Below are 461,373 nucleotides of genomic sequence, written 5' to 3'. Positions count from 1 at the left end.
TATCGAGAGGAAGCGTGTCTACGGCGCACACGGCCCCCAAGAGGTACACGTAGTCCTAGTCGATAACGGCAGAGTAGCTGCCTCTAAGCACCCAGTTCTCTCCGGCCAGCTCAAGTGCATTAAGTGTGGCAGGTGCCAGTGGGAGTGCCCCGTGTGGCAACAGACAGCCAACCTGTGGGGAGGCCCAGTCTATGGCGGTCCAATGGGGATGGGGTGGACAGCGATAACGCTCGGAATAAAGGAGGCAGCCGAGCTCAGCATGCTCTGCCTAGGCTGCGGCCGCTGCGACGAGGTGTGCCCAGTCCACGTCCCCTTGTCAAGCATTATTCACTGGCTTAAGCAACAATACACCGGCGAAGGAGAAAAAGAATAACATATCCATGCACGGATACTCCTTTTCAAGTCTCTAGCTTAGCGTCCCCTTTTTCTCGCCGAGCATGCTTCGCCTAGAATATTATCGGCATTATATCTGCTACTCCGCCGTGGAATCTGCCCCTTATGTTTATCTTGTGGCCGCACCGCGGGCAACGATTATCCTTCGTAAGCCTCCAGGCTACTATCGCGAAGCCCCTACGCTCTATCACAGGGTATCCGCACTTAGGGCAATACGTGTTCTCCAAGGGATGGCCCCAGACATTGCCTATGTAGACATAGTGTAGCCCCTCCTCCTTAGCAACCTTGGCAAGCTTCTCAAGCGTCTCGACCGGCGTCGGCGGGAGATTCATGAGCCGGTAATCTGGGTGGAAGCGTAGAAGGTGGAAAGGCGTCTCGGGGCCGAGGTTCTCTACTATCCAGCGGGCCAGCTTTCGGACATCCTCCTCTTTGTCACCATACTTCGGTACAACCAGATTGGTTATCTCTATGAACCATCCCTGCTTCTTCATCTCTAGCAACGCCTCGTATATGGGAGAGGGGTCGGGGACGCCCATGAATTTCCGGTAGAACTCTGGGTTACCGCCTCCCTTGAAGTCAACCGTTACCCCATCCATGTTGTTCCCGAGGGTCCTTATAGCCTCCGGTGTCATGTAGCCATTCGTGACCATGACGTTGAAGAGGCCTTTCTGTTTAGCAAGCCTTGCTACATCGTACATGTACTCGAAGAATATCGTTGGCTCGTTGTAGGTGTAGGCTATGCCGTCGGCGCCGTACTCGAGCGCCGCCTCTACAACCTTCTCGGGCGGCACGTAGCGGCCATAGAGGCCCTTCTCGAGCCTAGACTGGCTTATCTCCCAGTTCTGGCAGAACTGGCAGAAGAAGTTACAGCCAACAGTGCTTATTGAGAGCACGCCACTGCCCGGCTCGAAGTGGAAGAGGGGCTTCTTCTCGATAGGGTCAATATTCATGGCAGTTAATAGGCCGTAGACAAGCGTGTAGAGCTTACCATTGATGTTCTTCCTTACCCCGCATACACCGTAGCGCCCAGGAGCTATGATGCAGCGCCTGGCGCACAGGTTGCACTTCACATAGCCTTTCTTACCGTGGTACTCTACTGGCTCCCAGAGCATGGCCTCTCGCACATACGGCTTCTTGAGAAGCTCCTCTTCGTTCTTCTTCCTCTCCTTGTGGGTGCTAATGGTCATTGTCTACGAGCCCCCTATATCCTAGGAGAGGTGAAGGACCCTAGTATAGGGTTGCGCCCAGAAAAACAAAGGATAGGCGAGAACCATAAGGGTGGAACATGGCGGGCAAGGGGGGCAAAAACGTTGGTGCTGTACCTGCCACCCCTAGTCCGTTCTTGTACCCCTTGTTGTTTTCTCACGGTACCATGTGTAGCGCAGCATCGCTGCTAGGCTGGACACTGCTCTCTCGGGGCTAGGGTATGCTGGTATGTTCTTCCTGTTCAGTATCTTCATTGCCTCAAAGGTCTCTATGCCTCCCACCATGGCGACGAGCAGTGGCTTCTGCTTATCCCGGTACTCTTCGGCTACATCGGTTATCGCTTTCGCCAAGTCAATGGGGTCGAGAACTGCTGTCTGGCAATACAGCACTATTATGTTGTCCACCTTGTCCGACTCGTATGCGACGCGGAGTGCTCCCACATAGTTGTCTACCCCTGCTTGGCCCGAGAGGTCCACAGGGTTCTTGGGGCTACCGAACCACGGCATCACCCTCCTAAACCTCGCTACTAGGTCCTCGTCCGGCTGTAGGAGGGGCACACCGTGGGTTTCTGCCGCGTCCGTGGCGAGCACTCCGACCCCGCCGCCATTCGTTATTATGACTGTGTTCCTGCCCCTTGGAAGAGGCTGCGTCGCAAAGGCCCTCGCCCAGTCAAACATCTCCTCGACGGTGTTCGCCCTCAGTATCCCGGACTGCTTGAACGCCGCCGAGTAAAGAGTGTCGGCCCCGGCAAGGCTCCCCGTATGGCTCGCGACGGCTGCTGCTCCCCGCCGCGTACGCCCAGCCTTGATCACTATTACCGGCTTCTTCCGCGTAACCTCTCTCATCCTCTCCATGAAGCGCTTACCGGTACCCGGCTTCAAGCCCTCAAGATAGATCGCTATAACCCTGGTATGCGGGTCATCAGCCAGCCACTCCGACAACTCGACAACATCAATGTCAGCCATGTTGCCCACGCTGACAACAGCGCTCATACCTAGCTCGTTCATAGCAGTCCAGCCCATCAGCGCTATACCCAAGGCGCCACTCTGCGTTATAAACGCGATATTACCCTCCCTTATCCTGCTGGGGCCGAAGGTCGCGTTCATCCCTATCGGGGTATATGCTATGCCGAAGATGTTGGGGCCGAGCACGCGCATACCATACTGCCTAGCTATGCGCACCAGCTCCTCCTCGGCCTCCTTGTTACCAACCTCCGAGAACCCGGCAGTAATCACGACCAGGACCTTGACACCCTTCTCGCCAGCCTCCCTAGCAACCCTGTTCACAAGCCCAACCGGGACAGCTATAACAGCCATATCAACCTCGTCAGGAATATCCAGTACGCTAGGATAAGCCTTGAGCCCGAGAATCTCCTTAGCAGAGGGGTTAACCGGGTAAACACGGCCCTTGTAGCCAGACTCAAGCAGGTTACGCACAATAGTATAGCCGATCTTGCCGGGATGCCTAGAAGCACCAATAACGGCAATACTACGAGGCATGAAAAGCGGGTCAAGCGGATGACGCTGCCTACTCAATGCTTACCCCAAGACGTAGAGTAAACTACTCCTCGCGAAAAACTAGGCGACGCCAAGAAGAAAATACAATAGCAACCCTAAGCATGACTCAGGAAACAAATCACCATTCTCTCCGATGATCTAATTAGGCTAAACTTCTTAACCTTTAAATTCCTCTTGTGGTTCCCTTGGGCACACTTTCTTTCAAGTTCCGCGATGATCCTTGAGCACATTCTTTAGACTCCTCTCAAATCCATGAGCACCTGTCCCATTTACAACGAGGACCTAATGTTCCCGGATTTGAAGACGTGCACAAGAAGCCCACAACCAATAAATACTTCCACCATAGCACTATTCTTTCGGATCCCAATGGGGAACAAACCACCATAACTCAAAAGAGAATTGTAAGTACGCGTGTGCACTAAGCGGCCAATATCCAAAGATGTTGTGAACCATAACTCAAAAGAGAATTGTAAGGCCGAACGCTGATAACGCGTACTGCTGGATGCGCCTCACAGCAGCCATAACTCAAAAGAGAATTGTAAGTCAGTATCCTCAACGTGTTGTCGTTGATCTCGCCCGTCTCCATAACTCAAAAGAGAATTGTAAGTGGGCTGAAGCAGCTGCATCAAGTGAACTAGTTTATATGTAACCATAACTCAAAAGAGAATTGTAAGCATGAAGCCGGCACCTCACCGAGTAAAACTAGGCGTATCTTGACCATAACTCAAAAGAGAATTGTAAGTGTAGAACGAGTGAACAAGTTTTTTGAGCAGCTAGAACGGCTCCATAACTCAAAAGAGAATTGTAAGAGTTCACCTATCTTCAGGAATACCGTCTTCGAGTCCCTGCCATAACTCAAAAGAGAATTGTAAGTCCTTGCCACGTAGGCTATCGCTCTCCCCACCTCTTTGAGGCTAAACTCAAAAGAGAATTGTAAGATTAGACGTAGCCACATCTTCAACGTTGACTTCCCGCTAATAAAGCTAAACTCAAAAGAGAATTGTAAGAGATAGCTGTAAGTATATATGGATAGTTTGTTACGTCTTACTCATTATCTCGATGAGTCGTGAGATTGAGGTACAGATTCTCGCTTTTTATCATATTGGTACTGCTGGTATTTATTGGAGTTGAAGCTATCAGTGCAATTAGCGTGAATCGTGCTAGTCTAGAAGTACTGATTTATTCTGATGGGTCTGTTAAGCCGTTGTACAATGCGTCTATTGTTCTGCCGTTCTCGAGTCCGGGGGCTCGTGTCAATGTTTATTATAGGGTAGTGGAGCATGTTGGTGGAAGTAACTATTCGGCGACCTATGTCTATGCTGAATCGGTTGCTAGAAATGAAGCAACTACGAGTAGCAGCGGAGTACCTGCGAATATGCCGATGGAGACCGAGGAGTATTTCAACGTGACAATTGACAAGAGGTCTAATACCATAGTTGGTTACTATAAGCTCTGGCGCTCTATTCCTAGAGCACGGCTGGAGATAAGGTTTAGTGCAAAAATAATAGGCAGTAAGGCGGACTTCAATGCTAAGATATACTTGTTGGGCAGTGTATTCGGCAACCCCGCGATGGAGCCAAGAATACCGTCCATTAAGTTCACGAGGTACGATGTGAAGGAGGAGTTAGGCGCCTATAGGATCACCGCCGAGGGCGTTGCCGATATCGAGAAGATGCTGCGCGGCTATGGAGGAAGCAGGAATGCGCCGCCACAGCTCATAGATAAAACGCTTAGCGTCCTCACCGAGGAGGCAAAATTTAAAGCAAAGATCGTCTACATGGCCCATATTAGCCAAGATGCTTACCGCTACAAGCGCCGCATATCCCTAAACGTGACGGGCGTGGGCGACGCAGCAAAGATACATGAATTCATACAGAGATTCGCGGAAATAACGAAATACGGCACAATCATCAGCCGGATGGAGCCGTTAACAGTGCCTCTTGACACGGGGCTAGAAATATTAGCACCATCAACAAGAACCGTTAACGTAGTACTTGTTAATGAGAAGGATAAGCTAGTAGGCAACTCTACTATCGCCGAGCACAGGTATATCGCCAGAACCGCTAAAGGGAGGCCGTTCAGCGAAGCCGCCAAGATAACGCTTGAAGCGCTGTCAAATGCACTGATGGCGCTCAAATCGGAGCTAGCTAGGAGTGGAGCCGCCGAACTAATCCCGGACAAGGTGGCTCTAAGACCTGCATCACCCACTATAGTCATTGATAAACAAGAGGTTGAATTACCGTTGCTCGGGTCAGTCAATGTGGAACTAAGTGCAGTGAGCCCCATAAACAAGCATAGTGCTACAAGCGCTTCTGCAGCCACTGGTGCAGAGAAATCATCGCAGGCTCAGAACAGTACGAATACGTCGCCGAAACCAAGAGGCAATGGTAGGAGTACTGGCTTAGCAGTTGCGGCAGCGATAACTGTTGTAGCAATAGTTGCTACGACAATAGTGGTTGCGATGCGCAAGACCCGACTAAACACTCGTTGATCGGGTTGAAGCACAGCTGCGTAGACCGGCGCACTGGGAACACTCTATAGCCATGACCGGGTTGATGGGCTATGGGGCTCGGTTCCGCCGAGGACCCCCTCGTCATTACGCGTTGTCCGAGAAAGGGCGTCCCTCCTCACAGCCCGAGGAATTAGCTAGTGCTTAGTGTCTGATAAGGTCTTTTCCCGGGCCATGCTGCCTGCATTGTCGCAGTCATTGGTGTTCTTTTAGTTGTTTTTCTAGTTTCTCGTATTCTCCTTGCTTCATTCCCCAGTACATTTCTCTGCCTGGGAACTTTGCGCTACGTACTTCCTCGGCGAAGGCTTCTACGGCTCTCCTTATCTCTTCGGCTATGTTCGTGTATTGTTTTGCGAAGGGCGGTGGCTGGGGGGTTAGTCCTACTAGGTCGTGGAGTACTAGGACTTGGCCGTCGCAGTAGGGGCCGCTTCCTATGCATATTGTTGGTATGTTGAGGCGCTCTGTTATCTTCTTGGCTACCTCGTGGGCTGTGAACTCTATGATTACTGCGAAGGCGCCTGCATCCTCTAGGGCTTCTGCGTCGTGTATTATCTCGAGGGCTTCCTGCGCCGTTTTTCCTGCTAGGCGGTAGCCTCCGAGGAGCTTATGCTTCTGCGGCGTTAGGCCTACGTGGCCCATTACGGGTATGCCTGCCCTCGTGAGCGCCTTCACGACGTCGGTGTAGAGTGCTCCTCCCTCCAGCTTTACCGCGTCAGCGCCCGCGGAGAGCATTTTGCCAGCGTTCCTCACCGCTTCCGACACGCTTGCCTCGTAGCTCATGAAGGGCATGTCTCCGACCACAAGTGCGCGGGGCCTTGCCCTCGCCACCGCGGCTACGTGGAGGAGCATCATGTCCATTGTTACCTGTAGCGTGGACTCGAGGCCGTGGACAACCATCCCGACACTATCGCCTACCAGGATCGAGTCCACCCCAGCCGAGTCAACCACGCGGGCGGTGGGGTAGTCGTAGGCGGTAACCATTACGATTTTCCTACCAGTTTTCTTCGCGCGGACTATGTCTCGCACGGTGACTTTTTCCCGGCCAGCCATTTCTCGAGCAGCCTCACCGCGCGATAAGCAAACCAGTTATGAGGGGCGCTGAGCCCCCGTCTCCAAGCCTCGTCGGCGACTGCTTTACAAATATAGTCTATCTCGGTCCGCCTACCCATAGCTATGTCCTGGACCATGGAGGAGCAGTTGTCCCCGGTGAGCCTCGCAACGCGCAGCGCCTCCTCGACAGGGTCCCTGGGAAGCCTTATCCCCTTGGCCTCCGCCACCCTACCCGTCTCAGCAGCAAGGGCCTCCGCAAGTTCCCTCGCAAACGGGTCCTCAACCACTACCCTGTTACGGCTCCACGCGAGAACCGTAACAGGGTTAATGGCCGAGTTCACGGCTAGCTTGAGCCACCTCCACGGCTCCAACTCATCCCCAACGCAGTGAGCGCTTATCCCCCCGCGCCTCAGAGCCTCAGAGAGCAAACCACATGCCTCACGGGCATCGCTCACCACATCCCTCCTCCATCCCAGGAGGACCTCGCCCCTACCAGCAAGCCTCGCCCTACAAGGCCCCAGCCTCGTGGCTCCAAACGTCACGACCGCTCCAAGAGCCCTTCCAGGAAACCTTGACTCCAGCAACTCTAGGCTGCCGAGCCCATTCTGGAGAGAAACCACGGCTGAAGGACCCCACCCGGCGCGGAGAGAAGACTCTACTGCGCCAAGCAAGTCATAGGCCTTGGTAGCATACACAACTATCCTCGGACTTATAGAGGCGGCCTCGCTCCACACAAGCACGGGGACATGTGTCTCGCCGAGCCCCTCTACATAGACCTTGTCGCCACCTCTACTCCTAGCGACGACCGCAACACTGAGCCCTCCAAGGCTCAGAGCCAGAGAGACAACAGAGCCAACAGCACCACAACCAACAATCACTACATCAACCAATATTGTCCCCCAAGAACACTTCATCGACTACTGGGCATGATCCAGCACAATTCGCGATCGCCTAGTAATTATCTTGTGCTCACTACTTATGTAAAGTTTCAGTGCAGCATTTGCAAAGACCCTAACCATGTTAAGTACATAGCTTGATAAGAAGACGTTTTATAAAACAAGTACACATTTTGCATCATAGATTCCTCTTGTATAGCGTACCCGACGATTTATGAACGCGGACGCATAATTATTACTCAGGGGATGGAGTGTTGTCAAAGGTTATTCGAGTAAGATACGAGAAAGGAGTACTAAAACCGTTGGAGCCCATTGATATAGCTGAGGGCGAAGAGGCTTACATAGTTATTGTAAAAAAGGAATCGGTTGCGCGGAAATTTTATGGTATTGCAAGAAAGCATCGGCCAGAGCTAAGCAAGAAAGACTTTGCCGAGGCCATCGAGGAGATAGAAGATGAAGATATTCGTTGACTCTAGCATAATACTGGCCTTCCTTGCAGGCCAAGATGAAAGAGCCTACGATATGATAGACGAAGTAGAAAATCGTAACCTTACAGGCTATATCAATGCAATAGTAATCGACGAGGTAATACATGGCTACCTAAGGCTTGTAACTGGGCTAAGCTCGAGGAGAATACGACAACTCTTATCCAAAAAGGACGAGAATTTAATAAAGCTTGTCGAAGAAGTTAAACCCGTGCTAGAACTATTTGTGACCCTACCTATCATGTCTGAGCCACATGAGGTTATCAACATTATCAAAGATTACGGCCTAATGCCAGCAGACGCGCTAATAGCACTAACGTGCAAGCACTACGGCATAGAAACTATCGCAACGCTCGACGAAGACTTCAAGAGAATACCGTGGCTAAAAGTTATACCTTAAAACATTATCAATTAAATCCTGCTACCCAATAACAGCAAATAACGACATAAACCTAAGACCAATACTATACCCATCACGGCCTCGATAATCATTACATTCTTGATGGCACGCGATTACCGCTTACAATAGACTATCATTATACTTCTGGAATTTAAGAGATACTTGGCTAAAAACTAGGCTGCTGTATTATTAAGCGTTTTGCACTTAAATGGTTACCCGGGGAACCAGGCGGTGTCAAAGGTTATTCGAGTAAGATACGAGAAAGGAGTACTAAAGCCACTAGATATTATTGACTTCGAAGAGGGAGAAGAGCTCGTTCTCGAAATAAAGGAGAGACACCGTCCGGAGGGCGTTAAACGCTTCTTCGGCATAGTGAAGGTGAGCGGGGAAAGGGCCAAAAAAGAGGAGGACTATTATGAGCATGTCTCCGAGAGAGGCAGTATTCCTGGACAGTAGTGTGATACTCCGCTACTTTACAGGAGATTCAGCTGCTAAGGATGTCGTAGAGGGGGCATACAAGTTTGTCATTAACTCCATAGTCTATAGTGAGGTAGCATTTAACTTGTTAAAGCTCCTCTACATGGAGAAGCATAAAGAATATAAGTTCTACGATATGAAGCTATCTCTATCCCGCTTAGACCACGACATACTAAGAGGATACGGAGTTCTACATTCATTCCTAGACGAACTCTACAGTGACGGGAAGCTAATATTCCTGCCAATAACAATGGAAATAGTAAGAGAAGCCGGCAAAATCGCTACCAAGTATGGATTATTACCTAATGATTCGCTGATAGCGGCAACATGCAAATACTACGACATAGGCACCATAGCAACATTTGACGAAGACTTCAAGAGAATACCGTGGCTACGAATTATACCTTGACTCGATAACATGGATGGCGAGAACAAGGCTTGACTAAGAGTAGGGATTGATGGCTGGTAGAGGTTAGGCCAGCATGTCGCCCAAGTGTAGGAAGCGATATCGCGTGGTGCTTACGGATATTGATGGTGTTGTGTGGAGGCGTGGAGCCCCCTTGGCGGAGAACATTGAGGGTCTCCATACGCTTAGGAAGGAGGGTTCTAGGATAGTCTTCCTGACTAATAATGCTACGAGGGGTAGGAGGCTCTACTCGCTCCTATTATCAGATATCGTTGGCTGGAAGGTGGAGCCCAGGGACGTTATCACTAGCGGCTATGTGTTGGCTAGGGAGGCGGCTAGGCGCTATGGCCCGCTGCGCATCTATGTCGTCGGGGAGCCTGGCCTCGTTGAGGAGCTGGCGGGGCAGGGGCACGTGGTTGTTACCCGGAGCGAGGCTGAGAAGTGCTTCCTCGACGCGGTCGCCGTGGCGCTTGACACAGACATAACCTACTCTAAGCTCTCAGCGGCTGTGGAGGCGCTGACGAAGTGTAATGCGTTGCTCCTCGTCGCTAACACTGACAAGACTATACCCGTGGAGGACGGTGTTGAGCCGGGCGCGGGGGCGATCCTCGCCTCAATAGTTACTGCTACGGGTAGGAGCCCGGACCTCGTGGCCGGGAAGCCGAGCACCACTATGGCGGAGACGGTGGCCAGTATTATTGGCGGTAATCCCCGCGGTGCGCTTGTTATTGGTGACCGGCTTGACACCGATATAGAGCTTGCCGCCAAGATAGGGGCAGATAGCCTCCTAGTACTCACCGGGGTAACGTCACCCGGGACCAGCAAGTCGGCCAGCTACAAGCCCATATACGTCGCTAAGACGGTTAAGGAGTATGCCTCGCTACCTCCCTGCAACTAGGTTACGGGTGGTTCAGGGAGCCGCCGCCAGAACAAAGAGCGTTGAGCTAGGTGGGGTGGCGCTGCTATGCCGGTTCTCCGTGTAGGTGGATGGGTTCTCGCGGTGAGAGGCGGCACCGCTAACGCGGAAGGCGTTCTCAGCGTCCTTAAGCGGGTCTATGAGCGTGTTGGAGGCGAGGGCTTTGTTGAGATAATATTCTATGAGTCTAGGGAGGAGATGGAGGCGTTTCTCCGTAGAGAAGCCGCAAGGGTAGGAGTGGTTGTTGACGCGTCCTTCCCCATTATGCATGAGGCTTGGACGGGGACGCCGCGTATCCACCTAGTTCCGAGAGAGCTTGAGGGGCTCGGCCGTGTCGGGAAGGCGTTCCTGGTTCACGAGGCCTTTCACAGCGTGCTACACGGCTCACTAGAATATTACATCGTTGCATTGCCCTCCGGCGAAACCACGGTTGATTCATGGACGGCGGCGTACATTGCTGCGACGAGCGTTAAGGACCTCGAGGTGCACCTGGCTATGGAGAAGCACGGGTTCGGAGAGGAACTACTGGCTGAGAGGGGTTATTGGGGCCAGGTATTGGGCGGCGAGTGGCGCTGCAGCAGCCCAGAGGAGCTGAGCGACGTGTTGCGGGCTGCAACTATATGGATAGTTCTTGGCGATGAGCCGCCGCTCAGCACGTGCTGCGGGGAAACAGTAGGCGACATAGTTGCATTCTACAAGGCGCTTGCCCGGGGGCCGGGTAGGCCTTGGAGCCGAGTAGGCGAGGCCGTAGCGATGGTTGCTAGGACTCTGAGCAGGCTTGCTGCTGAGCCTTGCTAACTCCCTCCATTCTCGCCCGCTGCTTGTACGGGGCAATGCCTGACCATGGTTTTGCGCGGTGTACTGCTTGCTTCATTATCCGAGTGTAGTGCTTATAGCGCTTGGTCTTAGACCACGTTACTGGTGATTAATTATTCGGTCCAACCACACCGATTCCCTTGTTCTCTGTGGCCGCCTCTTTGACCCCTCGGAAAACCGTGTCCTTGAGCGCGGCTGTGTTGTTATCGAGAACGGTGTTATTCGTGACACGGGGTCTGAGGGAAGCATCGAGATACCGGAGAACGCTGAGACGTATAGGCTCAACGGGTACACGATTATGCCTGGCCTCATAGACGCGCACGTCCATGTTACTGGCTTGCAGAGCGGAGACTATGTGCGAGAAGCCTTGACCACGCCTATCGGTGTGCTCTTTGTCCGTGGGGCAAGGGTTCTAGAGCGCATACTTGATGCTGGCTTCACGACGATTGTTGACGCTGGCGGCGTGATCGGGCTCCACTTGCGCGACGCCGTCGCCGAGGGAACGATTCGCGGGCCGCGAATAGTTGCTGCTGGCTACCCTGTAAGCCAGACTTTTGGCCACGGCGACGTACACTTCTTGCCCATAGAGTACGTTGATGTACGCACGTCTAAGCTGTTCCAGCCATTCATGCCCCTTATATGCGACGGTGCCGATGAGTGCCGCAAGGCTGCGCGGTACGCTCTCCGCGAGGGCGCAGACTTCATCAAGATATTCGCGACGGGTGGTGTCGCTTCTCAGCGCGACCGGCCAGAGTACCCACAGTTCACGATCGAGGAGATTAAGGCTATAGTTGAGGAAGCTAGGAGGGCTAGGCGCTTCGTCCACGCTCATGCAGAGGGTGCTGAGGGCATAGTTAACGCGCTGCGGGCAGGTGTTACGAGAATCGCGCACGCCATATTCATAGACGATGAGGGGATAAGCCTCGCGCTCGAGAAGAACGCGGTGATAATACCGACGCTTAGCGTGGTAAAGCTCCTCGTAGAGCACGGTGAGAAGGCTGGTGTACCTGACTGGGCGTTGGAGAAGGCGCGAGAGGTCTACAAGATACACGTGGAGAACATTAGGAGGGCGTACCGGGCCGGCGTAAGGATCGCCACGGGGACGGACTTCTTCTTCGAGCCGCCGGGCACGAAGTTCTATGGCCTCAATGCGCTAGAGCTGGTGCTCCTCGTGAACGAGGTAGGCATGACACCGGCCGAGGCCTTGGTAGCCGCCACGAAGAATGCTGCATATATTGCTGGCCTGGAGGGCAGGGTTGGCGAGCTGAAGCCTGGATACGTGGCCGACCTCATAGCCGTGAAGGGCAGCCCCGACCAGGACCCGAAGACGCTTCTATGCGAGCAAAACATCGGCCTCGTCATAAAGGAGGGCAAGATTGTTAAGAACCTTGTAGGGGGCCCGGATAAGAAGTAGGCCCGAGAAGACAAAGACGCGAATTACCACTATCTCCTAGCTGTTTTTAGCTGCTTTAAAAGCCTGAACACAACTCCCTCAACGTAGTCCGCCTGGTTTGTAGCTGGGCAAGCGTTTATGCACCTTCTGCAACCCGTGCAGCGCTCCGCGTTGATCGCTGGATATGGTTTTGTGACCGCGTTGTAGGGGCAGCTTGCCTCGCAGAGGCCGCAGCCGAGGCAATAGGACGCCATGTAGATGGTTGCAATGGCTGCCCTTACGGCCTTAGCTGCTCCACGGATATCGCGCAATGATTCAGCATTAGTCAGTTCTATCCTGCCATCAGTGCTGAGCCTCATCTCTGCCCCGGAGCCGGGGTCCCGGAGCACTGCCTCCCCGTCGCTAATCCTCGCCGCCTCGAGCCCTGTGGCCTTGACGAGCCCCGGCAGGAGCCCGGGATCCACAGGGTCGTGGAGACCTATGGTTATGAGGAGGCTCTTGCCCCTCCTCCCGTACTCGATTGCTGCTCCGACCCCGCTGTTGAGCCGCTCCAGCAGCCTGTCGGGGTCTAGGCCTGCCCTTCTTGCGAGGAGCTGTGCTTCTGAGGGATAGCTGAACCTCCATCTCCAGAGCCCAAGCCTTATCCATTCATCTGGGAGGCCGCGGCTCCGGGCGAAGCGCCTGAGGAACCCTATCCACTTTGACCAGAGGTCCGGGTGGCGCTTCTCAACTATCTTTAGCTCTGCTAGCCTGCTGACAGGGCACATGTAGCAGCCTATTCTGTCAAAGCCCTCCATGTAGAGGGGGTGCATTGGTAGGCGTCGGAGAACGATGTAGAGGAAGACTTCTAGGCTGCTCCACCGCTGGATAGGTAGCGCTACGTAGTGCTTGCCGTGAGCCGCAGTGCCGCTCTCCGCTAGTCTCGGTGAGAGTGCTCTCTGAGTGCTCTCTGCCCCTCGCTGCCCAGTGACGACGAGTATTTCCTTGCCGCGGGGAAACTCGGCGAACACCTTTGGGAGGACAGCCATTTTGAGGTACTTTGTACACCAGCGATAATCTCTCGCGGGTGGCCCGTAGAGCTCCGCCGCCTTCCAGAAGGCGTCTCTGCCGGGAGACCCGGTGTGATGAACGAATCCGAGCCCCTTGACAACCTTGTCTATTGTCTCGAGGCTCTCAGGGTGCTCTATACCGGTGTCAATACTGTAGCTGTGCTCAACCCCCGCGAGCTGAGCTATCTTGGCCGCGACCGTGCTGTCCTTACCCCCGCTTATCGCAGCCACAGCCCAGAAGCCATGCCTCCTAATAGTCTCTTCTAGCCACTTCGCCGCCTCCTCTTCGAGGCCTATGAGCCACTCCTTGTTCATCTCCGCGGCCTCCTCTATGCTCAGAGGTCTCGGGTTGTGCCTCCACTCTACTCTTCGCCGCCGCCTCCAGGCCTTGACCACCCGGACAGCGCCATTATCTAGTACTCTGCCTACCCCGTAGCTGGGCCCGCGCCCCACGAGGACGACGTAGCCTCCGGGCCCGGGCTTGTCTCCCCGGAGTCCGCTGCGGAGAACCTGGCCGCTCCTCAGAACAGTATTCGTTTCAAGCACGAATGCTAGCTCCTCGTTAGCCAGGATCTCTGCGCCCACTCTGTCTGGGCGGAAGCGCCACTCTTCCTCGAAGGGCTCGTAGTAGAACAGCCCAATAGTATGACCATCGACTATAACCTCGTAGGCTGCGTCAACGCCCTGAACCGGGTTAAAGAGGATGAACGTGCTTGTTGAACCGAGCAGCCTCTTAGCGGCTTCGCTGCCCAGTTCTCGCCTAGCTGCCTCGTAGAGCTCCCTCCGCTCCTTGGGCCACGCTGGCCTAGCGTCGCCGGGAGGAGCCATCTTGACCTCGAGGGTCGGGCCGCCGCATTTTGGGCACTTCTCGCTCCCAAGTACTGGTGCGCCGCAGCGTGGGCACCAGCGCAGTCTAGGCACGTAGCGGCGGAATATGCGTAGGGCGGCCTCACCTTTGATTCGCTTAACCAATGCTCTCCTCTACCTGCTTCACAGCATCCTTTCCAGGCCGTGGGAAAAGCGGTTAGCGTCTGATAACTCCTCCCATACCCGTTATTTAACGCTTGTTAACGGTTTGCTCTGCTCCGAAAAGTTAAGGTTGCAACGCTAAAACCAATGCGCAACAAACTATCCTAACCTAGATTGGACAGAAAGGTAGGGCAACCAGGGGGTTTCCGTCCCATGAACGCGAGGCACCTATTTCTAGCCGCGTGGATAATAGCGCTACTCGTCCTCCCCTACCTAGGCATGATGGCACACGCAGAGGAGCCCTACCAGGGCCCAGAACCGGCAATGGGCGAGGAAGCGGTACAGAAGCTCAACGAGATAATGAACAGTAACAAGATAAGCCAGCAGACCAAGACATGTCTAAGCTGCCACATACAGTACACCCCTGGCATCGTATACCAGTGGCTCAACAGCGCCCACGCACAGCACCCAGCAAAGGACGCAGCCGAGCTCTACAAGGCAATAGGCGCCGAGGAATGGATTGACAAGATAAGCCCCAAGTTCAAGGACTACGACAAGGTAGTAGGCTGCTACGAGTGCCACGGCATGTACGCTGACAAGAATAGGCCGGACGTTGTCAACCACTTCGGCTTCAACATAGTAACAGTCGTGACTAGGAAGGACTGTGGCCAGTGCCACCCCAAGGAGAACGCTGAGATAAGCTGGACCTGGCACGCAACTGGTGCTCTACACGCACCCTTCCTGCCATGGTACAAGGGCATACTAACCTATGCAGCCAAGAAGCTAGGAGCCAACCCGTTTGGCGACGAGAACGCAAAGAAGCTATACGAGGAGTACTTCCCGCCATACCTCACCAAGCAGAGAGACAAAGAGCCCGTGTACTGGAACTTCTATGAGAAGATAGCAAAGGCTGTCTACGACTACTTCAACGGCAAGGCCACGGACGAGGACATGAAAGTTATAAACATGCTCAAAGAAGCAACCGGCATGATAACACCCTACGACCTAGACTTCAAGAAGTGGATAAGCCCACTATGGCCTGCCAGCGGTGAGCTAAACACCACCGTGCTCCTACACAACAACATATCAATAGTAGTCACAACAATGGGCCAGAAGACAGAAACCGTCTACAACCCGATGAGTCACTCTTGGTTCAGAAATGCCTACATCTACCACGCATGCCTCGAGTGCCACGGTAGCCTAGTAATGCCATACAAGGCCGAGACCGTCAACGTCAAGGGCCTACAGGTAACCAGGATGCACTACTGGGGCTGGCCAAGCAACGGCGCAGCACGCGTAGACCCCGACGGCAGCATTGGTACATGTACAGCATGCCACGACAGACACCAGTTCAGCCTCAAGCAGGCGCGCAAGCCATGGACATGTGGCCGCTGCCACCTAGGTTATGACCACCCACACATAGAGATCTACGAGGAGAGCGCTCACGGTAACATAGAGAACGCTTATGGCGAGCACTGGAACTGGGAGCGCCTACCATGGCGTGTAGGCGTTGACTTCAACGCACCAACATGCGCAACATGCCACATGAGCACTATATCAGTAGTAGACCAGAACGGCAACGAGAAGATAGTAGTAGAGGGTACACACGACTTCCTCAACAGGCTAGTATGGAACGAGATGCACTTCTTCGCTACACCAAAGCCGATAATACCGGACAAGCCACAGGAAGGCCTATTCCTACACTACAACGTGCTTAAGGGCGACATGGCTGCAGTAATGAAGGCACACCAGCAGCTAGAGAAGGAAGGTGCACCGGTAAAGTGGCCAGTCTTCTGGGGCCTAGAGATAAGCGAGGGCTATAAGCCAGGCGAGTTCGGCTTCCCAAGAATGCTCAACATCAAGTTCACTGGCGAGCTAGCACAGCACCGCGAGGAGATGAAGAAGGTCTGTGAGCTATGCCACAGCGCACAGTGGACCGACAACTACTTCAGGACAGCTGACCAGAACATGATAGACTACGACATAGTGGCACACTTCGCGTTCAACATACTACAGCTGGCCTGGAAGCTCGGCATACAAGACAAGAAGAACATCATAGACGAGTACATGGAGTTCCAGTGGTACTACATCTGGCACCACCAGGGTAGGAGATGGAGAAACGGCGCCTTCATGATGGGCCCAGACTACGCTCACTGGTTCGGTATAGTAGATACAATGGACGCGCTAATGAAGATGGTAGAGTACTTCGACATGGCGCTAAAGGTTAAGGCGCTAAAGATGGAGATAGCTGCCCTCAAGGGCCAGGCAGGCGGAGCACCATATCAGCCAGGCCTAGCGACACAGATCGCACAGCTACAGCAGCAGCTGCAGGCACTACAAGCACAGCTAGAGGCGCTACAAGCACAGGTGCCAGCACTAGCTGAGAAGCTAAGCAAGCTTGAGACAGACTTCAGCCAGAGCGCAATGCAGACCCAGGAGAGCATAGCAGAGGTAAAGGAGAGCGTACAGCAGCTACTAGCAGAGATCAAGCAGCTAGCAGAGCAGCTACCAGCCGGGCCACAGAAGGAGGCCATACAGAAGATGCTCGCCGACATAGAGCAGACACTCAACAAGATACAAGCACTACAAGCACAGGTACAGAAGGCAGCCTCCTCCGCCGAGGAGGCTAAGAAGGCAGCAGAGGAGGCCAAGGAGACCGCGAGCGCGGCACACGAGAAGGCAACAGAGCTAAGCAAGGAGGTCAAGGACCTAAGGAGCAGCGTAGAAGGCATGGCCAAGGCAGCGTTCACGCTAGGAGTAATAGCGATCGTGATAGCGCTAGCAGCGGCAGTAGTCGCAGTGATGTATAAGAGGAAGTAACGAGGCAAACAAGCACCGTTTTGAAAGCAAGGCCAAATACCCTTTTTTACAATTCATAACCCCTCTTCTTCTCAAGCTAGTTCTAAGTGATACGGAGGACCACTTTCTTAGACAAGCCATGGCTCAGACAAGGATCTATAAGGGGATAGCAGAGTGTCGCGACTCACACGAATAACGTTGATCTTAGCGGCCTTAGCCTCATTATTTGTGCTGGCGTCCTCTTCGCTGAGCGAGGGTGGTAAGCCTTCTAACTACCTCTTCTTGGAGTTCTCGCGTGCCAATCACTCGTGGCTTGTCTCTATAAACGGGTCAATATATGGTAACTCGTTTCGATGCAAGGGGATATTGAGCCCTAATCCCTATTTTAGGGAGACCCGTGCTGTTTCCCAAGACCTTATTGTGCTTCCCCTCTACTATGTTGTTGACAATGTCTGCCCGAGGCTGACTTATCTAATAGCGACACTGAGTCCGGGGACAAGCGATCGTATATTGATTGGGATAGAGGTGCCAGAGAACTATACTGTGCTTAGTTCTATGGATAGGAGAGGATATGGTGCTAACGGCTCCTATATCCTGCCTCTCCAAGGCCTCGTTTCGGACTACATCTATGACGGTGTGGTAATAGCGTCGAAGAACAAGTATGGTGTCGAGAGTCTTGGCGGTGTTTTTGTCGTTGAGCCACTGGGCAAGGCAATAGGGAGCGACATTATTAATGCACTTATCTGTGCAAAGGAGTACATGAGCGAGGTTTTCGGGCCTAGTAATCGAAGCCCCGTAGTACTTGTATTGGTGCCTCCGAGCGAGCACCCCTTAGTACTTACTGGGACAGGGTATAGCCTCGGGGGCGTCGTCTACATAAAACCGGGTAATGATAGGAGTGCCGCAGTTCACATAGTTTCGCACGAGGTTGTCCATAGCTGGATAGGGAAAGGCCAGCTCAGGGGGGATCCTAGTCTCACTGAGGGTGCTGCCGAGCTTCTCTCCCTGCTTGCCCTAAGGCAGTGCAATGCCACACTTTACAAGCTATCACTCAGCTACGAGGAGGCAGCGAAGACGCTTAACCCGTACTACGTGTGGCTTAAGCTACACGCCTCGCTGAGAGCTGCATCACTCCTAGCGTGCAATAAGGACATCTACACGGAGGCGCTAAAACTGCTCTATGATGAGGGGGCTAAGGACGCCTCTATACTTGACCTACTAGAGGGGATGAGGGGCATTGCCGACGAGATGAACTGTACTAAGGCGTTAGAGAAGGAGATGGGGAGAATACTGTTGTATTCAGACCAGTATAGCCTCTCATCGCTAATCGGACAGACACAGGCCAAGCACATAGTTGCCTTAGGAAGGCAAGGAGAAAGCACTACGACTACTACTATTAGAACAACGACCAGTGTAAGCTACGAGGAAAAAAGCCTAGCCAGGACAAGCAGGGCGAAAAACGTTAAGAAGCAAAAACATTCGTGTACTTCGTTGCTGAATAATAGCTACGCCGGTATAGGAATAAGGCGGGAATACAATGACTCCGGGAAACGCGCCACGAGCGTGGACTGGGGAATCGTTCTAGGCGTCGCTGTGGTAGTTGCCCTAGTGCTATTTTACTACAAATATGCGAATAATCGAAAATGAATTAATGGTATAAGGGTGAATCCAATCATATTGGTTATATCCATATAGTTTAATCAATAACGGGTTTCTATATTACTAGTCTCTATATATTCTCGAGAATATAGGAAAAGGTTATTGCTAACCCCCCGGATACTAAGGAAGGTCGGAAAGGTAGTATAAGAGACCTAGTAACCAAGCATCCTGGAATAGAAAGAAGCGGCCCCATTCACCGCGCCTGAGGTGATTGTTTGACCAATGAACCCCTAGTCGTATATTGCCTCCATAATACGCAGAACTGCCCACTCCAAAACGTACTAGCGAAGGCTATGAGGTACGCCCCGCAGGACAATGATGGAAACGTCTTTGACACTATTCTCGGAATGACCTCCGGTATCGCTGGTCGGGTGCTCCGTGCATACCACTACACCGAGGAGGGCTTTACCGAGGTCTGGATACGCGTAAGCGGTGCTAGCGGCCTCCTCGAAGCCTTTGAGAACAAGCTAAAACAGGAGGAAGGCATAGCGTTCCAGAAGATCTTTAGCAACAAGTTTAACACGGTATACCGGATAATCATAGAGAAGGATAAGTGTCCATGCATAAGGGAGGGCAGGCAGTGCCCACTGCTTCGCCCGATGCCTGGATCAATGGTAAAGACCACTATTATTACGCCATACGGGCTTCTCTGCGAACTCATGGTTGCAAAGAGCAAGGTAATCTCCGAGCTAAAGCAAAAGGGATGCAAGATACTGTTATCGCATGAGGTTAACGGCTACGACTACATGTTGACGCAGAAGCAAGAACTTGCAATACTATATGCCTACATAATGGGGTACTACCAGTTCCCGCGACGCACCAGCCTAAAAGAGCTTGCTGCAAAGCTCGGCCTCTCAGTATCGACGCTAGCAGAGCTACTACGCAAGGCGGAGGCTAAAGTGATTGAGGCGTTTCTGAGGCATGAGCTGCCACATTATCTCGTCGGCCTAGTAATGAACAAGAACGTGTACCGTGACCTTGTTGAGAGCCACTTCGGCGTAAAGAACAAGGCTGAGGAAAAGAGTGAGGAAAAGAAGCCAGTTATTTTAGCCGAAACAAAGTAGCCTTCACTCGAGAGTAGCTCTGCGGCATAACCTCTCCCCCTATTCTCTTTTGTTACCTGGAGTCAGTGCGGATTATGCAACAAGGTTTACACCATTAGGTTTCTATCGTGTCAAAACATATTTCGGGGACACAGTAATAAGCAGGATTTAGGCAACGAGCCATAACCATTGGGCACGAAAGAGAGGAGGAGGATTCATTACTTGCCGTTTCGGCGGAAATCAATGAGGCTTGACTTAAAGGCTTTCCAGAGGCAGAAGAAGAGCGGTTTAATACTGATAGGCCTTGTACTGCTTGCAGGCGTGATTGTGTTCGGGCTAGTAGCTTACATGAACAGCGTCTCGAAGGTGTACTTGGAGGTAGAGGGCAATTCTATTCCCAGCGCTGCTGCCTTCGACAAGCTGATAAGCTCTTCGAAGAAGCCGGTAGCAGTCATGTTTGAGTCGCCTACGTGCCCTGTATGTAAGAGAATGTATCCCTACTGGGCTAGGCTCGAGGAGATGAGCAACAGTCTCCCGGTCTCCTTTTACCACATAATGTACGGTGCTCAAACAGACCCAGTGTTCCGGAGATACAGTGTCTTCGACACACCAACCTTCATCGTATTTGTCAACGGGAAGGTCGTTGCACGCCACATAGGCGCGTTCGTGGCTGATAACGTTACTAGCGCCATGCTTTCATGGGCTATAGGGGCTGCTGGGCTTAAGCAGCTCACCCCCGAGAACCTTGCAAAGGAGGGGCTCAACGTTTTCAACAACAAATGCTCTGCATGCCACGGGATAATACCGGGCCTTGACGCAGCTTCCCTGAGACAGTGGCTACAGAACAGGAAGACTATGAACGACTTCCTCGCAAACACTATACTACAAGCTATTTCCCAGAACAAGACCCTCGAGGAATACTATGGAGACTACAGCGGCCTCCAGGACGCAATATTGTCTATGAGGAAATACGTTGATATTTCTGCCTACGAGCTTGACCGAACCTCGTATCTCCTCTCATACATTTCGCATGTGCTTCTAAACCGGACGCCTCCGAGCCTTAACCTCTCGAAAGCCGCACAGCTTATCAGCGCAAATACTACCAGTGTTGAGGGCGAGGCGACCCCCATAACTAGTAGGCCTTCAAGGCAGAGCGTGACTGCTACAAGCATTGTTGGTGCAATAGCTGCTTTTGTTGCAGGCTTTGTCGCTGCATTCTCTCCCTGCGTCCTGCCGCTTCTCGTCACACAAGCCGCTACAATGAGTGTCAGTGGCAGAAGGCTCAGCGCGGCAACTTGTGGCGCGTGCGGCCTCGCATCATTCGCGGGCGTTATCGCAATTGGCCTGCTCTTCGTTGTTGCGGGAGCACTTGCAGCAGGTGTTCAGCAAGTATTGCTACCCGTGATAGCTCTCGCAATAATTGCCGCCGGCGCTGCAAGCATGTTCGGGGTACCAGTAGAGCTTGATGCCATGTTTAGTCTTCGGAGAGGAGGAGTGATCGGGTTCTGCGCGGCCTACGGCTTCCTAGCAGTACAGTGTAGCCTGCCGCTTGTCGTCGGTTCATTGCTTCTCGTAGCGGGTAGTGGTGCAGGATTGTCTGGCGTGCTTGTTGCCGCGAGCTTTGCTCTCGGCGTAAGCATTCCACTAGCAATAGTCCTTTACGCCGTCTCTAGGCTTGGGGCCGGAATAGTGAACAGGATAATGGAGCGTAAGAAGGTTCTTGACCTGCTCGGCGGAGGAGTTCTCCTCGCATCAGGTGTTTACCTGCTCCTCTACAGCCTTGGATTCGTATAAGGAATAAATGCTTGCGGGAACGAGGTGAAGCAACGTGAGCTTCCATATAGGCCCGTTACACTATACCGGCATACTCCCATTGATAGCTGTGCTCGTACTCCTATACGCCATCTATGAGTCCATTGTCCGCGGCAGAGATGCGGCCAAGTACCTACGTATCGGTTTTCTATTAGTTGCTATAGGCTGGCTCATATACTGGATACCCTTCGTCACCCTCGACTTCACGCTGCACGAGGTATTCTGGAACACTAGCCCAGGCCTACCCACCTGGATGAGGTTTGCAGCCGCCTGGGCTGGCGGCGGTGGGAGCCTCTTCCTATTCGCACTGATAGCTAGCCTCGGCGGCCTCTACTTGTTGAGGAGCGAGACGTCTCGCTGGCTACAAGCCGCGCTTGCATCGATAACAGTAATAGGTCTCGCAGCCGCGTTCCTCAACGACGCGTTCACTGTCCTACCACAGAAGCCTGTCAGTGGCGCCGGCCTCAACCCGCTACTCAAGAGCCCGTGGCTCTACCCCCACCCCTTGTCAACGTTCAGCGGCTACGCCTTGCTAGCAGTGGCCTCTGCTGCGCTGCTCGCCGGTATGCGTAGGAAGGGCTACATATTGTTCGAGATAGGGTGGGCACTGCTGACTCTGGGAATTCTACTAGGCGGATACTGGAGCTACGAGACATTCGGCTGGGGAGGATACTGGGCCTGGGACCCTGTCGAGACCAGCGAGCTAATGGTCTGGCTCGCTGCGACGATACTGCCGCACCTACTCGTTGTTGCTCCTAGCCTTGCCCCGGCCTCCGAGGCCTTACTAGCCTCCTCGGTATTCCTGGCAATGTACGTGACGCGTACTGGCTTGAGCCCTCTACACAGCTTCGCGGCGCCAAGCCTCGGCGCACTAATACTGCTAGCAACCGCCTATGCATGGCTCGTACTAGCCGGTCTCGCGCTATACAAGAAGGTTGAGGATGGATGGAGAGAGCTTGTCCGTAGCGTGAGGAGCCTCGAAATCTATCGCGTAGGGTTATTAGTGGCCGCGATCTCGCTGATAATTGCCAGCCTCTTTGTCTACAGTACCCTACTAGTACCAGCATCCATGACTGTTGCCGGAAAGAGTGCAAGCGTGCCGCAGATGAGTGCTGGGATAAAGTTCTTCCACCCAGTCCTATACCCGCTGCTCATAGTCATGCTCGCCGCCATACCTGCTGCGTTCCTTGGCCAGTGGCTTGGCTGGAGAGGCTACTTCGCCCTCCTCGTGACCGTTGGCGCCACAGCTGCTGTACTAGGAGCTGCCGGCTACACCGATAAGATTGACATTGCGCCGCTAAGCCCTGATGCAACCAACGCAATGATGCTGTTCGGGCTCCCATGGGCCGGCACAGCCGCCGCGGCAACAATAACCTATATCGTTATTCGTGCGAAGAAAGGACTACTAATACTCCTAAGGGATCGCTTCAGCGGCTTATCGCTACTCCATCTCGGACTCGCAATAACGGTAATAGGTGTGCTGCTTAGCGGTACATATGCGTTCAACGAGTCCTATATGAAGGAGTACCACATAAAGCCTGGAGACACAATAGTGCTTCCCGGAGGCTTCAAGCTATCCTTCGAGGGATTCAGCTTCGGAATCAGCGACTCGAAGGTAGACATCTACACCAGGTACGTTAACCACACGGCGAGCTACTATTATGGACAAGTCGCACTGTTTACGCTTGCACAAGACTTTGCACGGCTCATACAAGAGTACGAGAACGGTAAGAAGATGTACGAGACAAACACTACTGCCAAGACACTACTTAAGCTAGCACTCAGAGGCACAATTCCTGCACCCGGTACGTTTGTTGCAAGAGGCAGGGCTACTGTAAAGTACATAAACTTTGCAACAAACACGACACTCGTCATAGCCCAGAACGAGCCCGTGGAGATCGAGTTAACCAATATTACTCTTCGACCAATGCTGAACCAGGACAATGGCAGCTTCTACTTATTTATGCCGATACAGGCGGCCGAGCTTAAAGCCGTGTTTGAGAGAAATGTGTCAAACTTCTTGCCAGCCGTACTGGGAGTTCACGATCTCCTAGCATTTAGCTTTACAGAGCCTCTCAGAATAAGTATTGGCAACATAACGCTCATTATAAGTAATGCAACAATTCTATCGGAGCAATTACTGACTGGTGGCAAAGGCGAGCCTCTACACACGTATAACAACACTATTGGGGGTAAGATGGCTATACTTGATACACAGAGCGGTACACTAGAGGTAAATGGCACCAAGATAGCAAGCATTCCCGCAGAGATACCGAGCGGTGTAATAACGTACTATATTGCTGAGTCCACGCCGAGCTACAAGAAGGTCATTGATGCTATTAAGGAGACCGGGCTCTACGACTTACTAAAGGAGCCTGAAAACGTGCTAAAGCTCGCATTCTCGCCCGACTGCCTAAAAACGATCCACTCGGGTGCATCGTTTGCAGCCAATGGGTGCGAAGCCTACGTGAAGGCTCCGAAGCTCGTGCCCGAAACGGCGTGGCTTGATGTCGTGTTTAAGATATCTAGGGGCGGGTCAGAGAAGCTTGTTAAGGAGCGGATAAGGTTCGAGGCCTACGGAGAGATACAGGGTATACATGGCCTAGTCCCAAAGGTTATTCATCCAGGCGAGGGAATAGACGAAGTATACATAGTATTAGAGCCGCCAATGATCAATAGCTTCCTCTACGGCAGCCAAATAGCGTACCACGAACTACTCATTTACTACCTGCACGAAGCCTTCAAGAACCTGACACCGCCGGAGCGACTAGCACTAGCCGCCGTAATGATAGGGGGTTATCAATCCGATCTCCTCGGCAACCTGGGCAACCCACAGCAAGCACAATCAATGCTCGAAGGAAGCCTCGTCGACGTATACTTGTTGGCGTCAAAGTACGACCCCAGGAACTCGACAATACTGAGAGACGGGTTAACAGTAAAAGTAAAGATAGTGCCCGGTGCAAGGCTTGTCTGGCTAGGCCCCGTGCTCATGGCTATATCAGCGCTCTACCTGGCTGGCATGGCGTTGGCGCTGAGGCGTGGAGGACGATGAGTGAGAAGCTGGTAGAGGTTCGGGGGCTCTGGAAGGCATATAGGCCGAAGATGTGGGTGCTACAAGGCATAGACTTCGATGTGGGCAAGGGCGAATTCGTAGTAATAGTTGGCCCTAATGGTAGTGGCAAGACGACGTTTTTGAAGATATTAGCAGGGCTTCTTCGCCCCACCCGGGGCACCGTAAGAATTTGCGGATATGAGCCCTGGAGCCTTAGGGCTAAGAGGTGTAGAGGAGTAGTAATGCACTGGAGCTTTCTCTACGACGAGCTCACCGTCCGCGAGAATCTAAGCTTTTATTCCTCGCTCGCCGGGCTGGAAGGATACAATGCCGCTCGTGATCCAGTGGCTAGGAGGCTCGGGCTCCACGAGAGACTAGGGCAGCTGGCTGCGTGGCTAAGTTTTGGGTGGCGAAAGAGGACAGATATAGCGAGAGCTATGCTAGGTAATCCGCCGCTACTCTTGCTCGACGAACCATTGACGGGTCTTGATCGCTCTGCTGGCTCAGTGCTCATCAGTATTCTGCGCGAGTACGTTGGTCTAGGCGGAAGCATTGTGGCAGCTACTCCTAAGGGCGAGGAAGAGCTAATAGCGGCCGCCAGCAAGGTTTACGAGATAGTTGACGGGCGCCTTGTTGAGGCCAAGGGCTAGCTCCCCAGTATTTTCGGCGTATACGTGTTTTTCCGAGCCTCGGCAATCGTACTCGCTGGGTATCGGTTAGAGAGGAGTGAGCTGGCATGGAGACCCGGAGGCTCGTGTACCTGCTCGCGCTAGTACTCATAGCTGATGCAATTACCACTGTGCTCGCTGTTTTACGCGCGCCCTATCCTGCGTTTGTCACGCTCGGTAGCCCAGCAGCATATCTCAACATTTATATCCATGTACCAGTTGCAATCAACAGCTATGTTCTCTACACTGGCGCCTTCATCGCAGCCATACTGTTCTTAATGAGGCGAAGAGAGGTCTACGACCACTACGTTTACGCATTTATAGTAGTAGCGTCGATGTATGCAGCGTACACACTCATCTCTGGAAGCCTATGGGCGATAGAATCGTGGGGTGCTGCATGGAACTGGGATCCCAGAGAGACAGGTGTCCTGCTACTCTTTATTGCGTATCTTGTCTATTTCGCCCTCCGAGCGAGCATTAGTGATCCAGACCGCGCCCCTGTCGTATCAGCGACCTATGCTATAGCAGCCTACTCCATGGTTCCGATAAGCTATGCTGCCCCCAGAATAGCCGCATCGAGTCTACACCCTACAAAGGCGCTACTGCAAGGATTCATGGAGCAGCCAGAGGTTCGAGCATACTTCTATACCAAACTACTCCTAGTCCTACTCATCGGCCTCCTCGCCACTAAGCTCTACGTTGAGAGAAATAAGCTTGGGCTAACTGAGAGACGAGTCCTGAAGATAAGCGCTGTTATCGCGGCAATACTTATGATAGGCGTTGCAGCGTATCTCGCAGCAGAATACAGCGGTGGCACTGTTACCCGTGTATACGCGGTCTTCGGCGCACCAGATAACGCGACCCTCCTAGTAAGACTTGGAGGCAAGTACGCTAATATATCGATCTCCGAGGATCTTTCCAGCTATATTGTAGACGGTAAAATAGCGCTAGGGGGACACGTAGTAAAACTACTCGGCCTCAGCGATAACCATGCCGAGAAAGTAAAGATACTCGTGCCGGGCTGCGTCATAGCAAATCTCGTGCTCTACTCCCTACTTATTTCGGGGCTAGCTTATACAGTACTGCGGAGAAAACAAGTAGAGGGGTAACAGCATGGAGCGTAAAGCCAAGCTATTCATTGCCTCCCTGGTACTCTTCGCCGCCTTCGCCCTCATAGGCTACTATGCCGTGAAGAGCAGCGCGTACATGGATGTATCGCAAGTACTGAAGCTGAACCATGAGGCAAAGGTAACAGTGCGCGGATACCTGGAGAACCTCCAGTACGATGCTGCCAATAAGAAGCTCTACCTGCTGCTAAGCGGCAAGAACGGCGCTAAGCTGCTCGCAGTGGCGGATGCAAAGATAATCGAGGACAAGTACGGGCCAATACAGTACCTTAAATGGGATAGAGACAACGTCGTGCTAGAGGGCATCTATGACCCCAACAACAAGGTCCTCATAGTAACTAATGTGCTCCAGGGCTGCCACAGCAACTACGGACAACCAGCAGCTAGGACCTAGGACGCGTCAAACCCATAGTTATTTTAGCCTTCCTCCCTTACATCCTCGTACATGTCTTTATAAGGCTCCTTCTCCGGCTCCAGCACTTACCTGGTGCGGTTTTTGGCGACGAGCCAAACAATAGCACTTCTGAGAAAGGACTTACTGACTACGAGTCGACGATGGCACGAGCTAGCATCGCTCGCCATAGTGTCTTCTCTCATAGGGCTAGTAGTAGCCTATATCGTATCCGGGCCTCTTGCGCTACTTGCTTCTCAGCTCGATGCTCCACTCGTAATCGTTGCAGGAGAAGTGGCAACCTTGTTCATAGTGGCTATTGCTGCTGGGTTCATAGCCGTGGTCAGGGAGGCGGAGAAGGGGACTCTGGATGGATTAAGGGCTTCACCGGTTGCTCCCGAGTCATTGTTTCTCGCAAAACTAGTCTACATTTACATCGTGGTTGTTGTCCTCTTGCTGTTCTATATTGGGGCTGCAGTGTTCTTCTCATCGATAACGATCATTCTTAACCCGATGTTTCTAGCTGCAAGCCTTGTAGTAGGACTCTACTTTGCAGCTGCTGCTGCTCTTACATCGTTCATGATAGTGTATAGTGAGGCTAGGAGCTTGCTTTCGATGATAGTGCTGGCTGGCCTCCTTGTCCCCTTCGCCCAGAGCGCAGACCGCGTCTTAGCAAAAACAGCTACCGGTATCGCGGGGCCGGGGGAAGTGCTTCAAGCTCTCGGAATGACCCTTGCGTTCATAGTGATAGCTACTCTGCTCTCGAGGCCGCTCTCAGAAATATAAGTGAGAGACCATGGTGCTTTAGAGGAAAAACACTGCACTGGATAATTGCTACGCTGATTCGAGGCCGAGTCTCCGCCTCACGCGGGACACTATTCTGCGCAATGCCTCGTAGTCTATTTGTTTCTCGTCTATCATCCCTAGAGCATATTTCTGTTTGCATTCCTCGCACATGAGCAGCGTGGGCATTGTCTCCGGCTTGAAGCCCTTCAGTATCAGCTTCTCGATAACTTTTTCAATCATGGATGCTGAGCCTATTGGTTTCCCGCATACAATGCAGCGCAGGCTCTCCTTGAGCGCTAGAGGGGCCCAGGCGCTCACTAGCTGCGCGTTGACGGCCCTGGATACGGTTAGCGCGTCCTCGGGGCATACTTCCTCGCAGTAGCCACAGGCTATGCAGCGGTCATGGAGGAACAATAGTGCTGATAGCTCCTTTGTCTCCTTTACGCGGAGTGCGCCTGCTGGGCACTCGTAGGCGCAGGCCCCGCAAAGAGTACACTTTTCAGTATCTACTCGTAGTACTCCGCTAAACCCTGTAGCAAGGTCGGCGGCTACCCCTTTGCCCTTTATGACTGCTAGGGCGAGCGGGCGGAGCCCCCTAGGCAGAAGCTCTTCCGGCTTCTCTACCCGGAGAGGACTAGGCTTGTTCGACACGATTTTTTCCAATGCTTCGTTGAGGCCATATACCAGTTTCGAGGCAGCTATCTTGACGTAGTCGGATTCGACCATATCCTTATACGGCTTCACAGACTCCTTGCACCTCTTGACCTCGGGCTCCCAGCCAGCCTCCACAATAACCGGTTCTAGGCCGATCGCGTGGAGAGCTAGAAGCTCCTCTAATCCGACAACGTAGGGGCAGGAGACGGGGAAGAAGAGCACGGGGCTACCGGGCTTCTTCTCGGCAAGGCGTTCAATCAGTACATGCACGGCTGAGCGGGGGGCGAAGACAGCATACCCGTTTTTCTCGATTGGTGCAAGGCTTCGCAGTGCATCACGTAGACCGGACCTCGAGTAACCCGGAAGGTATAGGAGCTCGATGCCGCAGAGAGCGGCAGAGACAGGGCAGCCTCCCTCAATACTGCACGCATTGAGACAACTATCGCAGTATGCTCTAAGGGCCTTCTTCGAGCACAGACTAGGGTCTTCAATGGGTTTCTCGGTATACTCCATGCTTGCCTCAACTATTGCCCCCCTTAGGAGGGCTCGGCGAGTAACACGTTTCTCGGGCCCGCCCAGCTCGCTGAAAGCCCGCTCGGCTTCACGCCTCACAGTATAAGCTACTCTGGCGAGGAGGATCCGGCCCCAGCTAAGCCCCGCTAGCTCCGCCTCACGTGGATCAAGAGCGTCGAGCAAGTAGTAGTTCTCGCCACTCATCCTCATATCGGAGGCCAGGTCGGCATAAATGCGCCACGCGTCTCGGCCGACCAGTACAACCTTCTCGCCTTGTTCGACAGCGAGGTTTCTCGCTTGCTTAACTGCCTCCTCCCAGCTATCCGCTTTTAGAGCTCCTGGGGCCTCATGGTCGCCTACAACTATTAGTTTGACCAATCTTAGTGCCCCGGGGTAATTCTTGCACAGCACTTTCCTGGTAAAGAATACTGACCCGTAAAACACCATAACACCATTAACACGGCTCGAACTATGCGCTATAAGGGCACCAGCCTATATGGCTCCAGTGCTAAGCCACTTGATGCAACACACTAAGAAGCTGAAGAAGGCTAAATAAAAGAGGGTGAGGCTTAAGGAGCAAAACACATGTGCTAAAAAACTACTCTGCCGAAGGCCTGGCTAGTCGGTTATGGACGGTATTGCATCTGGCCGATACTTGGCTATCAGTGCTAGCGCTATCCCTGCAACAAGTACTATTACTGCAACATATAGTCCGGTCGGCAGAGATTCGTAGAGCTCCTCGTTGTAGGGCTTTACAGTCTTCCACGCAGTATCGGTTAGTGTTGGCGGAGGCGTTGTGTATACCTCTTTTGGTAAACGTATTGTTGTAGTGGTTGTGGTTGTCGTCGTTGTAGTTGTCGTAGTAGTCTTGGTTGCTGTCGGTGTCTTCTGCTGAGTCGTTGTCTTGGCTCCTCCGCCTCCTTTAGCTTGCTCGAATACTTGTTTGAAGTACTCGTAGAGGAGCTTGTAGTCTTGGTCGCTTAGCCCGCCAGCGAAGTTCCTCATTGCCTGCATCATTTGGTCGTAGCTCTTTGCGCCGCCGGAGAACTTGTATTCGTGGGCAACGGCTTCGTCTAGGCTCTTGTACTTCTTGGCCCACTCCTTCATTTTCTCAACAACGCCTTCAAACGTTGGAGCCATTCCGCCATTGTGGCAGCTGCTGCACTTTGCCTGGAAGATCTGCTTAACCTTTGCCTCATCAACCTGGGCAGCCGATATACCTATGGAAATCACTATCGTTGCAACCAGGGCCAACACCATTAGTGATCTTACGTTCATCATTCAACCACCCCCAGCCATGTGGACTATTTTGCATAAAATTCATAAAATTAGTGATGGTGCGCGCCAGGCTTGAAATAGTGGGTCATTATTGCCTTTATCGCTGGCTTTGCTAGTAGTAGGTATATCAGCAGTCCCAGCGCGTGCACTCCGAGTGTGATGCCGTACTCTATGGGTGTTGGGTGATACGGCCTTATCTCGCCCAGGGTGCTTGGCTCATATGCCGGTATGACTATTGTTAGCGTCTTCTCGGCTATCACTGCTACTACGACGAGTAGCGATATGAATGCTATTGCTCCCTTACTGTTGTGTGTTGACGGTATTAGTGCCAGTATTACTGCCGCGACGCCAAGCCCTATCCAGAGCCATGTTAGTACTGCTAGGTATGGCAGGTGTGGGCCGTAGAATAGCTCCTTTGCCTGAGCCCACTTTACTGGCTCAGTTGTGTACCAGAATATCTCGTGGGCTTCGCTTAGCGTGAAGTAGAGTCCTACTATTGTTGCGCCAGCTACGAGGTATAGTGTCTTCTTGTATACCTCTATGCTTACGCTGAAGCCCTCTATGTAGCGCTCGGCGAGGTACAGTGCTATCAGTAGTATTGCTGGTCCGGCTGCGAACGCTGTGGCAACGTAGCGTGGCGCCAGTAGTGGGGAGTTCCATATCGGCCTGGCAGTAAGCGCTTGTGAGATGAACGCTGTTACCGTGTGGATGCCTATGGCGAAAGGCGCCGCAATCACCATGAACGGTACTAGGAATTTCTTGGGCAACGCCTTGTCTCGTCTATAGTAGTGTATCGTTACTAGGGCTCCCACTAGGTTTATGAGCAGATACGTTGTTATCACTATGAAGTCCCAGTCAAGCATTGAGCGCAGGTTTGGCAGCAGTGGCATCTCGAAGAGGGCCCTTATTGGTCTTCCTAGGTCAACGACGATCAGCATTAATACTATCGTTAGCGCTGATATTGCTTGTACTTCTCCGAGCACTGCTATCTTCTTGAACTCCGGGTGGTTGAAGACATAGGCTGCTATCGAGAACGCTATACCCGCTGCTGCCACTCCGACCCAGAACACGAAGAACGATATGTAAAGACCCCATACCACCGAGTCGTTCATCCCTGTCAGTATTAGTCCTCCATAGTCCGTGCCGAGGAATACTGGCGCGTGCTGGATGAATATCCATAGGTAGAGCCCGTAGATTGTTAGGAGCAGTAGCCCGGCAGCTGCTAGGTAGTATCGCCTGCTACCCTTGAGGGCCTCAACTATTATGTATTTGATCGTCTCCCACCATCCATCCTGCCTAGGCATTCTCCTTCACCTCCTTGCCTTCACTCTTGGCTTCTTCACGAGGCGGTGTACGGGATGGGCCGAAGAAGTAGAAGAAACGTGGCTTCGTACCAGCCTCGGGCTTGAGCACGAAGAGGCCGTATTCCTCTGCTATTCTGCGTATTGGGCTGTTGGGGTCGTTGAGGTCTCCGAATACTCTTGCTCCTACAGGGCACGCCTCTACGCATGCTGGTACACCGCCGTCGCGTGTGCGCTGTATACACCAAGTACACTTCTCCATGACGTGTACTTGTCTCGGCACGTTTCCGAGGATGTGCATGTTGGGGTTGAGCTCCTGGACCGGTACATAGGGCTTTGCCCAGTTGAAGCGCCTCGCGCCATAGGGGCAGGCTGTGGCACAATACCTGCAGCCAATACACACATCGTAGTCAACAACCACTATGCCGTCTGGCTCCTTCCACGTAGCCTTTACTGGGCACACCATGACGCATGGTGGGTTTTCGCAGTGCATACAGGCTATAGGCACGTAGACGTTCTCCTTCTTTGGCGCCTCGTTTCCATAGTACCACTCGGAGCCTAGGAGATCTTGGAACTCCATTCTGTCTAGCTCGAGAACCCTTATCCACTCGATGCCTAGGTTCCTTGCCTGGTTGTTCTCCATGACACACGCGTAGACGCAGCGGCGGCAACCAATACACTTGTTAACATCGAGAGCCATAGCGTATCTTACGCCCTTCTTTGCCGGAGTAGCTTTCACGGTGATTAAGTCGCACTTCTGCCTCGCCAGCTTACAGTCCTCGGATGCATCACCCCTCTCCTGACAAATCTTCTCCGCCTCCTTGCGACACCACTCCTTGAGCTCCTTCTCCTTCTTCTTAGCCCTCATCTCGAGTGTTGAGCCTGCCTCAACGTCTGCTGGCACGCCTAGTAGGTCTTCAATTGAAACCTTTCTTAGCGCCTTCTTGAACTTCTCCTTATCAACCGCAGCTACACTTGTAAGAGCAGCAGCTCCCGCCCCAACAGCCATTGCTTTGAGCAGATTACGCCTAGACTCATCCACCTTTGGAGAACCATTACCGCTGCCTTCCCGGCGCGGACCGACACTCATTGAGCAATCACCCCTCTAAAGGCGTTTTATCGGAAAATCTCGCAACAAGTGCAAAAGCTATGGGTACGAGCGCACCTATTATTGCTAGTACGTTGCCTATAGCTATGTCGCGCTGTGGCGGTGGCGCAGGCTTCTCTGAGGGTTTCGGCAATATGTTGAGCGGCTTGAAGACTGGGTCGTGTGGGTCGTGGCACTCAACGCATGCCCTAGCAGGCACTGTCTTTAGGTTCTTGTAGCCGTTGGGACAGATGTGAAAATCATAGTTTATGTCCTTGTAGCCATGCACTATCTCAACCTTACCGCCGGGGCATACATAGGTCTTGTTAGCGTGCACTAGGTTCATATAGTCCTTGTACTCCTTGGGATGACATATTGCGCAGAGCTTGTTTGTCTGCATGACTAGGCTGCGATTGTGATAGCCTGGTATGAAGACAAATGCGTCACCGTGGAGCTGTATCATCGTTGGAGCTACGTGACAGTTAGCACAGTACAGCCCTCTGTGAGCCCCCTTGGTTAGATCTATTTTGTGGAAGCTGCTCTTCTTCGACATGCCGTTAAGGTTTAACCCGGCATGACACTTAGTACACGGGTATATTGTCTTATAGTACTCCTTGTCTTTCTTAGCACTATCTGCTGCCTTAGCAGATACTGTTAGTGAAGCTAGGGCTAGTACAAGCAGTGCTACTACGACTACTGGTATCAAGCTACCATGCTTCAAGCCACTCTACACCCCCCAATTACTTCACGTACTGCGCTAGAAAAGAATGCTATTGCCTACCTGCTTACCAAGCGCCTAAGGAGACCAGTGTAGGGATTAAGGTATTGACCCGTAAAAGTTTGGATAACGCATCTGCATGCAAAGAATTCAAACAATAGGCTCCTGGGCGAGACCTCCCTGGGGCCTAGGATACAGTTATAGCGTTTTATCGAGAACTAGACTAGAATATATGATATGAATATGTAATAAGGAAGGGTGGTCCGGTACCGAAGATTTCTGGCCCAACTAAATTATATTTTAGGCTAATTAAGGTGTTTAACGGCACAAGTATTAATGAATGGTGGTGTAAGAAGACTATGAAGAAGATACTCGTCTTGGCCGTTCTCGCGGGCTTCATAATACTAGTCGGGTTAGCTGGTTATCACCATGCAAAAGCCATGAGCAATGGAGCGCCCGCTATGAAGTGTATTCAATGCCATGTAGGCGCCGACAAAAGGCCTGCAGACTTCACTGTAGAGGGGCTGCCACAGACATATGAGCCTGGGAAGACATACAAGATCACAATAAAGATAACGAAGGGGCCCGACTGTAATCCTAGCGTCGCGTGCGGCGGGTTTGCAGTGAAGGTTTCCGGCGGCGAGATAATAGTGACTGATGAGAAGGATACCTTCATAGCAGAGCTTCCAGAAGGCAAGGTCTTGACCCACACTAAGGAGGGCTCTAAGAAGCGTGAATGGAGCTTTGAGTGGAAAGCGCCCTCGTCTCCACAGCCAGTAACATTTGAAATCTCCGTACTAGCCGCCAATGGTGATGGAAGCTTCAACGGCGACGCATACGCTCACAAGACGTTCACAGTCAAGCCGGCCGGTGGAGCTGGCGGAGCAGCTGGAGGGGCAGGGGCAAAGCCAATAGTCACTACGACGACCAAAGTAGTTGAAGAGACAACAACGACTATAGTGCCAGGCGAGACAACAACCCAGATCAAGGAGAAACACAATACAGCCTTAGCAATAACTGTCGCCATACTCTTATTCATACTAGGCGTTGCAGCATACCTACTAGCAACAAGGAAGTAATAGACGACTAACACTGCAAATTCGTCGTAACTAAATAGTGTTTTTCTATACCTCTATTTCTTCTAGAACTAGACCAGTACTACGCCTGGAACGCTCTTGCATACATTGAGATAGAATGAGGCATGAACGCTACGGGTTCTTGTGCATAATGTTGGAGGAGGACGAGAATGGCTAACGCTGACCAAGATATAAGTATACTCTGCCTTTCGGGGCTTGAATCGCCTCTCTGTACCCATCGAGCCGACACAAGCCTCGACAACGTTGACCAAGTACTTGAAGTTCTTCGAGGAATATGGAGTGAAGACAAGGAGAGACTGGTGCTAATTGTATCCACTAGCTTCAAGGGCTCGGCAAGACTTCTTGAGGAAGTTGAATCACTTGGCCATAATCCGTTTCTCCTAGAGTTTACTGGTGTCCCGGAGATTATGCTCTCGGGTCTCAACATTGACGAGGTTATCAGTTTCCATCTAGGCTTGTTGTCTCTGACCTCGGGAGAAAGGAGGAGAGCCGAGAAAATACACCCAGCTGTCTCTAGGCGTGAACTTCTAAGAAGCGCCTTCATTGTCTCGCCTAAGTATATCATTCTTCCCAGCATTAGGAGCGAGCGCGCAGCCGAGTGTGCTAATACATGCCCGTATGGAGCGCTCGGGGAAAAAGGGCTGGAGAAAAATAAGTGCAGAGGATGCATGCTGTGTGCCCATCGATGTATAGGGGCTTTTACCCGGCTTCCTGTATGGACTGGTGCCTCCTCGATGGCCTATGTATATAGTTTCGCGGCAGCTAAGAAGATTGATGGAGTAGTGTTTGTGTGCAGGAAGGCGTTAGAGGCACTTGAAGATAGGGTAGTTGAGGCGAGCCCTGCGAGGCTTATAGCCGTTCACGTCCCTTGTATTGCTTGGCTCTTTCCGAGGCTTCTAAGTGCTTTGAGGAGCCTCGGGCTCTATGTTCACGTGTTCTTCGATGAAAGTGTTTGCAGAGATTGTAGGAGCGGTGAGGCCGCCCTCATTGCGGTGAAGGAGTTAAGAGAAATCGGTATTACAGTCTCGGATTCTCTGAGCGAGGCCAGCGCGTACGCCTATACGGGCTTTGGCAGAGAAAAGGTTGACGAGGATAGGGTTGCCTCTATGCTTCTAGAGGCCCTGGGGTATAAGTCCTAGGCACTGATTAGTATTGGCTCTGGTTTTCCTGGCACAACCTTGATAGAGGCTATGCGTATGATTCCTTTTTGGAGGACTTTGTCGGCCTCGCTCACCTTAGTCATACACTCCTTTGTTGGTTCTTCACCAGTGCAGTAGACTATTAGCTTACTATCATCTAGGTTGACATGGTTCACTGACTCCGTGCCCGGGCCTAGGCTTATTACGAGCCTTAGAAGCGCGGAGTCTTCGTCAAGGTTCTCTGAGGCTAGTCTCCTGAGTATAGCGAGTATTCTTTCAGCTCTAGGGCCTAGCAGGGATAGGAGCGAGGATTCGCCTACTGCTTCTAACCGGTAACGGAGTATTTCGGCTGGTGCTCCGTGTAGGCTAAGTGCTAGAAAGCTCAACGCTGCAGCGCTTATCGCGTCATCGCTTCCCCTTAGGTTATTAGTCCACGTTATTGTTTCGCCGTAGCTTAGTCTTCCGTAGCCATACTCATAGTTACTTGCAAGCGAGAATATTGTAGTGAAGACCTCCTTGCCTAGGATATTTACTACTCTGCGGAGAGCGCTAAGTGCCGAATATATTTGAGCTGATACCCTGGTCGAAGTACTCTCGTAGAGCGGCTGTAGTGTTTTCCACGCCTCCTTAAGGGCGCTAAGCGGCTCAACGTCCTTCTCTATTAGAATGTATGCGGCCAATACTGGTGTACAAAAGATAGGTGACTTCCCGCAGACGACGACGCTCTTACCCTTTGAAAGAAGAATATATGCCGTGTAGAGTCCTACGAGGTCAGCTCTGTCTGCGTGAATTTGCTCACTATATGTATTGTATCCAAGGAATATGTAGTCGCCATACATTTCCGCAAAGTCTGGGTCGAGGAGTATGATGTTCGTATCAGGTTCTAATAGCTCGTCTAGACCGGGGCCAATAATGAACTCTTTATCCTGATACCGGGTCGTCTTAGGCACCTACCCCACCACCATCTAGGCCGCATAAGCCTAGTCTATCCTCTATACAGTGTTAGTTTCGCCTCCGAAATCCTTAGGGAACTCGCTAATATAGGCCGTCAGCAAAAGAATCCCCTACGGCGTTAAGGTGTAGAAAACAAGTCATTTTGCGAGGTTATATCCTTGCCGGATGAAACTCGTAGAGATATCTTGAAGGCAATAGGCCTTGGAGCCGCACTAGCAATAGTTGGCGGTGTTGCCTCCTACTTCGGGTTCACCGAGAAAGAAAAGACCATTAAGGCAGTGCCGAAGACCATAACTTCTCTCATAAAGAAGACCGAGACAATCACTACTACGATTACCCCCGGACAGACGACCACAACTCAGCCAACAACCACAGCCAAGCCAAAGCTCACAACAGTTCCAATAGGCCCATGCAGGTTCTGTGGAACCGGTTGCGGTGTACAAGCACAGATCATAGCAGACCCTCAGACCGGGCTAGCTAAGGACATTGTTGCCCTAACCGGTATACCAACATACCCCGTAAACTATGGCGCACTTTGTACCAAGGCATTCTACATTCACAAAGCAATAGGTCACGGAGGCAACACACAGGCACTTAAGGAGAGGCTGAAGAAGCCTCTCGTAATCAAGGACTGGATTATACCCGGCAAGAATAGGCCACCTATAACACCCGAGGAGATTAAGGAGGCGCCACGCGTAAAGAACAGAAAGGTCAGCAAGAACTATGATGCATCACTGACAACAGTTGAGCACATAAAGAAGAACTACGTTGAAGTTGACTGGGATACTGCGGTAAAGTTCTTCACAGCCGTCTTCGAGTACGCGCTGAAGAAGTACGGGCCACACAGCTTCGCCTACTACGGTAGCGGCCAGCTGGGCACAGAAGAGAGCTACGTCATAAACAAGCTAACCAAGGGAGGTATACACACCAACAACCTTGACGGCAACCCGCGAATGTGTATGGTCAGCGCTGTCGGCGGCTTCATAACCAGCTACGGTGCTGACGAGCCCGAAGTAAGCTACGACCACATAGATGTGCCGCTCGAGATAGCGCTCAAGAGCGGCCTCAAGGAGGCAAGGAAGCACAGGGATGAACCGGGAACATATGCTGACACATTCCTACTAATCGGTACTAACACTGCAGAAGCACACCCAATAGTATTTGGACGCATAGCCGCAGTCAAGGATGCTAACCCCAACGCAAAGATAATCCTCGCAGACCCAAGAAAGACCAGAAGCGGTACAAAGGCAGACCTATGGCTCCCAATACGCTGGAGTATGGACGTAGCACTAATGCACACACTAGCCCACATAGTGGCATTCGAGCTGGACAAGTGTAAGGTCATAGACGTTGCTGAGGGCAAGGTCCAGTGCAACTGGGAATACATCGACCTCAAGTGGCTAAAGAGGCATGCAGACTTCGCGATACCGACGAACACGGCTAAGACATGGGCTCTCAAAGACTATAACACGAAGTACAACAAGCTACCTGACCCGCTTAACAAGATATGGGATATGGGTACCACTGCAAGCAACGCAGCCAACTACAAGATGTACCCAAGCATAGGTAAGGAGTACAAGAGCGAGGACGAGATTGAGAAGGACTGGTGGCGTGGCTTCGCACTATACCTCAAGTTCCTCGAGCTATACAAGCCCGAGATAATGGCGAAGATCCTCTTCGGTGACGAGAAGCCGCTAATCAACAGGAAGACTGCCGAGGAACTTATAAAGAAGGGAGAACTGAGTGAAGACAAGGTAAACCTAAAGGGCAAAGACCCCTTCGTCGAGATAGACCAGGTTGAAGCACTAAGACTTGCCGCGAAGTGGATGGCAAAGGGCAGGCTACTAGTATTCTGGACAATGGGCATCAACCAGAAGATACAGGGAGTACACGCAATCAACGGCATAATCAACTTCCTAGCCCTCACCGGCCAGATAGGCAAGTGGGGCGCTGGTAGCTTCAGCCTCACCGGCCAGCCAAACGCTTGTGGCGGCATCCGTGACCAGGGCGGTCTGGCCCACGTCCTACCATATGGTAGGCTGATAGCCAATGCTGCTGCGAGGCAGGAAGTAGAGAACATCTGGAAGAACCTGACCAGACAGTACCTCAAGGAGCGCGGTTACCCCGACAACGTGATAGAGCAGGAAGTGAAGAAGGTCTACGTGCACCCAGTGCCAGGCCCACACGTAATCGAGATGTTCCGCCGCGTCGGTGCTGGTCAGCTAAAGGTCGTGTGGATTGCCGAGACTAACCCAGGTCACAGCTTGCCGAACCTCTACAAGTTCAGGGTAGGCATGGCTAAGCCTCACGACGATGACCCGGCGTTCCCGTTCATAGTTGTGAGCGACATCTATCCAACACGTACCACTGACCTGGCAGACCTAGTGTTGCCAGCAGCTGCTTGGGGCGAGAAGGAGTTCAAGTACGGCTGCAGCGAGAGGAGGTACAGCGTTGCAAGGTACACCATCAAGCCACCGGGTGAGGCTGTAAGCGATGCAGTAATCTTCGCAATGCTCGGCACCGAGTGGGAGAACCGCGGCCTAGTACCAAAGGGCATTGTTAGCGGCTTCTTCCCAGAGGACGTGGTGAAGGCCGCCAAGGCCGAGAACAAGACATGGGTACAGTACGTCGTCGAGAAGAGCATCAATGACAAGAAGTGGCACGAAGAGTTCATGAATAGGCTATGGGACCGCGACATACTAAGCCTGTCAAAGAACACGTACTATGACTTCAGCTACGTGAAGCGCGAACTCTTCAGGAGCTTGATCAACGGCTTCCGCTGGCCGTGGCCAGAACAGTACGCCACTAACCCGAGTGTCAAGAAGAGGTACGACTACTTCGAGTCCGCGAGTAGGTACGCCTATCCATTCGACCCGCTAATGCCTGACCCAGACGTGATAAAGAAGATATACAACGATGTAAAGAAGATGAACAGCCCCGAAGAAATAGAGAAATACGTGAAGAGCCTCGACGAGAACATAGTGCACCCGATACACAAGAAGAAGTGGCTCGGCAAGCTAAGCCACAACCCAGTGCTCATGAAGTGGGTGCTGAAGAACCTAGTAGAGGAGATAGACGACGTTGAGTGGAAGAAATCGAAGAAGATGCCAGACAACTGGTACGTGCTCTTCTACGCAAAGCCTACTGGCAGAATGACCATCTGGGCGAGGCCATGGCTACCGGTAACCATGGACCACAACACTGGCGAAGTGAAGATCAACAAGGAGGTAATAATCGCGTACGAGCAGCTAGACGCTGATGCAGTGTTCCAGGGCAAGATATCAGTATTCGAGGCGCCAAAGGGACCATTCAAGGTAGTTAAGAAGTACACCGGCCTACCCGCCAGCGGTGACCCGGAGAAAGGCCTGCAAGTACTAGCAACGAAGACATGGGGCGAGGCACTACAATCCAACTTCGGCGACGTTGAGGCGATATTCCAGATAGCCCTAGCACCCGCCGAGGCACCAGGCTTCACGCTAAAGTACAAGATCAAGGAAACGGGAGAGGAGCTAGTAGTGAGAGACGCTAAGGGCTACCCAATGGTGATAACGACTGGCCGTGTAGTAGAGCACTGGCACAGCGGTACAATGACTTGCCGTGTACCAGAGCTTAGAAGAGTAAAGCCAGAAGCATACGTCGAGATACACAAAGAAGTAGCCGATAAGCTAGGCATAAACGAGGGCGACTGGGTAGTAGTTGAGAGCCCACGCGGCAAGATAACAGTAAGAGCAAAGATACTGAACCCGAAGACCGCTCTAGGCGGGCCGAGAAGAGACTACATGTTCATACCATGGTACGACGAGGACAAGCTGGTAAACGCGCTAACGCTGGACAACTACGACGTACAGCCATACTTCTTCCAGCCAGACTTCAAGACATGCGCAGCAACAGTCAGAAAAGCCAGGCCAGACGAGATACCGCCAAGCGGCGAGAAGGAGAAGTGCTTGACAGGCGTACAGACAGCCAAGCCGAAGTACAACATAAAGGTGTTCTAACCAACCAAATAGCTCATCTACCCCACACAGTGTTTTTACCTTACATAATCCGGACCTAGTTTATAACTATCATTTTCTCGGCCATTCACCGTAGTAATTATTGATTCCGTGTACACGTGTCATAGTGTTTATCTGTTCTCCAAGAGTAGCGTCCCGAACACTAGCGGGCTAGAACGTAGAAAGGGCTGCATTCATCCCTAACTTATTCACGGGTCATTCAATAATTTTTTGAAAGTCTTTGAAACGAGAAGAAGCTTGGTAAGGTGTGACTCCTCTTGAGCGATGCTGAGCGTAGACGGGGAGGTATAACCAGGAGGGAATTCATAAAGACCGGCATAGTTATTGGCGCTGCCGCTGCTGCTTCACCATTCCTCCGCATGCTAGGCACAACAAGTGTTGCCGAAGACGAAGAAGATAGACGTATTTACTACGAGTTCTTCGACATAACTAACGACAAGGACCGCCTACAGTACTATGAGGCTGTTGGCCTCGTCGTGGAGAAAGACGGCAAAAAGCTTGTAGCCAATCCTCTCTTGCCCGACAAACCAATGGCCTATACCAAGCCCGTATGGGAGGACACATTCCCCCTTCTCCCACCAGGTGCTACCAAGGACTTCTATTCGCGCTGTATCAGGTGCGGGCTCTGCTACTCGGCGTGCAACTACATGGGGTATAATGCGATAAGGCTTGCAGACTTCAGCGCGGGGCACAAGAAGCTTGGCACTCCTATTGTTGACCGCCAGTGGCTCTACCCGTGTACTCTTTGCATGGAGTGCACCGTTGTATGCCCGACGGGTGCGCTTGCAGAGATACCGAAGAGAGATGTACAAATGGGTATAGCGCTTATCGACCCAGATCTTTGCTGGGCGTGGAACAGCGGCGACTGCAAGAGCTGTGCCAAGGCATGCCCCTTCGGCAGCGAGGTCTTCGAGTTCACGTTCAACGAGTGGGGTGTCCATACCAAAGTGCGGCCAGATAGGTGCAAGGGCTGTGGTCTCTGTGTCCCTGCTTGCCCGATAAATGGTGCAGCAATCCACGTGTTGCCGAAGGAGGTATACGAGGAGCGCACCAAGAACTACAAGAATACAGGTATGAGCTACGAAGAGTACCTTAAACTGATTTTGGAGACTGAGCGCAAGGACCCGGCAGCAGCCGTGATGCGGTCTCAGATAAACACCGACTATATCCAGAATGTGCGGGGCTACACGGAGGAAAAGATACAGACCGAGCTAGGCGCCTCAGCTACGACGAGCACTAAGAGGGGTGAAAAGAGTGCCTAGCGGTGCTTGGTCCAGGAGGCTGCGCCGGATAATACTTGGCACACCGCGTCGCGGCAAATACACTGTTGCGAGAAGACTATTACAGCTAACAATACTTGTGCTATTCTCTATACAGGCGCTAATCTCCTACAGCATCCTCATGGGCTCCCTGGCTTCTAGCAGAATTCTCAAAACAATACCATTAATGGATCCCTTTGCCTGGCTCGAGCAAGCCGCTGCGACACATAGCCCGACACTTGAATCAGTGATAGCTGTACTCGTTGTCTTCACAATTTACAGCATCCTTGGAAGATTCTTCTGCGGCTGGGTCTGTCCAATGGATCTTCTCTTCAGCCTCTTCGAGCGCAAACTGAACAGACTCAACGCACCACTATACCAAAGGCCCCACAAGACCACTAAGGCGGAGAAAATAGTGCCGCCAATCATGATGATAATATACTTGTTGCTCTCGATAATGCTTGGAAGACCATTCTTCACAACATACTCTCCAGTAGCAGGCGCCACAAAACTAGGCGAGTTCCTAGTGAACGTGCTCTACAACATCCCCGGAGCCACCATGGGTCTAGTGATGGCGTGGTCAACTATAACTGGGTTCGCATTAATAGTGAACATTATAGCCGAGTACGTGTTTGGGATAAAGAGGTTCTGGTGTCGCTTCGTCTGCCCCATAGGCAACCTCTATGGATTCATAACGAACAAGTATAGCCCGTTCGTGATAAAGATCTCTAAGCCAGAGAAGTGCGTCCGCTGCAACCTATGCAGCATGGTATGCCCGATGAGCATTGATATCCTCAACGAGTACATCGAGAAAGGCAGAGACATTAGGGACCATAGGTGCTTCCACTGCGCTAGATGCGTAGAGGCTTGCCCCTATGGAGTTCTAAGCTTCAGCGTGGCATCCCCTAGCGCTAAGAGGCCTACACCTCCGCCACCGAAAATAAGGGGGCCAAGTAATCTAAAGGGTAAGGAGAATAAAGGAGTACGCGAGGAGGAGAAGTAATGGCGTTTATGACTGGCTTCTTCCTCGTGATAGGAGAGTACCGCTCTGAGCCTAAGAGGAGCGAGCTGAAGCAATACCTAGAGGGCCTTGGCTTCGAGATATACGATGTAGGGAAGCCTTCTGCTCTCGTGTTCTACGTTGAAGGCGAGACAATTAAAGAACTCGAGGATAAGATCAAACTAGCAGAGCAACATGACGGCATAGCTAAGGCATACATAGCGTACGGGTTCACGGGTAGCCGTGAGCTACAAGACTGGCTCAACGAGGCCCTCGAGCGCGGCGAGATAGAGCTCGACCAATCAACGATAAACTATCTTAAGACACTGCTCCAGAAAATGGGCGTAAAGGAGCAGGAGGCATAGGGATCGTCTTTTTCCCAACTCATTGCTCCTATTTCAATCTGTTATTAGATAATGAAGCCGCCTAGAGAAGGAGGCCTCCAGCCTGCCAGCTTTGTCCGAAACTCCTATCCCTTATACCATGGATATTCCTCCTCGCGATATCCTTGATGATAAAGGCTAGAGTAGCGGGCCTTACTGTGGCGATTATTTTGCAACGCATAATTGCTCTGAGGGCTTAATCCTGGTAAGGGGGCTAGTGAAGTGCTAGATAGCCTTAGGAGTGTTATCGGTGCACTTGTTGCCGAGCTCCTAAGGCTACGTAGCGAGAAATGTGTCAGCCTGGATGCTATTGCAACGAGGCTCTTTATACGTAGCGTGCTCGTCAAGCGGGCCGCTGAGCTATTATCGGCTGAGCCAGGTGCAGGTGCTAAACTAGTAGATGGAGAAATATGCATCGAGGACGCCTTAGCCCTTGCACTGACAGCTGTAAGGCTCGGAGTACCAGAGACGGCTATATCCAAGAGCCTTGACTGGAGACTCTTCGAGGAATACGCGAGACGTGCTTTCAGCGAGGCAGGATACCGTGTCTACCGCGGACTTCGTGTTGCTGGTAGGGGCGGACTCGAACTCGATGTCCTTGCACTAGCAGAGGCTCATGCCGTGGCCATTGATTGTAAGCACTGGGAGCCAAAATATACCGTGCCTAGTCGGCTAAGAGATGCCGCCAGGAGACATGTTGAGAGGATTAGGCGGCTTGAGAAGTATTGGGACCGGCTCGGCCTCCCACAGGGATGTTGGAGGATCGTTCCAGCGCTTATAGTCATTAAGGAGAATGTCCCAAAGATAATTGAGGGGGTGTTCATCGTGCCCGTTTCAAAGCTTAGGGGCTTTATAGAGGAACTTCCAGTGCTTCTTGAGGCCGAGGAGGCTGCCTCTCTAAAAATATGTTCGAAGCAAACGAGGCTCTTCTAGGAGCAGAAACATGTTTTGCTTAGCCGCTTATCTGGTAGAACTCGAAGCCCTCCCGGCTTAGTTCTTCCAGTATTTTCTTAACCTCTTCCCTGGACGGGACCTCTATTATTACTCGTAGCGCCGTATGCCACGTCGGTGCTTGTATGTCGCTCCTATCGTGCAACACTTCTAATATGTTGGCACGGTGTTTCCCTATTATTGTGGCAACTTTTGCAAGCATTCCTGGCTGGTCCGGGACATAGCCATATATCGTCGCTATGCGGCCTGTGAATGCTAGGCCTCTTACTAATATGCGGTTGAGCATTGTTAGATCAATGTTACCACCAGATATGACTGCTACTGTTTTCTTGCCCTCGATACCCCTTACTTTGCCGCTCAGTATTGCCGCGAGAGATGCAGCTCCAGCGCCCTCGGCGAGCACCTTGCCTCTCTCTAGGAGGAGATAGATAGCCTGAGAGAGTTCATCCTCGGTCACAGTTACTACTTCGTCAACGAGTTCGCGGATTATGCGGAAGGTTAGTTGGCCTGGACGTTTCACAGCAAGCCCATCTGCAACTGTTGGCTTAGGCTTAACCGTCACGGGGTGACCTGCACGGAGAGATAGGGTAAACTTTGGAACATTAGCCGGCTCAACCCCGACTATTCTTATGCTTGGCTTCTTTTTGCGTAGTGCAACCGAGATGCCGGAGATTAAGCCACCACCACCGATCGGGACGACAACCACATCCACGTCCTCTAGGTCCTCTAGTATCTCGTGGCCTAAGGTGGCTTGTCCAGCAATTATGTCCGGGTCGTCGAAGGCTGGTATGAACTCGTATCCTCTCTCCCGCGCTATTTCCCGTGCCTTCTCCTCCGCTTCGTCATAGATCGTACCATATAGCACTACTTCGGCTCCATAACCTTTTGTAGCCTCTACTTTCGCGATGCTCGCAACCTCTGGCATTACTATTACTGCTTTCATCCCGAAACACTTTGCAGCGTAGGCCACGCCCTGTGCATGGTTGCCGGCAGAAGCCGCAACAACACCCTCCACTTTTCCTACTAGCTTTGAGAGCTTGTAGAGTGCTCCGCGTACTTTGAAGCTCCCGGTTTTCTGCAAGTTCTCGTACTTGAGGTAGACCCGGGCTCCGCTCATACGGCTAAACGTTGTACTATAGTCGAGCGGAGTGTGATGAATATACTTAGATACTACTTTGCGTGCCTCAAGGCTACGATTATATATGTCATTAATAAGCTCGTCTACATTAGTCAAGCTTTTTCTCCCAGATAAGCTATTGCTTCAACTTCTAAATCTACTCCCTTAGGCAGATTCGAAACCTCAACTACAACGCGGGCAGGCGGCTCTTCGCTAAAATACTCTGAGTATACCTTGTTAAATCTATCAAAGAGCGAAATATCCCGTAGATAGACAGTTACCTTGACCACGTCGCGGAGGCTGCCTCCAGCCGCCTCAACTATTGCCTTCACGTTCTCTAATACGCGTCTAACCTTTGCTTCGAAATCACCCTCAACGAGCTTCCCGGTCTCGGGATCTATTGGTATCTGTCCGGCAACAAACAACCATCCACCAGCAACAACGCCTTGGCTATAAGGCCCTACGGGCTTGGGCGCTTTATCAGTATATACGATCTTTTTAGCCAAAAGAGTCTCACCCCTACCAAGATGAGGTCAGATAAGCAAGCTCTCTATGCCAGGAGTTGCCCCCGATGCGTAAGTGCTGCGAGATACTATAAAGCATCTAGTCGGCTGTGAAGCAGCAATAGTTTACGCGCCTAAATAGCGAGACAGAGCTTGCCCTCTACATTAAGCATGTGGTCCCACTCTACATTTCTGAGCTTATCTAGGGCTCCGTATACAATTGTCTATAAATAAGGATACCATACTGGCCGTAAGAGAACAATATATTGGAAAACTATATAAGCCGATTTATCCCACTAAGTTTCTAGGTGCGATAGAATGTTCCCAGAGCTATCCACGATAATGGCTGCAAAAGTAGTCGAAGCAGTAGAGAAATCCAAGAAGAGGAAGAAGACCCTAAGGCCTTAGAACGGTGACCATCGAAACTAGCTAGAACAATATAACTGTTTTTTATTATTTATAGCAGTATCTACACCATGCTTGCAAATGCCTGCTCCGCTACCTCTCCGCGCCTACTAAATGCTTGCTTCACTGCCTCAACATCTATCAACGCCTCAACAATATCTATTGTGTGAGCGATTATTCTTGAAAGAGTCTCAAGTATAAGGCCTGTGCTTAAGGGGACACCGTGGCCGGAACTAGAGCGAAGCTCCTTTATCCTCTTCTTTATAATATCGCTCTTCTTTGATGCATCTTCGATGTCCACATTGCCTTCCTCTATTACGGCGCGCAGCACCATCTTTAAAACACCTATCGCGTCATTATATACTTCGCATATCTCGCTAGGTACACGGCTCTCCGTATCAACGAGGATCCGTGACATAACGGTTGCATAGTCGGCTATTCTCTCAATGTTTTTAGCTATAGAGGCTATGAACAATGTCTCTGGTAGCAGTATTCTTTGCCTTGCTGCCTCCGAGGGGTCAATTGTTGCTTCTACTAGTTGTCGTAGCACTAACAAGTAGAGCTTGTCAGCCAAATTGTCGCGCTCCCTTATGCTCCTGAAGATCTCCGTGCACTCCCTGCCAGCATACATGCACTGGAGAACGTCTTCATGCATAGTTATGGTTACCCTTGCGAGTCTTCTAAGAGAACTCTTTATCTCAGCGAAACTTGTATCAACGATGTTTTGTAGCAAGACAGACGATGTATCTTCTTCTAGTGGTTCAAGCCCGAGTATTCTCTTATGTACTATGTCTATTATTTCCTCAACTTGCTTCTGTAGAGCAGGCGACTTCTTAACAAGGCGTATAGATTTAAAGCCTGCAAGATAGCCTGCCATTATCCTTCTCACAATCATGTTGAAGTCGCTATCTTCTCCAATCTCAACGATGTACTCGCTTAGCGCCTTACGCGAAGACGAACTACTTTTTGGGCGGAGGACAAGACTGCCATCGGGAAGGATTTCTATTTCTAGCTCGCTGCCGGCGCGGACTCCCACCTGGCGGGCCCACTCTTTGGGAAGCGACACGACGAACGTGCTTCCACCTACTAGCTGTACCCTTCTAGTAATAGTTGAAGCCACTAGACGCACCCACTTACACAATCAACTATATAGTTCTATATAGGTTACTAAGCACTCTAAGTACCTACGAGTACTCTATACGCATGGCTTCTATACTCCTCTAGTCTTTCGGGTAACAATGGGCAACGATACTGGTTCAAGGGAGGCATGCATTGGTAAAGCTGCGCGGCATTGGTATAGTAGGTGAGCAAGCCCTAATGCTGGTGCTGTTCATTGTTATCGGCCTTCTCCTCATTGATATAGTGCTCCAAGTCGTATGCTGTATCTATAGTGGTAGAGGCTCGGTAGAGCAGCGACAAGGCATCCGGCTTGCTGGTTCGGGCTCGACATTCATATATCCGCAGATGCAGGAGTGGATAAAGGACTTTGAAAGGATGTATCCCGATATACTAGTTACTTATAATCCTACTGGAAGCGGTACCGGTCAAGCACAGCTTCTAAGGGAGAAAGTAGTTGATTTCGCGTGCTCGGATCCGCCGCTCACGAAGGAGCAGTATCAGCAGTACAAGGGAGAAATACTCCAAATGCCTATTATAGTTGGGGCAATAGCAATAGTCTACAAAATACCTGGATACGATGGACCGTTGAACCTAACCGGTGAAGTAATCGCCAAGATATATCGTGGCAGCATAAAATACTGGGACGACGATGCAATAAAGAGTCTCAACCCTAAGGCAAACCTACCTCATGCCGAGATAAAGGTGATTCATAGATCAGATTCCAGCGGGACTACTGCCGTCTTTACTTTCTTCTTGCACAAGGCCGCACCAGATGTATGGCCGTCTTCCCTCGTAGGCAAAGCAATAGAGTGGCCGGTGGACGCTACTGGCAGAGGGCTTGGCGCTAAAGGAAACCAGGGAGTCGCTGAGTACTTCAAGGAGCTTGATTCAGCTATCGCATACGTTGAGCTTGGCTACGCGCTCGAGAATAACTTTAGTATAGCAGCAGTGATGAACAGAGAAGGAGTCTTCGTTGAGCCTACTGTGAAGTCAATGCAGGCCGCCATAAGTAGTGCAATAAAGGCTGGTCTCCTACCGAGGTCACCCTTAGCTGACTGGAGCGGTGCGCTGGACGCGATAGTCTATGCGCCTGGAAAAGACTCCTATCCATTAGTAAGCTTCACGTTCATGATTGTATGGGCTGAGTACCCGGCACAAAAAGCTGAGGCGATAAAGAAGTTCATAGAGTACATCAACACTGTTGGCCAGCACCAAATAGTAGAGGGCTATGCACCTATACCGACAGAACTGCAAGAAATCAACTTGAAGGCGTTAGACATTATAAGGGGGCGATGAGCGTGGCCACTGCGAGGCCCCTTCATCGCAGCGATAAGTTGTTGTACTATTCTCTGCTTCCTTTCGCGTCAATAATAGTGGCGACGTTTATTCTACTTTTCATAGTTATAAGTTATGTATCGTTCCCCGCGATAAGAAGGTATGGTACAAGCATTCTCACGGCCACTAGGTGGGCTCCTAACGAGGCTAGTCCGGAATCCTCGGTCTACGGGCTCCTTGCACCGCTCTTCGGCACACTTGTTTCATCAACCATAGCCGTTATCTTAGCATTACCGGTAGCAGTATCCGTTGTCCTCGTCCTTGAAGAATATGCGCCACAGAGGCTTAGAGAAGTAATAGGGTCTATAATCGAGCTCATGGCTGGGCTCCCCACGATTGTTTACGGCTTATGGGGGTTGGAAGTACTTGCTCCAATGCTCAGGAAGCACGTGTACTCTCCTCTGCACGAGCTCCTAGGCTTCATTCCGCTCTTCTCGTGCAGACCTATAACAGGGTTTAACTTGGCAACCGCTGGCGTACTCTTAGCCATAATGATTCTTCCATACATGGTGGCTGTCGCGAGAGACGCCTATCGTTCAATACCGTTTATTTATCGTGAAGCAGCACTAGCTATAGGCGCAACTAGGTATGAGTACGCGAGGATAATGCTAGGCCTGGCTAGGCCCGGAATCATTGCTGCTGCTTTGCTCGGCTTTGGCAGAGCTGCTGGAGAGACAGTTGCCGTGGCACTCGTTGTTGGAAATACCCCCTATGTTGGTGCTTGTCTCTTCAAACCAGCGTATACGGTTTCGTCGCTTATAGCGAACCAGTTCGCTAACGCGAATCTCTACCCGTATATGATGAATGTGCTCTTCTTCGGAGGCTTGTTGCTGCTGCTTATAGGTATGGTAGCGAACACTATAGCTGTCATAATGATTGAGAAGGTGAGAAAGAGGCTTGCTTGATTCACGCCTAGTTAAGGAGAAACTATTCCTTGTGACGATTTTCGCCCTAACATTTATCGGAGTTTTGCCCGTATTCTACGTATTAGCAGAGGTATTCGTAAAGGGCACAGAGGCCTTAGCCAAGCACGGTACAACAATACTAACAAGTACTAGCAACGGTATAGTTGCACCAATATTAGGCTCAGCAATACTGTCTATAGCTGCATCCATTCTCGGCATCCCGCTCGCAATCCTGGCTGGGTTCTTCGTAGCAGAGTTTCCTGAGACAAGAATTGCGAGAATAACACGCGTCATGTCGCGAAGCCTTCTTGAAGTGCCGACAGTTCTCCTCGGCATGCTAGTATACATAATCATGGTCGTGCCCATGGGCCGTTTCAGCCTACTCGCAGGGGCTGTGGCACTAGCCCTGGTAATGCTGCCCTATGTAATGGTGCATGTTGAACAAGCAATCGAGTCTGTGCCCCCAATATACCGGGAAGCGGGCTACTCTATAGGGATGACAAGAGCCGAGGTTCTCTTCGGAATAATTGCCGGCATCGCTAGACGCGGAATAGCAACAGGCGTCCTCATGGGCTTTGCAAAAGCAATGGGTGAGACAGCTCCACTCCTCTTCACAATAGGGGCTGCGCGCTCAGCTCTCCCGTGTAGCCAGAGACCCGTTATTCTCAACCTTCTGGAGCCCGGGGACGCAATACCCCTAATGGTTTTCCAGTACGCACAGATGCCCCAACCCATTTACCACGACATGGCGTGGGCAGGCTCCCTTCTACTCGTAATAGCATTCCTTCTCGTCTTTTTGGCGGTACGCAGCCTCGTGAAAGAGGTGAGGCTATGAGCACTGGCGAGGCAGTAAGGACAGAGAAACTTAACGTGTGGATACGTGGAAAACATATTTTGAAAAACATTGACTTCCGCGCCGTCGCTTCAGCAATAACAGTTATCATGGGGCCTAGTGGTAGTGGTAAGAGCACGCTACTGAGAAGCATAAACCGGCTTATCGAGCTATTCCCCGACGTAAAAGTCGAGGGCAAGGTATATGTCCTAGGCAGAGACGTCTACAGGGAAGACCCCTACCGCATACGGCGATACATAACAATGGTCTCACAGACACCTAACCCATTCCCACACATGAGTATATACGATAACGTCGCGATAGGGCCAAAACTACACAAGATTGCAAAGACCAAGGAGGAGCTTGACAGAATTGTTAGATGGGCCCTCGAGAAAGCCATGCTCTGGGACGAGGTAAAGGACAGGCTTCATGATCCACCTACGCGGCTCAGCGGAGGACAGCAGCAACGCCTCTGCCTTGCAAGAGCGCTAGCACTTAAGCCCAAAATACTGTTGCTAGACGAACCCACCGCAAACATTGATCCAGTTAACGCGAGGAAGATCGAGGAAGCGATAAAAATGCTTGTAAGAGACGAAGGGCTAACAGTGATAATGGTTACTCATACCCCTGCACAAGCCGTGCGCGTCGCAGACTTTATTGCATTTATCTATAACGGTGAACTCATAGAGTATGGGCCGGCAAGGGAGATCGCACTTAACCCGAGACATAGACTTACCGAACTTTATCTCAGAGGTGAAATAGGGTGACGACCGCGCCCACTGCGGAAGAGGATCTGGAGCACATTGAGTCTACTCTTCGCAAGCTATTCAAAATAGCGATGGAGAGCCTAGAGGCAATTGCTAATGCAATAGAGGAGGCAAAGCCGCTAGACCTTTCAGCTAATACGGCTCTAGCAGAACACCTAAAAGACACCATATATACTGAGACCTTGTTCTTCATAGCCAAGTGGCAGCCCCTTGGACATGAGCTGCTATATGCTGAGGCGCTGATCAAGGTCTCCTACGACTTATTTAGGATAACGAGATATGCAAACGAGATAGCACTGACGATCTCGCTTGCACCAGGTGAAAAGATTAACGGAGAGGTACTCGAGGTCGCCAAGCTCGCTAAAAACATGGTTGAGAGAGCCTTTTACGCCTTCGTTGAGAAAAAGCGGGGCGAAGCAAGAGAAGTCCAGAAACTAGATGAACAAATAGACCAAGCATACCGTGCTAGACTAAAGAAGGTTGCCTCTCACAAACAAGTGCCTAGAAACGAGGCACTCGCATGTATAGTGCTCCGGCAATTAGAAAGAGTCGCTGACCATGCCACCTACATTGCACGAGAAGTTGAGAGAGCAATAGCTCCCTAGAGAGCCGGGAAAGAGGCGGCCCGGAGATGCCATCAATCAACATCGAGCAGGCACTAAAGGTGGCTGAGAACCTAAAACCCGTTATTAAGCGTTATACGCCTGACTCTTTCGACGATCCCCGCTACTATCCTCCACGGGATGCCGACGTAGAAAGTGTCACAAGGTTCTTCCTCGTACTCGTCGCGATGGATCATCGACTAAGCAGGCCAGGACGTCCATATGAGGCAGTAATCGACGGGGAGTTCTACCACGGGGCCGATCTCCTTTATCGACTAGGCAAGATGGTTTTCGACGAAAAACCGGAGTTCTTTGACCCACAGAACCTCGTAAAGGTTAGAGAGGAGGATGTTCTGCGCTGGCTATGTGTAAGCAATGTATGCCCTCCTGACCCAGGCGTTAGAGCTGCGCTTCTAAGGGATCTTGGTAGGAAACTTCTACTTCTCTACAATGGCTCGGCTTACAGCCTTATCGAGGAAAGCAGGGGATTACTGCATTCATGGGATCCGGAGAGCCCCGGCCTTGTCGAAAGGCTAAGGGTTTTTGAGGCTTACAGTGACCCTGTTGAAAAGAAGCCAATGCTGCTGGCAAAGTTTCTCGAAAGGCGCGGTATTCTCTCCATTAAGGATAAATGGAATCAACGTGTCCCGGTGGATAACCATGTTACACGTATAGCGCTAAGACTCGGCATCGTTAAGCTAGAGGAGCCTCTTTGGTCAAAGCTCGTTGAAGGAGAAGAGTTTACGCCTTGGGAGGACATCGCGCTAAGAATAGCTGTTAGGGAAGCATGGCACATCGTGGCAACGCGGGCCAGGGTTAACGACTTCGTGCTTGACGACATACTGTGGACTATGGGTAGAAAGGTCTGCCTCCCCGATACCCCTCAATGTAATCGCTGCGAGAACCACCCAGTCTGCAGTAATGGCTCGTGCAGCCTTGCCGCCGTATGCCCCGTAGCGCGTGGAGAGGCTAAGCCGATAAACGAGCACAAGTTTCTAAACACTTGGTGGTACTAGTCTCCAAGTGTACGCCGATGAGGCAACTTCTTTGGCTACCTCCGGAGCCCCAGAGACGGGGCTGTGGCGAATCCTGGCCTTACCGAGGCCTCGACTAGCCAGGGTGTAGCAGAGTGTACGTTGTACGTGCTGTGCTAGTTGACGTTGATAAGGAGGCGGAAGCCGGGGCGAAAAGCGGCAGGCAGGGCCTAGATGCGTGGCTCTCCGGTTCTTCCAGCGGCTCTGTCTCGGTAAAGCTTACCATCCTAAGGATCAAGAGGGTGGGGTTTCTTGTCCAGCGTCTCCCCGAGGAGGGTGTTAGCGCTGTATGGGAGCCCAGCTTCGCTATAGAGTCGGTGGGGAGTCCTATCTGCCGCTTCCATGAGGGGCCTTGGGGCAAGCCCGAGGAACACAGGTACTGTACAAGGCGAGCAGTGACCCACGACGGGTATTGCGAGGTCCATCGTCGTAGCTGGAGGGCTCTCTACGAGAAATGTGCACAAGGCATTGACTCTGCCTGCGTTAGTGTCGCGCCCCTTCTCAGAGGCTACGAGTTCAGCGTCTACGTGCTGGACTACGGGGGTTCTAGGGTCAAGGCCGGCCTTACCCAGGGGTGGAGGAGGCTCTGGCGGATAGCCGAGCAACCCCATGTTGCTGCCGCAATAGTGTACAGCGGGGATCTTCTCTCGGCGAGAGAGATGGAGAAGAAGCTTGGCTCTCTGCCGCTCGGCACAGAGGGTGCGGCAGCGAGGTTCAACAAACGCATAGAGAGCTCCATAGTTGCGCTCAAGAGGCTTATTGGGTCGCCGAATAAAATAGCTGAGAGGCTTGCCTCCCTGCTTGAGCAACTCGGGCTAAAAGGATCGTTCGAGGCCTATACTATTCTATCGAGAAACGGTATACCGGAATGGCTTATAACTACTAGGAGGGGCAGCCTCGGAGACCTTCTAGAGAAGAGAGTACGTGTTCTGGATTATTGGGCTGGTTATCTACTCCTGGACATAGGTGGCTCGAAGCTCGTTGTTCATAAGTCAGAGATCCAGCATAGGGATCTGAACGGCCTCATAGTGCCAGCTATCACGGAGCAATAATATCGCATCCCTTGTTAGCTGCACGCCGCATGCTAGAAGTATCGCTAAGCGTTTTTCTCGGTGCAAGAGAGAAGCTGATAATTGCTCCTCTTCTTAAAAGGGGTAGAGGGAGCCTCTTGGCAGAACCGATAGTGGAGCGAAGAGAGGCGGAAGACCTCCGCAGGATGGTCTCAAGAATAGCTGGTGAGGCTGCGGCATATCTTCGAGATCGTTTTGGCCTTGAAGAGCTTCTTGAGACAAAGGATATTCATAGCTACGATACTGATGAGAGCATGATTATTGACTATGAGAGCGAGGAGAACGTCATAGAGCTACTGAAGGCGGAGGGGTTCCGGGGGCTGTTTATCGGCGAGGAACACGGCTTCGTCAAGCTTGGCGATGACCCATACATAGCGGTAGTGGACCCTCTTGATGGTAGCAAGAACTATGCAAGCATGATACCGTGGAGTGCTGTGAGCATCGCAATAGCAAGAATACCCAGGGATAGAGAGCCAAGACTAGGCGATGTATTAGCTGGCGCTGTTGCACCTATACTTAGCATGCCTGTTCTGAGCTTCGCAAGAGGAATAGGGGCCTTCGAGGGGGCTTCGCACATACAGAGGCCCCGTGTGCCGCCGAGACTCATACTAGCCTATGTTGAGGAGCCCGAGCAAGCAAAGGTTGTCCATACTTATTTATCCTTGCAAGAGAAGAGAGGAAGCGTTAGAGCACTGGGAAGCGCTAGCTTAGAAATGGCTTGGACGGGAATAGGTAGAGCAGAGGTATTCATAGATGTCCGTGGCAGGCTACGTATCGTGGACGTGGCTGCTGCAGCCTTCTTCGCCAAAGAGGCAGGAGCGACAGTTATAGTAGAGCGCCCCGATGCCCGCCTAGACCGCGTGGATAGGGTTGGAAGTGTCTTGGTGGCCTCTAACAAGGATGCTGAACATCGATTATACAAGGCCCTCGAAATAAGCGGGTTCGGCTATCTTGCCGAGCGCAAGCTCTGATACCGCGCGCCGGGCGCCTCTTTTTCACCCAGAGCATTGTCTAGGTACTTGTTAAACGGTGTAAGAATAGTTTGCCCCTCTTGAGAGATATCGGCGAAAAAACAGCCTTAGAAAAGATGAGCCAGATTCTTGGAAAACAGTGGCGGTGCCCAACTCTTTCTCCAGGAGATGACGCGGTCTGTGCTGGGATAGGCTTTGAGAACATTATAGTAAAGATTGATGGTGGTAGCATTGATACTAGCAAGGCTCCGTGGATGGGGTACTATGATGTTGGATGGCTCTGGGTTACCGCTACGGCGAGCGACTTGGCTGCGAAGGCTGCTAAGCCAATAGTCTTTCTCATCTCTGTTGGACTGAATCCATCATTACCGGAGGACGCGCTGTATGAAGTGATTAAGGGGGCTATTGACTCCGCGCACATCCATGGAGCATGGCTTGGAGGCGGGGATACAAATAGCTCAAAGGACATTGGCTGGGTTGATGTCGCAGGCATAGGTGTTGTACAGCTCCAGCCGCCTGGAAGGAGGCCACAGCCAGGAGACCTTGTCTTCATCACAACTGGCCGGCTGGGAGTAACTGGAGCAGTGCTTCACTCCCTTGCATCCGGGACGTGGAGAAAGGCCATGCATGAGTATCCCTCTTTCTTCAACGAATTCGATAGGCCGAGAGCTCGCATCGAGTTTGCAGACCTATACCGGATCGTCGGAGCTGATTGCATAACCGCCTCAATAGACATCAGCGACGGCCTTGCTGAGACACTATACCAGCTTGCTGAGGCAGGAAACTCTACAGTAGAGATCCGTGAGCTTCCTCTGAGCAAAGAAGTTCTGCGCTACGCAGAAGAAAACAACGTTAACCCATTAGACTTGGTACTCTACGGTGGTCAAGAGTACGAAATAGTGTTTACAGCTAAGCAGGAATGTAGAGAGGATGTTATTGGCGAGGCACAAAGACTAGGCTTAAGGGTTAAGGCGATCGGTGTTATTAGGAAAGGTGCACCTAAGGTCGTGTACCGTGGCTCACTCATCGCTAGGAGGGGATGGGACAACTTTAAGGCATAGCTTTCTAGTCTTTGAGGAAGACTGTATAAGCCCTCAGCTTCTAATAGTAATAATGTTCCTATCTGTACAAGAATTTTAGCACATGGCAGGTTTCTGGATGGTGATCTCGCACATCATTTGTGGAAACTGTTGTAACACGCGTTAATCGGATTAGGGTAATTCGGTATTACCGCGAGGTGTAAGCTAAACACTAATCGCAGAAATGGAGCATGACTTAACTCGACTGATTAAAACGTAATACTGCTCCCACTACAGTGTTACCAACCCTATACACTAGAACTAGATAACGCTAGTAGAGCAGAGACCCGGGTGTTCTCCTGGCATGCCTATAGTCTATCGTTGCAAGAGATGTGGTTTCATACTTCATGTTTTTGTTAAGGTTGGCCAGAATAGTTACGGAGTACCGACTCCCTCGGAATTGGCAAGCCAGTTCGGCGGAATATGCCCACGATGCGGGGCTCCTCTAGGGAAGCCGAGCCTAAACGATATAATCATCAAGCCTAATGGAATGGCGGAGCTTAGAAGGGTGCTAGAAGAAGCCAAGCAGACGATGAGGATAAGCTTTAGGAGTATTGAGCGATACCTATATGAGGTCCGCAGCCCAGTGGAAGAAGCACCATCATCGCTTGGAAGAACTGACACAGTTTCAGCGGAGGCTTAGCCCTTTTTCTCAGAGTCCTTCTCTGGCGCCGGGTTAGAGCCGCGGCTTTTTGCATCGCTAACCCTTTATCCGTTATCTGCTCCTGCATACAGCTTAGCACGGGAAAGACACTGGGTGTAGGCATCGCTATGCACGTGCCTCCACTGTATCGGCTAAGGGAAGCACTCGTAGACGCGATGAAGATACTTCATTATCGGGGACTGCTTAATATCAGAGGAGGTAATGCCAGTGCTATTTACCGGCTCCAGGACAACTATGCGTTCATATACATAACGCCGAGCGGTGCTGTGAAACCTAAGCTGAGACCCGAGGACATTGCCGTCATCGATCTTAACGCAAACGTGTATGAGGGCAAGCCTAGCAGTGAGTATAGACTACACCTGGCCATATATAGGAGGAGAGATGATGTACGTGCAATAGTGCATGCACATAATCCGCTGGCTGTGCTTGCGGAGAGGCTTGGGCTAAGACTTGACCCAGGCCTACTAGGTGTTGAGGCGAGGTACTATCTTGGCGAGTGCGTGGCAATAGTGCCGGAGACCGAGCCGGGTACCGAGGACCTCGCAAAGAAGACCGCTGACGCATTAGCGAGGAAAGAGTGCTCTGTAGCCATTCTCGCAGGGCACGGAGCCGTAGCAGTAGGCACAGATAATGACCCGGAGAAGGCGGTCTACGAGGCTGTGGACAAGTTGGAGGTTCTAGAGGACTTGGCCAGGAGCACTATCCTTTACGAACTCGTGGCCAAGGCTAGGCAGCACTAATAGCAGGATGGTTTCGACTCGTATAGATGCTCCCTACCGTCCTCCTTTTATTTCCCTTTTTAGTACAGGATGTGCACTTGTCAACGCAAGCCAAGCACCGCTAATCGAGAGAACTGTTCCCGGGATACTTGCAAGCGGAGGCTGCTCACCGAGAAGCAACCAGCCAAGGAGGCTTGCACCATAAGGTTCAAGTAAGGCGACACCTGTAACAATTGTTGCCGGGTAAAAGCCTAGAGCGTAGTTCATCGTGCTATGCCCGAGGAGCATTGGAACGAGCCCGAGCAGGACTAAGTAGGGTATGCTACGGCTTGGCACGCTCCAGGGTTCCGACCCTGCTAGAGGTGTTAGCGCTAAGAGCACTAGGAATGCGGCGAAATATGCCGCACTTGTATATTCTAGTGTTGAAGCTCCTCTCACTCTGAGAGATCTGCCAATGAGGAAGTACATTGCAGCGAAAACTGCTGCTGTAAAGGAGAGAGCTGCCCCAATGACCGTTGCGCCAGCCCATGGCGTTGAAAGTACAGCTATACCTAGGAAGCCGAGCAAGACGCCCACTAGTCCGCGAACTGTTATATATCGCTTAATTAGAGCCTCATAAATCCCTATTATGACAGGGTAGGAAACAACTATTCCAGTTGACGAAGCTATACTCATATGCCTAAGGCTTTCAAGCCATAACGCGAGATGCAACGCTAAGAAAACACCGCTAGGAACACTGCGGAGAACCAGGTAAGGAGGAGGAAGCTTATCACTAGCAGCAGCCACAAAGAGCGTAACCATGCTACCTACGAGGAGGCGCCACCAAGCAGCAGTAAACCCGTCAACGCCTGCTAGGCGTGCCAGGGGAGCCGCAAACGAGATACCAATAAAGGCTAAGAGGAGCGATATCGGTGGAGGAACGAGGCGCTGCTTCACCCCTAGCAACCCCATTGCTTCTAAGATTAACGACACTTATACAACACGGATTTAATAGGCCTCCTATAGGGCAGTTTTACGCCAAAAAATAACGGCTCGAACAAGAGAGGCGTAGAGTTAATATTAGGGATTCCACAGACCAACTTACCGAGAATACGAAAGGCTGCAACTGAATCCGGGGAGGAGGGTAGGCTGTGTTCCAGTTCCTTAACGGGACAGAATGGCTAATAATTTTGCTCGTTATCCTACTAATCTTTGGGCCTACGAAGTTACCGCAGCTAGCAAAGGGCATAGGGCAAGCCTTCTACGAGTTTCGCAGAGCCTCGCAAGGCCTCATCGAGGAAGACGAGAGAAAGACGAGGAGAAACCTTAACGATATAGATGAGGAAACTCTGAGGAAGCTTGCAGAAAAGCTTGGAGTCAAGAACACTGAAGAGAAGAAAAAAGACGAGCTCATATCAGAAATAATTGCTGAGGCAAAGAAAAAAGGACTCATACAAGACGTTAAAATCGAGGGCAACTAAGTAGGTAATACAGCAGCGAGTCCGTGATCCAGCAAAACCCTTTTGGTAGTTTTAGCGAAGCTGCCTCCATATAAGCGGTTTTGATTGTAAGAAGTACTCTAAGCTAGAAGTAGTGGTAATTAGGCCCGGTCTGCTTGGCTAGAAACGGTAGTACTAGGGGCTTAGAAATGGCTGAGAAGCCGCCCCACGATAAGGAAGCTACTATCTGGGAGCATTTAGAAGAGCTCATGATACGCTTGAGAAGAATAATAATAGTGTTCATTCTCGCTACCGCGATAATGTCGGCTCTTCCTGCTGGTCTTGGAGGTGAAAAAATCTACACACCACTTATAACAGTATTCCCCAAGATAATATTCAGGCACGTTATTCCCCCCAACATTACCGCATTTAATGGCAAGACCTATCCGGTCATAGTAATGCCTGGCTCCGAGTTCGAGTCCATCGAGATACTGACGTACTCTGCAGTTCTCCTCGGAATTATAGGCTCAGCGCCCTTCGCGGCAAAAGAGCTGTGGGAATATATCGAGCCTGCCCTTTATCCCCACGAAAAACAGTTTATGAAGCGGTACATAGCTCTCTTCACGGCTGCTTTCCTCTTTGGAGTCTTCTTCGCAATATATATTGTCGCACCACTTATCTACCTAATGATGTACAAACTATATCCTCTCTTCGCGCCAGAGGGTTATGGCATAATAATACGAGTAACTATTAGCAGCGTCGTAGCCTTTACCTTAAAGCTTGCATTCGCTTTTGGACTGCTTTTCGAGATACCGATTGCGATATACCTTGCCCTTGCTTATGGAGTTCTTGACCCAAACCTGTTTAGTTCAACAACAATGAAGTACATATTCCTAGGAACAATGATAACAGGTGCCATAATCTCTCCTGACCCATCGGGCTTAGGCATGTTGCTCATAGGGCTTAGCCTCTATGCACCGCTTCACATAGCAGTACACCTTGGCAAGAAGCGAGCACTGGAGCGAAGAGCACTGGAGCAGGCCAAGGCGCTTCTCGAGGAGGGTAGGTAGGCTCTGCTTCAGCACTTCCTTCCTATTATTAACGAAGAACGGTCAAAATTATAAGGGGGCTTGTCTTATTCTTCCTCGTTCTGCATGAAGGGTGAAGCAGTATGTGGTTTTGGTTCTTTTATGACCCTTTGACAATGATGGCGCTAATGATAGCCTATATTCTCGGATTCCTGGTATTACAGGTAATAGCTATCCGTATTGCTCCGAGAGTGGCTGCTAGCCTTGCCGGCAGAATGAGTCTCTATACTGCAATGCTTCTAACTGCCTTGCTCGTAATAGGAGGGGGCACGATAACTGCTTATATTCTCTATGAGGCTGCAGCAGCATATGGTTATAGACTCTACGTTGAATGGATCATAGCGTTCATACTAGTTATGAGCATTATAAGCTATCTTGCAGCCCCATGGATGATAAACTTCGCGTACCGGGCAAGGCCTGCACCAGAACTCCAGGAGATAGTTAACGAAGCTGCACGGAGAGCGGGTATGCGAAAGCCTCCCAAAGCCATGCTTGTGGAGGGGCCACCTAACGCGTTTGCTTATGGCAATTTCTTAGCAGGGCGCTATGTCGCTGTTACTCACAGCCTTTACAGGCTGCTTGGAAGAGATGAGCTTCTGGCTGTCATCGGCCACGAGTTGGGACACCACAGGCACCGCGATACAGTGATAATATTGTTACTGGGCCTCGTACCGAGCCTGCTTTACTACATGGGTGTATCGCTGATACGGGCCGGGCTCTGGGGCTCGGTTGCAAGGGATCGCGAGCGAGACAATAGTGGACTCGTACTAGCCGCCTTAGGCGTCCTAGGCGTTATAATGAGCTTCATAATGCAAGTGGCTGTGCTGGCGTTTAGCAGGCTCCGTGAATACTATGCAGATGCTCATGGAGCGTTTGTTGCTGGTGTAAGGCCTATGCAGAGAGCGTTGGCGAAGATACACCTCTATTACAGCGGAGTCGATAAGAGGAGCTTAGAGGCAATACGGGGTAGCAGCATTAAGGCGCTCTTCATATATGCATTAGTGTCTACGCTGGCAAGCCCATTCTACGAACCAGGCTGGAGGGGTACAAGGTTCCATGATGACATTGACAGCGTTGTTGAGGAGTTAAAGAGAGCGGATGTTGACCCGGCTCAGGAAGTATTTAGTGATCACCCACCTATACCGAAAAGGCTTAGATTTCTTGACAGCCTAGAAGCCCAAAACATAAGGCCGTAATGCCATTCCTCGCTATACATGTCCACTATATGCGTCCTAGGTTGTTGGCTCATAGGATTTTTCTATGCTTCTCGCAATAATCTCTAATTGTATATCCTGTGTTCCCTCAGCATATACTAGGGCGTAGATCCTGCTTAATGAGTCTAGGATGCTGCTCCCTCTTAGCAACGCCACGCCGCCCGTACTCGTTATGGCGGCATCTACGGCTTGTTTTGCAGCCTCAACTGCAACGTATTTCGCTATGCTTGTCATGGACCAGTCAAATGACGAAGGATTGCTCGCTATCTTGGCTGCCGTCCTCTCTACGTACGAGTAAGCGGTCTCTAAGTAGGCGTATGCTCTTGCTATTCGATGTCTCGGCGCTTGATAAGCCCAGGAGCCGCGCTCAATTAGCAGCTTTATGCTGTAGCTGAGAGCTTGTCTAGCTAAGCCGATTGCGTGAGCTGCTACGAGGAGCCTACTCAACGCTACTGCTTGGAGCACAGCTTTATACGCTTCTTTGCCGGGTCGACCTACTAGTTTCCCCTCAGCATCATCGTAGACAACTCTTCCTATGCCGCTACACTCGTATCCAACAACATTTATGGGCTCTATACTTATCCCGGAGGCCTTAGTGCTAACGAGGCTTATTGCATGCCCCTTGTCGCTGGACGCGAGTACTATCAACCAGTCGGCTTTAGTAGCATTTGTCGTGAATATTTTCTCGCCCTTCACGGCTACAGTATTGCCGCCGAGAAAGTCTATGCGAGTCGATAAGTGACGTAGATCCGATCCACCCTTGGGCTCGGTCAGCGATGGTGCTAGTAATCCTTGTATGGTTTCACCGAAATAGTCTAGTATGTATGCCGCCGTGCAATGAGCTATGGCACTAAAGTCGGTGCATGGCGCAGCAGGGCTGTTTGCAAGCCTTTCGACAAGGCCTATCACATCGCGGCACTGAACATTATGCAAGGCTCGACCTATTTCCTTAAAGAGGCGTAATGAGGATATTAGTGTTGCCTACGCCTCTTCGAGACCATTGTAGGCCGCAGGTATTTAGTCTGTATTTACGGTATGACCGGGGCCTCACGAGCCTTGCATGTTAGATAGTGTTACCATACCTATACATAGCAGGGGATAGTGTGGAAACAGCACAGAAGACAAAAGGCTTCCGATACCTAGGACTAGCATCAGCCATTGAGGCTGTTCTGCGCGAACTCGGCGGCAAGGCCGACATAGACACAGTTCTAAGCCGTGTATGGGAGCAGTACGTCGAGAAAGGCAATGGCGAGAGAGTAGTGATGAGGCTCTTTCATCATCCAAGCGGAGAGCTTTGGAGCCCTGACGCCGAAGAAGCTATACGGGTCCTTGAAGCCGCCGGCGTTGTAAAGAGGGTTGGTAGGACGCTAGTTGTCCGGGGCTAGGCTCTTTCCGAGCGAGTACCCTCTTTTTGCAAATCTAGGAGTATGTTTATCGCTTTTTGCGCGATTTCCTCCTCTCCCTGTCGCGCAAATACCACTACTCTGTACAAACTGAGCTCAGCTAGTTTCTGTAACCTTCTAAGCTCTTGTCCCCCGCCCTCGCCTGTAGAGCTGAAAGTGGTTATCTCGCCAGTTGCTCTATGATATACACCTAGTCTGTCGAGACTTATGACATCAACTCTTAGCGGCCTCACCATTAGTAGTGGATGCCTATTTTGAAGTTCCAGGAGCTCGTCGAGGAAGGGCTTAGCCCATTCCGGTGCGTAGCCTTCATAAAGGTAGCTTATGTAGAGACCCCAGAGCTTCTTGTCCTCAATAACCTTGTAAAGCCTTGGGTGGCGCCTCTCGATCAGCATTGACGTAAGTGTTTTTGCTTCTTGCGAGGCCTTGGTCTTGCCCAGGTAGATCCTTCTGATTAGCTGCATGACTGCAAGGTCGTCGAGGCTCCTCCACTCTTCAAGTGCCCATTGCTTCTCCTCGGCGATGCTTTGCGGTGTCGGTATGTCTATTTCGCCACTATTTTTCTCAATGCTTAGAAGGCCGTCGCGTGCGAGTATGCTGAATAATCTGCCGTATATCGAGTTGTAGGCTTCTACTACGCGGTGAAGATAGACTTCGCTAAACATGTAGAACCTTGCAAGGAGAAATGCCTCGACTATGCTGACGCCCTTATCTATAACCATTACTTGGCATGCTTTTCGGCTAACCTCTGCTCCTCTGTTGCCTTTCTCGAGGAGGAGCGGAGATGCAAGTAGGACGCGGACAAGGCGGTCTACGTCAAATATTCCGTATCTCACGCCGGCATAGAGACTATCTCTGATGAGATAGTCCATGCGGTCTACATCGAGTCCGCCAGCAATTAGCTGGTGCAAGACGTTGGCAGCACACTCGCTGCCATAGTCAAGGGCCATAGTTTTTGAACCTGATCCTTGCAATATGAGTCTGAGGTCGTCGCTTACGCTTTTCGTGAAGACAGGTTCTATTCCAGCCTCCTCTGCGAGCCTGCCTACGAGCCTTAGGAGGCTATAGGTGTAGGCTTCGTGGCGGAAGGGAAGTTTCTCGAAATCGGGGATGCGGTAAATGAGCTTTGCCTCCATGATGCCTACTTCGCTTGCGTGGCTAAAAGGCAAATGCCCCACATCGTGTACCAGTGCTGCGAGCTGGAATACTTCTGAAGAGTTGAGCAATGTGTTCGCAAACTCTCCTCCCCCTACACTCTTGAAGTATAGCCTCGTGTTTGCCGAAATGAAGTTGAGGACCTCGCCTGCAAGATGTGCTGCTCCAAGGCTATGATTGAAGCGCGAATGCTCCATGCCATGGTATACCATGTGGGCAAAAGCGGTCTGTTTAATACCGCGGAGCCGCTGCATAACCCAGGAATCAACTATTGGGGTTAGGCGTGCACATAGATCTACGTAGCCGTGTACCGGGTCTTTGAAGCTCTTTACACCAGTGCAGAGTCTCGCCACTCTCTCTTCTCCCATATTCATCTAGCTGTAAATAAGGGATACCTATATTCCTCCTTCCCGCAACACGATTAACAGCACAGACCTAATACCTATTGCTGGATTCAAGCATCAGGAATAGCGCATTACGAGCCTTCCTTGTGCTTCAACTAGCAGTGGCGGCTCAGATAAATAGGTGTCCGAGTGCTAAACTAGTGCCCGGGGATTGAGGATATGCCCAAGAAGAGGCAGAACAGAGGCAGGCATAAGGGTGCAAAGGGTAAGACACGTCTGGTCCAGTGCGACAACTGTGGCAGACTTGTACCGAAGGACAAAGCCATATGCATAACCAAGATGTACACCCCGCTAGACCCGCAGCTTGCTAGAGAGCTTGAGAAGAAAGGAGCCATAATAATGAAGTACCCTGTTGAGAAGTGCTATTGTATTAGCTGTGCGGTACACTATGGCCTAGTTAAGGTAAGGCCCGAAGAAGAGAGAAAGGCTGTAAGAGGCCCCGTAATATAACCCCCTGGGTATCCTTCATATTTTTCACAGTAAGCCTAGCTACTAGTTCTACAAAGCTCTTCTCATACCGTTAAGAATTTGGCGAAGATTTTTCGCTACAAGGTGTTAGAGAACATGGACTTGTTCTATGATTTGTCGCGACGCGCTCGAAGCCTCTGGTTTATATATTCTGTGAAACCTCCTGGAGACCCTCCTAAGAGGTGGCAGGGCCTAGTCAATTATGGTAGGCTTGACGTTGTCTCGCGCGTACTCTTAGCGGCGCTATATCCTGGTGGCCAGTTACTGCAGAATAGTGCCCTCCTACTATACCTCGATAATAGCCGTGACGGCAAAGACGGCGACCTAGTGGTCTTTGACGAGGCTTGTATGCCTCCTCGTGCATACTATGAGCATGAGGTTGCGCCAGTACTTCTCTCCGCACTACGAGGAAAAGCATGCGCCAGGGCCGAGTCATTATCACTTATTTTCGTTGTTAGGAGGCTTAAGCGTTTGGGCTATCGCGTATTGGCTTTGCGTGAGGGGGCACGGAGGATTAGGAGGAGCGATGTAGACGAAGGTGTAGTATTTCTTCTTGGAAGCTACTACGATGTGCCGGAAAAAGCTTTGAGTGAAGCAGACATTTCCGTGTCTATAGGCCCATGTAGTTACCTAGCTAGCCATGTAGCCGCTTTCGTGAATGCTCTTAGGCTCGGTGTCCTCGCGCCGTGATACGTTGCGCGTTACTGGTCTTCGCCATATAGGGCCCTATAAGTTTCTCTCACTATTTCGACTATTTCGCTAATTACGGAGTTCAACCACTCTTCTCCCTTTTCCCTTGAAGCCTTGGATGCTTCTCCGAGAACGGCCTCCGGGTAAAGGAGCCTTGTGAGCCTGCGCGAGTAAACTGCTACCCTCGGAGCAAACGGCGCAGAATAATCAATAGCCTTCGATATGTCAACTGCCTCCGGAACTATGTAGAGCATAGCACTGGTCTCGTCCTCGCCGGCATGACCGGGTGATTTGAAGAGCCTCTGCCGAACCTCTTGCGCAACATCACGCCACCAATCAATAACCATTACCGCGGTATCGGACTTGCTTGAGACTCTCGAAGCAACCGTTCTTAATACACACGTGTTACCTCCGTGCCCATTGATTACGACGAGCAAGCGGTAGCCTTGACGTACTATGCCCTCAAGAACTCCTTCAACATAGGTTGCAAAGCTCTCCTCATCCACACTAATTGTTCCAGGGAACTCTTCAAGGTGTCTTGAACAACCATACCAGATTGGGGGATAGAGGTGTGCACCAAGTTTCTCTGCTACTTTTGAAGCAATGTACTCGGCTTCTATGGTGTCTGTTCCTAGGGGTAGGTGGTTTCCATGTCTCTCAAAGCTGCCGATAGGGATTACAGCAATGTTTTTGGGTTCGTTGTCGAAACTGTAGCCCGTTAGAAGCCATGTCTTGCGAAAAGTCAGGGCTTCACCACCACGTGTTATCGTATCAGCGTGCCCCCATACGCTTACCTATGCTGCACCAGATGCCTAGCAGCGAATTGCTGATCCCTTGGAGCCATTCTATCCCTTAATGGAGGAAAGCTAGATATCACCTTTAGCTGTGGTTCTTAGTTATACGGGCTGTGATGACGGTTAAAAGCGGCTAAGGGTCTCTGCGCACCCGATGGGCGGAGCCAGGCCGCTGAGCACGAGGCTTAAACCTTGCTTTAGTTAGGCTGTGGAGCTAGGTATGGTATTCTTCCCGCATAGGCAAGCCCTTCGCTTCCGGGACACGCCACATCGCTTTCATCGGAGTTCTTGGTATTACCGTGGGTAGTCCTCCATGGCGGCTTCAGGATATTTGCCTGTCAGGCTAGAGGCTAGTAGCTTGTTAGGGTACTACCATGCAGTAGTTTCTCCCGGGGGAGTGCGGAGTGGCCAAGGTTCTTGTAGCCGTAGCACTAAGTGAGGACGAGGCAAAACTGCTCGAAGAGATCGCCAAAAACGAGGGCCATAACGATCTTGGAAAGGTTCTTGAGAAAGCACTACGGCTCTTTATAGAAGTAGGTGACGAAGCTAGTACTTCTTCGCAACCCTTATACTTGTCACGGCGGGTCGGCCGCATACAGGGCAGCGTTTACCATTAACCCACTCTGGTTTCTCTAGGGGCGAGCCGAGAACCCCAGCATCCACAAGTTCTTCTAGCTTTAGCCCACATTCTTCTCTACCACACCAAGGCAGCTCAACTATTCCCCTCTCTTCCTCAATTATCCTCTTGGCCTCTTCTATGGTCTCAGCCCTCTTGACCATTGAACGCAGCCATTTCCATGCTCGTTCACGTAGATTACGCCTTATATCCTCCATCACGTCTTGCAGCTTAGAGGGCAGCTCCTCGAGCTTCACTTCTATCTTTTCAAAGGTGTCCCTCCGCGCTATTACCACTGTACTGTTCCTAGCCTCGCGAGGCCCTACTTCAAGGCGTACAGGTACCCCGCGGGCCTCCCACTCATAGAACTTTCTACCCGGACGTACATCGTCTCTATCGTCTACGTGATACCGTATCTTCATCTCTCTTAACTTCTCAGAGACCTTTCCAAGGTATTCTTGAAGCTGTTTCCTCTCCTCTTCCGAGCCAGCAGGTATGGGGACAACTACAACCTGTATTGGAGCCACGTTTGGCGGCATTACCGCACCTCTATCATCACCGTGCATGGCTATAGTAGTAGCGACGAGTCTGTCGCTTAGCCCGTAGCTCGTCTGCCAGGCGTAGTCAAGGCTCTCGTCGCTGAGCTGTATCCTAATCTCGAATGGCACCGTAAAGTTTTGCCCAAGATGGTGAACTGTTCCTATCTGTAAGGTTCTGCCATCCGGCATCACGGTGTCAAATGCTACTGTGTAGAGCGCTCCTGCAAACTTGTCCCACTCCGGTCGCCGGCTTATAACGTAGGGTATCCCCAGCTCATCGAATATCTTCTTGTAGAGTTCAATCGCCTCTGCAACCTGGCGATCCGCATCCTCAAAGCTGTCGTGAACTGTGTGCGCTTCCTTAAACGTTGTTACTTCGCGTAAGCGTATCAATGGCCTCGTAGCCTTGGTCTCGTAGCGGAAAATACTGACTATTTGGTAGTACTTCTTTGGTAGCTGCTTGTAGCTCTTTATCCAGAAGCTCTCCATATACGATATACTAGTCTCACTTGTAGGGCGTAGGGCTAACTTTATATCAAGAGGCTCTTTGCCTCCATGAGTAACCCAGTAGACCTCGCCCTCAAAGCCCCGTATATGCTCACTTTCCTTGCGCAGCAAGGTCTCAGGGATGAGCAACGGCATAAGGATTTCCTCGTGGCCCGTTGAGTCAAGTACATCCCTTATGAGTTCAACAATGCGGCGACGCAGCTGGAATCCATAGGGAAGCCAAATACCCATACCCTTAACGGGGTACCGACCATAGTCGTAAATCTCAGCCTCTTCTAAAACCCAGTCAAACCAGCGAGAAAATTCCTCTCTCCACTTCTTCCTAGGGACTTCCCTCGCTGCACCACACATAGGCTACACCAACACGTCAATCCCTATACCCGGGGAGCAGTGCAGGGTGTTCTAGACGTGGAGTACTCTCTACCCAGCATGTTTGAGACGTAGGTAGAGAAAAGATGTTTCGAGTACTATGGGCAACATGGTTTGGCGTCTAGGCTTCTAAAAAATAATTGCTAAAGCGGCGTATATTACGCCTCTTAGTGGAGTGCGAAGAGTATCAATATTGCTATTAGAAGGCCATAGATCGCAATACCTTCGCCGAGCACTAGGTAGATTAGCAGCTTGCCCGATACTTCAGGCTTTTCGGCTGTTGCAGCGCTTGCAGCCGCACCTGCCTTAGCTATAGCATAGCCGGCACCAATAGCGCTAAGCCCCATAGCTATTGCGGCTCCATAAGCCTTTGCAGCTGCAGCCGACTCTGCGTAAGCTATGCTTGCTAGGAACCCTAGTAGGGCAAGGCTGAGGGTTAACGTTAAGAGCCTCGCATTGAGCGCCATTTTGGCCCACCGAGGAACAAGAGCTGGGCCAAAGGACTAAAAAGCTTACCTTAATCATTTCATCAAGTTCGCGGAGAGGGGTTACAAATGGATCCAGAATCGGTCGGCAAAAAGAAGCCGGTTATACTTATCGCTTACTCGTTACGCGACCCTGCTAGTAGGGGCGCGGCGGAGAAACTCTTAGCAAAAACAAGGTGGAATAAATGCGAGCTGCGCTTTGCTAAAAACTGTTTCTATAGCGATGAGGTGAATGCTTACCTCGCAGGCTTTGACGCCGATACTGTTGAGTTTAGCTTCCTTGACGAGGCAAGCCCCACGGAGGCGGAGGCTTATATAGTTCTTAGCCGGCATAGTGGAGGAAAACCATCACTCACGGTGCATTATACTGGCAATCCTGGCCCGAAGGCAGAACTTGGAGGAAATCCCTGGGAACTATCTTATACTTGGCCTCGCCTACAAGCTGCGCTGCTCCGAACCTATCGCATCGTTGCAGAGGAGCAAGGCTTAATCGATGAATTCCAGGTGACTCTTGAAGCGACTCACCACGGTCCTACTTGCTTGAAAAAGCCACTAGTATTCATAGAGATTGGTAGCTCTGAGAAAGAATGGGTTAGAGAAGATGCGCACAAGGCTATGGCTGAGACTGTCTTCCGAGTACTTAGCTCCGACTGGACTAGTACCACTTGTACAAGGGTTGCAGTAGGTATAGGCGATACACACTATCCTGCCACGCACACGCGTGGTGTTATTGAGAAGAAGTATTGCTATAGTCATATTTTCTCAAAGTATGTATTAGAATACATTAACGAAGATCTTCTAGACCAGGCAGTCAATAAGAGCAAGGATATTGTTGACTCCATACTCTTCGCGAAGATCCCGGGTGCTATAAAGAGGCTTGTAAGGAGCTATGGTGAGAAACATGGCCTCTTTGTTGGAAAAGTCTAAGGCCGGGAAAAGAAAATAGGTAAGCCTTAGGCTAGCCCTTCTGCTCCACGCATTCTTGCCAAGCGGCGCTTCATCGTCTTGAGCCTAATGACTTCTTCTCTCATGCGGTCATCAAGTACTAGCTTTATGTATTTTATGCTTTGCTCATAGCCAGGAATGATGCTGTAATCGAGTGCGTTCAGTAGACGCTGTGTATCTTTTAGCTCCTGCAGTAGTCTGCGAATAGCTGCCTCCGTTCCAACAACTTTGAGGAAGCTACTCAATACTGAGACAAGCCTATCCCTTGCGCGGAGAAGATCCGGTGTAAGCCTTGTCGCTGTAACAGGTGCTCCAGGCATGCTCTCCTTTACTAGCTCAAAAGTAGGTGCCTTAACGGCGAAGAGGATACGCGTGCCTTGGACTATTTCAAGGCTTGACGGTATGGCCTCTATTATTGGGCGCATGTTTTCGAGCCCACCGCTTGATACGAGTGCTCGGAAGAAGTCCTGGTATGCATCCATAAGCTGTTTAGCCGCTTCTTCGTAAGCCTTTTTGTACTCAACGGCTAGTTGTCGGATATAGAGGAGAATAACGTCTCTCTTCTCCTCTATAACTTTCCGAATCCTCTTCATAGTGGCTAATTCTCGGCGTAGCCTGATAAGGTTTATCTTCGTCGGCAGTACACGTTGCCCGCCAAACATTAATGACATTTTGTTACAGCCCCGCTTCGCTTATGTTTAAGGTTGCTCAAAAGCCGGGTTAGAGGATGATGTTTACTGTTGTTGCTGCTGTTGCTGTTTCTTGCGGTACTTTGGATGATACTTTCTTATATACTCGTCTTTAATCTTGTATAGCTCTGACTCCGGCAGTATAGCCAGTATCTCCCATGCCAGGTCTAGTGTTTCCTCTATGCTCCTATTCTCGAAGAAGCCTTGGCTGAGGAATCTTTGCTCGAATGCTTCTCCGAATCTTAGATACTTCCTGTCTATCTCCGAGAGGCTTTCTTCTCCGACTATTGCTGCTAGGCTTCTGAGTTCTACTGCTCTGCTGTATGCTGCGTAGAGCTGGTCTGAGACATTTGCGTGGTCTTCACGCGTCTTTCCTGGGCCAATACCTTCTTTCATTAGTCGCGAGAGGCTCATTAGCACGTTTATTGGTGGGTAGATGCCCCTGTTGTGTAGCTCCCTGCTGAGTACTATCTGGCCCTCCGTTATGTAGCCGGTTAGGTCCGGTATTGGGTGGGTTATGTCATCGTTTGGCATCGTTAGGATGGGCATCTGGGTTATACTACCCTTCTTTCCTTTCGCTCTACCAGCTCGCTCGTAGATTGATGCGAGGTCGCTATACATGTAGCCGGGATATCCCTGCCTGCCTGGTACCTCTTCTCTTGCTGCGCTTATTTCGCGAAGAGCCTCACAGTAGTTCGTCATATCAGTTAGTATTACGAGTACGTGCATCCCTAGGTCGAATGCCAAGTGCTCCGCCAAGGTTAGTGCAAGTCGAGGAGTGATGAGGCGGACACTTGCAGGCTCGTCGGCAAGGTTTATGAATAGTGCTGCTCTCTTGATTGCGCCTGTCTCCTCGAAGAACTTCTTGAAGAAGAGTGCTTCGTCATGCATAACGCCTATTGCGGCGAAGACTACTGCGAATTCTTCGCCGGTTCTAACGGTTGCCTGCCTAGCGATCTGTACTGCTAGCTTGTTGTGCGGGAGACCGCTTCCGCTGAAGATTGGTAGCTTTTGTCCACGAACCATAGTGTTCATACCGTCTATGGCCGATACACCGGTCTGTATGAAGTCCTCTGGATACTCTCTTGCAGCCGGGTTAAGCGGGTCGCCATTAATATCTCTCCAGACTCCGCTCGTTATTGGCGGACCGCCATCAATCGGGTCTCCTAGTCCATTGAATACTCTGCCAAGCATCTCATCTGATACTTTTACTTCGAGCGTCCTTGCCAGGAAACGAACCTTTGTGCCTACAGCAGATATTCCAGTTGTTCCCTCAAATACTTGTACAACTGCATAGCCCTGGGCGGTCTCTAGTACCCTACCTCTCCTCTTCTCACGGTTGGGAAGCTCAACCTCAACTATTTCGTCATAAGCTGCATCACTTATTCCTTCAACTATTACGAGTGGGCCTCTTACTTCACGTATAGTTTCATACTCCCTTACAACACGGGTACTTGTCTCAGCCAATCAAACCCACCCCCGAGAGATATGATCAAGCGGTAAAAGTGTCTTGGGAGTCATTAGGCAGCTGGCGCTGCGACGGCTCTTTGTCCCTCTACTAGCTTTTGCAGTCCCTCTATTAGTTGGTTCTTTATCTTGTCTATCTCTTCTACCTTGTCGTTTGGAACCTTGTACCTCGTCATTACTAGTTCCCTGATAAGCGTTGCTAAGCTGTCTCTGATCTGCTTGACTGTGACGCCTTTGCTTACTGCGTCAAGTGCCGCGTGATAGAAGTCAATTATTGCTTCTAGTTGTTTCCACTGCTTCTGCGGCGTGGCGAATGCGTCAACGGGGTCGAAGGCGTTCTGCTGGAGGAATCCTTCACGTATTATCCTAGCTACTTCGAGTATGAGTTTGTCCTTCTCGCTGAGGCCTTCTGTGCCAACTAGCCTTACTATTTCTTTTAGCTCGTCCTCTCTAAGCAGTATGTCGTAGGCCTCGTCACGGTACTGTTTCCACTTAGGGCTTACGTTCTTGTGCCACCACTCAGCAACAGTTTCAACATAGGCAGAGTAGCTCATTATCCAGTTAATTGCAGGGTAGTGTCTACTATAGGCAAGCCTTGCGTCAAGCGCCCAGAATACCCTAATGAATCTCTTCGTGTTTGCTGTTACTGGTTCTGTGAAGTCGCCGCCTGGCGGCGATACCGCGCCAACGATTGTTACGCTGCCTATTCTCTCGGGGGAGCCAAGTGTCTTCACGCGTCCGGCTCTGCCGTAGAACTCAGCAAGCCTTGAGGCTAGGTAGCTTGGATAGCCCTCTTCAGCGGGCATTTCTTCGAGGCGGCCAGCTATCTCTCTTAGTGCCTCTGCCCATCTGCTTGTTGAGTCGGCTACTAGCAGTACGTCGTAACCCATGTCGCGGTAGTACTCAGCCATAGTTACGCCGGTATAGATACTTGCTTCACGCGCCGCCACAGGCATGTTGCTAGTGTTTGCAATGAGTATTGTTCGCTCCATCATCGGCCTACCAGTCCACGGGTCCTTGAGCTTGGGGAAGGTGACAAGTACATCGGTCATCTCGTTGCCTCTCTCGCCGCAACCGATATAGATGACCACTCTTGCTGCGCTCCACTTTGCAAGGCTCTGCAACGTTACTGTCTTACCGCTGCCGAAGGGGCCTGGAACGGCCGCTGTACCGCCCTTAGCTATAGGGAACATTGTATCTATTACTCGCCAACCAGTTATGAGTGGCTCGACGGGCTCGAACTTCTCTAGAATCGGTCTTGGCTTACGTACGGGCCATTTGTGGTACATTTTAAGCTCTACTTCTCCCTTCCCAGGAACATCTACGACTGCTATAGTGTCTTCGATAGTATAGTCTCCCTCGCTTGCAACCCACTTTATCACGCCATGTACATCTGGTGGGACTAGGACCTTATGCGTTATAAGTGGGGTTTCCGGTACTTCTCCCAGGATGTCTCCTCCGGCTACCTTGTCCCCCGGCTTAAGAGCTGAGGGCTTGAAGTGCCACTTCTTTGAACGATCAAGTGCTGGAACCTTTATGCCACGAGTAATGAAGATGCTCTTTGCTACCTCTCTGATAGCGTCGAGGGGCCTCTGTATACCGTCATAGATCTTGCCTATGAGGCCTGGGCCTAGCTCTACGCTAAGGGGGGAACCGGTGCCATAGACGGGGTCTCCAGGCTTGAGGCCCGTTGTTGACTCATAAACTTGTATGTATGCCTTGTCGCCTACTATTCTGTTCACTTCTCCTACTAGTCTCTCCTCACCAACCTCAACCATCTCATACATCTGGACTCCTGTCATACCCTCAGCGACGACTAGGGGGCCTGCGACACGGATTATCCTTCCTTTTACTCCCACACTTACCACCCATAATCACTGTTACAGGGTAGGGGGATTAGTGCTAAGCAGTTCCTTCTCCCCCGAGCAGGGTCTTCAAAATAACTGTGCGGGTTTCCTCAATCACGGGTGCGAGGACCACGTCAAGCCTATAGTCGAGCGTGAAGCCTCCTCCCCGTGTCCGTATAATGAAGCCGCCAAGACCCTCCACAAACTCTTCAGCGACTTCTACTTTAACTCCTTTCGGTTTCGAAGCCTTGCGTAAGGCCTTTTTAACATACTCCTCGTCACCCTTAACGGGGATAATATTTACTTCCTCTACGCCTTCGGGGAGCTTGGAGAATGCGTCGTTCATCATTCTTGCGAGGAACTCCGTATATGCTTCTTCGCCAACATAGCTTCTTAGCTTTGAGAGCGCCTCCGCAAGCACTTCTTCTACCGCCTTGGACCGGAGTTCTGCTAGTTTCTTTCTGTGCTCGACTTCCCACTTCGCGCTAAAGGATGACACGCGTTCGCGCGCATCACGGCTCATGTGGCGTAGTTCTTCTTCAAGCTTCTTCCTAGATTCCTCGTAAGCTTTATCGATTATCTGTCGGGCTGCAATTAGGGCTTCTTTCATTTTTGTCTCGATCTCGGATCGAATCTTATCTATTATTTCGTCTGAGAGCTTATCGGGTGAGCCAAGCACACGGGGCATTACTGAGGATCACCCCATTCCAAGTGCCTTGAGAAGCTCCTTTTGAACATCCATGGGTTTTCCGGGCTCCCGGATAGTCGGGAGCCTTGCCACTACGAGGTCACTGCGACCGCGCTGGAGAGCCGAAATTGCGTCACTGATCTCGTCAAATATCTCTGCCGAGACAAGTACTAGTCCAACATCCTCTCTTAACTCAATGTTTTTGAGGATTCGCTTTGCCTCCTCGCTACTAGTCACTGGATAGCCCTCTACACCTATGAGGCGAAGCGCGTACACCGTATAGGGATCCGCAATGGCAACGATGTGGCGTTTCTCCAAAATTTGTTCCCGGGCTAGTGGCCTAGAACAATATGTATTAAAAATTCTTGCCACACTTGTGCTATGTCCCCGGGTACAGGTCTAAGGGGCAGTCATCCAGCGCTGGGGATAAGCCATGGCATTAGCTGATGTTCTCGTAGCAAGGCCGGCTCAAGAAATAGTAGTTGCTATACCCGTTGAACAGTTGCCAAGAGCTGTGAAAGCGCTCGCAGAGTGCAGATGTCTCCATCCAGAACCTGTTACAACTGATCCCTCTTATAGGGCGTTATTGCACCGTATTAGAGGAGACCTTGATACGCTTGAACAGAAGATAAAACAAGCGCTAGAAGTTGCGGAGAAGAAGATTATTGAGGTAGAGGAGGAAGAGGCGCTGAGGCTGGCGCAGGAGACAGATGTTGGCCTCTCGAGGCTATTGGAGCAGCTTGGCGATACAATAAGGGATATTGAGAGGATTGCGGAGAAGCTTGCCCAGCTAAGGAATCCAGAGTCGGAGCTATCCGAGCTTCTTCGCACTCTCCAATATTATAGTTTCATAAGGGTTGACTTAGAGAAGCTGCGAAAAGGCTCGATTATACGTGCTAAGATTTATAGAGTACCTCTTGACAAAGCTGATGGGTTCCGCGATGAGGCCTCTAAGATTGAAGCTGTAGTTCTTGTTGATGTTGGGATCGTGGAGCCTAATAGACACACTTTCATTGCGGTATATCCTGCCTGGCGCGAAGCCGATATAGGCAGAGTTGCTGTACGCTATCGCGCAGAGTTACTGGAAATCCCAAGAGACCTTCCGCCTATACCAGCCGAGGCACTCCGGCAAGCCAGGGAAGAGGTCGAAAACCTACCCATAGTATTGGAACGTCATATACCATTCCTTAGAAAGGCTCTAAGACTCGTTGAGGCCGCGAAAAGGCTGGTATCGATACTAGAGGCCACTAAGCCTTCAAAAACCATCGCCCTTATCCATGGCTACGTTGCAAACGAGAAACTAGGTAGTCTCGAGAAAGCGCTTAGGGAAAACAATGTAACATATGCAGCTGCGCTACACGAGCATGAAGAGAGTCACAGGGAGGGACACGAAGAAGAGCATGAAGAGGAAAAGCTGCCGCCCTCGTATTTCCGCGTCGGTAACCTATTGGCTCCCTTCGCCGACCTCATGGGAATGGGTGGCTTCCCTCGTCCACGCGAAATAGTGCCAGCAGCTGTAATGGCGATAACTCTCCCAATAATCTACGGCTTAATGTTCCCCGATCTCGGACACGGCCTCGTTCTCGCACTTGTGGGTTACTATTTGTTCTATAAGAAGATGGGTAACCCTAATCTAGGTAAACTCGTCATAGTTTTTGGCATCGCGGCAATGATAACTGGTTTCCTCAGCGGTGAATTCTTCGGCGCCGAGCCGCACGTAGCAGGCTGGCTTACAAGTATCTGGGGCGGACACCCGCCGCTAGCCAGCCCGCTACACCCAATAGCAGAAGAAATGGTTAAGAACGGCGGCGAAGTGCCCGAAGGGGCTGTACAGCACTTACTCTATACTTCAATCTACGTATCACTGGCACTGGGATCGCTGCTCTTGACGATATCGTCAATATTCTCGATAATTAATGGGATAAGTTTGCGGGACAAGGAAATCCTCGTTGCAGGTATCGGCAAAACGCTTGTCTTTGGAAGCGTAGCGCTGGCATTCCTGGGTGCGCCATTAGTGATACATGCCGAGCACCCCCTTGAGGCAGCTGCACAAGTACTCAAGGATGCAGGACTAACCCTAAGTCCAAGCACAGTGTTTGGCGCAACGGTAAGAACGTTGTTCGTAATAGGCCTCTTAGTTGCAATGATTGCGCCAATCGTTTATGGGCACGGAGGATTCGGCGAGAGAGCAATGACGGGCTTCATGGAGGCATTCGACATACTGTTAATGGCTATAGGCAATACTGCCTCCTTCATGCGAATTATGGGACTGATGCTGGCACACAGCGGGCTCATGTTTGGCTTCCTAATACTCGCAATTATAAGCGGTCCAATAGTTGGCGCAATAGTATACATACTTGGGAATATACTAGTAATAGGCCTGGAGGCCCTAGTAGCATATGCACACTCGCTAAGGCTTCACTTCTACGAAATGTTCAGCAAGTTCTACATCGATGGAGGCCGCCTCTACCAGCCAGTATCACTACCTGCAAACATAAAACTCGCCACAGACTAAGCCAAACTATTTTTATAGCCCCATCCACTAGGCTTCACTTTAAAATCAGTTGATCTATCCAGAAGCGAATCTTTCTAAGTAAGATGAGTCCGACTGATTCCTTGCTCAGCTCATGATTTATCTCTATAACAAGATTAATAAATTAATATATTAAAGCATTACAGCGAAGCAATGAAAAAGAATTATGCAAATGAAACGAGGTCTAGGACTCTCTCTTTAGGCTGACGACTATAAGCCATGAGGGCAATTATTACTGCGTCCTCCGCGTCGAGTAGAAGGAGATCTAACAGACCTATGATGGGTTCATTGCTTACTGGTTCCCACGTGAAGATTTTCTTATCAATGCCGCGCAAATACTTCCTCACTCTTGCTATAAAGCCTTCAAGAACGCCTAGGTTTTCCGATACTGTACCATAAGGTGAAGAAACTAGTAGTCTCTTCGCGAGCTCGGCGTCAAAGGCTTCTACGGCATTCTTTACTTCCCCTTCTTTAAGCTTATATGTTGTAAGGTTTTCCAAGTAGATGTCTATAACTTGGCGGGCAGGCTTCATTTCTATGAGGGAGTACATCGTTTTTGCGACGAGGATGTCAAGCCTGGCTCCGAGGATGTCTTTACCAATGCTTGTCTTCGCATTCTTAACCGCGTCTGCAAAGGCTTTCAGTAGCTCAATATCGAATGCTGTGCTTAGAGCCTCTGATGTCTTCGCTGCTGAGAGGAGTTTGTATGACGTTTGTAATCCTAGTCGCCTGGTCACCTGTATCGGGTCAGTTATTCCTTCCTCAACTAGTCTTAGGGCCTCTTGTACTTGCGGCGACTCCGGCCAGAAAAGTTCCTCTTTGCTAGGTAGTTCTTCTCCCCTCTGACCGCGGCGCAGTATTAGCTCAACATCACGAACTATTGGTATTAGCGCGTATGGATTATAAAGTATGAGTGCTTTTTCAGATAGGCTTGTCGAAAGTGATTGCAATACCTCTACGTATAGACGGTACGCTGAACGCTCTACTTGCCTTGGCTCAGTAAACTCCGTACCTGCAGGCAACAAGCGTGCAAGACGCGTTGCCTGATACAGGCGAATAGTTGTCTCATCTTCGGTATATTGTGCTAATACTGCTCGCAGATCTTCCTCAATGCTCTGGACCCTGTGAACAAGAGCTTTTACGTATACGTATTCTGCTCCAATGCCTGGTATTACTTTCACGCCTTAATCACCTTTGATAGCGTCTCTAATGCCTTCTCTAGTGCCTTGCCACGATTCTTCTTAATTAGTTCCTCGAGTTCTCTCATCTCGCGGTCTCCGCGCTCTTTGAGTTCTTTCGAAAGCCTCTCTATTTCCTCATTAACTAGTTGCTCTATATCCTTACGTGCGCGAGAGATCAGTTCCTCCGTCTTAGCCCTCAGCTTTGCTGCGATGTTTTCAGCAAACTGGACCAGCTCAGCAGCATCCTTATCTATGCCTTCAAGAGCTTTCTTTGCTTCTTCCTCAATTTCTTCAACGCTTTTCAGAATCTTGTTGAGAAGCTCCTCGTTCGTCAACCTAATCCTCCCCGTGCGGTACTCTAAAGCGCACCTAAATAAGTAGAACTCGCTCTGCTAAAGCATGCTACAAAGGAACAAACACAGCAAATACGACAAAACGTGTAAAAGACAAGGGCTGCAGCGTAAAAAGACCTAGTTTCAAGGCAGCCCTTAGATAACCATTCTCTTTAGTTCCTTAGCGAGCTTCTCGTAGCGCCTAATGTCCTCTGGCGTTAGGCTTGGCTGTATTACCTGCAATGCTTTCTCGAAGTGCTTCATTCTGACAACCGTCGCTGTCGGCTTGCCAGTTTTTTCGAGGCTCTCTCTAACGGCTAACATTGCTGCCTCGCGGCAAAGCGCCTCTAGATCCGCGCCTGTATAGCCTTCCGTCTTCTCGGCTATTGCTTCAAGGTCTACGTCTTCTGCTAGTGGCATTTTTCTTGTGTGTATTTTGAGTATTTCTAGTCTTGCTTTCTTGTCTGGAGGCGGCACATAGATGAGTCTATCGAATCTTCCTGGCCTTAGCAGCGCCGGGTCGAGGATATCAGGCCTATTAGTAGCAGCAATAACCACTACGTTCGTCAAAGGCTCGATGCCGTCCATCTCAGTCAACAATTGGTTCACTATCCTGTCGGTCACACCGCTAGTATCGTGACGATAACCTCTAGCAGGTGCTATTGCGTCTATTTCGTCGAAGAATATAATTGCTGGCGCAACTTGTCTTGCACGCCTGAATATCTGACGGATTGCTTTTTCTGATTCTCCTACCCATTTGCTTAGTATTTCTGGTCCTCTTACTGCTATGAAGTTGGCTCCGCTCTCTGTTGCAGCAGCCTTAGCGAGCATAGTCTTACCAGTACCAGGAGGACCAAACAACAAGATACCCTTAGGCGGCCTAATACCCATCTGCTCGAAGACTTCGGGATACTTCAGCGGCCATTCTACTGCCTCGCGCAACTGCTGCTTAACATCCTCTAACCCACCAATATCCTCCCAATGAACCTCAGGAACCTCAATATAGATCTCCCTTATGAGGCTGGGCTGCACATACTTCATTGCCTCTATGAAGTCTGCCATTGTTACTTTTAGTTCTTTGAGTACTTCTGCCGGTATTGGTTTGTTTAGGTCTATTTTGCCGCTCTTGATGAAGCGGCGTAGCGCGTTCATCGCAGCCTCCTTCGCCAACGCTGCCAGGTCTGCGCCAGTATAGCCATGAGTCATCTCAGCAATCTTATCAAGATCAACATCGTCGGCAAGAGGCATGTTCCTAACATGTACCTGGAGAATCTCCTTACGAGCTCGCTTATCTGGTGGACGAATCTCTATCTCTCTATCGAAGCGCCCTGGGCGCCTGAGTGCCGGGTCAAGAGCCTCGGGCCTATTGGTTGCGCCGATTACTATTACTCTGCCTCGCTCCTTGAGCCCATCCATTAGTGTTAGCAGCTGTGCTACGACACGTTTCTCTACTTCGCCCGTAACCTCTTCTCTTCTAGGTGCTATCGCGTCTATCTCGTCTATGAATATTATTGATGGCGCGTTTTTCTCGGCTTCTTCGAATATTTCTCTTAGCCTTTGCTCGCTCTCACCATAGTATTTGCTCATTATCTCTGGGCCGTTAATCGCAATAAAGTAAGCGCCGATCTCGTTAGCAAGGGCCTTCGCTAGTAGTGTCTTACCAACACCAGGCGGGCCATAGAGGAGAATACCCTTTGGAGGCTCTATGCCTAGGTGCTTGAAGAGTTCTGGGTGTTTCATCGGCAGCTCTACTATCTCTCTTATCTTCTCCTTTGCTTCCTCTAGATCACCTATGTCCTCCCATGTAACCCTCGGTATTCCGCGGCGGCGTAGCTGCTCCTCCTTAACCGGTTCTTCTCTTATCTCTAGCTGTGTCTGATCTGTCACGTATACGAATTGTCCAGGCTGAGTCGCTACTACTACTAGTCTGAGCCCTGCTCCGAAGAACGGTATGATTATTGTTTCTCCTCGTGCAAGCGGCTTTCTCAGCAGGTAGTCTTTCACGTATTCTACAAAGTCTCTGCTAAACCTCATAGGCTCCGTGGGTGCTAGCACTACGCGTGTTGCTGGCTGTACGTTGGCTGCTCTCCTAACCCTCACCGTGTCGCCGACACTAGCGCCAATAGCTTCTCTTATGAAGCCGTCGATCCTGATAATGTTGGGGTCTTCGTCGGGGTGAAGGGGCCACACCTGGGCAACAGCAATACCCTTAGGCCCCTCAATCTCAATGAAGTCGCCGACTTCTACGCCGAGTCGCGCCATAGCATCCCGGCTGATACGTGCAATCTTTCTGCCAACATCCCTGCTACGAGCCTCAGCAACACGAAGCTCAATCTCACTTGACAAGGCCTACTTGCACCAAGGTATAGTTAGTTTCTAGCCCTCTTAATATTACTAGAGGGCTTCGCATAAACCTTAGCGGGGATAAGGCATTGTCACGGAGTCACAACATTTGTTTCACTATAGTTGCGTCTCGTTTACGAAACGAGAGCTATATAAAATGGTTATTAAACAAGATTAGGGATGTTATTAAAGAATCTGATAGCTTTCTAGGAGTCATCGACGATATTGATGCCATTAGTGAGGATGGTATTACCCGCTGCAGCGGTTTGAGCGTGCTCGTCGCAACAGGAGGTACAGAACATATATTGCTCGCTCTTAGAGATAGGGCGAAAAGCCCGATGCTTGTAATTGCCCATCCATACGCTAATAGCTTACCAGCAGTACTCGAAGCAGCACCCATACTTCGTGATGCTGGAAAAACCGCGATAATATACGTTAGCGATTTTGATGATAAGGGATTACTAGCCATTAGTCAAGGTCTAAGGATTCTCAGAAGTCTCGCAAAGCTGCAAGGCGCTAGGCTTGGAATTATAGGAGGAATTAGCCCGTGGCTCGTTTACAGCAAGCTAACTGCTGAGAATGCTAATAAACTTGGTATTCAACTCATAAGTATAGACATGAACGAGTTCCTTGCATTCTATCAAGATGCTAAAGAGCCTGAAGACCTCGTCAAGCGATTAGTCCAAAACGCGTCTAGTATCAGGGTTACCCGAGACGAAGTGGCTAAGGCGTTAAAGGTCTACGTAGCACTAAAATCACTTATCGACAGATACGGGCTAGACGCTTTAACAATAAAGTGCTTCGATCTCATAGAGAATATTAGGACAACGGCGTGTCTCGCGTTATCACTTCTTAACTCGGAAGGCTTTGTAGCGGGATGCGAAGGAGATGTACCCTCCACTGTCTCAATGATGATCTTGTCTGCTATTTCTGGAAAGCCAGTATTCATGGCTAACCCGGCTAGGATCGAAGACAACATGGCTGTGTTTGCTCATTGTACATCTCCGATCATGCTTGGCCAACAATACAGTCTTTTGACACATTTTGAGAGCGGCATTGGTGTCGGTGTATCAGTTAAAATGGCACCAGGTGAGCCGGTTACAATTCTACGTCTTGACCCTAGTACTTTGAAGCTAAGAATAATGCGTGGCACCATTATAGAGTCTGGATTGCTCAGTAATCTTCACTGCAGAACGCAAGTCAAAGTAAGGCTCCGAAACCCAAGAATAATTATTGAGAAAAGCATTGGAAACCACTATGTGATGACTATAGGAGACTATACAGAATCCCTTACAATCGCAGCTCAGCTTCTCGGAATAGAATACGAGGTAATAGTTTAGTTCCCACAGTTTTCCGACCCAACCATAATCACTCAGCATGAGTCTAGAGATACTGGCTCGTTGTGCCTAGGGAATAGTTCTTATTAGACAAACTCCTAGAACAAATAGCGGCCATAAAGAGGGAACAACCATGGCTAGAAAGAAGAGAGTAATAATTATGGGCGCAGGCGGAAGAGACTTCCACGTCTTCAACATGCTGTTCCGCAACAATCCTGACTACGAGGTAGTAGCCTTCACGGCAACACAGATACCAGGAATAGAGTGGAGCCGTTATCCCCCAAGCCTTGCTGGCCCACTTTATCCTGATGGAATACCCATTTATCCGGAGGAGTGGCTGCCCAAGCTCGTCAAAGACTTTGACGTGGACGAGGTCATACTGGCATATAGCGACTTGACTTACGAGGAGGTCGGGCATAAGCTAAGCATGGTCCTAGCAACTGGCGCCGATTTCAGAATAGTTGGGCCGCGTGACACGATGATACCAAGCTTTAGGCCAGTACTAGCAGTAACGGCCGTCAAGACAGGAGCTGGCAAGAGTACAGTGTCCCGCGCGCTCGTCCGCGAAATCAAGTCCCGAAACCTAGTACCTGCCGTAGTAAGACACCCAATGGCCTATGGTGACCTAGAGGCAAAGAACCTTATAGTGATAAAGAGTCGCGAAGACATAACAAAGTACCCATTAACTATAGAGGAGCGCGAAGAGTATGAGCCCTATATAGAGCTGGGTGTACCCGTTCTAGCAGGCGTGGACTACGGCCTAGTCGTGCGCGAGGCCGAGAAGCTAGGAGACATAGTACTATGGGATGGCGGCAACAATGACTGGCCATTCATAAAGCCAGACCTATGGATAGTAGTCGCTGACGCCCTAAGACCAGGCCTTGAAGCTTCAGCTTTCCCAGGCGAGGTAAACGTGAGAGCAGCAGACATAGCGATCATAACAAAGGCTAGCGAGGCTGGGCCAGAAAACGTCAAGAAGGTAAAGGAGAACTTGCTAAAACTAAACCCCAGGCTTGAAATAGCCGTAGCTGATCTAGAGGTAACTGTCACTAATCCCGAACAAGTAAAGGGTAAGAAAGTAGTGGTTGTTGAAGACTCGCCAACAGTGACGCATGGCGGTGCACCCTACGCAGCCGGATACGTGGCGGCAAAGAAGTATGGCGCTGAAATAGTGGATCCAAAGCCATACGCCGTCGGCGTGATAAAGGAAATGTATGAGACCTACAAACACATGGGCCCAGTAGTACCATCAACAGGGTACACCGAGAAGCAGCTAAGAGACCTTGAAGAAACGCTGAGAAGAGTACCAGCTGACGTAATCATAATAGCCAGTCCCGCCAGAATAGAGAACATGATTAAGCTAGACAAGCCATACGTCCGCGTAAACTATGAGCTAAAAGTGCTAGAAGGACCAACACCTAAAGACATAGTAGACAAGCTATTAGAAAAACACCCGCTACCAAGCCACTGATGCCTCCTCTTATCCTCCTTTTTCTAGCTAGCCCTCGCGTTTAGCGAATGGTGATCTCAAAGCCTCATAGCAAGTTATCTACATTGTTTCAGCGTTATTCAACGGCTCTATTATTGTTGTTATATTGGCTGGTTTTACCCAGTAAGGAGCACTTGTTACAATAACGTCAACGCCGGTAGATGCATAATCAGCTATATTGTCTGCATTAATCCCGCCACCTATTGCGACACGGACATTGGGGTTAATTGATTTAATAATCTTTACCACTTTTTCAAGCTCTACGGGATCCATATGATCGAGTTGCACCTCGTCAATTACACCGCTTTTTGCGGCCGCTATGGCTTCTTCGATTGTCTCAACTTCTACTACGACTCTTCTCTCCCCTATCAAGTCTCTTCGCTCTCTAATTACTTCAATAAGACTATGGATCCCGCCTAAAAGCCTAGTATGATTTGGAAATGCTAAGAAACTATCACTTATACCTACACGATGTAGACTTGCGCCGCCGCACAGAACACAGTGATAATAGAGATGGCGTAAGCCCGGCGGCGCTTTTCTTGCAACAGCTATTATAATGTTTGGGTTGACTTGTTTCGCCCTCTTAACTAAGCTACGAGTGTATGATGCGATGGCTGAGCCTATGGCTATAAAGGACTGAGCCACTCTCCAAGCCGCGTGAAGCGAGCCCGCCGTGCCTTCAGCAATCATGAGCGTTGTACCAGCTTCAACTTGCTCGCCTTCAGCGACTATTGGTTTTACACTTGCACCTAGGTGTTCATAAACTCTTGCTGCTTCTTGGAGCCCACAGACAGTAATGGGTTCTCTCGTAATTATTTTTGCACGAGACTGTTTTTTGACCAAACCTAGTATACTGGTAGTTAGATCTGCAAAGGGTATGTCTTCCTTAATCCACTCATCAATAAGGCTCGCCGGGTAATGTATGAAGAGGTTGCACATTGCACCAAACCCCTCTGATGCCTTCCCAATGCACCACCCCTTGGCGCTACAATATAAAGTATAGCACGATAGCGACACCATTGGCTAGGAAACGTCCAGCGACCAATAGACTAGTATACCTTCTACTAGGCAGACTTAGCATATACCTGGGGTGAATTGGCCCTGGCGAAGAAGAAGCGCCGAGGTCAAGAAGAAGAGAGCAAAAAAGAACTACTCTTACCCAACCCAGAAGAAGGCACAATGCTATGCGTAATAATTAAACTCCTAGGTGCTGACCATGTCCTGCTTAGATGCCAAGACGGTGTTGAGCGAAAAGCTAGAATCAAGGGAAGCATGAGAAGGCGCGTGTGGATGAGAGAGGGAGACATCGTTCTAGCAGCACCATGGGACTTTAAACCCGATAGGGCAGACATCATACACCGTTACACAAGGGACGAGGTCAAAAGACTAGTAGAAATGGGACTAGTACCGGAAGAACTGCTCGAAATAGCCGAGGAATACTCATAGCGCTGTAAGCGTGCGATCTTTGTTTTCCTATAAGGTGGAGGTGCCTTAAAGCCCTGGGGCGCCGAAGAGAGAAAAGGCTCAAAGACAAAGACCTCTTTGAAACCGTTGAAGAGGTCTGGGATGCACAGACCCTTATGGCAGCTTACGAGGTAATGCGGAGACTAAAACTTGACAGATTTGCAGGGGTAGTTAGTGCTGGGAAAGAGGCGAGGGTTTATAGAGCCGTAGGAAGGGATGGAACAGAATATGCCGTGAAGATATACTTGACCGTTACTGCCGAGTTTCGTAAAAGTATCTACAAGTATCTTTTAGGCGATCCACGGTTCCAGAACGTTGACGTAAGCAATACGAAGAAGCTCTTTGCTGCCTGGGCTCGGAAGGAATTCAGAAACCTTAAACGAATGTACGAAGCTGGGGCAAGTGTCCCCAAACCATACCTCGTGCACCAAAATATAATAGTAATGGAGTTCATCGGCCGTAATGGGCTACGCGCACCCCTCCTCCACGAGATACAAAATGATCTATTACCCAATGAGGCGAAGGATGTTTTCATACAAGTTATAGAGAATTACCGCCGTATCTATTGTTGTGCACGACTAGTTCATGCAGACCTCAGTGAATACAATATCATGCTACTTGACAGTAAGGTATATATAATAGATGTTGCGCAGGCCGTCAGCCTTGAACATCCAAATGCCAATACGTTTCTCGAGAACGATGCACGTAATATATCCAGATTTTTCTCGAAACTCGGCGTTGAAGAGGCCAAGGACAAGAACCGCATCCTAGCAGAAATAACGAGCTGCGAAAAAACAGTATGTCCTAAACAGCAGAGCCGCTAACAACGGCGACTCTTCTATAGCAAACGATGAGGGCCTGCGGCACAAATCTACCACCCTTATAATGGAGTACCAGAATCAATCCTAGATACGGGGTGCCAATGAAATGAGCGAGGAAGAGGCAAGCAAGATTACGAATACGCAATCAGTTCTAAGACCATCTCTCCGACTCTACGCCAAGCTCCCACCCGAAAGGATAGGCGTGCTCATCGGCGAAGGAGGAAAAGTGAAGACAGAAGTAATGAAGCGAACAAGGACTAGGATAACCGTTGACAGCACTACTGGAATGGTTATCATTGAGCCAGAAGCTCCTGACGTGAAACCAATAATGGTTATGAAGGCTCAAGAGTTTGTCAAGGCAATAGCCTATGGATTTAGCCCAGAAAGAGCTATGCGCGTTCTCGATGAAGATCAGATACTTGTAGTAATAGACTTGAAGCAACATGTTGGAGACAGCCCTAACCATCTTCAAAGAGTAAAGGGAAGAATAATTGGCGAGAAAGGAAAAGCTAGAAAAACAATTGAAGAAATGACTGGCACATACATCTCCGTCTACGATCACTATGTAGCAATAATAGGTGACTACGAGACTGCAAATATAGCAAAACAAGCAATAGAGATGCTGATACAAGGTAGACAACATAGCACGGTTTATCGCTTCCTGGAAAGAGCGATGTTCACGCTCAGAAGAGAGCGCATGACAAGACTATGGGAAAAACCTTATCCCTAACTCTAGAGCGTGGCTGCGTGCCGTGAGGAAGGCCAGGATTACTGACCCGTCTGGCTTCAGTAAGAGGGATGACGAATCTCCTGAAGACCGATACAACTAATTTCTTATCTTGCCTTATCGGCATAGTATTCAAGCAATCGTTTTAGAGTAGCGTTGTCTATGTCTGTTATCCTTATCAAAACCATATACTTAGATTCCTTGAAGCCGATACCAAGTAAGGCTTCATTACCTGCACACTCGCCGAGCGATGCTGGGCTTGGCCCAAAGACGTCTTTGCTCTGTTTCAAGAGAGGTGCTTTCTTACAAGAAGTCTTTAAACTATTAAGCACGAAAAACGGGTCATCAATTAGCGATATATTCTGGAAAAGATGGTGCCAATATGCTGTGTCTTTTCGCGAAAACACAGCCACCTCAATATTATCTAGTCCTAATGACTCGGCGATTCTAATCAATGCGTCAAGCTTCTTTGAGACAACCCTACAATTCGTATTCTTTCCTCCCAATAATAGCCATATCCTTACTAGATTATTACCGGGCCTACTTAGATTAATTACTAGAGTAAAGTTCTTTAACACATCTTCGCTCAACACTTCGACTGCATCAACAATGCCTAGATCGTAGAGAATCCAGCCGGCACACTTGTAGACATATACCCCTTTGCCGATTCTCTTAAGGTTCCTAGTGAAATAGTCTAAGCTATAGTTTGAAACAAGCACCGGAACAGGATAGTACGTGTCACGAGCCTCCTTATATGGTGGTTCCTTGTCCAGAATTTCTACTTTAGTTATTTTTGATCCCGATAGAATTTCTAGCTGCGGTATCTGGGCCAGTAGTTGAGACTGTTTTATCTTGGCAAATGGTGTTTTTCCATTGTATACTATCAGTTTTGATTCTTGATTAAACAGTGGAGAGGGAACATCTCTCCCACCATAATGGTATGTACTAAAAGCTACTTTTGCAACAAAGCTCGCATCTATAAAATAGGTACCTTCCAGTTCACCAACAATATAGGGCTCTAGCGCCTTAGCGACATTAGAGCCTTTTATGACTATATATGGATACAGTGGTAAGCGATGAAGACCCATATCGTCTTTATGCATGATGCAGAATCTTGTCCCGGAGGGCACCTCCGATGCCCACATGGCACTGATACTGAGCAGCATCTTCTCAGCCAGGAGGGCTTGTCTATCAGCATATACTACGATAATGGCATTATTGGCTTCTCTGCATCCACGTGTTGTAACATGGCCGCTCTGCTTCCAGCTCCACCAGGATAGGGAAACTAGTATTAAGAGAACAGCGATACCTAAGACTAAGAGCCATGTATCTTTGCTTACGCGCAATTAGGTAAACCCAATGTCTCTTACAAGGGCGGAATAAGCGTAATAACCCCGCCGATACATAAGTGAAAACAACAATATACGGGAGAAAGCGCCGTAATGTGCTTGGGGCCGTCGTCTAGCTTGGTCCAGGATGCCGGCCTGGGGACCAGTCCCCGCGAGGGCCGGTGGTGTCCCCGGCCCGCGTGGCCGGAGCGCCGGTGATCCCGGGTTCAAATCCCGGCGGCCCCACCACTTACGTGTGTATTCCTTATTCTTTCGCACCTAATACACCGTCATTGATTCTATCATTCTTTTGTACTTAATACAAAATTTTCATTTTATAGATTTTAATAAAGTATAATATAGGCGTATATACAAATCTGACTTTCAGTTACTATACCGGCATAGTTAAAAGTAAGGCAATAAATATGCTTAAGATTAGTGAAGGAGTGTTCCCCATGCGTGCACTTACTGGTTTTAGTGCGAAGATAGGAGTATTTCTATTCACGTTTGCAGCTGTTTTCATATTAATGATGTTGCCTTTCTTGGCACTTTATGGTGGCGACGATATCAGTGTTTCAAACATAATAGAAAATATGCATAATCTTAACGAGCAATCAGGTATTGTGATGGCAGCAATAATCTCTGCAATGCTAGCAACAACTACTGCATGGCTAGCTTCGTCAATAGTTTCAGTTGAGAAGACTTATGTTTGACTAAGCTTTTATCATTATTCTTGCCTCGATGCCATTAATATACCAAGGCTAGTAGGCACTATTGTTGATATCCACGGCCTTGATGAGGCTTTTTTGAAGAAGGTCGTAGGAGGCCTAGGAATATAGGCGTTGTGAAACATTGCTATTCCTCCTTTCTTTAGCTTGGTGCTCAATATGTCGATTATACTCACATATTGTTCCTTATAAATATCTACGAAGATAATATCAATATATTCATCCGGAAATTCGTTCACGTACTTGACAGCATCGTCTCTAACAACTTCTATATCTATTCCCCCTCGCGGAGCCTTCACAAGCACGTCCTCGGCTATAGATGCATATGTACGATTTGACTCGACTGCGATCACCTTACACCTTGCTTCACTACAGAAGGGCTTAAGACCTAAGATAAGCCAGAGAGTCGAATAACCTATTCCTGCACCCGCATCCACGGCAACGATTTCTAGGCTTCTTCCTGACGAAGCATATGCGAAAGCAGCCGAGGCTATAGCAACACCGTCTTCTTCCTCGATAGATGGAATTCCCATTCGTTGGCTAAGCCCGTATACCTTCCTAATATACTCTAGGAGTTCGCGATCATGGACATTGATACGCAAGGACCCAACCCCTATGCTTTATACGTCTTACACGTATCATTGAGTCTTTCTATTGACACTAGTGCTTATTTCTTCACCTAGAATCATAGCCGCCGATAAGAGTATCAATGCCGATCCCGCTATCTGTTGTAAAGTAAGCCGTTCACCAAGCACAATATAAGCAAGTATCGTTGCAGATAAAGGTTCAAGAAGAGATGCGATAGCAACACGATGTGCCCTAGCCCGCTGCAGAGCCCTTACGTGTAAAATGTAGGGCAAAACCATTGTAAATACTCCTAAGTAGATTGCACCGCACACATCAACTATACTAGGCATACGGGATGGACGAATAATTACCAGCGCCTCGAGAGTCGCAAAGAGCGTGCTATGTACGCTCAATTCATAGGTACTAGCTCCTCTACTTGAACCAAGCCTTGCCAATAACATGTAGAATGCGTAGGATAATCCTGAACCAATGCCTAGTAATATTCCCTTAAAAGACAGCTGCGCTGACTCAGGAGAAGCTATTAGCAATGTCCCTAGAAAACCAAGTATAACCGACACCATGCCGATAATTGAGGGGTTTTCCCGGAGCATTACTGGCTCTAGAACCGTGACCCATATTGGAGCTGTATAGAGAAGTATTGATGCGATTGCTGCACCTACAAGCTCAACGGCCTTAGGGTAAACTATGAACAGAGGGCCTAGGGCGCTAAACCCGATGAGGACACTCCATTTTCCTGGTTTTCCGTATCCAAGAACTATTGCAATTACCGAGACGAGTGCGCTAACCAGAGGGCGGCCAACTATTAGCCATTCTTCGTGTGCTCCATTATTAAGAGCTATTTTGAAAGCTATACCAATCGTGCCCCAAAGGAGGGCTGCACTAGCAGCATAGAGAAACCATTTTGTTGAGCTATTCGTGTTGTAGTAAATTCGTTTCAAAGCTATCTAGCCATAGCCAAATGACTTGAATCAACCATTTCCAGCTTTATAAGTCCTAGATGTTTATATCCGGCTACCAGCCCATCAATACAATGATGGCTAGCAGGCCTGATAAAAATCACTATGTAAGAAAAATATAGAAAAGCCTAGTCTTGACTCAACCTATAACTCTTTATTCTATTCATGGTGTGGAGGCCCGGCTTCAACTGAGTATGCCGCGATGATTGAGGGAACGAAGGCCGAACCTGCCGACAATTTTTCACAACATAAAACACTATTTGGGGTCAAGCTTTGGCGGAGTTACCCCCCTCTGGCCTTGATATTTTCCACTGTAAGGTTTTGCTACCGGGCTCGTTGTTTTGACAAAGAGTACATGTAGGAATCGTTGTCCGGGATACAGGCGTATAGGGTATGCAGAACCAATGATCTCGATTGTTACTTGGCCGCAGAATCCGGCATCGATTACGGTTGGAGGAACGAAGAGGCCGAGACGGGCAAATGTACTACGCACATTAACTAGGCCAACAAGGTCGTCAGGTAGGCAAACTGTTTCATGGGTTGTTGCAAGTACGTGCTCGTAGGGATTGATGGTTATTCCTTTGTCGGGTAATGCCTTTCGACATATATAGTATTTTTGTTTATCAAAGGGCTTTTTCGTATCTAGTTCGGAAGCCTTACTGTTAAATCGGCAAAACTCGTCGCCTAGGTGGAGATCAACTCCATTTTCACGTATGGTGTCATCTAGCAAGGGGTCTATTCGCAGCAAGCCCTTCTCTATATACCATGCAATATCACGATCCGATAATATCATTGCCGTAATCACCCTTCTGCGAGCTGCCTAGAAGGAATATTCTTTTCTTGAAGACTGATATTATTTAGGTTAGGGGTTTTATTCCACGCTTTAGTGTCTCCCATACAGTCCCAGCTAATTATTCCGCAGCATTCTACCCGGGATACGCCATTCTTGGTCTCTACTAGTAATGCCCCACTAGGCGTAAGCCCTAACGCTATCCCTTCTAATATTCCTCTTTCCGTCGAAACAACGACTTTACACTCCCTAAGCATATCTCTTCTTGATGCTTCCCACAAGCAGTCTTCAGGAGAAACGAGGGCCCTACCTATGCCCTTTATTATCGCCAGATATATGTCGGCTAACGACCTTTTATAACCATAGGCGGAGAGCTTGGCTCCACCGGGAGGCACGGCATTATACACATTTATTCCTACACCGATTTTAAGTACTCCATTTTTATAAACGACCAGTATTCCACCAACTTTTCCTCTGTCTATATAAAGGTCGTTCGGCCACTTTACCCTTATAATTGGCTTATAGCGTTCCCTTTGCAAGAGCCGTTCAACTTCTTCCGCCACGCATCCCCCAACGGCAACTGGTAGCCATGAGCCTGGTGGCCCCCTTGACGCCGAGAATGTGAGCCAGGCGCCTCCTCTCGGGCTAATCCATCTTCCGCTTCTTCCTCTTCCCCGCAACTGGGTAAGGGCAATCACGACTCCTGGGAGCTCGGGAGGCTCTACATCCATTGTACTCTCTACGTGGTCGTAGACCTCTATGCATCGGGGCTTTAAGAACGCCTCCACGGTAAAGACCCTCCGGCCTTATATTCGTCAAGCGTCGAAAGCGCTTATCGCCAAAAGTCTAAACATTTATATTCCTTGAGCATGGAGGTTTCTTCTAGGCGTTTCCGCAAGGGTGCTGACGCTTTGACACGCAAGGTCCTCATAGCATCGCGCGGCGAAATAGCCATACGCATTGCGCGTGCCGCCCGCGAGCTTGGGTGGGAGCCTATAACGATATATGAAGACGGGGACAAGTATAGTCCCCACATCAGGGCGGGGGTTCTTGCGATCCCCGTCAAAAGCTACACTGATATGAACAGCATCATAGATGCCGCTATTAAAGCTGACGCCGACGTAATTCATCCAGGCTATGGATTCTTGTCGGAGAATCCTGATTTTGCTGAGAAGGTTCTAGGTTATGGAATTGGGTGGGCTGGCCCAAGCCCTAAGGCTATGCGGCTTCTGGGCGATAAGAACTCGGCAAAGGAACTCGCACGTAAGCTTGACGTACCCACACTGCCTTGGTGCGAGGCACATAGCCCAGAAGAGGCTCGCCGCTGTGCAGATCGAATCGGTTATCCAGTAATACTTAAGGCTAGTCTTGCAGGAGGTGGGCGAGGAAGCAGGATAGCATATACACCGGAAGAAGTTGAGCAAGGCTTCAAGCTTGTCAAAATGGAGGCTGACTTGGGCTTCGGTAACGCAGGGACAATATTCGTTGAAAAATTCATAAATCATGCAAGACATATAGAGGTTCAGATCCTAGGCGATGGATCAGGTAACGTAATTCACCTTTTTGAGCGAGAATGCAGCCTTCAGAGACGCAGACAGAAGATAGTAGAAGAGGCACCCAGCCCCTTCGTTGAGAGAATAAAACACCGCAGGCCGCTTCGGGAGGAATTAACAAAGTACGCCGTAGCTCTCGGCGAAGCAGTTAACTACTCGAGTGCTGGCACCATAGAGTTTATTGTAGACCCCCAAGGAAACCCGTATTTTATTGAAGCAAATACTAGGCTACAAGTAGAGCACGGCGTAACCGAGGAAGTTACGGGTATAGATATAGTTAAGCAACAGCTACTTGTGGCCGCCGGTTATCCTCTATCCATAACACAGGATGGCGTTAAGCTCCATGGATGGGCTATTGAGGCCCGTGTATATGCCGAGGACCCGTTCAACAATTTCAGTGCATCGGAGGGCATCGTAACAAGGCTTAAGGAGCCGCGCGGCCCCGGTATAAGGGTTGATTCAGGCATAGAAGAGGGCATGCAAATCAATCCAAAATACGATACATTATTAGTAAAGATAATTGCTCGGGGGTTCTCACGCAGTGAAGCACTATCAAAGCTGCGTTGGGCTCTACGTGAGACAGTAATAGGTGGTATAGAGACTAATCTCGACTTACTCCGCGCGATAACTGATAGACCGTGGTTTGCTGACGCAGAATACGATACCCAAACTATAGAGAAGTCATTAAACAACTTGCTCAGCAGTATTGCTTCTAGGAGGAAAATCGTAAAGGCGATCGCCGAAAAAATAGTAAAGAAGCAAGGGGCAACACTCCAGTTGTTGAGAAACAGCATATCTAATGCTGTTACGAGGTACAACGGTTATGGCTGGCCATGGCCACCCTGGAGAATTGCAAGGTATTAAGTTAATTTCTCTTAAGAGAATCTACGGCAATACATATGAGGCAGAAATAGAGACTGATAATGGGGAAATAATTAGGCTCCAAGTTAGAGTTGAGAATGATATCGTAGAGACGCCTTTCGGCTCATATCACTTATCAATAGCACAACAACTTCTTGAAAATAGTTCCAGTTCAACCAGTACCAGCACCAGCGGCACTACTAGTGCTTCCTGGCTTGTAGAATTCGATGAGCACAGCGGTGAGCTGCGAGCAAGACTTTCAATGAAAGTAATTGAACTATTAAAGAGGATCGGTGAGAAGGTTAACCAAAACGAGAAAATAGCCGTTGTTGAAACCATGAAGATGCTTAACGAAGTATATGCTCCATGTAGCGGTGAACTACTCGAAGCAATAGAGCCCGGCAAGGGAGTAGCTCCAGGCGAAGCTATAGCAAAAATTAAGTGCAGAGACAAGTAGAGCTGGTCCCTGTTTCATAGGAAAACTTCTGCTTCTTGCTTGATTATTTTCTCCACTCAAAAACTATAGGTTTCTCCACGCAAGGTGTCGTCAGGGGTAGTATGAGTCTTGGCACATAAGATTGATGAATTAAGAAAAATAATTGAAGGGATTAAAGAGGCCGAGAAAGAACGGTCTAAAAAGCAACATAGCAAAGGCAAGCTCTATGTTCGTGAACGGCTAGAACTCCTGCTAGATCCGGGAAGCTTTGAGGAAATTCAGTGGCTCGCAACTACGCGGAGCACTTTATTCGGTCTTGATAAAAAGAGAGTGCCCGGAGATGCCGTTATAGCAGGCTATGGGAGGATTAATGGTCGCCCTGTTTACGTATTTGCACAAGATTTTAGCGTTATGGGCGGCAGCATAGGAGAAGCCCATGCCGAGAAAATCGTGAGAACTATTGAGCTCGCAATAAAGAGCGGCGTACCGGTCATCGGGATATGGGATTCGGGGGGAGCTCGTATACAGGAAGGCGTTGCAGCACTGCACGGTGTCGGTAGGATAATGAAAGCAATAGTTGACGCAAGCGGGGTTATACCCCAAATAGCTCTTGTCCTAGGCCCGGCTGCAGGTGGGGCAGCATATGCTCCAGCACTAATGGATTTCACAATAGTAGTCGATAATATTACTTATTTGTTTGTAACAGGGCCCGAGGTCGTGAAAGAAGTCACAGGGGAAGAAGTGGACTTTGAGAGGCTTGGGGGAGCACGGGTTCACAGTCAGGTAAGCGGAGTGGGCCACTTTAGGGCTAAAAGCGAGGAAGAGGCCATTGAGATTACGAAGAGACTGCTCTCATACCTTCCCGACAATAATGAAGCGCCTCTTCCAATTGTTGATACGGGAGACCCCATTGAACGTGAGGACCCAGAGCTAGACTCCATAGTTCCCGAAGATCCCATGAAGGCATACGATATGCGGATTGTCCTTCAGAAGATTTTCGACAAGGGATCCTTGCTCGAAGTCCATGCAGAGTGGGGGCAGAGCATAATCACTGCTTTTGCTAGGCTAGGAGGCATCCCCGTCTGCATAGTAGCGAGCCAACCTCTCGTCATGAGTGGTGCTATTGATATAAACGCTTCTTGTAAAGCAGCTAGGTTTGTTAGGTTCTGCGATGCTTTCAACCTCCCAATAATAACGCTTGTCGATGTCCCTGGCTACATGCCGGGAACGCAGCAAGAGCATGGAGGAATCATACGCCACGGCGCAAAGATGCTATATGCTTACTCTGAGGCAACAGTTCCAAAGATAACAGTTATTGTTAGGAAGGCCTACGGTGGTGCGTACATCTCTATGGGTAGTCGCTCGCTCGGAGCTGATATTGTTTTGGCTTGGCCCACGGCAGAGATAGCTGTCATGGGTGCTGAGGCAGCAGTACGGATACTGTATAGGAGGCAGCTTGCAGCTTCTCCCAACCCGGAAGAAGAGAAGAAAAAACTAGTCGAGGAATTCAAGAAGACATTCCTCAACCCTTACCGTGCCGCGGAGCTAGGTCTCGTTGATAACGTAGTAGAGCCGCGTAGGACTAGGCCAAAACTCTATCAAGCACTAGTAGCTCTAATTAAGAAGAGAGAATGGAGGCCTCCAAGAAAGCACGGGAACATACCATTATAATGTCTTCTGAAATACCTTGGCTCAAAACCAGGGTTAGGAAGATTTGTTTAACGTTCTTAGCTCGTTAGAAGCCTGGTTAACGTACCTAAGGGAGACACGGTACCGAGGGCTAGTACTGCTGCACTCAGCAACGATAGCGCAAACCGTGTCAACAATTGCTAGGAGGCTCAAAGACTTCTACAGCAGAGTAGTCTGTATAGCACCACGCGACATGCGCAGATATATATCTAATTGCGATACACTACTCAGCCCATCCGCTATAGAGAAGCTCCTTGGAACAGACAACGAGGCAGTAATAATTGCTACGCCGAAGCTCCTAAGGCCAAACCTTGTAGCTGCGGCAGCTGAGACAATTATCAGCAGTGGCATACTCGTACTCGTAGCACCTCCTCTTGACGATTGGAACCCTGGAGGTACTATGAGTATTGGTCTCTACAAGAGGTACCTAATAGAATCGCTTTATACAATGCGCTCACTCTTCTGGGCAGATATCGACAGAGATACGATATTTATCGAGAGATTGCCGAATAAAGCGCCCGGTTCGGTGCAAGAAAGGAGCTACGAGCCTAAGAGCCATGTGCATCGAGAGCTTCTAGACTTGGCACTAACACAGGACCAAGCTATAGGCCTTGATATGTTAGTACATCACTTTCGCTCAAAGCGGGGCCGCGGCGCCTTTATAGTAGGTGATAGGGGGCGCGGAAAATCAGGACTACTAGGGCTCTTCGCAGCCTACTTGATTGCAAGCCACATGGTGGGCTTTCTACCAATAACCGCTCCCTCGCCCTGGAATGTTCAAAGCTTTTTTAGGGTACTAGCTAGGGCCCTCGATACAATAAGGGTTAGACGTTATCGCATCATACGCCGTGGCGACATCATCATAGGTATAAGCGGGCCCTGGTTTCATGTGAGATACCATACACCAGACCGCGTAGAACCAGGCTCTTTCACAATAGTTGACGAAGGAGCAGCCCTAGGACCCTTAAGGCTGCGCCTAATAGCATATCGTGCCCCGAGAATAGCTATTGCTACAACGATTCACGGCTACGAGGGCAGCGGACGCATACTATCAAAAATTGTTGAGAATATAGTGCCAGCTCCAAGGATTACTATTGAGCTACAAACGCCCGTACGTTATCCCCCCGGAGACCCGCTAGAAGAGTGGGTTTACGACACCTTCATGCTGCGCATAGATGTTGAACAGAGGCCGATAGAAGTAGATATGAGTAAAATAAGGATAACAGAGGTAGATAGAGCGAGACTCGTATCAAATCGAAAGGAGCTTAGAAAACTGTACTCAATACTTGTACTCGCCCATTACAGAAATGAGCCTGACGACCTTGCACTGATTCTAGATGCACCGCATCACAAACTCTATGCAGCATATATGGGAGACGAGGCCGTCGCTGTAGCGGACGTGTCCATAGAGTCGGGCAGTAGCCCTTATGAGGCAAGAATAATTCCAGACTTGCTTGCAAGCAGTAATCCGGACGCACTAGGACTAAAAGGCTTTAGAATAGTCAGAATAGCAGTACATCCTAGTATGCAAAGACGGGGCATAGGCTCATACCTTTTAAGATATATTGAAGACGGTGCAAGAAAGCAGGGACTTGACTGGGTGGGCGCGAGTTTTGGGCGCCCAGACGTAATAAGGTTCTGGCTCAAGAATGGATACAGCATCGCCTACGTTTCTCCACTACCAAGCAAAGCCACCGGCGAGCACAATATTGCAGTCGTGAAGCCCGTAGGCAATCACGCGGAGTCAATTATAACCGGTATCGCAAAAGATATGTTGCGCAAACTGCTTTTAGCCGGACACACTCTATATCGAGGTGTACCAGTAGAAACAATGGCGTATATACTAGAGGGTGCGCCAAGGCTTTCTCAAAAAATTCTAGGAGAATTAACTAAAGAGCAAATATATAGGTTAAAGCGCGCTATACAGGGAAGCCTCGATATAGAATCTATTCTGGACAGCTATTGGCTCCTCCTCGTAAATACTATTCTGTGCAGAGGCGGTCTCTACGACATAGACTACGATGAACGGCTACCCATAATAGCTCGCCTTATACAAGGGAAATCTCTTGGAGACATAGTGGCCATAACTGGCAAGGCGGGCAACGAGATAAGAGACCTGCTCTTACGTAAGCTTAAAGCATTGTACGAGGTAGCAGAGAAAGAGTGTAATCTCGTTTCCAAGACAATCTAGTACGTGGTAGCGACGAGTGCTGAGCTTGCTCTTAGGCTAAGTCCCTCAACATATGTGAGGATGAAAAGCATTGATTATTATTACGCTTTTAGCCCTCGTTATATTACATCTAAATGTTACGGCTCTATCAGTTACAGATAGCTGTCCAAGAGACTTAAACATAACCGCATACGGGAGAATAGTGGAGCCCGTAAAGGGAATAGTTATAGGTTACATTCCACTGATTAATATAAAATCAATAACTACTAAAGATAAAAATATTAGTATTAGATTATACACTTCTAATTCGAAAAACATTATACCCTTCACGAAAGAAGTGAAAGACGACGGACTTGTCATAGAGGCACAATCCTATGTGCCCTTGGAAGAACCAGTAATTATTGTACTCCTCCTAGATGATTGCAGTATCCGCGCAGAGATCAAGCCACCCAGCATTAGTATTCTCAGATACAACTATTCAACGACTATTATGAAACATGAGCACTCAGCCATAGCCCTAGATAAGAGGATTATTGATCCGCTAGGATTCTTTTATACTAACTTAACGCAGCAAACAAACCATCATGCTGCTAGATCTAACGCTATAGCAAAGGTAAGCAATACGTCTAGCACTGTACCCAGTGGTTCAGCAAAATCACCAGTACTCTTATTGCTACTAGTAGCTAGCCTTGTCTCTGTCTTAGATTATTTATTTTCTCGGAGAAAAAGTCGGCAACACGACTAGGCAGCATTGCAATAACTACTTGCTTAATTAGCTCATAAAATGCATAAATAATGCCTTTTTCATTATATACCTCCACTATACGGATCCAGTTTATCCTTAATATTACTATAGCCACTACTATGCTCAATAATATCAGAGCAACAATGCCCTCAACCGTAAGACCTCCGGAACTCTCAAGTAAGGAACGCACCAGGTTCCCGAACATAACCGCAAGAAACGTGATTATCACTTTGCCTAGGAAAACCGCTATAAAGAATAATAATAGATTATAGCCTGTCATACCAAGCGGAATATAAAGTACGTCATCTGGTAGAGGCAGCGCTGCAAAAAGAAACAACGCTAAGAAAACGCTCTTCTGGAAAGCCTTTTTGAAGATTTCAAGATTCTCCCTTGTCTTCTTGGGCAAGATCTTGCGAAAGAACCTGCCCATGAGAAATACAATAACTTTTCCCAAAGCCGCTCCCAGGCCGCCTGAGATTGCTACAAAAATGCGCTCAGCATTCGAGTCAATTACTGCACCCCATCCTGCGACAAGACCAAGATATGGAACCGTCATGTAAGGTATAGCATTACTTACCAGTGAAACAATAAATGCGGATAATACGGGATTTTTTACGCCTATCAGCGATAGTATTGTGTCAACAACGCTGTCGCTCAATCTCTCCGTCCCTTCTCATGCAAGATATTACCTAAGACGCTGGAGGCCCGTGCCTATGCGTGGGTCTGAGCAGTAATAACTATATGGGAGACGTCTAACACGGAAAGAGACTTGGCGGGATGCAGACTGCAAACGCGGCTGAGATCAAAATGCTGTGCTGAGGCCCTCGATCACTTACCGCCTCTACTCCTCGCTAGGCGCCGTGCCTCTACAAGGATCTCATTTATTCCTCTCCAGTGACCACCGCGCCAATATACTTGCCCGCACCCGGTGCATACCCAGAACTCTTCATAAGCCTCAAATACTCTAGGAGGAACTCTTCCTCTAACTTCCTCCTTAGAAACACGACGCAGAGGAGCGTTGCATAACGGGCATCTGCTTTTATTGGGGTCTATTTCAAGACGTATCCCATAAACCCTATGAAGCTTGGCAAGCGACTCCACAACGTTCTCATATACAAGTACAGCTTCAATGCCGCGGCGTAAAGCACGACGATATAGTCCTCTATCTCGCGTAACAAGTATTCTTCCGCTCTTTTCAGCTTCTTCAAGTATTCGCGAGTCATGCCAATTCTTAGCATAAAGCGTGTCATAGCCCAGCATGCGAAGCCAGCGAGCAAGCGAGCCAAGCATGGAATCTACAATAAACTTGGGTTCTTTTCCCTTAGCAATCTCGCCTTGACTCCTATGTCTGGCATTTTCGCTTCCCTTCGGAGTTATCGATGCACTCAAAATATCACATCACCCTTATGCTGCAATAGCTCTTAAGAATACTCATCACGCTTTTAATGGATTCTAAGGGGGTATCCGTTAATTGAACACGTCCTATCCCGATAGCCCCTTTATAGCTTATAGCAGCTTTAGAAAAACTAAGGCTATAGTACAGTACTACTTTTTCCGGTTACATAGGAAAAATAGTTAGCCTAAGGCGCTTTTGATGCAATTAACCTGACGAGCTCATCAAGCGTAATTATTCCTACTATTTTGTCCTCGTGCATTACCACAACGCCCTTGCTCTTCTTCGTCTTCATTTTTTCAAACGCTTCAACTACACTTGTATCAGGCTGTACTACTGGCGGCCTTAACCTCATAATATCATCTACGAGTAAATGATCAATCCTCTCTTTACGATACTTCTCTGGAACTATATCGTGAAAAGCTAAGAACGCGTCAGCAACCTCGTCTACAGTCACATAACCGACTAGCCTGCCTTCCTCGTCAACTACCGGTATAAAGAGCAAATTATACTGCAACAATAGGCGCCTTGCATGCAGCACCTTATTGGTTGTTTTTAGTATCTCCGGGATAGTTATCATAACGTCTACGGCCTTGACGTCAGCAGCGTACTCGTTTACAAGATTAGCTATTTCCCACCTTGTTATAAGTCCCACTACATTATCATCTTCAACGACAGGGTAACTTCCTACTCCATCGCTTACCATTTTCCGCGCGACTTCTCCTACGCTAATGTCTGGAGGTATGGTCTTAGGATCCGGAGTCATGAAACTGGATACATGCATTCTTCCAGGGACGACGTTACGCGTTCGCAGAGTTGCTAGCTTTGTCATTATATCCTTCTTAGTCATTATTCCGACAAGCTTCTTTTCCTCAAAAGCAAGTACACGGTCGGTGTCATATCTTTTCATTACACGCACAGCATGCTCTAGGGTCTCGTCTTTATCCACCGCAGGATAGTCCTTCAGCATTATGTCTGCCGCTTTCACGCGTCTCACCCCTGTAGCACTCTAACAGCGACGGTTTTAATGCAGCACCCAAATTACTATGCTTATACCGGCTACTTGCTCTGAGCTATAGCTTGCAATATGTTATGCTTTACTACTACTCCTAGTGGCTCTTTTTCACCAACAACAGGAACAGAGCTAAATCCATGCCTTATCATTAGCTTAGCTGCTTCGGCTAAATCACTATCCTCGGCAACAGTTATGGGGTCAGGAGTCATGACGTCTTGCGCTGTAATTATTGTATACTCGTATACAGGCCCAAGCCGGCCTTTAGGGAGTTCCGCAAAGCGTCTAACACTTTTAGATTTCGTTCTCGAAACCGATGGATACTCGGCTAGGAACGCTATATCGCTCGGAGCTATAATGCCGACTATCTCGCCAGAATCAACCACAAGCACTCTTCGAGACGGATGCGAATATAGAAGATCAATCACGTAGGAAACACTATGCGAAGGAGCCGCCTTAGGTACATCACTGTACATGAAGTCAGAGGCCTTATATTTGCCCCGAAGCCTTTCAGCGTACGCCCTAACGATATCAGTCTTCGTTATAATGCCTACTAGCCTGCCTTCTTCATCAACCACGGGAAGTCCTCCAATATTGTGCTGCAGCATCAGTCTTGCAGCCTCTCTTAACGAGCGGCCCTGGGTTATCGTTACCACATCTCCCGTCATAATTTCTCTAACAAATACCGAGTCTAAGGGTCTTGAAGCAAGCGAGCCCGAAGCAACTTTGAGAAAATCAGTCTTAGTTACAATACCTATTGGTCTATTATTATCATCTATTACGACAAGGCGGCCTACGCGGTAACGAATCATGAGGTTTCGCACATGAGCTAGATTATCGCTCGGCTTAACAACGACAACGGGAGAGGACATATACTCGTCTACTCTCGGATATGAAGCCATTTACATCACCTTACGAAACAAGACTACAATAATAACTAAAAACATTTAACATAAAAAACACAAATAAAACAATATGCACAGACAAGTAAAATATGCCAACGCCGCTAGTAGAGTGCTTACTCTTTCTTAGTAGCTACAGCGAACAAGACGTCCCTCTCAGTAATTATCCCAACAAGTTCATCGTCCTTTACCACAAGCAGGCTACTTACGCCTTTCTCCTTCATTAGCGTAGCTGCTTCTCCTACGTCAGCATCAGGTGCTATTGTTACATAGCCGCTTAAACCTACCAGCTTCACTGGCGCCTTGAGTGCCTCTTCGATTCGATCTGTTTCTATGTATCTGAAGACATCATGCGAGCCAAAGAATCTGACAATGTCTTTAGCAGTTACCATGCCCCATATTTTTCCTTCTTCTATTATTGGTAGCCTCCTGATACCGTATTTAATCATGGTCTCTGCTGCTTCCTTTATTGAAGCCTTTGAGTCTACTGTTATAACGTTTTTAGTCATAACTTCCTCTACCTTTCTACCAATATTTTTCTCGGCTAGATGTTCTACCAGGTCGTGCTCAGTTATTATACCCCATAGGCTCATGTCCTCAAAGACCACTGGGACTACGCCAACATTCTTAGTAACCATCGTCTCTATTATCTTCGCGAGAGTATCGTTTACTGTAACGTATACAGGGTTAGGATTCATTATTGAAGCTACATGTTCACGTAGTAACGCAGAGTAAATATTGCCGTTATGCCTATTGACGACTATATTATACAGCTCTCCGCCACCAAGGTAGTTGACCAGGTCTGTTGCAGTAATTATTCCCTCCAACACCTCCTTATTAGGAACAATTACCGGTAGTGCTCTCACATTGTACCTTGTTATTTCCTCTGCTGCTCCAAGTATCGTGGCCGTTTTTGTTATTGTATATACCGGTCGACGTGCAAGGATTTTTGCATCTCTCTCGCTACGATAGACTCGGTCACTAAAGTTTGGTTTACCATCGCTACGTAGCCAGCGAATTCCCTCAGGCCTACGAGGTGGAACGATGTAACCTCTTGACACTGCTTTCACCCTAGCTTTCCAGTTTACTAGATGCTCCACGCAAGCTTATTTAGTCTAGACTAAAAAGCCGTACATGCATCTCCAGACTACTTACTTGAGAGCCATTTCGAGACAACATCACTTCTATCAATGACTCCGAGGAGGTGCTTTTCTTCATCGACTATGTAGACTCTTCCTATGTCACGTTTAATCATCAGCTCTGCCGCATCACGTAAGGTTGCAGTAGGCAGTAGGGTTACCGGCGGCGTCGACATAACTTCATATACGAACGGGCCTTTACGGTAACTATCTGCCTCGAAGTCAGGCCTTGTATATCCTCGAGATAGTAGATCGTATTCAGCAATCACACCAACGATCTTGCCCTCCTTGACCACCGGAAGAGCTGCAAATCCATGCTTGCGCATTAGTTGCCATACTTTATGTACAGGAGTATCTGGTTCAACATATACTACTGATTTTTGCATTACCTCGGATATGGGAATTAGTAGTGCACTTTCATCGGAGTCGAGAATATGCTTTATAGCGTTTTCAAGGCCAAAGATTCCAAGATACTTGCCGGACTCGTCTATGACGGGAGAATACCATTCATCGTACTTAAGCATCTTGCGAAGAACCGATACAGCATCGTCACTGGGTACAGCAGTGATTTTAGGATCCTCCATAAGGTTCTTTGCAGTTGCCTCTGTACGGGTAGCAGATACTTCTAGCAGTGAGCCACGCTTAACTAGGCCAATTAGGCGGAGTGTTTTTTCATCGCTTACTACGGGTAATACCCTTAGTCTATTATCACGTATGAGTCTTCGCAGGAAACCAATGCTTGCATTGGGTAGAACATGGGGGTGTTTATAGTAGAATAAGTCTGCTATGCGTGGAGTCAGGCTCTACACCATATTATAGAGGGTACTTATTGTGGGCTATATACTTACGGCCGCTCAAGTAGGTAAAGGCGCCAACACGGACATAGAGCCCGGACTCCCAGCATCTCCACGTTAATCGGTAAACATCACTATGTACTTTATGCTTGAGTCTACACTGACTTCAGATACAGTATTTCGAGAAGACCTGGAGCATAGCGTATTATATCGCTCCTCGTAATTATTCCTACAAGTCTACCGTCACGATCGACTACCGGCAAGTGCCCAATGCGCTTCCTGCTCATTAAGTCTGCAGCAGCAGAGAGCGGGGCATCCTCGTATATTGTTACAGGATTTGGTGTCATAATGTGACGTACTAGTGTACGATTCGGGTCAAGTCCTTTTGCTACTACTCTTCTAACAATGTCACCTTCGGTTATTATGCCTACTATTGAGCCTTTCTCATTAACAATTACTACGCTACCCACATCGTTTTCCGCCATTTTTTGTGCAGCTTTGGTAACATTCTCATCGGGGCCACAAGTGACTACATTAGTAACCATTGCATCAGAGACACGCAGTTCTTCAACATCACTAGTCCCTTCAAACGGCTCACTCATCGCCTATCAGCCCACGCCGAGCTTTCAGCCGTTTGTGTTCCTAATCCCCCGTAGAGGAAAATATATTCATAGGCTTAGCTGTTCTTCGCCCCTTGGCTGTGCGATTCTATGAGAAGTACTGAACAATACTATAGGAGGCCGAGTTGCTTGGCTTTCTCGCGCGCGGGCTGCCATAGTTCTTGGGGCCTCCTTTCCCGTAGCGCCCTTAACAGTCTTCTATTCCTCTCTTTTGCCTGGGCCAGGACATCATTAGCTATGCTAACTATGTCTTCAATGCGTTCTTCTTTTATTAGCACTTCTTGCTTATCAGCTAAGAGTATGTCCGCACGCACACCTGTACGTAGTTCAACTAGCATCGGATAACCCAGGACCATTATTCCGCTATGCTTAAACCCGGCTTCTCTGGCTGCTTCAAGTATCACCTTAGCCTCCTCGAAGTCTCTTACATATACATGGTATATGGGCCCTTGAACGCTAAGCCATAGGCGCGTGCTTCGAGGAACCTTGAGTAATCGTTCTATCTCAACCGACTTGACGGGTTCATGCTTCTTGAATATTGTTGCCGTTTCTTCTTTGCTCCAAGGATAGTCCGCATCAATTACGGTTATTCGACCCGAGCAGCTACTCTTGGTAAAAGCCTTGGGTCTAAGAAAGAACTCTACAAGCACGTCTAGTATATCGGTATCTAGATAGCCTATCTCAAGGTCCTCCCATAGCCTTTGCCAAGCTTCTAGTTTTTCTTGGTTCCAGTCCCGCACTTTCCCCATAGCGTGGCCCTTGCAACCTAGTAGTACGAGTAGTGTTATTAGCTGCTCGTACACATAAGTCTATGAATAATGAATATAGTATTGTTTATCTTGTACACGTTTTGCTCAACTCGTTTAAAGACTGATAAAGGATCGCCTATACTCCTAAGCTGTTCTCGGGTCTCGTAGCTGGGGGAGGGTGTTAGCAATGGGCGCGCTATTGGAGAAGCTTAAGCCTATGAGCAAGGGCCAGGAAGAGATGCTGCAAGCGCTCAAAAGCGATGAATACGAGATAGTTGGATTATTTGGACCTACTGGCAGCGGCAAGAGCTTGTTCAGCGTGCTCTACGGTATAGATGCCATACTTGAAGAGAAATATAAGAAACTGATTATATCAAGACCTGTTGTAGACGTAGTTACTGGTAAGGAGCTTACGGCACAAGAGCTTGGCGAGCAGTTCTACGAGATTGCATTCGCGTATCTAAGAGACATACTCTCGGAGTTCATAGAGTGGAATAAAGTAGAGGAGCTAATAAAGGAAGGCAAGATCATTTTCGCTGACACGCACTATCTGCGAGGAAGAACGTTTGATGATGCTATCATATTCTTAGATGATGCGCAAAATATTCCGCCAGAGAGTAGCGTCGAAATATTGATGAGAATTGGAAGAAACAGTAAGTTCGTAATAGCTGGCGACCCCGTGTTCCAGAAGCCTCATGGAGTTGAAAGGGATGGTGCCACTGTGATGCGAGAAGTACTAATAGGTGAAGAAAATGCAAAAGTCGTTGACCTTGGCTTAAAAGACATTGTGAGACCTGGAGCAAGGCGTGGAATACGCCTCCTAATAGAGATGCGTATGAGGAATAGACCACTCAACGAAATAGAAAAAAGAATCCTTGACGCGGCAAGGATATATGCACCAGACGCCGACGTAATAACAGTTGTTGAGTTCGTTGATGCTAAGAAACAGTTTGAGATAACAGCAGAGCATGTTCCAGACGCTCTGATCATAGTCAAGGAGGGTTACCTTGGTAGGCTTGTAGGCAAGGGTGGCGAGAGGATCCAGAAAATAGAACAAGACACAGAAATGAGACTTAGGGCTGTTGAGCTAACACTCGACTTTACAAACATCATTAGAGCTGTGCACCCTGTAAGCTGGATCTACAAGCATGTACTAGACGCCGACTTCGAAGGACCCTACTTAGCGGTAAAGGTGCGTAGCAACGAGTTTGGCGCCTTTGTAGGCCAGCGCGGCTTCCACGTGAAGTTCTTAGACGCGGTGTTTAGAAAACTCCTAGGAGTCGGCGTAAAGGCGTACGAAGTAATCGAGGAAGAGGAGACTGGTAGAAGAAAGAAGCGCAGATAACACGGGTAGCATAGCTGGGAGCAGAGCGAGGCGTAGGAGTTTTTGGCGCTGCGTTTTTTACGTGACCATCTGCTCGACGAGGCCCTTGCAATCCTTATTTCAAAGCTTGGACTAAGCTATATAAAAATAGACAGGATCTATATAGCTTGGAGCAGGGGCTCAAAAACTACAGCACTCGCACGTATATGGGGGCTCCCCTCGCCTTTTATTAAGCTAGGCATCTGCGAGCCGACATATATTATTGAACTTGTCTCAGAAAAGTTTCCTAGGCTCAGCTGTGAGGAAATAGTAGAGACGCTCGTTCACGAACTACTTCATATTCCTCGCACATTTAGTGGCGGGCTAAGAGCGCATGGCGAGTGGAGTAAGAGGAGAAATATCAAGAGGATGATCAAGGAGAAGTTGAGAAAAGAAGACGTGGAGACATTATGCCGCCTCGTGAAACTGTCTCTTAAAAGAATAGAAAATAGCTAACGTGCGACACATACATGTCTTTACTGCACTATCCTGGATGCATCATTTTGTCTTCAGCCTGCTCTATAGACTATATAAACTGACAGTGGCTCTTCTCTCTTGCAGACTAAGGTGGTGACACGAAAGTATGGGCAAGATTTACGTGCTAAAGGAGCCGCGGCGCGGCGATAGAGCATGGAACATTTATGCATTGAGGGAAGCTGCTAGGCTGAAGAAGTGGTTTCAAGGCGTATACTATAGTCCTAGGCTGAAACGCCTCTTAGCAGTCTTCAAACCCACTCCAGGCACACATGTAAATCTTGAAGTATTTGAAGAGATGAACGAAGGTGTGCTTAAGGATGCATTTCGTATGGAGTGTCCAAGGGGGTGCAACAAATGCTGTGTATTCAGAAGCGGTGCATTTATCCTAGAAAATGAACTACGTGAATTACCGAGCAACGTGGCCGAAAAGATCATGAAACAGCCGAGCGAACTCATAAGAACGCCGGGAGGATGGGTTAGAGTCTATAGGCTCGATACAGAGCCTATGGGTAGGTGTATCTTCTTCGACGTCGAAAAAGGAGAATGCACGCTTGAAGCCCTTGGCGGAAAGAGGTTCAAACCCATAGTATGTTTGCTTACTTACTGCACGGTGTTTGCTACAAGGAATGGTGAAAAGTACCTCAAAACGGGTTTCCGTGTGCTGTCGGACGGTAGGGTTGAGATGCACTATAAACGTGTTAGCGACGACGAATGGAATATAATGGTGAGAAGGATGGCGTCCACATGGCTACGTTACAGAAAGGTCTACAAGTCACTAAAGGAGGCAGAAAGCAGGACGAGCTTATGAGGATTTCAGAGATAGGTTACGTATTAGAAAGAGTGCATTCGAAGATCGCCTACATATGCATGACGGCCGCACTCTCGTCTCTCTTTGCCACCGGCAGCTCTGACTCGAAGTACTCGCTTGTTTCCGCGTAAGGTCTTCTTCTCTTCTTCATAACTTTCTCTATAGCCGCCAAGAAGTCCTTCATAGTTACTACCTTCCTGTTGTCGCGCAACGCGAAGTATCCTGCTTCTATTACTATTGCACGAATGTCCGCACCGGTAGCGCCCTCCGTAAGCTTTGCAAGCTGCACGAAGTCTACATCATTGCTCAGCTTCATCTTCCTCGTATGTATGCGGAATATTTCTACGCGGGCCTTCTCATTAGGCGGCGGCACGTATACTAGTCTGTCAAATCGACCTGGCCTCAGAATAGCTGGGTCAAGTATATCTATCCTATTAGTCGCTGCTATCACCTTTACATTACCAAGTGGATCAAAGCCATCGAGCTCTGCGAGCAACTGCATAAGTGTACGCTGAACCTCGCGCTCACCGCTAGTACCTATATCAATTCTCTTAGCAGCAATCGCATCAATCTCGTCAATAAAGACAATGGCTGGCGCCTTCTTCCTTGCTAGCTTGAATACCTCCCTTACTATCCTTGCACCCTCGCCGATGTATTTATGTACGAACTCTGAACCCACGACGCGGATAAACGTCGCATTACTCATTGAAGCAACTGCTTTCGCTAGCAAAGTCTTTCCACAGCCCGGCGGGCCGTAAAGGAGGACGCCTTTTGGCGGCTCTATTCCAAGCTCACGGAATAGGTCTGGGTTCTTTAAAGGCAGTATAATCGCCTCATATAGCTCGCGCTTCTGCTCTTCAAGACCACCTATATCGTCAAACGTGACTTTTGGTCTCTCCGCAACCTCCATTGCACTTACATACGGGTCCTCGTACTGTGGAAGAATCTCCACTATTGTTGAGCCACGTTGGTTTAGAGCAACATATGTACCTGGTACAAGCTTGGAAGCGTCAATATGTGATGAGACATTTACCACTAGATTCGGGCCCGTACTGCTCTTAACTATTGCTCTTCCATCGGGCAATACGCCTAGCACGACCGCCTCGATTAGAGGCGGGCTTAGAAGCTTATCAACCTCCATTTTGTAGCGTCTAAGCTCTCTTCTCAGCTCCATACGTTCTGCTTCAAGCTCTCTAATTTTCCTTTCAAGCTGAATAATATACTGTCTGTACATTTCTTCAATACTTGTATCCTGCTCTGGCATAACCTGTTTCCACCATTCATCCATATATTAGAAGCGTATGAATACCTAAATAATGGTTTGCGGCCCATAACTACACTGGTGATACTACAGCAATGAGTACTAGGAGACGGGGCCAGGTACTGTATTGCGAAATGTGCGGAGCGCCGATAGAGGGGAGGGCTTACACTATCTATGTTGACGGTGTTGAGATGATTGTATGCGAGAGATGCTATCGAAAGTACATGTCGAGGGCGCGCAGAACAGCCACCGATACACCATTGCGTCTAAGGCTTGCACAGCCTAAGCCTAGGGAAGCACCAATCACGCAGCAAAGGGAGCCTCCTCAAAGACCTACAAAGCCTAGTGTAAGAACCGAGCAGAGAAGGGCAGCTAGGCCTCGCCCAGCTAGGAGAAGAAGCGGGCTCGGACTCGTAGAAAAGTACGAGGTTGTTGAAGACTATGCTGAGCGTGTTAGGCGTGCACGTGAACGCCTAGGGTTAACCCAGAAAGAGCTTGCACAGAGAGTCAAGGTGGGTGAAAACGTTATTCGCAGAATAGAGTCAGGGTCCCTTGTGCCCCCGGTCGATCTTGCTATGAGGCTTGAGCGTGTTCTAGGAGTAAAGCTTCTTGAGCCAGTAGCCGAGGAAGAAGAAGAGGCCGAGGGCTCTGAGGACTTCTACTTAACATTAGGCGATGTAGCAGAGCTGCGCGAAGACTAAGTATGCCTTATAGTTATATTATCTAAGAGCATGTGGCCCGGGACTGAGCTATTTTAGGGGCTCTAGGTACTTACTCCATCTCAGCAATACGGTGATTTAGCAACTAGCTAGGGGAAGAGAAGGCGGCATGACTAAGGAGAAAAATGGCTACTTCAAGGACGCGTTGCTGCTTATACCGAGAGATATAAGTGATTGGCAGCTCAAGGAGGCACTTGCCTTACTCGATACTGCAGGATACCGTCTTTACGACTATGTAAGATACCGAAGGGTTTCACGCTCACGTTTGCTTAGTCAAGCAAAGCTCAGAGAGGTCGCAGAGAAGGCCAGTGAGCTACAAGGCAAGGACGGTGCTCGTATAATAGTCTACGATGAGCTTCGACCCCGCGAGTACTTTAGAATAATTAGAGAAGCGAAGGTAGAGACAATTGATAGAACTATGCTGATTCTCGAAATATTCGCTCTTCATGCTGGCAGCCGCGAGGCCAAGCTGCAGATAGAGCTTGCTAGGCTCAAGCACCAGCTCCCCGTAATAAAGGAGGCAATAAGGCTTGCGAAGCTCCGTGAGCTACCAGGTTTCCTGGGCCCAGGCGGATACGCGGTAGATGCCTATTACAGGTACATGGTCTCAAGGATTGCCCGGATAAGGCGGGAGCTTGAACGGTTGAGGAAGAGAAGAGAACTTGAGAGATCTAAAAGGAGGAGTGCAGGCTTACCACACGTAGCTATAGTAGGTTATGCAAGCGTGGGAAAAACCACGCTATTTAACTCCTTAACACACGAATCGAAGTCCATAGGGCCAGAGTACTTTACAACACTTTCTCCTAAAGTAAAGGCTATAAGCCATAACGGATTCCGTTTTGCGCTCGTAGATACTGTGGGCTTTATATCGGATATACCCGTAGAGATCATTGAGGCCTTCCACTCTACCCTTGAAGAGGCCGCAACCGCCGATATCGTATTGTACGTCGTAGATGTTTCTGAGAGAGAAGACGTGCTTGTAGAAAAACTAGGAGAGGGTATTGACGTGCTTAGACGAATAGGTGTTGTCGATAAGCCTATGATTATCGCCGCAAATAAGATAGATCTTATTGGGAACGAAGAGGAGCTAAAACACCGGCTTGAGCTTATCTCGGGACTTGTGTCCGCATTATATCCGGGAATAAGAGATGTAGTCCCCGTCTCAGCTAAAAACAAAGTAGGGCTTGATAGGCTGCTATGCAGGCTGAGCACCCTGCTCAAAGATATGGAAAGGTATATGTTCTACGCATAGGGCATCGGCCTGAGCGAGACAAGAGAATAACAACGCACGTAGGCCTAGTTGCACGGGCTTTCGGCGCCAATGGGTTCATTCTAGCCGATGTCTGCGATGACCACGTAATGAGTTCCTTAAAGAAGGTTCTTGAGCGCTGGGGCGGTGCAATGGACCTCCTATGTGGCGTGAGTGGTAAGAGTTATGTCAGGGAGTGGAAAAAGGGTGGCGGAGAGGTAATCCATTTAACGATGTACGGCCTACACGTTGACGATGTTATAGAGTCGATAAGGAGTAGCCCCAAGCCGAAACTCATAGTTGTAGGCGCCGAGAAGGTGCCTCCCTTCTACTACGAGGAGGCAACATACAATGTTGCTATAGGTAATCAGCCGCACAGCGAGGTAGCTGCCTTAGCGATCTTCCTTGACAGGCTCTATAGGGGGGAAGAACTGCGCCTTGAGTTTCCGAATGCAAAGGTAAAGATTATTCCTTCGGCTCGCGGCAAAAAAGTAGTAAGCCTGGAAAAGCATCCTAAATAGTACTAGGACAGGTTTGGAGAAAATAGCTAGAGGTGGGGCCAGTGGGCACCGAGGAGGCAGAAAAGCTATACAAGTTCGTAGAGAAGCTTCTCGACGCTAACGCGAGGCAGGTATTTCAAGTTCTCTTTGAAGAGGGCGAGGAACTGACAGAGGTCGATATCGCAGAGAAAACAGGCCTCAAGCTTAATGCGATAAGGCGCGCACTCAACATGCTCGCAGAGCAAGGGCTTGTAGTTTATCGTCGTCAAAAGCATCCGGAAAAGAATAGGCTCATCTTTTACTGGAAGGTTAATTATGAGGCTCTTCCAGCGATAATAGAGGCGAGGAAGAAGGCCACTCTTGAAAAGCTCAAGACTCTTTTAAGCAAGGAAGAGTCAACCATGTATTATGTGTGTCCAAACGACGGCACGCGCTATACCTTTGAGGAGGCCCTTGAGCACGAATTTGTATGCCCTCGCTGCGGCACCATGTTAGTGCCTGATAAGGATAGGGAGCTTAGGATACAGATACTGAGCCAATACATATCTATGCTAGAGGCGGAGATAAATGAGGACACCAAGTCTCGTTGATCTTTTCAGTGGTGCTGGGGGGTTTGCTGAGGGATTTCGACAAGCAGGTTTTCGCATTTTACTCGGAATAGATAATGACCCCGCGGCCATACGTAGTTTTAAGGCAAATTTTCCAGAAGCACTAGCGCTTGCCATGGATATAAAGGAGGTAAGTGGAGCGCTCATAGAGAGGCTCGTAGGACGTCCTGACGTTATCATTGGAAGTCCTCCTTGTGAGCCCTATACCGGGGCTAATCCTAGGCGTAGGAAAAACCCCTTAGAGAGACTATATGAGGATCCAGCCGGTCAACTCGTGCTACATTTTGCCCGAATAGTTGGCGAGCTAAAGCCACGTGTCTTCGTCATGGAGAACGTTCCAGGCATTCTCGATGTAGAGGATGAATTGCGTAGAATATTTCGCGAGGCGGGCTACAGCAGGGTATACTTTAACGTGCTTAAAGCAGAAGACTATGGGACGCCGAGCCATAGGCTAAGGGTATTCGTTTCCAATATAAAAATTAAGCCGCCGAAAAGAAACAAAAAAATTAGTGTTGAAGAAGCGCTTAGCTCGCTCCCAGAGCCGGGTGCTGAACTCCCTCCTAATCACGAACTCCCAAGCATTAGTCCGAGAAAGGCGAAACGAATAGCAAGACTACGCTGGGGGCAAGCATTAATATACTATGAGGGGGCAGATAATCGTAGGCTGCCTAACCTTATAAGGCTTGACCCCAGAAGACATGCACCTACCGTACTCGGGTCAAGCCGCTTCATACACCCCTACGAGGATAGATTCCTTACGGTAAGGGAACAAGCAAGACTAATGGGGTTTCCGGATAACCACGTGTTTCTCGGAGGAAAGGATGAGCAGTATAATCAGGTAGGGGAAGCGGTTCCAGTACCCTTGGCACGAGCCATCGCCGAGGTGGTGCTAGGGTACCTAGCCCGTGAGCAGTGATTTATATCGGTAGAGTATTATCGCTGCCTCAGCCACCGGTCCAGCGCGGGCCTCAAAGCCGCGTGGATAGAGGGCTTCTCCGAGTCCTGCGATATCCTTTCCGGGAGCAGGGTCAGATCCCCCGAAGATTATCATTGGCTTGTTTGCATTGCCTAGTCTTGAAACTATTTCATCAACGTCAGCAGCTTCACCGTATTCTCGCGAAATTATGACTATTTTGTCGGGCGAGAAGACTTCGACAGCATCCTTCACGCTCGGCAAGACATAAATGCTTCGATTCAAGCGCAGGGCTAGCCGCATTGCGTCGGGTATTCCGCTTGAAGCTGCTGCTCCATAGGCTTTTGTTACAACTATTTGGTTAAACCCTAGGCTGTAAACGAGTTTAACCATGTCGAGTAATCGCTGCGCACTTGAAATATCATGTACTACGACAAGCAAGCTAGTGCCCATCTTTCATCAGCCCCTTTTTCTAGCAAATACCCTACTCCATGATAGGAGTAAGGGGCTTTAAACAGATACCCAGCAAAAATCCGCCTCGATTTCTTGCTAGGGGCTCAGAACTTAAAGGTGTCAACACGTTCCTTCAGCGAGTACAGCCTTCAGCATCGCCCTCGATAGGGGGTAAAGGAGACCGAACCCTAATTGGGGTTTCTCTATTCAAACATACCGTGGTAGGCGGGGAACACGGTGTTTCTGCATGGCTCGAAAAGAGCGCGTTATAGCTATACGATTACCATCAGACGTCTATAGGGAATTAGAGCAAAGAGCTAGGAGGCTTGGCTATAGCCTCGTATCTGATTACCTCCGTGACCTGATTTACAGGGAGCTAGGGTATAAGGAGAAAGAAGAAGCTGTTAGAAAGCTTGTTGAGGAGCTAGTCGAGAAAAAATTGGCTGAGAAAGGGACTACGGAAATAGATGTTGACAAAATTCTCTCAAAGATAGAGAAGAAGATACAAGACATTATTAATCCGTGGACTGCTAAGATAGATCAACTATCAATGCGTATTTCTGAACTCTATGAGAAGATTGAAGAGCTTGAGGAGAAGGTAAAATCCTTTGAGGCCGCCGAGGCTACGAGGAGAGAACAATATGCCCAAGCTGTTGCAAGGTATAGGCCTCAATCAGAGTCTAGGAGAGAACCAAGACGGCGAACTGCGATAGAGAGGCTTCGCGAACAGGGAGCAGTCTTTGAGCATGATGTTCAATGGCTCCGGGATAGGGATGCGTTCTTTGAAAGACTTAGACGAGAAGGCGCAATTATACTCAATGTTGGCGGGGAAAGGATTGCTGTTGACCCGGAGTTCTGGCGAAACTTCAAGGAAAAGGTAGAGCAGCTGCCAACCCCTAACGATGACGAGGTTAGGGTACTACTTACTGACACACAGTACCAGCTCTTTAAGAAGCTCAAGGAGAGCGGCATGATATACTTTGACGCGTCAAAGAGAGCATGGCGCTTTGTAGAGGAACTCGCATAGACCCGGGCCAGGACGTGGTTGACTAGTTTAAAATTATCTATGCCTCGGAGCCAAGTCAATCATCATTACGAGTTAGCTTTCAGCCGCTGGCGTAGTCTTCATAGGCGATGACCAGCAGTTGCACATGATAAGGGGCTCGATTAAGGGGCGAAATTCGTCATTTAATAACTCAGCTCGGCTGTAAGACTTCATCGCCCAGTAAGTATTTTCTGAGAACAATTAGAGTGATAAGCTTCTCGGCCCCGAACGGTAAAAGAGAATTAGTGAAGTGGTTACTCGAGCTGCCAGCTCTGAAGATACTCTACTTGCTCTGGTATTAGCTCATCTATTTCTACGCCCATAGCTTTGAGCTTAAGCCTAGCTACCTCTTGGTCTATCTCGTCTGGTACCAGGTATACTCTTGGCTCCAGCTTGCCCCTATTTTTGACCAAGTACTCGGCCGATAGAGCCTGGTTGGCGAAACTCATGTCCATTACCTCGCTTGGGTGTCCCTCCGCAGCTACGAGGTTCACGAGACGTCCTTCTGCAAGCAAGTAGAGCTTTCTGCCGTCTTTGAGCTTATACTCTGTTACATACTTCCTTATTGTTCTCTTAGACACGGCCATTTCTTCTAAGTCGGGTATCCAGATCTCGACGTTGAAGTGCCCTGCGTTAGCAAGTATAGCTCCGTCTTTCATTACCTCGAAGTGCTCGCGCCTAATAACCTTCTTGTTGCCCGTAGCAGTTATGAAAATGTCACCTATTTTTGCAGCCTCTATCATAGGCATGACGTCAAAACCGTCCATTAAAGCCTCTAATGCTCTTATCGGGTCAACCTCTGTCACTATTACTCGTGCACCCATGCCTCTTGCACGCATAGCTATACCTCTACCAACCCAGCCATACCCAGCCACAACAACCTTTTTCCCAGCAAAAAGTATGTTTGTTGCCCTAAGTATGCCGTCTATAGTGCTCTGCCCTGTCCCATAACGATTATCAAACATCATCTTCGTCCTGGCATTATTTACGGCTATCGCAGGATACTTCAAAACTCCTTGTTTCTCCATAGCACGCAGCCTTATTACACCAGTAGTCGTCTCCTCAGTTCCTCCCCAAACTTGGCCAGCAACATCAGGAAACTCTTTGTGAAGCGTTGCGTGAAGATCTCCCCCATCATCAATTACGATGTTGGGCTTCTGAGACGCAACCCAGCGAATACAATCAAAGTACTCTTTCTCATTCATACCTCTCCAAGCACAAACCTCTATCCCTTCCTGAGACGCCAGAGCCGCCGCAACATCGTCTTGCGTGCTCAGCGGATTACTTGCTGCCAGGAAGACCCGAGCACCACCCGCAACGAGTGTGCGTACAAGCGCGGCCGTCTCCTTTGTAACGTGAAGAACAGCTCCAACGATAACACCGTTGAGCGGCTTCTCCTTCTCGAATCTTTCCCTAATAAATTTTGCAACAACGGGCATGTGCTGCTCCGCCCATTCTATTTGAACAAGCCCCTGCTCAGCAAGCCCTGGATTCCTTATCTTTGACAACTCGTTCAAACCCCCGATATCTAGCTACTAGTTCCTAGCCTCCGCATAGCACTCAGAGCAAAATAAGGGTCTTGCACTTACGATAAGGAGTACGCAGAGAATAGCATTAACGAAGAACGTGGAGAGGCTTTTGTGGACCGTTGGTGGGCCCGGGGGGATTCGAACCCCCGACCACCCGGTTATGAGCCGGGCGCTCTGCCGGGCTGAGCTACGGGCCCAGCGATTCTCCAAGTATTCTATCAGCCTATACTATAGAGTACTTTATCAACTTATCGCTCACAAGTATTACCGTACGATTAGTTATCTTCGAGCAAATAGCTCTAATACCAAAAGGATGAAATAATACAATACCTATCAAATCTATAGGAAGTAGTGCATGTTGCCATGGTATTACATAGGTGCTCATTATCCATACACACAACTAATTCTATCGCATAATAAGTCTACACGAGAAAAGAAGCCTAGAGGTGTGTTGGGTTGGCGTGTGAGAAGCCTGTTAAGGTTCGTGACCCGACTACTGGTAAGGAGGTTGAGCTAGTACCTATCAAGGTGTGGCAGCTAGCACCTAGGGGCAGGAAGGGCGTAAAGATAGGCCTCTTCAAGAGCCCCGAGACAGGAAAATACTTCAGAGCCAAAGTACCCGACGACTACCCAATATGCAGCTAAGCCGGAAAACACCAGAGCCCTTTACACTTGGTTTTTTACCTACTTTGACCCAAATCTTGCCCGGCAGCTTCTCTGCAACTTCTTTAATTAGGCTGTCTGCCTCCATCTCCCTTGTAGCGGAGGCAGTATGGCAGACAAAAAGTATACAGCTGTCCACTTGCTGCCACTTGTGTACTACGTTACAACCCGTGAAAGGATAAGCACGCGGGAACTGGCCACGATACTAGGCACCCGGACCTCTCTCGTAAGAAAACTCCTATGGAGCGCTCGGCGCAAGGGCCTAGTAACATTCACTCGGTTCGAGGACCAGGTAATAGTTGAGCCGACGCAAAAAGCCAGACAAATAGTTACAAGCATAGACTATGTTGCAAGGAATCGTAACAAGCTTGTAGTTATAGCGGGTGGTGCAATAATATTCGTCGCTATAAGGCCACGCAAAGGAATTAGAGCATATACGATACCGCGGCAACCACTCTGCAAACTACTAAGACTAGCAGAGACAGCAGAGAAAGAGAAAAGGTTGCTTAATTTACGCGAGGCGGCACACACACTTAATCTCCATCCCAAAACAGTATCAATACTCTACCGCGTTCTTAGAACGCTTGGGTGCCCGGGAACAAGCTGTATAGTTAAAGAACTCTGTAGAGAAGGCGAAGAGATAAAAGAATAAACCCCGGCCCATACATTGTAACTTAAATGGTTGAACCCCCAACAGACCCGCCGAAGAGGCGGGGATGAGCGACATGGTGGGCCCTGAGAACTAGATGGGCCCGTAGCTCAGCCAGGCAGAGCGCCGGGCTCCAGACCCCCTAAGGGGATCCGGTCCAGGCGCTGGGTCTGTCGAGGCCCATGGATGAGAGGGAGAGACCCGGCGGTCGGGGGTTCAAATCCCCCCGGGCCCACCATGCATTACCTTTCTATATCTATTTTCATTAAAAACTAAACAATAACAATGGGTACATAGCTAACGAAATCGTAACAATACCTCAATTCTTGTACTTTTATTCATACGTGACGTGTTATGGATAATAGAATGGATGCACCTTTTTACTAAAAAGAGCCTTAACGTATTGTATTGTTCAATAGCTCGCTTGAGAGTCGAGAACGACGGTGAAAAGGAATTTACCAAACAAGTGGCGCCGCCGGGTGGATTCGAACCACCGACCACCGGGTTAACAGCCCGGCGCTCTACCCGCTGAGCTACGGCGGCACCCGAGGACTGTCCCGTGCCCCCGGCGGCCATGTTGTATCTACTCATTTAGTGGAGAAGGTTTTATCAAGTTTACGTTCTCTGGGCTTCTTCTACAGCAAGGCCGGGTATTGTGATTTTTCTTTCAAGTTTCTTCATGCTGCGGGTTATTAGCAGTGAGAGCACCAAATATATTATCGCTATTATGGTGTATACTTGGACGTACATGAATGTCTCTGAGCCTATTATTTTGCCCGCATATACGAGTTCGACGACCGTTAGGAAGTACGCAATTGAAGAGTATTTTAGCAAGTATACCAGCTCATTTGTAAGTGCTGGTATTGAGGAGCGCAGGGCGATTGGGACTATTATGCTAAATATTGCTTGAAGCTTTGTCATTCCAAGGCTTAGGGCTGCCTCCCATTGCCCACTAGGCACCGCTTTTATCGACGACCGTATGTACTCTGATTGATATGCGGCACTGTTAAGCCCCATGCCTAGGATTGCAGCAGTTAGTGCTGAGAGTTTTACACCTACGTCGGGCAATGCGTAGTACAGTATGAAGAGTTGAAGTAGCATAGGTGTACCCCTTATTGTCTCAACATATGCGGCGAGAAGCCAGCTAAGCCAGCGAGGACCATAGGCCCTTCCAACAGCTATTACTGAGCCTAGGCTAAAGCCTATCACGAAGGATACTGCGGTTAATAGGAGTGTGTTTTTTAGGCCTGTTAGCAATAGGCTTCCATAATTTGCTACTATTTCTCCAATACCTGCTATCATATTTTCATTCTCCTCGCTATCCTCTCTATGAACTTCTTTGTGCGCTCGTGCTTGGGATTACGCAGGATTTCATCTGGCGTGCCCTTCTCAACTATAACTCCTTGATCTAGTACCATGATTTCGTCGGCAGCTTCCAGCGCAAAGTCAAGTTCATGCGTTACTATTAGCATAGTCTTTCTCTGCTTTGCAAGATTCTCGATGACCCTCAATACCTCGCCGACGAGTTCGGGGTCAAGAGCAGAGGTAGGCTCATCCATGAGTATTATGGATGGCTCCATAGCTATTGCCCTAGCTATTGCTACCCTTTGTTGCTGGCCACCGCTGAGCTGTGCTGGATACTTATGCCACAAACTCTCATCAATTCCCACCATTCGAAGAGCCTCTATGGCTTTCTTTGTTGCCTCTTCTTTACTCATTTTCTTGACCTTTATGAGGCCTATGCGCACGTTGTCGAGAGCTGTTAAGTGCATGAAAAGGTTAAACTGCTGGAACACAAAGCCTATACGCTCACGTATCTTGTTAATGCTCATAGCTGGCCTAGGATAAACTTCGATGCCTTCGAGTTCTATCCTCCCTTTATCAGGCTTGACTAGCAGGTTTATGCAGCGCAAGAGAGTGGATTTGCCCGAGCCGGATGGCCCTATAATTACCTTTACTTCTCCTCTCCTTACGGTAAAGCTTATACCTCTAAGGACAGTTTGTTTACCATAACTTTTCCAGAGGTCTTCGACGCGGAGTACAACTTCTTCGCTCATTGCTGTGTGCCTCCTAGGCCAGGTATGCTTAGCTTTTTATAGAGCCATCCCGCCCCAAGGCTGAAGCTATATGTTAGTATGAAGTAAATGATTCCTACAAAAACAAGCGGAGGAAGATAATCGAGTATAACTTGTGCTACGTGCACCGACTGCGTGAAGAGCTCTGCTACTCCTACGGCATATGCTAGAGAAGTATCCTTGAGATCTATAGTGAACTGGTTTACGAGACCCGGCATAGCTATGCGGAAAGCTTGTGGCGCAATGACGTTGAAGAAGGCGCTTAGCGGGCTCATTCCAAGGCTTAGGGCTGCCTCCCACTGGCTGCGCGGTATCGAGAGCAGTGCGCTGCGAATAATCTGTGACTGATATGCTAGGCTACGAATACCTATAGCTATTATTGCTGAAAGAACAGGGGATAACTGTATACCAAGTACTGGTAGGCCAAAGAAGACGAGGAAGAGGATTACGAGGAGCGGTATACCGCGTATCGTCTCCTCTATTGCGGCCGCAATTCGCGCAATAAGAGGAGGCGCGTATGTTTCTAGAAAAGCAAGCAAGGGGCCTATGAGGAGCCCTATGCCAAAGCCTCCAAAGGTCAAAATCAGCGTCATGGGTAGGCCAGAGAGTATGACCCCTATGTAGGGTCTTAGCGGTGCAAAAAACCCTAATGGATCCATAAAGTCTTCACCCGGAGGTCTTTAGCTTCCGAAGTACTTTTCTACTAGTTTCTCCCACTCCGGACTATTCATTACCTCTTGTAAGGCCTTGTTTAGCTTGTCTAATAGCTCCTTGTTACCCTTCTTTACTGCGAACCCGTACTTTTCGCCCGTCTTCACCACGAACGCGATTTCTACTGGATACTTCTTTGCAAACATTTTTGCAACAGGCACATCTAGCATTACCGCATCTATTCTTCCATTAACAAGGTCCTGGACAGCGAGCACGTAGCTACTATACTCCTTTATCTTTATGTCTACATTGTGCTTCTTCACATAGTCCTTCAAGTAGCTGGCAGCAGTTGTTCCAGTCTCAACACCAACAGTTTTACCAGCCAAGTCTTCCAGCTTTGTAGGCTTAAAGCTGCTCGTCTTGCTGACTATTACTGCTTGGTCAACTTCCCAGTACGGTATCGTGAAATCTACTACCTTCTCCCTCTCTGGCGTAATGGTCATACCGGCTGCTATGACGTCTATTTTGCCCTGCTGCAAAGCTGGTATGAGCGCATCAAAGTCCATGCTTACTATCTTGATGTCTTTGAAGCCAGCCTTCTGGGCAACTAATCTAATGAGATCGATGTCAAAGCCAACTATGTTCCCGTTCTCGTCAACATACTCGAAGGGAGGAAAGTCGGGCGACGTTCCCACTACAAGATACTCCTTGGCTCCCTTACCCTTGTGCGTCGAGTAATAGGCTGCTATACCAGCGATTATCACAATGACCACTATTATGCTGATTGCTAGTGCCGTTTTGGACTCCATTGGCCTACACCTTTACCCCCAAAATACCGTACTCCATGATAACTAGTAGTGTTAGTACCTAGTTAAAACACATTTCCACGGGCAACTAGATGAGTTGCCCTTATTGCCTCTTCACAGCCTTGATGCAGACAAAGCCCCGACCATAGAGTCTACGAGAAGGAGCCTCATAGCGAGGTGGTTCCCAGGGCTTGTAACTGAGAGTTGCAAGCCTGTCTACAATGGCCAGGTTATTTCTTTGGAGCATATCCTCGATCTCAGATACAGTGTAAAATCTAGCATATCGGTAAAAGGGTGACACATGTCGCCGCGATATATAATAAATGCCCCAAGGCGAGTCGCGCGGAACAATGCAAGTGACAATGAAACCACCTCTTCTGAGGATTCTTGCCGCTTCTTGAACCAATAGCTCCGGCTCATCCACAAAGCAAATAGTGACTATGATCAGCGCGACATCGACAGAGCCGCTTCGAATCGGCATCTTCTCGCCAACTGCCTGAACAGCATCAACGCCCCGTAGCTTTGCTCGGAGAAGCATCTTCCAAGCAGGATCTACATCGATACAGCCGAAGCGAGAAGAAAAGAAGCCGGAGCCTCCACCTATCTCAATACAGTTCCTATATTTACGAGGCATTATTGCTTCTACTGTAAGCAACTCGTTCCAAGCAGTAATGCTGTTTCTTTCATACCATTTATCATACCGTTCAGCTAATTGGTCAAAAATATGAAATACCGACGTGTATCCCTAACATTACTACATATGCTCACGGCGATATAAGCCCTATAACCGACACCTACTACAATAGAATATGCACGCTAACATCGAGATATTTCTAGAATTAGCGCCGAGAAAAATACCAAACTAGCTTACATAGGTCAGGGTTTAGCCCTCTAAACCAAGTATATGGGGTACTGGTTCCGCGTGGTGCAGGCTTATGATGCTCCGTGTAGACGGCTGTATAGATGCTGCTGGTAGGGCCATGGTGTTGCCTTCTCTGTGGGAATCACTCGTTAAGCTATTTGTTGGCGCAACACTAGGCAGAGCTGAGATCGTTAACGTCGATACTCGAAATCCATGCATAAGGTCTTCAACATACCTTCTTACTAGACTAGGTTTTCGAGTAGAGGCTCTTTCACCTACGAAACTCTATGTTGAGAAAACAGAGGAGCCGGGTACTCCTCTTCGACTCAGCTATGATTTCGTATGCGGTTTCCTTGATGCCTATCTTGCGCTCCCCTTCTTCGCGATAAATGCGCCACCGGGATCCCAGCTTATAGCTAGAGCCATTAATAACGAGTACTTGATGAGCGTTGATACACGGCCAATTAGGGAGGTGTTAGCCGCGCTAGGAGCACGTGTATGGAGTGCAGGCACCGCGTCCAAGTTCCTTGTTGTAGAAACAAGTACTGCCACACGTCGCATAGCTTTTGTGAGACTCACTCATGCCATGGGCTCAGTTGTAGGAGGATTAGCTGTTGCACTGGCCAGTAGCAGAGCGCCCTCTACAGTTCTTCTGGGAACCTATCGCCAGGAGGCAAGGCGCAGGCTACAAGTCGTAATCGATACTCTTAGGCAAGCAGGATACAATGTTCAAGAGTCTGCAAGGATGCTACAAATAAGCAGCATGCATGAAGATACGGAGCAGAAAAAGACTGCAATGCTCAGCGTTGGCGGGGGGATTTCTGAGACGCTTACATTGCTTATCTTAGTGAGGCAGTGCAACCCCACAGAAATACTCATTGATAATCTATCATCATTTACCCGCAACGATGATGTTGAGTTATTCAAGTACCTTCTATCAATCATGGGCTACGAATACGAACAAGAGAGTTCGAGACTAGTCTTGCACGCGTCAAAGCCAGCCTCAGTAACGTATAGCGCCAGTGAAGAGCCGCTGCTTGCTGTGCCTCTAGTTTTGCACAGCCTAGTGGCAGGCGGAGTAGTTTCCGATATAAGGTCAACAATCAGCGATGGAGTGCTCTCACGCTTTATTGAGAAAATAGTACGAGAGCTTGGCGGCGAGGCCTACCTTGAGGATGAAGATAGGTTTAGGGTAATTAGTCCGATAAGTGGTATGAGCCGTCATAGCTATTCTTGCAGAGGCATTGATCCTGTAACGTGCCTAGCCCTCCTTGTAGCAGCCCTTAGGTCTAATAAGCGCATTATACTAGAGGATGCTAGGAGCGTCTTAGCATTAATACCGCTAGGTCTTCAAGTGCTACAAGAACTAGGTGTTAATATCGTAGTGGAAAAAACTAGTAGAGACTAAGCTGAAGGCAAGAAAGTGTACCCTGTTACTTGGCGGAGCTTCTTGCTAAAAGTCGCTATTTTTTGAATCCGAAGCTTTTCTGCAACTGCAAGGGTTATTGCATCTGAGAAGTTAAGGTTATTCTTCTTCATAAGCTCTAGGGCGTGCTCAATGTCATCTGCACCAACGCTGTAAATTGTTACACGGCCGGTTTTATGCAGGAACATTATGTACGAGAGCAGTTTCTCCATGACATCGACGGCTTTCTCTCTTGCATTTATATTAGTGTAAAGTGCCTCTATACCCTCTTTTACGTCACCGCCAACTACGCTACTTGCAGCCGCTACTGCGGCCTTTGATAGTGCCTCAACAAGTGCCGTGCTCGGTATAACTACGTCCTCGACGCCCTCCTCTGCTCTACTAAACACGTTTATGGCGAAATCTGCTCCCTCTTTGCCTAGGACTAGGCGTATGAGTACGGTTGAGTCTATGAGAAGCGTGTTCGCCGGCATAATTACCACCCTCTCCTTCCTTTTAGCCTGGGAGCACATACTTATCTAGGTCGTCAGCACTTACTGGTGCTTCAGCTATTCCGCGTAGTTTCTTTACTTCAGGCGCCTTTGCATACCTAATATAGAGCTTCATTGCCTCTCTGATTGCCTCGCTTCGAGAGAGACCATGCATTTGAGCAGCACGGTCAAATTCCTGCAGAAGGTCGCGTGGCACACGCACATATATCGCTGATGCGACACTCATAGAAATTCACCGCTTATATCGCTTCTATATCTTTTTTGCCAAGTAATGGTAATAATGTCTACACTATTTTATACCTTTTCTATAAATCCAACAGCAACCGCTTTAAACAAATGTTTACATCAAATAATTTTTGTTTAATCCTTTTAAAGAAGAAGGCTTAACTAGAGGTGCATTGGGTGCGCAAATGATGCCGGTCGGGAGAAAGTATACGCCATATAGACGTGTGCTTGAAGAGCTAAAACTCAAACAGCTAGATGTATATCGCTACAAGGATCACGACGAAATAAGAGCACTAGCGCCAGGTAATAAAGTGATATTAATAAAACTGCCTAAGCGCCGTGACGAAATGACTCTGGACGAGTTTAGAGAAGCAGTAAGAACCGCTCTAAGGCAGGCGTAACTCGGTCTATAGTCTTTTGCTTAGCTACGGTACTTGCAAACCAAGTGATTTTTGAACAAGTATTATAAGCTTACTTAGTGAACGTTTATCGAGATTTTCAAGAAGCTCCTTTAGTTGCGTATGCGCCTTCTCTTTTAGATCCCGTCGTAGCGTAGCTAAGCCTGGCCTCTTCAATAAGAGCATTAGATGAAATGGTATTCGATACTTCTCCCAGAGATCGTCAGCAAGTGCTTCGAAAAGTCTCCTTATCTCCCAGTGGGCATGTGGGTGTAGCCTCATACTGGCCATGTGGAGTAGTTCTCTTAGGTTAGTAGTAACCATTATGTGCGCTGCCAAGGCGTCTGGCTGAGAGTAGCGAAGCCAAGCATCAATTCCCTTACCGCTATGCTCTACTATCCTTCTAAAATACTCCCTACAAGCCTCCCACACACTACCATCATCCCACTCTGGTATAACGCAGAGCTTCCCTATGGCCTTCGGGTCTCCTTCAGCAGCTTTCTCCACCAGCGGGTACAGGATTCCAGGCTTTTCGTCGTCTGCTCTGAAAGCCTCTAGGCCAAGCACCCTGGTACTGGTCTGCGCGTAGCTGGCCAACCTGTGCCTTACAAGCTCATGTGTGCATATCCTGGAACACTTAGCAACGAACTGCACAACCACGTGCTCCAGGACGCTCTCATAGCCCTGCCTCTCCAGGCAAGGAGTGTCAACAGCCTGCACCGCCCAGGCCACAGCATCCCAGAAGGGATACTCGTTAAAATAATGGCTAACATTCTTGATAAAAGTACGGCCCTGACTAACCTTGGCCGCAGCAACGATACCGCGAGGCCAATTATGTACAACAAGGTAGAGAACAGCATCTTCAGGAGCAAATTGTAGCGCCATGTACTGCCTCCTCTTTTAGCACCTTAAGTGCTCGCATAGTGTAGTTTACTGAAGATATCTTACACGTGAGAAGCGGGTTTTGAATACGTAATAGTATGGCTCAAGCCTTAAATGAACCAGTCTTACTAGAATCTACAAGATCTGTGGCCTTAGAGAGGAGCCGAGAATATGGAATCAGATAAGTTGTTGAAGATAAACAAAATTATATCTCGCATGTCTTGCATGTACTGTTCTCAGTAAGCTCTACAACTACTTCTCCACTAGTAGTCTCTATGGTCTTTGCCTCAAAGAGTTCAACAACCTTTTCGTCGCGGGATAGCTCGCTGAGCTTCATTCGTTTCTTTAAGTGAATCATCCTCATTTTCTTTTTAGGCTTTTTTGTGCTCTCGGCTATTCTCTTCTTTCTTATCGGTATTGCTGGGATTGCTTTCTGTTCTCCTCCGAAGTAGATTACTTGTACTCCTTTGCTCTCGTCCCTGTACACCGTGACGCCCTTGAGGCCGCCAAGCCACGCTACTAGGTAGGCTGTGAACACCTCGTCCTTGACTGCTTCTTTCCGCAGGTTAATGGTCTTGCTTATGGCTTGGTCTACGTAGAGCTGTGCTGCTATCTGGTGTGCTAGGTGGTACCAGACGTCGAAGTCCATGCTCATCGGGAATAGTCTTGCTAGCCGCTCGATCTCGGCTAGGAAGCCGTTCTGGAACCCATTCTGCAACAAGTAGTCCCTGACCTCGTCCAGGGCCCAGCGCAGGCTACCCTTATGCTTACTTATAATCTCGTATATCTTTTCAACAATGCTCTCTGGGACATTGTGCTTCCTGGCTACCTCCAGTAGCTTGTCTCGGAAGGGCTTTACGACTTCCAGGAACTCGCCAACAGTGACCTTTCTCTTATAGACTAGTGCGAAGTATGGCTCAATACCGCTGCTCGTGCCCGCGATTATGCTGATAGTGCCAGTCGGGGCCACGGTTGTCATAACCGTGTTTCGCGGAGCTCTTGCGCCAAGCACTCTGCCGTATGCCTTGAGGACTTCCCAAGCGGCTCCCGGATTGAATATCGCTAGTGCTAGGAGATGCCTAGGACTATTAGCAACCATAACTGGGCTCATCTGCAGCGCCTTCCAATACTCATTCTTAGTTACCCCGAAGACCTCGCGCGCCACTTTTTCTAAGACATTTAATGGTACTAAGCGTATTGACCCATCCTTTTCTACACGTGAAGATGCCTTTCCAACAATCCTCTTAGCTATATCCTCTGACACCTCAACCTCATGGTACTTCAGCTTGACCCAGCCATCTCTAAATGCAAGCACTTTGGCGGCTTTCACCAGGGCTGGCGTGTGTAGCTCTAGGAGCTCCTCTGGCTCCGCCTTCTCTAGGCACTCCATCTTCCTCCAGTCATACTTCCTGCACTCGAATGCAGGCGCGTGACCTAGCTTCGCGCCTAGCTCCCAGCTACGCTTCCACGAGAAGACCTCAAGAGCAGCCATAACTATCATCGTGAATGCGACTGCCTCGTCGCTGTCATAGGGGTAGCCTAGCCGGGCCAATGCGTCAGCGAGCCCCATTATGCCTAGGCCAACTTTCCGGGTAAACTTGTTAGCCTTTACCTGCCTCTCGTCAGGATGCCGGTTATAATCGATCACTGCATCCATAGCATCCACTACGGTCTGCACGTCATGCATAAATGACTCTAGGTCAAACCCCCCATCCCTAACATATTTTTCAACACTCATGCTGCCGAGATTACATGACTCGAAGGGGTAGAGGGGCTGCTCGCCACAGGGATTAGTGCCGTACACTGCTCCTAGCCATGGTGTTGGGTTCCACTTGTTGTGATTATCTGGGAAGAAGAGACCGGGGTCTCCGCCAGCCCAGGCGTTTTCAACTATCTTTTCCCAGAGCTTCCTCGCCGGGTACCTCCATGCATAGGGGTTCTTCTGCTCGGGCGTGTACCCGGCCCCTCGTGCGTCTTCAAGGGCCTTCTCTTTGGCCTCCTTGATTGTTTCCTCGAATATGTTGAGGTAAGGGTTCTCTAGTAGCCAGCCATGCTTCTCTAGTAGCTCTCCTACCCTGCCGAGACCTGTGGCCTTGCTCACGGTGTGGTGTAGCCTGTAGACGCCGGTCTGGGGGTCTGCGCTGTATCTGGGGTTGACCATCCACCACTCTCTGTCTTCTAGGACTGCTTTCATGAAGGCGTCGTTCGCGCCCACGCTTATGTTGAAGTTGGTGAGGTTGGCGTCTTGTAGCGGTGGCTCCTTTGCCTGTATGAAGCCAGCGTCCTCTACGGTGCTGTATCCCGGCTCGCTGAGCTTCTCAATCATCTCCTTGAATGCTGGTTCTACCTCGTAGCCCTCTTCCTCGAGATACTCTAGCATTCTCTTAACGCTGTCTATGAGGGCTTGTAGCTGTGGTGGAAGCATGTTGCGGAGGGCGTGCCAGGGATTGAAGAAGGGGTTGAAGATGTCGGGGTGCCAGGCATGCATGATGCCCATGTTGGCTCCGCGCCGCTTCCCACCCTGCTTCACCATCTCTGTGACAACGTCGAATATCCTCATGAATGAGAGAGGGCCGGAGGCGTAGCCGCTGGTCCCCTTTACTATGTCCCAGCGGGGCCTGAGCTCGCTGAAGCTGAATCCTTGACCGCCGCCCCACTTGAATGTCAGGGCTTGAACAGTTGCTGCGTCCATTATCGCCTTCATGTCGTCGTAGACTGGGGTCACGTAACACGCGCTAAGTGTGCCCTTCGCGCCGTCGCAGTACATATTGAACAGTGTCGGGGAGTTGAAGACGAAGCGCCTCCTAATTAGTATCTGGTAAAGCCTCTCCGGGTCTACTCTCTCTCTGAATCCTAGAGCTACTCTCTTCATTATCATGCTTGGTGTCTCCAGGTAGTGGCCGTACTCGTCCCTCGTCATGTAGCGCGCCATCAAGACTCTTATCGCGTTATAGGTGAAGCTCATATCGTCTTCGCAAGGCTTCCCAGTCTCCAGCGCGGTTTTAACACATTCTGGCAACGAGGCTAGCAGTCCACCGTTGGGCGCCCTTTCTCGATAAGCATTGACGACTACCTCGTATATCTCGCGAAGCAGTAGCCGCTTGGCCTCTGTCTCCGCTTCCGGCTCAAAGAGGCTCCGCCTAATCAATTCCAATTGCTGATAATCTGTCCTCGTAGCCAATACCGATCCCTATACTTAATATTTAGTCGTATGCTGACTAACTAGGATTTGCCAGGTACAGGATACCAGTAGTCTTACTATACTCCGATATTACCCTGTAAGTGTTTTGATGTCAAGATGTTAGAGTAGAGTCGACTGCGTTATACTTTGCCTGACGGCTAGAATGTTATTACTTCAGAATTACCGAGGGATGCTTATCCGTTGCCTATGTTAGTCTAAAGAGGTACTACTCGGCCCAAAACAGTATCCCTAAGTAAACAGACGCCGCTCTCTTTAACAATAAATTGATTTTTACTGTATATATATAATTATCTTATCGAAAGGTTCTTCCTCATAATATATTTTCCGTTTTGACTGCATGTACAACATTAGATCCGTAGAGGTTAGCACAAAATAATCATAGAGGAAGTCCGCTGGCGTTATCACTGTAAGGTAGCGTTCAAACTCGAGGTCTGTGTATACTACTTCAAAGTTGCCAACATAGTTTCTGCCCACGATGTCTATTCGTGGAGGGTTGAGAGGTTGTACCTCTTCAACAAACTCTATGAAGACTGTCTTCCTATTGAGATGATCTATCTCCCTCTTTGCCCCGTATTTTCCCTCAATTACTATGCTTCTAGGCTCAAATATGAATTCGTAGTTCTTTGCACGAATTTGCAGCGAATTATACAATGGTACTAGCTCAAGAGCACCATTACCCCACTTCACGTAAAAGCTTGTCTGCTTCGCAGATGCTTTCACTTGTTATCCCCGCTGCAAATAAATCGATGCAAGGCTTTTATATTGAATCGGCTTCGCGTTCCCCCTCTTCTTCAAGCTCGCTCGGCATCTCAAGAAGCTTCTTTAGCTCTGCCGCAAGCATTCGTGCCGCAACACTGCTGGGCAGTACTGTATCCTCCTTCCTATAGATTGTCGGAGCTTTTACCTTCATACCTTTACCGTTTATTATTTCGATCTCATGCATTCTGAGGCTATGCTCCGTCTGCCTCATTTTCTCTATAATTACGTATCGTTTTAGCTCGCCCCTTACTACGGCTTTACGGAACCTTATTATTCCGTCAGCGACATGTTCAATTCCAAACCCAAAGCCCAGGCTAGTGGTTACGGCGTACTGGCTGATGAGTAGGGCTGTGAAATCCCATCGATAAAGCACTCTCTTCACGTAATAGCTGTATCGGCGAGCCATTGCTGGTTTATCAAGCCAGAAGGCTGACATCGAGTCAATCACGAGGCGGGCACGGCCATATCCAAGGTACTTCTTGGCCTCAATAACTTTGTTAACAAGGTGTTCTACATCTAGCTCCGTTAAGCTCCACGGATCGTCACGATACCCCATTAGCGCATCTATTATTACTAATCGTCTCTCATTAATTGCCTTCTCGAAGTCAAAACCAAACATCGCTGCTTGTTTTATTATGCTTTCCTTTGACTCCTCTGTGGTAACATAGATGTTTTTGTCGCCTACACGGATACCTTCTGCAATAAAGTGTATTGAGAATATCGTCTTACCAGTACCCGGCTCTCCGACCACGGCGACAAAGAAGCCTCTGGGTATGCCTCCTTGTACTAATTTATCGAAGCCCTCTACTCCGGTCGAGAGGCGTTCAATAAGTATTTTTGAAGTCATCTCCCTAGCCCTTTTCGTTTCCTAATCAAGTAGTCCCCTTATCACTTATGTTGAGACAAAGGCTTATAATAGGAGCAGAGGTCTGACGGAGTACATGCCTCAACTAGTACTATTCTTAGACCGTCTCTCTTAAGCCTAGTACTAATGCACGAAGCTATGTGGCTTGTCATTAGCTCTGCTGTGGGATTCTCAACCCCTAGCACATCGTTCAAGTACTTGTAGTTTATGTCGCGAAGACACTCATCAAGCAACGCAAGTAGCTCTAAGTGATCTATAACCTTGTTATCACTGCCCAGGGGCCCTTCAACACAAACCTTGACTTTATAGTCATGTCCGTGTAGAGGAGAACCTTGCAAATACGGAGAAGAAAGGCGAAGCGCCACTGAGACCCATTTAGAAACACATACACCATACATTTCTATCCTTCCCCACATTGGCTAACTCAATGGCCCCTATAGTGCTTAAGCCCCGAGATTACCAAAAATTATCGTAGCGGGTCAACGACTATGGCTCTTCCAGGCCATCTCGCAGCAGTAATTGTTAGCACAGTACTCCCAGAGCAGATTCAGCCCGCAGGTGTTGATTTAAGAATAGCAGAAGTACATGCTTTTCTTGAGAAGGGTTTTCTCGGCACTGGTTCTGAGAGAAAGCTCCCAAGGACTAGAAAAATCGTTGACAATAATGGTGTTTGGGACTTAGCACCAGGAGCCTATAAGATCGTGTTCGCCGATATAGTAGAGGTGCCTTCAACCGCAATAGGGTTCTGCCTACCAAGGAGCTCGTTGCTACGAATGGGTGCACTGATAGCGTGTGGATTCTGGGACCCGGGTTACCGGGGACGTGGCGAGGCGCTCCTAGTAGTTGGGAACGAGAACGGAATTCGCATTGCCCGTGGAGCGCGAATAGCACAGCTCGCATTCATAAGAGTTAATCCGCCACCAATTTTCCCCTATAGTGGATACTACCAAGGCGAGAGACTAGAAGACAATAGGAATGGCAAAAACGCCGGCCAAGGCGTATCTCGGAACACTTCTACTCATTCGTGATAGTGTTGCTTTTATAGCAGAACAGAGAGTCCCGGAGAAGCTGGGTGAAGCTATTGAGCATTGAGCGCCTTGAAGAACTTTCGGGGATGCTTGCAAGCATAGCGCATAGGGTTAGAGCATCAATAAGGCCTGCCGAGTCGCTCCTAGAGAGCAGAGCGAACACCGTTCTAAGCAGCCTCTCGGATAGCCTCGAGGCACTATCAATTGCGATAAAGAGGCTTAAGTGCATAGCTGATGAGAAGAAGCCGGAAGGAGTAATTAAACAAGTCTGTGTAACGTGGAGGATCTTTGAGCAGGACGGAGGCTTCTACGTGGTACGACTAAAGCCTGAAACGACAATATCGCTCCGCGATGGCACAATACGATTCCATCGAGACCATGTGTTATTAGAGATTAGCGGGACTACTGCAAGGCTATGCAGGTGGAACTACTGTAAAGAGTTCAACATGCTTGATAGAAGAACCCTTATAGAGCACCTACCACAGCTAATATACCTATTAAGACACGTGTCAAACGCCATAAGAAAAACACATGAAGCGGTAACCATCTGTGCGAAGAAAGAGGCCCCAACATGTGCAAGAATCTAGGCCCCGTTGACTCATGGATAGTCAAGCTGAGTAATGCGATAGGTTTTGTTAAAGGATGCTTCCATCCCTTGCCTTTTCTGTTCTTTGTACCCCGCTATGTAGAAGGGATGAAAATTTGGAGTATTGCAGACGCGTTAAGCAAGTTGCGACCAGATGAGGTTCTTATTAAGCGATGCAGGTGCTTAGGTCATCGCAAAGCCCTTTTCGTTGATAGTCGAAGAGTCTCCATTATATCTCCCCTTGAAGCCGTAAAGGGCCTTAAAGAATGCAGTACAGCTATCTGTAAAGCCGCGAGAGACCTTGTGGAATACATTAGTACCGTAACAGATCTTGTAGGCATTACGGGCGGACTAGCCTATAATCCGAGAACGGCATCTGATATAGACGTTGTTGTTTTCGGTTCACGCATAGATGACGTCTACAAGCTACTAGTAGAGATGCGCAAGGAAGGGATAACTAAGCCTTACAGCGGTACCGGGCATGCATGGAGCCACGAGGATATGAAACTCCACAACTTGTTGTCTAGACGAAGAGTCTTAATAGGCATGTATAATGGATTCGAATATAATGTACGCCTCATATACTGCTGCCGACCAGCACATTGTACTCCCTTTAAGTTGCTCGGAGAAGCTGAGATAAGGGCCAGAATTCTATCATCAACGAACTACTCAACGCCATCAATATATCTTCTCAGCGTAGTCAGTATTAAGGGCAAGTATTGGGAAAATATATTACCAAATAAGCTCTATATGCTGACCTATCGTATCCGATACATGGAGATACCTAACAACGCCGTTATCGATATCATGGGGTCCCTCGAGGAGCAGGAGGGACTTATAAGAATAGTTCCAGACCATGACGGTTTTGTTAAACTCGTATCCATGCATAGCTGACATGACGTTAATAATATGCTTGTATTCTAACACAGCGTGGAGGAGTATAGCTGTGAAGCCCCGCCTCTTTATTACTCGTAGGCTTCCTGGTCCATGCTTCGATAGATTACTTGAAGAATTTGATGCAGAGGTTTGGCCTGAGTGGAGAAATCCCCCCTACGATATTATTGCCGAAAAGGCATCCGAAGTTGATGGATTAGTCACGCTCCTTACTGATAGAATAGACTGCAAGGTAATAGAGACAGGTTCGAGAAACAAATTAAGAATAATAGCACAGTACGCGGTAGGCTACGACAACATAGATGTGGAGTGCGCAACAAGGCATCGCGTCTATGTAACGAATACGCCAGATGTACTAACAGAAGCCGTTGCCGAACTAACATGGGGACTAATCCTTGCTGCCGCTCGACATATCGTGCATGCTGACGCATATGTAAGAAGAGGAGACTGGTACAACAGTGGCACCGCATGGCATCCCGAACTTATGCTCGGCTTAGAGCTTCGAGGAAAGACGCTCGGAATAGTAGGGTTCGGAAGAATAGGTAGAGCTGTTGCGAGAATAGGAGCCCACGGCTTCGGTATGCGCGTGCTCTATTACAGTAGGCACCGAGCTGACCCATTAATTGAAAAAGAAATTGGAGCCGAGTACGTGCCGCTGTACGTGCTGCTAAGGGAGTCAGATATAGTATCGATACATGTCCCATTAAATAACGAGACCCGGCATATGATTTCAGAACCCGAGCTTAGACTCATGAAGCCTACAGCGATACTAGTTAATACTGCTAGAGGCGCAGTTGTTGATACAAAGGCACTCGTTAAGGCGTTGCAAGAGCACTGGATAGCTGCAGCAGCACTTGATGTGTTTGAGGAAGAGCCATTGCCTCCAGATCATCCGTTAACGAAGCTAGATAATGTTGTACTCGCTCCCCACATAGGTAGTGCTACTCGTAGGGCAAGAGAAGCGATGACATGTGCCGTTTTGGAGAACCTATTGGCGTTTAAGAATGGTAAAGTTCCACCAAACCTAGTAAATCAAGATGTTGTTAGCAAAACTCCGCCAGGATTCAGTATAGGGCAACTATAGGCGGCTTAGGTAATTTTAGCAAAAAGTGTATCGATTTGCAAAAAACTTTGCTTTAATTTTAATTAATAAGAGTTTAGACGTGTTAGAGCCAGCCGCGTAGCTTCATTGCCTCAATTACGCGCTTTACTGCTAGAGCGTAGGCTGCGTCTCTCATTGTATGCTTCTTCGGATCAAGCTCTTTGTGCCAGAAGTCCCATACTGCTGCAACGTTCTCGGCCATCTTCTGTTCTAGCCTGCGCTTCGCCTCCTCTTCGCTTATGTAGCCACCCATTCTGTTGTTCATCCACTCTATGTGGCTCATGATGACGCCACCAGCGTTGGCAAGTATGTCGGGTACTATTACTACTCCCTTCTTCGTCGATAGATATACGTCAGCTTCGGCAGTTGTTGGGCCGTTTGCCGCCTCTACTATTAGTTTCGCCTTTATCTTGTCCATGTTCTCTTCTGTTATTACGTCCTCGATTGCTGCTGGTACTAGCACGTCTACATCGAGTTCTAGGAGTTCTTCGTTGGTTATCTTTTTCTCGGCCTTATCATAGTTTATGACGCTGCCGGTCTTCTTCTTCACTTCGAGTACCTCGTCTGGGTTGAGGCCCTTGCTGCTATAGATGCCGCCTTTGCTATCGCTTACTGCAACTATTATTGCGCCCATTTCGTGCAAGAACTTTGCAGCATAGTAGCCGGCGTTACCGTATCCCTGCACAGCGACTTTCTTACCCTCAATGCCGCCCCATAGTCTTTTAGCGGTCTCTCTTGCAGCAACTGCTGTGCCAAATCCTGTAGCTATGATTCGTGTCTCCATGCCTCCTAGTATCTTTGGCTTGCCCGTTATCATTGCAAAGGCGTTGTCGCCGGTTAACCTGTAGTATTCATCCATCATCCAGGCCATAATCTGAGGATTTGTATATACGTCTGGAGCGGGGATATCCTTGTCGGGACCGATGTACTTGTAAATGCCGCGAATGAATCCTCTTGATAGCTCTTCTAACTCTCGCGGGGAGAGGGCGTGTGGGTCTACACGTACACCGCCCTTACCGCCTCCATATGGGAGGCCTGCAAGTGCGTTCTTCCAGGTCATCATCATGCTTAGAGCGATAACTTCCTCTTTCGTAGTCTCGGGGTGATATCTAATTCCTCCCTTATAGGGACCTAGGGCGCTATTGTGCTCACTTCTCCAACCAATGAAGACTTTGACTTTCCCGTTATCCATTCTAACCGGGATTTTGACCTGGATTACTCTTTCGGGATGACGTAGGGCTTCAAAGGTGTCTTCGTCGTAACCTAGGAGATCGATGACTGCACGGCGGAGTATTTTTTCGGCTTCGACTAGAAGACGAGTAGAGTCTTGGGCCACGAAGGCGCACCTCGGTTTTGTCCAAGTAGAGTATAGTCATGGATAGAGTTTTTAACACAATCGTTTACTGTTTAGAAATTAGTGGGGGAAAATACAATAACACTACTGGACAGAAAGCGTGAGTAACTTGACTTCGGGAAAAAGGCATAAGAACATAGAAGACACTTATATGTCTTCTCATCTTGTCGAGGGCACCATTATTGCAATTGATTTGGACAAGTTCAGCGAATTAGTCAGAGAGAAAGGGTGGAGCGAGTATAAACCTAATCCCGCAACCGGTCTTTTAACTATGCTTGTTGAAGAATTCGTCAGAAAATGGCAAGGAGTAATAGTATATGGGTTAGACGAGGAACGAGGAACCGAAGAAGCAGTCATTGAGATACCATATGTTGAGCCCGAAGAAGTAGAAAGAGACCTTTTACGCATTAAAGAAGAGCTGAACAAGGTCGGTGTTCGAGTAACAATCGTGGCTGTAAAAGACTATGTAGTTGCAAAACCAGCGAACCAGCATGAAGCCTATTACGGCACACCTGGGAGAAAGAGAGCTCATGAATTGCTGAGAAAGATCAAACGAAAAGGAGGAAATCAAGTTGTCGTTGCATAAAGACGGCAAAAGCACTAGATTAGTAGAGCTATTGCTCTGACCAGTAGGGCTGCCAGTGTCGCTATTACCAAGTCGTATGCTATCACTGCCGTTGTGAACTTTATACTGCGGCTCTCAGAGTAAATTGCACCCATTGTAGCAACACATGGCACGTAAAGCGTTACTGCAAGCAACAATGCCAGTGCCTGCCAAGCCTCAAGTGGATATGCCTTAAGCGTTGCAAACTCTTCTTCGTTATCTATGCTTGCAGGTGAAACCGCTGCTAATGAGTCAAGGAATACCTCCTTAGCTAGGAATCCCCCTAGCAAGCCGAAGCCTATTCTCCAAGCAAGGCTCTCATTTGTACCTATCATTAGCTCAACATATGGCGCCATTGCACGACCAATGCTTGCAGCATAACTCTTAGACGGATCATATTCTTGATCGGAGTAGTGTAGGTAGCCGTTTGGCCCGTAGTTTGCCAATACCCATAGTATAATACTTGCTACGGCTATTATTGTTCCAGCCCTTACTAAGAAATGCTTTATCTTGTCCCATGTAAACCACCATGCAACTTTTATGGACGGCCTCTTTACTGGCGGAAGCTCCAATGCTATTTCAAACGGCTCTACCCCCTTCATGACCGCAAACAACTTTATTGTTAAAAGGAAAGCCGCTATCGGAACAGCATATGCTATGAATACAGCCAGCGCCCTTTCTAGGGGATTACTGAAATACACATGCGCGAATGCTAGGATTACCACCAGCCTTGCCTGGCACGGGATAAAGGGCAGTGCAAACATCACTGCACGCCTTTCCTCCTCGCCTTCCATTATCCTTGTTGACAAGACGCCCGGCACATTGCATCCAAAGCTGACGAGCATGGGGAATAAGGCTTTTCCACTAACGCCAAACCGTCTAAATATAGGGTCAAATCCTACCGCGAGTCGTGCAAGTATACCAGAATCCTCAAGTAGGCCCAGTATCAGCATCATCACTGCTACTAGCGGGAGAAAACTAACCACTAATCCAACACCATAGCTTGAGGAGAGTAGGCCCTCGCCCAGCATGCGCTCAATTATTGGGTTACTAATATTCGATTCCACTAGCGAGGCGATCCAGTCCATGAACATCGCTACGAGATTAACCAGATTATACTCAGAGACAATTTCAGCTGCCTTATGAAAGCCTAGATAGTCTAGGAGTATATCTAGGGGCGAACCCGTTGCAATTAAATATGCTGTAAAGATTATTGCTATTGAGGCTAAGGCGCTGATTATTGGTCCCGTAACTGGGTTTAGGAGAAGACGGTCAAGCAGCGATATCTGAGGCACAACCTCTGCTGCATACTCACTAGCTCGTACATAGGATTCATACAGCCTTGAGGCTTCATCGAACAATGCCTTCGGAATCTCTATCGAGAGGTCTACGCCCTTTGCTTCAACCTCTTTGACTATTCTCCTTAACTCAGATATTATTTTCTCAGCACGTTTTCCTAGCTCACTTCTGAGGAAGTCATAGGGCCATTCATAACCGCGAAGTAGCGCTAATGCAATCCATTTTGCACGTTTTTCGCTAATCCCCTCTTGTCTTAAGAGTGACACTATCTTGTTAAGTGGTTCTTCGATGCTAGGAATTCTAACTCGCTTGGGGCTTGGTTTCAATGCCTTTTGTTCAATAAGCTGCTGCAGTGTCTGTAAGATCTCGTTGATACCCCATCCCTCAAGAGCGCTTACAAGGACCACTGGCACGCCTAGCTCCTTGCTAAGCCCTTCAACATCTATTTGCAACCCCTTCTTCTCTGCTTCATCGCCCTTTGTTAGCACTATGATGACGTTGTCAAATATCTGCATGACTTCGAGAGGAAGGTATAAGCCCCTTTCAAGGTTCGTTGCATCTGCAAGTACAATTATGGCGTCAACTTGGTTTTTGAATAGAAAGTCCCGTGTAACTCGTTCCTCAGCAGTATCGCCTAGAATTGAATATGTGCCAGGCAAGTCGATAATACAGTATCGTTTGTTATTAAGCCGTAGGACTGCTGTTTTTACAGCTACAGTTACGCCGGGCCAGTTGGCGACAAATTCGCTTGAACCTGTTAGTACGTTAAATAGCGTAGTCTTGCCAGTATTAGGTGCGCCGAGCAATGCTACTATGTAGTCACAGCTTCCGCGTCGTAGCGTGTGCGTGCCTGGCACCTATTATTCACCGGTAATATGAGCAGGCAAGTCGGCATTATAAACACTCGTAATTGAGTTATCAAAGCTATTACGCTATAGAACTAGTTTCTCGTATAGAGAAACAAAAAGCTTCCCAAATTAAATTAGCACAAATAATAATGATGACTCGGCTTAAGCTGTACTAACAAGTCTATGCGGCTACGTTTGGCTACGAGCCTCTATCTCCGCACTAAGAACGCCAGTACTTACATCGCTAACTGTTTTCACCGTACGATACTCGTTAACAAGCTCCTCTTGTAGAGCAAGCAGTTTTGCCAGCTCAGATTCAAGCTCACTAGCGCTCATCTTCTTGAACTGCTCTATCCTCTCAAATAGCTTCAAGAAGGCCTTACTAGGACCTCTATAAACCGCGCCATTATTTGCCATTTCTAAGAGAACGTAGGCATTAAAGAGTGCACGTGCCTCAAAGTTCTGCGAAAGAAGCATTGGTGAAATCTCGGTGCCGAGGATACTTGAGACTTTCTTAACATAATGCTCGAAAACCGGGAGTTCATTAGGCTTCAATACAGCAGGACCAAACCGAACCCTACGTCCACTGATATGCCTTTCACCCATAGAGGGGATAATTATTTTCCCGTAAGCGGCTTTATGTCTCCATGTCTGTGTATCCCCACTATCAATGCCGATAGCCTTCAGTAGCGGAATCATGGCAGCAGATGCTAAGCCTAATGCATGAAGCTTTCCTCTCCAGAGCTTCCGTAAAAGCATGAGAAAAATGACGGCTTTTAGCCTAGAACCTTTACCCGAGAGCTGCATAATGTGAGGAATGAGGCCGCCAACCGCTGCCGTTATGCTATGTGATTCATATATGCGTAGCTGGAGCCTTAGCGACTCCCCAACAGCCATGTGAAATACGGGAATAAGCCTACCTTCTTCAACGAGACCTCTTAACATGTTCTTCAAGCTCATAAAGCTTGACACAGTTTTTGCTATTTTCATCGCCCGAGTACGACTGTCATCTCGGGGGCCTGGCGGGAAATCGAGACCTATATAGAAGTCTGCGTCAACTTCTCTATACACCTTAGCTATTTTATCTACTCCTGGGTTCACCCCCCTTGATAAGAATTGGTAGCCGCCGCTGTCTATCCATAGTTCAATATCTGTCTTATCCAATCCGAGAAGTTTACGTAACCCTCTTCCGCGGACCTTGCTTAATCCATAGTTGAGTATTTCATAGGCATTGACCATTACCCCCTCAATCGGAAGATGGAGCCATGGACGGGGAACAGCTTGGATTGGCGTCCCAAGAATAAGCTTGAAACCGCCCATCGTAATACGCCACTATAGAAGTAATACATACACGCCTCATAGCATTAAGGTATTATCCAAGAGGGGGAACAACGCTATAATAAACATATGTTAATTAACGTGTAACAAATAGCGTAGTCGATATACTAGAAGAATCGGGGATGACGAGGCTCGAAAGGTCGGAAATATAATGAAGAGCCGCGCAGCACCGACCCAACATAACTATAGTAAATTAAACACGCGAATACAAATACGTGCTTTTGAATGAAATGATGAGGTTACGCACATAGGAGAAGGAACGATGACTGCGCCCACCTTGCTGATTTTCGACTCTAGCTGCTTTTTACGGTACAAGAATATTCCAAATTGTTGCATTTAACGTTAAGCTTTAGATCCTTATTATTTGCCAGCTCGATGCTACTGCAATGAATGCCTCGCACTATAGGACAGATACTCCTCCCAATGCGTCTGTCCTCGACAATAATATCCGAGTACACGTTTACCGCGGAGTACAAATCTAGAAGTAGATGATTCATGAAGCGAAGAGCGTCCTCGCTCAAGGCATTGAAGCGATTAGTGGAAGTATAGCATAATATACAAGAGAGTCTAATCATTAATTCAACCGGATCCTTGAGAACAAGCTCCAGGTGGGGGCTTGTCAATGGCTTATTCACGATATCTAAATCTATTCTTAGGCCGCCCACAGAATCACCCTTAAGGCTCATAAACAATCCTAGGCTTTATACCTAGTATCTTCTCGTAGAATTTGAGCCTTCGCTTTGTATTAGGGTAAAGTACTAGGTACTCGGGCTCGATGTTATCAACTATTCTTGGCCCTACTATTTCTATAAGCCTATTAACTAGGTTTTGCCAGCATTTATCGTCCCCGTATGAAAGAAAAAGCGCCACGTGAAAGCTAACGTTGTAGTCAGCAAGATTATTCACAGCTGCAAGCTGGTATTCAAGACCTTCAGGCTTTGCGAGAGTGAGCTTTGCAAAGAGTTCAGGGCTACACGCCTTTATAGAAACTCGCACATGGAGTCTAGTGTATCTCGACAAATCGCGGGCTCGTTCCTTAAAAGCACCAAGAAGTATGCCATTTGTCTCGAGTATGAAGATGTAGTTGCTGCTCTCTACTAGGTCTAGGAGACTAACTAGATGCCTCCACCCTATTGTTGGCTCACCATATGAGAGCCTTATATACCTATATTTATGCTGCGAAGCAATTCTGTGAAGCTTGTTGAATGCTTGCTCCGGGTCAACAAAGAAGCCGAGCCGTGGGTCATCACGTGCACGTCCGCTCCAACAAAAAATACACCTAAGATTACAGCCCACAACATCGCCGGTCGCTATTCCTCCGTAGAAGCGCGTTGCACGAAAGCGATAATACTTCCTTGAGGAGTTCTTTTGCACGAGCTGCTCTAAACGCAGACCGAGCCTTACAGGGTCAAAACCTTTTAGTTTAAATTCTCCGCTACTGGTAGCACAATGAGGACACATTTTGACACCGCATCCTTGGCAATTCTACCTAGGATCAGTATTTGAAATCGTGCTGTAAGAGGATTGTAACTCTAAGATCGTGCATATTTATTCTCTCCCCTCCCAGCACTATTAATATAAACACAGTAATCGTAGTTCAGAGTAGGATTGGATCCATATCTACGGATGAGTGAAAGAACCCCGGCTGACATCCCTTTGGCATGGATGACGAGGTCCTATCCTGACTCTGATCCATATTGCCTGCGTATATATTGAGGCTACGTATGGGAATATTAAGCGCCTTAGAGACAATGATGCATGGAGCCATAAACATGTAAACATAGGGAGCACTTAAGGGATTATTATGGAAATATATCGTTTGTTCAACGCCTTTAATGAGGACGAGATCGGCCTCATTAAGTTGGTCATATATATGCGGATGCTCCTCTTTTGTAACTGTTAAAGCATCATTACCTAAATCAATAACCTCGTCAAGATAATTCGCTGTACCATGCACCTCTAAGTCATTAGCTACTACATAGTCTCGATACCGTGAACTCCTCACAACCCCAGCGACGCTTAAGCCTAGCTCTTCACTAAGAATTTCAACGACTATAGTATCATAGGGCAATTCAAATATGGAGCCAAATAGATATATTACCTTACCGCCCTTACTACTCAAGTCTTTCAAGAAGCCAATAACTTTCTCTGTATCATCCTTGCCGACTTTGATGCTCGAGCCGATAAGCGCTAGATCAGCAGGCCCAGGAGGTTCGTCCAGAATCTTCTCGTTTACCTCAAGAGGAGTATACCCGGAAGCTAATGCAGCAGCATACATTGAGAGCCTTAACTTCTCTTCAAGACCCTTATTGTTCAACATGCCCCTGATCTCGCGCGCTCTAGTTAGTGCCGTAGGAAGCTTAGACTCGATAATATTGTCATAGATGTTTTTGCCACCTAGAAGTGTTTTAAACCTTCTAAATACAACGGATTCGAGAACTACGACTTCTATGTCAGGACCAATGTACAAACTAACAGCTTCAAGTAGGTCACGATAAAGACCAAGTTTTTTACTATTATCTATCTTAAGTGTCTCGATTTCAGCTGCTCTTCTCGCCAGAGTACATGCTATACACGTCGGTGTTAACTTCAAACCCTCTTACACCATAGATCCAACATGATGATCTATTGCAAAATGATAATAGGAAAACGAATATTCATTACGTGCCTTGTCTAAGTTCTCCGCCGTTCACCTATGCATCAGCGGTAAATAATGGTATTGGCTACTCTTAAGGCCGGTATCCTATTTGCAATTTATTTTTTCTTAAATCGTTCAATTGCCTGCCTTATTTTTTCCTTAGCGTTCTCGGCTCCTTTGAACCCAGTCACTCTTGTCCATTTGCCGGGTTCAAGCTCCTTGTAGTGCTCAAAGAAGTGCTTTATTTTTGACTTAATTATTTCGGGAAGCTCATCCACATCGTTTATACGGCCATATATAGGATCAACTTTTTCCTTAGGAACCGCGATAATTTTGCTATCAGGGCCCTCTTCATCCTCCATCTCAAGTATCCCAATAGGTTTAGCTTCAATTATTGTACCCGGTAGAACAGGCATAGAGGATATGACCAAGACATCTACTGGGTCTCCGTCTTCCTCAAGCGTGCCCGGGATGAATCCATAATTGAATGGATACACCATCGCCGTGTAGAGGAATCTATCAACTATAATTATTTCCTTTTCTTCGTCAAATTCATATTTAATATTGCTCCCCATAGGTATCTCTATTAAGACGTTTACGAGATCTGGGGCTTTTTCTCCAGGTCCTATACGCTCATGCACCGAAGCCATTTTGCTCAACCATGTCTAGTGTATATCGCCAAGCTCATTCGGATTTAAATATTTAGTAATCAAGACGCCGCAAGTATCGCATTAACAGCAGTTAACTAAATATTTCTGCGTAAGCAGCGCTAGGGGCAGGGAGTAGCTGGGATGAACATAGATAAGGAGAAAGTGAAAAATGCAGTCAGGATGATTTTAGAAGCCATAGGTGAGGACCCAAATAGAGAAGGATTGAAGGAGACCCCTCAACGCGTAGCCGACATGCTTGAGGAGATACTCGGCGGATACGATGTTGAAGAGGAGTACGCATGGTTTACTGAAAGCAGCGACCTTGTTGTAGTCAGCGGCATTAGGTTCTTTAGCTTATGCGAACACCATTTACTACCATTCTTCGGCGTAGCTCATGTAGCTTATCTTCCTAGAGGGAAAGTAATAGGTCTAAGCAAGATAGTAAAGATTGTTCATAAGTATTCACGTCGACTACAAATACAAGAACGCATGACTAAGCAGATAGCAGATGAAGTCATAAAAGCCACTGGCTCGCCGGACGTAATGGTTGTGACAGAGGCAATCCACCTTTGCATGACAATGCGTGGCGTAAGATCGCCCTCTCCAACAGTAGTAGCTGCAATACGAGGAGCATTCATAGCAAAAGACTCGTTGAAAGAGGAAGTGTATAACATAATAAAGCCGTACCGCTTTACGAGACTACCTCTCTAAGAAGCTTTACGAGGCGATGCTGCCCACAAAGTAATTATTTGGCTTCACTATAGCGTCTTTTAAGCTCATATAGCGTCATAACAAGCGACGAGACAACATTATAGCTCATACCCTCCACGGCGACCGGTATCTTTGCCAGCTTGTAGTTACCTATTTTCGCAAGCTCCTGAACAGGTAGTCCGTAGTCTTCGGCACCTATGACTATAATAAGGCGTTGATTTGGATCTATTTCTACCTCAGTTACGTAGGTCGTGGCATATGTCTCTATAACTAGGAAAACACTGCTGTTTTCTTTTTCAACAACCTCTTTAATATCATTAACTAAGACTATATAGCGACTAACCTTTTCCGGCAACAGCTCAAGCTTATAATCCGTATTCGGCCTTTTTACGACATAGAGCGGTGCCCTAACACTGTACGCTATATAGGCGACATCATGTAGATTAAGGTGGTTTTTGGGATGGTAGAAGACAATGCCAATGTTCATGTGATTATAGTCACCCCGCCATCAGTATTCGATGTTGCTGTTATTTTGAGAGCACTTTACACAGGGCTAGGGCCGAGGGGTTGGAAGCTTACCATAGTCGGGCTGGGAAACAAACTGCCCTTAAAACTTGTGACCGAGTCTAGGACACCAGTCTCCGTTGTTCGTGAAAATGTTAGTACTCTCCTAGAGGAACCTAGTGAGCCCATATACATTGTTGATCCAAGAGGTAGTCCGGCCTGGCTACACCCCCCACCAAGGTCAATAGTGATTGACTATAGTGGCTCTTATTCTTCTAAACTCAGTAGTGCTAAACGCATAAGTTCTCTAGGTTTGAACTCTCTTACATATGAAACTATAGGTATAGTATATGAGTACTGGATTCGGAAAATACCTCAGCAGAGAAAAATAAGCCTAGAACCATACTCTAGGGATGTTAGAAGCGGACTCTATATCGCAAAGAAAGCCCTAGAAGCATTAAGCGTGTTTGATAACTATGTTCTTCTCGAGCCAAGCGTACTAGCATATACGCTTAGAAAAGTGTATATTGCTAATCGCATATTACTTGACCCTTCATCAACCGAAGTGAAAATAGACCATATTGAGGGCAAAGTCTTAGAAACTATATCAATAGAAGCATATAGTGCGAGAAATCTGAGAAAAATAGGCTATATAACCTTGACATATAGAGAAGGGGTTCTCGAGATACGTGACATAGATGGACTAGCTTATAGGATAATAATTGACATTAATCGCAAACAAGCATGTAGCGCGCCAGATCTTTGCGTATCAAAATCCGAGAACGAGCAAGGCTCAATCAACGTAATCTACTAGCCCAAAACTAATCATTGCATCAATAGTATCCTTTATGGAAGGCCTTAGCAACATGGCTGCAACTTTGCAAGCCGGTAAGTAAAGAGCTTGAATACCGAGATCTCTAAGAATTCTTTCAATAATTCTCGCCTCAGAAGGCTTCAATAGAGTACAAAGGGGCGAGGGTCTAGCCGGCACTATTACGACATATGGCTTTCCACGATACATGTAGAAAAGTATGAAACATGAATCTAGCCCACAGTGCCCCTTAACAACTAAGACCTTTTCAGGCATATCCTTGTCATCGCTATAGTCAAGTACAATGCGCTGCCCCACCAAGGATCAGCCTAGAGAAGCCTAATAGTCCGCTGAACCCTTATTCTTTTACCGAGGAAACCGGAGAGCCAATGACTTGCTCACGCAGATCTGAATAATGATGAGGCTCGGGCAAAGAGGAGGCTTAGGCGAGGCTGGAAACGGATGCCACATAGATGGTTTACGGAGGACACGTTAGTAAAGTTCGTTAAGAGGCTGCGCGAGAGGTGGCCCGAGCTAGAAATTACTAGGCTTGAACAGAGAGTTAACAAACAAGTCCTTTATATACGCCTTAGAGGTGGATTTGTCAAACTGATAGTGTATCGGGATGGCAGGATTAGGGCATATGGTAAGCCGGATGGCCTTACATTAGCGATAAAGAATATTGCGGCAAGGGTGCTAGAAAGTTGGAGAGCTTAGATCCACGTAAAGCTAGGGAGTCTATGAAAAATAGGATAAATGCCGCCATGGAGGTTCTTTCACAGATTTTGCAAAAAAAGGTTGCTGATCGGGAGACGGCAACAAAAATTCTTGAAGAGACCTATCGGAAGAAGGCACTACAACCACTCCGCGGCAAGGCATGGCCCCCCGATATATGGGACAAGGAAATGGCGACACTATACGTAATAGGAAAGTATGCATTGATGCTTAATGAGGAAAACCCTGATCTGTTTCATAAGTTGTTTAATTACGAGGAGACCTTGGAAGAGGCCGCAATCACTATCCTACTAAGACCGCCCGAAGAGGCGCGGAAATTTGTCCTATTCCTACTAGGAGGACATGTGGACGATAACACCATAGCTCGCATGCTAAGAGTCGTAACGACAAAAGTCATAATGGGGTTTGAGGAAGAGGACAAACTCATAGAATTGCTACAGAAGATACCAGAAGTGCTGCCTGAGCAGGAAAGAACTGTCCGAAAATATGCAAGATTTTACATAGCACTAAGACTCGCGCAAGCAATAGCATCAAAAGAGATACGAAGCAGAATAGCGAAGGAGGCATTCAAGCAAGCCCTTGCAGCACGTATAGGGCTTCAGAAGATCATGCCAGACGACGAATATATAGCATTCATTGCAACCAATGTTTTTGAAGTGCCAAGGAAAAATCTCTTGAGAATACTTGGCGGAAAAGAGGAAAAGAATAAACGTAACAAGAAGCGGTCAGCCGCGGGTTCATAGCCCATCGCCTGGCGGCTTAGCCCCTTGTAAGCCTCATCACAATGATGCTCAAACGCCCTACTTGACCTACGCGTATCCACTCTCCAGCTAGGAAGTGTGGAGCTAATTAAGTTAAGCACCATATTAATGTTGTCACTCAACATTAGGTGCATTAGGCCAGAATTTAATACAGTTAGCAGAAAATGTGGTTAGGCTATATTACTTTCTTCTCTCCTTCTCCACCTTTTTGATCTCCTCTATTATTGCCTCAACCGCGTTCATTAGGGCCTCTTCGTCTATAGTTAGCGGCGGCGCAATTCTTATAGTTGAAACTCCGGCGCCTATAACCAGATAGCCTTTCTTGAAAAGCCTCATCAGTATTTCTGCAAGTTCTTCTTTGGCTGGCTCCTTTGTCTTCTTGTCACGAACTAGTTCAACACCTATCATTAGTCCCTTCCCACGAACATCGCCTATCAGCTGAGTTTCATTCATTGCCTCTTGGAATCTTTTGATTACTTTTTCGCCTAATCGTGCTGCCCTTTCACAAAGCTTGTTCTTCTCAATAAAGTCTATGACTGCTAGGGCTGCTGCAACAGATACCGGGTTACCACCAAAGGTTGATGCGTGACCTCCTGGACCTATGCTCATAGCCTTATCCGTTCCTATAACTGCTCCGAGAGGAAGACCTCCAGCTATTGCTTTAGCCGAGGCTATAATGTCTGGCTTCACGTTCCAATGCTCAATAGCAAACCATTTTCCGGTCCTACATATACCTGCTTGTACCTCGTCACTTACGAAGAGTATTCCATGCCTTCTCAAGAGATTTACTAGCTTAGGAAAGAAGTTATCCGGCGGAACAATGTAACCTCCTTCACCCTGTATAGGCTCAGCTATAACTGCTGCCACCTCTGTTGGATCCACAAGTTTTCCAAATACCCATTCTTCTAAGAACCCTATCGTGCGCTCACCGCACTCCTCGGGATCATCTGTGCCGAAGGGACACCTATATGGATACGGATATGGGACGTGTATCACGCTAGGAAGTAGCGGCGCGAAGCCCTTTCTCTGCACAGGCTTACTCGCTGTTAGAGATACTGCCCCCATTGTTCTGCCATGGAATGCGCCAAGAAACGCTATGAGGTACTGCCTTCCTGTGGAATAACGTGCCGCTTTTATAGAGGCCTCAATGCTTTCTGCACCACTATTTGTATAGAATACTTTAGCGGGTTTTTCAACAGGTGCAATGTTTACCAGTTTTTCGGCTAAATCAACCGCGTTCTTGTAGTAGAAATCTGTAAGGCTGTAATGTGTGAATTTCTTGAGCTGCTCGGTTGCCGCCTTTACTACTTCCGGATTAGTTGACCCTACATTAAGGACGCCTAGCCCAGCATTTAGGTCTATGTATGCATTTCCATCAACATCATAGATGACATAGTCTTCTGCACGTTCGACTACAAGAGGATACCAGCGAACGAAACTCTGCATAAGATACTGCTTGTCCTTTTCAACTATTTCACGCGCACGTGGCCCCGGAGGCTCAACCACTATATGCGGCTTAGTAAGCTTTGCACACATGCTTATCGCCACCTAGGAGCTTTGTCCGCTTAGAGTTCTAAGTATCACTACTTTTAAACACCCAGCTACGGTTGTTGCTGCTGGGGGTTGGAATACAGATGAGCAGCGAGCAGAAAGTATATACTGGCATCATACTGGGCTATAGGCTTGGCTCCAACACACAATACGAAAACCAGGTATTCATACGGATTGATGGCATTAACACGCGCAATGAGGCTTCAAAGTTTATCGGATGGAAGGTCTTATACCGCGATAATAAAGGCAACGAATACCACGGAAAGATAATACACGTTCATGGAGGAAAAGGTGTGGTAATTGCAGCGTTTAAGCCAAACCTACCAGGCCAAGCTCAAGGAAAGAACGTCTATATCTATCCCAAAGGAGTAGAACTCGTTTTCGGCGAAAAATAAAGACAAGGAATCAATTTATGTTTTCTAAATACTATTTACATCTACATTGACTATATAAATTGGTTTTTCTGGCTTGCTTTCGCCTAGCTTTACAAGGTATGGAGCTAAAGCGCTTGGTCTTAAATTATGCTGATTTACTTTCTCTAGAGGAACCCATTCTATTCTTAAGTGGTTTTCCTTAGGCACTATTTTGTCGAAATCAATGCTAGCTTTATCGCAGCCAAAATAGAAACCAATCTCATGCACAACGCCGCTATGACGCCTATAGAACGATTCAACAATGAATAATAATTCTGGGTCAATTATTTTCTCTATTCCCAATTCTTCTCTGAGCTCTCTTTCAAGTGCTTGTACAATGGTCTCTTCAGGCTTTACTCGTCCACCAGGAAGCCTGTAAAAATCTCCTTTCTTACTCAGCTGTAGGAGAATCTTACCGTCCCTTATTATTATACATCGAGCGCTCACCCGAAATAGCACAGTGGAACCCCGTGTAAATAGTTGCACGCAAGCACTGAAATTTCTAGTAACTTTAGTAGCCTGCATAGCTAACATATTCGAAGAATACTTGCTTTTTACGAAGAGTATAGAACACTAGTAGGGGCTTCAATAACATCACCATACTTTATCATTTCATTTGAAACCTCAAAAGCCGCTTCTGCACTATCAACTATGAAGGCAACAAGTCTACCACTTATGTCTATAATAGGAGCTAGTACTGAATACTCTTCAGCGATCTTAATGAATCTGCTTAGTGGTCTCAGCCCTATACGATCATTGAGACGAACAATGACATCGTATAGGGCTGTTAACGGGTCATCAATATTGGCAAGAATTATATCTTCGTACCTCCCTATATTCGACACAAGTTCCTCAACTATCTTCTCCCTAGCTAGAGGCTTTCTCAGCTTTATGATAACCCCCCATAAACCGCTCAAATCATATATCGGAAGCATAACATGGTTCATGACTAGCGTACTACCTTCAAGGCTTGCAACAATGGTTTCGACAGACGCAAGCGGCTCGCCTACTTCTGATAAATCAAGTGAATCTATGGAACCATTCTCTAGATACGCATGTATAACGACCTCTTCTAAGAGCCTTGGCAAAGCGGGGTTAGAGAAAGATAAGCCTCTACCATATACTCTTATCTCAACATCTTCGTCTACGCCTATGCTTCCCAGGCCGCATGCCTCCGCTACAACCGGGACATCAAATGATACTCCTATGCCGATCTGGCTTATAAGTGGAATAGGAGTTAGAGTCGCAAATCCCTCTACTTCAACGCATCGAGAAACCCCACTAGCGGTCAGCACTATTCCTGTGTGAAGCTGTCTGGTAAATCCTATGCTGAGCACCATTAACTCTCCCTATATGTAGGTTTGGAGAGCTTAGTCGGGATAGGTGGAGACTGAGACAATAATACGAGGATAATACGTTCTCTGTTCCCCTATAGATCATGCACACAATAGAGAGAATTCACGAAGAGCCTTCGTACGTAACACCACCTACTCCTATCTCTACATCATAGACTTTGTAACCCTTCCTTACAAGCTCTTTCGTGATAATATCTGCATTGCTCTCAGAGACTAGGGCTATAGCTGTACCACCCATCCCGGCACCTGTCAATTTTGCACCATATGCGCCCAGCCGCCTAGCAAGGTGGACAACTTCTTCAAGCGCCTCATGAGATACTCCCATAGCGTTTAAGAGGCCGTGTGCGACATCCATCATTAGACCTATTTTCGCGGGATCTCCTTCCTTCAAAGCTCTTACAGTTTCATCAACTATGCTGTCGGCTATATTCAACAGTCTATATCCTATAGCCCCGAGCACATTTAAACGCTTACTAAATAATGCAACCGCTTTACCTGTTGAACGGGGAATACCTGTATCTATCACCAGGAGTCGTATGTTTTCAGTTCTAACGTCGCTTAATGGCGTAAACCCCCTCTCCTTATGATATATCATAAAGCCCCCATAAGTAGCAACAGTATTGTCAATACCGCTAGGTCTACCGTGTACTATTTTCTCCGACTCATATGCGGCTCTAGATATAAGTGAAAAATCGAGAGAAAGTCCACCCAAAGCTGCATAGCATGCAGAGAAGGCTACAGCAACAGCAGCACTACTGCCAAGACCCGCCCCCATCGGTATATCGGACTCAATAACTATATTTGCGGGCCAAGGCTCTCTTCCACTAGTCTTTGCTAGAAAGTTAACAGCCTCACGAAGATTACAGAAGACTTTACACTCCCTTGAAATATCCTCTGTTACGCCAAGCTCCCTACTCCTAACTACAATACCGTCTTCATGGCTCCGAGAACCTATAGCTCTAGCATAAAGCCCTATAGCAGCAGCAATAGCCCGCGCACCATGAACGACCCAGTGCTCGCCAAGCAGGATAATCTTGCCAGGCGCACGGGCAACACAATCTATCAATACAGCACACCGATCTGGCAAAATCTGTATAAAGAGTAAAAGAGATTATCTAATAAGCTTCAAGAAGATTATGCAAAGCTACCAGAAAGAGAAACTTGAGAATACAAATACAAGAAATGAAATATAAAAAATCATTATTTTATAACTTTTGTTTTAGCTGCATATTGGGTAGTCGTCGGGTACTTTGGCTCTGAAGTATTTTCCTGTCTCGGGGCTCTTGAAGAGGCCTATCTTTACGCCCTTCCTGCCCCTAGGTGCTAGCTGCCACACCTTGATAGGTACTAGCTCAACCTCCTTACCAGTAGTCGGGTCACGAACCTTAACAGGCTTCTCACACGCCAACCCAACACACCTCTTACTCTATTCTGTAGCCTACCCAGTTTCCGTGTAGAGTGTACCCCGTGCACACATTTATAGACTTTACGTTTGCCCGGGTAGGGGGGTTGCAGCACCCCCTGCCTACTTAGTGGGAATACGTAGTGTAATACCCAGAATAGAGTGAGAGAGGCCAGATCTGAGTCAAAACCCGTATTTTTGTTACTCTGTTTCTCTGACTCACGCAGCGCGTACCTAACGTGTATTACACCGCTATACTCTTATACCTTAGCCGTAGCAATACCACACCACAGACACTACAACTATAACGCTTTTAAGCCACCAGAGAAACATGGCGTCGCAACTGGGGTGTTAACCTTCGTCCTCCAAGAACTTCAAACCTAAGATAAATGAAAGAGCATGGGATAAGAGTATAGAAAAACAGCTCCTAGAAACATGGGATAAGGAGAAACTTTACGAGTTTAAGCTCGATGAAAACAAGCCTATTCTCGTAATAGATACGCCACCTCCATACCCGAGTGGCAAGTGGCATGTTGGAGCTGCAGCACATTATGCACAAATCGATATGGTTGCACGCTACTTCAGAATGAAGGGATGGAGCGTATTTGTGCCGTGGTACGCTGATAGAAACGGCTTACCCGTAGAAGTTGCTGTCGAAAAGAAATACAACATATTAGCGCATGAAATGGCGAAAACAAGGGAAGGTAGGGAGAAGTTCTTAGAACTATGTCGAAAAGAACTTGACAAGATAGAGGCGGAGCATGTAAGAATATGGAGGAGGCTAGGATGTAGCTTTACATATTTGCGCAATGGTACAGATAGTCCTGAATATAGAAAGCTAACGCAGGCAACATTCATTGAATTATGGAAGCGAGGCCTTATCTATGAGGATGAAAAGCCCGTTAATTGGTGCCCTCGTTGTAGGACTTCACTAAGCGAGGCGGAAATCGAGCATAAGGAAGAGGAAGCATACCTCTACTATGTTAAGTGGAGAGTTAAAGAAACCGGTGAGGAGATAGTAATAGCGACTACGCGGCCAGAGCTCATAGGTGCTGCAAGGGCAGTAATCTTCAATCCGGAGGATAATAGGTACAAGCGTCTTAAAGGCTTCCACGCAATAACACCAATATACGAGTTTGAGGTCCCCATTATCGAGCACCCTGCAGCTAAGCCTGAATTCGGCACTGGATTAGTAATGATAAGTAGCTATGGTGACTGGATAGACGTACAAGTGATAAAGGAGCTTGGACTTAAACCTCGCATACTGATTAACCCAGATGGAACGATGAACGAGAACGCTGGGTTCCTGAAAGGGCTGCCAGTGAGAGAAGCAAGGAAGAGAATGGCGGAGGAGCTTGAGAAGAGGGGGCTAATAGTCAAGAAGGAAAAACTGAGACACAGCGTCCCCATATGCTGGCGATGCAAGACCCCAATAGAAATAATCCATGTAAAAGAGTACTTCCTTAAACAAATTGAGTATAAAGAAGTCTTAAAAGAGATTGCAAAGAAGCTTCACTTCAAGCCTGAAAAACATCGACAGAAGCTGCTTGACTGGATAGAAAGCATTTCCATGGATTGGCCAATATCGAGAACAAGATACTATGGAACCGAGATCCCAATATGGAAGTGTAGGAAGTGCGGGGCTAAGCTTGTACCAGAGCCAGGCCGCTACTATATACCGTGGAAAGAGGAGCCACCCTGGGACAAGTGCCCCGTCTGTGGCGCGCCACGCGAAGAGCTTGAGCCTGAAACCCGTGTCTTTGACACGTGGTTTGATTCAAGCATAAGCGTGCTATATGCTTCAGGATATATGCGAAACATTAAGCTATTCGAGAAAGCATTCCCAAAGAATGAAGAGCTTCCATACACGCTAAGGCCGCAAGGCGTTGACATCATCCGTACATGGCTCTACTTTACACTGCTACGTGTCTATCAGTTGCTCGGTAAACCAGCATTCCGCTGGGTACGAGTAACCGGAATGGGGCTTGATCCGAAGGGCAGGGCTATGCACAAGAGTCTTGGAAACATCATTGACCCTGAACCATACCTTGACAAGTACGGGGCAGACCCCTTCCGCTTCTGGGCAGCTGCTGCTGCAAGGCTTGGAGACGACTATCGCTTCAGCGAACAAGTGCTAAAGACAGGTAAACTGTTCTTAACGAAGCTATGGAATATATCTAGGTTCGTCTCAAGCTTCCCTAGACCAAACAACAACTACAAGCTTAGACCAATAGACCTAGTGTTCCTTGGCGCCTTGAACGACGTTATACGTAAGGTTGATTACTATTACGGCGTAGAGCTCGATGTACACCACCCAATAAACACGCTCTACAACTTTACGTGGAACGTGTTTGCCGCACACTATATTGAGCTAGTAAAAGCCAGGGCCTATAACCGCGAAGGAGAATTCTCCGAAGAAGAACAAAGAGGTGCTTGGTTCACACTACATACAATACTGGATGCTATACTAAGGATGCTTGCACCCATACTCCCCTTCGTAACCGATGCACTGTATAGGCGCCTCTACGGAGAGAGTGTGCATCTCCAGCCATTCCCGGAGCCTAAGAAAGAGTGGGATACCGAATATGCCAAGATGCTTGAAAAGATATTAGAGTTCAACAGCGCGCTGTGGACGTGGAAAAAACAACACGGGATAAAGCTAGGAGAAGGCATAGAAACACACATAGTGTACGCCAGCGAAGAATATGAGCCATTCATAGACGATCTCGCAAAAATGCACAAAGTAACAATTAGGACCGGAAAACCGCCCAGCAACGCTGAGGAAATAGCTCCAGGAGTGTTTATTGCACCAAGGTAGCGGGCGACAAGATGCTGAAAAACCAAAGCTGAAAATTGATGATGTATCGGATTTCGGCTGAGATCTCTTTTTACTTACACATAGTAAGAGCCTTGTCAAGGATCGGTCTCAATAAATACTCAATATGCTTAAATACATCATCTCCTTCAAGCATTTCTGAAATACTTAACGCCATTGAGCACGCTATTTCATCTACGAAGCGATAACCCTGCTCATAATACCTCAACGCTTGCAGAAGTGTTGCAAATTGTTCTGCAAGCTTAGCCATCCTTGACTCAATGCTCCTTTGCTCCATGTATTCTCTCACGAGATCATGTATAATGTTGTTTCCCATATGCTCATATAGTGCATCAAGCTCTATCTTTTCCTTAACATCTTTTCCGAGCCTTTCAGTGACATACTTAACAAGGTCGCCGATAAGGGCCTCAGATACATCGTGTACTGCAGCTATCGACGCAGAACGATACGCATCTATCTTTACACCCTTCCTCGCCAAGTATTCCGAGAAAAATAGCGCCCAAAAGCTGGCCTCGTTCATATGCTCCGATATGCTCTCGGCTATAGCAGAGTGAACCCCTCTGAGCATCCAGCCAGTACGTGGTGTAGCCTTTAAAGCAGCCATAATCCTATCAAGCTTCTTAACTATGTCCGAGAAATTGCTCTCGCTCATATTTTGCGCCCTTTTAAGAAAGCTAACAAAACAATATGTAGGTTAATAAAGGATACAAGAGCGTAAGGGGGTTCTTAGATACTATGCAGTAGTCAGATACTTCAGAATAATGCGCTTCTCTGTGTCATTTCCAGCTAGAAAGCGAATGAGTTGAAGGCCGGGAGCCCCGGGGTCATAGAACCGCCTGTCGGCGGGCTCAGCCCCGGGTGTCGCGGGTCAGTTAGGACGTTAAACCCTTGGGACCTAATATAGTCTTATGACTACAAGTGAGGTAGAAGAGACAAATAGAAGGAAAAGTAAAGCTAGTAATGCAATAATAGCTATAATACACAGCACTCTCTTAATAGTATTTAAATGAATTTAAGAAGAAAGAGAATCCTATATTATATTATACTCTCGATACCATGCCTTTTCTATTCCTATTTATTATAGGCGATTTAGGATTATGAATGAGGGTTGTCTACTCTGTCCTGTCCTGAGACGAGCACTCTTGTAAGCATGAAATACAACATATTATTTTACCTATTTACCTGTACTGATACAGTAAAACATTTTGAAATAAGTTTACAGTATTGTTAAGCGATAATACTTGCCAAAATAGGTGTTACAGGCGAAGCTTGTTCAAGGCATAACTATGCTTTGGATGAGTAATAAAAGGTATATTTCGTATATGTTTCACTAATAATAGCTAAAACTCGTGGAAGCTTCTAGCACGGAGAAAGCTGTGATTAAGTATGATTTTATAAGTTAGGAAAAACATAGAACTAGAATGATAAATATTAAAGATAAACTAAGTAAATTTCCGAATAGCGCACAAGTATCAAAATTAGGGAAATATAGAGCTTTCATTTGCCATATTGCGGATGTAGTGCAGGATGTCTGGGATCTATCCAAAAGACAACGGTGGAGGCATTTTTGATGCAGGGATTCCAGTCTCAATGATTCTTACGATATCTATAATTTCGAGCCCGGTGTCTACAGAATAGCCGAGCCTTGAAGCGAGGATTAGAAGTGCATAAGCGAAGAGAGCTACTCTTCCCCAGATTCTTCTCCCAGCAAGCTTCCTAAGAAGTTTCTCGTATCTTTTCACAAGGTATTTTGCTATCCTGCGTTTAGCTTCGCCACCACTTTGTGCAACTAATATGCCAGCCTTTACGGCATTCTTGTACGCTGTTTTTGTGAGCCTCTTAGGCGATACATAAACATAAACTATGTCGGCTGTAGTGAAGTCTTTTCCTCTCAGGTCTTCAACTTCTTTTCTTAGCCTTGTTATTCTCTTAGTGAATTGGCTTGGTGAAACAGGTCTGCTGCTTTGAGTGCTTACGTAGATCCCGAGTACAAGGGGATTTCCTATAGGGAGCGGTAGTGCAATCACATATACGCGTCTATCAGTGGACGAGTGTATTTTTGGCGAATAGAGGTGTATCCTTGCAGTCTCAGCTATGTTGATTAGTCTTCGGATGCCTCGGAGCAGAGGCTCAATTACCATATTTGCTTCGCTTAATGCTAGTTCTCTTCGCTTAAGCTCAGTCATTTTCATCGTTAGCGTCCTCGTCTATGCCTTACTTCATTCTCCCAATGCATGGTTAAGTCCTTATTAGACTTGAATCTTAAGTTCCAATGACTCTATTCAGGTAGGTAAGCTCCATGAATATTTGGCGAGGTCTACAGGGTAGTACGTAACAATGGTAGTCTTTTTCCTGAGCCGAAGACAAAATAACTGTGAAATATTCTATCAAGCCATTGGTAAGAACCGTGCCCGGAATAAGCCTGACAGGCTACATGTGATAAGGTATTAAATAATGGCCGTGAAGAGAGGACCACGAACTGATTTCGATCGTAGATGAAGAAACCCTGCATCGCGGAGCCGGTTCAAATCCAAATTAGTACTTCTTCCCTATCCGGGTTTAACAATATGTAAGCCTGGTCTGCCTATGAGTAATTGTTACGACGTAATGCTGTCATAAGAACAGTATGGCGAGTTGTAAAGGATATGGGAAACAGCTAGGAGTTTTGGATCAACGAGGGAATATATGAGGCGGCCCGATCCCAGCTTGGGGGAGCTGCGGGGCCTCGCGGACCCCAAACATGTGACACCCTATTTGACAGCCAATTTGACTAGTCAAATGAATAAGACCCCGCAAGTCATATACCAGCATTTGACTATGGCTGAGAACGCTACTCCAAGCGTAAGCCTCCTTCTAGACATCGCTAAGAGGCTGCCAAGCCTCCTCGAGGGGTTCAGAGAATACGTGCACTCTAGATATAGAAAAGAGACCGCTAGGCACAACTACAACTATATTAGGAGACATGGCCAGCAAGCCCTAACAAACCCTACCTATATATCTAAACTAACATACAAGCAGGCACGCCACCTCCTCCTAGGCCTCGCGGCGCTGAGAGACTATCTAGCACTAATGGGTATGAGGGAGCACGCCGAGGTACTCGACTCCTACTTGAAGCAGCTAAGAAAACTCGCTCCCAAGCCGACAAAGGTGAAGCTCCTAGAATACGAGTTAGATAAGTCAATAATAGAGAAGGCCCTCAATGAGGTAGAAAGAATAGTGAAGAGCGGGGCTGCATACACAACTAAGCTTGCAGCGCTAACAGCCTTCTTTACAGGGCTAAGAGAGCCAGAGATAGTGTACCTGCTACAGAACTATCCTAGGCTGAGAAAGATCCTCGAGGATGGTGCAGTCATTGTTGAGCTGGGTTTCGACAGGCGGAGCAAGAAGGCATGGGTGACGATTATTCCTAACGATCTAGCCGAAATGATAGAAGAGGTCCACAGACATAGACTTAGCATAGGCATGAACCTAGTCAAGGATGCGAGGGATAGGCATGGCCTGCATGTGAGCATTCACAGGAAGTCACATGCAGCAATACTTGGTCCATTCATGAGCGAGAACGAGATAAAGCTCCTGCAGGGCAAAGTCGGCGAGATCATGGTAAAGCACTATACCAAGCACTTGAGGGAGCTGGCTAGGAGGTACCTCGAGGCATATAAAGAGTATATCGAGAAGCTGAGAACCGAGTGGGCTAGGGCTGCTCTCCTATCAATGCAAGTAGTCGAGCAAACAAGAAGAGATAGTCCTCTCCCTTCCGCGTCAGCTTGAACACCCTTTCTCTCCCCCCTTCTTCCTCCTCTATGAGCCCCTTAGCCTTCATGATCTCTACGTATTTACTGACAGTAGTCATTGAGCCTCCTCCGCACTTCTGCAGACCTGTTAGATTCGCCTTACCCCCTGCTTCTTTTATACACAACAAGTAACGGTAGATAGTGGCTAAGTCGGCGCGGAGCTTGCGCCCCACATCCAGCTCCCATACAGCCCTTACAGGTACGCGATAAAATGTAGCACTGCTCACTCTTACTTCCCCAGAGTAGAGTATCCTATTCTCTCCGTAGTACGAGGCTATGGCAGTGTGTTACCTGGTCCTAGTCTCTGGTGAAGCTACTCAAGGAAGAAAGAATATGGCATGAAAACTAAGAAAAGATGCCTTGCTTAGCCATGTTCTGATGGCAATCTGGCAATTACTGCCGCTATAAGTGCTAGTATCATCAGCGCCGATGCCGTAAGCGATGCTGTTTTCCCCACGTCCTCACATTTCTCTGCAAGATTTAGTGCATCTATGTATGCCTGCTTGGGATTAATCCTTATCTCCTCTGCAACATTATCTACAGCATTCTTAGCGTCAAAGGCCTTGAAGATTATCGGTACTAGAGCGAACATTGCTATAAGGAAGCCTGTTGCCAAGCCTAGTAGGAATACACGCGTAGATGGCTTCAATGATTACCGCCGCTCATTGCTTAAGAAATGGGTGCGGAAAAGAGATCTAGGGCTTAATATGATTCTATGCAATGATTAGCCAAGCACTCTCTTCAGCATCTCTTGCCTCAACACTAGGTATATTGTGAATAGTAGCTTTATTGGCAGGAAGAGCATTAGCGCGGTGACCGTGAAGCAGCCTATCCTCGTGCATACGAGGTATAGCGGTCTATCCACGCCCAGGATCCAGAGTATTATCAAGTAGAAGTCTATCAGCACGCTGATAGCTAGCAGCGCCTTGGTGAACCCCGCCCGCTCAAAGATCTTTGCAAAGACGTAGGCCACACTGACCATCGCAGCTGCTATCACTATGTAAGCTAGCTGCTGCATGCTATCGCCTCGTCCCTGGCGGATACTCTACACATGATCCGTTGGGAAGACACTCAACCAGGCCAGAGGGATACATAACGAACGGAGCAGCCTTCACATTCGTGGCATTGGATGGTGGCGGTGGAGGAGTGGCAGGCCTAGGTGCTGGTGTTGACGCATGGCTAGGTGGCGGCGGAGGCTGCGCAGGGGTAGCTATTGTGGTCGTTGCAGTAGTGTTTGCCGCTACATGGTGCACTGTTGGATGGAGCCAGATTATCAGCATTATCGCTACTAGGAACAAAGCCAGTAGTGCTAGGATGCCAGCGTTTCTCTGGATCCAGCTAGGCCTAAGCTTCTCGGTGGAGAGCTGATACCTGGCCCTGGCGGCCACGCTTATGTCGTAGCGGTCCTGCAGCAGTATGCCCAGAGATCTACGCCATGTATCGTATACTTGGCCTAGTAGTGCTAGCAGCGAGGCTGCGAGAGTCTTGTCGCCTGTCTCCTCCTCTATCCTATCGACTATCTGCTTAACATTGTCGGAGACCACTATCCTAGGCTCCCTGTTTATGAGCCTGAGGAGCTTAGTCGGCGGATACGAGCTATACACATCTAGACCTGGGCTGGCCTCGACGTAGCCCTCGCTCACGCCTATCGCCGAGAGCGTTATGAGCAGGGTCTGAGGCGTAAGTGCCCGCCAGATGACCGCTATCATCCACGCTATTCCTAGGATTAGTGCCGCGAATGCTGCGAGATCTACGCTCGTATATGCTACATTCATTACCTTGATGTAGACGTTGTGCGTCACCCAGAACGTGTTGCTGAAAGCCAGAGCTATTAGCGCCAGCATCACATACATGCTGATTAGTTGCCTCACGAAGAGTCCGAAAGGAGACGGCACCCCTGGCGGTCCTCGGGCATCGATTAGCGAGACTGGCTCGGCGTAGGCCTCTGGATCCTCCTTTGTCTTCAGCAGGTATGGTCCAGCCTGGACTATGTAGCCGTCCCGCCCCTTGACAACCCTGTAATCGTAGAACATCAAGTGGTTGCCCATAAGGTCCTTTAGCACTAGCATGCGCTCTGGGCCCCTAGGCATGAAGAAGAATGCTAGCGCGTCGAGGAGGCTCGGCGCATGGGCGCGGTGCCTGGTCCACAATATAATGTAGAACATCACTGCAATTATTGGCGCGAACATTATGTAGTACAGGTATGTCTGCTCCGCTTGTAGATGCCTCTGCCACAGGTATTGCAGGATCTGGCGCAGGACCTCCTCACTTAGACCTGGTTGCGGCACTCCTCCTCCCCCTCTTTCCTCCTTCCTGCTCATTATCGACTGGTATGGCGTAGCTCTTCTCCTTCTCAGGAAGCTCGCAGATAACGGTACCGTCCGCCAGGACTCTCAGCTCCCCCTTGTTCCCGTAGCACTTCTTCAGCTCCCCGCTCCTCCACGCATTGTAGAGGCTCGCCATAATGGTGTTCCTTATCGCAGCCTCCTTCAGCAATGTCTCATAGTGCTGCCTTACCTGCTCGACCTCCTCCCTGGCCTCCCTCCTAGTCCTAGCAAGCTCCTCCTCGAGTTCCCTGATCCTCTGCCTCAGCTTCTCCTCCCTGCCCCTGCTGAAGAGATCCCTTAGAACAAGAATTATGAAGACCCAGACCAGGAAGATCAGGCTGTAAAAAAGGTAGTTGAGCACAGGGTATCCTAGGATGCCTTGGCTCATCCCCTCCTACCCAGTACTAGTATTAGTGTTACAGCGAGAGTAGCAACCACTAGCAGCGGTAACACCGCGGTACTGGATCTATTGACCACGCTGCTTATGCTGCCGAGCGCGTCGCTGAGCTTCTTCTGCCAGCTGTTGCTACTGTTTTGCTGCGTAGTGGTGCTCGGTGTAGTAGTTGTTGTGTTGCTTGGCGGCGTGGATGTCGTGGTATTATTGCTATTGTCGCTGTCGTCATTGCTCGGTGGCTGTGTAGTTGTTGTGCTGTTGTCATTGCCTGGCGGTGTTGTATTGCTTGGCGGTGTGCCTGGCAGAGTCAATGAGCCCGTATATATTATGTGGCGGGTGCTCCAGTAGTCTGGTCTGTAATCGTACTCGAACGCTATCTGTGTTCCTGGCGTGCCGCACAACAACATTGTCGCGCTCGTCACTTCCCCCACCGAGCTTATCAGCGTTATGTCTTGCCCTGCGACCCTGAGCTCGACTATAGGCGTGCTGAGCGGCTCTGGCTCAAAACCGTAGTCCAGTATAGCGTACGCCGCATACGTTATTGATACACCTATCTCCTGTATGCTCTCCACCGTTATGTTCAGCACGTGTATGGGGTCGACTCTCTGGAAGCGGAGCCTAGCCCACCAGCACTTACCGTTGCTCGCCGAGCCCCATGCACCGCCCTGCAGGAGCCAGAGCCCCTCGTAGCCCTCAGGAAAGTCTGGGTCTGGCCGCCCCATGTCAAGAATATTGACGATATGAGATATCGGCGCATACACCTTGTGGCTAAACCTCGTATACACCCTGCCATTGATGCCTATCCCTAGCCCGCCGTTCGGGTCATCGCTCCACACGGGGTGATCCACGATCGATATGTTGCGCACATGGTACGCGTCCTGGAGATCGATATAGATTGATGCACTAGCGCTGATAGCCAACACGGGCAGAACTAATAATATTAATAATAGTATGAGGTGCCTCATCTCCTACCACCCCTTCTACGCGCGTGTAAAACACCCGTGCCTATCGCGACACCCACCAAAAGAATCGCAATGTCTGTGACGAGTGAGGCACCAGCGCCAGCGATAGCGCCAGCAACAGCAGGATTCTCGTTCATAGCGCCAATGATCCCAGCGGAGCCCTCTTCATACGCTATGTTGTGCTGCTGCGCCAGCTCCTTCAAGTTCCTAACACTAGTAGCAAAATACAGCGTGCCAGCAGGGCCCCGCAAAGCGAACGATACCAGCCCGATAACATTGCCTGCGGCATCGGTTACGGGCCCGCCAGAGTTGCCAGCATCGGTTATGCCGCCGAGCTCTATGAGGCCGCTAGCAGTCCATGTCAAGTGTGTCTCGAGGACTCTTGGGTGCTCGCTTAGAGCGTGTAAGTCGTTATTCAACACTTGCAGCAATTCCGACGGGTAACCGATAACATATATCGTCGACGTGGGCGGCGGCATCTCCCTCGCTAGCCTAAACACGTACTTGTCAGTGAAGAGCTCTGGGTGATCCACGCTAATGATCGCTGCGTCTCCTTGGCGGTCTAGGGCCACTACGTGGCCTGTGCTCTCAACGCTACCGCGTATGATTGTCACAGTAGCGCTAGGATTGTAACCAACAACATGTGCGGCGGTTGCTATGTAAGACGGGTTCATCCACCAACCAGTACCATATTGTCCCTGGTAGACCACGACCACGGTTCCTTTCAACCATTCCTCGGAGAAGCTTAGCTTCTGAGCAGTAGTTGTGTTAGTGGTCTCAGCATAGGCTGGAGAAGCTAGGCTAGCAAGAAAAAACAATAGGGGTATAAATACTAGCAGCTTCCTCTTCTTCGCCTGCTTGTAGCTTATGAATAGTGCTAGGCCGACGAAGCCCAGCAGGAGAACCGTGAGTGCTGCACTTGTTGCTGTGCTAAACGCGTGCGCTATGGAGTCTAGGTAGCTCTGGCTACTCGATGGCGGCCTAGGTGTTGCGACTATGTTTCCGCCCCCGTTGCTTCCGCCAGAGCCAGGGCTGCTGCAGTCGTAGAGCCTGGTGCCGCTGACAGTTACCCTGCCGCCATCCCTTTCATCCTTCATTATGTCTACTAGCCCGTTTATCTGGAATGTGGCCACCTCGTCGCTTCCCACTAAGACCCTGGCGTGCCCGCTGCAGTCCACGTCTACGACGAAGCTCCTGCTCACTTCCCTCGTGCCTAGGGCGGGCGGGGAGACGTCTATGTTCTCGCTGTAGACCTCGTCGCCGTTGATCTTTATAGCGAAATGGTAAGTGAAGCCCCAGAAGAAGTTAGGATTAGGCTTCAGCTCCGCGTACAGTGGCCCAGCCTGCACATAGGCCTCGCCAGCCTGGAACGCTATGGCGAGGCTCGTGACGCTAGCAGAGAGCACGAATGTATGCCTATACCCTGGCGTCAAGTCATAGTGGGTATCGCGCCAACTAAGATAAGTCTGCTCGGCGTGCGCTAGCTCTGCGAAAAAGGGTGTAAGGAGCAGAGCTAGGATTGCTAGGCCTAGCAGGTGCCTTCTACGCCCTTTACCGCTTAGGAGTATTGTCGCTATGCCAAGCAGCAGTATTATGATTATCAGTACCAACGCGGTGCTGCTGCCCGAATGCTGCGCCTCTGCAGCTTCCTCGACGGGTGTCACAGGCTGCACGGTAACAGTACCGTTAGATGTTAGCGTTACCAGCTTGTCCGCGTGATAATACGTTCCATCTTTTAATGCGACGACCACGACTCTAAGCTGGTCGCTGCTCAGCTGGCTCTTGTCCAGCTCGTAGAAGCCTAGGTCATTCACGGTGCCCGCGGCGACGAGGTTGCTACCCTCGTAGACGTATACTTTCGCCCCGCTGAGGGCATAGCCGTTCATATCCGTGACTGTTATCCTCACCTTGTCCCCAGATGTCTCTACTCTCACCTGCGGCTCCTGCTCGTAGCCTAGGATCTGCACAGTGTAGTATCCTGACTCTGGCAGCCCGAAGTCCACGAATGTCGAGTTCAACGGTACCTCGTGGGTCTCAGACCATATGTCATTGCTTATCCTGACCTGGAAGCCGCTGGGCACGTAGAAGCGCACCTTCTCGCTGGGATACTCTAGCTCTATCGTGGCGTTGGGCAGCACGGTGGTGCCAAAGACGCCAGCAAGGTCGATCTTGTAGTCCTCGATAAGGCCCGCCTGGTTAGGCGAGCCAGATATTCTCCACTCGTACACCATACCATTGTACTTTATGCGGAATACCGAGCCTGGCGGCACATACTTCAAGTGCAGATAATTATCGCTCGCCAGACTCTTGACTAGAAACAGCGTGGGGTGCTCGGCTGGTACCCTAGCCACGCCGCCGTATGGTGTCCCAACTATCCTGTTTACCAGGTCGAAGTAGTGGGTGCCGTTGGTGAACGACGCCGATATGAATAGTAGTGGATTTTCTACTATGTTTTGTCCTGTATTTATACTACGCGTCATCAGCACGTATGATACATATCCTTCAAAGTATACGTCACCAGCTCTCCCTATTGTCGGCGTATCTGTTGTCGCTGTTGGATCCAGTGTCCTGTTCTTATATCCCTCGAGCACGCCGTTCACGTATATTTGTACCTCGTTGCTGGCTGCAACGCCAGAAACGGTGTACCATTCTCCTAGCACGACTTTCGACTCCGAGTATACATCGTTGTACGCAGTACCATTCCCCATGACGAATACTAGCTTGTCGTTAGCACCCCACCACCCTATCTGGTAGGGATCAATTACCCAGTTCGTCGTACCCCCCGCGCCGTGGAATACCCGCATAAATGACGTCGTCGGTTTACCTGTCGGCTTAAAGCTCGCCACTAGGCTAAATACTTCGCCATTACCAAGCTGTGGCCCCGAATCAAACTCCACATAGTCATTACCGTCCAGATACCAGTCATACAATACTGGAGCAACAACATCGTCTACCCCAAGATCCGCGTTGCTCAAGTTCAGCCTTTCTATCAGCTGGCTGCCTCTCTGCTCTATTCCCAGCCCATTAGCGTCGTATGTTATCTTCCATACTGTGCCTTGGCTTAGTTGTAGCTGCGTAGAGTAGAGTACATGTGGCTGCTGCACCTCTTCCGTCAAGTGCAGGCCGCCTGTCCACCTGCTGAGCCCCAGTGGTAGGCCGTTGTGTAGCAACGCTGCAAGCACTATCACTATCACTAGGAACGCCAGACCGACACCTGCCAGCAGGTATACCCCGCTGCTCGTTCTCCGAGCCATGCCTATCACCCTACATGGTTCCTATTCCTGCAAAAACCATGGGCTAGGATCGCTGAATGCTTGCATGGATTATCGACGTAGCACCGCCGCTACCGCTAAGACGAATAACAGTATGACAATGAGCCAGAACGCTGCGGGGTTGCTCTCGTATGCCGACCTGAGTGGTGCTAGCCAGCCGTTCTCGTTCACTCGGTTGCTGTTGCTGGGCTGCGTGGTTGTCTCCGTGGGCTGCTGCGGCTGGGGCTCTGGAGTATTGTTGCCGCTTAGGAGCCTTACAGCTACGCGCCAGTTGACGGCGCTGGCGTCCCCGCTGTACCCCTTGACTATGAACTTCACAGTGCCCGTTGTATCGATAGTTCTCGTCCACGGGCCTGTATCGCTCCAGAGATATGCTGTTGAGTGCGTGATTAGCCAACCCCATGTCTGCGATGTGCTTGCGTTATTGTAGTCTGGGTTACTGCTGTCAAACACGAATAAATCAACATCACCGCCGTCATGTGTCTCGTCGAACCATACCGAGAGTGTGCCGCTGGCGCTAATGGTGAATTCTTCCTCTCCGCTTCCGCCCCTTATCAAGGTGTAGCCAGACGGCGGATCCTGCAACGCTCTTAGCTCAACATACTGTATGCTGCTTGCAAATAGATTTGCACCATCGTCAGTCATTAGCAGGACTTTCGGCGAGGAATAGTTCGCCAAGGGTATTGATAGCTTCACCGTGTCGACGTATATAATTATGTCGTAATTTGTACGCATTATGGCAACGTCTCCGCTCACGGGTGATACCTTGACGAGCTGGAGATTGCTCACACTGTTATCCGTGGAATTGACATCAGCTACCCCGACCACTAGGCCATCGCTATACACGTTATTCAATAGATACGCGTATACAACGGACTCACCCGTGTTCAGATCAGTAGCGGGAGCGTCTAGGGACAAGACTATCGCTGGCATGATGTTGTCTCCAGCCGCGGCGTCCTTCAACTCGTCGCTCAGCACCTGCACGTAGCTGCTGTTCACGATCTGCAGCGTCCCAGCCGTAGCATTGTACATGTATGCTGATAGCTGCGTAAAGTCATAGGTATTCAAGACCACGATCTTTACATCGTCTGCATGGGCTGGCAGGGCTGCTAGCAGGGGCAGGGCTAGGACCAGGGCTAGCAGGGCTAGGCTCAGAGCCCGATTCATTTCCTCTTATCACCTGTTTGGATTTCTATTCGTTTTCTTGTGGGACTGTGGCTACCCTTAGCGGCGAGCATGGATTTATGATCATAAACGATGGCAGAATCTGTGCTCGTGCTTACCACGCACGGGTACAGGTTCTATGATGGTGAGAGGCTTGAGTAAGGAGCTTGAACGCGGCCTCTTGATAGGCAGCAGCTCTGTCGATGCACCTATCTGGGTTCTTAGGAAGGCGTATGGGGAGAAGTCGGCTCTCCTGGCCTTCCTGGCTAGAATGTCTAACTCTGCTGAGCTAGAGCTCTGCGCGAGCATAGCGTCGATCATGGGTAGGAATCTCGATAGTTGCCTCGAGAAGCCCCAGATAGCAGTATCGATGCTGAGGGACTTCGTGGAGTCAAAGGCCGAGCTAGGCATACCTGTATCAGTTAAGGAACTCGTGCTCAGCGGGATGATGGCCTATGGCAGGGAGGAGAGGGAGGAAGAAGAGCAGTAGGAAAGGGGGCCTCTTCAGGCCAGCTAGGCACAAGTGGCTAGCAGACATAGTGACGTTCAAGGACCCCGACAAGGCTGAGGACGCTGCGGAGAGGCTCGTGCACGGCATGGAGCGGGGCAGGATAGGCAGGATGAAGGTGGGGAGGAAGAGGGCGCTAGCGATCTACCGTGCCCTGGTAAACGCCGCTAACAGGGCAGAGGCCTCTGCCAAGAGGAGGGATCTCAGCCCCGAGGAGAGGAGGAAGCTGCGGGAAATCGCCGAGATCTATAGGGAGGCTGCCGAGGAGGCGAAGGAGATCTATCACGAGAAGTACGCCGAGGACTAGCCTTGTCCCGTCTCAGCACACATACCCAGTACGTATTAGTATAGCATCGCGCACTAATGGGTGAGATCTTGGGTGAGACTCTCGCGAGACAAGAGATCTTGGGCAACGTGGACTTCTTCTATGTGGTCAACTACACCTTGGTGCTGATAGGTAACGCGCGTGCAAGGGTTAGGACAAGGGGCCTACTCCCCGATATAGCTGACAGCGTGGACCACTACAAGCAGACAATAGAGCACCTGAGCGACCTCGTGGCGCCCCTCTTCCCTGGCGAGGAGATGTCCTCCGTAGAGGAGCTGCTGCGGGAGGCGGAGGACCTGCTGAATAAGAATAGGCCCGTCGAGGCGCTGAGGAGGTATAGGCAAGCGCTCCGAGTCATGCTCCGAGTACTCTATGAGAACGGGCTACTCCTGCCGCAGAGGAGGATAAGGGTGGGCAGCATTGCTGGTCCTAGCCGACCTAATCAATAGGGCCTACGAGAAGAACGCGGTCATAACCGCCTACGTGTACGGCGAGTTCGGGACAGGCAAGACCAGCTATGCTATGTGGGTGGCGTTCCAAGTACTCGAGGACTGGAACAAGGTCTTGGAGCGCCTCTTCTTCGACCCCAAGGACGCGATAGAGGTCATGGAGAGGGCTATTAACCGTAGGCAGCGCGAGAAAATAATCATAATGGATGATGCTGGGATCTGGCTAGACAAGATGACTTGGTGGGAGCGCGAAAAAGTAGCCTTCATGAAGTTCTATAACTTGATCAGAAGCATAACCGCGGGCATAATATTCACCACGCCCAGCGAGGAGCTACCCAGGAACCTTCTCAACAAGATATTCTTCAGGGTAAGCGTGGCCCCGTTGTCGAAGCGGCAGCTGATAGAGATGGTGGACGACTACGCGGCGTACAAGGCCATGCTCGACGAGTACGGGCTCCCAGAGTACTGGAGCCTAGCAACAGGCTACAAGCTCAGAACCCTGCCGAACTTCCTGAAATTCGTGAAGAAGGAGTACTATGACCCGTACCCGACCTATTACCCAGACGAGGTCTACAAGAGGTACGAGGACATAAGGTGGCGCGCGGTAAAGAGGGCCTTTGAGGAGTGGAGGCAGAGCCTCGACGGCAGGGAAGAAAATGAGAGGGAGAAGCTGCAGCTAAGGGCACTGAACATGCTCAAAGCTGGCGCGAGCATCAAGGAGGTGGCGAAAATGCTTATGGATGCAGGGGTTCCGAGATCCACTGCGTACAGGTGGATCAAGCAGATAAGAGAGATAATAGACTACGATGGCGCCGACTAGTCCTCGGCTATGATAATGACTGTTATTTTCCTGCCCCTCGTAAGGTAGTGCTGGATCTTCCTATGATCATCAACGCTCACTATGTAGAGCGCGTGCTTCACCGAGCCCTTCTTCCGTAGCTTCCTGAGCTTCTCTCTAGCCTCCCAGTAATCCCTAGCCTCGACCACGTACATTCTCCCCATGCTTCCCGAGCCTCTTCTTCTCCAGCTCGACTATGAGGCTGATCCTCCCATAGGTCTCGGTTATCCTAGCTAGCAAGCTTTCCATTTCCTTTATCTCATCTGCTAACTCCCCTACTAGGCTGTCGAGGCGCTGAATTCTCTTCTTGTAGGATATTTTCTCGAGGACTGGCAGGGGCCTCACCCATACATATTATTCTGTGCAACAGGCAGCCGTATACCAGGCCACGCCTACACAGCATCAAGAAATCATAACACTCCTTCACCGCGTCCCTGCCCCGTTCCTCACTAGCTTCCTTATCTGCTCGACGAGGATGTGGTATCTTTTCTCGGCTTCCTCGCCGCTCCATGTATATTCTATGTCTCTGCGCTCGGTGATGTCTGCTCCGAGCTTTCTGTGCTTTCTCGTCAAGCTTATGTACAATGTTACGTAGTACTCGCTGTTACCGCGCTTGATGAGTTCGAGCCTAGCTCCAGAGAGGAGCCCGCCCACCTTGGCGATTAAGTAATAGTTGCCAGCCTCATCATAGATGATGCACGTGTATTCGTTAACTAGATGCGTTTGCTCCATGTCCGCTCCACTCCCTCTAATTCTACTTCTCTTGATAGTCGCTGCAGCACTACTTTCATGAATAGGTCCTTTTCGCGGGAGTTCTTGGCTGACCAGCGCCCGCCAAGCATCTTCTCTATTATGCTTGAGTTAGGCCTCGTCCAGGAGCTACTATCAAAGCTCGTTAGGCCTAGTCCTACTAGCCTCTTGATGTGGTCGGGCTTTAGTGCTACTCCTAGGCCGTGGCAGCTTAGCCCGTGCCTCGAGGCTATGCTGCAGACTTGCTCCACTATCGCCTGCTGGCAGTGCAGCTTGATTACCCGCCTGTTCTTGGCGGTCCTGCTGCAGTTCAGCTTCAATGGCGCTGCGAGACCAGTAGCCCAGGGTATGCTTGCGGCCTCGAGCGCGGCCCTTGAGTAGCCGCCGAACGATGGAGAACTATGGACCACCAACAAGCACTCATAGTCCTTGCACAGCATCCTGCTAAGGAAATGGGTTGCAGCCTTAAGGGTGAACGCTGGGTCGTGTAGCCAGTCAGGCAGTATTATCGTGATGTTCTCTGGCTTGTACCTTATATCGATCTCTAGCACGAACCTCTTGAGGTGCTCGAGCCAGCGATCCAGCAGAGGCCGCTCCCCCCGCTTATAGAAATTGAACATCCCGTTGTCGACCAGGAAGTCGTAGAAGTAGAGCTTCCTCGAGGGCAGCCGCTGATTCGCCAAGCTCACCAACTGGTACTTCCACCAAGAGGGGGCTCCCTGGGCGTAGAACCTCACAGGCATCGATGCTCACCACTCTTCTTCGTCTTCCCATTCGTCTTCGTCCTCACAATCATCTTCCCATTCATCACACTCCTCTTCCTCGTCGTCATCCTCTGCAAGCTCTTCGATAATCTCGTTCCAGAGATCACTATCATCCTTGCTCAGCAGCTCAACCCTCTCAACCTCGGCGTTGAGCCGCGGGTCAAGATCCCTCTCAAGTAACTCCGTAATCTTTTCCTCGAGCATTGCTGGCACCGCGTACACATCAAGAGGGTGCTTTATCTCCACGCCAAGCTCGCTAGGATCGACCTCAACCTCCAACACAACCTCGAAACGATAACTAGCCATAGATCGTCACCTCTTGGCAGGTTCTTTGATCCTGTGTTTGCCTTCGAGGAAGTCGATGTAGAGCCTTAGCGCGTCGCGCACGATGTCGGGTAGGCGCTTGCCCTGCTCCGCGGCTATCTTCTCGAGCCTCGCCGCCGTGGAGTCGTCTAGCTCTATGCTCAGCCACTCGGTGGTCTCTAGGCCTCTGAGCTCCTCGAGGACACTTGGCCACCGCTTGTCTAGCTCGAGGCTGCTGATGCACGTCTTGTAGATCCCCTTCTCCCTGTCGACGTACTTTACGAGCTTGCCTGCCTCGGCGTATTTGCGGAGGTTGCGGAACAGGGTCTCGTACTTGCGGAACCCCACCAGCCTATGTCTTAGCAGCTTCTTGTAGGCCCTAGTGAACTCCGCCTTACTGAACTCGAAGCAGTTAGTCAGTGGATCGATATCCATCCTCTTCAGCGCGATATATGCTAGGATCTTGAAGGTGACGCTGTCAAGCACCTGCTGCCACCCTAGTTGGTCATGTACTTCTCCTTGACCTCCTCGAGCCTCTTGGCTATGGTTTGGAGTCTCTTGGCCAAGTTCCTTAAGGCTGGCTTGTACATTGTCGACGATCTGAGCAGCATCTCTACTATGTCGTATAGCTCGAGGATTAGCTCCTCGAGGGGCCTAGGATCGATCTCTACGTGGACCCGTTGCTCGTTCATATTGAGGTTAATGATAACAGGAGTTCCTGTGTAGCCCAGCGCTTGGCTTGTGCCAGTTGCGAGACCCTCTATTATCCCCAGCATAGTCTTCTTTATGAGGCTCTTCTTTTCCTGCTCTAGTCCTAGATACCATATTTTGTATTGTAGTGGTACTCTTATGCAGAGCGTAGTAGTTTCTGTATACAGACGTCTGTATACCTGAGCCTCCCCAGAGAGAGACTCTGCGCGTGCTCCAAAGGATCCAGTAGATGCAATAGAAACCTTGCTGCTTCTCTCACCGCTCATATATTATCACCGCTATCGGCTCCTTGTTAGAGGTAGGTATGTTGACTATGTAGGAGTAGGATGTTATGCCGTAGCGGGATGCGATTTCCTTTGGTTGCCGTATTCCGTGGCTGTCTTTGCCTGGGTGCCACTCGTCGACGAGTCCCCCGTCGACGAGGTAGAGTACTCTTAGCCTGGTCTTCTTGAGAAGCGTCCTCATCGCCATGTCCGTTATCTCTAGTGATTTCGATAAGCGGTCCATTGTCGCGTCCGCGTCCGCGAGTTTTGCTGCAACATATGTTGCTGCAGCAGCCCTTACGCGTGGGCTGGGGTTCCCAACACCCCTTATGAAAACATTGTAAATCTTCATGGCGTATAGCTCAACTATTGTGGGCAGCTCCAGCTCCGCTATAAGGTGCCTCACGTAGCTGTCGACGAGTGCCTCCTCGTTGAGCTTAAAGAGTATGCCAGCCCTGCGTAGGAGTCGCTGCAGGCTCGGACTATTGTACTTGTAGAACAAGGGGTGCCCATGGACGCCGAGGGCATACATTAGCGCAGCCCTTACCGCGTTCTCGTTCCCCGCGTTCGGAACCCGCTTCTTGATAACCTTGAGCGCCCAGGCAGAGTCCTCGCAGATCCTTGTCGGCAAGTCCTCCTCGGAGCAGATCCTGCCGAGGTGCTGCAGCAGCCCTATCATCTTCTTAGACGCGTACTTGCCCTTGGTCACCTTGTAGTGCGTCCTCGCTAGCCGCGCGTAGCCCTTCCGCAAAGCCTCATAGTACACTATGTATGTATGCAGCCCGTTGTCGTGCACAAGCTCCGTCAACGGGGCTCCAATCCTGCTGCGCAGCATCCTCTCATGCTCATCGTAGGCTCTCCACTCTGGGCCATAATCAAAGGGCAGATCATCGACAACTATGCCAGTAGCATGATCCACTAAGAGCCCATCATTATTGACGATAACTATTCTCTTAGCCTCCGTCACCTAGGCCACCCCCACTACTCGTCGCTTGAGGACACCGTGGCGCTCGAGGAGCAGCCTGATAGCAGCCCTCACGGCCTCGCTCCTATTCCTATAGACCCCAGCGCTCACCAGCTCGTCCAAGCCCTCGAGGAACATCTCAGGAATCTTGACGACCAGGTGCCGCGTCATTGCTTGGTCACCACTCGTCTCTTGGCTCGTATTTCTCGGCTTCTTCGAGGAGTTGTTTGGCTATCTTGTGCGCCTCTTGTATCTCCTCGTGCCCTAGTAGGTGCTTCACGGTCTCCCTGAGCTTCTGTATGACCTGTGCCCTTGCCCGCAGCTCCTCGGCTAGCCTCCTCTTCTCCTCGGCCTGTTTGAGGTACTCTTCGTGGTCTCTGAGGTAGACGCAGCTCTTGTCGAGGACTCCTAGCTCCCAGGCCTTCTCTGGCTCCCTCTCGAGGACCTGCCTGATCTCGGGGGCCAGCTTGTCGATTATTGGCTCGAGCCTCCTGCGGGCCTCCTCCCTAGTGCGCTCCATGGCCTCTCTGGCCCTGTCCTCTAGGCGCGCGGCCTCGATCCTGCCAGGCTTGGCGCCCAGCTTGTCGAGGACCTCCACCCATTCTCCGAGAACCTGCTTGGCCCTCTCCTCGTCGAACGCCTTCACGGTCTCCGCGTCCTCGTACGCCACTATCTCTCCACGGCTCGTAGCGTAGATCCTCAGAACGAGCTGCTGCAGCACGCCGTACTTGTCCAGCGGCCTAGCATCCACTTCGAACAATAGCTCGTCCCAGGAGCCTACTCGCTCCAAAAAATCACTCAGCTCATAATATACGCGGACGGGGATCTCTCCCATCAAACCACCCCCTACGTTCTGGTCAGTTACTATCTTACTATCTGTGTAAGCTTTATAGTGTTTGTCAAATAAAGAGTCAAATACCAGTCAAATAGTCTGCGGGGTCGAAACCCTTTTATCCTACTAAAAGTGTAAGACTGTAGCGCGGAGAAGAGCCTTGAGCCACGAATACTTATTGAAGAAGATCCTCACAAGCCGCCTATCTGGACCAGAATTCGTGGAACTAATGGAAGCCTACGGGATAAGACCCAAAGATCTAGGCATAACCCCAAACTACAAAGCCCGCCTCAAGAAAGGCGAACGCGACCCCAGCAACCAGCTACAACAGAAACTGCTAGCGCTCATAGCACAGCGAGAACCAAGGCTTGAAGCAGGCAGGAAAGAACAGGGATCAACCAGGAGTGTTGGTGAGAGATGGCCCGATCCCAGCTTGGGGGAGCTGCGGGGCCTCGCGGACCCCACAGCTACCCCCAACGCGGCCGGCTTAACTTCCGGGTTCGACATGAGTCCGGGTGTTGCCCGGCCGCTATGGCCGGGTCGGGCCGTGTTCAGAGGCAGTGGTTATCAGGGGTTCTTATACCTTTCATTAAGATTCTTGCATCGTGGATTAACTCTTAAAGATAGGGATTCCATTTCGTTAGATGGGTGTTAGGAAGAGTGGACGAAGAGATTCTCAGGGCGTATATTGAGGCTGGGCGAATAGCCAAGATGGTTAGGGAGGAGGCGGCTAAGCGCATTCAGCCGGGTTTATCCGTCTACGAGTTTTGTACATGGGTCGAAAACAGGATTGTTGAGCTGGGGGGCAAGCCTGCTTTTCCGTGTAATCTCTCGATAAATGATGTTGCTGCGCACTATTCCCCGCTTGTTGGTGATGAGCTTCTAGTTCCCGAGGACTCTGTTGTAAAGATAGATCTGGGTGTTCATGTAGATGGATATATAGCTGATACGGCAGTAACGGTTAGTTTTAGCGATAAATGGTCATTGTTACTCGAAGCCGTTCGGTCAGCTCTAGATAAAGCTATTAGCGCCATTGCACCTGGGGTAAAGTTTTCAGAGATAGGGCGCATAATAGAGGCGACGATTACGAGCTACGGGTTTAAGCCAATAAGTAATCTTGGCGGACATAGTCTTGCAAGGTACACTATTCATGCAGGTGAAAGTATACCGAATGTGTATGAGCCGTTTCTCCGCGGCAAATTTGGCACAGGGAAAGCTTATGCAATAGAGCCTTTTGGCACAAATGGTGCTGGAAGTGTAAAAGAGGGAGATCTTGTCACTATTTATGCGCTTGTTCGGCCGAATCTTAAACGCAGGCTCAATGATATTCAGCGGCGTGTCCTTAATACTATACGCGAGCGGTTCAGGACGCTGCCGTTCAGCGAGCGATGGTTAACCGATGTCGCTCCTATTGAGGACATTCGTAACGCACTTCGCAGGCTATCAAGAATGGGATTCCTTGCTCAGTATCCAGTACTTGTAGAAAAAGGTGGAGGTATGGTGGCTCAGTTCGAGCACACAATTGTAATAACTGATTCCGGCGATGTAATTGTGACAACGATGTAGTAGAGATAGCCATGTATAGCTTCTAATAAAACCCTTGTATAGAAGCATTTTTGAGAGCCTGTTTGTAATCCCTTCGAATTTGAAGCAGGGACGATGTATTGGAGTAAGCTTTGACATGTACAATGGTTTAGGGCTTAGGTGTTACAAGTATGGCTAATGCAACGAATCCTTGGTTTGGTGGTGGATCAGATTTAGCTACATGGATAATAGCTATAAGCATATTGATCTCTACGATTCTCTCGATATTCGCGTTCCTAGGTATTGCACAAGGTTTTCAGCTTCGTATATGGAAGGCCCAGATAGAGTCGCGTTTGCGTGTAATAGAGAGCTATAGAAACGATGTGCGTGATGAGGTTAGGAAGAGGCTTGAGAAGCTAGGGGCTCGTAATATTGACAGGATTCTAGAGACTGTCTTGGACTACTTCGTTATAGGTCCAGTTGATATAGAGCCTACCGATATAGTTAGGCGTTTAGAGAGAGTTTTACGCACCGAGGAGGAACGTATTGAGGCTTTAGTGGCGCGTAGTCTTCCTAAAAGCGTCGGCGACGTCAATATAAAGAATGTTGTAACTCTTTTGGCGATAGCAAATGCGTTGAACACTATCTACAAGTATATCAGACACATATTGCTAACAGGAATAAAGACACGAAACGCTCTCCTTGTCGCGCAGCTTTGGATGATGCTTCCACTCTTTATGAGAATAGCTAAGGCTTACTACGATGCTTCTCGGGTTATAGCTAGGGGTATACCTATAGGTGATGCAGCTGGCCCTCTTGCAGCCTACAAGCTCATGAATAGTCTTAAGCGATTAGAAGGACCTATAGAGATCGTAAAGGACACTATATATAGCGTGCATGAATTCGAAAACCGGAGAATAATAGTAGTAAAGGCGAAAGGCCCTGGTAGTACGGTTGGAAGGCCGGGTGAGGCTGTTGAGAAGATAATTGAAAAGCTATCGCCTTCGAGTATCGCATCAATTATAACAATCGATGCTGCACTGAAAATGGAGGGAGAGCCAACAGGCAGTGTTGCCGAGGGCACGGGAGTCGCGATGGGTGATCCAGGCCCAGAAAAGATAAGAATTGAGCGTATTGCTGTTAAGTATCAACTACCTCTGTACGCTATTGCCATAAAGATGGGGTTAGAGGAGGCGATAACGGCTTTAAAGAAAGAAGTTGTTGATGGTGTAAATAAGGCGATTGAACGAGCTAAAATGCTTATACTAGAGGAGACAAAGCCTGGTGACACGGTAATAATTGTTGGAGTTGGGAATACTCTAGGAGTTGCGCAGTGAGTTGAAGGTGTTAGATATGGGGTCTCTGGACTTCTACACTGTCTACGTACTATCAGTGATGCTTCTTTCAGTGGTAATGATAATCTATATGGTTATAACTGTTCTTGGATCAAGGAAGAAGGATAAGGAGGAACAAAAAGTAGTCACGGTGCTTAAGTGTCCTCAATGCGGTTATGTTAAGAAGAGAGAGTTCCGAGAGGGAGATTTCATAGGCAAAATAGTTGATGAAAAATGTCCGCATTGTGGTGTTAATCTAGTAGTTGATGCAATATATGCCGAGACTTATCATGACATTAGGTCTGCGCTGAGAGAGAAGCGCAGGCAGAAAAATGCTAGCTAGGTCTTAGGTCACTTATCCCGTTCTCTTTAGATAGTGAAGCATATACTATTTATGGTTACGGTAATGTAATCGCGTTTTCTAGATTAACATTAACGTCTTTTAAGCTCTTTCATGCCACTTATTTTAACTAGGAGTGTAAGCGTCTCAGAATAGGCTTCTGGGTGGTTAAAGATGGGATACGTACGCTGGCTAGGACATGCAACTTTTGAGGTAAACATAGACAGTTACCTTATATTGATTGATCCCTGGCTCACTAATCCAGCCTCGCCGGTGAATGTTGAGGAATACAAAGACAAAGTTGACCTTATAGTAGTAACACACGATCACGGAGACCATATCGGCGAAGCAGTCGAGCTAATGAAAATTAATCCACGCGCCAAGCTAGTAGCTGTCTATGAGGTTGCAAATGATGTTGCAGAGAAGCTTGGTGACAAGGGAGAGCGTGTCATCGGTGGTAACATAGGTGGCCCGCTTCGCATCGAAGGAATAGATCTGAAAGTACTCTTTACGCCTGCGAACCACAGTTCGCTAAAGGGTACGCCGACGGGAGTGGTAATAATTGGCAAAGAGGCAACAATATATCATGCTGGCGACACCGGCCTTATGGCTGAAATGCAATTTATAGGTGAGCTTTACAAACCGGACATAGCGATGTTGCCGATAGGTGGCCATTTCACAATGGATGAAGTGCAGGCAGCTAAGGCTGTGGAGCTAATTAAGCCAAAGGTTGCAATACCGATGCATTATAACACGTTTCCCGTGATACAAGCTGACCCGGAGAAGTTCAAGAAACTGGTTGAGGAGAAAGGTCTCCCAACAAAGGTCGTCATTCTGAAGCCCGGAGAAAAGTATGGTTTTTAAACCATAAGACTTGGGCCACATAACTTAGGTAAACGCATATAGTTTTTACTAATTTTTGTTTCCTGCATATAGGAAATTAAGCACACGTCTAATAGATTGCTTTTAAATAGTCCTTGGTCTGTGTCCTTGTCTGTACTGGGGCATGCGTTTGGGCGCTATTTCTGTATCAGAATCCGAGTACGAGCTGCTGAAGATAATGGCTTCAAAGAAAATTTCGCCTAATAAGGAGTACAATACCGATGTGCTTGCAAAGATTCTTAATATCGAAAAAAGTCGCTTAGAAGCATTGCTCAGACTTCTCGCATCAAAAGGCCTAGTTGTATTGAAAGAAAAAATTGTTGAAGAATACCATTTAACTAGCGAGGCCAAACGCTATATTAGCGAAGGATTTCCAGAAGAGGTTCTTGTTAAGCTTCTTACGGAAATGGGTGGAGAGGCAAGTGTTGACGCGATTAGGGAGAGGCTAGGAGATATAGCGCCCATAGCAATAGCTAACGCGTCGAAGAAGAAATGGATTAGAATTGAAGGTGGCCGCGTGAAGCTAGTAGTAGACCCGGCTAACGCTGTTGCAGACGAGCGAAAAATCATTGAGAAAATTATGAGAGGAGAAAAGCTAGATCCTAGTTCTATTAAGCTTCTTAAACGCCGTAAGCTCGTAGAGGTGCATAAGAAGCGGGTAACGATAGTTGAACTGCCCGAAGACCCGGAAAGCCTTATGAAGAAGGTAATTGTCGAGATTGGTGCGCTTACGAGAGAGCTCATTGAGAGTGGAAAGTGGAGAAGCGTAAGGCTAAGAGAATACAACGTTGAGGCACTGCCTCCACGCGTTCTTCCTGGGAGATTAAACTTCTTTTCGCAGTTCATAGAGTATATTAGGGACGTAATGAAGGAGCTTGGTTTCGTCGAGGTTGAAGCTCCCCCTGTTGAGCTCGAGTTCTGGAACTATGATGTATTATTTCAGCCTCAGTTCCACCCTGCTCGCAGTCCTACTGATACCTTCTACCTAAAGGCGCCATCGGCGGCTGAGCTACCGAAAGAGCTTGTTAAAAAAGTCGCACAAGCTCACGAGCAGGGTATGGGTGGTAGCAAGGGGTGGCGTTATAAATGGGATCCGCGCCAGGCTATGCGGCTGATACTACGTAGTCATACAACAGCTGTATCTGCCCGTATCCTTTCAACGAAGCCTTCTTTGCCCTTTAGATATTTTAGCTTGGGGAGAGTGTATAGAGTTGAAAACATTGATCCAAGGCATCTTCCAGAGTTCCACCAAGTTGATGGAATTGCGAGCGAGGATGGGGTAAGCCTTCGGTGGCTTGTAGGCATGCTGAGCGAGTTCTTAGAGCGATTAGGGCTCACTGATTACAAGTTTAGGCCTGCATACTTCCCCTTCACAGAACCCTCTATAGAAGGATACGTTAGAATAGGTAGTGGATGGCTTGAGGTGCTCGGTGCTGGCTTATTTAGGCCTGAGATGCTAAATGCGCTTGGAATAGAATATCCAGTTGCGGCTTGGGGTATGGGAATAGAACGCCTCGCTATGGCTCTTTACGGGCTCAGAGACATAAGACAGCTCTATAGCAATGATATAGAATTCATATCATCAATACCCTCAAGGTGGTGGTTATATGCCGGTTCTAAGGTTTAAGCCCAGCCGCGTAGAGGAGGTCCTTGGCCTACCTCTGTCTGAAGCACTAAAAGTAATGGAGAGGCTAAAGATAGAAGTAGAAATAGATAACGAAGGATACGTTGTGGCAGAACTCGAAGTAGATAGGCCTGACATGTATAGTCTCGAAGGTATTGCGAGGCAAGTAAAGGGCCTTCTAGGCAAAGAACTCGGCATACCAAGATACAATACTGTCTCAACAGAGTACACTATAATTGCTGACAACGTTCCCACACGCCCTTATATTGTGGGGCTTATAGTATGGGATGTTAACATTGATGAAGACTACCTAGTTGAACTAATACAGTTTCAAGAAAAACTCACGGCAAGCCACGGCCTTAACAGAAGGCGGATCGCTATAGGCATTCACGATCTTGATAAGATGCCGTCCAATAAGCTATTCTACCGCTTTGAACCAATAGATACTGTAAAGTTCAAACCCCTTCACCACGACAAAACTATGACGCTGGCAGAGGTGCTTACTGTAACAGAGCAAGGAAAGAAATATGGCTCAATATCTCTTAGTGAAGGAAAGCACCCAGTACTCTATGCCGGAAAAGAAGTAATCAGTGTACCTCCTGTCATTAATGCAGATATTACTAGGGTAGAGCCTGGCACACGACACGTATTTATCGATATAACTGGTACCGAGCTAAAACCTGTGCTTGATGCCGCTGCGATTTTCGCAGCTAATCTCGCAGAACGTAGCATGAGTAAAAACATAGGGCTTGTCCGCGTCGAAGCTCCTTGGGGAAAACTAGTTGAACCTAGACTAGAGCCGGCGCCAATGACTGTAAGCATTGAGAAAATCAATAACTTGCTCGGAGTAAGTATAGATTCGTCTGAAGCTGTTAAGCTCCTCCGCCGCATGCGTTTCGAGGCAAACGCATTGACGGAGACTAGTTTAGAGGTCCTAGTACCAAGATATAGAATTGATATATTGCACGAAGTTGACATCGCTGAGGAAATTATGCTTGCAATAGGCCTAGAAAACATCGAGCCTATAAAGCCATCTAGAATGCTCAGAGGTAGCCTATTTGTTACAAGATATTGGGAACGTGAAGCTAGACAGATCTTGGCTGGCTACGGATTCGTTGAAGTTAAAAACTATACACTGTCATCTTGCAAAGACCAAGTAGAAATAGCTGGTGCTAGTCCCGATGAACTCGTCTACATTAGTAACCCGGTATCCGTTGAGCTAGACTGCTATCGTTATTCATTGGCTCCCTTACTTCTTAGAACACTGGCTCAAAACCAGCATAGAGTGCCCGTCAAGATATTTGAAGTAGGAGAAGCCGTTAAACGTGTAAAAAGAGTTGAAGATGGCGAGCCACCGGTCTTGTTAAGAAAACTACTAGCAGTAGCAATTATGGGCGAAAAGATAGGATATGAGGATATTCAAGCAGTAGTGTACGGACTAGTAGAGCTACTTTCCGATAAAATAGAAAACATCAATAGAATAGAGAAAAAACTCTTCATTAAAGGACGTGCAGCGAAAGTATTAACCAAGAACGGCCTCGAGATCGAGCTAGGCGAAATAAACCCAGAGATACTTGAGAAACTAGAAATAAAGTACCCAGTTGCCTTCGCCGAAATAGACTACACAAAACTCCATGAAAAGAGCATTGTTAAACGTGGGGGCGCCGCTGTCCCCCGCCCCTAACACTCGGCATCACAGCCCCCAGTAGGGGTCTCATGCCGAGCTCTCTCAGGCGGGAGTAACGGGGCGGAGCGGCGCCCATGAATAGAATAGCTGTTCTCTACCCCTAAATTCGGTATTAGCGACCCGCTACAAGCGCTTTTATATTACTTTGCTGCCCGTCTCTAAGTGAGCACGATTACGGCCTTATTAGACCCAGGTGGAGGACATGAAGAGTATTGATGAGCGGTTAAAGCTTATTACACGAAATACCGTAGAAGTAATAAAAGTCGATGAACTTAAGAGGCTCCTTGAAGAAAAGGAGCATCCTAAGGCATACATAGGATTTGAGCCCAGTGGTCTGTTCCACATAGGATGGTTAATCTGGGCTTTCAAAGTAAGAGACTTCATAGAAGCTGGTATTGAGTTTTACCTACTTGCAGCGACCTGGCATGCATGGATAAATGATAAGTTTGGAGGAAATATGGAGACTATCCGGAAGGCTGCACAACACGTTCTAGACGTCTTAGAGGCTCTCGGAATAAGCAAGTCGTCAATAAAGGTTGTGGATGCGGAGGACCTAATTTCAGATAAAGAATACTGGACAATACTTCTCAGAGTGGCTAAAAACAACACTCTTGCACGCATGAAGCGTGCCTTAACTATCATGGGGCGCCGGGCAGATGAAGCAGAACTGGACTTTTCCAAGTTAATTTACCCAGCGATGCAAGTAACTGACATATTCTATCTTGACGTAGATATCGCGCTAGGCGGCATGGATCAGCGCAAGGCACATATGCTTGCACGAGATACGGCCGAGAAGATGGGCAGGAGAAAGGTCATAGCAGTTCATACGCCACTGCTTACCGGTCTCCAAGGGCTTGGGCGAATGAATCCTCAAGAAGTAAACGAGGATGTACAAGCAACAGTACTTAAAATGAGCAAGTCAAAGCCAGAATCCGCAATATTTGTCTACGATAGTCCGGAAGAGATTGAAGCAAAGTTATTGAAGGCCTATTGTCCTGCACGCCAAGTAGAATTCAACCCAGTTATTGAGATAAACAAGTACATCTTGTTCGCACAACCGGGATTCAAGTTGGTAATAGAGAGGCCTGAGAAGTACGGCGGCACACTAATAGTCAATAGCTATAGCGAACTCGAGCAGCTCTATAGAGAGGGTAAGATTCATCCGCTTGACTTGAAGAAAGCCACTGCCAAGGCTCTCGCAGACCTCTTAAAGCCGATTAGAGACTACTTCGAGAAAAACGTGGAGGCGCGAAAACTACTAGAAGAACTAAAAAAGGCCACTATAACAAGGTAGTTTTAATCGGGGGCCATGACCCCACTCTAAGGGCTAACAACCCCCAGGTAACAAGGGCTTAACGCTTGACATGTAGTGTTCATACTCACTAAGAACCCAAGGCGCTAAATTAACGATGAGAACATCAACGATACGAGGGGTTACGATTTGAAATATTTAATAAAAGCAAAAATAGAAGTAGACGGATTAGTAAATAAGCATGATATAATAGGTGCTATTTTTGGTCAAACTGAAAACCTCTTTGGAGAAGAATTTGATCTCCGAGAGCTACAGGAAAGGGGTAGAATAGGTAGAGTTATAGTTGACATAAAGCACCAAGACACTAAGACCTATGGCGAGATAACGATACCCTCAAACCTCGATAGAGTAGAGACTGCACTGCTTGCGGCAATGATAGAGTCCGTCGAAAAAGTAGGACCGTATCGTGCAAAAATACGTGTCTACGACATAATAGACGTCCGTGCAGAGAAGATAAAGAAGATAATTGAAAGAGCACGTGAAATCCTACGTATCTGGTCGCTTGAGAAAACTCCTGATCTCAAAGAGGTACTTAGAGAAATAAGTGAGGCAGTAAAACGCGGCGAAGTAATAAGCTATGGGCCCGAAGGCCTTCCTGCCGGCCCTGACGTAGATAAAAGTGACGAGATAATAATAGTTGAAGGCCGAGCTGATGTAATAAACCTTCTCAGATATGGTTATAGAAATGTTATAGCACTTGAGGGCGCTCGCGGAAAGATACCAGAGACTATAATAAAACTTGCAAAGACGAAGAAAGCCATAGCATTCGTTGATGGGGATCACGGAGGAGACCTCATACTATGGGAGCTGCTTCGCGTTGCCGACATTGACTATGTTGCACGGGCACCCCCAGGCAAGGAGGTAGAGGATCTAACTGGCAAGGAGATTGCTCGTGCCCTTAGCAACCTCATTCCAGCACGCGAATACTTGGCAATACTCGAGAAAAAATTCCAGCCAAAGAAAGAAAAACGGCCACCTAAGGAGGCCAAAGAAGCCCTAGAGAAAGAGGCTGCAGTATCAACACCTGCTACGCCAGCTGCCGTTACAGCGGTAGCTGAGCCTAAGCCAGCTCAGCCCGTTGTACAAGTCGAGGTCGAAAAAGTAGAGATTCCTGAGAAAATTCTCGAAGAAATTAAGCAGCTCAGTGGCACTCTCGAGGCACTCATATATGATAAGGACTGGAATCTCATTCAACGCGTAAGTGTACGGGACATGTTCAACGTTTTGGAAAAGATGGAGCCCGGCAAGGTATTTGCAGTAGTTTATGATGGTATAGTGACTCAGAGAATGCTTGACTTGGCTGCTGAAAAGCAAATAAAACTAGTAATAGCTAACCGGCTAGGCTCTATAGAGAAAAGGCCCCGTAATGTTGTTGTTCTCACTTTTAACGACGTTGTTGCGTAACCCGTTTTAAATACCCCTAAATATTATCGTTTTTATTTATATGTTTATATTTGGTATTATTAATATAAGTGTTACTAGTGATACTATATTATTGATCATTGCCCCCTTTCTTTCGTCTCTTAATAGTGCTGCGGCAACATCATTTACGACGCGGGCTCCATCAGTTATAAATATTGGTGCAGCGTTTATTCCTGCAAGGCCAATATTTATGAGCTCGGTAAGCCACAGTATAGTAAATACTGTATACGCAGTCGAAGGCGAAAATCCAAGCTTTATAAGCGTCTTAGGAACGGGTACGAAATATATGCCTATCATTTCATACTTTTTCTTTTCTTCTCTGCTTGTATTTGATGGTGCAGCCTTTTTGACAACTGTTATTGTTGTGTCGTTCAGTAGCACGAATTTCACTATTAATGTTATATTAGCTAATGTACCTCCGTTCTCGTAACGTATTTTATTCATAACTTTCTGGAAGCTTGTAAAGTCAAGGGGGCCTGTCGTGTTAATATATACCTCCTTAATTGTTAAGCCTGGTTGGACTCCATATTCTTGTGCAAACGAATTTGCTTCTACTTTAATGATATGCATGTAGAATCCTTGTGCTGTGATAGGTTTTAATAAGAGCAATAGAAACAGCCATAGTAGTACATTAGCAAGCACGCCAGCAGAATATACTCTTAGCCGCGTTCTGAGACTTGATTTTCTTAATTTGTCTTCGTCTGGCTCGACAAATGCAGCGGGGATAAGGCCTAAGAAGACTAGGATGCCTGCATTCTTTACTTCGACGCCGCCATGCCTAGAAGCGAGTGCATGCATAATCTCATGAACTATTACTGCTAGGCTAAGCCCAGGCAGAATATACAGGAACGTGGTTATATCAATCGATACACCAGGTATTAGAGGCACTATGGGCGCTTCTCCGGCAGGTTTTCCAGATATTATTAGTAATACTCTTTTTATTATCATAGCATAAAATAGCGCCATTAAGATAAACATAGAGGCTATTCCAACATCAAGTAAGAGACCTACAAGTCTATTTCCACGCAGCTTATCAAAGTATTCAAAACGCTTACGTAGTCTGATTACTATTGCGAAAGGGCTTGCCTCAAACTTCTCACTCCTCTTGCTACTCAATAGTATGCCAAGCAGTATCCATGCCGCTACGTAGGCAGCAAGAGCTTGAAGCGTTGTTCCCGCCACTCTATACCCCGAAGCGAATATGGTCTCTTTTGTACTTACTTAGATAAAAGTGCTGGTCTACGTACAAGAATAGCAGGGGTTTCGAAGAGCTTTGAACTCGTCTCTGCAGGTGTAGCTGGCATCATGGTTAGAGAGAAGGTTGAGAAAAGACCAGAGTATCGAATAGTTGTTTATGATGATAAGCATTGGGCTCTGCTTAGACGGTTACGTAAGGAAGCTATTCATATTATGAATGCCTTAGTTGAGGCAGGACTATGGCCTATTGTTCATGGAAGTGTTGCGCGGGGTGATGTGCATGAAAGCAGTGATATAGATATCTTTGTGCCCGTTACTGTACCATCCTATAGAATAGAGTTTGCGCTTGAGAGAAAAGGTATTCGTATATCTCATAAAGTTATTGTGCAGGCCACTCCTACAAGTACGCCAAAAGCTTACCTTGTTCTAGATGTTGAAGAGAGAAAGGTAGTTTCATTCCCATTGGCCAAGCTGTCTAAAACTGAATACGAGTTCTATTACTTTGGCGGGGCACTCGATTATCAAGGACTTATTCAGGATAAACGTGTACCAGGTGTTGACAAACGGCTAGTTCTTATAGAGCCGATTCAAGAAGGTCATAGAGAGTCAAGCATAATCGGTAGAGAGGCTGAAGTCGCTAAGCTTCTTGGAATAAGTCTTGAAACAGTTATAGAAAGAATTCGTGTTCTTACTCGGAGAGATAAATTAGGCCGTACCGGTGTCTTTGTTAAGGTAGAACTTGAACCCTGGGACTCTATAGAGGAAGCTGTACAAAGTATTGCAAGAGAAAATCCATTATTCCGTAGAGCGTTGAGAGAGAAAGGTTCACCACTGATATGAGAGGTGTAAGAAAGAGTGCCTGGCCGCAGATTTCGCCTAGTTGAGGGCGTCTATGCCTATGTGGGTGAACTTCCGCTAGGCTGTAAACTATGCATTAGAGGAGTAAAAATGGTTATATTCATTACTGGTGTCTGCCACGACTATTGTTTCTATTGCCCTGTTTCTGACAAGAAATTTGGTAAGCATGTTACCTATGTTAATGAGGAGCCTGCAGAGGATGTTGAGGATTTAATTGATGAAGCTTACCGTATAGGAGCCTCTGGAGCGAGTATAACTGGAGGCGATCCCCTGTTAAGCATTGAAAAAACAATAGCCGCAATAAGACTCCTTAAAGACGTCTTTGGTTCCGATTTCCATATACACTTATACACGAGTGGTAGATACGCCACTGCCGATGTTCTTCGCAGACTTGATGAGGCAGGTCTTGACGAGATACGGTTTCATCCAACAGCTCCATGGCTCATTAATAGGATAGAAAAAGCGCTAAGAGTTATGAAGCATTCAGATGTAGGTGTAGAGATACCAGTTCTGCCAGACAAGATTGAGGAAATAAAGATGTTGATAAAGAAGCTCGATGGGATGGGTGTTAAGTTTATAAACTTAAATGAGGCTGAGGTTTCGCCCTCGAATATTACGAAGCTTATGGAGCGTGGCTATAAGATTTCAAGAAGTAAGCCTGTCTTAGAAGGCAGCGAGGAAGCGGCTCTTAAGATAGTAAAGTGGGCTCTTGAGAATACACGTCAGATATCAGTCCACTATTGCCCGGCACGCTATAAAGATAAGATACAGATGAGGCTAAGACTCCTTCGAAAAGCGTTAAGAACGGCAAGGCCTTACGAAGAGGTCATGCCACAAGGCCTTATAAGGGTTCTTAAAGTGAGTAAGATCAACAGCCGTGTTGTTGAGCTAGTTAAAAACGGGTATGGAGAAATTATAGATGGAGTAGCTTATCTTGACCCTAGGCTCGCCGACCTTGTTGACGGTGAGATAATTACTCGTTATCCTGTAGGGAACTATAGAAGAATGCCTTTTGAAAGCTTTAAAAAGCCTATTTATGACTCGAATTAGGAGATAGGATATCGGAGAATTGCAACGATTCCTCCAAGCGCTTTTACTTTCAACCCGGCTGGTGTCTCTACGCTTATGAAGCTTATCTTTGCCCGTGTTCGGTCAGCCTCGCGTAGTATCCGGTCAACTATCTCCCTAATATTAGGGTCTGGATGCCTAACAAGCTCGTCAAGTACAAGTACTTCCTCAACGGCCCCCATCTCAACAGCTCTCAAAACGTCATCTAGCGTATACGCAACTCTTTGCGGTTCTTTTGAAAGCATCTTCTCAAATCTTTCAAGGAACTCCTCAGCGTAGATACTAGCAGCTTCTTTGAGCACGTCTCTCATTATCCCTCTCCTAACTTCCTCGTAGACTCCTGCAACACCCCCCATCGAGGCACTATCGGTTATTATTCTTGGGGCTTTGCTTCCGAGCCTCACCTTAATGAGTTCAGCCAATTGTTCTTTCACACTGCCAGGACCCGTTACTACTATTACTAATGGAGCCTCCCTCTCTACGAGTTCCTCAACTATTTTCGTCACTCCTACTAAGGCTTCTCTGAGCTTTTCCTCACGATGCGGGTCATCTTTGCCTGGAAGGTGAAGAGAGCCTTCTGCCACAATCTTAATGCCTTGACCCCTTATTAAGGCGACAGCATAGTCGTCATAATCTATGGCAACTATTATGGCGCTTGGCCCCTTTGTTGCTTCTTCGAGTCTCTTGAGCAGTGTATGAGGCCATCCATTTGGCTTAGTTATCTCTACTTCGGTTCCTGGATCAAGGTTTATAGTATGATACTTTCCAAGTACTCCATACTTTTCCGGCCCTTCCACAACGACACCTCTAATGCGTAGCCTTGTCGTGAACGGCTGAAACTCCGTTGACTCGACCCGTATCTTAAGCACCATTGGTATACGACTACTCCTGCCGCTGCCTCGTTCACCGAAGTGAATTTCTCTAAATGTTCTGGCTTTTACATAGTCGCCTGGCTGAATGATAGTATGCAAGAGCCATAAGTCATCAGTGTCTTCTGGCACTACTTTGATAACACCTTGCTTCAAATCCTTATAGACTATTTTCAATATCCTAGACCCCGCTTGGCTTATAGTGTAAAAGCTTGGCTAATAATTTACAAGAGAACCCTCTCGAAGCTTACATATACGGGAATGTGTTTGCACTGTGGTATACTAGTAAGAAATGCTGACAAAGACGATCTTGATCAGGTCTACGTAATTGAGCTTGAATCATTCAACAAGCCCTATCCTCGATGGTATCTCGATATACTATACAGCCTTAGCGGCAATGGTGATTCTTTTCTAGTGTCTTTCGACGATAATGGATATGTAGACGGGTATATTGTCGCTGTTCCGCTTCGTGGAGGTGTTTGCCATATAGCTTCAATAGCTGTTCGGAAGGATTGTCGTCGCCGCAAAGTGGGTACAGCTTTGTTGCAAAGCTTGTTTGAACTATGTGAGGAAAAAGGTTTCCAGAATTACTTACTCGAAGTGAGTTACATGAACACCATTGCACAATTACTGTATGTACGTAATAGTTTCGCTTATATTGGATTCATACGTGACTATTACGGTAAGAACGATCATGCACTCGTTATGCTCAGAACCGGAGAGACGAGGTTGTGGAGGTATCAGAAATAAGCTTCTCATATCATATACAGTTTATGGGTATAGGGGTTGAGTACAAAGATTGAATTTATGCTTCTTGATTCAAGCTATGAGATCATAGGCAAGGAGCCCGTAATAGTTCTATGGGGTATACTGGATACTGGTGAAAGAGTAGTTCTTTTTGATAAGAGATTTAGACCATATTTTTACGCGCTATTAGTGAAAGATGTAACTGACTATGATAGAGTTTTGAGCCGCATAAGAATGTTCAGTAAGCCAGCAAGCCCGATCATAGATACTAGAGTAGTAGACAAAAAGTACTTTGGCAGACCACGTAAAGCCGCAAGAATAGTTACAGTTATACCAGAGTATGTTAGAACGTATCGAGAAGAAGTACGACGTCTTGAAGAAGTAGAAGAAGTACTTGAAGCAGACATACGTTTTGCAATGAGATACTTAATAGATAAGCATTTGTTTCCTTTCCACGTCTACGAGGTTGAGGTTGAAGAAATAAAGAAGCCCATAGGGTATCGAGTAGATAAAGCCTTTAACGTATTGTCTGACCCGGTTCCAGTAGCTGAAGACAAGTCGCGCGATCTGATATCTAAGCTGCGAATTCTCGCGTTTGATATAGAAGTATACAGTAAGAGAGGCAGCCCCAATCCCAACACTGACCCGATAATAATAATAGCCGTAATGGATTCCGACGGGAATAAAGAACTATTCGAAGCAGATGGCTATGATGATCGAAAACCGATTAAAGAATTTATCAACTATATAAAGAACTTTGATCCGGACATAATAGTTGGATACAATAACAACAATTTCGACTGGCCTTACCTCCTTAACAGGGCTCGTAGGCTCGGCATAAAGCTTGACGTCAGTAGACGTGTTGGAGCTGAACCAACAACAAGCGTTCACGGCCACATCTCAGTACCCGGAAGACTTAATGTAGACCTCTATGATTACGCGGAAGAAATGCATGAAATAAAGATCAAAACCCTTGAAGAAGTAGCCGAGTATCTTGGCGTCATGAAAAAGAGCGAAAGAGTTCTCATAGAATGGTGGAGAATTCCGGAATACTGGGATGATCCGCAAAAACGCCCGTTGCTTAAGCAGTATGCTTTAGATGACGTTGTTTCGACATACGGGCTTGGTGAAAAACTACTACCGTTCGCAATCCAGCTCTCATCTGTTACAGGTGTGCCTCTGGACCAAGTCGGTGCAATGGGTGTTGGATTCCGCCTCGAATGGTACCTTATTAGAGCAGCATACGATATGAACGAGCTTGTACCAAATCGGGTTGAGAGGCGTGAGGAAAGCTATAGAGGCGCAATCGTGCTTAAACCCCTTAAGGGCATTCATGAAAATATCGCGGTACTAGACTTCAGCTCCATGTATCCCAATATAATGATAAAATATAATGTAGGCCCTGATACGATAGTAGACGATCCCTCGGAGTGTGAAAAATATGGAGGATGCTATGTAGCCCCAGAGGTAGGTCATAGGTTCCGAAAAGAACCACCTGGTTTCTTCAAAACAGTTCTCATAAATCTCATAGATCTTAGGAAAAAAGTAAGGAAGGAAATGAAAAAATATCCTCCAGACAGCCCAGAATACAAGCTTCTTGATGAGAGGCAGAAAGCACTCAAAGTACTTGCTAATGCGAGTTATGGTTATATGGGGTGGACGGGTGCAAGATGGTACTGTAGACGCTGTGCAGAAGCCGTGACAGCATGGGGAAGGCAACTAATTCTAACAGCGATTGAATATGCGAGGAAGCTAGGGCTCAAAGTAATCTACGGAGACACAGATTCCCTATTCGTAACTTACGATCCTGAAAAGGTCCAAAAGCTTATAGAATTCGTTGAAAAAGAGCTCGGCTTTGAAATAAAAATCGATAAGATATACAAGAGAGTATTCTTCACTGAGGCCAAGAAGCGATATGCAGGAATACTAGAAGACGGACGCATCGATATTGTCGGCTTTGAAGCTGTTCGCGGAGACTGGTGCGACCTAGCCAAGGAAGTACAAGCAACAACAGCCGAAATAGTCCTAAAGACTGGCGATGTCAATAAAGCCATCGAATACGTCAGAAAGGTCATTAAAGAGCTTAAAGAAGGTAAAATACCCATAGAGAAACTCATAATATGGAAAACACTTAGCAAAAAACTAGAAGAATACGAACACGAAGCACCCCACGTAGTTGCAGCAAGGAGAATGAAAGAAGCAGGATTCGAGGTGTCAGTTGGCGACAAAATAGGCTATGTTATAGTCAAGGGTAAAGGAAACATATCTAGCAGAGCATATCCCTACTTCATGGTAAAGCCTAGTGACATTGATGTAGACTACTACATAGATAGACAGATAATTCCAGCAGCGCTTCGTATCCTAGGATACTTCGGTGTAACCGAGAACCAGCTAAAATCAGTGGCAACAGGACAGAGAAGCCTCTTCGAATTCTTCAAGCAACAAAAGAAATAACCAGCTCTTTTAAGTCAATATATAAACGTGTAGATAGTAGTAGGAAAAGAAAATATCCCCTATATGGACGTAGTCTTTTAGGAGTCTTTATGGGAGATTGCATTGATACTTGCATCGTGGCGTTCACTAATATGGGTTATACGTAGAGCAGATGTGGTACTAGAAGTCGTTGATGCACGGGACCCTTTATCGACGCGAAGTAAGCGCCTTGAGAGAATAGTGCAGGGTATGGGTAAGAAACTGATAATTGTGATTAACAAGAGCGATCTTGTACCTCGTGATGTAGCTGAGAAGTGGAAGAGAATATTCGAGGATCAAGGATACAAAACCGTTTACATGGCGGCAAGAGATCATAAGGGTACGCGGAAGCTGCGTAAAGCTATAAGAGAGGTATCCGATGTCACGCCTACAATAGTTGCAGTAGTGGGGTTCCCTAAGACCGGTAAGTCAACTATAATAAATGCCTTAAAAGGGAGACATAGCGCTTCTACAAGTCCAATTCCAGGGAGTCCTGGCTATACTACCCATGCACAACTATACAAAATAGGCGAGAATCTGTACATGATAGACACGCCAGGCGTTATACCTATTGAAGGAGGCCCTCTTGAGTCAATAATAAGAGGGCGGCCCCCTGAACAGCTAAGTGATCCCGTAAAGCCGGCAGTTATGTTACTCAAGCGTGCATTAGAATATAATCCGAACAGCGTTGTAGAAGCTTATGGCATATCTGAGACAGATCCCTATAAGATACTTGAACTCATAGCAATTAAGCGTGGATGGCGTTATAAGAGTGATGGCGAGCCATTAATAGAGGAAGCGGCTAGAACTGTGATACGTGACTACCATAAAGGTAAACTACTCTTCTATGTACCGCCCGAAGAATACCTTTTACAAAAACAAAGAAAGGCTGCAAAATCCTAGTGCTAGAACAAGGAGGGAGTAAATGTCATCTAGCAAGGTCTTCATAGTAATAACTGGTCGCCCAGGCGTAGGTAAGACAACACTAGTTAAACGCGTAGTAAGCAAACTAGTTCATGACGGCATACGTGTTGCTGGATTTTACTGTCCCGAGGTACGTGAAGGAGGCAAACGTATAGGTTTTCAAATAACAAGCATTGATGGAACCATACGAGGATGGCTTGCCCGTATCTCAGGATGTGATGGTCCCCGAGTTGGAAGATACACTACGTGTTATGAAGCCGAGAAGGTTGTTGAAGAAGCGCTCCGTAACTCGGATAAAGCCGACCTTGTTGTTATAGACGAGATAGGCCCTATTGAGTTGAGGCTCCGAGGAATAAGATCGCAGATACTTCGAGTCCTTAAGAGCCTCAAGCCGGGTATATTTGTAGCACATTATCGATTATCAGATCAAATAATTACACCCTTGCTGCGTCGATATGGATATTGGTTTGAAGTAACGCTTGAGAATAGAGATCAGCTTGTCAATAAGATTTATTCATTGACTAAGAACATTCTTGCGGAAAGACAAAGAGACAAGCCCCGACATTCTATAGATTAAAATTCATAACGGGAGTTACTCTCCCCTAAAACATAATATAATGGCGGGATGCCCGCGCGTTCCAGCGCTGAAAAATGATGTGCAAGCATTTAACTTCCGCCCCCGGGTACCGCCGCCTCTAAGACTAGATGAGGTTAAAAGTCTCGGTCTCTTAGGTGCTGGTTAGACGGGGTAGGTTAAAGTGGCGAGCGAAAAGTGCAAGGAGTATATTGTCACCATAGGAGAGAAGCAAATCTTTATAACGCCTCAGATACTTGAAATTGTTCATGAATATCTTCATAGGCCTATGAGCCTAGAAGAACTAGCAAAAAGACTTGGCCTGGAGACGTGGGAGGAAGCATACGAGTTCATAAAGCGAATACCTGCCTGGATTATGTGGATGCCGGTTAATTTGTGGAGGCTAAGGCTGGAGAAGGAGGGCTGTCTGGAGCTTTTCGAGGGAGAAAGTAGCGAAGAAGGCAAGTAATACTGTAATAATTTGGTTTTAGCCTACCTCACTATCGCGTAACATCCAATACTCTTTTCGTATATTATGCCGTCGCGCCTCATGGTTCTAATGGCTTCATCAACGATATTTGATTCTATGCCTTCACTTAGTGCGCGGCGTTGTATCTCTTTGAGTCTTGCGCACCCCTCTTCGCTTTCTGATTCTAGCTGTTCTATTATCTCCATTATTCTTGTGAATTTCTCTTGCTTACTTCTCGGCTTGCCCGTCATAATTATATCTATATCTATCTTTCCGCTCTCTATGTCAAGACCCGCGCTCTCCAGGAAGGCTTTCATAAGCCTCACTGCGGCCTCGGCATCTTCAACGGTTACCTCGTCTCTTAGCGCCATGCGTGCATGGGCTTCAGCGAGGCGTACGAGCGCTTCTAGCTGTCTAAGGGTTATTGGTATGGCTCCATCTGATGATTCGAGGCTCATCCGTCTCATCTGTACATAGAAGTCCTCTATTAGCTGGATTGCTTCTTGTGATAGCCTGGGCCTTACATATCTTCTGGCATAGCTTATGTACTTCTTTAGGAGTTCGGGCTCTATCTCGGGTTTAACCCTCTCAGTATCCTTGTGGACTTCCAGGATATGGCGAGCCACGCGTCGGTCTTCTTCAGGATTTGGCTTATCTTTTAGGATAAATATCAAGTCGAACCTTGAGAGGATTGTAACTGGTAAGTTTATATTATCTGCTAGTGTGCGGTTTGTCAAATATCTACCGAACTTTGGGTTTCCTGCAGCTATCACGGTTGTCCGTGCATTAAGCCTTGCAACGATTCCTGCTTTTGCAATGCTAACAGTTTGTTGCTCCATAGCTTCGTGTATCGCTACTCTGTCTTCATCCCTCATTTTGTCTATCTCGTCTATCGCTGCAACACCGCCGTCAGCTAGTACCAGGGCTCCTGCTTCGAGATAATACTCGCCAGTTGATTTGTCTCGTATGACTGCTGCTGTTAGACCGGCAGCGGTTGCGCCCTTGCCCGTTGTATATATGCCTCTGGGGGCTATTCGTGCGACGTATTGTAGCAACTGGCTCTTGGCTGTACCGGGGTCGCCTACAATGAGTACGTGAATATCTCCTCTAATCCTAGTACCGTCTGGCGTAATTTTCGGAACGCCGCCAAATAGTGCAAGCGCTATCGCTTCCTTAATGTCCCAGTGCCCATAAATTGCAGGCGCTATGCTGGCCACAATTTTCTTATGGATCCAGGGATCTCGTGCAAGTGCTTTAATGCGTTCCTCATCCTCCCTGGTAATTATTACTTCCTCTAAGAGTTTTTGAGATACTTCCAGGTGAATCGCATCTATGTAGAGATCATAGACTGCTCTTTTCTTCGCGGTATCGGGCCTAACTCTTACAACGCCGACAATTGTGACTCTGTCGCCAGGGCGTGCACTGTCAACAAGCTCATCTTGTAATACAACCTCTATGCTGCGCGGAAGCTGACCTGGGGGAATCTCTTCAGGTCTTTCTTGTAGGACAATGCGCTGCCAATCAATTAGCTTCGATTTCTCTGGTATGAGGCGGAAGGTTCCACTAGAGCTTCCGCAGACAGGACAGGCTGGCGGTTTTTCAAGAATCTCGCCTACGAGTTCGCCTTCGGGTGGCCATTCGAATTCGTGACATCCTTGCTCTCGTGTGCAGTGCATGAACACGGCTTTCGTTATTTTCTCCTTTATAGGCGTAGCTCGTACAAGTATGCCTTCAAGCATTACAAGCTTGCCTATGTACTCGCTGCGAAGCCTTCTTAGGGGGATGGTTTTTGGTAGCGCTCTTACGCGTACGTAGAACCTGTCTATGCCTTCAGCGTATTCGGGTGCCTCGCTTTCAATAAACTCTCTTAGCGCTTCGCTTGCTTGTCGGAGAACTTCATCGGGGCGCTCTATTAGCAGTCTTGCAAGTTTCGTGTCAAAGATATAGAGATCATTGTACTCAACGATGAGGCTTTTTTGACCCATAGTTATCATTTGGCGTATTCTTTCTCTATACTTATAGTTGCCATTGCGGTCTCTAAAGCTTCGCAGAAACTCATGAAAACGCTCTCTAGCATCAATAACCGCTTCTTCAGCAAGCCCAGGTATACTTTGCATGCTGGCTGGTACCCCGACCAGACATATCCCGGTATTAATACCCCTTATCTTGTTCACGGCTTATTGCTATTATAAGCCACGATGCGATATGCATAATCAAGTCTATCGCTAAAATTATGCTCTAAACGGTTGCCCTTGGTAGAATTTTTTCGCGCCATGTTTTTAACGCATTGCTAAGATGGTTTAGTAGGGCCTCCTCCTCTGGAGTTAGCCGGGAAGTTATTTCTGCTATGCTTGTCGGACTACGGAGGCTTTGTAGCAGTATTGTCAGTCTCTTATCGATTATCTCTACAAGGTATTGTAGCATCCGATGCCTTTCTTCAAGAAGTGCTGGGTCAAGCTCCTTCTTAGCACGTTCCCCGAGTTCTTGGATAACCGTTTTTGCTTCCTGGTAAAAGTACTGGGGTAGCTGCTCTAGATCTGATGGTGTTTTCGCAGAGATTACTGAGAAGTGTATTCTTGCAATGTCCTCAAGGCTGAGAGGGGATTCAACAATCTTCACAAGTCCCTCCTTTACAAGTTGAGTTGCAAGCCAATATGGAATCTCTATTTCTACGCCTTTTTGTAATTCTATGCTTTGTCCATCAATGTAGAGGTTCTTTGAATCTTTGATAACCATTACACGAGTAGGCCTTAGAAAGTATTGGAGCTCAAATAACTTTAACCTAGTTTCTAGAACGTTAATGTTTCTCCCCCTCCACATATAGCTTGGCTCGTTGCCCTAAAATAGGCCTTAATTTCTACTAGGTCTTAGTTGGGTTAGCGAGTATGTCAAGTATATCTGAGTTATTATGGGCGGAAAAGTATAGGCCAAGAAGTTTAGACGAAATAGTTAATCAAGAGGAGATTGTGAAAAGGCTTAAGAAATTTGTTGAAGAAAAGAACATGCCTCATCTGCTCTTCGTTGGACCGCCGGGTACTGGTAAGACAACTGCTGCTCATGCGCTTGCGCACGATCTTTATGGAGAGAACTATCAACAGTATATGCTTGAACTCAATGCGAGCGACGAACGTGGTATAGACACTATAAGAACGAAGGTTAAAGAGTTTGCTCGTAGCAGGACACCGCCAGGCATCCCGTTTAAAATAGTGCTCCTTGATGAAGCCGACAATATGACTGCTGATGCCCAGCAAGCACTGAGAAGGCTTATGGAAATGTATACAACAACGACGCGATTCATACTGATAGCAAACTTTCCGAGCAAGATAATAGAGCCTATACAGTCTCGTTGCGCAGTCTTTAGGTTTACTCCTCTTAAGAAAGAAGATGTTATTGCTAGGTTAAAGTGGATATGTGAGCAAGAGAAGTGCCAGTATACGGAGGAGGGGCTTGAGACTATATACGAGATAAGTGAAGGCGATATGCGTAGGGCTATTAACATATTACAAGCTGCTGCAGCCTTAGGTAAAGTAACTCCTGATGTTGTTTACAAGGTTGTTGGACTCGCGCATCCACGCGAGATACGTGAAATGATAAAACTTGCACTTGATGGTCAGTTCCAAAAAGCTCGTGACCAGTTACGCCAATTAATGATAAACTATGGGCTTAGCGGAGTTGATGTAATTAAGCAGATACATAGAGAAATATTTAGCCAAGAGCTTAAGCTCCCTGAAGAGCTAAGAGTCATGATAGCAGATTACGCTGGTGAGATACAGTTCCGGCTTGTAGAAGGTGCTGACGACGAGATACAGCTAAGTGCATTCCTTGCTTGGCTAACACTGCTAGGTCAAAAACTGCGAGGGGTAGGATCAGCTTAGCTTCTGAGCAGGAGGTAAATTCTTTTGAGTCATCGAATACCTTGGGTTATAAAGTATAGGCCTAAGAAGATAGCTGATGTAGTTAATCAAGACCAGGCTAAGGAAAAGTTCATTCCGTGGCTCCGTCAGTGGCTCCAAGGCCGCCCTCCCGAAAAGAAAGCAGCGCTCTTCTATGGACCTGCAGGCGTTGGTAAGACGAGCTTGGTGGAGGCGGCGGCACACGAGTATGGCTTAGAACTGATAGAAATGAATGCATCGGACTTCAGAAGAAAAGAAGATATAGAAAGAGTTGCAAAGATAGCTGCGACGCAAATGAGTCTCTTTGGAAGGCGAAAGATAATATTGCTTGACGAAGTTGACGGCATATCTGGGACAGCTGACAAGGGAGGCCTTGATGCCATACTTGAGCTAATTAGAGTAACAAGGCACCCAATAGTCATGACTGCTAATGATCCTTGGGATCAAAAGCTTAAGCCTCTTCGGGATGCGAGCTTAATGATACCTTTTAATAGACTTAGTGAACGCCATATAATCCAAGTATTGAAGCGCATATGCGCAGCAGAAAGAATCGAATGTGAAGATGATGCGCTAAAACTTATAGCGCAACGCGCTGAAGGAGATCTACGTTCCGCGATTAACGATTTGCAAGCAATCGCAGAAGGGTATGGAAGAGTAACAGTAGACCTAGTGAGAAACCTCGTAGTATCTCGTGACCGACAATATACGCCGTGGGAAATGCTTCGTAGCCTATTTATGTCAAAGTATGCATGGCAAGCAAAAAGAGCTATTACGCACGTTGATTTAGATTACGATACCATTCTTGAATGGATCAATGAAAATATTCCAAACCAGTATACAGACCTTGAGGACGTTTGGCGTGCCTTTGAATCGCTGGCACGAGCTGATATATACCTTGGAAGAATAAAGAAAACCATGTCATGGGATTTACTATCATACGTTTTTGACCTTGCAGGGCCTGGTGTAGCCCTTGCGCGCAAAAAGAGCAAGTTTAGATGGGCAAAGTACAGCTTTCCACAGAAGATAATGATGCTTGCAAAAACAAAAGAAACTCGTGAAATACGTGAGGCACTTGCTGAAACTATAGCTAAAAGAATTCACACATCTAAAGCAACTGTGAAACGAGAGGTATTACCATATTTAATGATCATATTCCGCGAGAGACCAGACTACGCAGCACGATTAGCGCTGGGCTACAACCTTACCGATAATATGATAAAATACCTTGCAGGGCCCATGTATAATGCAGTAAAGGAACATATCAACTTGCTCTTATTGCGTGCGGAAAAGCCCGCCACGGTATCATCTCATCCAACAAAGCCTGCTACTTATACAGTCGCATCTGAGGGAGAAGCATCTTCGGAGTACACATCATCGTCACGGCGAACAGCGAAAAGGAGAACAAGTAGACGCCGTAAAAGAGGGGGAGGTACGCAAACAACATTACCGATCTAAGTTTTCTAAGTCTTTCTTGATCTTAGAACTAACAACTATCTCTTCGATTCTAGTTCGCGGGTATAGTCCTTTCTCATCTTTCTCATATTTCTTAACCATGTCCCATACATTCAGTAGGGCTATTGTCACAGCAGTTAGTGCCTCCATTTCCACACCTGTGCGTGCAATAGCCTTCACTTTAGCTCTGCAGCCTACGTGTGTCTCATCCTCTATAGAGCATCTTATATCGACATTCGTTATCTCAATAGGATGGCACATGGGCAGCAAATAAGGCGTTAGCTTTGCTGCATTTATGCCTGCAATTGCTGCAACTTGGAGGGGATCACCTTTTTCAATTTTTCCTTCATTTATTAGTTTTATTGTTTCTTCGCTAAGCCGAATTCTGCCATAAGCTTCTGCTTCACGGTAAATAATCTTTTTATCTGATATATCTACCATTCGTGGCTTCATGCTATCTACCTAGGAGACTAGAATAATGTATAAGGACTTTTAAAACACGTTATATATCTTCAAGCGATCTTATTAGCTCTAAGAGTAGCGGCACTTTGGGATTATCAAATTTTAAGCTAAAAATACGTATTTTGCCAATACGTTGTTCTTCAACGAGTCCTAGTGATAAGAGGTCTTCAAGATGCTTTTTTACGAGATTGTAGTGAAGACCCGAGTATCTCACAATTCTTGTTATGTTTAATTGTCCATGTTTCGCAAGCAGTAGTAGTATCTTGGTCTTTCCCTTGCTTCCCAGGATTTCTGCAAAATCATTTCTCTCGTCTCTCATGGTTATGGTTGGCCTCCTTTTAGATACTCAATTAGTTCGACAATGTATTTTTCGAGATGGTCTAAGGGGCCGATGCTTATTCCTATAAGTGTGCTCTTCCCTCTATATCCCTTGCCGGAAACCTTGGCCTCTATTATTCCTCTTTTCTTAAGATCCATTATGTATTCATATACTTGGGTATGCTTTCTTGGTGTTTCCTTGAACTCTTCGCATACTCTATGATACTCTTCTTCAACTTCGCCTATGCGTACATATGGTTCTGAGGTTGCCTTAAGCGATCTTACTATGGCTAAAAGGATAAGCATTTCGTGGAGTGGAAGATGCTTTATAACATCGTTTATCATTACAGAGAGATTGGGATTGGTTTTAGTGAATGCTCTTCGCACGTGCTCTATTGTAACCATTGGTGACTCCTCGCTATCTGCTTCGTTGCCTGCTAGGAGGAGTATCTCGAGCGCAAGTCTCGCATTTCCACTACCACCGGTGTCTGCGCCGACAAGTTCTGCTATGTATTTAAGTACGTCGTCTCCCACTGTTCCTTCGTAAAATGCTTCGCTGCTACGATACTTTAATATGTCAAAGAGTTCCGAGCTAGTATATGGTTTGAAATGTACGACGTTTCTAATTAGGTAGCTCTCGGTTGCAGTATCAAGTCTACTTAGGCTCGTTAATCCCCGTGTTATAAACATAAAGCTAATTCTCTTTGTTAGTTCAGGGTGCTCATCGTATGTTCTAACAAGAAAGTAGACGGCGTCGTTTCCAGCAACCTCAATAAAGTAATCAAATTCGTCTAGAGTTATAATTGCATACATATTTTTATTTTCAAGCTGCTTTAGTATAAGTTGGAACATTTCTTGAGCAGATAAGCCTCTAGGTGGTATGGGTATTCTTAGCTGCCTTGCTATCTCTTGTACTACTAGATATAAAGTCCTATCTCTATGACAGTTTATATGCACGTATTCCATTCTGAGGCCGCGTTGCCGCGCCAGAAGCTTAAAGTCTTGTCCAAATCTCCGTGCGGTCGCGCTTTTTCCCGTACCAATGCTTCCTACAAGTAATACTCGCTGCGATATAGTACCCGGTTCAAGGAGTACTGGTCTAAAATAAGTTGCCAGGGCCTTGAGCTGTTCTTCTCGATGAGGTAGATAGGGTGGCACGTACTCCGGATATAGCTTCTCTCGGCTTTTGAATACAGATGGCCGTTCTAGTATACTTTCAATGAGGTCACGTGTTGAAGGCATAGTTTCGGTCTACCCATGGCAGATAGCCATGGTATTACGTATATCATTTTTTCGGTAGGTTTAAAATCGTGTGATTCAATACTGCAATCTCTTCTCACGCCATGTACGAACACGATCATACCCCCTTCGCATGAGAGCAGCAACAATTCCATATCTGGTATCTTCAATTATTAATGACATCTCGGCTTTTCTATCAAGTTTTGTGCCTAAAATTGAAGCTAGCTTCTTCTCTAGATATTTTCTAGCAGTGCGTTTATCAAAAGTCTTAGCAACTAGTATATACATATTTCTTGGACGGCATTCTACCATGCATTTTCCTTCACATTTTATTCTAAATTGTCTGGAAAGTATATCTAAAAAATCTGTGCTGAATAAAATACTATTCTTGTCCTTAACTATTATCTTGTATTTGAAAAGCTCTTGGACAGGAACAAGCCTTTCAATATATGCAGGCGGTTCATTTATAGCGAGATAAAACGCCCTAACTGGTGGGATGTTAGTAAATACGTATAGTAACGGGTACTTGGGATCACGTTCTATGTATAGCGCCGGGTCTACACGATATAGGGCATCACCTAGCTCTTCTTCAGCTTCTTCTATATGCCATTTGTTCGCAATGGCTATTAATGATAATCGTTTATTCTGTTTATTCACTAATCTTCACCTGTATCTGTAAAGCAATAAAATAAATTAGGAATAGTTTAGCTAACCTACAGTGCTACTAGAAAAGATCTAGTGCTGCAGTGAATATTTTCACAATATTCCCATATGTCTTTCGACCAGCATAGATGGCGCTTCCGGCCAGTTCCTCTTCTATTCTTAAGAGTTCATTGTATTTTGCTGTGCGTTCACCTCTTGCTGGCGCTCCGGTTTTTATTAATCCCGCTCTTAAAGCGACGGCGATGTGCGATATAGTTGTATCCTCTGTTTCACCGCTGCGATGACTCACAATAACCTTCATCGAGTTCTGTAACGCGGCCATTGCATAGTCGAATGCCTCAGTTAGCGTACCTATTTGGTTAACCTTAAGTAGTGCTGCGTTAGTTGCCTTTGTATCTATTCCTTTCTCGAGCCTCTTTAAATTAGTAACATACAAGTCATCACCTACAATAAGCACTTTGCTACCGATCTTTCGTGTCAGCTCAGCGTGATGCCCAAAGTCCTCCTCGAAGAAGGGGTCCTCTATACTTCTTATGGGAAATTCGTCCACTAAACTAATATAGTATTCTAAGAGGTCATCAGGATTGAGCTTTTTCCCGTCTATATGGTAGGTATTTGACGATTTATCGTAGAAATGGGATGCGGCAGCATCCAGGCCAAGAACTACATCGACGCCGGGTTCATAGCCGGCCCTCTTTATTGCTTCAATAAGAGCTGTAAGCGCCTCCCTCGTCTCTTTCATGGGTGGTGCAAAACCGCCTTCATCTCCAACGTTTATTGCCACGGGTCCATATTTTTCCTTAAGATATAGCTTCAGAGACTGATAAACCTCAATAGCTATTCTCAAAGCTTCACTGAAAGTATCTGCTCCTATTGGCGCAATCATGAACTCTTGTATTGCAAGCTCATTGCCGGCATGGGCGCCTCCATTAATTATATTCATTAGTGGGACTGGTAGGACGAAAGTTCCTGCACTTCCGCCTAGATACGCATAAAGTGGTAATCCAGCTGTGTTGGCAGCAGCTTTTGCAACTGCAAGAGAGACAGCGACAATGGCGTTCGCGCCCAGCCTAGACTTGTTCTGTGTACCGTCTAGCTTTATCATAGTCAAGTCAATTAGTCTTTGCTCTCTAGAATCTAGCCCTATGAGGCGCGGAGCAATAATGTAGTTGATGTTATAGACCGCTCGCTTTACCCCCTTACCACCATACTCGGGCCCCCCATCTCTGAGCTCGAGAGCTTCATGGAGCCCCTTTGAGGCCCCTGCGGGTGCAGCTGCTCTTCCAAAGCCCCCTCCTCTTGTAAACACTTCAGCCTCAACGGTTGGATTTCCACGCGAATCTATGATCTGTCTACCACGAACAGCTTCAATGAAGTATTCTTCGAATGTTTCGGCGGGAAGCATTTTCGTACACCACCTTACAGACTTATAGCTGCGGGCTACAAAAATGCGGGTGCTTGTTGTAGGAGCTGGTAAGCTTGGCTCATTGTTAGCTAAACGGCTATCAGAAAAGGGCCATGAAGTAATAGTCATTGACAAGGACGAGAACCGAGCACGTCAAATAGCCGAGCAGGCCGATGTTGAAGCATATGCAAGAGATGCCACAGACCCCTCTGTATATGAGGAAGTTAACATAGCAACAGTTGATGCTGTGCTAGCTGTCACGAATAAAGATGAAGTAAACTTGTTCATAGCTATGATGGCAAGAGAGTATGGAGTGCAACGAATAATAGTAAAAGTAAGAGATAGTAGAATCGCACAAATAGCTTCACGCATTGGAATCGCAGAACATGTTGTCGTCGAACCTAAGGTTGTAGGATCTGTCATAGAAGGCGTTCTCGAGGGAAAATATAGTGCAGTAGACCTTGTCCCGGTCTTTGCCGGAAACTATCGTCTCATCTCAATTACCATAAGTGAAGGAAGCAGCGTTGAAGGACGGCTTCTGGAGGAAATAGATTATCCACGTGAAGCTGCAAGAATAATATCAGTATTTGATGGAGAAAGTTTTCATGACCCGGGTGAAATTATAAGACTGCGCTCCGGTTACCAGATAATTGCACTTGTTCGAGAGGATAAGCTAGACGAATTCATAAGAGCATTTAAATAACTCAGTGAGGCTGGGCCAGCTTGTTAGACAACGTTTTCCTATTGATGACTATAGTTGAATACAATAGCTCTATTGTAAATCTAATTAATAGATGGGTTTCCAGGGCATTTTCTACGGAACTTACAGAGAAATTACTTGAATCAATAATAGTTCTAATTATAGCGTTTATACTAGTTAGGTTTATGAAAAGTCTTTTATCTAGCCTTGAGCAAAGAAATGTTATATCAGCAATATTGTCCGAACAAATATATAGACTACTTGCAATATCTATATATAGTATTGCGCTTATAATCATAACGTATATCGTAACGTCTGTTAGTGTATTATTGTACTTCGTTCTTGCAGTAGTAATAGTAATACTTGTAGCTAATTGGCATATAATAGCTGATGTTGCGGCCTACTATCTGTTAATAGCCTTCAGAAACGTATACCAAGCATCCTTAATAGAACTCCCAAGACTAGGGATCCGAGGAAGAATAGTTGGTTCAACACTTTTCCATACAAGAATACGTACGCCAAGCGGACGCTTAGTATATATTCCTAATCACATTATGATAGCTGAGCCAGTGATTCAAGCCATAGCACCACAAACGGTAATACCATTGGAAGTTAGCGTCAATACACCTAGTGGTAACAAGCATTCGCCTATAGAAGTAATTGAATCAATAGTTCGCCAGGCAATTCGCGATTCAAAAATGTCGACACGGCCGCAAGATGCTATAATACAAATAAAAAGTCTTGAACCTTCAAGAACAAAGATTGTAGTCTTTATACCGGTTGCTGGAAGCGAGCCAAGACCTTCGACAATAAACAACATTGTCAGTACTCTCTATCAACGCCTTGCTGAGCTTAAGCCGGAAATCCGAGTACTATATGAAGCTCCACCTCCGGCATAGTTAAGGGCTTAGTGCATAGAACCCGAAGAGCTATATTGTGCGAGAATAAGTAGGCATACAAATGAGAGGTAGAGTAGCATGCCGAAAAGAAAGGACCCCTACGTTTGCCCAAGATGCGGAACCCGGGTAGATCAACCCGTTAAAACGTGGCAACTAGTATCGCCTATACCTGACTCAAAGGGGCGCATAACGATAACTGTAATGGGTAGCTTTGTTTGTCCAAACTGCGGCTATAAGTGGAGAGCAGTAATATCCAAGATAAAGGTTGGAGGCGAGGAACTCGAAGTAGAGGCTGGTGGAAAGAAAGCTGAAATCAAGGGTGGTGAGAAAAAAGAGGAAAAGACGCAGGGAGAGATTATTGAAATAGACTTAGATGAAGTGTAAGGAGCACATATAGACGTAGGGGGCCCTTCTTTTGTCTTACTTATTAAAAAAGGAAGGCATCAACCTTGCCATAGCTATCCTAGTAGTTATCCTAGTAGTATTTTCTGTAAGAATCCTTGTTGTTAAAATAACTGGAGTAAGCTCCCCTATTGTTGTAGTTAAAGGAATTAGCATGTTACCAACACTCTATTACGGAGACTTAGTTGTAATTCATAAAGTTGATCCTTTTGATATAAAGGTCGGCGATATAATAGTGTATAAAAGCGAGTATAGAGGAGAACTCGTTATACATCGTGTGATAAAGATAGTGAAGGGGCCACAGTGTAATCCTGTATGTTACATAACTAAAGGCGATAATAATGTGCTAAGTGATGCTGGTTCTCTTCAACCCATTAATGGTATTAGTTATGACAAGGTACTTGGCGTTGTTTATACCATAGAGGTTGATATTAATGGGAGAAGCATGGAAGCTCCTCTAAGAATACCATATATTGGCTTATTTGTGCTTATGTTTAGGTAAGATGAATAATTACTCATTTCTTTGACTATTATTGAGCAATCACCATAAACCCTACTTAGTATTATCTATGTGTAGCTTGCCTTCAATAATTGCGTTTGCTACGTCACGAACCCAAATCCCAGAGCGCTTAGTTGTTGCAATTTTTCTAATATATTGATCAAAGGTTATTGTTCCTAGCCTCTTTCTCCATTCGTTATAGGAGTTTAGGATCTCGGTTAACGCATTGCTATGGTACTTGCAGAGAGTATTAGACACAGATTCCCTGCCGCAAATAATACACCGCTTAGCCGGCTTGATTATTCCTAAAGCTTTTGCCAAGTCTATTCCAGCGCTTTTTATTGATTGCTGCTTATACTTTGTAAGTATTTGAGTAAGAAAAGTTTTCGCCTCTTTTATTACATTTTCCCTTGTAAGTTTTCCGTTTCTTATGGATTCAAGTTTTTCCTCAAATTGACGTGTTAGCTCAACGCTAACTAGAAGAGGGAAGTACCTTTCTAGAACCTCTGCGACTACGATGCCGAGGTCTGTTGCATAGACTTTTCTACTTCGCTCAACCAGGTATTTTCGATCAAATAATAATTTAACTATGCGTGCTCTTGTCGCTTCTGTACCTATACGTACGCTTTCCATCCATTTGACTAGACTAATCTTTGTATGAAGTTCGGGCGGCCTTGTAAGCTCTGTTCGCACCTCCACCCTTAGCACTTTCAAGGCGGCACCTTTCTCTAGCAAAGGTATCTCTTCAAGTTTCGGCTTGAGATACGGATACGCATCTAGCCATCCGCTCTCAGCTATATATCCGCCCGAAATCTTTATTTCATAAATGTCTGCTACCCTAAGGATGCTTGAAAGATTAACAATTATAGCAGGTCTAAGCATTGAGGCAAGAAACCTTCTCACAATAAGGTCATAGATTCTTTCCATAGGTTTGGGAAGAGGTGATGACGGGATACTAGTAGGATGAATTGCGGGATGTGCTGGGTCATCTTTCTTACCGTTGCGTGGCCGCGGCAACCCCCTTGAAGCAATTAATATTTCGTTGACTATTTCTCTATATTGTCTTAGACTTGCTAGTTGTTTCAGTATAGATTTGACATCTATCGTTGGTGGGATTTTTTGGCTATTAGTGCGCGGATAGCTTATAAGACCTTCTAGATATAGTTGTTCAGCAACTTCCTGGGTGTAGTGTGGATCGTATCTATAAATTCGCGACGCCTCAGCTTGTAGATCGCCTAGATTAAAGGGAGGTGGGGGTTCAAGAGTATTCTTCCTAGAAATCGTTGCAATAACTTTTGCAATAGGCTTCTTACGTATATTGGTGGCTATTATCTCGGCCTCATGTTTTGTTTGAATAGTCTTTACTAGTATTCGCTTCCTTTTACCTCTAAGATCAAGGGTTACATAGATGTTGAAATAGGGAAGGGGTACAAAGAGGTTTCGTTTAATAGTTCTATTAACAGCTTCTTTTAGTGTTGGTGATTGCACCCTCCCGGCACTGAGTGTAATACGTTTACCAGTAGCTAGCTTGACGGCATCCATTAGTGCTCTACTCACATTGATGCCCCATAGCCAGTCGAGCTCGTGGCGGGCAAGCCCTGCTTCTATCATTTCATAATCTAAGGGTCTGAGATCTCTGAATGCTCTCTGGATATCATGCCTTGTAAGAGCACTAAATTTTGCTCTTAAGGCTCTTCGTTCATCGCCGAGGTTCTTTATTATCAGGTAACCTATAACACTGCCTTCAATATCATAATCACATGCATTTATATACATTTCTGCGTTTTTTGCTAAGAAAGCTAGTGCATTTAAGAACTTGCGCGTGTACTTTGCTCCTTGATCTATCTTCCATAAAGGAGCCCAATAATAACTGAATACGGGGAATCCTTTTTCATCAGTGGTTAGTCCATATAGGTGGCCAGCAGCACTTCCCACAACATAGTATTTTTTATGTGCCTTAACTATCCAGAATGGTACATTGTTATAAGAGCATCTCAGAGGCCTTGCATTATTTTCTGATAAGTATTCAGCTATTTTCCTTCCAGCCTTTGGTTTCTCGGTAATGACCAGTATGTATTTTGAAGGCAGCCAGCACTTACTTTTCCCATATCTTGTACTCTTAGTTTTCCGCTGCAAGATACAAACAACCTTTACGATAATTTAATGACGTCTTAAGGTAAGACATTAAATGCACTATACGGATAGTATTTCTGTATTGAATACTTGATTGTTGTTTCTGCAAAGAAGAATATTTTAACCATTGTACAGTGCTAGGCGGAAAGAATAAATAGTTCAATTCCTCTAGTGGACGCGCAGTTTATCTAAAATTAAGAGCCATTTAAGAGGTATAGGTTGTACACGCCCTCCTCTGGTATACCTTACTATTGTCATTGGTAAGATTCCCGCCTCAAATTCTGCTTTTGCAAGCAGTACAGGATCCTCTTTTACATGTCTAGGCAGTTTTGACGTATCTATTAGGACAGGCGCGCCCATAGTGATTTGTAGCGCACGCGCGCCTATAACACGTGCCCTTTCAAAGCGTGTTAACCATGCAGGCCCAATCTCTATTTTCTTTTTAATCTCTTCGATATTCTCACGTGTCTCGCTCATTAGTGCGCCCCTCGTAGCCTAGTATTTAAGTAGGGAGTAAAGAGCTTGCTCCAGGCCCTTATTGTTAGAGGCAGAAACGTCGCCAAATAATATTGGAGGCGGGAGAAGTAGAATCTGGCCTAACTGGGTGGAAAAATCAGAGACTTGTTATGGGTTGTTAGGTTACTCCTCTTCCTTGCCTCCCTTCTTACCCTTCTTTTCTTCCGTCTTTGGCGTCGCTGCTATTACGTCGTCTATCTTTAGTATAGTTGTTGCTGCTTCTGTAGCGCTCTTAAGTACTTGCTCCTTTACTAGTATAGGCTCTATGACGTTGATCTTAGTCATATCCTCTTCTACCTTGCTTCTTAGTACGTCAATGCCTGCAAAGGTCTTGCCTTCGCTATGGAGCTTTCTTAGATCCATTAGCGCTTGTAGCGCGTCCATGCCAGCACTTTCTGCCAGGATCATTGGTATCTCTTCAAGAGCGTCAGCATAAGCCTCTACTGCAAGTTGCTCCTTTCCACCAAGGCTTTCAGCGAACTTTCTTAGCCTTAGTGCCAGCTCTACCTCTACTGCTCCTCCTCCGGGAACTATTATTGGCTTCCTTAGCACGTTTCTTAGCACGTGTAGTGCGTCTTGTAGGTTCCTCTCAGCCTCGTCTAGTACCATGTCGTTGGCTCCGCGTAGCAGTATGGTTACTGCTTTGGGGTTGGGGCATCCCTCTATGAATATCATCTTATCGTTGCCGACTTTCCTTTCTTCTACTAGCTTTGCGAAGCCTAGATCTTCTGGTTTGAGATCGCGCAGGCTGCTTACTATTTTGCCTCCAGTAGCGTATTCAAGTTTCTCTAAGTCGCTTCTCTTTACTCTTCTTACTGCCATTATTCCTTTCTTTGCTAGGAAGTGTTGTGCTACCTCATCGATACCCTTCTGGGTTATGACGACGATGCCTGCCTTACCAGGCTCCAAGCCATCTCTCTTCATACGCTCAACAGCAACCTCATAAATCTTCTCAACCATTTCTTTGAGTATCCTTGCCTCCTCGTCTAGGAATGCTTTAATCTGCTCTGGGGATGTTATGTTGATTTTTGCTGTTATTTCTGGTTTTTCTACTTCTAGTGGTGCGTCTAGCAACACTATGTAAGCATTCTCAACCCTCTTAGGCATACCAGGATGCACAACCTCCTTATCAAGAACAATGCCTTCGACAAGCTGACTGTCGAGTATGCTACCACCTTTCTTCTTTTCAATCTTTATCCTATCAAGTCTTACATCGTATGTGCCGTCGGCCTTCTTATCAGCCACCTTGAGTATAGCGGCAACAGCCATCTCTGTTAGCTTTTCTAGGTCAGCTCCACTACCAACGTACTTGCTGTATAGGCTTGTTGCAGCAATTCTCTTTAGAGTCTCTTTGTCTTCGACATTCACCTTTATACCGATATTGGAGAGTTCCTGGAGTGCAAAGTCTAGGGCCTTCTTGTAGCCCTCAATGATTGTTGTCGGGTGAATGTTCTGATCTAGTAGGTTTTCAGCTCTGTCAAGAAGCATGCCCGCGAGCACTACAGCGCTTGTAGTACCGTCACCTACCTCGGCATCCTGTGCCTTGGCAACTTCTACTAGAAGCTTAGCGGCAGGATGCTGTATCTCCATCTCCTTGAGTATTGTTGCTCCATCATTAGTTATTGTTACGTCTCCAAAGCTATCTACAAGCATTTTGTCGAGACCACGTGGCCCTAGGCTTGTCTTGAGGACCTCTGCGAGCACTTTTGCGGCAAGGATGTTGCTGCGTAGAGCTTCTCGTCCATAAACTCTCTGTGTGCCTTCCTTAAGAATTAGTACCGGGACGCCTAGCGCCATTACGTTACACCCCTTCCTCGTAACCCTCTCTTAGCCGTGTGTAGGTTGCCTTCCCAGCCGCTTCTATATAAAGCTTTCTAACATGGATCCAGAGGCCTTATGCGCCTCATTTAATGGTTATGCTTTCTTCGACGAACACCATTCTCCTATCAAAAACCTAGCGAAATGCCAAGGTTCCTTGGACTCAATCCGCGTGATCGGAGTGCATAGAGGATTCCACGCCTTATTGCATATTTATCGCTGACAGGGTTATAGAAAAACCCTATCTGTTCCCATATTCGTAGCCCATTATAGTAGAGTTGCAACTTTGGTACCGAACCGATTTTTTCCGGTATTGTGCTTGTCCTTGCATCAATCTTTATAACCAGTATCGCAGGCTCAATATAGTACGATATATCATCAATTAGCGACGATATATACCTACCCATCGGGTTTCCGGAATCATATATTGCTACCAACACTATCCGCGACTTCTTGATTACTGTCTCCACCTCATCCCACGTAGTTAGCTCTAACATAGTCTACTTTCCCTCTCTTTTCACCATTAGGAGTTTTTTTAGAAAGCTTCGTTCCTCGGCAGTAAGGTGCAGAACTACATTACCTGGTTCTATGTTATATGATGGAGGCTTTACAACATCGCCCACAATAACGTATCCCCTGCTAATTGCGTCCTCAACTTCGCGCTCAGAGTAAAGTTCAACCATTTCTTGAAGTCGTTCGCGAAAGTCTATTGCCTCTTTTACTTCTCTCTCCGATAACTCCTTGCCGCAGATCATGCAAACAAGGTCTGGAGTAACAGCTCTAAAACCACAGTATGGACAAGCAATAGGCGTTGGATTGCCATATTTCTCCCAAAGCATTCGTAGCATTGGAATTAAGTCGTCCCTTCCGAGTCTTTTTGCTTCCGCATAAAGTTTTGGTGCATGCTTTGCAGCTACAGCTTCACCATAGTTTATTACGAACTCTAGCTGCTCGTTTGTGAGAGAGTCAATTCTCTCAACAATATAGGCAGCTATCATCATGTACACGTTCCTCGAAGTATTGACAATTTTTGATATAATTGCCTCCTTAGATGGCCTTGACGAGTATTGTTCAAGTATCCCCTCAACTATAGGTCTGAGGGCCTCTACTAGTTGTTCACGTTTAAGGCCGAGAATATCAAGGCCGAGCCTAGATGAAACCTCGTCAAGTATGTCCTCAGTCAGCTTATGTGGATCTATTCTCACGACTGAACGTTTAACAGTACGAGACGCTCGCCTACCTGAGCTTCCTCGGCCTCGGCTTTTTACACCAGTATCTGACCCTAGAGCCGAGTCTAGTGTCTTAGTACGTCTAGCTCTGCGCCTCCTAGCATTGCGCGGCAACTAACAATGCCCCTTACAAAGACTTAGGTTAACATCCCCTTATTTCGGCTTGTATAATAAAAGATTCAAATGAGAAACATAGACTTAAACAACAAATGACACATAAATTAAGCCCAGAACCCATAAACACATTAGGGAGATGTTGTTACTTGCCCCCCGCGACCCCTCCGGGGATGACGACATTACCGCGAACAGAACCCCCCTTTCTCCTACCTTAGAAGAAATAAATGCCACAGTATTTATTATTCGATTCCATTAGAATCATTAATTAATTCAGACATATAGCATAGGGATTAGGAACTAGTTCTCTAGTACATTTCATCGTACCAATCTTTCTCGTGTCTAATATAGATTGGCCCATTCTTTGCTGCATACCTGCTTATTAGGTAGCTTAAGACTATCTCAAGCTGTTTGCGCCGCCTTCTTGCATTCTTAAGCACTCGTTCAAATTCCTCAAAAGTAAAATCTTTTCCCTTAAACCATGCCTTTGCTAGTCTTCTAAATACGTAGCGTAGTAGTTCTTCATATTCATCTTCAAGATCAACATTATACTTATACTTGTAGACAACTTCCTCTATAAGATCGCCGAGATATTTGTCAATCAGCATTAGTGCTTCTTCTTCCATGGTAGTGCTCCGGTGTCTGTACATCTCGCTGTGTCACCCTATAACTGCTTCCCTACGTATGAAAGGAGGCTGTGAATGAACAAGCCCTTTTTAATAATCATGGTAATAAATTATGAAGGCCTCAGAGGCTACCATCCTCGTCATCCTCTTAGCCCAAGCGTCGGTAAGACCGGGATCAGCATCGACCCATTTTATTTCTGTAAATCCTCTTTAGGGTACTAATATGGATTAGTATATCGTATAGAATACAATCACGATTGCTGGGGCTCAGCATGCTCGTGCATCTGCATCGCTTTGAACCTATGCTTCCGGGGAGTCTTCATAGCCCATTTTATCCGCAGCCTTGATTTCTCCTAAAAATATTCTTAACCCTTGTAACCCAGTAAAACGGATGGCGAAGATCTTGCAGCCACAACATATTAGGATATCACCTAAGGACCTAGCTAAGAAAGTTGTAGTTGTTGGCGATCCTGCCCGCGCCAAATTCATAGCTGAGAACTTTATTGAAGACGCAAGGCTAGTCAATACTACCCGTTGCTTCCACATTTACACAGGATACTATAGAGGTGAACCAATAAGTGTTGCAGTGCACGGAATAGGTGCCCCTTCTGCGGCAATAGTTTTCGAGGAACTTAGGATGCTGGGAGCAGAAGTTATGATACGACTTGGAACAGCAGGAGGACTAGTACCGTACCTCGAGATAGGCGATGCCGTTGTAGCAACTGGTGCAGCATATATCCATGGAGGTACAATTGGGTCCTATATACCAGATGCGTGTATGGTCGCTGCTCCAAACCCGCTACTAGCTACAAAGCTCTATGAAAAAGCAAAGAATATTCACGGGAGAGTATTCCTAGGCCCAGTCTTTAGTAGCGATGCTTTCTATGCCGAAAGCAAGGACTTTGTCGAAAAATGGTCGAAAAGAGGAATTATTGCTGTAGAAATGGAGGTGGCTGCTCTCTATGCACTCGCGGCAATGAGGGGCTTTGATGCAGCAGCTCTACTAGTTATATCCGATAACCTAGCAGTGCCGGGTAAAGAGGAACTAAAGCATCATGAAGAGCTTGAGTCGTTTGTTGAGAAGGCGGCAAAGGCTGTTCTTGAAACTTTGCGCGAATTTAACCCTAATAGGGGAGAAGCGGCTAGAGTTAAAACTGGCCGTTGACGAAGCCTTGGACGTCCTGAGCGGTGACGTTAGCCGTGGTCGCTGAGGCCGATATGGTTAACAAAATAAAGGACTCCATGAAAAAGCGTGGATTAGTAGTTGAGGAAAGGAAATCGATTCAGAGAACTCTTGACGGGAAGGCCTTGGATTATCATGCTGTAATGGGATATAAAGAGGGAATCTATAAGATAACTGTGAGACTAAGCCCAAAGCCCATGAATGTACAGCTTGTAGTTAATGCAAAAGATAATAAACAAGCCGATAATATCGCGGGACGGTTAGGAGATGAGGTCGGCATTAATGTAGATGTTGACGACGAAGTAGTCAGAGGTAAGACATATAACGTTACCCTGCAAACCCTAAGAAAGATAATAGACATAGTTGAAGAGGAAACAAACAATTGAAAAATTCTTGTACCTTTTTAATATCTAAAATAAACTTTTTGCATCTTTTCCAAATAAATAGCATAGGTAATTGCGCCGATCTAACTCCTTACCAATGTCAGAAACTACTCTCCGAGCCAAACCTTATTACACTTCTCCGATATGCCGGCATAAGTCGAGTTGCATGTGAGCACCTCCCTAGAGAATGGACTAGTAATAAATTGCTACTTAAAGCAGTTAGTGGAGCTGAACTCATAATTAGTGACAAATGTGATGAAGGCAATAATATCAATGAAAATATAGTTGTGGCTGATTTACCTATTACGCATCCATCTAAAGAGTATAGGGGCCCTTATCATACACAAGTTGCTGAGACACTATCCGAGATAGGTACACAACTAGACACTAAGAGTAGGGTACCAGTTTTTGCTGACACTAACCTGCCACAATCAAGAATACGATGTAGACCTCGATTAGAGTGTCTAGCAGCCTCTGTTTACAAACCCTTAGACTCGGCAAAAAACATAAACACCCTTTACCCGAAAATAGTTTTTCCAACAATATTGGGCTGGATTCGAACACGTGTTCGCAAACCATTAGTTCTTGGCGTGCCTTGGCTCTGTGCAGGTAGGCGTGGCCATTACTTAAACATTATTTGTGCAGAAAAGCTTTGCACAATAAAGGTCAATCCGGACGGAATGATTAAATCCCTTGAAGGTAAAGCATATTATGTTATATCACCGTCATGTAATACTGTGCGCTTATACATAGACTACTTAGTGGGGAATGCGCTCGAAGAATATGATAGAGACGATATTGAGTACAAGCGTCCAGCAGTATGGAGCCCTAGTGGCCTTATACCTCTGAGTATGTTAAGAGATAGCAATGAAGACTATATTGATCTTTGCTTATGGAACCCTTATCCGGTGACTAAGACTCACAGTATAGTACTCGAAAATCATCGAATAATAGAGGCATATACGTACTCTGTTACAATTAACGAGTGGGAACCTTTGCAGCCGCTCTTTAACCAAGTTTACATTAATGCCGTGCCTTATGGACTTGTAAGACTTCGCTTAAGATTACGAAAAATCCCGCCTCTCTTGTCAAGGCGTAAACAATGATGACCCCGTAGCTAATGTGTCTGCGTACATGATTCTTTAGTAAAGCCTTTCTCGACGCGTGTACGCAAGCTCATACATATTTCGCAGAGATGTTTTGAAACTTCTTTTTCACTTATATTGCCACTTATTATTTGTTCGGCAAGCTTGCTTACTAGATTGTAAAGCTCTTTGTCCTTTAAAATTATATCAACATATTCTTTTCCTCTTCTTCCCAGCACATAGTTAGAAACTGCAGCAGGCGTTAATTTTAACAGTTTAGCTGTTCTATAAATTGATAGTCCATAATCTTTAACGAGTACTATTGCTAACGATGCTCTAATTGATGGCACATATTTTCGTACGGCCAGTTCGCAAGGTGTCGTTAGGATACCTGTTACACTATCCATTGCGAAATCCCATATATTCACGTGTTAAGCACCCCCTATATTAGTTTGCCCCTCTGTGAGGCTTGTTAGTAATAAATCTCTTAATCAATATTTAGTATAATAATGATTGTTGTACAATATTATAAATATTGGGTTTAATATTGAATCTTATCTAGCTGCTCGTATAGAGAAAAAACTAAACGGTTCACAGTACCAGGGTACAAACAAGGTGATACAGAACATGGCTATAGATCCGGTGCGAATGGAAATAGATCAAGAGACGCGTGAAGCTATACGAGAAGCTTTCCAAGATCTCAAAAACCCGGTGACCCTAAATGTATTTGTGGGGCCGAATTGCAAATATTGTGATGAAAGTATAAAGATCGCAAAAGTGCTTGAAGAAGAGGCTCCAGAACGTAATGGCGAGAAACTGGTAAAAGTACGCATATTCGAAAAAGGCAAAGACGATGCAGAGTTTAAGCGCCAACGAGTTGAACGGATACCGACGACAACGCTACTTGAAGGATCGATTCGGTACACAGGTACGCCGAGCGGAGAGGAAATACGAGGCCTTGTGGAAACCATTATACGTATATCCCAAGAGGACAGCGGACTTGACCCCTCAACAGTAGAGAAAATAAAGTCAATAAAGAAGCCGGTTCATATCGAAATAATAGTTACGCCACAATGTCCATATTGCCCGTATGCTGCATTACTCGCAAACATGTTTGCATTCGAAGCATGGCGAAACGGTAAGAAAGACTTTATAGCAGATACTGTTGAAGCCTATGAAAACCCCGACATCGCTGATAAGTATCACGTAACATCCGTGCCAGCTATAGCAATTAACGGCATACTAGCCTTCGTTGGAGTACCATACGAGGAAGACTTCATTGAAAGAATAATTGACGCTATAGAAGGTAGAAAGTTCAAGACAGAGGTTATATCAGAAAGTGCAACATCAATATAAAAAGCTGGTATTTATCTACTAGGAATCTGGCTCGGCCAAATGCCTTTTCTTCATCTATCCGCGACGGGAGTACTCCTCATCGCCATTTCACTAATTTAACATGCAGAGTATTACTTCTCGGTTTTCGTAAACTCTTCTATCTTCTTCTTTACAATTTCTGCCACTATTTTTCCATCAACACGTCCTCTTAGTTTTGCCATAGCTCTCCCCATTACTTTATTCATTGCCCTCAATCCCTTGGATCTAATTTCGTCCTTCATGCTTCTTATTATGTCTTCAACTATTTTCTCGACAGTCGCTCTATCGATCATAGTTATTCCTAGTTCGCGTATGGCTTGCCCAAGACTCTTGTTCGGGTTCTTTGAGAAGTATAGCAATACGTCAGGAACTGCGTCTTTTGGTAATTTGTTTTCAGCTATTGCTTTTACTATTTCCTCTATCTTTTCGTCAGTTATGTTTTCGATATTCGCTCCTTCTCTTGCAAGGCTTCTAAGGATATTGGTAAATATTGACGCTATGAACGATGGAGAGACCTTCTCGCCATATTTTCGTGCTAGTTCCTCAAAGAGATCGAGTCGAACGTCTCTAATAATTTGTTTTGCTAAGTCAGCGCTTAGTTTGTACCTATCTATGAGTTCTTTTAGCTTCTCTTGAGGTTTTGGTGGAGTAATCTTTGCTGCTTCAGCTAGTAGTTCTTCAGTTATCTCGATTGGAGGTATATCGGTCTCTGGATACATTCTCGCAGAGCCTGGTTGTGGACGCATGAACCTTGTAGTACCATCTTCTCTTGCAGCTCTAGTTTCCTTGGGTATTCCCCGGAGAGCGTAAGCAGCACGTTCCATTACAGCTTTTAGGGCTTTCCGCGCATTTTGTTCCTTGTCAGCAACTAGTACTATTGCATCTCTTCCCGGATCTCCGTTGAGTCTCTCATAGAGCTTCTTAACATCGTCCTCCGTTATGCCGTAACCCGGTAGTTCATCGGTGTGAAATATTCCTCCAACTCCTCCCCAGAATCTAGCATAGTCAGCGAGCTCAGTCCCGAATCTTCTACCGGGCTGTACCTCTGTTCCAAGAATTCCTGAGAAGCCAGGTAATTTTACAGCGAGTACTTTGCCTTTGCTTCTTAAAGCTCTTTGTATTACCTTTGACCTTGTGTTTCTGAATACATCAGTAACATCTACTATTGGTTGCGATAAAATGTCTTCTTCTTTTATACCTCTGCTTATAAGTTCGTCCTTTATTTCTAGTAGTCTTTTCTGCCTAATTGCTTCATAGTGCACTATTATAGGTAGCAGATCAAGCCTCTGCACGCCTTTTATTTCTGTCTTGTCACCGTCCTTTATAGAAACATTTAGGTCTTGTCTAATCGTGCCTATTCCGCGTTTGACCCTCTTTGTAAGTCTTAGCAGTTGACCTATTGTTAAGGCAGTCTCGTAGGCCTCTTCTGGCGTCTCTATGTCTGGGGCGGTTGAGATTTCTATAAGCGGTATACCTAGCCTATCAAGGTTATAATGTACGAAGCGTCCTTTTTCTTCAAGTTTCCTGGCTGCGTCTTCCTCTATAGCTATTGTCTGTATTCCTATCTTTTTACCGCTCGGTATCTCTATTTCGCCGCCAAGAGCTATAATAGCTGTTCTCTGGAATCCTGTGGTATTAGAGCCGTCTATGACAATTTTTCTCATAACATAGACTTCGTCAACGGGTGTAGAGTTCAGAGCCTTGGCTACGGCTAGTCCTATGACGAGGGCTTCTTCATTTAGCTCGTGAGGGGGCTCTTCATCTGCTTCAACGAGACATGATGCTCTTCGCGGGGCGTGGTAGTGGTATAGTCTTCCTTTTCTCCATTCGAATAGTGCAGCTATGTCTACTTCTCCTAGCTCACTTCGCGTCGGTCTCAATTGCCTGATGAACTCGTCAATGCCTTCATCCTCGTGCTCGTGTACGAGTTCAGTGGGGCATCCACAGAACAGTTTATGCTTAGTGTCGAGTTGCTGGTGAATCTCTAATCCAACTTTTAAGCCAAGCTCTTTAGGATCATACTTTGTCGGGTCAACTTTTTTCTCGATCAATGCGGCCACCTTGGGAAGAGGTCAAGGGTATGCCTATACTCAATTTCACCCGCGAGGTTCTCTCTTACAAGTCTCCTAGCTTCTTCAAAAGAGGATGTATGTGCAAGTATCCATGAAAGTTTTACAAAGGCTGTTTCCGGCAACATGTCTTCGCCTGGGACTACGCCTGCTGCTAGGAGTTTACGACCAGTAGAATAGACGTTCATGTTTATCCTCCCGAAGAGAGTTTGGGACGTCATGACGACTACTATTTCGTTCTCATAAGCTCTTTGTAAGCTCTCAACCAGTTGGTCACCTACATGCCCCAGCCCCGTCCCCTCAACGACTATGCCTTTGTACCCCTTGTCTATGAGAAAGTCTATTATCTCGGAACTCATTCCCGGATAGTACTTTACGAGTGCAACTTTCTTCTCAAACCCGTTTTCTACTTTGAGATTTTCTTCGCCTCTTCTACGCAGTGGTTTACCTACTAACTCTATGCGCTTCTCGAATGGATATATTCTTGCCAGCGGTTTTGCATTTATTGACTGAAATGCGTCTCTGCGGCTCGTGTGCATCTTACGTACCTTTGTACCTCTATGAGCTAGCGCATACGTGTCGCTTGGAGTTCCGTGCATTACAACTGTTACTTCTGCAAAGGGTGCCTTTGCTGCAACCAGTACAGCAGAAATTAAGTTGAAGGCTGCATCACTGCTAGGCCTATCGCTGCTTCTCTGTGCACCTACTAGAGCTACAGGAACCGGCAATCCTCGAAGCGCGAACGCTAGTGCTGCAGCGGTATATGACATTGTGTCTGTGCCATGAGCTATTACAATTCCCTCGGCTCCACTTTCGATTCTCTTGGCAACAGCACTCACAATTCTTTCCCAGTGTTCAGGCCCCATGTTCTCGCTGAGAACATTCATAATAACCTCTGCTTCTATGTCAGCGATGAAACCTACCTCTGGTACGGCCTCCAGAATATCCTTAGCCGAAAATGCAGGCTTAACAGCTCCCGTCTCGTACTCTATTCTGCTAGCTATTGTACCACCTGTTCCAAGGATGGTTACTAGGGGTCTCTTCTCCGGCTTTGGCGCTTCCTCGAGAAGTGGTATTGTGGCAGGGGCACCCTGTCTGGCTTCTTCAAGAATTGCCTCCCTTGTTTTCACGACCTCAATTACTGTGTTATCGTCAACTTTTACGCCTATGTTGTAGCCATTGTCAAGCTTTATCACTATTATCGGCCTGGGCTTAATAGAGTATCTCGGCATCAATATTCCTTTAAATTCCTTTCCATCGCTGCGCACAATCCGGATGTAATCGCCTATGTGCGCCCCGGCTTGCTTTAGGAGTTTTTCCGCAACCCCCGAATAACCTTCAAGAGACACTTCTTGAACGCCCCAGCTATAGAGCATGGGTAAAGCCTATAAAAGGCCTAAGCAAAAGCTACGCTTCTCGGGTGTAAGACGCTATGCCAAGCCACGGCTCATTGACAAAGGCTGGCAAGGTTAGAAAACAAACACCAAAGATACCTGCGAAACCCCGAAAGAACCCCGCTCCTCGCGTTAGGAATAGGAGAGAGTACAAAAGACTCCTAGAGAAGATCCAGCAAGGCCAAATACAGCTACCAAGGTAAAGAATCCTCGTTTCTACTGCTTAATTCTCTCCTAAGCTTTTTCGAATTCGAGCATCTTTCTCACGATTTCTGTATTAAGCAAATGTTTACAGAATAGTGTAAAAAGACCTGGTAGGCCGTCAATAACTTGCATTAATAGAATGTATGGAGGAGTATCTCTGTAGGACAAGAACTTTGCTATAAGCGTGAAGCAAGCAGAAAGATCGCGCGGGCTAGTAGCCCTCATTTCAAATGGTGGGTCGGTGGGATCCTTTCTAAAAACCATATTGTACTTAGGCTCCACTAGGGTCTGGGGGTTAGTCCTCTTTCTTCTCTAGTACTATCTCTATGGTGCTGACTCTGCTCTGGCGGCCGTCAGGGCTCTGTATTACCTGGCTGTCAATCTTTATGTCCTTTATGTCTACCTTACCCGGTAGGAACCTCTTCCTTACTATCTCGACCGTGTCAACTGCCTTGCTTATTGCGCGGCCTCTTGCCTTTATCACTACTTCCTTGACGCCCTGGTTTAGCAGGGTTAGGGTTGCTAGTACGTAGTTCATTACGGGCTTCTTACCTACGAGGACTACATTGCTTGGAGTTGCACCTGCCTGCGCCATTGCCGTCTCCCTCGGCGCTTTTGTCGTGTGGCACAGAACGCGGTTCTAGTATTTAGGTTTTACTCTTCCCACATATAGCTCACATGTTTACAATTATCTTAGCCTGAGAGGAACAAAGTGAGCGGTGTTACTAAGCCTTCTCTCTCTAAGTCCAAGGCACTGCATACTTTCTAAACAATAGACATTGGGAGGAGACTCAACATTGACGATGCTGACGCCAGTATATCACCATGCCTGCCCTAACTGTGGAGGACCAATAACAGCCGAAAGATTGGAAAAGGGACTACCTTGTACAAGGTGTCTCCCGGATCCACAAAATATTGACACAAATAACCTTGACTATTATGAGCTTGTTGCCCTTGTAGGTTCACTTCTAGCAAGGAACGGGAACCTGCATGGCTATTGGTATCTCTACAGCTCTGTACAGCAGCTTCGCGAGTTCTCTGAATTCTTTAGGAGCGTTACTGGGAGCGATCTATGGAGTGCTCAGAGGACATGGGCTAAGAGACTTCTACAGCACGAGAGCCTTGCAATAGTCGCGCCAACAGGCGTGGGTAAGACTACTCTTCTGAGTGTATATGCACTCTATCGTGCAATACATGGCGATAAAATATACTATGTGCTTCCAACAAGCAATCTTGTAACTCATGTTGAGAAAAAGCTCGAGCAGCTCGCAAACAGACTGGACGGAGTAAATAAGCCCCGAATTGTTAGTTACCATTCAATGCTGTCTAGGAAGTTGCGAGAAGAGCGTATAAGCTCTATAAGTGCTGAGGACTATGACATCCTTGTAACAACATCTACATTCCTTTCAAGGAAGTGGGATTTGATAAGTGGGCGCCGCTTCGAAGTAATACTTGTAGATGATGTTGACGCTGTTTTAAGGAATTCGAAGAATATAGACAAGTTGCTACTACTGTTGGGCTTTGATGAGGAAACTGTTTCGAACGCATATAATGTCGTTAAGAAGAGAATATCAGCTTCTATTGCAAAAGCTAGTGGAAGAATAAAACTATATGAAAAGCTGCTTGAAGAGCTAGAGATACTTGAAGCAAAGCTTGCACAAAAACTAGCAACAACAGTGCCTGGTCAACTGGTTATTGCATCTGCGACTGGTAGAGCATACGGGCTAAAACCAAAAGTATTCCGCGAATTGCTTGGATTTGACATAGGTAGGGTATATGATTATACTCGTAGCATTGCGAATTTCTATACCGTAAGCCCTGACCCAGTCGGTGAAGCTGTCAGAATAGTCTCCAAGTTGGGTGGAAAAGGCCTCATTTTCGTAGCAAAACGTTTTGGCAAGACAACAGCAAGAGAAATAGCGAGTGCACTAAATGCGAAAGGCATACGCGCAGGAGTAGCGATTGCCGGTACACGTGTACTAGATAGATTCGCTCGAGGCGAATACGACGTACTCGTGGGAATAGCATCTTATTATGGTACCATAGTGCGTGGACTCGACCTACCTGAACGAGTCCTATACACTGTATTCGTTGGGGCACCAAGCCAGGCGCTCGATGCCGCTAAAGCGATTCTTTCACCTTACCGTATAATTAGAATAGGGCTAGCACTAGGTATCGAAGGCATAGATGATCTTGCCAAGAAGTTATCGAAGCTTAGCCCAGGCGAGCAAACAGTTCTACGTATAGCTATGCAGCGAAACGAGGAACTAGAGGGCAGGCTCGGAGAAATACTTGAAAAGATAAGAAGGTATCAGAGAGAAATACTTATGCTCGTTAAGAAAGAGCTTAAAAACAAAGACCATATTGTGCTCGGAGGAGTACTCTTCGCGAAACAAGGATCAAGAATAATAGCAATAATTCCGGATGCTGCCACTTACGTACAGGCAAGTGGTAGAGCAAGCCGTATGTATGGGTCTCATATGACCCATGGAATAAGCATAATCATAGATACGAACACCGACATAGTAGAATTGCTTAAGGAGCGGCTTAAGCGCTTCATTGATAACGTTGAGTTCGAACAATTAGATTGGCCGAGGATCGAAGAAGAAATGGTGAAGGCTGAAAAGAGCAGAAGCAGCGCTTTTGGCAAGAAGGTTGATATTGAAACTTCCTTAATAATCGTGGAGTCGCCGACGAAGGCAAAGACAATAGCATCCTTCTTCGGTAAGCCTGTTAGAAGGAAAGTAGGCTCCATAATCGTCTACGAAACAACATTCTATAATGAGTCTTCCGGCAAAATCCACGTGGCAACGATAGCTGCATCGGCAGGTCATGTGTATGATCTTTCTATAGACGGTGAGGGTATACATGGCGTAGAACTGACAAGCAAATCCATATCCCCAATATATAAGCCGATAAAGAAGTGCCTCAATTGTGGCTACCAGTTTTCCTCAGATAAGGATGTTTGTCCAAAGTGCGGCTCCGTCAACGTAGTGAGTAAGAGTGACATCATAGATGCGCTGCGGCAACTAGCCACGGAAGCCGAGACCGTCTACATTGCTACAGACCCGGACATTGAGGGTGAGAAAATAGCATATGACATCTACGTGCTACTCAAGCCTTATGCTCGAAATATTAAACGCATAGAACTGCACGAAATCACTAAGAAAGAGCTCATGAAAGCGCTCTCCAACCCAAGGGGCGTTGACAAGCGTCTTGCATTTGCACAGATAGTGAGGCGCGTTGAAGATCGTTGGATAGGTTTTGGGCTAAGTCAGCATCTATGGGGTGTTTTCGGTAAAAACTGGCTAGGTGCAGGAAGGGTTCAGACTCCAGTACTGGGATGGATCGTAGAGCGCTATAAAGAGTGGCGAGAGAACGCTGGATACAATATTTATGTGAGACTAGAAGGAGGGTTCAGAATAAAAATATTTAAGAAGCAAAGTGACGATGCCCGCAAACTTGCCGAAGCGATATCCAGGAATGGACTCATAGTCAGGAATATCGATATTGAGGAGGTCGAAATAAATCCGCCACCACCATATACAACTGAGACATTACTGTACGATGCTTCCCGCATACTAGGGTACCCTGCGCAGAAAACAATGAAGATAGCACAAGAGCTATTCGAAGCAGGTCTAATAACCTATCATAGAACCGATTCGACACATGTCTCGGGTCTGGGTCAGGGAATAGCAAAAGAGTACATGGCCAAAAGGGGTCTCGTAGAAGACTTCTACCCGAGAAGCTGGGGCCCTCAAGGCCATCATGAGGCAATAAGACCTACAAGGCCAATAGACTCTGTTGAACTTAGAAGGCTGATTGCCACAGGCGACTTAAAGGTACCAATAGGGCTTCGTGAGAGCCATTATAGGCTTTATGACCTTATATTCCGTCGCTTCATAGCGAGCCAAGCAAGGCCGTCAAAACTGCTGCAAGCAGATGTAGTACTTGAGGTACCAGGTGCCGGCGAAGACTTGAACATAAGCATCTACGTAGGTGCAACTTACGAGGGATACCATAGATTCTATCAATATCCTAGAGTGTATGAAGAACTAAAGTCGCTGAGTAAAGAGATGGTACTAAAGCCGGTGCTTGTTACAGTAAAGAAAGGATCACGCATAACACTATACAGTCACGGAGAAGTCGTAGCACTTATGAAGCAAAAAGGAATAGGTAGGCCAAGCACATATGCAAAGACTATTGACACTCTAGAACGCCATGGCTACGTCATTGAGAGCAAGTATAGAAAGAAGCTAATACCAACAAAGCTCGGCATAGAGGTATACAAGTACTTGTCAAGCAATTATGGAGAACTAGTGTCTGAGGAACGTACCCGCAAACTATACGAGGAAATAGAAAGGATAACAACAGGCGAGCTAGATGCAACGACAGTGATAAAGGAACTCTACCTAGAACTCGAAGAATTACTAGAGCCATCAGCGGGCCTCAGGAGCGGGCAGGAGGGAGTTATTGGAGTCTAAACTTCCAGACAAATTCAGTAGGATCAGGAATAGGCGGTGGCTGTCGCTTATGACGTGTGTTTTCATAAAGCTCGAGAACTCTCATAACCTTACCTATCGGTAATCCTGCAGCTTCTGCAGCCTCTTTTACCCCAAGGCCTAAGTCGAACAGTGCATAGAGAATTAAATCTATTTCATCATATTTTAGCCCGAGCTCCTCCTCAGCCAGCTGTCCCGGCCATAGCCTTGGGCTACTAGGCTTCCAAGCTATTTTTACCGGTACTCCAAGGTGAAGGGCTAGGCGCCTTACTTGCGATTTGTAGAGACAACCTATTGGAAAGAAGTCAGCGGCACCGTCCCCGTATTTAGTGAAGTAGCCTATTAGTATCTCGCTTCTATCGCCGGTGCCTGCTACAAGGTATCCATACATGTTTGCGTAATAGTACAGTATAGTCATCCTTATTCTTGCGCGAAGATTTCCTATAGTCTTTTTATCGGCTTCTTCGAGCAATGATAGATAAGAGTTAGTGATATTCTTTATGTCTATAACTCTATGCCTTACGCCAAGCTTTTCTACGAGTAGTTTAGCGTCCTCCAGGTCCTCACTGGGAGTGACCTCTGAATCTGGTAGGATAAGCGCAAGAACCTTGTCCGCTCCAAGGGATCTAGCAAGTAGGTAGAGTGTTGTTGCTGAGTCTACCCCGCCGCTCACTCCAACAACGACGCCTTTCGCGTTAGCATCTGCAACGTAATCCCTAATGAATTCGGAGAGCCTATTAGCGATACTCTCGTAATCTAAGCTAATGATATCTCTAAGACTTATCCTGCTAAGTGCCAAAAACGTCTCCACCACTACCTTTACTTAAGATCATTGAAATTTAATAGCCTTATTGTTAGCCTATTGCCAAGTCTTAGTTCTCTAAAAGCGCCTTGTTCGCTAATTAACCCTTTTAGCTAACGCAATTATATTGGCGGAAAAAATGCCCATAGATAATGAACTTGTACCAGTTATTGGTCTAGGTGAAACGATCAGTTCTATTGATGTCCGCGTTATAGATACTAATAGCGAATGGCTAGGAGTTTCAAGGCTACAATTAATGGAGAACGCAGGACGCAGCGTGGCCGACACGGTCGCTGCCCAAGTAAAACGACCTTCACGTATAGTTGTGTTTGCTGGGCCTGGAGGTAATGGTGGTGATGGCATTGCAGCTGCACGGCACCTAGCTTATATGGGGCACAGAGTAGACATTATCTTGGTCTCAAAACCAGACGAGATAAAATCCGAAGAAGCACGCATAATGTACAACATAGTTAGGCGCATGGATTTATCGATAAGCATTAAGGTAGTTCGAGGGTGCAAGGTAGAGCCGGTTAAGGCAGATGCTATAATCGACGCCCTTCTTGGTGTCGGAGTACGGGGCGCGCCTAGATCACCTTACAAGGAAGCCATAGACGCGATAAACAGTTCGGAAGGACTCAAGGTAGCCGTTGATACGCCCTCCGGCCTTGATCCTGATACAGGTGATACGCCAGGTGTCTTCGTAAAAGCCGATATAACGGTTACTTTCCATAAGCCTAAGCCAGGCCTCCTTAAGCGCAGAGATGCCACTGGAAGGCTTGTTATAGCAGATATTGGTGTGCCTCCTGAAGCGGAAATATACGTAGGCCCAGGAGACGTTGAGTTCAGGGTACCGAGGAGAAAGTGGAACTATCATAAAGGCATGGCTGGAAGAGTACTCATAGTTGGCGGCTCAATGGACTTTGTTGGAGCTCCGATATTAGCAGCGCTTGCGGCAGAGAGAAGCGGTGTAGACCTTGTCTACCTAGCTGCGCCGAGCAATGTGATACAAGCAGTATCTTCGCGCTTTACTATAATTCCTATAGAACTTAGGGGGCATCCTTGGCTTCACCCGGACCACTTGGAAATCCTTGAGCGCTATATCGAGCGGGTTGATGCTATAGCAATTGGAATGGGTATGGGCCTTTACGATGAGAGCAGAGAGGCTTTCATAAAATTGCTGGAGAAGCTACGCTTCCTAGGCAAGCCTGTAGTTGTTGACGCTGACGGTCTGAAGCACTTGACGGAGGCTAGGCACCTTCTCGGCGAGAACGTTGTAGTAACGCCGCATGAAGCAGAATTTGCTCGTCTATTCAATGTTAGGCCAGAGCCCGTCGAAAAGATAAGCTCGCGAATACGAACAGTAGCAGCTGCAGCAAGAAAGTATGGGACAACTGTATTGCTCAAAGGCCCCGTAGACGTAATAAGCAATGGCAACATGGTTAGACTTAACAAGACAGGAGCTCCTGCAATGAGTGTTGGTGGGACAGGCGATTCGCTGGCCGGTATAACTGCGGCAATGTTGGCAAAAGGGCTTGACACGTTCAATGCAGCATGTGTTGCAGCATTCATAAATGGTGTCGCAGGAGCGCTCGCATATAATGAGAAAAGAGATTCCATGAACACTCTTGATCTCATAGGGAAGATACCATTAGTACTAGGCGACCCTCTAGAAGCTGCCCGCAAGGCAATGATATACGAAAGGGTACCCTATGAGGAGAGATTAGAGGTGTTAATCGGGGCCCCGAGATAGGGGGTTGTGGGCCGCCAAGGGGATACAGCCATGAACCCTTAGACGGCCCTCTCGGGGCCACCCACGTTTCATCCTCTTTTCTTCTTTTGTCCCGGCTTATTTGTATATCTATTGGACATAGTTGCTAAGGGGTCGGAGTGAGACTAGGCCAGTCATTGCTAAAAGCTCCTAGACTGCCCGCCTCACCATCCCCCGGATAAAGATTTATAGGAGCCTTTAAATAGGGTTTTTATAGCAGAGCATTAAAAGGGTGCACTGGATATGGCTTCTCCTCGTCAAAGCTCTGAGCGTTCAGAGGCTCAGCAAGAGCCTCAACCAGTTGTTAACATAGAAAACATTGTTGCGACAGTATCCTTGGATCAGACACTCGATCTCAGAATGATTGAAAGAAGCATATTGACTGTTGAATATAATCCTGAGCAGTTTCCGGGGCTGGTCTATAGGCTCGACTCTCCGAAGGTAACAGCACTTATATTTAAATCCGGTAAAATGGTTGTCACGGGTGCGAAAAGTACTCGTGATCTCATAGAAGCCGTCAAGAAAATAGTTAGAAACTTAAAGAAACACGGGATTCCTATTCACGGGCGATCGAAGGTTCAAATACAAAACATTGTTGCCTCAGCTAATCTCAATGTATGTGTTGACCTTGAGCGGGCTGCATTGACCTTGGAAAACAGCATGTATGAGCCTGAGCAGTTTCCAGGCCTAATACATAGAATGGATGAGCCACGTGTTGTACTACTAATATTTAGCTCGGGTAAAATGGTAATCACGGGTGCTAAAAGAGAAGAAGAAGTATATGAAGCCGTGAAGAGAATTTACGAGAAACTTAAGAAAGTAAGAGCAATAAGACCTTGTACCTAACATTAACGCGCAATCTTTTCGAGATAAATGTTCATTTCCTCTGATATGAATGTATTTATTGCCTCCACAATCTTCTTATACATTTTCTCTAACATACTGGTGTTAATGCTTGAGATAACATACATGGTCGCTAAAAATCTCGTAATAGCCGAAAATATGAATTCTTCCATAAGTTCCGTTTTATCGTTATCCACGTCTTCGCCAAGGACAATGCTTTCAAGACTTGTTACAATATTCTGAACTAAGCCTAGCTCGTGAAGAGCATATCTCATTAGTGTAGAAGATAACTCTGCATATAATGGGCTATCACCTATTTCATCAACATGTGCTGAGATCGCCTCAGCTGCTTTGTCCAACAAAGTATCCCTTAAGCGCCGTAACTGCGACAATAGAAAATAACCGTAAATTCTTGAAGAGACCTTGTGCGGCTTACCGGTATGACGTAGTGCCTCAAGATAAATCTCATAAAGAGATGGAAACGAGTTTGCGGAAATTCGCTTAATAATATAATCGGCTATGGCTTCTATGAATTCTTTAACGGTTTTCTGGGGCGGTTTTTCTTTCGATTTTTCCGCGCTAAGTGTTTTGGCGCCTTTTGTTTTCATTGCTCAGCAACCTACCCTTCGCTCATTGTTTTCGCGCTATCGGGGTACTTCATCATCGCATTTTATTAATACGATAGTAAGTATTAGTAGATATATTGTATTAGTCTTGTATTAATTCGTTGAAAATATTGAGTATGGCTATTATCTAACTAGCATAACGGAAACAGCTGCATTGACTACAACAGAAAGGGCGACGCTTCCGATAATTAGATCCTCGTTAGCGGTATTACCTCTTGCCCCAAGTATAACTAGATCGTAACCCCCCTCGATAATTTCTGTTATAATTTCATTTGCAACGCTACTTATGCTTGGCTCGTAACTTCGCGTTTTTATTTCAACCTTTACTCCTTTTTTCTCGATGTGTTTCTTTATTGCCTCCTCTACCTTCGAAGGGTCTTCATTACGACTATGCACATATAGCGCGGTTATCTTTGATCCATATCTTTGTGCAAAGTCGAGTGCTATATCAAGTGCTCTAAAGCTTGTCTCTGATCCATCTATTGGTACGAGTATGCGCCGATATAGATAGCTTATCCTGTATGTTGGCTCTGGGATGTAGTCTGCCAATCTACGTCACCATGGCGAAACACGTTTCGTCCGTAATCACTATTATAGACTTAAAACCTTATATTAAAACCGGGTCGCGAGGATTATGTGAATGCAATGACTAAGGTATCCTGCCGTGAAGTAGACCGAGTGTTTTATCGGTGATCTCTATTGTTTCTTCTGCGGTCTTAACCGCTTTCATCGCTGCACGTATCGCGTCAATGTTCTCAGGAACAACTATCGATTCTTGGTGCACAGCTTGCATCCACATAACTTCGTTGTTTTTAACAGTAATGCTTTCAAGCCATATTACTAGCTCTGGTATATCATATCGCTTCCTTCCAAGATCGCGTGCATACTCCACTATATCGGCTGTGCTTTTTAATCCAAGCTCGCTGCTTGCCAGTAATATCCGTGGGGTTCTCTCAAATGTTTCTATTATTTCGTCCCTTGTGATATTATCCTTGACTCTTGCATACACTATGTGTACGTGCATTAGCGTTGTTGGTACAACTACAGCACTCGTCACTATGTCAAGCCATGGAAGTACCGTGTTCACGTCGGGGCCGTGGTGGCTAGGCATTTTTGCTGGATTAGGAACTATTGCGTTTATTGGACCGCGCTTTGTTTCCTTAGGGTCAGCGCCCCTGCGCACGATTGTAGCGCGAACAGACTCGACTCTTGAAATCTTGTTTAGGGTACAGATGCCCCTAAGTAAGGCCGTTGTATTACATGATACAACCCTTATGCTTTTCCTGCCAAGTGCTTCGTTAAAGTTGCAGAATGTGTTAAATGATACCTCAGCCACATTGGCTTCCTCGCCGCCCTGGAAGATCATCTTAACGCCCGCTTTCTCGTACAATGGCTTGTAGGTAGCACCGACTCCTCCTGGGGTCGCGTCAACAATCACATCCACCTGTTTAAGCAATTCTTCTAAAGTGCCTGCGACCTCAAGGCCCTTTTCCTTAAATTTTTCAAGGCTATCCTTTATGGTGTAGACGGGTATGTCGTGCTTTATTGCATAGACTGCTCCGTAGTCGGGCTTTGTTTTTACTACCCCCACTAGCTCCATGTCTGGTTGGAGTCTCACAGCTTCTGCTACTCGTTTTCCGATAGTTCCGAACCCGTTTACACCTACACGTATTTTAGCCATACATCTCACCCAGGGATAACCGAAGGTGTATGTTATAGTTGGTAAAGAAGTAAGACTAAGGTTATAGTTCAGGGAAAAACTTCTTCGCGGAAACAACGAGTGCTGAAAGACCCGGTAACTCTTCTCCGGCTAAGAAGAGTAATAGCGCACCTCCACCGGTACTTACGTGTAGGTTAGGCCTGTCATATGCTTTGAGCTCTGCTATTATACTGTTAAGATGCCCGCCGCCAACTATAAGGTACGCGTCGCTATTAAGCGCAGCCTTTACAAGCTCTAAGCTTCCTTCTCTAAACCTTGGATCTTCAATTACTCCTGCAGGTCCTCTCATCACTATGAGTCTCGCTTCTTTCATAATTTCTGCATAGGCTTTGACTGTTTGGGGCCCTATGTCCCTTATAACGCCTCTTATATTACCTACAGGTTCTACTCTTACCTCGTTTCCGATCAGTGTCTTGAAGTCTACAGGAGTTTCAACAGGTAAGCCTCTTAGAAGAAGTCTCCTAGCCCTTGGCACAAGGGGCAGTATGCCCTTTGCTTCAAGCAGCTTCTTATTCTCTTCACCTATATCTATGCCCTTTGCTACAAGGAAGAGTTCTGCAATCAGTCCAGTCAATAGTATCCTGTCAGCAATATTGTTTGCATGGATATGCTCGAGTATTCGGAGCGTGTCATGTACCTTGCCGCCGCCGAGGACAAACACACGTGGTCTCTCTTCAGCTTTGTAGAGCTTGGCTAGGGCTTCAAGCTCCCTTTCCATAACCCTACCGGCGGCTGAGGGGAGGTGCAGGGGAAATCCAACAATGCTTGGCTGGCTTCTATGTGCTGTAGCAAATGCGTCGTTTACATAGTAGTTAAATAAGGGTACGAGTCTCCGAACAAATATGCCTTTTGCGTGCTTCTCTGGTGTTGCCTCAATAATCTCCTCTGAAATAAGCCTTGTATTGTCAAGTAGGAGGGCCTCTCCAGGCTCAAGCTCCTTTATTGCGTTTCTCGCGCTTGGGCCTATGACATCATCGATAAATTTTATTGGATATCCTACGTATTTTTCGAGCAGCTTTGCATGCTCTTCTAGGCTGACAAAGTCATCGCTTCCAGGCCTGCCTTGATGAGACATTATTACCACGGCAGCTCTGCGCTCAAGGAGCTCCCTTATAGTAGGACTATGTGCTCTGATTCTGCTGTCGTCTAGAATTTTGCCGCTGGCGGGATCTATGGGACTGTTTATATCGATTCGCAGCAGTATCTTTGAGCCTTTAATGCCGTAGCGCTCGTCAAGATCATCTATTGTTGGTATCTTTTGCCCGTTTCTAAGCAGGCAGGGCAAACGAGTCCCGGGTTCTGCTAGATAGGAATACTAGCAAACGATAAAAAAGATTATGTAAAGAGTGTAAGACTAAACAAAAGGGTTATGAAGAAATACCCCGGGAACGAGCTGATAATTGTGACGAAGTGGTCCTTCGCTGAACCCCTCACTCATATTTGCTTGTTCAGTAATTGACTATGGCTAGGTATAAGCTTGCCCTTGCTCATTTGATGAAAAACGGCTACGTAGTAACTCCATGACCTTGCTGTGTAGCTCCATTAGTAGTTTCTTCCTATCTTCCATAAGTACTATATCGCTATATCCTCTTGCCACTATATGATGAGCAAAGGGGCTAGGGACGCGTGTCGGGCCGAAGAACGCCACCTCAACGCTGCCCTCATGTATCCATTTAAGTACTTGGCGTGCATTGTTGATATCCATGTAGTCTTCTAGAATTTCTCTATAAGCTTCTTGGAGTATTGGGAACTGTGGTATCTTCTCAACGACCTCAAGTAGTGTTTGTGCATTAAGCTGTAGTCTATGGGGGTCGCGTGTTCTTCCATGATATCTTCGCAGTATCATAAATGCTCTTTCAGCGCAGTGTCTAAAGCGGCGTTTTAGTAACTCCGTGTTCCGAAGAACTTTTTTCAGAATCTCCCCAACATTGTCTGGGTTCACGCTGAATACAAGGCGTTCTAGCTCTATATCGGTTCTTGTGCCGCCTACTGTCAGCATAAAAGCGTTATCGGTTACAGTTATTCTGACGTTCGTGTTAAGCATTTTTGATAATACATATCCGTATGCTCTTGATAGTGTGTCGTTTACTCGTCTACCATAGAGTGTGTGAAAGATTATTGATGTTGAGTTATTCTCTTCGTCGAGGAAGTACTCTATGAGTACTAGTTTGTCGCTTGGAACGAGCCCGTTTGTAAACATGTATTGTTCCAGTATATAGTTATATATATTCTCTGCTGCATGTTTTTCGAGATTGTACTTGGATGCTATGAGTTCTATGGCCTCTTCACGCGGAATACCATCCTCTATGAGTTCTTTTACCCACCTTCTAAACGCGCCAACGAGCAGAGCTGAATCGAAGGCCAATGGGAGCATCTCAGAGTACCAGCTCGGAACAGTTGGTTTCGCGCCTTCGGCCTTTTTGACAAAGACTTTCATTCCCTCGGATCTAATGAACTCATATGTGCGCCCTCCGAGTACAAAGATATCGCCCGGGGCAAGTATCTGGACAAAGCCCTCCTCAAGATCACCTACGTATTTCCCGTCAATAGTAAATACGTGTACTTTAACCTCATCAGGTATAGTACCGCTGTTCATATAGTATATTGCTCTTGATCCGCGCTTGCGGCCGAAAACACCCTCCTCTTCATCTAGCCATATTTTGGCGTAAACCTTGTAGTGTTCAAGCCCATATTTTCCGGCAAGGTATCGAAGAACGTTCATGAATTCCTCGTAGCTTAAGTCGCGGTAAGGATATGCACGTTTGACAAGCCTATATGCTTCGTCTATTCTCCACTTTTTCTCAAGAGAGAGTCCAACAATATGCTGTGCAAGCACGTCTAGTGGTTTTCGTGGTATGTGGACTCGGTCTATTTTTCTATCCATAGCTGCCTTTGCTAGCACGGTGCACTCAACAAGATCGTCTCTGTCAACAACGATTATTCTGCCCTTGCTGACCTGCCTTATATGGTGGCCAGCTCTGCCGATTCTCTGGAGAAGTCTTGAAACGCTCTTCGGGCTACTAAGGAGTACAACTAGATCAATATATCCTATGTCGATGCCTAGTTCGAGGCTAGTAGACGATACTACTACCCTAAGTTCGCCGCGTTTGAGCTTCTCTTCAACACTAAGCCTTATATCGCGGCTAAGGCTACTATGATGAGCCTCTATCTCATCCATATCGGCTATTCCTTCTTCCTTTAATAACTTCTTTAGCTTGTAAACGACGCGCTCTGTGGCACTTCTCGTATTCGTAAATATGAGCGTAGTTCTATGTTCTCTTATCAGCTTGGCAAGGAGCCTGTAAATAGCCTCATTAACAACCTCGGCAGGCGTGTGTATAAGGTCCTTAACGGGGCATAGAACCCTTACATCTATGGGTTTTGCGAACCTTGCATCGACTATTACACAGTCTCTTGGCTCGCCGCTATCTTTGAATCCGACAAGGAACTTCGCAACCTCTTCGAGAGGAGCTATTGTTGCAGATAACCCTATTCTTTGCAGCCTTCCGCCGGTCAAGTAGTCAAGCCTCTCCACGGAGATGCTTAGGTGTGTCCCCCTCTTACTTGATGCAAGTTCGTGTATTTCGTCAACTATGAGCCAACGCGCTGTGGATAGACGCTCCCTGAATTTAGGCGCAGCTAATGATATTCCAAGGCTTTCGGGAGTAGTTATCAGTATGTGAGGCGGCTTTCTTAACATCTTTTGCTTTTCATGAGGAGGCGTATCACTTGTTCGTACTGCGACCCGTATCTCTGGCAACTCTATTCCAAGAACGCTTTTAGCATACTCACGTATGCCCTCAAGAGGATCCAAGAGGTTTCTTCTCATATCATTATTTAGTGCACGGAGCGGCGAAACATAGACTGCATAAATCTGGTCTTCTAGGTGTCCCTCTTCGGCATACCTGTAAAGTTCGTCTATTATACCCAAGAAAACAGCTAGTGTTTTACCGGTACCTGTTGGCGATGATAGTAGTACGTTCTTTCCCTTCTTGATTAATGGTATCGCGCATTTCTGCGGGATAGTGAATGTGCGGTACTTTTTCCTAAACCAGCCAGCAACATAGTCTCTAAGCAGCTTATAGACTTCTTCGTCTTGTGGACACGACTTAATCCACTCGATTGGCATCGAGGCATCCTCCTATTCAAGCTGCTTGGCGCGGACAGAAGCGTAACACGGTATGATGGCTCCTTGTGCCCTAATCCCTTTAACTGCCGGACACACCTTTATGTTATAGCCCCTTATAGGGGATGAAGACTAGTGCCAAAAACGGTAATTATAACATTTAAGGCGCCAGCGGAACTCGTTGAGCGACTAGACGAACTCGTTTATGCGGGAGTATTTCGGAATCGGAGTGAGGCTCTGCGCCATGCACTCGTAATGCTTATTAATAAATACGGGGTCTCGAGCCTTGTTACTGAAGAAGCCGAAGCTAGACAAAGAAGATATGGCAGTACTATACAAGCTTAGAGACATAATGCTAAGCCTCGACAGTGACGAGCTCAAAGCTTTTGCATATGTCTGGGACAATATTTCTGTAGGAGAAATAGTATTTGAGCGCGATCTTTTCCGAATACACGGTGTTCGAAAGCCAATACTCGTTGCTCGCCAGCTAAGGGAAAAGGGACTAATAGAGAGAGGCGAAGGCTGTTATAATCTGGCACGGTGGCTTCGCCAGCTTAGAAAGAAAATTACCAGTTTCAATGATCTAAGGCAATTAATAGATAAGCTCCCATAGGTATTATCTCTGTTAAGCGAATTTACTGGATACAGAGCAAGGTGAGACAACGGATTGAGCATACTCAGCGAGATATATAGAATAAAACAGAAAGAGTTTACTGAAAGATTGAAAGAAATGATCGATCCTAAAATAGTCTATGTAACCGATCTAACCGGGTGCAGTATGAAAAGGATAATGCGCATGCACTATCCTCTTCTGAGTTTTCGTTTCGAGCCGTCAGTAATCCTTGGAGATCTCGTACACACGGGCTTGGAAAAGATTCTTGAAGAACATGGCTGGGCATCCGAATACCAGGTTGAAAAAAGCATTAAGGTTAATGGCGAGACCTACACGCTTAAGGGACGAGTTGATTTAGTCAAGATAACAGATAATGGTGTTGAAGAGGTCGTAGAGATAAAAACAGGGCGCGACTTACCACACAACGAGCCACACGATCACCACATCTTACAGTTAAAAATATACATGTACTTACTTAATGCCAAAAAAGGCCACTTACTGTATATAACGCCAGAACGCATAGTTGAATTCGATGTTGAGTATGAACCCATAGACTTGGAAAGCTTAGTGAGGGAAACGATACTAAATGAACGCGCGCCGCGCTATGAATGGGAGTGTAAATACTGCCCCTATAGGAAGCTGTGTCCATATGCCCGTACTTATGGTAAGCACTAAAGGATTAATTCTGCATTCAAGGTGAACGTGTATTGACGAAAATTAGGGCAGACCTCCACATGCATAGCACCTTTAGCGATGGCAGAGAAAGCCCTAAAGAGATAATCATCAAGGCTGTTGAAAAAGGTCTTTCAGCGATATCGATAACTGATCACGATACTTTCCAAGGCGCCATTGTTGCTCGAAACATAGTCTCTGAAGGGAGTTATGATATAGTTGTCCTACTTGGAGCAGAAATACGAGCAAATGAGGGCGATATCCTCATATATTGCTTAGAAGAGCCTTTGGAAAAAATTCCACGTAATGCACTAGAATTACTTGACACTGCCCACGAGAATAACTGCTTAGCTGTACCTGCACATCCTTTCGATATACGCAGAAAGGGCATTGGAGAACTAGTCTACGAGGGTAAATGGGATGCAATCGAGGTCTTCAACTCTATGAGCGACCCGATCAGCAACCAGAAAGCTATGGAAGCAGCTCGTATACTTAACTTGCCTGGTCTGGCGAACAGTGATGCGCATGTTGCTGAAGCGATAGGATCAGCCTACAATATAATAACCGTCGATGACCTCTCCGAGGCGGCAATTATGGAGGCTATAAAGAGTGGCAGAGTTACTCCAGTTCCTGGCAGGCCCGGCTTCGGTGCAATAGCCTCAACTTTGATGTGGAGTATTGAGCGCAGGCTTAAGCGCAGAAAGAAGGGGCCAAGCCGCTTAGACTACGTAGACAGGGTTGAAGATGAGTACTTTTATGGGAGGACATAATGTCGTCACATATAGATATAATTGATGTTGATGACCTAGATAAGGCTATAACTCGGATTGCTAGAAAGCTTCAAGCCGAAGTAAGGAGCATAGGCGAAAAAATACGCTCCAGGCTTCCCGTGCGCCGTATTTGTGGCGGGTTTCAACCCAAGACCGTACATGCAGTTGACTCAGCTTTTCCTTCTCAGCCGTTGCAGCTCGTAGGGCTTTCTTTGAGCATTGTTGCAGCTACCCTGCTACGTATAGATGGGCAAGGTGTGTCTCATATATTAAGGCGGAGAATTATTACGAGCTATTTTTCCGAACTAGAGCAAGACTATGTAACCATGTTAGCGCGTACTGAGGAAAGAAAACTCATACTGAGCCTTGAGGCACTCGGCGACATAGTACTCATAGACGGCGAAATAATCCCTTACCGTGCGCCAAGTAATGAATGGAACAGCGTGCTAAATCTTAGCAGAGAGTTGCTTAACAGAAGTATGTCTGAAAGAGCACCGGTAGTAGGTGTAATTAAGCGCAGCTATTCAAACGAGCTTGGCCAAAGCCTCGGCATTTCCATGAATGATAAAGCCCTTGCAACAATAATACTGCGCAGAGGGGAATACGTAGTTCTTGAACCCAGATTTAAACTGCTCAAGGAATATGGATGCAAGCTTGTATTCTATAAGCCATCCCGAGGACTTAATGAAGCAGTTAAGATCGAGCTATGCGGTGTGCAAGACGATGATGAGATTTGTAAGATAATTGGTTTTCTTTCTGTGAATGCGGGCCACACTGGGTTACCTTGGCAAATCGATATGGTAGACTCGTTATCTAAATCAGCTATAAACATTATTGACGCCATTAGGAATAGACTTATAGCAAAGTTAGCCGTGGTGGATGCTGCGGCATTATCTGTAGGTTATCCAACAAATCCGCAAGAACGGAGAATCAAGGAGGGCGCATAGAGATGAGAGGGATGTCTGCCCCCGACCCCCAGCCGCAGAGGGATCCGCTGCTCATCCTCCCCCTAAGGGGGTGTCGCAGCGGCGAGCTCCGCCAACACATATAGTGTCTAACTAATGTAGCTTATGGTTTTCGCACATGGGTTCTGGGCACCCACTCATAGATGCATATGCATAGCTAAGTCTTAGTACCTCGAAGGCTCTTCTATGCAACTCTTCGTCCCATGTTGCATGCAGTATGCATTCAAAGGCGGTGCATGCTTTTCTGAGATTTCTGCTTATTTCTATGCAGTTTGTTGGCCTGAGCTTTGTTGACCAAAACTTAATACGAGTAAATGCGATAAGTAGCTCAATACTGCAGCCATAATCTCTGCTATAAAGCTTAGTGGCAATTGAAGTAGAGTATATATATACAGGCATGAACCTAATCACGTACTTGTCATCTCTTTGTTTTTCCCTTCCCTCTACCACAGCCTCTATAATCAGCCCCTCTGAATGAGGGCATGGCGTTGAGATAGACCTTGGTCTCATTAGCTTGACTTCTTTATTCAGTACAGCATCGTAGAAAAGTATCGGCGTGGATGGGGCAACAAGACAAGCCTCATAAGCCTTTAAAGCATCGTTATAGAGACGTGTTCCCGGGAATATCCTCGCGATTATTGTGTCGCCTTGCTTGTATATGCCTAGTGGTGTTATTCTTATGAGGCCGTTGTCTAGTCTTAGCGATACAACCACTTCACTAAATCGCTTAGAATTAATCACCATATCTGCATTATCCCCGCTCTATTGGTCAGAGGTCTACGAAGCTATAAGGGCGATAATGCACTACAATAGAGCAATGGATTGCGAAGCTAGTCGTGTAGCGAATAGGCTCGCCTATGATGCGATGCTGCAAGGACGGTTTATCGCTATACAGGATATATGTAGCTTGCTTAAAGGCAAGAGCGTCTGCATTGCTGGGGGCTCAGAGAGCTTAATAAGACAGCTTGGTGCTCTCAATGAGTGTGAAAGAATTATTGCAGCTGATGGCGCCTCTATGTTTCTCCTAGAAAATAGTATAGATCCCGATATTGTTGTTAGTGATTTAGATGGTCCATGGGCATATTTGCTAAAGGCTAGCCAGCACGGAGCATATATGGTTGTACATGTGCATGGCGATAATATTCCTGCAGTAAAGCATCTTGCTCCAATGTTTAAAAAAATAGCTTTGACGACTCAGTGTCCAACAGATTACTCATACTTTTCCTTATTACCAGGCTTTACTGATGGTGAACGCGCCATAGGTTTAGCTCTTATCTGTGGTGCAGCAAGTATAGTCTTGGCTGGTATGCGTACTTGGGAAAGAGTTGGGTATTGGTCAAAGCCTTGGCTATCTAGTAGTGTTAAGCCGTGGACGGAGAAAAAGCGTAAGCTCTCGATAGCTGAGTTTTTTATACAGCTTTTCAGCCTCTATGCTAAGGAAAATGGTGTTAAATGGCAGAGACTGTGATGACGGAATATTAGTCTGAATCCTTCTCTGATGAATCGGTTCTCGGCTGAGTCGATTCCCCTCTTGATCTAAACTGTATTGGTGGGACAAAGTATAGTCCTCCCTTCGCTATTAATTCTCCTGCGCTAATGCCCACTGGCGAGTCCGAGTCGCGCCCATAGTAGTGTTTCAAAACCTTTCTTGCAATATCTTTGAGGGTCACCATAACTGTGTAAGGCCGTATCTTTAGTTCAGACGCAACTTCGTCCCAAGGTTTTGCTTGAAGAACCTTGGCTACCGAGACATGTTCTTCTCTCTTTGTGAACGATAGTCCTTTTGTTTTAGGATACATTATCCAATAAGCTTTTACGACCTCATATATAATATCCGCTGCGGCTTCATATGTCATTGGTCCATAGGCGTAGATCCACAATCTATCAAGCTGTATGGGTGTCAGTACTGGATAGTGGTTTTCTAGCACAGGGTTACCCGTTTTAAGTATTTGTATTGCAACTTCTGTCTCAAGGTCTCTGTAAGGGTCGTGCAGACATTCTAGGAGCTTCCTCTTAAATTCTCTATTAGCTACATCCACGATCTGGTTAAACTCCTCCTTAAGTGGCTTTATAACAAGTATGGTGTATTCACCGCTCACAGGGTTACGGTCTGGAGACATATGTATGGGCAGGAATCCGTTCTTTGTCCAGAATCTCAGGAGTTGCTCGTTTACTCCAAATCCGCTCCCAATCCAGTCAAGACCTTGTTCTCTTGCCTCGTTGGAAGCCTCCTTCAACGCAAAGGAGCCAATGCCTTTCCCTTGTACCTCTGGATGTGTTGCAATTCTTACGATTCTCCAGCCTCTTGCCTTTCCGAACTCTCTTATCCTTATATGCTTAAGAGCGCGATCTGGAATAATGTTTCCAGGAGTTTTGCCTCCTCTAAGAAGCTCCTCTATGAGGTCGTCGCTTAGTCCGCCTTCCTGAGCTATTTGTAGGGCGCACACGATTTTACCTGAAGGGAGTTTAATGGCTCTTATTAAGTGATGAGGTGCGTCTGCAAGTATGGCTAGATCATCAGGTTCGTTGCGATAGTGTGCAAGAACGTATATGCCGAATAATTGTCTTAGTTCGCTTTCGCCTTCACGGCTAAAGAGGTACTCGGGATCATATTTAACATAAACTAGTTCACCTCGTTCAATAGCTTCAATGTCCTCTTTCGAGAGTTCGGCTGGTTCAGCGTCAAGCAGTAGGGCGTCGAATAGCCATCTTTCTATTGGGTCGTCTTCTGCGTAGCGGATTGGTTCGTGCATTTCTGTTATTATGAGTTCAGTGTTGGGATCGTCTCGTAAGGCTGAAAGGAATCGTACGGAGAAGCCTCTGCCGGCTCCTTCATAGCCGTGAATCGTCGTTGCGAATACAAGCTTTCTGTGGCTTCTCCATATTTTGTGTAACAATGGGACATGGATGCCTGCAGCCTCGTCAACTATTACTACGTCTGCTTTAAGTCTCGGAACATGTATTGGCTCCCAATATTCGATGCTAAAACGCGGTCCATGAATCTCAAGAATGTTGTCTCCTCTCCTCACTATACGGGTCTCTAGGCCGAGTTTATCTGCAGCCTTCTGCGCTAGCATGAAGAATGATTGGACGTTCAATAAGCTGGGTGCTGTCACGATTATCCTTGTGCGATGCCCCTTTCTGAGCTTGAGCCCTATGCCTATGGATGCTATGCCTAGGGCGCATGACTTACCGCGTCCACGGTCAGAGGTAATGACTATTGCTAATCGCTTTTTCTTCGGCTTCTCTATTATTCTTTCTAGAAGTTTTATTACGTTGACTTGGTCTTGTGTAAGTGCTAGCTCATAGAGTTCCTTGGGGAAAAGAGTTTCTTCTGGTATCTCTATACGTCTTTCCTTAGTTTTGACAATTGGATAGTCGTCTGCTTTTATTGTCTCATCTTCGTCTGCGTCATAGATGTATATACCTTTGTGTTCAAGGAGCTTTCTCTTAAACCATGTTATGAAGATGTGGCGGGGCTCTTTAAACCCCGGTACTATAAGGTTCTGTTTAAATATTGTGAGCCATTTGTCCCACTTCGCCCATGGTGGAACTAGAAAGATTATGAGGCCTCCGCCTTCGACTATTCCGACAAGCCTTCCCACATCATTTGGTTTCAAATCGTTTGTTAAATCCATGACTAGTGCCTTAAATGTTGTACCTAGGTATCTCTCGCTTTCCTCATAGCGGGCAATTGTGGTTGTGAGCAGTGTTGCATTTGCTTTAACGGCTCGTTTGACAACCTCCTTTCTTATGCGGGCATCTTTGAACTCGTCATGGAAAACGTAAAGCATTGGTATCTCTTCTTTGCCTTTGACCCTCTTGTATACTCTCTCGTAGAATAATAAGGCCCTTGCTGCAAGAATTCCGGTTTTGAATGGATTGGCTCCGCTGATAACTAAGAGCCTTCTATGTCGTGATACAATTGCTCTCTCTATTCCTTTGCTTAGCTTTCTTAGTAGCTTGTTAAAACTAGAGGGAACATATTCTTTTAATTCCTCCGCTATTTTCTTAGCAATATCTTCTATATCCTTCTTTGAAACTTCTTCTAAATCTATATTCTTAATATCAAGAACCATTACTGCTGCCCCGGCTTTCGCTGTTCAAACCCCTTATTAACGCCCTTTGACAATGTTATTAGAAGAGCCTATTATAGTCTAAAACCTATCGGCAAAACAATAAGACTGGCCAGCTGTTTTCAATTTCTCGTCGTACACATACTATCACTTTTTGAAGATAGCCGAAATCCCATCAGCAGTTTCTAGCTCGTTGAGACTCACTGTAACCTGCTCTCTCGTACTGAGATCCTTTATGGTTACTTTATTCTCGTCTCGTTCCTTTTTGCCTATGATAATCGCGTATCTCACGCCGCTCTCGGAAAGCTTTGAAAGCATTTTTGAAAGCTTTTGTGCGATGGATATCGTTGTAACGATTCCCTTCTCTATTAAGATCTTTTTCACGCTAATAGCGTACCCGAGCAACTCTTCGCCGATTATTAGTATCGATGCAGTATCGCTAGCCTTTATTGGAACAGTTTTTCCTATTTCCTTCATGGCTATAAGTGTGCGATCCAATCCTATAGCAAATCCAACCCCTGGAACATGTTCATCGCCATATATTTCTATAAGATTGTCATAGCGTCCTCCTCCAGCTATACTCACTGGAAAGCCTGGTACCTTGACTTCGAAAATCATCCCTGTATAGTATGCTAATCCTCTTGCAAAAGCTATGTCAATATCTATATTCAGATTGGGATATGTATTGCGTAATATGTCGGCTATTCTAACTAAGTATTTAATCTCGTTCACTAGTTCTTGGCCATCTTGTTCGACTATATGTAGAACCTTTTCTAAATTATCCTTGTTGTTCCAAATGTTCTTTAGTTTTTGGGAGAGTTCTTCGTATCCTTTTTCAGCCAGATATTCAGCAGCCTCGTTGTACAGCTTCTTGTCCATAAGATGCAGAATGTGATCTTGTTCCTCCTCCGGCACACCATACTTATTAAACGCTTTACGATATAATGCTATATTGCCTAGCTTTAAGATAATTGAATCGATCATGCCAAGTCTTTGATAATAATCTAAAAGCACATCAATTGTCTCTATGTCGGCACTGAGTCCTTCCGCCCCTAACAGTTCTATCCCTGCTTGCCAAAACTCTCGGTATCTTGCTTTTTGGGGCTCCTCGTATCTGAAGCAATTAACAATATAGAAGAGTCTAAGCGGCTTTGGCTTAGCTCGTAAATGTTTTAGGTATATCCTTGCAATACTGGCTGTTGCCTCGGGTCTTAGTGCGACCTCTCTACCTGCTTTATCCTTGAAGACGAACATTGATCGTTTTATTTCCTCGCCTGATTTTAGTGCAAATAGTTCAAAACGTTCCAGTGTCGGAGGAATTACCTCTAAATAGCCGTGCTTGCTAGCTGTTTCGACAAATATGTTCATGAGAGTCCGAAGCTCTGTTGAAACCGGCGGTAATATGTCCCTAAACCCTCTGAGAGGCTCTACTGGTATCTTCATGTCCTTTCTCCGTATTCTGCAAGCCGTGTCTCGCCAGGCCTAAATAATAGTGCCTCATAGTATGTTATGTCTCCGTACCGATCTACTATGGCTAGGACTGGTTCCCAATCATTACTATATGCTTCTCGTATAAAAGAGTAAAGGGTCTCGAGGGTCACTGGTCTGTTTTCTTCGAGAACAAGCACATAATGAGTGTACTTGTTTTCATTTTTCCTCTTCTTTAGCAATAGTGTATGAGGCCTGGGTCCGGGTACGGGATGTCGCCCCCTTCTCTTGAGATCAAGGTAAACCTCAAACTCGACCCATGCATAGGGGTTGCTTACACTATATAGCCTCATAAGTTCTTCGAAACTGGCTTCACTATCTTCGGCAGTAAATAATATGGCGTGTTTTTTGTAGAGCAAATAAAGCGCTTCAAGTACGTGTAAATTAGTCCTTGGAAGTTTTCCGAGTATATGTTCTATGATGTCTTTTCCCTCAACTATTTCAATGCCCCAAGGAATATCGTGAAGTATCAGGACGGCTTTGCGGCCTTTTTCAGACACATATACCCCCGAGAGAAGTTGAAGTAGTTCGCCGTTCCTGCTTTTATCCTCCCTCCTTTTCTTGTAAGGGATATGGTAGAGATGCGTTGAGCATTCTTGACAAATTAAAGATAAAGCCTATGGAGTGGGTTGAGGAAAAAGATGGGCCGCGTTTTAGGTGGCTAGATACAAGGCTTATTCCTTGGGAAGAGGTATATAGAGAGACCAAGGATTATGAACGTGTTGCTCAAGCAATAAAGGATATGGAAATACGTGGCGCACCTGCTATAGGTATTGCAGCCGCCTATGGTATGGCCCTTGCAGCTGTGTATTCGAATACAAATGATGTTAATGTATTGTTGCAGAGACTAGAAAGAGCACGCAATGTGCTTGCATCGACAAGGCCAACAGCCTATAACTTGTTCTGGGCTTTGGACAGGGTTATGCGAAAAGCTAGCCAGGCGTCGTCTAGGGGAGTTGATGCCGTAATAAACTCGGTTGTTGAGGAAGCGAAGAGAATCCACGAGGAAGATGTTAAGCAAAACGTGGAGATGGGTAAGCTAGGCGCCAAGCTGGTGGAGGATGGAGAAACAATATTGACTCACTGTAATACGGGAGCACTTGCAACAGGAGGTTATGGCACGGCTCTCGGCGTTATACGAGCAGCATTCGAGGAAGGCAAGAATATTAAAGTCATAGCTACTGAGACGCGGCCTCTGCTTCAAGGAGCACGATTAACGGTATGGGAACTTGTAAAAGAGGGTATTCCGGCCACACTTATAACTGATAACATGGTTGGCTACGTAATGTACAAGGGTCTTGTTCACAAGGTCTTTGTCGGGGCTGACCGCATATCATCTGACGGTTTTGTAGCAAACAAGATAGGAACATACATGATAGCTACAATGGCCTCAAAACACCGTGTACCGTTCTACGTAGTTGCCCCATCCTCGACGTTTGATTTATCAATAGAAGGTGACAATATACCGATAGAGGAACGTTCGCCTGATGAAGTACGTACTGTGCTCGGTAAGGTAGCAATAACTGTTCCTTCAGTAAATGTGCTTAACCCCGCCTTTGACATCACACCGCCATCCTTGGTGACGGCATTGGTAACAGAGAAAGGAATCATAACACCTCCATATAAAGAGAACATTAGGCGTGTTATAAAAGAGCAATAAAACTTTACTTTTTTATGAGATAATTATTTTTGTTAGGAAAACTAATAATGGTGTTGCGAAGTTTATTGAAAGACCTCTTCTTCCGAGCATGATATAGCATAGGATCATGCTGACAATCCCAACACTTATAGATATAGCTTTATAAACAATGTTGACACCATTCCAGGGAACGTAGGTAAATACGTCTATACTGTAACCATACGCTGAAAAGATTTCTACTACCTTCTTAAATGCTACCTCGTATACTGCAACAGCCCCGACAAGGAGAGTAAGCTGAATAAGTAAAGAATGTACTACTCTCTTCATGCCAGCATTTATTGCTTCAAGAATGCTCCCGATGATACGCATTGCTGCTAGTGCTTTTTTCCCACTGGATAATATGCTAGTAATTATTTCAGCGACTAAGGAGCTATGAGTAATGGATCTGCCGGATATGCCGCCTTTCATCACGTATATTATATCACGGGGTACTCTCTGGTCACTCGCCAGTATCTTCATGAGCTGCTGACTTGGTGCACGCACAGATAAAAAATCAGTAATAATTCTGATAGTATACAGTATATTATCGATTTGCTTTATTGAGCTAATTAGCCCTTTAATTGATATAATATTTATTATAAATATAAGTAAAAATGATGCTATTAATAGATAATTCATATCTTTTATTAAAGCAAATATTTCTAGCATAATTAAAGTCAAATATAGCATGTCAATATGAAATTTCGAATTAAGTTGAGGTTCTAGATAAACTTCCATTATTTGAATCTTCGAGAAAGGTATTATAATAATAAAAAATATATTTAAAGATGTGAATAATAGAAGAATATGATAATAATTTATTGTTATTTTTGATATAATTACTACTAAAGAAAACAATGACAATGTAATAACAACAAATTCTAATAATTGTTGTAAGAATGATAATTTATTATTTATTCTAATTATAAGCTCTTTTGTAACTTGCTCTATTAGCTTATACAATGAGTCTAAATGGTTCCCTCTTGTTATATAAAGAAATATATACTCTTTTAATATATTTGATAGAAATTTATCTTTTATTAAATTTGAAACAATATTTAGAGCTCCTATATCACTTAATGATGTTTTCAAAATCTTCAAATATTGTTTTGAAACTTTTGTATATTCTTTTAAATATTTTTGTTTATCTGGATCTTTTTGTAATTCTTCTAGTAACAAATGTGGTGGTTTTCCTCCCATAATAAGAGGTAATGAGAATAAGAAGAATAGTGGTGTCTCAGCCAGGAGCTTTTCTTCGGATATGTTGCTAGTTTTTAGCATGACTCTGCCCTCTTATTATCAATATATATGAGATAATTTCTCTTTCATATAGTATTTCTTAATATTCTTAATAAATTGATTAAAATTACAATTATCGCATTGATCTATAAAGGATTTCATAGATAATAGTTCATTTATTAAAGTATTCTTATCTTTTAGAAAATAGTTTATTAACGTTTTTAGTCTATAGCTATTATTAAAGAGTTCTTCTGGATCTTCGGGAAGGAGTCTATCCTCACCTATGTCGAGACTTGCTATTTTCTTAAGAACTATGCGATTATTATGGGGTATGACTTCGTGTATCTCTACTACTCTTCTAACTTCTCCCTTACCTGGTATTTTGAGCCGACGTAGGACTATAATGCTCCATATTAGCTGGAGAAAACTTTCCCCTATCTTTATTGGACTTGCTTTGAGCCTTTGAATAACCGAGTACGCACTATCGGCATGAAGTGTCGTGAGTGCACCATGTCCGCTAGCTGCAGCGTGTACTAGTACACGTGCTTCTTCACCTCTTACTTCTCCTATTACGAAAAAGTCGGGCCGCCTACGTAGAGCAAATTTTGTGAGTGCGAGCATGTCTATTTCCTCGTCTCTATCTGTGATATGAATGTCTCTGGTTACAAGGCTGTCCCAGTTATCGTGATGGCTTAAATTTAATTCAGGTGTATCTTCTATCGTTATGACTCTCTCGTAAGGTGGAATAAGGAGTAAGAGCGCTTGCAGTAGTGTTGTTTTTCCTGAGGCGGTTGGACCTGCTATTATAATACTTCCATGGTAGCGTATCAGTAGCCATAAATAAGCTATGTAAAGTGAGGACATCATTCCCATCTTTACAATATCTACCGGAGTCAAGGGCTCTTCTCTATGTCTACGTATAACTAATGACGACCCGAATCTTGATACCTCGCTGGAGAATGTTGCAGCTATTCTGTTACCATCAGGCAGCGGCGCCTCAACATAGGGATGTGCTATACTTAGTTCTCTTCCAGCTAACCGTGAAAGTCTTATGACTATATTATCTAGTTCAACAGCATTAAGGAAAATGTTTGTACGTATCCAGCCAAGATTTTTTGGCCAGTAAAACACCATTATATGGGAGTTAGGCCTATTAACAACTATTTCCTCGACGTACTTGTCCCTAGTTAGTGGATAAAGCTTACCATAGCCACTGAGTATTTTTCGAATAAAATATATTATTTTAGTAAAATTTCTTAATATTATTTCCGAATTAATATTATATTCTTGAGTGATTTTGCTTATTACCTCTTTATTTGTTAATGAATCAGGATCAATGTTCTCAGAGAAAAGGGCATCTATAAATCGCAGTACGCTATCCCTAATCGTATTATCAGATTCTAGCTCGTTTATGAGAGGCTCATTAACGCAATATACTATCTCGCTGTCGTCGGTAATTCCTATTTGTATCTTTACAACACCGCAAACGCGGTGTTCGTCAATAATCTTTCTAAGATTAAGTGTACAACGTATAGGCTTGAGATATGAACTAAGGCCTTCTTCTGTTTTCAAAATATGCATTTCCTATTCACCTTTGCTTGAATAAAATTAATACTCGGTATTATATCGCTTAGGAATTTAGAGTTAATATGTATATTTACATTTGTTTTAAGAAATTCTTATTGGATTTGATGAATAACTTCGTCCCGTACTATCGCTATAATTTAGTACTATATATGATGGCACGCAATCGCCGCCGATATCTACTATTATCGTTTTTGAATGATCAACGTTTATTGTTTCTGAAATATTAACTGTTTTTGAATTATTATTTGTACAAAATATTTCGGCACTATCTATGGTTATTGTTTTTGGCCCCGAATTGTAGATTGTTATAAATATTTTCTTTATAGTATCGATGTATTGGGCATTGCTTACATAGAGAATTGGCTTTGATGCTGCGCTATTTACAACGCTCATAAAGTATTGGTATACTATTACTCCCGCAGCAATAGTTGCCATAACAAGTATTACTGCTGATAATATGGGTGAGAGTGCTCTCATTTTGCTCAGCCGAGTATTGCATTGTATCTTTTGAATCATTTTGGTCTTTGATAATAGTAAACTATTTATTTAGCGTAATTGTTTCGGTTTCTATCCTATATTGTGAAAACATTTGGCTATGGATGTAGCTAACTAGTTTTAAGGGAATAATTGCTAGAGAGACTAGAAGGGGGCCGCATGAGCAAGGTACAGGAAACGGTAAGAGAAAAATATCGCAGTATGACGCCATCGCAGTTCTTCTATGAACACAGGGAGATAGCTGGATTCGGAAGCCCATCAAGGGCGCTGTATCAGACAATTAGAGAACTTGTTGAAAATGCTCTTGACGCTACAGATGTTTATGGAATAAAGCCGCGAATAATGGTTGTTATTGAAAGGCTTGAGGATAATCCTGACCATTATAGGATAACGGTAGAGGATAATGGTATAGGGATAAACCCTAAGTATGTGCCACAAGCGTTCGGCCAAGTTCTTTTCAGTTCTAAGTATAAGCTCAGACAGGCGAGAGGCAGATTTGGACTCGGTGCAAAAATGGCCATACTCTACGGTCAGATAAAGACTGGTAAGCCCGTAGAGGTTTATACGTCTCCAATAGGCTTCTCAAAGATATATTATTATAAACTCAAAATAGATATAGAGCATAATCGGCCAATAATATTGAGCTATGCCGAGCATGAGAATAAGGCACTATGGCATGGTACACGGATAAGCGTCGTTATAGAAGGTGACTGGTCAAGGGCCCGAAGCAGAGTATATGAGTACATAAAGAGGACAGCAATAGCTACACCCTATGCAGACATAATATTCATAGACCCTGAAGGTAACATGGTTACGTATAAACATTCTATAGACAAGATGCCACGTCCACCGAGAGAAGTAAAGCCCCATCCCCATGGTGTAGATATAGAACAATTAAAGCGATTAATAAAAGATGTACAAGCTAATTCAATGCTTGAATTCCTCGTTTCAGCATTTCAGGGAGTTGGGAGGAAAACCGCAGAGGCCTTCCTCAAATGGGCTAAAATAGATCCCAATTTGAATCCTCAGAAGCTTAGTGATAGTTTCCTAAGCGAATTGGCTCGTAAACTAAGAGAATACCCCAAGTTCCGCCCTCCTTCAGCAGACTCACTATCTCCATTTGGCCCAGAAATAATAGAGGCGGGTCTTCGAGCAATTCTTAAACCTGAATTTGTTGTAGCAGTTTCACGTCGCCCTAAGGCCTATGAAGGCCACCCCTTTATAATAGAAGTAGGTATAGCTTATGGCGGGGAAATACCGCCCGCAAACGAACCTTTACTTTTACGCTATGCTAATAAAATACCTTTACTATATGATGAAAAATCCGATGTCGCATGGAAAGTTGTTGACCCACGTAACTTCAACTGGAAAGATTACATGGTAGTATTTCCTGCTCCGATAGCAGTATTAACACATATCGCAAGTACAAAGGTTCCGTATAAAGGTGTTGGTAAAGAAAGTGTAGCTGATGTACCCGAAATAGAGCATGAATTACGTAATGCACTAAGGGAAGCAGCACGTAAGCTTCGTTTATACTTGATGCAGAAGAGACGTGAAGAAGAGGCAAAAAGAAGAGTTATTACATTTGTTAAATACACACCAGAAGTTGCAAAAAGCCTTGCAACTATATTGAAAGATGTGGACGAGAAAACAGTGCAAGAGATGCTGCTAACTGCTATGAAGAGGCGCTTAAGGCTTGAAGATGAAGACTTTGTAAAACTTGTTGAGGGGCTGGAGGTTAGTATAGAAGAGTAAGAGGGGATATTATGTCAATAGAGGACTATGTTGATAAGGCGGATATTGAGGCGCGTAAGAGAGCTCTGCAAGTATTTCGTGAACGATTTAGAGAGATTCTAGAACAAATAAAAAGAGGCGATAACCCAACTATAGTTTTACCTAAGCGCACACTAGCTAACACAATATATGACGAGAAACGAAAGCTATTGCTTCTTGGTCCCGAGAAACTAAGCAGAAGCTTCTTCGATCTTCACGAATCAAAGAAATTCATGCAAACAATGCTAATGGCTAGAATAATCTACGAAGCTCTTGAGAGGAACGAGTACCCAACAATCCGTGACCTCTATTATCGTGGTAAACACACAATAGTCTACAGAGAGCCAGGCGGGCGCAAACACGAGGAAAACACTTGGGATGAACAGCGTGAATCAGACGCCGTCATTAGAGACATTGAGGTATTTACGGGACTACTCAGAGAGGAAATGCTCATACTTAGCAAGGAGAAGGGCAAAGTCGTAGGCAATATGAGGATTAGAAGTGGAGGAGACGTTATCGATCTCAGCAAGATGGGGCATGGAGCTTATGCAATTGAGCCAACACCCGACCTAATAGAATTCGTCGATGTTGATGCAGAGTATGTCCTGGTTGTAGAGAAAGATGCAGTATTTCAGCAACTTCATAGGATAGGTTTCTGGAAGAAACATAAAGCAATACTGATAACAAGCGCCGGGCAACCGGATAGAGCCACACGCCGATTTGTGCGCAGGCTAAACGAAGAACTAGGGCTTCCAGTATACATCTTAACCGATGCTGACCCATACGGATGGTACATTTATAGCGTGTTCAAAATAGGCTCAATAACACTGAGCTATGAAAGTGAGCGTCTTGCGACCCCTGCCGCGCGCTTTATAGGAGTCAGCATGACAGATATCTTTGGATATAGACGCAAAAAGCCATATCTAACAGAGCAAGAAAGAAGAAACTACATAATAAAGGCAAAAGACGCTGACATAAAGAGGGCCTACGAATTACGAAACTACAAGTGGTTCCAGACAAAGAAGTGGCAAATAGAAATAGACATATTCCTCGAAAGAAAAGCAAAACTCGAAATAGAAGCATTAACTAGCAAAGGTCTCCGATTCCTAGCTGACAAGTACTTGCCAGAGAAAATAGAGACAGGAGATTGGATAGAATAGCCCTCATGCAGCCAACAAGTTTTTACTTTTAACAAGCCAGGAAGACATTATCGCGGACTGAGAGATATGAAGCTATCCCGACAGCTTGATCCATGCATTTTCTCTACCAGTGAAATCGCCGCACGAATAGATCACGCAGTGCTCCGACCTTGGAGCACAAGAGACGAGTTAGAACGCGCAATAGAAGAACTAGAAAGACTCAACCTTAGGTGTCTTATACTAAGCCCAACACTCCTCTATGAGGCTAGAAGCCTTACAAGAAAATGCCTAGGAGCAGTCGCTGGCTTCCCTTATGGATATCATACTGTAGAAGCAAAGATAAAAGAGGTTGAAGACCTAATAGCTATGGGTGCCGACGAAATAGATTTTGTAGCAAATCTCCAATTAGCCTTGCTCGGAAAAATGAACCAGTACGTAAATGAAATAAAGGCAGTAACGACCATATGTAGGGATGCAAACCTTAAGTGCAAGATAATAGTTGAAGCCCCTGCTCTATCACCATTGTTACTCCAGAAAGTCGTAGCGGCAATAGTTGAAAGTACTGAGCCCGATTACATTAAGACGAGCACAGGATTCGGGCCTAGGCATACAATACTAGACGATGTAATACTCATAGACAGAGTACTAAGAGAAAAGAATGTGCGATCGCGAATCGGTATAAAGGCTGCAGGCGGTATAAGACAGGGACTGCAGGCCTCAATACTGCTACAGCTCGGTGCAGATATCATAGGAACTAGTACTCCTTCAAAGATAATTGAAAGCTATAAGGAGGCTTGTGCAAAATAGATACCCTAATGGATGATGATACGACGGTCTCTAGAGCATAGCGATGACGACCATTCTCCTTGCTGACATAGTCGCACAGAAAATAAGATCATCAGCTGAGACAGGTCTCTTCATAGCCTCATGTGCTCTGAACCCCTACTGTCATCATTTTGCCCTAAAATATTGTAATGACTTGAAAAGATATATTACATTACCTATTTTGTTTCAATCTTCTATCTTCTCTAATATTTCATGAAAAGTATTCTCTTTGCAGAATTTGCAGTAATGATATAATCGCTTGTCTTTTAGTTTGAGTAAATCAAAGCTCACCTCAAGCTCCCAAGTATTGCCGCATTTTGTGCATCTTAACAACCACTTTGTCATTATGCATTCACCTTTTTCCTCTATTCTTGCGTTTGTCTTTGTTTCTTAACTCCCTAACCCCTGTGAATTGCTCCCTGGGCTTAATTAGTCCTCTTCTTACCAGTTCTTCAAGGCTTTTTCTAAGAACTCTTCTCACTCGCCAGCGCCTTTCGATGCTACCGAATAATCTCACAGCTGTAGTGCGAATGCTATTTGTAATAGTTAGATCACGCAATATTTTTCTTTCTTCTTCGCTCAAACTATCTTGTAAATATCGTAGTGCTAAACGAGCTATATCGGCTGGCTGTAAGCCTAGATACGGGTCTTGGGGCTCTAAGGAACTAAGATCTTGTATAACTTCAAACTCAATAACGGTTACTATGTCGTCGGGATTTATTTCCCCATAAGCTTTCCTAAGTGCATCTAGTAACTCATTAAGATTACTAAACCCATCTTTTCTGGCATCTTCGTCAGTGAGATCTCTAACTTTCTTGTATGCAACATTAGTGACCCTTACCTTGGCAACGGGTCTTCCCCCTCCATGGATTATTAATTCATCGTATTTTACACGTACTCTTCCAAGCCTAATCGTCGCCCTCTTCTTACCGGAAAGGATATCGCCTACATACTCTCCTTTAACCATGAGATGGCGTCCAAGAAATCTCTGTTTTACCTCCTTCTTCTGATTCTCGGTCACTTCTATCCCCAGAAAGAGGGCTCAGAGCAGTGGAAGTCCTTATTAGATTCAAGTATCCTTTCTACCTTTATTGGGGCTATGAGGTTCCTTATCCCGGCCCCTCTCTATAAGGGCCGGGCTTCTGATAACCCTTGTGAAGAAGGGCCAAAGCGCTGAGCCCCTGCCTTATTTTGTATAAATTGTCGCTGGCTTGATCACTTCGCGTGGCTCTGTCTTGCTATATGCCGTAATAATAGCGCCAACTTTAAAGGCTTCAAGAGGCTGTGTCGAAGTTAGGCGTACTTCCTCCTTTACCTCGCCGTATGGTATATTTATAGTTAATGTATAAGGTGCTACATTAGCGTATGCTCCCACAAGGCTATCAGCTATATAGCTATGTGAGGCGATCTTCGCCCTGGTATAGACAACACTTCTCTTTATTTCCGAGAATGCTCCGATAATTGATGATTCGAAAATAGCTACATGGTCGCGTATAAACGCATTCGTTCCCACAAGTGCGTTTTTCCCTATGTAAGCGGGTCCTTTAATTACTGCGTTATGGTCTATTCTAGCACCTTTTGCAACATAAACGGTTCCTTCAAGAATAGCTGTTTCCGCCACGTTAGCCTCGTTCTCAATTCTTATACCCCTTATTTTTTCAAGATCTAATCTAATAGCGAGTAGGTAATCCCAAGGTGTATCTATATCAACCCATTCGCCAAGCCAAATATTTGCTCGAAGACCCTTTTTAGCAAGCTCTTGTATAGCTTCATGTACTGTTTTTCCATCTTTACAAAGAAGTGAACGCAGTGTACCAGCATCAGCTGTCAGTATGCCTGCATAGACATAAGGCCCGCTGCCAACGGATAAAACCCTCTGATCAATTGGGTCGGCATCGATTTTTAGGAATGTTCCTCTTAACACTACAGGCTTTGTAACAGTTATAAGGGGTTCATAATCTTTAAATACTCTTGCAATATGCGCGGAGAGCATAGAGTCTTCGGCATATATGTCGCCGTAGATTACTGTTATGAGCTGTTCGCCTGCCACGGATTCCGATGCAAGAGCTGAGCATAGCGCTCCTTCTATGCCGCCTAGTTTCTGTTCTACAAAGATGCATCCTGGTACATTATAGCAGTAATCGGCTACCTTCCCGTCATCAGAGACAACTATAGCACTATCAAAGTATCTAAGTATTATATTGAGGTAAATATCGAGAAGAGTACCCCGAGGGAACTTAAGTAGACTACGTGATTCCTTCTTTCCGGTAATTAGCTTGATTTCTTTTGGTGAACCCCCAGCAAGAATTATAGCTTTCATTTCATAGCCCCTCCAAGCATATTCATGATACGGGTTATTCAACTGTAACTGTTTTTGCAAGGTTTCTCGGCTTATCAGGGTCTCTTCCAAGCGCAGTTGCCAGCCTATATGCTAATAATTGTAAAGGCGGCATTAGGGCATACGGTGCTAAGATTTCATCAGCCTCGCCAACATTTATGAGGACATCGACTCCCTTTACTCCCTCGTATCCCTTAACTGCTAAGAGTATTGTTGCAGCCCCTCTAGCTTTCATCTCCATTACATTTCCCTGGATTTTCTCGTGGAGTTCGCCTACTGGAGGTGTACCAAGAAATATAACCGGAAAACCAGGCTCTATAAGAGCGATGGGTCCATGTTTGCTCTCTCCTGCTGGATAAGCCTCTGCGTGAATATAGCTTACCTCTTTTATTTTTAAAGCACCTTCATAGGCTAAAGGCACGCCGAGTCCACGGCCAAGAATATACATACTTTTACTCTCCTTTAGTTTAACAGCAAGTCGTTCTATTGTTTTTGATGCACTCTGTATAGCTTGTGCAGCTACTTTACTAGCGTTCGCTAATCTATCAAAATATTCTGCATATTCGCTGTCATTTAGGCTCCCCTCCAAATTTGCCGTTCTTAGTGCAAGTGCGGTTAATGCTAATACTTGTGTTAGGAACGTCTTGGTTGCAGCTACGCCTATTTCGGGGCCAGCTCTAGTATATACTGCAATGTTAGACTCTCTAGGAATAGTGCTACCGATCACGTTTGATACTGCTATAATTTTTGAACCATTTCTTTTAAACGCTCGGAGTGCTTGTAAGCTATCAATCGTTTCACCGCTCTGGCTAACAACTATAAGCACAGAATCTCTTTCAGCAAGTCCACTATAGGTAATATATTCGCTGGCAATGAATGGCATAACGGCTCGCTTTGCAAACCTCGCTAGATAATATGCGAAAACAAGTGCTGCGTGAAAACTTGTCCCAGCTCCTGTAATGAAGATTTTATCAGAGCTAGCTATCAACTCGGCAGCATCACTTATCTCTGCACTTGAACGAAGCCCAGTATACGTTTCGTATAATGCACGTGGTTGTTCCATGATCTCTTTTAACATGTAGTGCGGATAACCACCCTTCTCAGCATCCTCAAGGCTCCACATTATTGTTACAACGCGCCTTCGCCAGTCAACTAGTCTGCCCTCTTTTTCGATATATACTTTATAGGGTTCTATGTAGCCGTATTCGCCGTCTTCTAAGACAATTACTTTTCGAGTATATTGAAGCATTGAAGGAATATCGCTTGAAACCATGTTAAACCCAAGTCCTACTCCTATCAGGAGAGGACTCACATTTCTGGCAAAATATATTCTAGAAGGCTCTTCACGGTACACTATTGCTAATGCATAGGCCCCCTCAATCATTGATAATGCTCTTCTTAGGCTATCAAGCATAGATAATCCTTTAGAAACAAAGTGTTCTAATAGATGCGCTACTACCTCAGTATCGGTCTCACTTTTAAACACGTGTCCATTACTTTCTAGCCATTCCCGTAGTTCTGCAAAGTTCTTTATAATCCCATTATGCACTACGGCAATCTTCTGCTTGCAATCAGTATGCGGATGCGCATTATCCCTATTAGGCTCGCCATGTGTAGCCCAGCGTGTATGTGCTATCCCGGAAACGGCACAAAACTTCGAAACCCCATATTTAGATACTACTTCATCTATTTTGCCCTTGTCTTTGAAAATTTTCAGCTCGGTTGAGCCACACTCTATTATAGCGAAGCCAGCACTATCGTAGCCTCTGTACTCTAGTCTTTTAAGGCCTTGAATAAGCATTGGTGTCACTGTAGGTATCTGATCCGGATCGGCAGTTACTCCGACGATTCCGCACATTTGTGTATGCCCCTAGATAATGGTGTTTGTGACGAATTAATTATAGTATCTTTGGGTGATGTATATCTATACTAGGGCTGAAAAAGACTCGTTTCGCGCGACGATGATGAATGAACCCCTGTTGCGAGCAAAGAATGAGCGGCCTTCAGCGCTCTGAGTCGCGATAATTGTTAAGTTCAGTTTCTTAGACAGCAATTTTCTTTTCTAAGTATACTAGGCTCGGTCTTTTTGATACATATCGCGGAAGTGTTGGCTGGGCACGTGGATAGCCCTTAATTTCTTCAAGTAGCTTCTGAACAAGGTCTTCGGGCTTCATTGTAATTCTATCGTTAGTCTTTCGTATTGTAACATTTAGCGTGCCTGTTTTTAGCTCTCTTTCACCGATTACTGCGATATAGGGAATCCATTCACGTGCAGCATCGCGTATGCGTCGCCCAAGGCTTATATCCCTATCATCTATATCTACGCGAATCATGTTTTCTTCAAGAAGGTCTGCAACCTTTTCTGCATAGCTCATTTGCTCATTTTCCTTCGGGTTAAGGGGTATTAGCCTAACCTGGATAGGAGAAAGCCATGTTGGTATGTAGGGTGTCTCTCCTCGTTTCTCCGCCTTGATCGCAGAGTCGAATACCATGTAGATGTAGCGCTCAACGGAACCTATTAACGCAGTATGAATTATGACCGGATATCTTTCTTCGTTGTTTTCGTCAACATATTTTATTCCAAAGCGTTTTGCATTACCTATATCAAATTGGTAAGTTGCTATTTCTCTAGGCCTACCAGCTGAATCGATTATGTGATACTCTACATTGACTACCCAGTAGTATATGCCGGCAGGGTACAGGGTTATGAGTGCCGGCTTCCCATCCCTTCTTATAAGTTCTAAGAGCATGTCACGTTTTTGCTCCCAGAAGTCTTCCGTAACATTGTATACAGCATAGTATTCTTGTCCAAGTTTCCTTGCTTCTCTGTGTATGACTTCTTGTAATTTTTCGCTAATCTTTACAGCTTCTTCAATGTCTTTTGTTAAGATATGCAGGTCTGGCATGTAAAACCTTCTCAGCCTAAAGCAAAGAGTTACTTCACCGCTTTGCTCGAGCCTGTAACTGTCTGCGACCTCAAACATTCCTAGGGGTAAGTCCTTGTAGCTAAGGACATAGTCTTTTAGCATTGCAAATTGTTGATGACAAGCAGCGTATCTTAGGACAAGGTGCTTTCTATCGGTCCATAGCTCGTATAAGCGGTCTCCATATAGCTGTGCGTGCTCGTAAACAGGCTTTGATGCTAGATCAAACATGTTTGTTCCACGTACTTTAAGCACCGGTATTCCAAGGCTTCTCGCAAGTGCCCATGCGTATTCAGATACCGCGTCCACTATTAGAGATGCATGAGGCTCGTAACGCATATGGCCATAATCTCCCATAGGTTCCCATTCAAAACCAAACTTTGAACAGACCTCATTAACCGGGTTCTTAACCTCGCCAATCTCCTTACCTAAGGCCTCCTTCTCTATGAGTATTTGTAGCTCCTTGCTAGCTCTGCTCAGATAGTCTTGTGGGTCGTAAACTTCGCCCTCCGGAGTCAATATATAGTATCTTTTCTCCACCTTTGGCCTCACTATTGCCTGAGGAGTATATGATCTTGAAAGCTCTGACAAGGGGTGTCCAAGGCAGTGTACTTTAAACTCCTTGTACCAGCCAAAAGGCGCTCTATACACATTGTACGCCCGCTCACTAATAGCCTCGAGCTCATCTTGGAGTAATTTGAGTACATTCAGCGCAATGTGAGGTGGTGCGAGCTTGCTGGAGAGATGCGCGTAAGGGTATATAAGAACATTTTCAACCTTTAATTGCCGTGCAAGCTCGTCAATATCCAGTGCGGCTTTTTTTGCCACATCTTTAGGTGCTTGTGCGTCAACGTCTTCTACTGTTGTAAATGCTATTAGGGCATTTGAGAGGTGGAGCGATTCTGGAGCTTCACTCAGTGGCTCGGCATCAGAGATTGCTTTAGAACGTGCTCTATAGTAGAACTCTTTGGCATGGATGAGTAACACCTTCAAGATCAAGCACCATTGACTGGGCTTAGTAATGATGCCTAGCACTAGAAGGCAGTTAAAGGGGAATATAAGGATAAAGCTTACGCCTCAGTCACTTAATTCATTGAATAGTTTCGGCCAGGTAAAGAGCAGTATATAAGGGTACTACTGGCCAGTCTCTTCACGGGACAGAAAGGTATGAGCAAAAAAGAAATCCGCTCAATAACCGACCTACCAGGCGTAGGACCGGCTACTGCTAACAAGCTCATAGAAGCTGGTTATGGCACGCTTGAAGCAATAGCGGTGGCAACTCCACAGGAGCTAAGCGCTGCAGCAGGCATACCGCTGACAACTGCACAGCGGATAATAAAGGCGGCAAGAGAAGCTCTTGACATTAGGTTCAAAACCGCGCTAGAAATAAAGAAAGAAAGACTCACAGCTAGAAAGATAACGACCGGTAGTCGGAACCTAGATGATCTCCTAGGGGGAGGTATTGAGACAAGAATAATAACTGAATTCTTCGGCGAATTCGGCAGCGGTAAGACACAGATATGTCACCAACTCGCAGTAAACGTGCAGCTTCCTCAGGAGAAAGGAGGGCTAAGCACTTCCGACAACGTAGCTAAGGCAGTATATATAGATACTGAGGGCACATTCCGCTGGGAAAGAATAGAAAATATGGCAAAAAGGTGGGGTCTTGACCCGGATCAAGTCATGGCTAACATATACTACATCCGAGCAATTAACAGTGATCACCAGATGGCAATTGTGGACGAACTCTTCAATCTTGTGCCGAAAGAGAATATAAAACTTGTAATAGTGGACTCGGTCACGAGCCACTTCAGAGCCGAGTATCCTGGGAGAGAGAACCTAGCACCACGGCAACAGAAACTGAACCGTCACTTGCACCAACTTGCACGGTTAGCCGAGGTATATGATCTTGCAGTAGTGATAACTAATCAAGTAATGGCACGGCCAGATGTATTCTATGGTGACCCCACGCAAGCAGTAGGAGGGCACGTCTTAGGCCATGCTCCAGGTGTACGTGTACAATTAAGAAAAAGCAGAGGTAATAAGAGAATAGCAAGAGTAATAGACGCTCCTCACTTACCGGAAGGAGAAGCTGTATTCGTTATTACTGATTACGGAATAGCAGATCCAGAGGACTAAGCCTAGCTCTCTGCTATATGGGGCTACATTTTTCGCATGCTTCAACATCCTGTACGCTTAGAATAAATCGCGACTTTTTCCAGGCTAGAGGAACCTTGCACTGATCTATGGCCAATACGGGTTGTTGTAATCTAAGCTCTAGATCGCTAAGATGATCCCTTACACGTATTTGTTTAAAGAATACTCTTATATTAACTCCTTTGCAAGCATAGACCTTCTCTCTCAAGCCCTTTGTTTTAAAGAATAGAATTTTGTATATCTTTTCATTGCATTTTACAACGTAAAGCAACTTGGCGACAAGTTTCTGAAAGCTATTGGGATCCCTGGTCTCATACGGAAGGTTCAGTGCCGAACCATGCTTAATAATCAAGCAACTCTCATTGTAGTGACTCAATACTTTCTTAATAGCTTCTTCCACAGTTCTTCTACCCAGGGAAAGCGTTGAATATAGCATCAATTTTAGCAGCTATGGTGTTAGCAGTATTATCGGTATACGATATCAAGTTTAGAGAGCTTCCACCCAAGCTGGTGGCTTCCTCTATATTATTGTTAGGGTTGCTAAGACTTATCGAGGGCTTTGGCCTTGACAGACGAGTTCTAGCTGTGTATGTTATATTTGACATATTTATACTCGTTATTATCAGCGTAATAGCGTACATGAAGCTTCTTGGATGGGGCGATGTTGCAGCCATAGCGATTATTTGTGTTTCAGCTCCAACTCCTGTTCCACCTTCCAGAGTCCTGCCACCCCCCTTACTTACGCTTGTATATTATGTTATACTTGTAACAATATTTATGTTAACAAATTTCGTTATAAATATAATAAAATATAGAAAATACCTTTCAAAACTGCCGCCTAAGTACAGACTGCTCTATCTACTTATGGCAAGGCCGCGAAAAGCAATAGACGTAGTAAGGAATCCTGGGTGGTGGTATCCCTTAAACCTTTGCGGAAAGTACTCGTTATCATTTGACATATATCTCGATCCTCCAGACATATCCAGAAAAGTCAGACAAGCCATAGAGAGTGGATGCCTAAAGCGTGACGACATAGTCTGGGTTACGTACGGTCTTCCGGGAGTGCCAATAATAACAATAGCGTATGTAATCGCACTTCTTATAGGCGATAGTATTTTCTACTAGTACGACGGGGGCCCCAATGGAGCCCAATATCAACCTACTTTTCGCTCCTTGGAGATTTACATATATTAAGTCAATCTCGGAGGGAAAAGAAAAAACATGTGTATTCTGTGACGCACCCAGAAAAAGTGATGAAGAGGCCCTTATTCTTTATCGGGGCAAAAAGAGCTATGTAATAATGAACCTATATCCGTATAACACTGGTCACGTAATGGTTGTTCCATACCGTCATGTCTCTAGTGTCCATGAACTAAGTGATGACGAAGCCTTGGAAATGTTTAAGCTAATCAAGCTCTCTATTAAGGCCTTAAAAGAGGTACTAAATCCTCACGGTTTCAACATCGGAATAAACATAGGTAGGGTTGCGGGAGCTGGAATAGACAAACATGTCCATATACACATCGTTCCCCGGTGGAATGGTGATGTAAATTTCATGCCCGTAATCGGCGGCGTAAAAGTTATTTCACAAGACGTTAGAGAAACCTACAAGATGCTCAAACCAGTATTCATAAAACTGGCTCAAGATGTTATTTAACATCAATATTAAGTGACGATGCAATGCGTCTTAGAAAGTTTTCAATGTCGTTTAGATTCCTAATAATCTCGTCCCTCGCGTCACTTAGGCCTCGTGTACCAAGCCTCAATACACGAACTCGAAGGGCCTTCGCATATTCAGTTAGAAGCTCGGCTCTATTCGTATAAGCCATTGCTTGTGAGATACCACTTCTTGCTAGCATGCTAAGAATATCACGCAGCCTAGCCAAATCATCCTCAAGCCTTCCACTAATTATAGCTGACTCTATCATTGTTAAATCGCTGTATGTCTCAGAGAGCAGCTCTAGAGCTTTTTTGACAATATTTTCAAGACTCCTCTCCATGTTTTGTCTTGATCCTGAAAACCATGCGTTTACGCTCATAGTCTGGAACCCTCTCTATAACTCCATCTCTTACCAGTATAGATAATAACTCCCTGACCTCTATTTTCCGTATATCAGGGTATAGCGACTTCATAGAAGCGTAGATCTCGCTAAAGGTGGCACCTTTCTCTCCGCTCTTGCTTAGGACTCTAACCAGTAATTCCTCTAGATTTTTCTTCTCCTGCATGCTTCTACCCTCCTCTTTAGCTCTCACTAGGCTTTTTACACGATAAGCTCTAAGTAATATCCTTACTACTCAAGATAGCAGTGACATTAGCTAGAAAAACTGCCTAATTCATGATACTTTATAAGGTATCTTTTATCACTAAATCCATAGCGATTGTTCCTATATTTATTTTTGAAAAGTTGTCTATCGGGAGAAATACTTATTGAGTTCTTCATCATTGTAGCTTGCCTTGGGAAGTACCATGTCAAATAATAGCGGATTTAGCCTTGAGCTTGTAGAAAAATATGAACTTTTAGGCGAGAAAAGATTTCGCTTCCGGATAAAGGGAACTAGTCTATACATAAATGTCTCAGCAGAGAACGAGGACGAGGCACTCAAGAAGGCTATGCAGATGGTTAAGGAGCTTGAGCTAGATAAACTTGTTACCGAAATATTTAAGAAGTAGTACTATATTTTTGAATTATTATATTATTTTAGCTGTCTGTTTTCTCTTCAGAATTTCTTCAAATTCTTTTATAGTCTCTCGTGCAGCTTTCTTAAACTCCGCTTCATCAAGATGTTCTATAAATACTCTAAAGAATTTTGCTAAACAATTTTTACTATGAAATGCTAACTCGATACCTGCCCTTTTAATAACTATTCCTTGTCCCTCTGGAAAATAACGACCACACACTATACATTGATAGCGCTTTCTCGCAGGCATTTTTGTCTCCACTCACGTGGCTTTGGCCCTAAGTTATATTAACCTATTGCGTAAAGGGGTGTAAGGGTGCTAGGGTTACCCTAGGGGTACCCAAGACTTACAGAAGCAAGTATTTGGAATTTGGGTTGCCAAGGATTAATGTTTCCCACTATGGTAGGCAGTCAAGAAGCTAGGAAAGGTGAAGCCTGCATGGTTGCGACAAGGGGGAGCGCTGTGAACATACTACACCCGAAGGTAGTTGAGCTCATAGAGAAGCGTGGCTGGCAATCACTAACCGAAATCCAAGAAAAGGCGATGCTACCCATACTTAGAGGAGATAATGTAGTAATTGTTGCTCCAACTGGTTACGGTAAAACAGAAGCTGCACTACTACCCATATTATCCAAAATGGTTGAAGAGAAACCGGAGCCAGTATCGGTTCTCTATATTACTCCTCTCCGGGCTCTGATAAATGATTTGTATGAGAGAATAAGTTGGTGGGCTAACCAACTTGGTTTCGTCGTGGCAAGAAAGCATGGTGACGTATCCCATTCGGAAAGAGCCAGAAGACTAAGAAAGATACCTCATATACTGATAACTACGCCCGAAAGCCTCGAAATAGATCTTGACTGGGCATCCCGCTTCAGAGTCCACTATAAGAATTTGAAATGGGTTATTGTTGACGAGGTACACGAGATAGTATCCTCCAAGCGCGGCGTTCAACTAGCTGTACTACTTGAGAGATTTAGAAAGCTCGCCGGCGACTTTCAACTAGTCTTGATATCAGCAACAATAGGAAAGCCCGAGATAATAGCTGAAACATTTAGAGGGAGCTCAAGGAGACCAGTTAGCATAGTAACGGTTGATAAGCGAAAAGAAATAGAAATATTAGTTGACTATGTTGATGCGCCAAGCACTAAGTTTTGGAAACATGCAGCGGAGAAGCTCCTCATGCACATGGAGCCCCTTACGCTCGTGTTTGTGAACTCTAAGCATGTTGCTGAAAAGCTTCACGAAGAAATAGAAAAGAAGGGAATAAGTGACGTTGTAATACACCACGCGTCTATATACGGCGAGGAAAGACAGAGAATAGAGAAGCTCGCCAAAGAAGGAAAAGTCAAGATGATAATAGCTACAAAGACGCTTGAGCTTGGGATAGACATTGGCTCGGTGAAGAAGGTAATCTTGTTCAGGCCTGCTGGCTCTGTCGCATCACTTATCCAGAGGCTCGGTAGAAGCGGCCACGAGGTTGATGGTGTTGTGAAAGGTGTAATTATTGCAACCGACAAGGTTGAATTGCTTGAGGCGCTTGCGGAGGCTCGCCTCGCTGTAAGAGGCGAAGTCGAGCCACCTAAGATTCTTTCTAAGCCGCTTGATATGGTAGCGCGGGCCGTCATTGGCATGGCTCTCTCTGGTATGTATAGTATCGACGAGGCTTACGAGATTATCAAAAATGTAAAGTACTTTGAGGGGCTAAGTCGTGAAGAATTCGATATACTTGTAAGATATCTAATCGAGAATAAGATGATAAAGATAAACGGTGATAACAAATTATCGCCAGGTTCTCAGTTCTATAGGATATGGCGCTTCGATGCCGGTGAACTGAGTAAGTACAGTTGGTGGGTCCATAACTTCTCAGAGTTCTTTACAACTATAGGTGAGAAGAAGGCATATATGGTAAAAACCATCGATGGTAAGACTATAGGCGAGCTTGATGCAGAATATGTTATGAGGCTTCTGCGTGTCGGGCAAGTGCTTAGGCTCGGCGGCAAGAACTGGCAAGTAGTAGACATAGATGAGCATAATAACAAGGTAACGATAACCGAAGCACCTACAATGACAGCAACTGTTCCGTTCTGGAAAGGACAGGGGCCTATAGTTTCAAGCCTGGTTGTTAAAGAATTAGAAAATGTACTTAGGGAACTTCACAATGGTGGCATAAGGCTCACAGAGAAAATAAAGTTAACTGATGCCGCCAAGAAGGCAATTAAGGAGCTAGAAGATGAGGTCAAGAAGTATAAGTATCCGCATCCAAGCTCGGATACTATAGTAGTTGAACAAATGTCGGACGAAGTAGCATACATGATCTTAGCGCAAGAAAATGTTGTAAGGACCCTTGCATACCTGGTAATGCTGGAAATGTATCGAGATCATTCCGAAGCATATACGAAGGTAACCCATTATGGATTCGCAATTCCATCAAGAATTCTAAGCTTTGATCCTCTTAGATTCCTGGCATCGCTTGAAAAGCAAGAGTTCTTTGAAAGAGTACGGGAGGCAGCAGAACGTTCTCACTTCTTCATTGAAACAGTACACAATATTCAGCTAGTGTTCGGTATCACGAGAAAACTCACCCCCAACGATCTAATAGTCTATAAGGAAGCGATAAGGCAAACCATTGATAATTACTTTGCACCGGAAGACGCATGGAGCATTGTAGAGAAACTAAAGCTAGGCAAAATAAAGGTCAAAATGAATGTGAGCCGTGCAAGCATATATGCCCGTACCTTGGCTAAAGAAGCGCCGGAGAAGCCATGGATAGGTAATGTTGAGGATCTTATAGCTGAAATACTCCGTGGTATGGCATTCACCATAGATGAAATATCAGAGGCGCTTGGTCTACCAGAGAACGTTGTTGAATCAGCTCTACGTTCAATGAAGGCACCTAGCGCAAAGCACCGAGTCTTTAGCTTCATAGATGTTGATACGGGTGAGGAGCGCTGGGCGCTTGTAGAGGACGCCGAAAAAATAGCTAGGTCTGAGGAGTTCTCATCATCGTTCAATCCGCCAAATAAGGACGCCTTATACTTGATGCTTATAAAGAATGAATCGGGAAGTTTAGTGCACATAGTAGCAAATATAAGAGATGTTATAGAGAGGCCTAGTACGATTACTCAGCGCATACCTTTCGACGAGATATATGAGATGAAAGTAACTCCGCTAGCAAGCTACTACGAAGGAAAACCGATAAAGTACCAGCTTGTGCCCAAGCATATAGCGCCACTTCTGCTACTTAACGCAGCAGCTATAACGCAGAAAATAGAAGCAACAAATCTATTAGTATAGCCTCGCTATGACGGCAATATAATAGGGATCGGCGGCGCGGTGAAGACCGCCGCGACCCTGATAAAAAGAATGATGAGGGTCCGTGTTTCAGAGCGCCTCTACTTTTTATCTCCAAAACATGTGGTACGTGATGAGCACTCGCCCGTCACTAGACCCTTGACAGCATTCTTACTAGCCCAAGGCAGGGATGAAGACGTTATCCCCGGCTGAGGTAATGGAGTTTGAGCAAAATCTTCACGTTTATTACGGTAACGATGACGGTAAAACAAGAAAAGTCTATGGCAAGCCTACTTGCGAGTATAAGAGAGAGTGGCCGGTCGATCGAGATAGTTGACCATGACGAGCTAACAAGGAGACTAGTGCTACGTGCACCTATAGTGGAGCTCGGCTTCCTGTTAATGATTATACGCCAGTACGCTACGGCAGCCGTGCTAGAAGTAAAAGCTTCCTTGCGGCGAAAAATTACTGAGAAGAATCTGCGCTCGATAAAAGCACGTCTTGCAAGGGCAGGCAGGGTTGTATTGTTTTATTGGGTATGTGGCGAAGGCTCGATCCTTGGCGAGATTCGAGGAAGACACGTTTTATTAAAGTATTGTAGGAGGGGTGAGAATGTAGACCCTGCTAGTGCTCCCTTTAGCCTATGTAGCTTTGACGCATTATCTGAAAATATTGAAAAAATAGTAGATAAGGCATCTAAATGTTTTCAAGAATTCAATAGAGTTATAGGCTCAGCGAATGGAAACGGTTAATTATCCTTATACTAAGTGTAAGCAGATGCGGTAGTAAGAAAAGAGGTGGAGGACATGGCAGCTGCCGAGAATGTTGTTGTAGTAGGGAAAAAACGCGTAATGGACTATGTTCTTGCAGCAATTCTACTCTTCAATGAGGGATACGACGAAGTTGTAATTAGAGGTCAAGGTTCAAACATAAGCAAAGCTGTTGACGTCTATAATGCATTGGCTCAGAGACTCCAGGATGGTGTAGAAATAGTGAAAATAAATATTGACAGTATTGAAAGAGGTAGAAAGCTTATACCAGTAATAGAGATACATGTCCGAAGAAAGATTATCTAAAGCCTATATTAGCTCCACCTCTTTGCGTATATACAAGTTTATGGTCTAGGATATCACGTAGTTTCCTCGAGAAGCCCTAATATAGGTTTATAAACTATTTAACAAAAATCCTTAGTACGTAGACTTTAACATCTTTGATAACAGGTAGCGAATATCAGTTGAAACAGTGTAGTCTCCTTGCAGTAAGGTATCCGCCCCTTAAAGTGGAAGTGAACTAGGATGATTACAATGGAAGCATCTACCAGCATCACTATCTTAGAAAGAATTATAGTAGCATTGTTAGGCGGCATGCTCATTGGTATTGAGCGAGAAAAAGCACGTATAGCGGCATTGGCGAAGCGTAAAAAACGCTCACATCTAGGTGTAGAAGAGATCGTTGTAAAAGAGTTCCCGGGTCTTCGCACGTTTAGCCTTCTTTCAGTTTATGGCGCTCTTATAGGGTATTTAACTGTAGAGTCGATTATAACTGATATAGAGTCTTCTCTCTTAATTTTCGCATTTGTAGCAGTAGTTTCCGTCTTCGCAGCATATAGGTTGCTTGTAGCGCGTATAGCTGGAATAACGACTGTAGTCGTTATGATGCTTGACTTTTTGCTGGGCTTGCTTGCAGGTATGGGGTATGAGTTAGTGGCTGCTAGCATGGCTGTACTGACTGCATTTGTATTAGCTATAAAGCTCCCTGCTGAAAGATTTGTTGGCAAGATAAGCTACGAAGAACTATTATGGGCGTTAGAGCTAGGCGTCATATTGATGGTTATTGGCCCATTCTTTCTCGGCTCAAGCTATCAGTTCTATGGCATAAGTCTACGCAATATCTATTTATTCTTTGTACTTGTTCTACTCACTTCCTACATAGGCTATATAGCTGCCAAAATTAAGGGAAGCGAAGGGTTCGCTTACGCTGCGCTGTTCGGCGGCATAGCCAACAGTGAGGCAACGTTTTCTGCGCTTCTCTCCCTCGCTTCAAGCGAGCTTCGCAAAGCTATCGCTTTCGACATAACAGTACTCACAAATACTGCGATGATTCTACGAAACGGAGTAATAGCTCTCATAGTCGTGTACTTAGCTGCCGGAGGGCGTATCGATCCAGGCGCGCTTCTCGCGCTTTTTATCTCATTTTCCTTGTCGTCACTTCCTGTACTCTTTTCATGGCAGCGCCTTTTGAGGCTAAGAACAAGGCCTATAGCACGCATAGAGAACCCACTCCGCTTTAGCACTGCATTAAAGATGACGCTGTTCTATCTGGTAATGGTATTCACTTCCTACTTTTTGAGAAGCAGCGGGTCTGCAAGCTTAGCTCTTGTAGTTGCTGTAGGTGGTTTTGTCTCGAGCAGCGCAACTATACTAGCATTAACTGCTCTACAAGGGCTAGGTACTAAGACGATAGTATTCTTGGCAATAATAGCCACGGCAACAAGTATTATAAACAAGCTTCTCTATGGCTACCTCGTTGCTTCTGAGAAAGCGGTAATCAAGAACATCTTAGTTGCATGCTTATTGCAAGCGATACTACTTGTCCCGGGGCTCATCGTAATCATCATGTAGAATCTTTAAATAATTAAAAACGATAGCTAATTAAGCACAGCTGAAGTGCTGATAAACAGCAGCATATCCGATGTCAACAAGTATTACAAATCGCCTAACTCCACCAGAGCATAGGCCTGCTACCACTAATGGGTTTGCGTCGGTTACATCAACAATTTTAGGAGAAGCACCTTTTGCAACCCTAGAGATTCTTGAGACAACTTTCTTCGCGGTAAAACTTGACGAGGGTGTAAACCTTGTTCTAATAACTGTTACGTAATTTTCGAAACTAAGTTCTTCGAGTAGAACTTGAAGGGGCCTCCAGCCCTCAATAGGTTCTGAAGGTGCTATTATCTTAAGTATTGTTTCTCGTTCTTTGTCTTGCTTCCTGGATACCTTGGTAGCGAGTGCTGCTATAACGTTCTCAGCGGCAGTTGAGGCAATGACTGTGTCAGGAAAGAACTCTCCTCCGATAAATCTGGATAATTCTAATAGATTCGTATTAATATCTTTTAAGAATTCTTGTACAAGTTTCTCTCTATGTTCCTCTGACTTATCTCTAAGCGTCTTTCTGAATAAGTCTATTATAGTTGACAAAACGTTCACCCTTGCGGAGAACTCTTCTATCCTAGACAGGCTAGAATGGGCTTGTTCTTTTTCTTCCCTATCTCGACAAGCGCGTAGCACTTGTCCCGGGGGGTTCCAAGACAAATTACCGTTTTTTCGTTGTATTGGAGCAAGCCGGGCCCTGACTCGCACGATATAATGATTAAGGGATTGTGTATTTGAGTGAATAAACTAAGTTCCTGGAGTCCCTTCCTACCTCCAAGGATAGTTTTGTCGCATATTTTCCTTGGAGGATAGTAGCTAAGCATTATTAATCCCTTATTGCGTGGAAGCTGTTCTATGATTCTCGTTACAGCTCTAATATTCGCCAGTGGTTCTCTTCCACCTATACCTACTACGTAAAAGTCGCTACCAATATAGAGTACTGTGCTCTCAACGAAAATGGTGTTTTCTCTAAGCACATCAGCTATATAGTGGTCGTCATAGCGGCTTGTAATGGAGTATACTTTTACGCCCAGCGACTTTAGTTCATTGATTCTATTGATAGAAATTCCGCCTATAATGAATACCGCGTCAACTTCTTTACCAATATTATAGGTCTTTAGTATGTTCATTATTCCGTTAACTGTTATACTTGGGCCACATGAGGCTATGAAGAGCAACGTGCCCCTCCGCGCTACAATGTATCCTCATTCCGTTATGGTCTGGCCGCCCATCGTTCTTCACAGGGGCCCATGGTTTAAAATACTTATACAGGCCAGGCTAGATAAAGAATATGCATGAGTGCAGCCTGGCCGATGAACCTAAGCGGGTATTGCGAGCCCCTATGGCTATGAGCGGCACGCCGGCCAGGAGGCCTTTCTTACTGGCATTTAATTGTTGAAGTTTCTCTACCGGTTCTTCTATTTATTCGCAATTGTAGAAGGTATGCTAAGTCACTTAGCCTATTTAGTAGTTTTGCTATCACGTCTATCTTGTTGTCCCTAATGTTTGCATCGTTTATGCACCGCCAGAAAGCTCTCTCTGCACGCCTGATACTTGTCCTCGCTAAGGAGGTTGCGGCAGCGGCTGGGTGTCCTCCATTCAATACAAAGGAGAAGCCAGCCTCCGATGAAAGCTTTTTAATATATTTCTCAATTTGCTCGATAATGTTGTTGTTAAGGCACTGTTTTCCAGCGAGGTAGAAGCCTATGCGAAACAATGCCACCTGCGCTAATTCAAGAATCTTTACTTCCTCCTTCAGCTGTGGCACAAGGTTTTCGAGCAGGCTTTGCGCAAAGCCCAGTGAAGCCTCTGCTTCATCAAGTGCTCCAACAAACTCTATGCAACTATGTGTCTTTGGCACTCTTTTGCGAGTAATAATACAGTAAGTATAACCGTCGTCCCCGGTTCCCAGTACCGGCTTAAACTTACTACTCATTATGTAGTCTTCCTCTCTAGTCCGCGTTTTGCAATATTATCTCGGGTAGCTCTGAAAAATAGTGTTAGCGCCTTTTCCACATGAAGGTGATATATAAGATGCACCCCGCTAGAAGCTCATTATGCGGGTAAACAAATAGCTAAAGGAAGGAGGGCGACTCGGTAGCTGTGACTACAGACAAACCCGGCTATATTATTAGAAAGGCTCGCAAGGAGGACATACCGACAGTCATGTATATAAACAAGGTTTCTTTGCCCGAGAATTATCCAGAGTGGTTCTTCGAAGAACATCTAGAGAGATGGGGAGAAGCATTCTTTGTGGCAGAGGTTGACGGCAAAGTCGTCGGCTATGTAATGTCCAGAGTAGAATATGGTGCGCCCTTTGTCGTAGAGGGAACCTTTGTTAAAAAAGGCCACATAGTATCTATAGCGGTTTTAGAGCAATACCGGCGTAGGGGAATAGGTAGGAGCTTGATGGAGTACGCCTTAAAGGCGTTGAAGGAGGTTTATGATTGCAGAGAAGTATATCTTGAGGTCAGAGTGTCTAATGAACCAGCTATACGCCTCTATGAGCGCCTTGGTTTCCGCAAGGTACGTATAATACCCATGTACTATCTTGACGGCGAGGACGCGTACCTAATGGCTCGCGAGCTTTAGCCTTAGTTCTCAAAATGTGATTGCTATGAAGTATTGCTAATAGTCTAGTTTCGTTAATTTAAATAATTTTAGAATATTGTCGTGGCTAAAAAGTTACAAATAGTGGCAATAGTGTTGAGCAACACGGTGTCATTGAGATCCTTGTTGGCTTATTTGAGTCCTAGTCTCTTTAAGGCATAGTATACGGTTGATTCTGGTCTGTTTAGCCTTCTCGCGATCTCGTATATGCTTGCACCTTGCATGTATAGCTGCTTTATTTGTTCAAGTTCTTCTTCGCTTAGTCGTCGATGTTTGCTGTAGTGGCCTCTCCTTCTCTTTATTCTGCCTAATGCTTCTAGCCGGTCAAGTGCCTTATATACTGTGCTCATGCTATTACCGCATCTTTTTGCAATTTCCTTAACTGGTGCGCCGTCTTTATACATCTTTTCGACTATTTCAAGGCATTCATCAACTGAGGGCATACCCTGCCTCCCCCAACGCCTTCTTTCTAGGAGGGGCTTTTCAACATTCGGCTCCCTTGCATATCCGGGGTTGTGATATATTGCATATTATAATTGTTTCGAGGCTTATGAAGCATTGCGTCTGCCAATAAGGGTTTTGACGGTGACACTTTGCGGGAAAATTTTAAAATAAGCGTATCACATAAAATCAGAAGGCGATCTTTCCATTTTTCGCCGTCGATTAGTACTACGTACGCGTGTTACGGGTGTGAAGAATGGGAGAGGAAAGAGTGCTCGCCTATCTTCTCATTGTGGCAGAAGTCGGAAAAGAATATGAGATTATTGAAAAGATAAAGGAGATAGCAAAGGATATCGGAGTCGAGGTTGAGCCGAGTGTGGTCTATGGCGAATACGATATAGTTGTAAGAATAATTTCTGACAGCTTGAGAAAAATAGACAAAGCAGTCACAATGATAAGATCCCTTCCAGGCATACTTAGGACAATAACTCTTATTGCTGCATAAGAGCGAAATGCCTTATATAATCTATTTTTAGTCAAACTCTATTACGAGTAGATCGCCCTCACTTCGTACATTTACATCATAAGAGGATGCAACTCCTCTTAAAAATTCAATGAATATTTTCTCTAGATCCGATGATGCAATAAGGATAACCCTATTATCCTCACGGATAGCAATCTTAATGTTCTCTATAAAGAGATCAATTGCTTCCTCTAATGGGATATTGATACTTCTTAGAAAGAGGCCTATCCGTTTCCCCTCCTCAAAAGCATTGTCCCCGTCACTTTTACAATTTTTAAGCAGGGATAGAGGCAGCAATAATAGGCCAGCACTTCGAAGCCTAGATACGAGTATAGCCTTTCTAATAGCTAGAGGCGCGAACACGCCTTTATTTTCGGCCTCTATTGTGTTAGAAATCAAGCTCCGCATATAAGAGGAGAGCGTCATTCCATGTTTATTCGCTACTTTTTTTAGTTCATCAACAAGAGGTGCGTCAAGCATTATGGGTTTTCGCTTCAAGCTCCTTATGCCTCCTCAGATTCCTTCCTCTTTTTCTCGAACTCTATAACTACTATTGACTCAAGTGAGTCAATGCTTCGTACGTTATAACCCCATGTAGTAATTACAGTTGTCGCAATATCTTTCGCGTATTCTATTAGTTTTTCCAGCCCCGTGCCAGGGTTATTGAAAGATATTATTAGCTTCATGTTCCTATCATCCTCAATACTATCAACCATAGCTGAAGGCACAAATAAGGAAACAATATCCTTGGGCTCAACTTCAATACCGTGGGCTTTAAGGTAGAGTGTTGCTGTCTTGGCAAATGATTTAGCTTTTTCTACAAAATCTTTGAAATATTCTTCATCATTATTACCGTTTAGTAGCGAGATAAATGCTTCTGAAGATACCATTACTGCTCCAAGCCTTTTAAGGTCATGCATTACGACCGTGTCCTTAAAGACAGCGGTTATGTTTTCTCTACCCTTAAGTATCCTAGCCGCGTGTGCGAGTATGAGAGCCGTGAGCTCAGAAATAGTTAGCCCGCTCTTTTTAGCTATGGACATAAGTTCCTCAAGTATAGGCTCCGGGACAACGATTAGCTTCTTAGGCCCTTTCATTAAGGCCTCCTCGCATATAAGTAATGGTTTCCTTGGCTGTCTCCTAGTCCAGTTTTCGCACTAGCATAAGACATACTTTAGCTTATCTCGGTAAGAGCCTTGGGCCCTAAACGTAGGACTCTTTCTACTAGGCTTTCAGCCGAGCTACATGCATCCAGGCCTACAGTGCCCCTAGTACCGGCTAGAACGGTGCCCCCCTTAATCACTACGTAGTCCTTATACATTGGCACAATTTTGCACCCCTTACACATAATAGGGCCCGCTTCCGCCTCAAAATCTATGTTATATGAGGCAATAGCGTAGCTACCAGGCTTAGCTAGCTTTAACTGAGTATTAAGGCTGCTTGGGGGCAGGACTTTCTCTACTCCTATGGCGCTACTAGCACTTGTTGTCTCATTCGTTACGAGCAACAAGTATGAACTATCTGCCTTGTACGCTATCCCTGGGAGAATCGACAAATGGATATATGCCTCTAAGCCACCGATTAAGGCAACTCCCAGGCCCCCAAACGGACATGTTTTTATATCACCAGAGCCAAAACAAGAATCAGCGGTGTCAATGGGAACAGTATAATCTTTTGTATCAAGCACTATTTCCAGCACAAGTATTGCTTTCTCATCTACTAGATCAGCGTATTTAAAGATAGTGCCTGGATCTATGGTGACTAAGCGGCTAAGAATATATGGTGCATTCGGTGAAATAGGTGTCCGAGGTACAAGGACCTCGTGGTATACTGCGGGAGCAGCACCACTGCACTGAACAAACCCGCTAAGCTCTATAGGAACGGGTATACCTGTGAGCCTCAACTCAGTTAAAGGTACTAGAAACAAGTGTAGACCAACATTAAACGAAGGTATGCTATATGGACCATATTTTCCATAGATAAATTTGTCTCCAAAGATGGTTAGCTCGTACTTCTCGCCGCTAATACTATAAGATGCTGGCAGTACGGCAAAGCTTATTGTTAGAGGCTTCGAATACTTGGAAACGAGTAGAGGAATCAGTATTGCATCAATAGTTCTTACTGAGACAATTTTACGCAAAGATGGAAACAGTTCTGTCTTCCAGACGAGAAAGCCGCTTCGGTCTCGCTCCTCTTCCCATGCATGAAAAGTAAAGAACATTTTTGTAATATTCGACTCAATAAATGTGTAATAGTATCTGTTCAACGCCATAAAATGGCCATAGTATGGATAATTCACTATAGCTCTATAATCCCTCAAATATAGCCATCCAGGCCTTGCAATGCTTAGTTCGGCATCCTCGTACTCGAGCTGGATAACATCCACAAGCTTATTAAAGAAATCTCCTCTACGTTCTACATAGTAGCAGCCTATTCCAGGCTTACAATACTTTGGATAAATAAAGACATCATCTCGGCCCTTATAAGCAGTTATATTGAGTAAGCCGGGGGCATAGTGAAAAATATATGCAGGCCTAGTACCTAGAGGTGTTGCACTAGTCTCACTCATATTGATGACAAGACATGGAAGAGCCCCATATAGTGTAAGCACGTAATCTGCTTCCTCATTATTAGAGATTATACCTCTTACCCATACAGGTTGAAGGCCCAAAAACTCTGGGCTCGAATAGGTCTCTTCTAAGCAATAATTCCCGCCAAGAAGCGCTGACCCATTAACGAGAAAGCCGCTCAGACAAGGTTTCGTAGGATCATAGTCAAAGCTATAGAGTTGGAAAAATTCATCACTAACAAGTACTATCACTACGTTCTTCGAACAAGGTATTCTAATAGTTGCCGAATCATTAATAAGCGTATTTTCCGTGTAGAGAGAGCCGTTAATATCGTATACTAGAACGTGTGCGCCATATCCGCTAAACCCACTAGCGAGAAGCTTTACGGGAAGGACATCGCCTATACAATTCGCCGCTAGGGGCTCCAAGACGATTTTGCGTGGCTTTGCCTTGTAAGCTATTCTAGTGATTTCTCTCCCTACAAGCATGGCTTTATTCATTTCCGAATATAGTATAGCTATAAAGCCTAGAAGCAAGAGCCCAAGAATAAGTCCTCCGATGGCCCCCTCAATACCTCGCATACTGCCCTAGAAAAAGAGGAAATATAAAATAACTCCAAGGCGGTGTACTGAATCTATTCTGTATGCAAGTGTATACACTTGTTACCGTATACCCCAAAAACCCTCTCCAATACACAGCACAGTACACGGCCAAAGAGTATAAGGTAAGACTAGGTGAGTCCCATATGCAGTCGAGACTCTTGAACATGCTCATAATAGCTGTCTTCCTCCTACCAATACTAGCACCGATAACACCTCTCCTTCCAATACAAGAAGCAAAGGCAGAGACGAGCGGAGTAACGATATCTGTCAACTCCACGACAGCTAGCCCAGGGTCAGTCATACAGGCAAACGTAACACTGGACACAGCTGACTGTACTCAGACCAACATCACAGTAAACATATCAGTCAACGGTGTAAGCAACACAGTAGTCCTTAACAGAAGCGCCTATGAGACGGTCTACGGCGCATGTGTCAATGTAACATACATAGCATACCTATCATTCGTCACCATAGGTGGTAAGGTCCGCGTACTCGTAAACACTACAAATGTGGACAGCGTTGCTCCCTCGCCCAAGTCAAAGCTATTAGACGGCGAGCTAACCGAGAACGGTCAGAAAGTAGTAATAACCTACGGCGGTGTCTCGGAAGAAATAATCTTCTATAAGACTGCAAACCTAGTAGTCCAGGGCCGCTGGTTCGGCAGTGCTTACTGGATACCAAGACTATGCCCTGGCGGCGCAGCATGCAGTGCAGCACTCCAGCATTACAACGTGTATGAATGGGTAATAGTTTATCCAGGCGCTGTCAGCGGTCACCAATACAAGGTTGAGATGAACATAACGGATGCATTCGGCAATGTGGTGGCAAATGGAACGTTCATATTTAATGCAACTGGCAAGAACCTAATAATCGATAATGATAACGTGACAGCGTTTCTAGAATTCCTAGGCAACGCATCCAACAAGACCACACCATGGTACATTATTGGCAATGACTTTACAGCAGTCCAGCAGCCAGGCTCCTCTCTCACGGTGAGCGCCAAAATAGTTGAAGATGTAACGTCGAGTACTTCACTGAATGTGGCTGCAGAAGCACCCATACGCTTCTTCGTAAGCATAGCACAGTGGGATATACCATCAGCACTATCATTAACAGACGAGAGCTTCAAGATAACCGTAGAGGATGCTGATGCGAACCTCAACTCCCTTGCAAAGGAAAACTACACGTATCAAGTGAAAATACTCAGCAAGGACGATGAAAGCATAGCTGTCATGAATGTAACGCTAGTAGAAACAGGGCCAAACACCGGAGTCTTCGAGAGTGACGACATAAGCATACTACCCTTGTACGGTAAGGCTTTCAATGAGACAATCAACACGATAACACTCAACACCACCGAGTTACGAATAGACAGCTGCAGCGGCCCCTGCAACTGTACAACACAGAGAACAATAGAGCTACAGTACCATGAAGGAAGCATAACGGTTGAACCAGACTCGCTGACACTACGCGTCCCGCAGAAATGCTGCCCAGTACAAACACTCACCATTAAGATAAAGGATGCAGACCTGCTATTCGACGTAGATGACGGCACAGTAATTGCTGCAACAAGAATAAGCACCGGGACAAACATGAGCGAAATAATAGCCAACTACACTGTAGCAGGAGGCCAGAAGGTACCCGCCCTAGGCCTATCAGTATACATGGTTGGAGCAAACAATAAAGGAAAAGAAATGGTAGTCAACCTCACATCGGTCAAAGACTTTATACTAGAATTCTACAAGGAAGGTGACACAGTCAAAGCAGTACTGCCACTAGACTACCTCAACTGGACAGGCGCAGTAGCAACCCTGAGAGGAAGCGGCTACGAGCCAGAAAAGATAATGATAATATACCGCGACATATTCACACCAGACCTAGAGCCAAAGGACCACGTATTCAACGTAACACTATCACCAGTAGACATGAAGCTAGACCGTGACACCCTACCAGTAGCTGGCAGAGTATATTCGCCAACAACAAACGTCAACAACTATGATTATGGTTACGTAAACGGTACCGCGCAGGTAATACACGTAGCAGTATACGACAATGCCTCCAACACGAACTGCTGCGAAATAGATACAATAAAGAGCAGCAACATTACACTAAAACTAGTAAAGTTGGTCGGAACAGACACAATGATACTTACAAGCAATACAAGTATACTAAAAGTACAACTCAAGTTATCAGACAACACAACAGTAGGTACATGCTACATAAAGGCAACAGACCTTACAGAAACCGGACCAGATACTGGCGTATTTACCGGAAAGATACTAATATACTCAAAGGTAGGTGACGAGACAATAGCCGGATGCCCATCACCATGGCTAGACGGAGCAAAACTCGTTATAACCTACAACAGCCCATCATCGAAGTCAGTGAGCAAGGAAGTAACATTTAAGCTAGAGCAAGCAACAGTTGAGATAACACCAAGCGGATCAGCGACATTTGGAACTAAGGTTAAGATAAGAGTATATGATCCCGACGCAAACCTTGATAACCGCATAAACGATACAACCTATATAGTAGTAGGACAGTGCTGTCCAACAACAGGCGCACTAATCACACCGCCAGAGCCGCATGTAATACCGTTGCACGAGGTAGCGCCAAACAGCAGCATCTTCGAAGGCGAATTCGTGCTCGACGAAGGCTACGCTAATGTGTGCGGCACACTCTGCATAAGATACGTCGATCCTACACCGAAGGACACAACAATACAACAACAAGCAATGACCCTGCTCAAGCAAGAATATGCGAATAACAATAAGAACCCACTAGACTGGCTACTCTACTTCGGAAGCAAGTACATACCAAGCGGCTCTGACGAAACACAGCTACAAGTAGGAGATAAGCCACTAATAGTAAACAACATCTTCGTAAAACCTGAGAAGGGTAGCATAGAACTATACTACACAATGCCGCAGCTAGACTGGAATGGTTATGTCGATGTAACCAATAAGGTTGTGCCAGCTTCTGGAAATACAACGATCCTAATAGTAATACGTGACGCAGACAGAAACAAGAATAGCACTAACCCAGATACTATAAGCGGCAACCACTTGCTCATCAAGGTTGGCGATATCGTGAAGCCATTACCATCTAGCTTCGTGCTAGATGAAGCAAAACTAAATATAACTCAAGTACCACTAGACAATTCAACAAATATAACAGTCATGACCAGCTATAAGCTGGCAAACTCAACTGGCGTGTTCGTTGGAAACATAACGCTTGCTCAGATAGCACAGATACTTGACGTCAACTTATCTTACTTGAAGGGTAAGACGATAGAGATCATATACCAGGATCCAGCAGTGTCATGTACAATAAGTGGCTGCTCAGCACTAGCTGGCGCATCACAAGTAGTAGCGACAGTCAAAGTATACTATGAGGAGCCCAAAGTCAAAATAGTTGATGCACTGACAGACGAAGAAAAGACAAGCTATAACTGCTTCTGTCCAAGAACAGGACAAGCAGGCGATGTAATAAGAATAGTAGTCTATGACATGGACCTCTTAGACTGGATCAACGTAACAAGCGAGAACTACGAGCCGATGCCATTCGACAAGTACTTTGACCTATCCGTAAGGATAGGCAACAATGTGTCAAAGTTCTATAGTATCGGCAACCTAACATTCATAGAATATGAGAACGAGACGGTTGAAGGCGTACCAATACCAGTCGTAAAGTATGCTACACCAGCAGTGCAGCTATTCTGCGGATCACTAGGACTACCTAAAGACAACTACATCGTCGCTCCAAGCGGTTCAATAATCAATGTGACCTATAAAGGAATTGCTAATGCTGTTGCCAAGGTCGGAATTGTTGCTATAAATGCGACACAGACAGCAAGCATCAATGCAACAAAGGTGGCACTAACAGTACTAACACCTACTGGCGAGATAGAGGTAACCAACGTGGTAAAGCAGGGTAGCATAGTAAACGTCAAGGTACCGGTAACATACGACCCAGTAGCAGCATCAGTATACGCTGGAGGCAAGCTCACAGTAGTAATGTATGTAGTAGACGAGAATGGCTACTACTGGTGGTTCGACTACGCGACAATAACGGCAACTACTGGCGGCAAAGCAGAGGTAACACTATCAATACCAGCAGGCATAACATCAACACTGTCACCCGGAACCTACACATTGAAGTTCTACGTGGTTGACAACCTAGAATCAATGAAACCGCTATCATCATTGCCAGCAGCCGAGACAACAATAACAATAGTTTCCCAGTAAAACAAGTAAAAGTCTAAGTAGCTTCAACCCTATACATGTTTTTTACTAAATGCCTTATGTTATGTTACACATATGTTGGTATAGATATGTTTTATATATGAGCTTTAACGTTTAAATATGTCTCCCATAGGTACAACATGAGTGGCGCTAATCGGAGGGTGTATGTGTATGAGAAAAATAGGAAGCATAACAGCTCTAATAAGTGTCATGATGCTAGCGGTACTCGTGCTAGGCATTGCTGCTTCGGCTGAAAGCAACATAGCCGAAGCCGAAGGCGTTAAATTCTACTCCACAAAAGCAAGCTATCTTCCCGACGAAAATGTCACACTCGTAGCAGAATTTAGCAAACCATACAACGGCACATTATCGCTAGTAGTGAAGTTCCCAGGCACAACACCGCCGCTTGGAATGAACAAGGACTTTCAGCTAAACAATGCACAAAGCTGGATATACAGCTTTAAGCCCCCACGACTAGGAATCTATACAGCGACAATAATGCTTAGCAACGGTGTATCATTAACGATACAATTTAAGGTAGCAACAACATACTCAATAACAGGCAAGGTCGTTGATAAAGAGACCGGTAACCCTGTCCCCGGCGCAACAGTCATCGTGAAGGAAACTAATGCCAAGGCAGAAACAGAGACCAATGGTTACTTCCTTGTCTCGGTTCCAACAACTGGCACATACACGTTACTAATAAAGAAGGAAGGCTATCTACCAGTGACTGTAACAGTAAATGTTGCAAAAATAGGCGAGAACGATGCAGGCACGATAATCATAGAGAGCTATGAATACGCGATAAAGACTCTGAGAAACAATGTCAAAGAACTCAGTAAAGCTATACAGAGTCTCAATGCATCGCTAGCAGAGCTAAACGATACACTAGTAGCAATGATCAATGAAAAGATAAGTGATATCAATGCTATAATTAATGAGAAGATTGGTAACGTTAATGAAAAGATAAGTAATGTATCTGAAAGAGTGACGTCTCTTGAAGATGCCGTAGCAAGTATATCAGATACTCTTAAGAAGCTTAGCGACAGTATTGTAGGTCTACAAGACGATATCAAGTCACTTCAGAACCAGCTAAACAATGTACAACAGCAACTGCAAGGTAAGGCTGATAAAGCATCAGTAGAGCAACTGGCATCGACCATTAACAGTTTGAACACAAAGATAGCCAGCATTGACGAGGCGCTAACAAAGATACAATCAACTGTTACCCAGCTGCAAACAGTAGTAGATGATCTGAAGAAGACAACCGAAGATCTAAGATCAAGCGTAAGCAGTCTACAAACAAGCGTGTCTGATCTTAGATCTTCGATAAGCAATGTACAAAAGCAGCTAAATGACGTAGCCGGAAAGGCTGATGCAGCAGCCAAGAGCGCTGACCAGGCTACAAGTAAGGCAAACGATGCAGCCTCTAAGGCAATGATAGCAATAGTGATAGGTATAATCGGTCTCATAATAGCAATCGTAGCCGTAATACTCGTGTATCGCAAAATAGCAGTCTAATAACATAATTTTCCATAAGAATTGTTTTTTTAACATAACCCCATACCGGTTCTCTGGCTACATATTTACCTTAACGCGCTCCTACGAGCTTTTAGTGCTCCTTGCTATCTTGTTATACAATGCTTTTATTATTCTACTTTAAAATCTCATGCTTTTATTCCCCTAAAGAGAACCATTTACACGGTGTAGGTTGTCGTGGCTTCTCAGCGCCCCCCTATTGGCGAAGGAGTTGAGTATCTTTTCCGTCCACGTGGTGTTGCAGTCATCGGTGCTTCTCGCAAGCCCGGTAAGGTAGGCTACATGGTTTTGTATAATCTTAAAAACAGCTATCGTGGCCCAATTTACCCTGTGAATCCTAATGCTGATGAGATTCTTGGATTCAAGGCGTATCCAAGCGTCCTAGATGTGCCAGATCCTGTTGAACTAGCAGTTATTGTGGTACCTGCCCAGCGCGTGCCTAGTGTTATGGAGCAAGTTGGGCGCCGAGGAATAAAGACAGCAATAATAATAAGCGCTGGCTTCCGAGAGGTTGGCGAGGAAGGAGCCAAGCTTGAAAGACAAGTCATTAGTATCGCTAGGAAGTATGGTGTCCGGGTCCTCGGGCCTAACTGCCTAGGAGTCTACTCCCCGTCAACCGGGATAAATACTATGTTTCTTGACCCAGAGAAGCAGAGCCTTCCAGGTAATGGCCCCATAGCCTTTATTAGCCAAAGCGGCGCACTAGGTGCAGCGCTGCTCGATGTTGCCGCACTACGAGGTCTCGGGCTCAGCAAGTTCGTGAGCATAGGCAACCGCGCGGACATCGATGAAGCCGACCTTCTAGCTTATCTAAAGAACGATCCACATACAAAAGTCATAGCCCTCTACGTCGAGGGTGTGGAGGATGGCCCTACTTTCAGAAGAGCACTTGAAGACACTACACCAGTAAAGCCAGTAGTAGTGCTTAAGGCCGGAAAGACAAGTGCTGGCGCGCGGGCAGCTGCAAGCCATACCGGTAGCCTTGCTGGCAGCTACCAAATATACAACGCAGTATTCAAACAGACTGGCGCCATAGAAGTCCTACACACCGAGGAACTGTTCGACATAGCACAAGCACTAGCACTTCAGCCACCTATGAGGGGTAATAGAGTAGCGATAATAACTGTTGGAGGCGGAAGCGGTGTAATGGCTACTGACTGGCTATCCGAGCTAGGCCTCGAGGTGCCAATGTTCAGCCAGAGCACGCAGGAGAAGCTGAGACGAATACTCCTGCCAATAGCTAGCCCAAGGAACCCTGTAGACATAACTGGTTCCGGCACGGAGGACCACATGGCGGAATCAACGCGCATAGCACTTGAAAGCGGTGAGGTAGACGGCATATTCCTAATACCATACTTCAACATAGCGACTATGACTGAGAGACTTGCAGACCTCATGCAGCCCATAGCCCAAAAAGCACGCGAACTCGGGATACCAATAGTGGCATCCGTGACCGGCGGCCAGAAGTCGTGGAGAATAGCTAAGCTCTTTGAGGCAAAAACTGGTATCCCCGTCTACCCAGGCGAGCACCGTGCAGCAAAAGCAATGTGGGCACTAAGATTCTATGGAAAATGGCTACAGCGCCTAGGAAGACTCTAAGGACAAGCCCAGAGAGAATGAGTAAGAGGAAGAGGCAAACATTTGCGGGTCTGTCTCGCCCTCGCTCCACATATCTTTGCGTCGGTAAGGGGTTAGGACTCTTCATTCCCGCAACACTATGCTTTCACAAAAGGCTCGGATAAAGATTGCTAAGAAACCGTTGTTAGCGGGGCTTCTTGGCGTGCTTGAAGCAGGGGCAGCGCCACAATATTGGCGGCATTAACATAAGCAGGGATAAAAAGGGGTCTAAGTCCCTCTAAGAGCCTAGGGAAACTCATAACAGTTGCTACCTGTATACACAATCCCGTAGCCCTACCCCTAGCCCACGTTAAAGGTGGTGTATTATGAGCAGACCTGGAGAGATACGCGTGATCGATTACGCCTTCCTTAAGCAGCTCGAAGAGTGGGTACGTGCGCAGAAGAAGCTGCTGGAAACGTTTAGAGAGACAGCTGACAGAGTTGAACAAGGAGACCGCCTTGATATAATAGTTGCAACGCGTGCAGCATTCCAACACATGATAAGAACAATAAAGGCTTTCGACAACTGGCTTCAAGATCCAGTAATAATAGCGCATGTTCCCAGGGAAATGCTTCTAGAAGTATGGAAAGTCATGTACAATATCCTAAACCAGCTCCTTGAGATAGATATTAAGCATACAAGCGATGTAAAAGACTTGCTAGAGCAGCTAGCAAAGGAAGGTAAGCTGAACCCCCTCGTAGCCACGGTGAGGACTTCAGGAGAGGAGGAGGAATCACCCAGAAGACCACCAACAATGATGATATAGCGCGTTAACTCATCTTTTATTATTAGCTAAAGCCTCCGGCCAATATAACGCGTTCTCTATTCGTGAACATAGTTTTTAGCACAGTAATGTAAACGAGTTTACAAGGAGTACTCGGAGAGGCAAGGCATAGTTCTAGGACGTTATAAGGGGTGTATTACTACGTCCAAGTATCTACGCATGCCTCCCAGAATAAAGGTCCTCGAAGCACTCGGTGCTATAGCGGATGGACGTATAGAAAAGATCAGTGATAAGAAATATAGAGTTGTCAGCAGCGAGGGTGATAGGGTTTATACCGTCTATGTCGACCCTGAGAAGGGTCTTGCCTACAGCAATGATAACGGCACAAGGCTTCGAGGCTACATAGGGTACCCTATTATAGCCGTGCTCATGGTTGAAGGCGTGCTTCCATTCGATAAGGAGTTATCTGAAGCTCTCCGAGACATACCTTGGAGAAAGCTCAACGAGACTTACAAAAAGTATCGACTCGTCGAACAAGAAGTAAAGAAGATTGCTGCAACACGTGGCATAAGTCCTGCTCGTCTCGACAAATTCGTGGAAGAGGTTATGAGTAGTCTCCGTAAGCTGAGGCTTAAGCTCATAGACACGATCCCCCTATTCTAGCAGCACCGGCAAAACCAGTATACAGAGCTTGACGGTGACGCCTACGTGGCCGGACAGAACGCCGCGGATAATGGCAGGGATGATTTATGCTCCGTTGTACTTACGATAGCAGAGCTGGGAATCGCCACACCCGAGTACATAGCCGCAAAGCTTAGACTCCCGCTCCAAAGGGTACGCGCAATACTAGGGTTTCTCGAAGCCCAAAAGTGGATCGAACGTGTCGAAACAGATGCTTCTTCTTGTCCGTGTCAGCGCTGCCCGCTTAGAACAATATGCCCCATAGCAAGATCAGCTACATCGCAGAGGATCACGGCTTATCGCGTTAAAAAAGAGATACTCGATTATTGTAAACGGAAATTGGGGCAAGAGCAGAGGCAACATCGCTAACCTTTTTACGATAAAGCGCCAAATTATAACTCGGAATAAATTCAATCAATATCCTTAGATTCATGACGCGATAGGTGATTGATTAATGTCTGCATTCAGTGCTATCTCCTTTATTTCTGCAGCTGCCCAGCAACCAACGCCTTCAGCACCAAGCAACATAGGCACGATTATAGCACTATTCTTTGCACTACTAATAATCTTCATTATATTGTTATACAGCATTAGGATAGTAAAAGAATATGAAAGAGTTGTAGTATTCAGGCTTGGAAGAGCTGTCGGAGCAAAAGGGCCCGGGATAGTAATCGTAATACCCATAATAGATCGCGTAGTGACTGTTGATCTACGTATACATACAGTTGATGTACCTAGGCAGAGAATAATAACAAAGGACAATGTTGAGGTATCAGTAGACGCTGTAGTATACTACCGGGTCCAGGACCCCCTGAAGGCAGTGCTCACTGTGCGAAACTACAACCTAGCAGTAACCATGCTTGCACAGACAACGCTCAGAGACATAATCGGCAAGAGCGAGCTAGACGACCTCCTGACTCGGAGAGAAGAGATCAACAAGGAGCTACAAAAAATCCTTGACGAGCTAACAGATCCGTGGGGCATCAAGGTCACAATGGTAACCATAAAGGAAGTAGTGCTGCCCGAGGGCATGGTTAGGGCGATGGCAAGGCAGGCGGAAGCGGAGCGCTGGAGGAGGGCAAAGATCATAGAAGCTGAGGGTGAGAGACAAGCTGCCAAGATCCTGGGCGAGGCAGCCAGAATATATGAGGAGCATCCTGCTGCGCTACGTCTACGTGAGCTACAGACACTGATAGAGGTAGCTAAGGAGAAGAACATGATAGTATTCTATCCGTTAGGTCTAGGAAAGGAACATGCTACTGAAGTAGCACTAGGCCTTGTGGGCGGCAAGGCCGTGCAACGACAGCAGACCCAAGAATAAGAGGCGGCTTTGTCGGCTGGGTAACCGCCCAGTCATCCCCCAATATTTTTAGCCCGTGGCTACGCGGGGTCACGCTCCCCGAAAAGCTCCTCACTCGAGTTATAGAGTATTGACGCCCAGAAAGGGGTTTAAGGGTTAGCTTTGGTTTTTCTTGCTTGGCCTCCTCTTAGCCAAAGCATCTGTCACCTGCATCTCCTAGCCCCGGCACGATGAACCCCATATTGTTTAGCTCAGGGTCTATAGCGGCTACGTATATACTTCCTCTTACTCCTACCTTGTCGAGTGATCTAAGCACAATCCTGATTCCCTGTTCAACGGCTATAAGGCCAACAACAACTATCTTCTTGGGTTTTTCTCTTCCTATCCGCTCTATTACGCGGGACAGCGTGCTGCCAGTCGCTAGCATAGGGTCTACAAGCAGAACATACTTGCCTTTAACGCTCCCAATGTTCCAGTAGGGTATATCGACGTCGAACACAATGCCTTCCTTGGCTTGTGTCTTTGTTTCCTCTAGCCTCTTTGCCGCGACAAACCCCATTCTCGCCCTACGGTACAATCTTCGAGCCCCTAGAGCCATAGGAAGCGCTGCTCGCAGCACAGCAACTATTACAATGTCTTCGTCTTTGACTCTAGCTCCAGTGGCAACGGCTCCTAGTGGTGTCTCAACACTTTCATCTAGCAGGGGAAGTTCTCGTGAAGCCTCGTAAGCTAGCAGGTAACCAGCCTGTTCAAGCAGTTCACAGAAGATGTGTGAGGATGTGTCCCTTTTCCTTAGCTCTAAGAGGATGTTTTGAAGAGCCGGGTTTTTCACGACGTTTACGCGTTCCAAGCATAACCCAGACTAGAACAAGACAAGGGCGAGACTCCTTCTTAAGCATTAGTGTCTACAAAGCTTCTCATAATCGCGCAACGCGTGCCTAGCCAAGTGCCTCAGATCCATTGCTGTGTATGCCTCAGCTGCTTTCAGCAATAATTTGCACTGTTCCGCTCTATCACCGAGACTAAGGATTTGTGCTAGCTCTCCCCCTATCTCGAGTAAGACCTTGTCGCCAAGAGGGTTCTTGGGTTCACGGGTCTTCAAGTACTCTCTAGTATTTATGTGAGCGAACTCTGTGGCAGAAAATGTGAGAAGCGACGACCCCACGATGCAAGCCTTCTTGCCAACACGTATATAATCTGAAGGACGAACCTCGCCCCTCCACTCACAGAGCATTCTGGCTATATCGTAAAACCTGGCTGCATAACGCCCATCGATGCCGAGCATTAATGTCTCTAGGAAACCCCCAGCATGAAGTGGCACGACGATATCACAGCCATCTAAGAAGGCTAAGAGATTTCTTATTAGACCTGCTGTGATCCAAGGGGCATCGCCTGGTACAACGAGGACTCTCTTTGCACTAAGAGAGGATATAGCGGCAAGTGCTGCACCAGGGCCTTTGCATGCAAGATCAGTATCATAGAGGCAACCGCTCTCAAGGCTTGTGAGCGACGTATAGAGTTTGCATCTCTCCTCGTTGCGCGTTAGGACATACGTTTCAGAGGCACCTGCTTCTCGGAGAGCAGCCACAATCCTTGCTATAGATGTCTCGCCATCAACAATCGCTATGAGCTTATCTCCTCCAAACCTCTTGCCTTCCCCGCCTCCGAGCACAACTCCTACAAAGCTCAATCCCAAAGCACCGCGCAAACTTTTGCAAATGATATCTTGTCTCCATATTCTTTACAGATAGGTATATATTGGTAAAATACCTATAGACTAGCGGGTACCCTCTACCCGTCTCCTTTTCTGAGAGACATAGTAGGTAGCCCAGAACCAGTATTTGGATGTGCACACATATTGAGTAAGAAGAGTTTGCCAAAAGGGCTTAGAGAAAGCCTTGAACCCGAAGAAGAAGTTTTATACATGGTTAAGAAGAAGTTTGCACTTGAGAAGCCAAAATGGCTCATTGTAAGCAATAGAAGAATTATCCTCTTCGACGAAAAGATTCTTGGACGATATGAGCTGAAGTCGGTGCCATTCGAGAAGCTTGAAAGAATTGTATATCATGGTGGCATAGTTGGTTCGAGCTTCATAATTATGCTTGAGAATGGAGAAGAGTTAAAGCTCTCTTGGATGGACAAAGATGAATCGAAGAAAGCAATAGGCGAGATATATGATGCAGTAAACAAGATAGCTATAGAACGCCCCTTACTCAACAAGAAGAAAAACCTGCTGAGCGAGGAATGGATATTCGAAAAACCGTCAGAACTTGTTGCAAGATCTACACGTGCAGCTCAGCAGAGCTAATAGGGAAGAACGCAGTATCCCAGCACGCTTAGGAATTGATGCTTGAGGCGAACCTGCATAGAGAGTCTAGGAGGGAATATACCAGGTCCACAACTATCCTGGCAAGTTCTTCCTCAGTATCTGTTTGTAGCTTGCCTATTCTCTCGAGCCTTATAGCGGCTCCTTGCATAACAGCTTGTAAGCGGTCAACAAGGTCTCCGAGTACACAGCGCGGCTCCGTTGAGGCCTCACAACCTGCTATGCAGATGGAGGCGGCGTCGCTAAGATTGTAAGCGGCCTCACGTAGTAGCTTAGCTATGCCGCTGCCTTTTCCGCGACCCTTACCTATAGAGGCTGATATATCTTCTAGAATAGAGAGTGATCTCCCGCAAGCTTCGCTCAACACATCTTCGCACTTTCTTTCCTGATACATATTCTATCGCCTAGCCTTCTTGTCATAGGCTATGCCGTTGCTCAACACGATAGTGTCAAGTGCCAGGGTAGTTTCTCCAATTAGACTACGAAGAGTGCCCTGGGGGAAAAGAGTACTCTATCACCGTCTTTAAGCTCCGTGTCAAGACCTTTTAGAAAATCTACTCTTCTCCCATTGATAGCTATTTCGACGGGGTACTTGATCCTGCCCTCCTCGTCAATAACACGATCCCTAAACCCTGGGAAGATATTCGTGTCGATATACTCTACTAGATCGCGGACAGTGGAGCCCTTGGGAAGCCTTATCCTTACTTGGTGTTTTTTAATTAACTCGTAGAACTCTTGGACAAATACAGCTATGACTTCTATCTCATTGATACTCATAGCTGTTGCACCTTTGTCTCCTTATCTATGGCTAGAGAGTAGGGTACCGAGTAGGTGGGCTGGGATAAGAAAAGGGATTAGGATTTAAAAAACCTATGGCTTGGCTAGGAAAACGTGCTTTTCGTTCTAGGAGACGATGTATAGGAATTCTTCGAGTCCTAGTCTCTTCAGCGTCTCTGGCGTAGGCTTCCCGTCAACCCATCCTCTGGCCTTATAGTATACTGGTAGGTAGGCCTCTAGGGCCTCCTTGGCAGTCTTGCCCTTTGCGGGGCCGTCGGGCAACGGTTCTTCTAGGAGCCTCTTTGGCAGCGTGTCTTTGTACCCATAGCCTTCTCTTACCGCGAAGAGCCTCTCAACGTTATAGATTCTTTCGCCGGTTGTGAGCAGTTCTTCTACCGTGAGATCCTCCCAGCCCATAGCGGCTTTCAACATTTCTACATAGTATTCTGGTGCATCGGCGAACGTGTTGAACTTACATACTACAAGGCTGTCTATTACTGCGAAGTAGTCTTGCTGCCACTTGACGAGCTCAGCCTTCTTCGGGTCAATTTTCAGCGGGTCGTACTTCTCGGGTACTCCGAGCACGTCGAAGCTTACGCTATAGGCTCTTAGGTGGCAGCCACCGCGGTTTGAGGTAGCATAGCTTAGGGCCATGCTGTTAATTGCTCTGGGGTCGTACGCTGGAAGCTCGAGGCCCTTTACATGTATCGCGCAATCAGGGCAGCCAAATGCCTCTGCCAGCCTCTTTGCGCCCTCGGCTGCATACTCGCCTATTCCGTCGCGATAAGCAGTCTTCCATATTAGTCTTATAACTGCGTCAGCATTGCCCCATGTCGGCTCAACGTCTTCTAGCAAGCTTAGGAGCTTCTCGGCCTTATCCTTGGGTAGCTCTCCTTTCTGCGCCTTCTCATAGAGCTCCATTAGTACAGCAGCTGTGTTACCGAAGCTTATCGTGTCGAAGCCCATGTCGTTCAACAGGTAGTTTATCTTTATTATTGCCTCCATGTTGCCAATCATTGTGTTGGCGCCGTTGGCCCATATTGTCTCGTACTCGGGGCCTTCGGAGACCGGTGTGCGGTAGGGCCCGCTCTTCACCTCTGCTACTCTGGCGCACCTTATTACGCAGCCCCAGCAACCCTTATTGGTTTTCAGATAGTGCTCGGCGAGGTATTCGCCGCTAATCTCGTAGGCCTTCTCGAAGGTTCCCCGGGTCCAGTTCTTCGTCGGAAGGCCGCCGTGCTCGTTGATAATGTTCACCAATACGGCTGTACCGTACTTTGTTAGTGCTTGCGAGATACTGTGCTCCATTATCTTTTTGCCAAGCTCCTTAGCAGCCTGGGTGAACTTTTGCCTGTCATATAGTTCTATTTTGCGATGACCATATACGAATATCGCCTTGACTTTTTTCGAGCCCATTACCGCGCCTAGGCCCGTTCTACCAGCTGCACGGTACTTGTCGTTCATTATTGCAGCGATCTTTGAGAGGTTCTCGCCAGCGGGGCCAATTGCCAGCACGCTTCCGAGGTCGGGCTTCGTTATCCCCATTGTCTCTCTTATCACGTTTTCGGTGTGGATTACTCCGCGGCCCCAGAGATTCTTAGCGTCGTGGAACTTTACTTCTCCGTCAACAATGCTTATCCAGACCGGTTCCTCGCTTACGCTCTCAAGCACTATGCCATCGTATCCTGCGAAGCGTAGCCAGGGTCCGAACTGGCCGCCAGAGTTAGAGTCGCCGAGGATGCCGGTTAGAGGGCTCTTTCCGACAACGTGGTACCTGCCTGTCTCAACGGCAGCCGTGCCGGTTAGGGGGCCTGTTAGGATGTAGAGCTTGTTCTCAGGGCCGAAGGGGTCGGCGCCCTTAGGTATCTCTTTGAGGGCTAGGTATGCGCCGAGGCCTCTGCCGCCGATGAAGCGGCGAAGGGTCTTCTCGTCAATCTTTTCTTCGCGGACCTTCTGTGTCCAGAGGTTTATTCTTAGAAGTTTGAACTCCACCTGTAGAGCACCGTCTAATAGGGTTACGAGACCAATTATAATAGGGTTTCTATGAGGCGTGGATAGCGGTAGTGGTAACGCGGGTTAAAGATAACTGGTCAACACGGCTCTATCGTTGAGGGGGGCTTTGAAGTTACGGCATATGTGACCATGGTAACCTCTGGTATCTCACTACTTATTCTCCAAGATATCTCGGCAAGAACCTCGTAGGGTATCCGCGACCAATCAGCTGTCATCCCGTCCTCACTCTCAACGATGCGAATAGTCACAATGTAGCCATCCACCCTGCTATCACCCTTCACGCCAACCCACTTATCGTCGCCGACTACGGCGAATGCTTGCCAAACCCTATCGTAGAGCCCGGCCTTGCGCAGCACCTCCTCAACTATACGCGAAGCCCTCCTAGCTATGCGCAGCTTTTCGTCGGTGACCTCGCCGATTATGCGTACAGCTAGCCCAGGGCCAGGGAAGGGGTGGCGATAGGCATATTCTCGTGGAACGCCGAGCGAGATGGCTATGCGGCGTACCTCGTCCTTGTAGAAGTAGCGCAGCGGCTCAAGCACCTTCAACCCAAGCCTTTCTGGCAGCCCACCTACATTGTGATGGCTCTTTATTCTATCTGCTCCAGGCACCGCACCGCTCTCTATCACGTCGGGATATGTGGTGCCTTGAGCAAGCCACTTTATAGATGGATCACTTCTAGCCACGTCCTCGAATATCTCGATAAATGTTTTGCCAATGATCTTCCTCTTCTCCTCGCAGTCCTTTATGCCGCGAAGCCTCTTCAGGAAAACCTTGGAGGCATCAATGTAGACGGGCTCTATGCCGAGGCTTCTGAGCAGCGACAATACCTCCTCTGCTTCGCCCTCGCGGAGAAGGCCATGGTTAACAAAAACGGCTACGAGCCGGTCACCTATAGCCCTCTTGACGAGAAGTGCTGTCGTAGTTGAGTCAATGCCTCCGCTAACTGCGACCAGAACCTTTTCTCCCGGAGGCACCTTAGCCCGTATCTCGCGGACAAGCTCGTCTACGATGTTCTCCGGCTTCCAGTTCTTCTGAAGCTTAGCCACTAAGGAGACAAAATTGTCTAGCAAGAGTCTTCCTTTTGGCGTATGGGCAACTTCTGGGTGAAACTGGACACCATAGATTGGCCTGTCTCGGAGTCTGAAAGCAGCAATATAGCCGGTATCTCTCGAAACCGCTAAGACCTCTGCGTTGTCAGGAACAAATGCAACATAGTCGCCGTGGCTCATCCACGTTTCTTCCTCGGAGCCCCATCCCCGAAACAACGGGTCACTAGGTCGTAGTACCCTCACCCATGTCCGCCCATACTCGCCGGGACCTCTCTCAACCCTGCCACCAATAAGCAATGCAAGCAATTGATGCCCATAACATATACCAAGCACGGGCACGCCTAGTTCGAGTATCCAGCTGCCTATACGGGGCGCATTAGGCTCGAGAACACTACGAGGACCACCAGACAATACAACAGCGCCCGCTCCTAGCTTCCTTATCTTCTCCGGGCTAGCCTCATAGTAGTGAATTATCTCAGTATAAACTCCCAGCTCTCTCAATCGCCTTGAAATCAAATGAGCATATTGTCCTCCAAAATTGATTATCGCAACAGCACTATAGCCTTCACCTATCCTCATATAACAAGCACCGCCAATTAACCTCTCGTGCTCAGCAACACTATGTCGGTTACAAATAACATTACGCTACTGCTCTATTTAGCATTCATGGTCTCAGATCACTGCTTCACTATGATGTAAGCTGCCCCTTATGCACCTCGGGAACGGAGTCAAGAACTTGATTGGCACATTAATAGGGCTTGCTTTCTCAGATTAATGATTTTGCATTGAGGTGCAATCAGAGACCAATTATGTTAACTAAATACGTGTAGCAGATGGAACGCCTTGTTTTTAGCCCGGAGACGCAGCTCACTTAAGCCTCCCAGAGACAGGGAGCCCATGTTCTATTTTGCACCCTTTAAGAAGAAAAAGCATATATTCTCTTTTCCTACGAGAAGCCCACCACATTAGGTGTAATATTTGAGTAAAACCGGTAAGAGCACAGAGAGCATTATAGTCAATGAGTATAGGCCGCTGATAGGAGACCGGCATGGTTTCTGGACACGTGAGAAAATACTCGAGATACGCTACGCCGCCACCGAGGCTCTCGAAAAGGCTGTGGTAAAGCCTCTCCGCAGGCGTGGACGAATCCTAGACCGACTAGCTATTCGAGATATTAGGCCGGACGAAGTAAATGATCTCGCAAAAAAGCTCGGACCAACCGGGCTAGATAGACTTGACGTAGATGCCGGACTGATGTTCGCTGGGACTAGGCTCCGCCTCCCCGTCTATCTCGGCGATATGAGTTTCGGCGCTCTTGCAGGTAGGCCTAATATCGCGCTAGCCCGTGCAGCAGACGAGGCAGGCGCAGTCATCGGTGTTGGTGAGGGCGGCCTTCACCCCGAGGTCGCCAAGTATAAGAATATTGTTATACAGTGGGCTAGCGGCCGCTTCGGCGTAGACCGGTATATGATCCGGAAAGGGATCGCAGTCAACATAAAGATAGGGCAAGGGGCAAAACCCGGCATAGGTGGACATCTCCCAGCAACAAAGGTTGTAGATGAGATTGCAAAGCTGCGCCGCCTCCCACCAGGTACTGAGGCTCTCAGCCCTGCCCCCCACCACGATATCTATAGTATAGAAGATCTCGCCCAGCGGGTAAAGATGTTGAAAGAGCTTACAGGTAGACCTGTGCTCGTCAAGACTGCCGCGGGGCACCAGGTAGGCTTTGTCGCAGTAGGGATAGCGCGTTCAACAGCCCTAGGCGCGATAATAGATGGTGCTGGAGCAGGCACTGGGGCAGCTCCTCGCATTGTCAGGGACCACATAGGTATACCGGTAGACTACGCGATACCAGTAGCCGATAAGCTTCTGCGCGCAAACGGCCTGCGAGACGGCTTCCTCCTCATAGGCGGTGGAATGATATACTCGGGAGAAGACATAGCTAAGCTCATCTTCCTCGGAGCAAACATGGCTAACATCGGCACTGCTGCCTTAATAGCAATGGGTTGCATAATGTGCCACTTATGCAACACGGGAAAGTGTCCAACAGCGCTAACGAGCAGCCTCACTCATCCCCTTAAGCTAGACGTTGACTGGGCTACTCATCGAGCGGTAAACTGGCTCAAAGCCATAGAGAGAAGCCTAAAACTTATAACATATGTTCTTGGAGAAGACTCTCTCCAAAAGCTAGTTGGGCGAAAAGACCTACTCGAGGCATACAATATAGACGAAGAGGTCGCAGATACGATAGGCGTGGAAGCGGCTGAGCCGGGCCAGGTAGCCTGGTACGCGGATGGAACTATCTATGATGTGCCTAGAGAAGTCTACGAGAAGGCCAAAACCCCCGTCGTCGGCATGGGCGGCATAGTGCCGGGCTACACATCACCTGCCGAGAGGCCGCTTGACCTCTTACGCATAGAGGCAGCGCAGGTAACTAGGCCAAGCATAGACCCCTACCGCGAAGAAATAAGTCTAGAGACAAGACTCTTCGACGGCACTACCTATGAAGCCCCTATAGTCGTACCTTGCAGCGATGAGGCTCTAGTAGAGGCAGCTACTGCGCTAGGGCTGCCCCTCGAGTGCGACCTCATGGAGCACCCGGAGGCAATAGCACTCCCACCAGGCGTCTATCCCCCAATTGGGGCCAGGATAGTAATCGTTGATGAGAAGCTCAGAGGCGGAAATGGTAGGTCAAAGCCGTGGTTAGAGGAGTGGGTAGTTAGGCTTGACGACGAGTACTGGAGGAATGGTATAAGGGATAGTGTAACCATAGTTGCATCAGGGCAGCTAAGACACGGGGCAGACGTATACAAGCTCATAGCCCTTGGCGCCGACATGGTTCTCCCAATAAAGCTCTTCAAGTCTCTGGCCTCAAAGCTTAGAGACAAGCCTTTGGAGAAGCGCAGAGAAGCATACGAGAACACGCTCATAGAGCTAATGTGGGAAATAAAGCTCCTCATGGGAGCAGGCGGGGTTACGAGCTATGAGAGCCTCCATGGTAATCGCTGGCTCCTTAGAAGCCTTGATGGCCTCGTATCAAGGCTTCTTGGGGTAAGCCTTGCCGGGAGGTGAAGCAGGCTCATGTGTGGCATCGCTGGCCTCATAAACCTTGACGAGGAGCAAGGCATAGATAATATCCTTACCGCTTTGCAGGCAATGGGGGAACGCGGCACCGAGCACGGGGCAGGATTCGCAGCCTATGATCCAGAGCCCAGCGGCCTTGTACGGCTGAGGATATTCATAGACGAGAGTAGAGGAGAGAAGGAGCTCACGGAGGCAGAGAAGAGACTAGGTGCGCTCGTCAGGGGGTCGCCGAGGAGGATTGCCTATCTAGGTCGCGGCTTCTCGGTTTACGAGGCACACTTATACGACTATCCGTCAAGCTCGCTCTTGGGTGGTCTTCGCGTCCTCCAGGCATCAAGGTTTCTCGGGGTCTGGAAGAGTATTGGGTGGCCGCACGAAGTAGTAGGAGTCTATGGAGCCTGGCACGAGAAGAGCATAGCTTGGATAGGGCATACGCGTTACCCAACTAATAGTCCGGGGTTCAGCCCCTGGCTAGCCCATCCCTTTACATACTTGGAGACGGCGATAGTTCATAACGGAGACCTCAGCAGCTATGGGGCTAATAAGAGGCTGGTAGAACTACTAGCTTCTATAAGGAGCTTTACAGGGAATGATAGTGAGGTTATAGCTTACCTAGCCGAGCTATTGTTTAGGGAAGGTTATGAAGCCGAAGACGTGATAGATGCAATGATCTATGGCAAATATGTTAGGTGGGCTAGGCTCGATGGCCCATACGCGGTTATACTCCTCCGTGGTACTGCGAGAGGACCATTATTTGCGGCTTTTGTTGATCGGCACCACTTGCGCCCTCTTTATGTCGCTGTTGAGAACGAGGCCGTGTACGTTGCGAGCGAGGCAGCGGCGATAAAGGCTATGGAGCCTAGTGCTAGGCCTCGACTCCTCCGCGGTGGCGGGAGAATAATAGTGTATCCTGACGGAGAATTAGTAGCTAAGGGCCTGGCTCCCTATAAGATACTAGAGCTTCCGAATCCCCCTAGGGGCGCGATAGACGCCTCGAAGCTGGGACGGATAGAGCTAAACCAACTCCTTGCTAAGAATCTCGCTGAGAAAGGTTACGCCGCGGCCTATAATCTGCTAGGCCACCGCTATGTCGCCAACGGCCTTGGCCCCGGCGTGCTCGAGCTATGGGGCGTAGTGGGCAATGCTAGCCTGAATCTCGTAGAGGGGCTCGAGGTCCACATCTATGGCCAGGCCCAGGAGGACCTGGCTGATTGTGCTGAGAATTCGAAGATAATAGTGTATGGCGATGTAGGAGACTCGGCTGCCCAGGCTATGAGGAGTGGCGAGCTGCACGTGACTGGTAATGCTGGTAACAGGCTAGCAGTACAGCTCAAGGGAGGAATAGTCGTAGTACGGGGTGACGTTGGAGACTACTTGGCGGAGTTCATGGCTGGTGGAAGGGTCGTGGTGCTCGGTAAACCCGGCAAATATATCGCCACCGGAATGGTTGGAGGCAAGATCTACATACGGGGCCATGTACCGCTAGGCTACATAGGTAAAGCGCTTCAACCCCGACAAGTAGAACGCTACATTAAGTCCCTCGCAGCACGGGGCGAAATAAGCCAAGAAACAATGATAAGAGCGCTCCAAGCCAGAAGCATATATGAGCTAAAAAGTATCCTTGGCGAGAGATTCAGGAGACTCGCCAAGCTCTGGGGAGTACTCCATATCGGCTACCCACATGCAGAGTATCGCTACTTGACAAGCGAAGAAGAGGAGGAACTCAAAACAATTCTAGAACAACACGTAGAGGCCACCAAGATCCCGATGGACGTTGAGGAGGCTCTAACGCACCGCTACACAATCATAACCTCGGCAAAGATAAGGGATTAATCAATATAGCCCTTTATTACTAGCCTCCTTATTCTCTTGTATGGTGCAACCTTTGAGTTAACCCACTCCATAAGCTCCTCTTCGTTAACAACCACTCCCTTGCGTAGCCAAACCTCTGCAACAGGTATTTGCCCGACATCGCCTCCGGGCTCCCCGTACACCCTTGCCCGCGCCACAGCCGGGTGCTGCTCAAGGATAACTTCAAGGTCCCGGGGAAAGATAGGATAGCCCTTGTACTTTATCATTCTCTTCTTAACGCCGCGGAAGAACATGAAGCCATCTCTATCCACCTCTATGATGTCGCCGGTTCTGAGCCAGCCTCCAGGCAGGAAGGCTCTCTCATTCTCAGCCTCTACACCGTAGCCTTTCATAACCATGGGGCCGCGGACCAGTAGCTCGCCAATGGCTCCTCCATTCTCCGTGCTGGTGGGGTTGAGAAGCCTTACCTCTATGCCTGGCATTGGCTTGCCAATGCTTCCCAGCGGGTTCTCTCCTGGAAGGGTCGCGGATACAGGAGCTGCTTCAGTCATGCCGTAAAGCTGTAGAAGCTCCACTCCAGTTACCTTGCTCCAAGAATTCTGTAGATCTGTGGGTAGTGGTGCACCAGCGCTCACCGGGTACTTGAGGGCAGGGGTGCCTTTGTAGCCGGAGTCGAGTAAGCTCTTATAGAACATGGGGACAGCGAGAATCATTGAAGGGTTCTCTCGGGTAACGATCTCTACGGCTTCTGTTGTGTTCATCTTACCTGTTCTCCGATAGAGTGTTATGGAGGCTCCCGCATGAAGCGCAGCAAGAGCTGATATTTGTAGGCCGAGTGCATGGCTTATAGGCGCTACAACAAGCACTTTATCGTTTTGCCCCAACCTATAATGGCTTACAACTATCTCGGCTGAGGCAGCTACATTGCTGTGTGTATGTATGACAGGAATTGTTCTCCCAGCTATACCTGCATAGAAGTATATTAGTGCGTTTTCCCAGCTCCTTGGCCTATAGTAGCCCTCCCACTCAGTATCCCCTGCTTCAACGTAAAGCTGTTCTGCGGAGACACATATGATACCTAGCTTCCTAGCTGTATCACAGTGCTTGTCCAGGAAAGCATTAGCGGTTATAAGGAGCCTCGGAGAAACCTGCCTCAACTGCATCTCTAGGTCCATACTATGGCTGAGCGGATCAATAATTGCCGCTGTAGCTCCTAGAAGCCATGTCGCAGTAAGAGAGAGTAGGGATTCGGCACTATTGATGGGAGCAATTGCTACAGCATCGCCTCTTCTAACTCCATGTTTCGCGTCAAGGGTTTTAGCGATACTTGTCGCCCTTCTCCAAGCACGGTCATAATCTAGCTCTACTCCACCTGTATCACGTATAAGCGAACCATCTATGGTCGAATAACACATCATAGCGTCTATGGGTGAGCCTCTATATCCGCACCCCTCAGTACGCATGCCTAACCCTCTAGTACTGCAAGGCCTCTGCTCCCAGAGGGCCTCGGGACGCACCTTTTTCAGAGTTATTGTGCACCGGTTTTCCCCTCTCCCTATGGGTGTTATAGTGAATCCGTCCACTCCTTTATGAAAAAGCTTAAATAGTAGAGCTGTCTCCCCACCATGGCAGGCTCATCGAGCACATCAATAGTAGAATAAACTAGCGCAGAGGTGGGCGAGATGGTGCGTTTTGTTCTTCGCGCAGCATAAGCACGCCGACGAGGAGGTGGTGAGGTTCGATTACCAGCTACTCTGGCGGACAAGAGACGAGTACGGCTCAAGAAATGTTTCCATCCAGTCACCCATACTAAGTGTTGAAGACGTAGAGGTAAGGTTCGGAGGAGTAACAGCACTAAGCAGGGTAAGCTTCAGCGTCAAGCCCGGCGAGATACTCGGCATAGTCGGCCCCAACGGTGCCGGAAAGACAACCCTTCTCAACGTAATCTCGGGCTTCTATCAGCCATCGAAGGGCCGTGTACTCTTCCAAGGCAAAGACATAACACGGCTTCCTCCAAGGAAACGCGTCCAGCTAGGAATCGCTAGAACGTTTCAGCATAGCGAGCTCTTCCACTCTATGACAGTCCTAGAAAACATCATGACAGGGCTCGAGCCCTGGAGAAAATATAGCCTCTTCGACGCCATGTTCTGGACCAGCAGAGCCAAGCACTGGGAGGAATGGGCTAGACAAAAAGCAGAGATCATAATAGACCTACTAGATCTCCACAAGCATCGCAATGCACACGTAGGTTCACTTCCTCCAGGGGTGCAGAAACGAGTAGACCTCGCAAGAGCACTCGTGCAGGACCCCAAGGCAGTATTAATGGATGAACCTATGGCGGGACTCAGCAGGGAAGAGAAGGAGGATGTTGCAAGAGCTATTATAGAGGTTAATGAGACTCGTGGCACAACATTCGTCCTCGTAGAGCATGACCTAGAAGTGGTGATGGACCTCTGTAACCGAGTCATAGTCATGGACTATGGCCGCGTCATAGCCGAGGGCCATCCCCGCGAAGTAGCGCATGATCCTAGAGTAATAGAGGCGTATCTGGGTGGATGATCATGGTGGAGGCCAAGCCCTACGATACAACATTTCCATGGCTTCTAGCAGAGAGGGCTCAAAACGAGCCAGAAAGAACCGCTTTCCGCTGGAAACGCTACGGCATATGGCGGAGATTCAGCTGGAGAGAATACTACCAGCTAGTAAGGTGGACAGCACTAGGACTATACTCATTAGGAGTAGGGAGAGGAGATAAAGCAGCATTCATAACCGGTAATAGACCCTCTTGGCCCATATACGAGGTCGGTGCTCACAGTCTAGGCGTCGTTAGTGTAGGAGTATACAAGGACAGCTTAGCAGACGAGATAGCTTACGTGCTTGCCGAGAGCGACGCGAGAATAGTTCTCGTCGAGGGCCAGGAGCAACTAGACAAAGTGCTCGAAATAATCGATAAAACACGAATAGAAAAGATAGTAGTTGATGAGCCTAAGGGCCTCCACCTCTACAGGGAGAAGCTGGGCGACCTCATAATAACGTTTGGCGACCTATTGAAAACGGGCAAGAGTCTCGACGAGAGCCAGCCACAACTCTACGAAAAAATAGTGAAAGACATATCTCCAGATGATGTTGCCGGTTTCTTCACAACTAGCGGGACTACTGGTAGACCCAAGCTAGCTATGCTAACACATAAAAACCTCTTAGCAATGGCCTACCAGCTAAACAAAATGGATCCAGTGGAGCCATCATGGGAGTACGTTTCCTTCTTGCCGCCAGCGTGGGTAGGAGAACAGATGATGAGCATCGCACTCCACTTCCTAGCAGGATTTCGCGTCAACTTCCCTGAGAGCGAGGAGACGCTCTGGCACGACTTCAGAGAAATAGCCCCGCACTTCCTCTTCGCTCCACCAAGAATATGGGAAAGAATAGCGAGAGACGTGATGGCTGACGCCGAGGACTCCGACCCCTTCAAGAAGCTCGCCTACCGCTTAGCGATACTTATTGGCCAGAAAGCTGCAGAGTCTCGCCTAAAACCAGGAAGAAGAGAGCCGACACCTGGATGGAGATTACTAAGATACATTGCTTACTGGGTTGCGCTGAGAAGCATCCTTGACAAGAAAGGGCTCAAAAGAGTCAAGAGGGCCTATACTGGCGGCGCAATGCTTGGCCCAGACTACTTCAAGTACTTCCATGCCCTTGGGGTAAACCTGAAACAAATCTATGGCCAAACAGAGGTTGCTGGTATAGCAGTTGTACACCCAGACGACGATGTAAGAGCTGATACTGTTGGAAAGCCACTGCCCGAAACAGAGGTAAGGATAGGCGAGGATGGGGAGATACTGATAAGGAGTCCAGCAGTAATGAGAGGCTATTATCGAAATGAAGAAGCCACACGTAAAACCATAGACAGTAATGGATGGCTTCATACTGGCGACATAGGTGAAATTACTCCTGACGGGCACCTCGTGGTACACGATAGGGCTAAGGAGATAATAACGTTAAGCGATGGAACGCGCATAGCTCCGCAGATTGTGCAGAACAAGCTAAAGTTCAGCCCCTACATAGCGGAAGCAGCGATAATAGGTGATAGACGCCCGTATCTCGTAGCAATACTCAATATTGATTATCCGACGGTTTCGCGTTGGGCAGAGAGAAGAAGGATCCCGTTTACCAGTTATAGCGACCTAAGCCAGAAGCCAGAGGTACTAGCCCTCCTACGGAGCGAAGTAGCAAAGGCAAACAAGCAGCTCGAGGAAGAGATGCGGGTTAGGAGGTTCGTTAGTCTCTTCAAGGAGTTTCACCCAGACGATGGAGAAATGACTAGGACGAGGAAGCTCCGCCGAAGAGTAATCGAGCAGCGCTACCGGGGCCTCATAGAGGCAATGTATGCTGGTGAGAAGAACTACGTGTTGGGCATAGAGATAAGGCTAGAGGACGGGAGGAGAGTGCTTGTTGAGAAGCAGGTACAAATAATCGACGTTTAGACAGCCTCATTCTTTTCTCAAGCTGTCTGGGCTGTGCGCGTCCCGATGATAGCTTGGAGTATGCGTTTCAGAAGGTGATGAAGCAATGGATGCAGCAATAATTGGTAGCTTAACGGTAGGCTCGGTAATAATCGGTTTTGTTTACTCAGTGTTAGCCCTAGGCTTCAACCTAGTATATCGTGTAAACAAGTCCCTCAACTTGGCCCATCCCGGCCTAGTCCTCCTTGCCGCCTACGCAGCGCTAATCATATCTGCCCAGGGACTCGGATTGGCGATAGCAATCGCAGCTGCCTCGCTAATAGGCTTCGCGGCTGGCCTAGTACTAGAGCGCGGTGCTGCGAGGCCTCTTCTTGGCAGATCCCCGGTGGCATTGATTGCAGCAACTCTGGGGATCTATTACATTCTGCGGGGAATCACTATCAAGTTTGCAAGCGATTATTGGAGCGGCGGGGCTTACAGCCTTCCGCAAGTAACGCTCGGGTTCGGCCCAGTAATGCTAACTAGTGCAGATGTGGTTGCCCTTACAGCTTCTATGCTACTATTGCTCAGCATCATAGCTATTCATAGGTTTACTAAGCTCGGTGTAGCGATGAGGGCTGTTGCTGAGAACCCATACGGAGCGGCTGGCTATGGGTTGCCTGTGCGGAAACTGACAGCGCTCAGTTGGGGGATAGCTGGCCTAGTTGGAGCGCTTGGCGGAATAGCGCTGGGCGCCGAGGCCGGTGTGAGCCCATACCTAGACTCGTACGTGTTGAAGGCGCTTGCAGCAAGCCTAGTGGCGGGGCTCGATAGTGTTGCAGGAATAGTTGTTGGCGGACTCATACTTGGTTTTGCCGAGCAGTTTGGCTCATATGCGTTTTCATACTATTTGCCGGGATTTGGGGATGTGGTAGCCTATGTGGTCATGCTTGGCGTCTTAGCGTTGAAGCCTTATGGGCTCTTCGGCACGGAGAAAATTGAAAGAATATAGGGGGTAGAATCGCCATGCCAGCAGGGGTCTTCAAGGAAACTTATCTGGCCGATATGGCCCTGCTTCGCTACCCAATACACTGGACATCCCTAGGCATAGGAGCAGTACTCTTACTAGCATTTCCACTAATAGCTGGAAACTACGGCGTAAACACTGCTGTATCGCTAATGATATTCTTCATTGGGGCTATCGGCCTCAACATAGTAACAGGGCTCGCTGGCCAAATATCTCTTGCACATGGCGCGCTCATGGGTGTAGGAGCCTATACAGCAGCATACTTAGCGAACAACGGCGTGAATATTCTCTTGGCAATACCTGTTGCAGCGATAACTGCAGCGATAGTTGGAGCAGTACTAGCACTACCATCATTCAGACTCAAAGGCTACTACCTAGCAATGGCCAGCATAGCTGTCCAGGAAATACTAGAATACATGTTCAAGACATGGATTGACCCTGACCAGGGGATTACTATAAGCACATCTTCCAAGAACATTATGGGGATCTACCTTGGGAACGGAATGCCGCTGTACTATACGGTACTCGGCATAGCTGTACTAGCGGTTATCGTGGCAGCCAATGTAGGGCGAAGTGGTCTAGGCAGGGCTATGAAGGCTGTTAGGGATAACGATGTCTCAGCCCAGGTTGTAGGCATAAATGTTCCCATGACAAAGGCCCTAGCGTTTACCATTGGTAGCCTCTACGCGGGCTTAGCTGGCGCGTTATATGTTCTAGCAAATCCAGGAATAGGTTATGGGGCCTTCGGGCTAGACGCCTCAATCGAGTTCCTAGCAATAGTCCTAGTAGGCGGTGCTGGCCGCATAGTTTGGGGAAGCCTGCTCGGCGCACTGGTTATCCACACTGGCTGGAGCCTATTGGCCAGCGCCTTCTCCGCCGACGCTGCGACGAAGTACATTGTACTAGGAGGCCTCATAGCGGTCTTCGTAATAGCTGAGCCGGAGGGACTCATAGGACTGCTTAGAAGAGTTAAAGAATACTTTAGGCTATGGCCATTTAGATACTAGTTTTCAAGAAATAAATCATCTATTAGGGAAAAGTTTTTATAATTCCGGATAATGTTTAGGTGGGAGGTAGAGGTGGGATAAATGGACTCAAAAACACTACTCATAGGCATAGTAGTTGCAATAATAGTGGTTGGCATAGCAGCGTTTTTTGCCATGGGCGGCCATAAGGGAAAAACGTCCACATCAACGCCACAGACTAGTGCATCACCTCCCCCAGCACAGGGCAGTACAGCCAGCGCGGCACAGCCTCAGACAACAAGCACAATGAGCCCGAGTAAGGCCTCGCAGAAGGAGATAAAGCTGATGATAGGCGTCCTTGTGGATGAGAGCGGGCCTACAAGCGATGTTGGAAAAGATTATGCAAAAGGCGTAGTTGCAGCACTCAAGTACTTTAACAAGAAGGGCGTCTATACAAAGGATGGTGTAAGAGTTAGGATAGAGTATGTGAAGAGAGACTATGCCTATAATCCTTCGAAGGCAATAGAATTCTACAAGGAGTTCCGTGACCGCTACGGAGTCGTAGCAATAATAGGCTGGGGCACTGCTGATACAGAGAAGCTAGCCGACCAGGTAGCACAGGACAAGATACTCTATATATCTGCGAGCTATTCCGCTAAGCTGGTCACAAAGCCTTACAACTTCTTCCCAGCACCAGACTATAGCACACAAGCATGCGCAGCAGTAAATTGGGTGAAAGAGCAGTGCGGAAAGACTCTTGCACTGCTCTACGACCATAAAGTGGCGTATAGCAAGAGCCCGATACCAGCAATAAAGGCCTATGCAGGCCACCTAGGCCTAACAATAGTTGCTGACGTGGACCTCCCGCTAAAAGCTACCGCAGTAGACGCGGATCGCGCGGCAACACAGCTTCTATCAAAGAAGCCCGACTATGCTTGGTGCGGAAACACGATACACAGTTGCGCCCTAGCCGCTGCAGCAATGGCGAAACATGGTCTCAGCACAGTAATGGTTGCTAATGTCTGGGGATTCGATGAGCGCTTCCCCGAGATGGCTGGCAAAGAAGTGGCTGGGAAAGTGGCCGGTGTTTCGCCATGGAAGTGGCCAGAGTATGCGAAGGACAAGCCAGGCTATAAGGAACTATATGAGGCTGCTCAAGAGGCTGGTTTGAAGCCAGAGGAAGTAAACCTCCGCTTCATGCAAGGCTTCATAAATGTATGGCTACTTGTTAAGGCTATAGAGAGGACTACTAGTGCCGACCTGGTACAAAAGAAGGGAGAGGCGCTCAAAGAAGCCCTTGAGAGTAGTTGTAGTAGTGATCCGATAAAGCTGGGTGATATAACTCCCCCGATGAGGTTCTGCCCGGGCAAGCACCTAGCATTTACAAGCGTATACATAGTGATGTATAGCGAGGATGGCAAGTTCCACTTCATAGGCCCGGTGAGCCCGCAGGGATTTGACTGCGTCGCGGCTACGCAGGGATAGGCATTACCCTAGCTCTTGTTTTACTCTCCTACACCCATGTACTAGGTGAGGGCTATGGCGATACTCGATGTAAATAATATAGAGGTAATATATCACCCATTCATACTGGTATTGAAAGGAGTTAGTATTAGCGTCGAAAATGGAACCATAACCACGATAATAGGGCCGAACGGTGCCGGGAAAACCACTCTCCTCCGCGCCATCTCCGGAGTACTGGGAATGTATAGAGGCCGTGTCACAAAGGGCTCCATAGTTTTTAATGATGAGAGAATAGAGAACCGCGAGCCCGACGAGGTATCAAGGAAAGGCATAGTGTATGTTGCTGAGGGGCGCCAGGTCTTCAAGGAGCTCACAGTAGAGGAGAACATAGAGGCCGCACTATACGCATGGCGCGGCGGCGACCCTGAGCTCGTCTACAAGTACTTCCCGAGACTCCGATATCATAGGCATAAGAAGGTCGGATACCTTAGCGGCGGCGAACAACAGATGCTTGCAATAGGTCTAGCTCTGCTCGCAAAGCCAAAGCTACTGCTCCTCGATGAGCCAAGCCTAGGCCTTGCGCCAAAAATAGTCCACGAAGTATATGAGTCCATAAAGCAGCTACACGAAGAAGAAAAACTCACAGTACTCCTCGCAGAGCAGAACGCTAAGAAGGCACTAGAGATAGCTGACTACGGATACGTACTAGAGAACGGCAAAATAGTACTCGAGGGCCCAGCCGAGAAGCTCAGAGAAGACAAGGACGTAAAGGAATTCTATCTAGGCCTACGAGCAGAAGCCAGCTATCGTCGAGCAAAGTGGTATCGCAGGAAAAAGCGATGGATCTAACAACCTCTCCTCACTATGAGATCCTATCCTCCAAGACTTCTTCGAGCCTCCTCTCCTCAACAACGCTGGCAGGAATAATGCTTGGCCTATTACCGGACAAATACACCTTGGTAAACCTCCTTGCAACAAGGAGTAAGAGAAGCTCAATACTCTCCGGAGGATCATGCAAGGAGTCAAAGACTACTATGTCTGCAGAAGTCGCCTCGTAAATAGCCTCTAGCAATCTCCTCTCCTTAGGCCTCTCACCAATCCTTACATAATCGTGCTCAAAGTCGCGGGAACCACACATGGGGCAAGTATCGCCCTCCGTTATCCACCAGCGATGCCCACACCTCCTACACCGAAGCCTCGTCCTAGAACCATACAAGTCGAGAACACGGTCTCCAAACACGTAGGCAAGAACCCCATCATCTCCCAGGTAGATAAGCCTGTTTTCCCTCCCAGCGCTAAACAACTTCTTAAGCAGCACGAACAGCTCGTTGTCCTTTAAAGCCCCAACACATTTTGCGAAGACGTCTCTGCCCATATGGCTAAAATCACAACCCAGCCTCTCCTGCAACGATACCTCAGTCATCACTATTACAATCTTCCTCGTATCGCCTTCTACAACCATTTCCGAAACACCATATGTTCTTGACTCAATGCGCAGCCCAAGCATATGGAGGGAGTATAGGAGGGGTTCAGCACGGAGCACGGGCTCAGCACTACCAGCCCCTAAGCCCCAATCGCCCTCAACATCCCCAGCTTATTCTAGCCCGGCACCTTACACTTAAAACCTTGAAATCATGCAACAGCGTTCATTCCTATCGTCTTTAGTCGTGACAATGCATTGAGAGCATAGACCTATATATGATGTTCTTTCTACTCTTATCCGGAAGAGAGGTGACTGTCTTGAACATTGCCTTACTAGTTATCCTGGCAATAATTCTAGTTGCACTCATTGCTGTGATAGGGTTTTACATAATCATTTACAACAGGTTCATGAGGCTTAGGAATGCCGCCGTGGCGACTCTTGGCCAGATAAGAGTCGCTCTCCGGAAAAGGCTTGACCTAATATCATCTCTCGTAGAAGCCGTGTCTTCTTACGCGAGATTCGAGAAAGACGTTCTCGAAAATGTCACAAGGCTTCGGTCTCGTATAGCTACTGCTTCACCCGAGGAAATAGCGCAGGCTGAGAGGGAGACAAGGAGCCTACTGGCCAGACTACTTGCAATCGTTGAACAGTATCCTGACCTAAAAACAGCTGAGACCGTGAAGAAGCTCATGGATGCTGTGCAGAGCGTCGAGGACGAGATAGCTAGGCATAGATACACCTATAACAATATAATCCAAGAATATAATACAATGATAGATACTATTCCTAGCAGGTTTGTAGCCCTCGCTGCTGGCCTACAAAAACTACCCTATCTCGAAGTCGGCGAGGGCCTAGAGCAAAGACCCAGTACAGCCTTCTATGGTGAGAAGAGCAGTGTGGAGTGAAAAGAGAGTACTCTATACATATGTAGCGCTTCTACTCGCCATCGGCGCAGTATCTCTCTATGCTTCCACGAAACTAGTGCCCTCAAGCGGCAACGTGTATGCAGATTACCACGCTATTCTTAACAATAAGCTCGTCTTAAGAGAGGAATATATTTACCATGTAGGTGTTTCCGGCAAGTCAATGCTATACCGGTACTGGGGAGCCCCCCTCTACTACTTGTTCCCACCGTCGACTAGTGAGCCCTCAATAGTGCTTCTGCGCGTAGAGTGCCCCGAAGGCTCAATAGGATACGTCAAAGAGCATACTGGGCGCATCATATTAATCGCGAGGCACTTGTCTCCAGGGATTCTGGAACGATATGTTGAAACGATTAGAGAGAAGGCGTTCTTCAACGAAGCTGGATGCTACTTCCCGCACGGAATACGTCCTGGCACATATAGAGTGGTGTATGTGTTCAAACTGTACCCGCCAATCCATGTTGACGACAAGTATGCCCATCTTAATCTCAAGCTTGCAGAGAAGCACATACCTTACAAGAGCTTCAGCGTAGAAATACGCGACATAGATATGGTGAAGCTCTACGTCCATGTCCCAGAGTACAAGGTACTAGTCAAAGAGGGCTCAGTCCTCGTCACAGGCTCTTCGCCGGCAAACACACTCATTGAAATAGAGTTTGTAGCGCCCAAGAATAGTTTACTAGACTTATCAGAATATCCCTTGATCATCGTCAACGATGTGGCCTCTAAGGCTTCTAGGGCAAACTCCTTCTACTACATAAAGTACAGCCTCGTCAAAGGAACCTCATACCTTCTTGCAGTCCTCGTGTTAGCTTACCCCCTGATGCTCGTGGTGCTCTACTATAGGGTTGGTAAGGAGGAGGAATACACTGTCCCCGAATATCTGAGCTATGTTCCGAATCCTTCTAGGAAGCCGTGGCAAGTAAACCTAGTATTCCACAAGGACGTCATGGACGTGGATGAGAATGCTTTCTACGCTACTATCCTTGACCTAGTACGCCGCGGGATACTCTCAATAAGGGAGGCTGGAGACGACGATGTCGTGCTCGAGATAAATGAAGAAGCAATAAAGAGGGATGAGAAGCTCGATGGCTACGAGTCAACGACGCTAGAGTTCTTGAGAAGATTTGGCGAGGGGAACATGTTTAGCTTTAAACGATTCAAGGAGAGGGTTGAAGCAGATGTTAAAAGAAACCGCTCTGCGGCTCAGAGCTATACTGATTGGTTTAAAGCTCTAAGAACTCCTCCTCGTGAAGCACTAGATCTCGTAAAGCAGCTCATTGAGCCGAGAAAGCCCATACCAATATGGGTAATCGTAGCGTCGTTTTTCGCTGTGTTTGCATTGATTGTTTTGCTTGCGAATAAGCCAGCTTATTATACCCATCCACAGCGTATCGCCATCTATGGTTTCACATTGATAGGAGAGATGGTGCTATCGTACAAAATGCCGTCCTATGTCTTCGGGCGCTGGAAGAGGGATTACTACAAGGAGAAGCTGGAGTGGGAGGCGTTTAGGAAATTCCTAAGCGATCTGGCACAGCTAAAGAAGTATGCACCACAAGATATCGTTATTTGGAAGGAGTGGCTCGTTTATGCGACAGCACTTGGCGTAGCAGACAAAGTCGTGGAGGCCATGAAGGAGCTGAACATACCGATTCCGAGAGAAGCCATGGTGCCAATAGTTGGGCGTCCAATTATGAGGAGCGCGGCGAGCACAGCCTATGGTGCAACAAGAAGAGGCGGCGCCGGAGGTGGTGGCGGATTCGGTGCAGGAGGAGGTTTCGGCGGCGGTGGCGGGGGAGTTCGCTGACAGTTGCTTCTCTAGCTTGTTTCGCTGCGATCTCCCAGAATCTTATTCAATTCTTATCCAGTAGCGTGAGGCATCCCTTAGCACAGCAGAGTGCCTCTTCTTTTCCTCAAACTCTTCGGGGGTAAGGGGGATAACTTCAACCCAGGGCTCAATTCCGTGAATCCATTCGAGCCTATAAATTAGCTCAAGCCTCTCACTATACCTCATTGACTGGAAGTCGGGCGAGACAACTACAAGATCAACATCGCTCAACCTAAGTGAGTCCCCTCGAACCCTACTACCAAACAAGAAGGCAGCCTCAACCCTTATACCGCTCTCCCGAAGGATACTAATCAGCCTCTTGGCTGCCCTCACTGCCTCCTCCAGCTGCCTGGCCCTCAGCCTTTCTAATGAACTCCTCAATGAATCCAAGTATTCTCTTTGCAAGCGCCAGAGCCCTCTCAGCCTCCTCCTTATCGACGCTCTCCGAAGGTAACCCGTTCGCCGCGTCAGGATACCGAGTCACAGTATAATACTTGTTAAAGATATATAGCTTATCCTCAAGCTCTCTTGGGAGACGAAAACCAGCCCTAACAAGTCCCCGATACAGCTCAGTTACACTATGGGTACGCGGGGGCTCAGACAACGCAACAATAGGGTAGAGCGCTTTAAGAGCCTTTTCCACGGCTTGCTGCGCAAAGAATGCTACCCTAAACCATCTCCCCTCCTCTAGCATCAGTTCAGCGTCCTCAATGTCCTCTCGGGCAGCTTGTAGCCATAGGTACGATTCGCGCCGTATTCGCATAAATCTCCCCTCAGACTATGAAGAAGCCTCATTATTCTCAGTTATCATTACTAGTACAAAGGCGTTAAGCGGGTCTATCCAATCTAAGTTGTTTAAGCATAGCTACGTTAATATCTTGTGAGTGCTCTTAAGCCGCTCCTCACGGCAAGGTATGAGCTTACTAGGCGGTGTCTCTGATTCATTGCGCTCTTCTTCCCGATGAGTGCAATACTGTTTCCTGTATAGGTTTTTACTAGCGCGTTTAACGCTGCGATGTGCCGCCTTATAGAGGTATAGATGTCTCGTAGCTTTCCAACAGCTTCCCCGCCATCTTCTAGGCCTACGAGTCTTGCCACGGCATCGCTTAGAGGTGGCTTTGTCTCGAAGAGGTCAGCGATACTTATGTAGAGTACGTGGTTCCTAGCTGCCCTCATAGCCTTGAGGAAGCCGGCTACCTCGTTAAAGTTGTGTGCATAGTCTGTTAGCACAACTACCGGGCGGTGCATCTTTCTCCGAATGCTCGGCAGCACGTCTAGAAGGGATGCCTTGCCTCTGAATCCCTGCGAACAAGCAATATTGTCCAGTATGTATGCTGCCTCCCTAGGCTTGTTAGGTGAAAGTACCTTCACGTCCTCGGCCATAATTACGAGGGTTAACTTGTCCTCTAAGCTATCAGCGAGCGAGGCGAGAAGCGTAGAGGCGAAGCCGAGAATCCAAGGCTTCTCCCCGAAGCCCATTGATGAAGTAGTATCTACAACCATCATTGTATCAATCATTCTCTCGGCCTGGAAAACCTTCACTATGAGCCGAATGTCTCCGTCCGGTGTAAGGCTCCGGGCGCTAAGCCTCCAATCCACGTAGCGGACATCGTCTCCATAGACATAGTCGCGGAAATCGATATACTCGAGCCCTAGGCCCTGCTCAGTGCTCCTAGAGAGCCCGGTGTACAAGCTCTCGGCGAACGCTCTTGCAACTCTAATACTGCTCCTAACCAAGTTACAGTACGTGTCCACGGCGCCTATCCATCTCTCCGAGCAACGTAGCCAACTAATATAATTAGAGCGAGCCCCATCTATACGCTACGCGGGAAGAACTAGTCTTGGCTCCAAGATTCTTCGGCATCAATGAGCTGAGAGACGCCCGGGTATACGATAGCGAAGCCCTCTTCTACGGCGTGCTTGACGGCCTCGTGTTCCGCGAGGGGACGGTCTTCCTCAAGATAGCTATCGAGGTTAAGGCTCGCCAACCAGTAGTCAACGTTGAGAAGCTTAGGCGCAGACTAGTCGAGAGCGGTGCTAAGCTTGGAGGCGAGGAACCAGTAGAATACCTCGTTGCCAGGGCTCGGGAAGAAGGCCTTGACATCCCGTACCGGGTAGCGGAGAAACCAGTTAGGCTTACCAAGGCACTTGTACCCGTGAAGGAGGTGGCGATAGCGGACTCTAAGAAGCTCTGGAGAGGAATGGAGAGCCGAGAAGAAAGAGTAATTGTGCTTAGAACGCCTCGGGAAGCACGCTATCGTGGTCGCGAAATAAGGGTAGAAATGCCGGCTGTCCCGGGGCCCGGTGAGCTAAGGGGCAAGCTTGTAGTCAGCTTATCTGACGGCATACTTGGCTACGCGGAGGAGATAGTAATAGGTCCAGGTGAGCCCGGTATTAGGGTGAGCCATGGCCAGGGGGTAGCGGGTTATATTAACTGGATAGCCTTTCTCAATACGCTTAAGAAGCGCGGCCTCATAGACTTGTATGAGAAGCTGGCCGAGCACTACGATCCTCTAGCGTCCCCTAGGCTGGACATAACTATGCTGCCCAGTATTGAGAGGCTTCTTGAGTCGCTGGGTGTACCAAGTCATGCAAAGCAGCTGCTGCACGAGCACGTGGTGAGTGAGCCGCTCCGGGGCTCATACACCGATATCCCTTGGTCCAACGTGCTCAAGATAGGCGACATAGTGATTACAAAATAGGCGCGAGCCAATGTATCCTCCTCCCTGATGCGTGGAGAAGAGGTGCAGTTGTATGAGTACTAGGCACCACAGGGACATAGATGAGGTAAGGAGCATAACCACGGAGATGTTAAGGGCACTGCACCGGGTGATAATAGGTCTACGCGAAGAGACAAGCCTAGTAGCTGTAGCAATGCTTGCTAATGGCCACGTCTTGCTTGAAGGAGTACCGGGTATAGCGAAGACAACCATGGTGAAGGCCTTAGCAAGGCTTCTGGGACTCGTAGGGAGAGAAGAGGAGATCAATGGTGTCCCCTTCAAGGGGCTTAGCAGGATACAGTTCACGCCCGACCTACTACCAAGCGATATAACGGGCAGCCTCGTCTACAACCCCGCTACAAGGTCCTTCGAGACGAGATTCGGCCCTATCTTCGCTTACATGGTTCTTGCGGACGAGATAAACAGAGCAGTACCGCGCACACAATCAGCCCTTCTCCAAGCAATGCAGGAGAAACAAGTAACAATAGGAGACAAGACCTATAGCCTAGAGTTCCGCGAGAAGGGGAAATTCTTCCTCGTATTCGCTACACAGAACCCCGTGGAGCAGGAGGGGACCTATCCACTTCCCGAGGCACAGCTCGACCGGTTCCTCATGAGAATCCTCGTAGGATACCCCGAGAGCCTCGAAGACGAGAAGAATATACTCCGGCTCCACTCGGCAAGGCTCACAGAGCCGATAGAGGATCTTGAACAAATAGTTGAGCCTAGATGGCTCGTAGAGGCCCAGGAGACTATAGCAAAGAGCGTAGAGGTTACAGAGGAGACTCTAGACTATATTGCCCGCGTTCTCCGCTCCACCAGGCCCGAGGTCTTCGAGCCGATAAGCGAGTACTTGGAGCTAGGAGCAAGCCCTAGAGCCGGGATAGCATTGCTGAGAGCCGCGAAGGCCCATGCAGCGCTACGGGGCAGCAGCGTCGTAGAGCCGAAAGATGTTGACAAAGTATTGTTCCCTGTACTAAACCACCGCCTCATACCGAGAGTAGAGAAGCTCATAGAGTACGAGGAGAAGACCCGCTACGGCGCCCGGATAGCGCTGATCAAAGACGCGCTAGAGCTAGTCAAGAAAACAATAGCATAGCCGGTTTCGCCCCTCTTGAACCCAGCTGCTTATACTCAGCTTAGGGTGCTAGATGGCATCTACACCAGGGTATAAATAAGCCCAAGGCCTCCTCCTCAAACAGAAGAAACCATGCCACCAGTTGTACTGGTTTCCGAGGCATCATGTCTCACTTGTGCTCATAGAACTTGCTTGGCGGGGCCCGAGCGCCGTGATAGAGTTCCGCAATGTGTATAAGACTTACCGCCGAGGCCGGATCGAGGCGCTAAAGGGCGCGTCTTTTCTCGTGCCAAGCGGAGCCCTCGCCGGGTTCCTCGGGCCAAACGGCAGCGGTAAAACCACGAGTCTAAAACTCATGGTAGGCCTCCTTCACCGCGACCAAGGCGAGATACTGGTTAAGGGCCTTGACCCCGAGTACGAGGCCAGAGAAGTCCGTGCGATTACCGGGTTCCTACCAGAGAAGCCAGTCTACCCACCTAGTGTCAGTGTTGAGCATTTCCTTCGACACGTTGCGAGGCTCCGGGGGGTCCCTTGGAGCGATGTTAGAAGGATTGCGCGGCTTGTTGGGATAGAGAAGTATCTTGACAAGCCCGTGTCCAGTCTCTCAAGGGGCTACTTGCAGCGCCTAGGCCTAGCGCAAGCTATTTTGAGCCAGCCCGAGATACTCTTGCTGGACGAGCCGACAGCTAACCTCGACCCAATCGCTAGGCTCGAGATACTTGAACTCATATCGGTTCTGAAGAAGGATCTAGGCGCCACGGTGATTATCTCTAGCCACATATTGCCAGAGCTACAAATGGTCATAGACTATGCCGTGTTCATAAACAATGGGAGGGTAGTAGACTATGGACGCCTAGCCGATCTAGCATCCCGCTACGGAGCCACAGCGGTATACAAGTTAACCGTGGCGACAGAGCCGAGGAGCCTCGCCAAGGAGCTCCTAGACCTGGAGAGCGTAAAGGGCGTCATAATAAGAGATGAGAAGGTTCTCGAAGTCCACGTGGACCCAAGGATAGCTGATTTCTCGCCATACGTTGAAGACCTTGCGAGAAGAGGCCTCGTATTAGACTACAGTGTTCAGACCAGCTACCTTGACCAGCTATACCGGAAAGCAATAGGGGGCTCCTAGGCCATGAAGAACATAAGCTTTGAGAAAATACTCGCCCAGGCAGACTTCATAACGAGCAGCATGTTAGGCAAGTCTGTCCTAGCACTCGTAGTAGTAAGCTCGGTCCTGAACGCAGTCTTCCTCTCGCTCAGCGGCTTCCAGAGAGACGCCATAATGGTTATAGAGGTCATAATAACGCTGATATACGTGCTCATATCATCGATACTCGTAACAGGCCTAGCAGAGGAGCTCGGAACAGGACAAGCAATTGCCCATCTTGTACACCCAATAAGCAACGAAGAATACATGCTCGCGTGGCTGCTCAGCGGGCCAGGTCTCCTAGGAATAAGCTACGTGCTCGCTATACTAACTCCGATACTGGTGATATCGCCGCGCTCAATAACAAACCCAAGCATCTACGAGCCACTCGTCTACGGGCTTGGAGAACTCTTGTACTTAACCTTGCTCGCGTTAATGTTATCTGTCTATACAAGGAATAGGAGCCGAGCATCCCTCTACATAATAGTTCATGAACTACTTACACCTGTGCTAGTTCTGCTCGCCTTGGCTATCATAGTCGGTATGCTCGATATAGAAATCAGTGAATCCACGGTAATGGCGATACTGGGTATATGGCACCCCGTAGCAGTGCTGACGGCGACAAACAGCTCAGCTAAGACTCTCTTACTAATCTATGCATATGGTGTGAGCTTTGCACTCTTCGCCCTCTTATACCAATGGGCAAAGAGGATGGAGGTGTAACTGGTTTTGCTGTTTCGCATCCTAGGCCTAATACTGATAATAGTTGGTCTATCATCAATAATCAGCATCGCTTTGCCATCCTTTCTAGGAACTGGTTTTAAGCAAACACTTGGAACCGGCAATCCTCACATAGTCGGGGTTAGTGGCAATGGTGTTTACCTCGTATACGATACTTGTACATCGTCAATTCCCATTAGTGATGCATATAGGACAGTAATCTATGTAGACAAGTCAATTGTTACGTATGGTGCCCGAAGACTTGTAATATTGAATCATGGGTCCCTAAGAGCGCATATATATTTGTACGTATTGAAAACATCATCCTGTATTTTTAACCCGCCGGCAAACTATGTAAGAATTAACAGTATTTCGGATCTCGATAACCTGGTTAAGTATACGTACTCTATGCCTAAGGACGCCTTTATATATCACGGTGCTCGCCTAGGCGAATATATCGATATAACTGATTATTTGGCTAAATACAGCTTAGGCTTTGGAGCCTCTAGGCTACTACGAGTAATCGTCGCCATATACATTCCTGCAGATAGTTTCGAGATAGAGGACCCGGCAATGGGTACCAAGGTGCCTGGTAAGCAAGTAGTAAAAATGCTCCAATCACTTGCTAGCTCGCAGCAGCCATGGACCACTCCGACTTCGGGAGCTGTACACGCAGTACGACAAGTAGGCATATGGATAAAGATGGGCTTGATCCCGAGAATTACTTGGCTAATGGCTGCCCGTGCAGCATCTATAATAGGTGGAGGCTTTCTCATAATAGTTGCTGATGCAAGTATTCACCCAGAGTACTATACTGGTAAGTGGCGTATATTTAGAAAAATAGCAGATAAACTAAGAACATGATGACCTCGAATACTGTATGACCGCCGCCCTCATATAGCGGAGAGAAAGGCATCATCCAGGGTGTTGGCCCGTAATGAGGGAGAAGAGTCTGAGGCTTAGGTTGCTAAGTAAGAGGACTCTTGTATGGATACTAGTGGTACTTGTGCTACTGTCTCCGTTTATAGTTACGTTTATGCCTTTTGGCAAGGGTAGCGGCGAGAAGCCGAAGCCTACCGAGCTCATGGCCAAGGCAACCGTCCTCGCTAATATGAGTTTGACGCAGCTAAGTAGAGCACTCAGCCTATTGGAGCCAAATACAAGCAAGACGTGGGTAATTGCTTCGCAGGCTTTCAGCGTATCTAGGGATCTTATGGAGGCGGCAAACGAGGTTAGTGTTAACAAGGGCTTCTCAGCCGCGATGAAGAAAGCTATGGAGAGCTATGCGCTTCTAGCCAACGAGTCCGCTGAAAGCACGTTAGCTGTACCGGAGCTGTATGAGGGCTTACTGAAGACTGCCGAGGCGCTCGGCTTGGCCGAGAACTGTAGGATTGACGAAGCGCTGAAGACCTATGAGGAAGCTAAGCCTCTTCTAACAAATGCTAGGGAAAGATTGTCAGAGGCGCTTGGCTACGGCTCCAGCATTGATACTAGTGCTCTACTCTCACTGCAACATAAGGAGATCGCTGAAAACCTTACAAACAAGGTAGCTGAGGCTCTCAGCATGCTTAACGAGATAAATAGGTTCTTCAACTTCCTTGCCCAGAACAATGATACCGTTAAGAAGCTTTGTACCGGTGAAAAGCCTTCGCCACAGGAAGCCGAGAACCTAGTTAAAGGGATCAAGAGCCTTAGACCCGAGAAAGCAGGAGCAATGGGCTACAATGAAGCAGTGATAATCGAGCAGCTTCTCAGCAAGCTAGGTAGTCTCCAGCAGGGAGGACAGGAGGGCCCAGGTGCTAGTAGCGGTGAGCAAAGCGGGAGCCAGGGAGGCGGTCATGGCGCTGGCTATCGTGCACCAAGTAGCGACGATTAGGGGAGGGCTCGGGGGCCGTGTTAATGAAGCTCTTCCCGGTGGACACTATTCACATAGAGTTTGGGCATCCTTATCTCTTAGCCCTGCTCGTCTTGGTTCTCGCGCCTTTCTACCTCTGGAGGCTCGCTAAGAATAACTACTTGGTTATTCGCTCTAAGCTTGGCGGCCAGGGTTCTCCTCCTCGCTTCCCAGCTGCACACTTATTGCTCATAGTATTGCTTGTTGTAGCCTCCTCGTCGCCGAGTATAGCTACGTATAAGCGGGTGAAGTTGAGCATAGAGAACATAGACAAGGCTATGAACATCCCGATAACCTTGGTTGTTGCAATAGATCTCTCCAAGAGCATGGGGTATAAGGAGGGCACGAAGACGAGGCTCGACCTGGCCAAGGAGCTCCTAAGCGAGATGCTTACCCGCGTAGGGAACGCGTCAATAGTCGTCCTCGGCTTCTCCGCCACAACTAGGCTCATCTACAAGGGGCCTCCATCTAATGTTTCGAAGGCACTCCAAGGACTCAGGGCGGGGGAGAAGTACTCAGCAATAGGCGACGCCCTATCATCAGCGGCGACGTATCTCCGCGTATCGGGGCTCCCAGGTGCAGTAGTCGTTGTGACAGATGGTGGTTGGAACTATGGTCCTGACCCGGTACAAGTAGCTAAGAGCTTGAAGGAGAGGCACATACCAGTACTATTCGTGATAGTTGGGTCGGATCCACGCGGCTACAAGCTGGAGGCAAGACTCCGAGATACAGGCGTCAGGGTTTACAGGCTTAACCAGATAACCTACAGCGTGCTCGAGAGCCTTGCAATGGATGCTGCTAAGCGGGCAAGGCTTCAAGCATTAACGGCTAAGGGTGAGACCTCGCTCCTCGTCCGGGCTGGGCGCAGAGACATATCCTGGATAATTGGCGCCTCTGCAATAGCTCCTCTAGTCCTCGTTCTCAGAAGGCACGGAGTCTAGAGGCGGGGTTTGGTTGAGGGTCTTCTTCTCAAACCCGTTGGCTGGTGTCGCTGTAGCGGCGATATCGGCGCTGATACTCCTTAGGCGTAGACTCCCTTCCAGGAAGTATGCTGAGATGAACACGTTTTTCAACCCGCTTGTAGACTTCATAGAGAAGCCGGTGTATCGTCGCCCACGCAGGCTCCTCGTACTCGAGGTACTACTAGCCATTCTCCTATCATTGGCGGTGGCATCGCCTACTATTGAGTACACGGTCGTCAAGCATGTGGAGAAGCGGAGCCTTGTGCAGCTCCACATTCCTCCGCGTCCGGTGGTAGTGGCTATAATCGATGTCTCTGGGAGCATGATGGGAGCAAAGCTAGCGGAGGCGAAGAAGGCGCTAGAGCTGCTCGTCGAAAAACTCAGTAGGCTCAATAAGACCGTTGACATAGGCCTCATAGCGTTCTCGGACAAAGTAGAGCTAGCAGTACCTCCCGGGGCAAACGTGTCCGAAGTACTGGATGCTATAAGGAGGCTCGAGGCAGGCGGCGGCACTATGTATACGTATCCCCTCTCCCTCGCCTATAGCTGGCTAAAGATCTACCGCGAGTTCAACCAGACAGCCATAATAGTGTTTGCCTCGGATGGTATCCCAGCTGACCGCTTTGAGTACCGCGAGGTATTGGAGAAGCTTGCATCCATGGGGATCCGTGTCTACACAGTCTTTATAGGCAATAATCCTTCTGGCCGCGACGAGGTCGAGTACATGGCTAGGGTCGGCCACGGGAAGAGCTATGTAGCGGAAAAGGCGAGCGACCTGGTAAAAGTCTTCGAGAAAATAGCCAATGAGACGGGAAAAATAATAGAGAATACAACAGTGACTGCAAGGCTAACAGTCAAGGTGAAGGAGCAGAGGAACCTAGCCGCACCACTCTATGCAGCAAGCCTAGCTGTGTTCCTGCTACTGAGCCTGGAAAGGTATAGGGAGACACGATTAGCGCTCTAGGCGCGTCACCCCTGGCTCGTTCTAAGGAATACGGGGTCTATGTTACCATACTCACAGCTCCTGCAAGGAGCCCTATCCGACGGCCTTGGCGGCTCCAGTGAAGCTAGCTCGTCTGCCACTGTTAGGCCGTTTCTCTCAAACCACTCGGCGAGATCCTCCGGCACGAACCTCTCAACAAGGAAGGTTCTCCCAGCAACGTCTTTGAAGACGAGCACTGCTTCCTCAAGAGGCCATTTCTCGACCAGTATCCACGTATATGCTGCGAGCTGAGCCTTTGCAGCCAAGTAGCTCCTAGAGTGTCTACGCACAAGCCATGGCTTTGACGAGGTCTTTAGCTCCGCTACGCGTAGGCCTCCCCTACTATACTCTATCGAGTCAGGCACCCCTATCACCATGTAGCCTCTTGGAGCCCTTCGCCCAATCATCGGCCACTCTTCTCGCCTAAAGTACTCCACAATATCCGTGGCCTCATTGTACTTTCTCACCTGCTCCTCATACTCGCGGGGATCAATAAGCCCCATTGAGACCACTCCATTCTCTAAAAGCTTCTTAAACGCCTTCCCGTCCTCCCTTAGCAATACCTCGGCTATCTGTGGCCCTGTAAGCGCCTCACTAATTGCATCGCTCGCGTTCTCCCCGTGAATAATTCTCCCCGTGATTATTCTCTCCCTGCCCTTCTTCCAGAGCTCAGCAGCCCAGAGGACAACGAGCCCAGCAAGCTCGTCCTCCCCCAGCTCCTCCAAGCTCAGCCACCCGGTGTTGAAGAGGCTCACACTGTGCCATGCCTTAAGCCTGCACCAATACCAAGAACCAATACTACTGGCGGGAACTACTGGTGGTGCTTTCTTCCTAGCCAGCGAGCCTACTGCCGCCAATGCTCTATGCTCACATACACGCTTCGCCATCAATACTGCCCCATACTTACGCTATGATAGGGGCTGCGAGAAAATATAACCACAACCGCAGCAAAAGGTAAGCAGCTAATTCTATGATAAGGCAAAAACGTGTGCTCTTCTCCTCTGAGCTAACAAGGCATCGCTATGTAGAGAAAAGAGTAGACAGTACTCCTTTCTAGGCACAGCGTCGACTATCTAAACAGTGCGGGGTTGCTATTTCTTGCTAGTCTCTACCACAAGGACGTCAATATTCTTGCTTATAGAGACCACCTTGCTCGAGACACTCCCTAGCAAGAGTCTCTCTATTCCGCCTCTCCCCCGCCTACCAACAACTATGAGATCGTAGCCGTTCTCCTCGGCGTAGCGTACGAGCTCTTCTGCCGGGTCTCCCATGAGGACGGCGTAGTCTGCTTCGCTGAGCCCGGTTGTCTCCTTTATCTCTGCTATGAGCTTCTCAAGCTCCTTCTTTGCGGGCTCCTCTAGCGTGCTAATATCTACTGATTCCGGGACCATCAACTCGCCAAGGAACACTACGGGGGGAGGAAGAACAGTTGCAACGGTAATCCTCGCTCCAAGCTGCTTGGCTAGATCCACTGCTTTTCTTACAGCTATTTTTGATGCCTCACTGCCATCGTATCCTACGAGTATTTTCCTATAAGCCATGTGTTGTCCCCAGGATACTAGGAGCGGTTGAAACGGTGTAAAAAGTGCCTTGCCGGATTAAATTCGATAGTTGCGCTCTATTTTTCCGTGACGTGTTTCGGCTCGTTCCTTGTTACCGAAAATGAGTGGTGTACTGTTTATGCTGGATGCCCCGAGAAGCAGTATTGGCCCTTCTCCCTGCTCATAAGTGCCGAGAAGGGGTAAGGGGTGTAATGGCCCTGGGAGAGGAGGAGCAAGCGCAGCTGTTTAGGAAGGCGCGCGAGGCGCTGGAGTCTGGTTCCAGGATACACGTAGTAAGCCATGTAGACCTTGATGGCTTATCCTCGGCAGCAATAATCATGCGGTGGGCGCGCTCCAAGGGCAAGGAAGTGGCTCACAGCGTTGCCGGGGTCCGCGGCCTCTACACGATGGCTAAAAGGGCGCTTCAAGGCGCAGCGGGTAAGCCGGGCACGGTCGTAGTCATTGCGGATCTGTCGCCACGTGGCCGCGGTGATGCAGAGGCCATAGCGACTCTGGCGAAGTATGCTAAGTCCGTCATCTGGCTAGACCACCATGTGTGGGAAGAGGACGTGGAGACTGTGCTTGAGAAGCACGGTGTAATAGTTATCCGTGACCGGAGCAAGGTGACAGCAGAACTGGCATGCTTTCTCACCGAATGCTGGAACGACGAGGTTTCGAAGAAGCTAGTCGAGATAGCGAGAGCCGATGACTCTTGCAGCGAGGACCCCTACGGCCTCGCAGACAAGTGGAGGCTCGTTCTCCGCTACCTTGACTGGGAGGGATTGAGGCGCGCGGCCCAATCCCTCTCCCGGGGCGAACTCTGGCCCGACTGGGCTAGAGAGATCTACGAGAAGGAAGCGCCTAGCTATTATCGCGAAATAAGGGAGAAGACAAGCGTCCTAATAGAGTCCTTTAACGGTATAAGGGTTGCCGTGGTGACCCCGCCTCCAAGAGCAAGCGCGTGCGACGTCCAGCGCTTGGGAGCGACCCCGGGGCCCGATAAAGCCGACGTAGTTGTAATAGTCTACCCGAAGGGGCTCAGCATAAAGACGTGGGGAAGGCTGAGAGCTGATTGCATCGCCGCAAAGCTCGGGGGAGGCGGTCACAGCAACGTCGCAGGAGCACCTAGGCCATCAACAACAATGGGGTCAGCGCAAATAGCGAGAATGGTTGCGAACGCGGCAAAGGAGTGCTTATCCCAGAGCCTCGGCCCAGTGCCCTCTGGTACCGCCTATACACAAAGTAGGCGGAAAGAATAACGAGGAAAACAATAAGCGCATATGCTACAAGGATGCTTACCGGGTCGAGCCCCCTAGTTGCCCAGTCTCTGAACCTGCTCAACCATGCTCGCCTCTCTGTCCCCGGCGCTAGTCCGGCATCTTAGTCTCCGCTATGTATTCAAGGTTTAGCTCGGTCTCCGGGTCAAACAGCATCACCTTCTCAGTGGGTACTACTATGTACAAGTTATCGCCGCTGCTAGGCCTCTCCTCCGGCGGTGTGAGGACCTTGACAGGCGTGCCCGCAACGATGAGTGTCACGAGAGTCTCTCTACCCAGGGGCTCAACCGCGTATACTTCGCCGCGAATGCTCAGCGCACCTGGGCTAGGCTCTGCTGAGAGCTTGGCATGCTCAGGCCTAAACGCGACGACAATCTCCTCGAGACCAGCTTCCACAAGTATCTTTGCATACTTCTCGCTCACCGGGGCCACTGAGCCTGCAACCTCTATTGCAACGGTTTCTCCCCTAACGACTTTGCCTTGAAGCATGTTTGCTGGAGGCGAGCCTATGAAGCCTGCTACGAAGAGGTTCTTCGGCCTATAGTAGACATCGTCGGGGCTCCCTATTTGCTGCACGCGGCCCTTGTCTATCACTACAACCATGTCTGCTAGACTCATGGCCTCTGCCTGGTCATGTGTGACGTGTATAGTAGTTATCTCTAATTCGCGCTGCAGCCTCTTGAGCTCAGCACGTATCATTAGGCGTAGCAATGCGTCAAGGTTGCTAAGGGGCTCGTCGAGCAAGAGCACCTCGGGCTCCTTTACGAGTGCTCTTGCTAGTGCTACTCTTTGTTGCTGGCCGCCGCTGAGCTGAGCCGGATAACGGTCAAGAAGCTCCTCTATGTGGAGGAGCTTGGCGACCTCGTGGACTTTTGAATCTATCTTTGACTCTGGTGCCTTTCTGAGCCTAAGTGGAAAAGCTATGTTGTCGTAGACAGTCATGTGGGGGTAGAGGGCATAGTTCTGGAAGACTAGGCCTATGTTCCGCTTGCCCGGCGGTAGATCCGTTACGTCGCGGTCACCGAAGTATATGCGCCCGCTTGTGGGCTTATAGATGCCTGCGATGAGGTAGAGTAGCGTCGTCTTGCCTGAACCGCTTGGGCCCAGGAGGACGGAGAACCTTGCGTCGGGGAAGCGTAGGGAGATATTGTCTACTGCGACTACTTTTCCGAAGCGCTTAGTAATGTTCTCGAGGACTACTTCGACCATTACCCTTTCACCCCTCCGCTCATTGTTTCGAGTAGGAGTCTTTGAGTGAAGATAAAGAAGAGGAGCGTGGGAAGGAGGTATAGTGTTCCGGCGGCTGCTGCTATGGGGAGGTAAGCTGTCTCAATGTTCCCTATTGTCTCCTCTATGAATGTTGCCAACGTCTTTATCCCGCCAGCGACGTATAGGAAGACGTGGACATAGATTAGGTCCTCCCATCCAGCAAGGAACGCGAAAATCGATAGCGCGGCTATGCCTGGCTTAACCTGTGGTAGGAGGATCTTCCACCAAGTCTTTATGCGGGACGCTCCGTCAACGAGCGCGCTCCACTCAACCTCCCACGGGATCTTGTCGAAGAATCCCTTCATGAGCCAGATGCTCATAGGTATCTCGAGCGAGGCCCTAGCCAGTATAGTGAAGAGGAACTGGTAGCTAGTGAGCACATTCTTTGGAACCAGCTGCAGGCTCCAGACATAGATAGCGTACACAGCAATAAGCAGAGCTACGCCTGGAAAAGCGTGGAGGAGTATGAGGAACTCCATGAGCCCGCGCCTCCACTTGAACCTCATACGCGAGAAAGCATACCCCGCGAGAGTACTGGCAACGACGACGACTGCAGCTACCCCGGCTGCAACAACTAGCGTGTTTATGATTATCTTTACGAGGTCCCAGAAAGTATAGAGTGGCGCAGCAGCGGGCTCAAGCCTGCCCTCGAAGAGCAGTCTCCAGTTCTCGAGACTATACTTTGCAGTGAATATGTCAGGGCCTGAGAGCATGTGGTCTGCAAAGCTAGACAAGACTAGCAAGAGATATATCATTACGAGGGGGAGGCTGATGAGGCCAAGGATGGTTGCTAGTAACAGCGTCATGCGTCTACGAGATATCGTCTCCACATCATGGTACACTATAGTCTCTGCTACTGCTTCTTTCCTCCCCCGACGTACCCTTCCAAGAATCGAGGCAAGGCTCATCATATCTCACCCCGCGGCTCCTGCATCATCTTCTTGAACCCAAGCAGCCTCAGCGAGAGGAGGCCGAGCACAGCTCCTATCGCCACTAGTATCGTTGCAGCAGCCGCTGCGACGCCTTGCTCCCCGGCGCTAAAGGCCTCGTTAAAGACGTAGAGCGCCCAGGTTGTACCCCACCAGCGGTCTACCACACCCCACTCTGTCAGCAAAAAGATGTGTGCGAACGTCGTTAGTAGGCTGAGTAGCTGCCAGATAGTAACGTATACGAGGTGCCACCTTATTTGTGGTAGCAGTATGCGCCGAATAAGCTGAAACGTGTTTGCCCCATCAATCCTTGCCGCTATTATCTGTTCGCGCGGTATGCTCTTCAAGGCACTATAGAAGATTATCATCCCGAAGCTGACGCCGACAAAACCGTTCACAACTATGAGTATGAGCCACGTACCGGCTGGCTGAAGGGAGGGATCAGTACCCCATGCGATCGGGTGGTCTATTAGGCCTAGGCGTAGGAGGAGGCTGTTAAGCGTCCCCTCACCGCTCCCTAGGAAGAAGTAGTACCATAGGAGCGAGTATACGGCAACTGGTGTAAGCCTTGGGAGAAGCCACAGGCTGCGATACGTGAGCGAGACCGATTCCTCCATGAAGAACGCTGCTAGTGCTAAGAGGAGGCCTCCGAGCACGTTTACGATGAGCGTGGCCGAGGTAAATACTATCGTGGTTTTGACGACTTTGCTTACGTCGGGGTCGTGCGTCACGAGGTAAAATAAGTACTCGTAGCTCTGGGTAGTAAATTTGCCCATATAGGCTTTCAGATTCCAGTCGCGGAGAGGAGTGAAACCAAGATATACTGCAAGGATGAGAGGTATTATGTAGAAGACTACGACGAGAGCTAGGGCCGGGGAGAGGAAAAACAGTATTTGCTTAATCCTCTCGCTGTCCGCCATTATGTAGCCCTCCTATCTAGGGCTAAGGGTATTGCCAGTTCGTCGGTATCTCGCCCTTGATCTCTGTTGCCTTGCTTAGCTCGGGGTCGGCTTTAACCTTGCTGATGATGTACTCGACTGCCTTGTCTGGCGTCATCTCGCCACGGAGCACCTTGTCTACTGCGTCGCGGAAGATGTCGGCTAGCTTCGGGTATAGTGGGTGCATTGGTGTTAGCTTTGTGTATTCTAGTAGCTTGCTAGCATTGGCAAGGAACTCAACGTTTATGTCGTTAACAGTCTTCTTCACTATGTCGGCTATGGCGTTCTTTACCTCGGGGCTTAGCTCTATCTCTAGGTTGGCTAGCTTCTGTACCCATGCCTTGTCGTTGATTAGCTCTGCTGCCTTCTTGGTTACTGGTAGGTGTGCGCTGATAATGCTGTGTATCGCTACTAGGTCTGGGTCGCTAGCTTTCACTATTAGCAGGAACGCTATCATGTGGTATACATCCTTGTATTTAGCGTAGTCCTTGTTGTCCTTTCCAGCATTGCTCGCTATCATCCATACGAATGGCTGACTGAGCGTCACCGGCTTGTCTCCATGATCACCTGCCGGGAACAAGGTGTAGTAGAAGTACCTCTTTACCTCCTCGGCGGTCAGGGGCCTGCCGTTACAGTATGGCTTTGTCTGCCACTCTGTCCAGTGCCAGGTACCACCTATCCAGATGAGAGTCTTACCACAGACTACTGCTGGGTGTATTTGCTTAGCCCAGTCCCAGCTCATCATGTCCTTCGGGATTAGGCCGTCTCTGGCCATCTTCCACTCAACGTAGAGCCACTTATACACAGCAGGAACGTCTACTACTAGCTTGCCCGTAGCAGGGTCCTCTAGCTGGCCGCCGAATGCGAATATGAACTGTATGAGGTCTGGGTGTGCACTACCCTTTCTGTGTAGTACGCCCCACTGCGAACACTTGTTCTCGACAGCTAGCTTGGCGTACTTGTATACTTCGTGCCAAGTGACTTCTCCGCTCTTCACCTTATCGTAGAGGTTGGCGAGTATGTCCTCACCGGTCTTCTCCTTAATGCACTGTGCTACATCGGTGCGCCAGTAGAGAGGTCTTGCCTCCGTGTCCTGTGGGAGGCCATAGTACTTGCCCTTCCACTTGACAGCGTTGAGTAGGCTCGGATAGAAGTCCTTGATGAACTCGCTGTACTTTTCAACGTAGGGCGTTATGTCGAGTATGTAGCCCTCCTCAGCGAATCTCGCTATCCACTTGTAGCTGTTGGCCATGATGTCTGGGTTCTTGTTGGCCTGGAACCCTGTCTCGAAGTCCTGTGCAAGCTTGTCGCCGCCGCCTCTCCTAAACTCCGTCTTAATCACTATCTTGAAGTCGATGCCCTTGCTCTCAACGATCTTGTTGAGCCGGTAGGCGGCCTCACTGATAGCATATACTCTCATAACGCTGTTGGGGTCACCCGCGCTGGCGACTCTGAACTCTACCTGGTGGATTCCTTGGGCAGCAAGGTACTTTGCTATAGAGACAATGTCCTTCTCGATGTTGCCAGTAAGCTCCGGCTTGGCCGGGGCAGCCGACGTTGTTGGAGTAGATGTTGTCTGCGGTGCTGTTGTGCTCGGCGCCGGGCTAGAAGTTGCTGTAGTTGTCTGTGTACCTTTTCCGCCCTTTGCGGCATAGTACCATGCGGCGCCCGCGATGATTAATATAATGACTATGGTTGCAACTATCCACGCGGTGCGAGAAGCCATGCCTTTCTCACCTCTCTACATAAGGCTCTAGAACCGGTTCTAAATCCACTTAGAAGTATAGTGAAGGCCGCTTCTATTAAAATATTACTCCATGGCGTCGCAAATAGGGTAATCTCAGTGAATAGCAATAATAGTACAATAGGGGTCTAGAAATAGCACTATAGGGATAATTTATGTCAATGTATTGTTTATACTATAGGCTAATAGATTAGCGATACTGGTCCATAGGCTCTACGCGCACAGCGTGCACGAGATAACCTGTATGCGCGATCATAGTTGTTTGTGGTCGAAACGCGTCCCCGAATGGCTCATAGCTCCGGACAAGCACCTCATACACGCCTATATTGCCCCATCCACCACGAAGCCTCATGCTTAGGAGGAGGCGCTGAACCTGATTAGCGGCAGGGAGGAAGAACACTACCCCCGCACTCGGCCTCAGAGCCTCGTGAAGGTGTCTAAGAACAGCCCAGGGGTCAGGCATGTCGATAACAGCCGCGTCTATGTTCTTCTCATCAATGCCTTCTCTCGCGTCACGATGCTTGAGCGTAACCCTTTCCAAGAGTCCTAGTTTCTCAAGATTCTTCTTAGCTATCTCTAAGTTGTCTCTACGCTTTTCATAGCCATAGACGTGTCCTTGCTCTCCAACAATCTGTGCTAGGAAAGCAGTCGTAAAGCCGCTTCCAACGCCTATCTCGAGAATCCTCATGCCCGGCTTAAGGTCTAAGAGCATGGCGATGAAGCCGTGATCCTTGGGGTATATTACTTGGGTCTTCCTCCTTAGCCCTCGCTCCATGTAATCGACAAGCCTTGGCCTCATGACGAGCGCCTTGATGCCGCTGCTGAGCTTGACCCACGACCCGTATCGGAGCCCTATTACGTCGTCATGGCGAAGTACTCCGCGATCGCTGCCAGTGGTGCCGCCCCTGCGGACACGGAATATGAAGCGTCTACGCTCATCTATGTAGAGCAGCACGGGGCAACCTTCACAGACTGTGTCGACGCAGCACTCCTCGGCCAAGCCGCTATCCCTCTCTGGCTCTAGGTGCTGGCTAGGAGGAAAAATAGACGTAAGAACCATTTATGGTTAACAAAAAGCGCTTAGAAAAGAGCGCTGTGTGTCTTGGATCCTTATTCCCTCTTATAGGGCTGGCCTACGTGTCGCGGTGGTCTTACCCTGCCTAGGACTCCTGCAACAGCTGCCAGCGTGACTATGTAGGGGATTGTGTTGAGCAGTGTGTCGGGTACAACTGCCTTCACGGAGGGCATTATCTTGACCCATTCTCGTAGCACGTCGAAGAAGCCGAAGAGCGCGGCTCCTCCTAGTGCTCTTAGCGGGTTCCAGTCGCTGAAAACTACTAAGGCTAGGGCTATGAAGCCTCTTCCAGCCGCTATCTCCTTGGTAAGCGTTGACAGCCAGTCAAGGCTCATGAATGCACCCGCGAGGCCTGCAAGGGAAGCTCCTATGATTGTTGCAATGGCTTGTACTCTTTCAACGTGTATTCCAACAGTGTCTGCTGCTTCGGGGTTCTCGCCGACACTTCTAATGGTGAGGCCGATGCTTGTCCTAAACAATATGTACCACATGATGGGGGCCAGGATCAGCGCGAAGATTGTTACAGGGCTTATGCCGCCAATCCTCGGAACGCGTGCATAATTGTATACCTGGTGCTGGCCAGCGCTGTGCCAATAGACTATGAGCATGAACGGCACTAGTCCCAGGGCTAACGTGTTGATACCGACGCCCGGTATTATGTGGTCGCCCTTAAGGTACGCTGTTAGCGCTGCGTGGAGTAGTCCTATCGCCGCTCCTATTCCTAGGCCTGCTAGGAGCCCTATAAGCGGGCTGAGCGGATTATGGACGGCCTCAGCCGCCATGACTCCTACCATTGCGCCGAGCATTATTATGCCTTCGAGGCCGATGTTGACTATGCCGGCTCTCTCAGCCAGTATTTCGCCTAGCGCGGTCAAGAGTATGGGGGTCATCGCGTCGAGGGTGCTTAGTGTGAAGAGCCAAGCAGTGTGTGCATCCATGGTTTCACCCCTTTTGTAGCTCGGCTAGCTCTCTCCTCCTGCGTAGGTATTCGCGGAGCATGCGGAGGGTTCCGGGAACGGCTAGGGCGACTATGATGACGCCTTCAACGACTCTCACCATTTCGAGCGGAACTCCTGCATAGATTTGCATGTAGCGTGCACCGGACTTGAGTGCACCGACAAGAATTGCTGCGAATATTATCCCGATAGGGTGATTGGCCCCTATCAGTGCGACCGTTATGCCGTCGAATCCTAGGCCGTAGAGGTTGCTCAGCCCAGTCGTAATAGCGTAGTGAGGCGGCCTCCCCAGGACCTCGCCGGCGCCAGCTAGGCCTGATGCTATTCCGCCTACAAGGAACGAGATCATTATGGCCTTCTCGGTCTTTATGCCGGCGTAGCGGGCAGCCAACGGGTTAAGCCCGGCGGCTCGGAGCTCGTAGCCGGTAACAGTGTACCATAGCAAGTAGTAGACGAATAACGAGAACAGTATTGATACTATTATTGTCGCTGAGAGCTCCGTATCTGGGACTAGTAGTGGAAGCCTCGCATGCGTGGGGACACTTATCGTCTTGGAGGGGTCCTCTGGGTTATAGACGACGTAGACGCGGAAGTACTCGACTATCCAAAACGCTATCCAGTTCAGCATTATTGTTGATACAACTTCGTGAACTCCTCTCTTAACCTTCAATATGCCAGCTATGTAGGCCCAGACAAGTGCAAGTACAACCCCTATAGTATAGGCGAAGAGGGTACCTAAGACACTATCCAGCAATCGGATCTTATAGGTAGCAAGCCAGGCGACAAGTACGGCGCCGAGAGCGCCCATGTAGAGTTGGCCCTCGGCTCCTATGTTGAAGAGACCGGCCCTAACGCCGACGGCAAAAGTTATACCCGTTAGCATTATTGGCGCCGTGAAGCTGAGAGTCCCCGTAAGCCCGTAGCTATCGAAGAGGCTCATGCCGAAGAGGCTCTTATATGCCTCTACAGCATCGTAGCCGCTGAGATACATAATGATTGCTCCTACCAAGAGGCCTACGAGTAGCGCGATAACGCTCTCTCCTAGCCTAAGGAGGCCCTCCACGAGCCATTCAGGGAGCCTTGTCCGAGAAACCTCCAGCCTTTCAGCTTGAGCCAAGACCCTTTACCTCCATACCGCCCATTAGGAGGCCGAGCTTCTCCTCTGTGAGCTCCTCGGGGCGTGTTACAGCAGTGAAACGTCCATCATACATTACTGCCACCCGGTCGCTGAGCTGTAGAACCTCATCGGTATCAGCGGAGACTAGTAGGACAGCGTGCCCCTTCGTGCGCAAGTCAACGAGCAGCTTACGGATATACTCGGTGGCAGCTACGTCCAAGCCTCTCGTTGGCTGGGCAGCGACTATTAGCCGCGGGTTCTTGGAAAGCTCTCTTCCAGCCAGCAGCTTCTGCTGGTTACCACCGCTAAGATAGCGCACGGGGCTGCGCAGGCTCGGGGCTACAACCTCGTACTCCTCAATAATCTTCCTTGCATGGTCGTAGACGCTCCTCCACCTTATTGCGCCAGCTTTGCCGCGGAACTGCTCCCAGCGATGCATCCCGAGCACACTGTTCTCCGCAACACTCATGTCGAGGACGAGGCCCATTGCACGCCTATCCTCGGGTATATGGGCTACTCCTAGCTTGTACAGCTCGCCAGGCTCCTTGTTAGTGACGTCAACATTCATTAAGAATACTTTGCCCTTCTCAACCCTCCTCAGCCCCGTGATGGCTTGCACTAGCTCGGCCTGTCCATTGCCCTCGACCCCGGCGATGCCGAAGATTTCGCCCATCCTCACCTCGAAGCTCACACCCTTCACGGCCCACGCGCCAGTATCACTTCTCACCCATAGGTCAACGACCCTTAGTACTGGCTTACCCGGCTTGGCCGGAGGCTTCTCAATACGTAGGAAAACCTCTTTGCCAACCATCATCCGGGCAAGCATGCGAGGCTCTGCCTTCTCTCGTGGAACCTCGCCTACAACCCTCCCCCTCCTCATGACTACTATGCGGTCAGCTATCTCCAAGACCTCTCTAAGCTTATGGGTAATGAATATCACTGATTTCCCGCTATTCCGGAGCCTCCTCAACGCCTGGAACAAGACCTTGGTCTCGAGCGGTGTGAGGTTAGTCGTGGGCTCGTCGAGGATCAATATATCGACTCTACGGAGAAGCATACGAAGTATCTCTATCCTTTGCCTCTCGCCGAAAGACAGCTGCTCAACCGGCACATCGAGGCGGACACGGAGCCCTGTCTCCTCCATGAGCTTCTCAATCTCCCGCCGCGCATCCCCCTTGATCTTGAGCCCGAGAACTATGTTCTCATACCCAGTAAAGACAGGTACAAGTGCTAGGTGCTGGTGCACCATCCCGATACCCTTGCTGAGGGCATCGGCCGCGGAATGAAATGAGACCTTCCGCCCCCGTAGATATATTTCTCCACGAGTGGGGCGAAGAAACCCGGAGAGAATCTTCATCAGCGTTGTCTTTCCTGCACCGTTCTCGCCTAGGAGGCCGAGAATCTCCCCGTGATATATGGCTAGGTCTACGCCTCGGAGCGCGACAGTACCATCTGGGTAAATCTTGACAATACTCTTCATAAGCACTATAGGGTTCTTGGCGTCCTCCAAGGCCCTCGCAACCTGTCGGTGATAAGTGCCAAAATAAGGAAAATGAGCTATTAGGTAAAAAAGTGCTTGGTAACCCGATTCCTCGGTATGGACTAGAAGAGGCCTTATCCTACCTTGAAGATCTCTCTGAGCTTCGCTATCTCTTTGCTGTCTAGCGGTATCATCTTCTCTATGTCGCTGAACTTCACGCCATAGACCTCTAGGTCCTTGTTCGTCTTAAGCGTGTCTTGTAGCTTGTAGGCCTCGTCCCAGATCCACTGCGGTATTTGCTCTCTCATCTTCTTGACCTTCTCGTAGATCTCTTGCTTCTGCTCTGGCTTTATCTTTCCAGCCTGTACACCGATCTCTAGGAAGGTTTCTAGGTCCTCTAGGCGGCTCATCCCGACGCCGCCTTCGGCGAGGCCTAGCTCGAGTATACCGCCGTACTTTGTCACCTTGCCTGCATAGTAGTCTAGGGCCCTCTTCACAGCAGTATATACACCAACGTCAACCCTCTTCATCATGCTCGCGATTATGAAGCCTGGCTTGATCCAGTCCTGGTCGCTGTCAACGCCTATCGCGAATGGCGGGCCCATGTCCCTGCCCTGCTTCTTCGCAGCCTCCTCTACTGCCTCGAAGATGCCTAGGCCGGTCGCGCCAGCAACGTTGTAGACGATGCAGGCGCCGTTAGCTAGCTGTGCCTCAGTAGCGGTCTTGCCGCGTGCTGGGTCGTTGAAGGCACCTGTATACGTGTAGAGTATTCTTAGTGGCTGAACCTTCTCGCCAGTGTGTTGTTCGTATATCTTCTCTCCATACCTTATGCCCCAGTAGTAGCCGGCCTCGAACTTGTAGAGAACCGGTATCTCCATTCCAAGCACTACGCCTACAGCCTTGCACTTGTAATGATGCGCCACCATGCCGGCCAGGGCGCCGACTATGGCGCTGCCTTCATGCTCCTTGAACAACACGCTTAGAACGTTAGGCTTGTCCGGGATGTAGCCGTCTATTATAGCGAATAGCTGGTCAGGGTACTCGTCGGCAACCTTCTTAACGGCGTCAGTCATGAGGAAGCCCACCGCGACTATAACTGCACACTTCTTGCTCTTCGCCAGCGTCCTCAGATTGGGGAGATAGTCTGACTCGCTTGTACTCTGAACCTCTTTCAGCTTGAGGCCGAAGTCCTTAGCCGCCTTGCTTGCACCCAGGTACGCCATGTCGTTGAAGCTTAGGTCTCCTCTACCACCGATATCGTATACGACACAGACCTCGTTACGCTCACCTGCGGCAGTAGTTGTGGCCGGGGCGGTAGTGGAGGCTGGGCTGCTGGTCTGGGGTGTGCTAGTTGCGCCGGTTGCCGTGGGAGAGGCGGTGGCCGACACACTTGGTGTACTCGTAGTGGTTGTCTTGCCGCCGCCCTTTGAGGCATAGTACACAGCCACGCCTGCGATAATAATGATGAGGATAATTGCGCTTATAATAGCAGTCTTATTCATAACGTATATCCCCCGCTATACCTCTCTCGCGTGATAGAGTGCAAAGGCACGGCTAGAAAAATAGTTCTTACAGCTTGAACCACGTAAGCAATCCCTTATCGCGGAAGTAATATGCCTAAGCCCCTGCCTCGGGCATCCTTATAAGAGGCGTGTGGAGACCAAAGACTACTAGTGAAGTGATGAACGCGCCGGAAGCGAACCCCGGACCGAGGCGCCCAGTGAGGCGCTGATGGCGTAAGCCGGGTTGGCTGACGCTGCTACTTTTCGCAGCGAGCAAATACTCGTTAAGGCTCTCCTCGAAGCGGCCTTAGCTCATCCTGGTTACGGGTTATACCCTGCCTATTGTTCCGGGGAAGAGTATCTGGTAATACTGGGCTAGCTATTGCCCCCTCCGGGGCTTCTCCCTCTTCCATGCATAGACCTCTTCCGGTGTCTGGGCATGGCTGCGGTAGTAGAGGTTAGGACAAAAAGTACCGGCATAGACACTGGTCTTCTAAGCCTACCCCTCGACGAAGAGGCCCGCTTCGCCTGCAAGGGGGCCGGGGTAGAAGAGGAGATAGATGGCTGGGTATTCGACTACCTGGGTAAAGAACTCGTGGAGAAGCGCTTCACGGGCTTCGTATGCGTAAAGTACGGCACTGGGCACCGGCTCGGCCTCGTAGTGCTTGATGGAACTGTGTTCGGTGCCTGGCTCGCAGGCCCCCTGGGCGAGTACTGGGGCGAGGAGGCGTTGTCTGCTGCAGAGGCTCTACTAGGCCCGGCCCGCGTCAAGTTTGCACCGCGCCCCGCCTACGAAATCGCATAAGCAGTATGTTGGGACTCGTTTTTAGCGTAAAAGATCTAGATAACATAGCTTCACAGTATGGCATGGAAAGAGTTGGTTTATGTACTGTGTTTCCCGGTTCTCTGCTAGGCTAATTGAGTACCGGCTGTTTGCTCTCTGCATGTACTCGCATCATGACGTAGAGTCTGTAAGCGGGCCTCGGATGAGGGTTTGCGAGGAATACGCCTCCCGGTACGCGGCGAAGACGCAGAGCCGCGACAAAGTCTCTGTAGACGCTCTTCAGAGTAGGCTTTGCAGGCACTTCGTTAGTCATATTTGCGAGGGCCGAGATAGCTGCTGCTCCGACCCTTCTCACGGAATAGATGTCTGCGAGGCTCTCCCAGGCCCAGCTATAGGTCACCCAGAAGCCCCACTCTGCTAGGAACATAGCTACCGCCTCAACTATTCCAATAAAGCCTCCTAGCGTCACTAGATTGATCATTCCTAGAAGTATTGCCACGCTCGAGAGGATCAGTACAGTGCTCGCGGCCTGGGGTGTTAGTGGGCGAAGTGCTTCAGAGTGTCCCTTCTCGTGCATCACTATCGCAGCAATCTGGGCAGGGTCAAACACGTTGAGCAGGGACTCCGATAAATATATCTTGCCGGTCCCAGTGAAGCTGAATGCTGCGAAGCCCCTATTCTTCAAAACCCTTACCCGGACGACTTCGTCGCCGAGCCCTACGGCGGCATCCCTGCTCCTTGTCTCGAGGAATACGTGGGCAACAAGGAAAGCAGCGACAAGGGTTACGAGGCTCACGAGGAGGGTCTCGAGATCCATCCATCCGGCGACGAGGGCGAGTAGCGCGGAGCCTCCGAGCCCGTAGAAGAGTAGAAGCCTAAGCCTCTTCCACATCTTGTCTACAGGGCCGTTAACGGTTGCAACGTAGAGCCCTGGGCCAGCTAACCCGGCGGCAACGATGACAGCTAATAGTGCTTTGCTCAATTTGGCTGCGGAACCTCCGGGACTCCCCTTATGTCGCCGCTAAGTCGGGTAATTACTAGGGCAATCTGTGTCCTTTAATTATTACCTGCCTCGTGCGATGCTAGTGTGTTCCGAGATACTAATAAGTGGCGGGCCTCCAAGGACTACATAGTCGCGCTTAAATACTCGTCATAGCCTCCTCTAGGTAGGGTTTGGAGGGTTCTTCTATGTCGAGCCCGGCTTCTCTCGAGGAGCGAATCGAGAAGCTGATAGCACAGCTAGAGCAAATGAAGAAGATGCTTGAAGGGATTGCTTTAGACGAGATGTGTGAGGCTAAGGCTTACCGAGACATGGCTAAGGCTTGTAGAGATGAGCACGCGAAGTGGGAGCTCTTCCTCATAGCCTTTGACAGTATAGTTCACCGTGAAATAGCGTGGGCGCTCATGAGGGCGATTACCTCGACGATCATGTTTGCCCGCGACCTCTTGCTCTACAAGCCTGGCCCCGAGGAAGCGAAGCGTGTACTAGAAATGGTTGAGACACATATTAGCATGGAGAAGCTTGCACAATCAAGTTACGAGGACCTGGTTCCCCTAGCCGAGCCTGGGACCACTCTTAGAAAGCTGTTGGAGCTGCTTGTTGAGGAGGAGAAGAAGCACGCCAGGCTAGCCGAGTCGGTGATAAAGAGGCTAAAGTCAAAGACAGGGGAAACTCAGTAGGATCTTATCCTACTTGTTGGAGGAGGCCAAAAGGGTTTTGAACACTAGTTTTGCCTAGACATAGCCTTCTTCGGCACATATCTTCTTCATTACCAGTGCGTCTTTGTCCAGGATAGGGCTCTCGGATATAATTACCCCTTCTATGCCGGTCTCCTTGTAGCCGCGGCACACTATTCTCCAGTCCGGCCCGTACTCCTCTTCAGCAAGGGTGTGATGTTCTCTTTCCCCTCCCCTCCCGTACTCTATCTTGCTGAAGTGAGTGTGGAGCGGCTTTACAGCCCAGCTTCCAAGCTCTTTCTCAATGAACTCTATGACTTTGATAACGTCGTCTATTTTTGTGATAAACTTTCCCTCGCTTCTCGCGTAGAGATGGGCCCAGTCGACTGCTGGCCGCGCCATTTCTAGCTCGCGGCAAATAGCTATCACTTCCTCAATGCTTCCAACCTGGCTTGTCTTGCCTGTTGTTTCCGGTGCGATCCATACTCCCTTGACCCCCTCCTGTTTCATCCACTCCACGACAGGCCTTATCCCCTCTATTGTGCGCTTCAATGCCTCTTCGGGGCTCGAGTTGCCCTTGTAGTAGCCCGGGTGGAACACGACCGCGTAGGCCCCCATCCAGTATGACGCCTGGACTGCTGCCCTCAGTCTCTCCTGGCTCTTCTTAACGGTCTGCTCCTCTGGTGACGCGAAGTTTATGAAATATGGGGCATGCATTGATAGGAGCACGTCGTACTTCTTTGCAGCTTCTCCTATGGCGCGGGCCTTGGCCTCGCTTATCCTAACCCCTCTCACAGCCTCATACTCCATAGCGTCGAGGCCCTCCTTGGCAACATACTCTACGGCTTTTACGTAGTCGCCGCTCTTCATGTCAACCGGTTTGCCTGCAGGCCCGAAGCGCATACGTTTCCTCGACAAGACTTGATTCCCCCTCTAGACTCCTTAGAGGAGGCACATGGCCCCTAAATACGGGTAACGAGCCTTGCGTATCAACACTTAAGCTATTTCGCTGCATTGTTTGTCGCCGCCTTTTTCTATCCCGGGGGCTCGGAGTGGTTGAACAGTGGAACAAGCGAGCGTCCGGAGGCATGCATGGGTTATGCGTCTAGGCTTTTACGGTTTTGGCGCAATTGCGCGCCTAACCGCGAGGCTTGGCCTCGAGCGGGGCCATGAAGTAGTGGCTGCTGTTGACATTGATCCTAGGCTTGTTGGCCGCGATATCGGAGAAGTCATGGGTCTCGGCGAGAAGCTTGGCGTAAAGATAAGCAGTGACCCCTCTGTTCTCGCCCAGGCAGACGTGGTTATACATGCCACGGGCTCGTATCTGGACAAAGTATACCCCCAGCTTACCCGTGTAATCGAGATGCGGAGAGACGTGGTTTCAACTTGTGAGACCCTCGCGTACCCGTGGTATCGTTACCCGATCCTTGCACGCAAGCTGGACGAGAAGGCTGGCCAATACGGTGTAGCAGTGCTCGGAGCCGGGATAAATCCGGGATTCTTGCTTGATACGCTCCTCGTTGTGCTCTCTGCGCCCTTCCACCTAGTCAGAAGGATCCATGCTGTTAGGAGCCTGGACGCCGCTAAGAGGAGGGAGCCTTTCCGCAGGAAGATAGGTATAGGCCTAGACCCGGCCGAGGTTAGGGAGAAGCTTGAGCGCGGCGAGCTCACAGGCCACGTGGGGTACGCCGAGTCCGTTCTCCTAGTCGCGGATGCAGCGGGCATCCAGCCCGAGAGGGTGGTCGAGGCCCAAGAGGTCGTTGTCGCAGAGTCTGCTACAGAGTCTAGCGGTGTGCGCGTCGAGGCGGGTAAGAACCTCGGGCTAAAGGGCTATGGCGCAGCCTATGCTGGGGGCCGCGAGATAGTCCGCATAGAGTTCCACGCGTATGTCGGTGCACCCGAGTACGAGGAGGTGGTAATCGAGGGCAAAGACTACACGGTCAAGTGGAGGAGCACCGGAACCCCCGGCGATGCGGGCACAGCATCAGTGCTACTGCACATGGCTGAAGCCATACCTGGTTACGGTCCCGGCCTCCTTACAATGATGGATCTCGTCCCCTTTAGGCCCAAGTTCCTGGTGAAGCAGGGATGAGCCACGAGGAGGCCCTAGAAGAGCTCCGCAAGCGCCTCGAGGAGAAGTACGTCGAGTTCACGCCAGGGTCTAGGAGGCTCTACGAGAGAGCACGCAAGGTCCTACCCGGGGGAGTCACCTACCAGATACGATGGCTCAGCCCATACCCTGTCTTCGTCGAGCGCGGAGAAGCACAGCATATCTGGGACGTTGACGGCAATCGCTACATCGACTACTGGATGGGCCACGGTGCCCTGATCCTGGGCCATCGACACGAGGTTGTCAGGAAGGTTCTCGAAAACGCGCCGGAGCTAGGCACGCACCTCGGCTTCGAGAACCCCTATGCAATCGAGTACGCGGAGCTACTAGCGAGGATAGTGCCGGGCGTAGAGCAGGTAAGGTTCACTAACAGCGGCACAGAGGCAAACATGTACGCGGTCAGGCTCGCGAGAGCCTACACGGGCAGAAAATACATTATCAAGTTCGAGGGCGGCTGGCACGGAGGCTACGACCCCCTCCACGTCGGGGTTACTCCTCCCTACGAGGGCCCAGAGAGTCTGGGACTAATAGAGGACTGTCTACGCTACACGCTTGTCGCCAAGTACAATGACCTAGGCAGTGTAGAAGAACTAATGAAGAAGTTTGGCAACGATGTTGCAGCGATAATAGTTGAGCCTGTACTCGGCGCCGGCGGCGCCATCCCAGCGGAGAGGGAGTTTCTGAAGGGGCTACGAGAAATTGCAGACCATTATGGCTCCCTCCTAATCTTCGACGAGGTGATAACTGGGCTCCGACTAAGCCTCGGAGGAGCTCAGGAATACTACGGGGTACGGGCAGACATAGTCGTCATGGGCAAGATTATTGGTGGAGGTGTGCCGGGTGCAGGAGCCTTCGGTGCTAGAGAAGAGATAATGCAGCTACTAGACCACCTTCGCTACCCGAATCCACGTCAGCGCAGCTTCCACGGGGGAACGTTCACAGGTAACCCCTTGACAATACTGGCCGGATACGCCACCGTCAAGTATCTTGCAGAACACCCCGGCGTCTACGAGAAGATGAATAGTCTCTGGGACAATGCCCGGAGAAAGATGGACAGCGTCTGCTCTCGGTACGGCGATGTCTGCTGGTCAACGGGCGCTGGCAGCATCGTCGGGATACACTTTACGAGGAGCAGGCCACGCTCGGCGAGAGAAGCAGTAGAGAATAGGTGGAGCAAGAAGGTTTACGAGGCATTTAACCTATATGCTAGGGTAAACGGGATCCTATATGTCTCGGAGCACATGGCCCACCTGCTTGCATCGATAAAGCATACTTGGAGCGACGCCGAGCAATTCATAACGGTGCTCGAAAACTTCCTCGAGGAGGCAAAGAAAATAGGAGGACTACCACGATAGTCGTCCCGGAACAGAGGGACAGAGAGGAATCACGACGATAGTGATGAGTGTGGCGGGCTAGACCCCTCTACGTGGCGGAGGGGTGTGAAGACAGTGGACCCGCTGAAACCCTGCCTGGCTTCTATGCTATCTCGTACACGTTACCGTGCAAGCCTATAGGCGTGCTCAATTATCTTTTCAAGTGCTTCTTCAAGAGCGCCTATCCTGGGTACAAAGGATACATGGAACGCCGAGAACCTTGACGCCAATGTGACGCGCTTCAAGTCAACAAGCTCTACAAGGCTCTCGGCGACACGCCTCACATGGAGGAGGGCCTCTTCATCGCTATAGAGGGCGTGGAACAGCCTATCCTTGACGACGACCTCCCTGTTATATAGTCTGCCCTTATAATTCCTTACATCGTTCTCGACGAGCCTCTTAACAGCCTTGTCCCGGGGATCGTAGAGGTGTGCCTCACCGCCAGGAGGCTTAGACAGCCTAAAAGTCAGCTCAAGCCTCTCCTTCCTACGCCCAACAAGTATTACAGGTACATAGAGGAGAACATGGTGGGGAGGAATCATGTACAGCGCCCAGGCCTTTGGCACCTTCTCCGAGCTAAGGCGATACTCTGCGCGAAAGCCGACAAGGTAGCCGAGGAGCGTATATGTCTTATCACGGGGCCTAAGCACTCTCTCTAAGAGACCTATGACGAGCCTCATGTGTCTTATCATGAGCCTCCTCATCTGGAAGAACCAGAGCACGCTAAGCGATGATATAATAACTATGATTGAGAACATGAGCCACCAAGTATTCAAGTTGCTTCTTCACCGGCTCACGGGTTCCTTCAGACTAGGGTAATATACTCCTATGCAGTTTCCTCAATACTTGACAAAGGATTTAGGACGCAAAATACAGAGAAAATACGATGTATTACTTTTAAGAATCCAATACAATTAGTTAGAATAATCGGGGGCTTTGCAAATTCTTTAAATATACCACTTTTTCCCCTCCCTCTATAATGGTTACAAGAGGTAATCAGGATATAGTAATAAACACATGTTAAGCTAGGTGGGACGCATGGCGCACCACCCTGCGGTAAAAGCGACTGGGGCTCTGCTAACAGCAATAGGGCTAATACTCATGATCTACGCCTTCGTCATAGGCCCAATTCACGGCAAGATAGGCTCAAAGAGCGCCTGGACAAGCGATGCCATTAGCATGATTCTAGGATGGTACTTCATCATAGTGGGGCCAGCGCTGTACTTCGGCGAGGCACCGGCAAAGCTGAGGCGCGAAGCCGCCAAGGAAAAACAAAGCACCAGTTAGGGGGTGAGGCTGGATGGGCGCGCCCGCTGGAGCAATAGTTCTAACCGTTCTCGTGGCCTATATCCTAGCCTACATATACTACGGTAAGAAGATTCTTCAAGAGAAGGTTGTAAAGGCTGATCCCAATAGGCCTACACCAGCCTATACCAAGTATGATGGCATAGACTACGTGCCGACAAACAAGTACGTGCTCTATGGCCACCACTTCGCCAGCATCGCTGGTGCAGGCCCCATCGTAGGCCCAGCCATCGCGATGGCCTATGGATGGTTCTTGCCAATCATATGGGTACTCTTCGGCAACGTATTCATAGGAGCAGTCCACGACTACCTTTCCCTAATGGCTAGTGTGCGGCACGGCGGCCTCTCAATAATGAGCGTCTCCGAGAACGTCATGGGCCGTAAGGCGCGATACGTGTTCCTACTATACGTCTACGCAGCGCTAATCCTAGTGCTCGCGGCATTTATCAGCGTCGCCGCGAAGCTAATGGCGTCAATACCTTCAGTTGCCACACTCGCACTCCTCTACATGCCAATAGCTATAGGCGTTGGCCTGCTCCTATACCGTACCGGCTTAACGCCAGCACAGAGCTCAATAATAGGCGTAGTAATGCTGTTCATCGCCATAGCGTATGCGATGAAATATCCATTCCTCACGCCAACAACCAAGATAGCCGGGTTCACCATAGACCCCTACCACATGTGGATAATCCTCCTAGCACTGTACTCGTTCCTTGCAAGCGTGCTACCAGTATGGTATCTGCTACAGCCACGCGACTACCTAAACGCCTACGTGCTGTGGTCATTCGTCCTGCTAGGCGTAGTCGGAGGACTCATAGTCATAGCTAAGCCTCTCAGCGGCCCAGCCTACACCTCTTTCGCACCAAAGATATTCGCTGGAGAACCAACACCCTTCTGGCCAGCAATACCATTGATAATTGCCTGTGGCGCGCTGAGCGGCTTCCACAGCGTAGTAGCGAGCGGCACCACTAGCAAGCAGCTAGCAAACGAGCTAGACGCCCTATTCGTCGGCTACGGCGGCATGTTGACAGAGGGAGCTGTCTCCAGCTTCGCAGTAATACTGCCAATAGCCCTTGCGTGGAAGCAGCCAGACTTCCCGCAACTACTAAAAGCCATGGGCGTAGGCCAGGAGACAATCAACGCATACATTAGCAAGAACATACTTGTTCTAGACAAGGTGCACAGGTTCACCTATGGCTACGGCTACATGCTGGGCAAGGCATTCGGCAGTGTAACAACAGTTGGCTCAACCATGGCGAAGTTCGCCGCAATGGCCCTGGCATCGTTCATCCTTACAACGCTAGACACTGCTACGCGTCTAGGAAGATTTGCCTGGCAGGAGATGTTCGACTGGCTGGAAGAGAAGAGCCGCACAGCATACGTAGCCATAGCCAACCGCTACGTTGCCAGCGCTCTCGCAGTAATCATGGGCGTGGTGCTAGCATACCCCAACGTAGTCATAGGCGGCAAGCCTGCGCCAGCGTACAACGTGATATGGCCAGCCTTTGCTGGTACAAACCAGCTGCTCGCCGCCCTAGCCTTGCTGACTGCCGCGCTATGGGCATACGCAGTACTACAGGTCAGGGGCTCGATTAACTGGCTAATACAGGTCCCGGCATGGTTCCTATGGATAACGGTAACAACCGGACTAGCGTGGTGGACTGTAAAGGTGATGCCAAAGCTACCGACAATACAGAAGTACGGTGCGGGAAGCCTAGTAGTAATATCGCTGATCATAGACTTCTTGCTAATCTACCTATACGTGCAGGGACTCAGCAAGGCAAAGATAGCCAAGACTGCGCCTGCGAGAAGGTAGCGCGCATAGTTCCTCAACACCGTTTTTTGTCGGGAGTATTCCCGCTTTCCTTCTCTATTCCCTCTTCATGCTTTTTATGGCATTATCTGTGATTTGGAATAAGGTTAATGATATCCTAGGATAATGTTGTTATCTGGGTGCGTGGGTGCACGGTTGTGGTAACTGATCGAGTAAAGAAGCTGTTTAAGGAATTAAAAGAACTTGTTGTTGGGATGAACCAGGCGCTTATCGAGCAGCGTGTAGAGGCGCTCGAAATAGAGTACTTGGAGCTCGAGCATGCCTTCCTGACAATGATACTTGGTGGCCTAGTTGGGCTACCCCTAGCCCCTCTCAGCGTTGCAGCGGAGCTGGCACCCCATCTCGAAAAAGAGGTGAATATACTGTTCAACCGTACATGGCGTGGCGCCGACACGATAGCAGACTTGTTCAGTAGCATGGGCGGTGAGTGGTGAAGAGCAAGGTGGCGCTGCTCTCTAGCTTCGTGGAACCCGGGGTAGAGAGGCCCCACATCATAGTCGTCATGGGCAAGGGCGGTGTCGGTAAAACGACTGTCAGCATTAGGCTGGCTTACGAGCTTTCCCGTAAAGGCTTCAAAGTTCTGCTCGCAAGCCTTGACCCGGCGAAGCACCTGCTCGAGTATCTTGAGCTCCCCAAGCCACTTGTAGAGAAAGAGGTTGCCCCGAACCTGTTTGCGGTACAATACGAAGTTGACCGTTATGCTAGGAAGCTCTCAGAGGAGTACATGGTGCTGCTGAGGCGCCTTATACCGGCGCTCACCGCGCTGTCCGCTGATGATGTGCTCAAGGCTATACGCGACTCCCCGGGCTTCGAGGAGGAGGTCTTCCTGCGCATACTCAGCGAGCTATACGAGAGACGCGACATGGACTTCATCGTTGTCGATACTCCTCCGACCGGCATAGCTCTCCGCGTCGTCATGCTTCCACGCGTCCACTTGTTCTGGGTGGCGAGGCTCAGAGAGCTACGCGAGAGAATAGTCTCCATACGCTACGCTATAGCTAATGCCCTTGGCCGCCGAGAGGAGATACATGACCCTGTTCTGGACAAGCTCTACGAGATGGAGGAGAGGTACAAAGCACTATGGGATAGCGTGAGAAGGCCGGAGCGCACAAGCTTCGTTATTGTCGCGACCCCAGAGCCCCTCCCGATCTATGAAGCGAAAATGGTTGTTGAGCGAATAAAGGAGATGGGCTCAAGGGTAAAGCTACTAGTAGTAAACAGAGTCATGGCCGAGAAGGCCGCCATACTCGGCACCGACGGTATTGAGAAGACCCAGATAGCCGAGGCCAAGAAAATCTGCTGCATGACTAGGCCTCCAGCCCTGCTAGCCCTAATATCCCATGTCGAGAAGCCTCCTAGCAGGCTAGAAGACGTAGCAGAGCTGGATAAGGCTATAACAGTAATGAAACCCGAGTGCTGAGCTGAGAACAGTGATCCGCCAGGCAATCACTTGCAGCGATATAGACGGTCTGCGCCGCTGTCTAAGCCAACGCCCTAGCACAGATAGCTTTGACGCCGCGGTAGCCGTCATTATCTGCTGCCTAGCCGGGCCACGCATAGTCCTAATCGAGAGAAGCCTCGATCCTCGAGACCCCTGGGCCGGAGACATGGCGTTCCCGGGTGGGCACCGAGAGCCCAGCGACAAGTCTCCCCTTGACACAGCTCTGCGGGAAGCAGCCGAAGAATCATGTATCAAGCCCAAGGAGCTGGAGATCCTGGGCTATCTCCCCACAGCATCACCTCTCCGTGTAAGGATGAGGGTAGTCCCGGTTGTTGCTCGGCTACGTGGCTCGGTGTGCCCAGTTGAAAGGCTCCGGAGTTGCTCATCGAGCGAAACGAGGAGGCTGGTCTTAACACCTCTACCAGCAACTATAGAGAAGCGGCTACTGCTTCACCGCTTCCGCGGAAAGCTCGTGGAGGGTTACAAGACCTGGTACGGCGACATAGTGTGGGGCATGACATTGAGGATAATTGAGGACCTTTTAAGAACTATAAGAGAGTGCGGAGAGACACTCTAGGCTAGGCCTAATCTGAGCCTATTCCGGTTAATTGGTGCTTCTTGCCCAGGATCTTCCTACGTCCCGAGTACTAGTTTCGCGGCTAGAGTCAAGTAAATGAAGACCACACTTACATCAACGATAGTCGTTATTAGTGGTGCTGAGAGAGTTGCAGGGTCTATGCCTAGTCTCCTCGCCAGTATTGGGAGTATTGCTCCAACGATATCCGCGAACACTATCACTATGAAGAGTGTCAACGCTACCGCGAATGCCACCCGAGCGTTCCCGCCAAGGACATATGCGAACCCGAACCCTATAGAGCCAAATACCGCCCCGATAGTCGCCGCGGTTGCAAGCTCCTTGAGGAAGACATAGATGACGTCGTGTATGCTTCTCTCCGAGAGTTCTCCGAGGGCGAGCGCACGTATAATCATGGATGTTGCTTGGCTTCCAACGTTTCCACCGGTATCCATTATGAGCGGGATAAAGGCAGCGATCACCGCGACCCTCGATATGAGGTCCTCGTAGCTCTTAATCACGCTCGCAGTAACGCTCTCAATAACGTATATCAGCAGGAGCCATGGAAGCCTTATCTTGAACAAGTCCTTGACGCTGGCAGCGAGGTACCGTTCACGCGGCTTCTCGAGACCACCCAGGAGAGCCAAGTCCTCTGCCGCCTCTTCTGCTAGCACATCAGCAACGTCCTCCACGGTGATTGCTCCAAGGAAGCGGCCGAAGCGGTCAACAACGGGAAGCCTGTTCACGTCGTAGCGGAGCATGAGTCTTGCAGCCTCCTCTCTATCCGCCTCGGGCTCTATGGTTATCCGCGGCCTGCGCGCGAGCTTAACGAGAGGCTCAGTAGGCTTTGCTCGAAGCAGCTCATCTACAGGAACTATGCCGACTAGCCTCCCCTCATCATCTACTACGACTATTATGTCGCGTACATCGTAATGCCCCTGTCGTAGTGCCTGGAGAGCATCCTGCACAGTGTCCCTGGCCCGGAGCACCGGGATGCTTGTAGTCATTATGCCGCCAGCGCTCTCCGGCGGGTACTGGAGCAGCTTAACGGCCTCCTTTCTCAGCTCGTCTGGAAGCATTACGAGTATTTGCTTCTTCTTATCCTCTGGGAGCTTCTGCAAAACGTCAACAGCTTCGTCGGGCTCCAGCCTTGAGATGGCCTCGGCGAGGCGGCTAAGGGGAATGGACTCAAGTATCTCCTCCAGGATGTTCTCATCAGCTTCGCGCAGGAGGTGGGCAAGGGTCTCCAATTTGAGGAAGCGGTAGATTTGCCTCCTCTTCTCCTCTGGGAGCCTAAGCACGGCGTCAAGGATATCGGCAGGAGCCAAGTGGTCCTCGAGAGCTTGTACGAGTCCGGGTCTCTCCTCGAGGAACTCTGCCAATAGCTCGCCTGCACCTGCTCCCAGCTTGGCAACACTGACGTCTACGTCCTCTAGGTCGCTTAGTTTCTCCCAGAGCTTGTCCTCTAGGTCCTCGGCCTCCATAGGGATATCTACTATGAAGAGTAGAACGGCTTCGCCCTCAACAGCGTAGCCTAGGTTGAGAATAATGTTGGCGCCGAGGTCTCGCAGCCTGGCAGCGACATCGGATAAGAGTCCTGGCCGATCCCTAGCCCTTACCAGTACAACTACTCTCGCCATGCTGGCCTCCCTGTACCTTTTTCTTCGCCACCTATTAGCGCGCTGTGGAAAGGGATATTATGCTGAGAGATAATTGCGGCATTAACGAGTATACTAATGGTGCTCGGGCTTAAAAGAGGCTTAAACAAATTAGGTTTCAGCGATACCTTTGCGCAGAACTAGTTGGGGGTCAGGTTTTGGCTAAGCAGACAGTGGTCATAAAGATAAGCGGCAAGCACATTGACCCGGACAAGACTAGCCTCATAAGGGACTATGTTGCCGTGCTGCGAAGCCTACACCAAGAAGGCTACCGAATTGCCGTGGTCGTGGGAGGCGGCCCGACAGCTAGGAAGTACATTGCAGCAGCTAGATCGGTTGGAGCAAACCGGGCCTTCCAAGACATACTCGGCATCGAGGCCGCTAGGCTCAATGCTAGGCTCTTGGCGGCGGCACTCCACCCGGATGCGTATCCGGAGCCTCCGCGTAGTATATGGGAGGCGCTTGAGGCGGCTGCTACTGGCAAGATAGTCGTGGCAGGCGGGTTCCAGCCGGGGCAAAGCACTGCGGGAGTGGCAGCGGTTCTCGCCGAGGCGCTCAACGCCGACCTCCTCGTCGTAGCAACCACGGTTGACGGTGTCTACACGGATGATCCTAGGCGAAACCCCCAGGCCCAGCTAATCCCCAGGCTCAGCTATGAGCGATTACGCGAAGTGCTATCCCAGACAGTTGAGCCTGGCCGCTACGAGCTACTAGACCCGCTCGCGATAACAGTCCTCGAGAGGAGCGGTATAAAGACGAGAATAGTGAACGGCCTCGAACCTGTCAACGTGTATAAGGCTGTACACATGGAGGATGTAGGCAGCCTGGTCGAGCCCTAGCATGGCTAGGAAACACTGCTTTCCTTCTCTCGCTTATTCTCTTGCCTAGTCTTGTTTAGCGTGTTGTATAGTCAAGATGCTCTTGCAGGAAGTGTTCTGGCTGATACACCGGGTTTAACAGATAGCACCGCTGTGGCATCGCTAGCGAGGACTCATCGCTGATTATACTCCTCAGCGTGGATGGGAAGGCATCTTGCTGGTAGTCGGCGTCGCGGTAGACATTGCTCGCGTCGAGGAGAAACTCATAGTACAAGAGCTTAGAAGCAAGCTAGGCGACGCAGTCCTAATCGATACTAGGAACGAGCCAATCCCGCTTGAAGCTCCCTTCTCCCTCGACGCGGTAGTTGTGAGAACGATCTCTATGTACAGGGGGTTATATGTATCAGCGCTCTTTGGGGCAAACGGCGTCTTCGTAGTAAACCCTTGGGAGACAATGATTGTCTCCGGCGACAAGATTCTGGCATACGCGAGGCTCGCTGAGAAGAAGATACCAGTACCAGCAACAGTTATCGCAACCAGCAAGGAGGCTGCGATACGCGCGGCGAGGGAGAAAGGATTCCCGATCATAGTTAAGTCGCCTATAGGTAGCTGGGGCCGCTTAGTCTCCAAGGCGAGGAGCGAAGAAGAGCTAAAAGTGATCGTGGAGCACCGTGAGGCTTTGCCGTGCTCGCAGCAAAAAACAATGATAATCCAGGACTACGTTGACAACGGGGCAAAGGATATCCGCTGCATAGTTGTCGGCGACGAGCTACTGGGGTGCATAGAGCGCATAGCGTCCAAGGGCGAGTGGAGGAGCAACGTAGCACTCGGGGCAAAGACCAGGCCTCGGAGCACCGATCCAGAGCTCGAAGATATCTCGCTGCGCGCAGCCGAGGCAGTAAAGGGCTTCTTCGTCTCAATAGACATCTTCGAGACCGGCAACGGCTACCTCGTTAACGAGGTAAACGCGACACCAGAGTTCAAGGGCTTCATGAGAGCCACGGGCCTTAACCCTGCCAGAAAGCTTGCCGAAAAAATAGCCGAGACTCTACACAAGTAGTACTGGTGCCGCTGCTCGGCTCTATGGGCTTAGCCAGCGGGAAACCTTCCTCCTCGCCTCGATCACGTAGTCGGGGCACTGGATCCTTTCCGCTAGGTCTCGTAGCTCTACTCCTTCGCCGCGGAGGCGCAGATAAGTACAATCAGGCACATCTCTCTCAACTCTCGCGCTGGGGTGTATCCACGAATACGCGCCAACCCTCACACCGGGGAACAGTGATACATTGATACCCGTCTGGGCATAGTCACCCATTATCGCGCCGAGCTTGTTACGCCCACTATCAACGCGCCTACCCTTCAATACAACCTTCACAGTTGCGTGGTCAAAGCGCAGATTAGCAGTAATAGTACCAGCCCCAAGGTTCACCTCCTCGCCCAGAATACTGTCACCAACATAGTTTAGGTGCGGAGCCTTAGCGCCACGCAGCAGTATCGAGGCCTTGACCTCAGTATGCGTCGCAGCCCTGGAGCCAGGGTGGAGGAAGCTCCAAGGCCTCACCCTTGCAAACGGGCCGACCTCTCCCTCTATCCACGCCGGGCCCTCTACGACACTGTGGCTGCGCACTACTGCATCCTTTGCCACGTAGACGGGTCCCCGGAGCACAGTGCCTGGCTCAACCTCTCCCTCGGCAAGGGGTTCCCTGAGCTCGCTGAACCGCTCCTCGAAGACGACGCGGTAAGCGGTGAACACGTCCCAAGGCCTACCTATATCGAGCCATACCCAGTCCTCTCCGCTCGCTACATGCACACACGTTTTCCTCGCAATTGCCGTGACTGCATCAGTTACCTCGAGTTCGCCGCGAGGACTCGGCTTGAGCTGCGCGAGCTCCTCTTCGAGGCTCTGTCTCGGCAGCAGGTAGATACCGGTATTGATTAGTGAGCCGGGTTTCGCGTCCACGGGCTTCTCGACAATGGCTTCGAGGCAGCCAGTACTGCTCAGCTTCAGCACGCCGTAGTTCCAGGGCTCATTGCTCGGCACGGCCGCCACACTAGGAGCCCCTACTTTCACGAGTTTTTCGAACACGTTGCGTGATACCAGCAAGTCGCCATTAACTAGGAGCACCTCGTCAACGCTGCGCGGGAGGGCCTCGACACCAACCCTGGCGGCATCCCCCGTGCCCCTCGGCTCCTCCTGTACAGCGTAGAGGGCCTCCATCCTCTTCTCCTCCAAGTGTTTCCTTATGGCCTCGCCCATCCACCCTTTCCTGACTACTACTAGAAACCCGTCAACTAGGCCACGGAGCTGGCCTATGAGCCTCGAGATCAGCGTGTCGCCGCCAGGCAAGGGTAGCAAGGGCTTAGGCCGAGTGCTTGTAAGCGGCCACAGCCTCTCCCCCCATCCAGCTGCAAGTACTACAGCGTACCGCGTCAAGGCGTAACCCCCTGGTGCATTGTTGGTCGCTGAAGGGTTACCAGAGCACTATGGTGCTCCTCTTCGGCTCCACGGCCTCGAGTGGCGCAACCTTCACCAAGCGGTAGCGCTCATAAATCATTTCAACGCCCTTCACGGGGTCAACACGGAACTCTACTTCGAGAACCCTGCCACCAGACCGGAGCAGGAACACCGGATGGTCGAAAGGCATCTCGGTAATTGGTTTGGCGGGCTCCAGCACAGCTTTGCCGCCACGGGGCTCAATCATCTCGAGGACGAGGTTGTCGCCAAGCCTTTCAACCCTCGCCTTAACGGTGCCCATGTAGCCGTGGTATACTCCCTCAAGGCTCTCCAACAGCTTGTCGGCCTTGATGAAGGGTAGTTGCTCGGGATCAGCGCCTCCGAGGGCCGCGAGCACAGCCATAGCTATGTCTCGTGGAGCCGCGTCAGCGTTCGCCAATACTCCTATGGATAACCCTTTGTCGGCTATGTAGCCAGCATAGCCCGTGTAAACGTAAACGCTGCCACTATGCCCGACAAGCTTCCCGGCGGGAAAACCACTATAGATTATCGTGCCGAGCCCATAGGAGTCGTCCCCGAAGAGCTGAGTCGGTAGCTTTGCACGTGGCTTCTCCATCTCCTCGACACTGCTCTTGGACAATATCTCGGCGTCTCCGAGCCTACCCCTATTAGCCAGCGCCTGCATGAACTTGGCCAAGTCGGTTGACGAGCTATAGATGCCTCCATCAGCGTAGATCGTCGAGGGCAGCGTCATGGGCTTAGGGGGGTTCTGGGAGGAATCGTACGGCGTGGCCAATAAGGGGTGGCGCTGAGCCTCCTCGAACCTCGCAGTAGTGTTCTGCAATCCGAGCGGCTTGACAATGTACCTCTCAACGTAGTCTGCATAGCTGAGGCCGGAAACCCTCTCGATAATCAAGCCCAGCGCGACGAAGCCCTCGTTGAGGTAGAAGAACCGCTCACCGGGGGAAGCGATGGCCCAGTGCCTAGCCCCCTTCTCGAGCCACTCTAGAACGTGGCGCGGGTCGGAGTACGGGAGCCACGTCCTAGACATGGCGAAGTAGCTGCTCAGCAGGGCCTCCGCATAGCCCAGCGCGGGGATACCGCTAGTATGGCTCAGCAAGTGCCAAATACGCACAGGCTCGTTCTTGACCCGCAGCTCTATCGGTAAATACTTGTCCGCGGGATCGTCTAGGCTTAGCACGCCCTTCTCGACGAGCTGCATTATCGCTACAGCAGTGAACACCTTAGTTATAGAAGCTATCTCGTAGACAGTGTCCGGCGTAGCGGGCAAGCTCTTCTCAAGGCTTCGATAGCCATAGGCTCTCTGCTCAACAAGCTCCCCGCTCCTCATCACAGTCAGGCTTAGCCCGGGCACATTGAGCCGCGACATCTTTGAAACAACGTAGCCGTGAAGCCAACGAGAAACAGTAGAACTAGGTGCAGGCTCCATACGAGTACCCGCCTCCCTAGGATACCCGGGAGCGCCGACCTCATTTAAGGCTGGTTAAGCTACACAAAATCTATACTAATAGTTTCAAAAATTTTACAAAAATATTGAAGCCACGACTATAGACGGCGGCCCAGCGAAGGCGCTCCTTTTTATATCTTGCTGTAGATGCCATCTTCACCGCACTATTTAGCTAGTCAAAGACATAGATTCTAAATGATCGAGCTTTGTCCAGAAACGCCTCTGCCAACCATATAGCTAGCGGCGCTGGCCATAATGGCGGCATAAACTACGATACTGTTGCAAGAATGCTTCGCACTCTCAAGGATAATGGTCATCTCACGAAGTCCCAGCTGGCTCGGCTAGGCGGGTTAAACCTCAAGACTGTCGAGAAGTATCTGAGGCTGCTCACCAAGATAGGCGTCGTAGAGGAGCTTAGCCTAGAACCTGGTCTCAGAAAGACCTATGTGCTGACGCCTCGTGGACTCGCTGCCTTGGTCTTACTCGAGACGATTAGTAGTATGCTTGATAGTGAGGCGCACGAGGTAAAGCAGCAAATCGCCGAGAAGGCTGCTGAGCTTCTTCGTGGAAGAGGATACTATGTTAAGAACTTGCTAGCTCACCGCTGTAGCCTTGAGAGGATAGCGGAACTGCACGCAGTAAAGAACGGGAAACACGTCCATGTGTACCTGGCGGCTAACGGTAGCGAGGCAGTTGTCAAGGCCCTTGCAGGCCTTGGCGCGGCAGTGATGCGCAGCGAGCCCGTCTACGTTGTTGTAGCTACGTTTGAGAAGCCATGTATTGTGCTAGAGAACCGCGTAAGCTCCTTCCTCAGAGTAGTGTATGTTGATCGGCGGAGCCCTGAAGGAGCAGCGAAGACCATAGCTGATACAGTTGATGAGCTAGTAGCTAGTAGGGTTCAAGAAGAGTGTAAGAAGGCTCCCCGGGTTCTCCGCATATAGTGTGTTCCTTAGATTTTCCTTGCTGTTATCCATAGTTTTTGCCCAGCTATCCTGTACCCTATTCTCTTATAGGCGCGTATAGCTGGCTCATTGCCTGACTCAACGTGGAGTAGCGCTGTTGCACCACTAGCCACTATATCATGGCTTATTGCCGACGTCACTGCCTTTGCGTATCCTCTCCCTCTGTAAATAGGCTCCGTATAGACGTTGCCAACACAGCCCACCTCTGGCAGCATGAGGTAGCGGCAAGCCATGGACGCTATTCTGCCCTCGATTATTATGGCGTAGCAGCGCCAGCTCTTCAGCAGCTCTCTTGCAGTGTTTAAGCCTATGTTGTATCCCTGCCTCCTCATCGCCTCGGCGAAGATGTCAGCATGGTGCTGTTTCAGCCTAGTAACCTGGCCCAGCACGAAGGGCTTGAACCACTCCTCTCGGAGAACCATATCGTAGTAAACTCTGCTAGTGACCACCTCGTAGCCTTTTTCACGGAGAAAATCACTGATACTCTTCACTTCTTCGTTGCTCCACCGGGGGAGGTGCACGATGAGCTTTTCAGTAGTTGGTTTCAGCTCAACGAGGCTCAGTAGCTTTACCCCATTGCCCCATACGTGTATCGCTGCTGTACCATAGCCGCTGTACCAGAGCATTACGTAGCCCTTGATGCTTGTCCCCTCGAACTCCGTGACGAGGTCTATACGGTCCCTCATATACATGACATCGAATGCTAGGTAGCAGTGACTGAGCGGATCCCTCTCGTAGAGCGAGAAGAGAGAGGCAAGTCTCCTATAGTCTAATTCCTCAAGGCCAGCTATCAATGATGCTCCCCACGTGAGGTTAATCAGCGTGATAACTGCCTTTGCGGCACCAGGTGCCCCGGCTAGAGAACAATAGTATTCGTGTAAAACAAGCACAATGGGACCGTATAGATATGCTAACCCGTTTATCTGAAGCAAAAGATAGAAAAACTAACCCCCAGGTACACGGCGTCAACAATATCACCCCTCACGCGTCAGCCCTGACAAGTCTAGGAGAAGAACAATGAAGGAGCACGTTTGTGTATCAATACCGACCGATGACGGTAAAATAGTTAAGCTAGGCCACTTCGGTGATGGACGTTACTATTATCACTACATGTACGAGAATGGTGCCTGGAGACTGGTACGCGTAGTAGAGAACCCCTATGCCGGCGAACACGACCACAACATGGAGAAGGATGAGGAGAACTCTAAGAGGCCAAAGATATTCGGGCTAAACAAGGGATGCACTCACATAGTGGCAGTCGCCTTTGGCCCAGGAGGCCAAGAGTTCATGGAAAAGAGGGGCCTAAGAGTGATAAGGGTTAGGCCGAGAACGGGCATCGAGGACGCGTTGAAAATCGTAGAGACAAATCTCAAGCAAGCGTAGCCCAGAGAAAAACAAGCCTCTATCCCTACCTACTCCCGCCTAGACATTTCTCCTCAGCAATCTTCTTTGCAACCGAGTCCAGGATAAGGGAGGTATTGTTGCACTTGTTCTCGTTAAAGCACTTCGCAAGCTCTCTTTCAAAGCCTATCTGTTTGTCGAAGCTATTGAGCCCTAGCTTGCTGAGAACATCCCATACGTTCACATAGCTTATTCCCCGCGGAGCAGTAGCCCTCATTACTGCTTCTCGGTGGCCATAGTGTCCGTCGATTACAATGACCCTCGAAGCCCCTATAGAGTAAAGGCTGCTAGTGATGCCAAGCACTAGTCTAGCGACCTCATCCTCGTCGAGGCTAACACTGTACTTATGCATAGGGCTGAAACCGTAGCCGAGAGGCCAAGCCACCAATGCTGCACACTTCTCTGCAGCCCTGCACGCAGTCTCTGTTGCAAGCAATGTATCAAGAACCATGGGCAAGTCTTCGTGGTCCTCGAAGCTCCCAAGGGGCAGCAACACTAGTGCACCGCGTAGCTCACGGTACCCGTAAAGCATTCTATTACACGGCTTAAACAAGGTGCTACTAGCTAGCACTATTCGGCCCTTCTCCTAGGAGGTGTCAACCAAAGAGCTAGGTATATGTTTCGCCTACCGTAATACACTCTACACCTGAGTGGAGCAAGGACAAGCCCGTCATAGGGCCAGCGGCCTCCTCGGTGGAGTAAGCATGCCTTGCCAGAGCCTAGACGAGTTCAAAGAAGTAGTCGAGAAAGCTCAGAAGCTCATAGACGTGGATACCGACGCTATACCGTTCTTTAACAGGCCAGGCACGAAGCTCTTTGAGGAGCTACGAGACTGCTTCATAGACATAGTTGCCTCGGAGCACCTGGATGAGGCAGAGGAATGGGTTAAGCAAGCACGCCGAGCAGTAGACGAGCTAGTAAGGGCTCTAGGCCTCAAGGGCTTCACGTACCCGCGGGAATTCCGCAGCTTCGTAGAGGATCCGCGCACCCATCTCCGCAAGAAGATATTCAACTACGCCTACGACCTCGTACGGGGCAAGATGAGCCTAGACGATTTCGTGAGGCGCGCGGGGGCGGCGATAAGGACCTCGCTTAGAACCAATATGCGCACAGCGTACCAAATATGGGGCCTCACAACGATCATGAGACTGCTCGCGGACCGGGGCTATGGGCTAGCCTACCCCGAGCACGGCTTCATAAGTTTCGATAGGAGTGGTAAACAGAAGCTCGGAATAATCCCGCCCAACGCCGTCCTAGGCAACCTCGAGAAGGGGTTCCTAAGCTTCTTCCACGAAGCCCCGAGGCCCCTTGGCTGGGAGGATACTAGCGACCTCCAGCGCGTCTGGAGCCTCTACACGGCGCTCCGCCCCGACGTAATGATATATAGCGGAATGGTTCTCAACATAGTCGATCTCTCAAAGTCGCCTCCAATAAAGAGGCCAACAATAATCATAGAGTTCAAGGAGCTAGAGGACTGGTATACCCGTATAAGAGACCTCAAGGGCTACTTCCGGAAACCACTAACGGCTGAAGAATGGCGCTCGATGTGGCTTGAGGGATTGTTCCAGGGACTAGCCGACATAATGGGGGTGAAGAGGAGTGAGGTTCGGCAACGAGTAGAGGAGGCCAAGTCTCTCCGGGTCAAGGAATACCAGCTGGTCAAGCTCTACAAGAACGTCTATAAGCCAGAAAAGATGATCCTTGTAGCCCGCTCAGCCCTGCCAAGCGATGTGCGTAGAGAACTCGAAGAGGACGAGATAACAGTCTACGATGGTATCGGATTCGAGCCTCGTAGAATGGAGCCCGTAGTCGATGAGATAGAGGAGAAGGCGTCGTACCAAGGAGCAGACTATGTCACGTTGAGGCTTAGAAGCGAGACCGTGAAGAAACTAATAGTGCTAGCCAAGAAGCTTGGTGCAAAAAATGTTGATGAGGCAATAGAGCTGCTTCTTAGGAATCTCTAGCCCTCCTTGCCTTCCTGACCCATACAGGCTCCGAGCCTCGCCGCAAGATAGAGCATTATGCCGAGACCCTTTGCCACATTGGGGTCACTCAGTGCCCGTAGAAGGCTGAAGAGGCCCTTCACCGGCTTAACTTTCTGCAACTCCTCCGGATCAAGTGCGCTCATCGCGCAGCTAGTCATCTTTTCTATAGCCATCTTGTACTTCCATGGATCAGCCGCCTTCATGCCGTTCAGGGCCGCCTCGAGGGCTGCTAGCATGTGGTAGACTCTCTGATCGCTGCCAGTGTACATTAGCAGCTCTTCGTACTTCTCCGCCATTGTTTCGAGTAGGTCTAGGAGACCGCTCTCCTTTAGCTTCGCAGCCATCTTCATCAGCGACTCTAGGGCCTCCATGGCCTTCTCGTCTAGGAGTATGCTTTCCTTAACCCGGGTTTCCTCTGCCATGTGGACTCACCTCTCAGCCATGCTTACTTCTTCAAGGACTTTATCCATCCGGCGTAGAAACTGTACTTGAGGAGCTTGATCATTGGATGCGTTATTGCTATGTATGGTTTCGTAGCAGCTACTCCGCCAGGAGCCTCCTTGACGTCGAACGTTACTAGTACACCGGTCTTGCCGAAGTCCAGAACTATTGTCAATACGTCGGGGAACAGTATTGGCCCAGAGGCGCCTTTCAGCTCGCTCAGTACGGTATCGGCTGCAGCCACAGCGGCGTAGTGGACAGGCACGCCTGCGAATGGGAGGTTAACGCTAGGCATTGCACTATCGGTTGGGATGAAGACGTCGTCGTACTTCCTGCTGCGAAATGTCGGGAAGGTTGTATCAAGGAAGCGCGGATCCTTCTTGAACACGAAGTCGGTATCCTCTAGGAACTTTGGAACCCTGCACGGCGGCGCGGTTATTAGGAGGTCGTACTTCATAGACTCGCCGTCCTTGAAGAATATCGTCTTTGATCCGGGGTCAACCCTCTCAAGCTGTTTGCCCATAATGTACTCTATGTTTCCTATCTCCTGGTGTATTCGGTGCCAGTTAACAGCTAGGTCGAAGAGGTGGCTAAGCGCAGCATCCATTGGCACGGCGTGGACTAGCTTTACATTCGCGTTCACTCCTCTCCTCTTCGCATGGTAGACTAGCCTGCCAAGTACCTCGAAGGGATAGCCTGGACACCTATGAGGGAACTCCGGGACAAGAACGACTATGTCTCCTCCACGAAAGCCCGCTAAGGCTTTTCGGAGCTCAAGTGCACCTTCAAGAGTATAGTTATGGTAACTCGCTTCGCGCAGCCCTGGGTACTCCTCCCACGCATACCTTGTGCCAGCGCATATGAACAAGTAGTCGTACTCTACCCTCTTCCCTGACTTCGTCTCAACGACCCTGTTTGCAGGATCGACTCGGGTGACTTCGTCGAGGTATAGTTTTGCGCCGAGCTCGCTGGTGAAGTTCTCTACTGGAGCCCTCACGTCGTCGGGCTCTGCTTCGCCGAGAGCCACATCTGGGAAGAATGCGGGAAAGTAGTGGTACTTGTCCTTAGTTATTACTATGTTCTCAACCTCTATTCCGGCCTTCTTCGTCTCCTCGGCTATCCTTCTCAGCGAAACTAGTGTACATGGTCCTCCGCCGATGTACACGATTCGCTTGACAGCCATAGTTCATACCCTTCTCAGTCTTCTCAATTATTATAACGGATACGGACTAAACAAATATAGTTTGCCTAGTATGTGTACAGATTGTTAAAAATTATTCTCGTCCTAGTAACAAGAATAATTTAAATTATATGAGTAAAACGGTTGACTAGAATCAATTGAATCACAGAATTCAAAGCAATAATGGGTGAAGAAGTAACCCCCCTCCCGGATCAGCCGCAGGGAAGAGCCCCGGGCATCCCTGCTACAAATGGTTCCCCGATGCAGGCCTCATCATTCCGCAACAATTGCTTCCTTACTCCTTTCTCGTAGAGAGTACCTCTCCGTCTAAAAACGCCCCTCTCCTCTAACAGATCCAGTGGTGAGCATCAAGTGGAGAACCGTGCGATCGTTATAGCGTTTGACGTATGGGGGACACTTCTCCGCCTAGAGCCGATGTGGGGCTTCATAGCAGAAGGGCTCGCGGAGACTACGAACAAGCCCATCAGTGCCACGAGGACAGCAATAGAGCATGTACGCTCGCGCGTCAAGAGAAAGGCCGGGCTCATAGACATTGACCATGTAGAGCTTTCAACACAGCTCCTAGCTGAAGAGCTCGGAGCTAGCATCGAGGCGGTCAAAAAGGGTGTTGCAAGAGGCATAATACACGCGCTAGGCCATGTCGAGGAGCTAGTTTACGAGGACGCAGTCATAGGGATAGAGGCTGCACAAGAGCTCGCGGAGAGGACCGCTATCGTTGGAAACGCGTTGCTATGGCCAAGCAGTTATACGAGGCTGCTCCTCGAGAAGGCAGGCCTCTCGAGGCTCATAGACGCCCAAGTGTATGGAGACGAGGTTGGTGCCTACAAGCCTTCCCCAAAAATATGGCTCATGATGATGCGTGCGCTCGGCTATCGAGAAGACGATAAACCGGTATGCATACATGTCGGCGACTCGCTCCGGGAGGACATTGCGGGGGCACTAGCTACTGGCTGCATGGCGATATACCTGCAGAGACGTAGAAGCAAGGGAGCAGAGGTTCACCGTGAACTAGGAGTCGCAGTGACAAACACGCTATCAGAGCTGCGCCCCTTGGTGGAGAAGCTCCTGGAAAAATAGTGCAAGGCCCCTAATTGCCGGTCCCCGTTTTCAGCAGGGCGCGATAAAGCATGTTAACGAGGTCTATTAGGTCTCGCGTCTCTAGCCCTTCAACCTCTAATCTCTTCTCCAGCGCTATCTCCATGTTAGCCAGCATTACCTCGTCGAGCCTCGTACCCCTCAGCGTGTTGAAAACACTGTAGATCTCCGTAGGCGGCGCCGAGTAGAAGACGCCGCTGAGCCAGTACCCGGTAATATAGCCGTCTGTCACCTCGAGGCTGGCCCTTAACCAGTACTCGTTCCTCCTAACCATTGCCTCTACGCTAGCCCGGCGATAACGGTAAAGCCGCCACGAATCCTGGTCAAAGAGCCTAGCCCGATTAAGAACATCCATGCGCGGAGGCCTTACGCGGGAGAACTTCTCGGCACCTAGTACTTCGCGCACACATTCAAGAGGATCACGCCGGGCATCAACAACCTCTATGAACGCCGTTGTACCCATCACCGTAGCGCCGTGCACTCTTCCGCCAAGGCACTGGCTCATCGAGAGCATCTTTGCAACCGCGTCGCGAAGCCTCCCTACTCCCGGCAAAGACAGGGCAACATAGACACGGTTAGAGTCAACGTCGCCTCTTATTCCACCAGTTATCCTCCTGGCGACGGTGTCGCCACCCTCATCCTCCAACGCTTCATAGATACCATAGACTCTGCAGCTCCGGGGCCACTCAGTGTAAGCAAGGTAAGCCATACCGCTGCCCAAAGCATAGTCGAGCCCTAGCTCGCCGAGCCCGAGAACCTCGGAGCAAGTAGCAGGCCTAGAAGCGGGTTCAAGGACAAATAATCGCTTAAGTGCTCTGTGCACGTCTTTAGACCCCTAAGCCCTACTCTGTCCCCCTGGAGTATTATCCGGGTTTCCACTCATGGATTCTGCTAGGCACCGGTTTAGCTCATACTCTTTGTTTTCCAGTATCCCGGCGATGCCTTCACGGAGCCGGTGCAAGCCATAAAGCACTACTAGATCGGCTATAAAGGCCAACAAGGCGCCGCCCCTAATTGATAGTATTTGTAGTATTATGCCTATAATCCAGAGAATCATTCCAATCTTTACCACGTCGCCGCCATAGTTGGGGTAGTTGTCGCCCAGCCTCCAAAAACCTATGAGAACCATTGCGCTCCCCACGATGTTCACTATGCCGACCAGTGCTGTGTACAAGATTATTTGTAGAACCATGCCCCGTACTTCCTCGATGGTCGTACCGGGCCCTATCTTGTTTACGAGCATGTTGGTCATAGCGATTAAGACTATTCCTCCGAGAATACTGCCTATCCCCTGGATTACTGCGCCCTTTGCCCCTATGGAGTAGTCGTAGTTCGCTTTGCTTAGCTCGCGGAATCCGGTATACATCATCGGGACCACTATGACAACGTTTACAAACTCCATGAACGCCATTGCGTAAAAAGCATTGGCTATCGCGGCCTTCGCGTTACCAGCGCTCGCGACAGCGACGAGTACCACGAAAATACTGATTATTGCCAGTATGAGGCTAGCAAGGAAAGCGTTGAAGAGCTTGTTAACACCCTCCAGTTCATGCCTATAATACTCCAAGTCATACTTATACTTACTACATACAGGGCTTGGCTGCGAAGTCAAGGAGTCAGCCCCTTCACGCTCAATAATTCTAGCTACTCTGCTACTCTATATATGGGTCACGCTACATATTTTCATATTATCTAATCAAAGTATTCTATGAGCATAGATACCGCTATGAGGGAAAACATATACGGCTTCCATAAAGCCCTAGAAAGGAGGGAGATGCATTTGAACAAGACGCTTACTATAGCTTTCTTGGCCGCAGTAATAGCTGCTATAAGTATTATTTACTTCTATGAGGCGGGGAGGGGGAAGAGTTCTGCCGGGGTACCTTTGCTGAGTTTCGTAAGAGGTGCACCCGAGACCATCGTGGTTCACGTAGACGAGTTTGAAGCAGGCGGGACAATACCGTCTAAGTACACGTGTGACGGCCTAGACGCGTCACCCCCCATAAGCATAGAGGGTGTTCCTCCTGGCGCCAAGAGCCTCCTCGTAGTCGTATACGACCCCGATGCGCCGAGGGGCACTTTCTGTCACTGGGTCCTCTACAATGTTGCACCTAGTACAGCAACTATACCCGAAGACATACCCAAAACGCCGGTCGTTCTGGGCATCGGGTTCCAGGGAGCCAATGACTTTGGGAAACCAGGCTATGGTGGGCCATGCCCGCCTCGCGGCGACAAGCCTCATCGCTACGTGTTCCTAGTAGCAGCGCTAGACGTTGAGGACCTCGGGTTGCCGCCTGGGGCTCCGTGCCGCGAGGTCGTGGAGGCAGCTAAGGGCCACGTAGTAGGCTACGGCTACACCTACGGCGTGTACAAGAGATAGTGCAGGAGGTGGCTTGCACATTAGTTTCTTCGGAGCCTGTCCCTGCAGCGAGGGCTTCTGCGGCGCTTCAAGGCTTGAAGCCTAATTAGAGCCCTATGACACCATATAGGAAGAGGGGTATAGAGGCCATGGGCAGGGAGAATCGGAGCAATGGTGGCAAGAAGAGACCGTTGTTCGCGACAGGCGAGGTTGTCGGCGATTATGAGCCTCTTTACAAGTACTGGGAAGAGGCTGGCCAGAAGGCTTCAGAGAGCGTGCTCTCGGCTAAGGATTTTGAGGAGCTTCGCCGCATTGTTGTAGACCAGGGTGTCCGGAGGCTTGACGAGCTACTCGAGAAGCTCAAGCAGGTTTTCCGCAACCGCGTGGACCCGGAGGCTGCTAGGCGCGCCCTCTCAAAGTACTACGGGGTAGAGGTGGACACTGAGACCGCTGTGGACCGCGTCGCCGGGATACTGGCCGGATGGCTCGTAGAGGCAGCAACTGAGTGGAACATACTGAGCCTAAGACCCACCTGGCAAAAAAGAGACAAGGAACAAGAAGAGAACAAAAATAAGGAAGGTTCTTAATGGCAACATTCTTCTCCATAATCTTGTACATAGCTGGCTTCACTTAATGTAATGTAATAGATCTAAGCACGCCTCATAGCCTTAGGCAAGCTCTGGTCGCTATCCGTTTTGTACCTTGAGTGTTCGGTGAAAAGTCCTAAAGCAATTCACCATAGTGAGTAAGCTACGTTATGTTGCTGCCCTAGCATCACATATAACACAATAGCAAGCAGTAGTGTATTCAACATGCCTGTTCTGCTTGAAGGTAGTAATGAACTGCCTAGCCCGTTACAAGTTGCGCTAAATATGGTGGTTCAGTCAGAACATTTATCGCATCGCCCCTACTCTAAAGAGTACCTGGGTGTTGTTCCGAGAGGGACTAAGCAAATGTATTACAAGTCATACTCAACAGCTATATTGGTTATCGTACTAATGATTGTACTGCAGATACTACCACAAAGTATAGCATTTGCTGAGAGTACTTTGCCCTCTCATGGTTTGCGCTTTGTGGCTTGTCCTGCTAGAGACGTTTTGAACAACATGGTAACGGCTTCGGATGATGGGAGAGTTCTCGTCTTTTGGGAGAATAGAACGTTAATTAAGTGCTTCGAGGAGTTCTTGGAGGCAACGAAGGGACATGAGCTAAACGTCTCGGTTATTGCTAAGAACCAGTACTATAGAAGCCTCTTAGCCGAGAACATTAGGCAGCTGATTAACAATTATAAGAACTCAGCGATAATGAGCGATATAAATAGGTATGGTTTCAGGATCTTCAAGGTCGAGGTGTATAAGGGTAATATAGTGGGGGTTGTCATTGAGACTTCTAAGCCGGGTGGTCTTGGCGACGAATTCGCAGGTATCGTGGCCAGGGCTGTTGCTAGGACACTTGGCATTAATGACGGCACGGTTGTCGTCATGTACACTGCCCCGGATGCTCTTCACATGCTTGAGCAATTAGCAAGGAACTTGAATAGTACTATAGAGCAGCTAGTGAAGAATGGGGCAACTATAGCCATAGGTAGCATAGGCTACTTGCCTGCAGTAACCGTCGATAGTACTGCAGTGAACCTAGTTGGTGGCGTAGAGAGCCTAGCCAACATGGTGGCGAAAAACCTTCCGGAAAATGGCTGGGTGCTGCTAATAATCCGCGAGAAACCCCTCCAGTTCTATCCCCAGCCGGGCAGCCTAACAAGCCCCTCAACTGATGCGACTCCTTCAGCAACTATTGCTGGAGGGACTGCAAGCGCTACGAGCACAACCCCCAAGACGAAGATAGAGTCTAACAAGATAGTAGAGACGGAAACAATCGCTAAAACTGAACACAAGCAAGCATCAACATCACTCAGCGTAGCCGCATCTACTTCTCAGACAGGAGTACAGCAAACAAGCACCTTAGAGAGTATAGCGAGTACTCAGAACAATGGTTCGCATAAATCATTGCTTCTTGCCGCAGCCCTAGTGATAGTAGCAATTGCTATAGCAATACTATTGTTGCTAAGGCGTTAAGCATCATAGCTGAATATCGGTGTACTGTTTTCGTCTCTTATTTTCAACTCTTTTTTATGCACATCAGCATAGCGAACTAGGATAGTAAAGGCGATAAGAGGAGCAGAGAACAAGGGAGGAAGGGGAGGTTCTTAGTAGGCGCCTTTCTCGGCCAGCGTCTTCTCGACGGACGCTATGAGCCTCTTCACGCTGCTCGGTAGCCCCGGTACCTCTACGTGTAGGAAGCCTCTCAGCAGGATGGCTCTCGCCTGCTCCTCGTCAAGCCCCCTAGCCATTAGGTAGGCTAGTTCGTCCTCGTTGAGCTTGCCTATAGCAGCCTCGTGGCTCAGCTCAGCGCTCTCTACGCGTGAGCGGAGAACCGGCACGGTCTCCACCACGGCGTCTCTGCCTAGGGGTAGGGTGAGGCACTCGATGTGGCCTTTTGCATGCGGAGCCTCTGCTTCTATGACTGCCTCGGTGCGTACATGGGAGCCGCTGTGCCCTATTATCCTTGACACGAGTTCGGCGCTCCCACCCTCCCCTATTATTTTTGCAAGGGTCTTCATTGAGTACTTGGAGCTCTTCTCTGCCACTATTATGTTAGCAGAGTACATCTTCGCCTCCCCGTTGATCCTCGCATATAGCTCTGAGTCTAGGACCCCGACGCCGCCATAGGAGACATAGTACTCAGTATACCTCGCTCCCTCGCCCAGCGAGATACTCGTCCGCGGCCGGACCTCGCTCCCAGGGCTCCACGAATGAATCATGACGTAGTTGAGCTCAGCCCCCTTGCCGAGATATATCTCCGTTGCACCAATGTGCGCTACCTTGCCGACACCGTGGCTTGCGCCACAACCCGTGATAAGAGTCGCCTTTGCGCCATCTCCGAGCACTACTATGTTGTGTAGGAGCTGGGTCTCTCCGCTGACAGTTACTAAGAGGCAGACATAGATAGGCGTCTCAACCACGGTGCCAGGCGGCACATATACCACGTAGCCCTTATCGTCTCCGTAGACAGCGACAAGAGCAGTATAGACATCGTGGTCCACGGGTAGACTACTCCAATAATACTTGGCGAGCCACGGGTACTCGCTGAGGGCCCTGGCCAAGGGCTTAACTACCACGCCTTGCCTAGCGAGGCGCCTCTCGAGCATGCTGCGAACAATCTCCTCGTTGACCTGCACATATGCAGCCCTATCGAGACTGGAGTCTAGGCCAAGCCTCCTAGCAGCCTCAACAGCTTGCTCATCAAATCCCCGAAAGACCTTGTTTACACTGGTTATGCCGTTCTTCTCAAGCAGTGCCAAGGCCCTTCTCCTTGCCTCTTCACGTATCTTTTCAACGCTCATCCTCCACCCCTCCTGCGGCTCTATGCCGCGCCTGCGGCCCTCAGCCCCTTCTCCTCGACTAGCTTGAGGACCCGGTGGGGCTCGTCGCTGACCCGTAGCCTGCCATCAATAAGGACATGGATCGCCTCCACTATGCCGCGGTCAACGAGCTCCTCGAGAAACCTAACAGTATGAGAGACGAGGAGGACGGCAATCCCCCTAGAGACAACGTCTTCAACGGTATCGGCTATAGCGTTAAGCGAGTCTATATCGACACCGCTATCAGGCTCGTCGAGCAATAAGACTCTAGGCCTCTGAGCAAGTGCGAGAAAGAGCTCCACTCTCTTCCTCTCACCGCCGCTCATAGCTCCTAGGGGCTTTTCCAGGAGAGAGCCAATTCCGAGAATCCTAGTGTACTTAGTCTTCTCGCTCCACGCTCCATAGATCTTCTCCATAGCTTCTAGGATGCACTTAACCGTCACGCCCTTCATTGAAGGCGGGTTCTGGAAAGCAAGCGCAATACCACGCCTTGCTCTCTCGTAGAGCGGAAGCCCGGTAACATCCTCGCCATCAACTAGTACTTTTCCCTCGACTATGCGATAATGCGGAAGACCCATCACTGCCTGGAGCAGCGTTGACTTGCCAGCCCCGTTAGGACCCATCAGTACATGAAGCCCGCCGTCGCCGATGCTTAGTGATGCGCCTTTAACCACTAGCTTAGAGTCAACCGCTACAGAAATATTTCGAATTTCTAGCATCATACCAATTATGCCCAGTTATTATAACAAGTGAAAACAACACAATATAAGCTTTAGCCAGTAACACAGCGACCCTAGCACATAACTTAATGAAGTCTTAATGAAGTACAGCACTACTATATGGAAAATCGGGCCTACAAAGCAAAGAAACACTCAGGCATAGCAATGCGTGCAACACGGAGCTCGGCTACAAAAAGGGACAAGACCCGTTACGGCTACTCGACGAGCTAGGGTATCGTGTTTTAAATTAGAAGCTCTCCGCAGGGAAGAACAAGGCTCTCTAGCTAAAACCGGATAAGGTATAGAATAGAATTGTAAAAATTGTTGACGCGGATTCGTGCCTCGAAGCTGTTCATATGGTGAAGGCTTTGTTACTTTTGCTGGTTCTCGCCTGCGGGTGTCGGGAATGCGCTGGGTAGTTCGGGGAACTCTGCCTTCATTCGCTGCTCTGCCACTATTCTGGCCTCTTCCATTATCTTCTTTGCCTCTTCGCTGTATACGCCGCTCGGCATGCTCATGAAGCTTGTGAACTCGCCTGCCTCTGTTACTACGCTCTCTAGGAGCTCGCCTATCTCTGCCATCTCTAGGCCTATTTCTGGTACGAGTCCTGTGAGGTAGCGGCGCAGGTCCTTTATCACTGCTACTACTGGTGCTAGCCCGGTCAAGACGTCGCCCATTGTCATTACTGTTTCGAGGCGTAGTGCTACGCGCTCCACAGCGTACTTGGCCATTAGCAGGCTCTTTATCATCTTTCTGAGCTCTGCTACTTCTGCTGCGTACATCGCGGCCCTTGTCTGGTCCTTCTCTATCTGTGCCTGCACTACTTTCTCGAAGAGCAGCTGGTCTCTCTCCTTCATCTTCTGCACGATGTATTCTAGCTTGTTGTTCTCAACGCGCAGCTTGTAGAGGGCTAGTGCAAGCTTCTGCCTCAGGGGTGGAGGCGGGTTGATAAACGTCTTTATCTTATCCATTACGCCGGGTCCCTTTGCCTGGGGGTTCCATATCTTCGCGAAATCGTCTGCTCTTGCCATGGCTCTCAGCGCCACTTGTGTAATAGGTGCAAGGTAGCTAGGTAACCCAGAGGCCCCAATACCACCCAGCCCTAGGCCTTAAAACCCGGACAGCCATGCCCTCTGCGGCACTACGCCTCCTCGTCCAAGGTCTCTGCCTCCCGATGCGCCCTTCTTGCGAGCAGTACAGCCTTACGAACATCTATTACTTTAAGCCATGTCTCAGCAGCTACTACGGACTCATCCGGCACTATGAGGAACCGTTCTTCTGCTTTAAGAGACGAAAGCTTGGCCTCTGCCTCCCTAACTTCCTGCCGTGTTACCCGTTTGCTCCACTTAACCTCGGCTACAATCCTTAGCCTCTTGAACTCGGCGAGAGCGATGTCTATCTCCGGCTGCAGTATCTTTACCGGCTTGAGCCCGTAGAGTTCTGATAGGAATCGCTCGAAAAATCTCTCTACAAGCAAGGGTATTCTTTGCTCAACTGCTTTCTTAACAAAGCCCCACTCGGGGGGCACGTCGAAAAACCCGTACCTTGCATCAAGGTAATATATTAGCTCGGTTAGAGGAGAGGCATGTCTATAGATGCTCCCCCTTTGCTTTCCCCATATCTCTACCCGCTCGATTAGCCCGGTGCGCGTCATTATGTTGAGGTATTTCGTTATAAGTGAGGGATTAGGTTTCTCTAATAATCCTCTAGCATATAGATAGTTTGCTATCTCGCTTGGCTTTGAACTACCTGCTGCAAGGGCCTCAAGTATAGCATCGTACCTCTTTGTCCTTACATAGTCTTCTTCGTCTAGAACCTCTCCTACGAGACTCGGTGCTAGTTCGCGCCCCGTGAAAACTATGTCTTCTAGGTCAAAGCCTATCATGCCTGGCTCTTGGTAAAAGACGAGGATTTCTACCAGTTTCTTCGGGTCATCAATATCCCAGCTCGAGGCTAAGAGGTCAACGGGTGAAACAAGTCCAACTTGTCTAGTGTTAAACAGTCCTTTAAGCGGGGCATCAGTGGCTTCAACGAATTGTCTGTAATAGTGCAACGTAGACGTTATTAGGACCAGGTTCTCCCTGCACTCGTTTGCATGAATAGCATCAAAAACAAGCTTATTTGCTCTATGGAACTCGTCCAATATAACCTTGTCAACTGTTTTACAAATCTTGATAAAAGTCCTAGTATCTAATTCCATGTCGTCAGCGAAACTATATATTTTGCCGCCGCGCCTTACAATAAAGTACTCATAGTCCCTTAACACATAGCGCGTATAGAAGGTCTTCCCGGTTTTTCTTCGACCATATAAGAGCCTTCTACCAGGCTTCAATAAGAATCTCTTGAGGGTTGGTCGTTCTATAACCCGCTTCTCCATATTACTTATACCCTGGTTAGTATACTCAGAGTATACTACTCTAAGTATGTTGCTGAGCATCTGTACCGGAGACAACTATTATGCTAGTTGTTTAGCTAATCGCGAGGATCAAGTCCTTATCAGAGAACAAGTAAACCAAGAAGTAGCCTTGCCAGGAGCACCTAGCTCTGGCTATTCTTGATTCCTCATAATTTCTTCTAGTCTTCTGCGGAGTGCTTCAGCGAATATTGGGTTGCTTATTACGAGTGAGACAACATTGTAAGGCGTGCTTGGAAGCCCTATTATGACTGTGTCGCATGCCAGCATGAGATCCATCATTACGGTTTCCGAGGTCACTATTTTCGCTCCCTGTGCCTCTACTAGTCTAAGCTTGTCTTCTGGAACCTTCACGGTTCTCGGCAAGATGACTATTGTGCCTTTTGGGAGGCGCTTGATGAGCAGAACTAGTAGCGGCCATAGTGTCTCTAGTCTATCAAGGGCTTTATAGACCATGAATATGGGGGGCTCTGTGCACCTGCGGAGGGCTTCAAGGGCCCTGGCTACTGATTCCTCAACGCCGTACACGATCTGGACATACTCCTTCCCAGATCTCCGTGCCAGCCTGCTCAGTTCTTTCCCGAGCTCTCTGAGCTGATGCGCTTCTTCGCTAGCCTTAACCATTACCTCTTCGGCTTTCGCGCTGAGGGCCCGGTAGGGGTCTATTGCATAGTAGTAGCCATTCTCCTCGCCGACCAGGTTCATTGATACAAGGCTGCGGAGCACATCGTAGACGCGCTGCGAGGGTACACGGGAGGCCTTAGCTATCTCGGCTGGCCTTGCCTTGCCTAGGCCGAGGAGGGCGAGGTACACCCTAGCCTCGTAGCCGGAGAGGCCTAGCAGCTTACGGACACGCAGCTCTAGCTCATCACTGCTAGGCATCTGCTGCTCCTCCTAGTTAGACTATAGTGTTTAGCCCCTATATATCGGGGACGCGACGGCGAAGCAAACCCGGCTTACTGTTATATAGATGCCACCATGTTTTGCTACAAGGACGTCCTAGCCCCCATTAATGGTTAGAGTTTTCATAGAAATGTGGAGGCGCGATAGAGTAGAAGCGGCACAATAAGTATTTTGGTGTAAAAATAAGTGCTTCTGGGCACTGTGCTGGCTAGTGCTCGATCTTCTTGCGGAGACCCCATGGCCACCAAGCGTGTTTGCCTAGTATTGAGACTACTAGTGGTGTCAACAAGTATGCCGCCATCAGTGCTGCTGTGAACACTGTCGTTGCTAGCGCGAACCCCATTTCCTTCATACCAGTATTGTTTGCTGCCATAAGCATCGCATAAGCCGATGATACTACCAACGAGAGCCCTATTATGAACAAGCCTACTGCTCCGGCTGCTCTCACTACTGATCTCTTGGGGTCGGAGCCCGTCTTATGGTACTCCTCGAGGGCTCTGGCCAAGAAGAAGCTATTGTAGTCCATCCCGACACCCATTACGGCGGCCAATGTTATTATGTGCATGAACCACAGCATCTCCTTGCCGAAGATGTACTTGAAGAGCAACGTGCTAGCCATTATGCCTATCATCGCGGCGCCTATTATCACTATTAGCGCCGCTATGCTCACCCATAGCCCGCCGAATATAACGGTAAACGTGAGTATCATGAGCGTCGCTGCTCCTGGTAGCACACGGTGATAGAACTCGTCTGTCAGTATGTCATCCATCTCGAGTGTTGCATAGGGATTTCCATCCATGTATGCCCTGAATCCCAGCTTCGCAGCCTCCTCGTGGACTATGCGATGCATTTCTCTTATGGCGTCTTCGCCCTTTCTACTATAGGGGTCAATACTTAGCACTACCTGTATCAACGCAATTCTTCCATCCTTGCTCGTGAACGCAGTACCACCCATCTTTAGAGCAGCTGTAGCGTTTGGCGCGGGCCTACCCATCGGGTAGGCTGGGCCAAGCACCTCGCCGACGCCCTCAATGCTTGCAATCTTGTCGCTGAGCTTCTTCACCGCGCTCCACGTAGCAGGGTCTTCCCAGATGCTATTCTTCGTCTCTATAACTATGAATACGGGGTCCGTTATTCCTGCCTGGAACTTCGTGCTAAGAACCTCGAACGCCCTTAGCGCTGGCGCGTTCTCGGGCAACATGAGCTTCATGTCGTGTGTCCCGTGGAATGTTGCGTAGAAGTAGCCAGCAACGAGTATTAGGGCTATGACGCCCACTAGTACGGGCTTCTCGTGGCGCAGCAGCCACTTCATGGCCCTGCTCTCGCGGTTTGCAACCTTCTCCCTCCTCGGGCGCCTAGGCCACCAGAACCACTTCTTGTCGCCAACTATTGCTAGGAGCGCTGGTACAAGGGTTAGTGTCGCAGTAGCGGTAGCGGCTACAGCTATTGGTATTGCTTCGCCGAATCCACGGAGGAACGAAATATCCCACGCCAAGAGGAGGCTTCCAAAGCCTATGATTACTGTTAGCGCGCTCGCCACTATGGCGGGCCCGGCGCGCTTCAAGCTCCTACGGGCAGCCTCTCTGGCGTCGCCTAGGAGGGCGTACTCCTCTTTGAACCTGTAGATGAGGTAGCCAGCATAGTCTGCTCCGAGTCCAAGGGCTGTAGTCATCATTATGCTCTGTGTATGGGACGAGAAGTCTATGATACCGTGGCTTGCAGCTATGTAGACAATTGCTCCTCCTACTGCGAGGCCCAACACTATGCCTATGTAGGGCAGTAGTACGGCGAAGACGCTTTCGAGAAGCACTAGCAGTACTACAAATGTTGCTAGCTCGCTGAGCCTCGAAGTCTTCTCCGCATCCCTTATGGCGTATTCCCTTACCTGCTGAAGCAATATGTCTTCGCCGCTCACGTAGATCTTGGCGCTGAGCCTGTTCTCTGCAAACAGCCTTGCAGTAGTATTTGCAACAGCTTCAATATTCCTGGCCCTCTCCTCCTCAGTCTCGCCGAGAGGCTCAATCATCAATATGAATGCCTTTAGGTCCTTGGATACGAGCTGGCCCTTGGACTCATTGATTAGCCTTGGAGCAATGGAGCCCAGCAGTAGTTCCTCTGATACCCTCTTTGCTGCCTCCTCTAGACTTGTCTCGCCCTTCGCGATACTGATTACTAGTCCGAGCAGCTTCTCCTGGAACTCCTCCGGCATCTCTATTGGAGCACTTAGACTAGTCTTGGCCATCTCCTGCTTCATCAGCTGGGCAACGATCTCCCACTTCTCCTCATCAGGTATCCCTGGCCCCTTCTCCACAACGATCTCTGCAAGCTTTCTAACAAGATTCTTCATCTCCTTGGGCGCCTTCTCGGCACTCATTTCTACGAAGAGCCTTGCAGTAACATTCCTCGCCGCCGCAGGGTTGCTCAGCATCTCTATGAACTCTTCTAGGCTGAAGGGCAGCTTCCTGCCCTGCTCCTCCGCAAGCTCGTAGACGGCCTTGGCTGCAAGCGTACGATTAGACGCAAGAACGCCTTGCGCCAGCGGGTCGTACTTTGCAAGGACTCGTCCAAGAAGCTTGGCCGCCTCCTCCCCCTGCTTCTTAGCAGCCTCCTCTAGGACCATATCTAAGGCGATCTTCCTAAGCGCTTCATCACTCGCCTCTCCCCTCGCCATCATCTCTGCAAGCTTCTCGACAATGCTCCTCTCTATGCTCATTCCCCTCTGCTTGGCAGCCGTGTAGACGAAGTCGGCGGCAATCCTCGCGGCAAGACTGGTATTAGACGCTACCAGGCCCTCAGCAGCAGGGTCATAGTTCTCTACCAGGTCGAGTAGAGGCACTGCCTCTTTTCCGAGCTTCTCGGCAAGTATTGTTGCAGCTATTCTTGCATAGTCCTCACGTCCCGGCTTAGGCTTGTCCTCTAGAAGCCTGACTAGCTCGTCAACGATGCTGCTTGGTGCACCCATTGATTTGAGAAGGGTTGCTGCGGCCTCTAGGCTCTTCTCCCACGAGGAGGCAAGAGTACCGTTAGCAGCAGGGTCGTACTTTGCGAGAATATCTGCGAGCATTGCCGCGAGATTACTCGGCAGGTTCTTCTGCTTAGCCGCTAGCTCCGCAACTACCTCGGCAAGCATGGTGGTATTGATTGTACCTCTTACTGCTTGTCCCGCTAATACTCTTGCCTTGTCGGGGCTGACCCCGCTCTTAGTAAGCATTTCAGCGATGATTGTCGCGGCGACAGCCTCCCTGCTGCTATAAATACAGCTAGCGGCTTCACCGCTAATCTTCTTCGCGATGCCTAGTACCTGTAGCTGTGACTCTGCAGCTCCTTCCCCAACCCTGTACATACAAGTCAAGCACGTAATGTTGTTGGCAGCCTTGTACTTGGCGAGCGTCGTGTTCCAAGCAGCCTCGATTATTCTTGTAAGCGGCTTAGCGCTAACAGGTACCTGTTTCTCGTAGATAATTGCCGAAGCCAGTAGTACTGCCTGGTCTATGTCACCTATCTTCGCAGCCTCTTGTCGCACTGTCTGCCAGACAGCCATTGCCTGGTCGCGTGGCAGAGGAGCAAGCGATGGATCCAGGGCTGATAAGTTGGCTATCTCTGCATAGGCAGTATAGTTTCCACCAAGCTTATCCATATAGTAGTATGTGCGGCTTACCTGCCACCACGTGTACCCGAATCCCTCTGCGAGCTGCTTAACCATTGTCTCGTTGCCTAGGAGGCTTAAGAGCTGCCTAGAGGCAGTGGTTAGGTTTGAATAGAATCCTGCATACACCTTGTCTAGAAGCTGTAGTGTCCCTGCAAGGCTTGTGAGATTAGAACCCAGCGCCTCGACCTTGCTAGTAGTCTCGGTATAAGCCCTGTCTATTTCTATGAGCCCATTCATGGTCTTATTTAGGCTGTCTCTGAGCATGAGCAGGCCCTTATACGCCTCAACGTATCCCTTGTCGGCAGCAATTATTGCATCAATGGTCTTGTTTAGCTCGCTAAGCTGCTTAGTAGTGTTTTCCAGTGCTGCTGCATACGCCTTGTCAAGCTGGTCGAGAGTTGCGTAGAGCTTCTTGGCCCCCGTTGCGCTCTTGTTCAGTGCGTCCAGCATTTGGTTGTAAAGCGTCCTATTCGTCACGGCAAGTATGATGGGAAGCCCCGTTATCCTCTTAGAATACTTCAGTGCCGTCTTGTTTAGAGAGTAGCCAATCTTTACAAGCTTTAGCAACGTATCATTGGATTCGAGGTCGACGCCGTCAACTATTACGACGCCGCTATGCGTCTCTGCCCCACTCTTCACCTTCTTCATGAGCTCCATGGCTTTCATCGACTCTGCGCTCGAGGGGAGAGTATACATCTTCTCCTTCACGACGCTGCTCAGGTTCACGAAGAGCGGAAACGATACTGCAGCTACTATTATCCAAACTGTTACCACTAGTAGGGGTCTGCTCGTAATCGCCTCAGCCATACCCACCGCTCTACACCCGACTGGTCAGTATCCGACTGCTCGCTAGTAGATAAAAGGGTTTCCATAATCCCTTCCTAGAGAATGTGGGGGCGAAACAGTGGCCTCAGCAGAGCAGAGCGAGGCAGAATACCTTGAGCGAGCAGTAGAGATGAGAACCCGCTACATGGTTCTCCTCCTATTAGCTGAGGGCCCAAAGTCGGGCTACGAGATAATCAAGCGGATAAGGAGCCTCCTAGCAGAAGCAGGTGAGGGAGGAGCAAGCCCCGGAACAGTATACCCCGTGCTAAGGAGCCTAGAAGAGGAGGGACTCATAGAGTCAAGCGAGGAGCCCCGTGGGGCAAGGCAGCGAAAAGTGTACCGGATAACCGAGAAGGGTGCAGAATACCTAATGAGGAGCGCCGAGAAGGCGTTAAACATACTCGACATAGCGCTGAGGCTCCACCTAGCAGCAGTACGCGGCGTAAAGGAGCCAATAAAGCTCTCACCAGAGCTAAGGGCCCTGTTATCAAGGATAATTGAGCAATTGAAATCGATCAAGGCGCGGACAGAGGAGCTAATAGAGGCCGTGGAGAAATTCCTTAGCTAGATCCCCTTAGTAGGGCGCCGCATAGCCCCGGGTCACGTATTCTTGGCCAGGCTATGGCGGCAGCGGCGAGTGCGCGTAAAGAGCAGCTATGGCGAAGCCTACGGCGTCTAGGAATATCCATAGCAGTATGGCCTTCTTTGCCCCTATTTCCCGGATCATCGCCCCTAGGGCTATTATGCATGGAACCTGGTATGTTGAGGCAATGGTGAACGTCATTATCTGGTGTGGTGTGAGCGCTTTTGCAAAGTCTGCTGTCCCGAGGACGGCTGCAAGCATAGCTATGACGAGGTCCTTCTGGAGAAAACCGTAGACGAGCGGTATCATGGTTGCCGCTGGCAGGCCTAGTAGCCTCGCGAGTGGAGAGAAGACTGTTTCCACTACACTGTCTACGCCATAGTATGTTAGCGCCGCGTATGCAACAGCGCCTGCAACTATCATCGGCGTAACTACCTTTATGAAGTCCTCTAGGCGTAGCCAAGCCTTCTCGGCGACGAGGCCCAGCTTAGGCCTTCTTAGCGGCGGTATGTCCTCAACAAGTATTGCCTCTTCTTCGGCCCTTGTAGCCTTGGCGACAATCTTGGCTATTATGAGAGCTATGGTGAACCCTGCCAAGTATATCGCTATTGGTGCCAGTGCTCCCAGGAAGCGCCCAGCAATACCGAAGATTATTGAGGCCCTGCTAGAGCACGGCACAAATGCAAGCATAGAAATAGCTACTATTCGCTGCCTGGTACTCGGCAGTATCCTCGTCCCCGTTATCGCTGGCACAGAGCATCCAAGGCCGAGCAGAACCGGTATTATCCCCTTACTATACAGCCCAATCTTCTTCGTGAACGCGTGAAGCCATATCATTATCCTCGTTAGGAGCCCCGAGTCCTCTAGCAACATCAGTATGAAGTAGAAGATGAACACGTATGGCAGAGCAGACACGTACTGTGCATACAGGGCTTGGACACTCTTAGCAGCCATGAGGCCTAGGAGACCGCGCCCCTCAAGAGAGCCCACGACGCCGTCTACAACGTGGTCTAGGATACCCGTAGCCCAGTCTATAACTAAGCCCCCAAACACGACAGTTAAGACAATAATGCCCAGGACGAAGCCTAGGGAAGTCAGGAGGCCGAAGAAGGGGTGCTGCACAAGGAACACGTCGAGACGGGTAAGCGCGCCATGAGCCCTAGGCTCAACTCTCACATATCTCTGCGAGAGACTAATAGCATAACCCGCCCGAGCTATCTCAACATCGCGGTACGGGTCATGGCCCTCCTCGACAAGCCTTCTCCTAGCCTCCTCTGCCTCCGGGCAGCCAAACCGCTCAGCTACCAGGGGGTCGCCCTCCACTAAGCGGACGGCCAGCCCGCGGCGACTAAGCCGAGTAGGCCCAGTTACACAGCCCTCGGCTCTACGAATAGCCTCCTCAATATGGTCATCGTAGCGAATCACTATCTTGCTCTGCCTGGCCTCACCGAGACGACCAACGAGTTCCCTGACACCATTCTTTCTCACAGGATTTATCCTTACAACCGGTACACCAAAAGCCTCCTCGAGCCCACGATAATCAATATAAATGCCCTTCTTCTCCGCCTCCTCCCAGAAATTAACAGCAATAATCATCCTCGGCCCAAGCTCCGCGACAGAGACCGCGAAAACAAGCCCCCTCTCAATAGCAGTAGCATCAAGAACAACTATGACGAAGTCATAGTCCTCGCTGAGAAGCGCCCGCTCAGTAACCTCCTCCTCAATACTGCTCGGAAACAAGTTATAGACGCCAGGAGTGTCAACGAACTCATACCTAACACCATTAATTACCGTAGAAGCCCTAGTCACCTCAACCGTCGTACCAGGATAATTAGAGACCTGGACGCGGGCACCAGTAAGCGCACGAAGCAACGAGCTCTTACCAACATTCGGCTGGCCAAGCAACAAAACACGCTTAGTCATTGCTAGGCCCCGTTCCCTGCTCCCCAAGCACTCTCATCACACGGTGCCTAAGCGCCTGCAAACAGTAAGGGGCGGCTTAAGCCGAAAACCATGAGACAAGAACAGCTAGATAAGCGTTATCCTAGAAACAATATCGAAAACGAAACACTAACAAGATACATAAAAATGGGTAAACAATCTCTCCGGGACACCTCCTGAACCTAGAAAAGAAACAATTTACTCCTTTCCACTCTCTCCCCGAGGACAAGGCTCAACCACAACAAGCACCTTGCCCGCAATATCTTCGTCCAGTGCGACCACACGAGCCTCAGAACCAACCTCCAAGACAACCAAGCCACGGCTACGAGCAACTACCCGCACACGGCGCCCCGGAAGAAGCCCAACACCATAAACCCGGGCCACGAGGCTAGGACGAGGATCGGTCACAGCAATAACTCTTCCAGTACTGCTAATACTTAGCTCCGTGAGCCGCCTAAACTTGCCACGCGAAACAAACTCTCTAATGGTCCCGGGCTCAACATCAATGTGCTCAAGAAAATGCGCAATACGATGATCCTTTGCCATGGCCTCAACAAGGCTATGCTTCCTAAAAATATTCTCAGCAAATCTCCTACCACTGGAAGTAAGAGAAACAATCCCGTCCTTTTTCTCGATAAGACCTTCACGGGTGAGAGACTCAATAGCCTTATCTGCAAGCTCCCTGTCACCAACCTCCTTGGCGATATCCTCAACTGAAGCGCTACCACCCTTCTCCATGGCAAGCCTCAAAACATCCTCTCTAGCAATCTTCAGAACATCAGAACTCTCGTCCACACTTTAACACCTTCACATATCAATACTTTGTCTCATTATAATTAAGGGAAAAACTAGAGATAAGATCTAGCGGCTGGCACCGGAATATATGGGAAAGCGGCCAACTTCGTAATACTTGTCTCCAACTCTGACGAGAAACGATAAAACATACGTATAAATCGGATTAGGATCCCTAAGCACATTCTTTAGGACAATAGACGATCTGCTGTTCCCTAAAACTCCAAGATCAAATAATGTATAGTTTACCTGCCCAACATAGTCACTAAGCCTATAGTATTTAGAGTTGATATAGATATATACATATTGGGAAGTAGTATTAAACCCATTTATTTTCTTCCATCCTTCATTGCCATCCACAACGGCCGCATCCCCTCTCATAATAAAGATACTTATATTGGCTTGATCTTTAACAGGAATATTACCGTAAAGTACTACTACTCCGGTATAAAGCCTATAAGAAACTTGTCCCATATTCTTGACAAATAAAACGGTAATAACATTGTCCGTCTTATTTAATGAAGAAATCGGTGAAATAACAAGCGATGAAGCGACTAGTGATAACTTGCTAGAAAGCTGGTATTCAGCGCTACTTCTAGAAATCATTGGATTAAAATAATAGATAAGGCCAAAAGCAATTATGATTGCAACAGACACTATAATAACTGTTGATATAAGCTCAGCTTGTCCTCGTAGCTCTAGCATCGTTATTACCCTCCTATAGTTAACGATGTAAATACCACATACCTGCACCTTCAATTCTTATAGTGAAATCAACATCATTAATATAGCCAATCTTATAGGAAGTTCCGCTAGCACGAGTATAGTAATATGGATCTGAAATCCCGAATGCTACATAGTAAAGTCGAGGCTTCCTTGGAAGTGGTAGATAAACAGTATCGCTTACAAAATTATTACTAGGAGGCCATGTATGTCCAAGATCGTGCATTCTATCATAAAGATATACATAGCTACTTCCAAGGAAGCCTTCATCGTCAACAGCAAAGACACCCCATATACCCTTCTTTGGATCAAGCACCTCGCTAGTACCGCCTCCCACGGAGTCGTGAAACGAATAACGCAGAGATAGTGCTATTTCCGCAGCATTGGTTCCGTTAACGCCATACTCACCGCTTCTCCCCATGAACTTGAAATACACAAAGCCAGCACTAACATTGTCAACGCACCCATACCAAGGCATCTCGAGACCACCGTAAACGGGATGGTAGAAGGTGCTGTCAACGCTAAGCCCGAGTCCAAAAGCACTTCCTAACCATTGATATATATCCTGGGGTACAAGATCCGAGCCAGGAACTAAAACATCACTAAAATCATAAATCAAGTAACTTTTTGCACCAATATTCACTCCAGCCATCTCTATAAAAAGATTCCTTAGATCTAGTACCAGGCCTGGTTTAAACCATTCATCTGTAAATATGAGCTCCGCTAGCCCATTACCATCTGTATCAGCTATGACTGTGAAAGGTCTAAGCCCAGAAGAAGTACCCTGTTGAAAATCAAAGACTGAGAGCTTCCCGCCTATACCATATAAATTGTATATGTATGAGTAGGTATAACGTTCCCATATAGGTGTACATGTACATTTATAAATACCGGTTTTTATTCCTAATATCTTAATTTCCTTGCAATTGCATGCTGGGTTGCCTTTTGAAATATTCGTTGTACTTAGTTTTTCGTATTTTACACTAATATTTAACAGGTATCCAGAATAATAATATACTCCGAAAGCGTTTACCCCGCTAAGCTCTTTTTCTCTTCCTGCTAAGCCGTTTTCATTATCAAGTAGATAAGTATGAAGCAATAATAGGGTCTTGTTTACAAGAATGTTGCTTATTTTTAGAACACGGGGATAATTGTTAGTTTCTCTGCTGCCTATACGTAGTAGCTTAATGTTTTCACTATTAATGTTAATAGTGGTTTCTGCAGAGCCCATATATCCTCCGTCTACGAGTACTTGCATGCTTTTCAGAGTAATTGTTATGCCAGAGCCGGCTTTTGCCTTGTACATATATGTATTATCCGCCGTAAGTACGGCACAGCCATCAGGTTTTGGGAGAATAACCATGGTATTGATATCTATTGTATAATTGTCGGGAGGACAGTAAACGGTGGTTATTTTTCCGTCACTTTTCTGAAGCCATGCTATTACGCCTATGCTTGGACTTACTAATACTTTAGCATCGGCGTTCTCAACATTGAAGGGGTTATCAGTAGGGGTGCTCTCATCTACTTCTACACTATTTCGTAGGAGGGATTCTTCAACTTTATTTCTCAGAGTATTCCCGGTATCTTCCGGCCAACAATAGTGTGCAATACTTTTGTTATCCGGTGTGAACCAGCTGATGCATATGACTGGCTTATTATCATTGGTGGTTTTCATGGCTATTATTCCGGGCTCATTGCTCTTGAATGGAGCTAAATAATAATATGGTTCATATAGCGATACGTGGATTGATTCATTTTTATAGTCTGGATCATTTCCTCCAAGTATAATCATGCCAGGCATGGGTCCCAAGTTATGGATAAAGACTGCATCTAGCTCCTCTCTATCAATTGTTGGCGTGAATCCTCCCTCCTTCATTTGTGTAGGTGAGCCATTAAAACAATAGGAGGATATTACCCCACTATTGAGGATGTTTTCATCTGTTTCTTTTGCCGAAATATCTGTTGACACTATTAGGCTTCCGCTTCTTAATAAATCTCCTATGCTTTTATACGGGGTTAGGTTAAAATATTCTATTTTTAGGCTCTTAGCTATCTCAGCATAAGTTACTCTGCTTGCACTTGTCCCTCCTATTGCATGAACATATACCCCGCTTGTAAGTATCGAGCCCAGTAGTTCTCCGTTCTTTACAATGACTAATGCTTTACCGAGAGGCGCCTTTACTACTATTGTATCATTTTTTAGCGCTATCTTGTCTTCTGGTGGTAGTGGCTTGGTTCGTATCACTATATTGTTTACCAGGAAATCATTATTTACTGTATCACCTGCCTTAACTATATACATATTGCGACTATCAGTGATTATGTAGAACTTAATTCCAATATCCTTTGGACCAGTATTCTTAATAACATAGTGTTTTTCTACATCATTAGAGCTTAGTGGATCAAATGTGATATTTAGTGTCTGTGCGGCTGCCCCGATTTTTCGGTTTAGCTCGCTGTTAAGAGCAAGATGTGCGCTGATTGTTCCTTGGTATATGCTTATGAGCAGGGGGACTACTGCTACTAGGAGAAATGCAATTACTATGATACCTGCTATTGCTGTTGACAGTGCTCTAAACCGCATAAAGTAAGCCCCCGAGTAAACTGGTATTTACAACGTTTTTAGGATTTTTGTAATTCCTCTAGGTGAAGAAGAGAACCTCTTGGACCAGTATAAAAGTTATGCCCTAGGGGCACATGTTTACCGAATAGTGATTTATTTAGTCTATTTTTATTATAAATTATAAATTTCATAGCTGAATGATCGGAAAAAGAAAGCCTAAAGAAGTACTTATGCTAATTCGGCTGTTATTTTGATTATTGTTTGTTCTCCGAGCCTTATTATCATGCCTGGTTTTAGCTCTATCTTTTCTATCTTCTCGAAGCTCCCTGTCTCCTGGCTATACACGTAGGTTCCGTTCGTGCTTCCGAGGTCCTCTAGGACGATCTTGCCTTCCTCCACCTTTATTGCTGCGTGCTTCCTTGACACGGTTGGGTCGGGTATTATTATCACGTTCTCGGGGCTCCTGCCGATGGTTACCTGGGGGAATACTTTGAGCATGACTGGTATCCTCTTGCCTATGAGTTCCTGGGCAGGCGCGTTGACTATCTCGAGGTAGATTGTCTCGGGCGTCGTCGGCGCAGGCTTCTCCTCTACTGGCTTCTCCGGCGCAGCGGCGGGGGGTGTCTCCTCTTCCTCCGTGGGGCCAGCCTCCTCCTCTGCGGCTTGCTCTGTCACCGGCTCCGGGGCCTCGGTGGCTTCTCCGGCCTCGCTTGGCTGTTGCTCTAGGGCCTCGGCTTGCTCTGGCTGGGGTTGTTCCTGCCGGGGCTCCTCTAGTTTGAGCTGCTCAGGGTTGTCGGGGCGCTTGGCGCCGCATACTTCGCAGAACTCTTTGTCATCGGGGTTTACGTGGCCGCAGACGGGGCACTTCCATGGCATGCATGGCTCACCTCAGAATAGATTGGAGCACAGAGTGTTCCGTGCATAGTGTGGGGCTGTCGTGGTAGTTAAGCCCAGTGTTTCTTAGAATCATTTATGCTGTATCTAGGGCAGTGCTTATGTCCCGGCTTCGTGGCCTCTTCTCGTGGGTGCTGGCCTCAATATGCCTCTCGAGGTTCGTTTTGAGCAGAGTCACCGCTACAGCTTCGTTTCTCCCGTTAAGGCTGCTTTCCGCGTGACTATTGTCCCTGTTAGCGGCAAGGTGCCGGTGAAGGGGCTTCACTACATCGTTTTGCTCGACGCCAGTGGCTCCATGAAGAAGGCCGGGAAGATGGATGCTGCTAAGAGGGCTGTGGAGCGCCTCGTTGAGTCTATGCCTCCTGGCAACTATGTCACGTTGATAGCGTTTGGCCTCGGTGGCCTTTTCGCCAAGGAGCTGGTTGTTCACCGCGACGTGGGCGAGGCAAGGGACGAGATAATAGCAGCGGTTAGGAGCATCATACCGGACGATGGGACCCCGCTCTACCGTGCACTAGTAAAGGCGATCGAGATAGCCAATGCTTATCCAGAGCCAGGGTACATAGTCGTAGTTACCGATGGACGTCCCACGGATAAGAGCGACCCCGAGGAGTATCGTCGCCTCAAGTGGCCGCGGAAAATGAAGGCCTATGCGATAGGCGTCGGGCTGGACTACAACAAGGAGCTACTAGCCCTCATCGCGGACATGGGTAACGGGTACATGGAGCACGTGGGGGAGGCCGAGGTAGAGAAACTGGTAGAGGCATTCGAGGAGACCGCTGCCCCAGAGGCCTATGCGAAGGACTTCGAGCTAACAGTTGAGCCCATCGAGGGCGAGGCCAGGCTCCTCGGATACGACGAGCTAACAATAACGATACCCGTCCTCCGAGACGAGAGCCTAGAGATCTACGGCGAGGTAACAATACCCGCCAACCACCGGGGCGAAGTAGCCAGGGTGCACGTCAGCTACGAGGACCCTGTGACCGGGAAGAGGGAGACACACAGCTTCAGCTACACAGTGGAGCCAGCGCCGAGCCGCGAAGAATACGTGAAGGGCATAAACAGGGAGGTATACGACACCTATCTCTACCACGCCTATCTCGAGGAGGCACGCCGCCTCCTCCTGAGAGGAGACATAGACGCTGCTACGAAGAGGCTAGTGGAGGCGGAGAAGCAGGCTGAGAAGACTAAGAGGATAGACCTAGTGGTTGAGACTAAGAGGCTACTAGAGACCGCTGAGGCCACTAAGAGGCTCGGCAGCAGCGAGGCCGAGGAGGCCACGAGGAGGCTCCTAAGCGAGGCGACGAAGAGGATAAGAAAGTAGCACCCTGTCTCCAAAGATTTTGCCACTGTATTGCCTCGTTTTTCTGCCGCCACTATCGCCAAGGCAGACATGATTGAGCCCAACTTGTTTACGCATGGTCCTCCCTGCTTTTAAGCCGGGAAACAAGCTGAGATAAGCCAAGCCAGAGAGCTTGGAAGCCACGGCGAGGAGGCTTACATCTATGCGGGACAGCACGGAGGCCTACAACGAGCTACCCGGAGAAGAAGTCCCTGACGAGACGGGCCTCGGCGCGGCAAGAGCCCCCGAGGAAGCCGGTGGCTACGCCGAGCTATTCCGTGAAGCCATAAGCGTCTTGGCGGAGCAGCCGCCGATTCTAAGGCTAGGCGCTAGGCGATTCATAGTTGTCGGGGACACGCACGGGTTCCCCGAGGTCTCGGAGTGGGCTCTAAAGCTGGCCCACGAGGAAGACGTAGATGCAGTCATATTCATAGGTGACTATGTTGACCGGGGGCCGCGCGGCGTTGAGAACCTCGAGCTCCTCCTGGAGAGGCTCGTAGATGAGAGGGATAGGGTCTACCTGCTCCGAGGAAACCATGAGGACCCGGAGATGAACGCTGCCTACGGCTTCTTCGAGGAGGCTGTTAGGAAGAGGGGTGAGGAGTACCTCGGCTACGTCGCCGCCCTCTACGCCTCCATGCCGGTAGCTGTGGTCGCGGAGCCCATAGTGCTTGTCCATGCCGGCATACCTTGCCGCAGATGCAGCCTTTCACCCGAGGACCCGATCCTCCTAGACGACCTAGAGAAAGAGGCCGCCAAGATCAAGAACAGTGAAGAGGCCCTTGGCCTCCTCAAGACGAGTCCCCTCGTGGCCCAGCTCTTGTGGAACGACCCAAGGGGGACGATTGACTGGTTTCTCCCAGGGCCCCGGGGCCCTGGCACATATCTCTACGGCAAGGCGGCTTGGAGGAGCTTTCTCGAAGCAAACGACCTCGGCATCATTATTAGGGGGCACGAGGTCGTAGATGGAACCCATGTTTGGCTCCAGGACGGCAAGCAAACAACATTAGCGGGAGAGATGGGGCTCGATAGCCTAGAGTACAGCGTTGTAACCGTGTTCTCCTCGCTCTACCATAAGCGCCGCGCAGCAGTACTCCTCGTAGACCTTGAGGAGGGTAAGCTGAGGCCCTACATCTATAAAGGAGAAGCAAGGGAGGCATCTACAAGGGAGACCTAGGGATAAGCAGGGAGGAGGCGCTCCCTCAGCGAGCACCCCTCTATAGCTGTGAGGGATTATCCAGACCTTGGCCGAGAAGGGTAGAGTGGTAGGCTACGGGCTAGCAATCCTGGGAATATACGGCGTAGCGGCAATATTGCTCGTATCAAGGTTTGTTGGAGAAAGCAGTATTGATCCCTTCAAGTGGTGGCTGGGTGGCGGGCTCCACCTCCCCCCTAGGAGTCCCACGGACTTGTTCCTCGTCTCCTCATTCATCGCCTACACGTTGGCCTTCGCTGGCCTAGTGCTGCTAAGCATTGGGAAGAGCAAGCTAGGCATACTGATGGGGCTCTACGGGCTCTTGGCGCCCCTGCTCCCAGGCATAGCCGCCTGGGCCGCCTCGAGGTATCCCCAGGCTGGCGCCCTGCTTGAAGCAGCTAAGCCGCTCACCCCCTACTATCCCTCGACACCCCTTATGGCTCTCGGGCTAGGGCTCTCCGCGTCAACGAACCCGGTTATCGGGGTACCGCTACTACTCTACGCTCTCTACGACGCCCTGTGGGATATGCTTGGCTTACCGGCTCCGACCAGCATAAGCCTGAGCATAGCCGGGTACAACACCACAGTGTATGAGGCCCTCCTCTACTACACGGGCTCGGCCCTCGTAATCCACCTAGCTCTCGTGCTGAGAAAACACAGAGAGCATGAAGCAACCATGGAGCCGCAGGCCCCGATACGTGTCCCAGGTAGCGCCGAGCCGAGACCAGTCGCCGAAGCATATGTGCGGCCGCACATGGCCCGGCGCGAAGACGTGGCACACAGCACGGTCGCCGTGTCCCCGCCTACCCGGGAAGAGGCCGGGGCTGACGAGAGGAGGGAGGAGTGCTCATCGGTGAGGCTGTCCGAGTTCGCCAAGAACCGTAGAGAGGTCGTCGAGAAGTGCTTGGTGGGCAGGGAGATACACGGCTACGTGGTCGAAGAATTCATTGGGAGTGGCGGCTTCGGAGTAGTGCTGCGCGCGCATGCAAGAGAGGATCCCGGCGACAAGGCTGCAATAAAGCTCCTAGTCCCGATCCCTGTGGGCAGCGGTGCTGGTGGCACTACTTCTAGTAGGCTTGTGAGAGACGTGCTAATGGTCGCTCGCGACCTTGAGCGGGAGGCGCTAAGCCTCCGAGAACTCAGCGAGAAGAGCCCCTACGTCGTGAGGCTAAAGGCTATTCACATAGACTCCGAGCGTCTAGCTAAGGCTGTCCGCACGGACAGCTTCGAGATATACATGGTCTCCCCGCCCGCGATAATAATGGAGTATCTTGGCGGTGGGAGCCTCTCTAAGCTACTCGAGGAGGCAAAGAGGCTGCACTTGGCGAGGCCCGATAACCGCGACTGGGTGAGAGTAGTAGCAGCACTAGGCGCGGTAATAGCCAAGGCCCTAGCACACGTGCATGGAAGCGGCTATGTCCACGGAGACCTCAAGCCAGAAAACATACTATTCACCACGAGGCCCGCCGCAAACCCCAGGCTCCTTGCCAGCGCGTTCTACGAGGCACTGCTGAGACCAGAGCAAGCCAAGACCGTGCCCAAGCTCTCCGACCTGGGCGCAGCAGTAAGGATAGGGAGCCCAGTAATGCAGCTCACACCGGGTTATGCGGCGCCAGAGCTAGAAGCCTACGACCTGGTCTGCAACGAGCTCGGTAAGAGAAACTCGCCGATATGCTCAAAGGCGCCAGTAGCCGAGCCCAGCCAAGACGTCTACAGCCTCGGCATAATCCTGCTCCAGCTACTAGCAGGCCTAGAGCACCGCCAAGTAATAACGCTGAAGCACAAGCTCATGTGCCGCCTAGACGAGCAAAGAGGCCTAGTATGCGATACCTCAAAGATAGAAAGGATGCTGAGAGACGCCCCTAGCCAGCTACGGCTCCTACTCGGAAAAATGCTCTCAGACAATCCGCGAGAAAGGCCGGACGCGAGCAGAGTCGCAGCATGCCTAGCCTGCCTAGCGGGCAACGAGCCCAGAAAATGGAGCACTTGCAACGAGAAATGCTCTAATACCTAGTCAAGGTGCACCTACTCTTCACTAATAGAGATAGAAGTACAAAACCATAAAGCCACGAAGCGATAAACGATGCAAGAGTTACTTTCAACAGATTGCCTCCCTCCAGCACAGATCCCTGCAAAGCAAAGTAACCGGGTGGTATTCTGCAGGCACAGCTATACAGCTCTATGCTGAGAGGCCTCAGCAAGGCCTCAGTTATGAGTCTCACAATAACTGCTACAAAGAGTACCGCAAGAGCTGCAATAATAGTGCTATGCCAAGAATAACGACATCCATTCGCTCTCCTAATGATTTTTAGGGCTAAGGCTACAGCGACAATAATGCCCACTAAAATAAATGCATTATAGATAAGTGAGAATACGAAATAATTGCTAAGGAGAATCTGCATGTTAATGAGCAGCGGTAAGGCAAATGCAAGGAAGCCAGCTAGGGCGAAGCAGTAATAGGTGACAAGAACAAATAATATGCTCCTAACTAGTCTATGCAATCTACTTGCTTTAAGCGAATAAGCTAGAGCACCTGTCAACAGCACGAGAAGCGGAGCTGGACGAGACAAAGAATCTATAAGAACAGCCATTAAGATGTGATGTTGCCACTCGTTTGTTAACGGTCTAGACAAGAACACATTACAACTTGTGCTACACTTAATAGATGAGATTATAAGTCCGATTAATGCTGCGAAGAATGATATGGCTAGAGTCTTTAGAAACAATGCTACCTTTTCGTCAATGTTAAGTTTCAAAACTCTTCCCCGTAGTTGTCAAGCCCTCTTATTATATCCTATCTGGAGAACAATACTATATAGTCTATATAGTGTTTTCATAGGACAATAAGACACAGTCTAAAGTCACATTTTTACTATTTATTATGTAAGAATAATATATTATATATGAAATGATTTTAAAAAATAATGGTATTTTATTCTTAGTTTTAGCTTAAGATGACGATATGCTTGGGACATAAAGGCTTGCCTCCGCACTTAATGTATTGAAATTAAGATTACTTGTATAGCCCTCTAATATTGCTAGCTCGCTCTGTATATTAGTGGTTATGGTTATGCCATCATTTTGCCAGGAGTTATGGGGAACAATGTTGCAATCTAATATAATTCCTAGATTATAATGCTGCTCAGTTATTCCGCTACTCCAGGTAGCTTCTGCTTCATCCTCTAGTAAGCTTATTTGGGATCCCCATGCGCTTAATGTGTCAGATTTGTAAAAGGTACTTGGAGTACCAATTATTATGGAGATGACTCCAAAAGCGGTTGCAACTCCCCCGCTTAAGAAGATACTTGCCGCCCCAAGCATCCACGATATGGTGGAAGTAAGACTATATGTTGTTCCGTAACTAATGCTGCCTTTACCAACTACATTAGCTGTGGCCGTCGGTGGAGCTAGTTGTGTGTTCGTCGTTTTTGTATCGATTTTTACATCCTCGCTATTAATATATACTTTGAGCGGGCCATACTCTAATGAATCAAATACAGGGTTTAGAACACTTACAAGAAGGTACCCAAGAGGCCCTATATCATTTTCCATATTAATTGCTGGCCGCGTGACTCTCACATAGGTCTCAATATCGGCCACAAGCACTGTGGACAGACTATTGTGAAATGCGTAGTAGAGCTTTGTAATAGGGTTAAATACTACGTTCTGGTAGTTGCTGGCATCGTTTGTATCATATGAGGCAACAGCTTTATAAAGATACGGCTGGGTCTCAAAATGTCTTGCTCTTCTAAGAGCAGATAGTATTGCACCATGGTCTATGAACCACGGCCCCTCATTTGAATCTATATATACGTCCAACAGAAGTGGTCGTCCTTCTCGTAGCGCATTTATGATTTTATCGTTTATTGATGACGTAGATAAGCTGCAGGTATAAACTTGGCGCCATGCACCTCTATAATAGGCTTGGTAGGTGTACCCATCGCATATTTGAAGTCCATCTATATTTATTGATATATATGCTTTATTGTTTACGATTTTACTGCTATATATAGTTAGTGTAAAACTTGCTGTACCTTCAAGGAATGCTAATGGTGTACGAAGTAGAAAAGTATTGTGATGTTGAGGAATAATGCGTAATGGCGGATTAATGGATTCGTATGAGCTAGTATCTATTCCTGCTAGGTATAGTTCCCAGCTATAGACAAGATTATTCTCTGAGTTATCTCCTATGTATGAACGCACTACTGGTACAGCTTTTATTACTATATCTGGTTGAGCGCTACTAGTAATAGTAACTGAGTATGTTATCTTGCTCCATGTGTTTATATAATTGCCCGGTTCCTCAGGTACCGTATGAACAACTGTGCCTAGAGAAAGTGTTGAGTGAGCTTCAACTACATAGTCGTCATCATATATTTTCGCTCCATTAAGTTCTATTATTATATGTAGGGGACTAGTTTTATTAGCTGTTATAACTAGATATACTTCGTATCTAGTGGTATGTGGAGGTATACGGAAACTGTCACTTCCGCTCCAATATGTACTTGTAATTTTAACTCCTTTATCGTGTTCTATGTTCCCTAGATAAGTTTCTTCATGATTAAAAACTCCAGCCTCCCAAGGAACTACATCCCATATAAAGTATTCGTTATTAGATAAGCCGGTATCCAACGACTCTATACTTATACTATTTTCACTATTCTCTATTGTTTCATATTTTTTAATATTATTATCTATTATTTTAATTAATTTTGCTTTCTCAGGTATAGCGCTTATTAATTTCTTCCAATTAATTGTATACTCTTCGATAATGTTTTTAGCATCTCCATTTATATTTCCTTGATATATTTTGACTACTTCTCTATCTATATCTGAAAAGGCAGGCAGCGCTGGCGTATGTTTTCTTGTTAAAAATATGTCGTATCCGTTGGCTCTATAAATGGCTATGACGTTCTTATTCAAAATGATGTTTCTTATTAATGAAGAATTAGTTTTATTATTATTACAAGGTAATAGAACTAGAGCCTTTGTGCTATCTAGGTATGTTTTTACCATCTTTCTCTTTAGATATATTGGTTTTATTAATTCTTTTTTATTTTCTTTTAAAATTTTAAAAATATTATTAATTTCACTTTTATTAAGTTTTGTTATTGGTTTTCCATTATAAAGAAGAGTTAAAAGTATTGAACCAGAACTCATATACCCTCTCGGTAAAGAGTATATAGGTAATTGTATGAGGCGATTGCCATACACTAGATAGGCATTAACGTCGCTTGGTTTTAAACCAATTGGCGATAGATCTATGATAACCGGTTCACATAGCTTAAGTCCTGCTCCTTCGTAGCTGGCATCTGCTATACTGGTAGCAATTGGAGGTACAAGTAATTCTATCATAAGTATTGTTAAAATTGTTATAATAATTTCAGTTTTCAGTATTCTTCACCGAAGAAGTATTTCAAGATAATTATATATATATATATTGGCATTTTCTATTTAAAGAAAAACTATATATGAGACTACACCTTCATACCTTTGCTTAGCATTATTAATTAAAATGTCATATATCAAAACAATAAACAATATTAAAGGTATTAAGCGGCAGGCGAATAGAAATTCCTTTCCCAGGTAGGATCCGGGGGGTCACATGCCTTATCGAATAAACTATTTGCAGGAGGCGAAAGAGTTGCTTGAAAGGGGTGACGCTGTCCAGGCCTCCGAGAAGCTCTACAAGGTTGCAGAGGAGGCGGTAAAGGCGATGGCATCTGCACTTGGGCTTCCCGAGGCCAAGGAGGCCAATGAGAGAGGGAGATGGACTCTACGGCTACTTGAGGGTGCTGCTGCGCGGCTCGCCGAGACAATTGATAAAAGAATATATGATGACTGGGATCACGCGTGCTTCCTGCACGTCGAAGACTTCCACGAGGCACGGCTAGGCGTGGAGCGGGTTAGGCGCCGCCTCCGCTACGTAGAGGAGCTACTAAGTATTGCTAGGAGGGTTCTCGGAGAGAAACAGCGCTCCTAGTCTACAAGTGTATTATCTCGAGGCATGCCTCCTCCCTGTTCTCCATCGTCACGTGTCTATATACTCTTCCAGGGTCTCCTCTCCTCGGCTCATAGACGGCGTTGTCTATCCAGATATCGACTCTTGTCTGTAACTGTTTAGCCGTGTGCCTCGCAACGAGTTTCCCGTCGATATAGTATTTTGCTTCTCCGTGCTTCCACTCGATTCTATAGTTATGGGGCTTTGTTAGGTCGAGGTCCTGCATGGCTGGCCTCGTAGAGGTTATCCGGATAGGCACTAATGGCATGCCTAGCCTTGTCAGCGCGGCAACTAGGCGGAAGTAGAGCCTCTCCCAGCGATCCCGGTGATCAAGCCTTATGGGCGTGAACACGTTCCCGGTCTGGGCGAAGAATCCGCGGAGAAGATAGGGCCCCGGAGTATTCAGGTATATGAACCAGACAGGGTAGCTCATGTCGATCCTCATGCTGTAGTTCCAGAAGCCCCAACCAGCACTCCCATAGTGGAGCCTCGTCAGCCTCGCATTGACCTCTAGGACGCCGCTACTGTGGGGCAGCTTGTCGAAGCCCCCATCGCTTATCTCAGCATTAGAGTAGTAGAGGGCCTCTGTGGGCCCCATGCACAGCCTCATAACGTGGTCGCTGAACTCTATCCGGGCTACGCCGTTGCGCCGAAGCCTCCAACCACTAGCCTCAACCTCCTCTCCGTAAACAATACCGTTCCCGCGCCGCGTCTGCACACTCTCCCGTTCCTCCGCCAGCGCTGCCGAGGCCCCTAAGGGGTAATAGCATGTGCAGAGAGAAAGCTATGAGCAGCTAAAACAATAGCGTCCAGGCACTACTAGCTAAGGCCCTAGCTATAAATAACGATTGCCAGTCCAGAAACAATACCAAGAACATGGAGATCGGAGGAGCTGCAAGAATCGAGAACTAAGTATGGATGAGAGGAAAAAGCCAAGTATAGAGGCGAACTATGATTCACCTAGTTTAGGTTGCTTGTACTTCGCCTCTCTCTTCGAGCTTCCTTATCGCTTCTGCCAGTTCGTGTAGTAGCTCAGCAGGGCTGGCAAAGCTCTCCTTCTCAACCTCGTCGAGGATCTTCTCAATGTCCAGGCCGTGCCACTTGAGCCCGGCCAGCCTCTCCTTGAGCTGCTCCTTGGTTACTGGGAAGCTTAGACCCTTGATTCTCTTAAGTACCTCGGCCGCCCAGTTGATACCTCTCCTACCGGTTACTCTTGGTAGCTCGCCTCTCTCCTCTAGCTTCCTAATAGCCTCAGCGAGAGACTTGAGCAGCTCCGCCGGGCTAGCGAAGCTCTCCTTGTCTACTTCGTCTAGTATCCTAGTGGCCGGTATGCCGTGGTAGTAGAAGTCCTTGAGCCTCTCCTTGAGCTGCTCCTTAGTGATCGGGAACTCGAGGCCCTTGATCCTCTTTAGAACCTCTGCTGCCCAGTTAATCCCCCTCCTCGCCATCGTGCCTCACCCCTCTCTCTTCTCACGCCTCCTCCGTGTTCAATATTTTATTAAAAGATAGTGCCTTTTACTTAAACATTTCCGGCCTCGCTCATATGGGAAAGACTTATACGAAAAACATCATGTCTATATCTAATACTAGTAGCTTTGCTGCTAAAAGGTAACCAGTAAGGATAAGCACTAGCTTAACCTGTGCACCCAGCATCTTATTTCAAAACCATAATTATAGTTAATTGCATGCATTAGGGCGAACCAATTGCTTCCTAGAACTCGGTTACAAGCAACCCCCTACGTGAAAGCATCAAAGCAATCCTTCTCGCAACGCTCCTAGCCTTAACCCTCACCACGATAACGTCACCAGCCTCCTCAACCTCAACTCCCTCAAATCTGCTCACGAGGCCTAGTGCCTCCCGCTTAGCAGGTATAACATAGTATCCTCTAGGATCACGTCTTGAAAGAATATCATTAATAACATTGCTGGCTTTCATAGCGTACTACCAAGACAGTTTAAAATGCGGAGTAGGGCCTAATACTGGTTTATTTTTCAATTCTCATTTTCAAGCTGTTTATCGAGTGTTCCTCTAAATTTTATAAAATCTTTGGTAGATGCCATCTACACCGAGGTTTTTATGTTACTATTATATTAATATAGCTTGAAAGGTGAAGCCTGTTGAAAATAAAAAAGTTATAGCTATAGCCGTATTGCTCTCTGCAATTTCCTTAAGCTATGTCATATATAGTGCCGTAGGTTCTGTAGAGACTTCGTCATACACTAGTGTGATTTTTGGCGGCTCTGCGATAAGGTATTATAAGATGCTTAACGGTGTACAGGATTTTGACATAAGGCTTTCAGTATCTAGTATAAGGCATGCAGCCTCAGTATCAGTAAGCATTTATGGATGGGCTCCGAACGGGTCTATAGTTAAGCTAGGCAGGTACGAGCTTAGACCCAGTAGTAATAGCAATGTATTCGCAGCCCGCCTTGACAGCGGGAACATTACCGATTATTACAGATCATGGATCAGATGGGCTCAGCGAAAAGGCGTCGATACAAATACCGTTTTTCCTCCACTGATAATCCTTGGCACAGTAATAGAAACGGGCAAAGGCGTATATGGATTTGTAAAAAGTGTTACAGTTAGTGCAGAGAAAATAGTGCAAGGCTACTCGGCCGACCTAAGCATTAGCTATAAGCCTAGCAAGCCTGCTATTACGTGGAGCGAGTATAACGCTATACTTGGTGCAAAGTCTCTCTCAGAATTTCCAAGGGAAAGAATACCTAGAGATTCGCTAAGCTACTGGGAGCTGGAAGGCTACAAAACATACTATGATAAACCGCTTCCCCTTGTCGCTGTATATTTGCATGGCCCCGACCTGTATACCATCAACGACGTTGATCTCTCAGTAGGATTAATGGCAGACGCCTCAACAGATATAAAGGTAACCTTTAGCATGAGTGCACTCGAATTCAAAAAAGATCAAACATCTGTAACGCCCCTAGGATACGAGATTCCAGGTCCTTCCTTCGAGCTGGGTGGCACAAAAACGTGGTTGCAGGTTATGCTTAGGGCTGATTCAACAAGTAATCCCGTACTAGGGCCGGATGGAGGATGCTATTTGACGAGTATCGGTCCGCAGTGCTACAGGGTTGTTCTTAATGGGAAGGCCAGTATTGAGTGGAAAAGTATGAAGGAGACAACTCCCTATTTAGTATCTATAGGTTTAAACGGTGATATAGCAGTTGCGACGTATAGGCTCTACACTACCCTCATTGATTGCTCAAGCGGTACGTGTATCGTAAAACCAGTTGCTACGAACACATATATGAACACTACCATGGTGCGACCTGTACTAGTTGATAATGATGGCGGAGCCATTTATGGCTGGGCAGAACTTAGCCCAGAACCATACAGTAATAGTCATAGCGTTGCCTGGCCGGCAGTCCATAGCATCTTTATGTATTGGGATCACGTGGATTACGGTTGGCTCGATAAAGCCTTCATGGAATCATCGTATTCGTATATGAAGAAAATATCAACTATATCAATACTCTCAGCGGGTGTCAGCCTACCTATTAATAGCATTATTGATTCAAATCTTATTGGCGTAGGTGTTAGCCTAACCAAGCAAGGGGAGACGATGTCGGCCGTATCAATGATTGTTGGCCTTGACACCAACCAAGTAGGTGACAGCTCATGCGAGCTATGGCCATGGCTGTATAAGTCAAATGTTGACTACTATCTCAATGGTGGCTACTATCCAATAGGTATAATGTATGCGGACGTCTATGTATACGACACAACAGCATGTAGATAATCCAAGGTCTTAATCCAATGCCAAAATAAAGTGGAAGAACTAGGCCTACTCTGGTAATTTTTATTTCCTAGTTTATTATATTTTTATTTATCCTCGTTGAGGCTTTTTCGAGCAGCTTGGCGGTGTTGAGCGCGTCTCTTAGGTCTAGTAGCTCTACTGGGCTGTGGATGTACCTTGTCGGTATCGATATTGTGCCTGCTGGTACGCCCTCGGCTGTGAAGGCTATTGCTGCTGCATCCGTTGTTCCGCCGGGTAGTAGCTCTAGCTGGTAGGGTATGCCCTCCTGCTTTGCAGTCTCAACGAGTATCTTGAATATCTTGGGGTGCGCTATGAGGCCACCCGCGTTCCTGCCGTCAGCAACCTTTATGGCGGGCCCCTTGCCTAGCTCGACAACTCTGTCTTGTACAGCTACGCCGGGCACGTCGTTCGCGGTTGTCACGTCTAGGGCTATGGCCGCGTCGGGTCTCAGGGCGAACGCGGCTACTCTTGCACCCTTTAGCCCTACTTCCTCCTGCACAGTGGCAACGGCGTAGATTGTTTGCTCGGCGGGATCTATGTGCTTGAAAGCCCATATCATGGCTGCGAGGCCTACTCGGTCGTCGAACGCCTTCCCGGTTACCCTCGTCTCTGTGAGTCTCACAGCCTCTCTATCGAGGTCGGCGGGGAGCCCGATCCTTACTCCAAGCTTCTCAGCTTCTTCTCTACTAGATACGCCTATGTCTACGAAGAGCTTGCTGAGCGGAATCACTTGTTTCTGCTCCTCCGGCGAGAGGAGGTGGGGTGGCTTCATCCCCACGACGCCGTAGATAATCCTTCCGTCGTCGAGCCTTATGCGGAGACGCTGTGCTGGTACAACTAGGTCGCTCCACCCACCTACGGGGGCTAGGTAGAGGAAGCCCTTCTCATCTATGGCGCGTACGAGGAACCCTATCTCATCCATGTGGGCTGCCCACATGACCTTCGTGTCGCCGCCTCGCTTCACAGCTATAACGTTACCCCACTTGTCAACCCTTACCTCGTCTGCCGCGCTCCTCAGCTCGTCCATTACGATACCGCGTATCTCGTCCTCGAACCCCGATACACCGAAGGCGTCTGAGAGCTTCTTGAGCAGTGACCAAAACTCGTCAATCTCTCCCGCCATGCTATTCTCTCACCTCCTTGGGGCCGCGTCTTCCTCGAATAATACTGTGTGGTTTTGCTCGCCGATAAGCTGCTTGACGGGCTTGTAGGGCGCCTCTACGTCTCCTCTCGGCCCCCGGGGAGGGTTAGGCTTATTACCGACCACCTAGTTTAACACGTGTTAAAGCTAGGTGGCGTTGATGCGTATAACGCGTACAGCAAAGATAGGCGAAAAAGTTGATATGAAAGGAGCAGCAGGGCTAGTCCTCTTCACAGTACTACTCATATGGGTGCTCAGGGCATACGATGAGCTAGAATCCCTGCACCCAGAGGCGTCACCTGGCTTCGAGGCACTGAAGATCGCGTCCATACTGGTATACCTCGTAGGAACACTGCTCCTCATAAAGCACATTAGGAAGGACTAGAGGGCCGCCACCAGGGGCGCCCTCACGCGTCGCGGAAGCACACCGTGGAGGCCAAGGCGCTAAACGACAAGGTCTTTTTCCTAGGAGCGGGGTTGCATCCCTCCCTCTCTGTGCCGTTTTCCTTACCTCCTCCCGGTAAGAAGAATACAGTATACGTGGTGCCTGGTAGTAGTGGAGAGCAGCCAGTGCCTAGCCGCAATGGCGGGCGAGCTCATAGAGTGCCCCGCCTTGGTGCCCCATTCGCTCAGCTCGGCCGGGAGGGCGTTAAGCAGCCTAGGTGACGCTTACTGTGCTTACTCCTGGCTCCGCTTGGGCCTAGAGGCGGCGATCCAGTACGCCTACTATGTGCTCCAGGGCGTTGGCTGGGAGGAGGCGCTACAGCGGATAGCTAGGCGGAGCAAGGGGGCTGCAAGCTTTACTGCAACCATGATAAAGATGCTCCGCGGCGTACACGGGTCCCGGCGCCGGTGGATTCTTCGCGTCTACCTAGGTCTCGGAGAGTGGCTCCACCCTAGTATCAGTGTCCACCGCGTAGGAGGGAGGATTATCCTCGACGAGGAGCTGGTGAGAGAGGTTCTCGACGCTATTAGCTATGTCTGCTGCCTCACTGGTAGCTGTGTCAGCCTAGATACTGCTAGGAGTTGTGGGCTCGAGAAGACCCGCCGACTCCTCCTGCGCCACGCCTCCTCCGGGAAAGAAGGCTGAGAACCTCCTCGGGCTTCAGCTTCAGCGCTGCTCTCGCGTACACGGGGTCAGTTATGACGTACTCCCCCATCCTCTTCTTCATAATTATTAGCCTTCTCTCTAGGTGGAGAACCGCTTTCCGGAACCCGTTGTTCGATATAGGCTTTCCCTCGAGTTCTTCTAGTGCCTGCTTAGCGGCCTTCCAGTAATCATATCCCTTCGCTATGACGTGGAGGAGGAGCTGCGACCTAGGCGCCAGCCTCCTTATCTCTTCCAGCGCCTCGTCTACTGCTAGCCGGTAAGCCGTCTCCGGGCTAGCGCCCTCCGCTACGAGTCTGCCGAAGAAGACCAGCCAGCCGGGAATAGCGCCGAAGAAGTCCACTGCCTTCTCGATAACAGTGTCGGGCAGGCTCACCCCGAGCTCTCTCAGCCCGTCGCGGAGAAGCTCCGTGGCAGCATCGCGGGGCAGCGGCCCCAGCCTCACCTCGTAGAAGTGTGTTGTGCGGAGAGCCCGGCCAGGCTTATCTACGCCCAGGTAGTCCATGAGCAGGCCTGGCGCAGAGCTGACCAGGACCAGGTGTACGCCGCCGCCCTCGTAGACCACGGCCTTAGCGATCTCTTCTAGGAGGCGTAGCCCGCTCCTACTCATCTCGTGGGCCTCGTCAACGACCAGTAGGAAGCGCTTACCACGGCGCCGTCTAGCCATCTCCACGACGCGTTCAAAGAGCGACGAGTCGCTGCCGCCAACCCCGCTGTCCTCGACGAGGCCTTTTTCTAGGAGAGCATTGGCGAGGTCTGTCCACCTCCTAGCAGTACTGCCGTCAACGAAGACGTGGTCGTCGCCCCGCTCGCCTAGGAACACCTTCACGAGGGAAGTCTTCCCTATCCTCCTAATACCGCTAACTAGTACGAGGGGACCAGCACCCCTATCTATGAGGCTCAGCTGCCAAAGCTCCCGATCCCTCCCATAAAGTTCCTCCCTCTTGGTCTTGGGGGCAGGGTCTAGGAGCAAGCCTCACACACTCTTCCAGACAAGAGGGGTTGCGGAGCAAGAGGTGGGCCTATGGCCCCACCCGCCTCTTACCCTTATAGTTCTAGCTTGGCCTCCTTATTAGAGCCTAGTAAGGAATGGGTTGTGGATGCGTTACGCCAAGTATATAAGAGAGGGCTGTGCCAAGGATGGTACACAGTATTATTCTCCCTTAAGAGCACAGCTACTACACGGCGAGCTGCTCGGAGGTGCTCCCTGTTTGCCTAATTCTGCCCGGCTCGTGGACGAGCTCTTTAACTGGGGCGTGGAGGTTCTCAAGGAGCTTATAAGCGTGCCCACTGTTAACCCGCCTGGAGAAAACTATGGCGAGTTCGTCGCGACGGCCTCGAGGCTTCTCAGCGAGGCCGGCTTCGAGGACATAGAGATACACCGCGTTCCCCGCGAGGTCGTCGAGAAACACTATTCCGGTCTCGGGAAGTATCCCCGCTACATACTGATAGCAAGGAAGGGGAGTGGCTACCCAGTCCTCCACTTCAACGGCCACTACGACGTAGTGCCCCCGGGGCAGGGTTGGAGACACGACCCCTTCGACCCGGTGATCGAGGGAGGCAAGCTCTATGGCCGCGGAGCAGTAGACATGAAGGGCGGGATAGCGGCGGCGATCCTCGCTGCACGGGCCTTCTTCACCGCCAACCCGGGCTTCAAGGGCACGTTCGAGATAGCCCTCGTGCCTGACGAGGAGATAGGCGGCGAGACTGGTACCGGCTACCTTGTCGAGAAAGAACTGTCCAGCCCGGACTACGTCGTGATAGCCGAGCCCAGCGGCTCCGGCACGGTCTGGATAGGGCATAGGGGCGCTTACTGGTTCTACGTAGAGGTCTACGGTAAGCAGGCACACGGATCCAGCCCATGGCTCGGCGTGAACGCCTTCGAGTACATGGTCAGGGTCGCACACGACTTCATGACCGAGTACCGCGAGCTACTCTCCAGGAAGAAGAGCCGCTACGAGTACGACGACCCCCGGGGAGCGAGCCCCACGATAACGCTCGGCGGAGAGGTGAAGGGGAGCACGAAGATAAACATCCTGCCGGGCTACTATGCCTTCTCTGTTGACCGTCGACTCATAGTAGAGGAGAGCATCGAGGAAGTCGAGGAAGAAGTAAATAGGTTCATACAGAGGCTTAGGGAGAGGTATCCCGAGGTCCGCATAGAGGCTAAGCCGGTCAACAAGCTGCCTCCAGCGATAACCCCGAAGGAGTCGAAGCTAGTAGTGCTCGCAAAGGAGGCTGTAAGGGAGGTAACCGGCGCGGAGCCTAGGCTCACAGTCTGCCTAGGAGGCCTAGACATGAGGTACTACACCGAGAAGGGCATAGAGACAATAACTTATGGCCCAGGGCCTAGCGGGGTCGCCCACCAGGTAGACGAGTACGTTGAGCTAGAAGAGCTGCGGAAGGTAGCCAAGGCGTACGCCGCGCTCGCAGAGAAGCTTCTCGCCAAGTAGCTTCTCAGCTCCTTTTCCCTCAAGGCCCTGTACACTGCTTGGCCACAGCTATATGGTAAACTCCTTATAGTTGAACACAGTCTTAGCTAACCCGGTGTACTGTTTTTGCACAAGTATGCAAAATTACTGGATGAGATAATAGGTCTCGTAAGCATAGAGCAGTATGGCGTAAGCGGTGTTCTCCACGGTGATCGCCTCCTAGTCTCAGCGCTGCGGGAAGGCAGTGCTAACGCCTACGCGTTTGACGGCGAGAACCTCGTGAAGCTGAACAAGAAGCCTATCAACGGCGTCCTAGAGGCAAAGTATGGCTCACGGTACGCAGTATTCATAAGGGATGTTGGTGCTGGCCGCGAGCTGTACAAGCTCTACCGGGTAGATCCCGACAATCCTGGTGCCGAGGAGGAGGTTCCAGGAGTAGAGCCTGCACGCATACTGGGAGGAGCATACGACGACGAGAGGATAGTATACACGGCCGCCACTATGGCGGAGATAGCGCTCTTCGAGGCCCGCGGAGGCGGCGTAGAGAAGATAACAAGCATGCCCGGCATGGGCTTCGTGACCGACCTGAGGTACCCACTCGCAGTGGGAGTACTCATACCAATACAGGAGCCCAAGTACAAGCTCTTCATAGCTAACCTGGAGGAGAAGAGTCTCAAGATATACGAGTCGCCGCTCGGCAGCATAGGCGCTGTAAGGATAAGCCCTAGCGGGGAAATAGTGTTCAGCGTCACGGGTGCCAGGGAGGCGCAGCTAATGAGGCTCAACGCCTCCAGCATGGAGGCCGAGAAGCTCAGGCTACCGCACAGCGACCTCGACGAGTACCACCCTGTCTCCTTCAACTATATCGGCTACACGCCGAGCGGCAGCCTCATAGCCGTCGCTAGGAAGAATGGTAGGAGCGAGATATTCGTAGATGGTAAGCGCGTAGAGGCTCCTAAGGGGATGCACGGGGCAGCCTACATCTGGAAAGGGATGATTGTTACGACGCATACCAGTCTCTCAACACCCCCGAGGATCATAGGGCTCGGAGAGGAGGGTGTCAAGGAGCTTCTACGCGGCAGTGCGCCGAGCTACGTATACGAGGCGCTCAGTGGCTCCGAGTTCGTCCTCGTAGACTCCGTTGACGGGGAAAAGGTGCCAACCTTTATACTCCGGAGCCGCCGGGCAAGCGAGCCCGGTCCAACAGTGGTGCTTGTCCACGGCGGCCCGTTCTCCGAGGACGCTGATATGTGGCACACGTTTGCAGCAGCGCTGGCACTGGCTGGCTTCCACGTAGTTATGCCAAATTATCGCGGGAGTACAGGGTATGGCGAAGAGTGGAGAATGAAGATACTCGGAGACCCCTGTGGCAAGGAGCTAGAGGACATAGTGTCTGCGGCCAAGTGGGCGAAGGAGAGCGGCCTCGCTAGCCGCGTCTACATAATGGGGTATAGCTATGGCGGCTACATGACCCTCTGCGCCCTGACAAGGAAACCCGGAGTCTTTGTCGCCGGAGTCGCGGGGGCAAGTGTGGCTGACTGGGAGCAAATGTACGAGCTAAGCGACGCAGCCTTCAAGGGCTTCATAGAGTACTTGTTCGCTGGGCGCAAAGACCTCTGGAGAGAAAGGAGCCCAATAAGCCACGTGGACAACATGAAGGAGCCGCTGATGATTATTCATCCACAAAACGATACCAGGACGCCGCTAAAGCCCATGCTGCGCTTCATGGACGAGGCCGCTGCGAAGGGCAAGACGTTCGAAGCCTACATAGCGCCCGACATGGGGCACGTGGTGAACACCGTGGAGGATGCTTTGAAGATACTGTGGCCAGCAATATACTATCTCGCAAGAATGGAGGACAAGCTGGGCAAACAAAGGGCGTGACAGACTCGTGCCTGGAGACACGTATTTGAGGTTGCCGGGCTTCCCCGGGCATAGCCCTCCTTAAGCAAAAACTTGGCTATTTTCTCCGCCCTAGACGGTGTATCGCTGCACTAGGCCTTCGTTAGCTCTACTATTTGCCAGTCGAATGTCTCTCCCTTGTCGGTTACGGCGTAGCTGTGCTGCAACACCCACGTGTTCGGCAGCAGCTCTATGAGCGTTATCTCTGCCTTTTTCATGTCTGTTGAAACATCGTTCTTGTTCTCAATGTTTATCTTGTAGGCGTTGTACGTTGTCCCGCTCACTTCTACGCTGGTTTTCTGTGTCGAGACCACGGTCCAGCCATGGTTCTCGGCAATGACTGCTCCCTCGGAAAGCTCTACCTCAATATTAGCTGTGAAGGCTATGGGTGCTAGTATCGCGTTTATGAAGCCTAGCAGCTGTTGTCCAACCATTTGCGCTGTCTGACCCGTTAGTGGTGGTTGGCCTGGTAGCTCTACCCTTGTAACTGTTTCCATGTCGTTGTCCAGGTAGATGGTCATAATGTTTTGTTCGCCGTTGTTAACATTAGTCACGTTGAGCACCACCTTGAAGCCATTACTCGTCTCGCTCACGGTGTACTCTAGGTATATTTCATCAACCTCGCTGCCATTGGTATGCCTATAGTATACTTTCGCATGGCTCAGATTGGTTGCTAGGTCTCGGAACGAGTTGAAGATCAGTGTCTCGGCCTTAGCTGATTCCTGGGGAGTAGTTGTTGTGGATGTCGTCGTTGATGTCGTTGTGGTGGTTGTCTGGCTGGTCTGTGTACTTGTTTCCTGCGCTGTAGTACTCGTTGGCTGAGACGTTGTTGTGGTCGTACTTGTCGTGCTCGTGGTTGCCTCGGTGCTTGTTTCTGGTGCGGTACTCGTTGCTGACGTGGCTGTTGTCTGTGCCTGGGACGTAGTTGTTACAGTACTTGTTGCCTCTGTCGACGTGGTTGTTGCTGTAGAAGGCTGTGACGATGTGGCTTCGCTGGTAGTGCTTACTGCACTGCTTGTAGGCGTTTGCGATGCATGTGTAGGCTGAGTTGTTGGTATGGGTGTTGTTGCTGGACTCGTCTCGGGGAGAGAGCTACTTGTTGTCGCCGGGGCCCCCTGCTTCGTTGACATATAGTATGCTGCTCCGCCAGCAACTGCTAGGGCGATTACGGCTACGATTATTCCTATTCCGATTTGCACTATTATTGCACATCCAAAACCTTGTATACAGTTAGATGTGTGCCTTTTATCCACATAAATACTTTCCGGGAAACCAATGATATGATTCGGAACCCTCTCTTTACACCATATATCTGCTTCGAGCAGAAATCTAGAACGGCTTCCGAGGAGGTACTCTTCTCTCATCAATTCTCCTACAATGCTTCCCAACTACGCGTTTAATGATTGGGATAAGCTCCAGATTCTCTTTCATCCAGGGCTCATAAACGCTAAGCACACAGTCATCGCCATATACGTGAACGGTTGCAACTACTCGCCTGTTCTTCATCACCAGCATGCTGGAAGCGTGTCTCGACACGTAGAAGCCCCTTCTCTGTAGATCTCTCTGAAGCCGAGAAGCGACTCGTACAGCAGGGCTCGCCACGCTACCCTTGCCCCTCCTCCCATCCAGGGGATAATCCTGTCATGCGAGGCTTCTTGGAGGAAAGGCTTGCTACGTTGGGCTGTATGCTGTGTGGAAGGTTTTAATCTTTCCACTTGTCGTAGGTTTTACGTGAGGAACGTACCGTAGTTCGCGGAGCTAGGCGTCGCCCATAGCGAATAACCATGCTTGGTACAACCATATGGGTGTTGTGGATGGTGGTGTGTTAGTGTCTTCGAAACGCGCGTTTGATATAATTATTCTCGCCGATAGGTGCAAGGAGTGCGGCCTCTGCATACATGTTTGCCCCAAAAAGATCCTCGTGACCGGGGACAAGCAGAACAAGAAGGGCTACAGGGTCACAACCGTCACTAAGCCCTCTCTGTGCATAGGCTGCCGGCTCTGCGAGTTCAGCTGCCCCGACTTCGTTCTAAGAATAGAGCCATCCAGCGACGGCGTAGCCAAGGCCCTAATGGTTTGGGGCGATGGCCAAGTAGAAGTCATAACTGATCAGAGTTAGGTCTTCTTGGAGGTGGTTCTTCATGGCTAGGCGAGAGTTCCTAACCGGTAACGAGGCGATGGCCGAGGCAGCTATAGCCGCCGGGCTCAAGGTCTTCATCGGCTACCCGATTACTCCTGCAAGCGACCTCTTCGAGTACCTCGCCGAGAAGCTGCCCGAGCACGGAGGCATAGTCTTCCAGGGAGAAGACGAAATAGCCTCAATAAACGCGCTCGTCGGCGCAGTCTACGCCGGAGCCAAGGCAATGACCGCTACCAGCGGCCCCGGCTTCAGCCTCATGGCTGAGAGCCTCGGCCTAGCAGCAATGGTTGAGGCGCCAATAGTCATAGTCTACAATATGAGGACTGGGCCGAGCACCGGCATCGCGACCGGGACGGGTCAGGGAGACGTAATGCAGTCAAGGTGGGCCAGCCACGGCCACTACATGGACGTGGTCTATGCTCCTTGGAGCGTCCAGGAAGCGTACAACCTGGTAATAAAGGCGTTTGACACCGCGTGGAGGCTGAGAGTACCCACAATAGTCCTCGGTGACACCATTCTCGCCCATACGAGGGAGCTAGTGGTAGCGTATGAGCCGGGAGAAGTAAAGGTCGCTGACCGCAAGCCGCCCAGAGAGCCGCCGGGCCAGTTCAAGCCATTCAAGCCCGACCCCGACGACCTCGTACCACCCATGGCGTTCTACGGCGAGGGCTACGCGGTCCTCGTTGAGAGCCTTGCGCACGACGAGAGAGGCTACTACACCACCAACCCGAAGGTCTACGAGGCCCTAGTGCGCCGCCTAGAGGAGAAAGTCATGAAGAATAAGCACCTCGTAGCCCAGTCGGATAGCCGTATGGCAGAGGACGCGGAGACACTCATAGTCGCGTTCGGGACCCTCGCGCGCTCAGCGCTGGCGCTCGTCAAGGATCTCCGCAAGCAGGGCAAGAAGGTGGGGCTCTGGAGGCCGGTATCAATATGGCCTCTCGACGAGGAGGGCCTCGTCAAGGCCGCGGAGAAGGCGTCCCGGGTAATAGTGGCTGAGATGAACCTCGGCCAGCTCTACCGCGAAGTAGCGCGCATACTGGCCCCGCTCGGCAAGAAGGTGGAACTAGTCCCAGTCCTTTCCCCCGAGCTCCCAGGCCCAGATGAGCTCCTAGACTACTTTGAGAAGGCAGGTGTAAGGATATGACCATCCAAGTCCCCAAGACAGCTCTAAGCCATAGGGTAGAGGATCTGCTCCGCACCGAGAGGCTTCCCCACGTATGGTGCCCTGGGTGCGGCATAGGCATAGTGCTCCAAGCGTTCCTCCGAGCAGTCAAGGATCTCGAAGCAAAGGGCGTGATCAATAGGAACCAGCTCGTATTCGTGACCGGTATCGGGTGCACTGGCAGGGCCTCGGGCTATGTGCGCCTAGACGGGGCTCACACGCCCCACGGCAGGCCAATAGCCTACGCCTACGGCGTCAAGCTCGGAAACCCCAAGCTAGTGCCAGTAGTCTTCAGCGGCGACGGAGACCTAGCCGGTATCGGTGGCAACCACTTGCTGCACGCTGCTCGCAGGAACTTCGACCTACTAGTAATAATGGTGAACAACCTCAACTATGCGCTGACCGGCGGCCAGCTAGCCCCAACGACGCCGCGAGGAGTATACAGCACCACGACCCCGAAGGGTAACCCTGAGCGCCCACTGGACGCCGCGAGGCTCGTGGCAGCACTCGGAGCAAACTATGTCGCCAGGTGGAGCATACACTACCCAGTCCACATAGAGGAGTCGATAAAGAAGGCGCTCCCCAGGAGAGGCTTCAGATTCATAGAGGTATTGTCGATCTGCCCTGAGATATTCGGCCGCCACATAGGGTTCCGCACCCCCGCCGAGCTCTATGAGCGTCTACGCAAGATATCGAAGGTGAGGAAGCCGAAGAGCCTCGAGGACATCAAGTACGACTGGGACGAGGAAATAACCCTAGGCGTGTTCGTCGACAAGGACGAGCCCGGATACATGGAGTCTCTTTGCGAGCGCTACAACTACTCTTGGTGCGACGAACTACCCGAGAAGAGGTGGGCCCGGAAATGACCCTCGAGATAATCATAGCGGGGCGTGGAGGCCAAGGAATACTCCTCACAGGCTACCTGCTAGGCAAGGCGCTCGTCAAGAAGGGCTACTATGTGGTCAACAGCGAGATGTATAGCGCCGAGACGCGCGGAGGCTTCTCCCGCAGCGACCTCATAGTATTCCCCAGCGAGGCGGAAATGGACATAATAAAGGTGAGAAAAGCAGACATAGCAATATTCATGTACCGCGACCAAATGATTAGCTATGCTGACTACGTGAAGCCAGACGCCCAGCTAGTAATCCTGGACTCCACGTTCATAGACAAGCCGGCCAAGCCCTGGCCAAAGGTCTTAATGGTGCCGTTCACGAGGCTAGCAGAGGAGAAAGTCGGGACATACCGAGTCGCAAACGTGTTCATGATAGGAGTATTCAGCTACGTAACCGGCCTAATAGACCCCGATACGATGAAGGAGATAATAAAGACAAGCGTAAGGCCGAAATGGGTAGAACTAAACCTCAAAGCATTCGACGCAGGCTACGAGTACGCCAAGGAGAACCTCGAAAGGCTCGAAATAAAGCTCTAGCAAGGGGGCACAAGCTCTTACAACCCCTAAGGCGTTTTTCTCCCCCTCCTCCCACAATACCTCTCTAATAGCTCCCTTCCTGCAATTTGCAATCCTTGCTCTGCGGGGCTATAGCAGGAGGAGGCCTGGGAGAAGAATAGCGTGCTCGAAGTCCCTTCCCCGTTCCCGCCCCCGGGGGTTCCTAGGCGTATTAGGCTCCCTTATAGGAGGACTATCATTGATAATATTGCCAGCGCTATTGCTGTTGGAGTGAATAGTGGTGTCGCGTAGAGTATTGCTGCGAGCAGGGGGCCTATTATGGCTCCTAGCTGTTTCACGGCCCCGTATATGGGGCCCATCCTGGCATAGGCTGCGTCAACGTAGTAGTTGGCGAGGATGGTGTCTACTATGTTGTAGACTATGGATGAGAAGGCTGCGTAGATCGCTATGTCTGTGACGCTTCTCAGCGAGTAGAAGAAGAGCGCTAAGCCTAGTCCCCGGAGCAGGGAGAGTGCTCCAGCTATTCTTGGCTCAGTCTTCTGCGTAGCAGCTATGGGTGCGAGCGCCAGCGCGGTTGCTAGTGCTGCTAGGCCATAGCCCTGCCACAGTACTGAGAGCGTAACAGTGTCTCTCAGGTTCACAGGGAGCACGGCGAAGATGTACTCCCCGACGGCGGTCGCCAGCATAGCGCCCAGGGAGACCCTCCACGGACTAAGATACCTAGGCATTCTCTCCCTTATCCTACTATAAGCTATCTCCATCAGCCTCGGAGTACCTATGTACGATAACACGGATATGGCCCTGCTATACGCACGGACACATGTAACGTGGCGGTTTAGCCGATAGTAGCGCCTCTCGAAGTCAAGCACTGCTGGTGGCGCAAACAAGTAGTAGGCTAAGAGCACCGCGCTACTCACAACCAGCAGCTCCCACGGAGTAAAAGAAACCAGTCCACGACCCATAGCGAATAACGTGGCGCCCGCGAACAAGAGCCCAATAATCCTCTCAACAACGTCTATCCTCACCCAGTACTCGTAGTCAACATACTCCATAGAAGTAAGGCCAAGCGAGACACTAAGCGCGGCAGAAGACACAGAGTGGAGAAGGAACGCTATAGCAGAGCCCGTGAACCCGCCAACAAGGAACCACGAAGCAGTACCAGCACCCATAGAGGCAAACGCTATGAAGGCAAGCAACTTGTTATGAGCAGCAGCGGAGAGGGGCAGGAACAGCCTATTAGCTAGGAAGAACACAAGGCTCCAAAGCATAGCAAGCAGGCCAAGCACTAGGCCAGAAGCACCACTAGTGAAAACGATATAAGTGTAAAGCACAACGCCAAGGAGCTGCAGCAGCGCCTGCCCAACAGAGCCCAGCAAAACCCAGCTGCTAACCACTTCTGAATCACCGCCCAGCCAAGGACGTTATCGTTTAGTTCCTTTCCCGGATATTGGCCAGCACTGTCAAGGATATGGCTTGTTTTCAATAAAAGCCTTAAGCGCCATATCGATATATTAACATCTGTATCATATCGTTATAGAACTTTGTATCGGAAAATATAGAGGCGCACTTCGGCAATAAATGGTACCTAGAAAAGAAGGCTTGACCTACTATGCACATATCTAAAACACGGTATACACTGCTTATCGTGATTGTTATCACGCTTGCAGGGATTTTGGTGTATAGCTATGACGATATAATGAAGAGTATAGATCTTTCACGAAAATCTCCGCTAGTGGCACCAACGACTCTCAAGACGATAACGATGACACAACAACGGGCTCCTCTTCCATCAGTACCGGCCGAGCTTCGCGAAGAAGTAGTTAATGTAATCATGAGTGATGCAAAGCTCAAGAAAATATTCGGCTCAAAGAAGCCCAATATTAGTGGAATACTCCCACTAATGGATAGGGAAGGCAACTTAGCCGGCGGATGCGCTATTGTGAGCTTCTCTTCTCCTTCATGGCTAGAAATTAACGAAGTGTTTGACGGGAAGCACTTGCAGTACATAGGGTGGGTCAAACAGCTCACTATATGTGTAAATACTAGCTCAATGAAAATAGTAGATGCACGGCCATCGCTAAGCACTAGAAATGTGCCAAAGGAGCTGCCGAACTCTATAAGCCCCGAGACAAAAAAGCTCGTAGAGAGAATACTAAGTACTGCAAAGAACTTCTTAGGCAAACAATACGGCTTGGGTGAGGACGACGTTGACCTCATATTCTATGGAGCATTTAATAATATTGCGGTAGTAGTTGCCGCTCCCAAGGCAGGAGGCAAGTTAATCAATACTGAAATACTAATGAAGATAGATGTAAAGAACATGAAAGTAACTGAAGCATACGCATATACTCCGAAAAGGGTATCTGTTGTTCCTAATCATACAAATACTACGGCAAAGAGTAGATAGTATGAAAACTATAATGAGAACGTTGAGCACTGGGTTGGCACTAATTTAGTAAACCAGGAAATCAGCTACGCCATTCCCTGTTACTTTATTGCTGGTAGTGTTGCGAGCGCGGAGGCTGCTAGGACGAGGAGGTATAGTGACTCGCTCGTGTCTAATAGGTTCTCGTGTACTAGGCTCCTCTTGGTTAGCCAGAGCATTGCTGCTAGTGTCGCCAACGTGTAGGCGGTGAAGGCATCCACGGGGAGGCTCTTGGCGAGGGGTAGGTAGACGAGCGGGTAGACGAGCAGCACGGAGGTACTTGTGGCGGCTACTAGGCCCCCGGCAGCCTCTTTAGCCATGCCTCTCTTCGCCGCCAGTAGGGCGAGCACGGCTTCTGGTGCGCTGCTCGCCACGCCGACGGCTAGGGCGGCTTCGCCTATATGCTCGATGTGGAGGCTGTGTATCATCTCCTCTATGCTGCCTGCTAGCGCCTCCGCCGAGAGAATCATGCCAAGGATACCGGCGAGGAGCGCGACTAGCCAGCCCCTTGGGGGAGCACGTTTGCCGTAGCCGAGGCCGCTCCTCACGGCCGAGGAGATGTAGTAAAACCAGTAAATGAGCTGGGCCAAGAGGATTGCGAACGGCTCTCGGATAGAGGCGCCGGGCTTGCCGAGACTAGCCTCTATGACCGCGAACCCTGCTAGGAGGCCGAGAGAGGCAACAGACACCCTCATCAAGGGGACCTCGAGCCTCAGAGTAGACTCCTCAACCCCTACACCCCTAGCGAGTAGCCCCACGGCGCCGAGCACCACGAAGTTGAACAGGGCGCTGACGAGCACGGAGAGAAGAGCAATCTCGGCGAGCCACGTGTTGCCGGCGGAGAGGCCGCGAAGCCCCAGCGCGAGGGCAGAGAAGAGCTCAGGCAGCACGGCGACAGAGTTCACGAGCACGCTTGAAGCGTAGGGAGACAAGCCGAAACGTGCACCAAGGCCCTCAATACCATAGACAGTTAGCTCGCCAAACACGGCGACGAGGAGCAGTGCAGCACTCATAGAAGCCAGTGGAGCACCGAGAACGACGCCCGCAATGTATGCAGCCAGGCCGACCGCAACAAGCCCAGCAACAACACTGGTCCTCAAACCCGTATCGCCACCTCCAAGAAGGAACCAAGACCATCTATCTATACCCTGCTAATTAACATAGCGCAGAAAATCCCGGCAACAAGCAACGAGAAGGTACGTGGATGACGAGAAACCGCGGAGCCGAAGCAACGCGAAAAACAGTATGTGGACAAAGGGGCTGCTGGCCGACACTAATAACCTCTTACTAGCGTTAAGGTATTAAAATCATTTATATCTTTAGTAGACTAATATCAACAAAATTCTTAGCATCCAAGTAGGCACATATTTCACTACGTTTTACTGCTGTACTAGGGGATAGGGACTAGCTATGTGCAGCTTTCTCTTTGTTGGCAGACATGCAGAGCTGACGAGGCTTCTCAACGAGCTAGTACCAATAGAGGAAATAGCTTATGGAACGAGATCTATCCCAGTAATGGTAGGCCCAAGTGGTATTGGTAAGACCAGTCTTGCAAGGAAGTTGCAAGAAGAGATAGTCCGGCGAAAGATAGTTCCATTATATCTCGGAGTAATTAAGCCTCCCTCGACAAGCAAGGATTTAATTGACATCTTTCAAAAATCTGTGCCTAATACACTAGGAAGAGCACTTAGGGAACTAATAGTGTCAATTATTAAAGGTATCTTTGATAAAGCACTTGGTCCTAACTGGGATAAAAGGGCTCCCTTACTTTCAACTATATTCAGAAAAGTTAGTAGCTCTGATCCCTTGGACTTTATATCAGACGTAATAATCAATATAGCGAGTAATGTGAAAGAGAAAGGTTATAGAGGAGTTATTTTGATCATAGACGAAGCACAAAACTTGATAAAAGGGCTTAATATTGATAATCTTTGGAGCTTTATTAAGCTTCTTGCAGAACTTCAGGAAAATCCTCCGGAAGACTCGTATGTTCAGACCTTGCTTGTTACAAGTGATTATATGTTCCAGCAGAAAATGTTGCAAAACGCGCCCAGCTTAGACTACATAGACACGTTTTATTTAGGTGAAATGACTAGGCGTGATGCTAGTGCTCTCTATAATAAGTTGTGTCTCCGAGCAAGTAAGTCTCAAGATACTATTTTAGATGTTGTAGGCGGGCATCCTGAACTAATTAGAGAGATTTGTAGACGAACGTCAAGATATATTTGTAGGAATGTTAAGAAAATTGAGCAATTTATACTAGTCGAACTAGAAGAGATAAAAGAAAAAGATAAAAAACTTTATGAAAAAACTATCTCAGTTCTTGAAGCTATCGCTAGAAAAGGATACGTTGGAATCAGCGAGATAGTGGGCGTTAAAAACGTTATCGATTCCCTTGTAGAAAAGAATATTCTTCAATATGCTTGCCGAGAATATGTCGGAATTATTAAGTGGAACAAAGAGTGTACCTCAAATGAAACAATATATGATGCTTGTGGTGGCGGTGGTTTCTGTGGTGGGCTTGATATAGTTGCTCCAAGTAATAGGGCGGCCCTGATAGGCCTTTACGAGGCTATAGTGCCCGAGAATAGAAAGAAATATTTAAGTATTCTAAATAATGAATTAAAATCAATTGTATTAGGCTATACATCGATATGTCAACAATAATGTTAGCCATTAAACATTTTCATATAAAATGATAATTCCTATTGATAGTGTTGGTATCTCTATCTTATGTCCTTAGGCTTTTGTTAGAGTTTATGTTCATTTGAAGTAAAAATAATCAAAAGAATCCTAGTGTAACTAGTGTAAGTTTATGAATATCTCTTCTAGCTGAGAAGATCAGCTTTCTCCCTTGAGAGGCGGCTAACTTCGGCTACGATCTCGTAGTCTGTGCTGAGCCTTTTCGCAAGCTCCTTTACTATCATCCTTGCATAGTCCTTTGACGAGCCTAGGTCGAAGAAGTCTAGGAAGCTCTCCCGTGAACCAGTGGCCACAACTGTTACTTCTACGTGGCTGCCTCGGTCAACGACTATTGTTGTAGCTGCTAACGAGTTGCCAGCCCTTATGAAGTACTTTTCCCCTACCGTTACGGCCGTACGGGGCTCTGTACCCAGTACGCGCAAATAGATCCCAGAAGCGTAGTCTATTGTCTCAAGTGCTTCCACTGCTTGGTGGAAGGGTGCGTGGATAACGGCTTTAACTCCATGAGCTAGGGGCACTTGTGCCACGCTCCCCGGAGGCCTACTGTGATACCTAGTGTTTCTGCGGGCAGGGATAAAGAAGGAACGCGCCAAGACATGGCTCTGTGCACGCGTAGAGAGCTGTTACTCCTCCTGTTCCCTCGGCCCAATTGCTCCCTGAGGCGATATCTGGGACTCCACTACGAAAGGTTCACGGTCTAGGAGCTGTACTAGCATCTTTGCCGCAGGCCTAACCTCTACCTCGTCGCTCGCAACCGCTACCAGTACTTGCTGGTAAGGATCTATCCCTGCCCCGAGCACTGCTTCCTCGCGCAAGAGCAGCTGGCGAGCCTTCGCCAGCGGCGCTGGGAGCAACGTGTCCCAGGGGGACTCGGCTGAGAGGAAGGGCCGCAGCCTCTCCTCCCAGCCCTCTCTGGCCGTGTACGATATGAGTGCAGCTATTGCTGCTGCCACTTGCCTATACCGGTCAATAGTTATCATCACGGTTTCCTCGCTGCTAGGAATAAACGCTTCAACCACGTACACCCTCCACGAAGGGCTCGTCGTCAACCACGTATAGAGTGGCGGGTTCTCGCTCCCCGCAGCAACGCCACCATACATCGCAGCCGCGACGAGGGGCGCCTGCGGCACCCCAGCCACCTCCGCTACGACGGTGTTGAGAACCCTCGCGAGATCCATTGGGGCAGGCTCAACACCGAGGAGCTTGGTAATCGCAGCAGCGACGCCAGCCACAGCGGAGGCCACTGGGCTCACAGGCGGCTCCGCCTGCTCGAGCCTTATGCGGAGCACAGCCTCTTCTCCCAGGTCTTCGAGGAGCCTAGTAGCAGCCGTTACAGCAGCCTTGGCGACAGCGCCAGAGGCTCCGACTACCTCAGCTCTTATTCCCTCTTCGCGGAGCAGCTCAACGGTGATACGTGACTCTGTGCGTGAAAGTGCGACGCCTAGTGAGCCAGCTGCTAGGCCGGGTAGGGAGACAACTGTGGGAGACTCGACCGTGACGCTCCGGATAGAAGCCAAGACATAGACACCTCGGCGCAGAACACGTAGGAGTAAAACCGGGTCGGAGGGTACAGAGTCATCCACTCCTATTATAGCCCTTGTATGGGATTTTATCGGTGTTGCCGCAGACCAAGAAACGTGCTATGAAGTCCCAGAGGAGAACAAAAAGGGTGTTGCACCGCAGGTCTTTGCTAAAAAAGAAAAATGTTGGACTCTATTGGCTGCTAGCCGTTGCTATTGCTCGTCTCCTTAGTCTGCTGCATGCACGTTGGCGTTAATCATTAGTGGTAGTATTGACCAGTATAGTACGTAGTCTGTCTGTCCACAGCACGTGTCGCCAACGCTTGTTACAGGTATGCCGTTAATGCTTACCGCGAACGGTATCATGTAGTCGCCTGGTGTTGCAGTACTCTGTGCCTTGATGTATATCTTTGCAAGGAATACCGTGTTGAGCCATGTCGTATAGGCGTTAACTGATAGCATCTTTGTGTAGAAGTAGCTGCTTATGTCGTTACCATAGTATAGTGAGCCGTCAATATTCTTCAGAATTTCGCCTGTAGCCTCTACATCTAGACTTGGGTTGCTTAGTTTTGCCGGTATATACATTACTATATTGATCTTTTTGCTGCTATTTGGCTGTAGGCTTACAGGCTGTGGTACTATTTTCACGGTTATTGGACTTATCTTTACCGTGAAGGGTTCCTCGATTCCATTAGTGCCACTGAACTGTATGTTCCTAATGACTATACGGTATATGCCAGGCCCGTCTATGGGCACTATTATTCTAGAGTGGCCTGGCGACGGTTCGTCAAAGAACATTGTGAAGTCGTTAGTCAGCTCTGCTCCTAGCTGTAGGCCGTGTACTTTCATAGGTGCTACTGGGTATAGTTTTGCGCCGTTGCTGTCAATGTATGGATCTGCCCATGTGATCTCCATGTAGTAGGTGTATGGTCCGTATACTTGCACATCTAGGTTGCTTGCATAGTTGCTATCGCTTGCTGGCCAGGTTACCTCGACGAGTATGTATTTAATGTTTGGATTGATTACTATCAGTGGTATTACCCTCCAGTCGCCGCTCTCATATCTCCATGTGTAGTCAAAAGCTCCACGCAGATAGTAGTTCTTGTAGAGGCTTCTAGATTCTGTCCAGTCGTAAAATGCGTGGCTCATAGTGACATTGGTAAATGGGCTTACTAGGGTATATACGCCGATTAGCGTTGTTGGTATCAGTATTTTTTCGCGAGTCCTAATATTCTCTATTACAACATAGCCAGCATTGATCCCTTTTACTGACGGAATAAATGCATGTACTGTGATAGTCTTTTTACCGTTTACGTGAATGTACGGCATTGAAGGCACTACGTTAAGCCAACGTGTAAACCTATATGCCTTTACTGCTACATCAGCATATGTGTAGTTACTGGTGCCGCTCCATTCATTGTAGAATGCCCTGTACACTAGTAGAAGCTTTACTGGATAATTGCTTACATCGATGCCAGTATATAGGCTGACGAGCTTCTTTATCTCGTTGAGCTGCTCAGTTAGCTTTGCTACTTGTAGGTGGAAGCTGTTTGCTCCGCGTAGGTCGTACTGTATCCTGGCGGTCTCGCCGCGCTGTACCTGGCCGTCGCCGTTGAGGTCTATCCATGCCCATAGCTCGATGCCGTTGAAGAGTATGCCAGCCGTGTGACTGGTAAGCCTGCCCTGCGTGTCAAAGTACTTGAATGGATATGTCATACTTATCTCTACTAGGTCGTAGCGCTGATAGTATGTTGGATCAATCACTGCCAGTATCTCCATGCCGAAGTAGCCCATGGAGCCGAGGTCTAGGCGTACCTTGCCGCCGCTGCATGGCGCTAGAACTGAGACGCCCATTGCGCCGCAGAGGCTGTGGTGATATACTAGTGTTGGCTTCACTGCGTAGACGCGGTAGATCCCACTGCCCTTGATCACTAATTGCTCCTTGTTGAGCCCGATGCCCGGCACGAATACTAGCTTTGGCTCATACCAGTTTAGCATGTACGAGGAGGCAGCGTAGTACGTGAACGTCGCAGTATCGTCGTTGAAGATCGCCTGGTACACCTTCATGAAGTCCTTGTTGTACACTAGCGTTCCTTCACCGAGCACCGTCTTAACAGCCTTGAGTGCATCGACGAAGCCTGCTCCCTGGCTGAACGGGTCGAAGCCGGTGTCAGAGGCACTGCTCATGAGCACGGTCTTCAGCAGCCATGCAGGCATCCTTGCGCCTTCGTGGCTTGCCTTGTACATTGTTACTACTAGCGCGCCTACACCCGCAGCCATTGGTGTTGCCTGGCTCGTTCCACCGAATAGGTCGAATGCAAAGAAGCCGTTAAGGTAGCCCCAGCCTAGAGCGTCCCATGGCCTACCCATGGCGAAGGCGAAGCTACCGATTGCCAGTATGTCGGGCTTCGACATGAATGTCTCTGCTGGGCCGCGGTCGCTCCAAGACACTACTTCCCTATTGCCGCCCGGCAGATAATAATAGAGTGGCCTATACGTGAACTCGGTGGCCGCGCCAACGGTTATCACCATGCTTGCCGCGCCTGGTACTGTCACGGTGCCCCATCCTGGGCCGCCGTTACCTGCTGCGACGAAGTGGGCTGTTCCGCTAACAGCGCTGGTATAGTCCATGACTATGCTTATTGGGTCCATGCCGCTTGCCCATCCCCAGATCGCCCAGCCGCTTATACCGTAGCTGTTGCTTGTCTCGTCGGCCTGGTGGTTGCCAGTGTACTCCCAGTACCAGATACCGCCGGCGAAAGCTGTCCATGGGTTCTGTGTCCCGGGTACAGGCTCTATGATGAGCCCGTAGAGGTCGCCGCTATATGGTATCTCCTCGTCGAAGCCGCTGAAGAAGTATATCGCGGTGAGTGCGTTGCCCAGCCAGAGTGCTGACCCGGCTGCAATCTTTGCCTCGGGCGCCTGCCCGGTTACAATGCTCCAGCCGTCAGCTATGTCGCCGTAGCTGGTGTAGGCGTAGGCTGGTCTGCCAGCAGCGGTTGTTGCACAGAAGGTGCCGTGGCTGTAGAAGTCGTACTCTAGGTCGAAGTACATGCCGCTCCATATGTCCATGCCTGGCCAGATGTAGCCGAGCGCCTCAAACGTCCACGTCTCCCACATGAGTGCAGCAGCTACGCCCTCGCCTTCCTCTAGCCCGGCCATGAACTTGGGCAGGATGCCCCATTCTTGTAGCAGTATGTAGCCAGAGGCGTCGTTGACGTGGCCTGCTAGGGTTCCTACGCTGAAGTCGTAGATGCTGTCATCGTTTAGATCCATTGCGGCTATCTCGTTGCCATAGGTTATTGGCTGCTCGTCAGCGAAGCTGTAGTCGGGGCTGCTTGTAGGCGGTGGTGGAAGGTACACGTCCTCTAGTAGGCCGGCCTCCTCTGCAGCCTCGTAGAGGTAGTAGTAGGCGGTCGTCATGTCGAGGAGCACGCTGTCGTAGTAGCCATCGCCGTCACTATCATAGATTATTGCTGGTACTGTGAACGCTACAGTGCCTATTGGGGTATATAGGATTCTTACTACGAGGCCGAATCTCGGTGGGACATCAGCGTTCTGTGTCACTGTGCTTGGCACAGTCCAGATCGTTGATAGATTGTAGTCTAGCCAGTAGCCTCCTATGTAGGCAAAGCCCATGCTGTACTTGAACACGTAGTATGGTGGCATGAAGAAGTAGAGCTGGCTTAGATTGATGCTTATGGTTGTGCTGTTGACTATTGTCGCGGTTACCGGTGTTAGTACTAGGCCGTACCCATCGGAGTCGAGTATCATTGGTATACCGTTCTCGTCCCTAGCTATTGCTTCTAGGCCTAGGCCTGGGCTAGCATAGTCCACACCTGTATCAACTATAGCTATTGTAGCGTTCTGGCCCATGTCACCATAGTTATACCAGACGTCTATAGCCTTGGTTATGTTGACCGTGTAGTGTATGGTGCCTAAGCCCCCGCTCTCCGGGCTCAGCGAGGGCTTCTTCTTTGCAAGCTCCTTGGCCTTCTCTAGGTCTATTGTCGGCTTCTTGCCCTCAGCGAGCTTCTCTAGCGCTGAGCGGTCGCCTCTCTCCAGGAGCTGCTCAAGCGCCTTCTTAGCTGCCTTCTCGTCTACTTGGTAGAGTGGTTGTGAGCCGCCATTGGTCGAGGCTATCATCTCGTCTAGGCGTACGTCTGGGAGTACTGCGGCCACGAAGCCCAACTTGGCTATCTTGTCTATGCTGCTCGGCGTCACCCAGCCAGCGACCACGGTATAGAGGTGTGTCGGATAGACACCGGTCACAACCATGTACTTTGATAGCTCCTTTATTCTGTCCATCTTAACATCCTTTGGCACCAGGAGGAGCGCTCTAGCATAGGGCTGTTTAGGCGATAGTAGCTTCGCGTGTGTGTGCTCTGCGAATTTGTGAGCAAACTCTATGACGGGGTCGAGGAAGTGCCGGCTGGTTAGTACTCCTTTCTCCCAGAAGGCCTTGCTCCGGAACGCTGGATGAATATACGTCGTGACGTGATAGTTTGGCTTATTGCTCGAAGTGCTTGCTGCCTCGGCTGCTATTGAGGCGTATGGTAGGATCATTACGGTTATGACGAGTAGAGCGATTATTGTTCTCAGAAAACGGGGTCTCATGAACCCACACCCTTTTAATACCGCTAACTAATATGAGTGAATACGGCTCGTTTATATATGGTTTTTGTCATGCAATACTTAATGAATATCTTTGTAATATGATTTACTGGTTATCTAGAAGCGGGCTAACTAGTAGTACTTACATAGTTAGCCCGGTTAGGAACTACTTGGCCAGAGCGTTTCAAAACGTATTACATCCCAAACATATTGCTTGGGACAGCGCTTTGAGCGACTTCATACTATACATGCCGGCCAATAAGAGGGACTCTGCAAGGATCCTCGCCGAGAAGCTCAGGAAGCTCGGATTCAGCGTAGAGGTAAAGGAGGCCGCAGACACGTCCACGCCCGTACTAGTTGGGCCGTTCGGCAGGGTTCGGGGAGAAGAGGAGGTCAAGATAATACTCAGGCAGCTCGAGAAGGCAAGCGCCTAGGCCCTGCTCCTTGTTCTTTGCTGCCCTTTTTTAGCTCCAGAACAGCTTAACGAGGAACTCTAGCAGCTCCTCTGTCTGCCTATAGAGCTTCTCAGCCTTCTCGACCTCAAGGTAGATTGCTTCGAGCTGTGGCGGGTCGGGCACGGAGCCCTTGCCCGTAGCGAGGCTTAGCAGCAACTGCTCCGCGTACATGGCTGCACTGTGGCCGCTAAGCGACGCAGCGAGCACGGCGGCTAGAAACAGTGCTACAAGCGAGGCAGCACCCGCTACCACCAGCTTGCGCCAAGGAATAGTGTTCTGGAGCATCTTCTCGGCCAGCGAGTAGGTTGCACTATAGCCCAGTATCCCGAAGAGCCACGCCACGGCAGCGGTCATCGCAGCCTCTATCCCGGTGCCCGCGTTCTCCGCGTGCAGGGCCCTCAGAAGGAGCCTCGCAATGGGATAAGATATGGGCGAGACCAGGAACCCGACGAGGCCGGCCGCGCTGCGAAGCAGGAGGCGATGATACCACTCCCCCATACCCAACACGCGACGCTTCGCAGCCCGCGCCTCCTCTCTGAGAAGGCGGCGAACAGCGTAGCCCGGAGCAGCGAGGGCTTGAAGGAGTGGTGCTATGAGCCGGGACGATACCCAGTATATTATCCCGAGGAGCCCCGAGTACACGATGAGCCTCACAGCTATGCTGCGGGAGGCCAGCCTCCAGAACTCGGCAAGCACGCCTGGAGGAGCGGCCTCGAGGAAGGCGTTATAGGCGCGTAGCAGGAACACAGAGCCCATATAGGAGAGCACAGCGATGCCGCCATAGACTGCTACGAGGCTGCCAATGCTCGCGGCTACACAGCTACCCCTACATGCTCTGCTCGCACGAGCCCCCCGCGACGCCACTGTCTCTGCCGCAGCATCTAGTCCGAGGATGACGAGTATAGCCGCGAGGAAGACGCTGAGACCGCTGGGCTGGTTGGCGGACGCCAATGCAGCCAGTAATATGCTTACGCCGAGCCCCATCCTCGTATTCACAGTCCCAGCAACTGCGGCGAAAATGGCTAGGAGGGCCCAGATAATGGTATAGCTCGGGAATAGGGCCTTTGCGGCATAGGCGCCGAGCAGTATAGCCGAAGCCTTCTCCGCGTAGACTAGCGCCTTACCGACCTCCATACCCCGGTCAGCCTCACGTACTCAGACATGGATGCAACGACTCGTAGAACCTCTTCCGCGGAGCCGTGGACCACGGGAACGCCAAGGGACGAAAGAGCCTCCGCGACCATTCTCTGGGCGCGCAGAATCTCAAGGGCCTCGGCGTCCCACCACGGGTCGCGGCTCAGGAGGAGCCGTGGGATTGCAACGAGCACTGAGACCCCCCAGTACTTGCTAAACCTTACCACCTTCTCTGCAAAGGCGTTAGCAGCCTCAGTGCTCAGCCCAAGATCCGTTATGAGGAGGATCGCTGCCTGCCCCCTCGGGGCAAGCTTAACCACCTCAAAGTACGTGCTTAGTGACTCGCCTAGCTGTCTCGGATAATATGAGCTGGGCCACAGTGCTCTCTCCGCGACCAAGCGCCTCGCATAGGTAAGGACGCGCCTCCCCCGAGCCCACGCAGTGTAGTAGAGCCTGCGGCCACGGGGCGGGATGAGAACAGTTCGTACCGCGTCGCCGCGGATGGAGAGATAGGCTGCGAGCCCGGCCAGGAGCCTAGCTCCCTCTTCGAAGCTAGTGTACCCGGGCTTGCCGCGGAACATAGTGGGGGAGGAATCCAGTGCTAGGAGGAGCCTCACCAGCCCCTCCTCCTCGAAAACCTTTACCGCGAGCCTCCCCGTTCTCGCATACGCCTTCCACTCTAGGAGCCGAATGTCGTCGCCCGGCTGGTACTCGCGCAGCTCGAGAAACTCTACACCGGCGCCCCTACGCCTCGTCGCGGGAGCGCCACCCGGCTGATACACGGTCGTTGCTAGTACCCGTTTTCTCGGGATAGGGGGAACCCTTGGCTGCACATAGGCCTCGGTAGAATGCCCTGCGGGGACGACTGCCTCGAAGAGGCCAAGCGGGTCCGCTACTCTTACCCTGACGAGGCCCCAGCTATGCCTCCCGATAACCGGTGTAACCGTGTACCTTATCTCAACCGAGCCCTTCGCGGGTATCGTGGTGACAGCTACGGGTCTCTCCCTGGTCTTGAAGAGAGGGGGCGGCGTATCCTCGACGACGGCGGCGTCGAGGACCACGAGGCTATTGTTCTGTATACGCAGCACTGTCTCAAAGGGCTCGCCCTCGACGAGCATACCTGGGACTCTCCTCTCGACTAGTAGCCCCATAGCAGCACTAGCCTTCGTCGAGGCAACGTAGGCTGCGAGCAAGGCATAGGCTACGAGGCCCAGCGAGGAAGACAGTAGCAGGCTGGAGAGCCTCGCCTCAGGATAGAGTATCCCCGCAGCACCAATAGTCAGAGCTACTGCGAGGAATAATCTCCCTCGGTGGGTAAGCCTAACCGCCTCGCCGAGCCCAAAACTCATTGCCGCCCACCTTGCGCGCCATAGATCCTCGCCATGATGGGCCAGAGATCCTCCACTAGGCCCTCTATGGTCCTCCTGGGCGCGATCACGAGGAGGGCTCGTAGCCTCGAAGAGGCGAGTCGCCGTAGCCTGCGCACGACTCTGCGCTCCCAGGGAGAGAGGACTCGGGGGCTTACAAGCTCCTCTTCGAGCCCTCTGCCATAGGCTTCGCGGAAACCCTGGTCAAGCGCTCTGTACAGCCTCGCAGCGAGGCTGCGCAGCCTCCCCGGCGATGGACCTATTCTTGGAAGTGTCTCGGCCTCTATGAGGAGGCTCGGAACATAGGCCGCAATACTCCTTGGAGCCTCTTCTTCCTCCCTCGGCACAGCGCTACCAGTCCCCATGGCCTCTCTGAGCACGAGGTACATTGGCGCAGCTGCTAGGAGGGATGCGACAGCCATAGCGCCGGGCGTTGCCTGCAAGAGCCCTAGTAGGCGTTGCTCCCCGCTACTCAGGTAGCTCATAGCCTGCATAACGAGGATACCTGGGTGTATCTGGGTGGCAAGCTTCTGTGCAGTATATTCCTGCTCGTAGAGATAGAGAGGAATAACGACGACCGTTGTACCGGGCTCAGCGCCTGCAAGGCTAAGAATGAACCTTGTCTCGGCCAAAGGGTCTAGCCCTGTACGGTTCTCAGCCTTCAGCACGGCGTTCGTGAAGGCGTCGCTGTCCGGGACATAGACCATGGTGACGAGGCCCTGGTGGACGAGTAGCCCGGGAAGAGAATTGGGAAACGTGTAGCCCGCCACCCTCCACCCAGTCGGCGCCTCAACAACCATTACCGTGTGGAGGGCGAAGATGACCCCGTGCTCGGTGAAGACCAGGTAGTCGCGCGGAGACACGCTGTAGGTGACTGGCTGTGGTGCCCCGAGCAACGAGGCGAGATAGGGGGCACAGAGCCCCTCATCCGAGACGATGAAGGCTACCCGGTACCCCAGCGAGGCGAGGCTGTACACGTGGTTGACCAGCGCGGTGACGAACTCTTCTCGGCAAGATGTAGGGTTTGCGACGAAGTATACGATGCTAGTATAGTTTCTTGCCGCACCGGGCTCCTTCTCCAGTATGACCTTGTAGCCCAGCTTGCTAATGATCTCTGGGAGGAGGGACGTACCGGTAGCAGAGTCGTCGTCGGGGCCGCCTATATGGGTGCCGTAGCCTATGCTGAGCTCCACAGCCTTGGGGGCAGCGTACAGCGCGGCCACGAGGGCTATCACGAGCAGGCCTACAGCGAAGAGCTTCTCACCCATCATTCCTTGAGACACACCTCTCCTTCAAGCAGACACGGCCGTATTACCGAGGAGTGCAGAGCACCAGTGCGTCGACACGGCGTCTACGTGCCTCTCCTCCGAAGCAGTCCCCGGAGCGCCCTCCTAACTACCTCCAAGTGGTGCTCCGAGACGGGGTGGTTGCTGAACTTCGCCTCCTCGTAGGCAAGGGCGGCCTCCTCGTATAAGCGGCGGGGCTCCTCTGGGAGCTTTCTCGCATACTCTCTATGAGTCTCGCTCGGCTCCCTGGGCGCATACGTCTTGGAGAGAATGCTTAGCAGCTTCGAGAACTCAGCGACAACCCTGCTCTTAGCGTCGCCGAGCCCGCCCTGGGCTCCCTGCCTTCGCCAAGGCATTCTCGCAGCCACTGGCTCAGCGAGGCTCCTCAGAGCCTCTATTCTCGCAGGGCTGGAGAGCCACAGCAGCAGTGCTGCAGCAGCGAGCGTTACTGTTGCTAGGAGCAGTGCTGTAGACATGTTGCTGCTTATCCTGGGCCTCGGTATCTGCGGCGCCCCTGGCAGCTTAAGACTAGTATTGCTTGCATTGTTCTCTGCTACGAGTATCTCGCCGCTAGTATTGATAGTTATCGCTCTTGATGCCCTGGTCTTCAGCACCCCTTTAACCAGCTTGTTTACAGCTTCAGGGTTCATGTGACTAAGTATCTCTGAGACGTTTAGCCCAGCTTGTTGAAGCTCCTCAATAGCCCTAGCAGCCTGCTCCGGGTTCTCCTTCGCTACCTCCTCGAGGCTCTTTGCAGCCTCCTCGAACCTCCCCTTCCTTATCAACTCAATTATCTCCCTGATCGATTCATCAACTACCCCTTGGCCGCCTGGCTGTGAACCCGTTATGGCCTCAGCTATCTCTCTCAGCGTGGGCTGAGGTTTTTCCTGGAAGAGCCTTCCAAGCCTCTCGGAGAGAGCTGAGAGCTCCCCGCCAGCGCTGGAGGCCTCCTTCGCCACCTCTTTGGCTAGGCTCCTAGCCTCTTCTGTGCGCCCCTCCCCCAATGCCTCTGCGAGCTTCCTGAGCTTCTCTGCGAGCCCCTTCTTCCCCTGCTTTTCTGCCTCCTTGGCGAGTTCCTCGAGGACGCGCTTAGCTCCAGCAATCTTTGCAGCATCTGTGCCGCCGAGGGTCTCAACCCTCTCCAGTGCCTTAACCAGGTCAGCTACTCCTTCCTCGCCGAGAGCCTTCTTGATCACCTCCGCCTCCTTGCCCCCGGCTTCGAGGCTCTGCCTTATCCTCTTTGCGAGCAACACGGCCTCCGGTATGTTGCCGGACTCGATGCTCGCCGCTACCTGTTCAACCTGCTTAGCCGCCTTGCCGAGGACGGAGGAGGCGTTTATGTTGCTCGGGCTCGCCGCCGCTTCTCTCAGCCTTGCCGCTGCCTTAGCAAGATCTCCCACATCCTCCTTGACGAGGATAACGGTATTGGTCGGGCTAGGTGTCTCGATGAGTCCCCGAGCCCAATACACGAGGACGGGATTCTCCTCGGCGACGCGGTTGAATGCCTCGTTGAGCCCTGGCACGGTTTTCTCGAGGAGCGCTACGAGGCCCCGGACAGCGCCATAATTTACTACAAGCTTTCCTTCAAGGTATCGCAGAGACGCGTAGCGTGCCAGGTAGCCTATCCTCTTAACAATCTCCTCCGGACTCTTGGCACTAGCTATTATCTCTGCAGCCTTCTTCGAGGCGATACTTATGCTGCAATACTTGAACGGGTTTGTGCCCTTAGGGATCCTGGCCCAACTCATGAATACTTTGATGTCCTCCAGCGACACGGGCTGCAATAGTCCCCTCTCATATGTGTTGAGCGCAGCTATTGCGAGCACAGCTGGCCACGGATGAGCAGTTGTTAACGCGTACTCTACGAGGGCGTCTACTCCGCCTTCTTCAAGCCTCTTCAAAGCCTCCTGGGCACCCGGCACATACACGTCCTTGGAGAGGAGCCAGGGATCCAGCGGAGCGAAGGGGTCAGCGATGAGGGTTGTTATTGTTGCGAGGCTTATGTCGCTTGGCTCGCTCCTAACGATTATCGATGCCTCGCCGCCTACTATTGTCCAGTTAACCGGGTCATAGCCAGCCTCCAGGATATCGTTCATCAAGATCTCTATGAGTCCCCCCTTGTAGCGGTTGGCCAAGCCCTTGGCCGGAGCCCGAGCACCTATGGCCAGCGGGTAAGCAGCGGGCACGACGTAGTCGCCGCTATCTGTGCGGAGAAACGCGGGCACCGCTCTAGACCCTAGGAGGCTAGGAGTGAAGCCTCCAACGGAGTAGACGACGACATAGTTCTCGTGGGGCGGGAGCACTATCCGTGCGAGGAGCTTCGCCCTCACGGGGTACGCGGCGACGCTTAGCCCTGCTAGAGCCGCGAGACTCACGGTGTCGCTCTCATTGTACGCTCTCTGCGAGAGCATTAGGAGGCGCTCAGGCTCGGAGGGAGAATACTCGGGGAACACAATTATCAGCATCCTCTTCGCGACATTAGACTGCAGGACCACGGGATTAGTCAGCGCGGCTAGTAGGCGCAGCGCGGCCCTATCGAGAAGCAGCGTCCTCCTCCAATAGGCATCGTCTACTCGGCCAGCGAGCGCAGCCGTCATAGCCATTCCGTGGATTGCCGCATAGGGGTTCATGCCCTTGGCCAGGCTGGAGGGATAATAGGTGAAAACTATCTCCTCAACCCTGGTCCCCGCTGCCCCGGTCATCCGCAGAACTGTACCAAGTATCGCCGAGAGCCTCTGGATACTCTTCGCGGGATCGACTACGCCCATCCCTAGAGGCGTTGGGTCCATGGCTACTACTAGGTAGGCGCGGTAGAGGAGGCTGCTCGGACACGTATACGGTACCCCGTTCTCTATCATCGATTCCAGCAAGTGGTCTAGTGCAGTCCTCTTCTCCGCCAAGCTTGTGTTCGACTGCAGGGCTTCTGCGGCGCCCAATGCGGCTTGGGCGACCGGCTCCTTGGAGCAGCTCGCCAGTGCTCTAAGAATGCTGGCTGCTTCATCGTAGCTAGTAGAGCCGAGGGCGAACTCTGCCAGGAGGGAGCGGAAACTCTTAGCAAGCTCCTCCTCAACGCTTTGCTCCTCTCTGCTGGCTAATGCTGCGCCAGTCTCGGAGAGGAGCAGGAACGCTAGCAGCAAGAGGGCGCCTAGGCGTGCAAGCATCAACTTGTTCTCCAAAGCCCCTCTTGGCCTCCGCTCCTTGTCGTTTATCGGCAATCTAGTGCTTCTACGCTGGAGTGTTCTCGCGTTGAGTTCCCTCTGTGCACTCAACCCTTAATTTACTCCTTCCTCGCTGAAGCGTGGGCACTATCTGGGCGAGTATTATCAGGGATGAGCCTAGGAGGAAGCTTGTAGTAACCGGTTCGCCGAACAATACTATGCCCCAGACAACGCCCAGCACGAGCTCAATAGTAGCGGCTATCGACGCCCTATGCGCGTCAACTCCCTTGCTGAGCCCCCGGTAGAAGGCTATGTAGGACAAGTGGCTAATGACTACCGCCAAGTATACGAGTGAAGGCAGGCACCCAGTAGTCACCCGGGGCGCGCCAATGGCGAGCGATATTGGGAGGGCGCCGAGGAGTAGCCAGAACTGGACGCCAGCAGCAAGCGACAAGGGGTCGAGCCCCTTGGCGAGGCAGGCAGAGCAATAGATGGAGGCTGCGTAGAGGGCGCCACTCAGTAGCCCTACAGTGAAGCCAGCGAGGCCTAAGCCACCGTTAACCCAGGCCTCTGATGCCATGGCCACGGCGCCGGCTAGAACGAGGAGCGATGCCGTGATGCTTGCTGGGCTCGGCCGCCTCGCCTCCAATACTAGCTCGTACACTAGGACCCAGAGGGGAGCAGTATAGAGGAGCACCTCCTCCCTAGCGACTCCGAGAAGCTCCACCCCGTAGTAGAAGGAGGCATAGAAGGGAGCAAACACTACTGCGCCTATGAATGCGACGCGGCGATCAAGCACTACGCTCCACTTATAGATACCACCTAGTGCGCCGAGCACTGTGAGCAATGCGGCGAGTAGCTGCCTACCTAGTAGCACTCCGCTAGGACTGCACCCGGCTAGGTAGCCATACTTCGTAGCCACAGCTATGGTTGACCACGCGACAGCGGCCAGGTAGACGTAGACGACGCCACTGCTCCTCATCCCTAGAACTCTCCGAGCTACCTCCAAGCAATATTCACGGCTTATAAGCAGCGTGTACGCGATTACCCTGCCTCAAAATAACCAGTAGGACCCTAGTGGGAGCATAGAACGAGACAACCACAACTATGAACCTTAGTACTTAGGAGGGTCTGAGAGCCTCTTCTTAGACTCTACATCCATATATAGCTAAACATAGCTTTAATACGGAGTCTGTATATACAGTGCCACGCGCGGGTTAGCCACAGCTTTTAACGAGTCTTGGGGTGTTTTTACCAAGTTGCTCTGCGGACAAATAACTCAAGAACTAGACCCTACTGAGACACGTATTGATGGAGTAGTATTTGGCAGCGTTTCGCGACTGTTCCCGGTAAAGAGGTTTGCCTACAAGTGGAAATTCATAAACCTGACAATACCCTTTGTGTTCGAAGGAGTAGTTGTTGTGCAGAACATGCCATTGATAAACGCCCTTGACCCTAGGGTGCGGTGGATATTCATATCGAAGGCCAGGATAGGGGACGAGGAGATAACGTTCAATGACTGCTGGCTGGGATTCGTATACGCGGGGGAACTGATAGTACTCCACCCATTGGGTGGCAGACCGACACTAAAGCCCTACAAGATATACGATGGCTGGGCTGTTCGTCTCCCCCGGCAGGATGTGAGAATAGTCGTCTACCTCGCGAGCAGTAGGAGAATAGCCGAGGACATAGGGAGAAGGATACTATATAACGTCGCCAGGGCAACTGATTTCAAAAAGCTCCTAGTGATGCCAGTTTCGTGCTACAAGTGCCCCGAGGAACTAATGAAAGCCGAGCCGCCAAAATAGGCTAACGAGCCAGATACCCCAGCTTCTCCACCAGCCGGGGAAGATCCATTGGCTCAAGGACCCACTTCTTGCTAAACGGGTCATACATTTCGACGGGGAGAGTAGTTCCAAGCCCATGCGTTATTACTCCGCTGTAGACTATGCAGTCGCCTAGCTTCCTCCTAGCCTCCTCTGTCTCGTCGTCGCCTAGAACCATTACTGTTGAGACGCTCTCCTCGCCGACGAATATGCTTGGAGCAGACATGGTTTCGGCTACTAGCTGGTAGAGCTCAGCATAGCACTCCTTTCTCGCCTGGATGTAGAGCGGTATGATGCTAGGCGAGCCGAGACGGTGTACTGCGAGCAGCATCGTCCTGCCTACTACGCCTGCGCTGCTCAGCCTCTGGTAGGCGCGCAACAGCTTCCCGTAGCTGAGGCGGTGCCCGGGTATCCTAGCCTCAAGTCTCTCCTCGTAGATGATGTTGATATCTGTGAGCTCCTGTATCGTCGCCAAAGGCTTCAAGTCCAGGAGGGCGTAGATAAGCAGGTCGAGGAGGCTCGGCCTATAGGTCTCCGGTAGCCCCGGCAACTTGGCCGCGATATCGCTGCACGGGTAAACAGGTGCAACAACTCCCTTCTCGACCTCGCCTAGCTCTGAGACCTCGCTGACAGCTTCCTCAGCGAACTCCCTGGGCACAACGTAGCTATAGATATGCTTGTTATCGAGAGTCACCCGGTACGAGTAGAAATACCGGTAAAGCGGAACCTTGTTCGCTAGGTCATTAAGCGTGGCTACTTCTCCTAGCGGCTTCTTAGAATAAATCACTAGTGTAACTAGGCCAAGGGGGCGAATATCGCGAACGTGTTGAGGCCATAGTTTTATCCCTTTCTCTCTCAGCTTTCGGAGTATCTGCCTAACATAGGTATCTGAGACTCCGAGGCGTCGCGCGATCCTATCGGCTTCTAGGCGGAAATCGTAGCAGGCTAGCAGCTCTGCTACCCTCCGCTCACTAGGCCCTATCAACATCTCTTCTCCACACTCCTCTCGTGGACCCCAACCTTCATGACTTGTCGGTCACGCGCCATATGCGCCGTTACTGGAGCCACGGCGCCCGGCTAGAAGGGGTCCCCTAGTTTCCACTAGTCCATGTGTGAGCTTGTTGTGTTTTTCCCTAGACGGTTTATCCGGGCCCGGGGCTCGGTGCTGAGCACCTCCGGAAATACATTAAGGATACTTGTTCTTCGCCTCACTATATCTAGCCGTACCTGGACGAGCGTTGATTTTTATCCCGGTGCGGGCAGTACTCTGTCTAATATTACAAGTACTGGGTGGTATACATGCCAGGGCTCCGGAAGATAAAGGAGATACTCGAGGGATTCATAGCAAAGTACCCTAGGCTTCGCGAAAGAAAGAAGCTACAGCTAACCTATGTCGCGGTGAAGAGGCTCCGTGAACGCGGAGAAGAAGTAACACTGGAGAACGTCGTCGAAGAGGCGAGGAAAATAATCAAGGAGAGCGATAACGAGGTCAGTTGGGGAATAAGCGCCGATGAGTACACCGAGGAGATTGCTGCTCCACTCTTACACGAGCTAGCGGAGATAGGGGCGATAGAGCTGGAGCCAGAGCTTCTACAAGAGATTGCTAAGAGGCTGCGCCGCGGCAAGGCCGGAGAGGAGACACCCACGCCTATCGGTGTCTCCGTGTTCACAAAGCCCGTCTAGCCCTGATTACCCTTTTTCCTAGACGCTGGCTCTCAGCACTATTGTACTGCAGCTCTCTGTGTCCTGCTTTGCCCCGGATTGTGTGCGGGGAAGCTTTTTTCGGATACTATGGCCGGGTTACAGACATAGGTGTACATAGTATTGGGTAGACTAGGTATAGGTGACCAGAAAACACTAGTAATCATTGCTGTGTTAGTGCTCTTCCTTGTCCCGTCTATAGCTCCTCTCGTTGGCTCGGCAGAGGCTAGCGGAGTAATAGTCGTCTCCGGGCATGCTGGTCCCGACGGCCTGGCCCTTGTGCATGCTGTGCTTCCCCCCGGCAAGTACGAGGTAGCAGCGATAAAGGGTAGCGTCAATAAGCATTTATCGCTTCCACGGCCACTTCTCCTAAGCTTTCTCCCGGACCCCTCTCTCTGGGAAAGGCTCCGCAGCATTGCTGTAAGCTCCGTGACAGTTTCCTCGCCCACTGTGAGGCTGCTTGAGACAAGCAGCGGTGTCGAGCTATACGCGTGGGTACCTGCTAAGCCGGGCTCAGAGGTCAAAGTGGTTCTAGAGAAGCTTGGTAATACAGGTACCTCTGACGCGGCTAGGGACGATATGGTCATAATAGTGCCTAGTGACCCGTTGCTAGTAGCAGCCGCTGAGAGGATCGCGAAGATCCATAGAGGGCAGGGCCTCAGCGTGAAAATAGTCACCACTGACGAGATATACAGAGAGCACCATGAGGCACCCCGCCCCGTAACCATGTGCAAGAACCTGCCAAAGGACTATAATGAGAGCCTCGCGCTACGCATACTCTCGTTCATAAAGAGCTTGAAAGGAAGCAACATTCACTACATACTGCTGATAGGGGACGCACACGACGTGCCGCCGATCTATTATTGTAGCCCGACGCTTCGCGAACTCGTCTCCCCCGACGAGGGTATTGTACCAAGCGACTACTATTACGCCGACCCCGACGGCGACGGTAGCATCGACTTCGCTGTGGGGCGTATACCGTTCAGCGATGTTGCCAGCGTAGCGGCTTACATAAACAGCTTGGAGAGGTGGGTGAAGGGCGGAGATTGGCAGAAGAGGGCCCTGCTAGCTGGAGGAGCACCTTTCGCAACAGATCTCTTCGTCGGCGAGGCGGCAGTAACAAGCACCATACCGTACATCGGGTCACTGGGCCTTAATGTGTCTGAGCTTCTCCTCAGCCTCCCAGGGTACAGTGGCACAAGCCTAGCAGCCTTCCTCGGCAACTATGGCCTATACTACGTCGTGACCCATGGAACGGGGAGCGCGATGCTTGACTACGTGCCGGGAGGCATCTGGAACTATGATTTCCAGGAGAAGCTGAACGCCCGCCAAGTCCCCTACACTCCTAGGCCCGGCGTCTTCGTTACCCCGGCGTGCCGCGTAGCCTACTGGGACTACGATCTCTTCGACCCACCCTTTACTCCTCCCAGCATAGCTGTGGCGATGCTTGAGCGCGGCGCAGCGATAGCGTTCATAGGCTCCACGAGGGTCGCTGTAGAGGCGATAGACGCGGCGTACTTCGGGCTGCAGGGAACCGAGGTCAGCCTCGCCGGGGCGGATGCGCCCCTACAGCTCTTCTTCAAGATGCTCCCGGGAAGCAGCACCGTCGGAGAGGCTTGGAGGAAGGCGCTGAACGCCTACCTGTCCTCGCCTAAGAGCATGTACCGTGTCTACCTCACGAGCGGCGAGGAGGAAATAGGGAGCCTAGTTGTCCACGAGCTAGCGTTCCTCGGAGACCCGGCAATACCTAACCCGTGGAAAGAGGCGAAGGGTGCCGAGGCAGAGAAGCCGCTGATGACTCCTCCGCTGGGCTCGCTACAAGTAGACGCAGCTATAGCAGCGATGCCTCTCGCGAGATACGTGACGGGCAGTATCACTGCCTACAATCCCGGCTCCAGCACCACGGTGAGCTTCACGATAGAGTCGGGGTGCCCGAGCATACTCGAAGCCCAGGGGCTCGTGAGGATAGAGGGATACGTGCTCATAGGGCTAGAGAGCCTAGAAGCCAACGCCACAGCCCTGGGTAGCAACGAGTGCCGCGTCACACTGAAGGTGCCGCTGGACGCCCCGGGCCTGCTAAGGGTAGTAGCAATATGGAACGATACAGCTACGGCCTACTACCTCGCTGTTGGCGGGGCATACCTGGACAAGGATGGCGCCACGGTCGTGTTTAGGGGCTTGGACGTCCTCGAGACGATAGGCGATGAGCCGATAGCCATTGCCGTGAACAATACCCTTAGAAGCCTCGTGCCAGGAGGCTCCACTAACTACAATGTCTCACTACCAGTCCTCGGAGGCCCAAGCGGCTACGTCACAGTATCAGCTAAGCCCATTTACCGCTACGACCTAATCTATGGCGGCAAGGCTATAGCGGACGCTATGAGGATCCTGGCCAAACTATACACCGTGAACGCTACGATGAGGCACCACGCGCTACCATTGTCACCTGCGCTAGCGCCTCCAATGAACCAGTCAAATCCGCTACTTCCAATCATAGTGGCGGGCGGAGAGTCGACACCCGCGGGCACGGCAAACGAGAGCACCAATGTGTGCAGCTGTAGCAACTATTTTGTCGCACTCATATTGCTGGCGGCCCTCGTCACCGTGCTGCAAGTGCTTCAGCTATTCGCTAGAAGCAAGTAGGCCCTCCCCATTTCCGCCTCAGCCACTCTTCTCTCTTTATTATCTGAGGCAACCCCAGTGGCCACGGGGGAGGCGGTAGCGTCTTGGACTTGGCGGAGAGGCTCCGCAGAGCCCTAAGGGGCCCAGTGTGCGGAGTAGCTCTTGACATTGATGGAACGCTTACCGAGAAGAGAATGATAGGGCATTTCCGCATACACTTAGGCGCAATAGAAGCGATAAGGATGCTTGAGGACAACGGTGTACCAGTCATGCTGGTGACGGGTAACTCGGCCTTCGTCGTCGCGGGTGTTGGGCGCTACCTTGGCGCCTCGGGGCCATATGTGGGCGAGAACGGATGCATAGTGTTCCGCAGGGGCAGGCTATACAGCGTGTGCCGGTACAGTGTGAGGGCGGCTGCTAGGCTGATAGAGGAAGAGCTTGGAGGCCTCGTCACGCCTAGCTGGCAGAACCGTTGCAGGCTCCACGACTACGCATTCATCGCGGAGAAGAGCCGCGTAGAGGAGGCGATAAGGGCAATAGAGGGCCTCTTGGCTAGCCGGGGCATAACCCGGGTCAAGCTAAGCCACAGCGGCTACGCGATACACGTGAGGCCCCCTGATGCGAGCAAGGGCAAGGGGCTCCTCCACGCTCTCCGGATCCTAGGCCTTGACCCGGGCTGCGTCGTCGCAGTAGGCGACTCAGCGATGGACGCCGAGATGATGGATGCGGGCGTAGTGCTGGCAGCAGTAGGGAACGCTGAAGACGAGCTAAAGAGAAGGGCCCACATCGTCCTCCCAGGAGAGAGCGGCGAATCCGTGAGAATCCTAGTAGATACTCTGGTCGAGAACGGGCTAATAGCCCAGAGCCACCTATGAGGGATGAGCGCAATGACGGGTAGCGGGCCCCTAGTGCTCCGGGGCAAGAGAGTGCAGGGGCTAGGCGTCGGAGGCCGCTACGTCTCCATGCCCTACTACAGCTCGTGGTTCCGCCGCCTACTCGGCTGCGACCCATACCCGGGCACACTGAACTTCCGCGGCAAAGCCGACTGGAGAGAGCTCGCGGGCCTCTGCGAGCCCCTTGTCATACCAGAGCACGTGGAGGACGACAAGCGCTACGGTGCAGTATACGTCTGGCGCGCCCGCCTAAGAACGAGGGCCGGGAAACGCGACGTACTCGTAATAAGGCCCCTCCTAAGCGCCCACGAGCCACAAGTACTAGAGATAGTTGCGTGCGAGAAGCTAGCACCACTACTACCCGACGACGAGATCGAGGTCGAAGTACAGTGCTAGCTCTAGTGTTATTCGTTATTTCTTAAGCAGTACCTCTTCTATGCCTCTAAGAATTTTTGCTAGCTCCTCGCCAGCCCCGATAGCTCTCAAGATCTCTTCCTCGTCTAAGAACTCGTGGTAAAAGTTTGCATGAAGCTTCTCAGCCTCCTCAAAGAGGACTAAGACTCTAGAGGGGTCATCTCCATAAATATTCCTATAGAGTTTCGTAACATAGTTCTTTACGAATGCTTTTACCTCTCTATGCCTCCTAATAGGCTTCTTGAGGACAAGTAGGGAAAGTATGCTTAAAAGTAATAATATTATGCTCCAAAGGATTTCTCCAGCTTTAACTAGCTCACCTCTTCTCAAAAGCTCACGATATTGAGGATAACGCTTTTCAATTATTTCTTGATATATCTGGATAGCTTCCTCCATACATGAACCCTTCTTGTTCTTAGCCCTTAATAAGTACGGGTAATTTGCTCTTCAATGAGAGTAACCGGCCTTCGCTATCAAGCTCTGCTACATAGGTTCGGAACAAGTACTCAAACTCTATGATCCATTTGCCGTCCTTCTGCTCTATGTTTGATACTGTTATGTACTCCGGATTAATGTTGAGTTCGGATAATTTTCCTTTTAGAATCCTAACGGCTTCTGCTGCATCATTAATCCTCATAGCAGCTACCCAAATGATAAATCGTAGACAATCTCTCTATAAAGCATTGTCGCCTTCATTCAGAGAAATTATTATGGCAAGCTGAGGGTCAGACCAGTTTCCTTGCAAGCCTGTGGAAGTACTTCTTGTATACATAGGTGAAGACTAGTGCTCTCACGGCTAGGTCTAGGTCCATTATGAGCCAAGCCGTTAGTGGGCATAGGGTTCCTCCTCCTAGGCGCCCCACGAGTAGCAGGGATGGTGCTACTCTTACCGCGTAGAGGCCGACGAGGTTTATAATTGTGGGGATGACCGTGTTTCCGGCACCCCTTATCGCCCCGCCGATTCCCATCACGAGGCCCAGTGCGGGCTCTGAGACGGCTGCGAGGAAGAGATAGAGAATGACCAGCTTGCCTATCGTCCTGGTCGGCGCGAACCCTATAGCTACTAGTGGCGAGACCGCTATGAGCCCCAGCCCCGCCAATACCATGAAGCCGGCGCTCGCCTTGGCTATCTCCCATCCCCTCTCCTTGGCCTCCTCTAAGCGGTTTGCACCAACTAGTTGCCCGACCTCGCTGCTAGCATAGGTTAGGAGCGCGAAGGCCGGCATGTAGGCGAAGGACTCTACTCTCACGCCTAGCGCGTGGGCCGCGAGTGCGTCCCGTCCACAACTGCTGACAGAGCCTATGTAGAAGTAGTTGCCTCCGGCAAACAGCATTCTCTCAACCATGGCTGGTGTGCCAACCCTTATTACCTGGGCGGCTGCCCTGCCCGGCCACGCTATGGCTAGGCGTAGCCCGGTGAGCTGCTCGAGCAGGACTAGCATCGCTACTGCTCCAGCGAAGTTCCCGGCTATACTTGCCAGGGCTGCGCCTGCCACCCCGAAGCCAGCATAGAATATGAGCAACGGGTCAAGGACGGCGTTCACAACTACCGCCACGATTGAGCCCCACAAGACGCCCATGTTTGCGCCGACGCCCCTGAGAACACCGTCAAGGACTATCATGAGGGCGTTGAACGGGTAACCCAGTATGAAGACTGTTAGATAGGTGGTTCCGAGCCTCGCTGTCACCGGGTCGCTGGAGACGAAGCCTACGAGGAGCGGCGCGGCCAGGAGGGCGAGGACGCCCCAGCCCAGCGAGAAGAGGAGCGACGAGGAAATGGTTTCAGCGAGTACCCGCGATGCTTCCTCCTTCTTGCCAGCGCCCCATGCCTGGCTCACGAGCACCATGCCGCCGATATAGAAGAGCGTAAACACTGTCCCGAGGAGCCACTGCACATAGCCACCGACGCCTACTCCTGCCACTGCGGCAGCACCGAGCCTAGAAACGAAGAACATGTCGGTAACGTTGAGGATGCTGAAAGAGGCCTCGGCTACAACGAGCGGCCAGGCGCTCCGCATCACACGAGCCACTAGCAGTACTAGGCCTCGGAGCCCCATACCGCCTTCACGCCGAGGAAACCCTAGCCACACAGCACAGAGCACAGCCACCCTTTATGAGAACTAGGCCAAATAGATACTGAAAAGATATGCGGAGAACACAATTAGCCCAGCAGAGACCCGGGGCTGGCTAGGCATAGCGAAAAATCCTTCCACGCCCACGTTTCCCATACACTGGGTCTCCGAGATGGTCGAGGTAGAGGCCAAGATAATCCTCCCAAGCTGCGAGGAGCTTCCCCGGCTCGAGGAGAAGCTACGAGCACTAAAAGCCGTCCTCGAAGACGAGGTGGTGGAGGAGGACACCTATTACCAGCACCCATGCAGAGACTTCGCCGAGACCGATGAGGCTCTCCGCCTACGAGCCACTCGTTCCCGAAGCAGTATGCGCTACGAGGTCACGTATAAGGGGCCTAAGCGCGTAATAGCCGGCTCCAAGGCGAGGGAAGAGTACACCGTCAGGGTAGACGAGCCCGGTGAGGCCGCTAGGCTCCTGGAGGCTCTCGGGTTCCGCCCGGTAGCTGTCGTGAAGAAGAAGAGAAGGTACTATAGGCTCGGAGACATAGTGTTCTCGCTCGACGATGTCGAGGGCCTCGGCTGCTTCCTTGAGGCAGAATACCGTGGGGAAGGAGGAGTAAACGAGGCCAGCAACGAGATAAACAAGGCATTGGAGACAATAGGTGCAGCAGGGTACCCGCGCACAGCTAAATCGTACCTAGAGCTCTTGCTAGAGAAGCAGGGCAAGGGGTAGGACGAAGCCCTCCCTCCTTTCCACGTGTATAGCTATGAGGTGCTACCCGGTCTTCACGCCCTCTATGAACAAGCCCAGCACCCGTGCGGGATCAGTGCTCGCGGAGGCCCCGAGCCTAACCCATACAACGAGGCCGTCGCGGCACCAGAAGGCGTGGAGACCTCCATCACGCTTATCCATGGACAAGTAGACCCGGTGCCCCTTAATACTGTGGACTATCGGGGCGGTATAGGGTAGCTCGGCTTCGTGAACAGCCATTTTCTCGGCCATGGTGTCGGCTAGCCTGCACGCATTCTTGCCCACATAGGCTGCCCACAAGATGGTCCCGTCACTGTACTGTACAACAACAGCATCTTTCACGTGTATCTTCTCCGGGTTCCAGTGGAGGCCCTGGACAGACCTAACAGCCTCCTCGCCACTGATAGAAGCTGCTACCCCGTAGCCGCCTGGCAGCGATAAGGGATACACGATGCGCTCGCCGCTACTACGGGTAGAAGCAATTATTACGGCCACAACAACGGCCGCGGCAACTAGTAGCCCCGCGGCGAGCACACGCCTAGACACATTGACCAAAGCTCCTTTCCCTCAGGGAGGTAGTACCTCGATGCCACGCCTTAATGCTATGCTCCTCTGCCGCTTATCGAGGCTCAGCAGCGCCGCCTTCTCTCTCAGCGCGAGGACCAGGTAGAGCGCATCGTAAACAGTTACGCTCTCCTCAACAGCTATCCGGAAAGCTTCGTCAACATATTCCAGCTCGTTTCGTAGTACAATGTTCTTGGCCAAGTATCTCCTAAACAGCTTTAGGATCCTCTCCGCCTCACTGACGCCGATGAACTTGTGAAGCTTCACAGCCTTCCAAACAGCGTTATAGAACTCCTTGACAGCCATGTCGAGAGTAACTACTAGGCGCATATAGGGCGTGAGCCTCTCCCACCCTTCCTCTCGGAGGAAGAACGTGGCCAGCGCCGAAGCGTCAGCGACTATCACGGTCCTCCCTCACGCTCTTCTCGCCGAAGCCCCGGGGGACAGACCAGCTTGCTTCGCGTAGCTCGCTCACTATTTTCTCAAGATTCTCCTCTGCTTCAAGCTGTCTTATCCTCTCCTCGACAAACCTCCTTAGCTCCTCCGACCAGTTAATCTTGTTGCGGTACTTATCCATAAGCTCCTTGACTTCTTTTCTTACCTTGAAGCTAACAACTACTGACAAAATTACAGCACCCGCGCCTATGTAAGATACCTCCACGTAGACCATAATAAGTCTACCACGAGGTTGTACGGCATCACTGACGCGCTACGGCTGTAACGGATTCTTTATCACACTCTTAGCCCTCTACTACACTATGGCGGGGATGTGCCGAGTTTTGAGAATCATCATGGTTTCGAGGGCGCCTCCAGCCTTCTGCGGGATAGCAGAGTACGCTAGCATGCTGCTGGAAGCACTTATGAAGAAGCATGGTTTCGAGGGCGTCTTCGTCTCAACACACGTTGTTGAGGGCGTGGACGAGTATACTGAGCCCTATAGCGGCGCCGAGGTTAAGCAATGCTTCTACGAGGACGGAGGCTATCGGGGCATCCTTGGCTGTGTAGCGCTCCTCGACCCTGGCCCCGACACGGTTATACATATTCAGCACGAGTACAGCATTTTCCGCCAAGGAGAAGAGTTCGTAGAGATGCTTGAGAGGCTTCGCAGACTAGCTGACGAGAAGGGCGCCGGCATAGTGGTTACCTTCCATACTGTTGCGCACCCGATAATCCACCCTGACCGCGTAGAGCTGCAGCTAGAAGTGGGCCGCCTAGCCGATGCCGTAATAGTTCACAGCAAGCTCATGGAGTACGAGCTCATAGTACAGGGTGTCGACGCTGAGAAGATACACTTGATACCGCACGGTACTCTCCTAAACCGGTTCCTAGGGAGGAGCAAGGAGAGGCTCCTGGAGAGGCTCGGCCTAGACCAGGGCCTCGCGAAGCACCGGCTCATAACTACTCCGGGCTTTATTCGGCCAAACAAGGGGCTGACTACGCTTCTCCGGGCATTCCAGATAGTGTGGCACGAGGAGCCGGGGACGAGGCTCATACTCATAGGGTCTCCTCAGGGCGCTGGGACAAGGTACTTGGAGGCGGTTAAGCCCTTGCTGAGCAGTAGCGAGGGAATAGTGTTCCTCAACAGGTTTCTGCGCCGCGACGAGATGCTCGCCCTGCTAGCAGCTGTAGACATAGCTGTGTTTCCCTACGTTGTCGAGAAGTTCTACGCCGTTAGCGGCGCACTACACATGGCCATGGGGAGTAGGAGGCCGAGCGTGTGCACAAGGGTGGCGAAGCTTGTTGAGTGCAACGAGCTAGCGCCAGAGGTAAGCGTGCCCGCCGGGAAGTACACCAAGGTGGCTGAGAAGATCCTCGCCCTACTAAGGGACAACGAGTTCGCTGAGAGGATTGCAGAGAAGCTCTGGAGCTATGCGCAGCAAACCAGCTGGGAAAGAGTTGCAGAGAAGCACAGAGAGCTCTACGAGAGCATACTACGCGGCTAAGCAGCAATCACTCGTAGCACTTACTGCAAAGAGGGCAGCACCCGTCGCGTAGCTCCCAGCCACACACGGGGCATACTCCGCTAACTGGTCTCAGCGCCTTACCCCTAGCCTCTAGGAGTGATCCAAGGCCGCGGCCGAGAGCAGAGGCCAGCACAGCATCAACGTACATAAGCGTCCAAGGCTCGACTCCATGCCTCTTAGCAATGTCCTCTATGTCGCTCATTCTTCGGAGCACGAAGAGCCTTGTCGTGTCGTACGCGAGGAAGGGCTCCATGCTGAACGCCTTGTTGAGGCTACGAGACTCCTCGTAGAACCCGTTCCTGACGAGCACGAGCAGGGGCTCTTGCGCCAAGTCTATGAGGCGTAGGGGCTCCCTTATCGGGAGACCTCCTCGGACCAGTAGCGGTGTCTGCTCAGCGTCTAGCAGGAATACGTAGAGGTCAAGCATCCCGGGCTCGGAGACAATTATCTCGGAGACGCGGTGGCCGAGCTTCTCCGCCGCCTCTTCCCCAGCGGCTGCTAGGGTGTCACGATTAGAGACGCTTTCCGGTACTATCTCCTCTAATAGTAGTTTCTGGAAAGGCTTCAAGGCCTACGCCTCGCCGCGTAGAGAGCAGCCGCCGAGACGGCTATGAGTATTGTCCCTGCCGCCTCCATGCCCAGCGAGTATGTCTCAAGCCTATTGGCTAGGCTGCTTACATTGCTAGTATTCAGCCTAGCTAGAAGCGCCTCAGCCCTCGTAAGCGCTTGCTGTGCGTTGTCAAGGGCTTCTCCGAGCCTGTCCGGCGGCATCTCCTCCTCGAGCCTCTTGAAGGCCTCTACGTACGCGGCGAGCTTGTCGGGTGGAAGCCTCTCTATGAGGGCTATGAGGTTCTTTGCCTCAGCGGAAACCTTCTGCGCCTCAACCATGTAGTCGGCTAGGGCTTCGAGCAGGGGGCCTATGAGGATGCTTACAATGCTTTTGTTGTCCCTGGCGATGATTCTTATCTGTTCCAGTGTCTCGTTGAAGGCCTCGCTATGGGTTAACTCGTAGACTCTGAGAACGAGGTCCTTGTTCCTCATAGCCTCCGCGTATATATCGCTATAGTTGTTGAGTGCTTGCTCGAGCAGGGGGAGCTGCTCGCTCAGATTACGATAAGCATCTAGGAGACCGCTCTCCCTTATCTTGCGAAGCACTTCCTCGTATTCTCTTAGCGTCTCGGAGTAGTTGGCTACCTCGGTTTCGTTTATGCTGCCCTGGAGCTTCTTAGCGTAGAGCGATGCGAGTACCCCGGCGACTACTAGCGATATGCCTATGCCGGCTAAGAGGCCTGCAATAAAGGCCCGCCTGGTGCTCATAACCTATTGGCCCCGATGCCTTGTTTCGGCAATCCACTAGCTGTGTATATCCGTGAAGGCTCTTAAATCTATATATGCTCCGGAGGGATATAGTTTAGTAGACGGCTGGCAAAACTCCATAGCCGGCTCCTCTTGGACTTGCCGCAGAGCTCCCTTGATACGTAAGTTTATAAGGGGGAGTTTAATCCAAGGCTCCCACTATGTAGGTGGATGCGAGGAAAATACTATAGGAGCACCGGGGTAGCGCCAAGCAGCCATGAGGCATCCCATACAGCAGTTGCTCGGCCCCATAGGTCTGCGGAGACGCGCCGAGACCCGGGGGACGAGTCTCCTAAGACTCGTACTTGTAGCTGAATCAGCGACTGCCGGCTTCTACCTGGCAATAACCAGGGGTCTTGCACCAATAGTCATGGCTGCGGCTGGTCTCAGCATACGCGAGATAATGCTTATCACTATGCTTGGATACGTTGCCGTACTACTCACTCTAAGGCTTGTCGCCGAGAAGGGTATTCGGCGACTACGTATAAGCCTCCTCCTAGTCCATGGATCCGAGAGGGTTGTGTGGAGCCTCCTGCCACTAGTAAGCCCACTTGGCGCCGTCCTTGTTATCCCTATATACTCGCTAGCCCTCACTCTGGCCTCCTTATCCGGACTAATGATAACCACTGTCATCTATAGCGGCTTTGACGACCGAGAGGCGAGGAGGATTATAGCCAGCCGTTCTGCGGTATCAGCGGCCTCGAACATTGTTGGCCAGCTCGTATCTGTAGCAGTTCTTGCCGCCAGCAAGACGTACATGAAGTTCCTTTATCTCTACATACTTGGCTCCGGGGTAGGCCTCATAGCCACAGCGGTTCTTGCTGCAGCACAGCACCTCTTGCCGAGCGAGGCAAGGCTCCAAGAGAAGAAGAGAGAATTGGCCGCAGAAGAGGCTGTCTCTAGCACACTGTTCCTCTTCATAGTACTGTATATGGCTGCTGGAGCCGTCTTGGCCACCACTTGGGCACCCTACTTGATGAAATGGCTTCGAGCACCCGACTATGTAGCGGCGAGCCTGGGCCTTGTACAGATGGTTACTAGCATAGCTGCAAGCATGTACTGGGCTAGAGTACCCTACGCTGTGTACAAGAGCGCAGTCATAATTCTACCACTGATACCGGTATTCGTAGCCGTCGCTGCTAACCCTCTACTCCACATAGGGATAGCTATCCTCTACGCGTTTGCCGCGACGGGTGCAAACCTCCTAGTGGGATTCACGTATGCACAGCTCGCTAAGAGCCTAGGTGCGTTCGACTCATCGCTGCGCGCTGCCGAGGCAGGTGCACTAGCCCAGGTAATGGGCCTTGGGACAGCTCTTGCAATAATGGGGTTAGGGCCGTGGGCCGCCTTCATAGTAGCCGCTGCCTACGCGGCATCAGCGGCTGTGATAGCATTGCTTGCGCTACCCGAGGTAGCCCTTGTATCATCTGAGCAGGCACTAATACATGCAAGGCGCCTCTACATTGTAACAAGCGCGGCCTTCGGCTTCGTAGTAGTTTATTCCCGGAAGACAGTTATAGCGACCCTTCGCTTGCTTGCCCTTCTCCTCGCCCTCTTCATACTGGTCTTCACGTATCGCGTACTCTACTACCTGGTCATACTAACACACTAGACTAGCCCGGGGGGTGGTCGCAATGGTGCAGGATGCGCCTCTTAGCGTCGAGGAGGCTATAAGGCTAGCCCTTAGAGACGTTACAAGCATCGTGCCCAAGCTCGCGGCCTCAGTACTAGCAGGCGCCGTCATGGCTCTCCTATCAGTTCTAATAGTTCGCCTCGTTGCCCGGCTGCTGCGCGCCTCAAAGATAGACGAGCTTCTCGACCCATTGTTCACGCGCTACGGCGTACCATTCACGCTATCGTCGCTCATTAACGGCCTGCTTGTCTTTGCCCTGGTACTCATAACAATCTACGTCTCCATAGTGGCGGGGTTCCCCGAGTACGGCGACATCGCCGCACAGACAATAATCATATCAGCTCGCATAGCAAGCGTCTTCGTAATGATATTGTTGACGTACGTGGCCGTGAACTATGTAACGGAGAAGCTGCGCATGGAGAAGGGGCTGAAAGGATTCATGGCACTAGTTATATTCGATATATCGCTAATACTGATAGTTGATGTAACGGCGCTAAGCCCTGTAGTAAAAGAGGCGCTTGCATGGGGGCTTAGCCTAGGGCTAGGCTTATCAATAGCCGTGTTCACAGCATGGTACTTCTTTGGCCAAAGGAGCATGGCTGCAGAGAGCCGGGAGGCGAAGAAGGAATAACCCCAGGTTGACAGGTAACCGTATACCTATGGGCCGGTGACGTCTGCACGTCAGGCCGAAGCCCAGTGGTGAGGTGCCACCGGGCACGGCCGTGAGCCGAGGCCCCTATTCTTCGCTTAGTTTGAGCCTAGCCCATACTGCTCATGGGTTGTTGAAAACCGGCCGGATCCTTGGCTACGAAATACGCTTGCAGAGGGACTGATCCCGGAGAAGCCGTGGAGGATGGAATGGTTTGGGCTCCTTAGCTCTTCTCTAGGAACTCGTGGATGGAGCTTGCCTTTGTCTCCTCGGGGCATAGGCTCCAGTGTATCTTGTAGAGGGTATATGTCATCCTGGTTACGAGGTCGGAGAAGGCTTGGGCAAGCTCGATTGGGACTATTGATTCCTCTGACGTTGCTCTCGCTATGCTTCTCTCTGCTGCGCGAAGCTTTGTGGATGCAAGCACTATGTCTGGGTCTTCGGGGGTGCAGCCTGTTAGACTCCATCCCCTGGGCTCTTGGAGGCCTTGGGACGCTTCTTCTACGAGGAGGAGTATTGTGCCTGCGTCTATGCTTCCCGCGAGGAATGCGGGTAGTAGGCGGATGGCTTTCTGGATTTTTTCAAGCCTCTTGGCGAGGTCTTTTTCGCCGCGGTTGGAGAGGCTCAGCCTTGCCCGCGCTATGAGTGCTTCGGCTTCCTCTATGGCGCCGTAAGCCTCTATTATGTTGCTGTGCTTGGGGACCTTGATGAGCCTGCCCGCTATGATGGCTTCTGTCTCGAGGCCGCTGCAGAGGTGCTGGCGGGCAGTGGCTGTCGGCACAGGAGACCGCCTCCTAAGGTAATACTAGAAAAGGCTCAGGGTAAAATAGGTAGCACCTCTTAGCAAATAGCGTAAAGAGGGGGCTCTCAATGCATGGTGGGCGGCCAAGCCTCTACGTGGTTCTCGAGGGCGGGCCGGGAGTAGGTAAGTCAACCCTCAGCGAGATTGTCAGGGAGCTGCTGGAGCAGCGTGGGCTGAAGACCTGTGTTGTCCGTGACTCGAGCCGCAGTATTGCTAGAGTACTTGGCAGGCTCTATGGCGAGTGGTGGAGGGCTCCACGAGACCTCGTAGAGTACATGATTCTCGGACACCAGCTCCACGGCATAGAGGCTTGTAGAGAAACGGGCGCCAGCATAGTGATTCTAGACTACGGTGTGGAGGCGCCACTCGCCTACATGGAGGCCGACGGCATAGAGTACCCCAGTGAGCTGGACAGCCTAGCCGAAGCCGTTCTTGATGACGCACCGGTAGCGGTCTTCGTGCTTGAGAGGCCGGTGGCCTACGCGACCGACGAGGTGAGGTGGGAGGACGTTAGGAGAGCACAGCACTACTCAAGGCTACTAGTGAGGCGGGCCCTCAGCCTAGTAGAAAGGCTCGGCGCCGTGGCCTTTGCTATACCCGAGAAGCAGGAGCCGAGTCAGCGCGCCGAAAAAATAGTCGAGCTAATACTGTGGGCTCTAGAGCGCTATGGCTCCAAGATGGTGCGCAGCCAGCAGTATCAATAGGCTGATGAGCGGCACCCCGATGTTATCGTCTATAACTCCTTGCTTCTCGACGAGCGCAGCAACTATGGCTGTCAATGCCCCCACTGCCCCGAAGAGGATCGCGCCAACGGGTATCGAGACGGCCATGAAGCCTAGGGTGCCATCCCAGCTCTTGACCCTCCTCCTCTGCCTAATCCCCCTGATTATACCCGTGACCCCGTCGCCGAAGCTCATAAGGAATAGCGGGAATACTGCGAGCCAGACACTAAACGGCCAGGCAACCAGTACAGCCAATGCCCAGCTCAGACAGTAATAGACCTCGCTAATGTTGTCGGGATCCTGGAACCACTCCATAAGCCTGCCAGTGCGGTGCGGCAAGTAAACGTAGGCGGCCAGCGCGAGCCCGAGTATGAACGGCACCCATGGCTCTTGGAACACGAATGGCACAAGGAGCGCCACGATGCCGCCCGCAGCCATGTGGATCACTTTCCGTGAGAAGTAGAGGCCGACGCCATGGCCCCATCTACGGGAGGCCCAGTAGTAGCTCCACTTAGCTATCCCGTGAACAGCGAACAGAACCCATACAGCAAGTGGCAGCGCCCTCAAGAAGTCCGACACGAATAGATCCGTGTCGATACGGTAAACGGAGAGATCCACGGCCAGGCTCACCGCACAACGCCTATGCGTCCAAGCTTATCAAGCTAATACTAGGGAATTCCTCTTATAAGGTAATCCCTTATTAACAACACCTGCAGAATACAACACGAACACCCAGTGCTCAGTTGTTCTCCAAAGCAACAGACCATTTCCGGACAAGCTTGCTTATCGCCTTGAATCCGTAGCCAGCCTTTATCCTCCTCAGAACCCGGTCCCTGTTCTCCCTAGGTACGTGGCTCCCCCCGTAGACGGTTAGGCCTAACTGCCTCGCCGTCCCGGGATGGAAGCTAGAAGTAGGCCCCACCATTGCGAAGACCCTGGGCATACGTCTCTCGAGCGCAGCCATGAGCCTCGGATCTACTAGGCTTGCTCCCGTAGCCAGTACAACATCATAATCTTCTGCCTCGATGAGGAACTGGTTCCCCGGCCTCGCCGCTAACCCCTTCTCAGCAGCGTCTAGGCGGTGCATAGGGTTATCCTCGTAGAGAACAACGTTGCCCCTGCCAACAATGTCGGCAATCATGTCGGCAACCCGGTGAACATACCCGATAATGGCTACCCGGTCACCTTTTCGGAGCCCAAGCATTTCTAAGAGGTCGCAGCTGAAGCAGACAACGTCTTCCTCGTCATCTACTAGGGCCTGCATAGCCGCATTAGCCGCGGCAAGAGCAACAGAGGTCAACAAGGGATGCTGCCACGCAAGCCCCATCAACTCGCCCAGGCTATGCTCATCCTCAATAACCTCCACGTGCAGAGGAGCCTCCGGCACCGCAAAGGCGAAGCCAACATGCCCTGTCTCAGTAACAACATACACCCATTTCCTGCCGAGGCCAACCTCCCGAGCCCTTATCGAGACATAGGACGATAGCCTCCCAGCATATGGGCTGAGGAGAGCCCTTGCTAACCTAGTTCTCTTGCCCCAGTCTGGTCTAGGAGCGCAGACCTCGTGGCGCTTCAGAACACTGCACCCCGGGGAAGGTTCCAGGAGTACTCAATATCTATAAAGCAAACCCGTAGAACGGCAACCTTGTGGAACCGTATGGGCTTCCTGGATGAAAGGAGCCGGCTAGATGAAGCAGCGGAGCAGGCCCAGCTAGACTCCATTACTGTTTTGGCCTAGTAAAAAGAGGTGGAGGGGTGCGTGCAGAAAAAGCGTGGCTGCTACGAGCCCATATGGTGTTTCCTTGCACTTATATGAGCGTGCGTTATGTAATGCTCCACGACCCAGTTATGGAGATCCTTGTAGAGCTGGTCGATGAGTGCTGCAAGGAATAGTCCGAGGGCTATGGCTGGTATGGGGAAGATTATGAGCATATAGACTATGCCGGGTTCGACCATTTGTGGTCGCTTCCTTCCACTTTTTATTAGACTATCTTGCTCTAATACGGGTTCCGGAATTGTTTATACTGGTTCTACTTATATCTGGTAGTTTTCAACGTTTTTACTACCGTGTGCAGCAAGTGTAGGAACTATCAGCTAGCAATTTTTTCGAAGTACTATGATTTTTTCTAGCCCCGGGAGGTAGGTGGTGGGAAGCATCGAGTTATTCTCCTTGGAGGGCGTCGTTGAGTGCAGTATTGTTAGGAGGCTTAACCGCTTCGTGATACTCGTTAGGAGGAGTGGCGTGGAGTATCTCGCCCATACCAATAATACTAGTAGGCTTCGTGGCTTCTTGGAGGAGGGGAGGCGGGCGTACTGCCTGCCGAGGAGTGGTGGGAAGACGCAGTACCGCTTGGTTGCTGTAGAGTGTCCGGGGTACCGTGAGGCAGCGCTAATTGATACTGGTTTGCAGATGCGCGGCTTCGAGAAGGCCGTTGAGAAGGGCGTTATTCCTTGGCTTCGCGGCTGCAGGGTTATTTCCCGCAATCCGAGGGTAGGTGGCTCGCTCCTAGACTACTTGCTTCGGTGTGGTGACGAAGATGTGTACGTGGAGGTTAAGAGCGCTACTCTTCGTCTCCCCGGGGATCTTGCGGCCTATCCTGACCCGGCGAGCATGAGGGGGAGGAGGCATGTCGAGGAGTTGACGAGGCTGGCGGAGTCTGGTAAAAGAGCTTTCCTCGTCTTCATTGCTGGTATTCCTGGTGCCCGGGGGCTTACCCTTTACCGTGAAGCAGACCCCGTCCTGCCGGGCCTCGTAAAGAAGGCTATTGAGAAGGGGGTCGTCGTCAAGGCTGTGGCGATGAGCTTTGATCCTCGGGGTGCAAGGATAGTTCTCTATAGCGTAGACCTCCCTGTCGTAATCTAGGCTCCTAAACCTTATAAACAAGCGTTAAAGGAAAATACTCTTCCGCGAGGGACGCGCGGAGGGCAGGAAGGACAATGGTTCTGAGCCCCGGCCAAGAAGCACCCGATTTTGAAGCAGTACTCCACACCGGGGAGAAGATTCGCCTCAGCGACCTACGAGGCAAGATAGTGGTTCTCTACTTCTACCCAAGAGCAATGACGAGTGGCTGTACGCGCGAAGCACAGCGATTCAACGAACTCCTACCAGAGTTCGAGAAGCTTGGCGCAGTAGTCCTAGGAGCCTCGACCGATCCTCCGGAGAGGAACAAGAGGTTCGCGGAGAAGCTCGGCCTCCGGTTCAAGCTAATAAGCGACCCCGAGGGCAAGATAGCGAGCCTCTACGGCGTACTAAAGGAGGGAACCAAGAGGCCGAGCGCCCAGAGAGTAACATTCATAATAAACCGTGACGGCAAGATAGTGGAAGTTCTGAAGAATATTAGGCCGGCTGAGAAGCACGCCGACCTGGCACTCGAGGCTGTTAAACGCCTAGCAGCAAACAGCTCCTAGTGCACTATGTAGACAGTTGCCTTTGTAGCCGGTATCGTGGCGGCACGTGCAGCGGCCTCGCGTCCGAGCAGCACAGTCCCGTCACCACGCTCAAGCAACGGCTTCACCACACCCTTCTCTATAAGCACTGTTAGTTTCTCCTCCCCGTGTTCGCAGAGCACTACTGCCCGCACATCGGGTACCTGGAGTATCTCGGCAGCTATATCAGCGCACACAGAGTCCGGTTTCTCGAAGAACAGCCTATCTCCCTGAGCAATAATGGCGGCCGCGGCAAGCGGGTTGAACAGCTCGGATATGTTACGGAGGCTGCGAAGCTTCTCCTCAACATTTACCACAGCAGTGGCTGGCACTGTAGCTGCAGCCCCCTTCTCGGCTCCGAGTGTAGCACCCAGAAGCTCTACGAGATCGCGTAAAGCTTCTACACCTTTCGACAATAGTGTTGCTGGCTCAGCGCTGAAATCAAGCGCCGTCTCGGCCCTGGTAAGCTCAACTATCTCTACGCTCCCATCACCGCTCAGCACCCTCCTCGCGAACTCAGTTAGGCATTCTTCTCCCCGGAGACTAGCTGTCCCCGTCTCGCCTAGGCACCCTGCTCTGCCGTCGCTTGAAACCTCTAGCATGAATACTGCTCCGTCGGGTGCGCGGTAGACGAGGCGCCCATTGCCTAGGCCTATTAGCTCGCGGAGCGCGTTAACAATGGAGAGGTCGCGGACTGTTCCGCTCCAGACACGGCGGCCCCGAGAAGGATACACCATTTACCGGCCACCACCCATTACATTGTCCTCCTTGTGGGCGGCTTAAACGGGTTAGCAGACCTTACAAAGAGCCCTAGCCCTTCATAGCGCTTATTACGTAGCTGGCAGCTATGGGCACGATGCCCGCAATTATCGACTTGCCGAGCGGGAGGCCCAGCAGGCCTACCAGCGCGAAGTACGCCGCTGCACCAATTGTCGCCAAGACTACGCTCCATGCCCCGATACGCTGGCCCCTGGCAACACTTGTCTCAACTATGGCTGCTGCCTCTTCCCTCTCCTCTGCCCGAGCCTCGCCGACAGGCTCCAGCCTCCTCTCAACTAGGCGCAGCATTGTGCCACAATTTGGGCACTTCTTTACCGAGAGATCTGCTCCGCAGAAGGGGCAACTCCGGGCCCCGAATGCGACTCTTCGGCCACAGTTGGGGCAAGTCATTGTGAATACTTCGAGGAGTGCACCACACTTGGGGCAGCGAAGAGGCCTCCCCTCAACTATTCTTACGACTGGTTCAAGAAGCCCCTCGATAGCTGCGTGTTCCCCGAGGACTAGTACCGAGTATCCCTCCCCAACATCTGCTGCAAGAATCGATTTCTCCCTATGATTGGTGAGTACGACAGAGGCCTTTCCCGCAACACTTGTTGACGCCGCCTTGAGGTAGACGTCTGCGAGCCGAGCCAGCTCGGTAGCATATGCCTGCATCTCGGGCTTCGGCGACTCAACCCTATATATGAGGCCCTCGTGAACACCCACAACGATGTCTACGCCGTCAACAGAGGAGGCCAAGGTCATTATTGCTGCTAGCTTGTTCTCGGCTGACTCAAGAACGGTCTCCACTCCCACTACAAACCCCTCCCACACATAGTTAGAACTAGGGAATGAAAAACTTCTCCAGCCGCTGCCTCCGCTCCGGCAGCGCCATCGCCGGGTAATCGATTCCCGTGGGTGCATCCGTGGGCCAAGAGTAGCTGAGAAGACACTTAGTGCTACCTAATACCAGCTATCGCCGATACGCTGATGGAGGGTGTCCGCCGCTTCGCGGCAATGTCTTCGACGAACACCGTGTACATGGCCCTTGTAAAGCCTTCTCCAAGCAGGTCCCAATGCTCCTTTAGCTCTCTGTACTCGCTCGCCTCGAGCATACCTAGCTCGTGCAAGGCGCGCGGCGGCCACACTGGGTCGAATCCCCTCTCTTTCTCGTGCTCCACGACCTCGAGCCAATAATCAATCGTTATAGCTGGGAGGCCGTGGAAGGGACTGGTACCGAGATAGACGAACGACACGAGCTGTAACCCGTACCAGACCGGGGTCCACATGGTCCATGAGAGGTACTCTGGCGGCATCTTAGAGGGTATGAGCGCTAGTGGAAGGTCTGCCGGCTCTGGTGCACGGAGAGGAATGCCTGCCTGCTCAAGAGAGTCAACTAGCATATAGTGGGCGTCCCTAGCAGGTATGACGGATAGGGGGTAGTCCTCGAGACCCATTACGGCTGCTGTCTCTACGTCGAAGAGGTAGACCCATTTCAGCCCATCAATCGATCCATGGGCTGTATTGGACGTGGTGAGGTCAACGTGCACTATGTCGGCTAGCTCCAAGCAAGCTATTCCGAGGAGAACGTCAAGCGCCATATCCTTTCTCGAGGACGCGTCGTGCTCGGAGAGGTATTGTCTAAGCTTCTCGAAGCTATTCGCTATCTCAGCGAGCGTCTCGAAGCCGTCCACGTAGCGGAATACTAGTACAGCCTTATCTCCCACCGAGCCGACAGCTATAGGGAATCCCCGGCCAATAAGGCTCCTTGGAAGCCTCCCCCTGCACCTGGCTCTGAGTCGGACAAGGCGGCCAAGCATCTCGGATACTCTTTCAACGGGCTTGGCTAGGGCTGTCTGCTTCTCAGTAAACACCTTGACAATGTACCTTCTACCTTTTATCACTGCCTCATATATGTCGGCCTCTCCGCCGCTGTCCAGGAACTCCCATTGCTTTGTATCGGTCTCCACGACTCCTCTATCCGGGAAAACAAGGACGACCTTCAGGACCGGTCACCCCCGCTTCGCCTAGTAGACGGCGGTCTCGCTCAGTCTCTCGACGAACCTCCTTACAGCCTCCTCCCACTCCTTGGTTATCTTGTCGTCGCGGGGTGCATCAATGAACATCTTCTCGTGGTAGGGTGGGTCAACAATCTCTAGTAATCCACGCTCTTCGAGCACCTTTCTCTGCGCATCCCGCAAGAAGGAGGCTATGGCTCTCAGCGTCTCGCGGTCAGCATCCAGTCCCAGCGCTATTGTGGCTAGCCCCAGACGGTTGCGAGGATTGAGCTGTCTAAGCTTCTCGGCTGTCTCGTTCGTAAGCTTCTCGGCCTCCTCTACAACGTCTTCCGGCGTCCTCTTAGTCTCTTTGCCATCGGTGAAGAGGAAAACAGTCACATACTTCTCTGATGGAAGCGTCTCATCCCTAATATATTCCTCGACGATCTCCCTGACAGAGGCCAAGGCATCAGCCATAGCGGTCATGCCGTAGGGCTTGTTCTCTTTTAGGCTTTCTCGGAAGATCTGCAGAGCGGGATTATCTTCTGTAACTGGGTAGTATAGGCTGTTACCACTCCTCACTGTCTGCACGTCGTCGCTAAACCATACATAGCCTACACGGAAGACGGGGGCCATGTTGCTCCTCGCAAGCCTCTGGACAAGCCTTTCCACAAGCTCTACCAGGTGCTCCCACTTGCTGCGATGATCATACGTCTTGGGCTCGCTCATGCTGAGAGAACGGTCTAGGACAAAGACTATGAGGACAGTGTAGCTTAGCGGCCTCCTCTTAAGCACCCGGAGAATGCTCGAGGGAATCGCCATGCCGGCCACACCACTAGGCTAGAGCATTACGAAAGGGCTCCACCAAGGCAAGACTAGGGGGTGAATCATAACCGCGACTACGTGGCGCTATGACGCTTCTTCCTTTCTGCCGAGTATCGTTATGATTGCTATGCCGCCGCCCATATTAACATGTATCGTGGCATTGTCTCCCGCTATTGCTAGGCCCCGTATACTTCCTGCACCAAGCTGGCCCATGGAGTCTACGAGTTGCCGTAATAGCTCTATGAGCTTGGGCGCTATTTTCTCAGCCTCTTCCTCCCCGATGCCATCCACATTGATTATTTTCGCGTCTTCAAGGTTCAGTGCAATAGACTTTATGCTGGCCGCCTTCACCCCCGTTGGACCCGTATGCGCCATATTGATTAGCTTGAGTGTCTCCACTACTATGTCGCCTAGCTTGCCGCTGGGCACCTTGGGCTGCAGGGAGGCCGGGAACATGCTGATTATTGTTGACGCGAATCTGTTAACCACTCTGCTGAGCGCTTCTCCCCCATACTTGTCTATCAGCTTGCCCTCCGCCTCGGCCTCTATGTAGACTCTGCACCTGGGTCCCCTGGGGAGAGCCGTTAGGACTGTCTCACCCCTGGCGTCTCCCTTGAACTCGTAGACGAGGCTGTCCCCCTTCCTACCCAGCCTTATCTCTACGCGAGCCTTACCCTTCCCGGGCAACGCGAACGTGAGCACATACGAGTCCTTCTTCTCTCCCTTCTCTATTAGCCTCCCCATGCTCTCGAAGAAGAAAGGCGGCTCACGTGACTCTATGAGCTTCAATACCTGGTCACAGTCAGCGTAAACGTCTATGACGACGTCTCTCCGCGTCCGTGCCACGTATATTTCCCCTACGAGGGTGTAGAGTTATAGCTCCACGCTTTAAACACATAGGTTCGGGACAAAAGTTTCCACGTACCAAATAGAGGTGCGTTAGAGTGGCATGGGAAGCATGGGTTGCGACACTAAACACGGTACACGGCGAAGACGATATTGCTGCGTGGATTAGCCCTGGACACGACTACGGCGTAGCAATGGTTGCTGACGGCGTCTCGACAACCGGTGGTGGAGGAGCATCGTTCCTAGCAGTATCCGCTGCGAGCATTGCATGTCGCCGGTTCCTGAGCCAAGGCCTCTCCTTCACCACGATGAAGCGATGCCTAGACTTGTTGTCGAAAGTTGCAGCAGAGAGCAGCGTAGAGGATGCATCGGTTGTTGCCGAGATAAAGAGGCGCTATTACGCTGAGTGCAGTAAGAATGGAGAACCTTGTACTAAGCCGATGACCGTACACGATGTTGTTGAGATAGGCTTCATCCAGCCAACTAGGAAAGGAGAAGGCATGCCATCCTCTACGCTGCTCGTGATCTTGTTCGGCGGAACCAATGTAGGGTTCATGCTACTCGGTGATGGAATAGTCACGTCTACGGGCGTTGGCTCGAGCAAAGAAGAGCTATGGGTTGCGTGGGGCGCGTTGCCGCAATTCTACCAAGGAGTACGCGTCTCGAGATACGTGGCGATAGGCGGTGGCGCGAAGGGCCACCCGGTCCTGCTTCTAGCTGACAGCGAGCCGGGCCGAGTATACGTTGCGGCAACAGATGGGGTAGATCCTGCCGCTCTCGCCGAGTCGCTCACCGAGCTAGCGCCAGAGATACCCAAGCTCGCCGAGGCGGGCGAGAACCTTGCCGCGGAGCTCCTGAGGAGAGTGAGGACACGTATGGGCAGATTCGAGGACGACGCATCAGTGGCCGTAGTCTATCATGTCTCTTAGCCCTAAAAGGCTCTAAGGGGATTAAATACTGCTTATGTCGTAAACCGTGATCGATGCATTCTTATCCTTAAGCGCCGTCTGTAGAACATTTCGCGCCTGCATGGGGTTAAGCGGTGCCCCTACGCTTGCAGCTGCAATCACTCTGGCACCTCTGACCGCGAAGAAGTAGTCGGAAGCCCCTATGTGGAATCTCAGCAGGAGGGTGCCCTTCCTCCTAACTATTCTGCCTATCTCTGCCTTATCGATTCTCCCACGGTACAGTATTGGTGCCTTGAGCACTATCTCTACAACTGTAGAGATATCGGAGAGCTTCTTTGAGAGCTCGCTGTCCCATTCCCTATCAGCTATTTCGAGCAGTAGCTCCTCAGCAACCTCCTCTGTCGCCGGCATAGCTGAGGCCGTGATGCGGAGTACACCTGGAGAGACCTGGGTGACGCCGTACCCTCTCTTCTTGGCCCATAAGCGTACGAGGTTAAGCGCTGACTCGTCAACAGCTATTACTGCTTCACCGGTCTTCCTTACAAGGTCCTCTATTCTAGCATATGGTATGAATGCGCCCATGCCTCGCAGGTTTAGGATCGCCTCGCTTGCGGAGGACACGCCGCGTCTCACCACTTTGAGATTGTTTCAAGGAGGTGTGCTACCTTTTCTTTTCCGCGAAGCAGGGGGCCGTGGCGCGGAGCCAACACCGCTATGTCAAGCCCCTGTATTTCTTCGAGCCATCTTCGCAGCTCGTCTATGTCAGCGCTTGACCAGAGGTAGGCCTTCACCATCTCAGTGTACTCTTCAAGGTTCTCTGCGAATATGTTCCATAGGCCTGGCGGAGATACGGCTCCCAGCGCGTCTCCCGCGAAGAGTATCCTCGACCTGGGGTCGTAGAGGCTTAGCGATACGGTTCCTCGGACGCGGTTGGGGATTAGGGTTACTTCTCCGTCGCCTACGCGGAGAGATGTAGTCTTAGCGGGGACTATGTTTACCTGGCCCGGGTTGGGCAGGATGGGGGCGAGCACTGAGCCCCAGTACGGCGAGGCGTTTATCGTTGCGTGCGGCGCCTTCTCCACTAGGAATTGCAGCGTTATGCCGATATCTGCTTCCGCCGCGCTTATTACAATATGCTTTAATTGCTCCAAGTCTTGTACGACGTTGCAGAGGCCTCTGACAAAGTACTCGCCGCCGCTCGGATCCATGACGAGAGCCTCGTAGCCCGATAGGACTATGTAGCTGTTCGAAACTATGCCGCCGTAGTCCGGCTTCGCAGAGCCCCCGATCCAGTACACCTTGTGGTTCTCCTCAACATAGAGGGGCTCCGCCTCGAAGAGGAAGACCTGGGCGCTCCCGGTCAGGCTCCAAGCCTTTATCCTTACACGGTAGCCCGGAGGCCTCGCAGCTATGTTCAGAGCCCTACTGCCTTCCGCCTTCTCGCCCTCCACCTCGGCGTAGATGCCAGTCACGCGGTTCCCGCGGAGAACAAGCCTCAGCAGGTAGCTTCCACGGTAATCGCTGACTTCTACGAGGTAGTCGTCGGGCCCAAGTATCGCCAGTACCCTCTGGGCAGCCTCGAGCACAGTGTTGCGGACGGGGGTGAAGCTGTCGTAGTATGAGAGGGTAGCTGTTCCTGGGAGGACAGCTGTGAGCGATGCGAGCTTGTTATCCTCGGGGACGAGCTCCACGACCGGGCTTGCTGACTCGATTCTCTCTGCAAGCTTCTCCGCGACGTGCTTGACTAGGGAATCAACTACCTTAGCGGCGCCGCCAGCCCCTCCCCCACTTACAACTATGTGGGCGCCCTCCCCGGTGTCAATAATGTCTACGGCTAGTATGAGAGAGTCGACGCCGCCCTTGGCGACGAGTATGGATGCGTCGCCGGCCTCATAGACCTTGTAGTCTAGGCGGGCGCGGCGATACCCCATGAACCTGGCGAGCCTCGGCACGCGTAGCACCATGTACGTTGAGCCTATCTCTTCTAGCGGCTCGGCGCCCTTCAGAAGCTCAACTATGTTTATCATCTTCCTTACGCTCTCAGGGTCGAGAGCCACAACTATCTTGGCGGCGCCCTTCTCGATGCTGATCGCCGGCTTGAGGCTCATATCCTAGTTTACCTCCAACCTAGAAACCAATCAGCGCAAACTGAAAAGATAAGTACGCGTGCTTCCCCGGGGACATTCTCCACGCAACAAGGTATTTTAGGGAAACCTTGGTATAAAAACGCTCTCCACCACACGTACAATGACTCCGCTACTCTAAGGGTTCAGGACCCAGGCCTGGCCCTCCACCGTGGCGGAGCACAATACCTTCCCCGGCCTTCTCGTACCTAGGCGGATTCCTCACCGGGTCCTTGACGGGGAAGAGTGGCGAGTCGAGATCAACGTAGCGTGTGGCCTCGCTCGTCAAGGCGGCGTGGAGGGCCTGGGCTATCCCGAGCCCGGTCTCCGCCATACAGCCCCACATGGCCTCCAAGCCGTGTGCCTCGAGCAGTGAGGCTATCCTAGCGCCTTGCAGTGGCCCCCCGGCCTTAGCTATCTTGATATTAACGACATCGGCTGCCCCCATTTTAGCCACAAGTGCTGCCTCCGCCGGGCTCCTCGCCGACTCGTCCGCTGCCACGGGAGTCTCCACTGCTTCCCGGACCGCCCGCAAGTCTTCAAGCCTATTCGCCGGCACGGGCTGCTCTACTAGCTCAAGCGCAGAGCCCATGAGGTCCTCGAGCCTCCTTATCACCCTTACTGCTTGCTTCCTCGTCCAGGCCTGGTTAGCGTCAACCCGTATCCTCGCCCTACCCTCTGCGGCATAGTAGACGGTCTCGGCGAGCATCACGTCTAGGTCTGGGTCTCCGGTGCCGAGCTTGACCTTTAGCACCGAGAAGCCGTTGATGTCCGGTAACGGTATTGGGGCGTTGCCCGGCTTGTCGCTTCTCAGCCCAACAAGATACCTAATCGACTCTATGAATGCATCTCTGAGAGGCCCCTCCCCGCTCCTTATCTCTTTCAACACATCCTCACCGGGTATGGAGACAGTGTAATCGGTGACAAGATGATCGTGGACAGCGCCGCCGAGAAGAGTATAGACGGGTTCTCCGAGCACGCGTGCAGTAGCATCAAGTATCGCTGATTCGAGCCCGGCACGGGCCGAGCTAAACCCGGGGCCTCCGCTATGTATGGCCCTAAGAGCCTTACCTAGTTCTCCGGGAAGGCTTAGCCCCCTGAGCCTCGACGCAACTGCCTCGACATAGGCTCTTACAGCCTCTATGTTCTCCCACGTGACTCTCCGGGAAGGAGAGGCTTCGCCCCAGCCCCTAGTGCCGTCGTCGAGCACTATTTCCACGAATACGCTACGAGTAGTAGCTGCAGCGGAGTATGCGATGCGGAAAACACCGCGAATACTTGCTTCCACGACCTTAGTGTTGACTGAGGCTATGCGTGGCAATTCTGCTTGGCCCCCTCTCCGAGACTGGGGACCATGATGCAAGGTAATTAAGCGAAACGAGGCATGCTGCAAGCGTCCTTAAGAAGCGGCACGGGGGCACAATACCCGTGGGGAGCCAGTATAATACCCGATAGAGATGTCTTGGCGGCGAGGAGGATTCTGTACGGGCTGTTGAGAAGCATATGCAGGGTGCGTAAGGCGAGGCTCAGGATAGCCCGTACAGTGAAGGGGTGCCGGCTCCGAATAATGCGGGGCAAGCTCGTGGTTGAGACGGCGTCGGTGCCTAGCGACCCGGAGCTACTCTCCTCCGAGTGCATGAGGTCGGCGATTAAGAGTAAGGCTGAGAAGGGGAGGAGCCTAGTAAACCTGCTCCTCTCAGTAATCATAGGGTTCCTCGGATCCATAATAGCTGTTGGGGGAATAGTTGGCCTCTTGTTCGGTGTACTAGTTGTGGTTATGCTTATAGCTTCATACATTATTGATAAACGGGCAAGGCGAAAGCTAGGCATAGTTGAGCGAGCAATTAATGATGATTATGTGAGCAGGCAGATCTATAGCGAGGCGAAAAGCATCCTAGAGGAAATAATCACTGCATTAATCAAGGCGTGTAGCGATAAGAGAGTGTGCAGTGTTCTCCTCGAAAACAGTATTACCCTAAGGTGTGCGCTACTAGAGGAGCGCTACCTCTACCTAGCCCAGTAGCTCCTACTCTCACTTGGCCTGAGAGGACTCCCTTAGGCGATAAACGGGAGACCCATCTATAATGACTCTCTCCAATATCCCCATGTCTACTAGTTTTTGTAGCTTTCTCCACGCAGTAGACTTGCTTATCCCGAGCCTCCTCGCGACCTCGCTTACACCCATTGGACCTTCTTTGCGTAGGAGATCAATAATGGCTTTATCCCTATCATCGAGGCCAGTTTCAACCAATATCTCCGTCCCAGTGGCCGGTGCCGGGCCCGAGCCACCACTAGGTGATGTCCCGTCTACGCTGCTAGGACTAGGAGAGGCAGAGCCGTGAGATGATCGGCGCGCGAAAAGCAGCGCAATTAGGACAACGATTACTATGAGTACTGCGAGACCAATGAGTACGGGGTTTGTTCCCTCCTTGCGCAGGGGCGTCGACGTGGTACTTGATGATGGTGGCTGCGCCTGGCTAGTGGTTGTGGCGGAGGTACTTGTGGCAGGGGATGTGCTGGGTGTTGTTCGGTGAGTCGTGGTTGATTGGGGCAGTGTTGTTGCTCCAGGGGTTGTTGACTGGGGTGGTGTGCTGCTCGTTACTGGTGTGGACTGTGTTGCTGTGGTTGTACTTGTTGTCTTACTTGTCGTTCTAGGCGTGGTCGTCGTTGTGGTTGTTGTGGTTGTGGGGCTTGGTGTAGTCTTAGCTGTGGTTGTCGTAGTTGTTGTGCTTGTTGTCTGCGTTGTGGTTGTCTGTGGTGGCACCAAGTAAGTTATCTGGTAGGTTCCGGGCGACGCGTATCGTAGGACTATGCGGTTGGAGACATAGTCTACTGTGGCTGTGCCGTTGAATCCTAGTAGTGCAGCACCTTTTGGCAAGTACACGGTGGCGTCTCCGCGTGGATGTATCGTGACTGTTACCACTGTGTCCGTAGCATTACCTAGTATTGCGCTGTACTCTACCCAGACGGTGGTGGAGTTGGCGGCATCTATTATCAGCGTACCGTTCTCCACGGTGAAGTCTAGGGGTGCTCCCTCTGCGTCGTAGACGAGTATCGTGTCGTTGAGCGTGCCGGGCTCTAGGGGGAGCGTGAGCACGAGGATCCCGCTGGGATCGTGGGCCCGTATCTTAACCGTGGCGTCTCCCAAGGGGCCAAGCGTGTAGATGTAGCTTATGCTCGTAGACTGTGCAACAGCCGTCCAAGAAGCCGCTACAATGACTGCAAGCAGCAATACAATGAGAATGAGAGTGCTGGGCTTCCTCATGTGTTTCTCACCCTTCCCTGTCCTCGCCAAGAACAGTATAACGTGTCTCCCCTCTTTACCGTGAAGACTACGGTCTAGACAGCTATTTAAGCATAAGCATGGAGAAGAGAGGGCAGAGAGGTTTTCCCTGCCCCGCTGCCTTACTCATCTGTAGGCGAGGGAGGAACCTTGCTGGTCGGAGTCATAAGCGATACGCACGACAACCTGGATGCTGTGAAGAGGGCTGCAGAGATATTCCTCGAGAAAGGCGTCGGCCTGGTCCTTCACCTCGGCGACATAGTGGCGCCCTTTACTCTGAGAGCCTTCCACGAGGCGGGTATAGGGAGGCTCATAGCTGTCTACGGTAATAATTGTGGAGAAAGAATAGGGTTGAGGGAGACTGCAGCGAGGCTCGGCTACGAGATACATGAGTGGCCGCACCTCGTGGAGCTCGATGGTAAGAAGCTGCTGATGATTCACGGCACTGGGCCCAGTGAGAAGACAAAGAACATGGCGGAGGCCTTTGCGAGGAGCGGGTTCTACGACGCGGTACTTTATGGTCACACGCATGAAGTGGACAATAGGGTTGTGGGCGATGTCCTCGTTCTTAATCCTGGTGAGGCGTGTGGTTGCTTAACCGGCAAGAAGACCGTTGCAATACTTGACACCGAGTCCATGAGGGCAGAGATTATAGGCCTATGAGGAGGCGCGCTCCCCTATCTCCCTGCTGCGAGGGTTTTTGCCGTTGTGTAAAATGGGCATAGAGCTCGTGCTACGCGTTGACGGGGAGGAGAAGAGGCTTAAGGGATACTATCATCCCGCGGGATGCATGCATGCTTCACAGAGCCACCTAGACCTAGAGCCCCCCAAGGGCACCTGGTTATGGGACGTAGCTAGGCCGAGGGGCACTAGTCTCCGCTGCCGCAGCGACAATGAATGTGTCACGATAATCTACGCTGGGCTGGGGCTCGAGGCAAAGCTATGCATCCCTAACGCGAGGCTGCGTTGCAAGAACAGGGTATACGTCATGGTGACGCGTAGTGGCCGTCTCTACGTAGGCCCTGTAGCGCTTAGCAGGGTAGAGAAAAAGGACAGTACTTGACCCCTAGCTTTGATGCGTGGTGCTGTGTTTTTGGCGAGAGGGAGGCTCGGCTTCTGGGAGATATTCTCTATCGGAGTTGGCGGCATGATTGGTGGCGGCATCTTCGCCGTCCTAGGGCTCAGCCTCGAACTAGTTGATGGAGCAGCTCCTCTCGCGTTCTTCTTAGCTGGCCTCGTCGCGCTTCTGACGTCATACTCTTACGCAAAGCTCTCGGCAAGGTTTCCGAGCGAAGGCGGGACAATAGAGTTCATAGTACAGGCTTTCGGGGACAGCGTGCTCAGCGGCGGCTTAAACATCATGCTCCTCGCATCGTACATCGTGATGATAGCCCTATACGCACATGCCTTTGGAAGCTATGCTGCTAGCACGCTGAGCAATTACAGGCTAGCATACACATTGCTAGTGGTATTCATCATAGCTCTACTTACACTGATAAACATGCTGGGAGCCGTGCTAAGCGGGAGGGTAGAGCTAGGGCTCGTCGCCTTTAAGCTAATAGTCCTTCTATCCATCGGCGCTATAGGCTTCTTATTTGTTGATTGGAGCCGCCTCTCCCCAGCCCATTGGCCATCAGTTGTAAACATTGTTGCAGGAGGAATGATAATATTCCTCGCCTATGAAGGCTTCGAGCTCGTCTCAAACGCTGCTATGGACGCCTCTAGCCTCACAGTACTGAGAAGAGCCCTATATGCAAGCGTAGTCACAGTCATCAGCGTCTACATCCTCATAGCCCTTGTGGCGGCTGGCTCGCTTAGCCCGGAGATCGTTGAAGAAGCAAGGGACTATGTATTAGCAGTACTCGCCGAGCCCGTACTCGGCAAGGCGGGATACTACTTGGTCGTCACGGCCGCCTTGGCGAGTACGAGTTCGGCGATAAACGCGACGCTCTACGGTACAGCCAGGATGTCATACATAGTTGCAAAGTATGGTGAAGCGCCAAGGGTTCTCGGAAAACGAGTATGGGGGAACGCGTATGAGGGACTACTAATCATAGCTTTCCTAAGCCTACTGCTCGCCCTTGGTGCAAGGCTGGAAGCTATATCGACTGCAGGTAGCGGTGGGTTCCTCCTGATATTTACCGCGATAAACTATGCTGCGTACAAGCTCCGGCATAAAACGGGCGCAAACCCCGCACTAACGCTTACAGGCATGGCTCTCTCCATAGTAGCCCTGGCCACGCTTGTGTACCGGATGGCGAGCCTTGACCCGAGACAATTACTCGTATTCATCGGCATCGTCGTGGGCTCGTTTATCGTGGAAGCCGCCTATAGAGGGATCACTGGGAGAAAGCTTGCACGATATATTGATCCGAGGCTCCGGGAGCGGGAGAAGCTGATACGTGAATGGGAGAAGTGGTTGCCGAAACTAGTTGAAGAAGCCAAGAAGATCGCTAAGGGTGTTGAACTCGAGATTAGGATTGTGGGAAGTATTGCTCGTAGGGAGGTGGAGAAGGCTGGCGACGTCGACATACTGGTTGTCGCCGAGAAGCTGAGCGAGAAAGAAGCGAGAAGGATTATAGATGAGGCTGCGAAGCGGATCGGGCTTCCACCTCATCACCCTCTAGATGTGCATGTTGCTAAGAAGCTTAGGCGAAGACGTGGAGAGGATGGCGGGGAGTAAGTGGGCGTCCTTAACACTTCCCTGGTGCCCGGCTGGGAGCAGATTCCTCTTGCGAAAAATACGCGCTTACCGTAGTAACTATGCTGTTTTATCTCTTACATCGTATTTTTCCCTAGTAAAGTATTTTACACCATAAATACTGCTAACATCCATACATGGCGAGAAGGATGGCGCAGCAACCTCCCCTAATAGGGAAAGACATCCTCGGCAGACCCATACGCGATTACTCAAAGACCTCTTGGTGGGGAATACCGCGCGAAAACATACCATGGTACCCCGAGATAGACTATGAGCGCTGCATTGGCTGCGGCCTCTGCCTCCTCACATGCAGCGGGAGAAACGTCTACGACTGGGACTTTGAGCGCATGAGGCCCGTGGTCGCAAGGCCCTATAACTGCATGGTGGGATGCGACACCTGTGCCAAGATGTGCCCGAGAGACGCAATCATATTCCCGCATCTCGGCAGGCTCAGGAAGTGGAGAGACCAGGCAAACGCTATTGCTAAGGCTAGGCGGAAGATGCTCGAGCTGAAGAAGATCCTCGAGGCACAGAGAAGCAACAATTCATCTGGGGAGAAAAAGGAGAAGTAAGAGGGCCGGAGGATTATCCCTCTACTGGGCCTATTGCTTCCTCGCCTACCCACTTGTTTATCTCTGCTACGTACTGGTCTACCATCTCCTGTATCTTCTTGATGTCTTCTTCTGTTAGGTGGCGGAATCTGCCCTGCATCTTCAGGTACTCTCTTACGGGCTTCCTCTTCCTTATCTTGACTGTTACCTTGGGCTTACCGTTCTCTATTTCTAGGAGCACCCACATACCTGTCTGCACTGCTAGTTTCGCGACTTCGATGCTCTTAGACTCCGGTATCCTCCATCCGGGTGTACACGGCGATAGGACGTGTACCAGGCTGGGGCCGCGGGTGTTGTAGGCCTTGATGAACTTGTTTATCATGTCTATCGGGTACGCAGGATTCGCTGTAGCTATGTACGGTATCCTGTGCGCATAAGCTATCCCGATTATGTCCTTCTTCGGCCTATACTCGCCCCTCATCTTCTTGCCTACGGGCGTTGTGGTTGTCCAGGCGCCGTAGGGTGTTGCGCTGCTCCTCTGTATACCGGTGTTCATGTAGGCCTCGTTATCGTAGACAACGTACATTACGTCGTGTCCTCTCTCCAGCATGCCGCTGAGGCTCTGCAAGCCAATGTCGAACGTGCCTCCGTCGCCTGCGATCGCTACTACCTTGATGTAGCGATTGGGGTCTAGTACTCCCTTCCTCTGAAGCGCCTTGATCGCGGCTTCTACGCCGCTGGCCGCTGCGCCTGCGTTCTCGAATGCCAGGTGCAGCCATGGATTCCTCCAAGCCGTTCTCGGGAATAGTGTGGAGATTACCTCCATACAGCCAGTAGCGTTTACCACTATGGCGTCCTTGCCCACTACCTTCATGAGGTGCCTTAGTATGAGCGCGGCGGCACAGCCCTGGCAGGCGGCGTGGCCTCCTACGAATCTCTCTTCGCGCGGGATCTCCCATAGGGATTTAATCGGCTTTGTGAGCGCCATCCAGCTTACACCTCCATACGGGCCAAGCACTCATTCATTTCTAAAACACGGGGGTTAGACTACGTGGCCTCTGCGGCTCTTTACTCCGTAGAAGAGTGTCCTTGTCACACTCTTTCCGGTCTTCGCTGCCTCTAGGAGCTTCTGGTACATCTCCATAACGTCTTTTACGAAGATGTCTCTGCCTCCGAGACCGTGTATGAAGCTCACCATGGGCTTCACGATGCCGCGTAGCGCTAGGCTGGTAGCGACCTCCATGAACAGTGGGCCTTCCACTGCGCCGCCGAAGCTAACTGCTCTGTCGAGGACACCTACCGCGTTCACATTCTCCAGCGCCTTTGCAAGCTCTTCTGCCGGGAATGGGCGGAACACCCTTATCTTCACCATGCCGGCCTTTACTCCTTGTTCGCGCAGCCTGTTCACGGCCGCCTTGACGAGGCTGCTCGTCGCTCCGAGAGTCACTATTGCTACCTCGGCGTCGTCCATCATGTAGGGCTCTATGAAGCCGTACTCTCTGCCGAATATCCTGCCGAACTCCTTGCCCGTCTCCTCTATCACTCTGCGGGACTCCCTCATGGCGAGGGCTTGCTGCACCTTGACCTCCTGGTACCAGTTGGGCGCGCCTAGGACGCCTATGGTTACGGGCTCGTCTGGGTCTAGTACTGGGCGGTAGCCGCGCGGCCTCTTAGGGGCGAAGCTTAGGGCTTCCTCGCGGCTCATGGGCTCTAGGGGCTCGGTTGTGTGGCTCAATATGTAGCCGTCAAGCGTCACTACTACTGGTAGGAGTACGTCTGGGTGCTCTGCTATCCTGAACGCCTGGATCAGGTTATCGTATACTTCTTGCACGTTCTCGCTGAATATCATTATCCACCCAGTGTCCCTCATACCCATTGCGTCGGCGTAGTCGTTCCAAATGTTTATCGGGGCGCTCAGCGCCCTAGTAGCGAGGGCCATCACTACTGGCTGGCGGAGACCGCTGGCGATGTAGAGTACTTCGTGCATCAGCTCGAGGCCCTGGCTGCTGGTTGCAGTGAATGCTCTTGCACCAGTCGCCGCTGCCGCAACCACGGCGCTCATTGCGCTGTGCTCGCTCTCAACGTGTATCAGCTCGGCGTCTATCTCGCCGTCGGCTATCATCTGTGCAATGTTCTCGGCTATAGGCGCCTGCGGGGTGATCGGGTAGACCGCTACCACGTCTACGTCAACGTCTCGGACAGCATAGGCGGCTGCGTCCGCGCCAGTGGCCGCTATGCGCTTCTTCTCCTTCTTCTCGGGCACCTCTTTGGGCTTGGTCTCTTGTGCGAGAGCCATGCATGCTCACCTCCAGGAGGGGCTTACTTCATCTCAGGAACCATTTCTATGGCCTTGACGGGGCACTCGTTGGCGCAGATGCCGCAGCCCTTGCAGTGGTCGTAGTCAACCTTGAAGGTGACCTTGTACTTCTTGCCGGTGCTCGTCGTGTACTCCTCGTCGACCTCTAGGATGGCGCCGTCGGGGCAGTATACCCAGCAGAGGCGGCAGCGAACACACTTGTCCTGGTTTATTACTGGGCGGAACGTCCTCCACGCATGAGTTGTTACGTCGAGGGTGCTGCCCGGCCAAGGCACTATAGCGGCTACGGGGAGGTCTTCGAGAGCCTCAGGGTACTTTTTGCCGAGGAGCTTCTCCTTAGAACTCACAGGCAAACCACCTCTGTAGCATTATATGCCTCGTCCATGGCCTTAAGGTTTGCCTCAGCTATGTGAGGCCTTTCTGCAAAAACCTTGCGGATCTGGTCCTTCACGGAGTCTAGGCCTACGACGCGGCTAGCCCTCACGAGGGCTGCGAGCATAGATGTATTGACTATGGGTGAGCGTAGGTGTTTTATCGCAATGTCCGTGGCGTTTACGCGTGCAATGCAGCGGGGCTTCTTGAGCCCGCTCTCCTCAATAGCTTTGAGGAGCTCGTCTATGGTCTTCTTAGTATTTATGACGAGCATCCCATTGTCCTTTAGACCCTTCAGATATATCTCTGGCTCGAGCGATGGGTCGAAGACAACAACTATGTCCGGCTCAAGGACAGGCTCTCTCTCGAGGATCGGCTTCTCATCGATACGGGTGAAGGCGAGGACTGGTGCGCCTCTGCGTTCTGCACCGTACTCGGGGAATGCGAGAGCGTACTTACCCTCCTCGACGGCTGCGGCGGCGAGAACTTTGGCGGCGGTTACTGCGCCCTGACCACCACGACCGTGGAATCGGATCTCTACACGGGGCACCTTCTAACACCCAGGCAGATGGTTAAGCCAATGTTATCGGGTGTATACATTGTGTTTCTGAAAAACGCTTGCACCAAGTAGATGGAGGCTTTGAGACTAGATAAAAATTGTTCCGAAGACGAGTAGCCTAACACGGTGCAAACGCTCATGAGCACCGATACTAGTCAGCCCCTCTACACGCTTCTCCGCAGAGAAGCAGAATCAATCCACGACATATTCCGTGAACACGTCTCCGAGAAGAGCGTAGAACCAGTACTAAGTGATGCTGACTGCATCGCTGCAACGGGCTCCGGGGACAGCTACGCTGCCGCAATAACGCTCGCAGCCCTCGCCGGCCCACGGGCAGAGGCAGTAGACCCATTGGACGCAGTAGCGGTTGACAAGCCCAGGTTCCTGGCCGAGAAAGGCTGCACGCTGGTAGCGATAAGCATCGGCGGGAGAACGAGAACAGTCATAGAGCTCGCAGAGAAGGCCCTGTCGAGAAAAGTACCAGTAGTATGCTTCACCACCCCCGGCTCACCACTCGCCCAGCGCGCCTGCAGCCACGTCATCGAGACCACGTACCCCCATGCACCAATGGGCGTCGGTGCAGCAAGGCAAGTAGTACTACTAGGACTCATAGCCAAGGCACTCGGCTACGAGCCGAGACTAGGAAGCATTGGAGGAAAATGTGCATGGATGAACGCAGACGTGTTCGCAGGCATAGCGGACAGCTACGGCTCAGCACTCTTCGCCGCGAACAAGTTCTACGAGGTCTACGCCAAGCCCAAGCGCCACGAGAGACTCGAACAGCTAGTCCACGCAGCCATATACCCGTCGAAAGCCGTAGCGATATTCTACTCGCCGCTCCTACCAAGAAAGAGAATAGACTACGCCGCGAAAACAATCACCGAGGCAGGAATAAAGGTCTACAAGATACAGGGCGAGAAAAACCCCTGGGACAACGCTGTGACACAAACAGCGACAATCATCAAATGCTTAGCAGAACGAGCCACAAAAGACCAAGCAGAGAAACCAGCCTACAGACAACACCCAGGCCTAGAACCACTAACAAGGCTAATCTACGAGTAATGTATCCAAAAGCCTCACATTAATCGACATATGAGGGGCAGAGCCTAGCCAACAGGCGTCACGGGCTCTATGTCGATGAGATATATACGCCCCTGCTCACCAGGCACACCTACATTAAAAACGCTGAATGCAATAGCAAGAACATCTACTTTTCCATTACCATCAAGGTCGCGAAGAGGTACATTTAAACTATTATATTCCCAGTCCACAAAGCCCTTGTCAGCCTTAACAGGGGTCTTGTCAATTATTGGGAGTCCTTGCCCAGCTTTAACGATTATAGCCGTTGCCGCTGCTACTGGTACCGGGACAAGCCCCACTGATACAAGGAGAGGAGATAAGAGTACTGCATAAACTTCTCCAGCTATGTGCACTAGGAAGCCCCCGCGTATCTCTATGGATGTATTAGAGTAGACCGCGATAGGCTTACCACCGCGTGAAACATTATAGACATAGATTGCTGGCACCGGTTCGAGCTTTCCTGGGGCGCTATAGAGAATGTAAAGAAGCTCACCATTGATGAGAGCGTGGTCTATACTGGCAACACTGAGCTTGCCTGGAAGAACCATCAATTTACTAGCAGAGATACGAGAGTCATTAATGGTAATAATGCCTACATAGAGGTTTCCACGGCCCTTGCTCTTCCAGATCTCTCGGGGTGCAAATGCCGCAAGATAGAGATTCGGCTTTAGCATGAAGAGTCTCGTATCAATTCCTAAATCTGCGAGTTCTCTTAGATCCCAAGGCAGCATATACTTAGCCAGAACTGTTCCGTTAACATCAAGTACTAGTAACACGGGCTGAGGAGGCTCAGTCTCCCCATTGATACCTAAAAGGATAATCCTCTGTTTGTCGATAAGCATAGAAGGTACATCGAAATCACTAACCCTAGCAATTATCCTCTGTGCTGACCCGTCTCTGATACTATATGACTGGTAAATAATAGTCGTATGCTTCCGATTGATGAGTTCAAAAACCGTACCATTACAGATCATAAACCCCCTATACCAGTCTCCAACCCTATAAGCCGAAATACCATTGCCAACAATGCTTTTTGAAGAGACATTTACTACAACTATGTGGAGCCTTTCATCAACCCCTACAACTCTTAAAGCGACTAAATTGCCACAACCAGGCGGAGGATAGGCTAAAAGTCCCCGAGGGCTTGGCGATCTAATAGAAACAATGGTCTTAATTTCTACGAACTCATGATTTTTATTATATAATTTATAAATAACTATACTAAACACTATTAAAACAAAAACTAATACTAAAGAAATATTCCTTGTTTTATTTATCAATGAATTCACCTCTTATTACTTTGTAGACAATCATTTATAGATAACAGTTGGACTCATTGTTACCGAAAACATAAATGGATTATCGTCATTTATATCCATCATATGATTCAACGTATTTGACACATATGAAAGTAACTTCTGAGAGATTAAGCGTTCCTCGAGGTACCAATATTGTTGCCGAGCAATGATAACATACCAGCACCAATGTACGACTAAAATAGCCTAATACAGACCCACTTAATCTTAGAGATAAGAGCTAATCTACGAGTGAGTCGAAGGGTGTCAGGGCCTAGCCTGCTCGTCACAGCGCTCGGAGGGGCTCGGATAGGGGGGCCAGGGGCCTCCCCTCATCACGCTGAGGGCTTGCGCTCGGCGAGGCTCCGTTCACTGTTATTGTTTCTTTGGAGCCTTTTTAGCTCCTTGGTGGCGGAGCCAGGGCTTTATGGCTGTCTTTTCATTGTTTCCGGTGTAGTGATAAACCCGTCTCCTGCAACTAGTACTTGGCATGAGTGGTGGGTCTGAGTCTTGAGTTGTTTGGCCGAGTTTCTTGAGGCTAATAGTGGTAGTGTTGGCGCTGTCTATGGGTTCTATGCTGGCCTCGTGTATGGTGCTGCTCTCTGTGTTCTCGGCAAGGGTGTTGGAGAGGATGCTCCAGGGGAGCTGCTTGATTACCTCGGGAGGGTGTTCCGGGTCGAGGAGGATGATAGGGAGAGGGCTGTGAGGGCTGCTGGGCTCGTCTTCGCCGAGCTCGGCGGCGTTGGCGGGGAGGCGTGCCGGGAGAGGATAGCTGGCCTTGAGGAGCGCTACTACGGTGTCGTCAGGGAGGCTCTTCACCGATTGGCGGTGAGGGAGCTTAGCCACATGAGGGGCTCTAGGAGAAAGAGTGTGGGCGACATACTGGGCGTTGTGGCGGAGATGGCTGAGAATGGTTCGGCTAAGAGGCTTACGCCTCGGGGAAGCATAGCGGTGGGGGAGGAGGCTCTCCACAAGGCTGTCTACGATAAGCTCTACCGTGGGAGCTACGGTGGCTTCGCCTACCCGGTGCTATCGCCTTGGAGGAGGCTAGAGGTTGACGGCATGATAAGCGACTCGTTCAACGCGATGATGGCTGCGGGTGTACTCATTCCTGCCAAGAGCCTTGGCTACTACTTGGTGCCAGCACCCTTCCTTGAAGAGGGGTTCCGGGAAGAGTTTGGCACGATATGGGACACGTACTAATTTCTCCTCCCGAGCCTCTGCCCCGGGATAACTGGGGCTAAGCAGACATGACTAGGCCAAGTCTCTTCTTCGCCTGCCTGGGCTACGCGTGCGAAGCGGCGAGAAGCGCTGCGAAAACCATTGGCGCAGACCTCGTCGAGGCTTCGTGGAAGCAGTTCCCCGACGGCGAGGCCTATGTCCGCGTAGCGGGGGCCCCCGAGGGTGTAGGGGTCGCGGTCTTCACCGGGTTCCCCGAGCCTAGCACGAGGATAGTTGAGGGAATGCTACTCATAGAGGCGCTCCGGGGCCTAGGCGCCGCCAGCGTCGTCGCTGCGCCGCTGTATCTCGCCTATAGTAGGCAGGATCGTCGCTTCCTGCGAGGCGAGCCGATAAGCATACGCGCAGTGCTCCGCGCACTCGCCTCAGCCGGCGCAGAGGCCCTAGCGACAATCGATATCCATAAGCAGTATAGCCTCGAGTGGTTCCCCGGCCCCGCGGCAAATATTGACCCATCCCCCGTGTTCGCGGAGGCTCTCCGACCAGTCGTCGAGGAAGCCGAGCTAGCCTACGTAATCGCCCCCGACAAGGGCGCGCTCCCCCGCGCCAAGTCCCTTGGAGAGAAGCTGGGACTGCCCTTCGACCACCTGGAGAAGCACCGTGACAGAGTCACTGGAGAAATAACGATGAAGCCGAAGAAGCTGGACGCCAAAGGCGCCACAATAATCATCGTGGACGATATTGTGAGCACCGGGGGAACACTAGCCAAGGCCGCCAAGCTGCTCCTAGACCAGGGCGCAACCAGGGTCTATGCGGCAATAACCCACTGCCTCCTAGTAGGCAACGCTGTAGAGAAGCTAGAGGAGAGCGGCCTAGAGAAACTATACTGCACCAACACGGTCAAGCCGCGCTGGAGCAAGGCAGAGGAGCTAGACGTAGGCCCGCTGCTAGCCAGGAGTGTCGAGGGGCTCATAGAGAGGCTACACGGCTACGAAGCAGAGCAGCAGTAGCACTCATAGAGTATCCACGTATACAGAGCTAAGAATAAGCATGGTTTTTCTCAACAACCCGCGCAAGGCGGGGACAAAAAGGCTTCTTATGCAGAAAAGGTGCCCTGGGCTTGGCCCACAGCCTCCGATACTGCTACATCGTACACAGCGATAGCGGCGAGGTCTACGAGAAGGTATGCAAGTATAAGAAGCTCGAAGACGCCGTCAAGGCTCAGCGCAAGCGCGTAGAAGAGTTAGCCAACGCTGGCCTTGTCTGCAGGGCTGCCGAGAAGGGGCTATGGGGCATCGATGTCTATGAATGCAACGGCGTGCTGAGAGACCAAGAGACAGGAGCTATGCGTGAAGTCAGCCTCGTGGTCCGGGTGGACATGGGCTCTGAGGGAGAATCTGCGTGGAAACGGCTTCTAGTAAGCCTAGTCTATAGCCTATTGTTTACCGGCATGCTATGGATACTATTAGCGCTCTTGATCCGGAAGCTGCTAAGCAGATAGCCAGCAGCCACCTATTTCTCCGCATCTCCGCGCCTCTAGAGAAGCATTAACCCTCCATCCCCGATAAGCGACTGAGCACCCAACGACCCCGGCAACACGTTTACCTGGTCCCCATACACGATATTCGCCAGGATACGTGAACGACCAGGCAAAAACTCCTCAACAAGCCTTACGAACTCATCCCTAGAGAGGGATTCGAGACCAACTCCTATCCTCTGCTTAGCCAAAGAGTTAAGAGCAGCAAAAAGACCTGGAGCAATCCTTCTAAGACGATCCACGTAAACCATCGAAAGTCCCAGGTAATACACAAGCCGACAAACCAGGTAAGTCAGTTAGCGGCTTTTCCGGTGAATGAATCGGAACAGTTCAATGTGCAGAGACAAGCAGGGGTACCAGAGTCTAGTCGCTTTACTATGTTCCGAATCGGAACAAGCCCAGATAAGAAACCACTGCGACGTACAAGCAGCACGAGGAACAAAGTGCTCGGAGGTGGAGACACGTGGCAAAGAAGGTGAACAAGAAGAAGATCTTGATAAAGATAGCACCCTACCTATCCTTAGCAACCGGTCTGGTACAAATACTTGAAGTGAAGAAAGGATACGGTGGGCCGATCTAATATTTAAGGTCAGCTTGTTCTAGCTAATCTGTATTTTTTGACTAACTTTATTAGGTTCTCTATTGCTGGTCTTTCTAGGTTCCATTCGTCTGTAATTGGGTTGTACATCTCAAAAGGTATTGGTGCTCTTATCCAGGCTACCACAATTTTAACGCTTTCTATATAGTTGTTAATAGGCATAATTAATTCTCCGAATTCATTGAGTGTTTTGGGTGCAATTGACCCGAGAGCGTAGTCGTCGTAGACTATTATTGATGTTGATCCTAACGTTATTGTTGCTAATCCGTAGAGTGTCTTTAACGCTTCTTTGGAGACTTCAAGTAC

General features: G+C 49.2%; 452 protein-coding genes, 4 tRNA genes, 1 rRNA gene, 1 pseudogene and 1 CRISPR repeat array (2 of these 459 cut by a window edge). Of the genes and pseudogenes, 222 read left to right on the top strand and 236 right to left on the bottom strand.

All coding sequences use genetic code 11. From position 1 onward, the window contains the following. Positions 1-373, top strand: the 3' end of a protein-coding gene (locus SBG41_RS02890) for an LUD domain-containing protein (RefSeq protein ID WP_317896045.1). Its footprint begins 845 nt before the window's first position; only the last 373 of its 1,218 coding nucleotides appear in the window; its start codon lies beyond the left edge, outside the window; the stop codon is at positions 371-373. Positions 374-446: 73 nt separating this feature from the next. On the opposite strand, the gene amrS is transcribed toward SBG41_RS02890, so the two are convergent. Beyond that, a complete protein-coding gene (gene amrS, locus SBG41_RS02885) occupies positions 447-1,580 on the bottom strand; it encodes an AmmeMemoRadiSam system radical SAM enzyme (protein ID WP_317896044.1) in 1,134 nt (377 codons plus the stop codon). Positions 1,581-1,724: 144 nt separating this feature from the next. Next, positions 1,725-3,134, bottom strand: coding sequence for an acetate--CoA ligase alpha subunit (gene acs, locus SBG41_RS02880; protein WP_317896043.1), 1,410 nt, complete (start codon positions 3,132-3,134; stop codon positions 1,725-1,727). Between the two features lie 363 nt (positions 3,135-3,497). Further along, a CRISPR array of direct repeats spans positions 3,498-4,123; the repeat unit is 25 nt; unit sequence CCATAACTCAAAAGAGAATTGTAAG. 143 nt (positions 4,124-4,266) lie between these two features. Here acs and SBG41_RS02875 point away from each other — a divergent pair. Further along, positions 4,267-5,607, top strand: a complete 1,341-nt coding sequence (locus SBG41_RS02875) for a hypothetical protein (RefSeq protein ID WP_317896042.1) — start codon at positions 4,267-4,269, stop codon at positions 5,605-5,607. Between the two features lie 213 nt (positions 5,608-5,820). On the opposite strand, the gene panB is transcribed toward SBG41_RS02875, so the two are convergent. Next, entirely contained in the window at positions 5,821-6,675 is an 855-nt protein-coding gene (gene panB / locus SBG41_RS02870; protein WP_317896041.1) for a 3-methyl-2-oxobutanoate hydroxymethyltransferase, read from the bottom strand. Beyond that, positions 6,639-7,565 (bottom strand): ketopantoate reductase family protein, encoded by a 927-nt coding sequence (locus SBG41_RS02865; protein ID WP_317896040.1) that lies wholly within the window; start codon positions 7,563-7,565, stop codon positions 6,639-6,641. The genes panB and SBG41_RS02865 overlap by 37 nt, the downstream gene beginning before the upstream one ends. Before the next feature lie 257 nt (positions 7,566-7,822). On the opposite strand from SBG41_RS02865, the gene SBG41_RS02860 reads away from it, so the two are divergent. From SBG41_RS02860 to SBG41_RS02835, 6 genes are all read left to right on the top strand, one after another. Next, a complete protein-coding gene (locus tag SBG41_RS02860; protein ID WP_397470764.1) occupies positions 7,823-8,041 on the top strand; it encodes an antitoxin family protein in 219 nt (72 codons plus the stop codon). Continuing rightward, positions 8,025-8,456, top strand: coding sequence for a type II toxin-antitoxin system VapC family toxin (locus SBG41_RS02855; protein ID WP_317896038.1), 432 nt, complete (start codon positions 8,025-8,027; stop codon positions 8,454-8,456). Before SBG41_RS02860 ends, SBG41_RS02855 begins: the two co-directional genes overlap by 17 nt. 231 nt (positions 8,457-8,687) lie before the next feature. Then, the gene (locus SBG41_RS02850) at positions 8,688-8,912 is read left to right on the top strand and encodes an antitoxin family protein (RefSeq protein WP_317896037.1); all 225 of its coding nucleotides are present in this window, start codon (positions 8,688-8,690) and stop codon (positions 8,910-8,912) included. Beyond that, a complete protein-coding gene (locus SBG41_RS02845) occupies positions 8,872-9,342 on the top strand; it encodes a type II toxin-antitoxin system VapC family toxin (RefSeq protein WP_317896036.1) in 471 nt (156 codons plus the stop codon). The genes SBG41_RS02850 and SBG41_RS02845 overlap by 41 nt, the downstream gene beginning before the upstream one ends. A 73-nt stretch (positions 9,343-9,415) precedes the next feature. Further along, a complete protein-coding gene (locus SBG41_RS02840; RefSeq protein WP_317896035.1) occupies positions 9,416-10,237 on the top strand; it encodes an HAD-IIA family hydrolase in 822 nt (273 codons plus the stop codon). Positions 10,238-10,303: 66 nt separating this feature from the next. Next, positions 10,304-11,053: a hypothetical protein gene (locus tag SBG41_RS02835; RefSeq protein ID WP_317896034.1), complete on the top strand. Its 750-nt coding sequence runs from the start codon at positions 10,304-10,306 to the stop codon at positions 11,051-11,053. 117 nt (positions 11,054-11,170) lie between these two features. Here the strand turns inward: SBG41_RS02835 and SBG41_RS02830 are convergent, their stop codons facing one another. Further along, on the bottom strand, positions 11,171-11,383 hold the full coding sequence (locus SBG41_RS02830; protein ID WP_317896033.1) for a hypothetical protein: 213 nt from the start codon (positions 11,381-11,383) through the stop codon (positions 11,171-11,173). Between SBG41_RS02830 and SBG41_RS02825 the strand changes: the two genes are divergently transcribed. After that, positions 11,370-12,485 (top strand): metal-dependent hydrolase family protein, encoded by a 1,116-nt coding sequence (locus SBG41_RS02825; protein ID WP_317896032.1) that lies wholly within the window; start codon positions 11,370-11,372, stop codon positions 12,483-12,485. The genes SBG41_RS02830 and SBG41_RS02825 overlap by 14 nt on opposite strands. 29 nt (positions 12,486-12,514) lie before the next feature. Here SBG41_RS02825 and SBG41_RS02820 read toward each other — a convergent pair whose 3' ends face one another. Further along, on the bottom strand, positions 12,515-14,485 hold the full coding sequence (locus SBG41_RS02820; protein WP_317896031.1) for a phosphoadenosine phosphosulfate reductase domain-containing protein: 1,971 nt from the start codon (positions 14,483-14,485) through the stop codon (positions 12,515-12,517). A 210-nt stretch (positions 14,486-14,695) separates the two neighbouring features. Between SBG41_RS02820 and SBG41_RS02815 the strand changes: the two genes are divergently transcribed. From SBG41_RS02815 to SBG41_RS02775, 9 genes are all read left to right on the top strand, one after another. Beyond that, complete coding sequence (locus SBG41_RS02815) at positions 14,696-17,302, top strand: multiheme c-type cytochrome (RefSeq protein WP_317896030.1); 2,607 nt, start codon at positions 14,696-14,698, stop codon at positions 17,300-17,302. A 153-nt stretch (positions 17,303-17,455) separates the two neighbouring features. After that, positions 17,456-18,928, top strand: coding sequence for a hypothetical protein (locus tag SBG41_RS02810; protein WP_317896029.1), 1,473 nt, complete (start codon positions 17,456-17,458; stop codon positions 18,926-18,928). A 227-nt stretch (positions 18,929-19,155) separates the two neighbouring features. After that, positions 19,156-20,004 carry a helix-turn-helix domain-containing protein gene (locus tag SBG41_RS02805; RefSeq protein WP_317896028.1) on the top strand — a complete coding sequence of 283 codons (849 nt, stop codon included), beginning with the start codon at positions 19,156-19,158 and terminating at the stop codon, positions 20,002-20,004. A gap of 201 nt (positions 20,005-20,205) precedes the next feature. Beyond that, positions 20,206-21,777 (top strand): thioredoxin domain-containing protein, encoded by a 1,572-nt coding sequence (locus tag SBG41_RS02800; protein ID WP_317896027.1) that lies wholly within the window; start codon positions 20,206-20,208, stop codon positions 21,775-21,777. Positions 21,778-21,811: 34 nt separating this feature from the next. Continuing rightward, on the top strand, positions 21,812-24,847 hold the full coding sequence (gene ccsA / locus SBG41_RS02795) for a cytochrome c biogenesis protein CcsA (protein ID WP_317896026.1): 3,036 nt from the start codon (positions 21,812-21,814) through the stop codon (positions 24,845-24,847). Next, positions 24,844-25,497, top strand: coding sequence for an ATP-binding cassette domain-containing protein (locus SBG41_RS02790; protein ID WP_317896025.1), 654 nt, complete (start codon positions 24,844-24,846; stop codon positions 25,495-25,497). Before ccsA ends, SBG41_RS02790 begins: the two co-directional genes overlap by 4 nt. Positions 25,498-25,583: 86 nt before the next feature. Then, positions 25,584-26,624 carry a cytochrome c biogenesis protein gene (locus SBG41_RS02785; RefSeq protein WP_317896024.1) on the top strand — a complete coding sequence of 347 codons (1,041 nt, stop codon included), beginning with the start codon at positions 25,584-25,586 and terminating at the stop codon, positions 26,622-26,624. Positions 26,625-26,628: 4 nt separating this feature from the next. Continuing rightward, positions 26,629-27,036: a hypothetical protein gene (locus SBG41_RS02780; protein ID WP_317896023.1), complete on the top strand. Its 408-nt coding sequence runs from the start codon at positions 26,629-26,631 to the stop codon at positions 27,034-27,036. 102 nt (positions 27,037-27,138) lie between these two features. After that, positions 27,139-27,819, top strand: a complete 681-nt coding sequence (locus SBG41_RS02775; protein WP_317896022.1) for a hypothetical protein — start codon at positions 27,139-27,141, stop codon at positions 27,817-27,819. A gap of 48 nt (positions 27,820-27,867) precedes the next feature. On the opposite strand, the gene SBG41_RS02770 is transcribed toward SBG41_RS02775, so the two are convergent. The 5 genes from SBG41_RS02770 to SBG41_RS02750 form a co-directional block, all read right to left on the bottom strand. After that, positions 27,868-29,364 (bottom strand): 4Fe-4S binding protein, encoded by a 1,497-nt coding sequence (locus SBG41_RS02770; RefSeq protein WP_317896021.1) that lies wholly within the window; start codon positions 29,362-29,364, stop codon positions 27,868-27,870. A gap of 240 nt (positions 29,365-29,604) precedes the next feature. Beyond that, on the bottom strand, positions 29,605-30,264 hold the full coding sequence (locus SBG41_RS02765; protein WP_317896020.1) for a c-type cytochrome: 660 nt from the start codon (positions 30,262-30,264) through the stop codon (positions 29,605-29,607). A 50-nt stretch (positions 30,265-30,314) separates the two neighbouring features. Then, the gene (gene nrfD, locus SBG41_RS02760; RefSeq protein ID WP_317896019.1) at positions 30,315-31,568 is read right to left on the bottom strand and encodes an NrfD/PsrC family molybdoenzyme membrane anchor subunit; all 1,254 of its coding nucleotides are present in this window, start codon (positions 31,566-31,568) and stop codon (positions 30,315-30,317) included. Next, on the bottom strand, positions 31,561-32,655 hold the full coding sequence (locus tag SBG41_RS02755) for a 4Fe-4S dicluster domain-containing protein (protein ID WP_317896018.1): 1,095 nt from the start codon (positions 32,653-32,655) through the stop codon (positions 31,561-31,563). The genes nrfD and SBG41_RS02755 overlap by 8 nt, the downstream gene beginning before the upstream one ends. Positions 32,656-32,662: 7 nt before the next feature. Further along, positions 32,663-33,373, bottom strand: a complete 711-nt coding sequence (locus SBG41_RS02750) for a hypothetical protein (protein WP_317896017.1) — start codon at positions 33,371-33,373, stop codon at positions 32,663-32,665. Positions 33,374-33,729: 356 nt separating this feature from the next. Between SBG41_RS02750 and SBG41_RS02745 the strand changes: the two genes are divergently transcribed. Continuing rightward, the gene (locus SBG41_RS02745; RefSeq protein WP_317896016.1) at positions 33,730-34,449 is read left to right on the top strand and encodes a Reeler domain-containing protein; all 720 of its coding nucleotides are present in this window, start codon (positions 33,730-33,732) and stop codon (positions 34,447-34,449) included. 167 nt (positions 34,450-34,616) lie between these two features. Then, positions 34,617-35,606 (top strand): hypothetical protein, encoded by a 990-nt coding sequence (locus SBG41_RS02740; protein ID WP_317896015.1) that lies wholly within the window; start codon positions 34,617-34,619, stop codon positions 35,604-35,606. Here the strand turns inward: SBG41_RS02740 and SBG41_RS02735 are convergent. Then, positions 35,603-36,556, bottom strand: a complete 954-nt coding sequence (locus tag SBG41_RS02735) for a hypothetical protein (RefSeq protein ID WP_317896014.1) — start codon at positions 36,554-36,556, stop codon at positions 35,603-35,605. The two genes, SBG41_RS02740 and SBG41_RS02735, sit on opposite strands and share 4 nt — an antisense overlap. 162 nt (positions 36,557-36,718) lie before the next feature. On the opposite strand from SBG41_RS02735, the gene SBG41_RS02730 reads away from it, so the two are divergent. The 5 genes from SBG41_RS02730 to SBG41_RS02710 all read left to right on the top strand — a co-directional run bounded on the left by SBG41_RS02730 (position 36,719) and on the right by SBG41_RS02710 (position 44,148). Continuing rightward, on the top strand, positions 36,719-40,555 hold the full coding sequence (locus tag SBG41_RS02730) for a molybdopterin oxidoreductase family protein (RefSeq protein ID WP_317896013.1): 3,837 nt from the start codon (positions 36,719-36,721) through the stop codon (positions 40,553-40,555). Between the two features lie 275 nt (positions 40,556-40,830). Next, complete coding sequence (locus SBG41_RS02725; RefSeq protein ID WP_317896012.1) at positions 40,831-41,835, top strand: 4Fe-4S dicluster domain-containing protein; 1,005 nt, start codon at positions 40,831-40,833, stop codon at positions 41,833-41,835. Next, positions 41,828-42,835: a 4Fe-4S binding protein gene (locus tag SBG41_RS02720; protein WP_317896011.1), complete on the top strand. Its 1,008-nt coding sequence runs from the start codon at positions 41,828-41,830 to the stop codon at positions 42,833-42,835. Before SBG41_RS02725 ends, SBG41_RS02720 begins: the two co-directional genes overlap by 8 nt. After that, positions 42,835-43,197, top strand: coding sequence for a hypothetical protein (locus tag SBG41_RS02715; protein ID WP_317896010.1), 363 nt, complete (start codon positions 42,835-42,837; stop codon positions 43,195-43,197). Before SBG41_RS02720 ends, SBG41_RS02715 begins: the two co-directional genes overlap by 1 nt. Before the next feature lie 240 nt (positions 43,198-43,437). Then, the gene (locus SBG41_RS02710) at positions 43,438-44,148 is read left to right on the top strand and encodes a restriction endonuclease (protein WP_317896009.1); all 711 of its coding nucleotides are present in this window, start codon (positions 43,438-43,440) and stop codon (positions 44,146-44,148) included. 19 nt (positions 44,149-44,167) lie between these two features. Here the strand turns inward: SBG41_RS02710 and ilvA are convergent, their stop codons facing one another. The 3 genes from ilvA to SBG41_RS02695 all read right to left on the bottom strand — a co-directional run bounded on the left by ilvA (position 44,168) and on the right by SBG41_RS02695 (position 47,311). Then, entirely contained in the window at positions 44,168-45,400 is a 1,233-nt protein-coding gene (ilvA, locus tag SBG41_RS02705; RefSeq protein WP_317896008.1) for a threonine ammonia-lyase, read from the bottom strand. Beyond that, entirely contained in the window at positions 45,397-45,789 is a 393-nt protein-coding gene (locus SBG41_RS02700) for a RidA family protein (RefSeq protein ID WP_317896007.1), read from the bottom strand. The genes ilvA and SBG41_RS02700 overlap by 4 nt, the downstream gene beginning before the upstream one ends. 466 nt (positions 45,790-46,255) lie before the next feature. Then, positions 46,256-47,311 (bottom strand): phosphate signaling complex PhoU family protein, encoded by a 1,056-nt coding sequence (locus SBG41_RS02695; RefSeq protein ID WP_317896006.1) that lies wholly within the window; start codon positions 47,309-47,311, stop codon positions 46,256-46,258. Positions 47,312-47,463: 152 nt separating this feature from the next. Between SBG41_RS02695 and pstS the strand changes: the two genes are divergently transcribed. From pstS to SBG41_RS02640, 11 genes are all read left to right on the top strand, one after another. Next, positions 47,464-48,606 carry a phosphate ABC transporter substrate-binding protein PstS gene (pstS, locus tag SBG41_RS02690; protein ID WP_317896005.1) on the top strand — a complete coding sequence of 381 codons (1,143 nt, stop codon included), beginning with the start codon at positions 47,464-47,466 and terminating at the stop codon, positions 48,604-48,606. Continuing rightward, a complete protein-coding gene (gene pstC / locus SBG41_RS02685; RefSeq protein ID WP_397470763.1) occupies positions 48,603-49,550 on the top strand; it encodes a phosphate ABC transporter permease subunit PstC in 948 nt (315 codons plus the stop codon). The genes pstS and pstC overlap by 4 nt, the downstream gene beginning before the upstream one ends. Beyond that, a complete protein-coding gene (locus SBG41_RS02680; RefSeq protein ID WP_317896003.1) occupies positions 49,543-50,385 on the top strand; it encodes a PstA family ABC transporter permease in 843 nt (280 codons plus the stop codon). Before pstC ends, SBG41_RS02680 begins: the two co-directional genes overlap by 8 nt. Beyond that, entirely contained in the window at positions 50,382-51,149 is a 768-nt protein-coding gene (locus SBG41_RS02675; protein WP_317896002.1) for a phosphate ABC transporter ATP-binding protein, read from the top strand. The genes SBG41_RS02680 and SBG41_RS02675 overlap by 4 nt, the downstream gene beginning before the upstream one ends. After that, on the top strand, positions 51,146-51,754 hold the full coding sequence (locus SBG41_RS02670; protein ID WP_317896001.1) for a phosphate signaling complex PhoU family protein: 609 nt from the start codon (positions 51,146-51,148) through the stop codon (positions 51,752-51,754). Before SBG41_RS02675 ends, SBG41_RS02670 begins: the two co-directional genes overlap by 4 nt. Positions 51,755-51,780: 26 nt before the next feature. Continuing rightward, positions 51,781-52,767, top strand: a complete 987-nt coding sequence (locus tag SBG41_RS02665) for a hypothetical protein (RefSeq protein ID WP_317896000.1) — start codon at positions 51,781-51,783, stop codon at positions 52,765-52,767. 113 nt (positions 52,768-52,880) lie between these two features. After that, positions 52,881-53,837, top strand: coding sequence for a hypothetical protein (locus tag SBG41_RS02660; protein ID WP_317895999.1), 957 nt, complete (start codon positions 52,881-52,883; stop codon positions 53,835-53,837). 29 nt (positions 53,838-53,866) lie between these two features. Then, positions 53,867-54,826: an inositol monophosphatase family protein gene (locus SBG41_RS02655; protein WP_317895998.1), complete on the top strand. Its 960-nt coding sequence runs from the start codon at positions 53,867-53,869 to the stop codon at positions 54,824-54,826. 71 nt (positions 54,827-54,897) lie between these two features. Continuing rightward, on the top strand, positions 54,898-55,887 hold the full coding sequence (locus tag SBG41_RS02650) for a thiamine-phosphate kinase (protein WP_317895997.1): 990 nt from the start codon (positions 54,898-54,900) through the stop codon (positions 55,885-55,887). Positions 55,888-56,209: 322 nt separating this feature from the next. After that, a complete protein-coding gene (locus tag SBG41_RS02645; protein ID WP_317895996.1) occupies positions 56,210-56,548 on the top strand; it encodes an FmdB family zinc ribbon protein in 339 nt (112 codons plus the stop codon). Between the two features lie 128 nt (positions 56,549-56,676). Then, positions 56,677-57,309 (top strand): class II aldolase/adducin family protein, encoded by a 633-nt coding sequence (locus tag SBG41_RS02640; protein ID WP_317895995.1) that lies wholly within the window; start codon positions 56,677-56,679, stop codon positions 57,307-57,309. A gap of 33 nt (positions 57,310-57,342) precedes the next feature. Here SBG41_RS02640 and SBG41_RS02635 read toward each other — a convergent pair whose 3' ends face one another. Further along, on the bottom strand, positions 57,343-58,224 hold the full coding sequence (locus SBG41_RS02635; protein WP_317895994.1) for a DMT family transporter: 882 nt from the start codon (positions 58,222-58,224) through the stop codon (positions 57,343-57,345). 194 nt (positions 58,225-58,418) lie between these two features. Here SBG41_RS02635 and tatA point away from each other — a divergent pair, with 194 nt between their 5' ends. The 3 genes from tatA (at position 58,419) to SBG41_RS02620 (ending at position 60,990) form a co-directional block, all read left to right on the top strand. Next, complete coding sequence (gene tatA, locus SBG41_RS02630) at positions 58,419-58,748, top strand: twin-arginine translocase TatA/TatE family subunit (RefSeq protein WP_317895993.1); 330 nt, start codon at positions 58,419-58,421, stop codon at positions 58,746-58,748. Between the two features lie 167 nt (positions 58,749-58,915). Further along, entirely contained in the window at positions 58,916-59,776 is an 861-nt protein-coding gene (tatC, locus tag SBG41_RS02625) for a twin-arginine translocase subunit TatC (RefSeq protein WP_317895992.1), read from the top strand. A gap of 101 nt (positions 59,777-59,877) precedes the next feature. After that, the gene (locus tag SBG41_RS02620) at positions 59,878-60,990 is read left to right on the top strand and encodes a zinc metalloprotease HtpX (protein WP_317895991.1); all 1,113 of its coding nucleotides are present in this window, start codon (positions 59,878-59,880) and stop codon (positions 60,988-60,990) included. 36 nt (positions 60,991-61,026) lie between these two features. On the opposite strand, the gene SBG41_RS02615 is transcribed toward SBG41_RS02620, so the two are convergent. Next, positions 61,027-61,917 carry an acyl-CoA dehydrogenase gene (locus SBG41_RS02615; protein WP_317895990.1) on the bottom strand — a complete coding sequence of 297 codons (891 nt, stop codon included), beginning with the start codon at positions 61,915-61,917 and terminating at the stop codon, positions 61,027-61,029. 194 nt (positions 61,918-62,111) lie between these two features. Between SBG41_RS02615 and SBG41_RS02610 the strand changes: the two genes are divergently transcribed. Further along, the gene (locus SBG41_RS02610; RefSeq protein WP_317895989.1) at positions 62,112-62,393 is read left to right on the top strand and encodes a hypothetical protein; all 282 of its coding nucleotides are present in this window, start codon (positions 62,112-62,114) and stop codon (positions 62,391-62,393) included. Here the strand turns inward: SBG41_RS02610 and SBG41_RS02605 are convergent. Further along, positions 62,390-63,919 (bottom strand): HD domain-containing protein, encoded by a 1,530-nt coding sequence (locus SBG41_RS02605; RefSeq protein ID WP_317895988.1) that lies wholly within the window; start codon positions 63,917-63,919, stop codon positions 62,390-62,392. The two genes, SBG41_RS02610 and SBG41_RS02605, sit on opposite strands and share 4 nt — an antisense overlap. A gap of 210 nt (positions 63,920-64,129) precedes the next feature. Here SBG41_RS02605 and SBG41_RS02600 point away from each other — a divergent pair, with 210 nt between their 5' ends. Together SBG41_RS02600 and SBG41_RS02595 are read left to right on the top strand one after the other, a co-directional pair. Further along, a complete protein-coding gene (locus tag SBG41_RS02600) occupies positions 64,130-64,420 on the top strand; it encodes a 30S ribosomal protein S26e (RefSeq protein WP_317895987.1) in 291 nt (96 codons plus the stop codon). Between the two features lie 78 nt (positions 64,421-64,498). Further along, on the top strand, positions 64,499-65,128 hold the full coding sequence (locus SBG41_RS02595; protein WP_317895986.1) for an RNA methyltransferase: 630 nt from the start codon (positions 64,499-64,501) through the stop codon (positions 65,126-65,128). Positions 65,129-65,139: 11 nt separating this feature from the next. Here SBG41_RS02595 and SBG41_RS02590 read toward each other — a convergent pair whose 3' ends face one another. Further along, positions 65,140-65,814, bottom strand: coding sequence for a creatininase family protein (locus SBG41_RS02590; protein ID WP_317896486.1), 675 nt, complete (start codon positions 65,812-65,814; stop codon positions 65,140-65,142). A gap of 512 nt (positions 65,815-66,326) precedes the next feature. Here SBG41_RS02590 and SBG41_RS02585 point away from each other — a divergent pair. Next, a complete protein-coding gene (locus SBG41_RS02585) occupies positions 66,327-66,539 on the top strand; it encodes a hypothetical protein (protein WP_317895985.1) in 213 nt (70 codons plus the stop codon). Here the strand turns inward: SBG41_RS02585 and proS are convergent. Both proS and SBG41_RS02575 read right to left on the bottom strand, forming a co-directional pair. Then, entirely contained in the window at positions 66,469-67,935 is a 1,467-nt protein-coding gene (gene proS / locus SBG41_RS02580) for a proline--tRNA ligase (protein WP_317895984.1), read from the bottom strand. The two genes, SBG41_RS02585 and proS, sit on opposite strands and share 71 nt — an antisense overlap. Positions 67,936-68,120: 185 nt before the next feature. Then, entirely contained in the window at positions 68,121-68,420 is a 300-nt protein-coding gene (locus SBG41_RS02575; RefSeq protein WP_317895983.1) for an ATP synthase subunit C, read from the bottom strand. Between the two features lie 87 nt (positions 68,421-68,507). On the opposite strand from SBG41_RS02575, the gene SBG41_RS02570 reads away from it, so the two are divergent. Continuing rightward, positions 68,508-69,365: a D-aminoacyl-tRNA deacylase gene (locus SBG41_RS02570; RefSeq protein WP_317895982.1), complete on the top strand. Its 858-nt coding sequence runs from the start codon at positions 68,508-68,510 to the stop codon at positions 69,363-69,365. A gap of 26 nt (positions 69,366-69,391) precedes the next feature. Here SBG41_RS02570 and SBG41_RS02565 read toward each other — a convergent pair whose 3' ends face one another. The 5 genes from SBG41_RS02565 to SBG41_RS02545 form a co-directional block, all read right to left on the bottom strand. Further along, the gene (locus SBG41_RS02565; RefSeq protein WP_317895981.1) at positions 69,392-70,054 is read right to left on the bottom strand and encodes a V-type ATP synthase subunit D; all 663 of its coding nucleotides are present in this window, start codon (positions 70,052-70,054) and stop codon (positions 69,392-69,394) included. 63 nt (positions 70,055-70,117) lie between these two features. Next, positions 70,118-71,539, bottom strand: coding sequence for a V-type ATP synthase subunit B (locus SBG41_RS02560; protein WP_317895980.1), 1,422 nt, complete (start codon positions 71,537-71,539; stop codon positions 70,118-70,120). A 53-nt stretch (positions 71,540-71,592) separates the two neighbouring features. Continuing rightward, on the bottom strand, positions 71,593-73,341 hold the full coding sequence (locus SBG41_RS02555; RefSeq protein ID WP_397470774.1) for a V-type ATP synthase subunit A: 1,749 nt from the start codon (positions 73,339-73,341) through the stop codon (positions 71,593-71,595). A 100-nt stretch (positions 73,342-73,441) separates the two neighbouring features. After that, entirely contained in the window at positions 73,442-74,074 is a 633-nt protein-coding gene (locus SBG41_RS02550) for a V-type ATP synthase subunit E (protein WP_317895978.1), read from the bottom strand. A 9-nt stretch (positions 74,075-74,083) separates the two neighbouring features. Beyond that, positions 74,084-74,392, bottom strand: coding sequence for a V-type ATP synthase subunit F (locus SBG41_RS02545; protein ID WP_317895977.1), 309 nt, complete (start codon positions 74,390-74,392; stop codon positions 74,084-74,086). 115 nt (positions 74,393-74,507) lie between these two features. Between SBG41_RS02545 and SBG41_RS02540 the strand changes: the two genes are divergently transcribed. Then, positions 74,508-76,589 carry a V-type ATP synthase subunit I gene (locus SBG41_RS02540; protein ID WP_317895976.1) on the top strand — a complete coding sequence of 694 codons (2,082 nt, stop codon included), beginning with the start codon at positions 74,508-74,510 and terminating at the stop codon, positions 76,587-76,589. Between the two features lie 182 nt (positions 76,590-76,771). Here the strand turns inward: SBG41_RS02540 and SBG41_RS02535 are convergent, their stop codons facing one another. The 3 genes from SBG41_RS02535 to SBG41_RS02525 all read right to left on the bottom strand — a co-directional run bounded on the left by SBG41_RS02535 (position 76,772) and on the right by SBG41_RS02525 (position 80,466). Continuing rightward, positions 76,772-77,788, bottom strand: coding sequence for a hypothetical protein (locus SBG41_RS02535; RefSeq protein ID WP_317895975.1), 1,017 nt, complete (start codon positions 77,786-77,788; stop codon positions 76,772-76,774). Beyond that, positions 77,785-78,123, bottom strand: coding sequence for a hypothetical protein (locus tag SBG41_RS02530; RefSeq protein WP_317895974.1), 339 nt, complete (start codon positions 78,121-78,123; stop codon positions 77,785-77,787). Before SBG41_RS02530 ends, SBG41_RS02535 begins: the two co-directional genes overlap by 4 nt. Positions 78,124-78,276: 153 nt before the next feature. After that, positions 78,277-80,466 (bottom strand): CDC48 family AAA ATPase, encoded by a 2,190-nt coding sequence (locus tag SBG41_RS02525; RefSeq protein WP_317895973.1) that lies wholly within the window; start codon positions 80,464-80,466, stop codon positions 78,277-78,279. A gap of 86 nt (positions 80,467-80,552) precedes the next feature. Between SBG41_RS02525 and SBG41_RS02520 the strand changes: the two genes are divergently transcribed. Both SBG41_RS02520 and SBG41_RS02515 read left to right on the top strand, forming a co-directional pair. Further along, positions 80,553-81,803: a hypothetical protein gene (locus SBG41_RS02520; protein WP_317895972.1), complete on the top strand. Its 1,251-nt coding sequence runs from the start codon at positions 80,553-80,555 to the stop codon at positions 81,801-81,803. A gap of 130 nt (positions 81,804-81,933) precedes the next feature. Then, positions 81,934-83,271, top strand: coding sequence for a cyclic 2,3-diphosphoglycerate synthase (locus tag SBG41_RS02515; protein ID WP_317895971.1), 1,338 nt, complete (start codon positions 81,934-81,936; stop codon positions 83,269-83,271). Positions 83,272-83,349: 78 nt separating this feature from the next. On the opposite strand, the gene modD is transcribed toward SBG41_RS02515, so the two are convergent. Continuing rightward, positions 83,350-84,228, bottom strand: a complete 879-nt coding sequence (gene modD / locus SBG41_RS02510) for a ModD protein (protein WP_317895970.1) — start codon at positions 84,226-84,228, stop codon at positions 83,350-83,352. Positions 84,229-84,384: 156 nt separating this feature from the next. On the opposite strand from modD, the gene SBG41_RS02505 reads away from it, so the two are divergent. The 3 genes from SBG41_RS02505 to SBG41_RS02495 all read left to right on the top strand — a co-directional run bounded on the left by SBG41_RS02505 (position 84,385) and on the right by SBG41_RS02495 (position 86,304). Beyond that, a complete protein-coding gene (locus SBG41_RS02505; RefSeq protein ID WP_317895969.1) occupies positions 84,385-84,735 on the top strand; it encodes a translation initiation factor aIF-1A in 351 nt (116 codons plus the stop codon). A gap of 134 nt (positions 84,736-84,869) precedes the next feature. Next, complete coding sequence (locus tag SBG41_RS02500) at positions 84,870-85,577, top strand: serine protein kinase RIO (protein ID WP_317895968.1); 708 nt, start codon at positions 84,870-84,872, stop codon at positions 85,575-85,577. A 103-nt stretch (positions 85,578-85,680) separates the two neighbouring features. After that, a complete protein-coding gene (locus tag SBG41_RS02495) occupies positions 85,681-86,304 on the top strand; it encodes a KH domain-containing protein (RefSeq protein ID WP_317895967.1) in 624 nt (207 codons plus the stop codon). A gap of 104 nt (positions 86,305-86,408) precedes the next feature. Here SBG41_RS02495 and SBG41_RS02490 read toward each other — a convergent pair whose 3' ends face one another. Then, entirely contained in the window at positions 86,409-87,647 is a 1,239-nt protein-coding gene (locus tag SBG41_RS02490) for a hypothetical protein (RefSeq protein ID WP_317895966.1), read from the bottom strand. A 104-nt stretch (positions 87,648-87,751) separates the two neighbouring features. Here SBG41_RS02490 and SBG41_RS02485 point away from each other — a divergent pair. Together SBG41_RS02485 and SBG41_RS02480 are read left to right on the top strand one after the other, a co-directional pair. After that, a tRNA-Pro gene (locus SBG41_RS02485) sits at positions 87,752-87,878 on the top strand. A 176-nt stretch (positions 87,879-88,054) separates the two neighbouring features. Beyond that, a complete protein-coding gene (locus SBG41_RS02480) occupies positions 88,055-88,342 on the top strand; it encodes a hypothetical protein (RefSeq protein ID WP_317895965.1) in 288 nt (95 codons plus the stop codon). Between the two features lie 14 nt (positions 88,343-88,356). Here SBG41_RS02480 and SBG41_RS02475 read toward each other — a convergent pair whose 3' ends face one another. The 4 genes from SBG41_RS02475 to SBG41_RS02460 all read right to left on the bottom strand — a co-directional run bounded on the left by SBG41_RS02475 (position 88,357) and on the right by SBG41_RS02460 (position 91,479). Next, a complete protein-coding gene (locus SBG41_RS02475; RefSeq protein WP_317895964.1) occupies positions 88,357-88,959 on the bottom strand; it encodes an O-methyltransferase in 603 nt (200 codons plus the stop codon). Between the two features lie 36 nt (positions 88,960-88,995). Continuing rightward, positions 88,996-89,883, bottom strand: coding sequence for a DMT family transporter (locus tag SBG41_RS02470; RefSeq protein ID WP_317895963.1), 888 nt, complete (start codon positions 89,881-89,883; stop codon positions 88,996-88,998). Positions 89,884-90,157: 274 nt separating this feature from the next. Further along, entirely contained in the window at positions 90,158-90,694 is a 537-nt protein-coding gene (gene dcd / locus SBG41_RS02465) for a dCTP deaminase (RefSeq protein ID WP_317895962.1), read from the bottom strand. A gap of 8 nt (positions 90,695-90,702) precedes the next feature. After that, positions 90,703-91,479 carry a biotin--[acetyl-CoA-carboxylase] ligase gene (locus tag SBG41_RS02460; RefSeq protein WP_317895961.1) on the bottom strand — a complete coding sequence of 259 codons (777 nt, stop codon included), beginning with the start codon at positions 91,477-91,479 and terminating at the stop codon, positions 90,703-90,705. A 123-nt stretch (positions 91,480-91,602) separates the two neighbouring features. Between SBG41_RS02460 and SBG41_RS02455 the strand changes: the two genes are divergently transcribed. From SBG41_RS02455 to SBG41_RS02435, 5 genes are all read left to right on the top strand, one after another. After that, the gene (locus tag SBG41_RS02455; protein WP_317895960.1) at positions 91,603-93,108 is read left to right on the top strand and encodes an acetyl-CoA carboxylase biotin carboxylase subunit; all 1,506 of its coding nucleotides are present in this window, start codon (positions 91,603-91,605) and stop codon (positions 93,106-93,108) included. Continuing rightward, positions 93,068-93,562 (top strand): acetyl-CoA carboxylase biotin carboxyl carrier protein subunit, encoded by a 495-nt coding sequence (locus SBG41_RS02450; protein WP_317895959.1) that lies wholly within the window; start codon positions 93,068-93,070, stop codon positions 93,560-93,562. The genes SBG41_RS02455 and SBG41_RS02450 overlap by 41 nt, the downstream gene beginning before the upstream one ends. A 108-nt stretch (positions 93,563-93,670) precedes the next feature. Beyond that, complete coding sequence (locus tag SBG41_RS02445) at positions 93,671-95,212, top strand: acyl-CoA carboxylase subunit beta (RefSeq protein ID WP_317895958.1); 1,542 nt, start codon at positions 93,671-93,673, stop codon at positions 95,210-95,212. Positions 95,213-95,255: 43 nt separating this feature from the next. Further along, entirely contained in the window at positions 95,256-97,421 is a 2,166-nt protein-coding gene (locus tag SBG41_RS02440; protein WP_317895957.1) for a GNAT family N-acetyltransferase, read from the top strand. A gap of 181 nt (positions 97,422-97,602) precedes the next feature. Next, positions 97,603-98,145: a hypothetical protein gene (locus tag SBG41_RS02435; RefSeq protein ID WP_317895956.1), complete on the top strand. Its 543-nt coding sequence runs from the start codon at positions 97,603-97,605 to the stop codon at positions 98,143-98,145. On the opposite strand, the gene SBG41_RS02430 is transcribed toward SBG41_RS02435, so the two are convergent. The 9 genes and pseudogenes from SBG41_RS02430 to SBG41_RS02395 form a co-directional block, all read right to left on the bottom strand. Further along, positions 98,084-98,803, bottom strand: a complete 720-nt coding sequence (locus tag SBG41_RS02430; protein ID WP_317895955.1) for a VTT domain-containing protein — start codon at positions 98,801-98,803, stop codon at positions 98,084-98,086. The two genes, SBG41_RS02435 and SBG41_RS02430, sit on opposite strands and share 62 nt — an antisense overlap. Positions 98,804-98,973: 170 nt before the next feature. Further along, positions 98,974-99,534 carry a Mut7-C RNAse domain-containing protein gene (locus SBG41_RS02425; protein ID WP_317895954.1) on the bottom strand — a complete coding sequence of 187 codons (561 nt, stop codon included), beginning with the start codon at positions 99,532-99,534 and terminating at the stop codon, positions 98,974-98,976. Between the two features lie 191 nt (positions 99,535-99,725). Beyond that, positions 99,726-100,526 (bottom strand): CBS domain-containing protein, encoded by an 801-nt coding sequence (locus tag SBG41_RS02420; RefSeq protein WP_317895953.1) that lies wholly within the window; start codon positions 100,524-100,526, stop codon positions 99,726-99,728. Positions 100,527-100,597: 71 nt separating this feature from the next. Next, on the bottom strand, positions 100,598-101,452 hold the full coding sequence (locus tag SBG41_RS02415) for a CBS domain-containing protein (RefSeq protein WP_317895952.1): 855 nt from the start codon (positions 101,450-101,452) through the stop codon (positions 100,598-100,600). 116 nt (positions 101,453-101,568) lie between these two features. Continuing rightward, complete coding sequence (locus SBG41_RS02410) at positions 101,569-102,513, bottom strand: CBS domain-containing protein (protein WP_317895951.1); 945 nt, start codon at positions 102,511-102,513, stop codon at positions 101,569-101,571. A gap of 86 nt (positions 102,514-102,599) precedes the next feature. Beyond that, complete coding sequence (locus tag SBG41_RS02405; RefSeq protein ID WP_317895950.1) at positions 102,600-103,175, bottom strand: CBS domain-containing protein; 576 nt, start codon at positions 103,173-103,175, stop codon at positions 102,600-102,602. 48 nt (positions 103,176-103,223) lie between these two features. Further along, a pseudogene (locus SBG41_RS10490) lies at positions 103,224-103,379 on the bottom strand (CBS domain-containing protein); the annotation flags it as partial. A gap of 161 nt (positions 103,380-103,540) precedes the next feature. Next, a complete protein-coding gene (locus SBG41_RS02400) occupies positions 103,541-103,987 on the bottom strand; it encodes a CBS domain-containing protein (protein WP_317895949.1) in 447 nt (148 codons plus the stop codon). 128 nt (positions 103,988-104,115) lie between these two features. Further along, positions 104,116-104,754: a tRNA(Phe) 7-((3-amino-3-carboxypropyl)-4-demethylwyosine(37)-N(4))-methyltransferase gene (locus tag SBG41_RS02395; RefSeq protein WP_317895948.1), complete on the bottom strand. Its 639-nt coding sequence runs from the start codon at positions 104,752-104,754 to the stop codon at positions 104,116-104,118. Positions 104,755-104,941: 187 nt separating this feature from the next. Here SBG41_RS02395 and SBG41_RS02390 point away from each other — a divergent pair, with 187 nt between their 5' ends. The 3 genes from SBG41_RS02390 (at position 104,942) to SBG41_RS02380 (ending at position 107,402) form a co-directional block, all read left to right on the top strand. After that, a complete protein-coding gene (locus tag SBG41_RS02390; RefSeq protein ID WP_317895947.1) occupies positions 104,942-106,099 on the top strand; it encodes a PhoH family protein in 1,158 nt (385 codons plus the stop codon). A gap of 42 nt (positions 106,100-106,141) precedes the next feature. Beyond that, positions 106,142-106,573 carry a putative metallopeptidase gene (locus SBG41_RS02385; RefSeq protein ID WP_317895946.1) on the top strand — a complete coding sequence of 144 codons (432 nt, stop codon included), beginning with the start codon at positions 106,142-106,144 and terminating at the stop codon, positions 106,571-106,573. 127 nt (positions 106,574-106,700) lie between these two features. Then, on the top strand, positions 106,701-107,402 hold the full coding sequence (locus SBG41_RS02380) for a hypothetical protein (protein WP_317895945.1): 702 nt from the start codon (positions 106,701-106,703) through the stop codon (positions 107,400-107,402). Positions 107,403-107,451: 49 nt separating this feature from the next. On the opposite strand, the gene SBG41_RS02375 is transcribed toward SBG41_RS02380, so the two are convergent. Further along, on the bottom strand, positions 107,452-108,666 hold the full coding sequence (locus SBG41_RS02375) for a proteasome-activating nucleotidase (RefSeq protein ID WP_317895944.1): 1,215 nt from the start codon (positions 108,664-108,666) through the stop codon (positions 107,452-107,454). 92 nt (positions 108,667-108,758) lie between these two features. On the opposite strand from SBG41_RS02375, the gene SBG41_RS02370 reads away from it, so the two are divergent. From SBG41_RS02370 to SBG41_RS02350, 5 genes are all read left to right on the top strand, one after another. Next, positions 108,759-109,364: a multiprotein bridging factor aMBF1 gene (locus SBG41_RS02370; protein ID WP_317895943.1), complete on the top strand. Its 606-nt coding sequence runs from the start codon at positions 108,759-108,761 to the stop codon at positions 109,362-109,364. 127 nt (positions 109,365-109,491) lie between these two features. Continuing rightward, the gene (gene hflX, locus SBG41_RS02365) at positions 109,492-110,634 is read left to right on the top strand and encodes a GTPase HflX (protein ID WP_317895942.1); all 1,143 of its coding nucleotides are present in this window, start codon (positions 109,492-109,494) and stop codon (positions 110,632-110,634) included. Beyond that, positions 110,580-111,152: a tRNA (cytidine(56)-2'-O)-methyltransferase gene (locus SBG41_RS02360; RefSeq protein ID WP_317895941.1), complete on the top strand. Its 573-nt coding sequence runs from the start codon at positions 110,580-110,582 to the stop codon at positions 111,150-111,152. The genes hflX and SBG41_RS02360 overlap by 55 nt, the downstream gene beginning before the upstream one ends. 41 nt (positions 111,153-111,193) lie before the next feature. Next, the gene (locus SBG41_RS02355; RefSeq protein ID WP_317895940.1) at positions 111,194-111,721 is read left to right on the top strand and encodes a GntR family transcriptional regulator; all 528 of its coding nucleotides are present in this window, start codon (positions 111,194-111,196) and stop codon (positions 111,719-111,721) included. Then, entirely contained in the window at positions 111,699-112,655 is a 957-nt protein-coding gene (locus tag SBG41_RS02350; protein ID WP_317895939.1) for a DNA cytosine methyltransferase, read from the top strand. The genes SBG41_RS02355 and SBG41_RS02350 overlap by 23 nt, the downstream gene beginning before the upstream one ends. Here the strand turns inward: SBG41_RS02350 and SBG41_RS02345 are convergent. Further along, positions 112,638-113,105 carry a RecB-family nuclease gene (locus tag SBG41_RS02345; protein ID WP_317895938.1) on the bottom strand — a complete coding sequence of 156 codons (468 nt, stop codon included), beginning with the start codon at positions 113,103-113,105 and terminating at the stop codon, positions 112,638-112,640. The genes SBG41_RS02350 and SBG41_RS02345 overlap by 18 nt on opposite strands. 247 nt (positions 113,106-113,352) lie before the next feature. Here SBG41_RS02345 and SBG41_RS02340 point away from each other — a divergent pair, with 247 nt between their 5' ends. Then, entirely contained in the window at positions 113,353-114,132 is a 780-nt protein-coding gene (locus SBG41_RS02340; protein ID WP_317895937.1) for a hypothetical protein, read from the top strand. Between the two features lie 272 nt (positions 114,133-114,404). Here the strand turns inward: SBG41_RS02340 and ahcY are convergent, their stop codons facing one another. Together ahcY and SBG41_RS02330 are read right to left on the bottom strand one after the other, a co-directional pair. Next, the gene (gene ahcY, locus SBG41_RS02335; RefSeq protein ID WP_317895936.1) at positions 114,405-115,658 is read right to left on the bottom strand and encodes an adenosylhomocysteinase; all 1,254 of its coding nucleotides are present in this window, start codon (positions 115,656-115,658) and stop codon (positions 114,405-114,407) included. Between the two features lie 141 nt (positions 115,659-115,799). Beyond that, a tRNA-Ile gene (locus tag SBG41_RS02330) sits at positions 115,800-115,876 on the bottom strand. A gap of 259 nt (positions 115,877-116,135) precedes the next feature. Between SBG41_RS02330 and SBG41_RS02325 the strand changes: the two genes are divergently transcribed. The 3 genes from SBG41_RS02325 to SBG41_RS02315 all read left to right on the top strand — a co-directional run bounded on the left by SBG41_RS02325 (position 116,136) and on the right by SBG41_RS02315 (position 117,229). Next, entirely contained in the window at positions 116,136-116,324 is a 189-nt protein-coding gene (locus tag SBG41_RS02325; RefSeq protein WP_011822285.1) for a chromatin protein Cren7, read from the top strand. Between the two features lie 127 nt (positions 116,325-116,451). Further along, positions 116,452-116,994, top strand: a complete 543-nt coding sequence (locus SBG41_RS02320) for a hypothetical protein (protein ID WP_317895935.1) — start codon at positions 116,452-116,454, stop codon at positions 116,992-116,994. Between the two features lie 96 nt (positions 116,995-117,090). Next, positions 117,091-117,229, top strand: a tRNA-Trp gene (locus SBG41_RS02315). 229 nt (positions 117,230-117,458) lie between these two features. On the opposite strand, the gene SBG41_RS02310 is transcribed toward SBG41_RS02315, so the two are convergent. The 6 genes from SBG41_RS02310 to SBG41_RS02285 all read right to left on the bottom strand — a co-directional run bounded on the left by SBG41_RS02310 (position 117,459) and on the right by SBG41_RS02285 (position 121,157). Then, positions 117,459-117,534 (bottom strand) — tRNA-Asn (locus tag SBG41_RS02310). A gap of 72 nt (positions 117,535-117,606) precedes the next feature. Then, a complete protein-coding gene (locus tag SBG41_RS02305; protein ID WP_317895934.1) occupies positions 117,607-118,293 on the bottom strand; it encodes an amino acid ABC transporter permease in 687 nt (228 codons plus the stop codon). Then, positions 118,290-119,048: an amino acid ABC transporter ATP-binding protein gene (locus SBG41_RS02300; protein WP_317895933.1), complete on the bottom strand. Its 759-nt coding sequence runs from the start codon at positions 119,046-119,048 to the stop codon at positions 118,290-118,292. The genes SBG41_RS02305 and SBG41_RS02300 overlap by 4 nt, the downstream gene beginning before the upstream one ends. Further along, the gene (locus SBG41_RS02295) at positions 119,045-119,725 is read right to left on the bottom strand and encodes an amino acid ABC transporter permease (protein WP_317895932.1); all 681 of its coding nucleotides are present in this window, start codon (positions 119,723-119,725) and stop codon (positions 119,045-119,047) included. The genes SBG41_RS02300 and SBG41_RS02295 overlap by 4 nt, the downstream gene beginning before the upstream one ends. Before the next feature lie 21 nt (positions 119,726-119,746). After that, positions 119,747-120,526: a basic amino acid ABC transporter substrate-binding protein gene (locus SBG41_RS02290; RefSeq protein WP_317895931.1), complete on the bottom strand. Its 780-nt coding sequence runs from the start codon at positions 120,524-120,526 to the stop codon at positions 119,747-119,749. 100 nt (positions 120,527-120,626) lie between these two features. Then, the gene (locus SBG41_RS02285) at positions 120,627-121,157 is read right to left on the bottom strand and encodes a class I SAM-dependent methyltransferase (protein WP_317895930.1); all 531 of its coding nucleotides are present in this window, start codon (positions 121,155-121,157) and stop codon (positions 120,627-120,629) included. A gap of 301 nt (positions 121,158-121,458) precedes the next feature. Between SBG41_RS02285 and SBG41_RS02280 the strand changes: the two genes are divergently transcribed. Then, positions 121,459-122,793 (top strand): hypothetical protein, encoded by a 1,335-nt coding sequence (locus SBG41_RS02280; RefSeq protein WP_317895929.1) that lies wholly within the window; start codon positions 121,459-121,461, stop codon positions 122,791-122,793. On the opposite strand, the gene SBG41_RS02275 is transcribed toward SBG41_RS02280, so the two are convergent. Next, complete coding sequence (locus tag SBG41_RS02275; protein ID WP_317895928.1) at positions 122,790-123,284, bottom strand: type II toxin-antitoxin system VapC family toxin; 495 nt, start codon at positions 123,282-123,284, stop codon at positions 122,790-122,792. The genes SBG41_RS02280 and SBG41_RS02275 overlap by 4 nt on opposite strands. Before the next feature lie 22 nt (positions 123,285-123,306). Further along, positions 123,307-123,528 (bottom strand): CopG family ribbon-helix-helix protein, encoded by a 222-nt coding sequence (locus SBG41_RS02270; RefSeq protein ID WP_317895927.1) that lies wholly within the window; start codon positions 123,526-123,528, stop codon positions 123,307-123,309. Positions 123,529-123,715: 187 nt separating this feature from the next. Between SBG41_RS02270 and SBG41_RS02265 the strand changes: the two genes are divergently transcribed. After that, a complete protein-coding gene (locus tag SBG41_RS02265; RefSeq protein WP_317895926.1) occupies positions 123,716-123,928 on the top strand; it encodes a hypothetical protein in 213 nt (70 codons plus the stop codon). Between the two features lie 24 nt (positions 123,929-123,952). Here the strand turns inward: SBG41_RS02265 and SBG41_RS02260 are convergent, their stop codons facing one another. The 5 genes from SBG41_RS02260 to SBG41_RS02240 all read right to left on the bottom strand — a co-directional run bounded on the left by SBG41_RS02260 (position 123,953) and on the right by SBG41_RS02240 (position 130,031). Next, a complete protein-coding gene (locus SBG41_RS02260) occupies positions 123,953-124,810 on the bottom strand; it encodes an FAD-dependent thymidylate synthase (RefSeq protein WP_317895925.1) in 858 nt (285 codons plus the stop codon). A gap of 202 nt (positions 124,811-125,012) precedes the next feature. Next, positions 125,013-127,988, bottom strand: coding sequence for an adenosylcobalamin-dependent ribonucleoside-diphosphate reductase (locus tag SBG41_RS02255; protein ID WP_317895924.1), 2,976 nt, complete (start codon positions 127,986-127,988; stop codon positions 125,013-125,015). Positions 127,989-128,279: 291 nt separating this feature from the next. After that, positions 128,280-128,729 (bottom strand): hypothetical protein, encoded by a 450-nt coding sequence (locus tag SBG41_RS02250; RefSeq protein WP_317895923.1) that lies wholly within the window; start codon positions 128,727-128,729, stop codon positions 128,280-128,282. A 37-nt stretch (positions 128,730-128,766) separates the two neighbouring features. Further along, positions 128,767-129,615 carry a KaiC domain-containing protein gene (locus tag SBG41_RS02245; RefSeq protein ID WP_317895922.1) on the bottom strand — a complete coding sequence of 283 codons (849 nt, stop codon included), beginning with the start codon at positions 129,613-129,615 and terminating at the stop codon, positions 128,767-128,769. 41 nt (positions 129,616-129,656) lie between these two features. Continuing rightward, positions 129,657-130,031 (bottom strand): 6-pyruvoyl trahydropterin synthase family protein, encoded by a 375-nt coding sequence (locus SBG41_RS02240; RefSeq protein ID WP_317895921.1) that lies wholly within the window; start codon positions 130,029-130,031, stop codon positions 129,657-129,659. Positions 130,032-130,121: 90 nt separating this feature from the next. Here SBG41_RS02240 and SBG41_RS02235 point away from each other — a divergent pair, with 90 nt between their 5' ends. Genes SBG41_RS02235 through gyaR form a run of 4 tightly spaced genes read left to right on the top strand, consistent with a single transcriptional unit; the run spans position 130,122 to position 133,225 of the window. Beyond that, positions 130,122-130,661: a deoxyuridine 5'-triphosphate nucleotidohydrolase gene (locus tag SBG41_RS02235; RefSeq protein WP_317895920.1), complete on the top strand. Its 540-nt coding sequence runs from the start codon at positions 130,122-130,124 to the stop codon at positions 130,659-130,661. Between the two features lie 53 nt (positions 130,662-130,714). Next, positions 130,715-131,248 carry a hypothetical protein gene (locus tag SBG41_RS02230; protein ID WP_317895919.1) on the top strand — a complete coding sequence of 178 codons (534 nt, stop codon included), beginning with the start codon at positions 130,715-130,717 and terminating at the stop codon, positions 131,246-131,248. Beyond that, a complete protein-coding gene (locus SBG41_RS02225) occupies positions 131,233-132,141 on the top strand; it encodes a hypothetical protein (RefSeq protein WP_317895918.1) in 909 nt (302 codons plus the stop codon). Before SBG41_RS02230 ends, SBG41_RS02225 begins: the two co-directional genes overlap by 16 nt. A 52-nt stretch (positions 132,142-132,193) precedes the next feature. Continuing rightward, complete coding sequence (gene gyaR / locus SBG41_RS02220; RefSeq protein WP_317895917.1) at positions 132,194-133,225, top strand: glyoxylate reductase; 1,032 nt, start codon at positions 132,194-132,196, stop codon at positions 133,223-133,225. A gap of 82 nt (positions 133,226-133,307) precedes the next feature. Here gyaR and SBG41_RS02215 read toward each other — a convergent pair whose 3' ends face one another. After that, the gene (locus tag SBG41_RS02215; protein ID WP_317895916.1) at positions 133,308-134,579 is read right to left on the bottom strand and encodes a Glu/Leu/Phe/Val family dehydrogenase; all 1,272 of its coding nucleotides are present in this window, start codon (positions 134,577-134,579) and stop codon (positions 133,308-133,310) included. Positions 134,580-134,748: 169 nt separating this feature from the next. Here SBG41_RS02215 and SBG41_RS02210 point away from each other — a divergent pair, with 169 nt between their 5' ends. Beyond that, positions 134,749-135,183: a hypothetical protein gene (locus SBG41_RS02210; protein WP_317895915.1), complete on the top strand. Its 435-nt coding sequence runs from the start codon at positions 134,749-134,751 to the stop codon at positions 135,181-135,183. 14 nt (positions 135,184-135,197) lie between these two features. Here SBG41_RS02210 and feoB (SBG41_RS02205) read toward each other — a convergent pair whose 3' ends face one another. From feoB (SBG41_RS02205) to ppa, 5 genes are all read right to left on the bottom strand, one after another. Then, positions 135,198-137,357, bottom strand: a complete 2,160-nt coding sequence (feoB, locus tag SBG41_RS02205) for a ferrous iron transport protein B (protein WP_317895914.1) — start codon at positions 137,355-137,357, stop codon at positions 135,198-135,200. A 180-nt stretch (positions 137,358-137,537) separates the two neighbouring features. Then, positions 137,538-138,668 carry a tRNA guanosine transglycosylase family protein gene (locus SBG41_RS02200; RefSeq protein WP_317895913.1) on the bottom strand — a complete coding sequence of 377 codons (1,131 nt, stop codon included), beginning with the start codon at positions 138,666-138,668 and terminating at the stop codon, positions 137,538-137,540. Positions 138,669-139,361: 693 nt separating this feature from the next. Beyond that, entirely contained in the window at positions 139,362-140,147 is a 786-nt protein-coding gene (locus SBG41_RS02195; RefSeq protein WP_317895912.1) for a radical SAM protein, read from the bottom strand. A 136-nt stretch (positions 140,148-140,283) separates the two neighbouring features. Next, positions 140,284-141,279, bottom strand: coding sequence for an ARMT1-like domain-containing protein (locus SBG41_RS02190; RefSeq protein WP_317895911.1), 996 nt, complete (start codon positions 141,277-141,279; stop codon positions 140,284-140,286). A gap of 161 nt (positions 141,280-141,440) precedes the next feature. Further along, entirely contained in the window at positions 141,441-141,974 is a 534-nt protein-coding gene (ppa, locus tag SBG41_RS02185; RefSeq protein ID WP_317895910.1) for an inorganic diphosphatase, read from the bottom strand. A gap of 141 nt (positions 141,975-142,115) precedes the next feature. On the opposite strand from ppa, the gene folE reads away from it, so the two are divergent. Next, on the top strand, positions 142,116-142,685 hold the full coding sequence (gene folE / locus SBG41_RS02180) for a GTP cyclohydrolase I FolE (RefSeq protein WP_317895909.1): 570 nt from the start codon (positions 142,116-142,118) through the stop codon (positions 142,683-142,685). Positions 142,686-142,719: 34 nt separating this feature from the next. On the opposite strand, the gene SBG41_RS02175 is transcribed toward folE, so the two are convergent. Further along, positions 142,720-143,172 (bottom strand): TrmH family RNA methyltransferase, encoded by a 453-nt coding sequence (locus SBG41_RS02175; protein ID WP_317895908.1) that lies wholly within the window; start codon positions 143,170-143,172, stop codon positions 142,720-142,722. Between SBG41_RS02175 and SBG41_RS02170 the strand changes: the two genes are divergently transcribed. Then, positions 143,146-144,003: a hypothetical protein gene (locus SBG41_RS02170; protein ID WP_317895907.1), complete on the top strand. Its 858-nt coding sequence runs from the start codon at positions 143,146-143,148 to the stop codon at positions 144,001-144,003. The genes SBG41_RS02175 and SBG41_RS02170 overlap by 27 nt on opposite strands. Here the strand turns inward: SBG41_RS02170 and SBG41_RS02165 are convergent. Beyond that, positions 143,983-144,318, bottom strand: a complete 336-nt coding sequence (locus SBG41_RS02165; protein ID WP_317895906.1) for a hypothetical protein — start codon at positions 144,316-144,318, stop codon at positions 143,983-143,985. The two genes, SBG41_RS02170 and SBG41_RS02165, sit on opposite strands and share 21 nt — an antisense overlap. 144 nt (positions 144,319-144,462) lie before the next feature. On the opposite strand from SBG41_RS02165, the gene SBG41_RS02160 reads away from it, so the two are divergent. After that, complete coding sequence (locus SBG41_RS02160; RefSeq protein ID WP_317895905.1) at positions 144,463-144,717, top strand: hypothetical protein; 255 nt, start codon at positions 144,463-144,465, stop codon at positions 144,715-144,717. Next, entirely contained in the window at positions 144,705-145,478 is a 774-nt protein-coding gene (locus tag SBG41_RS02155) for a DUF2192 domain-containing protein (RefSeq protein ID WP_317895904.1), read from the top strand. The genes SBG41_RS02160 and SBG41_RS02155 overlap by 13 nt, the downstream gene beginning before the upstream one ends. A 198-nt stretch (positions 145,479-145,676) precedes the next feature. Here the strand turns inward: SBG41_RS02155 and SBG41_RS02150 are convergent, their stop codons facing one another. After that, entirely contained in the window at positions 145,677-147,032 is a 1,356-nt protein-coding gene (locus SBG41_RS02150) for an acetyl ornithine aminotransferase family protein (protein ID WP_317895903.1), read from the bottom strand. Between the two features lie 98 nt (positions 147,033-147,130). Between SBG41_RS02150 and SBG41_RS02145 the strand changes: the two genes are divergently transcribed. Continuing rightward, a complete protein-coding gene (locus SBG41_RS02145) occupies positions 147,131-147,442 on the top strand; it encodes a 50S ribosomal protein L35ae (RefSeq protein WP_317895902.1) in 312 nt (103 codons plus the stop codon). A 24-nt stretch (positions 147,443-147,466) separates the two neighbouring features. Here the strand turns inward: SBG41_RS02145 and SBG41_RS02140 are convergent, their stop codons facing one another. The 4 genes from SBG41_RS02140 to SBG41_RS02125 form a co-directional block, all read right to left on the bottom strand. Continuing rightward, positions 147,467-147,907: an NUDIX hydrolase gene (locus tag SBG41_RS02140; protein ID WP_317895901.1), complete on the bottom strand. Its 441-nt coding sequence runs from the start codon at positions 147,905-147,907 to the stop codon at positions 147,467-147,469. A gap of 107 nt (positions 147,908-148,014) precedes the next feature. Further along, positions 148,015-148,800: a hypothetical protein gene (locus tag SBG41_RS02135; protein ID WP_317895900.1), complete on the bottom strand. Its 786-nt coding sequence runs from the start codon at positions 148,798-148,800 to the stop codon at positions 148,015-148,017. 118 nt (positions 148,801-148,918) lie between these two features. Beyond that, entirely contained in the window at positions 148,919-149,881 is a 963-nt protein-coding gene (gene mvk / locus SBG41_RS02130; protein WP_317895899.1) for a mevalonate kinase, read from the bottom strand. A 153-nt stretch (positions 149,882-150,034) separates the two neighbouring features. Then, on the bottom strand, positions 150,035-150,223 hold the full coding sequence (locus tag SBG41_RS02125) for a chromatin protein Cren7 (RefSeq protein WP_011822285.1): 189 nt from the start codon (positions 150,221-150,223) through the stop codon (positions 150,035-150,037). Positions 150,224-150,602: 379 nt separating this feature from the next. Here SBG41_RS02125 and SBG41_RS02120 point away from each other — a divergent pair, with 379 nt between their 5' ends. Next, positions 150,603-153,035, top strand: coding sequence for a valine--tRNA ligase (locus SBG41_RS02120; protein WP_317896485.1), 2,433 nt, complete (start codon positions 150,603-150,605; stop codon positions 153,033-153,035). 70 nt (positions 153,036-153,105) lie between these two features. Here the strand turns inward: SBG41_RS02120 and SBG41_RS02115 are convergent, their stop codons facing one another. Beyond that, entirely contained in the window at positions 153,106-153,705 is a 600-nt protein-coding gene (locus SBG41_RS02115; protein WP_317895898.1) for an HD domain-containing protein, read from the bottom strand. Positions 153,706-154,591: 886 nt separating this feature from the next. Beyond that, positions 154,592-155,245 (bottom strand): hypothetical protein, encoded by a 654-nt coding sequence (locus SBG41_RS02110; RefSeq protein WP_317895897.1) that lies wholly within the window; start codon positions 155,243-155,245, stop codon positions 154,592-154,594. 493 nt (positions 155,246-155,738) lie between these two features. On the opposite strand from SBG41_RS02110, the gene SBG41_RS02105 reads away from it, so the two are divergent. Further along, the gene (locus SBG41_RS02105; protein ID WP_317895896.1) at positions 155,739-156,821 is read left to right on the top strand and encodes an integrase; all 1,083 of its coding nucleotides are present in this window, start codon (positions 155,739-155,741) and stop codon (positions 156,819-156,821) included. On the opposite strand, the gene SBG41_RS02100 is transcribed toward SBG41_RS02105, so the two are convergent. The 8 genes from SBG41_RS02100 to SBG41_RS02065 form a co-directional block, all read right to left on the bottom strand. Then, positions 156,745-157,071: a hypothetical protein gene (locus SBG41_RS02100; protein ID WP_317895895.1), complete on the bottom strand. Its 327-nt coding sequence runs from the start codon at positions 157,069-157,071 to the stop codon at positions 156,745-156,747. The genes SBG41_RS02105 and SBG41_RS02100 overlap by 77 nt on opposite strands. Before the next feature lie 137 nt (positions 157,072-157,208). Continuing rightward, positions 157,209-157,493: a hypothetical protein gene (locus tag SBG41_RS02095; protein WP_317895894.1), complete on the bottom strand. Its 285-nt coding sequence runs from the start codon at positions 157,491-157,493 to the stop codon at positions 157,209-157,211. Between the two features lie 75 nt (positions 157,494-157,568). Next, positions 157,569-157,862 (bottom strand): hypothetical protein, encoded by a 294-nt coding sequence (locus SBG41_RS02090; protein ID WP_317895893.1) that lies wholly within the window; start codon positions 157,860-157,862, stop codon positions 157,569-157,571. A 1-nt stretch (position 157,863) separates the two neighbouring features. Further along, positions 157,864-159,132, bottom strand: coding sequence for a hypothetical protein (locus SBG41_RS02085; RefSeq protein WP_317895892.1), 1,269 nt, complete (start codon positions 159,130-159,132; stop codon positions 157,864-157,866). Continuing rightward, positions 159,110-159,559 carry a mediator of RNA polymerase II transcription subunit 21 gene (locus tag SBG41_RS02080; protein WP_317895891.1) on the bottom strand — a complete coding sequence of 150 codons (450 nt, stop codon included), beginning with the start codon at positions 159,557-159,559 and terminating at the stop codon, positions 159,110-159,112. The genes SBG41_RS02085 and SBG41_RS02080 overlap by 23 nt, the downstream gene beginning before the upstream one ends. Continuing rightward, positions 159,556-160,530 carry a hypothetical protein gene (locus SBG41_RS02075; RefSeq protein ID WP_317895890.1) on the bottom strand — a complete coding sequence of 325 codons (975 nt, stop codon included), beginning with the start codon at positions 160,528-160,530 and terminating at the stop codon, positions 159,556-159,558. Before SBG41_RS02075 ends, SBG41_RS02080 begins: the two co-directional genes overlap by 4 nt. Continuing rightward, complete coding sequence (locus tag SBG41_RS02070) at positions 160,527-163,781, bottom strand: LamG-like jellyroll fold domain-containing protein (RefSeq protein ID WP_317895889.1); 3,255 nt, start codon at positions 163,779-163,781, stop codon at positions 160,527-160,529. The genes SBG41_RS02075 and SBG41_RS02070 overlap by 4 nt, the downstream gene beginning before the upstream one ends. Positions 163,782-163,850: 69 nt before the next feature. Continuing rightward, entirely contained in the window at positions 163,851-164,966 is a 1,116-nt protein-coding gene (locus SBG41_RS02065) for a hypothetical protein (RefSeq protein ID WP_317895888.1), read from the bottom strand. A gap of 151 nt (positions 164,967-165,117) precedes the next feature. Here SBG41_RS02065 and SBG41_RS02060 point away from each other — a divergent pair, with 151 nt between their 5' ends. From SBG41_RS02060 to SBG41_RS02045, 4 genes are all read left to right on the top strand, one after another. Continuing rightward, complete coding sequence (locus SBG41_RS02060; protein ID WP_317895887.1) at positions 165,118-165,453, top strand: hypothetical protein; 336 nt, start codon at positions 165,118-165,120, stop codon at positions 165,451-165,453. Continuing rightward, positions 165,419-165,778, top strand: a complete 360-nt coding sequence (locus SBG41_RS02055; RefSeq protein WP_317895886.1) for a hypothetical protein — start codon at positions 165,419-165,421, stop codon at positions 165,776-165,778. The genes SBG41_RS02060 and SBG41_RS02055 overlap by 35 nt, the downstream gene beginning before the upstream one ends. A gap of 68 nt (positions 165,779-165,846) precedes the next feature. Beyond that, positions 165,847-166,245: a hypothetical protein gene (locus SBG41_RS02050; RefSeq protein WP_317895885.1), complete on the top strand. Its 399-nt coding sequence runs from the start codon at positions 165,847-165,849 to the stop codon at positions 166,243-166,245. Then, positions 166,217-167,065 (top strand): helix-turn-helix domain-containing protein, encoded by an 849-nt coding sequence (locus SBG41_RS02045; RefSeq protein WP_317895884.1) that lies wholly within the window; start codon positions 166,217-166,219, stop codon positions 167,063-167,065. The genes SBG41_RS02050 and SBG41_RS02045 overlap by 29 nt, the downstream gene beginning before the upstream one ends. Here the strand turns inward: SBG41_RS02045 and SBG41_RS02040 are convergent. From SBG41_RS02040 to rrf, 11 genes are all read right to left on the bottom strand, one after another. Then, complete coding sequence (locus SBG41_RS02040) at positions 167,062-167,232, bottom strand: hypothetical protein (RefSeq protein ID WP_317895883.1); 171 nt, start codon at positions 167,230-167,232, stop codon at positions 167,062-167,064. The genes SBG41_RS02045 and SBG41_RS02040 overlap by 4 nt on opposite strands. After that, a complete protein-coding gene (locus tag SBG41_RS02035) occupies positions 167,219-167,428 on the bottom strand; it encodes a hypothetical protein (RefSeq protein ID WP_317895882.1) in 210 nt (69 codons plus the stop codon). Before SBG41_RS02035 ends, SBG41_RS02040 begins: the two co-directional genes overlap by 14 nt. 78 nt (positions 167,429-167,506) lie before the next feature. Next, positions 167,507-167,815, bottom strand: coding sequence for a hypothetical protein (locus tag SBG41_RS02030; protein WP_317895881.1), 309 nt, complete (start codon positions 167,813-167,815; stop codon positions 167,507-167,509). Then, on the bottom strand, positions 167,797-168,576 hold the full coding sequence (locus SBG41_RS02025; RefSeq protein WP_317895880.1) for a hypothetical protein: 780 nt from the start codon (positions 168,574-168,576) through the stop codon (positions 167,797-167,799). Before SBG41_RS02025 ends, SBG41_RS02030 begins: the two co-directional genes overlap by 19 nt. Positions 168,577-168,582: 6 nt before the next feature. Next, positions 168,583-168,903, bottom strand: coding sequence for a hypothetical protein (locus SBG41_RS02020; protein WP_317895879.1), 321 nt, complete (start codon positions 168,901-168,903; stop codon positions 168,583-168,585). 6 nt (positions 168,904-168,909) lie between these two features. After that, the gene (locus SBG41_RS02015) at positions 168,910-169,386 is read right to left on the bottom strand and encodes a ribbon-helix-helix domain-containing protein (RefSeq protein ID WP_317895878.1); all 477 of its coding nucleotides are present in this window, start codon (positions 169,384-169,386) and stop codon (positions 168,910-168,912) included. An 11-nt stretch (positions 169,387-169,397) separates the two neighbouring features. Next, complete coding sequence (locus SBG41_RS02010; protein ID WP_317895877.1) at positions 169,398-169,877, bottom strand: hypothetical protein; 480 nt, start codon at positions 169,875-169,877, stop codon at positions 169,398-169,400. Beyond that, entirely contained in the window at positions 169,867-170,841 is a 975-nt protein-coding gene (locus SBG41_RS02005; protein ID WP_317895876.1) for a transcription initiation factor IIB family protein, read from the bottom strand. The genes SBG41_RS02010 and SBG41_RS02005 overlap by 11 nt, the downstream gene beginning before the upstream one ends. After that, the gene (locus SBG41_RS02000) at positions 170,842-171,009 is read right to left on the bottom strand and encodes a ribbon-helix-helix domain-containing protein (protein WP_317895875.1); all 168 of its coding nucleotides are present in this window, start codon (positions 171,007-171,009) and stop codon (positions 170,842-170,844) included. It lies immediately after the preceding gene. 7 nt (positions 171,010-171,016) lie between these two features. Then, positions 171,017-171,673 carry a hypothetical protein gene (locus SBG41_RS01995; RefSeq protein WP_317895874.1) on the bottom strand — a complete coding sequence of 219 codons (657 nt, stop codon included), beginning with the start codon at positions 171,671-171,673 and terminating at the stop codon, positions 171,017-171,019. A 420-nt stretch (positions 171,674-172,093) separates the two neighbouring features. Continuing rightward, positions 172,094-172,213: ribosomal RNA gene (rrf, locus tag SBG41_RS01990) — 5S ribosomal RNA — on the bottom strand. Between the two features lie 117 nt (positions 172,214-172,330). Here rrf and map point away from each other — a divergent pair. The 8 genes from map (at position 172,331) to dnaG (ending at position 181,777) form a co-directional block, all read left to right on the top strand. Further along, on the top strand, positions 172,331-173,236 hold the full coding sequence (gene map, locus SBG41_RS01985) for a type II methionyl aminopeptidase (protein ID WP_317895873.1): 906 nt from the start codon (positions 172,331-172,333) through the stop codon (positions 173,234-173,236). 149 nt (positions 173,237-173,385) lie between these two features. Then, on the top strand, positions 173,386-174,531 hold the full coding sequence (locus SBG41_RS01980; RefSeq protein WP_317895872.1) for a DUF1512 domain-containing protein: 1,146 nt from the start codon (positions 173,386-173,388) through the stop codon (positions 174,529-174,531). A gap of 16 nt (positions 174,532-174,547) precedes the next feature. Then, the gene (locus SBG41_RS01975) at positions 174,548-174,871 is read left to right on the top strand and encodes a hypothetical protein (protein WP_317895871.1); all 324 of its coding nucleotides are present in this window, start codon (positions 174,548-174,550) and stop codon (positions 174,869-174,871) included. A 171-nt stretch (positions 174,872-175,042) separates the two neighbouring features. Then, positions 175,043-175,732 carry a metal-dependent hydrolase gene (locus SBG41_RS01970; RefSeq protein ID WP_317895870.1) on the top strand — a complete coding sequence of 230 codons (690 nt, stop codon included), beginning with the start codon at positions 175,043-175,045 and terminating at the stop codon, positions 175,730-175,732. Positions 175,733-175,880: 148 nt separating this feature from the next. Beyond that, complete coding sequence (gene pheS, locus SBG41_RS01965) at positions 175,881-177,377, top strand: phenylalanine--tRNA ligase subunit alpha (protein ID WP_317895869.1); 1,497 nt, start codon at positions 175,881-175,883, stop codon at positions 177,375-177,377. Continuing rightward, positions 177,358-179,058: a phenylalanine--tRNA ligase subunit beta gene (pheT, locus tag SBG41_RS01960; protein ID WP_317895868.1), complete on the top strand. Its 1,701-nt coding sequence runs from the start codon at positions 177,358-177,360 to the stop codon at positions 179,056-179,058. Before pheS ends, pheT begins: the two co-directional genes overlap by 20 nt. Before the next feature lie 205 nt (positions 179,059-179,263). Further along, a complete protein-coding gene (locus SBG41_RS01955; RefSeq protein WP_317895867.1) occupies positions 179,264-180,355 on the top strand; it encodes a tyrosine--tRNA ligase in 1,092 nt (363 codons plus the stop codon). Positions 180,356-180,502: 147 nt separating this feature from the next. Beyond that, positions 180,503-181,777 (top strand): DNA primase DnaG, encoded by a 1,275-nt coding sequence (gene dnaG / locus SBG41_RS01950; protein ID WP_317895866.1) that lies wholly within the window; start codon positions 180,503-180,505, stop codon positions 181,775-181,777. A 36-nt stretch (positions 181,778-181,813) separates the two neighbouring features. Here dnaG and SBG41_RS01945 read toward each other — a convergent pair whose 3' ends face one another. Further along, positions 181,814-182,977, bottom strand: coding sequence for a site-2 protease family protein (locus SBG41_RS01945; protein WP_317895865.1), 1,164 nt, complete (start codon positions 182,975-182,977; stop codon positions 181,814-181,816). A gap of 123 nt (positions 182,978-183,100) precedes the next feature. Between SBG41_RS01945 and SBG41_RS01940 the strand changes: the two genes are divergently transcribed. Then, positions 183,101-183,832: a nucleotidyltransferase domain-containing protein gene (locus tag SBG41_RS01940; RefSeq protein WP_317895864.1), complete on the top strand. Its 732-nt coding sequence runs from the start codon at positions 183,101-183,103 to the stop codon at positions 183,830-183,832. Positions 183,833-183,847: 15 nt separating this feature from the next. Then, positions 183,848-184,900, top strand: a complete 1,053-nt coding sequence (locus tag SBG41_RS01935) for a radical SAM protein (protein ID WP_317895863.1) — start codon at positions 183,848-183,850, stop codon at positions 184,898-184,900. On the opposite strand, the gene SBG41_RS01930 is transcribed toward SBG41_RS01935, so the two are convergent. Further along, complete coding sequence (locus SBG41_RS01930; RefSeq protein ID WP_317895862.1) at positions 184,897-185,964, bottom strand: mRNA surveillance protein pelota; 1,068 nt, start codon at positions 185,962-185,964, stop codon at positions 184,897-184,899. The two genes, SBG41_RS01935 and SBG41_RS01930, sit on opposite strands and share 4 nt — an antisense overlap. 90 nt (positions 185,965-186,054) lie before the next feature. Between SBG41_RS01930 and SBG41_RS01925 the strand changes: the two genes are divergently transcribed. The 5 genes from SBG41_RS01925 (at position 186,055) to SBG41_RS01905 (ending at position 190,973) form a co-directional block, all read left to right on the top strand. Next, complete coding sequence (locus SBG41_RS01925; protein ID WP_317895861.1) at positions 186,055-186,537, top strand: GNAT family N-acetyltransferase; 483 nt, start codon at positions 186,055-186,057, stop codon at positions 186,535-186,537. Positions 186,538-186,594: 57 nt separating this feature from the next. Then, on the top strand, positions 186,595-188,988 hold the full coding sequence (locus tag SBG41_RS01920; protein ID WP_317896484.1) for a DNA-directed DNA polymerase: 2,394 nt from the start codon (positions 186,595-186,597) through the stop codon (positions 188,986-188,988). Positions 188,989-189,090: 102 nt separating this feature from the next. Next, positions 189,091-189,909: a GTPase RsgA gene (rsgA, locus tag SBG41_RS01915; RefSeq protein ID WP_317895860.1), complete on the top strand. Its 819-nt coding sequence runs from the start codon at positions 189,091-189,093 to the stop codon at positions 189,907-189,909. A gap of 22 nt (positions 189,910-189,931) precedes the next feature. After that, entirely contained in the window at positions 189,932-190,507 is a 576-nt protein-coding gene (locus SBG41_RS01910; protein ID WP_317895859.1) for an NTPase, read from the top strand. 181 nt (positions 190,508-190,688) lie between these two features. Further along, complete coding sequence (locus SBG41_RS01905) at positions 190,689-190,973, top strand: hypothetical protein (protein ID WP_317895858.1); 285 nt, start codon at positions 190,689-190,691, stop codon at positions 190,971-190,973. 23 nt (positions 190,974-190,996) lie between these two features. On the opposite strand, the gene mcm is transcribed toward SBG41_RS01905, so the two are convergent. Then, positions 190,997-193,090 carry a minichromosome maintenance protein MCM gene (gene mcm / locus SBG41_RS01900; RefSeq protein ID WP_317895857.1) on the bottom strand — a complete coding sequence of 698 codons (2,094 nt, stop codon included), beginning with the start codon at positions 193,088-193,090 and terminating at the stop codon, positions 190,997-190,999. 121 nt (positions 193,091-193,211) lie between these two features. Then, positions 193,212-193,709, bottom strand: a complete 498-nt coding sequence (locus SBG41_RS01895; protein WP_317895856.1) for a DNA replication complex GINS family protein — start codon at positions 193,707-193,709, stop codon at positions 193,212-193,214. Positions 193,710-193,858: 149 nt separating this feature from the next. Here SBG41_RS01895 and SBG41_RS01890 point away from each other — a divergent pair, with 149 nt between their 5' ends. Both SBG41_RS01890 and SBG41_RS01885 read left to right on the top strand, forming a co-directional pair. Then, positions 193,859-194,848, top strand: coding sequence for a replication factor C small subunit (locus SBG41_RS01890; RefSeq protein ID WP_317895855.1), 990 nt, complete (start codon positions 193,859-193,861; stop codon positions 194,846-194,848). 24 nt (positions 194,849-194,872) lie between these two features. Further along, positions 194,873-196,321 (top strand): replication factor C large subunit, encoded by a 1,449-nt coding sequence (locus tag SBG41_RS01885; RefSeq protein WP_317895854.1) that lies wholly within the window; start codon positions 194,873-194,875, stop codon positions 196,319-196,321. Here the strand turns inward: SBG41_RS01885 and moaC are convergent. From moaC to eno, 5 genes are all read right to left on the bottom strand, one after another. Beyond that, the gene (gene moaC / locus SBG41_RS01880; protein ID WP_317895853.1) at positions 196,310-196,771 is read right to left on the bottom strand and encodes a cyclic pyranopterin monophosphate synthase MoaC; all 462 of its coding nucleotides are present in this window, start codon (positions 196,769-196,771) and stop codon (positions 196,310-196,312) included. The two genes, SBG41_RS01885 and moaC, sit on opposite strands and share 12 nt — an antisense overlap. A gap of 49 nt (positions 196,772-196,820) precedes the next feature. After that, a complete protein-coding gene (locus tag SBG41_RS01875; RefSeq protein WP_317895852.1) occupies positions 196,821-197,099 on the bottom strand; it encodes a helix-turn-helix domain-containing protein in 279 nt (92 codons plus the stop codon). Positions 197,100-197,101: 2 nt separating this feature from the next. Further along, positions 197,102-198,340, bottom strand: a complete 1,239-nt coding sequence (locus SBG41_RS01870) for an ORC1-type DNA replication protein (protein ID WP_317895851.1) — start codon at positions 198,338-198,340, stop codon at positions 197,102-197,104. Between the two features lie 75 nt (positions 198,341-198,415). Then, entirely contained in the window at positions 198,416-198,994 is a 579-nt protein-coding gene (locus SBG41_RS01865; RefSeq protein ID WP_317895850.1) for a hypothetical protein, read from the bottom strand. A 67-nt stretch (positions 198,995-199,061) separates the two neighbouring features. Further along, complete coding sequence (eno, locus tag SBG41_RS01860) at positions 199,062-200,405, bottom strand: phosphopyruvate hydratase (protein ID WP_317895849.1); 1,344 nt, start codon at positions 200,403-200,405, stop codon at positions 199,062-199,064. 43 nt (positions 200,406-200,448) lie between these two features. Between eno and SBG41_RS01855 the strand changes: the two genes are divergently transcribed. From SBG41_RS01855 to SBG41_RS01840, 4 genes are all read left to right on the top strand, one after another. After that, positions 200,449-201,108 (top strand): potassium channel family protein, encoded by a 660-nt coding sequence (locus tag SBG41_RS01855; RefSeq protein WP_317895848.1) that lies wholly within the window; start codon positions 200,449-200,451, stop codon positions 201,106-201,108. 182 nt (positions 201,109-201,290) lie between these two features. Continuing rightward, complete coding sequence (locus SBG41_RS01850) at positions 201,291-202,004, top strand: mechanosensitive ion channel domain-containing protein (protein WP_317895847.1); 714 nt, start codon at positions 201,291-201,293, stop codon at positions 202,002-202,004. Positions 202,005-202,082: 78 nt separating this feature from the next. After that, positions 202,083-202,388 carry a chromatin protein Cren7 gene (locus SBG41_RS01845; RefSeq protein ID WP_317895846.1) on the top strand — a complete coding sequence of 102 codons (306 nt, stop codon included), beginning with the start codon at positions 202,083-202,085 and terminating at the stop codon, positions 202,386-202,388. A gap of 31 nt (positions 202,389-202,419) precedes the next feature. Then, positions 202,420-202,908, top strand: coding sequence for a signal peptidase I (locus tag SBG41_RS01840; protein ID WP_317895845.1), 489 nt, complete (start codon positions 202,420-202,422; stop codon positions 202,906-202,908). 51 nt (positions 202,909-202,959) lie between these two features. Here the strand turns inward: SBG41_RS01840 and SBG41_RS01835 are convergent, their stop codons facing one another. The 6 genes from SBG41_RS01835 to SBG41_RS01810 form a co-directional block, all read right to left on the bottom strand. Beyond that, entirely contained in the window at positions 202,960-205,041 is a 2,082-nt protein-coding gene (locus SBG41_RS01835) for a DNA topoisomerase I (RefSeq protein WP_317895844.1), read from the bottom strand. A gap of 165 nt (positions 205,042-205,206) precedes the next feature. Beyond that, positions 205,207-205,515, bottom strand: a complete 309-nt coding sequence (locus SBG41_RS01830) for a DNA-directed RNA polymerase subunit K (RefSeq protein ID WP_317895843.1) — start codon at positions 205,513-205,515, stop codon at positions 205,207-205,209. Positions 205,516-205,677: 162 nt separating this feature from the next. Beyond that, positions 205,678-207,351, bottom strand: coding sequence for a thermosome subunit alpha (gene thsA, locus SBG41_RS01825; protein WP_317895842.1), 1,674 nt, complete (start codon positions 207,349-207,351; stop codon positions 205,678-205,680). 149 nt (positions 207,352-207,500) lie between these two features. Continuing rightward, a complete protein-coding gene (locus SBG41_RS01820) occupies positions 207,501-207,869 on the bottom strand; it encodes a hypothetical protein (RefSeq protein WP_317895841.1) in 369 nt (122 codons plus the stop codon). Positions 207,870-207,872: 3 nt separating this feature from the next. Then, positions 207,873-208,715: a hypothetical protein gene (locus SBG41_RS01815; RefSeq protein WP_317895840.1), complete on the bottom strand. Its 843-nt coding sequence runs from the start codon at positions 208,713-208,715 to the stop codon at positions 207,873-207,875. Between the two features lie 308 nt (positions 208,716-209,023). Next, a complete protein-coding gene (locus SBG41_RS01810) occupies positions 209,024-209,365 on the bottom strand; it encodes a hypothetical protein (protein ID WP_317895839.1) in 342 nt (113 codons plus the stop codon). A 379-nt stretch (positions 209,366-209,744) separates the two neighbouring features. Between SBG41_RS01810 and SBG41_RS01805 the strand changes: the two genes are divergently transcribed. From SBG41_RS01805 to SBG41_RS01795, 3 genes are all read left to right on the top strand, one after another. Beyond that, a complete protein-coding gene (locus SBG41_RS01805; protein ID WP_317895838.1) occupies positions 209,745-210,506 on the top strand; it encodes a purine-nucleoside phosphorylase in 762 nt (253 codons plus the stop codon). Between the two features lie 35 nt (positions 210,507-210,541). Continuing rightward, positions 210,542-210,910 carry a hypothetical protein gene (locus SBG41_RS01800; RefSeq protein WP_317895837.1) on the top strand — a complete coding sequence of 123 codons (369 nt, stop codon included), beginning with the start codon at positions 210,542-210,544 and terminating at the stop codon, positions 210,908-210,910. Between the two features lie 200 nt (positions 210,911-211,110). After that, on the top strand, positions 211,111-212,013 hold the full coding sequence (locus SBG41_RS01795; RefSeq protein WP_317895836.1) for a hypothetical protein: 903 nt from the start codon (positions 211,111-211,113) through the stop codon (positions 212,011-212,013). Positions 212,014-212,024: 11 nt separating this feature from the next. On the opposite strand, the gene SBG41_RS01790 is transcribed toward SBG41_RS01795, so the two are convergent. Continuing rightward, entirely contained in the window at positions 212,025-212,420 is a 396-nt protein-coding gene (locus tag SBG41_RS01790) for a transcriptional regulator (protein WP_317895835.1), read from the bottom strand. 199 nt (positions 212,421-212,619) lie between these two features. Between SBG41_RS01790 and pdo the strand changes: the two genes are divergently transcribed. After that, a complete protein-coding gene (pdo, locus tag SBG41_RS01785; protein WP_317895834.1) occupies positions 212,620-213,348 on the top strand; it encodes a protein disulfide oxidoreductase in 729 nt (242 codons plus the stop codon). Between the two features lie 110 nt (positions 213,349-213,458). Here pdo and gatE read toward each other — a convergent pair whose 3' ends face one another. Together gatE and gatD are read right to left on the bottom strand one after the other, a co-directional pair. Continuing rightward, positions 213,459-215,417: a Glu-tRNA(Gln) amidotransferase subunit GatE gene (gene gatE, locus SBG41_RS01780; RefSeq protein WP_317895833.1), complete on the bottom strand. Its 1,959-nt coding sequence runs from the start codon at positions 215,415-215,417 to the stop codon at positions 213,459-213,461. After that, the gene (gene gatD, locus SBG41_RS01775; RefSeq protein WP_317895832.1) at positions 215,414-216,784 is read right to left on the bottom strand and encodes a Glu-tRNA(Gln) amidotransferase subunit GatD; all 1,371 of its coding nucleotides are present in this window, start codon (positions 216,782-216,784) and stop codon (positions 215,414-215,416) included. Before gatD ends, gatE begins: the two co-directional genes overlap by 4 nt. An 83-nt stretch (positions 216,785-216,867) precedes the next feature. On the opposite strand from gatD, the gene SBG41_RS01770 reads away from it, so the two are divergent. Continuing rightward, the gene (locus SBG41_RS01770; protein ID WP_317895831.1) at positions 216,868-217,032 is read left to right on the top strand and encodes a 30S ribosomal protein S30e; all 165 of its coding nucleotides are present in this window, start codon (positions 216,868-216,870) and stop codon (positions 217,030-217,032) included. A gap of 296 nt (positions 217,033-217,328) precedes the next feature. Here the strand turns inward: SBG41_RS01770 and albA are convergent, their stop codons facing one another. Continuing rightward, complete coding sequence (gene albA / locus SBG41_RS01765; RefSeq protein ID WP_317895830.1) at positions 217,329-217,628, bottom strand: DNA-binding protein Alba; 300 nt, start codon at positions 217,626-217,628, stop codon at positions 217,329-217,331. 208 nt (positions 217,629-217,836) lie between these two features. On the opposite strand from albA, the gene rgy reads away from it, so the two are divergent. Continuing rightward, entirely contained in the window at positions 217,837-221,517 is a 3,681-nt protein-coding gene (gene rgy, locus SBG41_RS01760; protein WP_317896483.1) for a reverse gyrase, read from the top strand. Here the strand turns inward: rgy and SBG41_RS01755 are convergent. After that, entirely contained in the window at positions 221,504-222,334 is an 831-nt protein-coding gene (locus tag SBG41_RS01755) for an NAD+ synthase (RefSeq protein WP_317895829.1), read from the bottom strand. The two genes, rgy and SBG41_RS01755, sit on opposite strands and share 14 nt — an antisense overlap. 142 nt (positions 222,335-222,476) lie before the next feature. On the opposite strand from SBG41_RS01755, the gene SBG41_RS01750 reads away from it, so the two are divergent. Next, positions 222,477-224,087, top strand: a complete 1,611-nt coding sequence (locus SBG41_RS01750) for an NAD(P)H-hydrate dehydratase (protein ID WP_317895828.1) — start codon at positions 222,477-222,479, stop codon at positions 224,085-224,087. 261 nt (positions 224,088-224,348) lie between these two features. Beyond that, the gene (locus SBG41_RS01745; protein WP_317895827.1) at positions 224,349-224,951 is read left to right on the top strand and encodes a TATA-box-binding protein; all 603 of its coding nucleotides are present in this window, start codon (positions 224,349-224,351) and stop codon (positions 224,949-224,951) included. A gap of 2 nt (positions 224,952-224,953) precedes the next feature. On the opposite strand, the gene SBG41_RS01740 is transcribed toward SBG41_RS01745, so the two are convergent. The 5 genes from SBG41_RS01740 to SBG41_RS01720 all read right to left on the bottom strand — a co-directional run bounded on the left by SBG41_RS01740 (position 224,954) and on the right by SBG41_RS01720 (position 231,423). After that, the gene (locus SBG41_RS01740; protein ID WP_317895826.1) at positions 224,954-225,556 is read right to left on the bottom strand and encodes a hypothetical protein; all 603 of its coding nucleotides are present in this window, start codon (positions 225,554-225,556) and stop codon (positions 224,954-224,956) included. Between the two features lie 141 nt (positions 225,557-225,697). Beyond that, positions 225,698-226,123 (bottom strand): universal stress protein, encoded by a 426-nt coding sequence (locus SBG41_RS01735; protein WP_317895825.1) that lies wholly within the window; start codon positions 226,121-226,123, stop codon positions 225,698-225,700. Positions 226,124-226,223: 100 nt separating this feature from the next. Then, positions 226,224-227,255, bottom strand: coding sequence for a type II glyceraldehyde-3-phosphate dehydrogenase (locus SBG41_RS01730; RefSeq protein ID WP_317895824.1), 1,032 nt, complete (start codon positions 227,253-227,255; stop codon positions 226,224-226,226). Positions 227,256-227,316: 61 nt separating this feature from the next. Further along, positions 227,317-228,579, bottom strand: coding sequence for a phosphoglycerate kinase (locus SBG41_RS01725; protein WP_317895823.1), 1,263 nt, complete (start codon positions 228,577-228,579; stop codon positions 227,317-227,319). 180 nt (positions 228,580-228,759) lie between these two features. Continuing rightward, positions 228,760-231,423, bottom strand: coding sequence for an ATP-dependent helicase (locus tag SBG41_RS01720; protein ID WP_317895822.1), 2,664 nt, complete (start codon positions 231,421-231,423; stop codon positions 228,760-228,762). Between the two features lie 132 nt (positions 231,424-231,555). Between SBG41_RS01720 and SBG41_RS10485 the strand changes: the two genes are divergently transcribed. From SBG41_RS10485 to SBG41_RS01700, 5 genes are read left to right on the top strand one after another with little or no spacing between them, the layout of a single operon-like run. Then, complete coding sequence (locus SBG41_RS10485; protein ID WP_397470762.1) at positions 231,556-231,765, top strand: ribbon-helix-helix domain-containing protein; 210 nt, start codon at positions 231,556-231,558, stop codon at positions 231,763-231,765. Continuing rightward, the gene (locus SBG41_RS01715; RefSeq protein ID WP_317895821.1) at positions 231,707-232,033 is read left to right on the top strand and encodes a PolB1-binding protein PBP2 family protein; all 327 of its coding nucleotides are present in this window, start codon (positions 231,707-231,709) and stop codon (positions 232,031-232,033) included. Before SBG41_RS10485 ends, SBG41_RS01715 begins: the two co-directional genes overlap by 59 nt. Positions 232,034-232,087: 54 nt before the next feature. After that, entirely contained in the window at positions 232,088-232,708 is a 621-nt protein-coding gene (gene cas4 / locus SBG41_RS01710; RefSeq protein WP_317895820.1) for a CRISPR-associated protein Cas4, read from the top strand. A 32-nt stretch (positions 232,709-232,740) separates the two neighbouring features. Further along, positions 232,741-233,475 (top strand): PHP domain-containing protein, encoded by a 735-nt coding sequence (locus tag SBG41_RS01705; RefSeq protein ID WP_317895819.1) that lies wholly within the window; start codon positions 232,741-232,743, stop codon positions 233,473-233,475. Next, positions 233,475-234,422 (top strand): DNA double-strand break repair nuclease NurA, encoded by a 948-nt coding sequence (locus tag SBG41_RS01700; protein WP_317895818.1) that lies wholly within the window; start codon positions 233,475-233,477, stop codon positions 234,420-234,422. Before SBG41_RS01705 ends, SBG41_RS01700 begins: the two co-directional genes overlap by 1 nt. Before the next feature lie 111 nt (positions 234,423-234,533). On the opposite strand, the gene SBG41_RS01695 is transcribed toward SBG41_RS01700, so the two are convergent. Continuing rightward, positions 234,534-235,154: a DUF447 domain-containing protein gene (locus SBG41_RS01695; RefSeq protein WP_317895817.1), complete on the bottom strand. Its 621-nt coding sequence runs from the start codon at positions 235,152-235,154 to the stop codon at positions 234,534-234,536. On the opposite strand from SBG41_RS01695, the gene SBG41_RS01690 reads away from it, so the two are divergent. Next, positions 235,120-235,908, top strand: a complete 789-nt coding sequence (locus tag SBG41_RS01690; RefSeq protein ID WP_317895816.1) for a 6-hydroxymethylpterin diphosphokinase MptE-like protein — start codon at positions 235,120-235,122, stop codon at positions 235,906-235,908. The two genes, SBG41_RS01695 and SBG41_RS01690, sit on opposite strands and share 35 nt — an antisense overlap. A gap of 10 nt (positions 235,909-235,918) precedes the next feature. Here SBG41_RS01690 and SBG41_RS01685 read toward each other — a convergent pair whose 3' ends face one another. From SBG41_RS01685 to SBG41_RS01675, 3 genes are all read right to left on the bottom strand, one after another. Then, positions 235,919-238,519, bottom strand: a complete 2,601-nt coding sequence (locus SBG41_RS01685; RefSeq protein ID WP_317895815.1) for a tRNA(Met) cytidine acetyltransferase TmcA — start codon at positions 238,517-238,519, stop codon at positions 235,919-235,921. Positions 238,520-238,663: 144 nt separating this feature from the next. After that, the gene (hisS, locus tag SBG41_RS01680) at positions 238,664-239,959 is read right to left on the bottom strand and encodes a histidine--tRNA ligase (protein ID WP_317895814.1); all 1,296 of its coding nucleotides are present in this window, start codon (positions 239,957-239,959) and stop codon (positions 238,664-238,666) included. Continuing rightward, entirely contained in the window at positions 239,956-240,504 is a 549-nt protein-coding gene (locus tag SBG41_RS01675; protein ID WP_317895813.1) for a hypothetical protein, read from the bottom strand. The genes hisS and SBG41_RS01675 overlap by 4 nt, the downstream gene beginning before the upstream one ends. Before the next feature lie 86 nt (positions 240,505-240,590). Here SBG41_RS01675 and mtnA point away from each other — a divergent pair, with 86 nt between their 5' ends. After that, entirely contained in the window at positions 240,591-241,664 is a 1,074-nt protein-coding gene (mtnA, locus tag SBG41_RS01670) for an S-methyl-5-thioribose-1-phosphate isomerase (protein WP_317895812.1), read from the top strand. A 12-nt stretch (positions 241,665-241,676) separates the two neighbouring features. On the opposite strand, the gene SBG41_RS01665 is transcribed toward mtnA, so the two are convergent. The 3 genes from SBG41_RS01665 to SBG41_RS01655 all read right to left on the bottom strand — a co-directional run bounded on the left by SBG41_RS01665 (position 241,677) and on the right by SBG41_RS01655 (position 244,985). Next, positions 241,677-242,963, bottom strand: a complete 1,287-nt coding sequence (locus SBG41_RS01665) for a hypothetical protein (RefSeq protein WP_317895811.1) — start codon at positions 242,961-242,963, stop codon at positions 241,677-241,679. A gap of 18 nt (positions 242,964-242,981) precedes the next feature. Beyond that, the gene (locus SBG41_RS01660) at positions 242,982-244,493 is read right to left on the bottom strand and encodes a type II/IV secretion system ATPase subunit (protein ID WP_317895810.1); all 1,512 of its coding nucleotides are present in this window, start codon (positions 244,491-244,493) and stop codon (positions 242,982-242,984) included. A 96-nt stretch (positions 244,494-244,589) separates the two neighbouring features. Beyond that, on the bottom strand, positions 244,590-244,985 hold the full coding sequence (locus SBG41_RS01655) for an archaellin/type IV pilin N-terminal domain-containing protein (RefSeq protein WP_317895809.1): 396 nt from the start codon (positions 244,983-244,985) through the stop codon (positions 244,590-244,592). A 177-nt stretch (positions 244,986-245,162) separates the two neighbouring features. Here SBG41_RS01655 and SBG41_RS01650 point away from each other — a divergent pair, with 177 nt between their 5' ends. The 3 genes from SBG41_RS01650 to deoC all read left to right on the top strand — a co-directional run bounded on the left by SBG41_RS01650 (position 245,163) and on the right by deoC (position 248,722). Beyond that, the gene (locus SBG41_RS01650; protein ID WP_317895808.1) at positions 245,163-246,758 is read left to right on the top strand and encodes a DNA topoisomerase VI subunit B; all 1,596 of its coding nucleotides are present in this window, start codon (positions 245,163-245,165) and stop codon (positions 246,756-246,758) included. 11 nt (positions 246,759-246,769) lie between these two features. Then, a complete protein-coding gene (locus SBG41_RS01645) occupies positions 246,770-247,936 on the top strand; it encodes a DNA topoisomerase IV subunit A (RefSeq protein ID WP_317895807.1) in 1,167 nt (388 codons plus the stop codon). A gap of 66 nt (positions 247,937-248,002) precedes the next feature. Beyond that, positions 248,003-248,722 carry a deoxyribose-phosphate aldolase gene (deoC, locus tag SBG41_RS01640; protein ID WP_317895806.1) on the top strand — a complete coding sequence of 240 codons (720 nt, stop codon included), beginning with the start codon at positions 248,003-248,005 and terminating at the stop codon, positions 248,720-248,722. Positions 248,723-249,092: 370 nt separating this feature from the next. On the opposite strand, the gene SBG41_RS01635 is transcribed toward deoC, so the two are convergent. The 4 genes from SBG41_RS01635 to SBG41_RS01620 all read right to left on the bottom strand — a co-directional run bounded on the left by SBG41_RS01635 (position 249,093) and on the right by SBG41_RS01620 (position 254,995). Then, a complete protein-coding gene (locus tag SBG41_RS01635; RefSeq protein WP_317895805.1) occupies positions 249,093-249,761 on the bottom strand; it encodes an ASCH domain-containing protein in 669 nt (222 codons plus the stop codon). A gap of 165 nt (positions 249,762-249,926) precedes the next feature. Next, positions 249,927-251,060, bottom strand: coding sequence for a hypothetical protein (locus SBG41_RS01630; RefSeq protein WP_317895804.1), 1,134 nt, complete (start codon positions 251,058-251,060; stop codon positions 249,927-249,929). Positions 251,061-251,094: 34 nt separating this feature from the next. Next, positions 251,095-252,936: a glutamine--fructose-6-phosphate transaminase (isomerizing) gene (glmS, locus tag SBG41_RS01625; RefSeq protein ID WP_317895803.1), complete on the bottom strand. Its 1,842-nt coding sequence runs from the start codon at positions 252,934-252,936 to the stop codon at positions 251,095-251,097. Positions 252,937-253,120: 184 nt separating this feature from the next. After that, positions 253,121-254,995, bottom strand: coding sequence for a threonine--tRNA ligase (locus SBG41_RS01620; RefSeq protein WP_397470761.1), 1,875 nt, complete (start codon positions 254,993-254,995; stop codon positions 253,121-253,123). A gap of 174 nt (positions 254,996-255,169) precedes the next feature. Between SBG41_RS01620 and radA the strand changes: the two genes are divergently transcribed. Next, a complete protein-coding gene (gene radA / locus SBG41_RS01615) occupies positions 255,170-256,141 on the top strand; it encodes a DNA repair and recombination protein RadA (RefSeq protein WP_317895802.1) in 972 nt (323 codons plus the stop codon). A 13-nt stretch (positions 256,142-256,154) separates the two neighbouring features. Here the strand turns inward: radA and SBG41_RS01610 are convergent, their stop codons facing one another. Then, positions 256,155-256,559, bottom strand: coding sequence for a hypothetical protein (locus SBG41_RS01610; protein ID WP_317895801.1), 405 nt, complete (start codon positions 256,557-256,559; stop codon positions 256,155-256,157). A gap of 23 nt (positions 256,560-256,582) precedes the next feature. On the opposite strand from SBG41_RS01610, the gene SBG41_RS01605 reads away from it, so the two are divergent. Beyond that, positions 256,583-257,284, top strand: coding sequence for an A24 family peptidase C-terminal domain-containing protein (locus SBG41_RS01605; protein WP_317895800.1), 702 nt, complete (start codon positions 256,583-256,585; stop codon positions 257,282-257,284). Positions 257,285-257,300: 16 nt separating this feature from the next. Then, positions 257,301-257,816 carry an HIT family protein gene (locus SBG41_RS01600; protein ID WP_317895799.1) on the top strand — a complete coding sequence of 172 codons (516 nt, stop codon included), beginning with the start codon at positions 257,301-257,303 and terminating at the stop codon, positions 257,814-257,816. On the opposite strand, the gene SBG41_RS01595 is transcribed toward SBG41_RS01600, so the two are convergent. Next, complete coding sequence (locus SBG41_RS01595; RefSeq protein WP_317895798.1) at positions 257,809-258,198, bottom strand: hypothetical protein; 390 nt, start codon at positions 258,196-258,198, stop codon at positions 257,809-257,811. The two genes, SBG41_RS01600 and SBG41_RS01595, sit on opposite strands and share 8 nt — an antisense overlap. After that, on the bottom strand, positions 258,143-258,385 hold the full coding sequence (locus SBG41_RS01590; RefSeq protein ID WP_317895797.1) for a hypothetical protein: 243 nt from the start codon (positions 258,383-258,385) through the stop codon (positions 258,143-258,145). The genes SBG41_RS01595 and SBG41_RS01590 overlap by 56 nt, the downstream gene beginning before the upstream one ends. 241 nt (positions 258,386-258,626) lie before the next feature. Between SBG41_RS01590 and SBG41_RS01585 the strand changes: the two genes are divergently transcribed. Next, positions 258,627-258,830 (top strand): hypothetical protein, encoded by a 204-nt coding sequence (locus SBG41_RS01585; RefSeq protein ID WP_317895796.1) that lies wholly within the window; start codon positions 258,627-258,629, stop codon positions 258,828-258,830. 18 nt (positions 258,831-258,848) lie between these two features. Here the strand turns inward: SBG41_RS01585 and SBG41_RS01580 are convergent, their stop codons facing one another. Further along, positions 258,849-259,088 (bottom strand): hypothetical protein, encoded by a 240-nt coding sequence (locus SBG41_RS01580; protein ID WP_317895795.1) that lies wholly within the window; start codon positions 259,086-259,088, stop codon positions 258,849-258,851. A 189-nt stretch (positions 259,089-259,277) separates the two neighbouring features. Here SBG41_RS01580 and SBG41_RS01575 point away from each other — a divergent pair, with 189 nt between their 5' ends. The 4 genes from SBG41_RS01575 to SBG41_RS01560 all read left to right on the top strand — a co-directional run bounded on the left by SBG41_RS01575 (position 259,278) and on the right by SBG41_RS01560 (position 264,751). Next, a complete protein-coding gene (locus SBG41_RS01575) occupies positions 259,278-262,133 on the top strand; it encodes a DEAD/DEAH box helicase (RefSeq protein WP_317895794.1) in 2,856 nt (951 codons plus the stop codon). 221 nt (positions 262,134-262,354) lie between these two features. Beyond that, entirely contained in the window at positions 262,355-262,882 is a 528-nt protein-coding gene (locus tag SBG41_RS01570; protein ID WP_317895793.1) for a hypothetical protein, read from the top strand. A gap of 54 nt (positions 262,883-262,936) precedes the next feature. Beyond that, a complete protein-coding gene (locus SBG41_RS01565) occupies positions 262,937-263,206 on the top strand; it encodes a DNA-binding protein (protein ID WP_317895792.1) in 270 nt (89 codons plus the stop codon). Positions 263,207-263,425: 219 nt separating this feature from the next. Then, a complete protein-coding gene (locus SBG41_RS01560; protein ID WP_317895791.1) occupies positions 263,426-264,751 on the top strand; it encodes an MgtC/SapB family protein in 1,326 nt (441 codons plus the stop codon). 30 nt (positions 264,752-264,781) lie between these two features. Here SBG41_RS01560 and SBG41_RS01555 read toward each other — a convergent pair whose 3' ends face one another. The 3 genes from SBG41_RS01555 to SBG41_RS01545 form a co-directional block, all read right to left on the bottom strand. Further along, on the bottom strand, positions 264,782-265,327 hold the full coding sequence (locus SBG41_RS01555) for a hypothetical protein (protein WP_317895790.1): 546 nt from the start codon (positions 265,325-265,327) through the stop codon (positions 264,782-264,784). A gap of 26 nt (positions 265,328-265,353) precedes the next feature. Further along, positions 265,354-265,959, bottom strand: a complete 606-nt coding sequence (locus SBG41_RS01550) for a hypothetical protein (protein WP_317895789.1) — start codon at positions 265,957-265,959, stop codon at positions 265,354-265,356. Between the two features lie 200 nt (positions 265,960-266,159). Beyond that, positions 266,160-266,717: an ATP:cob(I)alamin adenosyltransferase gene (locus tag SBG41_RS01545; RefSeq protein WP_317895788.1), complete on the bottom strand. Its 558-nt coding sequence runs from the start codon at positions 266,715-266,717 to the stop codon at positions 266,160-266,162. A 167-nt stretch (positions 266,718-266,884) separates the two neighbouring features. On the opposite strand from SBG41_RS01545, the gene rimI reads away from it, so the two are divergent. After that, positions 266,885-267,373, top strand: coding sequence for a ribosomal protein S18-alanine N-acetyltransferase (gene rimI, locus SBG41_RS01540; RefSeq protein ID WP_317895787.1), 489 nt, complete (start codon positions 266,885-266,887; stop codon positions 267,371-267,373). Between the two features lie 149 nt (positions 267,374-267,522). On the opposite strand, the gene SBG41_RS01535 is transcribed toward rimI, so the two are convergent. Next, positions 267,523-267,834, bottom strand: a complete 312-nt coding sequence (locus tag SBG41_RS01535) for a helix-turn-helix domain-containing protein (RefSeq protein ID WP_317895786.1) — start codon at positions 267,832-267,834, stop codon at positions 267,523-267,525. 254 nt (positions 267,835-268,088) lie between these two features. Here SBG41_RS01535 and SBG41_RS01530 point away from each other — a divergent pair, with 254 nt between their 5' ends. Beyond that, entirely contained in the window at positions 268,089-268,337 is a 249-nt protein-coding gene (locus SBG41_RS01530; protein ID WP_317895785.1) for an Lrp/AsnC family transcriptional regulator, read from the top strand. A 27-nt stretch (positions 268,338-268,364) separates the two neighbouring features. Here SBG41_RS01530 and SBG41_RS01525 read toward each other — a convergent pair whose 3' ends face one another. From SBG41_RS01525 to SBG41_RS01515, 3 genes are all read right to left on the bottom strand, one after another. After that, positions 268,365-268,853 carry a hypothetical protein gene (locus SBG41_RS01525; RefSeq protein ID WP_317895784.1) on the bottom strand — a complete coding sequence of 163 codons (489 nt, stop codon included), beginning with the start codon at positions 268,851-268,853 and terminating at the stop codon, positions 268,365-268,367. Positions 268,854-268,858: 5 nt separating this feature from the next. Further along, positions 268,859-269,452: a hypothetical protein gene (locus SBG41_RS01520; RefSeq protein WP_317895783.1), complete on the bottom strand. Its 594-nt coding sequence runs from the start codon at positions 269,450-269,452 to the stop codon at positions 268,859-268,861. Positions 269,453-269,529: 77 nt separating this feature from the next. Then, the gene (locus SBG41_RS01515) at positions 269,530-271,506 is read right to left on the bottom strand and encodes a hypothetical protein (RefSeq protein WP_317895782.1); all 1,977 of its coding nucleotides are present in this window, start codon (positions 271,504-271,506) and stop codon (positions 269,530-269,532) included. 164 nt (positions 271,507-271,670) lie between these two features. On the opposite strand from SBG41_RS01515, the gene SBG41_RS01510 reads away from it, so the two are divergent. The 7 genes from SBG41_RS01510 to SBG41_RS01480 all read left to right on the top strand — a co-directional run bounded on the left by SBG41_RS01510 (position 271,671) and on the right by SBG41_RS01480 (position 281,654). Then, complete coding sequence (locus SBG41_RS01510; RefSeq protein ID WP_317895781.1) at positions 271,671-275,774, top strand: hypothetical protein; 4,104 nt, start codon at positions 271,671-271,673, stop codon at positions 275,772-275,774. Positions 275,775-275,942: 168 nt separating this feature from the next. Further along, the gene (locus tag SBG41_RS01505) at positions 275,943-277,292 is read left to right on the top strand and encodes a carboxypeptidase-like regulatory domain-containing protein (RefSeq protein ID WP_317895780.1); all 1,350 of its coding nucleotides are present in this window, start codon (positions 275,943-275,945) and stop codon (positions 277,290-277,292) included. 195 nt (positions 277,293-277,487) lie between these two features. Further along, positions 277,488-278,909, top strand: a complete 1,422-nt coding sequence (locus SBG41_RS01500) for an acetate--CoA ligase family protein (protein ID WP_317895779.1) — start codon at positions 277,488-277,490, stop codon at positions 278,907-278,909. A 344-nt stretch (positions 278,910-279,253) separates the two neighbouring features. Further along, positions 279,254-279,694, top strand: a complete 441-nt coding sequence (locus SBG41_RS01495; protein WP_317895778.1) for a DUF2153 domain-containing protein — start codon at positions 279,254-279,256, stop codon at positions 279,692-279,694. 177 nt (positions 279,695-279,871) lie between these two features. Next, positions 279,872-280,315 carry a Clp protease/crotonase-like domain-containing protein gene (locus tag SBG41_RS01490; RefSeq protein WP_317895777.1) on the top strand — a complete coding sequence of 148 codons (444 nt, stop codon included), beginning with the start codon at positions 279,872-279,874 and terminating at the stop codon, positions 280,313-280,315. 45 nt (positions 280,316-280,360) lie between these two features. After that, entirely contained in the window at positions 280,361-280,702 is a 342-nt protein-coding gene (locus SBG41_RS01485) for a hypothetical protein (protein ID WP_317895776.1), read from the top strand. 85 nt (positions 280,703-280,787) lie between these two features. Beyond that, on the top strand, positions 280,788-281,654 hold the full coding sequence (locus SBG41_RS01480) for a slipin family protein (RefSeq protein ID WP_317895775.1): 867 nt from the start codon (positions 280,788-280,790) through the stop codon (positions 281,652-281,654). Between the two features lie 166 nt (positions 281,655-281,820). Here SBG41_RS01480 and upp read toward each other — a convergent pair whose 3' ends face one another. Then, a complete protein-coding gene (upp, locus tag SBG41_RS01475; protein WP_317895774.1) occupies positions 281,821-282,483 on the bottom strand; it encodes a uracil phosphoribosyltransferase in 663 nt (220 codons plus the stop codon). 48 nt (positions 282,484-282,531) lie between these two features. After that, entirely contained in the window at positions 282,532-283,323 is a 792-nt protein-coding gene (mobA, locus tag SBG41_RS01470) for a molybdenum cofactor guanylyltransferase (RefSeq protein WP_317895773.1), read from the bottom strand. A 168-nt stretch (positions 283,324-283,491) separates the two neighbouring features. Between mobA and SBG41_RS01465 the strand changes: the two genes are divergently transcribed. Further along, positions 283,492-283,941, top strand: a complete 450-nt coding sequence (locus tag SBG41_RS01465) for a PH domain-containing protein (protein ID WP_317895772.1) — start codon at positions 283,492-283,494, stop codon at positions 283,939-283,941. Between the two features lie 28 nt (positions 283,942-283,969). On the opposite strand, the gene SBG41_RS01460 is transcribed toward SBG41_RS01465, so the two are convergent. The 4 genes from SBG41_RS01460 to guaA form a co-directional block, all read right to left on the bottom strand. Beyond that, positions 283,970-284,353, bottom strand: a complete 384-nt coding sequence (locus tag SBG41_RS01460; protein WP_317895771.1) for a hypothetical protein — start codon at positions 284,351-284,353, stop codon at positions 283,970-283,972. Between the two features lie 80 nt (positions 284,354-284,433). Then, a complete protein-coding gene (locus SBG41_RS01455; protein ID WP_317895770.1) occupies positions 284,434-284,736 on the bottom strand; it encodes a MoaD/ThiS family protein in 303 nt (100 codons plus the stop codon). Between the two features lie 126 nt (positions 284,737-284,862). Continuing rightward, positions 284,863-286,728: an aldehyde ferredoxin oxidoreductase family protein gene (locus SBG41_RS01450; RefSeq protein WP_317895769.1), complete on the bottom strand. Its 1,866-nt coding sequence runs from the start codon at positions 286,726-286,728 to the stop codon at positions 284,863-284,865. A 98-nt stretch (positions 286,729-286,826) separates the two neighbouring features. Beyond that, positions 286,827-288,380 carry a glutamine-hydrolyzing GMP synthase gene (gene guaA / locus SBG41_RS01445; RefSeq protein ID WP_317895768.1) on the bottom strand — a complete coding sequence of 518 codons (1,554 nt, stop codon included), beginning with the start codon at positions 288,378-288,380 and terminating at the stop codon, positions 286,827-286,829. 399 nt (positions 288,381-288,779) lie between these two features. Here guaA and SBG41_RS01440 point away from each other — a divergent pair, with 399 nt between their 5' ends. Both SBG41_RS01440 and SBG41_RS01435 read left to right on the top strand, forming a co-directional pair. After that, a complete protein-coding gene (locus SBG41_RS01440; RefSeq protein ID WP_317895767.1) occupies positions 288,780-290,873 on the top strand; it encodes an FMN-binding glutamate synthase family protein in 2,094 nt (697 codons plus the stop codon). A gap of 9 nt (positions 290,874-290,882) precedes the next feature. Further along, positions 290,883-292,718, top strand: coding sequence for a GltB/FmdC/FwdC-like GXGXG domain-containing protein (locus SBG41_RS01435; RefSeq protein ID WP_317895766.1), 1,836 nt, complete (start codon positions 290,883-290,885; stop codon positions 292,716-292,718). Here SBG41_RS01435 and SBG41_RS01430 read toward each other — a convergent pair. Continuing rightward, positions 292,715-294,160: a class I adenylate-forming enzyme family protein gene (locus SBG41_RS01430; RefSeq protein ID WP_317895765.1), complete on the bottom strand. Its 1,446-nt coding sequence runs from the start codon at positions 294,158-294,160 to the stop codon at positions 292,715-292,717. The two genes, SBG41_RS01435 and SBG41_RS01430, sit on opposite strands and share 4 nt — an antisense overlap. A 343-nt stretch (positions 294,161-294,503) precedes the next feature. Here SBG41_RS01430 and SBG41_RS01425 point away from each other — a divergent pair, with 343 nt between their 5' ends. The 6 genes from SBG41_RS01425 (at position 294,504) to SBG41_RS01400 (ending at position 301,441) form a co-directional block, all read left to right on the top strand. Further along, complete coding sequence (locus tag SBG41_RS01425) at positions 294,504-295,256, top strand: ABC transporter ATP-binding protein (RefSeq protein WP_397470773.1); 753 nt, start codon at positions 294,504-294,506, stop codon at positions 295,254-295,256. 2 nt (positions 295,257-295,258) lie between these two features. Beyond that, positions 295,259-297,178: an AMP-dependent synthetase/ligase gene (locus tag SBG41_RS01420; protein WP_317895763.1), complete on the top strand. Its 1,920-nt coding sequence runs from the start codon at positions 295,259-295,261 to the stop codon at positions 297,176-297,178. Between the two features lie 85 nt (positions 297,179-297,263). Next, positions 297,264-298,148 carry a branched-chain amino acid ABC transporter permease gene (locus tag SBG41_RS01415; protein WP_317895762.1) on the top strand — a complete coding sequence of 295 codons (885 nt, stop codon included), beginning with the start codon at positions 297,264-297,266 and terminating at the stop codon, positions 298,146-298,148. Between the two features lie 14 nt (positions 298,149-298,162). Then, positions 298,163-299,170 (top strand): branched-chain amino acid ABC transporter permease, encoded by a 1,008-nt coding sequence (locus SBG41_RS01410; protein ID WP_317895761.1) that lies wholly within the window; start codon positions 298,163-298,165, stop codon positions 299,168-299,170. A gap of 81 nt (positions 299,171-299,251) precedes the next feature. Continuing rightward, positions 299,252-300,613 carry an ABC transporter substrate-binding protein gene (locus SBG41_RS01405; protein WP_317895760.1) on the top strand — a complete coding sequence of 454 codons (1,362 nt, stop codon included), beginning with the start codon at positions 299,252-299,254 and terminating at the stop codon, positions 300,611-300,613. A gap of 54 nt (positions 300,614-300,667) precedes the next feature. After that, positions 300,668-301,441, top strand: coding sequence for an ABC transporter ATP-binding protein (locus SBG41_RS01400; protein WP_317895759.1), 774 nt, complete (start codon positions 300,668-300,670; stop codon positions 301,439-301,441). A 13-nt stretch (positions 301,442-301,454) separates the two neighbouring features. Here SBG41_RS01400 and SBG41_RS01395 read toward each other — a convergent pair whose 3' ends face one another. Continuing rightward, positions 301,455-302,135, bottom strand: coding sequence for an SIR2 family protein (locus SBG41_RS01395; protein ID WP_317895758.1), 681 nt, complete (start codon positions 302,133-302,135; stop codon positions 301,455-301,457). A gap of 188 nt (positions 302,136-302,323) precedes the next feature. On the opposite strand from SBG41_RS01395, the gene SBG41_RS01390 reads away from it, so the two are divergent. Together SBG41_RS01390 and SBG41_RS01385 are read left to right on the top strand one after the other, a co-directional pair. Next, positions 302,324-302,920 carry a LemA family protein gene (locus SBG41_RS01390; protein WP_397470760.1) on the top strand — a complete coding sequence of 199 codons (597 nt, stop codon included), beginning with the start codon at positions 302,324-302,326 and terminating at the stop codon, positions 302,918-302,920. Then, positions 302,910-304,748 (top strand): DUF2207 domain-containing protein, encoded by a 1,839-nt coding sequence (locus tag SBG41_RS01385; RefSeq protein WP_317895756.1) that lies wholly within the window; start codon positions 302,910-302,912, stop codon positions 304,746-304,748. The genes SBG41_RS01390 and SBG41_RS01385 overlap by 11 nt, the downstream gene beginning before the upstream one ends. 42 nt (positions 304,749-304,790) lie before the next feature. Here the strand turns inward: SBG41_RS01385 and SBG41_RS01380 are convergent, their stop codons facing one another. The 3 genes from SBG41_RS01380 to SBG41_RS01370 form a co-directional block, all read right to left on the bottom strand. Then, entirely contained in the window at positions 304,791-305,102 is a 312-nt protein-coding gene (locus SBG41_RS01380; protein ID WP_317895755.1) for a nucleotidyltransferase domain-containing protein, read from the bottom strand. Beyond that, positions 305,077-305,532 carry a HEPN domain-containing protein gene (locus SBG41_RS01375; RefSeq protein ID WP_317895754.1) on the bottom strand — a complete coding sequence of 152 codons (456 nt, stop codon included), beginning with the start codon at positions 305,530-305,532 and terminating at the stop codon, positions 305,077-305,079. Before SBG41_RS01375 ends, SBG41_RS01380 begins: the two co-directional genes overlap by 26 nt. Positions 305,533-305,639: 107 nt before the next feature. Next, a complete protein-coding gene (locus SBG41_RS01370) occupies positions 305,640-306,524 on the bottom strand; it encodes a DUF58 domain-containing protein (protein WP_317895753.1) in 885 nt (294 codons plus the stop codon). Between the two features lie 86 nt (positions 306,525-306,610). Between SBG41_RS01370 and SBG41_RS01365 the strand changes: the two genes are divergently transcribed. From SBG41_RS01365 to SBG41_RS01330, 8 genes are all read left to right on the top strand, one after another. Further along, positions 306,611-307,471, top strand: a complete 861-nt coding sequence (locus SBG41_RS01365) for a hypothetical protein (protein ID WP_317895752.1) — start codon at positions 306,611-306,613, stop codon at positions 307,469-307,471. Between the two features lie 52 nt (positions 307,472-307,523). Beyond that, complete coding sequence (locus tag SBG41_RS01360) at positions 307,524-308,588, top strand: AAA family ATPase (RefSeq protein ID WP_317895751.1); 1,065 nt, start codon at positions 307,524-307,526, stop codon at positions 308,586-308,588. A gap of 190 nt (positions 308,589-308,778) precedes the next feature. After that, complete coding sequence (locus SBG41_RS01355) at positions 308,779-309,696, top strand: ABC transporter ATP-binding protein (protein ID WP_317895750.1); 918 nt, start codon at positions 308,779-308,781, stop codon at positions 309,694-309,696. Positions 309,697-309,699: 3 nt separating this feature from the next. Continuing rightward, positions 309,700-310,437 carry a hypothetical protein gene (locus SBG41_RS01350; protein WP_317895749.1) on the top strand — a complete coding sequence of 246 codons (738 nt, stop codon included), beginning with the start codon at positions 309,700-309,702 and terminating at the stop codon, positions 310,435-310,437. 6 nt (positions 310,438-310,443) lie between these two features. Next, positions 310,444-311,298, top strand: coding sequence for a hypothetical protein (locus SBG41_RS01345; protein WP_317895748.1), 855 nt, complete (start codon positions 310,444-310,446; stop codon positions 311,296-311,298). A 73-nt stretch (positions 311,299-311,371) separates the two neighbouring features. After that, positions 311,372-312,310 carry a hypothetical protein gene (locus SBG41_RS01340; protein ID WP_317895747.1) on the top strand — a complete coding sequence of 313 codons (939 nt, stop codon included), beginning with the start codon at positions 311,372-311,374 and terminating at the stop codon, positions 312,308-312,310. A gap of 23 nt (positions 312,311-312,333) precedes the next feature. Next, entirely contained in the window at positions 312,334-313,269 is a 936-nt protein-coding gene (locus tag SBG41_RS01335) for a vWA domain-containing protein (RefSeq protein ID WP_317895746.1), read from the top strand. 13 nt (positions 313,270-313,282) lie between these two features. Next, positions 313,283-314,254: a VWA domain-containing protein gene (locus SBG41_RS01330; protein WP_317895745.1), complete on the top strand. Its 972-nt coding sequence runs from the start codon at positions 313,283-313,285 to the stop codon at positions 314,252-314,254. Between the two features lie 5 nt (positions 314,255-314,259). Here the strand turns inward: SBG41_RS01330 and SBG41_RS01325 are convergent, their stop codons facing one another. Both SBG41_RS01325 and SBG41_RS01320 read right to left on the bottom strand, forming a co-directional pair. Then, complete coding sequence (locus SBG41_RS01325; RefSeq protein ID WP_317895744.1) at positions 314,260-315,159, bottom strand: PD-(D/E)XK nuclease family protein; 900 nt, start codon at positions 315,157-315,159, stop codon at positions 314,260-314,262. Positions 315,160-315,363: 204 nt separating this feature from the next. After that, positions 315,364-315,813: a universal stress protein gene (locus SBG41_RS01320; RefSeq protein ID WP_317895743.1), complete on the bottom strand. Its 450-nt coding sequence runs from the start codon at positions 315,811-315,813 to the stop codon at positions 315,364-315,366. 212 nt (positions 315,814-316,025) lie between these two features. On the opposite strand from SBG41_RS01320, the gene SBG41_RS01315 reads away from it, so the two are divergent. Continuing rightward, entirely contained in the window at positions 316,026-317,072 is a 1,047-nt protein-coding gene (locus tag SBG41_RS01315; protein WP_317895742.1) for a DHH family phosphoesterase, read from the top strand. 108 nt (positions 317,073-317,180) lie between these two features. On the opposite strand, the gene SBG41_RS01310 is transcribed toward SBG41_RS01315, so the two are convergent. The 9 genes from SBG41_RS01310 to SBG41_RS01270 form a co-directional block, all read right to left on the bottom strand. After that, positions 317,181-318,299 carry an ABC transporter ATP-binding protein gene (locus SBG41_RS01310; protein ID WP_317895741.1) on the bottom strand — a complete coding sequence of 373 codons (1,119 nt, stop codon included), beginning with the start codon at positions 318,297-318,299 and terminating at the stop codon, positions 317,181-317,183. After that, positions 318,299-319,267, bottom strand: a complete 969-nt coding sequence (locus SBG41_RS01305) for a carbohydrate ABC transporter permease (RefSeq protein ID WP_317895740.1) — start codon at positions 319,265-319,267, stop codon at positions 318,299-318,301. Before SBG41_RS01305 ends, SBG41_RS01310 begins: the two co-directional genes overlap by 1 nt. Beyond that, positions 319,267-320,208 carry a carbohydrate ABC transporter permease gene (locus SBG41_RS01300; RefSeq protein WP_317895739.1) on the bottom strand — a complete coding sequence of 314 codons (942 nt, stop codon included), beginning with the start codon at positions 320,206-320,208 and terminating at the stop codon, positions 319,267-319,269. The genes SBG41_RS01305 and SBG41_RS01300 overlap by 1 nt, the downstream gene beginning before the upstream one ends. A gap of 22 nt (positions 320,209-320,230) precedes the next feature. Then, complete coding sequence (locus SBG41_RS01295) at positions 320,231-321,952, bottom strand: extracellular solute-binding protein (RefSeq protein ID WP_317895738.1); 1,722 nt, start codon at positions 321,950-321,952, stop codon at positions 320,231-320,233. 208 nt (positions 321,953-322,160) lie between these two features. Further along, a complete protein-coding gene (locus SBG41_RS01290) occupies positions 322,161-322,970 on the bottom strand; it encodes a tRNA (adenine-N1)-methyltransferase (RefSeq protein ID WP_317895737.1) in 810 nt (269 codons plus the stop codon). A gap of 110 nt (positions 322,971-323,080) precedes the next feature. Then, positions 323,081-323,983 (bottom strand): ABC transporter permease, encoded by a 903-nt coding sequence (locus SBG41_RS01285; protein WP_317895736.1) that lies wholly within the window; start codon positions 323,981-323,983, stop codon positions 323,081-323,083. Between the two features lie 4 nt (positions 323,984-323,987). Continuing rightward, entirely contained in the window at positions 323,988-325,118 is a 1,131-nt protein-coding gene (locus SBG41_RS01280; protein WP_317895735.1) for an ABC transporter permease, read from the bottom strand. Further along, positions 325,105-326,598, bottom strand: a complete 1,494-nt coding sequence (locus SBG41_RS01275) for an ABC transporter ATP-binding protein (RefSeq protein ID WP_397470772.1) — start codon at positions 326,596-326,598, stop codon at positions 325,105-325,107. The genes SBG41_RS01280 and SBG41_RS01275 overlap by 14 nt, the downstream gene beginning before the upstream one ends. Before the next feature lie 134 nt (positions 326,599-326,732). Further along, positions 326,733-328,109 carry a BMP family protein gene (locus tag SBG41_RS01270; RefSeq protein ID WP_397470771.1) on the bottom strand — a complete coding sequence of 459 codons (1,377 nt, stop codon included), beginning with the start codon at positions 328,107-328,109 and terminating at the stop codon, positions 326,733-326,735. A 235-nt stretch (positions 328,110-328,344) separates the two neighbouring features. On the opposite strand from SBG41_RS01270, the gene SBG41_RS01265 reads away from it, so the two are divergent. Further along, the gene (locus SBG41_RS01265; protein ID WP_317895732.1) at positions 328,345-328,479 is read left to right on the top strand and encodes a hypothetical protein; all 135 of its coding nucleotides are present in this window, start codon (positions 328,345-328,347) and stop codon (positions 328,477-328,479) included. Between the two features lie 60 nt (positions 328,480-328,539). Continuing rightward, on the top strand, positions 328,540-328,905 hold the full coding sequence (locus SBG41_RS01260; protein WP_317895731.1) for a hypothetical protein: 366 nt from the start codon (positions 328,540-328,542) through the stop codon (positions 328,903-328,905). A 109-nt stretch (positions 328,906-329,014) separates the two neighbouring features. On the opposite strand, the gene SBG41_RS01255 is transcribed toward SBG41_RS01260, so the two are convergent. Further along, positions 329,015-329,866, bottom strand: a complete 852-nt coding sequence (locus tag SBG41_RS01255; protein WP_317895730.1) for a M48 family metalloprotease — start codon at positions 329,864-329,866, stop codon at positions 329,015-329,017. A 206-nt stretch (positions 329,867-330,072) separates the two neighbouring features. Between SBG41_RS01255 and SBG41_RS01250 the strand changes: the two genes are divergently transcribed. Continuing rightward, complete coding sequence (locus SBG41_RS01250) at positions 330,073-330,564, top strand: hypothetical protein (RefSeq protein ID WP_317895729.1); 492 nt, start codon at positions 330,073-330,075, stop codon at positions 330,562-330,564. 54 nt (positions 330,565-330,618) lie between these two features. Here the strand turns inward: SBG41_RS01250 and SBG41_RS01245 are convergent, their stop codons facing one another. Further along, positions 330,619-331,464 carry a deoxyribonuclease IV gene (locus SBG41_RS01245; RefSeq protein ID WP_397470770.1) on the bottom strand — a complete coding sequence of 282 codons (846 nt, stop codon included), beginning with the start codon at positions 331,462-331,464 and terminating at the stop codon, positions 330,619-330,621. Positions 331,465-331,624: 160 nt separating this feature from the next. Here SBG41_RS01245 and SBG41_RS01240 point away from each other — a divergent pair, with 160 nt between their 5' ends. Next, entirely contained in the window at positions 331,625-332,653 is a 1,029-nt protein-coding gene (locus SBG41_RS01240) for an NAD(P)H-dependent amine dehydrogenase family protein (protein ID WP_317895728.1), read from the top strand. Beyond that, positions 332,650-334,026 carry an aspartate aminotransferase family protein gene (locus SBG41_RS01235; protein WP_317895727.1) on the top strand — a complete coding sequence of 459 codons (1,377 nt, stop codon included), beginning with the start codon at positions 332,650-332,652 and terminating at the stop codon, positions 334,024-334,026. Before SBG41_RS01240 ends, SBG41_RS01235 begins: the two co-directional genes overlap by 4 nt. Positions 334,027-334,166: 140 nt before the next feature. On the opposite strand, the gene SBG41_RS01230 is transcribed toward SBG41_RS01235, so the two are convergent. After that, complete coding sequence (locus tag SBG41_RS01230) at positions 334,167-334,820, bottom strand: hypothetical protein (RefSeq protein ID WP_317895726.1); 654 nt, start codon at positions 334,818-334,820, stop codon at positions 334,167-334,169. A gap of 262 nt (positions 334,821-335,082) precedes the next feature. On the opposite strand from SBG41_RS01230, the gene SBG41_RS01225 reads away from it, so the two are divergent. The 5 genes from SBG41_RS01225 to SBG41_RS01205 all read left to right on the top strand — a co-directional run bounded on the left by SBG41_RS01225 (position 335,083) and on the right by SBG41_RS01205 (position 339,201). Further along, complete coding sequence (locus tag SBG41_RS01225; RefSeq protein WP_317895725.1) at positions 335,083-335,331, top strand: hypothetical protein; 249 nt, start codon at positions 335,083-335,085, stop codon at positions 335,329-335,331. Positions 335,332-335,344: 13 nt separating this feature from the next. Further along, positions 335,345-337,165 (top strand): carbon starvation CstA family protein, encoded by a 1,821-nt coding sequence (locus SBG41_RS01220; RefSeq protein WP_317895724.1) that lies wholly within the window; start codon positions 335,345-335,347, stop codon positions 337,163-337,165. 155 nt (positions 337,166-337,320) lie between these two features. Beyond that, on the top strand, positions 337,321-337,617 hold the full coding sequence (locus SBG41_RS01215) for a hypothetical protein (protein WP_317895723.1): 297 nt from the start codon (positions 337,321-337,323) through the stop codon (positions 337,615-337,617). Further along, positions 337,614-338,603: an ArsA family ATPase gene (locus SBG41_RS01210; RefSeq protein ID WP_317895722.1), complete on the top strand. Its 990-nt coding sequence runs from the start codon at positions 337,614-337,616 to the stop codon at positions 338,601-338,603. The genes SBG41_RS01215 and SBG41_RS01210 overlap by 4 nt, the downstream gene beginning before the upstream one ends. Positions 338,604-338,613: 10 nt before the next feature. Next, a complete protein-coding gene (locus tag SBG41_RS01205) occupies positions 338,614-339,201 on the top strand; it encodes an NUDIX hydrolase (protein ID WP_317895721.1) in 588 nt (195 codons plus the stop codon). Between the two features lie 56 nt (positions 339,202-339,257). Here SBG41_RS01205 and mgtE read toward each other — a convergent pair whose 3' ends face one another. Then, a complete protein-coding gene (gene mgtE / locus SBG41_RS01200) occupies positions 339,258-340,838 on the bottom strand; it encodes a magnesium transporter (RefSeq protein ID WP_317895720.1) in 1,581 nt (526 codons plus the stop codon). 176 nt (positions 340,839-341,014) lie between these two features. Here mgtE and pyrH point away from each other — a divergent pair, with 176 nt between their 5' ends. Together pyrH and lysX are read left to right on the top strand one after the other, a co-directional pair. After that, positions 341,015-341,695: a UMP kinase gene (gene pyrH / locus SBG41_RS01195; protein WP_317895719.1), complete on the top strand. Its 681-nt coding sequence runs from the start codon at positions 341,015-341,017 to the stop codon at positions 341,693-341,695. A gap of 193 nt (positions 341,696-341,888) precedes the next feature. Then, a complete protein-coding gene (lysX, locus tag SBG41_RS01190; RefSeq protein WP_317895718.1) occupies positions 341,889-342,734 on the top strand; it encodes a lysine biosynthesis protein LysX in 846 nt (281 codons plus the stop codon). 21 nt (positions 342,735-342,755) lie between these two features. Here the strand turns inward: lysX and glmU are convergent, their stop codons facing one another. Together glmU and SBG41_RS01180 are read right to left on the bottom strand one after the other, a co-directional pair. Continuing rightward, positions 342,756-344,105: a bifunctional sugar-1-phosphate nucleotidylyltransferase/acetyltransferase gene (glmU, locus tag SBG41_RS01185; RefSeq protein WP_317895717.1), complete on the bottom strand. Its 1,350-nt coding sequence runs from the start codon at positions 344,103-344,105 to the stop codon at positions 342,756-342,758. Between the two features lie 37 nt (positions 344,106-344,142). Next, positions 344,143-345,576 (bottom strand): serine hydrolase, encoded by a 1,434-nt coding sequence (locus SBG41_RS01180; RefSeq protein ID WP_317895716.1) that lies wholly within the window; start codon positions 345,574-345,576, stop codon positions 344,143-344,145. A 224-nt stretch (positions 345,577-345,800) separates the two neighbouring features. Between SBG41_RS01180 and SBG41_RS01175 the strand changes: the two genes are divergently transcribed. Further along, a complete protein-coding gene (locus tag SBG41_RS01175; RefSeq protein ID WP_317895715.1) occupies positions 345,801-346,535 on the top strand; it encodes a winged helix-turn-helix domain-containing protein in 735 nt (244 codons plus the stop codon). 8 nt (positions 346,536-346,543) lie between these two features. Here SBG41_RS01175 and SBG41_RS01170 read toward each other — a convergent pair whose 3' ends face one another. Next, complete coding sequence (locus SBG41_RS01170) at positions 346,544-347,350, bottom strand: GNAT family N-acetyltransferase (RefSeq protein ID WP_317895714.1); 807 nt, start codon at positions 347,348-347,350, stop codon at positions 346,544-346,546. Positions 347,351-347,573: 223 nt separating this feature from the next. Between SBG41_RS01170 and SBG41_RS01165 the strand changes: the two genes are divergently transcribed. Next, positions 347,574-347,939, top strand: coding sequence for a NifB/NifX family molybdenum-iron cluster-binding protein (locus SBG41_RS01165; RefSeq protein WP_317895713.1), 366 nt, complete (start codon positions 347,574-347,576; stop codon positions 347,937-347,939). A gap of 25 nt (positions 347,940-347,964) precedes the next feature. Here SBG41_RS01165 and SBG41_RS01160 read toward each other — a convergent pair whose 3' ends face one another. Beyond that, positions 347,965-348,528 carry a creatininase family protein gene (locus tag SBG41_RS01160; protein ID WP_317895712.1) on the bottom strand — a complete coding sequence of 188 codons (564 nt, stop codon included), beginning with the start codon at positions 348,526-348,528 and terminating at the stop codon, positions 347,965-347,967. Between the two features lie 133 nt (positions 348,529-348,661). Between SBG41_RS01160 and SBG41_RS01155 the strand changes: the two genes are divergently transcribed. Further along, entirely contained in the window at positions 348,662-349,921 is a 1,260-nt protein-coding gene (locus tag SBG41_RS01155; protein WP_317895711.1) for a hypothetical protein, read from the top strand. Here the strand turns inward: SBG41_RS01155 and SBG41_RS01150 are convergent. Continuing rightward, complete coding sequence (locus tag SBG41_RS01150) at positions 349,918-350,364, bottom strand: DUF1641 domain-containing protein (protein WP_317895710.1); 447 nt, start codon at positions 350,362-350,364, stop codon at positions 349,918-349,920. The genes SBG41_RS01155 and SBG41_RS01150 overlap by 4 nt on opposite strands. A 23-nt stretch (positions 350,365-350,387) precedes the next feature. Continuing rightward, on the bottom strand, positions 350,388-351,566 hold the full coding sequence (locus SBG41_RS01145; protein ID WP_317895709.1) for an NAD(P)/FAD-dependent oxidoreductase: 1,179 nt from the start codon (positions 351,564-351,566) through the stop codon (positions 350,388-350,390). Positions 351,567-351,935: 369 nt separating this feature from the next. On the opposite strand from SBG41_RS01145, the gene SBG41_RS01140 reads away from it, so the two are divergent. Next, entirely contained in the window at positions 351,936-352,661 is a 726-nt protein-coding gene (locus SBG41_RS01140) for an HAD family hydrolase (RefSeq protein WP_317895708.1), read from the top strand. Positions 352,662-352,671: 10 nt separating this feature from the next. On the opposite strand, the gene SBG41_RS01135 is transcribed toward SBG41_RS01140, so the two are convergent. Then, the gene (locus SBG41_RS01135; protein WP_317895707.1) at positions 352,672-353,502 is read right to left on the bottom strand and encodes a hypothetical protein; all 831 of its coding nucleotides are present in this window, start codon (positions 353,500-353,502) and stop codon (positions 352,672-352,674) included. A gap of 12 nt (positions 353,503-353,514) precedes the next feature. Beyond that, on the bottom strand, positions 353,515-354,291 hold the full coding sequence (locus tag SBG41_RS01130) for a DUF973 family protein (RefSeq protein WP_317895706.1): 777 nt from the start codon (positions 354,289-354,291) through the stop codon (positions 353,515-353,517). Positions 354,292-354,453: 162 nt separating this feature from the next. Between SBG41_RS01130 and SBG41_RS01125 the strand changes: the two genes are divergently transcribed. The 3 genes from SBG41_RS01125 (at position 354,454) to SBG41_RS01115 (ending at position 357,110) form a co-directional block, all read left to right on the top strand. Continuing rightward, complete coding sequence (locus SBG41_RS01125) at positions 354,454-355,059, top strand: YbhB/YbcL family Raf kinase inhibitor-like protein (RefSeq protein WP_397470769.1); 606 nt, start codon at positions 354,454-354,456, stop codon at positions 355,057-355,059. Between the two features lie 128 nt (positions 355,060-355,187). Continuing rightward, on the top strand, positions 355,188-355,625 hold the full coding sequence (locus SBG41_RS01120; RefSeq protein WP_317895704.1) for a hypothetical protein: 438 nt from the start codon (positions 355,188-355,190) through the stop codon (positions 355,623-355,625). Between the two features lie 366 nt (positions 355,626-355,991). After that, entirely contained in the window at positions 355,992-357,110 is a 1,119-nt protein-coding gene (locus SBG41_RS01115) for a hypothetical protein (protein ID WP_317895703.1), read from the top strand. 131 nt (positions 357,111-357,241) lie between these two features. Here the strand turns inward: SBG41_RS01115 and SBG41_RS01110 are convergent, their stop codons facing one another. The 6 genes from SBG41_RS01110 to SBG41_RS01085 all read right to left on the bottom strand — a co-directional run bounded on the left by SBG41_RS01110 (position 357,242) and on the right by SBG41_RS01085 (position 366,947). Continuing rightward, the gene (locus SBG41_RS01110) at positions 357,242-358,438 is read right to left on the bottom strand and encodes a SufD family Fe-S cluster assembly protein (RefSeq protein WP_317895702.1); all 1,197 of its coding nucleotides are present in this window, start codon (positions 358,436-358,438) and stop codon (positions 357,242-357,244) included. Positions 358,439-358,458: 20 nt separating this feature from the next. After that, positions 358,459-359,178, bottom strand: a complete 720-nt coding sequence (locus SBG41_RS01105) for an ABC transporter ATP-binding protein (protein ID WP_317895701.1) — start codon at positions 359,176-359,178, stop codon at positions 358,459-358,461. Positions 359,179-359,546: 368 nt separating this feature from the next. Then, positions 359,547-360,206, bottom strand: coding sequence for a Snf7 family protein (locus SBG41_RS01100; RefSeq protein ID WP_317895700.1), 660 nt, complete (start codon positions 360,204-360,206; stop codon positions 359,547-359,549). Positions 360,207-360,316: 110 nt separating this feature from the next. After that, on the bottom strand, positions 360,317-361,552 hold the full coding sequence (locus SBG41_RS01095; protein WP_317895699.1) for an ATP-binding protein: 1,236 nt from the start codon (positions 361,550-361,552) through the stop codon (positions 360,317-360,319). 171 nt (positions 361,553-361,723) lie between these two features. Next, a complete protein-coding gene (locus SBG41_RS01090) occupies positions 361,724-362,470 on the bottom strand; it encodes a TrmB family transcriptional regulator (RefSeq protein ID WP_317895698.1) in 747 nt (248 codons plus the stop codon). A gap of 229 nt (positions 362,471-362,699) precedes the next feature. Continuing rightward, entirely contained in the window at positions 362,700-366,947 is a 4,248-nt protein-coding gene (locus SBG41_RS01085; protein WP_317896480.1) for an MMPL family transporter, read from the bottom strand. A 97-nt stretch (positions 366,948-367,044) separates the two neighbouring features. On the opposite strand from SBG41_RS01085, the gene SBG41_RS01080 reads away from it, so the two are divergent. After that, positions 367,045-367,533 (top strand): PadR family transcriptional regulator, encoded by a 489-nt coding sequence (locus tag SBG41_RS01080; RefSeq protein WP_317895697.1) that lies wholly within the window; start codon positions 367,045-367,047, stop codon positions 367,531-367,533. Positions 367,534-367,584: 51 nt separating this feature from the next. Here SBG41_RS01080 and feoB (SBG41_RS01075) read toward each other — a convergent pair whose 3' ends face one another. The 5 genes from feoB (SBG41_RS01075) to SBG41_RS01055 all read right to left on the bottom strand — a co-directional run bounded on the left by feoB (SBG41_RS01075) (position 367,585) and on the right by SBG41_RS01055 (position 374,446). After that, complete coding sequence (gene feoB / locus SBG41_RS01075) at positions 367,585-369,471, bottom strand: ferrous iron transport protein B (RefSeq protein WP_317895696.1); 1,887 nt, start codon at positions 369,469-369,471, stop codon at positions 367,585-367,587. Positions 369,472-369,687: 216 nt separating this feature from the next. Beyond that, positions 369,688-370,284: a FeoA domain-containing protein gene (locus SBG41_RS01070; RefSeq protein ID WP_317895695.1), complete on the bottom strand. Its 597-nt coding sequence runs from the start codon at positions 370,282-370,284 to the stop codon at positions 369,688-369,690. A gap of 66 nt (positions 370,285-370,350) precedes the next feature. Continuing rightward, positions 370,351-370,986: a hypothetical protein gene (locus SBG41_RS01065; RefSeq protein ID WP_317895694.1), complete on the bottom strand. Its 636-nt coding sequence runs from the start codon at positions 370,984-370,986 to the stop codon at positions 370,351-370,353. A 19-nt stretch (positions 370,987-371,005) separates the two neighbouring features. After that, positions 371,006-373,591 (bottom strand): hypothetical protein, encoded by a 2,586-nt coding sequence (locus SBG41_RS01060; RefSeq protein WP_317895693.1) that lies wholly within the window; start codon positions 373,589-373,591, stop codon positions 371,006-371,008. Positions 373,592-373,798: 207 nt separating this feature from the next. Beyond that, complete coding sequence (locus tag SBG41_RS01055; protein WP_317895692.1) at positions 373,799-374,446, bottom strand: FHA domain-containing protein; 648 nt, start codon at positions 374,444-374,446, stop codon at positions 373,799-373,801. A gap of 163 nt (positions 374,447-374,609) precedes the next feature. On the opposite strand from SBG41_RS01055, the gene SBG41_RS01050 reads away from it, so the two are divergent. The 3 genes from SBG41_RS01050 to SBG41_RS01040 all read left to right on the top strand — a co-directional run bounded on the left by SBG41_RS01050 (position 374,610) and on the right by SBG41_RS01040 (position 379,015). Next, entirely contained in the window at positions 374,610-375,788 is a 1,179-nt protein-coding gene (locus tag SBG41_RS01050) for a VWA domain-containing protein (RefSeq protein ID WP_317895691.1), read from the top strand. A gap of 181 nt (positions 375,789-375,969) precedes the next feature. Further along, the gene (locus SBG41_RS01045) at positions 375,970-376,983 is read left to right on the top strand and encodes a metallophosphoesterase (RefSeq protein ID WP_317895690.1); all 1,014 of its coding nucleotides are present in this window, start codon (positions 375,970-375,972) and stop codon (positions 376,981-376,983) included. Positions 376,984-377,050: 67 nt separating this feature from the next. Then, positions 377,051-379,015 (top strand): protein kinase domain-containing protein, encoded by a 1,965-nt coding sequence (locus tag SBG41_RS01040; RefSeq protein ID WP_317895689.1) that lies wholly within the window; start codon positions 377,051-377,053, stop codon positions 379,013-379,015. Here the strand turns inward: SBG41_RS01040 and SBG41_RS01035 are convergent. Both SBG41_RS01035 and SBG41_RS01030 read right to left on the bottom strand, forming a co-directional pair. Continuing rightward, positions 379,005-379,757, bottom strand: coding sequence for a hypothetical protein (locus tag SBG41_RS01035; protein WP_317895688.1), 753 nt, complete (start codon positions 379,755-379,757; stop codon positions 379,005-379,007). The genes SBG41_RS01040 and SBG41_RS01035 overlap by 11 nt on opposite strands. A 193-nt stretch (positions 379,758-379,950) precedes the next feature. Further along, a complete protein-coding gene (locus SBG41_RS01030) occupies positions 379,951-382,161 on the bottom strand; it encodes a hypothetical protein (RefSeq protein ID WP_317895687.1) in 2,211 nt (736 codons plus the stop codon). Positions 382,162-382,606: 445 nt separating this feature from the next. Here SBG41_RS01030 and SBG41_RS01025 point away from each other — a divergent pair, with 445 nt between their 5' ends. Then, the gene (locus tag SBG41_RS01025; protein WP_317895686.1) at positions 382,607-382,984 is read left to right on the top strand and encodes a PaREP1 family protein; all 378 of its coding nucleotides are present in this window, start codon (positions 382,607-382,609) and stop codon (positions 382,982-382,984) included. 1 nt (position 382,985) lies between these two features. Here SBG41_RS01025 and SBG41_RS01020 read toward each other — a convergent pair whose 3' ends face one another. From SBG41_RS01020 to SBG41_RS01010, 3 genes are all read right to left on the bottom strand, one after another. Then, a complete protein-coding gene (locus SBG41_RS01020; RefSeq protein ID WP_317895685.1) occupies positions 382,986-383,720 on the bottom strand; it encodes a hypothetical protein in 735 nt (244 codons plus the stop codon). Positions 383,721-383,967: 247 nt separating this feature from the next. Further along, positions 383,968-384,450 carry a DUF2795 domain-containing protein gene (locus SBG41_RS01015; RefSeq protein WP_317895684.1) on the bottom strand — a complete coding sequence of 161 codons (483 nt, stop codon included), beginning with the start codon at positions 384,448-384,450 and terminating at the stop codon, positions 383,968-383,970. A gap of 263 nt (positions 384,451-384,713) precedes the next feature. Further along, positions 384,714-384,938, bottom strand: coding sequence for a hypothetical protein (locus tag SBG41_RS01010; protein WP_317895683.1), 225 nt, complete (start codon positions 384,936-384,938; stop codon positions 384,714-384,716). Positions 384,939-385,263: 325 nt separating this feature from the next. Between SBG41_RS01010 and SBG41_RS01005 the strand changes: the two genes are divergently transcribed. Beyond that, a complete protein-coding gene (locus tag SBG41_RS01005) occupies positions 385,264-386,766 on the top strand; it encodes a hypothetical protein (protein WP_317895682.1) in 1,503 nt (500 codons plus the stop codon). Between the two features lie 67 nt (positions 386,767-386,833). Here SBG41_RS01005 and SBG41_RS01000 read toward each other — a convergent pair whose 3' ends face one another. Both SBG41_RS01000 and SBG41_RS00995 read right to left on the bottom strand, forming a co-directional pair. Beyond that, positions 386,834-387,907 carry a M42 family metallopeptidase gene (locus tag SBG41_RS01000; RefSeq protein ID WP_317895681.1) on the bottom strand — a complete coding sequence of 358 codons (1,074 nt, stop codon included), beginning with the start codon at positions 387,905-387,907 and terminating at the stop codon, positions 386,834-386,836. A gap of 9 nt (positions 387,908-387,916) precedes the next feature. Next, entirely contained in the window at positions 387,917-388,051 is a 135-nt protein-coding gene (locus SBG41_RS00995; RefSeq protein ID WP_317895680.1) for a hypothetical protein, read from the bottom strand. Between the two features lie 34 nt (positions 388,052-388,085). Here SBG41_RS00995 and SBG41_RS00990 point away from each other — a divergent pair, with 34 nt between their 5' ends. Next, entirely contained in the window at positions 388,086-388,310 is a 225-nt protein-coding gene (locus tag SBG41_RS00990; RefSeq protein ID WP_317895679.1) for a hypothetical protein, read from the top strand. A gap of 171 nt (positions 388,311-388,481) precedes the next feature. Further along, complete coding sequence (locus SBG41_RS00985) at positions 388,482-389,015, top strand: hypothetical protein (protein WP_317895678.1); 534 nt, start codon at positions 388,482-388,484, stop codon at positions 389,013-389,015. Here SBG41_RS00985 and SBG41_RS00980 read toward each other — a convergent pair. Continuing rightward, positions 388,945-390,006: an AAA family ATPase gene (locus tag SBG41_RS00980; protein ID WP_317895677.1), complete on the bottom strand. Its 1,062-nt coding sequence runs from the start codon at positions 390,004-390,006 to the stop codon at positions 388,945-388,947. The genes SBG41_RS00985 and SBG41_RS00980 overlap by 71 nt on opposite strands. A 127-nt stretch (positions 390,007-390,133) precedes the next feature. Between SBG41_RS00980 and SBG41_RS00975 the strand changes: the two genes are divergently transcribed. Then, on the top strand, positions 390,134-391,486 hold the full coding sequence (locus SBG41_RS00975; RefSeq protein ID WP_317895676.1) for a M20 family metallopeptidase: 1,353 nt from the start codon (positions 390,134-390,136) through the stop codon (positions 391,484-391,486). 105 nt (positions 391,487-391,591) lie between these two features. Continuing rightward, a complete protein-coding gene (locus tag SBG41_RS00970; RefSeq protein ID WP_317895675.1) occupies positions 391,592-393,349 on the top strand; it encodes an alpha/beta hydrolase family protein in 1,758 nt (585 codons plus the stop codon). A gap of 110 nt (positions 393,350-393,459) precedes the next feature. On the opposite strand, the gene SBG41_RS00965 is transcribed toward SBG41_RS00970, so the two are convergent. Continuing rightward, positions 393,460-394,566: a hypothetical protein gene (locus tag SBG41_RS00965; protein WP_317895674.1), complete on the bottom strand. Its 1,107-nt coding sequence runs from the start codon at positions 394,564-394,566 to the stop codon at positions 393,460-393,462. 130 nt (positions 394,567-394,696) lie between these two features. After that, positions 394,697-394,969, bottom strand: a complete 273-nt coding sequence (locus tag SBG41_RS00960) for a hypothetical protein (protein ID WP_317895673.1) — start codon at positions 394,967-394,969, stop codon at positions 394,697-394,699. A 226-nt stretch (positions 394,970-395,195) separates the two neighbouring features. On the opposite strand from SBG41_RS00960, the gene SBG41_RS00955 reads away from it, so the two are divergent. The 4 genes from SBG41_RS00955 to SBG41_RS00940 are packed head-to-tail and all read left to right on the top strand — an operon-like array spanning position 395,196 to position 398,101. Next, positions 395,196-395,486: a 4Fe-4S dicluster domain-containing protein gene (locus SBG41_RS00955; protein WP_317895672.1), complete on the top strand. Its 291-nt coding sequence runs from the start codon at positions 395,196-395,198 to the stop codon at positions 395,484-395,486. A 22-nt stretch (positions 395,487-395,508) separates the two neighbouring features. After that, a complete protein-coding gene (locus tag SBG41_RS00950) occupies positions 395,509-396,654 on the top strand; it encodes a 2-oxoacid:acceptor oxidoreductase subunit alpha (protein ID WP_317895671.1) in 1,146 nt (381 codons plus the stop codon). Then, positions 396,651-397,538 carry a thiamine pyrophosphate-dependent enzyme gene (locus tag SBG41_RS00945; RefSeq protein WP_317895670.1) on the top strand — a complete coding sequence of 296 codons (888 nt, stop codon included), beginning with the start codon at positions 396,651-396,653 and terminating at the stop codon, positions 397,536-397,538. The genes SBG41_RS00950 and SBG41_RS00945 overlap by 4 nt, the downstream gene beginning before the upstream one ends. Further along, entirely contained in the window at positions 397,535-398,101 is a 567-nt protein-coding gene (locus SBG41_RS00940; protein ID WP_317895669.1) for a 2-oxoacid:acceptor oxidoreductase family protein, read from the top strand. The genes SBG41_RS00945 and SBG41_RS00940 overlap by 4 nt, the downstream gene beginning before the upstream one ends. Positions 398,102-398,301: 200 nt before the next feature. On the opposite strand, the gene SBG41_RS00935 is transcribed toward SBG41_RS00940, so the two are convergent. After that, the gene (locus SBG41_RS00935; protein WP_317895668.1) at positions 398,302-399,474 is read right to left on the bottom strand and encodes a hypothetical protein; all 1,173 of its coding nucleotides are present in this window, start codon (positions 399,472-399,474) and stop codon (positions 398,302-398,304) included. A gap of 215 nt (positions 399,475-399,689) precedes the next feature. Here SBG41_RS00935 and SBG41_RS00930 point away from each other — a divergent pair, with 215 nt between their 5' ends. After that, complete coding sequence (locus tag SBG41_RS00930; RefSeq protein ID WP_317895667.1) at positions 399,690-400,487, top strand: hypothetical protein; 798 nt, start codon at positions 399,690-399,692, stop codon at positions 400,485-400,487. An 80-nt stretch (positions 400,488-400,567) separates the two neighbouring features. Here SBG41_RS00930 and SBG41_RS00925 read toward each other — a convergent pair whose 3' ends face one another. Further along, on the bottom strand, positions 400,568-401,605 hold the full coding sequence (locus tag SBG41_RS00925; RefSeq protein ID WP_317895666.1) for a hypothetical protein: 1,038 nt from the start codon (positions 401,603-401,605) through the stop codon (positions 400,568-400,570). A gap of 310 nt (positions 401,606-401,915) precedes the next feature. On the opposite strand from SBG41_RS00925, the gene SBG41_RS00920 reads away from it, so the two are divergent. After that, entirely contained in the window at positions 401,916-403,172 is a 1,257-nt protein-coding gene (locus tag SBG41_RS00920; RefSeq protein WP_317895665.1) for an ATP-binding protein, read from the top strand. Between the two features lie 161 nt (positions 403,173-403,333). On the opposite strand, the gene SBG41_RS00915 is transcribed toward SBG41_RS00920, so the two are convergent. The 3 genes from SBG41_RS00915 to SBG41_RS00905 form a co-directional block, all read right to left on the bottom strand. Further along, positions 403,334-403,726, bottom strand: coding sequence for a DUF6054 family protein (locus SBG41_RS00915; RefSeq protein WP_317895664.1), 393 nt, complete (start codon positions 403,724-403,726; stop codon positions 403,334-403,336). 105 nt (positions 403,727-403,831) lie between these two features. Beyond that, a complete protein-coding gene (locus SBG41_RS00910) occupies positions 403,832-404,725 on the bottom strand; it encodes a hypothetical protein (protein ID WP_317895663.1) in 894 nt (297 codons plus the stop codon). Between the two features lie 231 nt (positions 404,726-404,956). Next, complete coding sequence (locus SBG41_RS00905) at positions 404,957-409,345, bottom strand: S8 family serine peptidase (protein ID WP_317895662.1); 4,389 nt, start codon at positions 409,343-409,345, stop codon at positions 404,957-404,959. 224 nt (positions 409,346-409,569) lie between these two features. On the opposite strand from SBG41_RS00905, the gene SBG41_RS00900 reads away from it, so the two are divergent. Beyond that, positions 409,570-409,776: a hypothetical protein gene (locus SBG41_RS00900; RefSeq protein WP_317895661.1), complete on the top strand. Its 207-nt coding sequence runs from the start codon at positions 409,570-409,572 to the stop codon at positions 409,774-409,776. Between the two features lie 30 nt (positions 409,777-409,806). Here SBG41_RS00900 and SBG41_RS00895 read toward each other — a convergent pair whose 3' ends face one another. From SBG41_RS00895 to SBG41_RS00875, 5 genes are all read right to left on the bottom strand, one after another. Further along, positions 409,807-410,931 carry a hypothetical protein gene (locus tag SBG41_RS00895; protein ID WP_317895660.1) on the bottom strand — a complete coding sequence of 375 codons (1,125 nt, stop codon included), beginning with the start codon at positions 410,929-410,931 and terminating at the stop codon, positions 409,807-409,809. Beyond that, positions 410,910-412,280, bottom strand: coding sequence for a DUF58 domain-containing protein (locus tag SBG41_RS00890; protein WP_317895659.1), 1,371 nt, complete (start codon positions 412,278-412,280; stop codon positions 410,910-410,912). Before SBG41_RS00890 ends, SBG41_RS00895 begins: the two co-directional genes overlap by 22 nt. Further along, complete coding sequence (locus SBG41_RS00885) at positions 412,277-413,569, bottom strand: hypothetical protein (protein ID WP_317895658.1); 1,293 nt, start codon at positions 413,567-413,569, stop codon at positions 412,277-412,279. The genes SBG41_RS00890 and SBG41_RS00885 overlap by 4 nt, the downstream gene beginning before the upstream one ends. An 80-nt stretch (positions 413,570-413,649) precedes the next feature. Further along, the gene (locus SBG41_RS00880) at positions 413,650-416,853 is read right to left on the bottom strand and encodes a DUF4129 domain-containing protein (protein WP_317895657.1); all 3,204 of its coding nucleotides are present in this window, start codon (positions 416,851-416,853) and stop codon (positions 413,650-413,652) included. Beyond that, positions 416,810-417,751, bottom strand: coding sequence for a DMT family transporter (locus SBG41_RS00875; protein ID WP_317895656.1), 942 nt, complete (start codon positions 417,749-417,751; stop codon positions 416,810-416,812). Before SBG41_RS00875 ends, SBG41_RS00880 begins: the two co-directional genes overlap by 44 nt. Positions 417,752-418,001: 250 nt before the next feature. Here SBG41_RS00875 and SBG41_RS00870 point away from each other — a divergent pair, with 250 nt between their 5' ends. After that, complete coding sequence (locus SBG41_RS00870; RefSeq protein WP_317895655.1) at positions 418,002-418,550, top strand: hypothetical protein; 549 nt, start codon at positions 418,002-418,004, stop codon at positions 418,548-418,550. A gap of 1 nt (position 418,551) precedes the next feature. Here the strand turns inward: SBG41_RS00870 and SBG41_RS00865 are convergent, their stop codons facing one another. Next, a complete protein-coding gene (locus SBG41_RS00865) occupies positions 418,552-419,553 on the bottom strand; it encodes a helix-turn-helix domain-containing protein (protein ID WP_317895654.1) in 1,002 nt (333 codons plus the stop codon). Between the two features lie 314 nt (positions 419,554-419,867). Here SBG41_RS00865 and SBG41_RS00860 point away from each other — a divergent pair, with 314 nt between their 5' ends. The 4 genes from SBG41_RS00860 (at position 419,868) to SBG41_RS00845 (ending at position 424,180) form a co-directional block, all read left to right on the top strand. Further along, entirely contained in the window at positions 419,868-420,251 is a 384-nt protein-coding gene (locus SBG41_RS00860; protein WP_317895653.1) for a hypothetical protein, read from the top strand. A gap of 141 nt (positions 420,252-420,392) precedes the next feature. Next, entirely contained in the window at positions 420,393-422,912 is a 2,520-nt protein-coding gene (locus SBG41_RS00855; protein WP_317895652.1) for a C25 family cysteine peptidase, read from the top strand. A gap of 83 nt (positions 422,913-422,995) precedes the next feature. Continuing rightward, positions 422,996-423,766, top strand: a complete 771-nt coding sequence (locus SBG41_RS00850) for a phosphoglycolate phosphatase (protein WP_317895651.1) — start codon at positions 422,996-422,998, stop codon at positions 423,764-423,766. Between the two features lie 12 nt (positions 423,767-423,778). Further along, the gene (locus SBG41_RS00845) at positions 423,779-424,180 is read left to right on the top strand and encodes a DUF120 domain-containing protein (protein ID WP_317895650.1); all 402 of its coding nucleotides are present in this window, start codon (positions 423,779-423,781) and stop codon (positions 424,178-424,180) included. A 15-nt stretch (positions 424,181-424,195) separates the two neighbouring features. Here SBG41_RS00845 and SBG41_RS00840 read toward each other — a convergent pair whose 3' ends face one another. The 3 genes from SBG41_RS00840 to SBG41_RS00830 all read right to left on the bottom strand — a co-directional run bounded on the left by SBG41_RS00840 (position 424,196) and on the right by SBG41_RS00830 (position 426,300). Continuing rightward, the gene (locus tag SBG41_RS00840; RefSeq protein ID WP_317895649.1) at positions 424,196-424,594 is read right to left on the bottom strand and encodes a PaREP1 family protein; all 399 of its coding nucleotides are present in this window, start codon (positions 424,592-424,594) and stop codon (positions 424,196-424,198) included. 19 nt (positions 424,595-424,613) lie between these two features. Next, positions 424,614-424,835, bottom strand: coding sequence for a hypothetical protein (locus tag SBG41_RS00835; protein WP_317895648.1), 222 nt, complete (start codon positions 424,833-424,835; stop codon positions 424,614-424,616). Positions 424,836-424,923: 88 nt separating this feature from the next. Next, on the bottom strand, positions 424,924-426,300 hold the full coding sequence (locus SBG41_RS00830) for an MATE family efflux transporter (RefSeq protein WP_317895647.1): 1,377 nt from the start codon (positions 426,298-426,300) through the stop codon (positions 424,924-424,926). 142 nt (positions 426,301-426,442) lie between these two features. On the opposite strand from SBG41_RS00830, the gene cyaB reads away from it, so the two are divergent. After that, positions 426,443-427,003 carry a class IV adenylate cyclase gene (cyaB, locus tag SBG41_RS00825; protein WP_317895646.1) on the top strand — a complete coding sequence of 187 codons (561 nt, stop codon included), beginning with the start codon at positions 426,443-426,445 and terminating at the stop codon, positions 427,001-427,003. Positions 427,004-427,045: 42 nt separating this feature from the next. Here cyaB and SBG41_RS00820 read toward each other — a convergent pair whose 3' ends face one another. The 3 genes from SBG41_RS00820 to vapB are packed head-to-tail and all read right to left on the bottom strand — an operon-like array spanning position 427,046 to position 428,210. Then, the gene (locus tag SBG41_RS00820; protein WP_317895645.1) at positions 427,046-427,567 is read right to left on the bottom strand and encodes a hypothetical protein; all 522 of its coding nucleotides are present in this window, start codon (positions 427,565-427,567) and stop codon (positions 427,046-427,048) included. 21 nt (positions 427,568-427,588) lie between these two features. Beyond that, positions 427,589-427,990: a type II toxin-antitoxin system VapC family toxin gene (locus SBG41_RS00815; RefSeq protein WP_317895644.1), complete on the bottom strand. Its 402-nt coding sequence runs from the start codon at positions 427,988-427,990 to the stop codon at positions 427,589-427,591. Continuing rightward, positions 427,977-428,210: a type II toxin-antitoxin system VapB family antitoxin gene (gene vapB / locus SBG41_RS00810; protein WP_317895643.1), complete on the bottom strand. Its 234-nt coding sequence runs from the start codon at positions 428,208-428,210 to the stop codon at positions 427,977-427,979. The genes SBG41_RS00815 and vapB overlap by 14 nt, the downstream gene beginning before the upstream one ends. A 142-nt stretch (positions 428,211-428,352) precedes the next feature. Here vapB and SBG41_RS00805 point away from each other — a divergent pair, with 142 nt between their 5' ends. Then, positions 428,353-429,528, top strand: coding sequence for a glycosyltransferase (locus tag SBG41_RS00805; RefSeq protein WP_317895642.1), 1,176 nt, complete (start codon positions 428,353-428,355; stop codon positions 429,526-429,528). Positions 429,529-429,535: 7 nt separating this feature from the next. Here the strand turns inward: SBG41_RS00805 and SBG41_RS00800 are convergent, their stop codons facing one another. Together SBG41_RS00800 and SBG41_RS00795 are read right to left on the bottom strand one after the other, a co-directional pair. After that, complete coding sequence (locus SBG41_RS00800; RefSeq protein ID WP_317895641.1) at positions 429,536-430,117, bottom strand: hypothetical protein; 582 nt, start codon at positions 430,115-430,117, stop codon at positions 429,536-429,538. Then, the gene (locus SBG41_RS00795; RefSeq protein WP_317895640.1) at positions 430,114-430,866 is read right to left on the bottom strand and encodes a hypothetical protein; all 753 of its coding nucleotides are present in this window, start codon (positions 430,864-430,866) and stop codon (positions 430,114-430,116) included. Before SBG41_RS00795 ends, SBG41_RS00800 begins: the two co-directional genes overlap by 4 nt. Before the next feature lie 256 nt (positions 430,867-431,122). Here SBG41_RS00795 and SBG41_RS00790 point away from each other — a divergent pair, with 256 nt between their 5' ends. After that, positions 431,123-432,517, top strand: coding sequence for a hypothetical protein (locus tag SBG41_RS00790; RefSeq protein WP_317895639.1), 1,395 nt, complete (start codon positions 431,123-431,125; stop codon positions 432,515-432,517). Positions 432,518-432,539: 22 nt separating this feature from the next. Then, complete coding sequence (locus SBG41_RS00785) at positions 432,540-433,169, top strand: hypothetical protein (protein ID WP_317895638.1); 630 nt, start codon at positions 432,540-432,542, stop codon at positions 433,167-433,169. Between the two features lie 241 nt (positions 433,170-433,410). On the opposite strand, the gene SBG41_RS00780 is transcribed toward SBG41_RS00785, so the two are convergent. Further along, positions 433,411-433,968, bottom strand: a complete 558-nt coding sequence (locus SBG41_RS00780) for an ATP:cob(I)alamin adenosyltransferase (protein ID WP_317895637.1) — start codon at positions 433,966-433,968, stop codon at positions 433,411-433,413. An 89-nt stretch (positions 433,969-434,057) separates the two neighbouring features. Here SBG41_RS00780 and SBG41_RS00775 point away from each other — a divergent pair, with 89 nt between their 5' ends. Continuing rightward, on the top strand, positions 434,058-434,693 hold the full coding sequence (locus tag SBG41_RS00775) for an ATP/GTP-binding protein (protein WP_317895636.1): 636 nt from the start codon (positions 434,058-434,060) through the stop codon (positions 434,691-434,693). Here SBG41_RS00775 and SBG41_RS00770 read toward each other — a convergent pair. Together SBG41_RS00770 and SBG41_RS00765 are read right to left on the bottom strand one after the other, a co-directional pair. After that, positions 434,646-435,329 (bottom strand): diacylglycerol/polyprenol kinase family protein, encoded by a 684-nt coding sequence (locus tag SBG41_RS00770; protein ID WP_317895635.1) that lies wholly within the window; start codon positions 435,327-435,329, stop codon positions 434,646-434,648. The genes SBG41_RS00775 and SBG41_RS00770 overlap by 48 nt on opposite strands. Before the next feature lie 121 nt (positions 435,330-435,450). After that, on the bottom strand, positions 435,451-436,179 hold the full coding sequence (locus SBG41_RS00765) for a Rossmann-like domain-containing protein (RefSeq protein ID WP_317896479.1): 729 nt from the start codon (positions 436,177-436,179) through the stop codon (positions 435,451-435,453). Positions 436,180-436,275: 96 nt separating this feature from the next. Here SBG41_RS00765 and SBG41_RS00760 point away from each other — a divergent pair, with 96 nt between their 5' ends. Continuing rightward, positions 436,276-436,449, top strand: a complete 174-nt coding sequence (locus tag SBG41_RS00760; RefSeq protein WP_317895634.1) for a hypothetical protein — start codon at positions 436,276-436,278, stop codon at positions 436,447-436,449. Positions 436,450-436,490: 41 nt separating this feature from the next. Here the strand turns inward: SBG41_RS00760 and SBG41_RS00755 are convergent, their stop codons facing one another. Continuing rightward, complete coding sequence (locus SBG41_RS00755; protein WP_317895633.1) at positions 436,491-436,667, bottom strand: hypothetical protein; 177 nt, start codon at positions 436,665-436,667, stop codon at positions 436,491-436,493. A gap of 190 nt (positions 436,668-436,857) precedes the next feature. Here SBG41_RS00755 and sfsA point away from each other — a divergent pair, with 190 nt between their 5' ends. Continuing rightward, positions 436,858-437,574, top strand: coding sequence for a DNA/RNA nuclease SfsA (gene sfsA, locus SBG41_RS00750; RefSeq protein ID WP_317895632.1), 717 nt, complete (start codon positions 436,858-436,860; stop codon positions 437,572-437,574). A gap of 80 nt (positions 437,575-437,654) precedes the next feature. Further along, positions 437,655-438,119, top strand: coding sequence for a peroxiredoxin (locus SBG41_RS00745; protein WP_397470768.1), 465 nt, complete (start codon positions 437,655-437,657; stop codon positions 438,117-438,119). Here SBG41_RS00745 and SBG41_RS00740 read toward each other — a convergent pair. From SBG41_RS00740 to SBG41_RS00720, 5 genes are all read right to left on the bottom strand, one after another. After that, a complete protein-coding gene (locus SBG41_RS00740; protein ID WP_317895630.1) occupies positions 438,116-438,874 on the bottom strand; it encodes a hypothetical protein in 759 nt (252 codons plus the stop codon). The two genes, SBG41_RS00745 and SBG41_RS00740, sit on opposite strands and share 4 nt — an antisense overlap. 73 nt (positions 438,875-438,947) lie before the next feature. Then, positions 438,948-439,712, bottom strand: a complete 765-nt coding sequence (locus SBG41_RS00735) for a zinc ribbon domain-containing protein (protein WP_317895629.1) — start codon at positions 439,710-439,712, stop codon at positions 438,948-438,950. Between the two features lie 143 nt (positions 439,713-439,855). Then, complete coding sequence (locus tag SBG41_RS00730) at positions 439,856-440,866, bottom strand: protein kinase family protein (protein ID WP_317895628.1); 1,011 nt, start codon at positions 440,864-440,866, stop codon at positions 439,856-439,858. Positions 440,867-440,923: 57 nt separating this feature from the next. Beyond that, positions 440,924-441,715, bottom strand: coding sequence for a vWA domain-containing protein (locus tag SBG41_RS00725; protein WP_317895627.1), 792 nt, complete (start codon positions 441,713-441,715; stop codon positions 440,924-440,926). 87 nt (positions 441,716-441,802) lie between these two features. Continuing rightward, a complete protein-coding gene (locus tag SBG41_RS00720; protein ID WP_317895626.1) occupies positions 441,803-442,564 on the bottom strand; it encodes a hypothetical protein in 762 nt (253 codons plus the stop codon). A gap of 98 nt (positions 442,565-442,662) precedes the next feature. Between SBG41_RS00720 and SBG41_RS00715 the strand changes: the two genes are divergently transcribed. Then, entirely contained in the window at positions 442,663-443,493 is an 831-nt protein-coding gene (locus SBG41_RS00715) for a hypothetical protein (RefSeq protein WP_317895625.1), read from the top strand. 21 nt (positions 443,494-443,514) lie between these two features. Here SBG41_RS00715 and SBG41_RS00710 read toward each other — a convergent pair whose 3' ends face one another. The 3 genes from SBG41_RS00710 to SBG41_RS00700 form a co-directional block, all read right to left on the bottom strand. Next, positions 443,515-444,093 (bottom strand): hypothetical protein, encoded by a 579-nt coding sequence (locus SBG41_RS00710; protein ID WP_317895624.1) that lies wholly within the window; start codon positions 444,091-444,093, stop codon positions 443,515-443,517. Between the two features lie 8 nt (positions 444,094-444,101). Further along, positions 444,102-445,580, bottom strand: a complete 1,479-nt coding sequence (locus SBG41_RS00705; RefSeq protein WP_317895623.1) for an oxygen-binding di-iron domain-containing protein — start codon at positions 445,578-445,580, stop codon at positions 444,102-444,104. 148 nt (positions 445,581-445,728) lie between these two features. After that, entirely contained in the window at positions 445,729-446,916 is a 1,188-nt protein-coding gene (locus SBG41_RS00700) for a mandelate racemase/muconate lactonizing enzyme family protein (protein ID WP_317895622.1), read from the bottom strand. 63 nt (positions 446,917-446,979) lie between these two features. Here SBG41_RS00700 and SBG41_RS00695 point away from each other — a divergent pair, with 63 nt between their 5' ends. Continuing rightward, positions 446,980-447,618 (top strand): hypothetical protein, encoded by a 639-nt coding sequence (locus tag SBG41_RS00695; protein WP_317895621.1) that lies wholly within the window; start codon positions 446,980-446,982, stop codon positions 447,616-447,618. 9 nt (positions 447,619-447,627) lie between these two features. Here the strand turns inward: SBG41_RS00695 and SBG41_RS00690 are convergent, their stop codons facing one another. Further along, positions 447,628-448,860 (bottom strand): helix-turn-helix transcriptional regulator, encoded by a 1,233-nt coding sequence (locus tag SBG41_RS00690; protein ID WP_317895620.1) that lies wholly within the window; start codon positions 448,858-448,860, stop codon positions 447,628-447,630. Between the two features lie 168 nt (positions 448,861-449,028). Here SBG41_RS00690 and SBG41_RS00685 point away from each other — a divergent pair, with 168 nt between their 5' ends. From SBG41_RS00685 to SBG41_RS00670, 4 genes are all read left to right on the top strand, one after another. After that, positions 449,029-449,541 (top strand): metallophosphoesterase, encoded by a 513-nt coding sequence (locus SBG41_RS00685; RefSeq protein WP_317895619.1) that lies wholly within the window; start codon positions 449,029-449,031, stop codon positions 449,539-449,541. A gap of 43 nt (positions 449,542-449,584) precedes the next feature. Beyond that, positions 449,585-449,941, top strand: coding sequence for a hypothetical protein (locus tag SBG41_RS00680; RefSeq protein WP_317895618.1), 357 nt, complete (start codon positions 449,585-449,587; stop codon positions 449,939-449,941). Between the two features lie 30 nt (positions 449,942-449,971). After that, positions 449,972-451,561 (top strand): amino acid permease, encoded by a 1,590-nt coding sequence (locus SBG41_RS00675; RefSeq protein WP_397470759.1) that lies wholly within the window; start codon positions 449,972-449,974, stop codon positions 451,559-451,561. 167 nt (positions 451,562-451,728) lie between these two features. Beyond that, complete coding sequence (locus SBG41_RS00670) at positions 451,729-452,151, top strand: 4Fe-4S dicluster domain-containing protein (protein ID WP_317895616.1); 423 nt, start codon at positions 451,729-451,731, stop codon at positions 452,149-452,151. A 13-nt stretch (positions 452,152-452,164) separates the two neighbouring features. Here the strand turns inward: SBG41_RS00670 and porB are convergent, their stop codons facing one another. From porB to SBG41_RS00650, 4 genes are read right to left on the bottom strand one after another with little or no spacing between them, the layout of a single operon-like run. Next, on the bottom strand, positions 452,165-453,118 hold the full coding sequence (gene porB / locus SBG41_RS00665) for a pyruvate synthase subunit PorB (RefSeq protein WP_317895615.1): 954 nt from the start codon (positions 453,116-453,118) through the stop codon (positions 452,165-452,167). Positions 453,119-453,172: 54 nt separating this feature from the next. After that, positions 453,173-454,426, bottom strand: a complete 1,254-nt coding sequence (locus SBG41_RS00660; RefSeq protein WP_317895614.1) for a transketolase C-terminal domain-containing protein — start codon at positions 454,424-454,426, stop codon at positions 453,173-453,175. A gap of 23 nt (positions 454,427-454,449) precedes the next feature. After that, positions 454,450-454,794, bottom strand: a complete 345-nt coding sequence (locus SBG41_RS00655) for a 4Fe-4S binding protein (protein WP_317895613.1) — start codon at positions 454,792-454,794, stop codon at positions 454,450-454,452. Then, a complete protein-coding gene (locus tag SBG41_RS00650) occupies positions 454,791-455,369 on the bottom strand; it encodes a 2-oxoacid:acceptor oxidoreductase family protein (protein WP_317895612.1) in 579 nt (192 codons plus the stop codon). The genes SBG41_RS00655 and SBG41_RS00650 overlap by 4 nt, the downstream gene beginning before the upstream one ends. Positions 455,370-455,516: 147 nt before the next feature. Between SBG41_RS00650 and SBG41_RS00645 the strand changes: the two genes are divergently transcribed. Beyond that, entirely contained in the window at positions 455,517-456,440 is a 924-nt protein-coding gene (locus tag SBG41_RS00645) for an SIS domain-containing protein (protein WP_317895611.1), read from the top strand. A gap of 44 nt (positions 456,441-456,484) precedes the next feature. On the opposite strand, the gene SBG41_RS00640 is transcribed toward SBG41_RS00645, so the two are convergent. Then, positions 456,485-457,738 (bottom strand): hypothetical protein, encoded by a 1,254-nt coding sequence (locus SBG41_RS00640; protein WP_317895610.1) that lies wholly within the window; start codon positions 457,736-457,738, stop codon positions 456,485-456,487. A 525-nt stretch (positions 457,739-458,263) separates the two neighbouring features. On the opposite strand from SBG41_RS00640, the gene SBG41_RS00635 reads away from it, so the two are divergent. The 3 genes from SBG41_RS00635 (at position 458,264) to SBG41_RS00625 (ending at position 460,433) form a co-directional block, all read left to right on the top strand. Next, positions 458,264-458,956, top strand: coding sequence for a hypothetical protein (locus tag SBG41_RS00635; RefSeq protein WP_317895609.1), 693 nt, complete (start codon positions 458,264-458,266; stop codon positions 458,954-458,956). 47 nt (positions 458,957-459,003) lie between these two features. Beyond that, on the top strand, positions 459,004-459,942 hold the full coding sequence (gene prs / locus SBG41_RS00630; protein ID WP_317895608.1) for a ribose-phosphate diphosphokinase: 939 nt from the start codon (positions 459,004-459,006) through the stop codon (positions 459,940-459,942). Positions 459,943-460,052: 110 nt separating this feature from the next. Continuing rightward, entirely contained in the window at positions 460,053-460,433 is a 381-nt protein-coding gene (locus SBG41_RS00625; protein WP_317895607.1) for a hypothetical protein, read from the top strand. A 35-nt stretch (positions 460,434-460,468) separates the two neighbouring features. Here SBG41_RS00625 and SBG41_RS00620 read toward each other — a convergent pair whose 3' ends face one another. Further along, positions 460,469-460,720 (bottom strand): hypothetical protein, encoded by a 252-nt coding sequence (locus SBG41_RS00620; protein ID WP_317895606.1) that lies wholly within the window; start codon positions 460,718-460,720, stop codon positions 460,469-460,471. 338 nt (positions 460,721-461,058) lie between these two features. Then, positions 461,059-461,373: the final stretch of a hypothetical protein gene (locus SBG41_RS00615; RefSeq protein WP_317895605.1), read on the bottom strand. 762 nt of this gene lie beyond the right edge of the window; only the last 315 of its 1,077 coding nucleotides appear in the window; its start codon lies off the right edge, out of view; its stop codon occupies positions 461,059-461,061.

This window comes from Pyrofollis japonicus (assembly GCF_033097485.1).
Taxonomy (GTDB): domain Archaea; phylum Thermoproteota; class Thermoprotei_A; order Sulfolobales; family Pyrodictiaceae; genus Pyrofollis; species Pyrofollis japonicus.
This window is presented reverse-complemented; position numbering and strand designations above follow the sequence as displayed.

What these genes read in the sequence shown, in the direction of transcription:
- SBG41_RS02480 (WP_317895965.1), top strand. Translation starts at nt 88,055, where the DNA reads ATGCTTAAGATTAGTGAAGGAGTGTTCCCCATGCGTGCACTTACTGGT.
- SBG41_RS01285 (WP_317895736.1), bottom strand. Translation starts at nt 323,983, where the DNA reads ATGGATGCACACACTGCTTGGCTCTTCACACTAAGCACCCTCGACGCG.
- ppa (WP_317895910.1), bottom strand. Translation starts at nt 141,974, where the DNA reads ATGGCTTCGGTGCATGAGCGTATAGGACCTGGAGAAAAAGCCCCAGAT.
- deoC (WP_317895806.1), top strand. Translation starts at nt 248,003, where the DNA reads ATGAAGCTATCCCGACAGCTTGATCCATGCATTTTCTCTACCAGTGAA.
- SBG41_RS02515 (WP_317895971.1), top strand. Translation starts at nt 81,934, where the DNA reads ATGGCTAGAAAGAAGAGAGTAATAATTATGGGCGCAGGCGGAAGAGAC.
- prs (WP_317895608.1), top strand. Translation starts at nt 459,004, where the DNA reads ATGACTAGGCCAAGTCTCTTCTTCGCCTGCCTGGGCTACGCGTGCGAA.
- SBG41_RS00740 (WP_317895630.1), bottom strand. Translation starts at nt 438,874, where the DNA reads ATGGTGTATCCTTCTCGGGGCCGCCGTGTCTGGAGCGGAACAGTCCGC.
- SBG41_RS01700 (WP_317895818.1), top strand. Translation starts at nt 233,475, where the DNA reads ATGTCGTCACATATAGATATAATTGATGTTGATGACCTAGATAAGGCT.
- SBG41_RS02745 (WP_317896016.1), top strand. Translation starts at nt 33,730, where the DNA reads ATGAAGAAGATACTCGTCTTGGCCGTTCTCGCGGGCTTCATAATACTA.
- SBG41_RS02600 (WP_317895987.1), top strand. Translation starts at nt 64,130, where the DNA reads ATGCCCAAGAAGAGGCAGAACAGAGGCAGGCATAAGGGTGCAAAGGGT.
- SBG41_RS02235 (WP_317895920.1), top strand. Translation starts at nt 130,122, where the DNA reads ATGGCTCTTCCAGGCCATCTCGCAGCAGTAATTGTTAGCACAGTACTC.
- SBG41_RS02010 (WP_317895877.1), bottom strand. Translation starts at nt 169,877, where the DNA reads ATGAGCGGTGAGAGAAGCAGCAAGGTTTCTATTGCATCTACTGGATCC.
- SBG41_RS01320 (WP_317895743.1), bottom strand. Translation starts at nt 315,813, where the DNA reads ATGGCTTATAGGAAAATACTCGTAGGATACGATGGCAGTGAGGCATCA.
- SBG41_RS00930 (WP_317895667.1), top strand. Translation starts at nt 399,690, where the DNA reads ATGCACATATCTAAAACACGGTATACACTGCTTATCGTGATTGTTATC.
- panB (WP_317896041.1), bottom strand. Translation starts at nt 6,675, where the DNA reads ATGGCTGGCCGGGAAAAAGTCACCGTGCGAGACATAGTCCGCGCGAAG.
- SBG41_RS01490 (WP_317895777.1), top strand. Translation starts at nt 279,872, where the DNA reads ATGCCTCCCAGAATAAAGGTCCTCGAAGCACTCGGTGCTATAGCGGAT.
- SBG41_RS02240 (WP_317895921.1), bottom strand. Translation starts at nt 130,031, where the DNA reads ATGTATGGTGTATGTGTTTCTAAATGGGTCTCAGTGGCGCTTCGCCTT.
- SBG41_RS02675 (WP_317896002.1), top strand. Translation starts at nt 50,382, where the DNA reads ATGAGCACTGGCGAGGCAGTAAGGACAGAGAAACTTAACGTGTGGATA.
- SBG41_RS00795 (WP_317895640.1), bottom strand. Translation starts at nt 430,866, where the DNA reads ATGAGCACCAGGCGGGCCTTTATTGCAGGCCTCTTAGCCGGCATAGGC.
- SBG41_RS01250 (WP_317895729.1), top strand. Translation starts at nt 330,073, where the DNA reads ATGTCGAGCCCGGCTTCTCTCGAGGAGCGAATCGAGAAGCTGATAGCA.
- SBG41_RS01895 (WP_317895856.1), bottom strand. Translation starts at nt 193,709, where the DNA reads ATGGTTATCAAAGATTCAAAGAACCTCTACATTGATGGACAAAGCATA.
- SBG41_RS01055 (WP_317895692.1), bottom strand. Translation starts at nt 374,446, where the DNA reads ATGCCATGGAAGTGCCCCGTCTGCGGCCACGTAAACCCCGATGACAAA.
- SBG41_RS01150 (WP_317895710.1), bottom strand. Translation starts at nt 350,364, where the DNA reads ATGGCAGAGGAAACCCGGGTTAAGGAAAGCATACTCCTAGACGAGAAG.
- SBG41_RS02390 (WP_317895947.1), top strand. Translation starts at nt 104,942, where the DNA reads ATGGGCGCGCTATTGGAGAAGCTTAAGCCTATGAGCAAGGGCCAGGAA.
- SBG41_RS01595 (WP_317895798.1), bottom strand. Translation starts at nt 258,198, where the DNA reads ATGAGCGTAAACGCATGGTTTTCAGGATCAAGACAAAACATGGAGAGG.
- SBG41_RS02350 (WP_317895939.1), top strand. Translation starts at nt 111,699, where the DNA reads ATGAGGACACCAAGTCTCGTTGATCTTTTCAGTGGTGCTGGGGGGTTT.
- SBG41_RS01515 (WP_317895782.1), bottom strand. Translation starts at nt 271,506, where the DNA reads ATGCGAGGTATTGAGGGGGCCATCGGAGGACTTATTCTTGGGCTCTTG.
- SBG41_RS00845 (WP_317895650.1), top strand. Translation starts at nt 423,779, where the DNA reads ATGACGGGTAGCGGGCCCCTAGTGCTCCGGGGCAAGAGAGTGCAGGGG.
- SBG41_RS00860 (WP_317895653.1), top strand. Translation starts at nt 419,868, where the DNA reads ATGCCAGGGCTCCGGAAGATAAAGGAGATACTCGAGGGATTCATAGCA.
- SBG41_RS01720 (WP_317895822.1), bottom strand. Translation starts at nt 231,423, where the DNA reads ATGCCAATCGAGTGGATTAAGTCGTGTCCACAAGACGAAGAAGTCTAT.
- SBG41_RS01165 (WP_317895713.1), top strand. Translation starts at nt 347,574, where the DNA reads ATGAAGGAGCACGTTTGTGTATCAATACCGACCGATGACGGTAAAATA.
- SBG41_RS01415 (WP_317895762.1), top strand. Translation starts at nt 297,264, where the DNA reads ATGGATGCAGCAATAATTGGTAGCTTAACGGTAGGCTCGGTAATAATC.
- SBG41_RS01010 (WP_317895683.1), bottom strand. Translation starts at nt 384,938, where the DNA reads ATGAAAGCCAGCAATGTTATTAATGATATTCTTTCAAGACGTGATCCT.
- SBG41_RS00645 (WP_317895611.1), top strand. Translation starts at nt 455,517, where the DNA reads ATGAGCACCGATACTAGTCAGCCCCTCTACACGCTTCTCCGCAGAGAA.
- SBG41_RS02270 (WP_317895927.1), bottom strand. Translation starts at nt 123,528, where the DNA reads ATGAGTGTCGCATCAGCGATATATGTGCGTGTGCCACGCGACCTTCTG.
- SBG41_RS02290 (WP_317895931.1), bottom strand. Translation starts at nt 120,526, where the DNA reads ATGGAGTCCAAAACGGCACTAGCAATCAGCATAATAGTGGTCATTGTG.
- proS (WP_317895984.1), bottom strand. Translation starts at nt 67,935, where the DNA reads ATGTGTGGTGCAGCGAGGGAAGTCCCTAGGAAGAAGTGGAGAGAGGAA.
- SBG41_RS01590 (WP_317895797.1), bottom strand. Translation starts at nt 258,385, where the DNA reads ATGCAGGAGAAGAAAAATCTAGAGGAATTACTGGTTAGAGTCCTAAGC.
- SBG41_RS02790 (WP_317896025.1), top strand. Translation starts at nt 24,844, where the DNA reads ATGAGTGAGAAGCTGGTAGAGGTTCGGGGGCTCTGGAAGGCATATAGG.
- SBG41_RS02110 (WP_317895897.1), bottom strand. Translation starts at nt 155,245, where the DNA reads ATGAAAATGACTGAGCTTAAGCGAAGAGAACTAGCATTAAGCGAAGCA.
- SBG41_RS02540 (WP_317895976.1), top strand. Translation starts at nt 74,508, where the DNA reads ATGGCATTAGCTGATGTTCTCGTAGCAAGGCCGGCTCAAGAAATAGTA.
- pdo (WP_317895834.1), top strand. Translation starts at nt 212,620, where the DNA reads ATGGCTATAGATCCGGTGCGAATGGAAATAGATCAAGAGACGCGTGAA.
- SBG41_RS01575 (WP_317895794.1), top strand. Translation starts at nt 259,278, where the DNA reads ATGGTTGCGACAAGGGGGAGCGCTGTGAACATACTACACCCGAAGGTA.
- cyaB (WP_317895646.1), top strand. Translation starts at nt 426,443, where the DNA reads ATGGTCGAGGTAGAGGCCAAGATAATCCTCCCAAGCTGCGAGGAGCTT.
- SBG41_RS00950 (WP_317895671.1), top strand. Translation starts at nt 395,509, where the DNA reads ATGGCTAGGCGAGAGTTCCTAACCGGTAACGAGGCGATGGCCGAGGCA.
- SBG41_RS01685 (WP_317895815.1), bottom strand. Translation starts at nt 238,519, where the DNA reads ATGGTTCTTGATATTAAGAATATAGATTTAGAAGAAGTTTCAAAGAAG.
- SBG41_RS01060 (WP_317895693.1), bottom strand. Translation starts at nt 373,591, where the DNA reads ATGCGGTTTAGAGCACTGTCAACAGCAATAGCAGGTATCATAGTAATT.
- SBG41_RS02655 (WP_317895998.1), top strand. Translation starts at nt 53,867, where the DNA reads ATGCTAGAAGTATCGCTAAGCGTTTTTCTCGGTGCAAGAGAGAAGCTG.
- SBG41_RS00990 (WP_317895679.1), top strand. Translation starts at nt 388,086, where the DNA reads ATGCGTATAACGCGTACAGCAAAGATAGGCGAAAAAGTTGATATGAAA.
- SBG41_RS02115 (WP_317895898.1), bottom strand. Translation starts at nt 153,705, where the DNA reads ATGAGCGAGAGCAATTTCTCGGACATAGTTAAGAAGCTTGATAGGATT.
- SBG41_RS01560 (WP_317895791.1), top strand. Translation starts at nt 263,426, where the DNA reads ATGATTACAATGGAAGCATCTACCAGCATCACTATCTTAGAAAGAATT.
- SBG41_RS01940 (WP_317895864.1), top strand. Translation starts at nt 183,101, where the DNA reads ATGGTTAGAGAGAAGGTTGAGAAAAGACCAGAGTATCGAATAGTTGTT.
- SBG41_RS02200 (WP_317895913.1), bottom strand. Translation starts at nt 138,668, where the DNA reads ATGGGCGGTTTCAAGCTTATTCTTGGGACGCCAATCCAAGCTGTTCCC.
- SBG41_RS01920 (WP_317896484.1), top strand. Translation starts at nt 186,595, where the DNA reads ATGCTTCTTGATTCAAGCTATGAGATCATAGGCAAGGAGCCCGTAATA.
- amrS (WP_317896044.1), bottom strand. Translation starts at nt 1,580, where the DNA reads ATGACCATTAGCACCCACAAGGAGAGGAAGAAGAACGAAGAGGAGCTT.
- SBG41_RS01505 (WP_317895780.1), top strand. Translation starts at nt 275,943, where the DNA reads ATGAGAAAAATAGGAAGCATAACAGCTCTAATAAGTGTCATGATGCTA.
- feoB (WP_317895696.1), bottom strand. Translation starts at nt 369,471, where the DNA reads ATGACTAAGCGTGTTTTGTTGCTTGGCCAGCCGAATGTTGGTAAGAGC.
- SBG41_RS02300 (WP_317895933.1), bottom strand. Translation starts at nt 119,048, where the DNA reads ATGAGCGAAGAAGTTGTACTCCGCGTCGAAGACCTCTGGAAAAGTTAT.
- SBG41_RS01420 (WP_317895763.1), top strand. Translation starts at nt 295,259, where the DNA reads ATGGTGGAGGCCAAGCCCTACGATACAACATTTCCATGGCTTCTAGCA.
- SBG41_RS02620 (WP_317895991.1), top strand. Translation starts at nt 59,878, where the DNA reads ATGTGGTTTTGGTTCTTTTATGACCCTTTGACAATGATGGCGCTAATG.
- SBG41_RS00905 (WP_317895662.1), bottom strand. Translation starts at nt 409,345, where the DNA reads ATGAGACCCCGTTTTCTGAGAACAATAATCGCTCTACTCGTCATAACC.
- SBG41_RS00920 (WP_317895665.1), top strand. Translation starts at nt 401,916, where the DNA reads ATGTGCAGCTTTCTCTTTGTTGGCAGACATGCAGAGCTGACGAGGCTT.
- SBG41_RS02780 (WP_317896023.1), top strand. Translation starts at nt 26,629, where the DNA reads ATGGAGCGTAAAGCCAAGCTATTCATTGCCTCCCTGGTACTCTTCGCC.
- SBG41_RS02835 (WP_317896034.1), top strand. Translation starts at nt 10,304, where the DNA reads ATGCCGGTTCTCCGTGTAGGTGGATGGGTTCTCGCGGTGAGAGGCGGC.
- SBG41_RS00755 (WP_317895633.1), bottom strand. Translation starts at nt 436,667, where the DNA reads ATGGTCGAACCCGGCATAGTCTATATGCTCATAATCTTCCCCATACCA.
- SBG41_RS01090 (WP_317895698.1), bottom strand. Translation starts at nt 362,470, where the DNA reads ATGCCTAGCAGTGATGAGCTAGAGCTGCGTGTCCGTAAGCTGCTAGGC.
- SBG41_RS00895 (WP_317895660.1), bottom strand. Translation starts at nt 410,931, where the DNA reads ATGGAGGTCGGTAAGGCGCTAGTCTACGCGGAGAAGGCTTCGGCTATA.
- SBG41_RS01225 (WP_317895725.1), top strand. Translation starts at nt 335,083, where the DNA reads ATGGCGCACCACCCTGCGGTAAAAGCGACTGGGGCTCTGCTAACAGCA.
- SBG41_RS02395 (WP_317895948.1), bottom strand. Translation starts at nt 104,754, where the DNA reads ATGGGGAAAGTGCGGGACTGGAACCAAGAAAAACTAGAAGCTTGGCAA.
- SBG41_RS01430 (WP_317895765.1), bottom strand. Translation starts at nt 294,160, where the DNA reads ATGCGTACTGAGGGGTGCGGATATAGAGGCTCACCCATAGACGCTATG.
- SBG41_RS02815 (WP_317896030.1), top strand. Translation starts at nt 14,696, where the DNA reads ATGAACGCGAGGCACCTATTTCTAGCCGCGTGGATAATAGCGCTACTC.
- SBG41_RS02030 (WP_317895881.1), bottom strand. Translation starts at nt 167,815, where the DNA reads ATGGAGCAAACGCATCTAGTTAACGAATACACGTGCATCATCTATGAT.
- mcm (WP_317895857.1), bottom strand. Translation starts at nt 193,090, where the DNA reads ATGCAAAGTATACCTGGGCTTGCTGAAGAAGCGGTTATTGATGCTAGA.
- SBG41_RS01455 (WP_317895770.1), bottom strand. Translation starts at nt 284,736, where the DNA reads ATGAGTATCAATGAGATAGAAGTCATAGCTGTATTTGTCCAAGAGTTC.
- SBG41_RS01260 (WP_317895731.1), top strand. Translation starts at nt 328,540, where the DNA reads ATGGCTGCGGTAGTAGAGGTTAGGACAAAAAGTACCGGCATAGACACT.
- SBG41_RS01315 (WP_317895742.1), top strand. Translation starts at nt 316,026, where the DNA reads ATGGCCCTGGGAGAGGAGGAGCAAGCGCAGCTGTTTAGGAAGGCGCGC.
- SBG41_RS02280 (WP_317895929.1), top strand. Translation starts at nt 121,459, where the DNA reads ATGATGCTCCGTGTAGACGGCTGTATAGATGCTGCTGGTAGGGCCATG.
- SBG41_RS01830 (WP_317895843.1), bottom strand. Translation starts at nt 205,515, where the DNA reads ATGAGCGAGACACGTGAGAATATCGAAGAGATTAAAAAGAAAATAGAG.
- SBG41_RS02135 (WP_317895900.1), bottom strand. Translation starts at nt 148,800, where the DNA reads ATGGTGCTCAGCATAGGATTTACCAGACAGCTTCACACAGGAATAGTG.
- SBG41_RS02105 (WP_317895896.1), top strand. Translation starts at nt 155,739, where the DNA reads ATGAGGCGGCCCGATCCCAGCTTGGGGGAGCTGCGGGGCCTCGCGGAC.
- SBG41_RS01855 (WP_317895848.1), top strand. Translation starts at nt 200,449, where the DNA reads ATGCGGGTGCTTGTTGTAGGAGCTGGTAAGCTTGGCTCATTGTTAGCT.
- SBG41_RS01995 (WP_317895874.1), bottom strand. Translation starts at nt 171,673, where the DNA reads ATGGGAGAGATCCCCGTCCGCGTATATTATGAGCTGAGTGATTTTTTG.
- SBG41_RS01520 (WP_317895783.1), bottom strand. Translation starts at nt 269,452, where the DNA reads ATGAAAGGGCCTAAGAAGCTAATCGTTGTCCCGGAGCCTATACTTGAG.
- SBG41_RS01115 (WP_317895703.1), top strand. Translation starts at nt 355,992, where the DNA reads ATGTATTACAAGTCATACTCAACAGCTATATTGGTTATCGTACTAATG.
- SBG41_RS00705 (WP_317895623.1), bottom strand. Translation starts at nt 445,580, where the DNA reads ATGAGCCTCAAGCCGGCGATCAGCATCGAGAAGGGCGCCGCCAAGATA.
- SBG41_RS01910 (WP_317895859.1), top strand. Translation starts at nt 189,932, where the DNA reads ATGTCATCTAGCAAGGTCTTCATAGTAATAACTGGTCGCCCAGGCGTA.
- SBG41_RS02640 (WP_317895995.1), top strand. Translation starts at nt 56,677, where the DNA reads ATGCACGTGCCTCCACTGTATCGGCTAAGGGAAGCACTCGTAGACGCG.
- SBG41_RS02025 (WP_317895880.1), bottom strand. Translation starts at nt 168,576, where the DNA reads ATGCCTGTGAGGTTCTACGCCCAGGGAGCCCCCTCTTGGTGGAAGTAC.
- SBG41_RS01545 (WP_317895788.1), bottom strand. Translation starts at nt 266,717, where the DNA reads ATGAGTAGTAAGTTTAAGCCGGTACTGGGAACCGGGGACGACGGTTAT.
- SBG41_RS01105 (WP_317895701.1), bottom strand. Translation starts at nt 359,178, where the DNA reads ATGATGCTAGAAATTCGAAATATTTCTGTAGCGGTTGACTCTAAGCTA.
- SBG41_RS01600 (WP_317895799.1), top strand. Translation starts at nt 257,301, where the DNA reads ATGGAGCCCAATATCAACCTACTTTTCGCTCCTTGGAGATTTACATAT.
- SBG41_RS00690 (WP_317895620.1), bottom strand. Translation starts at nt 448,860, where the DNA reads ATGAGGAAGCCCAGCACTCTCATTCTCATTGTATTGCTGCTTGCAGTC.
- SBG41_RS01120 (WP_317895704.1), top strand. Translation starts at nt 355,188, where the DNA reads ATGGGCAGGGAGAATCGGAGCAATGGTGGCAAGAAGAGACCGTTGTTC.
- SBG41_RS01530 (WP_317895785.1), top strand. Translation starts at nt 268,089, where the DNA reads ATGGGAGAGGAAAGAGTGCTCGCCTATCTTCTCATTGTGGCAGAAGTC.
- SBG41_RS02415 (WP_317895952.1), bottom strand. Translation starts at nt 101,452, where the DNA reads ATGGCTTCATATCCGAGAGTAGACGAGTATATGTCCTCTCCCGTTGTC.
- SBG41_RS01585 (WP_317895796.1), top strand. Translation starts at nt 258,627, where the DNA reads ATGTCAAATAATAGCGGATTTAGCCTTGAGCTTGTAGAAAAATATGAA.
- SBG41_RS02375 (WP_317895944.1), bottom strand. Translation starts at nt 108,666, where the DNA reads ATGCCAGAGCAGGATACAAGTATTGAAGAAATGTACAGACAGTATATT.
- SBG41_RS01510 (WP_317895781.1), top strand. Translation starts at nt 271,671, where the DNA reads ATGCAGTCGAGACTCTTGAACATGCTCATAATAGCTGTCTTCCTCCTA.
- radA (WP_317895802.1), top strand. Translation starts at nt 255,170, where the DNA reads ATGAGCAAAAAAGAAATCCGCTCAATAACCGACCTACCAGGCGTAGGA.
- SBG41_RS02360 (WP_317895941.1), top strand. Translation starts at nt 110,580, where the DNA reads ATGCAGGCTGAGCACCCTGCTCAAAGATATGGAAAGGTATATGTTCTA.
- SBG41_RS02825 (WP_317896032.1), top strand. Translation starts at nt 11,370, where the DNA reads ATGCCTGGCCTCATAGACGCGCACGTCCATGTTACTGGCTTGCAGAGC.
- SBG41_RS02740 (WP_317896015.1), top strand. Translation starts at nt 34,617, where the DNA reads ATGGCTAACGCTGACCAAGATATAAGTATACTCTGCCTTTCGGGGCTT.
- SBG41_RS02320 (WP_317895935.1), top strand. Translation starts at nt 116,452, where the DNA reads ATGGCAGACAAAAAGTATACAGCTGTCCACTTGCTGCCACTTGTGTAC.
- SBG41_RS02405 (WP_317895950.1), bottom strand. Translation starts at nt 103,175, where the DNA reads ATGGAGGATCCTAAAATCACTGCTGTACCCAGTGACGATGCTGTATCG.
- SBG41_RS02715 (WP_317896010.1), top strand. Translation starts at nt 42,835, where the DNA reads ATGGCGTTTATGACTGGCTTCTTCCTCGTGATAGGAGAGTACCGCTCT.
- SBG41_RS01125 (WP_397470769.1), top strand. Translation starts at nt 354,454, where the DNA reads ATGCATTTGAACAAGACGCTTACTATAGCTTTCTTGGCCGCAGTAATA.
- SBG41_RS01030 (WP_317895687.1), bottom strand. Translation starts at nt 382,161, where the DNA reads ATGAGTTCTGGTTCAATACTTTTAACTCTTCTTTATAATGGAAAACCA.
- SBG41_RS01360 (WP_317895751.1), top strand. Translation starts at nt 307,524, where the DNA reads ATGAGTACTAGGCACCACAGGGACATAGATGAGGTAAGGAGCATAACC.
- SBG41_RS02500 (WP_317895968.1), top strand. Translation starts at nt 84,870, where the DNA reads ATGGCAGCTTACGAGGTAATGCGGAGACTAAAACTTGACAGATTTGCA.
- SBG41_RS02065 (WP_317895888.1), bottom strand. Translation starts at nt 164,966, where the DNA reads ATGAATCGGGCTCTGAGCCTAGCCCTGCTAGCCCTGGTCCTAGCCCTG.
- SBG41_RS01665 (WP_317895811.1), bottom strand. Translation starts at nt 242,963, where the DNA reads ATGCTAAAAACTAGCAACATATCCGAAGAAAAGCTCCTGGCTGAGACA.
- SBG41_RS02170 (WP_317895907.1), top strand. Translation starts at nt 143,146, where the DNA reads ATGGTAGAAGACAATGCCAATGTTCATGTGATTATAGTCACCCCGCCA.
- SBG41_RS00835 (WP_317895648.1), bottom strand. Translation starts at nt 424,835, where the DNA reads ATGAGGATTAATGATGCAGCAGAAGCCGTTAGGATTCTAAAAGGAAAA.
- SBG41_RS01110 (WP_317895702.1), bottom strand. Translation starts at nt 358,438, where the DNA reads ATGAGCGTTGAAAAGATACGTGAAGAGGCAAGGAGAAGGGCCTTGGCA.
- SBG41_RS01085 (WP_317896480.1), bottom strand. Translation starts at nt 366,947, where the DNA reads ATGGCTGAGGCGATTACGAGCAGACCCCTACTAGTGGTAACAGTTTGG.
- SBG41_RS00725 (WP_317895627.1), bottom strand. Translation starts at nt 441,715, where the DNA reads ATGGCGATTCCCTCGAGCATTCTCCGGGTGCTTAAGAGGAGGCCGCTA.
- SBG41_RS01875 (WP_317895852.1), bottom strand. Translation starts at nt 197,099, where the DNA reads ATGAGAGACGAGAGAAATGATTTTGCAGAAATCCTGGGAAGCAAGGGA.
- SBG41_RS01295 (WP_317895738.1), bottom strand. Translation starts at nt 321,952, where the DNA reads ATGGCTTCTCGCACCGCGTGGATAGTTGCAACCATAGTCATTATATTA.
- SBG41_RS02855 (WP_317896038.1), top strand. Translation starts at nt 8,025, where the DNA reads ATGAAGATATTCGTTGACTCTAGCATAATACTGGCCTTCCTTGCAGGC.
- SBG41_RS02565 (WP_317895981.1), bottom strand. Translation starts at nt 70,054, where the DNA reads ATGTCATTAATGTTTGGCGGGCAACGTGTACTGCCGACGAAGATAAAC.
- SBG41_RS02265 (WP_317895926.1), top strand. Translation starts at nt 123,716, where the DNA reads ATGCCGGTCGGGAGAAAGTATACGCCATATAGACGTGTGCTTGAAGAG.
- SBG41_RS01050 (WP_317895691.1), top strand. Translation starts at nt 374,610, where the DNA reads ATGCCTCTCGAGGTTCGTTTTGAGCAGAGTCACCGCTACAGCTTCGTT.
- hisS (WP_317895814.1), bottom strand. Translation starts at nt 239,959, where the DNA reads ATGAAGATACCAGTAGAGCCTCTCAGAGGGTTTAGGGACATATTACCG.
- SBG41_RS01245 (WP_397470770.1), bottom strand. Translation starts at nt 331,464, where the DNA reads ATGCGCTTCGGGCCTGCAGGCAAACCGGTTGACATGAAGAGCGGCGAC.
- SBG41_RS02785 (WP_317896024.1), top strand. Translation starts at nt 25,584, where the DNA reads ATGGAGACCCGGAGGCTCGTGTACCTGCTCGCGCTAGTACTCATAGCT.
- SBG41_RS00805 (WP_317895642.1), top strand. Translation starts at nt 428,353, where the DNA reads ATGTGCCGAGTTTTGAGAATCATCATGGTTTCGAGGGCGCCTCCAGCC.
- SBG41_RS02345 (WP_317895938.1), bottom strand. Translation starts at nt 113,105, where the DNA reads ATGGGCACTAGCTTGCTTGTCGTAGTACATGATATTTCAAGTGCGCAG.
- SBG41_RS02225 (WP_317895918.1), top strand. Translation starts at nt 131,233, where the DNA reads ATGTGCAAGAATCTAGGCCCCGTTGACTCATGGATAGTCAAGCTGAGT.
- SBG41_RS01630 (WP_317895804.1), bottom strand. Translation starts at nt 251,060, where the DNA reads ATGAAAGCTATAATTCTTGCTGGGGGTTCACCAAAAGAAATCAAGCTA.
- SBG41_RS01890 (WP_317895855.1), top strand. Translation starts at nt 193,859, where the DNA reads ATGTCAAGTATATCTGAGTTATTATGGGCGGAAAAGTATAGGCCAAGA.
- SBG41_RS01645 (WP_317895807.1), top strand. Translation starts at nt 246,770, where the DNA reads ATGTCAATAGAGGACTATGTTGATAAGGCGGATATTGAGGCGCGTAAG.
- SBG41_RS01870 (WP_317895851.1), bottom strand. Translation starts at nt 198,340, where the DNA reads ATGCCTTCAACACGTGACCTCATTGAAAGTATACTAGAACGGCCATCT.
- SBG41_RS01015 (WP_317895684.1), bottom strand. Translation starts at nt 384,450, where the DNA reads ATGGCGAGGAGGGGGATTAACTGGGCAGCAGAGGTTCTAAAGAGGATC.
- SBG41_RS01955 (WP_317895867.1), top strand. Translation starts at nt 179,264, where the DNA reads ATGAAGAGTATTGATGAGCGGTTAAAGCTTATTACACGAAATACCGTA.
- SBG41_RS00975 (WP_317895676.1), top strand. Translation starts at nt 390,134, where the DNA reads ATGCGTTACGCCAAGTATATAAGAGAGGGCTGTGCCAAGGATGGTACA.
- SBG41_RS01025 (WP_317895686.1), top strand. Translation starts at nt 382,607, where the DNA reads ATGCCTTATCGAATAAACTATTTGCAGGAGGCGAAAGAGTTGCTTGAA.
- SBG41_RS02055 (WP_317895886.1), top strand. Translation starts at nt 165,419, where the DNA reads ATGGCAGGGAGGAGAGGGAGGAAGAAGAGCAGTAGGAAAGGGGGCCTC.
- SBG41_RS01810 (WP_317895839.1), bottom strand. Translation starts at nt 209,365, where the DNA reads ATGTACAGACACCGGAGCACTACCATGGAAGAAGAAGCACTAATGCTG.
- SBG41_RS01975 (WP_317895871.1), top strand. Translation starts at nt 174,548, where the DNA reads ATGGGGTCTCTGGACTTCTACACTGTCTACGTACTATCAGTGATGCTT.
- SBG41_RS01970 (WP_317895870.1), top strand. Translation starts at nt 175,043, where the DNA reads ATGGGATACGTACGCTGGCTAGGACATGCAACTTTTGAGGTAAACATA.
- SBG41_RS01850 (WP_317895847.1), top strand. Translation starts at nt 201,291, where the DNA reads ATGAAAAGTCTTTTATCTAGCCTTGAGCAAAGAAATGTTATATCAGCA.
- SBG41_RS02765 (WP_317896020.1), bottom strand. Translation starts at nt 30,264, where the DNA reads ATGAACGTAAGATCACTAATGGTGTTGGCCCTGGTTGCAACGATAGTG.
- SBG41_RS01340 (WP_317895747.1), top strand. Translation starts at nt 311,372, where the DNA reads ATGAGGGAGAAGAGTCTGAGGCTTAGGTTGCTAAGTAAGAGGACTCTT.
- SBG41_RS02555 (WP_397470774.1), bottom strand. Translation starts at nt 73,341, where the DNA reads ATGACAGGAGTCCAGATGTATGAGATGGTTGAGGTTGGTGAGGAGAGA.
- SBG41_RS02245 (WP_317895922.1), bottom strand. Translation starts at nt 129,615, where the DNA reads ATGACTTCAAAAATACTTATTGAACGCCTCTCGACCGGAGTAGAGGGC.
- pheT (WP_317895868.1), top strand. Translation starts at nt 177,358, where the DNA reads ATGCCGGTTCTAAGGTTTAAGCCCAGCCGCGTAGAGGAGGTCCTTGGC.
- SBG41_RS02210 (WP_317895915.1), top strand. Translation starts at nt 134,749, where the DNA reads ATGTCTTCTCATCTTGTCGAGGGCACCATTATTGCAATTGATTTGGAC.
- SBG41_RS02090 (WP_317895893.1), bottom strand. Translation starts at nt 157,862, where the DNA reads ATGCAGCAGCTAGCTTACATAGTGATAGCAGCTGCGATGGTCAGTGTG.
- SBG41_RS01750 (WP_317895828.1), top strand. Translation starts at nt 222,477, where the DNA reads ATGCCCATAGATAATGAACTTGTACCAGTTATTGGTCTAGGTGAAACG.
- pstC (WP_397470763.1), top strand. Translation starts at nt 48,603, where the DNA reads ATGAGCGTGGCCACTGCGAGGCCCCTTCATCGCAGCGATAAGTTGTTG.
- SBG41_RS01235 (WP_317895727.1), top strand. Translation starts at nt 332,650, where the DNA reads ATGAGCCACGAGGAGGCCCTAGAAGAGCTCCGCAAGCGCCTCGAGGAG.
- SBG41_RS02145 (WP_317895902.1), top strand. Translation starts at nt 147,131, where the DNA reads ATGAGCAGCGAGCAGAAAGTATATACTGGCATCATACTGGGCTATAGG.
- SBG41_RS01100 (WP_317895700.1), bottom strand. Translation starts at nt 360,206, where the DNA reads ATGGCAAGAGCAGACGATTTCGCGAAGATATGGAACCCCCAGGCAAAG.
- SBG41_RS00940 (WP_317895669.1), top strand. Translation starts at nt 397,535, where the DNA reads ATGACCCTCGAGATAATCATAGCGGGGCGTGGAGGCCAAGGAATACTC.
- SBG41_RS02645 (WP_317895996.1), top strand. Translation starts at nt 56,210, where the DNA reads ATGCCTATAGTCTATCGTTGCAAGAGATGTGGTTTCATACTTCATGTT.
- moaC (WP_317895853.1), bottom strand. Translation starts at nt 196,771, where the DNA reads ATGAAGCCACGAATGGTAGATATATCAGATAAAAAGATTATTTACCGT.
- SBG41_RS01405 (WP_317895760.1), top strand. Translation starts at nt 299,252, where the DNA reads ATGGACTCAAAAACACTACTCATAGGCATAGTAGTTGCAATAATAGTG.
- SBG41_RS02150 (WP_317895903.1), bottom strand. Translation starts at nt 147,032, where the DNA reads ATGTGTGCAAAGCTTACTAAGCCGCATATAGTGGTTGAGCCTCCGGGG.
- SBG41_RS00945 (WP_317895670.1), top strand. Translation starts at nt 396,651, where the DNA reads ATGACCATCCAAGTCCCCAAGACAGCTCTAAGCCATAGGGTAGAGGAT.
- SBG41_RS02665 (WP_317896000.1), top strand. Translation starts at nt 51,781, where the DNA reads ATGCCATCAATCAACATCGAGCAGGCACTAAAGGTGGCTGAGAACCTA.
- SBG41_RS01580 (WP_317895795.1), bottom strand. Translation starts at nt 259,088, where the DNA reads ATGCCTGCGAGAAAGCGCTATCAATGTATAGTGTGTGGTCGTTATTTT.
- SBG41_RS01650 (WP_317895808.1), top strand. Translation starts at nt 245,163, where the DNA reads ATGAGCAAGGTACAGGAAACGGTAAGAGAAAAATATCGCAGTATGACG.
- SBG41_RS00840 (WP_317895649.1), bottom strand. Translation starts at nt 424,594, where the DNA reads ATGGAGGAAGCTATCCAGATATATCAAGAAATAATTGAAAAGCGTTAT.
- SBG41_RS02295 (WP_317895932.1), bottom strand. Translation starts at nt 119,725, where the DNA reads ATGGATCCATTAGGGTTTTTTGCACCGCTAAGACCCTACATAGGGGTC.
- SBG41_RS01845 (WP_317895846.1), top strand. Translation starts at nt 202,083, where the DNA reads ATGCCGAAAAGAAAGGACCCCTACGTTTGCCCAAGATGCGGAACCCGG.
- SBG41_RS02075 (WP_317895890.1), bottom strand. Translation starts at nt 160,530, where the DNA reads ATGAGGCACCTCATACTATTATTAATATTATTAGTTCTGCCCGTGTTG.
- SBG41_RS02275 (WP_317895928.1), bottom strand. Translation starts at nt 123,284, where the DNA reads ATGCCGGCGAACACGCTTCTCATAGACTCAACCGTACTCATACGCCTA.
- SBG41_RS01310 (WP_317895741.1), bottom strand. Translation starts at nt 318,299, where the DNA reads ATGGTCGAAGTAGTCCTCGAGAACATTACTAAGCGCTTCGGAAAAGTA.
- SBG41_RS01655 (WP_317895809.1), bottom strand. Translation starts at nt 244,985, where the DNA reads ATGAGAGCACTCTCACCCATATTATCAGCAGTAATACTTGTTATGGCA.
- rgy (WP_317896483.1), top strand. Translation starts at nt 217,837, where the DNA reads ATGCTGACGCCAGTATATCACCATGCCTGCCCTAACTGTGGAGGACCA.
- SBG41_RS01155 (WP_317895711.1), top strand. Translation starts at nt 348,662, where the DNA reads ATGCCTTGCCAGAGCCTAGACGAGTTCAAAGAAGTAGTCGAGAAAGCT.
- SBG41_RS02830 (WP_317896033.1), bottom strand. Translation starts at nt 11,383, where the DNA reads ATGAGGCCAGGCATAATCGTGTACCCGTTGAGCCTATACGTCTCAGCG.
- guaA (WP_317895768.1), bottom strand. Translation starts at nt 288,380, where the DNA reads ATGAGGATAGGTGAAGGCTATAGTGCTGTTGCGATAATCAATTTTGGA.
- modD (WP_317895970.1), bottom strand. Translation starts at nt 84,228, where the DNA reads ATGTGCAACCTCTTCATACATTACCCGGCGAGCCTTATTGATGAGTGG.
- SBG41_RS02000 (WP_317895875.1), bottom strand. Translation starts at nt 171,009, where the DNA reads ATGACGCGGCACCTGGTCGTCAAGATTCCTGAGATGTTCCTCGAGGGC.
- SBG41_RS01410 (WP_317895761.1), top strand. Translation starts at nt 298,163, where the DNA reads ATGCCAGCAGGGGTCTTCAAGGAAACTTATCTGGCCGATATGGCCCTG.
- SBG41_RS01480 (WP_317895775.1), top strand. Translation starts at nt 280,788, where the DNA reads ATGTCTGCATTCAGTGCTATCTCCTTTATTTCTGCAGCTGCCCAGCAA.
- tatC (WP_317895992.1), top strand. Translation starts at nt 58,916, where the DNA reads ATGGCTGAGAAGCCGCCCCACGATAAGGAAGCTACTATCTGGGAGCAT.
- SBG41_RS01980 (WP_317895872.1), top strand. Translation starts at nt 173,386, where the DNA reads ATGGCTAATGCAACGAATCCTTGGTTTGGTGGTGGATCAGATTTAGCT.
- SBG41_RS01220 (WP_317895724.1), top strand. Translation starts at nt 335,345, where the DNA reads ATGGGCGCGCCCGCTGGAGCAATAGTTCTAACCGTTCTCGTGGCCTAT.
- SBG41_RS01730 (WP_317895824.1), bottom strand. Translation starts at nt 227,255, where the DNA reads ATGGCTAAAATACGTGTAGGTGTAAACGGGTTCGGAACTATCGGAAAA.
- SBG41_RS02840 (WP_317896035.1), top strand. Translation starts at nt 9,416, where the DNA reads ATGTCGCCCAAGTGTAGGAAGCGATATCGCGTGGTGCTTACGGATATT.
- folE (WP_317895909.1), top strand. Translation starts at nt 142,116, where the DNA reads ATGAACATAGATAAGGAGAAAGTGAAAAATGCAGTCAGGATGATTTTA.
- SBG41_RS02020 (WP_317895879.1), bottom strand. Translation starts at nt 168,903, where the DNA reads ATGGCTAGTTATCGTTTCGAGGTTGTGTTGGAGGTTGAGGTCGATCCT.
- albA (WP_317895830.1), bottom strand. Translation starts at nt 217,628, where the DNA reads ATGGCGCAGGCAGGTGCAACTCCAAGCAATGTAGTCCTCGTAGGTAAG.
- SBG41_RS00790 (WP_317895639.1), top strand. Translation starts at nt 431,123, where the DNA reads ATGAGGCATCCCATACAGCAGTTGCTCGGCCCCATAGGTCTGCGGAGA.
- SBG41_RS01740 (WP_317895826.1), bottom strand. Translation starts at nt 225,556, where the DNA reads ATGAAAACAAAAGGCGCCAAAACACTTAGCGCGGAAAAATCGAAAGAA.
- SBG41_RS02160 (WP_317895905.1), top strand. Translation starts at nt 144,463, where the DNA reads ATGCCACATAGATGGTTTACGGAGGACACGTTAGTAAAGTTCGTTAAG.
- SBG41_RS01275 (WP_397470772.1), bottom strand. Translation starts at nt 326,598, where the DNA reads ATGAAGAGTATTGTCAAGATTTACCCAGATGGTACTGTCGCGCTCCGA.
- eno (WP_317895849.1), bottom strand. Translation starts at nt 200,405, where the DNA reads ATGCTTCCCGCCGAAACATTCGAAGAATACTTCATTGAAGCTGTTCGT.
- SBG41_RS01690 (WP_317895816.1), top strand. Translation starts at nt 235,120, where the DNA reads ATGAGGCCGTTGTCTAGTCTTAGCGATACAACCACTTCACTAAATCGC.
- porB (WP_317895615.1), bottom strand. Translation starts at nt 453,118, where the DNA reads ATGGCGCTCACAAAGCCGATTAAATCCCTATGGGAGATCCCGCGCGAA.
- thsA (WP_317895842.1), bottom strand. Translation starts at nt 207,351, where the DNA reads ATGGCGCTAGGCGTCCCGGTACTAATTCTTAAGGAAGGCACACAGAGA.
- SBG41_RS02195 (WP_317895912.1), bottom strand. Translation starts at nt 140,147, where the DNA reads ATGTGTCCTCATTGTGCTACCAGTAGCGGAGAATTTAAACTAAAAGGT.
- mgtE (WP_317895720.1), bottom strand. Translation starts at nt 340,838, where the DNA reads ATGGCGAGAGTAGTTGTACTGGTAAGGGCTAGGGATCGGCCAGGACTC.
- SBG41_RS00620 (WP_317895606.1), bottom strand. Translation starts at nt 460,720, where the DNA reads ATGGTTTACGTGGATCGTCTTAGAAGGATTGCTCCAGGTCTTTTTGCT.
- nrfD (WP_317896019.1), bottom strand. Translation starts at nt 31,568, where the DNA reads ATGCCTAGGCAGGATGGATGGTGGGAGACGATCAAATACATAATAGTT.
- SBG41_RS01535 (WP_317895786.1), bottom strand. Translation starts at nt 267,834, where the DNA reads ATGCCCTCAGTTGATGAATGCCTTGAAATAGTCGAAAAGATGTATAAA.
- SBG41_RS02080 (WP_317895891.1), bottom strand. Translation starts at nt 159,559, where the DNA reads ATGAGCCAAGGCATCCTAGGATACCCTGTGCTCAACTACCTTTTTTAC.
- SBG41_RS01435 (WP_317895766.1), top strand. Translation starts at nt 290,883, where the DNA reads ATGTGTGGCATCGCTGGCCTCATAAACCTTGACGAGGAGCAAGGCATA.
- SBG41_RS00885 (WP_317895658.1), bottom strand. Translation starts at nt 413,569, where the DNA reads ATGATGGGTGAGAAGCTCTTCGCTGTAGGCCTGCTCGTGATAGCCCTC.
- SBG41_RS01145 (WP_317895709.1), bottom strand. Translation starts at nt 351,566, where the DNA reads ATGGCTGTCAAGCGAATCGTGTACATCGGCGGAGGACCATGTACACTA.
- SBG41_RS00695 (WP_317895621.1), top strand. Translation starts at nt 446,980, where the DNA reads ATGCTGCAAGCGTCCTTAAGAAGCGGCACGGGGGCACAATACCCGTGG.
- SBG41_RS01565 (WP_317895792.1), top strand. Translation starts at nt 262,937, where the DNA reads ATGGCAGCTGCCGAGAATGTTGTTGTAGTAGGGAAAAAACGCGTAATG.
- SBG41_RS02175 (WP_317895908.1), bottom strand. Translation starts at nt 143,172, where the DNA reads ATGAACATTGGCATTGTCTTCTACCATCCCAAAAACCACCTTAATCTA.
- SBG41_RS02305 (WP_317895934.1), bottom strand. Translation starts at nt 118,293, where the DNA reads ATGATAGCAGGTATTGGAGAAATAGTAGCAAATTATGGAAGCCTATTG.
- SBG41_RS00785 (WP_317895638.1), top strand. Translation starts at nt 432,540, where the DNA reads ATGGTGCAGGATGCGCCTCTTAGCGTCGAGGAGGCTATAAGGCTAGCC.
- SBG41_RS01400 (WP_317895759.1), top strand. Translation starts at nt 300,668, where the DNA reads ATGGCGATACTCGATGTAAATAATATAGAGGTAATATATCACCCATTC.
- SBG41_RS02340 (WP_317895937.1), top strand. Translation starts at nt 113,353, where the DNA reads ATGGCTCGAAAAGAGCGCGTTATAGCTATACGATTACCATCAGACGTC.
- SBG41_RS01375 (WP_317895754.1), bottom strand. Translation starts at nt 305,532, where the DNA reads ATGCGAATACGGCGCGAATCGTACCTATGGCTACAAGCTGCCCGAGAG.
- SBG41_RS02755 (WP_317896018.1), bottom strand. Translation starts at nt 32,655, where the DNA reads ATGAGTGTCGGTCCGCGCCGGGAAGGCAGCGGTAATGGTTCTCCAAAG.
- SBG41_RS01305 (WP_317895740.1), bottom strand. Translation starts at nt 319,267, where the DNA reads ATGAGCCTTGCCTCGATTCTTGGAAGGGTACGTCGGGGGAGGAAAGAA.
- SBG41_RS02845 (WP_317896036.1), top strand. Translation starts at nt 8,872, where the DNA reads ATGAGCATGTCTCCGAGAGAGGCAGTATTCCTGGACAGTAGTGTGATA.
- SBG41_RS02550 (WP_317895978.1), bottom strand. Translation starts at nt 74,074, where the DNA reads ATGCCCCGTGTGCTTGGCTCACCCGATAAGCTCTCAGACGAAATAATA.
- SBG41_RS00670 (WP_317895616.1), top strand. Translation starts at nt 451,729, where the DNA reads ATGGCGCAGCAACCTCCCCTAATAGGGAAAGACATCCTCGGCAGACCC.
- SBG41_RS01300 (WP_317895739.1), bottom strand. Translation starts at nt 320,208, where the DNA reads ATGGCGGACAGCGAGAGGATTAAGCAAATACTGTTTTTCCTCTCCCCG.
- SBG41_RS01820 (WP_317895841.1), bottom strand. Translation starts at nt 207,869, where the DNA reads ATGTTAGAGCTAACTACGTGGGATGAGGTGGAGACAGTAATCAAGAAG.
- SBG41_RS02575 (WP_317895983.1), bottom strand. Translation starts at nt 68,420, where the DNA reads ATGGCGCTCAATGCGAGGCTCTTAACGTTAACCCTCAGCCTTGCCCTA.
- SBG41_RS00660 (WP_317895614.1), bottom strand. Translation starts at nt 454,426, where the DNA reads ATGGCTCTCGCACAAGAGACCAAGCCCAAAGAGGTGCCCGAGAAGAAG.
- SBG41_RS02260 (WP_317895925.1), bottom strand. Translation starts at nt 124,810, where the DNA reads ATGGCGCTACAATTTGCTCCTGAAGATGCTGTTCTCTACCTTGTTGTA.
- SBG41_RS02570 (WP_317895982.1), top strand. Translation starts at nt 68,508, where the DNA reads ATGGATCCAGAATCGGTCGGCAAAAAGAAGCCGGTTATACTTATCGCT.
- hflX (WP_317895942.1), top strand. Translation starts at nt 109,492, where the DNA reads ATGACTAAGGAGAAAAATGGCTACTTCAAGGACGCGTTGCTGCTTATA.
- SBG41_RS00890 (WP_317895659.1), bottom strand. Translation starts at nt 412,280, where the DNA reads ATGAGTTTTGGGCTCGGCGAGGCGGTTAGGCTTACCCACCGAGGGAGA.
- SBG41_RS01325 (WP_317895744.1), bottom strand. Translation starts at nt 315,159, where the DNA reads ATGGCGAAGCGTGTATGTGAGCATAGAGCATTGGCGGCAGTAGGCTCG.
- SBG41_RS01495 (WP_317895778.1), top strand. Translation starts at nt 279,254, where the DNA reads ATGAGCAGACCTGGAGAGATACGCGTGATCGATTACGCCTTCCTTAAG.
- SBG41_RS01005 (WP_317895682.1), top strand. Translation starts at nt 385,264, where the DNA reads ATGCTTAACGGTGTACAGGATTTTGACATAAGGCTTTCAGTATCTAGT.
- SBG41_RS02370 (WP_317895943.1), top strand. Translation starts at nt 108,759, where the DNA reads ATGAGTACTAGGAGACGGGGCCAGGTACTGTATTGCGAAATGTGCGGA.
- SBG41_RS02070 (WP_317895889.1), bottom strand. Translation starts at nt 163,781, where the DNA reads ATGGCTCGGAGAACGAGCAGCGGGGTATACCTGCTGGCAGGTGTCGGT.
- SBG41_RS01180 (WP_317895716.1), bottom strand. Translation starts at nt 345,576, where the DNA reads ATGGAGCCTGCACCTAGTTCTACTGTTTCTCGTTGGCTTCACGGCTAC.
- SBG41_RS02400 (WP_317895949.1), bottom strand. Translation starts at nt 103,987, where the DNA reads ATGAGTGAGCCGTTTGAAGGGACTAGTGATGTTGAAGAACTGCGTGTC.
- SBG41_RS02450 (WP_317895959.1), top strand. Translation starts at nt 93,068, where the DNA reads ATGGCTGGCCATGGCCACCCTGGAGAATTGCAAGGTATTAAGTTAATT.
- dcd (WP_317895962.1), bottom strand. Translation starts at nt 90,694, where the DNA reads ATGATATTATCGGATCGTGATATTGCATGGTATATAGAGAAGGGCTTG.
- SBG41_RS01745 (WP_317895827.1), top strand. Translation starts at nt 224,349, where the DNA reads ATGGCTTCTCCTCGTCAAAGCTCTGAGCGTTCAGAGGCTCAGCAAGAG.
- SBG41_RS00775 (WP_317895636.1), top strand. Translation starts at nt 434,058, where the DNA reads ATGCATGGTGGGCGGCCAAGCCTCTACGTGGTTCTCGAGGGCGGGCCG.
- SBG41_RS02285 (WP_317895930.1), bottom strand. Translation starts at nt 121,157, where the DNA reads ATGCCTCGTAAATATAGGAACTGTATTGAGATAGGTGGAGGCTCCGGC.
- SBG41_RS01045 (WP_317895690.1), top strand. Translation starts at nt 375,970, where the DNA reads ATGCGGGACAGCACGGAGGCCTACAACGAGCTACCCGGAGAAGAAGTC.
- SBG41_RS02495 (WP_317895967.1), top strand. Translation starts at nt 85,681, where the DNA reads ATGAGCGAGGAAGAGGCAAGCAAGATTACGAATACGCAATCAGTTCTA.
- SBG41_RS01350 (WP_317895749.1), top strand. Translation starts at nt 309,700, where the DNA reads ATGAAGAACATAAGCTTTGAGAAAATACTCGCCCAGGCAGACTTCATA.
- SBG41_RS01065 (WP_317895694.1), bottom strand. Translation starts at nt 370,986, where the DNA reads ATGCTAGAGCTACGAGGACAAGCTGAGCTTATATCAACAGTTATTATA.
- SBG41_RS01095 (WP_317895699.1), bottom strand. Translation starts at nt 361,552, where the DNA reads ATGGAGAAGCGGGTTATAGAACGACCAACCCTCAAGAGATTCTTATTG.
- SBG41_RS01335 (WP_317895746.1), top strand. Translation starts at nt 312,334, where the DNA reads ATGAAGCTCTTCCCGGTGGACACTATTCACATAGAGTTTGGGCATCCT.
- glmS (WP_317895803.1), bottom strand. Translation starts at nt 252,936, where the DNA reads ATGTGCGGAATCGTCGGAGTAACTGCCGATCCGGATCAGATACCTACA.
- SBG41_RS01000 (WP_317895681.1), bottom strand. Translation starts at nt 387,907, where the DNA reads ATGGCGGGAGAGATTGACGAGTTTTGGTCACTGCTCAAGAAGCTCTCA.
- SBG41_RS01460 (WP_317895771.1), bottom strand. Translation starts at nt 284,353, where the DNA reads ATGTATCAGGAAAGAAAGTGCGAAGATGTGTTGAGCGAAGCTTGCGGG.
- SBG41_RS02380 (WP_317895945.1), top strand. Translation starts at nt 106,701, where the DNA reads ATGGGCAAGATTTACGTGCTAAAGGAGCCGCGGCGCGGCGATAGAGCA.
- SBG41_RS01770 (WP_317895831.1), top strand. Translation starts at nt 216,868, where the DNA reads ATGCCAAGCCACGGCTCATTGACAAAGGCTGGCAAGGTTAGAAAACAA.